This window comes from Streptomyces sp. NBC_01264 (assembly GCF_026340675.1).
GTDB lineage: Bacteria > Actinomycetota > Actinomycetes > Streptomycetales > Streptomycetaceae > Streptomyces.
Map to the genome: position 1 here is coordinate 2,108,333 of NZ_JAPEOX010000002.1, position 335,414 is coordinate 2,443,746.

Consider the following 335,414-nt stretch of genomic DNA (forward strand, 5'->3'; position numbering starts at 1 on the left):
CACCCTGTGGTGTTCGGCGGCCGTGGGCTGCCTGGCCGGCACCGGGATGTTCGTCCTGGCGGCCTGCGGCACGGTGGGCGTGGTGGGGGCGAACCTCCTGCTGCGCCCGCTGGGCCGGCGGATGGACCGCGAGCCGGGGGGCGGGGCCGAGGTGGCCACCGACTTCCACTTCGAGGCCGTGTGCCTGGAGGCCGAGGAGGCCCACATCCGGCACCGGCTGGTCGACGCGCTGGGCCGGCCGGGCTACCAGCTGCGCTCGATCCGCAGCCAGGACGGCCCGGAGGCCGGCCTGGTGACGGTGTCCGCGCTGCTGACCGCCGAGGGCGAGGGGGGCCGGATGCTCGAGGAAGCCGTCAGCAACCTCTCTCTCGACCCCTCCGTCTCGGCGGTCAGCTGGTCGGTGGTGCCCGACCCCTCCGCTGCGTGAGCGGAGGCGCTACTTGAGGGTGGCGGAGGTCAGTCCCGCCTGGATCTGCCGCTGGAAGGACAGGTAGACCACCAGCATCGGGATCATCGCGATGGTCACACCGGCGAACAGCACCGGCAGGTCCGTCTCGTAGCCCATCTGGTACTGCAGCTGGATCAGGCCCTGGGTGAGCATGTAGCGCTCGGGGTCCGATCCGGTCTGCGGCTGCATCAGCACGGACGGCAGGATGTACTGGTTCCACTGCCCCAGGACATTGAATATCCCGACGCTGATCAGGCCGGGCTTGGCCATCGGCATCATCACCTGGAAGAAGATCCGGGTGTGGGAGGCCCCGTCGATCACGGCGGCCTCGTGCACGGCCGTCGGCAGCGTCCTGAAGAAGGAGTGCATGAAGAAGACGGTGAACGGCATCGAGTACGCCACGTAGACCAGGATCAGGCCCTGGAACGTGTTGAGCATGTCCAGCCGCTTCACCATGAAGAACAGCGGGACGAGCGCCAGGAAGACCGGGAACATGGCCCCGCTGACGAAGAAGTAGTAGATCGGCCGGTTGCCCCGGAAGGGGTAGCGGGCCAGGACGTACGCGGCCATCGAGCCGAGCAGCATCGTCAGCGGGACCGAGAACACCATCACGATGAGGGTGTTGGCGAAGTAGCTGCCGATGCCCTTGTCCCAGGCGCGGGGGAAGGCGTCGAAGTGCCAGTTGGCCGGCCAGCTCAGGGCCGACTCACCGATCTGCACATCGGTCTTGAACGAACCGAGCACCAGCCAGATGAGGGGCAGGATGATCAATATCCCCCACACGGCGAGGAACCCGTGCGAGAAGACGTTGAGGACCATGCCCTCGGAACCGCTGTCGCGCTTCTTGCGGGGCTGCCCGGTGGCGGAGGCGCGCTTCTTCTCGGCTGCCGCCTCGCCCGGTGCTTTGACAACTGTGGTCATCGTGGTCTCCCGCTAGAACTCGACGTGCTCGCGGCGAGTGGCCCGCAGCGTGATGGCGGAGAGGATCAGGGTGAGGACGAGCATCACGACCCCCATGGCGCAGGCGTAGCCGGCCTTGCCGAAGTAGAGGAAGTTACGCATCAGCACCGTCGCCATGACCTCGCTGTGGTGGTCCGGTCCGCCGCCGAACTGGCCCGAGGTCATGGTCGACACGAGGACGAACATGTCCATCGCGGCGATGCCCAGATAGACCGCGGAAGTCTGTACAGAATCCCACAGCAGGGGCAGCGTGACCTTGAAGAAGGTCTGGGCGCGCTTCGCGCCGTCGAGCAGGGCGGCTTCGTAGATGTCCTTGGGGATCGACTGCATCGCGGCCGAGAAGAGGACGAGGTAGAAGCCGACCCCGTGCCAGACCACGACGAGCAGCAGGCACCAGAGAACGAAGTTCGGCTCGTTGAGCCATTCGATGGGGTGGGCCGGATCGACCAGGCCCAGTTTGGTGAGGAATCCATTCAGCAGCCCTCCCTCGTCACTGCGGTACACGGCTCCGAAGAGCACCGCGAGGATGGCGAGGGAGAGGACCTGCGGGAAGAAGTAGATCACCTTGTAGAGGGCGGAGCCCGCCACCCCCTGGACTCCGCCGGCTCCGCCGCGCCCACCGGCGTTCAGCATGAAGGCGAAGAACAGGGCGATCAGGATGGTGATCGTCGGGACGAACACCAGGAGCAGCAGGTTGTGCAGCAGCGCGCCGCGGAAGACCTCGTCCTTCATGAGGGCCGAGTAGTTGTCCAGCCCGACGAAGTCGAAGGTCGGTGACTGACCCGTCCAGTTGGTGAAGGAATAGCCGAACGTCTGAATGTACGGCCAGATGACAAAGGTCAGGTACAACGCGAGGGGCAGGATGAGGAAGCCGGCGATGAAGCCGCCCCGCCCCTTGCTGTTTGCTACGTGGCTCATGGTGTCCGTCCCTGGTGTTTCCGGGTGCCCGGTGGACGCTGGTGTCAGCTGCGCTTGTTGTTCTTGGCGTTCGGGTCCTTCGTGGCCTTGTCTACCGCAGCCTGGGCCCGCTTGATCCATTCCTTGGGCTGGATGCGCTTGGCCATCAGCTCATTGGACGCGTTCTCGAGCTCGGTGCCCATCTCGCTGTACCAGTCGCCGTAGCGGTAGTTGAAGGTGTTGTCCCCGGCCGCCTTGAGCGCGGCGACGGCCGACTGGGTACCCGGGCGGAGCTTGACCGCCGGGTCCACGCCGTCCTTGAGGACGGTGAGGGAGTTGGCCTGCTGGGCGAACAGGGTCGACCACTCGCGGGACAGCATCGAGCGGAGGAACTCCAGGCCACCGGCCTTGTTGGCGGCCTTCTCCGGGACGATGAAGGGCTCGCCGGCGCCGGCGCGGATGGCCTCGAACGGCAGCTTCGAGCCGGGCAGTACCGGCATCGGCAGGAACTGCATGTCGAAGTCGTCCGGGGTCTGCTTGAGCTGCTCGTTCTCCAGCCAGGAGCCGGAGGTGATGAAGGCGGCCTTGCCCTGGTTCCACTGGGTCTGGGACTCGGTGTGCGTCAGGCCGTTGGTGCCGGCCATCAGCAGGTCCTTCTCGACGATCTCGTAGATCGCCTCGACGGCCTCCAGCGCGACCGGGTTGTTCGCGAAGGCGTTCGGCTCGAGGTTGTCGATCGCCTTCATGGCATCCAGGCCGCCCTTCTTGGCGATCAGGTCCATGATGGCGACGTTGATGTAGTACGGGTACTTGCCCTGGTGGGCCAGGCCGCCGATGCCGGCCGCCTTGGCCTTCTGGCAGATGTCCATGAACTCGGGCCAGGTCTTCGGCGCGGTCCAGCCCTTCTCCTTGAAGAGCTTGCCCGAGTACCACAGGCCCCAGACCGTGTAGACGTACTGCAGGGCGACGAACTTGCCGCCGATCATGCCGCCTTCGATGGTCCCGGGCATCAGCGTGTCCCGGACCTTCTTGGCCGGGTCGTCGAGTGACGGGGCGTCGAGGACGACGGTGAGGTCCGCGAGCTGGTTGCCCTTGGCGAGCACGTCCAGCTTGATCTGCTGGGCGCCGGAGTCGTCGACGACGTCCGGCGGGTTGCCGCCGTTGAAGCGCGGCTGCAGCTTGGAGGTGATCTCCTGGGTGGAGAGGTGCGAGGAAGTGGTGCCCCACTTCTTGTCGAACGCGGCTTCCCAGGCCTTGGCGTAGTCGTCGCCGTAGCCGCCCTTGAAGACGACCACGTCGAGCTTGCCGCCCTTGGCGACGCCGAACGGGTTCTCCTTGGTGACGGCCACCTTGGACTCGTTGCCCTTGGTGGTCTCGTCGGAGCCGGAGGCGCAGGCGGACAGGAAGCTCATCGTCGGTACCACGATGAGGCCGAGTGCCGCGGAGCGCTTGATCAGGTCCCGGCGGCCGAAGCCCTCGCCGTTGCTGTTCTCGCCGTGGGCGGAGGTGGATCCCATGCTCAAGTCCTCGCCTTCGTCAGAAGTGTGAAGGAGGAAGGAAAGTGCGACTGCTGCCGCCCAGCGGACATCACCGCAGGTCCCCGCCGTCCCCCCGTCCGGAGCCGCTCGTTTCGCGGTGACCCGGACGGGCACAGGTATAGTCCACTTCCGCTCCTGTGAGCAAGATCATGTACCGGTATGGGCCCCGGCTTTTCCGAGTTGAGACCTCACCGTCACCTGACCAGGACTGTCGGAGCCGCCCGCAAAAACGGAAGGGCCGTACCCCCTTAACGGAGGTACGGCCCTTTGGTGCCGGTATGCGCTGTGTGCTTAGCCGCGGATGAGGTTGCGGAGCACGTACTGCATGATGCCGCCGTTGCGGTAGTAATCCGCCTCGCCCGGGGTGTCGATGCGGACGACCGCGTCGAACTCCACGCCGGTGTCGGTGGTCACCTTGACCGTGCGCGGGGTGGTGCCGTTGTTCAGCTCCTCGACACCGGCGAAGGAGAAGGACTCCTCGCCGGTGAGACCCAGGGAGGCCGCCGTGACGCCCTCGGGGTACTGCAGGGGCAGGACGCCCATGCCGATCAGGTTGGAGCGGTGGATGCGCTCGTAGGACTCGGCGATGACGGCCTTGACGCCGAGCAGCGCGGTGCCCTTGGCGGCCCAGTCGCGCGAGGAGCCGGAGCCGTACTCCTTGCCCGCCAGGATGACCAGCGGGATGCCGGCGGCCTGGTAGTTCTGCGAGGCGTCGTAGATGAAGGAGACCGGCGCGCCCTCGACGGTGAAGTCGCGGGTGAAGCCGCCCTCGGTGCCCGCCGCGATCTGGTTGCGGAGGCGAATGTTGGCGAACGTACCGCGGATCATGACCTCGTGGTTGCCGCGGCGGGAACCGTACGAGTTGAAGTCGCGGCGCTCGACGCCGTGCTCCGTGAGGTACTTGCCGGCCGGGGTGTCGGCCTTGATGGCGCCGGCCGGGGAGATGTGGTCGGTGGTGACCGAGTCGCCCAGCTTCGCCAGCACACGGGCGCCGGCGATGTCGGAGACCGGGGTGGTCTCCATCGTCATGCCCTCGAAGTAGGGGGGCTTGCGCACGTAGGTGGACTGCGGGTCCCACTCGAAGGTGTTGCCCGTCGGGATCGACAGCGCCTGCCACTGGGCGTCGCCCGCGAAGACGTCCTGGTAGGACTTGCTGAACATGTCTTCGCCGATCGCGTTCGCGACGACGTCGTTGACCTCGGCCTCGGAGGGCCAGATGTCCTTCAGGAAGACCGGCTTGCCCTCCTGGTCGACGCCGATGGCGTCCTTGGTGATGTCCACCTTCATGGAGCCCGCGATGGCGTACGCGACGACGAGCGGCGGGGAGGCCAGGTAGTTCATCTTGACGTCGGGGTTGATGCGGCCCTCGAAGTTGCGGTTGCCCGAGAGGACCGAGGTGACCGCGAGGTCGGCGTCGTTGATCGCCTTGGAGATCTCCTCCTCCAGCGGACCCGAGTTGCCGATGCAGGTGGTGCAGCCGTACCCGACGAGGTTGAAGCCCATCTTGTCGAGGTACGGGGTCAGGCCGGCCTTGTCGAAGTAGTCGGTGACGACCTTCGAGCCCGGGGCCAGGGTGGTCTTGACCCACGGCTTGCGGGTCAGGCCCTTCTCGACGGCCTTCTTCGCCACGAGCGCCGCGGCGACCATGACGTAGGGGTTCGAGGTGTTGGTGCACGAGGTGATCGCGGCGACGGTGACGGCGCCGTGGTCGATCTCGAAGGAGGTGCCGTCGGCCAGGGTCACCGGGGTGGGCTTGGTGGGCACACCGTTGGAGGAGGCCGGGGAGTCGGACGCCGGGAAGGACTCCTTGCCGGACTCCTCGTCGTCGGAGACGTAGTTGCGCACGTCCACGGCGAACTGCTGCGAGGCGTTCGCGAGGACGATGCGGTCCTGCGGGCGCTTGGGGCCGGCGATGGAGGGGACGACCGTGGAGAGGTCGAGCTCCAGCTTCTCGGAGAAGTCCGGCTCAGCGGCCGGGTCCAGCCACAGGCCCTGGGCCTTGGCGTACGCCTCGACGAGCGCGACCTGCTGGGCGTCGCGGCCGGTCAGACGCAGGTACTTCAGCGTCTCCTCGTCGATCGGGAAGATCGCGGCCGTGGAGCCGAACTCCGGCGACATGTTGCCGATGGTGGCGCGGTTCGCCAGGGAGGTGGCGGCGACGCCCTCACCGTAGAACTCGACGAACTTGCCGACGACGCCGTGCTTGCGCAGCATCTCGGTGATCGTGAGCACGAGGTCGGTGGCGGTGGTGCCGGTGGGCAGCTCGCCGGTCAGCTTGAAGCCCACGACGCGCGGGATCAGCATGGAGACCGGCTGACCGAGCATCGCGGCCTCGGCCTCGATGCCGCCGACGCCCCAGCCCAGCACGCCCAGGCCGTTGACCATGGTGGTGTGCGAGTCGGTGCCGACGAGGGTGTCGGGGTACGCCTGGCCGTTACGGACCATGACCGTACGGGCCAGGTGCTCGATGTTGACCTGGTGGACGATGCCGGTGCCCGGGGGGACGACCTTGAAGTCGTCGAAGGCGGTCTGGCCCCAGCGCAGGAACTGGTAGCGCTCCTTGTTGCGGCCGTACTCCAGCTCGACGTTCTGGGCGAACGCGTCGGCCGTGCCGAACTTGTCGGCGATGACCGAGTGGTCGATGACCATCTCGGCGGGCGAGAGCGGGTTGATCTTGGCCGGGTCGCCACCGAGGGCCTTCACGGCCTCGCGCATGGTGGCGAGGTCCACGACGCAGGGGACGCCGGTGAAGTCCTGCATGATCACGCGGGCCGGCGTGAACTGGATCTCCTCGCTGGGCTGGGCCTGCGAGTCCCAGTTTCCGAGCGACCGGATGTGGTCGGCGGTGATGTTCGCGCCGTCCTCGGTACGGAGCAGGTTCTCCAGCAGGACCTTCAGGCTGTAGGGAAGGCGGGCGGAGCCCTCGACCTTGTCCAGCTTGAAGATCTCGTACGACTCGTCGCCCACCTGCAGCGTGCTGCGGGCGTCGAAGCTGTTCGCCGACACGACAGTCTCCTTCATGCATGAATTCGCGCGTATTGCCGCAATCCTGCCGCGAGGCACTCTGGCCTTTCCGCTAAGGTGAGGCTAAGTTAGGTAACCCTTACCAGCGGGGCGGCTGCGGCACGTCCGGGGCAGATATCTCGATGTCGAGATAACTCTAGTACATGCCGGGGCCGCGGGACGAGGCACGCACCCTCAGGCCCGCCGGGACGACCCGCCGCCCGGGGGATTCCGCATGTCCGGATTCGATCAGCTTGACCAGGGACGAAACCGCCGTTTCGGCGATCCGCTCCGGATCGAAGGTGACGGTGGTCACGGCGGGTTCGTTCTCGGCGTACGCCGGATCCTCGCTGGCGCAGACCAGGAGGAGGCCTCCCGCCGCCGGTCCGGCGCCGGGGATGCCGATGCCGTGGCGCGCGGCGGCGGCCAGCACCTGCCTGCCTCCCGGGTCGTATACGCAGTAGACGGCGTCGGGGCGGTCCGGTCGCTCGTGCCGGTCCTGCCGATCCGGTCGGTCCTGCCGATCCGGTCGGTCCTGCCGATCCGGTCGGTCCTGCCGATCCGGTCGGTCCTGCCGATCCGGTCGGTCCGGTCCCGCGAAGGCTGCGTCGAAGGCGTGCCCGGCGTCGTCATGGGGGTCGAAGGGGATCACGAGCGGCTCCCGGCCCCGTTCGGCGCACCAGTGTTCATAGGCTGACGTGACCGCCCCGGTGTAGAACTCCCGGCCGTAGCCCGCGTGCAGCGCGATCCGCCGGGCGCCGGAGGCCGCCAGGTGGTCCAGTACCTCGCGGGCGGTGGCGGTGTGGTCGTTGTCCACCCATACGTCGTCCGGCCGCGGATCGGCCGGGGGCCCGTCGAAGACCACCGGCAGCCCCCGCGCCCGCAGCGCGCGCAGCACCGGGTCGTCGGCCGGACTGTCCAGCAGCAGCATCCCGTCCACCGCCAGGGTGTGCCACAGCGGCTCGGCTCCGCGGTCGGCGGGCAGCGTGGTCAGGGCGTAGCCGTGGGCGTGCGCCGCCGAGGTGGCCGCGATGAGCAGCCGGGCGTAGTAGGCGATCCGCGCGAAGTCCCAGGCGAAGCCGGCGTACGTGGTCACCGCGATGCCCAGGCTGCGGTTGTGCGGGCCGCGCCGGGCCCCGTAGCCGAGGGCCCCGGCGACCTCGCGGACCCGGCGGCGGGTGGACTCGCCGAGGCGGCCGGTGCCGTTGAGCGCGTGGGAGACGGTCGCGGTGGAGACCTCGGCGGCCCGGGCGATGTCGGCGAGGGTCGGCCCGGGGACCGGCGCGGGCGGGGGCATCGGGACGTGTCCGGATGCGCGAAGGGGGGCGGGCACGGCGCCATCGTACGGATTTCGTCGGCGGAGGCGGCTTCTGGTTAAGGCGTTAATCAAACAGCGTCCTGGCCACGCCAACGTTTGGAGTGTGCATGCAGTCTTCTCCTTCCCCCCGGCCCCAGTCCTCGCCGTCTTCGCCGACCTCGCCGTCGCCCCTGTCGCGCCGGGGGCTCCTCGCGGCCGCCGGAGCCGCCGGCGCCGCGGGTCTGCTGGGCGCGGGGCCCGCCGCGGCCACCCCCGCCCCGCACGGCGGCGGGCGGAACTCGGCCGCGCTGGTCGTCCGCAACGCCTCGGTGTTCACCGGGGTCACCGGGCCCGGCCACCGGGGGCCCGTACGGGCCGTCGCGGTCGGCCGGGACGGGAAGATCCTGGCCACCGGGACCGACGCGGCGCTGCGCCGGTACGTGGGCCGGGACACCGAGGTGGTCGACGCCCGCGGCACCACCGTGATGAGCGGGATCCACGACGGCCACGTCCACCCGCTCGGAGCCGGCGAGCGCTCGCTGTCCCCCTCGTTGGAGAGCGCGGAGACCACCGCGGCCGAGCTCCTGGAGATCCTGACCGGCTTCCTCGCCGACACCGGCGGCGCGGGCGCCGAGCCCGACGGCTGGCTGGTGGTGGAGGACTGGAACCCGGTCGGGCTGCTCCCCACGGGCACCGCTCCGCACCACTCGGTGCTGGACAGGCTCCCGACCCGGCGTCCGGTCGTCCTGATCGGCGGCGACGGGCACAACCTGTGGGCCAACCAGCGGGCCCTGGACATCGCCGGGATCACGGCGGCCACGCCCGACCCGGTCGGCGGCAAGGTGGTCAAGGGCGCCGACGGGAAGCCGACCGGCGTCCTCAAGGACGACGCCCAGGGGCTGGTGCGGCGGCTGATACCCGAGCACACCCGCGCCGAACTGGTCGCGGCCTGCGCCGAGGTGCTGGGGACGGCCGCCGCGTCCGGGGTCACCACGATGATGGACGCCCTGGTGGGGCGGCACGAACTGGAGCTGTACCAGGCGCTCTCCGCGGCGGGGAAGCTGCCGCAGCGGATCGTCCCCGCGATCCGGCTGGAGGCGGACCAGGCCAAGGACCCGGCGGGCTCGCTGGCGTACGCGCGGGGCCTGCGCAAGGAGTTCGGGGGCGTGCGGGGGCTCCGGTTCGGGATGATCAAGGTGTTCCTGGACGGGGTCATCGAGTACCCGGCGCAGACCGCCGCCCTGCTGGAGCCGTACCTCGACGGGAACGGCAGGCCCACCGCGAACCGGGGCGAGCTCTACACCTCGGCGGCGGACTACGGGCGGCTCAGCGCCGCCTTCAACCGGGCGGGCTGGCAGATGCACGCCCACGGGCTCGGAGACCGGGCGGTACGTACCGCTTTGGACGGATACGCGTACGCCCGGCGGGTCACGGGGCAGCGGGACGCCCGCAACGCGGTGGCGCACCTGCAGATCGTGGACCCGGCCGACCTGCGGCGCTTCGCGCAGCTCGGGGTCGCGGCGTGCATGCAGCTCCAGTGGGCCGCGCGGGACACCTGGACCGTGGAGGCGCTGCTCCCCTACATCGGGCCCGAGCGGCACCGGTGGCTGTACCCGGCGCGCAGCCTGGAGAAGGCGGGGGCACGGCTGACGGGTGGTTCGGACTGGCCGGTGGACGCCCTCCAGGTGTGGAACCAGCTCCGCACGGCGATCGACCGGCAGGGCGCGGAAGGGGCCGGCGAGCTGTACCGGGAGCAGGAGGCGCTGAGCCGGGACACCACCCTGCGCATGCACACCTCGGGGACGGCGTGGCAGCTCCGCCAGGAGCAGCTGACCGGCACCGTGGAGGCGGGCAAGGCGGCGGACCTGGTGCTCCTGGACCGGGACGTGACGCGCTGTCCGGTGGCCGACATCAGCGGGACGGGCGTACGGATGACCCTGGTCGGCGGCCGCGTCGTGCACGAGGCGGATTCGGCGTCGGGCCGGGCGGCTTCGGCCCGACTGGCCCGCGCGGCGGCGGCGGGCGCACGCCCGGCCTCGTACGCCTCGGTCCACGGCGGCGGCGGCAAGGGCCGGCACCACGCCTGCGGGCACTGAGGGGTGCGGGGGTTCCGGGGAGGAGCCCCCGCACCAGGGTGCCGCCGCCCCGTGCCGCCGCCACACCGGTCCGCCCCCGCTCAGCCCGCGAGGCCGTGGCGTGCGGCCCAGGCCGTGACGGCGGCGGCGATCTCCCCGGGCCGGTCCTCCGGGCAGAGGTGGGCGGCGGCGCCGCAGTACTCGGTCTCCAGCGCGGAGATGTTCTCCTCGCTCCACGCCACCAGCTCGGGGCCGACCATCAGGGCGGGCGAGCCGTCGAAGTGGAGCAGGAGCTTGGGCACCTGGGGGCTGGCGGCCAGCCAGGCGTCGTACGCCTCGACCCGGGCGACCACGTCCGCCGGTTCGCCGCCGATCGGCAGGGAGCGGGCGAACCGGAGCAGGGGGACCCGGCTCCCGGGGGTGGGGTAGGGGGCGGCGTAGACGGTGTGGTCCGCCTCGCTCAGCGGGTTCAGCACCGTCTTGCCGATGCTGTCCTCGATGAAGAGGTTCCGCTCCAGGATCATCTCCTCCCCCACCCCCGGGGTACGGATCGCCTCGAACCGGACGCGGGCGGCGGGCGGGTACTCCTCCCAGGTCATCGGCCGCAGGATCGTCTCCATGAAGGCGAGCCCGCGGACCGTCCCCGGGTGCCGGGCGGCCCGGTCGAAGGCGAGCGCGCCGCCCCAGTCCTGGCCCACGAGGACGGCCTCCCCGATCCCCAAGGCCTCGAACCAGGCGTCGAGGTAGCGGACGTGGTCGGCGAAGCGGTACTCCCCGCCGGGCTTGCCGGAGCGGCCCATCCCGATCAGGTCGGGGGCCAGGACACGGACCCCGCCCCCGATCCGGGGCAGTACGCCCCGCCACAGGTGGGAGGAGGTCGGGTTGCCGTGCAGGAAGACGAAGGGGACGCCGCCGTCGGGGGCACTGCCGGGGGCTCCGAGCTCCTCGTAGTACATGGTCGAGTCGAGTACGTCGATGACGGGCATGGGGACCGTCCCTTCCTGGTCGCATTCATTGGGGTCACTAACGTTTGTGACACCAACGAACTTAAATCGTTAGTGACCCGAACGCAAGGGGTACGATCCCGGCATGACCACGGAAGAGGATCGGGGCGCCTCCGCCCTCCCGGCGCGACTGCGCGAACTGCCCAGCCGGCTGCTCTCACAGGCCTCGACGCACGCCACGCGGCTCGTCACCGAGGGACTGAACGGGGCAGACGCACACAAATGGCATTACGCCACCCTGGTCGCCCTGGACGAGTTCGGACCCGCGAGCCAGGCGGCCCTGAGCGGCCGCACCGACATTCACCGCAGCGACCTGGTCGCCGTCATCAACGAACTCGCCGCGCGCGAGCTGGTCGAGCGGACCCCCGACCCCGCCGACCGGCGGCGCAACGTCATCACCCTCACGGCCGCCGGACGGCGCCGGCTGCGCAAGCTGGAGCAACTGCTCGCCACGGCCCAGGAGGAGCTTCTGTCCCCTTTGTCCGCAAAGGAGCGCGAGCAGCTCGTCGCACTGCTCGGCCGGCTCGTCGCGCACCACGCACCCGGCGGCCCCACCATGGGAACTGACGACCGGTAACACCCGTCGGCGCCACGCCGCCACCCGTCTGCCACACCCAACTCGATCGACATCTCATATCTGAGATACGGTGCACCCATGGCAGACGACTACCTCGTACGCATCGGCAAGCTCATCCGTGATGCCCGGCAGCACCGGGGCTGGACACAGAGTCAACTCGCGGACGCCCTGGGCACCAGCCAGAGCGCCGTGAACCGGATCGAGCGCGGCAACCAGAACATCAGCCTTGAGATGATCGCCCGCATCGGGGAAGCCCTCGACAGCGAAATCGTCTCCCTGGGCTACGCCGGTCCGATGCACCTGCGCGTGGTCGGCGGCCGCCGGCTGTCCGGCGCGATCGACGTCAAGACGAGCAAGAACGCGTGCGTGGCCCTGCTGTGCGCCTCGCTGCTCAACAAGGGCCGTACCGTCCTTCGCCGGGTCGCCCGCATCGAGGAGGTCTACCGCCTCCTGGAGGTCCTGAACTCCATCGGCGTCCGCACCCGCTGGATCAACGACGGCGTCGACCTGGAACTCGTACCTCCGGCCCGCCTCGACATGGACGCCATGGACGCGGACGCGGCCCGCCGCACCCGCAGCATCATCATGTTCCTGGGCCCCCTGCTCCACCGGATGGACCACTTCAAGCTGCCCTACGCCGGCGGCTGCGACCTCGGCACCCGCACCATCGAGCCGCACATGATCGCCCTGCGCCGCTTCGGCCTGGACATCACCGCGACCGAGGGCATCTACCACGCCCAGGTCGAGGCCGGGATCTCCCCCGACCGCCCGATCGTGCTGACCGAGCGCGGGGACACGGTCACCGAGAACGCGCTGCTCGCCGCCGCCCGGCACGACGGCACCACCGTCATCCGCAACGCCTCCTCCAACTACATGGTCCAGGACCTGTGCTTCTTCCTGGAGGCGCTCGGCGTCCGGGTCGACGGCGTCGGCACCACGACCCTCACCGTCCACGGCGTCCCGAACATCGACGTGGACGTGGACTACTCCCCCTCGGAGGACCCGGTCGAGGCGATGAGCCTGCTGGCCGCGGCCGTGGTCACGGAGTCCGAACTCACCATCCGCCGGGTCCCGATCGAGTTCATGGAGATCGAGCTCGCGGTCCTGGAGGAGATGGGCCTCGACCACGACCGCTCCCCCGAGTACACCGCCGACAACGGCCGCACCCGCCTGGTGGACCTCACCGTCCGCCCGTCGAAGCTCGAAGCGCCGATCGACAAGATCCACCCGATGCCCTTCCCCGGGCTGAACATCGACAACGTCCCCTTCTTCGCCGCCATCGCGGCCGTGGCCCAGGGCCAGACCCTGATCCACGACTGGGTGTACGACAACCGCGCCATCTACCTCACGGACCTCAACCGCCTCGGCGGCCGCCTCCAACTCCTGGACCCCCACCGCGTCCTGGTCGAGGGCCCCACCCGCTGGCGCGCGGCGGAGATGATGTGCCCGCCGGCCCTGCGTCCGGCGGTGGTGGTCCTGCTGGCGATGATGGCGGCCGAGGGCACCTCGGTCCTGCGCAACGTCTACGTCATCAACCGCGGCTACGAGGAACTGGCGGAGCGCCTCAACTCGGTGGGCGCGCAGATCGAGATCTTCCGCGACATCTAGGAATCAGGACGAACCCGTAAAATTCGGACCTGGCCTGATGTCCAGCCAATCCCCGGGCCGACCTGCGGAAATACCCCTCCACGCCTTCCGGCGCCTTCCCGTCGTTTCCGACGCCTTGTGCAGCCGATGTGCAGCGCAGGAATCGAACACTGAAATACCGTCAGCTAGATCCGAGCCCCCGTCACTCCTCACGGAGAGTGGCGGGGGCTTCCTATTTTCTCCGTAAATGTCCAGGCCACAGCTTGGGTTGCTGTTGCTGACGAATCGTTTGCCGCTACACACGGTGGTGCTACGGTGGCGCTCGCGGTCGAACATCACGCCCCCCGCGAGGGAGCCGGTGTGCAACCGCCCGGTGCCGAACCGTTCAACCCGGCCGGCACCGAATCCAAAAACTTCAAGGGCCCGGACAACGCGAAAGGACCCCAGCATCCAGGGACGGGTACCACCGTCCCATTCCAAGAAGCTGGGGTCCTTCTGCGGTGAAGCGGCCTCCACCTCGCGTCGTCTGCCCTTGCAGGGGCTCGCGTCGCTGCCCACGGAGATACCCGTGAACACGCTTAGTTTGCCATGCCCGGACACCGAAACGCGAGCCGATCGCCCGTTTCGCGCTGTCGCATCTGCCACGCCCGCCGTGACCAGCCCGGCCCCCCGCCGCAGCCCTCGCGGCCCCGTGGAGTACCTCTTCACCCCCGTGCCCGACGCCCTCGTATTCGATCAGCGGGCCGCCGACGCCGTACGCACCTGGTGGATGTACGTCCACCGCATCAGCAAGCGCACCAACGCCGTCGAAATTTCCTGGCGCGAGCTGGCCGAGCAGTGCGGCCGTGACCGTCAGTGGGTTAAGTCTTGGGGCCACAAGGCCCACAACCTGGGTTGGGCCACCATCACCGAGGCGCCCGGCGGCGTGAACCTGATCGTTCTGCACGAAGACCGCGAGATCCACGTTGCCTACCGCCAGGTGGCCGGCGGAGACCGTGAGTTCTTCACCCACACCGACCACGCCACGCCCTCTGCCCGCGCCGAACGCGCGCAGAACCGTCCCACCCCCGGGATCATTTCTTCGGCTCCTTGGACCCGGATGAGAAATCACCAGGTGCCGGATGAGAAATCATCCGCTCTCCCACCTGCGGAAACGGGTTGCTCTACTACGCGGGCATACGCCCGCACACGCGAAACCCGCGCGCACGAGACCCCGCAATGCAACGCGGGCGGGGGTGGATCGGTGGAGCAGGCGGAGGAGCCGGTGGAGCCCTCGGTGAAGCTGGCCCGAGGAACCCGGCCCGCTGCGCGGCCGGTGAAGCGCCGGGAGCGTCCGATGCCGCCCCGCCCGCAGATCGACCCCCGGTTGCAGGAGCTGCGCCGCGAGCTGTCCCGCGCCAAGATCGCCGTTCGCTGGCACGGCATGGACTCCATCGAGACCGGCATGGTCCTGGAGCTGCTGGACGACCTCGGAGCCGAGCAGATGGCTTGGATCGCCTCGAAGACGACCGCCGCCGCTGTGGCGGCCGGGAAACAGCCCGCCCATCACGTCCGCGCTTACCTCGGGACCTGGGCCCAGCACGCCCCCGTTGTCGGCTTCGGTGACCGCCAGGAGCTGCCGGTGATTTCCGCGAAATGCACGGTGCACCCCGCGATGTCGAACCCCTGTGAGCTGTGCGTGGCCGCGCGGAACCTTCCGGCCCGGTCGGACTTCCTTCAGGCCCCCGGCCTGGACGAGCCCGACCCCGAGGACACAGCGGAGGGTGCCGAGTTCGTCGCCAGCCTGCGCCGGAAGCGGGAGGTGGCCGCTGCCGAAGGCCGCCGGGTGGGTGCCCCGTCGCACTACGAGGTCCGCCGCCTGGACAACGCCGGGGCAGTGGCCTACGACCCCGCCCCGCTGCTGATCCGTGAGCCCACCGAGGCCGAGCGCCTGGTGGACCTGGGCGGGTGGTCGCAGTGACCCCGGAGCCCTGTGCGAGCTCGGCGTGCGCCGAGGCCGACCCGACGTCCCCGTGCGTGTGCCGCTGCGGCGGCTGGGGCCACGCCTCCAAGACGCAGCCACCGCTGTTCACCCGCGTGGCAGTCGGCGGGGACATGGTGAAGCCCCGGCCGCCGCAGGGCAGTAGCCGGGGCCCGTGAAGAACTTCGCTACTCGGTGGCCGACGTGGGCTTCGCCTCCGGCTGCTCGACCTCGGCGACCAGCTTGGGCTCCCCGATCGCTTCGACTGCCAGCCGGTACCAGTCAACGGGCACGACAGCGACGGTCTCGGTCTTGTACTGCCGCGCGATCACGACGCCGTTGAAGTCGCGGACGTACCGAACGACCTTCGCCCAGTGCACCCGTACGTCGTTCGAGGTCATTTTCCACATGCGCCGCATCGTACGGGTTGGGCGACTCAACCGAAATGGTTGAGTCGGTTGACTCAACCGACATTTTGAGTGCAGGCTCTACCCGAGCAACACCGCAGGACTAACACCGGGAGCAGTGGCCGGAGTTGAACCTAGAGGACTTATCGCACAAAACGTACCGACTCGGACAGCTCCGGATGGCCTCGGCGTGAGGGAGTCCCGAAGGTCGGCCGTTCTTTGAGAACTAAATCGGCTGACTGGCCTCGAACCACTCGCTGCACACGGCGGGCAGGCGGGCCGGAGATGCCAAGGGCGGCCCCAGTGGGGCGCTTCAACAGGCGACGGAGCAACACCGTCCCCGCCCACGCACGACAACGAAAACGCCCCCGGCCGCTGCGCTAACAGCGGGATCGGGGGCTCCGACAGACACCCCTGCCACACAGGAGCACGTCGTGAACCGAACCGTACCCGCGGTCCCGCCCGTGGATCGCACCAGCCCCAGGACGAAGGCCGCCGCCGAGCGCATCGTGCGGGGGTGGACCCGATGAGCCGCCGGTCCCGCGTCCGCGGCGTGATCGGTCAGCTGGAGATCGGCCTGGAGCACATCCCGCAGGCCCTCCCGCGCGACATCACCCCGGCCCAGAAGCAGCACACCGCGCAGCTCAAGGAAGCGCGAGAGCGGCAGCGCGCCGCCGGGCGGCTGCACCACGACATCACCGTCCAGTTCTTCCGGGGGGAGTCGTGAACCCCGACGACAAGGCCGGCTGCGGCTCGGTCCTCGTAAATCTCGTCGTCGTCCTCTTCGTGGTCTGGCTGGCCCTGCACGTTGGGACCGGCTCGTGAACGATCACCGGCGCCTCGCCGACGCCATCCGCTTGACGGTCATCCGCCGCCGAATCCAGCAACTCCGCCAGCACCACCAGATCCACGGACGCCTACGACTTGGCGGCCCCAGCACCACCGAAAGGAAGGTCCGGTGACGGTCCGTCCAGAAATGACGAGGGCCCAGCAGGTTCTCGTGGGCGTCGTCGCCGTCGGCGCCGTCGTCATCGCCGGTATCGGCTTCGCGGGCTCGTACGGGGCAGTCCGCGCACTCGCGGCGAAGAAGGGGTTCGGGACCTTCGCGCTGTTCTTCCCGATCGGGATCGACGCGGGGATCATCGTCCTCCTGGCGCTCGACTTGTTGCTGTCGTGGATCCGGATTCCGTTCCCGCTACTGCGCCAGACGGCGTGGTTGCTGACCGCGGCGACAATCGCGTTCAACGGGGCCGCGGCCTGGCCCGACCCGCTCGGTGTCGGCATGCATGCCGTGATCCCGCTCCTCTTCGTGGTCACCGTGGAGGCCGCCCGGCACGGCGTCGGCCGGATCGCCGACATCACCGCCGACCGCGACATGGACGGGGTCCGCTTCACGCGGTGGCTGCTCTCCCCGGTCCCCACGTTCAAGCTGTGGCGCCGGATGAAGCTGTGGGAACTGCGCTCCTACGAACAGGCCGTCGACATGGAGCAGGACCGCCTGATCTATCAGGCCCGCCTCGCCGCGAAGTACGGCCGAGCTTGGCGCCACAAGGCGCCGGTGGGGGCGCTGCTCCCGCTCCGCCTGGCCAGGGTCGGTGTACCGCTCGCCGACACCGCACCCGCCGGCCTCGCCGCCGCGGGGATCTCGATTCAGTGGCGCCCGGTGGCAGTGGCCCCAGTCCCCGACTTTCCTGCGGAACTCCCCCCGGGGTTCGAGGAGCACGCGGTGGCCGCCCTGGAGGTCGCGGCCTGGCGGGTGCCGGTCCTGGCCGAGGACAAGGCCGGACGGGGCCGGGAGGAGGTCACCGCCCGCGTCTCGTACGAAGACCCCGAGAAGGAGGGCCTGGACGACTGCGAGGACACCGGACAGGCCGACACCGGACAGGCCGAAGAACCTGCGGGAGAACCTGCAACCGGGCCGGAAGGTCAGGGCCGAAGTGACGATGCCGACGAGTCGACATTGCAGCAGGTGGCTTCGGCCCCGTCCGGCTCCGTCGCTCCGCCCCGCCAGGACACCCGCGTATCCACCGCGCTCACCTTCGGCAACGAGATGCGGGCCGCGTACGCGGAACACGAGAAGCGAGAACTGTCCGCGGCCTGGTCCCGGTCCCGCACCGACGCCGAACCGCTCACCGCGGCCGACTTCGTGACCAAGCACAACACCACCACGCGGAAGCTGCGGGAGGCCCTGAAGGCGTTCCCGGCTCCGACCACCGCCTGACCCGAACACGCAACCGCCCGGCCGCAGAGCTTCACTTCGCAGGCGTTTCTCTGCGGCCGGGCCCGCCCCAGAAGGGACAGACCAAGCATGACGTACATAGAGCCCCACCATGGACGGGACCCGATTCCCGTCCTGCCCCCCCGACGCCCACCACGCCGTGGACTGGGCCCGGGTGAAGCGGTCGATCCGCGCGCTTCGCCCCGTCCGTTCGGCAGGTGTCGTGTCCGTCGGTCTCTTCGGGGCCGTGGTCTGGGCCGAGCGGGTCGCCGCGCCCGTGGCCGCCGCGCGGAGCGTGGACACCGCGTTCGCCATCGCCTTCTGGGTGTCGATGGTGTGCGCTATCGGTATGGCGACCGGCAGCCGGATGCGCAGGTGGTCCAGTGCCGTCCTGCTGTTCGCCGCGGTGGGCGGAACGCTCCTCGCCGCCCCGACCCGTCACCTGATCTCCGCGTGGATTGTGGGGGCCTGACCATGGATCTGATCGAGATCACCCACGTCGTCACCCGGGCCGGCGCCGCCTTCGGTTTCTGCCTGATGGTCATCACCGGGGCCATCATTTTCTACGCCAACGGCCGCACCTTCACGGTGCTGAAGAACCGCCGGTTCTGGCTTCCCTGGGCCTCGTCCTTCCTGGTTATGGTGCTGTCCTCGGCGGTCATTGGCGGCATCGTCGGCAACGTGTCCGGTGCGTTCACCGGCAGCGGCAACAAGCTGGGCCAGGAGATCGGCAGCGTCGCCATCGGGCAGGAAGGTGCCGGGGCGGTCGAGCTATCCACCGGCGAGGTGCTCGGCTACTCCGGTTCGTGGATCGCGTTCACGCTGGTGATCCTGCTCGGACTCTTTATCTGGTTCGCAAAGGGCTGGGGGGAGCGCGCGCTGGCGATCTCCGGCGCCCTGACCGGCTCGACCTGGGGCATCGCCTCCTCCCTCGGCGGCCTCGCGTCGATGATCGGCGTCCCGCTGATGACCTGGGTGGGCGAAGGACTGATCGGCTGATGAGCGACGAGACCCTGAACAGGCCCGCACCGCTGATCTCGCGCACCGCCAACGGGGCCGGGCACTTTGCGGTCGCTCTCGCCCACTGGGCCGGCGGCCACACGATTTCGGAGGAGGAACTCCTGCGGCGCATCGTCAAGGCCCGCGCCGACAAGCACACCGAGGCAGTGGAAGAACACCAGCGGGAAGCCCGGCGTGCACACCGCAAGGCGACCAAGCTGCGCAGGATCGCCGCCGAAGACGGGGGCCTGGTCCCCGCGGCCCAAAGCGACCTGGACGCTGCCGAGCACACGGCCCGCCGTCACGAACTCGCCCTCGTGGCCCTGGGCGACTTCGAGATCCGCGACGTTGACCCGGGTCAGATACGGCATCGGCGCCACCGCATTGCGGCTGCCCGCTGCGCGTTGTTGGCGGTGCCCTTGACGGGGGTCGTGGTCGGGTCGTGGATGCTCGACGGAATCGTGTTCCTGCTGTCGACGGGGGGCGCGGTGGCGGCCTGCTGCATCCGCGGGAACCGCCCCTTCGAGCGGACCGTGCGGCCGGTCCCCGCCGAACTCCTCGCGGACACTGCCCGGCTTGCCCTGGAGCCCACCGAAGACGAGGAGGAGCCAGTGGAGGAGATCGAAACTGCCGACCTCGGGGCCTGGAGGCAGACCCTCCGCCTGTTCGTGGAGCATGCGGTGGCCGCGGCGCACCTGGAGCGCAAAGGGGGCGTCCTCGCCGGGGATCTCCTCCAAAGACTCCAGGCGTCCGGCCTGTTTCTGGACAGGACCCCCGACGCGTTCCCCGCCGTCCTGCGGTCCGCGGACATCCCCGTGAAGAAGATCAGCGTGGACGGCGTGAAGGCCCTCGGCGTCCAGTACACGGACCTGACCGCGGCACTCAAGCGGCTACCCCAACTCCCCGTCCACCTGGTCCCCGACCTGACCCAGAAGACGGGGGAGTCCTAGCCCCTCCCCCATTCGGCCCCCTGACCTCAGGTACCGGCGGTTCCCGCAGGTCAGGGCGTACCGGGTACCGCAGGAACCACCCCGCCCCCCTCTCCGGGGGAGAGGCTGCATAGCCACCCCTGACCGGTCTCCTGGCCGTGCTCCTCAGCCCTGGCTGAGGGGTCGCGGAGGCCCGACCGGCCGCCACCCCCGCGCCCGCCCTGGGCCGGGGGTTTCGCGTTACCCGAGAGGACGTCCTGCCCGAGAAGCCCCCCGTGGAGCACCTCCGCGACGCCGCCGAGTCGATCCGCAAATTCAACCTGGCCACCCTCCGGACGACCGCCCTGGCCGGCCCGCCGGACGTCTCCGATGTCGTGCAGTCGCTCATCACGATCGTCCACCGCATCCCGCAAGCCCTGGAGCAGACCAGCGGCGCCCTCCAGCGCCACCACAGGGAGGGATCCATTCGCATGGACGACGGGAGTGACCCGCGCCCCGCGGTCCTCACCGCCGAGGAGAACCTGACGGCCGCCGAGGTGGACCTGACCGACGACATTTTGCCCCTGCTGAAAAAGGCCGGGGCCGCGACGGCACGCATGGGCACGACCCGGGTCTAGTTCAGATTCGAACGAAATTCTCGAGAAAATTGGAATGAGGAGATCCACATGACCGAGGTTGAGATCGAGACCTCCCCGGTACGTCCCGAGGGTGGCGGCACCGAGCCCCACGACCTGATGTGCACCCGCTGCGGCTGGACCTTCGGAATGCTGTGCCCAGAGTGCGGGCCCGGCTGCGGCTGCTCCACCGAGTGCTCCGGCTGGCGCCACAGCGAGTACCGGCAGGACGAGGACGACGAGCCCGGCGACTGCGGAGACGACGAGTGCGAGGGCTGTGACGACTGCTCGCCCTACGGGATGGCGTACGGAGAGGCGGGCTGGTGACTGTCGCCGGCACCCACCGGCGGGATTTTCTCGCCGAGAGAGGCCCAGCACCGTACTGTGAGGTAGTGGAGAGGAGCACCATGAGCGACACCATCGACCTGGTACCCGAGGACGAGGATGCGGTGGAAGTCACCGTGCGTCTGCCCCGCGCTGCTGCCTTGGCCGCCGAGCGCCACGACCTGCTCCCCCTCGCCCGTCTCCTCGCGGATGCCGCCTCCCCGGCCCGCGCGCACGCACGTCTCCTCCTGGTGGAGGCTGTGAGCGCGCTGGAGACGTCGCTCCCCCGCCGGATCCCGCTCCCGCCCCTGGCCCTCCCGCGCCTGCGGCCTCCCGTCTCGTACCGGGCCGAAGCATGCGCCGTGACCGATCTCGCGTACGAGTCGCTGGCCCGTATCGAGGGGCAGGTGTACGCCCTGGTTCCGATAGAGGAGCCGGAGGAGCCCGTGGACTGGGACGCGATGGAAGCTGAGGCGGACCGGCAGAAGGCCGCGGGCATGACCAGCGGGCCGGTATCGGGCGAGGACTTCCTTTCGATGATCGCGGGCGAGTCCGGGCGGACCCTGGAAGAGCTGCTGACAGACGCTGGGATGAGCCGAGGGGACATCTGAGCACTTGCCTACGTACGAGTGGCTCAGCGCCTTCGGCCTGGACCTGAAAAAGCTCACCCCTGCTCAGCGTGCGGCCTTCGAAACCGCCATCGTGCTGTTCGTCGCCGACCTCAAGGCGGGGAATGGCTTCCGGGCGAGCCTGCGCGTGAAGAAGATGCAGGGCCATGACGGCATCTGGGAGATGAGCTTCGGCGCCGACTCCCGGGCCACCTTCGAGTACGGCCCCGAGCAGGTCCCCGGCGAGGTGCACGTGAAGTGGCGCCGGGTCGGTACGCACGACGTCTTCAAGCGCCCCTGAGCCCACACGCGACGAAACCCCTCGCACACAGCTGGCGGGGGGTTTCGCTGTTTCTACGGCTCATCCTGCGTACCGATCGGTACGAGATTCAATCTTCTGTACGCTCGCCGGGCCCCCATCACGTATTGCCAGAAGGACGCCACGTGACCTATCCGCCGCCGTACCCTTACCCGCACGCGCCTGTACGGCGCTGGTGGCAGCACCCGGCACTGATCATTTCCGCGCTGATCGTCATACCGCCCGCAGGTATCGCCCTCGCCTGGCTGAGTCAGTGGAACCAGACGAAGAAAATCATCGCGACCGTACTCGCCGGCCTATGGTTCCTGACGCCCTTCCTCGGCGATCCACCGAAGAAGACTGAGACTGCCGCGAAGCCAAAGGCTGCCGCAGCCACGCCCGCGACATCCCCGAGCCCGACCGAACCGCCCAGCTACGTCGGCCAGAACCTCAAGCAGGCGAAGACCGACGCCTACGCCGCCGGTTACAACTCGATCTCCCACGACGCGAGCCCTGGCAACGCCGGCCAGTGGGACGACGGCAACTGGAAAGTCTGCTTTCAGGCCCCCGCAGCGAACCCCGTGGGGAAGATGGCCACGCTCGACTTCGGTGTCGTGCGCAATGAGTGGCCGTGCCCGGCCAAGGACGGCGAGCCGATTCCCTATCCGAAGATGCCGAAGGTCGTCGGCCTGACCTTCGTCAAGGCGTCCGAGGCCCTCAAGCCGATCAGCCTTCAGAAGATCGAGCCCCAGAGCGCGTACACCGACGTCACCCTCCCCGCCACAGTGGACGACTGGACCGTCTGCTTCCAGGAACCGGAAGAGGGCAAGGAGATCCAGTACCCCAAGACGACAACCGCGTACCTCAAGGTCGTGGCGCCTGGGACGGGGTGCCCAGCAGCGGAGTACACCAAGCTGCACCCAGACCCGACTCCGCCGAGCAACGATGACGACTCCAGCAGCTCCTCGGGTGGCTCCTCCAGTTCTGGCGGGGGTGGCCAGACCGGAGTCGGCTTCGGCCGCTTCTGCTCCCCCGTCGGCGCCCGCGCCATCACCAGCGACGGCAGGCCCGCGAAGTGCTTCATGGGCAAGGACGGACGCGCCCGCTGGGGCTATGCGAGCTGAACGAGCACCAGGCCCTCGCCCACAGCGGGCGAGGGCCTTCTTCGTTTCCAGCCTCCGCGGGGCAGGCATTAGCCGGTGCCGCGGACCCTGGCCGGTTCACACCCTTGACGCTCTCGCAGCCCTCGACCAACCTCACACGCAAATACGCGCAATCCACTGGACAGGGGAGATCGCCATGCAGCTACGGTTCGTCGGGATAGACCCCAGCACCGGCGATGACGAGAGCCCGATGGTGTGGGTGGACGACGAAGAGAAGGAGCTGGTGGTCCAGGGCTGGAAGCCCGGCGAGGCGCTGCTGACGAAGATCGGCAGCACCGAGTGGGTCCCCGGCCACGCCGTCGGCATCCCCGACCACGAGAACGTGACCCGTATCCCGCTCCGGATGGCGGGAATCATCAGGAAGGCGCTAGACGATGCAGAACGTGCCGGGCTTCTCTGAACTGCTGGCCGGTGCTCAGCACTCCGCGGTACACCTGGAGATGCGCGACTCCTACGGGGTCGACAAGGAGAAAGGCCCCTTCGCGGCGTGGCGGGACGGTGTCCGGCTCGACCCCGACGACCGTGCGACGTGGTGGCGGCCCTGGCTCGACCTCATCTCTCAAGCCGTCGCCCGGGGTGTGGTGATCCGTCGCGCGCGCATCGTCTCCGAACCGGTCACCGAGTACATCCGCTTCGAGCACTCGGGCACGTTCACCAACATCGCGGCAGGCGAACAGGTCCGCTGGCTGCCCCGCCGTCAAGCGTCGGACATCGCGCTCCCCGGAAACGACTTCTGGCTGTTCGACGGCAAGATCGTCCGCTTCAACCACTTCACCGGTGACGGTGCGTCCGCCGGGCCGGAGATGCGCGAAGAGCCCGCCGTGGCCAAGCTCTGCGCAGACGCGTTCGAGTCGGTGTGGGAGCGTGGCATCCCGCACGAGCAGTACACCGTCTGACCCACACAGCACACCGATGTCCGCCTCCCCGTCCTCCAGCGCCCAGACGGCCCGTCTCGCGGTCGCCGCACGCCTGCGCGAAATCATGCTGGACGCCGGCCTCCAAGGGCAGGAGCTGGCGGCCTTGTGCGGGTGGAACGGCGCCAAGACCTCCCGCATCATCAACGCCAAGACCGCGCCGTCCGACAAGGACATCCGGGCGTGGTGCACCGCGTGCGGCGCGGACGGCCAGGCCGAGGATCTGATCGCCGCAAGCCGCGCGGTCGACTCCATGTACGTCGAGTGGCGCAGGCTCACCCGTACGGGCCTGCGCCGACTGCAAGAGTCCGCGGTCCCCCTCTACGAGCGCACCCGCCATTTCAGGGCTTACTCCTCCCGCGTCGTGCCGGGCGTCCTACAGACCGAGGCATACGCAACCGCCCTGCTCGCCACCGTCGCCGACTTCCGCCGCACGCCCGACGACGTCGCCGATGCCGTGACGGCCCGCCTGGCCCGCTCCCGCATCATCCGCACCGGGAACCACCGCTTCGCGATCCTGGTGGAGGAAGGGGTCCTGTACTACCGCCTCGGCAGCGCCGAGACGATGGCCGAGCAGCTGAGACACCTCCTCTCGGCCATGTCGCTACCCGCCGTCTCCCTCGGCGTCATCCCGTTCACCGCCGAGCGCAGCATGTGGCCGACCGAGACGTTCAACGTCTTCGATGACGTACAGGCAAACGTGGAACTCCTGTCTGCTCAGGTGACCGTCACCTCGCCCAGCGAACTCGCCCTGTACGTCCAGGCATTCGACAGGTTCAAGGATCTGGCGGTGCACGGAGCACGGGCACGGGCCCTGATCTCCAGGGCAATCGACTCCCTGAGCTGAAATTCTGCAATCGCGTGCAAACGCGTTGTTGGCGCCTGGCGCCGCTCCCTACCGTGGTGTTCGCCCCCTTAGCAGCGGGCCGCACCGCCACCTCCCCCGTGTCGCGCCTGCGGCCCGCTGCGCCCTCCGCCGGAGAGGAGCACCAACGATGACCACGCCCTCCCAGCCCCGCAGTAGCAGCAGCCGCACCCCAGAGCCAGAGCAGCCCGGCGCCCCCTCCCGAGCCCTGCGGATACGGGGCGCGTCCGGCTGGAAGCGGTTCAGGAAACGGGCCGACATGCAGCTCCCCGCCGGCCGAGGCGAGCAGGATCCCCCGCGGTGAGCCGTTCAAAGAGCAGGCGCCCCTCCTGGCTGTATGAGGGGGCCCGTGTCCTCGACGCGGACGACCGGGAAGCAATCGTCCAGTTCATCGGCGAGTTCGAGGACCCCGCCACCCGCCGTGTCATCCCCGAAGCCGTGTTCCTGAGGCCCGAGGGCGGGGGCCGGGAGTGGGTCGTGCCGGACCACCAGGCGCTGCGAGAGGCGGACGCCCGATGACCGACCGCAGCCACTTACCCGAACCCGGCTGGGGCATGATCTGCGCCCTCCTCGCCATCGGCCTCGCTGGTCCCGCCGTCTCCCTCTCCGGGGACGTCCTCGACCTGGCCGAGCCGGTTGCAGCGCCCCCTCCGGCCACCGCGCCGGACGTACCGCCCTCGTAGGCCGCCCACATACTCCCTGCCCGTCCATGTCTCGCAGGCGCACGGCACGGCCAGGGTGCACCACTCCCCGCCCGAACCTTCCCGGCAGTCGGCCGGGCGGGGCCCTGCACCACCAGCACCACCAGCATGACCCCGCACCGCACCGGTACGGGGCTGACATTTTCGTGAGAGGAATGATCCCCATGTCCCATGACATTCAGGTCAACGACCTGACGCGGCGCCTCGACCACTCCGTCCCGGACGGCGACTTCGCCCCCGCGGCGGCCGTCGCATCCCTGACCCGGCGCCTCGACCACTCGGTGCCGGACGGCGACTTCGCCCCGGAGGGGACCGCGGTCTGACCTCGGCCATGCACTGACTTCGCGGGGCGTCTCGGCTGCTCATACCGGGGCGCCCCGTACCCGTCTCCGCCACCCGCATACCCGACCAAGGAGAGTTCACCGTGCAGACCACCATCGCCACCCGTGTAGCCTCCGGCTCCTTCTTCGATCTCGGCCGAAGGGACCCGGCACTGATCCGTCTGCGCGAGGACGACGCCGAACAGGCCCTCCCGTTCGCCCTGATGGAACGCCTCGTGAAGTCCGGCATCCCCTACGCCGAGCACGCCCGCTCCTTGCGCAGTGAGCGCGTGCACGTGGCCGGGACCGGCTTCGACTGGTTCGACGGCGCGTTGCCCGGACAGATCGCCGACGAGATCAACCTGACGGACTACGAGATCACCGCGCACACCGACGAGCGCCGCGCAGCACTGACCCGGGCATTGGAGCGGCTGGCCGCGGCCCACCCCGACGCCTTCGCCCGCGTGCAGGAGTTCGTCCGGGGCCTGCTGTGGGTGGGCCTCAAGCCCGGCATCCGCAACTCGTCGCTGACCAGCTCCAGTGACCCGGCGCTCCCGTACGTCATCGTGTTCTCCGAGAAGGCACAGCACCACATCCCGCCGAATACCGTCAGCGCCGAGCCGTCCCACTTCTTTCTCGCGGAGAACATCCTCCACGAGGGCATCCACCAGTCGGTCAGCTTCCACGTCCTCCAGCACCAGGTCTTCGCCGACGGGTACTCCTCGAAGACCTCCCCCAAGATCGAGATCGCGTGGCGCGCTACTCAGGGGGTCGCCCGAAACCAGTTCTGGGAGGTGGACCGGGCCTTCCACGCGACGTGCGTGTACAACCAACTGCTGCGGTTCCGCCGGACCGAACTCGACCGCGACGACCTGACCGCGGGCGAGCGAAAGGGTTTCCAAGCCGCCTACGACGAGGGCATGCCGGCCGTCCGCTACCTCATGGACCAGCTCGAACTCCTGGAAGAGCACTTCACCGTGCACGGCCGGGAGCTGCTGGCCGACCTGCGCCACCAGACCGACCAGCTCTAGCCACCGGACAAGGGAGAGGCGAGTGCTCCAGCACCTCATCACACAAGATGACGACCTGCGCATGGTCCCCACCGACTACGACCAGCTGACCGCCGCTGTGGAGAAGCTCCGCGAGGAGCTCCGGACGCTGCCCGAGGAGACGGACGCCGATCGGGCCCGGCTTTTGTCCCGGTGGACCGGAATCGGCCTGCTGAGCCTGGGCCACCACGGCGACGCGCGCACGTTCCTGCGGCAGGCCCTCGACCTGGCCATCGCCAACGGCAACTCCCGGGCCGTCATCGCCACCGAACTCAACCTCGCCGACGCGTACCGCTACGCCGGTGGGGCAGAGACCGCGGGCGCGCTCTACCACAAGGCCCTGGACGCCGCCCAAGACCAGCACCCCGAACTCGTCGACTTCGCACTCCAGCACCTCGGCAAGCACTTCCTGGAACAAGGCGGCCTCGACCAGGCGCGCACCCACCTACGGGAAGCGCTGCGGCTGCGGACCGCCAAGGGCGACGCCGGGCTGATCGAATCGACTCAGGCCGCGCTCGACCGCGTCGAACTGCTGATCAGTGAGACGACACAGTGGAGCAAGGGGTGGACGGCGTGGCTCCAGTCCCACGCCACGGCCCGGACGCCAGCCCGGTGGGAGGAAGAGTTCCCGGCCCTCCGGGAAGCCGTACACGGTCTCACCACGCACCAGCGGGTGCGGCCCCGCCACCTGCGCGATCAGCCGTTCCCCGCCGAGCTGCTCGCCGCCATGGCGGAGGAGGCTGAGAAGGCCCTGTCCGGTGGCGGGTACCTGCACAACGGCAAGTGGAACGCGGCCGTCAGCGAGGCAGCGGGCCGGTTCGCGGGGCAAGTAGATCTCGCCGCTGTCGTAGCGCAGTCCACCGGCCTGGAAGTCGAGCAGCCACACACCGGCGTCTACGTCGCCTACCTGGAGGAGGGGCAGTTCCTCGACTTCCACGTTGACGAGTTCGGCTTCGGCGAGGCCAACCTGATTGTGTGCCTCCAACACGAGCGCCCCACCGCGGGAGGCGTGAGCTGTACCGTTTTCATCAACGCCGACGGCTACCTGAAATGCGACCTCGCACCGGGAGAGGGAGTCGTATTCGACGGAGCACTCACACCACACGGCCGGACGCCCCTCGGTCCCGGAGAACGCGTCATCCTCGTCAGCTTCGGCTTTCGCGCACGCGATCAGGCCCCGCGTAAGGTCAACCGGCTGCCAACGGTCCCCAGCTGACGGAGCCCGCCCGTCACCCCTCAGACTCCCTGCCCATCCGAGTCTCGCTAAGGACCCGCGCATGCCGATCAGCCCCGACCACACCCGCACCTTCGGCCGCGTCGCCGTCACCCTGCCCGGTCTTGACGAGCCCGGCCTGTACCTCTCCGCCGTCGACACCCTCGACAGCCCGCGCGGCATCGTCCAAGACTTCACGTTCGGGGACGCGGACCTGCGCGCCCTCGACCTCGCGGACGCCCGGCTCGCCACCGGCCGCATCACGGGCCTGCGGTCCAAGCGGACCGAGTTCGAGGCCCTGAACCTGCACGGCGTGGAGATCACGAACTGCGACCTTGGGGCGGTCCGCTGGACGGAGAGCAAGCTCACCCGCGTACACCTGCGGGACTGCAAAATGATGGGCGCAGCCTTTGACGGCCTGGTCCTCGACGACGTCTTGTTCGAGGGCTGCAAATTCGACCTCGCCACCTTCGAGAAGGTCCGCGTCACCGGGCCCGTTGCGTTCATCGGCTGTGTCCTGACCGAGGCCACGTTCACCGACTGCGACCTGTCCGACGCGGTGTTCACGGACTGCAAGCTCCGGCTGACCGAGTTCGGCGCCGGCCGCTACCGCGGCACAGACTTCCGCGAAAACGACCTCCGCGATCCGCGGCATCGCTAACCTCGCCAAAGTTCGCATCGACCACGGCCAGCAGGCCGACCTCGCCGAGGCCCTCGTGAATGAACTCGGCATGACCCTCGGCGACGACTGAGTCAGGAGAACCAGCCCCGCCCCCAGCACCACCGGGGAGCGGGGCCCGTGCTGTCTACGCCGGGGCCGTCGTCCCCTCCAGGACACTGGACGGGTGGCTCTCGCCCGAGGTGTTGACCGCAGTTACCTGGAGCCGGTAGGTCTGGCTGGGCTGGTACCCCGTAACCGTCGCCGACGTCGCCGGGGCCTGCACCGCCATCTTGAACCCGCTCGACGCCTCGTAGATCCGGTACTCCCGGACCGGCGGCCTCACGGGCGTGTCCATGTTCCACGTAACGGGAACCGTGGTCGATGTCGCCGAGGAAGAAAGCCGGAGGCTCGTCGGCTGCGCGGGGGCCGAAGTCCGCGGGAGGACGGTCGTCAACGAGCTGGCGAACGGCGAGTACGAATTCCCGCCGAGCTGCTCCGGCCGCACCGCGCGCACCTTCAGCTCGACACGGTCGCCGGCCCGAAACGGGTTGTCGAAGGATGCCCGCACGGGTGCCTGCGAGTCCACGACGGCCGGTTGCGCCGCGGTGCCGAGGAGCTGATCGCCATCCATGAGACCCGGCGTCGATGCCATGCCCGGCCGCGGATTCGAGTTGCCGTAAATCTGATAGGACGCGGCTCCTTGGGTCGCGGTGAATTCCAGATGCCAAATGCCCGGGTTCCCGCTCGCCGGGTTCGGGGCCGGGCGGCCCTGCTGGAACGACAGCGGCCCGGGGGTCGCCAGCGGCGCCGCCTGCCCGTAGGCGACTGGCGGCAACGCGCTCGGGGTCTGGATGTTGAGCACCGCCGACTTGGGGCCAGGGGTCCCGTCCAGCCCGATCGCCTGGAGCTGGATGGCGTAGGCCGTGTTCGGCTTGATGGGCGTCCAGATCGGAAGATCCTGCGGGGCCGGCGGAGTCGGCGGAGGAGCTGGTACGTAATAGCCGCCCAGCACGGTGTTCTTGTCCGGCGTGGTCAGGGTCAGGCTCGGCACGGTCGGCACCGTGGGAGCCGGTACCGGCTGCCCTTCAGCGGGCATCGGCAACGAACCCACGTACACGTGGTAGCCGCGGACCTGAACCACATCGACGCCCTTGGATCCCATGCCGCCCGGCGAGGGCGTAGGAGCGAGGGCGCCGGTCAGCATGCTCCAGGACAGTTGGAACTCACGCTCGGCCGCGTACCCGCCGGGGATCGGATCTCCCTTGCGGACCTGGCGGTGCGGCGGGGAGACCGCGGCGCTGTCAGCGCTGGCGGTGTACCAGGTAGGCGTGGGGATCGGTACGGGCGTCTGCCCGGTCTCGTCGCGTACGAGCGGATCGCCAAGCGTGGCGCGTGGGGACATTGGAGGTTCTCCTTCGGTACGTAGGTAGTGGTCGGGTAGGTGGTGGCCTGGGATCGCGCAAATGCGGCGGACCGGCCTGTTGACACGGTCGTACTGGTGGCCTGGAGTTACGGCGTCCTGGTGGCCTGGTGCGGCACGAGGGAGTAACTCCCTGGGTATCCAGGCCACCAGCTGGCACCAGAGCCCGGAGGTGACCCGGGACCGGGTAACTCCGTTTGTTCTGAGATGAATTGGAGCCCGTACAGCCGGGCCGCACACCTCATACGGAGTAATCGACCCAGCAACTCCGTCCAGGTGGCCCGCGCGTGGAAACAGGGTCATGTGAGCACTCAGTCCACGATCGCCCCCCGGAAGGGATTCCCGTTCGGGGGTGCAGGCTGGGTGTGCGACCTGCGGGGGTACATCGCCGCGGACAGCTGATCGGCCAGGTGGCCGTCATGGCTGCGGTAGCCGGGATGGTCCGACGCCTCCACCTCGGGCAGGCTCTTGTCCCAGTACCCCGGCTGCCGGGTCCTCTCCACGGCCTTCCGCGCCACCTGGGCGGCGTGCCGCTTGGCCCGCACCCGCTCCCGCCGCAGGGACCCCTCCGGAGCCTCCTCCAGATACTCCGGCATCCGGCCGCCCTCGATGGCCTGGGCGGCGGCCGAGGTCACCGCGGCCACGTACTCCTCGGTGCTGTCCTCGGCCAACGTGATCGTCATACTCGCGGGCCGCCGCTCGCCCAGACCGAACAGTTCCCGCAGCTTGCGCAGGACACCGCTGGACGGGGCCCGCCCGCCGGCCTCAAGACGAATTTCGTGGCGGCGTCCAACGCCGATCTTCGCGGCCATCTCGGAATGGCTCAGCCCCGCCTCCAGCCGGGCCTCGCGCAGCTGCTCGGCGAAACTCTCGGGCCCGACCTGATCCATGCTCACCGAGCCCCCAGGGGCTGGTACACGGCATTGCCGTCCACTACGGGTTCGGGATGCATCCTGTCGAGGTCGGCCTCACGCTGCGGGTCCGCTGTCCGCTCCCACGACCGCAGCGCGGTAGGTGCCAACGTCCGAACCCCAGTCACCCTGCCGTCGTCGGCGTACGAGATGACCGTGCCGTCGCTCACCACCAGGCCGTCATGCCCGCGTACGCGTACCGCCGGGCGGGGGGTCTCGACCATGGTCGATTCGACGGCGGCGGCCATCCCGCGCAGCAGCGGCGTGGTCCCCTGCTCCACATCGCGCCAGGTAGGACGGCGCCCGGCCTGGCCCTGGACCGCATCCCACGGCGTCGGTACCCGGCGGGGAGGAGCCGTGCCTCCCACCGGGGCCTGCTCCGGGTCTGGCTCGGACCGGGCGAGGATCGCAGCCCGGCGCTGCTGACGGGACCGGGCCGGGTTACCCCTGCGCATCAGACGATATCGGAGTACGCGGACCGCGGCGCCTCCGAGCGGAACGCCTCTTCCCGCAGGCCGTCGAACATGCCGCCCTGAGACGGGGTCAGCGCCATTGCCTGCGGGCTGGAAATGCGGTCCTTGTTGAAATACGCCATCACTGCCCGCTCGTGCGACTGGCTGCGCATGTCGGCGACGTTGGCGCCCCCGCCCATGGGGTTGTCGGTGGGGAGGATTCGGCGGACCGTAACGGTGTCGTTCATGAGGTGCTCCTAGGATTCGTGGCCTGAATGACTATCGAAAGCCATTCTCCGAGAAAGAATTCTCGGCGCGATACTGGGACTACGAAGTCCACGAACACAAGGAGTGCGAATGCGCTGGAGACTGAATGACACCAAAGTGAAAGCACAGAAGAGCAACACCTACAGGGAGACGACGGAACCTCAGCACCACGTCAATGCGGAGCTGTTCCATGCTCCGCACCCGTCGGAGATCAGCGGCGGCAATCCCGGCTCATACACCAACATCCCGGATATGGACCGCGACATGATGGAAATTCACCCTGCCATGCTGTCCGAGTCCGTGCAGTTCTATGGCGGCATCAACACCGGCTACCGCCCTGCCGGTGGATCCAGCCCGTCCTCTCGCAACAGCGGGACGGAACAGCAAGTCCAGGAGGACCAACACATGCCGGCGGGCTACGACCACAATTACTACCGCTAAAAAGGCAGGGCGCCCGTTGGCCAACGAAGCCGGGCGCCCTTACGTACGGCGAGGACAGGAACGACAAAGCCGTACGTTGCTTTTGGTGGTGGCTATACGGCCACCGCGCGCGGCCCCATGGCCTTCCAGCTGCCAGGCCGGGCCTCGGTGGGGCGCTTGATGGTGGTGGAGCTGGTGGGCTCGCCCTCGTGCTTGCCGTACGAAATATCCACGTACGGCCATGCCACGTGCAGCTCCCGCATAATTTCCGTGCTCATGTGGGCCGGGAACTCGGCGAACTGACCACGTTCATTCCACGAGAACGTCCCAGCCGGAAAACGGGAGACGATATCGGTGGGCTCGGCATCCTCGGGATAGTGGAGATGCCCGGGGACGTGCTGATCAGTGGAGAGGAAGATGAGGGGCTGGGTGCGCTGGTTGGATGTCATGTGGCCAGCCAACCGCAGCCATTTTCGCGGGTGATACTCCCGGCCGGCCCGCCCCGGATGCGTCCGCGGCACCCTGCGGTGAGGCTGGCTCTATGGACCCCCGCATCGTCATCCACGCCCCATCAGCCGAAGACCCTCATGTGGGTCGGCGCGTCCACGTGGACGGCCAGATCCTTGGGCTCGCCCGCAACGAGATGGACCTGCGTGAATTCCTGCGGCGGGTGAAGCTCCCCGACTGGGATGTAGTGGACGTCACCGACGCCGGCCTGTTCCGCTGGATGGGTGGGGGTCCGGAGACCTGGGAGCAGTAGAAGTCCGCGGTAAGTAACGACCCACGTTCCCGCCGCGGAGAGCTACGGTGCCACGACCGGCGCGGCGGGGCTGTCAAGCAACGGCCGGGCCGCCGCAGCGAACTGGCGACTGGCTCGCCCGAGGTTCGCTTGTACGGTCTCCCAGTCGACAACGGGGTCACGGTCGAGGCTACGCTCCGCGTTGACACTCAGATTCATGGCCACACACGCCTGATACAGGGCGGCCGCAGCCACCGCCAGGTCATCAGGTCCGTGCAGGTTCAAGACCGCACGTGGCTCCTCCATCTGATGCAGCACCTCGGTTTGATGGCTCAGCTCCTCCCACCGCATCACCCTTATGCGCCGGTTATGGGCCGCCCTGCGAAACCGCGGGGTGTTTCCGGAGTCGATGATCCACAGCATGTCGCGCGCGATCTCCGCCTGCTGCTCGAACTGGCGGCTCAGGGACTCCAGCACGATGCACGCGTGACGTCGGTCCGACCGTAACCACTGAAGGTCGCTCGCCTCGGTCTGGCCAGTCCCCACGACTTGCGCCGCGTCAGCCTGGGCCCGTGCGGCCCTGGCCTGGATGCGGGCGCCCACGACACCACCGAGGGCGCCAATGGCGCCGACTAGGACACCGATCAGGGCTATAAGGATCTCCTTCATGCAGGCGATCCTGTCAGGGTCAGTCCGGCACTTGCCTCGTTTCGCCAAAGAGGAAGACCCGCCCCGGATGCGCCCACAGCCCAGCCCGGCGAGGCTGGCCATCCCCGCATCGTCATCCACGAACCTGACGCCGACGGCGGCCGTCGCGTGCACGTCGACTCCACCATCCTCGGCCTGGCGTACAGCGAGATGGACCTGCGGGAGTTCCTGCGCCGGGCCGTCGCAGGTCAACGAAAGTCCGCTGCTACATGGGGTCATGAACTGCTAGGTTCCGTCCCATGTCCGCAAAGAAGCACACCTGCGTCCTCTGCTCGACGCAGGTGCGGAAAGCCACCGGCGAACATGCCCTCCCCGAGCAGGTCCTCAAGCTCCTCGGCGACGCCAACGATCGCTCCTTGGGCAAAGATGCGTACGACATGCATGCCCTGACGTATCGAGGGACCAAGGGGCAGGAAGCCAAGAAGCTGGACAACGCACTAAGCGCTATCCGGGTGCCCTGCTGCGTTGACTGCAACCAGTGGCTAAACGAGACCTACGAAAAGCCAGCGGCCGAGCATCTTCCAAAGCTAATCGAAGGACAGGCGCTATTCACGTCCAATCAGGACGAGCTCGCTCCGTTGTCGCGGTGGATCATCAAAACGGTGTTGATGTGCAACCATCCGCGAGTCCACTACTCGGGGATGACATGGAAGGCCAAGGCGGATTTCCCTTACAGCGAACATGTCCCTAATCTGCTGAACGACCTGCGAAAACTCAGAGAACTACCCCATCACCTCTCACTCTGGGCAACCTTTGCCATCAACGGTGAGCTCGCCACTCTTCTTCCCGGCCCGGACGCGACGATCAAAATGGGCGTAAATATCAGAAGGCCCGATGGCCTCCTACAGCTCACTGTGACGGACTCCAGCGACGTTTCGGTCATGCACGTAGACGGCCGCTTGCCACCCGTCCGCAAGCTGTGGCCCGTGTGCGCAGGGTGCACTTCCTGCTCCTGACGCACTACGGCTCTCAAATAGGGACCCCCGAGTTCGGGGGGTACACCGGGAAGGGCTTCGCTCTGCCACGAATACGAGCACGGGAACCTGTAGCCGCCACCGCCCCGCACCTGCACCTGCACCTACTGGAGCCAGGGGTGGCGGTCGACGCTCGCGCCGGCGACTGAGGCAGTGCCCTCGGCGATAAATAGCCTGGCCTGCGCCTTTGTTCGGCAGCGGCACGAGGGTGGCGCCCCTGCGGGGAGGGGCGCCACCGCTAGATCGGGGGTCAGTCGGAAGTCGCGACGAATCGCTTCAGAATCTCCTGCATGACCGCGGCGAATTCCTCGGCTGCGCGGAAACCGTCGAACCAGGCGACGCATTCATTTTCGTAGTCAAAATCGGCGGGAGCGGCCTGGATGATGTGCTCGCGGGCGCTATCCCAGTTGAGGTAGCGGGCAGCTCCGCCTTGCAGGTTCTTGCGTCGCCCTCCACCCATGACGCGGTCGTGCCATCCGCCCATGAGCGGCCGGGAGTGATGCCGGGCGAAGCGGATCTCACGGGTATCCGGATCGGCCACGAGAATCTCGCCGTAGTCCAGGCCGCGGACGGGCTGCTTCGTCTTCCCCTGCCACCACGGGTGGACGACGACGGCGAACTTCAAAGCCTTGGCTTCCACGTCCCCGTGAGCCAGATAGCTGATGATCTCTTCCAACTCGGCCATGAAAATCTCCAAAAAAGAAGCCAGGGCCAGCGATGCCGGCCGAGGCGGTGGCGGTACGTCAGCTGATGGCAGCGGAACGGGCATCCAGCCCCGCGAGGATGTCTCAAGATCAGATTCCCGCGCCGAGCAGAACGTACAGCTCGCCTGCGTCAGCGCAGGTCGGTCTTCGCGAACGTGCACGCCGTCCCTGCCAAGCGTGATAGGGGCGTGGCGGCCGGTCACTCGGGGCCACTGGCTCGCTGGGCCGGGACCTTGGCCATGGCGTTCCCGCTCCACTCGTCGCGGGGGCGGATATAGCCGTCGGCGACCTTCGAGTTCGGCGACCAGCGACCCTGTTTGCGGATGGCCGCGGCGGAAGCGCCGTTCTCGTCGGCGATGGTTGCGCCGGAGGCGCGCAGGCCGTGGGCGGTGAGCTTGTTGCCCTCCTCGTCAAAGTCGACGCCGGCCGCGGCGGCGAGCCTCTGCACGATGTCGTTGACGGACTCCGCGGTGAGTGCGTCACCGATGTTCCCCCAGCGGTCGATACGGCGGAGGATCGCCCCGCTGGTGATGCCTCGCACGGCCAAGGCATCGCGGTACTCGACGTAGGCCGTGACGGGGTCCAGCGCATCATCCCGGGCGGGCATGGGCACCCATTCACCTTCGGCGGCCTGGTCGGTCTTGGACGCGGCGAAGTACAGCCGCAGACCCTTGCCGGGGACCACCATGGCGTCCGCGAGGACGCGGGCGGAGAGTTCGCTGCGGCGGGTCATGGCCCAGGTGGACCAGACGACGACCAGGCGGTTCCGAAGGCCCGTCAGGGTGCTCGTGTCGCACTCCTGGACCATGGCCACGAAGCCCTTCAAGTCGACGGTCGCCGACTTCTTCACACGGCGGCCGGCCTGCGCCTGGCCGCGCTTGTGCGCCTTGATGAGCGCGCGGGCGGGCTTCGGGTTGGGGTGGAGTTCTTCGGGGATTTCCGCCCAGGAGTGCAGGGCGAGGACCGCGGCGACGGCCTGACCGAGCGCGGAAGCGCCGTAGGGATTTCCGGTGCGCTCCGAGATCGAGGCCGAGAGGACGCGGGTCCACTCGGTGAGCGTCTGGGTGGTCATCGGCACGAGGGTCCGGCCCTCCGCCGAGCACCAGCCGGCGGCCCGTTGGTGCCACGCGGTGTATTTCCGGTAGGTCTCGGCGGGGATGGCAACCTTGAGAGCTTCGACCGTTTCAGGGCTTACCTGATAGTCCGCTGCGGTTCGGGCGAGAAAGTGTGGATAGATCGATTGCTGGATTTGATCACTCTGAGCGACGGGGAGTAGCTCCGCGTCGATAATCTCCAGCTCGCCCATTTGTCCCATTCTGTCGTTCCCGGTAAGCACGGTTACCAGGACTGAGCCGTACCTTACTAAGGAAGTTGGCGACCCGTCAGCCCATCTCGGACCTTGGGCAACCGGATCGCCAACTCCCACATTTGCGGAACCGGCTCCCGCCCCATACCAGGCGCGGTCACTCCCGGTCCAAGTAGCCGCGCAACCATCGGGCGAGCGTGCGCTGCTGCTCCTCGGTCAGGTCGCCGGCCGCGGCGCTGAAGAACTGTCCGGCTTCGACGTCCGCCCACCGGACCCGCTGCCAGAGCACACCTCCAGTCGCCATGGGTGTGATCAACCAGCGCGCGAACTCGTCGTCGAATGCCGGCCGCGACACGAGCTGACCTATCTGCCGACCTCCGTCGGGCCGTACGTGCTGGACGAAGCGCTGATGGTTCATGCGCTGCCGCGTAAGGGGCCTGGTTTTGGGAGCGGATTCCGCCTGCGTAGTCGTCATGGCCTGATGATCGGCGTCCGATTTTCTGACGGAAATGTTTCCGGTGCGCCCTCGCAGCCGGCGCGGCCTCGCCGGGAAGCCTCCCGCCGCCCGCACCCCTTCACTGTGTGAAGGGTGCCGCTCCGCAGCTGCCCCCCCCCCCTGCTCCCCCGCGGACGGTCTGCTCCCCCGGGTCCGGGCGACCGGCCGGAGCGGTGCACTCACCCCGGCCAGTCCCCCGCGTCACACCCTGGGCGCCACCACCTCCGCCACGCTCGCGCCGAGCATCGTCACCAGGGCTGTGGATGCCGCCAGGCTCATCAAATCTCGCCGCAGCCTCACGGGGACCCCCGTCCTGATGGGGACCGGCCCCACCTCCGGCCCGGCAACCTCCGCGCGCTCCAGCCTGATCTCCGCCATGACCTCTTCGAAGGTCCGCACAGACGGGGCCGCGGCGCCCAACGCCTCCCGCTCCGCGTCCAGCAGGACCCACAGTTCGTCCAGTTCGGCGGACACCTCAGCCCACGTCAGGCTCGGGGCGTCCTGGTCCACCTGCTGCTCCTGGTGCTCCTCGACGTCGGCGACGACGGCCGCCGCGCGGTTCGCGGCAGAGATCGCGGCGTAGTCGATGACGTCGTCTTCCTCCTCGACGGCCGGGGCGGGGGCGATGACGGGGGCGAACCAGTCGCGCGGCTCGGTGCCCTCCAGCCACAGCTCCTCGGGCGCGGCCCAGCTCCCCGACCCGCGCGAGTCGTCATCCCATAGCACCAGGCAGCCCTTTCCGGTACGGCTGGTGAGGATGTGCCCCGACCGCTGGTCCAGGGACACGCGGCTGCCCGACTCCCAGTACGCCCGGCCGGTGTCCGGCTGGGCGCTGCGGTACGGCGTAGCGAAGGTGCGGGCCGGAGCCTGGTAGGGGGTCGCGATCGGCAGCGACGTCCCCACCGTCAGCTCGGCGCGGGCCGTGGCGGCCTCGATGGCGGGCGGCTCCACGAGGGAGACGAACCCCGCCCCGCGGTCGAGGCTGACGGCGATGCCGCACGCGTCCAGCCGAGTCACGGTCACCTCAGACGGCCGGGACTCCCCTGCCGCGTTGCGCCATGCCAACGCCCGCTGCTGCCGGGTGAGGGGTGCGAGGCCCCGTACGGACGCCTGCGGCCACTCCTCCTCATCCTCGAACTCGGGGTCGGCGGTGGCTTCCAAGGGCTTCCAGTCAGCCCCGACGTGCCTTTCGAGCAGGGCCGCCATGTGGCCCGGCGTCGCCTTCGGCTGGGCGTCCAGCTCGGCGCGCAGACGCTCGGACACGGTGGCCTTCTTCTGGCGCGCGGGGTCGGCGGCTGCCGGTGCTGCGGGCTCGCGGTCCCAACGCACCGCCACCCGCTTAAGGGTGTCTGAGACGACCTCCCAGGGCCCGGCGGTGGTGTAGTCGTTGCGCGAGGCCACCCCCAGGGCGGAGGCAATGGAGGCGTCCCGGATACCGAGGGGCTTGCGCTGTGTGCCCTGGCTCATGGACGGCCCAGAGCGGCCGAAGTTGCCCAGCTTTTCGCCCGTGCAGGCGCACGTCAGGTAGCTGCGCAGGGTCCGCGCGACGCCCTCGGCCTCGACGCACAGCCACACGTACCGGTGACCGCCCTTGCGGCAGGCGTCGGCGTCCTCGCCCTGGCGCTCCTCGGCGTGGAGTACGGGGGCGTACAGGCCCGGCGTCGGCTGCGCCTTGACCGGGATTTCGGCCGTGTCGGCAAGCGCAGAGTCCTGGCCCGACTCGCCGGCCGGACCCTCGCAGATTTCCTTCCCGATTTCTGCCGTGTCGGCGTAGGCCTCGGGGTACGTCTCGTGCAGGAACCTCTCCAGGTGCGGCAGCCACTCGATGCCAAGCGCCATCGCCAGCAGCGCCGCGGCGACGACCGGCGCCACGACATCCCCCACTTGCTGGCAGACGCTCGTCCTACTGCCCACGACGGGCCACGACTCCGGCACCGTGATGAGCCGCATGATCTGAGCGAGGGTGAACCGCCCGCCCTTCTCCCCCACGTCCACGCTGCGGATGCGGGACGTGAAGGCCGTGTACGGGCGCTCGTCGCTGATGGTGACGATGTTCCCGCCGCCGGACCGCTTGCCCACTCCCCGGGTGTAGACCGGCGTCCCCTCCGGCAGGCCGGTAGCCGTCGCGGCGCCCGTCCGCAGCCCCGGCGCCTCCATGGTCACCTCGGTCACGCTGTCCCGCCGCGCCACCATGAGCGCCCGCACCCGCTGGGTCGGCGAGCCGAAGTCGGCCGCGTCCCGCACCATCCACTCAGCCATAGCCCAGCCCATGAGCTGGAAATCCGCGGCAGCCTCTCCCCTGATCTGCTCCGGCAGTTTGCTGCTCTGCTCGACGGCCACCCACTCCAGTGGCGCCCCCGCGGCCTGCAACCCGAGACCCCATATCGCGAGTTCGAGCATGAGGTGGCCCGTGCTGCCGGTGTAGTCGTCCATGTCCGCCCGGACGTCGCCCCACGACATGCCGTTCGGCTCCTTGTAGGACAGCTCCACCCCGAAGTCCGGGGCGACGTCGTGCCCGTCACCGAAGGGGATCGCCCCCGCTGCGCGACGTGCGGAGTCCCATGCATCGCTCAGGATGTCGATGTTGTCGGCCAGTCTCCCGGCCCGCTTGCCGCTGTCTGTGTAGTCCGTGCACGGCGGGGTCACGATCAGCCCGCGCACCTGCCTGAACACCGGGTCGGACGGGTCCAGCGTGGTCACGTCCGCCTGTATCGCGAAGAACCCGGCCGCCCGCAGCGTCTTCACACAGTCGGGGTCGTTGTCGATGTTGATGACCTCGACGTCACGACCCAACTTCTGCCGCAGCACCTCACACAGCCCCATGACCATGCCGCCCGGACCCGAGAACAGGTTCAACACGAGCAGCGGCGCACCATCCGGGCGCGGCTCCATGAACTGGGCCAGCTCGGGGAACCGCTTCACGGCATCGCTCTCGACCGCCCGCAGCGGCGACGGCTCCGGCTCGGCGAAGGGGTCGTAGGCGTCCTCCTCGCACTCCCCCGCCTGCTCCTCGGCAGCCTCACGTTTCAGGGCCAGCCGCAGCGGACGGGGCAGGGTCGACGGCGCGGCCTCCACCGGCTCCTCCACCTGGTGCTCCTCGACGGCCTCGCCGCGGGCCACAGCGTCGGCCAGGATGGCGCGCTTGACCGCGGGCAGGTTCGGGAACGAGTCCCCGCCGGTCCGGCAGATGTTCTTGGGGTCCTCGCCTTCGAAGACCAGCCGGGCCCCGTCCGAGTGCTCGTGCTGCGCCGAGAACGTCCCTGCCAACTTCCGCAGCACGTAGGTGTGCCCGATGATCTTGGCGACGCACGGGAACGTGTTCTTGGCGCTAAACACGATGTCGCCGACCTTGGCCGCCGTCGCCTTGCGCTTCGGCGCCATGCTGCCGCGTCCCACCGTGCTCTCCCCCATGCTCGTGCTGCTGCTCTTCTGCGCCGACTTCGCGGCCTTCCCCTCCTGCTTCGCCCGGACCGCTTCGGCCTCGGCGTACAGGGCCGCCACGACGTCGGGGCGGGGGTTGTGCTCCCCCGCGTCCAGGGCGGCCGTCACCATCTCGGCCACGAGGTCGCAGTACCGCTCTTCCCAGTCCAGCCGCGTCCCCATGGCCCCGTTCGTCTTCCCGCACAGCTCGTACGCCGTCTCCCACGGGTTTCCGATGTGTCCCTGTGCCTCCGCCAGCGGCCGGGCGAGGTGCAGCGCACACACGCCAACCGTGCCCATGACCGAGCCGTCCGCGGCCACGATGTCCGCCACGAACCGCGCGGGCGCGTTCTTGTTCCAGCACGCCCCGATACAGAGCCCAGCCTCATCCCACGCCCCCGGGCCGCACTCCATCGCCGTCTTCCCGTGCACCCCGTACTTCTCCCGCACGCCGTCGGTGCCGGTGATGACCCAGCGGTCGAGCGGGATATCCCTCAGCCCGGCAACGGTCAGCTTGTGCACGGCTCGCTTACGGAACATGCCGTCCACCGCGCCGCTCGTACCGGCCTCGCCGAACCAGCCGTTCGGCCGGTGCTCCCAGCCCCATCGGGTCTTGATCGCGACACCAACGCGCCCGTACCGCTCGAACCGCCAGACGTCCGCCTCCAGCTCGGTCTCCACCAGCCCCGCCGACCACGCCACGCGCTCCACGTTCATGTGGCCGTACCGGGCCACCACACCGGCCGCCCACGTCCGCGACGCCGAGTCGGCACGGCACCACGCGAGCGCCGCCGTCAGGCTGTTGTCCTCGCTGATCTCAGCCCACCAGAACGAGCTTTCTGCCGCGGCTCCGCGGCCCACGCACCACTCCCCCGCGGTCCGCTTGTAGGACGGCGACCAAAGCCGGTAGCCGTGCCCGGACTCGGTCGTGAACGACCAGTCGAACCCGTCGTTCTCCTCCTGGTGGTGCTCCCCCTCGTACGGCTCGACGCGCTCACCGGCCGTCAGCTCCTCCGGGAACTGGAGCGCCCACGCGGCCAATTCCTCCATGCGCTCGATGTCGAACCGGGCATGCCGCAAGTGGTGGTTGGCGCGCATGTAGGCGTGGTCCTCGGACATGCCGGGCGACGTCTGGACCCACCCGCAAACGCAGGAGATCCGATGCCCATCCGCCAGCGCGACGACCGACGTCGTGTGGATCAGCTCGCGCTCCGGCTGCTGCTCCTCGACGTCCGCCACGTCATCCCCCATGCTGATCTGATCGGCGCACTCATGGCGCACAGTGTTTTCGGACTGACCCGAGAGACGCTCACGGCCGGACGCAACAGCGTCCGCGTCGACAACCGGCCCGCCCATATCGGCGCGCACTGCGGCCATGTCCTCGCGGCACACACAGTCGAATCCGCCGTCGCACCTGTTGCAGGCGACTTCGTGCGTGACCTCTCCGGCCCACGCCTTGAGAATGTCCGCGGGAGTCTTGTCCTGCTTCGGAGCCTTGCGCGGCTTGAGCTTGACCTGACCCTTTCCAAAGGGCTTCCACTCCGGCGCACCCTTGTCGCGCTTGGCTACGGCCTTTTCGAAAGCCGCTACCTTTTTGGCGCGCTCCTCCAAGAGGACGTCCGACGTGCAGTCATCGGGCAGGCGGAAGAGATTGAACGACAGACCGCCGTCCTCGGACGTGAACGCTTCGCGTACGTCGGTCGACTCGAACGGCACTCGGCGCGGCTGGTGACCCTGCTCCTCCGCCACCGCCTTTTCCGCCGCGCGCTGCAAGCCGTTCCACTGATCGGCAGTCTTTTCCGGCACCGGCGCGGTCGGAGCGGTCGGAGCGGCAGGCTTCTCCACCTCGACCGATGCAGGCTCGGGCACGCCAACCGGCACCGGAACGGGGCGACCGTCCAGAGCGCAACGACCAGCCTCGGTCACGCGGACAATGCTGGCCCGGAACGGGCGGGAAAGAATTCCCTCCCTGATCAACCGGTCGACGGAATCCTTACGAACGGCTCCCCTACGTTCGCCCTTGATTTTGGTAATTCGCACATCGACCTCACGCGAATATGCGCGTACGAGATCCGAATTGGTGTCGGGCATGTACGACTCGTACGAGACGCGCAACAGTCCCCATGCAGCTCTCTGCACAATCGCCCGTTGGGTCGATGTCAGGGCATAAGTGTGCCCTGCGGGTGTGGCCATCTGAGAAAAACCCCCATCGCGAGTCGACGTGTCCGGTCGGCCCGGTCCTACGCGGGCATGCCTCCATTATCGCAATTTCGCAGGCCCAATTCCAGGGCGGGGGGCACCCTTAAGCCGATTTTTTCGGGATTTCTCTACCTGGAGCCTCAAATAGAAATTCAGAATTCAATTCAAGGCCGTGGCCTCAAAGCAGTGACAATTCCGCAGGCAGTATCAGCGGGGGTAGTGGCATCGCCGCGGCGCTGCTGGTAGCGTCGGGCCCGATCGCGAGATTGTGTCCGGGATCACCAAGAGCGCCGGGTCCTACCCCCTCCTTCGGGAGGAGGCCGGCGCTCTTTCTCGTGCCCGGGGCTGACCGCCTCCGCCGCTATCCGGGCGGGGCGTCGCCGTGCCTCCCTCGCCGGCCTAGCCGATGCCGAGAAAGTGGTCGACCGGGGCCCAGGTGAAGGCGGTTACGCCGAGCCGGAAAAGTCGGCCCTGACGCAGCCTTAGAGTCACCGCCATGGCGATAACCCTGTACCACTTCACCAAGCCCGAGCACTGGCCCGCGATCGACGCCTCCGGCTGCCTGGAACCCCGCTGGGGCGCCGCGGGAGGGTATGTACCGAAGACCGTGCACCTCAGCGACTCGCAGGATCGCGAACTCCTTCCGTGGGCGTTCCGGGCGGACTACCCCATCCGCTTCCAGGTGCAGATCCCGGAGGCGGACGCGCACGAGTGGCACCCCTGGGGAAAGAAACACGTTCCGATCAACGCCCACCAGTCACTCGGCATCCCTGTACGACGCCCTGACGGATGGCACCTGTCCCAGTGGAACCAGGGCAGCGCCCACTGGCGTGTGGTCGAGCGCCTCATTCCGCGGTTGGAGTGGATCGAGGTCGTTGACCTGGAGCACAACATCGTCTTGTGGAAGGCCTGAACGTTTCTTGAGTGGCCGGCCGCGGAGCCGAGGGCTGACCGGTCGGCGCACCCATCCGACAAGGCGGACTCCCTGCCGCACCTCCGGTGAGTTCCGGACGAGCTGTTCTCGGAAGCCCTCGGACGGCCTCACCGGAACTCACCAGAACTCACTCGCTCCAGCTGGCTGATATGGCTCCAAGCACCAAGTGGCAGAGCTGACTGCGTGCCAGACTCCCGCCATGACCGAACGGAACCGGCCAACATTCGGCCCAAGTGCCTAGAGGTTCTTAGAGGTATTTAGAGCCTGCTGGAGAGCACTCCCCGAAAACAGCTGGTGGACACCGTTTACCCCTTGGTGGACATGGGAGGACACCGTTCCTGGCGGGATTCGCCGCGGACAGTCGCCAGCCCCCGCCGCCGGTCCTAATCTCCAGTCAACCCCGGGGTTCGGGACGTACTCACCCTCATCACACCCTCAACGAAGGGGACTTCGCCATGCCCGCTTGGCCTCGAATTATCTGTCCCGTCTGCCGCCGATCCGTCGCGGTCAGCCCGGACACCCGCCGGATCGCCGACCACAAGCACCCGCGCCCCCGCGAGCGAGCGCTGGACCTGATCTTGTGCCACGGCTCGGAGAGGGAGGTGGAACTGGGCGGCGTGTTGTTCCTGCCCTTCGAACGGGATGAGACGCCCGCGGCCGCGGCCGGCGAGGTGCTTGAGCTCTTCTGACGGCAGGGACAGTCCGACCGTCGGGCATGGGCGGGGTCGAATCCCGCTACAATCAGGGGGAACGCGCACCGTGGGTCGTGCCCGAGCCCTAGCGTTGCTACGTGGATCAGGTTCTCTGAAGCCAGCACATCCCAGCACTACGAAGCCGATTCGGCAGGTGAGACGTAGGCGGCGGGACACTTCCATCTCCTGTGGAGTTGTCCATGCCCATGTGGCTGCTTGCTGTTGTCGTCCTCGTTCCCCTCGCCCTCATTGCCCTCTGCGTCTTCGTCGCGGTGCTGCACCCGGACTCGAAGCGGGCAGGGCGAGCCGTTGAGGTGCTGCGCGAGCTGCTGCGCTTCCTCAAGCCGTTCTCGCGTATCTAAGGGCCGTTACCCGCACCGGCCTGTTCGCGCGATTCGAGGTGACGTTCGCGAGCGGGCCGGAGCAGGTAGTCAGGTCGCTGTTCCGAGGATGTGCTGAGGAACGTGGTCGCAGGCGTCCACCTTGGCCTTGCGGGCGTCGCGAACGCGGTTCTTGACGGTGCCGATCGAGACCTTGAAGTCCGCGGCAATCTCCTCGTACGCCTCCCCGTCAAGCGCACGCTTGACGATCGCGGCGTCCTGCTGCGGAGTGGTGGACGGCTTCCGGCCGCCGGTGCCGGGGGCGGGGCCCTTGCGCTTCGTCGGCTCTGGCTGATTCGTCGGCGCCTCCGCCGGCGGCACCGGCTCGGAGATTTCCGGGGACTCGGGTGCCGCGGCCCGGAGTTCGGCGGCGTGCTCCCGGAGGCAGTGCACACACACCGCGTGTCGCGTGTTGAGCTCGAGACCATCCTGGTGGCACCGTTCGCAGGTTCCAGGGGCCCACAAGCCGGGCGCTTGCGTGGTCGCCCAGTCATCGAGCACACCGGCCACCATCAGCAGCTTGTCCGGCGAAGTGTTGGCGAGGGTGGGCATGCCGTCGCGGGGAGCCCACACCGACCCGGTGTCAGTTTCGGAGCTCAGAGTCTGCTGATTTCGCGAAGGGAGCGCCGAAGGGGGCGCACCCCTGCGACCCGCGCTCTTCGCTCCCTTCGCCTCCTTCGCTCCCTTCGTGGGGTTCTTGTCGACCCAACAGTCAGCCGGGCGGCGGGTGTCGGGCTGCGGCTCGGTGAGATGCCAGACCCAACCGCCTTCAAAGGCGCCCTGCGCCTTGCCTGACTTGATCCCGGCCTTCCGCTTGGCGCGCTTGAGCTGGTCGTTCGACACTCCGAGCGCCTTGGCGATCGACGGGATCTCGCTCGCCGGGATCTCGCGGAACTCCCCGGCCCCGTGCTCCAGGAAGTACTCGCCCAGAACGCCGGCCAAGTCGGTGGCCTCCTCGCGCTGCTCCGCGTTCTGGCGCGGGGCTGTCAGCGCGTCGTCGGCTGATACCTCCGACTCGCCGTCGATGACGATCAGGCCCACGCTCACCGGTAGGCCGTCCTCGGCGAGCACCGCGGCCGAGTCGAAGTGGTAGGCGAGATCGGGCATCTTCTCCGGCGCGTAGCTGTTCTTTTTCTGGCTGACGACGTAGGCGTTCTCCTCCACCTCGGCGAAGACGAACCCGACGCGGGCGCAGTCGCTGTACGAGTGGGCGCCGGACATGCGGGCGGTCGAGTCCTCGCCGTGCTTGCGGTTGAGGTGCATGACGCTGATCAGCGTGGCTGCGGTGGATTCGCAGACGGGTTGGAAGGCGTCGAAGACGCGGCGGATCGACTGGGGGTCGTTGTGCTTGACGTCGGCGCCGAGGCAGGACATGACGGGGTCGAGCAGGATGAACGCGATGTCGTTCGCGCGGATGAATGCCTCTAGCGACGCGGCGTCGTAGGGGAACTGGGGCACCATGTCGTCGCGCTCCGGCGTGCGTGCGGCGATCTTGAAGACGCGTTCGAGGTCGGCGCGGGCGGCTTCAAGGCGGGGCTTGACGATGTGTTCGTAGGAGTCCTCCGCGCAGAAGACGGCGACGTTGCGCGGCTCGCCGTAGTAGATGCCGGGAAGTGTGCCGAGCGTCAGCGGCGCGGCGATCTGCTGCTGGATGAGGGTGGACTTCCCGAGGCCGCCCGGACCGGCGACGTACCCGGCCTCGCCGGTGGGGATGATCTTGTGGGTGGACGTCTCCCATAGCCAGTCTTTGCGCAGGGTGCGCAGGCTGCTGAACGGGACGCCGTAGATCTCGCGGAGGACGGACTGCTCTCCCTTCGCGGACACCCCGCGCGAAGGGAGCGAAGAGCGCGAAGGGAGCGAAGAGCGCGGGTCACTAGGCTCCGCTCCCTTCGGTGCTCCCTTCGGGAAACTGACGTCCTCGCCGTCCGAATCTGACATGCCGCCGCAACCTTGTAGGGCGGTCAGTACTTCATCGGGGAGTCCGGCGAGGTGTTCGTGGACGTCGTCCGCCCCGTCGGCGGCCCGCAGGAGGTCCGCGGTTAGTTCGGACAGCTTGGTGACGTCGCCGTAGGCGAGGTGGGCTAGGACGCGGGCCTTCGTAAGTTTCTGCTTGGCGCCGGCCGGGAGTCCGGTGTCGGTGGAGTGGACCACTAGGGTGGGCGTCCCGCCCCAGTCGGTCTTGGCGGAGTGCTCGGAGGTGGCGCCGGGCCGCTGCCAGTACCGGACTCCGGAGCGGGTCTTCTTCACCATCTTCCAGCCGAGGCAGTCGCCCAGCAGATACTCCCAGTCCAACAGTCCGTCCAGGACACCGAGGGGCGAGTTCGCCGAGGCCGCGCGCATCGCCGTCTCCGCCGCCGCCCAGCCTTCGGGCAGTGGCGTGGGCGCCGGGACCGTGGCGCTCTTCCTCTGGGCCTCCTCGACAAGATCCGGGGCTAGTTCGAGGGCGCGCTGGGTGAGGTGTGCGAGCGAGTACATCACGACAGCTCTCCCAGGACGTGGCACAGCCGCGGGATCGCGGTCTTGCGGTTGAGCGTGCCGGGGACCCGGAGCATCCGGGCGAGGTCGCCGACTTCGCTGCCGTAGTGCCAGCCGAGCGATTCCGCGGCGCGGTGCAGGATCTGCTGCCATGACTCGGACAGGGCCGCGAACTCCGCGAAGACTTCGGGCTGGTCGGCAATGACGAGTCGCCCGTCGAGGCGCCAGTACGGGTACAGGCCCCCGCCGGAATGGACCCAGACCGTGGGGTCCGGGAGGCCGGCCTGCGCGACGACCTTGCGGGCTGAGTCCTCATCCGGCGGGAGGGGGAGCCCGGACGCGGTGGCCTTGTGACCTTCGGTGCCGAAGTCGAGATCCGCCCACAGCGCGACGGCCTCGGCGCTCTGGTCCTCGCCGCCCCGCTGTTCGTGGGGCAGGTGGCTGCGCACGGTCAGTACGCGGTGGTAGATGCTGTGCTGGCCCATGCGGTTGAGCTGGTCGACAAAGGCGGCGGCGGCTTCCACCTCCGTGAACTCCCGGCCGCCCTTGTGGTCGGGGAACCCGCAGATCTGGATTCCCCCCTTGGTTCCGGCGTAGTACCAGGTGAGCCACTCGCGGACGGCGGCCGGGTCGTATTCAGCCGCACTGAGCGCTTGCTTAGGGATGTCGGTTTTGGGGTACGATGTCATGAGTGACTGGGCTCCTACTCGGTCATCGCGGATTCCTTGGTTGGTTGCCGCGGTTGGTGTTGTGACTGGCGAGGCCCTGGACCTAGTCCGGGGCCTCAGTCATGTCCGGGCGCGAATGCGGGCCGGGACCCGGTGCGGCAGGGCCTGCCACTGGGCTCCATGGCGCGCCATCCGCTCGAAGCGGCCCACCGTCCACTCTCCGCGGCGCAGGCCGCCGAGCTGGCGCAGCAGGTGGACGTGGTGGGCCCGGCGTAGGCCGTCCTCGACCGCGTGTCCGGCTTCGTCCAGGTGGCGCACCCGAAGGTCTAGGCGGGGTCGCTTCTCGCTCGGGGCGAATCCGATGATCTGCAAGGCCGTCACGGGCCCCACAAAGGCCGCGGGGAGCATGAGCGGCACACCGGGAACGCCGGGCGCCGGGATGGTTCCAGGGCGGCGCGTGAGGGCGGCCACGGCCTGAGCGGGGGTCATGTCCGCGGGCAGCCCGTAGGGGTTCACCGGCTCGGCGGCTACCGCGGCGGCATCAGCAGAGACAGTGTCAGTCGACACGCATTGCTCCTTCTCCACCTCCGTCCGGGTTTGCAGCCGGCCGGAAGCGTTTCGTTTCCGGGGGTTGGTCAGGCAGGGGTGGGCTCGGAGGCGTCGCGCCGGGTCCACCCCTGCGGTGGTGCGCTGTCGGTGTCGGTGTCGCACTCCAGGTCGCGCAGGGCCCGGAGGACGGGGTCGGTGGGGTCCGGCTCGTACAGGCCGCTGACCGGGAGGCCGACAGCCTCAGCGATCAACTTGACGATGGCCGCGGGCGGGACGGACTTGCCGACCTCGTAGTTCCAGACCGCCGACGATGTCCGGCCGACGAGCGAGCCCAGCTGGGGCATGCCGAGTCCGGCCTGGAGGCGCGCGGCGGTCAGGCGGGCGGGGCTGAATGTGGGCATGGCGGATCTCCCGAGTTGGCCGTGGTGACGAACTGGGATCAACAAACCATGCGCGATTTTTAGTGCGTAAATGTTAGATAGCGGGTTTAACCGAATGGCCTAAGTCCCGCGCCAGCAGCCGCACCTCGTGCGGCCGTATGGGCAGTGGCCGGGTAACCCGCGGCGCCTGGTGAGCCAGCGGCCCCGTCAGGCTGCGGTCTTCCGCTCAGCCCACCACGATTCGACATCGGCCCAGTCGTACCGCAGGTACTTACCGATACGCACGCCGGGCGGCCCCACCCCCGAGTGCCGCCACTTGTAGAGCGTCTCGACGTCAACTTGTAGCTATTCTGCGACCTGTTGGGTCGTGGCCTTGGGCCGCGGCCCCTGTGTTCCCGTCGGCCCCTTTGCCGCCGCCATGATCGCCTCCCGGTCGCCCTCGCGTGCCTCCTGGCACCACATGCCGCTGACCGTAGGTATGGCAATTTTCCACATCAAGCGATCTATTTTTCATTCGCTCATATAGCGGCGTACTCCCGCCAACTCACCGCCATACCATCCGATTCCACCTCATACCGTAGGAGTGCATCCATGCCGTACGACCGCTGGCACCTGTCCCGCCCGCCCGCCGAGGCGGAGGTGTGCAAGGAGCACGGCAAGGTCCCTTCGAAGGACCACAACGTCGGGATGCGGTGGCAGGCCCGCTGGCGGGACCCGGACGGCGTCCAGGAGACAGAGCTGTTCAAGACCGAGACCGCGGCCAAAAAGCATGAGAACGCCATGCGTGCCGCGGTGGACGACGGCTCGTACATCAACCCCGAGGGCGGGGAGGTCCGCGTCGCGGAGTGGGTGAAGATCTGGCTGGCCGGCCTAGTCTTCGACAACCCGCGGACCATCGAGCGCTACGAGCAGCGGATGCGGTTGCACGTGATCCCGACCCCGATGGGGAAGATGCGCATCAAGGATGTGTCGGCGACGGCGCTACGGGACTGGCTCACTGGCCGCCGCGAGCTGCTGGAGGACGCGACCCTGCGGCTGGTCTTCGCGAACCTGCAATCCGCGCTTGACCTCGCGGTCGATGACGAGTTGATCCGCAAGAACCCCTGCCTGAACCGGTCGGTGCAGGCGGTGAGGCCGAAGCGGAACAGCACGGCCGCCAAGGAACTTGCGCTGACGTGGATGGACATGGAGAAGATCCGTACCGAACTGCCCGACCGTTACAAGGCGATCGTGGACGTGGGCCGTGGGCTCGGCATGCGCCAGGGCGAGATCTTCGGGTTCGGGCCTGATGACATCGACTGGGACCACGAGGACGGCCCCATGGTCCACATTCAGCGGCAGGTGGCGCACGAGAAGGGTTCGAAGCTCGTGTTCGACAATCCGAAGGGCGGGACCGAGGACGATCCCCGGGACCGGTGGGTGGAGCTGAGTCCGGCCGTGGCAGACGCGCTGTTGGAGCACATGGAGAAGTGGCCCCCGATCACGGTGACGCTGCCGTGGCGGAAGGGCGACGGCGAGCCGGTCACCGCGCGGATCTTCTTCTACGGCCGCGAGAAGAAGCCGATCCAAGCGAACTGGTTCAACTCATACGTGTGGAAGCCCGCCCTGGCCGCGGTCGGCCTGATCAAGGCCCTGGACCCCGAGGAGCCGGGCCGGCGGTGGGAAAAGTCGCGGGACAAGATGCTGCACGCGCTCCGGCACCTGTACGCGTCGATGATGCTGGCGGGCGGAGTCGACATCTTCACCCTCGCTGACCGCCTCGGGCACAACGACCCCGCGTTCACGCTCAGGACGTACGTGCACCGTGTCGCGGGTGCCGGGGCGAAGGTTCGACGCGCCGTGCAGGGTATGTACGGGCGTGCCGCATGACCACGATCTCCGCGGATCTTTCGGTGACGGAGGGTAGTGCGGGGCTGCTGGGGCTCCGGGTTCGGAGGTATTCGAACACTGTGGAGCGCATTCCGGGAGCTCCCCGGCTTGTGCAGTATTCGTGCAAGATGATCTTGCCGGGGGTGCGCCGTAGCAGGTCAGAGCGTTAGTCGAGAAGTACAGGGACATCTGACCGCCCGAGGAAGAACAGCCCTCACGCCCCTTCCGACCCGATGACCACGGGCCGGGAGGGGCGTGACGCGTCCCTCCCCCGGTGACCGGGATCCTGGCGTAAAACCATCTCGATCATCCGGGCAGAACAGGCATCCTTCACAGAGGCGCTGACGGTGCCTCGGGGACGAAGGGGTGGGGGATGGGACTTCCGGAGCCGGTGGGGCGGCAGTCGGACGTGGCGTACTTGCCGACGAGCGGCCATCAAGTGGTGCTCGGTACGGCGGGAACCGGCAAGACCGTGATGGCGATGCTACGGGCGCGCTTCCTGTCGGAATCAGGAGCGACGGCATCCGGCAAGACGCTGCTCGTGACCTACAACAACGCACTCGTCGCCTACCTCAAACACCTCTCGGGCGAAACCGACCGGCTCGACATCCGCACCTACGCGCTGTTCGCCCGCGGCTTCCTGAACCACCACGGTGCGATGAAGGGGCAGGCGATCATCTCGAGCGGCAAGCGCCGCGAGCTGATCCGGTCCGCGCTCGAGGCCGTGGCCTCGACGTACAAACCGAGCAAGTTCTTCGAGAGGGATCCCGGGTGGTTCGAGGACGAGATCGTCTGGATCTCCGGGATGGGCCTGCGCACCTGGGAGGCCTACGAGTCCATCGACCGCCTGGGGCGCCGGACCCCTCTCAACGCGTCCCTGCGCGAGGCCGTCTGGAAGATCGCCGAGGAGTACCGGCTGCGGCGCGCCGCGGCCGGCCACTCGTACGACTGGGATGACCTGGCCACCTCCGTCCGGGACCATCAGGCCGCGGACGACGGCCCGCGCATGTACCGGCACGTGATCATCGACGAAGGTCAGGACCTGTCACCGGAGGAGATCCGCTCGCTCGCGGAGGTCGTCGACCCCGCCGGCTCGGTGACCTTCTTCGGCGACTACGCCCAGCAGATCTACGGGCAGGGCATGTCGTGGCGGGCCTGCGGCCTGAAGGTGACCAAGATCGAGATGTTCAAGGACAACTACCGCAACTCGACCGCGATCGCCGAGTTCGCCATCGCCCTGAGCGAGATGCCCTTCTTCGGCAGGACCGACGAGCTCGTACCTCCCGTCGCCCCCCGCGCCAGGGGCTCGTTGCCCACGCTGGTCGCGTGCACCGACCGTGCGCAGGAAGTGTCGGTGGTCCAGTCGATCGCCCGGCAGTGGGGGCAGGTGGGGACGGTGGCCGTGATCGGCCGCACCTGGGCCGATGCGGAGGAGGCCTGCGCGGGGCTGAAGGCCCAACGGATAGAGAAGAGCGCGAGGTTCGCCTGGAGTGACGCGCCGGGGGTGTACTACACCACCTACCACTCCGCCAAGGGCCTCGAGTTCGACACGGTGGTCATGCCCTTCTGCTCCGAGGACACCGTGCCCCACCCGGAGGTGGTCAAGTCCCTGGGCGCGGACGACGCGGACGAGCGGGAGTCGAAGCTCCTGTACGTCGGCATCACCCGCGCCAAGTCGGACCTGGTCATCACCTACAGCGGCGCGAAGACCCACCTCCTGCCCGAAGGCACCGGCCTGTACGCGGAGATGCAGCCGTGACCCGCGGCGGCGGCCTCACGCTCACCGAGGCCCTGCGCCGGAGCAAGGCCACCCGGCTCGCCCACTTCACCCCCGCCCGCAGCTTCCCGCACATCCTGCGCGACGGGGCGATCCGCAGCAGCAAGGACCTCGCCGAGCGGGCACCCGGTCAGTTCACCCCCACCGATCGCCGGCGGTTCGACAACCAGCCCGACAAGGTCTGCTGCACCTTCCAGTTCCCCAACAGCTACTACCTCGCGCAGGCCCGGAACAAGTCCGACCACCAGAACTACCCGGACTGGATCTGCCTGTTCCTGGACGCGGAACTGGCCCTGCGCGAAGGCACTCTGTTCGCGCCCTGCAACGCGGCGACGCAGAGCGGCGCCCGGCTGCGGCCGGGCCCGGACGCCCTGCTGGAACTGTTCGCCGCCACGAGCGGCACCTGGCCGCGCGGAGCCGGCCATCTCGAAGGGGCGGCCACCAACTTGCAGGCGGAGGTCCTCGTACCGGGTCCCATCGAGTTGAGGCACGTACTGGCCGTCGCCATGCCCAGCCATGAGGCGGTGGCCAACGAGCTGACGCGGCTGAGAGTCCTCAACGTGGAAGTACCTCCCTTGACCTGGCTCGTGGAGCCGGTGCTGTTTGATAGGAACGAACTGAGCGACCGCGTGCGCAAGGGACCTCCCCTCACCGAGTCCGCTTGGGTACCGCCGCAGAGTGATGGGGGGAACCGGTGACCGCACAGAGGCCGCCAGACCTGTTGGACCGGACCCGCGGCCTGCTGTTCGGGGCGGCCGTCGGCGACGCCTTGGGCTGGCCGCAGGAACAGCGCAGCGCCATCGTCGGAGGGCAGGCCTCGCGCAGCACCACCCCCGGTCTCGGCTTCCGCCCCTGGGTGCGCTGGGCCGGCGGGCAGTACACCCGCTACCGGGACCCGGTCGGCGCGGGCGAGTACAGCGACGACACCCAGCTGCTGCTCGCCACGGCGCGCGCCTGCCTCCACGGAGACGACTGGTTGAGCCGGCTCACCGAGGTCGAGCTCCCCGCGTGGCCGCTCTACCAGCGAGGCGGTGGCCGGGCGGTGCTCAGCGCATGCCGCAGCTGGCAGGCGGGAACCCCGCCCTGGCACGGCCAGCGCGCGAAGGTCGGCGCCTACTTCAACGCCGGGGCGAATGGCGTGGCCATGAGGATCGCGCCCCACGCCGTCCACACTCTGGCCGACGACTCCCCCGAGCGGCTGATCTCGCGCGTGGTCGCCGACGGGGTACTGACCCACGGGCATCCGCGCGCCCTGCTCGGCGCGGTGGTCTATGCCCTGGCAGCCCGGCACACGCTCCGACGGGAGGGCGCCGGCGAGTACGGGGACGTCGTACTCGCCGTGGCCGGCATGGCGCAGTGGCGCGATCCCGCGCTCGCACACGCCGCCCTCCCCGAAGGCTGGTCGGCCGCCTTCACGGACGCGACCGGCGCTTCGTTCGCCACCACGTGGACGGAGACCGCTCGGGAAATGGACGAGCTGCTCGCCACGGCGCGGGCATCGCTGGCACGGGCCGGCCTCGCCGACGACGCGCAGACCCTCGCGGCACTCGGCTGCTTCGACGCGAAGCGCAACGGTGCGGGAACCGTCTCCGCGGCCGCCGCCTGCTACCTGGCGGCGCGTGCCTCCGTACGCCCGTCCACAGGTCTGCTCAGGGCAGCGTTCCTCGACCGCGCCGACACCGACACGCTCGCCTCGATGACCGCCGCGCTGCTCGGCGCGCTGCACGGCACGGACTGGATCGCACCGCTCCTGCGCGAGGTCCAGGACGAGGCCTGCCTCGCGCGGACGGCAGCCGCGCTGGTCGAACCGCCCCGCGCGGCGGACGCGGCCGAGAAGACGCCGGAGGTTCAGCGGGCCCACTGGCTGGCCTCCCTTGCGGAGAAGGGGAGCACGGAGCGGTTCGTCGACGGCCGCGCCGTGGCGCAGGTACGGCACTACGGTCTGGACAGCAAGAGCCAGGACGTCACGCGCTTCGTCCTGACCCTGGACGACGGTCAGACGCTGCACGTGGACCGCGCGGTGAAGCGCGGAGGGTCCCCGGCCCCGGTGCGGGAGGAGCCGCCCGGTGCACCGGCCCCGGCCGTGACCCGCATGGTGATCCACGTGCGCGATCTCGCGGAGACCCGCAAGTTCTACGGCGAGGTGCTCGGGCTTGCGGTGCAAGGAAGCGGGCCCGCCCTCTATGTGACGCCCTGGCTCGCGCTGCTGGAGACGTCCGGCCCGCTGGACACGCCGACGGCGGGTCCGTTGCAGTTCACCGTGCAGACCTCGGACCCGGCACGCATCACAGCCATGGTGAAGCAGCACAACGTGCGGGTCACCCCGCCGGGCCCCCGCGACGTCCCCGGTTCCCTCCGGGTGATCGACCCGGACGGGCACGAGGTCCTGGTGTGGCCGGTGGAAGGGCGTCCCGCGGCATAGCGGGACCGATGGGAGTCCTCCGGCCTCAGCTCGGGTAGTTGGTGCGCCAGGGCTCGTAGTACGGGTTGTCCTCGCAGCGGTCCATGATCTCCACCTTCTTCACCGTGTCCACCGGGCAGACGGCCACGATGAAGGAGCGGGCGATGCCGCCCGGGAAGGCCACCTCGACCTGGGAGGCGTACTTGTGGGTGTCGCCGATGGTCTGGTTGACGTCCACGCCGCCCGGGGCGTCGATGTAGTAGTTCCAGCCGCTCTTCCAGGACTTGTAGAGGTCGTGGTTGTACGTGGTGGAGACGTACGGGGAGGGCTGGTTGACCAGGACGTAACTCTCGATGTCGTACTGGCCGTTCACGGTGTCCCTGGGCAGGAAGCCCTCCTCGAAGACCACCGACGGCGGGCGGCCGTCCGAGCGGTAGAGCTGCTTGCAGTTGATCCGCCAGGACGGGGAGGGAGTGATGCGCTGCACCTCGACGCGTTCGTCGGCGGCGGCGAAGAGGTGGTTCTGGACCCGGGGGCAGGAGTTCGCGGGAGCCGCCGCGGCCGCGTGGAGCGATCCGGGGGCGGAGGCGGGGGCCGACGCGGCGGCGGAGGCCGGGGGCAGCAGGGCGGCGGCGAGGGCGGTCGCGAGCACGGTGGCGCGACGGCGCAGGGCGCGGAGGGTGATCATGGGCCCCACCCTGGTGTCTCCGCGCCGCCCCCGGGAGCATCCTCACTCGTTGGTGAGCGTGTCGAAGTCCCCCTCGATTTCCTTGAATCGGGAGGGAGTTGGTGGTGGAACGATCCTGCGGGGAGCCGGGGCGCGCCAGGGGCCCCGGGTAGGCTCCTGCGCCGAGGCGGTTCCACGCCGCCTGATCTTGGGGGGTCATCTCGTGTTCGTCAAGGCGGTGCTTCCCGGGCCGGTCGAGGCGCGCGGTGCCTACGGCGACGTCCCCCTCCCCGCCGACCACGGCCAGTGGGCGGTCTGCTTCCAGACCCCGGCGGCCGCCGCCCCCGTCGCGGGCGGCACCTCCGTCGAGATCTCGCTCGTCGCACCCGGGATCCCCTGCCCGGCCGCGGCCGGCGCCTCCCTGCGTCCGCCCAAGGGTTCGAGCCCCGTCAGGACCCCGGTCCCCTCCGCGGACCCGGGCCATCCGAAGCCGAAACAGCCGAAGTCCGGCCCCACCCCGGCCCCCGGGCCAAAGGACGTCAGCTACCGCAACTGCGCCGAGGCCAGGGCCGCCGGCGCCGCCCCCATCCGGCGCGGCCAGCCCGGCTACGGCAGGTACCTCGACCGGGACGACGACGGCATCGCCTGCGACACGTGGGCGACAAGGAGCCGGAGAGGGGCCCGCGCTGCGGCGATATTCGGCCTGATGCCCCGGCAGCCCTCGCCCCCGGCGGTCGGTCGCCCCCAGAATCGCCCTTTCGGCACAGTTCTGAGGGCGGGGCCATGGCATCAGCAGCGCGAGCACCACGGACGGGCACGAGCGAGCGTACGGAGATCCCCCGGCTGGAGGGCGCCCCGCTGTTCGGGTCGCTCGCCGACCTGAAGTCGGACGCCCTCGGTACGTACCGGCGGGCGCAGCGACTGCACGGCGACGTCGTGCGGATCACGGCCGGTCCGCCGGGGCTGCGCACCGAGCTGCACTGCGTGTTCTCGGCGGAGGGGGCGCAGCAGGTCCTGGCCTCGCAGGCGGCCAACTTCCGCAAGGACAACGCCCTCTACCAAGAGGTCCGCGAAGCCCTCGGCAACGGACTGCTCACCAGTCAGGACGAGGACTACCTGCGCCAGCGGCGGCTGGTGCAGCCGCTGTTCACCAAGCGCCGGGTGGACGGGTACGCGGACGCGGTGGCGACCGAGACCGCTTCCACCCTCGCCGCCTGGGAGGCGGCCGCGGACGGGATCGTCGACGTCGCCGAGGAGATGATGACGCTCGCGCTGCGCGCCGTCGCCCGGATCCTCTTCGGGACGGACGTGGACGCCACCGCCGATGTCGTGGACCGGTCCTTTCCCGTCATCACCGCCTACGTGATGCGCCGCGGCTACTCCCCCGTCAACCTCCCCCGCGACTGGCCCACTCCGGGCAACAAGCGGGCGGCCGCCGCGATGGACGAGCTGTACGCGGTGTGCGACGGGATCATCGCCGAGCGCCGCCGCAGTGCGGGGGACGGCGAGGACCTGCTGTCGCTGCTGGCCGCCGCGAGCAGCGACGCCGACGGGGAGTTCGACGCCACCGAGCTGCGCGAGCAGGTCCTGATCTTCCTGCTCGCGGGGCACGAGACGACCGCCACCTCGCTCGCCTTCTCCCTCCACCTGCTGGCCCGCCATCCCGAGATCCAGGACCGGGCCCGCGCCGAGATCGCCGGGGCCCTGGGGGACCGTACGCCCGTGGCCGCCGACCTCGACCGGCTCCCGTACCTCACCCAGGTGCTCAAGGAGGCCATGCGGCTCTACCCGGCGGCCCCCGTCCTCGGCCGCCGCTCGGTGGCCGCGGCCGAGGTCGACGGGCACATCATCCCGGCCGGCGCCGATGTGATCGTGGCGCCCTGGGTGACCCACCGCCACCCCGACTACTGGCCGGACCCGGAGCGTTTCGACCCCGACCGGTTCACCCCGGAGGCGGAGGCGGCCCGGCCGCGCTACGCCTGGCTGCCCTTCGGCGGCGGTCCGCGCGCCTGCATCGGGCAGCACTTCTCCATGCTGGAGTCGGTGATCGCGCTGGCGATGCTGCTGCGGGCCTACGAGTTCGAGGCGGTGGACACCGAGGTCTCCGTCGTCGCCGGGATCACCCTGCGCATCACAGGCCCGGCGCGCTGCCGGATCCGTCGGACGGGGGTCTGAGAACCCGGGATCAGGCCCCCGCCGCCGGTGCCTGGTTGCCCTGGAGGCGGGCCAGGTCCGAGGGCCGCACCTGGATGACGAAGAGCGCGATCAGCGCCGTGACCAGGGTGAACGCGGCTGCCGCCACGAAGGCGGCGCTGACGCCCGAGGTGAGGACCTGATCGCTCCAGGGCTTCGGGTACTGCTTCGTCCTGGCGAAGAAAGCCTTCTGTTCGGGTGTGGCGGTGCGCAGGAAGGAGCCCACCTGGTCCTTGGCCTCGTTGCGGCTGGCCGTGCCGAAGACGGTCACCAGGATGGACAGGCCGAGCGAACCGCCCACCTGCTGCATCGCGTTCAGGAGTCCGGAGGCCGCGCCCGATTCCCGGTCGGGGACGTTCGAGAGGGCCATCAGGGTCAGGGACACGAACTGCATGCCCATGCCCGCGGCGAACAGCAGCATCGGTCCGAGGATGCTGCCCAGGTACGTCGAGTGGATGTCGGTCTGCGTGAGCCAGGCCAGGCCGGAGGCCGAGAACAGGGAGCCGGCCACCATGAAGGGCTTGGGCCCGAACTTCGGCAGTCCCTGGGAGGTGATGCCCGCGGTCACCGCGATCATCGCGCTGACCGGCAGGAAGGCGAGCCCGGCCCGCAGCGGGCTGAAGCCGAGCACGTTCTGTACGAAGAGGGTCAGGAAGAAGAACATGCCGAAGATCGCGCAGGCGAAGAAGAGCATGATCGCGTACGTGCCGGCCCGATTGCGGTCGGCGAACATGTGCAGGGGGGTGATGGGCTGGGGCGAGCGCCGTTCGTTGACGACGAAGAGGCTCAGCAGGACCACGGCCGCCGCGAAGGACCCGAGCGTCAGCCCGTCCCGCCAGCCGTCCTGGGACGCGCGGATGAATCCGTAGACCAGGGCCACCATGCCGAGGGTGGAGAGCAGGGCGCCGGCGAGGTCGAAGTGGCCGGGCCGGCGGGGGGATTCGCGGATCGCCCTCGGGGCGACCAGGGCGATCAGCAGCGCGATCGGGACGTTGACGAAGAGCACCCAGCGCCAGTTGAGCCATTCCACGAGCAACCCGCCCGCCAGCAGCCCGATCGCGCCGCCGCCGGCCGAGACGCCGGCGAAGACGCCGAAGGCCCGGTTGCGTGCGGGGCCTTCGCGGAAGGTGGTGGTGATCAGCGCGAGGGCGGTCGGGGAGGCGATGGCGCCGCCGACGCCCTGGAAGGCGCGGGCGCCCATCAACTGGCCCGCGTTCTGGGCGAATCCGCCCAGTAGCGAGGCCAGGCCGAAGAGCAGGACGCCGAAGATGAAGACGCGCCGCCGGCCGAGGATGTCACCGGCGCGTCCGCCGAGCAGCAGCAGCCCGCCGAAGGTGAGGGTGTAGGCGTTGACGACCCAGGACAGGCTCTCGGTGGAGAAGCCGAGTGCGGTCTGAATGTGCGGCAGCGCGATGTTCACGATGGTGATGTCGAGAACGACCATGAGCTGGCACGAGGCGAGCACGAACAGAGCTAGTCCGTGACGGCCTTCGTTGCCCTGGACCTTGCCGTCGGTCCCGGTGCTGGTACTGCTCGGCGTAGCGTTCGGGTCCACTTTTTCGACGCTAAACCTGTATCAGGGGTGTCACCACTCGAACGGCCTAGTCTATGTGGCATATACCGTGTGATATATATCGTGTAGTATTTCACATGGCACACTCATTCCATGGATCGCATGGATGACTTCCTCAGGCTCTCCGCGAGCACAGCCCGGTTCACCTACGGCGCGCCCCGCGCCTTCTCCTTCGGCGACGAAGGCCGGCTCCTCTGGTTCCTCCGCTCCACCGGCCCCACCGATCCCTTCGACAGCCTCTGGGTCCTGGACACCGCCACCGGCGCCGAAACCCGGCTCGCCGACCCGCGCGAACTGTCCCCCGAGCCCGCGCCCCTCCCCGTCGTCGAGCGCCGGCTGCGCGAACGCTCGCGGCTCGTCGCCGCCGGGATCGGGTCGTACGCGCTCTCCGCCGACGGCCGCACCGCGGTGTTCGCGCTCTACGGCCGCCTGTACGAGGTCACCTGGGCAGCGGACTCCGCGGCGCCCGCGCAGCCCAAGGAACTCCCCACCGCCGGGCCCGTCTTCGACCCGCGCCCCGGCCCCGACGGCTCGCGCGTCGCCTACGTCACCGGCGACGCCCTGCACACCGTCCCCGGCGGCCGGATCAGCCCCGACGACGGAGCCCGCTGGGGCGTCGCGGAGTTCGCCGCCGCAGAGGAACTCGACCGGCACCGGGGGTACTGGTGGTCCCCCGGCGGTGAGCGCCTGCTCGCCGCCCGCGTCGACGAATCCGCCCTCCAGCGCCGCTGGTTCGCCGACCCGGCGCACCCGGAGCTGCCGGCCGAGGACTTCGCGTACCCCGAGGCGGGCGGCCCCAACGCCGACGTGCGGCTCTGGGTGCTCGGACCGGGCCCGGACGCCGCCGTGCGGCTCGACTGGGACACGGAGACCCACCCCTACTTCTCCGACGCGCAGTGGGACTCGCCCGCCGAGATCCTGCTCACCGTGCACGACCGGCTCCAGCGCAACGTCCTGCTGCTCTCGGCCGACCCCGACACCGGCCGCACCCGGGAGCTGTCGCGCACCACGCACCCCCAGTGGGTGGACCCCCTGCTCCCCGGCACTCCGGCGCGCCTGGCCGACGGCCGGATGCTCACCTCGGCCGACACCCCCGGCGGGGCCGCCCGGGCGCTCGCGCTGGACGGCGTACTCCTCACCGGGGACGGGCTCCAGGTCCGCAGGGTGGCCGGCACCCACGGGAACCGCCTGCTGATCGAGGCCGGCCGGCGCGACCCCTCCGAGCAGCAGGTGCTCCTGCTGGACCCGGACACGGGCGAGCTGACCCCGCTCGCGGACGGGCCCGGGGTGCACTCCGTCCTGGCGGCCTCCGCCGGGGCGCTGCTGCTGGGTTCCGCCGACGCCGACGGGATCCGGCGCGTCCTGCGGACCTCCGACGGGCGCGAGCTCACCCCCGTGGACCTCGCACAGCCGCTGCCGTACCGGGTGGTCCCGGTGCTGGAACGGGTCACCGAGCACGCGGTGCCCACCGCCCTGGTCCTGCCGCGCGGGCACGTCCCCGGCACCCGGCTGCCCGTCCTGATGGACAGCTACGGCGGCCCCGGCATGCAGGACGTCAGCGCCGAGCCGCGCCGCTGGCAGCACCGCCAGTGGTGGGCCGACCAGGGCTTCGCCGTGGTCACCGTCGACAACCGCGGCACCGCGTACGTCTCGCCGCGGCACACGCACGCCATGTACCGGGGCTTCTCCGAGGTCACCCTGGAGGACCAGGTCGCCGCCCTGCAGGCGCTCGGGGCGCGCCACGGGGACCTCGACCTGACCCGGGTGGGCATCCGCGGCTGGTCGTACGGCGGGTACCTCGCCGCGCTCGCGGTGCTGCGCCGCCCGGACGTCTTCCACGCGGCGGCGGCCGGGGCCGCGCCGACCGACTTCCGGCAGTACGACACGGCGTACACCGAGCGGTACCTGGGTCTGCCCCAGGAACACCCGGAGGTGTACGAGCGCGACAGCCTGCTCGCCGACGCCGCGGGGCTCCGCCGGCCGCTGCTGCTGGTCACGGGTCTGGCCGACGACAACGTCCACCCCTCGCACACCCTGCGGCTCTCGCAGGCCCTGACCGACGCGGGCCGCCCGCACCAGCTCCTCGCACTGCCGGGCGTCACCCACATGACCCCGGGCGGGGCGCGGGAGAAGATCATGGCGCTGGAGCTGGAGTTCTTCCGCAAGGAACTGGGCCTCGCCTGAGCGGTGACGACGCGGAAGGGCCCCGGAGCGAGATCGTCGCTCCGGGGCCCTCCCCCGTACCCGGGTTCCCCGCCGGTCCCCCGGGTGTCCGCGGCTATGCCAGGTGGCAGGCCACCTCACGGGAGGCGACCGTCCGCAGCAGCGGCCGTTCGGTGCGGCAGATCTCCTGCGCCACGGGGCACCTGGGGTGGAAGGTGCAGCCCGGGGGCGGGGCGGACGGGCTCGGCGGGTCGCCGAGCAGGACGATCCGCTCGCGCCGCCGCTCCGCCGCCGGGTCGGGCAGCGGGACGGCGGACAACAGCGCCCTGGTGTACGGGTGCTGGGGGTTCTCGTAGAGCGACTTCTTGTCGCCCGTCTCCACGATCCGGCCGAGGTACATGACGGCGACCCGGTCGCTGACCCGTTTGACGACCGAGAGGTCGTGCGCGATGAACACGTAGGCCAGGCCCAGTTCGGCGCGCAGCCGCTCCATCAGATTGACGATCTGCGCCTGGACGGAGACGTCGAGTGCCGAGACCGGTTCGTCGGCGACGATCAGCCGGGGGTTGGTGGCGAGCGACCGGGCGATGCCGATGCGCTGCGCCTGGCCGCCGGAGAACTCGTGCGGGTAGCGGTCGATGTGCTCCGGGATCAGCCCGACGAGCTCCATCAGTTCGGCGGCCCGGCGGCGGGCGTCCGCCGCGGCCGACCCCTGCACCAGCAGCGGATCGGAGATGATCCGGGCCACCGTCTGGCGGGGGTTGAGCGAGGAGTGCGGGTCCTGGAAGACCATCTGGAGGTTCCGGCGCAGCGGGCGCAGGGCGCGCTGGGAGAGCCGGCTGATGTCCCGGCCGTCGAACTCCACGCTTCCGGAGGTCGGTTCCAGCAGCCGCACCAGCATCCGTCCGGTGGTGGACTTCCCACAGCCCGACTCCCCTACGAGTCCCAGGGTGCGGCCGGCCTCCAGGTCGAAGGAGACTCCGTCGACGGCGCGCACGGGCGCCCCCCGGCGTCCGGTCGCGGTGCGTCTGCCGGGGAAGGACATCGTGAGGTCGCGGACGCGCAGGAGTGGGGGCGGGGTTTCCCCGCGGGCCGCCGGGACCCGGTCGGTGCGGGTGTCCGGCTCGTTCGCCGTGGTCATCGGGTCACCTCCCGGACGGCTCCGGCGAAGTGGCAGGCCGTCTCGCGGCCGGCGTCGCCGTAGGGCCGCAGTTCCGGCCGTACGGTGGCGCAGCGCTCCCGGTCCTCCTCGCCGCTCGCGGCGGCCACCGCGCAGCGCGGGGCGAAGGCGCACCCCGGGGCCGGGGCGAGCAGGGAGGGCGGGGAGCCGGGGATGGCGCGCAGCGGTTCGTCGTCGGCGTCCGCGTCGTCGACCAGTCGGGGCATCGACTCCAGCAGCCCCCGGGTGTAGGGGTGCGCCGGGTCGGCGAACAGGTCGTCCACCGGGGCTTGTTCGGCGGCCCGGCCGCCGTACATGACGAGGACCTCGTGGGCGACGCGGGCGACCACGCCGAGATCGTGGGTGATCATGACGACGCCGAGTCCGCGCTCCTGCTGGAGGCCGGCGATCAGCTCCAGGATCTGCGCCTGCACGGTGACGTCGAGCGCGGTGGTGGGCTCGTCGGCGATGAGCAGGTCGGGCTCGCACGCCAGCGCCATGGCGATCATCGCGCGCTGGCGCATGCCGCCGGAGAACTGGTGCGGGTACTCCCCCGCCCGGCGGGCGGGTTCGGGGATGCCGACCTCGCCGAGCATGTCGACGGCGCGGCGCTTGGCGGCGGCCCGGCCGGCCCGGAAGTGGACCCGGAAGTGCTCGGCGATCTGCTCGCCGACGGTGTAGTAGGGGTGCAGGCTGGAGAGCGGGTCCTGGAAGATCATGGCCATCTTGCGGCCGCGCAGCTTCGAGAGCTCCTTCTCGGACTTGGTCGTCAGCTCCTGTCCGTCGAGGGCGATGGATCCGCCGATCCCGGCGCCCCGGTGCAGGCCCATGACGGCGAGGGAGGTGACGGACTTGCCCGAGCCGGACTCGCCGACGATGCCGAGCGTGCGGCCGGCCTCGACGGTGAAGCCGAGGGAGTCGACGGCGCGTACGGTGCCGCGCGGGGTGGTGAACGTGACGTACAGGTCCCGGACTTGGAGCAGCGGCGGCTTCGGCTGCGCCGGTACGGGCTGCGCCGGTTCGGGGTGTGCTGGTTCGGGCCGGTGGGCTTCGGAAGGCGGAGCCATCAGTACCTCACCCTCGGGTCGATGACGGCGTACAGGAGGTCGACGGCGAGGTTCGCGACGACGATGAAGAAGGCGGCCAGCAGGGTGACCCCGAGCACCACGGGCTGGTCCGAGCTGACCAGGGCCCCGTAGAACAGCCGCCCGATGCCCGGGAGTCCGAAGATGGACTCGGTGATGACGGCTCCGGCGAGCAGGCTGCCGAGGTCCATGCCGAAGATGGTGAGGATCGGGGTCATCCCGGAGCGCAGTCCGTGTTTGACCACGACGGTGCGCTCGGGCATTCCCTTGGCGCGGGCGGTACGGATGTACGGCTCGGCCATCGCCTCGATCATCGAACTGCGGCTCTGGCGGGCGTACATGGCGGCGTAGAGCAGGGCGAGCGCGGTCCAGGGCAGGAGCAGGTTGCTCGCCCAGGCGAGCGGGTTGTCGGTGAAGGCCTGATAGGTGGGGTAGGGCAGGAGCCCGGCGATGCGGATGACTCCGTAGATCAGCATCACGGAGGTGAAGTACACGGGCAGGGAGGCCGCGGCGACCGCGCCGACCATGAGGACCTTGTCCGTGGCGGTGTCCTTGCGCAGGGCGGCGGTGACTCCCGCGCCGAGGCCGAGGACGAGCCAGAGGGCCGCGGCGCCGACGGCGAGGGAGGCGGAGACCGGGAGCCGGTCCATCAGTAGGTCCCATACGGGCAGGGAGTTCTCGTAGGAGTAGCCCAGGCAGGGGAAGTCGCACTGGACGGCGTACTGACCGGTGCCGAGGGTGCGTCCGGTGAAGATCCCGGTGAGGAAATCGCCGAACTGCCGCCACAGCGGCCGGTCGAGGCCGAGGTACGCGCGTACGTCGGCCAGCCGCTCGGCGCTGCAGGTCTTGCCGCAGGCGGCCGCGGCCGGGTCGGAGGGCAGGACGTAGAAGATGAGGAAGGTGACGGCGGCGATGGCCAGGAGGACGCCGAAGAGGGCGAGCAGCCGGCGCGCGAGGTAGAGGATCACGTCCGGCCGCCCCTCGGGTCGAGGATGTCGCGCAGGGCGTCGCCGAGCAGGGTGAAGGCGAGGACCGCGAGGAAGAGGAAGAGGCTGGGGATGACGAAGTACATGGGGTCGGTCTCGTAGAAGGCCACGGACTCGGCGATCATCTGGCCCCAGGAGGGGGTGGGCGGGCGCACGCCCACGCCGAGGTAGCTGAGCGCGGCCTCGGTGCTGATCATGCCGGGGATGAGCAGGGTGGTGTAGGCGATGACCGGGCCGGAGACCCCCGGGAGGATGTCCCGGGTCAGGATCCGCCAGGAGCTCGATCCGCCGACGCGGGCGGCGTCCACGTACTCGCGGTGTCTGAGCGAGAGGGCCTGGCCGCGGACGACGCGGGCGACGCCGGGCCAGCCGAAGACGCCGATGACGACGGTCATGAGGACGATGCGGTTGACGTCCTTGGCCACCGACAGCATCGCGATCATGAAGATGAGGGACGGGAAGGACATCGTCAGGTCCATCAGCCGGGACAGGACGGCGTCGGTGCGCCCGCCGAAGTAGCCGGCGGCGATCCCGGCGGCGGTGCCCGCCACGACCACGATGGCGGTGGCGGTGAAGGCGATGAGCAGCGAGACCTGGGCGCCGTGGACGACGCGGGCGAACAGGTCGCGGCCGCTGACGGGTTCCACGCCGAGCCAGTGCTCGGGGCTGATCCCGCCGAAGGAGCCCAGCGGCTGGCCGCCGAGGTAGGGGTCGATGGCGGACTTGTCGAACTCGTCCGGGGACCAGCCGCCGAGCGCGCCCAGCCAGGGGGCGGTGGCGGCCATCAGGACGAAGAGCAGGACGACGCAGAGACTGACGCGGACGGCGGGGCGGCGGCGGAGTTCCCGCCGGGCGAGCTGCCAGGGGCTGCTGCCGGGCGCCGCCGCGGGCTGGGCGGTGGCGGCGCCGGGGGCCGGTGTCCCGCCCGGAGCCGGCGCCGGGGCCCCCCGGCCGTCGGCGCCGGGTGCGGTGGTGGTCATGGTGTCGGAAATCCTGTGTTTCCGCGTTTCCCTGTTTCCTCAGCCCTGGCTCTTCGAGGGGTCCTTGAGGCCGATGGTGGCGTAGTCCAGCTGGCCGACCCAGACGGGGTGGCCGAAGGCGCCGGCGATGTTGGTGCCGACGAGGAGCGGCTTGCGCTCCAGCAGGACGGGGACGGCCGGGGACTTCTTCATGATCTCGGCGTCGAGGTCGATCCAGGCCTGGTTGGCCTGCTTGGCGTCGGCCATGGCGTTGATCTCGTCGATGCGCTTGATCGTCGCTTCGTCCTTGAACTGCGCGTAGTTGCCCGAGTTGCCCTTGGCCTTGATGGTGCGGCCGTCGAAGACGAAGGGGAGGAAGGTGGAGCCCGAGGGGTAGTCGGGGCACCAGCCGGACAGGACGAGGTCGGGGGCGGTGGTGGTGTCGCCGATGACGTCGTAGTAGGCGCCCGGGTCGACGGTGTCGATGACCACCTCGACGCCCGCGCGGGCCAGGCCCTGCTGGACGGCCTCGGCCTTGCCCTTGTCGCCGGTGGAGACGGCCAGGGTGACCTTCAGGGTCTCCTTGCCGGCGGCCTTGAGGAGTTCCTTGGCCTTGGCGGGGTCGCCGGAGGGCGCGATCTTCAGGGTGTCGGCCTGCTTGCCGCCGGAGAGGGCGGGCGGCAGGTAGGCGGTGGCGACCTCGTTGAGCGCGGGGCCGCCGCCCGCGGTGACCACGGCCTCCTTGTCGACGGCGTACTGGAGGGCCTCGCGGACCTTCGGGTCGTCGAAGGGGGCGCGGGAGTTGTTCATCTGGAGCATCTCGGTACAGCCCTGGGACTCGGCCAGCAGCCGCGACTTGATCTCCGCCTTGGGCAGCACCTTGGGGGCGCTCTCGGGCCGCATGTCGGACCACTGGACGGAGGAGGCGTCGGCGCCCTCCCCGGCGATGATCCGGTCGTCGATCTGGCCGCCCTTGAGTCCCATGACGACCACGAACTTGTCCGGGTAGGCCTTGCGGACGGTGTCGGTCCTGGCGTCCCAGTGCTCGTTGCGGACCAGGACGAGCTTCTTGTCGCGGTCGTACGACTCGATCTTGTACGGGCCGGAGGAGAACGGGCGGGCGTCGTACTGCGTGCCCTTCTCCTGCGACGCGGGGACCGGGGCGAAGGTGGGGAGGGTGGCGGTCGCGGAGAACTCGGCGACGGGCCGCTTCAGTTCGAAGACGATCGTGCGGTCGTCGGGGGTCTTGACGGAGTCGAGGTGCTTGCCCTGGAGCGGGCCCTTGTAGCCCTCGGCGCCGGCGAGGTACTGGGCCGCGTAGTCGGGGCCGCCGGTGAGGTCGGGGGCCATGGAGCGCTCGACGTTGTACTTGATGTCCTGCGCCTTGATGGGCGAGCCGTCCTCGTACTTCACGCCCTCCTTCAGGGTGAAGGTCCAGGTCTTGCCGCCGTCGGAGGGGGTCCCGAGGTCGGGGACGAGCTCGCTGCCCGCCTTGCCCGGCTCGGCCTTGAAGGTGACCAGCGTGCGGTAGAGGAGGCGGGTGCCGAAGTCCATCGTCGGCATGACCCAGTTGCGGGCGGGGTCGAGGTGGGCGAAGTCCTGGTTGGACAGGACGGTGAGGGTGCCGCCCTTGACGGGTGCGCCGCCGAGGACCTTCCCGTCGTTGGCGGAGGCGGGGTTGGAGGCGCCGGCCCCTGAGGCGGAGCCCTTCTTGGGGTCGGAGCAGCCCGAGGCACCGAGTGCGAGTGCGGCCACCAGGGCAGTGGCGAGGGCGAGTTGGGTGCGCTTGGTCATGGGTCACTCCAGTGAAGGGCCGCGCTCTATGATGTGACCGGTAACATAGTAATGTGAAATTGCACTGACAAGAGGTTGGACCCCGGTTGGATCCACCGTTATCCAGCCGTGTCCAAACCCGCACGTGCGGTGGGGTGTTCGGTCCTCCTCCTATGCTGCCGCCATGGATTCGATACGGCTGCCCGAGCTCGGCCACCTCCCGGCGGTACTGGAAGGGCTCGCACGGAACACCGCCCTGCCCGAGGAGCTGGCGGCTCGGCTGCTGCCGTACGCGATGGCGCCGCTCCGGCTGGCGCTCCGGAAGGGGTTCGCGCCGGGCCAGGCCCTGTGCGAGGCCTTCCTGGCGCGCGGCGAGACCGAGGCACTGGCGCATGCCCGCGCGCTGCCGCCGGAGTTCGCCGCGCGGCTCGCGGCCGATCCGGATCCGGGGGTGCGTGCGGTGCGCGCGGGGCGGGAGTCCGCGCTCACGGGCCGGCAGGCGGCGTTCGCCGCCGATGAGGCGGCCGCCGTACGGGTGGCCCTCGCGGGGCGGCCCGATCTGCCGGCCGGGCTCCTGGCCGCCCTGGCCGACGACGGCGATGCCGGGGTGCGGGCCGCGGCGGCATCGCGCGGGGCGCAGCTGCCGCAGGAGCTGCTCCGGGGGCTGTTGACGGACGCCGACCCCAAGGTGCGTTCGGCCGCCTGCAGGCACCGGCCGCCGCGCGACCTGCACGCCAGGCTGCTGGCCGACCCGGTTACGCGCGGGCGCGTCGTACGACACCTCGAACTGGACCTGGAGACGGCCGTCGGGCTGGCCGCCGACCCCGACGAGGAGGTGCGCGCGCAGCTCGCGGCCCATCCGGCGCTGCCGACGGAGCTGCGGGACGGGCTGGCCCGGGACCCGAGCCCTGACGTGCGGGCGAGGATCTTCGTCCGCGACGACACCCCGACCGCGCTCCGGGCGGAGATCCACGCGTGGCTGACCGCCGGAGCCCGCCGGGCCGAGGAGGACTGGCATGCGGCGCAGGAGGACGATGTCTTCTGTGAAATCAGCCTCACGTTCCTGGAGTTGGATTCCTACCCCTGGGTCACGGCCGACCCCGTCCCGCACGTGAACTCGCCCTACGTCGGCATGCGGCGTGCCGCGGCCCTCAGCGGGCGGCTGCCGGCCGCAAGCCTGAAGGGGATGCTCGCCGACGAGGATCCGACGGTCCGCTTCGCCGCCCTGCGCGGCACTCCCGATGTGGACCTGGCGATCGCCGAGGACATCGAGCGGCGCCACGTCCCGATGAAGGGGTCCCCGCACCGCCCTGCGGACCACGTCGCCTTTCCGCCCGGGACGCTCCGCCGCTTCGCCACCGACCCGGACGCGCGGATGCGCGTACTCGCCCTGCGTGACCCGGAGTTGCCCGCGGACCTGCGCAACCGCCTGGCGGCGGACGAGGACGAGTCCGTCCGGCGGGCCGTCGCCGAGGACCCCCGCACGGATGCCCGCACCCTGCTGCACCTGCTCGGTGACGGGTCGGCCTTCGTCGCCCGGGCGGCCGCCACCTCACCCTCCCTGCCCCCGGAGGCGATGCGCGCCGTACTCGACCGGGCCGCCGAAGAACGCCGCGCCGAGCGCGGGCTCGTCGTCCTGCTCTGCGGGCTGCCCGCATCGGGGAAGACCACCTACGCCTTGGACCTGGAGCGGCGCGGCTACACCCGGCTCTCCATCGACGAGGACGTCTGGGAGCGGATCGGGCGGGATCCCGACGAGCTGGACCCGGGCGCGTACGACCGGCTGCGGGCCGACGTGGAGCGGGAGTTGTGGTGCGAGCTGGAGGAACTGCTGGAGGAACGGGAGCCCGTGGTGGTCGACAACAGCTTCTGGAGCCGGGCCGCCCGGGACCGGTACAAGGCCCTGATCGAGCGGCACGGCTGCCGCTGGGAGCTCGTCCACTTCAAGGCGGACCCGGACACGCTGCGGCGCCGGCTCGCCGTCCGCAACAGCGGTGAGCGGTCGGCGAACCGCGTCACCGTCTCCGACGCCCTCCTGGAGCGGTACGCCGCCGGCTTCGAGGAGCCGGTCGGCGAGGGCGAGCGGGTCGTGCTCCAGGAGTGACGCCGGGCCCGAGGGAGGGGCCGGGCCCGGCCCCCGGTCAGCCCGCCGTGCCCAGGGTGTTCGTGCCCAGGCCGCCCTTCGGGCGGCCGACCGGTTCGTCGCGGCCCTGGGCCCAGAGGGAGCGGACGTGGCCCAGGTGGCGGGTCATGCAGGCTTCGGCCGCCTCCGCGTCGCCGCTGAGCATGAGGTCCAGGAGCTCGATGTGCTCCTCGGCGGAGGAGACCAGCTTGCCGGCCTCGTCCAGGCCCGTCAGGCCGTACAGCCGGGAGCGCTTGCGCAGGTCGCCGACGGTTTCCACCAGGCGGTCGTTGCCCGAGAGGCCGAGGAGGGTGAGGTGGAAGCGGCGGTCCGCCTCCAGGTAGCCGATGAGGTTGTGCTCGCGCGCGCTGGTGACGATCTCCTGGGCGATGGGGCGCAGGGCCTCCAGCGCCTCGGGCGTGGCGATCTTCGTGATCCTGCCGATGGTCGGGACCTCGATCATCGTGCGCAGCTCGGTGTACTGGTCCAGATCGCGCTCGCTGACCTCGGTGATGCGGAAGCCCTTGTTGCGGACCGGTTCCACCAGGCCCTCGCGGGCCAGGTCGAGCATGGCCTCGCGCACCGGGGTGGCCGAGACGCCGAGTTCGGCCGCGAGGCCGGGTGCGGAGTAGACGCTCCCGGGGCGCAGTTCACCCGCTATCAGGGCTGCCCGCAGGGCATGGCCTACCTGGTCGCGGAGCCGTTCCTGAGCCTTGATGAGACTGTGCTGCTTCAGGTCACCCATTGCATTTCCTCCGAGACCGCTCACACCGCCGGCGTGCGGAGGAACAGCGTACAATGTCACGTTGCGCCTGCTCTTCATGGACGCCGCCTCATGGATACCGCCTCAACGGATACCGCTCCCGGCGGCCTCGAACAGGGCGACCGCCACAGCGAGATCCTCCCAGGCCATGCCCACGCTCTTGAAGAGCTGTGGACAACTCGCCGTCCCCGCGCCCGGCATCCGGCCCGCGACCAGGTCGGCCAGGGTGCCGCTGATATGACCGGCGCCGATGGCCCCTTCCGCCTCCGGTACCAGCAGGTCCCCCGCCTCGCGCAGGGCCGCCGCACGCGACTCCACGTACACGGCCGCCCGCCGGACCAGCGCCGTGTCCACCTCGCGGGCGTCCGGCTCGTGCGAGCCGACCGCGACCACGGTGGCTCCCGGCGCGATCAGCCGTCCGTCGAAGAGGGGGACGCGCGAGGTGGTGCAGCAGATCACCAGGTCGGCGTCGGCCACTTCCGCCGCCACCCCCGGCCGGGCCGGGACGCCCAGCCCCCGCGCGTGCGCCGCGAGCTTCTCCGCGCCGACGGCGCTGCCCGCGGACCCCGCACGGGCCACGACCACCACCTCCGCCAGCTGCCGCATCGCATGCACCGCTTCGAGGTGCCCGTACGCCTGCGGCCCCGAGCCGAAGAGCAGCAGCCGCAGCGGGCGCCCGGCCGGGACCAGGTGGCGCAGCGCGAGCGCCGAGACGGCCGGGGTGCGCAGGGTGGTCAGCGCCGCGCCGTCGAGCAGGGCGAGGGGGCGCAGGGTGGGGCCGTCCAGGAGGAGGTAGGAGCCGGTGATCCGGGGCAGCCCGAGCGCCGGGTTCCCCGGGGCCACCCCGGCGATCTTCACGCCCGCGTAGGCCCCGGTGGCGGCCGGCATGAGCAGCAGCTCCCCGCCGCCGGGCACCGGCAGGGCGCTGCGCGGCGGGCAGGTCTCCGGGTCCAGCCCGGCCCGCAGTGTGCCGGCCAGCGCGTCCGCGGCGGCGGCCGGGGTCAGCAGCCCGGCCATCTCGGCGCCCGACAGCTGGGGGATCACAGCAGGAACCCGGTGCCGAGCGCGTCCTGCGGGTCGACGCTGAAGAGGTGTTCGCCCGTGCGGTACGCCGTACCGGTGACCTCCGTGACCACGCCGTCCGCGACCCGCGCGGCGACGCGGCCCGTGAACACCGTGCCCACGACCGACTCGTGCAGCAGGTCGTCCCCCTCCCCCAGCCGCCCGTCCTCGGCGAGCAGCGCGAGCCGCGCCGAGGTGCCGGAGCCGCAGGGCGAGCGGTCGATCTGCCCGTCGGCGAAGACGGTGACGTTGCGCTGGTGCGGCCCGAAGGGGGTGTCGGGAAGGTCCTCGTACAGGGTGACCCCGTACACCCCGGAGAGCAGGGGCCCATGCGGGTGCCAGGTCCCGGGGTGGGTGGCGAGGGCGGCCCGGATCTCCTTGCCCACCCGCACGAGCGCGGGCAGCGAGGCCGGGCTCACGTCCAGGCCGAGGTCCCGGGCGGGCAGGGAGGCGTAGCAGGCCCCGCCGTGCGCGATGTCCACCTCGGCCATGCCCAGGGTGGTGGCGACGGGCACCTTGCGGGCGGTGGCGCGGGCCGGGACGTTGCGGAAGGTGACCCCGGTGGTGCGGCCCGCCGCACGGTGCACGGTCGCGGCGACCCGCCCCGAGGGCACGTCGATCCGTACCTGGACGTCCCCGTCGTCGGGGGCGGCGACCCGGCCGGTGTCCACGGCCCAGACGCCCAGCGCCATGGTGCCGTGGCCGCAGGCGGTGGAATAGCCGTCCTTGTGCCAGAACAGCACCCCGAAGTGGGCCCCGTCGTCGTCGGGCGGGACCACGAAGCCCCCGTACATCCCGGCGTGCCCGCGCGGCTCCTGCACGAGGAGCCGCCGTACGTCGTCCAGGGGGCCGCGCCGGGGGGCCGTGCCCGATCCCCCCGGTCCGATGGCCGTGGCGCAGCGCTCGGCGACGGTGTCCCCGGGCACGGGCGGGCCGCCGCCGGAGGTGAGGTCGACGATGCGGAAGGGCTCGCCGGCCGTGTGGTAGTCCACGGTGCGTACGACGGTCACAGCAGGAACCCTCCGGGGAACGGGTCGGACGGGTCGAGGAAGTACTGGGCGGTGCCGGTGATCCAGGCCCGGCCGGTGACGGTGGGCACGAGGGCCGGGAGCCCGCCCACGGTGGTCTCGCCGATGAGGCGGCCGGTGAACTCGGTGCCGATGAAGGACTCGTTGACGAAGTCCGTGTCCAGGGGCAGGAGTCCGCGGGCGTGCAGCTGCGCCATGCGCGCGCTGGTTCCCGTACCGCACGGCGATCGGTCGAACCAGCCGGGGTGGATGGCCATCGCGTGCCGGGAGCGGCGGGCGTCGGAGCCGGGGGCGGCGAGGTAGACGTGCTTGATCCCGGCGATGGAGGGGTTCTCGGGGTGGACCGGCCGGTCCGGGGAGGCGTTGACCGCCTCCATGAGGGCCAGGCCGGCGGCGAGCAGGTCGTCCCCGCGCTCCCGGTCGAAGGGGAGGCCGAGGGCGTCGAGTTCCACGAAGGCGTAGAAGTTGCCGCCGTAGGCGAGGTCGTAGGTGACCGTGCCGTGTCCGGGGACCTCGGCCTTGAGGTCGAGGCCGACGCAGAAGGCCGGGACGTTGGTGAAGGTGGCGGCGGTGGCCGCCCCGTCCTCGACCCGTACGTCCACGCTGACCAGCCCGGCCGGGGTGTCGAGCCGGACGATGGTGACCGGCTCGACGACGGGCACCATGCCCGTCTCGACCAAAACGGTGGCGACCCCGATCGTGCCGTGCCCGCACATGGGGAGCAGGCCCGACACCTCGATGTAGAGGACGCCGAAGTCGGCGTCGGGGCGGGTCGGGGGCTGCAGGATGGCGCCGCTCATCGCGGAGTGGCCGCGCGGCTCGTACATGAGCAGGGTCCGCAGGTGGTCCAGGTGCTCGATGAAGTGGAGCCGCTTGTCGGCCATGGTGGCGCCGGGGATCACCCCGATCCCTCCGGTGATCACCCGGGTGGGCATGCCCTCGGTGTGCGAGTCCACCGCGTGGTAGATGTTTCGGGTGCGCATCAAGTCCCCCTCGGACTTCGGACTGGGTTAGCTGAGGCCCTCGGCGAGCGCCTTCTCGGTGGCGGCGCGGACGGCGGCCTCGATCTCGCCGGTGAGCGGGAAGCGCGGCGGGCGGGTGGGACCGCCGGGGCGGCCGGCCAGGTCCATGGAGAGCTTGATGGCCTGGACGAACTCGGTCTTGGAGTCCCAGCGCAGCAGGGAGTGCAGGGACTTGTAGAGCGGCAGGGCGGTGTAGAGGTCTCCCGCGACGGCGGCGCGGTAGAGGGTGGCGCAGGCCTGCGGGAGCGCGTTGGGGTAGCCGGCGATCCAGCCGACGGCGCCGGCCAGGGCCAGTTCGAGCAGCACGTCGTCGGCGCCGATCAACAGGTCCAGGCCCGGGGCGAGTTCGGCGATCTCGTAGGCGCGCCGCACGTCCCCGCTGAACTCCTTGACGGCGACGATGGAGCCGTCGCCGTGCAGCCGGGCCAGCAGGGAGGGGACGAGGTCGACCTTGGTGTCGATGGGGTTGTTGTACGCGACCACGGGCACGCCGACGCGCGCGACCTCGGCGTAGTGGGCGCGCACGGTGTCCGCGTCGGCCCGGAAGGCGTTCGGCGGCAGCAGGAGCACGGATCCGCAGCCGGCCTCGGCGGCCTGCTCGGCCCAGCGGCGGGATTCGGCGCTGCCGTAGGCGGCGACGCCGGGCATCACGCGGGCGCCGTCGCCGGCGGCCTCGACGGCGGTACGGACGACGGCGGCGCGCTCCTCGTCGGTGAGGGTCTGGTACTCGCCGAGGGAGCCGTTGGGGACGACGCCGTCGCAGCCGCCCGCGATCAGCCAGGCGACGTGTTCGGCGTAGGCGTCGTGGTCGACGCTCAGGTCTTCCCGCAGGGGCAGCGTGGTGGCGACCATGATGCCGCGCCAGGGGCGGGTGCGGGTGTCCGTACCGGCGGGCGCGGGGGTGTGCGCGTGGGTCATGAGAAGACTCCCTAGGGTGATGTGTGACATTTTACTAGTGGGTACGGCGTGGCCACAAGAGGTGCGGCCGCCCTGTCGGCGGTCCCGTCAGGGGAGTTCGGGGGGGAAGCGCGGCGAGGTGGCTCAGGGGGACCGGGCAGGACAGCGGCCTGCGGTCGGGGGCCGGGTCGGTCCCCGCGAGGGCGGCCACGGCCGGCCCGCACATCCGGCCCTGGCACCAGCCCATCCCGGCCCGGGTGAGGAGTTTGACCGTACGGGCGTCCCGCGCCCCCAGGTCTTCGACGGCCTCCCGGATCCGGCCCGCCGGGACCTCCTCGCAGCGGCACACGTCGGTGTCCTCGCGCAGCCAGCCCGTCCAGCCGGCGCCCGGGCGGTGCGCGCCGGCCATCGCGGCGGCGAAGGCGCGCAGCCTCGTACGGGCACGCGCGAGGCGCGCCGGAACCGGTCGGCCGGCGGCCGAATGGGCGGCGATCTCCCCCTCCGTCAGCGCGAGTTGGGCTCCCCCGATGCCGCCGGTCTCCCCGGCGGACCAGATCCCGGGGACGGAGGTGCGCTGCCCGGCATCCACCTCCAGGGCGACGGTCGCGTCCGGGCTCAGGCGGGTGGCGCAGCCGAGACCGGTGGCCAACTCCAGCTGGGGCACGAGCCCGTGGCCGACGGCAACGGCGTCGCAGGGGATGCGGCGGGCGGTGCCGGGCAGCGGGCGCCAGTCGCGATCCAGCCGGGCCACGGTGACGGCCTCGACCCGGTCGGTGCCGTGCGCCTCGGTGACGGCGTGCCGGGTGAGCAGGCGCACCCCGTGGCGGAGCAGGGCCCCGCCGTACGTGGCGCCTTCGGCGAGCTTGCCGGGGTTGCGGAGCAGGGCGGCGGCGTGGGCGGCGTAGCCGGTGTACGCGGCGGCCTCCACGACGGCCGGCACCCGGGCTCCGGCGGCGGCCAGCGAGCCGGCCACGGCGAGCAGCAGGGGCCCGCTCCCGGCGACCACGACCCGGCTGCCCGGAAGCACGAGCCCGCCCTTGAGCATGGCCTGCGCCCCTCCGGCCCCGACGACGCCGGGCAGGGTCCAGCCGGGGAAGGGCAGCTGGCGCTCGTAGGCACCGGTGGCGAGCAGAACGCCCCGGGCCCCCACCGTGGCGGCGGCCTCCTCGGGACCGACGACGGCGTGCAGGGCCCAGACCGGGCCGCCACCCGGATCCGGGGTCACCGTCCACACGTGATGCCGGGGAAGGTACGTGATCCGGCCGGCCGACACGTGGGCGCGCAGGGCGGCTTCGCGCGAGGCGAAGTCCGCCCATCCGTGATGCAGCGCCTCGGGGCGGGCCGCGCCGAGTCCGGGCGCGGGATGACGGAAGTACTGCCCGCCGGGCCGCTCCCCCGCGTCCAGCAGGGTGACGCGCAGCCCCAGCCCGGCGGCCGCGACCGCGGCGGCGAGCCCGGCGGGGCCGGCGCCGACGACGGCGAGGTCCGCCGGGGAGTCAGACGGCGAGGTCGTCATGGCCGGTCCCTTCCTGAGTGGTGACGTGGTCGCCCGGGCGGGCGGGCACGAGGCACGCACGCTGGTTCGGGCGGCCGTTGACGGTGACGAGGCAGTCGTAGCAGCTCCCGATCCCGCAGAACACTCCGCGGGGGGCGGCGGTCGCACGGGTCGTGCGCCAGGCGAGGATGCCGGCGGACCAGAGGACGGCGGCGATGCTCTGGCCGGACTGGGCCGGGAGTTCGCGGTCGTCGAAGCGGAGGCTCCAGGTTTCCGCGGGGGTGCCGCCCACCAGGTCACGGGGTGACCTTCGCCGGCCCCGGCCCCTCGTCGCTTCGCTCATCGCTTCCGTCCTCCTCGATCCCTCTGACTCGTACCCGGCACCCCGGTTGCCCTGCGGGGCTGTCCCCTACCCGCCCTTCCACCGTTCCCCGGGCCAGCCCGGACCCCGGTCCTCAAACGCCGGACGGCTGAAAAGACCCGGGGTCGGGGACGGGGGCGGGGTGGGGTGTCGGCCGGGACGTAAAGCGTGATTTGTGGCGCACAAGAAAGCCACAACTGTCGAACGTCGGGGACAGGGCGCCTAAATCATGCAGTCCAGGCCGACACCCCCCCCCGCCCCCGGCACCGGCCCCCCACCCGCAGCCAGCACGCGCACCGGCAACCCCCAGCCCCGCCGGCGTTTGAGGCGCAGGAGTCCGGGGACTGGTCCCCGGCAACGGCGCCGCGCCGTGCCAAGACAGCCGCTCATCCCGAGGACTCCGCAAACCGCGCAGGCGCGAAGGGCCCCGGATCCAGGCCCGGGCGCCCCCCCGTCAGCATCGCCGCGATCACCGCCCCAGTCCCCGGCGCCAGCCCGATCCCCGCCCCCTCGTGCCCACACGCGTGGAACAGCCCCGGCACCCGCGGATCCGGACCGATCGCCGGAAGATGATCCGGCAGGTACGGCCGGAACCCGTGGTACGTCCGCAGCACCCGCACGTCCGCCAGCACCGGAAACAGCGCCGCCGCCTGCCCCGCCAGCCTCCGCAGCGCCTCCGTGGACAGCGACCGGTCGAAGCCGACGCGTTCGCGCGTGGCGCCGATCAGGACCGGCCCCGCCGGAGTGCCCTCGACCACCGCCGAGGACTGCAGCGCCGCCGACCCGCTCGCGACGTCCGCGATGTAGTCCGCGGCGTAGACCTTGTGCCGCACCACCCTCGGCAGCGGCTCCGTCACCAGGACGAACCCCCGCCGCGGCAGCACCGGAAGGTCGACTCCGGCCAGCGCGGCCACCGCCCCGCCCCAGGTACCGGCCGCGTTGAGCACCGCCGGGGCGAGGAGGTCGCGGCGCGCCGTACGGACCCCGCGGAGCTCGCCCGCCGGGCCGCGGAGGAACTCCGTGACCTCCTCCCCCAGGTGGAGCACCACACCCCGCGCCGCGGCCAGCAGCCGCGCCGCCGCCTGGGCCGGCTGGACCTGGGCGTCCTGCGGGTAGTGGAGGCCGCCCGCCAGGTCCGGGGCGAGGTGGGGCTCCAGTTCGCGCAGCTCTCCCGGTCCCACCTCGACCGCGTCGACCCCGGCCGCGCGCTGGCCGTCCGCGAAGCCCCGTAGGGCCTTGGCGGTGGCCTCCTCCGCGGCGACGACCAGGCCGCCCTTGGCCTCGTATTCGATCTCCCCCGGGAGTTCGAGCGCGAGCTCGCGCCAGAGCCGCGCCGACAGCAGCGCGAGGTCCAGCTCAGGGCCGGCTTCCTTGTCGGAGACGAGCAGGTTGCCTTCGCCGGCGCCGGTCGTGCCTCCGGCGACCGCGCCGCGGTCGACGACGGCCACGCGGAGTCCGGCGCGCGCCGCGTAGTACGCGCACGCGGCTCCGACGACGCCTGCGCCGATGATCACGAGGTCCAGGGGGTGTCTCTTGAGCACGGCAGTAATATGTCACATATCTCTAGAGGGGGACAGAGGCGGCGGCCCGGGATGCCCCGGACCTCCCGAGGTCAGCCCCGCAGCGGACCCTCACAGCTGTAACCCGCCGTCCCCGCAACCCGGTTGGTCCAGATCTCCAGCGCGCCGAAGGAGCAGTTCATGTCGGCCAGGTTGTTCGAGGCGGCGCCCGCCCGGTCGAGGATGAAGTAGTCGACCGTCTCGGACATGTCCTTGAAGTTCTGGTCGTCGCTGCGCCAGTCCTTCAGGTTCGCCGTGATCCTGCCGGTACAGGTGAACCGGCGCTTGCCCGGCTCGCCGTTCTCCACGCAGTCCGGGGTGCTGTACGTGGCCGTCGCGAAGGTGGACTTCACGTCGGCGAGCACCGCGTCGCGCAGCTGCGCGTTCGGGGTGAAGGAGGTGCTCGGCACGAACAGCTGGTCGACCTTGGCGATCTGCGCGTCCAGGAACCGGTCGTATCCGCTCTGGACGGCCGCGTCGCGGCCCATCCGGGTGCGCCAGGCGTCGAAGCCCGCCGGGTCGTTCGCGCGCAGGTGGCCGTACATCTCCCGCAGCTTCGAGGGCTGTTCGTTCCACAGGAACTCGAAGAACGCGCCCGAGTACCCGTAGAAGCGGAAGCCGTCATTGGCGTACGTGGCGTGCAGCAGCTGGTCCACCGACATGCGCGGGCCGCCGCCGGCCGTGTCGCTGATGATGCTCTTGATCAGGGACTTGCGTACGGCGATGCCGTTGTCGCGGGTCGCTCCGTCGAAGAACTCGGCGGTGCCCTCGTCCATGGCGGTCGTGCGGTCGCCCTCGTACCAGGCGCCCTGGCCGAAGGTGCCGGGGACGGCGAAGCGGCCGTTGAGGTAGTGGGTGTACTCGTGGCGGAAGAGCTCTTCCAGGGTGAGCTGGGAGTCCTGCGGGACGCGGCGCTGGTAGGTGTAGAAGGTGGCGCCGTTCTCGATGTACATGCCGCCGTTGTTGATGCCGTAGCCGGTGAGGAGCGGCTGGTAGTTCACGTAGTCGGCGCGGGAGGCGTAGAGCACGATGTTCAGGGTGGTGTTGGTGTCGCCGGCGATCGGCTGGTCGGTGCCCACGACCCGGTGGAACTGGGTCTTGACCTGCTTGCTCGCGTAGTAGAGCTGGTCGACGGTGGCCCGGTCGAGGGCGGTGCGGACCTTGATGGCACCGCTGTCGTACGCATACGTATGCGGGAAGAGCTCCCGCTCGATGTCCTCCTTGCACACGCCGTACGGCTTGCACGCCTGGTAGAAGTCGAGCCAGGAGACGGCCTTCGCCCACGGCTCGCTGCCGTCGCCGAAGGCGGCCCTCGCCGGGCCGAGCAGTGCGCCGAGGTCGGCGGTGATCCCGTCCTTCAGGCCCGCGATCTGGCCGAAGCGGCCGAACTCGGCGATGGCGTCGCGCGCCACCCAGGCGTTCGCGGTGCCCTTGAGGTGGGCGTAGGTCGCGAAGTTCTTGAAGGTGGCGCGGTACGGGGCGTCGGCGGCGGCCGCCGCGTGGAACGCGGTGTCGTTGTTGTACACGCCGAGGTAGTTGACGGACAGGGCGGCGAGCGCCGCGCCCGCCCAGGCGGTGTCCAGGTGCGTCGCGGTGTGCGAGGGGTCCATCGTGGCCAGCACGTTCCTGATGAGCCCGAGCTGGTGGTGGCGCAGGCCGGGGGCGCTGCCGGTGTAGAGGGCCTCGCGCAGGGTGCGGGCGTTGGAGGCGGTGACGTCGAAGGTGCGGGCGGCGCCCGCGAAGGCGGCGACGGCCTGGCGCATGGCGTCGACGGTTGGGGGGTCGGTGACGTCGATCTCGGTGCGGGAGTGGTCGTGGTAGGCCACGGCGTGCAGGTAGGTGAACATCTCCTCCAGGTGGGAGGAGTTCAGGCCGTCGTGGGAGGCGGCCAGGCCGGTTATCCGGCGGGAGACGGCCTGCACGTGGGCGTCCGACATGACGGGGGCCAGGCGGGCGTCCCAGGTCCAGATGAGGCCCGCGAGGCAGCCGCCCTTGGCCGCCGTGACGGCCGGGTCGGCGAGGAAGTCGGCGAACCGCTCCGGGGTGAGCCCGGTGATCCCGTCGAGGGTGCAGGGGACGCCCGCGGCGGTGCCCCGGGCGGAGGCGGCGAGCCGGCCGCTCTTCGTGGCGGGGGCGGCGGCGGGCGCGGTGGCGACGGCCGGCCCGGCGGCGGCGCCGGGCACCTTCCCTTCCGCGACGGCCCGACCGCCCGGGGCCTGCCCGCCGGGCGCCGGGGCGGGCGCGGCGGCGGCCCGCCGCGCGTCGGCGAGGTGCTCGACCTCGTCGAACGGGTTCGCACCGGCCTCGGCGCCCGGTGCGCCGCCGGTGAAGGTGCGGGGCGCGGTGACGCCCGGACCTCCGGCCGGGGTTGCCGCGCGGGCGCCGGTCCCGGCGGCCTGCGTCACGGCCTGGCCCGCCGTGGCGAGGAGGGTGACCGCGACGGCGGCGGAGAGGAGGGACGTGCGCACGACTCTGTGCTGGGACACCAAGAACTCCTGGCTGGGAGGGGCGGTGGGGAAGAAGGTGCGGAACTGCCCTGCGTCACGCGGCGTTTGGCGGGGATTAACGATGACTTACACGGCGCGGTGTGAGCTGTAACATAGTAATGTGAAATTGCACTGACAAGACCTGTGCGCCCACCAGTTCGCATCTTCCCGAGGGAGCCCCTGTGACCGACACCCCCTCCCGCCCCACCGCCGGGCTGAACATCGGCAGCCACGACCTGCCCGTATCAGCCGAGTTGTCCCATTTCATGGCGTCGGACTGGGCGGCCTCCCCCCTGCCGGACTCCACCCGCGTGCCCGCGTACGCCGTCACCCCGGCCCGCCGCGCACGCCTCTCGGCCCGCTTCCCCGGCGAGCGGCTGATCATCCCCGCGGGCGAGCTGAAGGTCCGCAGCCACGACTGCGACTACCGCTTCCGCCCGCACAGCGCGTACGCCTGGCTGACCGGGCTCACCGGTGAGGACCAGGTCGGCCACGTCCTGGTCCTGGAGCCGGCCGGCCCGCACGGGCACGAGGCCGTCCTGCACCTGCGCCCGCGCTCACCGCGCGGCGGCGGCAACGAGGAGTTCTACCGCGACCGCCGCTACGGGGAGTTCTGGGTCGGCCGCCGCCCCGACCTCGCGGAGGCCGAGCGGCTCTCCGGCATCCGCTGCGCGCATCTGGACGCGCTGGGCTCCCCGTCGGGGCGCAACGCCGCCACGGACCCGGAGCTCGCCGCCGCCCTCTCCGAACTGCGCCTGGTCAAGGACGCCTGGGAGGTGGCCGAGCTGCAGCTCGCCGTGGACCACACCACCGCCGGGTTCGAGGACGTCGTACGGGACCTCGCGCGCGCCCTGGCCCACCCGCGCGGCGAGCGGTGGATCGAGGGGGTCTTCAACCGCCGCGCCCGGGCGGAGGGCAACGGCACCGGCTACGAGACGATCGCCGCGTCGGGCGCGCACGCCTGCGTGCTGCACTGGATCCGCAACGACGGCCGGCTGAACGCGAGCGACCTGCTCCTGATGGACGCGGGCGTGGAAACCGACGGCCTCTACACGGCGGACGTCACCCGCACCCTCCCGCTGTCGGGCCGGTTCTCCCCCGTCCAGCGGCAGGTGTACGAACTGGTCCTGGCCGCCCAGGACGCGGGCATGGCGGCGCTGCGGCCGGGCGCGAGCTTCCGCGACTTCCACCGGGCCGGGATGCGCGTGATCGCGGAGGGACTCGCGGAGTGGGGGGTGCTGAAGAACGCCGAGGGCGATCTGCACCGGCGCTACACCCTGTGCAGCAGCGGGCACATGCTCGGGCTCGACGTGCACGACTGCGCGAAGGCGCGCGCCGACACGTACCTGGACGGGGTCCTGGAGGAGGGCCAGGTCCTCACCGTGGAGCCCGGCCTCTACCTTCAGCCCGACGACGAGACCCTCCCGGCGGAGCTGCGCGGGATCGGCGTCCGCATCGAGGACGACCTCGTGATCACGGCCGGGGGCGCCCGGCTGATGTCGGGCGCCCTGCCGCGCACGGTGGCGGGCATCGAGGAGTGGATGGGGAACTTGCTGGAGGGCGGCGAGCGCTAGGCCGTCTCTTTCGGATCTTGCCGGGCCCGCGACGCCCGGCACCGCGCCCGGCCGCACTGCCGAGGCGACCACGTACACCCAGTACGCGAACGCCCCGACAGCACGCCCAGGCACGGCACCAGACGCCGCGGGCTCGGCCGACAAGATCCGAAAGAGACGACCTAGCGGCCGACCGGACGCGGCGGGCTCCGGCGCGCGGTTCACCGCGCGCCGGGCCTTGCGCCCCGTCGTTCAGCCGGTCGCCGCTCGCTCAGTTGCGGTGACCTCCGCCGCCGCCTCCGCCGCCGCCGTTCCAGCCTCCGCCTCCGCCGTCACCGCCGCCGCCGTTCCAGCCTCCGCCGTCACCGCCGCCGCCGTCATGCCAGTCGTTGCCGTTGTCGTGGTTCCAATTGCCGTTGTCGTGGTTCCAGCTGTCGTTGTCGTTCCAGTTGTTGTTCCAATTGTCGTGCCCGCTGTCGCGCCAGTTGTCGTTGCTCCAGTTGCTGTTGTCCCAGTTGCTGTTCCAACTGTTGTTGTCCCAGTCGTTGTCCCAGCACCAACTGGGGTGGTTCGAGCGTGAGGGGTCGCAGCAGTAGCGCCACCAGTCGGCTCCGCGCCAGTCATTGCCGCGCCAGTTGGAACACCCGTCGTACGTCTGCGGCAGGCCCGACGCGAAGGCACTGCTGACCGGCATGAGGCCGAGCGTGATCCCGGCGGCCCCCGCCACGGCTGCCGCAACGAACCCACGGCGCATACTCATACACCTCCGAGAATGAAGGGTCGATTAGCCCGGATTACTCCGTTTTGAGGCATTTCCACCCTCCCCCCTCCCCTGCCCACTGTCAAAGCCACCCGCGCGACACCCGCGCTCACCAGCGAAAAGACCAACGGGAGCAGCGGCCTACGGGAGCACCGCCAGCCCGTCCAGCTCGACCAGCGCCGCCTCGTCCCACAGCCTGACCACGCCGACGACCGCCATCGCCGGATAGTCCCGGCCCGCCAACCGCCGCCAGATCCGGCCCAGTTCGGGGGCGCAGTCCCGGTAGCCGGCCACGTCCACGGCGTAGACCGTGACCCGCGCCAGATCGGCCGGCGAGCCGCCCGCTCCCGCCAGTGCGGCCAGCAGGTTCGCCAGCGCCTGCTCGAACTGCTGCGGCAGCGTCGCCCCCACCACCTTCCCCGCACCGTCGAGGGCCGTCTGCCCCGCCAGGAACACCAGCCGGCCCCCGCTCGCGACGACGGTGTGCGAGAAACCCTTCGCCGGGGACAGCTCCTCCGGGTTGATCCGCTCCAGGCTCACGCCTCCCCCACCTCCCGCATCTCCCGCGCCTCCCGGTAGAGCTCCTTGGCGATGATCGTGCGCTGCACCTCGCTCGCCCCCTCGTAGATCCTCGGTGCCCGCACCTCCCGGTACAGGTGTTCCAGCAGGTGGCCCCGGCGCAGCGCGGCCGCCCCGTGCAGCTGTACCGCGTGGTCGACGACGTACTGGGCCGTCTCCGTGGCCAGCAGCTTCGCCATGGCCGCCCGGCGCGGCACCTGCGGGGAGGAGGCGTCCGCGTCGTAGGCGTCCGCCGCCGCGTACACGAGGAGCCGGGCCGCCTCGGTGCGGGTGGCCATCTCGGCGACCCGGTGCGCCACGGCCTGGAGGTCGCCCAGGACCCCGCCGAAGGCCGTACGGACGGCCGTGTGCGCCACCGTGGCGTCCAGGGCGGCCCTGGCCATCCCGACGGCGAAGGCGCCCACGCTGGGGCGGAAGAGGTTCAGGGTGTCCATGGCCACCCTGAAGCCCCGGCCCGGCTCCCCCAGCAGGTCGTCCGGGCCCACCGGGACCCCGTCGAAGGCGAGCGCGCCGATCGGGTGCGGGGAGAGCATGTCGAGGGCCTCCCCCGAGAGCCCCGGCCGGTCCGCCGGGACCAGGAAGGCGCTGACCCCCCGGGCCCCCGGGCCCTCGCCGGTGCGGGCGAAGACGGTGTAGAAATCGGCCTCGGGCGCGTTGGAGATCCAGCACTTCTCCCCACTGAGCCGCCAGCCCCCGCCGGGACCGCCCTCGGCCACCGCCGAGAGCGCCAGCGCCCCCGCGTCCGACCCGGCCCCCGGCTCGCTCAGCGCGAAGGCCGCCACCGTGCGGCCGGCGCGGACCCCGGGCAGCCAGCGCTCGCGCTGGACCTCGCTGCCCGAGCGCAGCACCGGGTAGGCACCCAGCCCCTGGAGGGCGAGGGCCGTCTCCGCCTCCGTGCAGCCGTAGGCGAGGGATTCGCGCAGCAGGCACAGGTCCAGCGCGCCCGAGGTGAACACCCTCTCCAGCAGCCCCTCTTCGCCGAGTGCGGCGAGCAGCGGCCGGTTGACCCGGCCCAGCTCCCCCTTCTCCGCCAGCGGCCGCAGCCGCTCAGCCGCGAGTGTGCGCAACCGCGCGCACCACTCCTCCTGGTCCGCCCCGAGCGCGAATCCCGTGAATCGGGTCATCCGTATGCCCCAGCCTCTATCGCGTCCTGTTGACTCCCGTCACCATGACGATACGCTCGTGCTGCGTTCGTACGGCCCGGCTCTTCCACTTCGGTCCACAGTCCATACGCAGGGTCCGGCCCCCACCCGGGGCGCGGGCCGTCGCAAGGGGGCGAACCCGCCTTGGAGCTCAAGCCTTCCGCTCACCGAGACACCTTCGCGCGCGACCACCTGCCGCCCGCGCACGCCTGGCCGCAGCTCCTCTTCGAACTCCCCGCTCTGGCCTACCCCGACCGCCTCAACTGCGGCGTGGAGCTGCTCGACGCCACCATCTCCCGTCTGGGCCCCGACCGGCCCGCCTTCCGCGGCGCGGACGGCACGGTGTGGACGTACGGGGAGCTGCACGCCCGCGTGGACCGGCTCGCGCACGTGCTCACCACCGATCTCGGCGTGGTCCCCGGCAACCGGGTGCTCCTGCGCGGCGCGACCGGCCCCTGGCTCGCCGCGTGCTGGCTGGCGGTGATGAAGGCGGGCGCGGTGGCCGTCACCGTCCTGGCCCAGCAGCGTGCGCAGGAGCTGGCCACGGTGTGCGCGATGGCCCGGGTGACCCACGCCCTGTGCCAGGCGGAGGTGGTGGACGACCTGGTGAAGGCGCAGGTTCCCGGTCTGCGGATCACCGCGTACGGCGGCGCGGGCCCGGACGACCTGCTGCGGCTGGCGGAGCGGCATCCCGAGCCCTTCCCGGCGGTGGAGACCTCCGCCGACGACGTGGCGCTGATCGCCTTCACCTCGGGCACCACCGGGCGCCCCAAGGGCTGCATGCACTTCCACCGCGATCTGCTCGCGGTGGCCGACACCTTCTCCCAGGAGGTGCTGCGCCCCCGCCCCGAGGACGTCTTCGCGGGCAGTCCGCCGCTCGGTTTCACCTTCGGCCTCGGCGGTCTGGTGGTCTTCCCGCTGCGGGCCGGCGCCTCGACGCTGCTGCTGGCGGACGGCTCCCCGCGCCGGCTGCTGCCCGCGCTGGCCGAGCACCGGGTGTCGGTGCTGTTCACCGCGCCCACCGCGTACCGGTCGATGCTGGACACGCTGGGCCCGTACGACACCGGTGCCTACGACCTCTCCGCGCTGCGCCGCTGCGTCTCGGCGGGCGAGAACCTGCCGGCCGCCACCTGGCAGGCCTGGTACGAGCGCACGGGCCTGCGGATCATCAACGGGATCGGCGCCACCGAGCTGCTGCACATCTTCATCTCGGCGGCCGACGAGGACATCCGGCCCGGTACGACGGGCCGCGTGGTGCCGGGCTGGGAGGCCCGGGTGGTGGACCGGGCCGGGATGCCGGTCGCGGACGAGGTGCCCGGGCTGCTGGCCGTACGGGGGCCGGTGGGCTGCCGCTACCTGGCGGACCCGCGGCAGGGCGAGTACGTACGGGACGGCTGGAACCTCACGGGCGACACCTACGTGCGCGACGCGGAGGGCTACTTCCGCTACGTGGCCCGGGCCGACGACATGATCATCTCGGCGGGGTACAACATCGCGGGACCCGAGGTCGAAGAAGCGCTGCTGCGCCATCCCGACGTGCTGGAGGCGGCCGTGGTCGGCCGCCCCGACGAGCGGCGCGGGCAGATCGTGGTCGCGTACACGGTCCCCCGCGAGGGCGCGGTCCTCACCGAGGACGCCCTGCGCACCTTCATGCGGACCGAGCTCGCCCCGCACAAATGCCCGCGCACCTTCGTCTTCCTGCCCGCCCTGCCCCGGACGGCGACGGGCAAGCTGCAGCGCTTCCGGCTGCGCGATCAAGCAGAGCATTTAGAGTGAAGCCGTGGTCGAGCAGCACACCCCGCGATCCCTGATCGTCACGTTCTACGGTGCCTACGGGCGGGCCTTCCCGGGCCCGGTCCCGGTGTCCGCGCTGGTCCGCCTGCTGGGCGCGGCCGGCGTGGACGCTCCGTCCGTCCGCTCGTCGGTGTCCCGGCTGAAGCGGCGCGGCTTCCTGCTGCCCGCGCGGACCGGGGACCGCGCGGCGGGGTACGAGCTCTCCGAGGAGGCGCGCCGGCTCCTGGAGGACGGCGACCGGCGGATCTACGGAGCCTCCCGCCCGGCGGAGTCCCAGGAGTGGCTGCTGGCCGTCTTCTCCGTCCCGGAGCAGGAGCGGGCGAAGCGGCACCTGCTGCGCTCCCGGCTCGCGGGGCTCGGCTTCGGCTCGGTGGCGCCCGGCGTGTGGATCGCCCCGGCGCAGCTGGACGGGGAGACCCGTCGCACCCTGGAGCGGCTGCACCTGACGGCGTACGTGGAGCTCTTCCGCGGCGCCCACCTGGGCTTCGCCCCGACGGCGGAGTCGGTGGCCCGCTGGTGGGACCTGGCGGCGCTGGCCAAGCAGCACGAGGAGTTCCTCGACCTCCACGAGCCCGGCCTGCGCGCCCTGCAGACGGGCGCGGCCGACCCCACCCCGGAGGCCGCCTACCGCGGCTACCTGCTCGCCCTGGACACCTGGCGCCGGCTCCCGTACGCCGACCCGGGCCTGCCGCGCGGGCTGCTCCCCGCGGACTGGCCGGGCGACCGCTCGGCGGCGGTCTTCGCGGAGCTGCACGAACGGCTGCGGGACCTCGGGGCGGGCTTCGTGGAACCGTAGGAACGGCCGGGGCGTCACCTGCTCTCGTGACAGGAACCGAACAGCCCCGGACGTGGCCCCACACGCTCTCGCTGGTCGCCTCGGGGCTGCTGGGCGCGGCCGCCGGATGCCTGGCGATCTCCCTCGCGTCCCACGCGCGCGCCTCCTGCGACGCCGGGGCGGACCCGGGTGGCAGGACCGAGCTGACCCTTCTGCTCCCGGTCCTGGTGTTCGGCTTCGCGTTCTGCGGGGTGATGGTCGCGCTGCTCACACCGCGCGGGCACCCGCTGCTGCGGATGGTGCCGGTCGTGCTCGCGCTGGGGGCGCTGGTGCTCTGGTTCTTCGCCGTCCGGGGCACCCTGGATGGGTATCCGGGGGATTCCGGGCTGTGCGGCCCGGACAACGTGCCGCCGTGGTGGCCGGGGTGGCTGCCCAGCTGACCCGGCGGGACCCGGGGCGCGGGGCCCGGGGCCGGGCGGCCGGGGCCCGGGGCCGGGATGCCGGGGCCGGGCGGCCGGGGCCCCGGCGGCCGGGCCGCAAATCCGGCTGCGCTCCGCACCCGGCACAGGTGATCATGGGCCATGCCTTGGACCTTCACCTCCGACCTGCCGGCCTATCTGGCCGCGGCGCGCCCCGCCATCGCCGCCGATCCCGTCGTCAACACCTCCCTCATGACCGTGGTCGACGCCCTGGAGCGACGGGGACCGGACGCCTACGGCGCCGACGCTCCCCTCTTCGGCTGGTGGACCGACCAGCGCGCAGCCGACGCCGCCGTCGTCGGCGCCCTGGTGCACACCCCGCCGCACCCGCTGCTGATCGGGGCCCTGCCCCCCGAGGCGGTCCGCGAGCTGGGGGCCGCGCTCACGGCCGAGCCGCTGCTCGCCGGGGTCGACGCGCTCAGCGTCCGCCGCGATGACGCGCTCTCTCTGGCCGCCGCCTGGGGCAAGCCCTCGGAGGTGGTGGAGGAGAACCGCCTCTACCGGCTCGCCGGGCTCATCGCCCCCGATCCCGCCCCCGCCGGGGAGGCCCGCCTCGCCGGTGAGGCCGACCTGCCGCTGCTCCTGGACTGGGTCACCGCCTTCAAGCAGGAGTCCGGCGAAGGCGGGGTCGCCTCCGAGGAGGCCCTGCGCGACCGGTTTTCGTACGGGGGCATGCTGCTCTGGGAGGACGCGGGGATCCCCGTGTCGCTGGCCGGGTTCTCCCGCCCCATCGGCGCGATGTCCCGGATCGGCCCGGTCTACACCCCGCCGAAGCTGCGTGGCCGGGGGTACGCGGCCGGGGTGACGTACGCCGCGACCGAAGCGGCTCGCGCGGCCGGTGCGCACGAGGTGCTCCTCTTCGCGGACCTGAAGAACCCCACCAGCAACCGCGTCTACCAGCGCCTGGGCTACACCCCGGTCGAGGACCGCGTGGAGGTCGCGCTGACATGACGGGCCCCGCGGAGGACGAGGAGCCGCCCTGCTGGATGATCGCCGCGAACGTGGTCCAGTGGCGCCGCTACGGCGAGGGCGGCCAGGGCCAGCGCCCGGGCACGAAGATGTTCAAGGGCGGCGCCAAGGTGTACGTCGGCACGACCAGGAACGGCCTCCAGGAGTGCCAGGTCGTCGGCCGGCCGCGCAACGCCCGCGCCTACCGGTGCGCGTACGTGGCCACCCGCCACCTGTACGGCTTCCGGGTCACCCTCGTACGCTCGCCGGCCGTACTGCGGCTCGCCGAAGAGGAGTGCGGCGGATACTCGGACGAGGCGTACGCGCGGAACATCGCGGTGCTCCTGGAACACCAGGCCTGGGAAGTCCGCTCCGGCGCCTGGCCCGACTGGCCGCATCCGGAGCCCTGCCACTGCCACGAGTGCCTGGCCCTGCGGCCGCACCGGTAGGCGGCGGCTACCCCCGCCCCGTCGGAGGCTTGCGGCTGCCCGCGAGGTAGGGGGCGGGCCAGGGCGCCGCCGGGCCGGTGTAGGACTGGTCGGCGGCCGCGTGCAGGGTCCAGTGCGGGTCGTAGAGGTGGGGGCGGCCGAGCGCGCAGAGGTCCGCGCGGCCGGCCAGCAGCAGGGAGTTGACGTCGTCCCAGGACGAGATCGCCCCGACCGCGATCACCGGGACGTCCAGGGCATTGCGGATCCGGTCCGCGTAGGGGGTCTGGTACGCGCGTCCGTACTCGGGGGTCTCCTCCGCGACGACCTGGCCCGTCGAGACGTCGATGGCGTCCGCTCCGTGGGCCGCGAAGGCACTGGCGACGGCCACCGCCTCCTCGGGCGAGGTGCCGCCGGGCGCCCAGTCGGTGGCGGAGAGGCGGACCGTCATCGGCCGGTCCGCGGGCCAGACGGCCCGGACCGCGTCGAAGACCTCCAGCGGGAAGCGCAGCCGGTTTTCCAGCGAACCGCCGTAGGCGTCGGTGCGGTGGTTGGTCAGCGGGGAGAGGAAGCCGGAGAGCAGGTAGCCGTGCGCGCAGTGCAGTTCGAGGAGGTCGAAGCCGCTCCCGGCGGCCCGGACCGCGGCGGCGGCGAAGTCGGAGCGGACGGCGGCGAGGTCGGCGGCGTCCATGGCCCGGGGCACGGCCGAGACCCCGGGGCGGTAGGGCAGCGCGGAGGCGGCCATCAGGGGCCAGTTCCCCTCGGGCAGCGGGGCGTCCATGCCCTCCCACATGACCCGGGTCGAGCCCTTGCGGCCCGAGTGGCCGAGCTGGACGCCCAGCGCGGTGCCCGGCGCCGAGGTGTGCACGAAGTCGGCGATCCGCGCCCAGGCGGCCGCCTGCCCGGCGGTGTAGAGGCCCGTGCAGCCCGGGGTGATCCGGCCCTCGGGGCTGACGCAGACCATCTCGGTCATCACCAGGGCGGCCCCGCCCAGCGCCCGCGCGCCGAGGTGCACCAGGTGGAAGTCGCCGGGCATCCCGTCGCCGTCGCCGCCCCCGGCCGAGTACATGTCCATCGGGGACACCACGACCCGGTTGCGCAGGGTCAGCCCCCGCAGGGTGAACGGCGTGAACATCGGCGGGGTTCCCGCCTCGTCCGGGCCGCCCTCAGGAGCTTCGGGGCAGCCGAAGTCGCGCTCCACGGCCCGGGTGAAGCGCGGATCGCGCAGCCGCAGGTTGCCGTGGGTGACCCGCAGGCTGCGGGTGAGGAGGTTGAAGGCGAACTGCCGGGCGGGCTGGTCCACGTACCCGGCGAGCTCCTCGAACCACCGCATGCTGGCGGCCGCCGCCCGCTGGGTGGAGGCCACGGCCGGCCGCCGCGCGGCCTCGTAGGCGGCCAGCGCGGCCGGGACGTCCGGCTCGGACTCCACCGCGCGCGCCAGCGCGAGCGCGTCCTCCACCGCCAGTTTGGTGCCGGAGCCGATCGAGAAGTGCGCGGTGTGCGCGGCGTCGCCGATGAGCACCGTGTTGCCGTGCGACCAGCGCGCGTTGACCACCGTACGGAACTGCGTCCAGGCGGAGCCGTTGCCCCGCAGCGGCCGTCCCCGCAGGGCCTCGCCGAAGATCTTCGCGCAGCGCGCCGCGGATTCCGCCTCGTCGCAGAGGTCGAAGCCGGCGACCCGCCAGACCTCTTCGCGCATCTCGACGATCACGGTGGAGGAGTCCGCCGAGTACGGGTAGGCGTGCAGCTGCATGACCCCGTGCTCGGTCTCCGCGATCTCGAAGCGGAAGGCCTCGAAGGGGAAGTCCGCGGCCAGCCAGATGTAGCGGCACCGCCCGCCCGTCAGCGTGGGCCCGTAGTGCTCGGCCGCGGCCTCCCGGGTCCGGCTGTGCACCCCGTCGGCGGCGACGACCAGGTCGTACGAGGCTGCGAGCGCCTGCGGCTCGGGGGCCGGGGTGCGGAAGTGGAGCCGGACCCCGAGGCCCGCGCAGCGCTCGTGCAGGATCTCCAGGAGCCGGCGCCGCCCCAGCGCGGCGAACCCGTGGCCGCCGGAGGTGAGCAGCCGGCCGCGGTGCACGATGTCGATGTCGTCCCAGCGGACGAACTCGGCGCCCAGGGCCGCGTACACCACGGCGTCGGCCGCTTCGATGCCGCCGAGCGTCTCGTCGGAGAGGACCACGCCGAAGCCGAAGGTGTCGTCGGGGGCGTTCTTCTCCCACACGTCCACCGCGTGCCCCTGCCGGGCCAGCAGCGCGGCGGCGTACAGCCCGCCCGGGCCCCCGCCGACCACGGCGACCCGCAGCGCGACCCGCGGGTCGGCGCCCTCCCGGCCGGTGCTCATCGGACCGGTGCTCATCGAACTACCTGCCCTTCCAGTGGGGCGGCCGCTTCCCGGTGAAGGCCGCGTGGAACTCCCGGTAGTCCTCGCCGTTCATCAGCAGGGCCTGGGTGTTCGCGTCGAGTTCCACCGAGGCGGCGAGCGGCATGTCCAGCTCGGCGGTCAGCAGCGCCTTGGTCTGCGCGTACGCGAGGGCCGGACCGGCGGCGAGGTGCGCGGCGAGCTCCGCCGCGCGCACGGAGGCCTTGCCCTCCTCGGTGACCTCGCTCAGCAGCCCGATCCGCTCGGCCTCCGGGGCCCTGACCTGCTCGCCCAGCATCAGCAGCCGGGTCGCGTGCCCGAGCCCGACGACCCGGGGCAGCAGGTACGCGGCGCCCATGTCCCCGCCGGAGAGGCCGACCCGGGTGAAGAGGAAGGCGAAGCGGGCGGTGGGGTCGGCGATGCGGAAGTCCGCGGCGAGCGCGAGGACGGCCCCGGCGCCGGCGGCGACCCCGTGGACGGCGGCGATGACCGGGAAGGGTGCCTCGCGCAGGGCGCGCACGACCTGTCCGGTCATCCGGTTGAAGTCGAGGAGCTGGGCGGTGTCCATCGCGAGGGTGGCGCCGATGATCTCGTCGACGTCGCCTCCGGAGCAGAAGCCGCGCCCTTCGCCGCCGAGCACAAGGGCGCGTACGGACCGCGCCCTGGACAGTTCGGCGAGCAGGTCGCGCAGGTCGGCGTAGGCGCCGAAGGTGAGCGCGTTGAGCTTCTCGGGGCGGTCGAGGGTGACGGTGGCGACGCCGTCGCGCAGGTCCACCCGGAGGTGGTTCCAGCGTTCGGTCGCGGGTGTGGAACCGAGGAAGGGACTCACCCTCCCGAAGGTATCACCGGTCCATGACTGTCGTCAGGGAAGCGCGATAACTGTGGGTCCGTGCCGAGGCGCGGGGGCCGCAGTTACCGAAGGTCCCGAGCCGGTGTGCCCGACGTCCCTTGCGATCACGTCGGGGTGCCCTACGGAAGGACATTTCCACTTCGTATCGTTGAAAGCGGGATTTCCTCCCCGCAGCATCCCGTACGCCCCTTCTACCCCACGGAACGGATGGCCCGCCTTGCCCGATGCCTCCGCCTGGCGGATAGCCCTGCCGCACACGACAGCGGCCGTACCGATCGCCCGCGCCCTCGTCCGTACGGCCCTCGCCGACATCGACGCACCCGCCGACAGCGACACCGCCGAACTCCTCACCGCCGAACTGGTCGCCAACGCCGTGGAGCACACCCCCGGCGACGCCCCCATCGAGCTCGTCGTGGAACTGCTGGCGAACGGCTGCCAGGTCGAGGTCCACGACGGGGATCCGCGGCCCCCCGCCGACCTGAACGCCCCCGGCCGGGACGACGAACACCCCGACCCCTGGCAGGAGCACGGCCGCGGTCTGCTGCTGATCCGGACCCTGAGCTCGGCCTGCGGTCACCGCGCCACCCCGCACGGCAAGGCCGTGTGGTTCACCCTGCCGGCCCGGCCGGCGCTCTAGGGGGCACCGGGCCCCGCCGCATGACTATGCGGCCGGCCCCGCGAGGGTGGCGACGAGCACGGCCTTGATGGTGTGCAGCCGGTTCTCCGCCTCGTCGAAGACGACGGAGTGCCTGGACTCGAACACCTCGTCCGTGACCTCCAGCGACTCCAGCCCGTGCCGCTCGTGGACCTCCCGGGCCACCTTGGTGCCGAGGTCGTGGAAGGCCGGCAGGCAGTGCATGAACTTCACGTCCGGGTTCCCGGTGGCGCGCAGCACGTCCATGGTGACGGCGTACGGGCTCAGCGCCTCGATCCGCTCGTCCCAGACCTCCTTGGGCTCCCCCATGGACACCCAGATGTCGGTCACCACGAAGTCGGCCTGCGCGACGCCCTCCGTGAGGTCCTCGGTGAGGGTGATGCGGGCGCCGCTGGCGGTGGCCAGCTCGCGCGCCGCGGCCACGACGGTCTCGGCCGGCCAGTAGCTCCGCGGCGCCACGATCCGTACGTCCATGCCCAGCAGCGCGCCCGTCACCAGGTACGAGTTGCCCATGTTGAAGCGGGCGTCGCCGAGGTAGGCGAAGGCGATCCGCTCCAGGGGCTTGGTGCAGTGCTCGGTCATCGTGAGCACGTCGGCCAGCATCTGGGTGGGGTGCCAGTCGTCGGTGAGGCCATTGAAGACGGGCACGCCCGCGTGGGTGGCGAGCTGCTCGACGGTGTCCTGGGCGTCGCCCCGGTACTGGATGCCGTCGAACATCCGGCCCAGCACCCGCGCGGTGTCCCTGACCGATTCCTTGTGGCCCATCTGGGAGCCGGCGGGGTCGAGGTACGTGGTGTGGGCGCCCTGGTCCGCGGCGGCGACCTCGAAGGCGCAGCGGGTGCGCGTGGAGGTCTTCTCGAAGATCAGGGCGATGTTCTTGCCCACGAGGCGGCGCCGCTCGGCCCCGGCCTTCTTGGCCGCCTTGAGTTCGGCGGCGAGCTCGACCAGGCCGCGGAACTCGGCGGCGGTGAAGTCGAGCTCCTTGAGGAAACTGCGGCCGGCAAGATCGGTGGCCATGGGGGCGCTCCAGAGTCACGGTGACAGGGGATGCTGGAAGTCTATACGACCGAATGCATTGATATACAGGGCCCTGGCGTACGGACCCGGGCCCCGGCCTCCCCTGCCCCCGCTTCCCTGCCTGCGCCTCCCTCCTTCCGCCTCCCCCGCCGACTAGGCCACCGCGTCCCGCTCCACCGGGCAGCTCATGCACCGCGGCCCGCCCCGCCCCCGTCCCAGCTCGCTGCCCGGGATCTCGATCACCTCGATGCCCTGCTTGCGCAGGTGGGTGTTGGTCGTGACGTTCCGCTCGTACGCGACGACCACGCCCGGCTCCACGGCCAGTACGTTGCAGCCGTCGTCCCACTGCTCGCGCTCGGCGGCGTGCACGTCCTGGGTCGCCGTGAGCACCCGGATCGCGTCCAGCCCGAGGGCGGCGGCGATCGCCCGGTGCATGTGCTCCGGCGGGTGGTCGGTCACCTTCAGCTCGCTCGGCCCGCCACCGGGCTCGATCGTGTAGGAGCGCAGCATGCCCAGGCCCGCGTACTGGGTGAACGTATCGGCGTCGACCATCGTCATCACCGTGTCCAGATGCATGAACGCCCGGCTCTTGGGCATGTCGAGCGCCACGATCGTCGTCGCCGACCCGGCGGCGAACAGCCCCCGCGCCAGCATCTCCACCGCCTGCGGGGTGGTCCGCTCGCTCATGCCGATCAGCACGGCGCCGTTGCCGATGACCAGGACGTCGCCGCCCTCGATGGTCGAGGGGTAGTCGGCCTGCCCCTGGGACCAGGTGTGGAAGGGCCCGGAGCCGGTGAAGAGCGGGTGGTGCTTGTAGATGGCCTCGAAGTGCACGGTCTCGCGCTGCCGGGCCGGCCAGCGCATCGCGTTGATGGACACCCCGTCGTAGATCCAGGCGGAGGTGTCCCGGGTGAAGAGGTGGTTGGGCAGCGGCCCCAGCAGGAAGCCGTCCAGTTCCAGGGCGTGGAAGCGGACCGACACCGGCTCCGCGTGCCGCTCCAGGAACTCCCGTTTGGTCATCCCGCCGATCAGCGCCTCGGCCAGGTCCCCCGAGGGCAGGCCGTCGAAGACCGCCCGCAGGTGGTCGGTGGCGAGCGGGCCGTACTCCTTCTCGTCGAAGACCCGGTCCAGGACGAGATGTCTCGCCTCCGGAATGTCCAGGGCCTCCACCAGCAGGTCACCGAAGAGATGGACCTCCACTCCGCGGTCGCGCAGTACGTCGGCGAAGCCGTCGTGCTCCTGGCGGGCCCTGCGCACCCACAGCACGTCGTCGAAGAGCAACGCGTCCTTATTGCTCGGTGTGAGCCGCTTCAGCTCCAGGTCGGGCCGGTGGAGGATGACGCGGCGAAGCCGCCCGGTCTCGGAATCGACATGGAATCCCATGCCGTACACGTTCGCAGACCGGGCGGCCTTTTGACGTGGCGTCGGCCCAGGGCGTCTCCAGCGGGTCCGCCCCGCCGGATCCGACGGCGGGCGCGGGCCCGGCGGTTCAGCGCAGGCCGAGCAGGGCCTCCGGGGTACCGGTGAGGTCCGGGGCGATGACGCCCAGCGCGGGTGCGGTCACGTTCGGCAGCCCGTAGTTGGACGCGTCGGGCATGGTCAGCGGGGAGCCGACGAGCAGTCCCGGGGTCCGGGTGCGCAGGGTGGTCGCGGGGGCGTCCAGCGAGCCCTCGCCGTCCGTCTCCTTCGTGCCCGCCAGGTTCGGCACCGGGGAGGTGAGGAGGGTGTTCCCGAGCTCGGTGCCGATCGGCACCGCCGGCAGCAGCGGGGTCGGCAGCATGTCGCCCTTGTGGAACCGGGGCGCCTCGGGCGCTCCGACCACGGGCACCGGCACTCCGGTGGCCAGGTGCGGGACGTCCACGCCGAGCGTGGTCCGCACCGCGTCCAGGGGGACTCCCACCGGCACCGCGTCGGCCATGGCCGGGGTGGCCGCGCCTGCCGCGGCCATACAGGTCATGAGTGCCGCAATGCTTCCGCGCGCGGTCATCTTCATAGGTGACGTTCCGTCCTTCCAGGGTCGCGGACATTCCGCTGCCCTGGATGAACGATCCCGCCGGTGGTTTTCCCGGAGTTCTCCGCGAAAGTTCCCCCATACGACCTAATGAGCGGCCGTACGGGGGCCCTTCCTTGACGCCGGGTGGTTCCGGCCCGACACCGTCAGAGCCGCGGGTCCACCGGCTCCGACTCCAGCGCGAGGACGGCGAAGACCGCCTCGTGCACCCGCCACAGCGGCTCCCCGGCCGCCAGCCGGTCCACGGCCTCCAGGCCGAGCGCGTACTCGCGCAGGGCGAGCGAGCGCTTGTGCCCGAGGTGGCGTCCACGCAGCCGCTCCAGGTGGTCCGGACGCGTGTACTCGGGACCGTAGATGATCCGCAGGTACTCGCGTCCGCGCACCTTCACGCCCGGCTGCACGAGCCGGCCCTTGCCGTCCCTGGCGTACGCCTGGAGCGGTTTGACGACCATGCCCTCGCCGCCGGCGGCCGTCAGCTCCAGCCACCAGTCGGTACCCGCCCGTACCGAGGCCTCGTCGGCGGTGTCCACCAGGATCCGGCCGGTGCGGCGCAGCAGTCCGGTCCCGGCGGCCTCGTCGGCGGCGACGAGCCGGTCCAGCCAGAACAGCTGCTCGTCGTGGGGTACGGCCGCCAGCGAGCGGCCGGCCGCCGCCAGCAGCTGGAACGGGGCGAACCGTACGCCGTCCAGCCCGTCGGTGCTCCAGCAGTAGCGCCGGTACGCCTCGGTGAACTTCGCGGCGTCGGTGGCCCGGCCCCGCTGGCGCTCCAGGAGCTCGCCGGTGTCGACGCCCCGGGCCGCGGCCGCCTCCAGGGCGGCGACGGCGTCCGGGAACACGGCGCCGGAGGCCGCGCCCACGGCTGCGTACTGGTTGCGCAGCAGGCCGCCGGACTTCAGCGACCAGGGCAGCAGTTCGCCGTCGACGAGCAGCCAGTCCGTGTCCAGTTCCTCCCAGAGCCCGGCGTCGGTGACCGCCGCCCGCAACCGGGCGAGGACCTCCTCGGTGACCTCGGGGTCCTTGAAGAAGGGCCGTCCGGTGCGGGTGTAGACGGACCCGGTGGGGCCGTCGACCCCGAACCGCTCGCGGGCCACGTCGGCGTCCTTGCAGAGCAGCACGGTGGCGCGGGAGCCCATGTGCTTCTCCTCGCAGACGACCTGGGCGATGCCGTCCTTGCGGTACTGCGCGAAGGCCTCGGCGGGGTGCTCCAGGTAGCCCTCGATGCGCGAGGTGGCCGTCGGCGCCATCGTCGGCGGGAGGTACGGCACCAGGCGCGGGTCCACGGCGAAGCGGCTCATCACCTCCAGGGCGGCGGCCGCGTTCTCCTCGCGGACGTTGACGTTGCCCAGGTGCCGGGTCTCCACGATCCGGCGGCCGTGCACGTCGGCCAGGTCGAGCGGGCGCCCGTCGTGTCCGCCGGGCACCTCGGTGACGAGCGGCTTGACCGGCTCGTACCAGACCTTCTCGGCCGGTACGTCGACCAGTTCGCGCTCGGGCCAGCGCAGGGCGGTCATCCTCCCGCCGAAGACGGCTCCGGTGTCCAGGCAGATGGTGTTGTTGATCCAGGTGGTGTCCGGGACCGGCGTGTGGCCGTAGACCACGACGGCCTTGCCCCGGTAGTCCTCGGCCCACGGATAGCGCACGGGCAGCCCGAACTCGTCGGTCTCCCCCGTGGTCTCCCCGTACAGGGCGTGCGAGCGGACCCGGCCGGAGGTGCGGCCGTGGTACTTCTCGGGCAGCCCGGCGTGACAGACCACGAGCTTGCCGCCGTCGAGGACGTAGTGGCTGACCAGGCCCTGGATGAAGGTGCGGACCTCCTGGACGAACTCCTCCGGCTCCCCTTCGAGCTGCTCGATGGTCTCGGCGAGGCCGTGGGTCCGCTGGACCTTGGAGCCCTTGAGGTGACGGGCGAGCTTGTTCTCGTGGTTGCCGGGCACGCACAGGGCGTTGCCGGATCCGACCATGCCCATCACCCGGCGCAGGACGCCCGGACTGTCCGGGCCGCGGTCGACGAGGTCGCCGACGAACACGGCGGTGCGGCCCTCGGGGTGGGACCCGTCCTCGTAGCCGAGCTTGGCGAGCAGGGTCTCCAGCTCGGAGGCACAGCCGTGGATGTCGCCGATGATGTCGAAGGGGCCGGTGAGGTGGGTGAGGTCGTTGAACCGCTTCTCCAGGACCACCTCGGCCGACTCGACCTCCTCGGGCGTGCGCAGCACGTGCACCTTGCGGAAGCCCTCGCGCTCCAGGCCGCGCAGCGAGCGCCGCAGGTCGCGGCGGTGGCGCTGGATGACGGCGCGCGGCAGCTTCGCCCGCTCGGGGCGGGCCGCGTTGCGCTCCGCGCAGACCTCCTCGGGCAGGTCGAGGACGATCGCGATGGGCAGGACGTCGTGCTCCCGGGCGAGCTGGACCAGCTGCCGGCGGGACTCCGCCTGGACGCTGGTGGCGTCGACCACGGTGAGGCGGCCGGCGGCGAGCCGCTTGCCCGCGATGTAGTGCAGGACCTCGAAGGCGTCCTTGCTGGCGCTCTGGTCGTTCTCGTCGTCCGCGACCAGGCCCCGGCAGTAGTCGGAGGAGATGACCTCGGTGGGCTTGAAGTGCGTGCGGGCGAAGGTGGACTTGCCCGAACCGGTGGCGCCGATCAGGACGACGAGGGACAGGTCGGTGACGGGAAGTACACGCTTGCGATCGGTGGTGGGGATGGTGGTGGTCATGCTGCCTCGCCCTCCTTCGGGGTATCGGTGCCGGTAGTGGGGGTGTTCAGGGTGAAGACGGCCATCTGGGTCGGCGGCCCCACCTCGGAGTCGTCGTCGCCGACGGGCAGGTACGCGACGGTGTAGCCGTGCCGCGCGGCGACGTCCCCGGCCCAGGCCCGGAACTCCTCACGGGTCCACTCGAAGCGGTGGTCGCCGTGCCGGACGTGCCCGGCGGGCAGCGTCTCCCAGCGGACGTTGTACTCGACGTTCGGCGTGGTCACGAGGACCGTGCGGGGGCGTGCCGAGCCGAAGACCGCGTACTCCAGGGCGGGCAGCCGCTCGAGGTCCAGGTGCTCGATGACTTCGCTGAGCACGGCCGCGTCGTAGCCCACGAGCCGCTTGTCGGTGTACGCGAGCGAGCCCTGCATCAGGCGGACACGGGAGCTCTGCCGCTCCCCCATCCGCTCCAGCCGCAGCCGCCTCGCGGCGATGTTCAGCGCCCGGACGGACACGTCCACGCCGACGATCTCGGTGTACGCCGGGTCCTTGAGCAGCGCCTGCACCAACTGGCCCTGGCCGCAGCCCAGGTCGAGGACACGGGCCGCACCGGCCGCCCCGAGCGCGCCGAGGATCGCCTCGCGGCGCAGCACGGCGAGCGGTACGGGCTTCTCCTCCGTGTCGCTGGTCTCGTCGACCGCATTGTCGAGTTCCTCCACCTCGCTGCCGTCGGCCTCGGCGAGGCGGACCAGCTCCAGGCGCTCCAGGGCGTCCTGGGTCAGCCGCTTGTGGCGGGCCAGGTAGCGGGAGGTGATCAGCGCGCTCTCCGGGTGTTCGGCGAGCCAGCCGTCCCCGGCGCGCAGCAGCTTGTCCACCTCGTCGGAGGCGATCCAGTAGTGCTTGGAGTCGTCGAGGACGGGCAGCAGGACGTACAGGCCGCGCAGCGCGTCGGAGAGACGCAGCTCGCCCTCCAGGACGAGGCGTACGTACCGGGAATCGCCCCACTCCGGGAAGGTCTCGTCGAGGGCGACCGGGGTGGCCGTGACCGACTCCCAGCCCAGCGGGCCGAACAGCCGGCGCACGAGGTCCGCACCGCCCCGGGCGGGCAGGACCGGGATCTCGATGCGCAGCGGGCGCACCTCGTCGGGCAGCTCGGGGCGGGCCGCGCACTGCCCCTTGAGCGCGCTGCGGAACACGCCGCTCAGGGCGACGGCCAGCAGCGAGGAGGCGGCGTAGGGGCGGTCGTTGACGTACTGCGCGAGCGCGGCGTCCGGGGTGCCGCCCTGCCCCTTGCCCTGACCGCGTCGCACGAGTGCGACGGGATCCACCTCCAGCAGCAGGGCCGCCGTGCACCGCTCGTCCGTGGCTTCGGGGTAGAAGACGTGGGCGGTGCCGTGGGAGGTGGAGAACGCCTGCGTCCTGCCGGGATGCTTGTGCAGCAGGAAGCCCAGGTCGGTGGCGGGGCGGTCAGGGGAGCCGGTGGTGGAGATCGTCAGGAACACACGAGCGATTGTTGCTGGTCACCGGTGGTGGGCGCGCCCCATTTTCCGGCGGCGCTAGTCGGTGTCCGTGGCCGCCAGGACGGCGAGGCGCAGGCCGTCCGGGGAGAGGGCCGCGATGCCGTAGTCGTCGCCGTCCTGGTGGAAGAACGCGGAGTCGGCCCTGAAGTGGAACCAGGTGTACTGCTCGGCCAGGCGTTCCACCTCGTCCGCGCTCGCGTGGAACGGAAGGCCGCACAGGCCCGCGAGCGAGCGCCATGCCTGCAGCCGGCCCCAGGCTCCGTACTGGCCGGAGTTGTAGAGACCCCCCATGGAAGCGGTGGCGAAGAGCAGCGACCAGATGTCGCCCACGGGACGGGCGGCTATCTCGAAGCGGTGGGCGGCGCCGAGGTCCGAGACGCACTCCATCGGCAGAGTGGGGAGCAGGGCCGGCACCTGAGCGGGGGTGATGGGCCGGTCGGCCCGGAAGACCCAGGCCTCGGCGTAGCCCCAGTTGTCTTCGGCGGCGGTGACGATGAGGTCGTGCTCGTCCACCGTCACGGAGTTGCGCAGCGGCGACGCCCCGGTCGGCCGGGGGGTCGGCGGATCCAGCCGGCCGCGCTCGGGCAGGCCGCTCTTCACGCCCGAGGACGAGCCGTTCACGGAATGGCGTGTGAAGTCGGGCTCGGTCTCCAGCGCGCGGCGGCGGTCGGGGAGCCAGGCCAGGGGATGCGTCCCCGAGCCGGGGCGCAGGGCCGGGAACGCGTCCGGGTCCACCCCGCGCAGCAGCAACTCGTGGAACAGGCACCGCCGCAGCTCACTGAGCCAGTGGTCCTCGGGGGCGTCCGCGAAGATCGTCCGGTCGAGGTCCGCGGCGGACTGGTGCTGGGCGAGGATCGTCGCCATGAGCCGCAGTTCGAGTGCCATGGATCCGCCGGCGGCCTCCTGGTCACCCAGGAGCTTGAGCAGCAGCGCGACGCTGTCACGGCCCGGGGTCGTGGCGAGGAGCCGTCGGAGGTAGGAGAGGTCGTCCCCGTGGATCCGGGCGGCCCGGGCGGCGGCCGCGTACCGGGAGGCGAGGTTCGAGCCCAGCTCCCGCAGAGGGGCGATGTCGCCTGCCATGGCGTGCTGGAGGGCCTCGTCGCGCGAGATGTATGCGGGTTCGCTGCCGCTGCCGGTCATCAGGTGGTTCGCCTCGTCGTTCACGGTGCGCCAGCCTAGCCACGTGGCCTCCACGAGGGGGGGGTCCAAGGGTGATGACGTATCCATCATGACAGGTCAGAGGCCGTTCTCGTAGGACGGACGGCACAGCCGTTCATCCTTGTCCGAGGCCCTGCGCGGCTCACAGAATCTCCCTCATGAATCCCACGGAGAACATCAATCACGACGCCGTGCTGCGCGCCCGGGTGGCGCTCCTCGGATCGGGCACGCTGCCCGTCCGGGAGCGGGTGGCCGCCTACCGCGTCCTCGTCCAGGTGAGTCCGTTGGCCTATCTGCCCCTGCTGGCCGTCGCGTTGTACGCGTACAGCCGCCAGGAGTTCGCCCACCGGCCCGGCATGGCGCTCGCCCTGCGCGCCGAGTCCGTCGCCGCGGCGCGCAGGATGTGCGCCCTGGAACCCGGGGAGACCCAACTGCTGCTCAGCTCGCTGGTGCACTACCGCGAACAGCTGCTCCTGACGGAGCGTCCGGAGGAACTGGCCTCCGTAGAAGCCGAGATGAGCGCGCTGGTGGCCTCGGGCGGTGGATCGCCGGGCGCGCGCTGGGACCTCAGCGGAGCGTAGCGGCCAGTTCGGCGATGCGGTCGGGGCCGATGCGGCAGCAGCCGCCGACGAGGCGGGCCCCGGCCCGGTGCCAGGCGGCCGTGGGCCAGGGGGTGGAGGTGGCCGGGGCCCGCCAGGTGGCGGTGGCGGGCTCCCAGACCGAGCCGTCGTTGGGGTAGGCCAGCAGCGGTTCGGCGCTGACGGCGGCGGCCGCTTCGAGGGCGGGCAGGACCTCCGCCGGGTCGCAGCAGTTCACGCCGACGGCGATGACCTGCGGTGACCCGGCGGCGAGGGCGAAGGCCTCGGACAGGGGCTGCCCGGCCCGGGTGCGCCCACCCGCCACCGTGTAGCTCAGCCAGGCGCGGGCGCCGGTCTCCGCGAGCACGGTGAGCAGTGCTTCGGCCTCGGTGGTGTCCGGGACGGTCTCCAGCGCCAGCACGTCGGGGCCCTCGGCCAGCAGTGCCGCGATCCGGGGCCGGTGGAAGTCGGCCAGCTCCCGCACGCTCAGGCCGTAGCGGCCCCGGTACTCGGAGCCATCCGCCAGCACCGCCCCGTACGGGCCCACGGACGCGGCGACCCACACCTCGTGCTCCGCCGCCCGGGCCGCCGCGTCGGCCAGCCGCACGCTGCGCCGCAGCAGGGCCGTCGTGCGCTCCGGGCCGTAGCCGCGCCGGGCGAAGGCGGCGTACCCCACCTGGTAGCTCGCGGTGATCAGCACCTCGGCGCCGGCCCGCGCGTAGGCGGTGTGGGCGGCCGTCACCTGCTCCGGGTGCTCGGCGAGGACCCGGCCCGTCCAGAGGCCGCCGGACAGGTCGCAGCCCTGGTCGGCGAGCTGGTTGCTCAGTCCGCCGTCCAGGAGCACGGTCCGCCCGCCGGGGCCGGTGAGGGCCTCGGCGAGCGGTCGGGACGCGCGGGGCACGGTCGGCGTCCCGTCAGCCGAGCTGGGGCTGGACCCGGGAGGAGATCAGCTCCAGGTGGTCCAGATCGCCGAGGTCGAGCAGCTGGAGGTAGAGGCGGGAGGAGCCGACGGCCCCGTAGGCCGCGATCCGCTCCACCACCTCGTCCGGGGAGCCGGCGAGGCCGTTGGCCTTGAGCTCCGCCACGTCCCGGCCGATGGCGGCGGCCCGCCGGGCGACCTCCGCGTCGTCCTTGCCCACGCACACGACGAGGGCGTTGGAGTAGACGAGGTCGCCGGGCGCACGGCCGGCCTGCTCGGCCGCCGCACGGACCCGGCCGAACTGCCGCTCGCTGTCCGCGATCGAGGCGAAGGGCATGTTGAACTCGTCCGCGTACCGGGCGGCGAGGCGCGGCGTGCGCTTCGCACCGTGGCCGCCGATCAGGACCGGGATCTTCTCCTGGGCCGGCTTGGGCAGCGCCGGGGAGTTCTCCACCTGGTAGTGGACGCCCGCGTAGTCGAAGGTGGCGCCGGGCTTGGTCGCCCACAGACCGGTGACGATCTCCAGCTGCTCCTCCAGCCGGGCGAGGCGCTCGGCCGGGAAGGGAATGCCGTACGCCTTGTGCTCCTCCTCGAACCAGCCCGCCCCCAGACCCAGTTCAATCCGGCCGCCCGACATCTGGTCGACCTGCGCGACCTGGATGGCGAGCACGCCGGGGAGCCGGAAGGTACCGGCCGTCATCAGCGTGCCCAGCCGGATCCGCTTGGTCTCGCGGGCCAGGCCGGCCAGGGTGATCCAGGCGTCGGTGGGGCCGGGCAGACCGTCGGCCGCGCCCATGCGCAGGTAGTGGTCCGATCGGAAGAAGGCGTCGAAGCCCAGGTCCTCGGTGGCCTTGGCGACGCGCAGGAGGGTGTCGTAGCTCGCGCCCTGCTGGGGCTCGGTGAAGATACGGAGATCCATGTCTCCATCCTGCCCCTTCGGCCCCGGCCGGGTGAATCTGAGTCACCCGGACACTCCCCGCCGTCCGCGCCAGTGACCAGCCCGGATGGGGATCGTTGGCTCGGACGGAGCCGGACCGCCCGGCCCGCGCGCCGGCGGCCTTCGCCGGTGCGTCCCACCGCCCCCTTCCACCTCACGGAAGGGCCAGGGCCGAGGAGGCCGCCATGTCCCAGGAGTCCGCGCCGGAGATCACCCGGCAATCGCATCAGGACTGTCAGACCGGGCAGGCAGCGCACGACCACGCACGCCAGGAGTCCGCGGTACCCGCCCAGGGCGGCGCGCCGAAGGGCCTGCTGCAGCAGATGGAAGAGCTGATGGCGGCGCTGAACGCCGACCTCTCGCAGCTCGACGCCGACCTCCAGTCCTCCACCGACCGCAGCCCCGCCGATCCGCTGCTCCAGGGCGGCCGCACCCCGGAGAGCGAACACCGCCCGTCCTACCGGCCCTCCTGACCACCCGGGTCCCGTCGCCCGCGACGGGACCCCACCGGAACCCCGGGCCTCACCGGAGCCCCGGGCCCCACCGGAACCCCGGGCCCCACCGGAGCCCTCGGGAGCACCAGGCAGCAATGGGCGGCACCGGGCAGCACGCTCGAGCACTCCGGGGTGCTCCGGAGCACCCCGCGGCACCCCGTCTCAGGCCACGCCGGAAGCGGATCCCCGCTCGCGCACGGCCAGTCGCCGCAGGATCGCCCGGACCCGGTCGCTCGACTCGTCAGCCGCGTCTATCGACTCTATGCACTGCCAGTACAGACCCTCGTCGTCCGTCCCGCAGGCCACCCCGACCAGCGCTATGCCCACTTCCCCGAGCAGCGCCTGGAGCCCGAGCAACGCCTGCCGGGCGTCCGTCACCTCGGTCAACTGCGCGGCCCTCGGCGGGAGATCGGGCGCATAGCCCTCTCCGCGCAGAGCCGCCCGGTCGAGCACCCCGCAGCCCCTGCCTCCCGCTTCTCCCAGCCCCCGCGCCTCCGATCTCAGCTCAGGCGGCCCGGTGACCGCCAGCCAGCTCCCGATGCCCTGTGCGAGGGCCTGTGCCTGCCAGGCCTCGCCCACGATGTCCCAAGCAGCCCCGCTCTGCGCCAGCGCGTGCCGGCCGGCTGCGATGAGCCGTACCGCGTCCATATGCCGTCCCCCGTCCGCACGACATCTCGCCGTTCTCTCCACTACCCAGAGTGAGGGCAACGGGCCGGTAAAGCCAGGGGTATTCGGAAATTGTGGACACCGAAGATGGTTGTGGATATCGCCATCACTCCGAAGAGTGACGATCTGCCCCCGAAGTGCCCGGTACGGGAAACCTCAGCTCGTTCCGCTCGATCTTCGCGGCGAGCGCATCCAGCACATCGACCCCGACCACCTCACAGAACTGCAGCAGGTAGGCGAGCACGTCGGCCACCTCATCGGCCACTCTGTGTGCGGTCTCCGGCTTCTCCATGACCTTCGCGGACTGTTCCGGTGTCAGCCACTGGAAGATCTCCACCAGTTCGGACGCCTCGACGCTCAGCGCCACCGCAAGGTTCTTGGGCGTGTGGAAGGGCTCCCACCCGCGCGCCGCCGCGAACTCGGCGAGCCGCCGCTGGAGCCGGTCGATCCGCTCGCCGGCCCCCTTCTCCTCCCCGGTCACTCCACTCTCTCCGCCCATGCCGTGCTCTTCGCTCATGCGCCCAGGTCTACCACCGAGACGCCCGGTACGCCCCGGGCGGCCCTCGCGCAGGCCTCGCCCACCGAGGCCGCCAGCCTGACCTGCCCGCGCCCGCAGGCCAGTACGGCCAGCCGCAGCAGTTCGGCGGCCTGCCGGCTGTCCAGGTCCCGGTCGAAGCCGTCCGCGAGCACCGTCAGCGCCTGGCGCGCGGTGGGCAGTTCGGCCGCCGGGTCCACGTCCAGCACCCCCGGCCCGGTGAGCAGCACCAGCGCGAGGGCGAGGAAGCGCAGTTCGCCCGCGCCCAGCCGGGCCAGCTCGGTGGCGGGCCGGTCCGGGCCCCGGTCCAGCAGGCCGGTGACCGGGCCGCCCTCGGGAGCCCGTACGTCCAGTCCGGCCACCCACCCCGCGCAGCCGGTACGGGCGGCCCCGGTCAGCAGCCCGTACCGGGTGGTGCACTCCAGACGGGTGCGGCGCAGCACGTCGGCCAGGTTGGCGCAGTCGCCGAGCAGCCGCCCCTCCCCCGGCGCGACCGGCTCCCGCATCCGTTCCGGGCGGGGATCGCAGGGGAACACCGAGCGCAGCGCGACCACGACCTGTTCGGCGGCGGCCAGCACCTGCCGCTGCCCCTCGGTGGACCCGGCCACCCGCAGCGGGAGCAGCGCGGTCCCGAGCCGGTCGTCGGGCAGCGGGGCCCGAGTGACCCCGGTGGCCCCACCGGTCAGCCAGGCCGCCTGTACGGACCGCCGTCCGGGATCGCGCAGTGCGGTGGCGAGGAGGACCTGCCCGTCCACCGAGAGCCGTTCCCCTACGATCCGCAGCGCGGGCTCCGCCTGCACGGCGAGGTCGAGCCGGACCGGCCCGGCGGGGCCGTCGACCGTACAGCCGATCCGGAACCCCCGGCGCCGCTCGGCGTCGGGCACCGCCCGGTCGGGAATCCGTGCCCCCGGGTCGGGGAACACCTCGTCGAGAGTGGCCCCGGCCCCCAGGGCCGCCAAGGCCCCGTAGGCCTCCAGCACCTGGGACTTACCGCTCCCGCTCGGCCCGGCGAAGAGGGTGACGGGCCCAAGGACGAACCGCGCCCCGCGGTGCGCCCCGTAGGCGGAGAGCCGCAACTCGGTAACGGCGGGCCGCAAATGCGGTGCGCCTGCGGCGGGCTGAACGGGGGCCGGGGCCCGCCCCCGGCCCGGAACCTGCCCGGCGACTGCCGCCGGCGCGGAACCCTGCACCGGCACCGATGCCGAGACCAGAACCTGAGCCGGGGACGAGGCCGGTACCGGGGCTGAGGCCGGAACTGAGGCCGGGGCTGAGGCCGGGGCTGAGGCCGGGGCTGAGGCCGGTACCGAGGCCGGCGACGGGACCGGGACCGAGGCCGGGGATGGGACCGGGACCGGGACCGAGGCCGGGGATGGGACCGGGTCTAGGGCCGGGACCGGCGCCGGAGCCGGTACTTGGGCCGGCGCATGCGCCGGAGCCGATACCGAGACCGGAGCCGCGGCAGCAGCCGGGAACGGGCCCACGGCTAACGCCGGACCAGCGAACACGGCGGCTGGCACGGCCGGAGCCGTCGGGGCGGCGGGCCCGGGCAGTGCGACGGCCGGCCCGGCCGCAGCCGTCGAGGCGGCCGACACGGCGGGCACGGCGGCGCGTACGGCCGGAGCCGTCCGGGCGGCAGAAGCGGTCGGCGCGGGTGGTGTGGCGCGAGGCGGCGTCGGGGGTGGCGGGGCCGTGAGGTGGGAGGTCATGCGCGGACGGTACGGGCCGCCGGGGGTCCCGGGGGGCCGGCGAACCGTTCCGTCCGTGGGACCTTCCTACGATCGGGGGACGGCCGCGGCCGCGATCCCCTCCACCTCGGTCCCGACGGGCGCCAGCAGGAAGACGTTCCGGTCGACCCGGTGCATCCCGCTGCCCAGCCCGAAGACCACGCCGCTGCTGAAGTCCAGGATGCGCTTGGCCACTTCGCCGTCCGCGCCCGTGAGGTCCAGCAGCACCGGGATCTGCGCGATCAGGTACTCCGCCACCTCCCGCGCGTCCGCGAAGACCTGGACCCGGATCACCACGAAGCGCCGCTGCTCCGCCGCGGACGCCCCCGGAACCGTGGGGATCGTGCGGTGATCCACCCGGGAGGGCCACTCGTTGCGACTCCGCAGGGGGACCACCTGCGCGAGCCCCTCCCACTGTTCGTCGGTGACGTCGTACCTGCTCACCAGGCCGCCTCGGCCTTGCGCTTCATGTGCATCCCCCCATCCTCTCGCGTTTCACCCGTTCAGCCCAACACCGACACGAGGTAGCTGAGACACCCCCGGCGGGTGACCCCGACTACCCCCACACCGCCCAGTAGGTTAGGTTAGGCATACCTAAGTACGCGCCATCTCGCCACTCAGGACGACGGAGATCCACATGCACCTGCCCACGCCCCTGCCGCTGCCCACCGACGCCGAGCGGGTCCGCTCCGTCCTGGCCGCCGCGCATTCCATGACCGTCGTCAGCGACGGGCAGCGCACGGAGATCCGCCACCTCGACGGCACCGACCCCCTCGGCCGCCTGCACCTGCACCCCGCCGAGCCGGGCGGCCGCGCCGAGCACCGCCCGGCGATCCGGCTGGAGTTCACGGACATCGCGCCCACTCCCGTACGGGACCGCGTGCGCGCCCGGGTCACCCTCGTCGGCCGCCTGCTCACGCCCTACTCCGACCTCGCGGACGAGGGCTCCGACTCCACCTGCGTGGAGTTCGGCCGGGCCGTCCTCGAAACCGCCGACGGCGCCCGCTCGTACGTCGGGCTCGACGAACTGGACGCCGCCCGCCCCGACCCGCTCGCCCCCTCCGAGGCCGGGATGCTCACCCATCTCCTCGACGACCATGCCGAACTCGTCACCCTCCTGCTGCGCCTGGTCCGGCCGCGGCCGGAAGCGGCGACCGGCGCCGGGTCCGCCGTGCTGCGCGCGCTGCCCCTCGCCATGGACCGGTACGGGATCACCCTGCGCCTGGAGGAGCGGCGCGGCCACCACGACGTACGGATCCCCTTCCCCTCCCCGCTCGACGACGTGGAGCAGTCCGGGGCGCAGATCCAGGCCCTGTTCAGCGCGGCCCGGCGCAGCTCGCACCGCAACACCCTGCCCGCCTGAACCGCCCGACCCCGAACGGTTTATTCCGGAAATAGAGCGCCAAAATTCGGAACAACGCCGCCCCGACGTCCCGTTGGGACGATCATGAAGGCAATCACATACACCGCATACGGAACGCCTGACGTCCTCACCCTCACCGAGGTCCCCGAGCCCAAGGTCGGTCCGGGCGAGGTCCTCGTCCGCGTCAGGGCCGCCGGCGTGAACCCGGTCGACTGGAAGCTCGCCGCCGGTTACCTCGACTCGATCCTCGAAGTCCGCTACCCGGTCATACCCGGCTGGGACGTCTCGGGCGTCGTCGAGGCGGTCGGCGAGGACACCTTCGACTACGCCGTCGGCGACGAGGTGTACGGCTACGTCCGCAAGGAGTGGGTGGAGCTGGGCACTTACGCCGAGCTGGCCTCCGCCCCCGTCCGCACCCTCGCCCGCAAGCCGCGCGAGCTGAGCTTCGAGCAGGCCGCCGGCATCCCGCTGGCCGGGCTCACCGCCTACCAGTCGCTGACCCGCGTGGGGCTGCAGGCCGGCGAGACCGTGCTCATCCACTCCGCCGCCGGTGGCACCGGCTCCTTCGGCGTGCAGATCGCGGTCGCGCTCGGCCTGCGCGTCATCGGCACGGCCGGCGCGCACAACCACGACTACCTGCGCTCACTGGGTGCCGAACCGGTCCTGTACGGCGAGGGCTTCGCCGACCGGGTCCGCGAGCTGGCGCCCGAAGGGGTGGACGCCGCGCTGGACTTCTTCGGCGACGACGTCGTCCCGGTGCTCCAGTCCCTGGTCAAGGAGCAGCACCGGGTGGTCTCCATCGCCGACTACACCGCGGCCGCCCAGGGCGCTCACCAGCTGTGGGTCCGCCCGGACACCGCCGACCTGACCTTCCTGGCCGCGCTCGCGGACGAGGGCAAGCTCACCGTCAACGTGGAACACGCGCTGCCGCTCGCCGAGGCGGCGAAGGCCTGGGAGCTGAGTGCCACGGGCCGCACCCGCGGCAAGATCGTCCTGACGGTCTGACGCGGCCCGCAAGCGGGCCCGGACGTGCCGCCGGAGCGTTCCACTCCGGCGGCACGTGGTCCCGTAAGACGGTCAGGAGCGGTCAGGAGGTGATCGGCGGCGCCGTCCCGCCGCCGCCCGCCGGGCCGAGCGAGGGGCCGACCGCCCGCAGGGAGCCCGGGGTGCGCCCCTCGCCCCAGCCGATGTCCCGCCGGTAGCTGCCGAGCAGACCGCGGCCGGCGAGAGCGGCCTCGTCCCGTAAGGCCGGGTCCTCGGGCACCGGCCGGGTCAGCGGGGACACGAACAGCGCGTCCACCGGGCAGTTGGCCTCGCACAGGAAGCAGGTCTGGCAGTCCTCCTGCCGGGCGAGCAGCGGGATCCCCTCCGGCCCCCGCTCGAAGACGTCGGTCGGGCAGACCTCCACGCACTTGTCACAGGCTATGCACCGCTCGGCCGACACCAGCTCGATCATGCGACCAGCTCCGCCGGCCGCGTCCACACACGGTCGAGCCCGCCCGTCACGATGCGGTGGTGCTGCGCCGGGTCCTGCCCCGGGTGATCGAGCCGACGGGCCATCCCGCGGCTCTCCGTGCGGGCCAGCGCGGAGGCGTACATCCAGCGGGCGTGCGCCGTCATGGCCGCCGCCTGCCGGACCTTGACGAGCCCGGCGCCCTCCCCGCGCAGCGAGCGCACCTGTGCCCAGACCTCGTCGAGGGCGCCGAGCGCGCCGGTGAGGACGGAGCCGTGCCGCAGGTAGTTCTTGTCGTACGGCAGCACTTCCTCCTGCACGAGCCGTACGAGTTCCCGTGCCTCCCCGGGCCCGGCCGCGGACCCGGCGTCCCCGGCCGGGCGCAGGCCCGCCCCGCCGGCCCCGGTCACCGGCCGGAAGGCGGCCCGGCCCGAGCCCAGGGCGCGGGCGTACCGGGCCGCGCCCGCGCCCGCCCAACTGCCCGAGGACATCGCCCAGGCGGCGTTGTGGCTGCCGCCTCCGGTGAAGCCCCCGCAGATCTCCTCACGGGTGGCCGCGTCCCCGGCGGCGTACAGCCCGGGGACCGAGGTGGCGCAGTCCTCCCCGGTGATCCGGATCCCGCCGGTGCCGCGGACGGTGCCCTCGGCCAGCAGGGTCACGGAGAAGCGGTCGGTGAAGGGGTCGATGCCGAGCCGGTCGAAGGTGAGGAAGAAGTTCGGCTGCGCGAGCCGCATCGCGGCCTGGGCCGTGGCGTCGGCCCGGTCGAGGCGGGCGTAGACCTTGGCTCCGGTGAGGAGTTCGCGGGCGATGGCGGAGCGGCCGCCGAGGCTGGCGGCGCCCTCCAGGACCTCGCCGTCCTCCCGGTAGAAGGAGGCGAAGGAGTAGAAGGCCGTCTTGGTGACGGAGGTGCCCTCGGGGGCGATCCCGTAGGAGTTGGAGAACTCCATCCCGGACAGCTCGGCCCCGGCCTCGGCGGCGAACAGCGCGCCGTCCCCGGTGTTGGTGTTGGTGCCGAGCGCGCCGCTGAGGAAGGCGCAGCCGCCGGTGGCCAGGACGACGGCGCCGGCCCGGACCCGGTAGGGCTCGCCGGCCTGGCGGCGGTGGCCGGCCGCGCCCGCGACGGCTCCGTCCGCGTCGATGAGCAGCTCGGTGACCGGGCTGTGGTCGAGGATCCGGACCCCGGCGCGGCGGATCCGGATGCGCATCCGCCGCATGTACTCGGGCCCCTGGAGGCCGTTACGGAGCGGTCGGCCGTCGGGGCCGGTCGGGAAGGGGTAGCGCCCTTCGTCGGCCAGCTCGTTCATCCGGGCGTACGTCTCGTCGAGGACCCGGGACATCCACCGCCGGTCGGCGAGGTACCCGCCCAGCCCCTCGCGGCTCGCCATGGCGGCCTCACGGGCCGCCGGCTCCGGCGGGACGTACCAGACGCCGGTGCCGCCGGCGGCCGTCGCCCCGCTGGTGCCGCAGTAGCCCTTGTCGGCGAGGACCACGCAGGCCCCGGCCCCGGCCGCCTTGAGGGCGGCCCAGGAAGCGGCGGGGCCCCCGCCGACGACCAGCACGTCGGCGACGTGCTCGCTCACGCGTCGGCTCCGGCTCCGACGGCCGCCGCGGCTCCGGCCGTGGCGTAGCGGTTGGCGGGGCGCGGCAGACCGTAGTTCTCGCGCAGGGTCCGGCCGGTGTACTCGGTGCGGAAGAGCCCGCGGCGCTGCAGGATCGGCACGACCTGGTCGACGAAGTCGGTCAGCCCGGTGGGGAGCACGGGAGCCATGATGTTGAAGCCGTCGGCGGCCCCCTGGGTGAACCACTCCTCCAGCTGGTCGGCGATCTGCTCGGGCGTCCCCGCGAAGACGCGGTGGCCGCGGCCCGCGCCCAGCCGGGCGATCAGCTCGCGCAGGGTGAGGCCGTCGCGGCGGGCGAGTCCGGCGACGAGCGTGAAGCGGCTCTTGTTGCCGTTGACGTCCCGCTCCTCGGGCAGTTCGGGCAGCCCGCCGTCGAGCGGCAGACCGGTGAGGTCCACGTTCAGCATGTTGGAGAGCTGCGCGAGGCCGTACTCCGGGACCTGGAGATCGGTCAGCTGCTGCTCCAGGGCCTTCGCCTCGGCTTCGGTGGAGCCGATGACGGGGGCGATGCCGGGCAGTACGAGCAACTGGTCCTCGGTGCGGCCGTACTTGGCGAGGCGGGACTTGAGGTCCTTGTAGAAGGTCTGCCCGTCGGCGAGGGTCTGCTGGGCGGTGAAGACGGCCTCGGCGTACTGGGCCGCGAACTCCTTGCCGTCCTCGGAGGACCCGGCCTGGACGAGCAGCGGGTGGCCCTGCGGGGAGCGGGGCACGTTGAGCGGTCCGGCGACGCCGAAGTACTCGCCGCGGTGCGCGGCGGGGTGCAGCTTGTCGGTGTCGGCGTAGATGCCGGCCTCCTTGTCGAGGACGATCGCGTCGTCCTCCCAGCTGTCCCAGAGCTTGGTGGCCACGTCGAGGAACTCGCGGGCCCGCTCGTAGCGGAGGTTGTGCTCCAGGTGCTCGTCGCGGTTGAAGTTGCGGGCCTCGTCGACGCTGCCGGAGGTGACGATGTTCCAGCCGGCCCGGCCGCCGCTGATGTGGTCGAGGGAGGCGAACTTCCGGGCGGTGTTGAAGGGCTCGTTGAAGGTGGTGGAGACGGTGGCGATGAGCCCGATGTGCTCGGTGACGGCGGCGATCGCGGAGAGCAGGGTCAGCGGCTCGAAGCCGCCGACGGCGTTGTACCGGGCCTTGCCCCAGAGGGCCACCCCGTCGGCGAAGAAGATCGAGTCGAGCCGGCCGCGCTCGGCAGTGCGGGCCAGTTCCTGGAAGTAGCTCAGATCGGTGATCCGTTCGGGGCTGCTGGAGGGGTGGCGCCAGGCGGCGTCGTGGTGCCCGGCGTTCATGAGGAAGGCGTTGAGGTGGAGGGTCCGGGGTGCGGTCATTTCATGTCCTCGGGGAGACGGGCGGCGGCGGGGCGCACCCGTGGGAAGTGGGCAGGGCGGGGCGGGGGCGGGGGCAGGGGCAGGCGGGCACAGGCCGAGGCGGGACAGGGCCAGGCGGTGGCCTCAGCGCCTCAGGACGGGACGCGCCAGGTGCTCAGGCGGCGTTCGATCGCGACGAGGACCTGGTTGAAGGCGAGGCCGATCGCGGAGATCGTGACGATGCCCGCGTACATCTGCGGGATCGCGAAGTTGAACTGCGAGGCGTTGATCAGGTAGCCGAGGCCCGCCTTCGCGCCGATCATCTCGGCCGCGACCAGGACCAGGATGGAGACGGCCCCCGCCAGCCGGATGCCCGTGAAGATGACCGGCACCGAGGCCGGCAGGATCACCTTCTGGAACAGCTTCGGCGTGGACAGGTCCATCGAGCGGGCCAGTTTCACCAGTGTCGGATCGGCGTTGCCCACGGCGCTGATGGTGTTCAGCAGGATCGGCCAGACGCAGGCGTACACCACGATCGAGACCTTCGAGGTCTCCCCGATGCCCAGCAGCAGCACGAACACCGGCAGCAGCGCGAGCGCCGCCGTGTTGCGGAACACCTCCAGCAGCGGCCCGAGCAGCGCCGCCACCGGCCGGTACCAGCCGATCAGTAGCCCGAGCGGGACCGCGACGGCCACCGCGATGCCGAATCCGCCGAAGGACCGGGCCAGGCTCGCCTTGCTGTGTTCGGCGAGCTGGCCGTTGCCCAGCAGCTCCCACCAGGCCTTGGCGACCTCGCTCACCGGCGGCAGGAAGGTCGCGTCGACCAGCCCCAGCCGCGGCGCCGCCTCCCACAGTCCCAGCAGTGCCAGGATCGCCGCCGAGCGCAGGGCCACCGCCCGCAGCACCCGCAGGGCGCGCAGCGCCACCGACGCGGCCGGTGCCCGTCCGGGGGCCGGCGCGGGGGTGCGTACCGCCGGGGGCGCGAGGGTCCGTACCGCCGCGGCCTCGGCCTCGGTCTCCGCCTCCGCTTCCGCCACTTCCACTGCCGCTTCCACCGTGGTGCTCATACGGCGACCTCCTCCTTCTCCAGTTGCTGGGCGCGGGCCACCTCGTCGTGGAGCAGGGTCCAGATCTCGTGGCGGTAGCGGGCGAACTCCGGGCTGGAGCGCAGGTCTTCACCGGTGGCCCCGGTGGCCCGGTCGCCGAACGACACCGGGACGACCTGCTTGACCTTGCCGGGGCGGGAGGTGATGACGGCCACCCGCTGCCCGAGGTACACGGCCTCTTCGATGCCGTGGGTGATGAACACGACCGTCTTGCCGGTGCTCTGCCAGATCCGCCGCAGTTCGTCCTGGAGGGACTCGCGGGTCTGCGCGTCGAGCGCGGCGAACGGCTCGTCCATCAGCAGCACGTCCGGGTCGTACGCGAGCGAGCGCGCGATGGCGACCCGCTGGCGCATGCCGCCGGACAGTTCGTGCGGGTGCCGGTCCTCGAACCCGGTGAGACCGACGAGGTCAAGGAACTCCCGTGCCTTCGCAGCCCGTTGTCGGCGCGGGACACCGGTGGCCTCCAGGCCGAACTCGATGTTGCCCAGCGCGGTGCGCCAGGGCAGCAGCGCGTACTGCTGGAAGACGATGCCCCGGTCCAGCCCCGGCCCGGTGACCGGCTTGCCATCGAGCAGGATCCGGCCGGAGGTGGGCGGGGTCAGGCCGCCGAGGAGGTCGAGGAGGGTGGACTTGCCGCAGCCGCTGGGGCCCACGACCACCACGAACTCCCCCGACCCGATCTCCAGGTCGATGCCGTCGAGGGCGGTGAACTCGGTCTTCTTGTCCTTCGTCGGGAAGGTCTTCGTCACGGAGTCGAACACGATCTTCGCCATGGCAGCCGGTCAGCCCTTCCCGTGTCCGTTGAACTCGTTGGTGTAGAGGTCGGCCGCCTTGAGCTGGCCCTTCTTGATCTCGCCGCGGTCGCCGAGCCAGTCGAGCCAGAGCTGGAACTCCTTGTCCTCGATCCGGCCGCCCGTCTCGGCGACTCCGTAGGAGCGCCAGAACTGCAGGGTCGCCGTGTCCTCGTTGCGGCCGCGCTTCTTGACGATCTCCGTCATCCGCGCGACGACCTGCTCGCGCGGGGTGGTGCGGGACCACTCGATGGCCTTGGCCACGCCGGTCACGAAGGTCCGTACGGTGTCCGGGTTCTGCTTGATGAAGCGGTCGGTCATGATGTAGGTCCCGGCGCTGAACGGGCCGAGCAGTTCCACATCGGTGAACAGCGGGCGGATGCCGCCGGCCGCGAGGGCCTTGTCGCGCAGGACTCCGGTGAGGACACCGACCTCGATCTGCTTCTGCCGCAGCGACTGTTCGGTGTTGACGGGCGGAACCACGAGGGGCTCGACCTTGGCCGCGTCCTCCTTGGAGAGGCCGCCCCGGCTCAGGTAGATGTCGAGCAGGGCCTGGTAGTGGGCCCCGAGGGTGTTCATGCCGACCTTCTTGCCGATCAGGTCGCGGGCCGAGCGGATCGGGCTGTCCTCCAGTACGTAGTAACCGCCGTAGGAGTACTGGTCGGAGCCGTAGGAGGAGATGACGGCCTTGATCGGGGCCTTGGTGGAGGCGAGCTTGATGACGGCTCCGTTGAAGGCGCTGCCGAAGTGCGTCTGGCCGGTGGCGGCGGACTGGATGTCCTGCGGGCCGCTGATGGTGTTGCCGACCCAGTCCAGGGTCACGTTCCCGAGGTAGCCGAGGTCCGCGGCGAGCTCGGGGAGGGTGACCGCGCCGACCGCCCCCTGGTACTTCAGGGAGGTGATCTGCTTGCCGCCGGAGCCGCCGGTGGCGGTCGCCGTCCCGCAGCTCACCGCGGCCGCCGAGATGCCGAGCAGGGTGAGGAACTGGCGTCGGGAGGTACGGGTGGTGGTGAAGCCTGCGGACATGGCGATTCCTTGTCGATCCGGGTCGGGCGGGTGGGGCAGATGGCTCGGACGGTGCGGTCGGTGCGGTCGGTGCGGTCGGGTGACCGGGCGGCCGGGCGGAGGAGGCCGGCGGATCCCGTTGTCGTACGGGGATCAGCGCGCGGTGGTGAGCGCCGCGGCCTGGGCGGCGCGCAGGGCCTCGGCGAACTCGTCGACGGCCTGGTACAGGTCCAGCTCCGCCTCGGGCCGCAGCCGGTCGGGGCCGTCCCCGCGCTCGACGGAGGAGTCCAGGACGAAGCGGCCGGCGGTGACGTGCCGGGCGCCGAGCGCGGCGAGGACCGGGCGCAGGGCGTAGTCGATGGTCAGGACGTGGGCCAGGCTGCCGCCGGTGGCCAGCGGGAAGACCGTCTTCCCGGCCAGCCCGTCCTGCGGGAGCAGATCGAGGAAGGCCTTGAGAAGTCCGGTGTACGAGGCCTTGTAGACGGGCGTCGCGATGACGATCCCGTCGGCTTCGGCGACGGCTTCCAGGGCCCGGCGGATCTCCGGCTCGCCGCGGCGCGCGGCGAGCAGGTCGGCGGCGGGGAGTTCCCGGACGGCGAGCTGCGCGGTCTCGAACCCGGCGTGGTTCAGGCGGCGCAGGATGTGGTCGGCGACCACATCGGTACGGGAGTGGAGGGACGGACTGCCGGTGAGGGCGAGCAGCTTGGGCACGGAGCGCTCCTTGGCTGACGGGGAGGGTGGTGGGGTGGGACGGGTGGTTCGGGGCCGGGCGGTACCTGCCGGCTCGGGCTCGGGCTCGGGCTCGGGCTCGGGCTCGGGCTCAGGCTCGGGCTCGGGCTCGGGCTCGGGCTCAGGCTTCGGAGGTGGAGGCTCCGGAGGCGATGCCGAAGGCCGGGTCCGGCACGGCCTCGGGGCTGATCAGCCGGGACGGGACCCCGTCGGGCCCGACGGGGACGTCTCCGTCGACCGTCACGCGGCGCAGGGTGCGCTCGTGGGCGTCGGAGTCGTCGACGCCGTAGTGCTGGGTGGCGCGGTTGTCCCAGATCGCGACGTCACCGGCCTGCCACTGCCAGCGGACGGTGTTCTCGGGGAGCTCGATGTGGGCCTGGAAGAGGTCCTGGAGGAGGCGCGAGTCGCGGCCGGTGAGTCCGTTGATCCGCTGGACGAAGTTGCCGAGCAGCAGGGTGCGTTCTCCGGTCTCGGGGTGGACCCGGACGACCGGGTGCTCGGTGAGGAACTTGGTCGAGGTGAACACCTCGCGGTACTGGGCGAGCGCCTCGGGCAGGGCGTCGGGCTTCAGGGCGGCGTAGTCGTACTCGTTGGAGTGCACGGCGCGCAGGCTGTCGGCGAGGACGCGCAGCGGCTCGGGCAGGCCGGCGTAGGCGGTGGCCGTGTTGGCCCACAGGGTGTCGCCCCCGTACGGCGGGATGGTGACGGCGCGCAGGATCGAGAAGGCGGGGTAGGCGGGGACGAAGGTGACGTCCGTGTGCCACTGGTTGGCGCGGGCTCCGTGGTGGGAGTCGATGCCGAGCGCGTAACGCCCGTCGGCGGAGGGCACGGTGGGGTGTGCGACGGGCGCGCCGAGCAGCTCGGCGAAGGCCTCGTGGCCGTCTTCGTCGAGGTGGTCCTGGCCCCGGAAGAAGACGACCTTGTGGGCGAGCAGCGCGGCCCGGATCCCGGCGACGGCCTCGGCCTCGAGCTCGCCGCCGAGCCGGACTCCACCGATCTCGGCGCCTATGCGGCCGCCGATCCTGGTGACGGTGAGGTCGGTGCGGGTGGCAGTGGACATGAGGAGGCTCCTTGTTTATTTCCGCAGAGGAAGAAATGAGGGAAGCGAAGACGACGGGCATCCGACCGGGGAAGGCGGACGGGTGGTGCTGTGCGGCGGGCGAAGAGGTTTCGGCGGGCAGGGGCCGGCGGAGTTCGCGGGCCGACGGGTCGACGAGCAGACGAGTGGACGGGCAGCCGTCGGCCGGCGACGGGGCGAGCGGGCGGTACTCGGATCCGATCGGCCCGGACCCGGAGCGACGCGGTGCGAGCCCGGACGGCCACCCCGGACGACGGGGCGCACGAACGCCCGGCCACTCGGCAAGTCGGCGGCACAAGGGACCCTGGGGGCTCAGGGGCTCAGGGGCTCAGAGACTCCGGGACTCAGAGACTCCGGGACTCCGGGGGCTCAGAGACTCCGGGACTCCGGGACTCCGGGACTCCGGGGCGGCAGACGCTCAGGAACAGCGCGGGGCCGTACAGCGACGGCCCTGACACTCGCCCGGCGCGGTACAGAGGCCGGGGGTGTGGAGCCGCGGGGCGAGGAACTCGGTCGCGGTCATGTCCCGGAGACTGCCAGCGCCCCCACCCCCGGTCAACCCCATCGAGCATCCCCCACCATCGCCCCGGACCCCCTACACGCACACCCCATGACCTGCACTTTCACCATTTCCCGCCACCCCCGGAACGGCCGAAACCCATGGCCTGATTTCACGCCCCCGCAACGCACCCGCCACGCACCGCGCCATCCCGGCCCCACCACATCCCGGCCCCGCCACACCCCGTCCCACCTCAAGCCGGCCCCCCTCAGCCCCGCCGGCCAGAATCAGCCCCGCCGGCGTTTGAGGCGCGGGGTCCGGGGCCCGGGGCGGAGCCCCGCAACGGCGCCGCACCCCGTCCGCACCCCGCCCCGCACGCCCCGACACGTCCCCGCCGAGCGCGGCGACACGGCATGATCGGGGCCGTACCCCATCCCCCGAGGAGCCCGCCCGTGCCCCCCACCCCCGGTGACAGCCGGGCCGCCGCCAATGCCGCCTCCGTGCTCCGTGCCGTCCTGACCCACGGCCCCCTCGCCCGGAGCGACATCCCGAAGCTCTGCGGTCTCAGCCCGGCCGCCGTGTCCCGGCAGGCCACGGCCCTCCTCCGGGCCGGCCTCCTGCGCGAGTGCCCCGAGCCGGAGCCGCTTTCCGCGACCGCCGGCCCCGGCCGCCCCCGCATCCCCCTCGACCTGCACACCGGCCCCCTCGGCGGCCCCCTCGCCGCCGGCCTGCACATCGGCGTGCCCGCCTCCACCTTCGGCCTCGTGGACCTGCGCGGCCGCGTCCTGGCCCGCCGCTCCTTCCCGCACGCGGGCCGCTCCCCCGCCGGGCTCCCCGCCTCCATCGCCGCCGAACTGGGCCGGTTCCTCCGGGACGCCAACCCCACCGGCCGCCCCCTGCTCGGCGTCGGCGCGGCCCTCGGCGGCTGGGTCCGCCCCGCCGACGGGACCGTCGTCCGCCACGACGCCCTCGGCTGGCGCGACCTCCCCCTCGCCGCCGAGCTCTCCGACCGCCTCGGCCTGCCCGTCTCCGTGGACAACCACGCCCGGGCCGTCGCCCACGCCGAGATCCTCTTCGGCCGCCCGGAGGCCCACTCCAGCCTCCTCCACCTCTTCATCGGCAACGTCGTGGACGCCGCCTTCGGCATCGAGGGCACCGTGCACCAGGGCCCGGGAGCCGCCGCCGGGGACGTCGCGCACCTCCCGGTGCCCGGTTCGCCGACCCCCTGCGCGTGCGGCCGTACGGGCTGCCTCCAGGCGAGCGCCTCCGACGGGGTCATCGGCGCCGAGGCCGTGCGCCGGGGCATCGTCCCGGAGCCCTCCATCAACCTGCTGGTCGACGCGGCCGCCGCCGGCGACCCCCGCGCCGACCGGCTGCTGCGCGAACGCGCCCGTACGGTCGGCCGGGCCGCGGCCCTGCTCCTCGACGTGTTCAACCCGGCCGTCATGGTGGTCGCGGAGCTGGCCAGCATCCTCCACGACGGCTACCTCGACGAGATCCGCGCCGCGGCCGGTGACCAGGACCGCTACGGGCGGCGGATCGTCGCCCCGCACGCGGGTCCCGCCGTACTCCCGGTAGCCTCCGCGACCGTCCTCCTCGCCCCGCTCTTTCGTGACCCCTCCCGACTCACATGAGAGGGGGAGATCACATCCGGCGGTTATAGGTCGTTCACAAGGACCCCCCTACCATTCGAGCCATGACGGTCCTGCCTGATGACGGGCTCTCCTTGGCCGCCGAATTCCCTGACGCGACGCATGAGCAGTGGCAGCGCCTGGTAGAGGGCGTGCTGCGCAAGTCGGGCAAGGAAGTTTCCGGCGAGGCAGCGGAAGACGCGTTGTCCACGAAGCTTGAAGACGGGCTCACCACCCGGCCGCTGTACACCGCGCCCGAAACGGCACCCGACACCGGTTTCCCCGGTTTCGCGCCCTTCGTACGCGGCGGTCGCGCCGAGGGCAGCGCCGCCTCGGGCTGGGACGTGCGCCAGCGGATCGCGGGCACCGACCCCGTACGGGTGAACGACGCGGCCCTGGCCGACCTGGAGAACGGCACCACCTCGCTGTGGCTGGCCGTCGGCGACGCCGGCCTCCCCGTCGAGGGCCTGGGCCGTGCGCTGGAGGGGGTCTACCTCGACCTCGCGCCCGTCTCCCTGGACCCCGGCGCCCAGTACGCCGAGGCCGCCCGGGCCCTGCTCGCGCTGTACGCCGAGCGCCAGGTGGCCCCCGAGGCCGCCCACGCCTCGCTCGGCGCCGACCCGCTGGGCCACGAGGCCCGGACGGGTGAGGCCCTGGACCTGGCGGAGGCCGCCGCGCTCGCCACGGAGACGGCCGCCTGGCCCCACGTGCGGGCCCTGACCGTCGACGCCCTGCCGTACCACGAGGCGGGCGGCAGCGCCGCCGAGGAGCTGGGGCTGTCCCTGGCCACCGGGGTCGCCTACCTGCGCGCCCTCACCGACACGGGTCTGAGCACCGAAGCGGCCCTCGGCGAGCTGGAGTTCCGCTACGCCGCCACCGCCGACCAGTTCCTCACCATCGCCAAGCTGCGCGCCGCCCGCCGGCTGTGGGCCCGGATCGCCGAGGCCTGCGGGGCTCCGGCGGCCGGCGCCCAGCGCCAGCACGCGGTGACCTCGCCGGTGATGATGACCCGCCGCGACCCGTGGGTGAACATGCTGCGCACCACCGTCGCCTGCATGGCGGCGGGCGTGGGCGGAGCGGACGCGGTCACCGTGCTGCCGTTCGACCAGGACCTCGGCCTGCCCGACGCGTTCGCGCGCCGGATCTCCCGCAACACCTCCACGATCCTGCTGGAGGAGTCCCACCTGGCCCGGGTGATCGACCCGGCGGGCGGCTCGTACTACGTCGAGCAGCTCACCGACGAACTCGCCCACGCCGCCTGGGAGTTCTTCCAGACCATCGAGAAGGCCGGCGGCCAGGCCGCCGCCCTGCGCTCGGGCCTGGTCGCCGAACGCCTCGCCGCCACCTGGGCCGCGCGCTCGAAGAAGCTGTCGACCCGCCGCGAACCCGTCACCGGGGTCAGCGAGTTCCCGCACCTCTCCGAGAAGCCGGTCGTACGGGAACCCGCGCCGGCCCCGCTCACCGGCGGACTGCCGCGCGTGCGGCGCGACGAGGCGTACGAGGCCCTGCGCGCGCGCAGCGACGTACACCTGGAGGCGACGGGGGCCCGGCCCACCGTCTTCCTGGCGGCCCTGGGCCCGGCGGCCGCGCACACCGCCCGCGCCACCTTCGCCTCCAACCTGTTCCAGGCGGGCGGCATCACCCCGGTCCACGACCCGGTGTCGGTGACCCCGGAGACCGCGGCCGCGGCCTACGCCGCGAGCGGCGCCGACGGCATGGCCGTGCTGTGCTCCAGCGACGCGCTGTACGAGGAGCAGGCCGAGGCGGTGGCCGCGGCCCTGCGCTCGGCGGGCGCGACGACCGTGTTCCTCGCGGGCAGGCCCGGCACCGCCGCGGCGGCCGTGGACGAGTACGTCTTCGCCGGCTGCGACGCCGTCGCCGTGCTGTCCTCCGTACTCGACCGGATGGGAGTCGCGCAGTGAGCACCCCCCGCATCCCCGATTTCTCCGAACTCCCGCTGGACGGCGGCGCCCCGGCAGCCGGGTCCGAGGACCAGTGGCGCACCGCGCTGAAGGAGTCCACCGGCTCGGGCGCCGCCGAGCTGCTGTGGGAGACGCCCGAGGGGATCGGCGTACAGCCCCTGTACACGGGCCGCGACCTGGAGGGCCTGGACTTCCTGCGGACCTATCCGGGTGTGGCCCCGTACCTGCGCGGCCCGTACCCGACGATGTACGTCAACCAGCCCTGGACGATCCGGCAGTACGCGGGCTTCTCCACGGCCGAGGAGTCCAACGCCTTCTACCGGCGCAACCTCGCCTCCGGCCAGAAGGGCCTGTCGATCGCCTTCGACCTGCCCACGCACCGCGGCTACGACAGCGACCACCCGCGGGTGACGGGCGACGTCGGCATGGCGGGCGTGGCGATCGACTCGATCTACGACATGCGCCAGCTCTTCGACGGCATCCCGCTGGACAAGATGACGGTGTCGATGACGATGAACGGCGCCGTGCTGCCGGTCCTCGCCCTCTACATCGTGGCGGCGGAGGAGCAGGGCGTCTCCCCCGACAAGCTCGCCGGGACCATCCAGAACGACATCCTCAAAGAGTTCATGGTCCGCAACACCTACATCTATCCGCCGAAGCCGTCGATGCGGATCATCTCCGACATCTTCGCCTTCACCTCGCAGAAGATGCCCCGCTACAACTCCATCTCCATCTCCGGCTACCACATCCAGGAGGCCGGGGCCACGGCCGACCTGGAGCTGGCGTACACCCTCGCGGACGGTGTGGAGTACCTGCGGGCGGGCCAGGCCGTCGGCCTGGACGTGGACGCCTTCGCACCGCGCCTGTCGTTCTTCTGGGCGATCGGCATGAACTTCTTCATGGAGGTGGCCAAGCTCCGCGCGGCCCGCCTCCTGTGGGCGCGCCTGGTCAAGCAGTTCGACCCGAAGAACGCCAAGTCCCTTTCCCTGCGCACCCATTCGCAGACCTCGGGCTGGTCCCTCACCGCGCAGGACGTCTTCAACAACGTCACCCGCACCTGCATCGAGGCGATGGCGGCCACCCAGGGCCACACCCAGTCGCTGCACACCAACGCGCTGGACGAGGCCCTCGCGCTGCCCACCGACTTCTCGGCGCGCATCGCCCGCAACACCCAGCTCCTCCTCCAGCAGGAGTCGGGCACCTGCCGGTCCATCGACCCGTGGGGCGGCAGCGCGTACGTCGAGAAGCTGACGTACGACCTGGCGCGCCGGGCCTGGCAGCACATCCAGGAGGTCGAGGCGGCCGGCGGCATGGCGCAGGCCATCGACGCGGGCATCCCCAAGCTCCGCGTGGAAGAGGCGGCGGCCCGCACGCAGGCCCGTATCGACTCGGGACGTCAGCCCGTGATCGGCGTCAACAAGTACCGGGTCGAGACCGACGAGCAGATCGACGTCCTCAAGGTCGACAACTCCTCCGTGCGCACCCAGCAGATCGAGAAGCTGCGGCGGCTGCGGGCGGAGCGCGACGAGGCGGTCACCCAGGACACCCTGCGGGCGCTGACGAACGCGGCCGAGCGCGGGGACGGCAACCTCCTCGCCCTGGCGGTGGACGCGGCCCGCGCGAAGGCCACGGTGGGCGAGATCTCGGACGCCCTGGAGAAGGTGTACGGGCGGCACGCGAGCCAGATCCGTACGATCTCGGGTGTGTACCGAACCGAGGCAGGCGAGTCCCCGTCCCTGGAGCGCACCCGTGCGCTCGTCGACCGGTTCGGGGAGGCGGAGGGCCGCCGGCCGCGCATCCTGGTCTGCAAGATGGGCCAGGACGGGCACGACCGCGGCCAGAAGGTGATCGCGACCGCCTTCGCCGACCTGGGCTTCGACGTGGACGTCGGCCCGCTGTTCCAGACCCCGGAGGAGGTCGCCCGCCAGGCCGTCGAGGCGGACGTCCACGTGGTCGGCGTGTCCTCGCTGGCCGCCGGACACCTGACCCTCGTACCGGCACTGCGCGAGGCCCTCGCCTCGGAGGGACGTGAGGACATCATGATCGTGGTCGGTGGGGTCATCCCGCCGGCGGACGTCCCCACGCTCCTCGAGATGGGCGCGACGGCGGTGTTCCCGCCCGGCACGGTCATCCCGGACGCGGCGCACGACCTGGTGACGCGGCTCGCCGCGGACCTGGGCCACGAGCTGTAGTCGCGCCGCCGTGCCGCCGCGGATCGACATCACCGCCTACACCAAGGGCGTGCTCGACGGGAAGCGCGCGTTCATCGCGCGCGCGATCACCCTCGTGGAGTCCACCCTGCCCGCGCACCGGGCCCTCGCCCAGAGCCTGTTGACGGAGCTCCTCCCCCACGCGGGGCGGGCGCGCCGGATCGGCATCAGCGGGGTACCGGGCGTCGGGAAATCCACCTTCATCGACGCCTTCGGCACGATGCTGACGGGCCTCGGCCACCGGGTGGCGGTCCTGGCCGTCGACCCGTCTTCCACCCGTACGGGCGGCTCCATCCTGGGCGACAAGACCCGCATGGAGCGCCTCTCCGTGGATCCCGCCGCCTTCGTCCGCCCGTCCCCCTCGGCGGGGACGCTGGGCGGGGTCGCGAAGGCCACCCGGGAATCGATCATCGTGATGGAGGCGGCCGGCTACGACGTGGTCCTCGTCGAAACGGTGGGCGTCGGCCAGTCGGAGACCACGGTCGCCGGCATGGTCGACTCCTTCCTCCTGCTCTCCCTCGCCCGCACGGGCGACGGCCTCCAGGGCATCAAGAAGGGCGTCCTGGAACTGGCCGACGTCCTGGCCGTCAACAAGGCGGACGGCCCGCACGAGCGCGACGCGAAGTCCGCGGCACGCGAACTGTCCAGCGCCCTGCGCCTGATGCACCCGGCCGACGCCGCGTGGACCCCGCCGGTCCTGACGTGCAGCGCCCGGGAATCCACGGGCCTGGAGGAGGTCTGGAACCGCCTGGAACAACACCGCCGGCTCCTGGAGGCAGGCGGCCGCCTGGCGTCGAAGCGCGCGGCCCAGCAGGTGGAGTGGACCTGGTCGATGGTCCGCGACGAACTCCTGGAACGCCTCCGCTCGAACCCGGCGGTACGGAACCTGGCCCCGACCCTGGAATCAGCGGTCCGAGCGGGCACCCTGACCCCGACCCTGGCGGCGGACCGCCTGCTGTCGGCTTTCACGGACTCCTGACCCTCCCCGGCGCCGCTATCCAGCCCCGCCGGGGTTTGCGGCGCGGGGTCTGGGGCGGAGCCAGGGTCAGGCGGGGACCAGCACGGATCCACCGCTGGCCAGTACCCGCCGCAGCACCTGAAGCCGATCCTCCGCGTCCCCCTCGGAGAGCAACGCCGCGAGCACCGCGATCCGCGCCTGCGGAGCCCGCAGCGTCCCCGTCGGCACGGCCCCGGCCGCGACCAGGTCCACCGCACCCCCATGGGTGTAGATCTCCGTCACCGGCCCGGCCGCGACCCGCGTGGTCAACGCCACCAGCACACCGTCCGCGACGGCCGCCTTCACCGCGTCGACGACCTCGGGCGTCGCGTTCCCCGCGCCGGTCCCGACCAGCACGATCCCCCGTGCCCCCGCCGCCACCGCGGCGTTCAGCAGCACCGCGTCGCCACTCACGTGGTGCAGTACGACATCCACCCGCGGCGGCCCCGCCGCAGCCTGCGGCATCGCCGGCAACGGCAACGGCTCCGGCCGCACCGGCGTCCGCAGCATGGTGACCTTGCCGAATCCGACCTTCCCCAGCAGTTCCTTCGACGGGTCGGCGAACGCGTCCAGCGCCACCGCCTGCGCCTTCACGGTGCCCCGGGCCGCGTGCACCCGCCCCGCGAACGTGATCAGGACGCCGAGCCCGCGCGTCTTGGACGCGGTCAGCAGGGCGTCGTAGAGGTTCCCCGGGCCGTCCCCGTCCGCCGCCCCCATGGGCCGCTGCGAGCCGGTGAACACCACGGATCGCGCGTCACGATGGTGCAGGTCCAGCAGGAACGCCGACTCCTCCAGCGTGTCCGTACCGTGCGTGACCACGATCCCGTCCACACCCGGGTCGGCGAGCACCTCGTGCACGGTCCGCAGCAGGGTCAGCTGGTGCGCGGTGGTCAGCCGAGGGCTGTTGACGCTGAACAGATCGACGACCTCGACGCTCACGCCCTCCGGCAGCGGAGCGGTGGCCATGACCTCCGCCCCGTCGGCATCGGCCGCGAAACCGGAACCCTGCCAGCGGCTGGCTATCGTCCCGCCCGTACTGATGACGACGATGCGTCCCATGACCACGACCCTTCCTGAACACAGCCCGAAACGGCCCGCACAGATTTTCTATAAACGGCAATGGTAGGCCGATCTACGCGCAATGCGATTGCGATTTCCCCTGCCCCTGTAACAAACCATGAGTGATAATTGCGCGATGGACGCGATCGACAGAGAAATCTTGCGCGAGCTCCAGGCGGACGGCCGGCTCAGCAACCAGGAGCTGGCCCAGCGCGTGGGCCTCACCCCTTCCCCCTGCATGCGCAGGGTCCGCCAGCTCGAAGAGGAAGGGATCATCCAGGGCTACCGCGCGGTGATCTCCCCCGAGGCCGTGGGCCGCGGCTTCGAGGTCCTGGTCTCCGTGGAGGTCCGCCGCGACCGCGAGGCGGTGGAAGCCTTCGAAGCCGCCCTCCAGGACATCCCCGACGTCATCGAGGCCTACCGCCTCTTCGGCAGCCCCGGCTGCCTCCTGCGCATCGCGGTGGCCGACCTCCGCGCGTACGAACGCCTCTGGATCGAGCAGCTCACGGCCCTCTCGGGCGTCACGGAGGTCAACTCCCAGATCATCATGAAGCGCATCAAGGAACCGACGGGCCTGCCGGTGTAGCCGCCAGTGCGACGGCCGGGACGGGGCCCTGGGGCCCCGTCCCGGCCGTCGCGTGCGCTCAGCCCTCTTCGGGCTCGTCCTGCTTGTAGTCGCCCTCGTGGTTCGCGATCACCTTCAGGATGTGGAGCGAGGTTTCGCGCAGCTCGGCCCAGTTGTCCTGCATGCCGAACACCGGGGGCAGCGTCACGCCCTCCCCCAGCCTTTCCAGCAGGTCGAGGTGGGTCTTGGCGTCGCTCAGGAGGTTCTTGAACACGCGGCGCACGTCTGAAATGTCCCGCGGGGGCTCCGGCACCCCGGCCCCGCCTCCCGAACCGCCGGACCCCTGCTCATCGTGGCCGTCGTCGTCCCCGTCGCCCTCGCCTTCGTCCTCCCCTTCGTCGCCGTCCTCGTCATCGTCGTCGTCTTCCTGGGTTCCGAGGACCAGCGCGGCCCGCTCCTGGTCGGAAGCGACGACGACGTCCCATTCCAGCAGCAGGACGGGCTCGCCGTCCTCCCGCAGCACACGGTCCTCCGCCTCCAGGTCGACCGCCAGGTGCTGGTACTCGGCGTCGGATGCGGCGTGCGGATCACCAGGCAGGCCCTGCGCCTGCTTCGTCCCCGAGTTCCGTGGCAGCCGGCCGTCCTCGAAGCGCTGGGCAGCCAAGGCCAGCGTCCAGAGGCCCAGCGCGTTGTCCGCCTGGGCCAGCCCCTCGATGACCTTGTACACGTCGGCACGGAAGGGAACCTTTCCGGGCACCCTGTACAGACCGACCGACGAACCCACGTTCCGGGTGAGGATCTTGTCGGCGATCAGAGCGGTGCCGCCGGCCAGCGCGAGCGTCAGCCGGGCGTTCTGGTTCCCGCCGAGCGCAGGCTCCACCAGCGTCGTGAAGTCGTCGGTCACTATGGGGGCCCAGCCGTCGGCGAGGACCTCCTTGAAGAGGACACCACCGTTGGACCACGCGTTGCGGGCTTGCTGCGCGGCGGCCTTCTTGGTGGACCGCCACGGATGGTCGACGATCGGGCCGAGCAGGCTCGCGTACCCCTTGTCCGTCATCCGGCGCTCGCCCTTGATCTCCTTGGCACGGTTCCGCAGTTCGTCGGAGATGGCCGGCCGCGTCAGGGTGTGCAGCAGCCGCACGGCACGCCACAGGCCCGTACCCGGGATCTGCGGGTCCTTGTACACCTCGGAGACCTCCGAGGCCTTCCTCCGTCCGACGGCCAGTTCGTAGACCGGTTCGAGACCGTCCTGTTTCCGGCTCAGGAGGACGCGCTTGAGGGCCCGGCTGACGACCTCGACGTTCTGCGCGGAGCTGTCCCACGGCTTGAACTCCACGTGTACGGAGGCCAGGATCGAGCGCAGCGCGTCGTCGAACACCTCCTCGGCGTTGAGCGAGTCCTCCCGGTCGTGGGACCGCACGCCGACCGTGACGTGCGCGGGCACGACGTAGGACTGCGCGATCCGGATCGCCGCCAGGGGCGGTGCCTCGTCCACGGCCACGGAGGCGATCGCCTTGGTGAACAGCGTCCGCTGGGTCTTGCGCCAGTTCTCCCGGGCCAGCGCCATCCGCTGGGTCAACGGCTTGACCGGGTCGTTCGCGGACGGCCGCTGCTCGGCCACGAGCACGTCGGCCGCCAGCTTCCCCACGTCCTCGGGGTCGTGGTCCGACCCCGCGAACACGTTCCACGCGCTGGCCAGCCGGGTGATCCCGTCCCGGGCGATCAGGCCGTAGACCGGGTCGGAGCCGTCCTCGAACTCGTAGACCACCGGGTGCACGATCAGCGCGCGGGTGACCCGGCGGGCGAGGATCGACTCGGCGTAGGAGTTCTTGTAGAGGGTGGCCGAGATGGTCTGCTGTACGTGCTTCCTCAGGTGCGCGGGGCTGTCGTACAGGTACCGGAGGATCGCCTGCGGCTTCCCGTCCTCGGCGACCCCACCGACCCGGGGGTCCTCGACCCCGAGCAGTTCCTGGCCGGTGCGCGGCTGGATGGCGGGGAAGATCTCCGACAGCCAGAGCCTGGAGTGCACGGACCGCAGGGTGGCCCCGTCCACGTGCTCCTCGAGGAGCAGGCCGGCGCGGGCGTCCTGCGACTCGCGCAGTTGCAGGGCCACCGTCTCCGGCGTGACGGCCCCGCGGGCCACGGCGTGCCAGGCGTCCTCGGGCAGCGAGACCAGGGAGCTGTTCACGCCCGCCTTGACCAGCTTGCTCCTGTCGTCCATGGCGGAGGGCTCGGGGAGCTCGCGGTCGACGGTGGACACTTCGACCTGCTCTTTGCCCCAGTCGACGATGATCGGCGAGGCCGGAGGGTTGGGTGGGGACGCGGGCATGGAGCCACTCCTCTTGTCAGGTCGGTATGGGAGACTGGAAACGCGGTTCTGGTCCCGCCTCGTGCGGGCTCCCAGGTCCTGCCCGGCTGGGCCCCGGATCCGTCCGGGGCCCAGCCCCTTTCGCTGTCGCGCCGCTCAGCGGGCGCGGGGCCCGTCGGCGTCCGGGAACGTCTCGGCGAACCAGTGCCACATGAACCTGCGGGACTCCCGCTTGGCGACGGCCTGGTAGGCCGCGTACGCCAGGAAGTCAGCGGCCTGCAGCAGGGCGCGGGTGCGGGCGGGCTCGAACACCGGGTCGCCGGTGAGGTACCGGCCCTTGGGGGAGAGCGTCCGGTGAGCCTCCCGGAGCGCGGCCTCCCTCCCGTCGCCGTCCACGATCAGCCGGCCGTACGTGGCGTCCTCGGCCAGCTCGGCGTTCAGGTCGTGGGCGAGGGCCGCGAACAGCGCGGGGCGGTCCCGCGCGTAGTCGTTCGTCTCGCGGTAGACGACGCGGACCCGGACGCCGGGAAACAGGGCGATGACACGGAGCCCCCGGAGGATGACCTCCTGCATGTGCCGCCGGTGGAAGACGGGGCTGCTGCTCCGAGACCAGCGGAACTGACCGCGGGGTCCGGCGAGTTCGACGGCGTGCAGGGGGACCGAGGCCGGGATCAGGAGGTGGGGGTCCGCTGCGAGTTCCTCGCGGAACTCCCACCAGAGCCGCTCGGCGGCGGGGCGGTGGGGATGGTCGATCCCTAACGCGGCGAAGTGGATGCTCGTGGAGCCGTCACCGCCGTCGTCGACCTCGTAGTCGCGGTGGGGCGCGGCGCCGTTCTCAGGAGACACGGGGAATCAACTCCGCAGGCACACGAAGGCTGGTCCGGACGCCATTGCCGGGGCCTGTCCGCACCGCCTCCGGGGAGGGGTACGGGCGCGGGGTGCGTACTACCGCGCGGCGGGCCGGTCGACTCCGCCGGCGCCGGTTGCCGCACGGCCCGGGATCAGACCTCATGGGAGGTACCACCCGGACTAGCCGCCGCCCTCGAACCGTCAACCACCGGGTTCTCAGGGCCTCCAGGAACATTCCCGGAGCCACACGTCACAGCAGTGCCTCGCACCACGCTGGAATCAACGATACCGGCGAGAATCCCACCGCGGGAAAATAAATCCTTTATTCCTACCCGGAGTTGATGATCGGCACACCCCGCACGCCGGATCGCCACTCCTGCCGCGCGGCGCGCGTTGACCCTGCACCGAGTATTCGGTTAGGCTTACCTAAGTCGGATGGCTGTCGACGGCGCGCGTCCCGTACCCCGCCGTGGCGGTCCGACCGTTCCTGTGACGGATGGACTACCCATGCTGCATACGAGGCTGACGAACGCGAACATCCTCACCATGGACCCGGACCGTCCCTTCGCCCGGGAGCTGGGGATCTGGCGGGGGCGGATCGTGGGGCTCGACGAGGACGTCGCCTCGCTCCCCGCCCGGGAGGTCGTGGATCTGCAGGGGGCCACCGTGCTGCCCGGGTTCATCGACAGCCATGTGCACCTGGCCTGGACCGGGCTGAAGCAGAGCACCCCGAGCGTCGCCCCGTGCCGGCGGGTCGAGGACGTGCTGGCGGTGGTGGCCGAGGCCGTGGCGCGGTCAGCGGGCCCGGACGGATCCTGGGTCGATGTCATGGGGTACGACCAGCGGGCCCTCGGGCGGCATCTGACCGCCGCCGAGCTGGACACGGTCAGCCGCGGGCGCAGGGTGTTCCTGATGCACGACTCGGGGCACGGGTGCGTGGTGAACAGTGCGGTGTTGGGGCTGCTGCCCGCCGGCGTCCCGCACCAGGACGGCTTTCTGGCCGAGGGGGCCATGACCGCCGCGCGGCGCCTCCGGCTGCCGTACGGGCAGGGCGAGATCGCCGATGCCGTCGAGCGTGCGGCCCGGACCTGCCTCGCCGAGGGCGTGACGGCCGTCGCGGAGGCGGGCATCGGGGGCGGGCTGCTCGGGCACAGCCCGGTGGAGCTCGGCGCCTACCAGTTGCTGCGGGAGCAGGGGAGGCTGCCCCTGCGGGTGCAGCTCATGCCCGCCGGCGACGTACTGCGGCCGCGCGAGGCGCACCTCGAGGACGGCATCCCCCGGGCCCTGGACCTGGGCATGCGCACCGGGTTCGGCGACGACTGGCTGTCGCTGGGCGCGCTCAAGATCTACACCGACGGCGGGATGATGGCCCGTACGGCCGCGCTCACGGCCCCATACGCGGGTACGGACCACACCGGGCAGCTCCAGGACGACCCCGAGCGCCTCACCCGGTTGATCGTCGACGGCCACCTCGGCGGCTGGCAGCTCGCCGTCCACGCCATCGGGGACCGCGCGGCCGACCTCGCGCTCGGCGCGCTGGAGGAGGCGCAGCGGCTGCGGCCCCGGCCGGACGCGCGGCACCGGATCGAGCACGCCGGGCTGATCCGCCCCGACCAGCTCCCGCGCTTCGCGCGCCTGGGCGTCAGCGCGGTCGTCCAGCCGGCCTTCCTGCACTCCTTCGGGGACGACTACGCGGACGTGATGGGCGAGGAGCGGGCTCCCTGGATGTACCGGGGGCGCGGGTTCCTGGACCACGGGGTGACCCTCGTGGGGAGTTCCGACCGGCCCGTCACCGACGGGGCCCCGCTCCGGGCGGTCCAGTTCATGGTCGAGCGCGCCTCCGCCTCCGGGCGGCCGGTCGGGCCGGACGAGGCGGTCACCGTCGAGGAGGCGCTGCGCGCCTACACGGTCGCCGGTGCGTACGCCTGCCGGTGGGACGACAGCGCCGGCAGCCTCACCCCGGGCAAGCGCGCCGATCTGGTGGTCCTGGGTGACGATCCGCGGTCCGTCGATCCCTCCCGGATCGCCGGCATCGAGGTCGTGGCGACATTGGTCGACGGAAACGAAGCGACGGACAAAGGAAAGCTGTGAGCAGTCAGGTGAACGTCCTGGAACGGTTCTCCCCGCTGTGGGAGGTGCCCGAGATGCCGCCGCGCTGGGTGATCTGGCACGCGGGTGCGGGTGACTCCTTCGTCTTCGACCGGGAGTTCAACATGCCCGTCGACGTGGACGACACGCTCCTCGGGGAGGTCCTGTGCCGGATGCGCGAGGTCGGGGCCCCCGAGGGTGACGACTATCCCGGCCGCCCGTGCGGATGACGGCCGCCGCGGCGGACCGGGCGGCGGGCACCGACGCACCGGCGCCGCCCTGGCTCACCTCTCCCGGACCGGGGCTGTGGGCCGCGCGCGTGAGCCTGTACGCGGATCGGGCGCGGGAGTCGGAGGGGATGCTCGACGACGCCGAGCGGGCCCGGCTCCAGGGGCTCCGGCGCGCGGGCGACCGCGACCAGTACCGGGTCGCCCACGTCGTGCTGCGGCAGTTGCTGGGCGAGCGGCTCGGCGTGGATCCGGCGCGGGTGCGCTTCTTCCGCGAGCGGTGCCCCGGCTGCGGCGGGCCGCACGGCCGCCCGGCGGTGGTCGGCGTACCGCTGCACTTCTCGCTGTCCCACGCGGGGGACGCCGTACTGATGGCCTTCGCGGACGGCCCGGTCGGCGTCGACGTCGAGCGGCGTCCGGCCCCGGCGGTGGCGGCCCAGGTCGCCTCCGAACTGGCGGAGGTCCTCCATCCGGCCGAGCGCGCCGAGCTGTCGGCGCTGCCGGCCGGCGAGCGCCCCGCCGCGGTGGCCCGCTGCTGGTCGCGGAAGGAGGCCTACCTCAAGGGAGTCGGGATCGGCCTCGGCGGGAACCCGGCCCTGACGTACGTGGGGACCGGCGCGGCCCCCTCGGCTCCGCCGGGATGGGCCGTCGCCGATGTGCCCGCTTTCCCCGGATACGTTGCGGCTCGCGCCGTCCGTACGGGGCAACTTGGCCCCGATGCTTAGGTAAGACTACCTTTACTTCGATCGTTCCGCCGGGAGGCCCCGCCCCCGCACCCGCACACGGCGGAACCGAGGAAGGAACACCTTGACCACGGCCACGCTGCACCCTGCCGCCGCGCACGCCACTTCGACGCTCCGCGGCCCCGCCGTCGCACACGCCCCCGTCCCCGCCCCCGGGTGGCACGAGTTCCCCGAGTTCTCGGTGCGCCCGGCCCGCCGGGACGACGGTCCGGCGCTCGCCGCCCTGTCCCGGCCGTTCGCCCAGGCCGGGGCGCTCCGCGAACGCCCGCTCTCGCTCTACCTCTCCCGCGCGTGCGACTTCCTCGTCGCGCAGGCGCCCGACGGAACCCTCGAAGGCTGCCTCGGCCTGCGCGAACACCCCGCCGCCGGCGTGCTGTACAACTTCTGCGTCGCGTCCCACCGGCAGGGCACGGGCATGGGCGCCCGCCTGCTGCACGCGGCGCTCGCCAGGGCCCGTACCCGCGGCCTGGCCACGCTGTTCACCGCGACGACCGGCAGCGGCCGCCTCTTCCTCGGCCACGGGTTCGGCCCGGCCTCCCCGAGCCGGGCACCGGCCGACTGGGCACGGTCCCTGGACCCGGCCCGGGGGGCACGGGTCCTGGCCCGCAGCCTGTAGACCGCCGGACGGCGAAGGGGCGGGCCCCTGAGGGACCCGCCCCGACCACGTCGTACCGCCCGCCGCCCCTACGAGGCGTCCAGGATCCCCGGCAGCGCCGCCAGCAGGGCGTCGGCCCGGTCCTGCGGCAGGGTCAGGGCGGGAGCCAGCCGTACGACGTCCGCGCCCGCCGCGTTCACGAGGAACCCGGCGTCCTGCGCGGCCCGCTGCACCCGCGCGGCGGCCGGCCCGGCGAGGGCGATGCCCAGGAGCAGACCGGCGCCCCGCACTTCGCGGACCAGCGGGTGTTCCAGTGCCTCGATGCCGAGCCGCAGCCGCTCCCCCACCCGCTGGGCGTGGATGAGCAGCCCCTCCTTCTCGATGGTCTCCAGGACGGCGAGCCCGGCCGCGCACGCCACCGGGTTGCCGCCGAAGGTGGATCCGTGCTGACCGGGGGTCAGCAGCTCGGCGGCGGCGCCGAAGGCGACCGTGGCGCCGATCGGCATGCCGCCGCCCAGCCCCTTGGCGAGGGTGATCACGTCCGGCTCCGCTCCCGGCTCCGCCTGGTGCGCGAACCAGTGGCCGGTGCGGCCGATCCCGGTCTGCACCTCGTCCAGGACGAGCAGGGTGCCCGTGGCGCGGGTGATCTCGCGGGCCACCCGCAGGTAGCCCGGGGGCGCCGGGACGACCCCGGCCTCGCCCTGCAGGGGTTCCAGTACGACCGCGGCCGTGTGCTCCGTGACGGCCGTGCGGAGCGCCTCGGCGTCCCCGTAGGGCACGTGCGTGACCTCCCCGGGCAGCGGCAGGAAGGGCGCGCGCTTGGGCGGCTGGCCCGTGAGGGCCAGGGCCCCCATGGTGCGCCCGTGGAACCCGCCCCGCGTCCCGACGAGGTGGTGGCGGCCGGTCCGACGGGCGATCTTGAAGGCGGCTTCGACCGCCTCCGCACCCGAGTTGGCGAAGAACACCCGGCCCGGCCGCTCCAGCAGGGCGAGCAGCCGTTCCGCCAGCGCGACGGCCGGCTCCGAGACGAACAGGTTCGACACGTGTCCGAGCCGGGCGACCTGCTCTTGGACGGCCGAGACCAGGGCCGGGTGGGCGTGCCCGAGGGCGTTGACGGCGATCCCGCCGGTGAAGTCCGTGTACGCGCGGCCGTCCTCGTCCCAGACCGTGCTGCCCTCGCCCCTGACCAGGGCCAGCGCGGGGGTGCCGTAGGTGTCCATCATCACCGCCCGCCAGCGGTCGGAAAGCGGGGCGGCCGTCGCGCGGTCGGCCGGCGGTGTCGTCGTGCTGTGGGCCGTCACGCGCCCTCCCCCTTGCCGCCCGGGCCCTGCGGCCCGGGCTCGTCGTCCGGCACCACCGTGGTGCCGGGTCCGTCCTCGGTGAGGACTCCGCGCAGCAGGGCGTGCGGCGCCCGGCCGTCGATGACCTGCGCCCGGCCGACGCCGGCCCGTACGGCGCGCAGGCAGCCCTCCATCTTCGGGAGCATGCCGCTCGCCAGCTCCGGCAGCAGGGCGTCCAGCTCTGCGGCCGTCAGGCGGTCGATCACCTCGGTGCTGTGCGGCCAGTCCGCGTACAGTCCCTCGACGTCGGTCATCACCACGAGCCGGTCCGCCCCGAGGGCCACGGCCAGGGCCGAGGCCGCGAGGTCGGCGTTGACGTTGTAGACCTGGCCGTCCTCGCCGCGCGCGACGGGCGAGACCACGGGGATGCGGCCCTGCTCCAGCAGTGCGGCGATCGCGCTGCCGTCCACGTCCACGATGTCGCCGACCTGGCCGATGTCCACCGGCCGGCCGTCCACCCAGGCAGGGCGCCGTACGGCGGTCATCGTGTGGGCGTCCTCGCCCGACAGGCCCACGGCGAACGGCCCGTGGACGTTGATGGCCCCGACCAGTTCGCGCTGGACCTGGCCGGTGAGCACCATGCGCACGACCTCCATCGTCTCCGGCGTGGTCACCCGCAGCCCGGCCTCGAAGCGGACCTCCAGGCCGAGGCGGTCGAGGAGAGCGCTGATCTGGGGCCCTCCGCCGTGGACGACGACGGGCCGCAGGCCCGCGTGCCACAGCTCCACGACGTCCTGGGCGAACGTCCGCTGCGTGGAGGGATCCACCATGGCGTTGCCGCCGAACTTGACGACGACCGTCCGGCCTTGGAGCTGCTCCTGCCAGGGCAGGTCCCGGGGGGCCGGTACCGGTGCGGCGCCCGGCGCCACGGCCCGGACCGCGTCCGGCGTCTTCGTCCGCGTCATCCCGACCCCGTTCACGAGCTGTAGGCGCTGTTCTCGTGCACGTACTCGGCCGTCAGGTCGTTGGTCCAGATGACGGCCGAGGAGTCACCGGAGCGCAGGTCCACCGTGATGGCGATCCGGCGGCCGGACAGGTCGACCTTGTCCCGCGACTCCCCGCCGGCGCCGTCCCGGCAGACCCAGACGCCGTTGATCGCCACGTCCAGCCGGTCCGCGTCGAAGACGGCCGAGGTGGTGCCGATCGCCGACAGCACCCGGCCCCAGTTCGGGTCCTCGCCGTGCAGCGCGCACTTGAGGAGGTTGTTGCGGGCCACCGAGCGGCCCACCTCCACCGCGTCCGCCTCCGAGGCGGCGCCGACGACGGACACCTCGATCTCCTTGGACGCGCCCTCGGCGTCCGCCACCAGCTGGAGCGCCAGGTCCCGGCAGACGGCGTGTACGGCCACGGTGAGTTCCCCGGGTTCCGGCGTGATGCCGGAGCTGCCCGAGGCGAGCAGCAGCACGGTGTCGTTGGTGGACATGCAGCCGTCGGAGTCCACCCGGTCGAAGGTGGTGCGCACCGCCTCGCGCAGCGCCGCGTCGAGCACCTCGGCGCTCGCGTCGGCGTCCGTGGTCAGGACGACCAGCATGGTGGCGAGGCCCGGGGCGAGCATTCCGGCGCCCTTCGCCATGCCGCCCACCGTCCAGCCGGGGCCGGTGGCCACCGCCGTCTTGTGGACGGAGTCCGTCGTCTTGATCGCGACGGCCGCCTCCTCGCCGCCCTCGGGCGACAGCCGCTCCGCGGCGGCGGCGATGCCGTCCGTCACCCGGTCCATGGGGAGCCGGACGCCGATGAGGCCGGTGGAGCACACCGCGACCTCGTCGGAGGCGGCCTCCACGGCCAGCGCGGTGCGCTCCGCCATCACCTGGGTGTCCTCCGCTCCGGCAGGACCCGTACAGGCGTTCGCGCCACCGGAGTTGAGGACGACGGCGGAGATCCGCCCGTCGGCGAGCACGCGGCGGGACCAGCGTACGGGCGCGGCCTGCACGCGGTTCGAGGTGAAGACACCGGCGGCGGCGCGCGACGGCCCCCGGTTCACCACCAGGGCCAGGTCCGGGTCACCGGATTCCTTGATGCCAGCGCGCACGGCGCCGGCAAGGAATCCGCGGGCGGCGGTCACACTCACGGAGCCACTCCATTCATGGGCAGGCCCTGCCGTTCCGGCAGGCCGAGGGCTATGTTCATGCTCTGCACCGCGCCACCGGCGGTGCCCTTCGTCAGGTTGTCGATGGCGCTCACGCAGATCAGCCTGCGGGCGTCGGGGTCCACGGCGATCTGCACCTGGGCGGTGTTCGAGCCGAGGACGGCGGCGGTCGTGGGCCACTGGCCGGGCGGCAGCAGCCGTACGAACGGCTGGTCGGCGTAGGCGGCTTCGAACACGGCGCGCACCTCCCCCTCCGTGAGCAGCTCCGCGGCCGGGCTCAGACGGGCCGAGCAGGTGGCGAGGATGCCCCGGGGCATGGGAGCCAGGGTGGGCGTGAAGGAGACGCTCACGTGCGCGCCGGCCGCGCGGGACAGGTTCTGGGTGATCTCCGGGGTGTGCCGGTGGCCGCCGCCGACTCCGTACGGGCTCATGGAGCCCATGACTTCGGCGCCGAGGAGGTGCGCCTTGAGCGCGCGTCCGGCGCCGGAGGTTCCGCTGGCGGCGACGATGACCGCCTCGGGCTCGACCAGGTGCGCCGCGTAGGCGGGGAACAGGGCCAGGGTGACCGCCGTGGGGTAGCAGCCGGGAACGGCGATCCGGGTGGCCCCCTTCAATTCCGCGCGGGCTCCCGGCAGTTCCGGCAGTCCGTACGGCCAGGTGCCGGCGTGGGCGGTGCCGTAGAACCGCTCCCAGGCCGACGGGTCCCGCAGCCGGAAGTCGGCGCCGCAGTCCACCACCAGCGTGCCGGGCTCCAACTCGGCCGCCAGTGCCGCCGATTGGCCGTGGGGCAGCGCGAGGAACACCACGTCGTGGCCGCGCAGGGAAGCGGCGGAGGTGTCCAGGAGGATCCGGTCGGCGAACTCCGGGAGCTGCGGCTGCACGGACCCCAGCGCACGCCCCGCGCTGCTGTGCGCGGTCAGCGCACCGATCTCCACGCCGGGATGCGAGCCCAGCAGGCGGAGCAGCTCCCCGCCCGCGTAGCCGCTGGCCCCGGCCACCGCGACCCGTACGGTCATGTTCTTCCGCTCTCTCTCGGTTCGTGTGCGCGCCTTCGGCGCGGGGCGGCGCCGTGGCGCGGTCGTCGGCGGGGCACCCTCAGGCATCCTCGCGCACGTTTCGGAACCCTCCACCGGGCAGCGGCCCGCACTTCGGGGCCCCGGCCGTGCGCATCACCGCGCCGCGGGCGGCCCGGCTCAGGGCCGTCGCGCGGCACTCCGCGGAGAAATCCGCGAGGGCGTCGGGGTTGGCGGCGGGGCGACACCGGGCCGGCCGCCGGGCGGCCGTCGCGGCGGTGAAGCCGTCCGGAACACCGGGCGTCGCGGCGAGGGTGCGAGGGGCCGCAAAGTTCTCCGTGAGTTCCACGGCGGCGGACCCGTCCGCGGGGCAGGAATCGATGGCCGGCAGGCCCATGACGATCCCCTCCCCTGACGCCAAGCGCGCGGCCCTGCGCGGCCCGCGCAGTTAGCTTAGCCTAACCTAATTTTGATTGGGCCCGACACGCATCCGCCCCGGACGCGCCACGGCGAGGCGGTGCGTCCGGGGCAGTGGCGACCGCCGCCGACGGGACCGCGTACACCGGTTCCCCGCAGGGGCGTTCACTCTCCGTCCGGGTGGTCCCGGTCAGGCCTCCACGGCCGCGGCGAGGGACCGGGGGCGCAGGTCGGTCCAGCTCGACTCGATGAACTCCAGGCACGCGTCGCGGGTGGTCTCCGCGAGGGCGACCGTCCATCCACCGGGAGCCTCGGCGAAGGACGGCCAGAGGGAGTGCTGACCCTCGTCGTTCACCAGGACCAGGAAACGACCGTCGGCATCGTCGAACGGGTTGGTGCTCATACTGGGGTTCCTCCAGGAGCCCGATGGGACCGGCGGGAGGCGTCGGCGTGCGGCGCACGGCGCGCACGGTCCGGCCGCGGGCGCCGTGCCCGTGGGGAAGGTCGATCGGGAATGAAGAGAGCCCATCACTTAGGTTAGGCTCGCCTAATTATAAATTCTAACGTTTCCCCTTCCCCCTCACAAGGAGGCACCGATGCCAGCGCTCGAACGGACCCTGGCCGAGGAGGGCTCGGAGAGCCCCTTCGCCGCGTTCGGCCTGCCCGGCACGCCCGGCACCGATGAGTTCTGGGCGGCCGCGGCTCCCGCGTCCGCGCCTTCCGGTGACGGGGGTTGGGTCACCCTGTTCCTGTGGCGCGGCAGCCCGACGGTCATCGATTTCGAGAGCTGGTCGGATCCGGTGGCGCTGCTCCGCTGGCGCGACACGGACTGCTGGTACGCCGAAGTCCGCATGCCCGCACGGCTCCGGGTGACCTACCGGTTCCTCGCCGATGACGGATCCTCGTACGCCGATCCGCTCAACCCCCTCCGGGCGGGCGGCGAGCGGTCCGTCCTCGCGACCCCGGACGCCCCGCCCCAGCCCCACTGGCCGGCCATGGGCGCCGACGACGTACTGCCCCTGCCGCGCACCCGGATCCGCTGGGCGAGCGAACGGCTCGGCGGCAAGCGCACCGTACGGGTCCACCCGGTGGGCGGCGGCGGCCCGGTGGTCCTGCTGCTCGACGGGGACGACTGGCTGTACCTGCACCCGGCCGTGACCGCCTTCGACGCGGCCTTCGAGGCCGGCGACATGCCCCCGGCCACGCTGGTGTTCCTGCCCACCAAGGACCGGCAGGCGGAGTTCGGCTGCCGGCCCGAGCTGTGGGAGGCGGTACGGGACGAACTACTACCCCTGGTCGCGGACAGCGGGGTCCCCGCGGACCTCGGCCGGCTGGTGGTCGCCGGGCAGAGCCTCGCCGGTCTGAGCGCGATGTACGCGGCACTCGAGTTCCCGGAGCTGGTGTCCCGGGTCGCCTGCCAGTCGGGGTCGTTCTGGTGGACCCCCGAGGCCTCCGAACTGCCGGACCCGCTGGGCGGTCCGCGCGGCGGCGCCATCGCCGCGCGCCTGCGCGAGCACCCCGCCCCGTCCGGGCTGCGGATCGCGTTCGACCTGGGCGAGCACGAGACGCGCATGCGCCCCCACTGCGAGCTGGTCGAGGCCCTGACGGAACAGGCCGGTGCGACCGTACGGGTCTCCCGGTCGGCCTCGGGCCACGACCGTGCGGGCTGGCGGCAGGCCCTGCTGAGGGACGTGGCCTGGGCTTTGGCCTGACCGCCCCCGGACGACACGACAACACGGCAAGGGGGCCTGGTAGCCCGGCGATCCGCCGGGCGACCAGGCCCCCTTCCGGCACGATGTCACCGGCTCACGGACTCAGCGCGTGACCGCCGAGCAGTAGGCCGGGTCGCTCGCCAGCAAGTGCCGGTGCGTGCCCTCGGCCGCGACCACCCCGTCGTCCAGGACCAGGACCCGGTCGGCGGCGTCCAGCAGGGCCGGGCTGCTGGTGATGACCACGGTGGTGCGGCCCCGCCGCAGCTCCGCGATCCTGCGCGCGACGAGCTGCTCGGTGACCGCGTCCACCGCCGTGGTCGGGTCGCGCAGCACCAGCACGTCGGAGTCCGCGGCCAGCGCCCGGGCCAGCGAGAGCCGCTGGCGCTGCCCGCCGGAGAGGTTGGAACCGCGGTCGCGCACCTCGTAGTCGAGTCCCTCGCGGTGCAGGGCGACGACATCGGTCAGCATGGACGCCTCGACGGCCTCGCCCACCGTCCGGCTGGTGCCCGACGGGTCGATGTTCGTACGGAGGGTTCCCGCGAAGATCTCCCCGTCGTACGGGTTGACCAGCATGAGCTCGCGGACCGCCTCGACCGACAGGTCCGCGAGGTCCTGCCCGCCGAGCCGCACCACTCCGCCGTACGCGGCCGGCGGCACGTTCACGGCCAGGATCGAGGCGAGCTCGGCCGCCGCCCGCGGCTGGTACACCGCGATCGCCGTGAACTGGCCCGCCGGGACACGGAACTTCAGGCCCTGCAGGGACTCGTACCGGACGCAGTCGATCTCCAGGTCCCCGCCGGGTGCCGGGCGGGCCGTCCCCGGGGCCGCCACCGGCGGGGCGGACAGCACCAGGGCCATCCGCTCCGCCGAAGCGCGGGCCATCATCACGTACTTGGGCATGTCCGAGAACAGCCGGAGCGGCTCCATGATGAACTGCGCCAGGCCCACGGCCATGACGAGCTCACCGATGCTGATCTGCCCGTCGAAGGCCAGCCAGCCGGCGGTCAGGGTCACCGCGGCGGCGAGGGTCGAGTTCAGGGCCAGCGCGGTGCCCGTGTAGGCGCCGTTCACCTTGGCGACCGTGATCGCCTGCTCCTTGGCCTCCGTGCTGACCTTCCGGTAGGACCGGAAGGCCGCCTGGTTGCCGCCGAAGCCGTGCAGCGGGCGCAGGCCGGTGATCAGGTCGGCGACCTTCGCACCCGCCCGCGCCACCCGGGCCTGCTGCTCCTGGGTGCTGCTGCCGATCCGCTTCGACATCACGCTGAGGGTCGACAGGATCAGCGCCGTTCCGATCATGACCAGCAGGCCGAGCCGCAGGTCCGCCAGGCTCAGCGCGACCGCCGCGACCAGCACCGCGACCGAGGAGCTGATCAGCATCGGCACGACCTCGACGATGTCGGCAGTCTGGTCGGCGTCCTCGGTGGCGATGGTGAGCACTTCGCCGGACTTGAGGTCCACGTCCCGGGCCACCGGCTGGAGGCCGCAGGACGCGACCCGCACCCTCCAGCGGTGGGCCTCGGTGGTGTTGGCCTTCTGCAGGATGCGCATCCCGAACCGCCACGACAGCGACACGGTCGTGATGATCACGGCCAGTGCGGCGATCGAGAGGACGAGCGCCGTCAGGCTCCGCCCGCGCATCGTGTGGTCGACGATCAGGCCGAGCGCGATCGGGAAGGCCGTCTCGCCGGCCTGGTACAGGCCCATGAGGACGGTGCCCCAGACCATGGCGCCGGCGTTGCGCCGTACCGCGGTCCGGAGGATGTCGGATCCCGCGCGGCGGGATCCGTGGGGGTCAGGAGTTGTCATCGATGTGCCCGGCAATCGCTTCGGGGGTTCGCAGGGTGAGCAGGTCACGGATGGTGATCGTCGGGCCGAATTCACGGCGCAGGAGTCCGACCAGGCGTACGGCCAGCATGGAGTGTCCGCCGAGGGAGACGAAATCGCTCACGGCGCTCACCTCGTCGTCGTCCAGGTCCAGGGCTTCGGCGAAGAACTCGCAGACCAGGACCTCGGTCTCGGTCTGCGGGCCGCGCTCGCCCGAAGTGGTCAGCGCACCCAGCGGCTTGGGCTCCGGCAGGGCCTTGGTGTCGGCCTTCCCGTTCACCGTGAGCGGGATGGCGTCGACCTGGGCGTAGTGCGTCGGGCGCATGTAGTCCGGCAGTCCGGTGCCCGCCTCGGCGGCGACCGCCGCCAGGTCGGAGCCGTCCGCCAGCACGAGGTACGCGGCCAGCCGGTAGGCGCCGTCGACCTGCGGGTCGGGCTGGGCGACGGCGGCCGTGAACCGTACCGCCGGGTGCGCGGCGAACGCGGCCTCCACCTCTCCCAGCTCGACGCGGTGGCCGCGGATCTTGACCTGCTGGTCGGTGCGGCCGAGGTACATCAGGTTCCCGTCCGGCCGGCGGACCACCAGGTCGCCGGTGCGGTACATGCGCTCGCCGGGCGCGCCGAACGGCGAGGCGACGAACCGGTGCGCGGTCTGGGCCGCCTGACCCAGGTACCCGCGGGCGATGCCGATGCCGGAGACGTAGAGCTCACCGGGAACGCCGTCCGGAAGCGGCCGCAGCCACGGGTCCAGGACGAACACCTCGGTGTTGTCGATGGCCACGCCCACCACCGGGTCCTGGCACTCGAAGGTGCCGACGCCCAGGGTGTTGATGGTGTACTCCGTGGGTCCGTACAGGTTGTACCCGACGGTCCCCTCGGTCTCGGCGAGCCGCTGCCACAGGGTCGGGGTGACCGCCTCGCCGCCCAGGAGCACCAGCGCGGGGCGCCGGTCCGGGTTGTCGAGCAGGCCTTCGGCCGCCAGCTGCTGCGCGTAGGTCGGGGTCACGTTGATGACGTCGATCCCGTGCTCACGGCAGTAGTCGACCAGGGCGGGTGCGTCGCGGCGCAGTTCCTCGTCGCAGATGTGCACCTCGTGGCCGTCGGCGAGCCACAGGAGCTCCTCCCACGACATGTCGAAGGCGAAGGACACGGTGTGCGCGATCTTGAAGATCCGGTTGCCGTGCTCGGCCAGCACCGGCGCGAAGATGCGGCGCTGGTGGTTGATCAGCATGTTGGTGAGTCCGGCGTACTCGGTCACCACGCCCTTGGGCTTGCCCGTGGAACCGGAGGTGTAGATCGTGTACGCGGGGTGCCGCAGCCGGTCCGGGTCCTCCGGTGCGAACGTCACGAGCGGCTCTGCCCCGGGAAGGGGCCGGTCCAGCTCGATCAGGTCGCCGGGCTCGACCGGGCCGCCGGTCAGCCGGGGCGAGACGGCGCTGACGGTGAGGATCACCTCGGGCCGGGCGTCCGCGACGATCGTCGCGATCCGCTCGTCCGGGTGGTCCAGCTCCAGCGGTACGTACGCGGCTCCCGTGCGCAGTACGGCGAACAGCGCGACGATCCAGTCGAGCGTGCGCGGGATCGCCAGGCCCACGGTCTTCTCCGGGCCGATGCCGCGCCCGGCGAGCACGCCCGCCAGCAGGCGGCTGCGGTCACGGAGTTCGGCGAAGGTCATGCTCCGGCCGTGCGCGACGAGCGCGACCCGCTCGGGGGCGCTGTCGGCCGCCCGGTCGAAGCGGTCGATCACCGTGTCGGTGCCGATGTCCGTACGGTCGGCCGGCGCGGGCACCGGCCCGAGGCCGGGCAGGGCGCCCACCGGACCCGTGGACCGGGCCAGGTCCTGGAGCACGCCGACGTAGTCGTCGAGGAGACGGCGGGCGCTCGCGGAGTCGCCGTGGCGGTGCTCCAGCTTGACCGTGAGCCGGTCGCCGGGGGTGACGACCCAGGTGAACGGGTAGTGGGTGGAGTCGTCCGACTTCACCTCGGTGATGCCGTGGCGGGCGTTCATCTCCGCGAGCCCGTCCAGGTCCAGGAAGTTCTGGAGCACGAACAGGTTGTCGAAGAGCGTGTCGTGGCCGCTGGCCCGCTGGATCTCGCCGAGCCCCAGGTGCTCGTGCTCCATGGCCTCGACCCGGGCGGCCTGTACGGACGCCAGGTACTGGCCGACCGGAACCGCGGGCCTGGCCCGCGTCCACATCGGCACGGTGTTGAGCAGCACGCCGACGATGTCGGACAGGCCCTCGCCCTCGCGGCCGGAGACGGTCACGCCGAACACGGCGTCGCTGCGGCCGGTGTGGGCGCCCAGGAGGAGGCCGAACGCGCCGGTGAGGACGGAGTTCAGGGTGACTCCGTGCGCCCTGGCCGTCTCCCGCAGCAGCTGCGACTGTTCGGCGGTCAGGGTGTGCAGGAGCGCGGGCGGCAGGTCCTCCGAGAGGGTCGGCGCGGGTCCGGCGAGCAGCGTCGGGCCGGCGAGCCCGGTCAGGTGCCCGGCCCAGAACCGCTCCGAGAGCGCCGGGTCCTTGGCGGCGAGCGATCGGGCGTGGTCCTCGAAGGCCGGTACGGCCGGGGCCGCGTCCGGCTGCTCGCCGGCGAGCAGGGCCCGGTAGGCCTCGAACAGGTCGCGGAGCACGATCGCGCGGGACCAGCCGTCCCACAGCAGCAGGTGGTAGCTGAGGAGCAGGCCGTCGCGGCCGTCGGGCAGCCGGATCACGGTCAGCCGGACCAGCGGCGGCTCGGCCGGGTCGAAGCCGGTGCCCCGGTCCCGGACGCGCAGGGCTTCGACTTCCTCCTCGGTCGACAGCTCGACCGTGTGGACGCCGACCCGGCGGCCCGCCTTGAGGACCTGGACCGGGTTCCCGTCGTCGTCGGTGGCGAAGCCGGCGCCGACGACGGGGTGGCGGGCCATGACCACGGCCATGGCCTCGGTCAGTGCGTCGGTGTCGAGGCGGTGGTCGAGGGCGAAGTAGCTCTGCGCGACGTAGTGGCCGGCCGTTCCCGCCAGCTGGGCCTGGAAGAACAGGCCGCGCTGGAGGGCGGTGACCGGGGCCGTGCGCTCGGCCGCCACGGAGGCTTCCGCGAGGGTTTCCAGGGCGTGCAGCCAGTGCGCGGTGATCTCGTCGGGGATCTCCTCGGCGAGGGTGAAGGTCGCGTGCAGGCTGCCGGTGGCCGCGTCGGTCCAGGCGTTGACCTCGACCGCGTAGGGGCTGCCCTGGTCGCCGCCGGTGATGTGCAGGGCCTGGGACTCGCTGCCCCGGCCGAGGTAGTTGAAGAGCACCTGCGGGCGGGCGGTCAGCAGCGGGGCCGTCTGCGGGTTGAGGTAGCGCAGCCGTCCGTAGGCGAGGTGCCCGGACTCGTCCGGCTGGCGCGCCGCGACCTCGCGGGCCGCCGCGACCGGGTCGGTGTGCGCGGTGAGCCGGACGGGCGCGATGGCGGTGAACCAGCCGACCGTACGGGTGTAGTCGTGGTGCTCCAGTACGGACACCCGGCCGTGCCGCTCCATCTCGATCGCCAGATCGGTCGGCGCGGGCTGGATCCGGGTCAGTGCGGTGCGCAGGGCGCCGCACAGCAGCTCGGTGAGGGCGACGCCGAGCGCGGCGGGGGCGGCGCGCGTCACCAGGTCGGCGGCCTCGGGGCCGAGGACGACGGTGGTGTCGCGCAGCGCGCCGGACGCGGGCAGCAGCGCGGGTGCCCGGAGGGTGTCCACCCAGTGCCCGAGGTCGTCGGCGCCGGCGGTGGAGCGCAGGGTCAGCGCGTCGGCGTACTCGGCGTAGGAGGTGGTCGCCGGTGCGAGGGTCTCCCCGCGCAGGGCGGCGGCCAGGTCGTCCACGAGGATCAGCCAGGAGACCGCGTCGACCGCGAAGTGGTGCACGGTGACCACCAGGGTGCCGGTGGCCGCGAGCCAGGTGAAGGCGGCGATCTCCCCGGTTTCGGGGTCGAGCCGTCCGGCGGCCTCGTTCGCGGCGGCCGTGGCGTCGGCCGTGTCCGCACGCAGGACGGTGGCCGCGCGGGCGGGTTCGGTGCGCAGGGTCCACGCGCCGTGCTCGGTGTGCAGCCGCATCCGCAGGGCCGGATGGGCGGCCAGTACGGCGTTCGCGGCGCGCTCGACGTCGGCGAAGGCGGTGCCTTCGGGGACGTCCAAGGTCCGGGCCTGGGCGAACCGGGCGAGGGAGCCGCCCAGTTCGCGCTGGCGCAGGATGATCGGCGTGGGCGCCAGCGGGCCGTCCTCGCGGCGCGCGGGGGCCGCGGCGGCGGCGGAGCTCTGCGGCGCACGTGTGCCCATGAGCTCGGCGAGCGCGCGCGGCGTCTTCAGGAGGAACACGTCGCGGGGTGCGATCGGCAGGCCGAGCGCCCTGGCCCGGTTGACCACGGTGATGGCCACGATGCTGTCGCCGCCCGCGCCGAAGAAGTCGGTGTCGGCGTCGGCGTCCGGGTGCGCCAGGGTGTCGGCGAAGATGCCGACCAGGGAGGCCAGTACGGAATCGGCGGCGGCCGTGGCGATGGCCGAACCGACGGCTTCCTGGGGGTCTTCCTGCGCGGCCCGCGCGATCAGGGCCTTGCGGTCCAGCTTGCCGTTGACGGTCAGCGGCAGGGCGTCCACCGGCAGGATCCGGCCCGGCACCATGTGCACGGGCAGCTTCTCGGTGAGGAGGGCGGACAGGTCGCCGGGCACCCGGCCCACGACGTGCGCGACCAGGTGGTCGCCGCTGCCGGCCACGGTGACGGCCACGTCGACCACTCCGTCGAGCTCCCGCAGCGCGGACTCGACCTCGCCGAGCTCGATGCGGAAGCCCTTGAGCTGGACCTGGTCGTCGGCGCGGCCGGTGAACTCCAGCTCCCCGTCGAGGGTACGGACGGCCAGGTCGCCGGTGTGGTACATCCGGGAGCCGTCGTTCGCGAACGGGTTGGCCACGAACCGGCCCGCGGTGAGGCCCGGCCGCCCGAGGTAGCCGAGGGACACCTGGTCGCCGGCCACGTAGATGGCGCCCACCTGACCCGGCGGCACCGGCTTCAGCCGGTCGTCGAGCAGGTAGGTGACCAGGCCCGGGATGGGTCCGCCGATGGGGCTGACGTCGCCGCCGTGGGCGAAGTCCCCGTCGGTCAGCACCCGGTGGGTCACGTGGACGGTGGTCTCGGTGATCCCGTACATGTTGACGAGCTCGGGCGAGGCGGCGCCGTGCCGCTCGACCCAGCCGCGCAGGCGTCCGAGATCGAGCGCCTCGCCGCCGAAGATGACGCGGCGCAGTGTGGGGAGCGGCTGCCCGGCGTGCCGGTCGGCCTCGACGAACTGGTAGAAGGCCGAGGGCGTCTGGTTCAGCACGGTCACCCCGCGCTCGCGGACCAGCCGGTGGAAGTCGACGGGGGAACGGGTCAGCCCGTAGTCGGGCACGAGCAGCTCGCCGCCGTGCGCCAGGGCGCCCCACAGCTCCCAGACGGCGAAGTCGAAGGAGTAGGAGTGGAACTGGACCCAGACGTCGTCGGGGCCGAAGTCCATGTCCGGCTGGGTGTTGGCGAGCAGCGCCACCACGCTGGAGTGCGGGACGACGACGCCCTTGGGCCTGCCGGTGGAGCCGGAGGTGTAGATCACGTAGGCGGGGTCGTTCCAGCTGACCTCGTCCGCCGTGGCGGCCGCCGTGGCGTCCGCCGTCCCGGCGGCCTCCCGCGGCAGTTCGTCGCCCTGTACGAGGACCCGGGCGGCGACTCCCGCCCGCTCCAGCAGGGCGGTGAAGCGCTCGCGCTGGGCGGGGTCGACGAGGACGGCCTGCGGGGCGGCGTCGCCGAGGACGTACTCCAGCCGGTCGTCGGGGTACGCCATGTCGAGCGGCACGTAGGCGCCGCCCGCGCTGACGATCGCGACCAGGGCGACGACCTGCTCGATGGTGCGCGGGACGGCCACGGCCACGCGCCGGCCGGGTCCGACCCCGGCCGCGCGCAGGGCGGCGGCCAGCTCGTCCTTCGCGGCGGCGAGTTCGCCGTAGGTCAGCGACCGGGTGGCGCCGTCGAGCGCGCACTGGGTGACGGCGGTGGCCGCCGGGTCCCGCCGCGCCGCGGCGTCGAAGAGTGCGCCGAGGGTGGTCGGGGTGATCCGTGCGGGGGTCCTGGCGCCCTCCGGCGCCAGGTCGCCGACGGGGGCGTCCGGCCGGGTGAGCAGGCCGGTGAGGGTGTGCTCGAACCGGTTCAGGATGTCCCGGGCGCTGCTCTCGCGGAGCAGTTCGCCGTCGTAGATCAGGTTGAAGCGCGGGCGTCCGTCGAGGGCCCGCTCCACGACCAGGGTCAGCGGGTAGTGCGGGGCGCCCTCGTTGACGAGGCCGGTGACGGAGAGGGTGTCGCCGGTGCGGCGCAGGGCGGCCACGTCGGTGGCGACGTCGAACACGACGAGGGTGTCGAAGAGGGAGCCGACGCCGGCCAGCCGGCCGATCCGTGCCAGCGAGACGTGCTGGTGCGGCAGGACCGCGCCCTGGTGCTCGCGCACCGAGGCGAGCAGTTCGCGCGCCGTGGTGGCTTCGTTCCACCGTGCGCGCAGCGGGACGGTGTTGATGAACAGGCCGACCATGTCCTCGATGCCGGGCACGTCGGCGTCGCGGCCGGAGACCGTGGAGCCGAAGACCACGTCGGCACAGTGCAGGATCCCGCCCACGGTGACGGCCCAGGCGCTGTGCACGGCCACGCTGAGGGGTACGCCGGCGGTACGGGCGGCGGAGTCGACGTCCAGTCCGGGCTCGACGGAGGTGTCGGCGAACCGGTCGGACGGGGTGTGCTCCCTGGCCACCAGCGAGGGGCCGGGCAGTTCGGCGAGTTCGGCGCCCCACACGCGGTCGCTCTCGTCGGCGTCGCGTCCGGCGAGCCAGCCGACGTAGTCGGGGAAGCCGCTCAGCGGGTAGGTGCTGCCCGGCGCGTGGTACTCGGCGAGCAGCGCGCGCAGCATCGGGGGCACGGACCAGCCGTCGGCGATGATGTGGTGGACGGTCTGCACGAGGACGTCGCGGCCGGATTCCGGGTCGCGGACCAGCGTGAACCGCATCAGCGGGCCGGTGGCCAGGTCGAATCCGGCACGCCGGTCGCGCTCCGCGAGTTCGTGGAGTTCGGCGTCGGTGATGCCGGGCCGCTCCAGGGTGGTGAAGGACGCCTCGGCGCCGCTCTCCAGGACGGAGACGACGCGGCCGTCGGCGAGGGCCGTGAACCGCGCGGCCAGGTTCGGGTACAGGGTGAGCAGCCGGGTGGTCGCGGCCGCGAGGCGGGCGGGGTCGAGCTCGCCCTCCAGCGTCAGCAGCTGCTGTTCGACGTAGCTGCCCGCGGAGTCGTCGTCGAAGACCGAGTGGAAGTACAGGCCTTCCTGGAGCGGGGTCAGGGGCAGGACGGCGCGCAGCTCGGGGCCGTCCAGGGTGTCGACGCCGGCCTGGGTCAGCCGCACCAGCGGGAAGTCGCTGGGCGAGTGGCCGCCCTCCTCGAGCGCGGCCAGGGCGGTGAGGGCCGCCTGGAAGTAGCCGCCGATGGCCTCGATGTCCTCGTCGGTGAACATCCCGTCGGGCCAGGAGAGGGTGGTGACGAGTTCGTAGGCGCCGGTGGCGGAGGGTTCGGCGATCGCGTTGAACTCCAGGGCGCGCGGCAGGCGCATCTTCGGGTCGCGCTTCTCGCCGAGCTGGCCGGTGGTGCCGGAGAGCTGCCAGTCCCCCGAGGCGCCCGCGTCGAAGCGGCCCAGGTAGTTGAAGAGGACCTGGGGGGCGGGGGCCGTGAAGGCGGCGTCGGCCAGGTAGCGCAGGGCGCCGTAGGAGACGCCGTTGCCCGGGACCCGGGCGAGGTCCTCCTTGACCGCCTTGAGCGCGGCGGCGAGGTACCGGGGGTCGCTGAAGTCGCCGGTCGTACCGGGGTCCACGGTCACCGGGAACAGCGTGGTGAACCAGCCGACGGTCCGCGACAGGTCCGGCTCGACGCCGGTCGCGCCCGCCACGTGGCGGCTCTCGCGTCCGTGGCCCTCCAGCTCGATGTGGGCGAAGGTCTGCTCCTGGCCGCGGCCGCGGCGCCAGCGGGCGAGGGTGACGGCGAGCGCGGTCAGCAGGACGTCGTTGACGCCCGCGTGGAACTTGGCGGGGATCTCGCCCAGCAGCGCGGCGGTGGCCTCGGAGCCGACGGTGAAGATCCGGTGCCGCTCCCGCTCGACCGTGTCGGTCTCGGACGGGGCGCGCCGGCCCAGCGGCGCGTCGGGCCCCGGCAGGGGACGCTCGTAGTGGGCGCGGTCCGCGTCGAACCCGGCGCTCTCCAGGAGCTGGGTCCAGCGCCGGAACGAGGTGCCCACCGCGGGCAGTTCGAGGGCCTGGCCCGCGGAGAACCGGCGCCAGGCGGTGGCCAGGTCCTCCATCAGGACCCGCCAGGACACGCCGTCGACCACCACGTGATGGGCGACCAGGACCAGCTGGCGGGCCTCGCGGCGCCAGACGGCCCGCAGCATCACGCCGTTGTCCGGGTCGAGTCCTTCGGTGGCGAGGGCGACGCACGCGTCGAGCGGCCCGTCGCTCACCTGCCAGTCGGCCGCGATCCCGTCGGCCTCAGGTATCTCGAAGCTCCAGCGGTCCCCGCGGACGAGGCGGGCGCGCAGCATGTCGTGCCGGGCGACGAGGGAGTCGAGGATCGGGCCGAGGGCGTCGGCGGTGAGGTCCGCCGGGGTGTTCAGTACGACTGCCTGGACGAAGCCGTCGACGGCGTCCGTGGTCCGGCCGAGCCACTGGACGATGGGCGATCCCGCGACGGGACCGGTCGCCACGTCGGCGTGGTCCACCCCGGCCGGGTCCTCGCGGCCGGCCACGGCCGCCAGGGCGCCCAGGACGCTGTTGGCGAAGATCTGTCCCGCGGTGACGTAGAGGCCCGCTTCGCGCAGCGCGCTCAGCAGTGAGATGGCCAGGATGCTGTCTCCGCCGAGCTGGAAGAAGTCCTGGTCGACGCCGACTTCCTCCAGCCGCAGCACCGAGGCGACGGCCGCGCACACGGCGCGCTCCTCGTCGGTGGAGGGCCGGATGAACGCGCCGGTCACGATTTCCGGTTCGGGCAGCGCGCGCCGGTCGAGCTTGCCGTTCGCGGTGAGCGGGAACTCGGTCATGACGACGACGTGGGCGGGCACCATGTACTCGACCATGTGCTCGGTGGCCCAGGCCTTGACCTCGTCGGCCCGCAGCTCCTCGTGGCCGGCGGCCGGGATCACGTAGCCGACCAGGTAGGTGCCGCCCGCGCTGTTCTTCTTCGCGATGACGCAGGTGTGCCGTACCGCGGGGTGCTCCGCGAGGCCGACCTCCACGTCCTCCAGTTCGAGGCGCATGCCGCGGATCTTGATCTGGTTGTCGGCGCGGCCGAGGAAGTCCAGGGAGCCGTCGGGGGCGAAGCGGGCGAGGTCGCCGGTGCGGTAGAGGCGCGAGCCGTCGGTGGCGAAGGGGTTCGCCACGAACCGGGACGCGGTCAGTCCGGGTGCGTTCACGTAGCCGCGGCCCAGGAGGAAGCCGCCGACGTAGAGTTCGCCGCCGACGCCGACGGGGACGGGGCGCAGCTCGTCGTCGAGGACGTACAGCTGGGTGTTGGGGTTGGCCTTGCCGATGGAGGTCGACAGGCGTTCGGCCTCACCGCGGTAGATGACGTGGGAGACGCCGATGGTCGTCTCGGCCGGGCCGTAGCCGTGGTACATGGGGATGTCGAGCCGGGTGCGGTAGCGCTCGTACAGCTCGGGGGTGAGCACCTCGCCGCCGCACCACACGTGGCGCATGCTGTCGAGGCGGTCGGAGTCGCCGGCGATCTCCAGCAGGACGTCCAGCATGGAGGAGACGAGGTAGGTGAAGGTGACGCGGTGCTCGGCGATGACCGCGAGCAGGTGGTGCGGGTCGCGTTCGCCGCCGGGCCGCAGGACGACGAGGCGGCCGCCGCAGACCAGCGGGAGGAAGATCTCGTTGATGGATATGTCGAAGGACAGCGGCGCCTTGAACAGCGAGGCGTCGTCGTGGCCGAAGTGCAGGATCTCCTCGACCTGCCACAGCAGGCGCTCGCTGATCGCCTCGTGGCGGATCATCGCGCCCTTGGGGCGGCCGGTGGAACCGGACGTGAAGATCACGTAGGCCAGGGAGTTGCCGTGCGCGGTGATCCCGGTGCCCTCGGTGGGCTGGTCGGCGTAGCGCCAGTCGTCGAGGTCGACCACCGCGGCGGCCGGTTCCGCGGGGTCGTGCTCGCCCGAGCCGCTCAGCTGCAGCACCACCCGCGCGTCGTCGATGACGACGGCGCGGCGCGCGGCGGGCCACTGCGGGTCGAGCGGGACGAACGCGCAGCCGGCCTGGAGCACGCCGAGCAGGCCGATCACCATGTCGGCGGAGCGGCCCAGCGAGATGCCCACGACCTGCTCGGAGCCGAGTCCCCGGCCGATCAGGTGGTGGGCCAGCTGCGCGGACAGCTCCGCCGCCTGGCGGTAGGTCAGCGAGCGGTGTTCGTCGACGATGGCGACCGCGTCCGGCCGCAGGCGCGCCTGCTCGCGGAACATCTCCACGATGGTCGGCCGGACCCGGTCCGCCGCGTTGTCGTTCCACTCGGCGAGGGTCTCGAGTCGCTCCGCCACGCCGGTCGGGCTGATGGTGCCGAGGGGCCGGTCGGGGAAGTCCGCCAGGTCGTCCAGCGCGCGCTGGGCGTCGGCCTGCGGGACGCCGGCCGACAGGACGCTCGCGGGGACCGCGATGGCCCAGCCGTCCGGGGCGGCCTCGCCGGTCTCCCAACCGCCGGGCGCGCTACCGCCGTTGTCGACCCACCCGAGGACGTCCGCGAAGAGCGTGCCGGGGACCAGGTCGATTCCGTCGGGGCTCTCGCCCGTCGCCCAGTACGACAGTCCGATGGCGCAGGCCTCGGCGATGGTCCGGTCGGAGTATCCGCCGGTACGCCGGCGCACGTCTGCCAGGCGCGTAGGAGAGATCAGCACGAGACGAGCGCTCGGTTCCATCATTGAAGACTCAACACCCTTCCAAGGTACTCAGGTCAGCCTAACCTAAATTAGGGTGACCTAACTAGCGTCTCTCCAGGCCCGCCAGAGTCGCGCGTAGCGGCCGCCCAGGGCCACCAACTCCTCGTGCGTGCCCTGCTCCACGACGCGTCCCGCATCCAGCACGGCGATCCTGTCGGCGGCCACCGCCTGGGTCAGCCGGTGCGCCACGAACAGCGTGGTCCGCCCGGCGCAGGCGGCCAGTACGGCCCGCTCCAGCTCGGCGGCGCCCTCACTGCCCGCCTCCGCGGTGGACTCGTCGAGCACCACCACGGGAGCCCGGCCCAGCACCAGCCGGGCCAGGGCGACCTGGGCGACCTTCGTGCCGTCCAGCCGCGCACCGCCCTCACCGACGTCGGTGTGCAGGCCCTCGGGCAGCGCCTCGACCCACTCGGCCGCGCCTACGGTGCCCAGCGCGGCCAGCAGTTCGGCGTCGGTCGCCTCCGGCGCGGCCAGTCGCAGGTCGTCGGCGAGCGGCCCGGAGAACACGTGCGTCTCCTGGGTCAGGATGCTCACCAGCGCCCGCGCCGCGGCCTCGTCCAGATCGGCGAGGTCGGTCGAGCCGATCCGCACCGATCCGGCCTCCGGGGTCCCGATGCCGGCGATGAGCGCGGCCAGGGTCGTCTTGCCGGCGCCCGTCGCACCCACCAGGGCCAGCGAGCCGCCCGCCGGGATCGTCAGGCTGACCTCGCTCAGCACCGGCTCCTCGGACCCGGGGTAACGGAACGTCAGCCCCTTCACCGTCACGGGGTACGACTCCCGGTCCGCCGGCGCGGCGGTCGAGTCCCCGACCAGCCGGTCCTGCGTGGACTCCGCCAGCACCCCGACGAGCCGGGTCAGGCTCGCGCCCGACTTCTGGGCCTCGTCGAAGGTGAACATGATCGCGCCCAGCGGGGTGAACAGCCGGTGGAACACCAGCGGCGCGGCCGCCACTTCACCGAGGCTCGCGGATCCGGTCTCCAGCAGGGCGTAGCCCACCACGAGGATCAGGGTGAGCCCGATGAACTCCGCGCGGTTCTCCCGGCCGACGAACCGGCCGAAGAAGTGGAACACCTCGATGCCGAGGTCCCGTACCCGCCGCGAATCGTCGGAGACCTTCTCGCGGAAGGCCTCCTCCAGGCGGTGCGCCCGGACCGTCTCGATGCCGTTGAGGCCGCTGATCAGCGCCTGCGCCCGCTCGGCCTGGGCCACCGCGCGCTTGCGGTAGAGCGGGGCGGAGCGGGGCAGGTACCAGCGCAGGGCCAGCGCGTAGGCCGGCAGCGCGCAGGCGCCGGCCAGGCCGAGCCGCCAGTCGAGGCCGAACATGCCGATCGTGGCGATGGCCACCAGGATCCCCGCGGAGAACACCGTGGGGATGGCCGAGCGGATGCCCTTGGACAGCACGGCGACGTCGTCGCCGACCCGGGAGAGCACGTCTCCGCGGCCCACCTGCTCGACCCGGGCGCTGGGCATGCCCAGGACGGCCCGTACCGCGCCTTCGCGCAGGTCCGCGAGGAGGTCGGCGCCGAGCCGCCCGATCAGGTAGGCGGACAAGGCGGTGGCCGCCGCGCCGAGCAGCGCGGCGGCCACCATCCAGGCCCCGATCGTGATCAGGACCGAACGCGGTTCGCCCCCGGTCACCGCGTCGACCACCCGGCCGAGCAGGAGGACCGGGAGCATCTGGAGAGCCGCCCCGGCGACCGTGCCGAGTACGGCGCCGGACGTCAGCCAGGGCATCGTGCGGCAGTTCGCCGCCACCCATCGGGCCGCTTCACGTCCGGTCGTCGTACGCAGGGTTGCCGGGGCGACCCGAGTCTCCGTGGTGCTCACACCTAGCCGACCGACTTGACGAGCTCGTCGATGGCGAACGGCAGGGCGGGCAGGGTGGCCTGGGACATGGCCGCGCCGGCCGCCGGGCCCTCGCTGTCCAGCAGGTAGGACACCTTGTTGGCCTTGGTGACCTTCAGGTTGGCGAAGAGCTCGGACTTCTTCAGCGCGTCCGTGTCGGCCTTGTCGTTGATGACGAAGACGCGGTCGACGTCGATGAGGTTCATGCGCTCCGGGGAGAGCGGGAAGGAGAACTTGCCGTCCGAGATCTTGTCGAGCTCGGTCTGGCCCTTGAAGCCCATGCCGGTCAGGAGCTGGCCGCGCACGTCGGTGGTGGTGAAGGGGTTGACCTGGTCCTTGTACCAGGACACCGCGACGGCCGTCTGCGTGGCGAACTCGGGGTGCGCCGTCTTGACCGCGGCGAGCTTGTCCTGGATGCCCTGGACCATCGCCTTGCCCTCGGTCTCCTTGCCGACCGCCTTGGCGATCTGGAGGGCGTTGTCCTGCCACGGAGCGCTGAAGGGCTCCTTCTCGGTCTTGGTGCGGCCGACCGTCGGGGCGATCTTCGACAGCTTGTCGTAGGCGGCCTGGTCGACCTCGGAGTAGACCGCGATGATCAGGTCGGGGCGCAGGGCCGCGATCTTCTCGAAGTTGGGGCCGGCGTCACCGTTGTTCATGATGACCTCGGGCTTGGTCTCGCCCCACTTGTCCTTCACCCAGGGCCACTGGGTGTTGATGTCGGGGCTCTGACCGGCCGGGTTCGGGTACTGGTCGACCATGCCGACCGGCTTGATGCCGAACGCGAGGACGTTCTGGTCGTCGGTGTAGCCGACGGTGACGACCCGCTGGGGGGCCTTCTTGACCTCGGTGGTGCCGAAGAAGTGCTCGACGGAGACGGGGAACGCACCGTTGGCGGCCGGGGCCTTGGCGGTGTCGTCCTTCTTGTCCTTGCCGTTGGTGGCCGAGTCGGAACCGCAGCCGGCGAGGACGCCTACACCGAGGGCCGCTGCGGACACGGTCGCCGCCAGCTTCAGCCAGGGCTTGTTACGTGTCGTTCGGTCGAGGAGCATGCGGAATCCCTTGCTTTCGTGCTGTCCACTGCGGCCCCACTTAGGGCAGGCAAACCGTACCCCGGGGAAGTGAGGTAAGCCTAGCCTAAGTGGTAACGCTCTGGTTTCAGCTGCCCGCACTCTGGACGGGTTCGCTCCGGACGTGGGTCCGCCCGATCGGCACGACGAGCGGCCGGTCGCCCACCGGATCGTCAATCACCATGGCACGCAGGCCGAACGTCTCCTGCAGCAGCTCGGCGGTCAGCACCTCGCGCGGATGCCCCTGGGCCAGCACCGAACCGGCCTTCATCACGATCAGGTTGTCGCTGTAGCGCGCGGCCAGGTTGAGGTCGTGCAGCACCATGACCACGGTGCATCCCGACTCGTGCAGGTCGTCCACCAGGTCGAGCACGTCGACGGCGTGCGCCAGGTCGAGATAGGTGGTGGGCTCGTCGAGCAGCAGCAGGTCGGTGCCCTGAGCGAGGGTCATGGATATCCACACGCGTTGACGCTGCCCGCCGGAGAGGGCGTCGACGGGCCGGTCGGCCAGGTCGGCGACCCCCGTCATCTCCAGCGCGCGCTCCACGACGGAGGCGTCGTCCGAGGACCACTGGCGCAGCCAGCTCTGGTGCGGATGCCGGCCCCTGGCGACCAGGTCGGCCACGGTCAGACCCTCCGGCGCGACCGGCGCCTGGGGCAGCAGGCCGAGCTTCTTCGCCACGTCCCTGGTCCGCAGCCGGGCGATGTCCTCACCGTCCAGGACCACGGAGCCGCTGGTCGGCTTGAGCAGCCGCGACAGGGTCCGCAACAGGGTGGACTTGCCGCACCCGTTGGGGCCGATGATCGTGGTCACCACGCCCGGCGGGATCGACACGTCGAGCGAGTCGATGACGGTCCGGTCGCCGTACCCGACCGTGACGCCCCTGGCTGCCAACCGCGGCACGCCCTCGACCCGTGACTGGATCCCGGTGATGGACTGAGCGCCCACGACTCCCCCTTTATTTAGGCTTGCCTAACCTTTCTATCACCTAGCGGCGGTTCGCCCGCACCAGGAGGTAGACGAGGAAGGGGCCGCCGATCGCGGCGGTGACCACGCCGACCGGCAGGGTGATCGGCAGTGCCGTACGGGCGACCAGGTCCGAACCGATCAGCAGCAGCGCTCCCACCACGGCGGACGCCACCAACGGCGGCGTGGGGGACTTCGTCAGACGGAGGGCCACCTGCGGCGCCACCATCGCGACGAAGGGGACCGGTCCCGCCGCGCTCACCGCGAAGCCGGCCAGGAGCACCGCGCACAGCAGCAGGACGGCCCGTACCAGCCCGTACCGGACGCCGAGACCGGCGGCCACGTCGTCACCGAAGTGCAGCGGCTTGAACTGGAAGGCCACGCACGCCACGACCACCGCGAGGGCGAGGGTGCCCCAGAGCGCGACCCCCACCTCGTCCCACGACCTGTTGTCCAGGGAGCCCACCAGCCAGGCCTGGGCCCGCGCCACGTCCCTGATGTCGGCGGTGACCAGCAGCCAGGTCGTGATCGCCTCCATCACGGCGCTCACGGACAGGCCGATCAGGATGAGCCGGAAGCCGTCGACCCCGCGCCGCCACGCCATGAAGTACACGAGCAGCCCCGTGGCGAGGCCTCCGGCGAGCGCCGCTCCGGACAGTCCCACGGAGCTGACGACCGCGGCCGAGGCCCCGCCCGACACCGTGACCAGGCACACCGCGACCGCGCTGGCGCCTCCGGTGATCCCGAGGATGTCCGGACTGGCCAGCGGATTGCGGGCGATGGACTGGGTGATCGCCCCGGACATGCCGAGCGCGACGCCCACGACGAGCCCGGCCAGGGCCCGCGGCATGCGCAGGTCCATGATCACGAACTGGTCGACCTGCTCGCCGCCACCGAAGAGGGTGGCCACCACCTGCGGCAGGCCGAGGGGGAAGTCCCCCACGGCGATGGACAGGCAGAAGGCCATGAAGGCCGCCGCCGCCAGCAGCAGCGTGACCAGTACGATCCTGGGCCGCCAGACGAACGACATGCCGCCGAGCCGCACCCCCGGGGCCACCGAGGGCTTCGCCGAAGGCTTCTCCACTGTCGCGCTCGTGTGCTCCGTCAGGTTCATGCGCTCTTGAACTTTCCCCGCCACACCAGGATCGCGAAGAACGGAGCGCCGAGGAGAGCGACGAGGATGCCCGCGTCCAGCTCTCCCGGCCGCACCACGACGCGTCCCGCGATGTCGCAGACCAGAAGGACGACCGCGCCGAGCAGCCCCGCATACGGCACCAGCCAGCGGTAATCGGGCCCGGCCAGGTAGCGGGCCACGTGCGCCACCATCAGCCCGAGGAAGGCGATGGGCCCGCACGCCGCGGTGGCCGCGCCCGCCAGCAGCGTGATGGCGACGATGCCGACGGTCCGGATCAGCGTGATGTTCACGCCCAGTCCCCGGGCCACGTCGTCGCCCAGGTTCAGCAGGTTGACGGAGGGCAGGGTGGCCAGCGCCAGCACCAGCCCGACCACGATGAAGGCGGTCACCGGCCAGATGACGTCGAAGCCGACACCGGCCACCGACCCCGCGTTCCAGAACCGCAGGGCGTTCAGCGCCGCCTTGTCCGACAGCGCGACCGCCGTCGTCATGGCCATCAGGAACACCGTGACCCCCTGCCCGGCCAGGGCGAGCGTCAGCGGATTGCCCGCGCCCCGGCCGATGCTGGAGAGCCCGAACACGACGACACCGGCGAGCGCGGCGCCCAGGAAGGCGAACCAGACGTACTGGAAGGGGTCGGTGAACCCGAACAGGGCGATCGCCGACACCACGGCGAAGGAGGCGCCGGTGTTCACCCCGAGCAGGCCGGTGTCCGCGATGGGGTTGCGCGTGTACCCCTGGATCAGCGCCCCGCCTACGCCCAGGGCGATGCCCGCCACGATCGCGAGGACCGTACGGGGCACCCGTACCGTCCGCATGATGAGCCGGGCTTCGGAGAGCTTCTGGTCGGGGTCCGGATCCGCGAAGAGCCCGTGCCACGCCTCGGCGGGGCTGAGCGCCCGCGCACCGACGGCCAGTGACACCAGCGCCGCGGCCACGAGGACCGCGAGGACGGCGACCAGACCCAGGATCCGCCGCCGCCGGACCCGCGCGACGACCCGGGAAGGCGTCGGGCGCTCGACCGCGGACGGGCCGCCGGCAGGGAGGCGAGTACCAGTGGGCACGGACACGGACGTTCCTTATGTATGGGGCAACTGGTTGCACACTACTGCCGTGCCTCCGGCGGGAAACGCCCGGGAGGCACGGCAGTGAGCGGAGCGGGGACCGGTCAGACGGCCGGCTGGCGGGCTGCGCCGCCCGTTCCCCCGGCGACCGGACGGGCCTGCTCGGGCACGGCCTTGAGGGTCCGGTCGAGGATCGAGTCGAGTATCTCGCCGACCCTCACCGCGGTGTTGGACAGCAGGGAGGAGGTGATGCCGTGCGTGTGCTCGGTGCCGCCCTGGAGGTAGATGCCACAGCTCACTTCGAGGTCGGTCGCGACGCGGTAGTCGCGCTCGACCCGGACCCGGCCCTGGTCGTCGCGGTGGCAGCGGTCCGCGACCTCGCCGAGCAGGCCCAGGCCGTCGGCCTGCTGGTACCCGGTGGCGCACACCACGACGTCGGCGTCGAGCACGCTCTCCTCGCCGGTGACCAGGGACTTGACGGTGGCGCGGACCCCGTCGGCGCTCTCCTCCACGCCCGTCAGGCGCGAGACGTTCAGGAAGCGCAGCCGCTCGGTGCCGAGGACCTTCTCCTGGTACGACTGCCGGTAGAGGTCGTCGATGAGGTCGATGTCCACCACGGAGTAGTTGGTGTTGCCGTGGTAGCCCATCAGCCGCTGCTTCACGTCCTCCGGGGCGGTGAAGTACTCGTCCACCGCCTGCGGGTCGAAGATGCGGTTGGCGAAGCTGCTGTCGTCCGCCGGGCTGTAGCCGTAGCGGGAGAAGACCGCGCAGACCTCGGCCTGCGGGAAACGGCGGTGCAGGTACGCCACGTTCTCGGCGGCGCTCTGGCCGGCGCCGACCACGACGAAGCGGGTGGGCTCGCTGCCCTCCAGGCCGTCGATCTTCTTCAGCAGGTCGGTGTTGTGCCAGACGTGGTCGGTCCGCTCGACGCCCTCCGGCATGACCGGGCGCAGTCCGGTGGAGATGACGAGGTTGCGGGCACGGTGGACGACGACCTCGTCGCCGGAGCGCGCCGTCACGTCGAGGTACTCGACGACGCCGTCGCGCACCACGGGCTCGACGGAGACGACCTGGTGGCCGTACGAGACCATGTCGTCGACCTTGGCCGCGGCCCACTCGAGGTAGTCGTGGAACTCGACCCGCAGCGGGAACAGGTTCTTGTGGTTGACGAAGTCGATCAGCCGGCCCTTCTCCTGCAGGTAGCAGAGGAAGGAGTACTCGCTGGTCGGGTTCCGGAGCGTCACCAGGTCCTTCATGAAGGACACTTGCATCGTCGCGTCGTCGATGAGCATGCCGCGGTGCCACCCGAAGCGCGGCTGCTGCTCGAAGAAGTGGGCGGTGACCGCCTCTTGCCTTCCGACGCGCACGTTGTGCTCGCTGAGCGCGATCGCCATGGCGACGTTCGACGGCCCGAAGCCGATACCAATCAGGTCGTGGATCAGTGGTGCGTCGCCAGGAAGAGCCTGTGACATGTCACTCCCATTGGTGCGGGACAGCCGCCTGCCAGGCGTCGTGTCAGGGGTGGGGGAAAGGGGGCGTCCAGGCGCACCGGTGACCGGCAGCCGAGTGGAACTTAGGTAAAGCTAACCTGATCCAGAAGCCCTGTCGACCAGACAACCCAGACAAACCACCCCCACTCGGTTCAATCGAGCCCAGAATCGGGGTTGTTGCGCCGTTAGGTAAGGCTTGCTTTACTTACCTTTGCTCATTCGCTCTTCTGAGGAGGAACCCCGATGCGGGTCGTCATGTTCGGTTATCAGACCTGGGGCCACCGCACCCTGAAGGCGCTCCTGGACTCCGAGCACGACGTCGTGATGGTTGTGACCCACCCCAAGAGCGAGCACGCCTACGAGAAGATCTGGAGCGACTCGGTCGCCGACCTCGCCGAGGAGCACGGCGTCCCGGTCGTCATCCGCAACCGCCCCGACGACGAGGAACTGTTCCAGCAGCTCAAGGAAGCCGACCCGGACATCCTCGTCGCGAACAACTGGCGCACCTGGATACCGCCGCGCATCTACACGCTCCCCCGCTACGGCACCCTGAACATCCACGACTCGCTCCTCCCGAAGTACGCCGGCTTCTCCCCCCTCATCTGGGCCCTCATCAACGGCGAGCCCGAGGTCGGCGTGACGGCGCACATGATGGACGAGGTGCTCGACGCCGGCGACATCGTCATGCAGCACGCGATCCCGGTCGGCCCGACGGACACGACCACGGACCTGTTCCACAAGACGGTCGACTTGATCGCCCCGGTGACGATCGGCGCCCTCGACCTCATCGCCTCCGGCCGGACGGAGTTCACGAAGCAGGACCGCACCCAGGCCACCTTCTTCCACAAGCGGGCCGAAGAGGACATCCGCATCGACTGGTCCTGGCCCGCGGAAACCCTGGAGCGCCTGATCCGCGCCCAGTCCGCCCCGTACCCGGCCGCCTTCACCTTCCACAGGGGCAAGCGCCTGGAGATCCTCACGGCCGTCGTCTCCGAGGGCCGCTACGGCGGCACCCCCGGCCGCATCTTCTACCGCGAGGGCGAAGGCGTGGTCATCGTCGCCGGCGCGGACGCCCGCACGGGCCGCAACCACGGCCTGGCCATCACCGCCGTCCGCACGGAGGACGGCCGCGAACTCCCGGCGTCGGAGTACTTCAAGTCCATGGGCGGCTACCTCACTTCCCGCGCCTGACCTGCCGGTCCCCACCAACCCCGGCCCGCCCAGGACGGTCCCCGGGCGGGCCGGCCGTCACGGCCGCCGGCCCGGACCGGGGTCGCTGGTCGGAGTGCACTTCGCCGCCGCCCCGTGCGTCAGGCCGGGGCGGGAACCGTTCGCGCCCTAGCGTGGGCCGGAACGATCCCGGCACACCTCCGCCGGGATCCCGGCCCCCGGAGGCACCCCACCATGACCGCCGAACTCACCGCGCTCACCGGCGACTACGTCCTCGACCCCGCGCACACCCGGATCGGCTTCGTCGCCCGCCACGCCATGGTGACCAAGGTCCGCGGCGCGTTCCACCAGTTCGAGGGCTCCGCCCACCTGGACGGCGCCGACCCGGCCCGGTCCACCGGCCAGGTGGTGATCAAGGCCGACAGCATCGACACGGGCGTCGAACAGCGCGACCAGCACCTGCGCACCAACGACTTCCTGAACGTCCCCGACTTCCCCGACATCACCTTCCGCAGCACCTCGGTGGAGCCCCGCTCCGACACCGAGTACCGCGTCATCGGCGACCTGACCATCAAGGACACCACCCGCCCGGTCACCATCGACTTCGAATACTCCGGCAACGCGGTCGACCCCTACGGCAACCTGCGCGTCGGCCTCGAGGGATCGGTGGCCATCTCCCGCAAGGAGTTCGGCGTGACCTGGAACGCCGCCCTGGAAGGCGGCGGCGTCCTGGTCGGCGACAAGGTCGTCCTGGAATTCGACATCTCGGCGATCAGGCAGGGCTAGCCGACCCCGCCCCGCCCGTCGACGGCCCTGCGGCTCAGGCGCCCTTGGCGACCGGCTCCAGGATCGCCACGCACTCCACGTGGTGCGTCATCGGAATCGAATCCAACGAAAACAGGTTAAAGATAACCACAGGTCATAGCCCTGGAGGCTGGACTACACGCCATCAGCGACGTGCATTATGGGCGCTGCGTGCGTGAACGTGACGCTGATTTGACGCTCACGGTGAGCGTGGGAAGAGGGTGAACGGTATCTCGTTTCGCCGCAAACCACGGTGAGACCGGCAGCCGCGAGGGACAGCACCGACACCAAAGAGGTAGGTGAAGCCGACGAGCTGCCGGCGAGAGCAGCTCCGACCCACGGGGCCAAGGCTGTGGCAAGGTGGGCCGGGGCTCCGAGGAGACCGGAGAGCCGATGAGTATTGCGCGGTGCCCCAGCGGTCGGTGACCGTGATGACCTGGAGGAGGGTGAGGTTGATGGCGGCCGGGTTCCTGCGCCGCCTCACAGGCGACTGCGCCGAGGTCCGCTCCGCCGGCTCCGTGCCCGGAGGCCAGATCAACCTCTCCGCCGTCGCCGCCATGGCCGAGCTGGGCATTGACATCTCCGACCAGACCCCGAAGGTCCTCACCCCTGAGGCCGCCCAAGCCTCCGACAACATCAGGCGTACGAGACGTCCTGCCCTGGATGGGCGGTGCGCCAGGCATCCCAGATCTCCTGCCGAAGTCGGCCGCGAGATGGGACGGCCATGCCTTGGTCGCGGGCCCAGGCCCGGACCTCCGCAATGGTCGGCGCGGGACGTGTGGGTGTCTGGACGGACGTCGGGGTGCTGGGCAAGGGGACTACTTTCGGTGACCGCGGCAGTAGCTCGGGGAGGGTGGTGATGAAGCCGCGGCGTTCGAGGATGCGTCGCCGCTTGTGGTGCATGCGCTCGAGCTGGGGCACGTCGGCGTCGAGATAGTCGTGGGCTTCGACGTCGGACTTCCTCGCCTCACCGTTGCGCATGATGCGGCCGACCTGCTGGATGACGCGGCCCTTGAAAGAGATGGGGCTGGTGAGGAAGAGGGTGTCCAGCCGAGGCTGGTCGAAGCCTTCGCCGACCAGCTTGTCGATCGCCAATAGCACCAGCGGCCTGGCGGTCGTCTCGGCCAAGGCGGCTCGGACGCGTGCGCGCTCGGCTGATGGGAGGCCACCGTGGAGCAGCAGTGGCTCGATGTCGTGCGGCTGCAGCGCGGCGGCCAGTTGGTGGAGGTGTTCCACGCGGTTGGTCAGGGCGAGGCTGCACCGGCCGCGTGCGGCGGCGTCGGCAATGTCCGCGGCGATCTGGGTGTTGCGGTCGGGGTGGTGGGCGAGTTCGGTGTAGATCGCCTGGAACGAGGCGCCGTCGGTGCCCGGCTCGTCGGTGGTGAACGTGGTGGGGTGCACGACGAGGTACTTGGTGAAGGTGCTGGTGTCTTCGATCTCATGGCGGATGGGGCCGCACTGCATCGTGATCACCGGGTCCATCTGGTCCGCCCGGTACGGGGTTGCTGACAGGCCGACCCAGCGTCCGGCCTTCGCGGTGCGGATCGCGGCTTCGGCTCCGGGCGCTCCGACGGAGTGGCACTCGTCGACGATCACGAGTCCGTAGCCGTCGAGGAGATCCTCGGGGGCGTCCCGGTGGGACATGGTCTGCAGCATGATCAGATCGACGGCGTGGGTGCGGCGGTCCTTGCCGCCGCCGAGCGAGCCGACCTGGTGGTCGCCGAGGTCGAGGAAGGTGGCCATGCGCTGCTGCCACTGGTCCAGGAGCTCGGCACGGTTGACGATCACGGCTGTCGGCGTGTGGTGGCGGGCGATCAGCGCGCAGGCCATCACCGTTTTGCCCGCCCCGGGAGGAGCTACCAGGACACCGGTGGGGTGCGCGGCCATGGCGTCGACGGCCTTCTGTTGGACGCTGGTCAGCTCGCCGGTGAAGTCGGCGGCGATCGCGGCGTGCTCGGGCTGGTCGCTGGTGATGGTGAGGGTTCCGCCGGCGGCGGCGACGAGCTGGGTGGCCTCGTCGGCCAGGCCCCGCGGCAGCTTGAGCCAATCCGGGTCCGTGGCGTCGAAGCTGCAGATGAGGCGTGGCGTGTTCCAGGTGGAGAAGCGCTGGTTCTGCTTGCGGTAGAACTCCGGGTTGTGGAAGGAAGCTGCGTGTTTGAGCGCGGCAAGCAGTTGCGGAGGCAGCCCGGCCGTGGGGATCGACAGCATCGCGGACAGCCGGGCGGCCACGGCGGCGGGCGCCTTGCCCAGGGACTTCCGACGGGGTCGCGGTCCCAGCTCTTGGGCCGTCGCGGCGGGGCCGGCCTTGACGGGGCCGAGCTTGTCGACGAGCGCCTCGACCTCGGTGGGTGAGAGCCGCTCGGTGTGTGAGAGGTGAGCGAACTGGTCCGGGTAGGGCTGCCAGGTGTCGGGATCCACGAAGACGGTGGTGGCCGTGGCGCGGGAGACACCGTGCAGCGGCAGCGCGATCAGGCTGCCGAACTTGAAGCCGCCCTTGGCCTTGATCGGCTGGAGGTCCTGGGCGGGAAAGAGGCGGTCGTAGCTGGAAAGCGCCATCTGTCCGCGGGCGTCGATGGCCCGCCGCAGCAGCGCCATGCCCAGGGCACGGGCGGTAGTGGCGGCGACGGGCGCGGAGAAGAACGTCCAGACGTGGGCGCCCTTGCCGGAGCGGGAGATCTCCAGCAGGGCGGGCACGCCAGCCTGCTGGCACGTGTTGGCGTAGGTGGTGGCGTCCCCGCGCCAGTCGCTGCCGTCCTTGCCGTCGAAGTCACACGCCAGCAGCCGACAGGTATCATCGGCCAGCAGCGGGTACAGACCCACGTGCAGTTCGCTGCGGCCCTGACGGGACGGATCAAGGTGACCGTAGACGGTCTCGTCGGTCAATGGCCAGAACACCCGGTCAGCGTCGTCCTTGTTCTTGTTGAACGGGTCGTCCTCGGCCGGGCTCCACCCGGTACGCCCCGTCTTCGCGCTTACCCACCGCCGGGCATAGACGTCGTCACGGCCAGCGAACAGTGCCCGAAACAACGCGATCTTCGCTTGGCTGCCGGACGAGGCATCCGCATACGGCAGTCCGTTGGCGCCGACCACCGGCGCAACCGGCAACGGTTCCGCAACCGGCGGCAGAACAGCGGGCTCAGCGGAGGGAGCGCCGCCAAGGGACGCTCGCAGCCGCCCGTTCTCAGCTTGCAGCAGGGCGAGCTCCTCACGGAGCTCGGCGTTCTCCTCCATGGCGACGTCGAGACGGATGCGCAGCTCGGCCGGGTCATGGCAGTCAGACCAGTCCTCCACCCTCCTCATGATCCAGAATCCAGGCATCCCACGCAGCCAGAACACCCAGATTCACCCACCGCTGCTGCCCGCAGGATCGCCCAGTCCGCCATTTGGCCGCCAGCCTTTGGCCAGCTGCAAACTCGCGCGGCGTCAGAGACCACTCGACTCCGTCGATTCCATGATCCTCAAGGTGTGGCTGCGCTGGCTCTGGGTGAGGTTCGCTGATCGGGCCCAGGCACTGTTCGACGACGAGGATTACACGTGGATCCAGCGGTGCCGCAGGCCGCAGGCCTGGCGCGAACGGCCCGGTTCATCCGGCTCCAGGGGAGAGCCCCCTTGCTCTCCCTGAGCAGCCCGCGGGCGCGGCTGTCAGAAAGGCGTTTCTGGAGCCGGGTCGCTCGGGTCGTTCCCAGCGGGTACGGGGGGTCGGACGGGGCTGGCGGCGGCCCACGGGTCGTCTGGCGCGGTCTCCCGTGTGGGCGGTACGGGGCGGGTGGTGCGGGTGATGGCAACGGTCGCGAAGGCCATGGACGCCCCGACATCGTCGACGTCCATCACCATGCGGGAGCGTTTCTCCCCCTCCGGGGTCTCCCACCGGTCGGTCCGGAGGCGCCCCGCCACGACCACCCGGGCCCCTGAAACAGGGACCCGGCGAGGTTCTCCGCAAGCTGCCGCCAGGCACTGCAGTCCAAAAACGTCGGCTCCCCGTCGCGCCAGGTGCTCGTTTCACGGTCGAAGCTGCGCGGTGTGGAGGCGACGGTGAACCTGGCAACGGGGATCCCAGCCTGGGTGAACCGCAGCTCCGGGTCGTCAACAAGGTTCCCAATCACCGTCAGGGGTGTGTCGTTAGGCATCTCCACAGCCTTGCATGGACCTATGACAACCCGTCCACGCGGTCTTCCCGTACCGCCTGGGCCTCTGCCCCCACGCAGAGCGGCCGCGCCGGTATCGTGCCCGGGATGGGGACATGGAGCTGGGCCCAGCTGGATGGGCTGGTCGAGGAGGCCACCGTCGACGCCTACGGCGAGGACGAGGAAGTGACAGGTCTGTTCACGATGGTCGAGGAGCATCTGGTCATGCCGTTTGCCACGACGGTTCTGGGCGTGGAGGTGAGTGTCGTCGGTGTCGATCTCACCGCAAGCGGGATCGTGGGGATCTGCACCCGTGGCAAGCAGCGGCAGGCCGTCGGACTTCTCGATCTGCCCCTGCCCACTCCCGCACCGGACGGCGCGCAATGGATCGAGGCCTACCGCCACTGGGCGGGCTGACACCCTCCCAGGGCGTCCCCGGGCACGGTACCAGACGCCGCCGGGGTCCACGGCCCGCAGCGAAGGGGTTCGGGCTGGTCGGGCACAATGGCGCGGTGCGCGAAGACGATGACGTAGAGCTGCTGGACCGGGTAAGGGCACTGCGGGCGGCTGGCAGCGGCCCCAAGCAGGTGGCGAAGGCGCTGGGGCTTCGCCCCGGGCAGGCGGCCGTGATGGTGCGGCGGGCCGCCGCGGCCGACCAGGCGGTGGAACCGGGAGAACGGCCGGTGGTGGGCTGCTGGGTGAGCCCGGGCTGGAGCGACGGGCTGGACCTGTCGGCCTGCCCTCCGGCCTGGGTGGGACAGGACTCCTCCGCGAGTGAGGAGGCGATCGGGGCGGGGTTCGCGCAGCTGCTGGTGGCACGCCGGGAGCGGGCAAGCCGGGTGACGGTGACCGGTGCACTGGTGGACGTGTACTGCCTGGGTGTCAAGAGCGTGGTCGAGCCCCACACCATGGGGGCGGGGTCGCTGGAGGCACACCGACGCTCCTACTACAGCGCGTTCGCAGAGCCCTCCCTTCCGATTGGTATCGATCAGGCGAGGGCCATCGTCTACGGGGCCGTCGCCTACGCCCGCGAGCTCGGATTCGAGCCGGCCCCCGGCTTCACTCAAGCCGCCGCCGTGCTGGGGGAACCCGTCGGCGCACTCCCGCAGATCGGCTTCGGGAACCAGGGAATGCCCCTCTATATCAACGGTCCCCGCGACGACGCCCGCACGGTGCTGGCCACCTTGGAGCGCACCCGCGGCACGGGCAACTACCACTACATCTTCGCCTCGGGGCCGATGTGACCCACCTGCACGACACCGAGACCTCGCAGACCCGCCTCACCGAACACAGCGCCCAGGCCGATCTGCGGACCCTGCTGCAACTGTGCGCCGCTGGCCGGGTGAAGTGCAGTGCCACAACGCTGCGCCCGTCCGCCGCGACCGTCGCCCAGGTGGCCGAGGTACTGGACGCAGGCGACTTCTACGCCGGTGAGCCGATAGCCGCCTTCGCCTGGCCCCTGCTCCTACAGGCCGGCGGCCTGGCCCAACTGGCCGCAGGCAAGCTCGCTCTGACCAAGCGTGGCCAACAGGCACTCACTCAACCCGCACACAAGGTGCTGGCCGGGCTGTGGCAGCGCTGGCTTTCCAGCACGGTCCTGGACGAGTTCTCCCGCGTCGAAGCTATCAAAGGCCAGCGCTCCGCGAACGTGCTCAGCGCGCTCAAACCGCGCCGAGGCCACGTCGGCGCCGCGCTGGCTGCCCTGGCCCCCGACCAGTGGACCACCGTCGACCAGCTCTTCACTGCCATGCGCAACGCGGGGCACAACCCCTCGGTCGCACGCTCCGAACGTGCCCTGTGGAAGCTTTACCTGGAAGACCCCGAGTACGGCAGTCTCGGCTACGACGGCCACCACCCCTGGACACTGCTCCAGGGCCGCTACACCATGGCCGTGCTGTTCGAGTACGCCGCACCCCTGGGACTGATCGACGTCGAGTACACGGACCCAGCCGGGGCACGCGACGACCACCAGCACAACTGGGGTGGCGACTGGCTGGAGCGGATCAGCCGCTACGACGGCCTTCGCGCGATCCGCCTCACCCCTCTCGGCGCCTACGCCACCGGGCAGGCCTCCGCATACCTCCCCGGGCCCGCCCCTGAATCGACCACCGCCGGGAGCGCCACCGGGCTGAAAATCCTCCCCAACCACGACCTCGTCGCCCTCGACGGCCTCCCCCCTGCCCAAGCCCTACTCCTGGACGCCTTCGCCACCCGCACCGGCGACCGGACCTGGACCCTGAGCCCCGCCTCCCTCCTGGCAGCCGTACACGCCGGACGCAACCTCTCCGAACTGCGCACCTACCTCAACCACGCGGACACCGCCCTGCCGGACACCGTCACCACGCTCCTCACGGACGCCGAGCGGCGCGTCGGCCAGGTCCGCGATCTCGGCCCCGTTCACCTGATCGAATGCGCGGACGCAGCCACCTGCGCGCTGCTGGCCAGCGACAGGCGCATCCGCGCGCTCGCCACCCGCCTCGGCGACCGCCACCTCGGCGTCCATGCCGACAAGCTCGACCGCTTCCGCAAAGCCACCCTTACCCTCGGGCACCCCATCATCTGAAAGCCGCTCACATCGGCAGCCGTCCATGGATCCTTGGCCAGGTTCCCCAAGAGCAAGTGCCGTCCCTGCCCGGCACGCACTCGGTACACCAGCACCGCCGGCGACGCCCCACCGTGGGCTTCCCTCCGCGAGACCCGCGACCTGCGACTCCATGTCCGCACCGAAGAACAGACCCCCGAATGGAAGGCCCGTCATGCGGTCCGTTCTGGAGTGGAGGGCACGGTGAACCGTTCGCCCACGGACACCGCATGTCGCGCTGCCGCTGCCGAGGACAGGGGAAGACCCACATGTGGCACGTTCTGGCGGCCATTGCCGCCAACGCCGAACGCCTCGGCCGGGCTGTGGGCGCTCACGTTGTTATGAGCGCCGACACGGCTGCCGCCGGCCAAGACATCACCCGCACCCCGCCGCCCGACTGCCTTCCAGAACTACCTCGACCAGCGCGAGATGCCCGGCTGGCCCGCGATGACCCAGGAGCAGGCCCAGGCTGCCGAGGCCCGGGCGCAGCTGGAGCAAATGGGGGCCACGGTGACCGAGCAGCCGGTGGCCCTGCACCTGCAGCGAGAACCCGCCCTGTTCATGACACTCCCCTGCCGGGCCCGCATCTCGGGGGTGGTTATCCGATGGTCAGCCGGTGGTCGAGTGCGGTGTGGCGGCGGCCGGCGCTGATGGTGCGGACTGCCTGGCCCAGGGCCTTGCGGGATCCGACGAGCACCACGAGTTTTTTGGCTCTGGTGACGGCGGTGTAGAGGAGGTTGCGCTGGAGCATGTTCCAGGCCGAGGTGGTCACGGGGATGACCACGGCCGGGTACTCGCTTCCTTGCGATCGGTGGATGGTGACGGCGTAGGCGTGTGCGAGTTCGTCCAGTTCGTCGAAGTCGTAGCTGATCTCTTCGTCCTCGTCTGTCATGACGGTGAGTTTTTGCTCTTCGGTGCTGAGGGCGGTGACCAGGCCGACGGTGCCGTTGAAGACGCCGTTCTCTCCTTTCTCGTAGTTGTTGCGGATCTGTGTGACCTTGTCGCCCACCCGGAACGTCCTCCCGCCGAAACGGCGTTCTGGCAGCCCTTCCCGGGCCGGTGTGACGGCGGCCTGGAGGAGGGTGTTGAGGTTGCCCGCGCCGGCCGGGCCCCGGTGCATGGGGGCCAGCACCTGGATGTCGCGGCGCGGATCAAGGCCGAACTTCCGGGGTATGCGCCGGGCCGCGACGTCGACGGTGAGACTGGCAGCGGTCTCGGTGTCGTCCTCCACGAAGAGGAAGAAGTCGGGCAGGCCATCGGTCAGGGGCGGCAGGCCCTGGTTGATCCGGTGGGCGTTGGTCACCACTCCGGACTGCTGGGCCTGCCGGAAGATTTTCGTCAGCCGTACCGAGGGGACGGGACTGTCGGCGGCGAGCATGTCGCGCAGTACCTCGCCGGCGCCGACCGAAGGCAGTTGGTCGACGTCCCCGACGAACAGCAGGTGGGCGCCGGGAGCTACCGCCTTGGCGAGCTTGTTGGCCAGGATCAAATCCAGCATCGATGCCTCGTCCACGACCACCAGGTCCGCTTCCAGCGGCCGGTCGCGGTCGTAGGCGGCGTCGCCGCCGGGTCTCAGCTCCAGCAGGCGGTGCACGGTCGAGGCCGGTGCCCCGGTGAGTTCCGACAGACGCTTGGCCGCCCGGCCTGTCGGAGCGGCGAGGACCACCTTCGCCTTCTTGGCCAGGGCGAGGGTCACGATCGACTTCACCGTGAACGACTTCCCGCACCCGGGGCCGCCTGTCAGGACCGCGACTTTCTCGGTCAGCGCCAGCTTCACCGCCTCCTGCTGCTCCAGCGCCAGCTCCGCACCCGTCCGCGCAGCAAGCCACGCGAGCGCTTTCGCCCAGTCGACCGGTTTCGGGCTGCGGCTGCCGAAGGCGGGCATCTTGTCGGCCTCCGTCCGCAGAAGCCTGAGCAGCTGGTTCGCCAGCGAGACCTCAGCCCGGTGGAAGGGCACCAGGTACACGGCCGTGACCGGTTCGCCATCCGGGCCGGGAACGCTCTCGCGGACCACGCCGTCCTCGGTGACGAGCTCGGCCAGGCAGTCGATGACCAGCCCGGCATCGACCTGCAGGAGTTTCACGCCGTCGGAGATCAGGCGCTCTTCGGGAAGGAAGCAGTTGCCCTGGTCACTGCTCTGCGAGAGCGCGTATTGCAGGCCCGCCTTGACGCGCTCAGGACTGTCGTGCGGGATCCCCACAGCCTGGGCGATCTTGTCAGCGGTCAGAAAGCCGATGCCCCACACGTCGCTGGCCAGCCGGTAGGGCTCGTTCTTGACCACGCCGATCGAACTGTCGCCGTACTTTTTGAAGATCCGCACGGCCAGTGAGGTGGAGACGCCGACACCCTGCAGGAAGACCATCACCTCCTTGATGGACTTCTGCTCCTCCCACGCCGCCGTGATCAACGCGGTCCGCTTGGGACCCAGGCCCGGCACCTCGATCAGCCGCCCCGGCTCCTCCTCAATGACATCGAGGCTCTCGAGACCGAAGTGCTCCACGATCCGCTCGGCGAAACGAGGACCGATCCCCTTGATCAACCCGGAACCCAGGTAACGCCGGATGCCCTGGATCGTGGCCGGCAGCACCGTGGTGTAGTTCTCCACCGTGAACTGCTTGCCATACTGCGGATGCGACCCCCACCGCCCATACAACCGCAACGACTCACCAGGCTGCGCACCGAGCAGCGCCCCGACCACCGTCAGCAGATCGTTCGCACCACGCCCGGTATCGACCCGAGCCACCGTGTAACCGGTCTCCTCGTTCGCGAAGGTAATGCGCTCCAGCACCCCCTCCACCTCCGCAAGCTGCCGCGGTACCGCCTGCGGTCCACTCAAACCCATCCTCGTACTCCCCTCCCGTGCCCGCGGCACCCCTGGACCTACGCTACCCACCCCCTCACCCAGCTCTGCCGCAAGGCGTACCCCACACGTCATCGCCCCGGTGCCGGCCAACACGTGCGGCGCACACTGTGCTTGTGCCTTTCCACAGCTGGTACCGGCATATCACCCTCGCCTCGTTCCTGGCCGTCAGCGACGACCAGGCCGCATGTGAGAACGGTCCACTGACGACCAGCCAGTTCGGCATCCCACGTACCACGGTTGCACACGTGCAGGTAGGGGCCCCGCCAGACCCCGCCAACCCCATTGAGCCCATGCTGACCGCCTCGTCGAAGTAGGGCAGTGGCAGGCAGGTGATACGGACATCACGATCATGGTCCACGCGGGCTACGACGCTCCGCGCCTGGCCCACCTGCTGGCGGACCCGTCGAGAGGGCCGCACGCCCTCATGGTCACCGCCCCACGAGTAGATCCGGTACGTGGGCGAGCGTCAGATGAGCGCCACGGCCTGGGTGCCTGACCACCGTCTGCCCTGCCATCAGGCCAGGTCGGACAGCAGTGCGTCAAGGACGGTCTCTTCCTCGATGCGGACGCCCAGTTCCTCAAGCGCGTCGGGTAGACGCGGATCCCAGGGGGCTTCGGCCGGTCGTCCGGTGAGGGGTGGGCCGCCCCGATGGGGGAGGGCCGCGGCACGGTAGTCAGCAGTCGTATAGCGCCAGGGCAGCCATGGGACGCGGCGCAGCAGCGCGGAGGCGATGCGCAAGCCTCCCCAGTCAAAGTCGCCGTGGTAGTACAACGTGGTTCCGCCTTGGTGCAGCTGCCGCAAGAGAGTGACGGCGGCTACCGAGGGCTGTCCCTGGAGGCAGATCAACGGGGCGGAGTCGGCGCCGTGGACATCGGCCGCCGCCGCTATCACGGTCGGGTTCTCGCAGATCCGGATCGATGGGGCGGAGATGCCGGGAGGGTTGCGGATGAGCTGCCGCAGGGTCAGGACGTACGGTTCGCCCGCGTCGGCCGCCCAGTCCAGGGCGGGAGTGCCCCGCAAGTTCAGGGTGAGGACGGTCGAGGACAGCTCGTCTCGCAGCAACCCGGCCGACGCCCAGGCCTCCCGGCGCCATTCGGCGCCCGCGCCATCGGGGAAACCGGTCAGTGCTCGTACTCCTGCCAGGGTGACGGTGGCCAGCGGGGTGTCGTCGTCGAGAGCGTGGGCAGCGCCCAGGAATCGGGCTGCGAAGGCGGGAAGCGAGACGGGCGGGTCGACGGGGAGGCCGCGCAGGACGGTGGCGACCTGACCGAGGAGGGCATGTGCGGCGTCGGGTGTGCCCACGAGACGTCGCAACAGACCATCACCGCGCATACGACCGGTCCACGAGTCGAGAGCCGGGATCTCGTCCGCGAGGGCGATCAGCGGGAGGTACGCCTCCTCCCAGGCCCTCGCATCGGCTTCCTTCGCTCTGTCGAGTGAAACGACCGGCCCTGTGAGGGCCGTGACAGCGGAGGCGAGCCCGTTCGGGCTCACGCCGGAGCGGCGCAGCAAGGCATCCACGTCTTCGAGCCGAACGGTCAGGGATCGGCCGCTGCCCGGAGAGCGGCCAAGCAGCCGTTCGACTGCTGTCCGCTGCCCCTCGGTCGGGCCGCTGAGGGACACCGGGCCCGTGAGCGGCTGCTCGCGCTCCAGGCGCCGGCGCACCCGGTCTACCAGCCAGCTCGTACTGGGGTCGCCCAGCAGGCGCCGCAAGCGGGCCCTGTCGGCGGATACGCCATCGGACATCACGTCGACAACGGCTCCGATCCCGCCACGTCGGCTTGCGCACCCTCGGTCACGTCCGGAGGTCTGACCGGGTCCTCACGGCGCTGCCGCCTCGTGCCGTCCCACTCCCAGCGGGTGACGAGCACTGCCGCCACCTCGTCGATCCGCGACAGCTGGGCGATGGCGACGCCGGGTACCTGCGGGTAGCAGGCCCACTCGCGTTCGCTGGTCATCACCACGTCCAGATCGAACGCATGCAGTAGCCCGAGGCACTTGGCGCGCGAGTCGTCGTCCACCCCTGCGAACGCCTCGTCGAGAGTTACCAGGCGCGGGGCGTGTGGACTGGCCGCGCTGGCGTAGTGCGAGGAGGCCGCGGCGAACAGCGGCACGGACACCGCCAGAACCCGCTCGCCGCCTGATGCAGGGCCGGTGGCCGGGACCCAGCGGCCGTGCTGGTGTCGCTCGACCCCGAATTCGTGCCAGGTGCGGTAGTCAAGTGCGACGGTGAGGTGTTCGAGCCAGCTGCCGGAGGTGTCCTCCGTCTGCTGCCGGGCGATCTGCATCTGCAGGAACTCGCCCACGGCAGTCCGGTCCTCCGCGGTCCAGGCATCGGCGGACTGACGCAACCGCTCGCGCGCCGGGAGGAGCCCGGACGGGGCTCTGCGGGAGGCCCTCCAGACGAGCCGCAGCTTCATACCCGTGGAGGTTGGCCGGTGCTCCAGCTCGGCGTTCATGTCGCGCACCTGCCGTTCGGCGGCCCCGATGAGTTCCTGGAGGGTGCCCGCCACCTCGGTGATCAGGTGGGTTTCGAGGATCTCCCGTTCGTGGGACGACAGGATGCGGGTGAGTTCGCCGACCTCGATGCCGAGCGCATCGGCCAGTTCCGGTACGGCGCGTTCCCTGCCCTGGTAGACGATGTCGACGACCATGCCGTCCTCGACCATCCGGGCGGAGGCGGTGTGTCCGTGCCGGGACAGGGTGTCCTGCAGGGTCTTGAGTTCCTCGCTCAGTCGGCGCTGTACACGTTCCCAGGCAGCGTCCGAGTCGTCGACCGCGGACAGGCCCGACTCGATCGCTCGGGCGAGCACGATCGCCGGGGTGGCCGCCCAGGGGCCGTCGTCCGCGGCCGGAACGGGGAGCTCTGGTACGGCAACGGAGATCAGGCCGGTGGCGGTGAACCGCTGGAGCCCCGCGATCGCCTCCGCACGTGCCTCGGACGCGCCCGCAAGTCCCTTCTCCAGCTGCTCGATGCGTCCCTCCGCCCTGCTCGCCTCCCTGTCTGCCTCGGCATGCTGCTTTCGCGTGAGCCGCTGGTCTGCGGCGCAGACGCTCAGGGCCTCGGCCGTCTCGGTGAGCCGTCGTTCGAGCTCCGCGACGGCGGCTCCGACGGTGGAGCGCAGTGTGGTGTGACGCTCGTCCGCCGCGGCCGCCTCGCGCCCGGCCTCCTCGGTGCGCAGCGCGAGTTCGGCGGTCCGCTCCTGTGCCTGCACGGCTTCGGCCCCTTCCTCCTCGGCCTGGCGGGCCGCCTCTCCGCGTTCGCGAAGGATCGGCCACAGGGCGGCCAGGGCCACGGCGAGGGAACCGTGGGCCCGGCGTACCTCGGCGAGACCGGCCCGGTCGTGGGGCAGCCCGAGTTCAGCGGCGGTCCCGGTGAGTTCGGTGGCGGCTGCTTCGGCCCGCTCGGCCGCCTCCAGGACGTCTGCGGCCCGCTCCTCACATCGCACGCGGGTCCGGCGCACTCCATCGGCGGAAGCGGCCACTTGGGCGTGCGCCCGGGCGAGGGGGCTCTCGTCGGGCACGCGGGACAGCTCGGCGTCGATGGTGCGGCGCCGCGCGGCCACGTTCTCGGACTGCGCCCCGACTTCACCGGACTCCTGCTGGAGTAGATCGAGTTCACCCCGCAGGACGGCGATACGGGACCTCCGCGCAGCCTCTCGTGCTCCCTCACCGACGTACTGGGCAGCGGGTTTGGCCCAGCGGCCCGTGAGCGTGCCGACACGGAAGGACCCGTCCGACCCCGTCCAGGTGTCTGCTCCGCCGTCTCCTCCCGCGCCGATGGCATCGAGCAGCCGTGCCACCGTGGCTTCGCCCACCGTCGCCGCACGGGTGTCGCCGGCGTCCACCGCCGGACGCAGCAGTGCGCCGAGCGAGGTGCCGGTCACCGGCCCGGTCGTCGGGGAGAGGAGTACGTCGTGACCCTCTGCGGTGAGGGCCGAGCCGTCGGGAAGCACCCACGCGTCCAGCAGCCCGGAGGCTTCCAGTGCCGCCTCCAGTCCGGCGCGCTCCTGGCCCGTGAGCTCCTCCCGAAAGTCCACCAGCCGCCACAGCGGTGCGCCGGGCAGTTGGTCACGCAGGCCCGGGGTGCGGGTGTGCGGGGGCTGGGGCCCTCGTCGGCCGCCCGCCTCCAGAGCGGTCAGCTCCTCCCGGACCCGGGCCGTGCGCGCCGCCAGCGCCACCGCCCGGCGCGCCGCTTCGGCTGCCTGATCGGCCAGCAGCGCCGAGGTCTCGCCATGGGCCCGTACCGCCCGGGTGCGGGCCGGGTAGGGCCCGTCGAGGTGCCCCGTCCACTCCTGGAGTTCGTCGAGCAGGCCGGTCAGGTCGGGGTAGTCCAGCTCGGTGCAGGCGCGGGCGTGTTCCCGTACGTCGTCCAGCAGGGCCTGCCCGGCCCGTACGGCGGTTTCCTCGGTCAAGCCGTGCGCCGCGGTGCTGTGGTCGAGATCGGCGTTCGCCTCGTCGAGGCGGATGGATGCCCGGCGCCGGCCCTCGGCGGCGCGCTCGGCCCTCTCCGCGAGGTCCTCCGCGTGGGCGAGCGCGCGCTCGGCCCGTTCCGTCTCCTCCTCGGTCATCCGTCGCAGTTCGGACTCCGCTGGCCCGTCGTCCCCGGGCAGGTCGATCCGTGCGGCAGCGGCCGCCTCCCGTGCTTGAGCGATTGTGCTCTCGGCCAGCCGGCCGGCGGCCTGCAGCCGGTTGTCGGCGGCCTGCAGCCGCCCGCGGGCCCGGGTGTGCAGCGCCGCGGCCTGGTCTCGGTCGTCCCGGGCACGGTCCAGGGCCTGTTCCGCACGTTCCACCGCCTTGGCCGCTTGCTCCAGCTCGCGGGCGCTGCGCATCTCGGGTCCCTCGCGCAAGGCCGCGTCCTGGGCTCGCAGGCGGGCCTCGGCCTCCTCCAGGACCGAGATCCGTTCCTCGGCTGCCGCCCTGTCCTCCTGGGCACGTGTCTGTTGTACCTGTGCCTCGGCGAGGTCCCGCTGCAGGTGCTCGTAGCGGGAGTGCTCGACGCGCGGGAGACGCGCGCGCCGCCGGGTGGCGATGCGTGCGTAGCGCCGGTAGTGGTCCAGGAAGGCGGTGGCAGCCCGCTCGGCGGCGGAGGCCGCGGCCAATTCCTCCTTCTCCTCGTCCAGGGATCGGAAGGCCTCGGCCACGTCGGCGATGACCGCCTGGTCCATGGGTGGCAGCGCCTCCGTGAGGGCCCGGGACAGAGCTGCCTCGTTGGGGCGCTTGGACAGCTGCGGCTGGCGCAGCTGGATGAGCAGATCCACCAGTGCGCCGTAGCGCTGCTCGCCCAGTCCGAAGAGTGCCTCGTCGACGGCCCTGCGGTAGGTCTTCGCCTGGTCGTAGACCAGGCCGTACCCGGCGACGGCTTCGGCGAGCCGGTCCCGGGACAGCGCTGTGCCGGTGGCGTCGAGCAGGCTGAGTGACGTCTCGGCTGCGGCAGCGGCCTCCTGGCCGTGGTCGACCCGCTGACTGGTGAGTGCGTACCAATGACGTGCGATGCCCCGCCCGCTGACCGCCTTGAGGCCGCAGAGCAGCGTACGGAAGTGCTGCTCGCCGCTCGTCTCGTCCCGCCTGCCGAACTCGATCCACGTGTAGCCGAGCCGCTCGGAGTGCGGATGCTCCCCGCCGAGGAGGAGGTTCCACTCCATCCGCTTGCCCGGGTCGCCGTCGGGTTCGACTCGGCGTGAGCTGAGGTCACCGTCGAGCAGGAAGGGCAGGGTCAGGGCGAGCACCTTGGACTTGCCGGTGCCGTTGTTGCCGCGCAGGAGCAGCCGCCCGTCCCGGAAGTGGAACTCCTCGACGTCGTAGTGGAAGAGGTCGACGAGGCCGATGCGCATCGGCTGCCATCGGGAGCGCAGCGGGGTGGGGAGGCGGGTCACGGCGTGCGGGCCTTTCGCTGCGCGGGCATACGTGCGGTACCTGGTTCGAGTACGACGGTCTCGCCGACCGCGTACCGGGCGAGGGCCGGCCGTGGGGCCACCCCGTGGGCCGTACGGGAGACCAGCCCGAGGGCGGCGAGTCGGGCGACGGCCTGTTCCACGAGTTCGGCCTCCATGCCGGGCTCCCGTGCGGACTTGGCCCAGAATCCGCCGTGCTCGGCGGCGAGTTCCCGGACCCTGACCGCCAGCTGTTCGCCGGCAACGGGACCGCCGGCCGCGGCCAGGTGCTCGGCGAGCAGCAAGGTGATGTGGCCGTGGGTGCCCTGTTCGGGCATGCGGACGTCGGTGAGGTCGTCGTCGGGGTCGACCATCGCGATGCCTTCGGCGCGCACCTCGGGGACCAGTCCGGTCAGCTCGGTGATGCGGGTGGTGAGGAAGCCCCTCTGGCGGGTGAGGTAGCCGAGCTCGGAGTCGGTCAGCTCGTCGTAGTACAACACGGGGTCGTCCAGCAGCCTGCGGGTCAGTGAGCGCCGCATCGCGCGGAAGCGCAGTTCGTCGCTGTCCAGAGCGGTCTCGGCCGCGAGTTGGGCCAGCCGGTCACCGAGCGCCTGCGTGTGCACGGTGGAGGGGCCGCGGCGCGCGGCGAGCAGCCCGGCCAGCACTCGGCGTTCCACGTCGTACAGGACGTCGCCGGCTCCGCTGACGTACGCGTCCTCGTCGCCGGCCACGCGCCGCAGCACTCCGAGGCCGAGCAGGAGCCGTACGACAGCGGCGAGGTCGAGGCGCTCGTCCCGGCGGTCCAGGGTGAACTGGATGCCCGCACGAGCGAGGTGGGGGTCGGCGGCGTCGATCACCACCTGGTCGGCGAGGCGGCCGAGTGCGATCTGCGCCTCGCCGCGTTCGAGGGCGGCAAGGGCGAGGCAGAGCAGGACGTAGCGGCGCCGTGTGAACGGGGCGGCCGCGCGGCTCGCCTCGCGCGCGGGGTGTGTCGGGTCGCTGAGAGCTCCCGGTATCTTCCGCAGGCGGGCGGCCTCGGCATCCGTCTGGAGCGACCACCCGGTATTGCGGTCGAACCACTCACGCAGTTCGGAGGCATGTCGCCGGACGAGACGGAACTCGTCGGCGTACCGGCCGTGGGCCAGCAGCAGAGGCTGCTTGAGCAGGGCACGAGCAGCCTTGCGGAGATCGGCTGCGTGCTGGCCGTCGAGCACCTCGGCGAGCGGGGTCCCGTTCATCGATCGCCGACTCCGTTCGTCAGGTCGATGATCTCGATGAGATGGTCGGGACCCCGGAAGATGCCTTCGGGTGTCCGGATCTCCGCGGTTCCGCCATCGGCGACAGCGGTGAGTCGGATCTCCATGGAGCCGTCGTTGCTGGTGGCCGCGGTGTGCCGCATACCGGGCCGCCAGGTGGCCAGCGCGTCGCCTAGGAGTTGGAGGAAGAGCCCGAAGGAGGAGGGATCGAGTTCACCGACCCCGGACAGCCGGGTGATCCCGTCCGTGACGAGCCGGGCGCGCGCCGCCGCGGTCTCGGCGGCCTGCTTGGCGGCTATCTCGGCGAGTCCGCGGCGTCGCTCCTCCCGGTCCTCGACCTTGCGGGGTTTGCCGCGCCGCTCGTAGCTGCCGGTGCGGCGCAGCTGGGGGCTGATCCGCAGCGGCTCGGCCTCGGCCCACGGGGTGGCCGCGGGCACAGGCCGTGCCGCACGGGCGGCCAGCGTTTCGGCGTCTACGGTGAGGTGCCGGGCGGGATACAGCCCGAAGGCGGTGCGCCACAGCCGGTGGCGGGCGTCGTCGTCGGGTGCCTCGGCGAACCAGCGGGCCAGGGTACGGAAGTCGGCGGACCGGTCGGAGCGTCCGGCTCTGCGTTCGTTCAGCGACCGCACGACGGCCAGGAGCTGGGGAATCGCACCGAGGGCCCTGCCGCGCAGCAGCCTGGCCTGCGACTCGCGTCCGTCCCTGCTGATGAACCATGCCGCGAGGCCGGCCCAGCGCCCCTCCCACCGTTCATACGCCTCCTTCTCCGCGTGCTCGACCTCTTCCGGCGAGGCATCGGCCGCCTCGCGGACGGCGGCAGCCCGCAGCAGCGGCCCGATACTCCCGTCGTCTTCCAGCTCCAGGATCAGCCGCGCGATGCGCCCCCCAAGGGTGATCAGATCCTGGATGAACCGCTCCAGGTACTGGATGAGCCGGTCTTTGTAGGCGAGGAACACCTCCTCTTCCACATCATGGAGGTCGATGGTTCGCTGCAGGGACCCCATGAAGGCGCGGGCGTTGTCGGCGAGCGCGGCGAACCGGCTCGCGAGCGCGTCAAGCGCCAGATGCGTTTTGGCCTGATCCGGCTGTTCTTCAGCTGCCAAGACAAGCAGGGCCCGCAACTGGGTCACGATGTCGTGCAGGGCGACGGCCTGCAGCGCACCGCGCCGCCCGAGCGCCTCGTCGTAAACGCCCAACGCCTCCTCGGCCGCTTCCCCGGCCCGGGTGAGCTGGTAGATGTACCGCTTCCGGTAGAAGTCTTCGACAGCGGTGACCCGGGCAGTGTCGGGATCGGCCCGCAGATTCCCCCAGCCGACGAGGCTGTCCAGTGCCTTGACCACGGCTTCCAGCTCGGCGGGCCGCGCGTCGGCCGGCAGCGCGGCGTGCACGTCCTCCGGACGCAGATGGACGGCGAACCGCTCCTTGGCCACGACGAAGGCCCGCATCACCTGCCGGTAGAGACCTGTGTTCTGCACGGTGAGGTGGGCGAAGGGGTTGTAGCTGTCCGGTCGAGGCTCCGGGGCAGTGGTGGTGACGCTCATCGCGGCCATTGTCCCCCAGCAGACGGAGCGGACGACAGGGACGAAAGCACTTGGCTGATTCGCAACGCGGTGTGTGCCCTCCCGGACCCCCGCCCGGACCGTACACGGGACGTCGTCGATGCCCTTGGCCAGCTGCGCGCGGTCGCCATGTGACCGTACGCGCCCACTCGTGCACAGAACCGCGGCCACTTTGTCCCAGCTGAGCCGCCCTACGCGCGTGCCAACACATGGTGAGGAATCTCCTTCAGGCGGCTCGGGCCTCTCCCCTCATATATCCGAAGTGCGGCTCGTGTCGCGCACGAGTGGACATCACGTAGTACTGGAGTTTCGCAGTTTTCATGATCGGCTGCCGGGTGGCCGGTGACCCTGTGTGAGATCCGCTGAACAGGCCCGCGCACGAAGGGGCGTGGCGGGACTACCACTTCCACCGAGTCCCCCTGCAGCGCGAGCAGGCCGATGCCAAAGAATTCCGCGCGCAGCACGGCATCATCCTTGCGCCGCAATGCGCCCTCCACTACTACCGCGCGAGAACAGAACGGAGTAAATCGCTCGGCCTTCTCCATCGCCGACTCCCAACTTCGGCCGGGCACGAACGCCATATCGATGTGGACAGGATGCGCCGCTCGGCGGGTGACCGCCCCGTCCCTCCGGACCACCGCGCCCTTCGGAAGCGACTTCAGCACCCGCCGCTCCCGCTCACTCAAGGAGTCGGCAGGAACCTGCTCGCCCAGGGGCAGCGACATGAGGAGGTCCAGCACGTCAGGTCTCGTCAGCGGCGGCATCCCATCAGCTGCCCGCCGCTCCCGCTCGCGCACGTCAGAGCGATAGGCCACAACGGCTTCCGTACCGAAGGCCTCGACGAGCGCCAGCTTCGCCTCCCGGGGCACGAGGTCGCAGGGAGCCAGCGCACCTGCGACGACATCCATCTGCTCTCGCGCCATGACCGACATGAACCAACCCGCTCTCGTCTCGAACCGACACCCTCGTCCGCGGTGCCTCTGCCCGCTCCTGCTTACACTCAGGCCCCCATCACCGGAAGCACGAGCGGCCCACCGTTCACGCGATCCACTCGCCAGGCCCCTCCTGGCCGCAGCCGAGCGGGATCACAAGGCCTAACCAGCCTTCCCCTGACCAAGACACCGGAACGCCTCTGTACGGAAAGCCAGGCTAGTACGGGCACTCGCTCTGCCCATGGCCGCCTCCTCGGATGATCGGGAAACGGGCAGCACACGCCACAGGCCGATCAGCAAGCGTCCACGGCGGCCACCAGCGAGCGACTGCGAGCCTAAGGGCTGTCCCGTAAATGATCTTTGGGTCGGCCTGGACGTGGCTGTTCGCTGTGCGGCCCGTCCGCCTATCCGGCGAGGGCGAGGTTGTGCATGCGGGCGATGCCGAGCATGGCGTGGTGGACGCCGTCGCCTTTGAGGCGGCAGTCGCGGAGGATCTTCCAGGTCTTCATGCGGGCGAAGACGTGCTCGACGCGGGCGCGGACCTGCTTGTGGGACTTGTTGTGTGCCTGCTTCCAGTCGGGCAGTTCTTCGCCTTTGCGTCGGCGGTGTGGCATGACGAGTCCGGTGCCCGGGTAGCCGCCGTCGGCGATCGTGAGGGTCTTGCCGACGGCGGCTTTGGCTCCGGATTCCTCCCAGGCCTTGCAGTCGTTGCGGTTCCCGGCGAGCGGCCGGCCGACCACGACGACCAGTCGGGTGTCGGCGTCAATGACGACCTGGTGGTTCGTGGAGTACCGGTAGTCTTCGACTGCGCGGCGATCGCGTGGTCTCGGGTGGGCACCAGGGTGCCGTCCACGATCAGCACGGTGTCCTTGGCGAACCGCTTGCGGGGCTGGAGCGCGAGCATCGGCCCGAGATGGTCGATGATGCGGTCCGCTGCGGACTTCGAGACCCCGAAGAGCGGGGCGAGCTGGCGCATCGTCAAGTTCGTGCGCCAGTACGCAGCGACCAGCAGGGCCCGGTCCTCCAGCGGAAGGCTCCACGGCCGGCCCTTGCGGACCCCATCAGCCCCCTCGCGCCGCAGCACCGTCACGAGCTTCCCGAAGCAGCGCGGGCTCAGCCCGGTGAACGGGGCTATCCAAGACGGCTCCGACGCCGTGATCACACCAGCCACGCCAAGATCATCTCACCCGCGGCCAGCAGTTACGGGACAACCCTTAGCCACCGCAAGCGGCCATGCCTACATCTGTCCGAGTCTTCGCCGCCGTCAGCCCACCCCTCAGTCTCTTCCGACCGCGCCAGGCGGAGCGCGGCTGAGAGCATGTCCGTGAGGTATTCGTGCGGTGGGGAGTTCAAGTGCCACAACAGGTCAACGAACGGCAGCAACAGGTACTGCAATGGGTCGGCCGAGGCTGCCCTGACGGCGTATGGGAAGGAACTGGATACAAACTCAGCTGCCAGGCCCTACACAGCCGTGGACTTGTCAGAGTCTCCAAGCGGCAAGGCAAGTGGTCCGTCGTGCTCACCGAGGCCGGCCAGCAGTATCTGGAGCACGGGTCTCAACCGCTGGAACAGCCTCGTGGCGAGAACACCGCTCCCCCGCCACGGGCGAAAATCCAGTCATCCGACATGGCCAAGATCGAGAATTCCGGCACCAAGGCAGCCCTGCCCCTGCCGGTGCAGCGGACCAGGCCACTTCCGCGCAAGAAGGCCAAGACCGTTACAGAGCAGCTCCTGGAAGAGCTCGCGGAGGCCGGCGGCCGTATCGTCAAACGCGAAGCCAGTGGTCGGGAGACCGAGAAATGGCCAATCCGCGTTGCCGCGGCACGCCGGTCCGGAAAGATCCCCGCGACGAAGGAACTGCACGCAGGCTGGTGCAACGACGGATATGAAATCCGGCTCGTCGACACCCCCGCCTGGCGCTTTGCCGTGCTGCCGCCCGTCCCCGTACCGGCACGGCTCACTACGCCGCATCCGGTGGTCAAAGCGCTGCAGGCGCACCCCCAGCCCATGGCCCTGACCAAAGCTGTACAGGGCAGAGCCTTCCGCCTCATCCACGCATTGCTCACCGCAACGCAGAAGCTGGGGTACGCCAGCGCATTCGGCACGGCCGACAGTGCCCCCGCACCACACCGCCGGCGAAACGGCCCGCCCCACTTCACCATCACGGCCCAAGGTCAGCGATGCGATTTCCTCATCCTGCAGGAACAGGACCGCACCGAACACATCCCCACGAAGAAGGAACTCTCGGACGCCGAGAAGCACTCCTGGGTCAGGATTCCCCGGTACGACACCTCCCCCGCCGAACGTCTACGAATCTGTGTCGGCGGCGGGCTGCGACACAGGGCTGGCGAGTGGGCCGATATGGCCGCCTGCCCGCTTGAGGACCAGCTCGCCGAGATCGTGCAGGAAGTGGGGCTTCGGGGCGAGGCCGCCGAGCGCAAACGACTGGCCGATCTGGAGGCAGCGCGGGAAAAGCGGCTGCAGTGGGAGGCCGCAATGCGACGGGCAAAGATCGACTTCGCCGAGGCGGCCCGAGTCCAGCATCTCGAAGCGCAGGAACGGGCATGGCGCCGCGCAACGGGTCTGGCCGAGTACATCGGCGCCCTCCGTATCCACGCACAGACCTTGGCGACCGGTCCGGAGAGAGACGGAGCCGAGGCATGGATCGCCTGGGCTGCCGATCATGTGGAGCGCCTAAACCCGCTCAACGGGACGCTCCGCCTACCCGAGATTCCTGAACCGCGCGCCAGCGACCTACAGCCGTTCCTGCACGGGTGGAACCCCTACGGTCCCGGCTACTAGGCCCCGCCGATTGTCACAGAGCGTATTCATGGAGAGAAGGCAGAGCGCGGGCCTCACACCGACCGGCTCTGTTGCCCACTACCGAAAAGGGTGCCGCCCAGAGCAGGATCGCGATCTGCTCCGAGGAGTCGCCGTCGATGCCTGACGACTCGTCAGGCATCGACGGCGGCGTGCGTCAAACGTGCGTCACGAGCGTCAAATCTGCGTCAAGATATCGCCCGTAACGCCCACAACGCACATAGCGCACATCGGCCTAACCTGCAGGTCAGAGGCCCTTTCCAACGGGCTCAAGGATCGCGACACACTCGACATGCTGGGTCATCGAAATAAGGTCTATCAAAAACATGTGAAAGGAAACCGCAGGTCAGCGGCCTGCATGGCGCAAATTGGACAGGCTGCCGGTATGCGTTACGTGCAGAGTGGGCGCTATGTGCAGCGCGCTGACGCTCCTTGCCTGCCTCTGACCGGGCGAAAAGGGCCCCGGCACGGGCCGTCCACTGACGCCCGCGCCTTGCGCCACTCAGCACCAAGCCACCCGGGAAGCCGGTCAGGCGCGGAGGGACACCCCGGGCTCCACGAGAGGTCCGGAGAACCATGCCGACCTGGCTGAGGGTCCTGCGCCCGCCCTCAGTACTCCCGCCGAGACAGCGCAGCAAGGGCCAGGGGCTTATCCTCCAGCACTTCCAAGGAGCCGATACCCCCTGGTCCGGCCCAGGTCAGATGCCTGGAACGCGGAGGCGAGCCTGCCACGCGCCCTGCCTCGGCGGGCTCCCGGGAGCGCCGCCATCGCAGGTATGCGTCCCGCGGGGCCCCGGTTTCGGGCATGCTGGTGAGCATGAGCAGCAGGTACGCACAGCTCCGGCCGTACACCCTGCCGGACTCGCTCGGGGAGCTGAGCGGGCCGGAGGACGGCCTCGTGGTCCTGCCCCGGCACCTGGACTGGGGCCCGCATTACGAATACGACCTGTCCGACGACGCCGACGTGCTATTGATGTACGAGCGGGTGATCCGTGAGGCGCAGACGCCGGGGGACCTGCACGCACACCTCGACATCGCTGTACTGCGTACCCACTGGCGGGCGCTATTCCTGCCCAGCCCGGCGAGAGCCGCCTGGGAGGCTCGCTTCCCTGAGCTCGCCAGCACGTCGGCGGCGGCCGCGTAGTGGAGGATCTGCATCACCGGCTGATCCGTATCGGCCTGGACGCACTCGCCGAGGATTTCGGCTACCGGCTGGCCGGCGGGTACGCCGTCCAGGCCCATCGACTGGTCAGCCGCGTCAGCGACGACGTCGACCTGTTCACCCCGATCGGGCGGGCCGAAGGCGAGCTGCCGCAGGCGATCGCCCGCCTCGTCGAGGCGTACCAGGCGGCCGGGTACGTGGTCCAGGTGACCCAGCAGGCGCAGGTATACGCCCGTCTGCACGTCACCGACCCCGCCTCCGGCGCCCAGTCCAAGGTCGAACTGGTAGGCGACCTTCTACACCATCCGCCCGTCGAGTCGGACCTCGGCCCGGTCCTCCACCTCGACGACCTGGCCGCCGCCAAGACCGGCGCCCTTTTCGGCCGGGCCGAGGTCCGGGACGCCATCGACGTCAAGGCACTCCTCGACGCCGGGTACACCCGCGCCCGGCTTCTCGACCTCGCCGCGCAGAACGAAGCCGAGCCCAACCTCGACGAGTACGTCTCAGCCCTCGCCCGTGTCGGGAACCACACCGACAGGCAGTTCGCCGCCTACGGCCTCGACTCCAAGGCTGCGCATGCCATCCGCGAGGAATTCACCGACTGGCACCGCGAACTCATCCGCCTCATGCATGCCGAAGCCAGCAGCACCAACCCGGCCCAGGCCGAGTCGCCAGTGGAACAGCCGGGGAAATCGATCAGCGGCCCGCTGCCTCCCTCACCGCCTCCCCCAGGCCCGGGGTCCGGCAGGCTGCGCTAGGTGTTCTGCCCACGGAGGTCAGGAGGTGTGACCGACGGCGGCTGGGCGCGTTGCGACGGCTACCGCAGTTCGGCGCCGCATCCCGTACGCGAATCGGTCAATCATCAGATCCCCTCCCACGCGCCCCGCCCGGGGCGTCCTCTTCCCTCTGTTGTCCGTGCGGTACGCGCAGACGGCACCGTGGTGATCACCGGCACGAGGGGAACCTAGCGAGCTAACGAGACACCGTCAGAACCCTTGCCCCAAAAGGCTGTTCGACTGGCTCGATCTCGCGAGGCCCTGCGCGACTTGTGAGATCCAGCCCCGCAGAATGGCGCGTCAGGCCTGGGGCCGGGATCGGTCCGGGTGGGGGATCTGGGTGGTCTCGAAGGTGCCGTCGGCGATCTGGCGTGCCAGTTGCGCGAGCTGGTGGTGATGGGCGCGTGCGTAGGAGCGGAACGCGGCGAATGCCTCGTCGACAGTGACCTGCCAGCGTTCCGCCAGGATGCCCTTGACCTGTTCCAGCACGATGCGGCTGGTCAGGGCGTGCTGGAGTTGGACGCGCTCGACCTCGCTGTGGGCGACGGTGCGCTGCTGCAGGATGGCGATGGTCGCCACGTCCGCCAGTGCTTGGGCGAGGGCGATGTCCTGGGCGCTGAGCGGGTCGGGGTCGGTCTGGAACAGGCCCATCACTCCGATGACCCGGCCGCGCAGCCGGAGCGGGATCGCGTTGGCGGTTACGAACCCGGTTTCGGCGGCGCGTGGGGCGAACTGTGGCCAGCCCGAGGTGATCTGGGGGTCGCTCAAGTTGATGTTGGTGCGTGGCTCGCCGCTCTTGTAGCAGTCCACGCAGGGGCCCTGGTCGTGCTGGGTGGCGAAGAGTTCCAGCAGTCGGGTGTGTTCGTCGGAGGCTGCCATGGTCTGCAGGACCTCATGCTGGTCGGCCAGCATGATGCCGACGGCGGCCACGTCCAGCAGTTCCATGCAGCGCACGGAGAGCTGCTGGAGGAAGTCGATGAGGTCGAAGTCGTCGATCAGGGAGTCTGCGACTTCCACGAAGACCTGGGTCACGTGTTGTTCTCGGGTCACGGTGATCAGTCCTTGTCTACGGCGGTCGGGGGCGTGCCGTTGCCAGTGCCGTTGTGGTCCAGGCGAAGCCGCCGATCCACCACGTCCTTGGAGATGTCGGTGATGGAACGTCCGCTGCTGTAAGCGTGCGCGCGCAGTCGTAGGAGAGCTTGGGGCAGGGGCAGGGAGAGTTGGACGCTGAGCATGCCGGTCGCCTGGTGGACCACCGCGTGCTGCAAGGCGTGCGGAGAGTCCACCGGCGCGTGGGTGCCCAGAGGTGGTTCGCCGCTGCCCAGGCAGCGGGCGGCCAGCGCGGCGGCCAGCGTGAGCGCATCGTCGGTCTGCTGGCCGGTCAGTGGACCCGGCGTTCGGCGCACTGCTGTCAGGACGCCGACGCGGATCGCGCCGATGCCCATCGGGAAGCAGAACACCGCGCGGGCGTCCAGGTCGGGGGCCTCCATGGACAGTGCCGGCCAGCGGGCGTGTCGGACCCGGGCCAGGTCTGGTACCCACACCATCGCGCCGGTACGGACCGCCTCTGGTCCCGGCCCCTCGCCGAGGGTCAGTTGCAGGTCCTCGAATCGGCGCGTGGTGAGGTCCGAGCACCACATGAGCTCGGTCAGGTTGGCTGCGGTGGCCAGGGAGACCGCGAGACCGTCCACGCCCAGGGCCTGGGCGCCGGCCAGGGTGGCGTCGTCGACGCCCTGGGACCGGTCGTCGAGTTGCAGCGTGCGCAGGACCGAGGCCATGCGGTCACTGATCATCTGCCATCACCGCTCGCCCTGCGACAGAGCCGGGCGGGCCCGCTGTGGCCGGTCCTGGTCATGAGGCCAGCAGCCTGGGGTACACCACAGCCGGGACCCATGCGCCGACTTCGGGCGCGCGGGGTAGCCGGTGGAGGAGGAAACCGGTGCCGGTCAGGGCCAAGAGCCGGATCAGCATCGGGCGCGGGTGATGCAGGCACAGCGACCCTTTGACCGTAGCGGTGCGCGCGGCGACAGCCAGGAAGACGTTGAGGCCGCTGACATCGCAGAAAGCAAGCGCGCTCAGGTCGATATCGATGGTCCGCACTCCCTCGCGCAGGCAGTCATCGACCATCGCCCGCAGCTGGGCCACGGTATCCAGATCAAGCTCACCCGCAAGGGTGATCGTCGTTTCATCGCCTCGGTCGTGCCGGTGGAGGTTCAAGCTCTGCAGAACAGGCATAGCGCCTCGGTTCTTGGGACCACATGGTGCGGCGCCGGGCGGGCCGGTCTTCTCGGCCCCGTCTTACGCGTATCTCCTGTGGTCGGATGCCCGGACAGGTCGGGCGAGCGATCGGCTTGGCGACCTGGACTCCAGGACCACCAAATCGACACGTTTCGCCTCAAAAGGACAGCGCCTGAGGTGAACCGGGGGACCCTCTGTACCCCGCAGGCACCTGCACGACAAGCGCGCTATCCACGTCAGGGACCGGGACGTCCATCGCAGCATAGCCCCCGCTCCTGCCCCGGGATATCCCGCAAGACACCAAGCGGCGTCCGCCTCTCACATCGGCAGCGTGAACAACGCAATGCGAGCGCCACTCACCTGGTCAGACTGACCGCCTGGGTTCGACAGCGGCCGGCCGCTCCTCGCACTCGGAGGATCGACGCAGGCGTGCTCCGGATAGTCGCAGGCGTCAAGCCGGGGTTCCAGTGCACGCCCGGAGGGCGGTCGAAGCGGTAGGCGGTGCCGTCAAAGCACTCCCAGAACTTGGTGTAGTCCGGGTCCGGGTAGAACTGCCTGCCCTCCTGCGGGCACGGCTCGACGACGGGTACGGAATCGTCCGCGGCGGCCGAAGCGACGCCGGGACCGGCGAGCGCCAGGGCGAGGATGGAGAGAGCATGAGAGTGATCTTCTTCATGACCCGATCAACGCAGAGACCAGAGCCGGGGTGCGGGCCCATGCCCGGGACTGGGCGTCCAGCGCCCAGACCGCCGACGGCGCGTCGACTCGTGCTCGTGTCACGCGGAACGTCGGCCAATCCGGCCTCCCCCGGCCCGTCGTCATAGGTCGAGGTCGAGGAGGGCCTTCTCGACGATTTCTGCGAGCGCCGGGTGGATCCAATACGGGGATCTGGCCAGGGTGGACGCGTCGATGCCCAGGGTCATCGCCAGGACGAGGGGCTGAATGAGGGTGGCGGCCTGGGGGCCCATGAGGTGGGCGCCGAGCAGGCGGCCGGTGCCGCGTTCGGCGAGCACCTTGCAGAAGCCGGTGGTGTCCTCCATCGCCCAGCCGTAGGCGATGTCCGCGTACCGGGCCTCGCCCACGAGCGGGTCCAGGCCCCGGTCGCGGCAGTCCTGCTCGGTGGCGCCGATCGAGGCGATCTGGGGGCGGGTGAAGACGGCCGCGGGCACCAGGTCGTGGTCGGCGCGATCAGGTCGTCGGGGTGGCGGAGGTTGTGGGCGATGACCTGCGCCTCGCGGTTGGCCACGTGCTTGAGCGGTACCGGTGTGCAGATGTCGCCGAGTGCGAAGACGCCTTCCGCGGTGGTGCGTTGGTACGCGTCGACGACGATGCGATCGTCGTCGTGGGTGGCGACGCCCGCGGCGTCGAGGTTCAGCCGGTCGCTGTTGGGCACGCGGCCCGTGGCGACCAGCAGCATGTCCGCCTCGACCGTCGAAGCGTCGTCGAGGGTCAGCCGCAGGGCTCCCGGACGGCCCCCGACGGCGGTGACCTCCCGGCCGAGTCTGAGGTCGTAGCGGGAACGGGCCAGCTCCGTGAACCGTTCGGCGACCGTCTCGTCCTGGGGGCCGAGCAGCCGGTCCTCCTTCTCCACGATGGCCACGGAGCTGCCGGCCGCCGCGAACACCTCCGCGAGCTCGGCCGCGATGTAGCCGCCGCCGAGGACGGCCAACCGGCGGGGCGCCGTGTCGATCCGCACGGTGTCGGACGTCTCGTACGGCAGTCCCGACTCCGCGACGGGCGGGGGCACCGAGGGGCGGCCGCCGGTGGCGATGACGATCTGCCGGGCGCTGATGTCGACGGCACCGCCCGCGAGGTCGATCCGCAGCTCCCGCGGGCCCGCGAAACGCGCCCTTCCCTCGTACACGGTGACGAAGTCGGACTCCTGACGGCCCCGGCGGCCCTCCTCACGGTCGGCGTCCAGGCGCCCGAACACCCGGTCCCGCATCGCCCGCCAGCGCACGCCGAGTAGCTGCGCGTCCACGTCGTACGTGCCGGATTCGCTGACCGTCCGGGCCACGTGCGCGGTGTAGGCAAGCATCTTGCTCGGGATGCAGCCCGCGTTGAGACAGGTTCCGCCGAACCACCTCTCTTCGACGATGGCCACGTCGAGGTCGGCGAACGAATCGTCGATGACGGAGTTGCCGGATCCCGCACCGATGACGACAAGATCGTGCTGACGCATCGCGCCAGGCTACGAGGCCGGGTCCGGCCGGGGGCGTCGGGCGCGCCACCCAACCGGCACGTGTCTGTTTTGGAGACTCGCGTGGTGAAACCGGCTTCGGAGTTGCCCCCCCCCGTCCGAGAACGAGCACGTCGCGCTCTGCATACCGGCCCATTTCCACCAGATTTGAGCTGGCTCGATGCTCCGCACACCTCTCTATTTCGGTCACGCGTGGGGCGGATGACCTTCAGAGCCGGGGCCACTTCTAGCGGGTCGGCCAGCCCGGTTCCGACGTCGCGGCTGGCCTGGCTCTTCAGCTGCATGATCTACGCTCCCGCCAGGGAGGGGACTATGAACAAGTTGCCGGCGTTGTTGAAACGGACCTGGGTTGACTGGGTGGTGTGCCTCTGCATGACCGTGACCGCTGCCAGCTGTAAGAGCCCCTTCTTGGTGGTCTCCTTCGCCGTGGTCGCGCTCGCGGCGGCCCTTTGCGGTGTCCGCAAGATCTGGCAGATGGCGAGGCCGGATCGGAGCCGTAGCGCTCTGTAACTACGCCAGGGGGTCTCGACAAGATCACCAACAGCATCCAGAAGTTGAGCCAGAACCGAAACTCGTGAACAAAGCCACGAGGGAGACCGGAAGCGCTTCAAGTGCTTCATCGAAGACCGCGGCTCCGCTACCTGAGAATGGCGAGGACAGGTCTGACCCGGCTCTTGGAGCCCCCGCAGGGCGCTCCCGACGAGGCATGGGTCTGGCGGCCGTCGCGCAGGACGCCTCTCGGCGCCCCCGGCCGAAGCATTGAGCCGAGCTCCCGCGGGTAGGACACCACCATGGACATGCCCGCGACCGGAGGCCGCAGCCTGCGGGAGCGGCTCGGCTCGACGCTGTTCAGCCGGGTGGCCGGACCGTCGGGCCCTGCCAACCGCGCCCGGATCCACAGCACGCCCGGACCTCGCTGGTTCGGTCCCGAGCGGCCCATCCGTACGGTGCACGGCGATGCCTCGATGTTCGTCGGGGGCCTGAGCGCACTCCTGCTCCAGTCCCTGCACCCGCTCGCCATGGCCGCCGTCACGGCGCACTCCGGGTTCCGTGGCGACCCGTGGGGCAGGCTGCAACGCACCAGCACTTTCCTGGCCGTCACCACCTACGGCACCGCACAGGACGCGCAGGACGCCGTCGACCGGGTTCGGGCCGTCCACGAACGGATACAAGGCGTCACCGCGGCGGGCGAGCCGTACCGCGCGGCCGATCCCCACCTGCTGCGCTGGGTGCACGCGGCCGAGGTCGACAGCTTCCTGCGGGCGCACCAGCGCTTCGGCTCGCACCCATTGGACGCGGCGGGCTGCGACGCCTACGTCACGGACACCGCGCTGGTGGCAACGGCCCTCGGTGTGGTGGACCCGCCCCGTGACCGGAGCGCGCTGACAGCCCTGCTGACGGAGTACCGGCCGGAGCTGCGGGCCACGCCCGAGGCCCTCGACGCGGCCCGCTTCATCCTCCGGCACCCGCCGCTGCCCTGGCCCGCACGCGCCCCGTATGCGCTGCTGGCCGCGAACGCGATCGACCTGCTGCCACCATGGGCTCCCGCCCTTCTCGGCCTGCGCCCCGCGACGGGCCCGAGGGGGATCTGCGTACGCCTGTCCGGGCAAGCCCTGACGCGCACGATCCGGTGGGCGATGGCCCCGCCGCCCCGGCCGCTGCGCTGAGCTGGTTCCCGGGCGTCCGCCCATAGATCGGACTCATCCGACGGGCAGGGCGTGGCCGGCCAGGACCAGGAGTACGGCGTCGGCTCCGGCCAGGGCCAGGATGATCAGGAAGGGCGCCCGGCCGCGTGCGACGGAGGGCGGTGCGGCCAGTGCGGCCAGGCACAGGGCCAGTGTCACGCCCAGCAGCAGCCGGCCGGCGAGGGGCGCCGGGCCCGGCGGAGCGAGGGTCACCACCGCGCAAGAGGCGAAGGCGAGGCCGGCGGCCAGCGCGATGGATGCGCGTCGCCCCAGTCTCTGCGGGAGTCCCAGCACACCGCCCGCGATGTCCTCGTCGATGTCGGGCAGGGTGTTGGCGAAGTGGGCACTGGTCCCCAGCAGGGCCGCCGCGGCGGTGAGCCACAGCGGGGGCCATCCGGCTGACGGCGAGGCCAGGGTCAGGAAGGCGGGGAGCAGTCCGAAGGCGACGGTGTACGGCAGCCAGGAGGCGAGGGTGTGCTTCAGCCACCAGTTGTAGGACCATGCCGCGGCGACGCAGCCGAGGTGGACCCAGCCGGCCCGGGCGCCGCAGGCCAGCGACAGCGGAACGCAGGCGAGCAGGGCCGTGCACGAGGCCGCGGCCACCACTCCCGGCCGTACCTCCCCTGTGGCGAGCGGCTTGTCGTGGCGGCCGGCCGCTACGTCGCGCCGCATGTCCAGCCGGTCGTTGCTCCAGCCGATCGAAAGCTGGCCCGCGGCGACCGCGGCCGCCGCTGTGGCCGCGGCCGCCGGTCCGAGCCCGACGGCGGCGGCCAGCAGGGCCGCGAGGAGGGTGACGGCGGCAGCGGGCACGGGGTGACTGGCCTTCAGAAGCCCCAGGAAGCCCACATGCGCGGGTCGCCGGGCCGTCGTCAACCCTGCGGGCGCGGTGGGCGCGGTGGTTCCTTCGTCGGTGGTGGCGGGCACCGCACCACGCTATGGGTCCGGCGCGCCCGTGGCGGCCGTGTTCAGCGTGCCGCCGCTCCGCTGTCCCTATGTTGGACCAATGACACGGGTCCTCGCGGTGAGCACGGCGTTCCCGCCACATCGCTACACGCAGCAGGAGATCACCGACGTCCTCGCTTCCTGTCTGCCGTCCGGGGCCGACGGCGCGCTCCTGCGACGGCTGCACGGGGCGGCCCAGGTGGAGACGCGTCACCTCGTCCTCCCCCTGGACCGGTACCGGGAGCTCGGCGACTTCGGCAACACCAACCGCCTCTTCGTCGAACTCGCCGTCGCCCTGGGTGCCGAAGCGGTCGAGCGGGCACTCGAGGAGGCTGGGGTGCGGGCCGAGGAGATCGACCTGGTCGTCTCGACGACCGTAACCGGCATCGCGGCGCCTTCCCTGGAGGCCCGGCTGGCCGCGCAGGTCGGCCTGCGGCCCGACGTCAAGCGGGTACCGATGTTCGGACTCGGCTGCTCCGCCGGTGCGGCGGGGCTGGCCCGGGTCCACGACCTCCTCACAGGCCGGCCGGGCTCCACGGCGCTCCTTCTGTCCACCGAACTGTGCTCACTCACCTTGCAGCCAGCGGACACCTCGATGGCGAATCTGGTGGCGGGAAGCCTGTTCGGGGACGGGGCCGCCGCGCTGGTGGCGGTCGGTGACGACCACACCTCCGCTACAGCGCAAACGGCCGGCTCGTCCGGACCGGTGGTCGCGTCCACGCGCAGCCGCCTGTACCCGGGGACCGGGCACCTGCTGGGCTGGGACGTCGGCGACTGGGGCTTCCGCATGGTTCTCGGCCGGGAGGTCCCCGAGCTCGTCCGCCTGCACGTGGCGGAGGAGATCGAGTCCTTCCTCGCCGCACACGACCTCAAGCCGCGGGACGTCACGGCCTGGATCTGCCATCCCGGCGGCCCGAAGATCCTGGACGCGCTCGCCGACGAGCTCGGCCTGCCGGACTGCGCCCTGGCCCCCTCCCGCCGAGCGCTGGCCGCCACGGGAAACCTGTCCTCCGCCTCGGTGCTGCAGATCCTGCGCGACACCCGCGCCGCGGCGCCGCCGCCGGGGTCGACAGGCCTGATGATCGCCTTCGGTCCGGGCTTCTCCTCCGAACTCGTCCTGCTGGCCTGGTGATCGCGCCATGACGCCGTACACCGTGCTGATCCTGCTCGTGGTCGCCGAACGGTTCGCGGAACTCTCCGTGGCGCGCCGCAACGGCGCCTGGAGCCGGGCCCGGGGCGGCCTCGAATACGGAGCCGGGCACTACCCGGCGATGGTCGCCCTGCACACGGCCCTACTGCTCGGCTGCCTCGTGGAGCCCTGGGCGGCCGACCGCCCCTTCCTGCCCCTGCTCGGCTGGCCCGCACTGGTCCTCGTACTGGCTTCCCAGGGGCTGCGGTGGTGGTGCATCAGCGCCCTCGGCCCCCGCTGGAACACCCGCGTACTGATCGTCCCCGGCCTTCCGCTGATCACCCGCGGCCCCTACCGGTACCTGCGTCACCCCAATTACGTGGCGGTCGCCGTCGAGGGCATGGCCCTTCCCCTGGTGCACACCGCCTGGGTGACCGCCCTGGGCTTCACAGTCCTCAACGCCGCCCTGCTGACCGTACGCATCCGCTGCGAGGACGACGCGCTGGCTCCCGCACGCCCGCTCCCCGTCCCGGGCGCGGCCCCGTGATCGACCTCCTCGTCGTCGGCGGCGGCCCGGCGGGCCTGGCCACCGCGATCCACGGAGCGCTCGCCGGGTTCGACGTCGTGGTCGCCGAACCGCGCCCCGCGCCCGTTGACAAGGCCTGCGGAGAGGGTCTGATGCCCGGCGCGGTGCGCGCCTTGGACGCCCTGGGCGTGGAGGTGTCGGGCTGGCCCCTGCGCGGGATCCGCTACGTGGACGCCGCCGGCGAACGGCGCGCCGAAGCCGCGTTCCGGGCGGGCCACGGCCTCGGGGCGCGCCGCACCCTGCTCCACCAGGCGCTCGCCGCCCGCGCCGTCCAGCTCGGCATCCCCGTCCTCCCCCGCCGCATTCGCAACGTGAGCCAGCACGACGACTACGTCACGGCGGACGGGATGGCCGCCCGCTACCTCGTGGCAGCGGACGGACTGCACTCACCGACCCGGCGAGCACTCGGCCTGGGCGAACGGCCGACCGCCGGGCGGCAGCCACCGCGGTACGGACTGCGGCGCCACTACTCCGTCGAGCCGTGGAGCGACCTGGTGGAGGTGCACTGGTCCGCCGACTGCGAGGCCTACGTCACTCCGCTGGGCCCGCGCCAGGTCGGCATCGCCGTCCTGACCTGCGAACGGCTCCCGTACGACTTCCAGCTGGCCCGATTCCCGCTGTTGGTGTCCCGGCTCGGTACCGCAGGCCGGACGGCGGTCCGGGGCGCGGGTCCGCTCCGCCAGCAGGCCCGCTGCCGGGTGGCCGGGCGGGTGCTGTTCGTGGGCGACGCCGCCGGGTACGTCGACGCGCTGACGGGCGAGGGCCTCGCCCTCGCCCTGACGGCCGCCGCCGAACTGGTGCGCTGCCTGCGCGAAGGTCGGCCGCAGGCCTACGAACGCGCGTGGCGCCGGCTGTCCCGCAACTACCGGCTGCTGACGAAGTCCCTGCTGTGGGCCCGGAACCAGCCCCGGCTGGCGCCTCTGATCACCCCCGCTGCGGCCCGTTTTCCCGTCCTGTTCCAGCACGCCGTGAACCTGCTGGCGTGACTGGGGTCAGCCATCGGTGATGGCGGCGCGGTGGGGCGCCCCGGTCGTACTGTCGGTCACTCGGTCGTGGACGTACGCGACGCGCTGATCGCGAACATCGAGGCGCCGCCGCGTACACGCACCATCCCGTGGGGGCGGGAGCCGATCACCGCCACGTCAGGCATGACCGGCCCTGTCGTGATCCTGTTCCACGACTCTGGCCAGACGGGTCAGCATGCCCCGGTGCCGGAGGTGGATCAATGCTTCGGTCGCGGGATTGTGGAGGGTGCCTCCCAGACCGCGCAGGGGGTGCTCGTCGCAAATGACGAGGGTTTCCTCGCCCCACGGCCGCAGCTGAAGGAAGATCCTCGCGGTGCGGAGAACCTGATGCCGGATGGCCATACGCGCTCTACCCGTGGTACTGAAATTCTCCCACCCGCTCACCGGGCGGTCACATCTGGCCGCACACCGCCGTGCGCCGCTCAAGCACTGCCGGTCCGACGCCGATGTGCGGGGTAGTCACCCGCTGGACCGAACGGATCACGAGGAGCCGCCGTGACGAGGATGGACCCGTTCACCGATGTGCTCGACGGCCCCATGTACGTGGTCACGGCCGCGGCCGGGGGCGTGCGGGCGGGCTGCCTGGTGGGGTTCGCCTCGCAGTGCTCGATCCACCCGCCACGGTTCGTCGTCTGGCTGTCTACCGCCAACCACACCTACCGGGTCGCCTGCGAGGCCTCGTATGTCACCGTGCACGCACTGCTCCGTGAGCAGCGGGCGCTCGCGGAGCTCTTCGGCGGCGAGACGGGCGACCGGGTGGACAAGTTCGCGCGGGCCGCCTGGCGACAGGGAGAGGCCGGAAGTCCAGTCCTGACGGAGGTCCGCACCTGGTTCACCGGCCGCGTCGAGGGGCGGATCGAGGGTGGCGACCACGTGGGCTTCCTGCTGGCCCCCGCCAGCCAGTGCAAGCCCAGCCGGGGCACCCCGCCCGCGCTGCTCCGCTACAGCGATGTCCGGGACCTGGAGCCCGGGCATCCGGCTTGACGCCCGTCCACGCAGCGTGCAGCGCGAGTCCGCGGGGGACGACGGCCCGAGGGGGTCACACGGCAGGAAACCCGACCCGGCGAAGAGGACGGACACTATGACGCGCAGTCGCGCCGATGCCCGGATCAGATATCCCCGGCACGAGAGGCGTGGGGAGGCCCGGCTGCCTGCCGTGATCGCGACCGTCGTGGCGATCGGGCTCTACCAGGTCCTGCCGCAGCAGCTTCTGCTCGGACCCCGCTATGTGCTGCTCGCCCTGGAACTGCTGCTCCTTGTGCCGTTGATCGCGATCAATCCCAGACGGCTCACGCGCCAGACCAGGCTCTCCCGTGCCCTGTCCCTGACCCTCGTCCTGGTCATCGCGGCAAGCAATCTGGTCTCCCTGGGGATCCTGATCCACGCCCTGGTCTCGACCGGGGTGAAGGAGGGGGCTCCCTCTTGACGGCCGCGTTCCAGGTGTGGCTGACCAACATCATCGTCTTCGGCCTGGCCTACTGGGAACTGGACCGGGGCGGCCCCGTCAGCCGAACCCAAGCTCCGCGCGCCGACTTGCCGTTGGCGGACTTCCGGTTCTCCCAGGACGAGAACGACGACGCCGTCCAGGAGGTCGCGGACGGCTCCAGCGTCAAGTCCGACTGGGTGCCCACCTTGATGGACTACCTGTATGTGTCCGTCACCAATTCAACCGCCTTCAGCCCGACCGACACCATGCCGCTGTCCACCCGCGCCAAGCTCATGATGAGCGTGCAGAGCGTCGCCGCTCTGATGACCTCACTCCTCGTCATCGCCCGCGCGGTGAGCATCCTGCACTAGGCATGTCCCGAGTTCTGCGGGCCGTAACGGGCCGGGCAGGTCACCGCAGCGGCAAGGGGGTGCGCAGTGTGGTGCGCCCCTGGTCCCAGGCGTCGCGGATGTGGGCGGCCAGGCGGTCTTCCAGCAGGACGGTCGCCGCGCAGCCGAAGGCGATGTCGGGTTCCAGGGCGGGTTCGTCGGCAAGGAGGCCGCCGATGACCTCGTGGCGTACGACCTGTTCGTGGACGGCGTCGGCTTCGACGTGTTCGGTGTAGAAGTGTTCGGCGGCCGGTCCCGCTTCGCAGCGTCGCATTGCTTTGGCGAGGCGGCGGGAGCCGGGTGAGGAAGTGACCTCCACGCAGGCGAAGTGCCCGACGAGGGCGCCGCGCAGGGCCCGGTGCAAGCCGAAGAGGGACATCAGGTTGACAGTCGCGAGAAGTGGCGCGGGGGCCTGGTCAAGGTAGCGGCCGTACGTCGGGTCCAGGCCGAGGTCGGTCATGAGGTCGGCGAAGAGCCGGGCGTGGATGCGGTCGGGGTGGCCGGCGCCGAACTCGTCGTACTCGATGGCCACCATCGCGGCCTTGGCCCGGCCGGTCAGCCGCGGGATGACCCAGACGTGCGGGTCGGCCTCCTTGAGGTGATAGAGGGAGCGCAGCGCCGCGTACTCGCGCAACTGCCACAGTTCGCCTTCGGTTTCGAGGTGATGGCTGACGCTTTCGGTCAGGTCAACGGGTTCGACGAGGGGCGGGGCGAAGGCCTCCTCGACGGAGCGGGGGGCGTCGCGGAGCTCGGTGCGCAGTGCGTGGAGGAACCGGGTTTCCAGGGCTTGGCGCAGGCGCAGGAGGTCCGGGTCCCATTCGCGTTCGTCTTTGACGCCTTCGAAGCCCCGGTAGTGCAGCTCGTAGAGGAGGTAGAGGGCGAGCTGGAGGTCTTCGCCCCAGGGATCGGCCTTCAGGACCGACCCGGTCGCGTACTCCGGTGGCAGGCCGGTGCGCAGGGCGTCCCTGACGGCCTCCGACAGCTCGCCCCGCCCCTGGACGAGGGCGGGGCCGACGGTGGCTGTGCTGCTGCCGGTAGGGGTCATGGGGAGTTCCTGTCATCGGGGGATGCATCGGCTCGCTCGCGGGGGCGGTGGCTGGTGTCGCACCAGGGATACGTGCGGCTGCGCAGGCAGGTGCACACCGCGACCATGAACCGGTCGGACCGGGCGACTGTCCCGTCGTCCAGGACGATCTCCACCGGGCCTTCGACCAGGACCGGGCCGTGCGGATCCGTGGCTACGCGGCGTGCCGGGCCGCAGCGAGCGCGGGCGGCGCTTTCAGAGGTGCTGGGCACGGATGATCACCAGCTCTTCCCATTCCTCGCCGTCGTCCGCCAGTCCTTGGTCCTCCAGCCAGGCCCGCCTGGAGCGCAGGATCGGCCCCCACGGTACGGAGGCCCGCGCCGTCACCTGCGCGGACAGCCCGGCTCGTTCCAGGTGGTCCACTGTGGTGTCCGCTCCGCACATCTGCGAGTGCACCATCAGCAGGACGCCGCCGGGGCGCAGCAGGGCCGGTGCACTCGTACAGATCCGGTCGATGAGGTCGCGTCCTTCGGGGCCTGCGTCCCAGGCCCGCTCCGCACCGCGTGACGGCAGCAGGGCGCGGGGGGAGGTCGATCGGGGGATTCCCCGAACCACGCTGACACGAAACGTCACCAGCCGCACCATTTGAGTCACCGTGCGTGATGAGTGGGTCGCGGCCCCGGCCCGTCGTGTCGGCAGGCGCACGCTCCTCCGCGGCGTGAGGATGAGGCCGCACAGCCCCTTCACCCCGACCGGCAGGAGCCTGTCATGCTCGAGCGCACGCTTCGCAAGGACACCACCGAGGTCACCTTCATCCTTCCCGCCGACACCCCACCAGGGCCGGTCAGCGTGGTCGGGGACTTCAACGAGTGGCAGCCTGGCGCTCACACCCTCACGCCGCGCAAGGACGGCAAGAGGGCGGTCACCGTGACACTGCCGGCCAAGACCACGCACTCCTTCCGCTATCTGGCAGCCGGCGACTACTGGTTCAACGACGAGAGCGCAGGCGACCGGGAGGGCCCCAACAGCCGCCTCCACACCTGAGGCCGCAGCCGACCCCCGCCTGCCAGCGTCGCCCCAGTCCCAGTCCTGACAGGCGGGCGCGAGCTGCCGCGCGGCGGGAGAGGCGGACCTCCTCGGTGTCGAGGGAAGCGCCCTCGCTTCATACCAGTCCTTCGCCTGCCCGCGCAGGACTGTGGCGAGCTGAGCCTGGATGGCCCGCTCCCGAGCCGAGTCAACTGCCGCTTGCCACCGGACCTTCCGGTCCCCCTTGGCCCGCTCCTCGTCGATCCGGCGTTGGGCGGCCTCCCCCGCGCGGACCTCCACCTCCCGCAGGATCACGCCGAGAATGTCCTCCAGCCTCCACCGCTTCCGGTCGGCCCACTTGCCCTGACGGCCCGAACGGCTACGGGGAAGCTCGATCGTCAGGCTCTGCGCCCGCTCCGGATCTACGGACTGCGGAGACTCCTGCTTGATCGTCACCGTGTACGTGAAGTCGCCGACGCCCAGGTCCACCTCGCCCTGACGCCGGGAGTTGCGGGAGGGGATGTACGCACCACGGGACGAATAGGGCCGATTCCGGTAGTGCTCCGCCACCGGGTTCTCCCGCACCGCGTGGCCGCGCTTCACCGCTTCCGCGCACAGAGCCTGGAGCAGGCGCAGAGCCCTGCTCCGAACGGCGACGGGCACGGCGAGCCGGAACGGGTCTGTCTTGAGAGCAGCCACCACCGGGTGCAGGGTGCATAGTTGGGCGGGCACAGGGATGGTCGGCGCCTTTGCCGGCCTATCGGCCGCCGCCCTGGCGTGCCGCACCCGGGCCGCAGGCCGTTCCGCGTGCGGCAGAGGAGTCCTCTTGTCGGCCTCCTGGAGCACCGCGGCGTACCGCGGATCCTCCGGATGGCGATCGTGCTCCAGGTAGAACTTCCCGGCCTCGGTGACCTCGGTCAGCACCGCCCCGCCGCGGCGTACGACGACCAGCAGGCCTCGGTCTCGCAACGCGTACGCGGACAGCCGTTCAGCCGACGCCACGCCAGGCTTCTCGCCGACACCCAGCCGCCGAAGGAGCTCTCGCTGACGGTCGTTCAACGGGGACCAGCGGTGCATGCACCCACCTCACGCTCTCACCAGAAGCGGCGCTCCACTACAGAGCGTGTGCGCGGGAAAGGCTCGGCCAGCGCCCGGACAGAGTCGACATCCGGCCTGCCACCGCACGCAGAAAGCCGCCTCCCGAGCAGGTGCGTAGCCCGGCCCGAGGGGCGGCGTTTCATTGCCGACACACCGTCAGAAATCACTGACGCACCGTCAAAAATCAAGCCCGACGAGCGTCAAATGAGCGTCACGAGCGTCAGATCAGCGTCAAGATATCGCCCGTAACGCCCACAACGCACATAATGCGCATCGACAAACCTGCAGGTCAGGAGCTCTTAGCGACCGGTTCAAGGATCGCGACGCACTCCACGTGGTGCGTCATCGGGAAGAGGTCGAAGGCGCGCAGGGTGCGGACCTTGTAGCCCGCCTCCTTGAAGTAGCCCAGGTCGCGGGCGAGGGCCGCCGGGTCGCAGGCCACGTAGGCGATGCGGCGCGGGGTGAGGCCGGCCACCTGGCGGACCGTCTGCTTGCCCGCGCCCGCGCGGGGCGGGTCCAGGACGACCAGGTCGCACTCGGTGATGCCGGTCTTCGGGAGGATCTGCTCGACCTTGCCCTGCTCGATGCGGACGCGGGGGAAGTCCGTGAGGTTGTGGCGGGCGTCCTCGACCGCGCGCTTCGTCGACTCGATGCCGAGGACGGCGCCCGTTTCGCCGAGGCGCTCCGCCAGGGCGCCCGCGAAGATGCCGACGCCGCAGTAGAGGTCGAGGGCCATCTCGCCCTTGCGCGGCATCAGGCCCTGCATGACGGCCTTGATCAGGGTGTCGGCCGCCTGCGGGTGGACCTGCCAGAAGCCGCCCATGCCGACGCGGTACGTACGGCCGTCCGCGCGCTCGCGCACGAAGGGGCGGCCGTGGACGCGGTGGACCCCGCCGTCCTTCTCCTCGACGCGCAGGACCGAGACCGGCTTGTCGAGCTCGACGAGGGGGAGACGGCCGCCGGGGCGGGGGGTCAGGACGACCTGGCGGTCACCCGAGCCCGTGGCGGCGATGGCCTCGACGGTGGCCATCTGGGGCCAGTCCTGCTGCTCGATGCCGAGCTCGCTGACACCGGGCGCCGCGATCATGCAGTGGTCGATCGGCTCGATGTCGTGCGAGCGGTGCTTGCGCAGGCCGACGACGCCGTCCTCGTCGATGGCGTACTGCACGCGGGTGCGCCACTGCGGGACCTGCCCGGCGGGCACCTTGTCGCCCTCGGCCGGCATGACCGTACCGTCCCAGCCGGCCTGCTCCGGGGTGAGCCCGGCGAGCCGCAGCAGCTGTTCGGCGATGACCTCGCCCTTGAGCCGGCGCTGGGCGCCCGGCTTGGCGTGCTGCCAGTCGCAGCCGCCGCACTTGCCGGGGCCGGCGTACGGGCAGGGGGCCGGGGCGCGGTCCTTGGAGGGGTCGAGGACGGTGATGGCGTCGGCGCGCAGGAAGCGGGAGTCGACGTCGCCCTCGGTGACCTTGGCGATGACCTTCTCGCCCGGCAGCGTGTGCCGGACGAACAGGACACGGCCCTCGGCGGTCCGGGCGATGCAGTGCCCGCCGTGCGCGACGGGGCCGACCTCGACCTCGTACTCCTCCCCGACCAGTGACTGCTTCTCGTTCTGCTCGCTCGTCATGGTGGGGAGACTCCAAGGAGATGTGGATCAGAAGATCGGATCGGATCAAAAGGAACGGCCGGACGGCCGACCCACCAGTTTACGTGGATCTCGTCCGGCCGTTCACCACGCCGATGGGCGGGCTCGGGGGCTACTTCCCCGCCGGGTCCTTGGGGCGCGCACGCGGGGTGTCGACCGGCCCGCGGCGCACCGCGCCCGGGGCGCTCCACTCCGCGCGCTTCTTCGCCCGCTTCTTCGCCAGCTCCGAGGACTCGAGCTGGTAGGGCACCGAGGTGACCATCACGCCGGGGGTGAAGAGCAGCCGGCCCTTGAGGCGCAGCGCGCTCTGGTTGTGCAGCAGGTGCTCGTACCAGCGTCCGACCACGTACTCGGGGATGAAGACGCTGACGGCGTCGCGCGGGTTCTCGCTGCGCAGGCCCTTCACGTACTCGACGACCGGGCGGGTGATCTCTCGGTACGGGGAGTCGAGGATCTTGAGCGGGACGTTGATGCCGCGCCGCTCCCACTCCTCGCGCAGGGCCTTGGTCTCGACCGGGTCGACGCTGATGCTGAGCGCCTCCAGCCGGTCCGAGCGGGTCAGCTTGGCGAAGGCCAGGGCGCGCAGGGTGGGCTTGTGGACCTTGGAGACCAGGACGATGGAGTGGACCCGCGAGGGGCGCACGCTGTCGTCGCTCGGGCCCTCGGCGGCGGCGATCTCCTCGGCGACCCGGTCGTAGTGCTTGCGGATCGCGGACATCGTTCCGTAGAAGATCACCATGCCGAGCAGGGCGACCCAGGCACCGTGGGTGAATTTGGTGGCCAGGACGACGACCAGCACCATGCCGGTGAAGAAGGCGCCGAAGGTGTTGATCGCCCGGGACCGGTGCATGCGGCGGCGGGCGGCCGGATCGCGCTCGGCGCGCAGGTGGCGGTTCCAGTGCCGGACCATGCCGATCTGGCTCAGCGTGAAGGAGACGAAGACGCCGACGATGTAGAGCTGGATCAGCTTCGTCGAGTCGGCGTCGTAGATCCACACCAGCAGCATCGCGGCGCCCGCGAGGAGCACGATGCCGTTGGAGAAGGCGAGGCGGTCGCCGCGGGTGTGCAGCTGGCGCGGCAGGTAGCGGTCCTGGGCGAGGATCGAGCCGAGCAGCGGGAAGCCGTTGTACGCGGTGTTCGCGGCGAGGAACAGGACCAGTGCGGTGGCCGCGGCGAGCACGATGAAGAGGAAGCTGCCGTTGCCGAAGACGGCCTCGGCGACCTGGGAGATGACCGGGTGCTGGACGAAGCCGGAACCGACCGGGGTGCCGTTCTCCAGCAGGTCGACGGCGGGGTTCTCGGCCATCTTGACGTCGGTCGCCATGGCCAGGCCGATGATCCCGCAGAACATGGTGACGGCCAGCAGGCCCATGAGGGCGAGGGTGGTGGCCGCGTTCTTGCTCTTGGGCTTGCGGAAGGCGGGTACACCGTTGCTGATGGCCTCGACGCCGGTGAGGGCGGCGCAGCCGGAGGAGAAGGCCCGCAGCAGCAGGAAGACCAGGGCGAACCCGGCCAGTCCCTGGTGTTCGGGTTTGATCTCCAGCCCGGCCGTGGGGGCCTCCATGGTGTCGCCCATGACGATGCCGCGCCACGCGCCCCAGGCGATCATGACGAAAACGGCGCCCACGAAAACATAGGTCGGGATCGCGAAGAGCTTCCCGGATTCCTTCATGCCCCGCAGATTCATCAGCGTGAGCAGCAGAATCATGATCATCGCGGAGAGCACTTTGTGCTCGATGACGAAATCGACGGCGGAGCCGAGATTCTCGACGCCGGAGGAGATCGACACGGCGACCGTGAGGACGTAGTCGACGAGCAGGGCGCTCGCGACGGTGAGACCGGCCTTGGGCCCGAGGTTGGTGTTGGCGACCTCGTAGTCACCGCCGCCGCTGGGGTAGGCGTGGACGTTCTGCCGGTAGGAGGCGACCACGGTGAACATCAGCACGACGACCGCGACGGCGATCCAGGGGCTGAAGTGGTACGCCGACACGCCTGCGATCGACAGGACCAGCAGAACCTCGCCGGGGGCATATGCCACCGAGGAGAGCGGGTCGGACGCGAACACGGGGAGGGCGATCCGCTTGGGAAGGAGGGTTTCCCCGAGGCGGTCGCTGCGGAGCGCCCGGCCGATCAGGATCCGTTTGGGCACGTCGGTCAGTTTGGACACGCAGAGGATCGTAAGCGTTCGAAATCAGCCTGACGAACCCCCCACCCCTATACGGCGGGAAGTCCCTGCGCATCCAGGGCAAAGGAGCCCCGCCTCCGCCGCAAATGGTCACACTGGTGACCGCCCGTGTGTAGCTTGGGCCATGGTCTGAGACCCTGTTAAGCCAGAGCAGCAATGAGGCTGGAACCCAGCGAGCCGCTGACAGCCGGAAGGACGGCCGTGCACATCGTCATTATGGGCTGCGGAAGAGTGGGCTCCGCTCTCGCGCAGACCCTGGAACAGCAGGGGCATACGGTCGCGGTCATCGACCAGGACCCCACCGCATTCCGGCGGCTGGGAGCCGGATTCGGCGGCCGTCGCGTCACCGGGGTCGGCTTCGACCAGGACACGCTGCGCGAGGCCGGCATCGAGGAGGCAGGCGCCTTCGCCGCGGTGAGCAGTGGTGACAATTCCAACATCATCGCCGCCCGGGTGGCCCGTGAGATGTTCGGCGTCGAGAACGTCGCCGCCCGCATCTACGACCCCAAGCGCGCCGAGGTCTACCAGCGCCTGGGCATCCCCACCGTCGCCACCGTGCGCTGGACGGCCGACCAGATGCTCCGCCGGCTGCTGCCCTCGGGCGCCGAGCCGCTGTGGCGCGACCCGAGCGGCGGTGTCCAGCTCGCGGAGGTGCACACCTCCACCGCCTGGATCGGCCAGAAGGTCAGCCGGCTGCAGGAGGAGACTGGCGTCCGCGTCGCCTTCCTGACCCGGCTGGGCGAGGCCATGCTGCCGACATCGGCGACCGTCCTCCAGGAGGGCGACCTCGTCCACGTGATGATGCGCACGGACGAGATCGACAAGGTGGAGGCGTCCTTCGCCGAGGGGCCTGAGGAGGCACACGCATGAGGGTCGCGATCGCCGGAGCCGGCGCGGTGGGCCGTTCCATCGCGGGCGAGCTCCTGGAGAACGGCCACGAGGTGCTCCTCGTGGACAAGGCCCCGACCGCCATCTCGGTGGAGCGGGTGCCGCAGGCCGAATGGCTGCTGGCCGACGCCTGCGAGATCACCTCGCTCGACGAGGCGGCGCTCCAGCGCTGCAACGTGGTCATCGCCGCGACCGGAGACGACAAGGTCAACCTGGTCGTCTCCCTCCTCGCCAAGACCGAGTACGGGGTGCCCCGGGTCGTGGCGCGGGTGAACAACCCGAAGAACGAGTGGCTCTTCAACGAGTCCTGGGGCGTCGACGTCGCCGTCTCCACGCCGCGCCTGATGTCGGCGCTGGTCGAGGAAGCCGTCAGCGTCGGCGACCTGGTCCGGCTGCTGCGCTTCAGCCACGGCGACGCGAACCTCGTGGAGCTGACCCTGCCCGCCGACTCCCAGGTCGCGGGCAAGCAGATCAGCGAGATCACCTGGCCGGAGGACACCTCGCTGGTCACGATCATCCGAGGCAACCGGGTGCTCACGCCGCACGGCGAGGAGACACTGGAGCCGGGCGACGAGCTCCTCTTCGTGGCCGCCCAGGCCCGCGAGGAGCAGCTGGAGGACCTCCTCCAGGCCGCGGACTGACCTGCGGTCCCGCTGAACGTCCGAAGGGGCGGCTGACCACCATGGTCAGCCGCCCCTTCGCACGTCGTGCCTACGAGGCTGCGCGACGGGAGCCGTCCGGCCGGCGGGTGCCATCCGGCGCCGACCGCAATCCAGCCCCGCCGGCGTTTGAGGCGCGGGGTCCGGGGCGGAGCCCCGGGGGCCCGGGCGCAGCCCGCTCCCGCCCTGCGCAGCAAGCACCAGCACGCAGCGGCGTACGGCTCAGGCTCCCCGGCCCCCCGCGGCCTTCGCCGCCTTCGCGGCCTTTTCCGCCGCCTCCTCCGCCTCCCACTCCGCGATCACGTTGATCGGCGGCGGGGCCTGCGCAAGGAAGAGCCAGGTGAAGTACACCGCCAGCACCATCGGCGGCAGCTTCAGCGCGATCAGCACCCAGCCGAGCTGGGTCGCGTCGCCCCACCAGTACAGCGGGAAGAGGATCGCGTACTTCGCGAGGAAGATCAGGCCCCACGCCAGGCTGGCCTTGACGTACGCCTTCTTGCGACCGGGGTTGCGCGTGCGCCAGGACAGGTTCTCCTTGAAGACCGGTCCCAGGATCACGCCCAGCAGCGGGAAGCCCACCAGCGCGGAGAGCGTGAAGGCCACGCCCAGGCCGGCGCCGTAGATCATGCCGGGCAGGTAGAAGCCCTTCGCGCTGCCCGTGAACAGGGCGAAGGCCACGCCCACGCCCACGCCGAAGACCCCGCTGAAGGCGTGCTTGACGGTGTCCTTGCGCAGCAGCCGCACGATCACCAGCAGGACCGCGACCGCGCCCGCCGCGATGGCGGACAGCTTCACGTCCTTGTTGATCGTGTAGATCATGACGAAGAGCAGGCCGGGGAGCATCGTCTCCACGGTGCCCCGGATGCCGCCGAAGGCGTCGAAGAGGGCCGCTTGCGTGACGGCCTTCTGGTCCTCGGTCGGTTCCGCGGCGGGATCCGTCCCGGGCGTGGTCGGTTTGTCGAGTGACGTCACCGTCAGTGCTCCTGTCCGAGCGGTCGGAGTTCGTACTTCGGGTTGAAGAGCACCCGACGGCCGTGGCTCATCGAGATCCGCCCGGAGGCGATCATGCGACGGCCGGGTTCGATTCCCACGATCGAGCGACGTCCGAGCCAGACGACGTCCAGCGCGGCCGAGCCGTCGAACAGCTCCGCCTCCAGGGCGGGGACGCCCGCGCGCGGCCGCAGGGTGACGGTCCGCAGGGTCCCGGTCACCTTCACTATCTGACGGTCGTGGCAGTCGCAGATCCGCGTGCACCCCGCGGCTTCTGCGTCCTCCTGCAGCTCCGCCGAATGCAGCTCCTCCTGCGAGGTGGACAGCCGCTCTATCATCCGGCGGAACCGGCCCGCCGGCCTGGCGGGCTTCGCCGGCTTCGCGGGCTTCTCGGGACGCGGTTCAGCACTCATACAGGAAGCGTACCGGCGCCCCCACTACCTCTCGAAGCGGTATCCCATGCCAGGTTCGGTGATGAAGTGGATCGGGTGCGAGGGGTCGGCCTCCAGCTTGCGCCGCAGCTGCGCCATGTAGACCCGCAGGTAGTTGGTCTCGGTCCCGTAGGAGGGCCCCCAGACCTCCTGGAGGAGCTGCTTCTGGCTGACCAGCTTTCCGCCGTTGCGCACCAGCACCTCCAGCAGGTGCCACTCGGTGGGCGTGAGGCGTACGTCGCGTCCGGCGCGCACCGCCTTCTTCGCCGCGAGGTCCACCGTGAAGGTCCCGGTCTCGACGACGACCTCGTCCTCGCCCGCCCCGGCGCCCGGCTCCGCCCTCCGGACGGCGGCGCGCAGCCTGGCGAGCAGTTCGTCCATGCCGAAGGGCTTGGTGACGTAGTCGTCGGCGCCCGCGTCCAGGGCCTCGACCTTCTCGTCGGAGCTGTGCCGGGCGGAGAGGACCAGGATCGGGACCCGGGTCCAGCCGCGCAGCCCCTTGATCACCTCGACCCCGTCCATGTCGGGCAGGCCGAGGTCGAGGACGACCACGTCGGGGTGGCGGGCGGCCGCCAGTTCCAGGGCGCTCGCCCCGTCGGCGGCCGCGTCGACCTCGTACTTGCGTGCCTTCAGGTTGATCACGAGGGCTCGGACGATCTGAGGTTCGTCGTCCACCACGAGCACCCGGGTCATTGAGGTCCTGCCTTCTGTCGTATCGAATCGCGTTTCGGATCGCGTACCGGATCGGGATCGGGGTCAAGATCCACCGCGTGCCCCCCGGGCGCGCTGCGCCCCTCGCCGTCCACGCTCACGGGGGCCTGCTGCCGCCCGCCGGGCACCGCCCGCAGCGTGAGCACCATCGTGAGACCGCCGCCGGGGGTGTCCTCGGCCTCCAGCGTGCCGTTCATGGCCTCGGCGAAGCCGCGCGCGACGGCCAGTCCGAGGCCGACCCCGGCGCCGCGCGGCGCGTCGCCGTGGCGCTGGAAGGGGGCGAAGATCCGGTCCTTGGCCTCGTCGGGCACGCCGGGCCCGCGGTCCACGACCCGTACCTCGACCCGGTCGCCGAGGAAACTGGCCGCCACCAGCACCTGCTCGTCCAGCGGGCTGTACTTGACCGCGTTCTCCACGACGTTGGCCACGGTCCGCTCCAGCAGCCCGGGATCGACGGCCACCATGGGCAGGGTCTCCGGGACGTCGAGCAGCACGCTGCCCTCGGGTACGCCGCCCAGCGCCATCGGGACCACCTCGTCGAGGTCGATCTCGCGGATCAGCGGGGTGACGGTGCCGGTCTGGAGCCGCGACATGTCGAGCAGGTTGCCCACGAGGTGGTCGAGCCGGTCGGCGCCGTCCTCGATGCCCTCCAGGAGCTCGGCGCGGTCCTCCTCGGACCATTCCACGTCCTCGGAGCGCAGGGAGCTCACGGAGGCCTTGATGGAGGCCAGGGGCGTACGGAGGTCATGGCTGACGGCGGCCAGCAGCGCGGTCCGGATCCGGTTGCCCTCGGCCATCCGGCGGGCCTCCTCCGCCTCCCCGACCAGCCGCTGCCGGTCGAGCACGACGGCGGCCTGGGCGGCGAAGGCGCCGAGCACGCGGCGGTCCTCGGCGGGCAGGACCCGCCCGGACAGGGCCAGCGCCATGTGGTCGCCGATCGGCATGTCCACGTCGGCGTCCTCCGGGCGGGCCACCGGGCTCGGGCCGACGCTGCCGGCCGGCCGCCAGGGCTCGACGTCGCTCTCGCGCTCCAGCAGTGCCACCGATTCCATCGCGAAGGTCTCGCGCACCCGCTCCAGCAGGGCGTCCAGGGTGGTCTCGCCGCGCAGCACGCTGCCGGCGAGGAAGGAGAGGATCTCGGACTCGGCGCGCAGCCGGGCGGCCTGGTGGGTGCGGCGGGCGGCGGCGTCGACGACGGAGGCCACGGAGCCGGCGACGCCGAAGAAGACCACGATGGCGACGATGTTCTTGGGGTCGGAGACGGTGAAGCGGTGGATGGGCGGGGCGAAGTAGTAGTTCAGCAGCAGGGAGCCGACGGCGGCGGAGGCCAGCGCCGGCCAGAGCCCGCCGAGCAGGGCCGCGGCCACGGTCAGCGCCAGGAACAGCAGCATCTCGTTGGCGAGGCCGGGGTCGGTGTCGACGTGCGTCAGCAGGGTCGCCAGCGCCAGCGGCAGGGCCACCCCGACCACCCAGCCGGCCACCAGCCGGGTCCGGCCGAGCCGGGCCGCCGAGCGGGCCACGGGGCGCAGGCCGCGGCCCTTGGCGACCTCCTCGTGCGTGACGATGTGGACGTCGAGGTCGGGCCCCGAGTCGCGGGCGACGGTGGCGCCGACGCCGGGGCCGAAGACGTAGCGCCAGGAGCGGTGGCGGCTGGAGCCGAGCACGATCTGGGTGGCGTTGACCCCGCGGGCGAATTCGAGGAGCGCCTCGGGGACGTTGTCGCCGATCACATGGTGAAACGTTCCGCCGAGGTCCTCGACCAGGGTCCGCTGGACCGCGAGCTCCTTGGGCGAGGCCGCGGTCAGCCCGTCGCTGCGGGCGATGTAGACGGCCAGGATCTCGCTGCCGGAGCCCTTGGCCGCCACCCTGGAGGCGCGCCGGATGAGGGTGCGCCCCTCGGGTCCCCCGGTGAGGCCCACGACGATCCGCTCGCGCGCCTGCCAGGTGGAGCGGATGTTGTGCTCGCCCCGGTACTGCTGGAGGTACTCGTCGGCCCGGTCGGCGACCCAGAGCAGGGCGAGCTCGCGCAGCGCGGTCAGGTTGCCGGGGCGGAAGTAGTTGGACAGGGCCGCGTCGACCTTGTCGGACTTGTAGATGTTGCCGTGCGCCATGCGGCGGCGCAGGGCTTGCGGGGACATGTCGACCAGCTCGATCTGGTCGGCCCGGCGCACCACCTCGTCGGGGACGGTCTCCCGCTGCCGCACGCCGGTGATCGACTCCACCACGTCGCCCAGGGACTCCAGGTGCTGGATGTTGACCGTGGAGATCACGTCGATCCCGGCCCGCAGCAGCTCCTCCACGTCCTGCCAGCGCTTGGCGTTGCGCGAGCCCGGCACGTTGGTGTGGGCCAGTTCGTCCACCAGGGCTATGGCGGGCTTGCGGGCCAGCAGGGAGTCCACGTCCATCTCCGTGAAGGCGGCGCCCCGGTACACGAGCTCCTTGCGCTCCACCTGCTCCAGGCCGTGCAGCATGACCTCGGTGCGCGGCCGCCCGTGGTGCTCGACGAAGCCCACGACGCAGTCGGTGCCGCGCTCCACCCGCCGGTGGCCCTCCGAGAGCATGGCGTACGTCTTGCCCACACCGGGGGCCGAGCCGAGATAGATCCTGAGCTTGCCGCGTCCCATGCGGCCATTCTCCGGGACGCCGGCCCCGTTCACGCGCCGATGACCTGCCGCGGGCCGATCTCTGACGCTTCCCTGACGCCCCCGGGTACGGCCGTACCTCCGCGGGTACGGCAATGGGCCGCACCCCCGGAGGAGTGCGGCCCACGGCCACGAGCGGTCGAGCCGGGGTCAGCGGACCTCGGTGATCTCCGGGCCGCGCTCCAGCTGGCCCATGCCACCGCCGAAGCGGGAGCCTTCCTGGTCGCCGGCTTCCTCGGTCTGCACGCCGTCCGGCACCATCTGCGCGTCGTTCGGCAGCTTCAGGACGATCGGGTCGCGCGGGGCCATCGGGCCCTCGCCGCGGACCACGACGGTGTCCAGGAAGATCCGCTCCAGCACACCGGCCGACTCGGGACGCACCGCGCCCTGGCCGGAGATGACACCGCGCAGGAACCAGCGCGGGCCGTCCACCCCGACGAAGCGGACCAGCTGGGCGCCGGTCTGTCCGTCCGGGAGCGGTACGGGGACCTGCGCGCGCAGCTCCCAGCCCAGCGGACCCTCGACCTCGTCGATGATGCCGCCCTGCTTGGTGATGCCCTCGGCGATCTCCTCGCGGACCTCGCCCCAGATGCCTTCCTTGCGCGGCGCGGCGAAGGCCTGCAGCTGCACGGCGCTGTCGCCCAGCACCACGGTCGCGGCGACGATCGCGTCCCCGGCGACCTCGACGCGCAGCTCCATGCCCTCGACACCCGGTACGAGGATGCCGCCGAGGTCGACCCGGCCGTCCTCGGGGTTGCCGGGGACCTCGGAGATGTCCCACGGGCCGTCGGGACGCGGGGCCGGCGGCAGGTTCACCCTGCGCGGCTGTACCGCGTCGTTCTCCTCCGTGCCGTCCTGCTCATCGGCACCGACGCCGTCGACGACCTGCTCGGCCGCGCCGCCGTCCTTGACGGAGTCGTTCTTCTTGCGACGTCCGAACACGTCACTGTCCTTCCCGGTCGTGTACGACCGAAGCGTAGCCATTCCCACCCTGCTGACCAGCGCCGGATCCGGCCACGGCCGCATGACCACCGGTGGAGCCGAAACCCCCCTCGGCCCGCGCCGAGTCGGGAAGCTGCGCCACCTCGCGGAAGCGCACCTGCTCGACTCGCTGGACAACCAGCTGGGCAATGCGGTCGAAACGCTCGAACCTGACGCTTTCGCGCGGGTCGAGATTGACCACGATCACCTTGATCTCCCCACGGTACCCGGCATCCACCGTCCCGGGGGCATTCACGAGTGCGAGCCCGCAGCGGGCGGCCAGGCCCGAGCGGGGGTGCACGAACGCCGCGTACCCCTCGGGCAGGGCGATGGAGATCCCCGTGGGCAGGACCGCCCGCTCCCCCGGTTCCAGCTCCGCGGCCACCGTGGTGACCAGATCGCAGCCGGCGTCGCCGGGGTGCCCGTAGGCCGGAATCGGCACCTCCGGGTCGACGCGCCGGATGGCCACGTCCACGCCGGTGTTGTTCTCAGACATCAGGGGTTCACCTCGAAGGCGCGTGCGCGCCTGACCTGGTCCGGGTCGGCCATCGCCGCCCGGATCTCCTCGGGCCGTCCGTTGTCGATGAAGTGGTCGACCTTCACCTCGATGAAGAGGGCGTCGGCGCGCAGCGCGACCGGCCCCTGCGGTCCGCCTATTCGGCCGACCGCGCTGGAGTAGATCTTCCGGCCGGCGACGGCGGTGACCTCGGCCTCCAGGTACAACACCGTGTCCACGGGCACGGGCCGGACGAAGTCCGTCTCCAGCCGGCCGGTGACGGCGATGACGCGCAGCAGCCAGTTCAGGGAGCCCAGGGTCTCGTCGAGGGCGGTGGCGAGGACGCCGCCGTGCGCGAGACCGGGCGCGCCCTGATGGGCGGCCTTGACGGTGAACTCGGCGCTGACGCGCACGCCCTCACCCGCGCGGGCCTCCAGATGGAGTCCGTGCGGCTGGCCGTCGCCGCAGCCGAAGCAGTGCTCGTAGTGCGCGCCGAGGAGCTCGCCGGGGGCCGGGGCATCGGGGTGCCGCACCGGCGCCGTGGCGTCGGCGGGAGGCGTCAACGCTGTGTTTCGTCCACTCACAGCCGCAGACCTTACCCGCGCGGCTACCCGCCGGTCGCCTCGTGGCAGGCTTGGCCGCATGCAGCTCTCCCCCGCGCACTACGACGAACGTCTGACAGCCCCCCGTTCCTGGTGGGGCATCACCGCCCTCACCGGCCTGGCCTGCGCGCTGATGCTGCTCCCGCTGGGCACGCTGCCGCTGCTCGCCGGGCTGATCGGGGGCACCGCGCTGACGGGGCTGCTGGTGAGTTCGTACGGTTCCCAGCGCGTGCGCGTGGTGGGCGGCACGCTGGCCGCCGGGGAGGCCCGGATCCCGGTGGCGGCGCTCGGCGACCCGGAGGTGCTGGACGCGGAGGAGGCCCGCGCCTGGCGCACGTACAAGGCCGACATGCGCGCCTTCATGCTGATGCGCAGCTACGTGCCGACCGCGGTCCGCGTCGAGGTCACCGACCCCTCTGACCCGACCCCGTACGTCTACGTCTCCACCCGCGAGCCGCAGGCCCTGGCGGCGGCCATCCGCGCGGCGCAGGGCCGGGACTGACCCCGGCGGGGCTCAGTCCTTCGGATCGACGGCTCTCGGGTCGACGGCCTTCGGGTCCACGGCTCTCGGGTCGATGCCCCGCGGATCGACCATCCGGCCCTCGACCGCGGCCCTGGTCGCCTCGGGAAGGGCCTCGGCGGGCCGCTCCAGGGGCGGGAGCTGTGGCAGCGCGTTCCAGGCCACGGCGCGGGCCCGCAGGTCCGCACGTACCTTCTCCGCGAGTTTGCGGGTGTCCCGGCGGTTCATGACCGCTCCGACCGCGGCGCCGACCATGAACGGCATCAGGTTGGGCAGGTTGCGGAACATGCGCTTCATGATCTGCTGGCGCAGTTCGCGCTTCATCTGGCCGCCGAGCGCCGCGTTGAGCGTGGTCGGCTTGGTCAGGTCGACCCCGCGCTCCTCCGTCCACGACGTGAGGTAGGCGACGCTGCGCTGCTTGAGGTTGCCGGGCGGTCGCAGGCCGTAGACCTCGTGGAGTTCGGCGATGAGCTTCAGCTCGATCGCGGCGACCCCGGTGATCTCGGCGGCCAGCTCGGCCGGCATGGCGGGAGGCACGGGCAGCATGGCGGCCGCGCCGATCCCGGCGCCGACCGTGGAGGTGGCGTTGGCGGCTCCCGAGATCAGCTTGTCGGCGAGCTGATCGGGCCCGAGGCCCGGGAACTGCGCGCGCAGGGTCGCGAGGTCCCGAACCGGAACGCGCGGAGCGTTCTCGATGACTCGGTCGGTGAGGTAAAGGGCGGCGGCCCTGGCACTTTCGCCGCCCTTGCGCACACCGTTCTTGACGGCTTGCAGCCGACGGACCCCGGAGTTCTTCCGGGGCCCCTCGCCGGCCTCGGAGGCCGACGTCACCGCCTCAGCGGTGTCGGGGAGCACGGCGGGTACGCCCGGGGCTCCAGGGCCTGTTTCCAGGCCCCCGGTTCCCTCGTGCGCCTCCGCCGGATCACCAGCTTTTCGGAAGCGCCGCTTCCGAAATGGTGTCGAGCCAGTCACGGCCGACGCCTCTCAGTCGCATTCGCGGCAGATCGGCTGACCGTTCTTCTCGCGTGCCAGCTGGCTGCGGTGGTGCACCAGGAAGCAGCTCGTGCAGGTGAACTCGTCGGCCTGCTTGGGCAGGACCCGGACGGCCAGTTCCTCGTTGGAGAGGTCTGCACCGGGCAGGTCGAGGCCCTCGGCGTTGTCGATTTCGTCCAGGTCGACGTTCGAGGACGACTTCTCGTTTCGACGAGCCTTCAGCTCTTCGATGCTGTCGTTGTCCACGTCGTCGTCGGTCTTGCGCGGGGTGTCGTAGTCCGTTGCCATAGTTCGCTCTCCCCCTCTGGGATTTAGCGGGTGTCTCAGCGCACGTAACGCGCGAGAGGCCGGACTTGTGCCCGACCTGAGGCGGAGATTTTGCCTCACATCAAGGTCTGTTACTCAATCGACACCCAGCCGCACATTCAGACGAGCGATTGGCTGGGATGACGACCGGGACCGTACACGGTCCGGGGGCCGTCTTGCACAAACGCCGCCCCATGTATTTCCCGCCGCCAGGGGGGCCGGAAACCCGGACTTCCCGGGCTTTCCGGCCGCCCCAAGGTCACTGAGCGCATAGGGCCGGACACTCGGCACTGTGATCGATCGCACAGAAGTCACTACCTTCATGACCCAAGCATTCAGCCAACAGCGAACACGGGGTGGTCGCGCTCACAAGGGCAGAGTGACACGCATCACGAGGCCACCGCCCTCGCGGGGAACCGCCTGGATCCGACCGCCGTGCGCGCGCGCCACGGAGCGCGCGATCGAGAGGCCGAGCCCGACCCCCTTGTCGCTGCCCGTGCGCTCCGTACGCAGCCGCCTGAAGGGCTCGAAGAGGTTGTCCACCTCGTACGCGGGAACCACGGGACCCGTGTTCGATACCAGCAGGACCGCCTGCCCGTGCACGGCCTCGGTGGTGACCTCCACCCAGCCGCCCTGGGGCACGTTGTAGCGGACGGCGTTCTGCACCAGGTTGAGCGCGATCCGCTCCAGCAGCACGCCGTTGCCCTGGACCACGGCCAGCGCGCGCTCCCCGCGGATCTCCACGCCCTTGGCCTGCGCCTCCCCGCGTGCCTGGTCGAGGGCGCGCGAGGCCACCTCCGCCAGGTCCACGGGCTTGCGCTCGATGATCTGGTTGTCGCTGCGGGCCAGCAGCAGCAGGCCCTCCACCAGCTGCTCGCTGCGTTCGTTGGTGGCGAGCAGGGTCTTGCCGAGCTGCTGGAGCTCCACCGGCGCCCCGGGGTCGGAGAGGTGCACCTCCAGCAGCGTCCGGTTGATGGCCAGCGGGGTCCTCAGCTCGTGCGAGGCGTTGGCCACGAACCGCTGCTGGGCCGTGAAGGCCCGTTCCAGCCGGTCGAGCATCTCGTCGAAGGTGTCGGCGAGCTCCTTGAGCTCGTCGTCCGGACCGTCCAGCTCGATCCGCCGGGTGAGGTCGGAGCCGACCACCCGGCGGGCGGTCCGGGTGATCCTGCCGAGCGGCGACAGCACCCGGCCGGCCATCGCGTACCCGAAGGCGAAGGCGATGATGCTCAGCCCCATCAGCGCCATCAGCGAGCGGCTCAGCAGGTCGTCCAGCGCGTGCCGCCGCTGTTCGAGGATGCACGTGTTGATCGCGGCGTTGAACTGGTCGGGCATCTGGCCCGTCCCGTTCACACCGGGGCACGTGCTCGTGACCTGGATCGGGCCGCCGCCCACGATCGTGAACGGCAGCGCGTTGCCCCGCCCCAGCGCCTGGGCCGCCAGCAGGTAGATGATGGACAGCAGCAGGATGCCGGCGATCAGGAACATCCCGCCGTACAGCAGCGTGAGGCGTATCCGGATCGTCGGCCGCAGCCAAGGGAAAGGACCCTCGGGCTGGCCGGGGTCCCAGGTCGGTTTCGGTGGCGCGGAGGGTGGCGCCGGGGTCGCGGCCACCCGCGTCAGATCCGGTAGCCGGAACCGGGGACGGTCACGATGACCGGCGGCTCCCCCAGCTTGCGGCGCAGCGTCATGACCGTCACCCGCACCACGTTGGTGAAGGGGTCCGTGTTCTCGTCCCACGCCTTCTCCAGGAGCTGCTCGGCGGACACGACCGTGCCCTCGCTGCGCATGAGGACCTCCAGCACCGCGAACTCCTTCGGCGCCAGCTGCACCTCCTTGCCCTCGCGGAACACCTCGCGCCGGTTCGGGTCCAGCTTGATTCCCGCGCGCTCCAGCACGGGCGGCAGCGCGACCGTGGTGCGCCGGCCCAGCGCCCGTACCCGGGCGGTCAGCTCGGTGAACGCGAACGGCTTGGGCAGATAGTCGTCCGCCCCGATCTCCAGACCCTCGACCCGGTCGCTCACGTCGCCGGACGCCGTCAGCATGAGCACGCGGGTGGGCATGCCGAGCTCGACGATCTTCCGGCACACGTCGTCGCCGTGCACCAGCGGGAGGTCCCGGTCGAGCACGACCACGTCGTAGTCGTTCACTCCGACGCGCTCCAGGGCCGCGGCACCGTCGTACACGACGTCCACGGCCATGGCCTCCCGGCGCAGTCCGGTGGCCACCGCATCGGCGAGCAGCTGCTCGTCCTCGACGACGAGTACGCGCACGTCGTTTCCTTCCTCAGAGCCCGTCAGGGCAGGGGTGTCATGTGTCGTCCATCCTGCCCCTTTCGCCGGTAAACCGGCTGTAAGACGCCGCTCGGGGGCGCTCACGGGGCGCTCGAGCGGTGCTCAGGGGGCGTTCAGGGGGGACCCCAGGGACGGAAGTGAGGATTCCCTCGCCTTACGAGGTTTCTGGGGCCAACGCGGCGGGGAGGACGACTTCACACCCCGAACACCTCCCTGACGGCGCACTGCCACGTGCCGCCGCCGACCCACGAAGAGGGGGCGAACCCACCATGGACGCATTCACCGCGGGTCTCCTGCAGCGCATCAGGAGCACGCAGTCGGACCTCAGGCAGGCTCGCGAGACGGGCGACGACTTCCTCGTGGAAGTGGAACAGGCGGAGCTGGAAGACCTCCAGCGCATCGCAGCCGATCACGGCGTTCCGGTCACCGTTTCCGCCTGCTGACTCCAGCCGCCGGTGGCCGGCCACCGGTACCCGTACACCCCCCGGACCCCGGAGGCCGCCACCCGGCCGCCGGGGTCCCCTCATGTCCGGAGCGGTCCCGGGCCCGGAGGGGCGCCCGGTCAGTCGTGCCAGGCCCCGGCCTCCTCCAGCAGCGGCCGCAGCGAGGCGAACACCGCGGGGGTCGCGGCCAGCGCGAGCTCGCCCGAGGCGGGCTCCCCCGGGCGGCCGCCCGTCACCGCGCCCGCCTCCCGTGCGATCAGCTCGCCCGCCGCCAGGTCCCAGGGGTTCAGCCCGCGCTCCCAGTACCCGTCCAGCCGTCCGGCGGCCACGTCGCACAGGTCGATCGCCGCCGAACCGCCGCGCCGGATGTCCCGGACCAGCGGGATGATCCGCTGCGCGACGTCGGCCTGGTGCGCCCGCCGGCTCTGGACGTACGCGAAACCGGTGCCGATCAGCGCCTGGTCCAGCGGAGCGGCCGGCCGGCAGGCGAGGCGGACCCCGCCCAGCCAGGCACCGCGCCCCAGCACCGCGTGGTACGTCTCCCCGCGCATCGGCGCGGCCACGACCCCGGCCACCGTCTCGCCGCGGTACTCGGCCGCGATGGACACGCCCCAGGTCGGCAGCCCGTAGAGGTAGTTCACCGTGCCGTCCAGCGGGTCGATGACCCACCGCACGCCGCTGGTGCCGGCCGATTCCGAGCCCTCCTCGCCCAGCAGCCCGTCCTCGGGCCGCCGCTCCGCGAGGATGCCGGTGATCAGCTTCTCGGCCGCGATGTCCATCTCGGTCACCACGTCGATCGGGCTCGTCTTGGTCGAGGCGACCGCCAGATCGGCGGGCCGCCCGTCCCTCAGCAGCGCGCCCGCCCGGCCGGCCGCCTCCAGGGCCACGTCCAGCAGTTCGGTCTTCAGTTCTTCGGAGATCACGCCCGGCTCCCGTTCATCGACTTCTGCGGTCTTCACTGCGCTGCGCGCACCGGCGGTTACGCGTACGGGCTGTCCACGCCCGCGGCCGCCGGCCGGGGCCCGCGCGCCGGGCAGCAGCCCACCGCGCATAGGTCGTGGCTCGCTCCGAGCAGCCCGAGCGCGCAACGCTCCACGGCCTCCCCGCGTTCCGCCGCGGCCCGCTCCAGCACGAGGTCCCGTACCGCCGCCGCGAACCGGGGGTCGGAGCCGACCGTGGCCGAGCGGGCGACGGGCAGCCCGAGCTCCGCGGCCTTCGCCGTCGCCTCCGTGTCGAGGTCGTAGAGCACCTCCATGTGGTCCGAGACGAAGCCGATCGGCACCATGACCACCGCCGGGGCGCCCGCCTCGTGCAGGGCCTCCAGGTGGTCGCAGATGTCCGGCTCCAGCCACGGGATGTGCGGGGCTCCGCTGCGCGACTGGTAGACGAGCTCCCAGGGCAGCTCGGTGCCGGTCTCGGCGCGGACCGCGTCGGCGATCACCTTGGCGACGTCCAGGTGCTGCTTGACGTAGGCCCCGCCCTCGCCGTCCGCCGTGTGGTCCTCCACGGGGCCGGAGGCGTCCGCGGCCGCGTTCGGGATGGAGTGCGTGGTAAAGGCAAGGTGCGCCCCGGCGCGGACCTCCTCGGGCAGCGCGGCCAGCGAGGCCAGCACCCCGTCGATCATGGGCTGCACGAAGCCGGGGTGGTTGAAGTAGTGCCGCAGCTTGTCGACCTTCGGCAGGTCCGCCCCGGCCACGCCCTCCTCCACGAGCAGGGCGAGCGCGTCGGCGAGGTTCTCGCGGTACTGCCGGCAGCCCGAGTACGAGGCGTACGCACTGGTCGCGAGCACCGCGACGCGGCGGCGCCCGTCGGCGGCCAGCTCGCGCATCACGTCGTTCAGGTACGGGGCCCAGTTGCGGTTGCCCCAGTACACCGGCAGGTCCAGCCCGTGGTCCGCGAAGTCCTTGCGCAGGGCGTCCAGCAGCTCGCGGTTCTGGCCGTTGATCGGGCTGACGCCGCCGAAGCCGAAGTAGTGCTGCCCGACCTCCTTGAGCCGCTCGCGCGGGATGCCGCGGCCGCGCGTGACGTTCTCCAGGAACGGCACGACGTCGTCGGGCCCCTCGGGGCCGCCGAAGGACAGCAGCAGGAGGGCGTCGTAGGGGGCGGCGGGGCCGTCGGCCGAGCCGGTGGCGGAGGCGCGGAGCTGGTCAGACATGCTTCGAATCCTGCCACCCGGCGCCGCTCCGCGGAAAACAGGACCGGCCCGCAGGACCTCCCGGCCCGGCGTCCGGGCCCTTCGGCCCTGTCCGGATCCTCCCCATGCGGGCGGCTTGTGTCCGACCGTAACCTGTATGGGCCAATGACGTCCCTTACGGAGGGCACCTTGCCCAGTCCCTACCGCGCGATCTTCGCCGCCCCCGGAAGCCGGGGCTTCAGCGCGGCCGGCCTCATCGGCCGGCTTCCGCTCTCCATGGTCGGCATCGGCGTCCTGACGATGATCTCCGAGCTGACCGGCCGCTACTCACTGGCCGGCGCGCTCACCGCCACCCTCGCGCTCTCCGCCGCCGCGATCGGCCCGCAGGTCTCCCGCCTGGTCGACCAGTACGGCCAGCGCCGCGTCCTGCGGCCGGCCACCCTGCTCGCCCTCCTGGCCATCTCCGGCCTGCTGCTGTGCGCGGCCAACAACACGCCGGACTGGACCCTCTTCGTCTTCGCCGCGCTCGCCGGCTGCGTACCCAGCGTGGGCTCGATGATCCGCGCCCGGTGGACGGCCATCTACCGGGACTCGCCGCGCGAACTGCACACGGCGTACTCCCTGGAATCCGTTCTGGACGAGGTCTGCTTCGTCTTCGGGCCGATCCTCGCCATCGGGCTCTCCACCACCTGGTTCCCCGAGGCGGGCCCGCTGGTCGCCGGGGTCTGCCTGCTGGTGGGCGTGTGGTGGCTCACCGCGCAGCGCGCCACCGAGCCGGCCCCGCACCCCCGCGGCGAGGACGCCGACCGGACCTCGGCCCTGCGCTCCCCCGGACTCCAGGTGCTGATGGGCACCTTCGTGGCCACCGGGGCCATCTTCGGCTCCATCGACGTGGTCACCCTGGCCTTCGCCGACGAGCAGGGCCACAAGTCCGCCGCCAGCTTCATCCTCGCCGTCTGGGCGGTCGGCTCCTGCCTCGCCGGCATCGTCTTCGGCCTGCTGCACCTCAAGGGCAAGGCCGAACGCAGGTGGGTGCTGGGCATATGTGCGATGGCCGTGAGTATGATCCCCCTCCTACTGGCCGGGAACCTTCCGTTTCTGGCCGTGGCGCTCTTCGTCTCGGGCCTCGCCATCGCTCCCACGATGATCACCACGATGGCCCTGATCGAGGCGCACGTACCACGCGCGAAGCTGACCGAGGGCATGACCTGGATCAGCACCGGCCTCGCGGTCGGGGTCGCGCTCGGCTCCTCCGTGGCCGGCTGGGTCATCGACGCCGCCGGCGCGAGGACCGGGTACGTCGTCTCCATCTCGGCGGGGACCGCCGCGGCGGCGGTTGCGTTCGCGGGTTATCGCCGGCTGACGAGGTCGGCGCAAGGGGAGGAGCCTTCCAACGATGGCGACGACGGGGACAGCAGGCAGCAGCGGGACACGGACCGCCGCGTGGCATAACTGGGCGGGCAACGTCAGTGCCACGCCCGTGCGCGTGGTGGCCCCGGCCTCGGTCGGGGAGCTCCAGGAGGCGGTCCGCCGGGCCGTCGGCGACGGGCTGAAGGTCAAGGCGGTCGGCACCGGCCACTCCTTCACCACGGCCGCCGCGACCGACGGCGTACTGATCCGCCCCCAGGCGCTGGCCGGGATCCAGGCGATCGACCGGGAGGCCGGCACCGTCACGGTGGCGGCGGGCATGGTCCTCAAGGACCTGAACCTGGCCCTCGCCAAGGAGGGCCTGTCGCTCACCAACATGGGCGACATCATGGAGCAGACGGTCTCGGGAGCCACCAGCACCGGCACCCACGGAACCGGCCGCGACTCGGCCTCCATCGCCGCCCAGATCCGCGGCCTGGAGCTGGTCACGGCGGACGGCCGGCTCCAGGCGTGCTCCGAGAAGGAGAATCCGGAGGTCTTCGCGGCCGCCCGGCTCGGCATCGGGGCGCTCGGCGTGGTCACCTCGATCACCTTCGCCGTGGAGCCGCTCTTCTTCCTGACCGCCCGTGAGGAGCCGATGAGCTTCGACCGGGTGACCTCCGAGTTCGACCAGCACCACGCGGAGAACGAGCACTTCGAGTTCTACTGGTTCCCGCACACCGGCAACTGCAACACCAAGCGCAACAACCGCAGCCAGGGCCCGGCCGCCCCGCCGGGAGCGGTCTCCGCCTGGGTCGAGGACGAGCTGCTGTCCAACGGCCTCTTCCAGGCGGTCAACTCGCTCGGCCGCGCTGTCCCGGCGACCATCCCCTCCATCGCCCGGATCGCGAGCCGCGCCCTGTCGGCGCGCACCTACACGGACATCCCGTACAAGGTGTTCACCAGCCCCCGCCGGGTCCGGTTCGTGGAGATGGAGTACGCCCTTCCGCGCGAGCACGTCGTCGAGGCGCTGCGGGAGCTGAAGGCCATGGTGGACCGCTCCGGCCTGCGGATCAGCTTCCCGGTGGAGGTGCGGACGGCTCCGGCGGACGACATCACCCTGTCGACGGCCTCGGGCCGCGAAACGGCGTACATCGCGGTGCACATGTACAAGGGCACGCCGTACCAGGCCTACTTCACGGCCGCCGAGCGGATCTTCACCGAGTACGGCGGGCGGCCGCACTGGGGCAAGGTGCACACGCGGGACGCGGAGTACTTCGCCCGGGCGTACCCGCGCTTCGGGGAGTTCACCGCGCTGCGCGACCGGCTGGACCCGGACCGGGTCTTCGGCAACGACTACCTGCGGCGCGTCCTGGGGGACTGAGCCGGGGCCTCAGGGGGCGGGCGACTCCTGCCCGGGGCCGGGGCTCGGTGTCACCTTGCCGCCCTCGGGCTTCGGGCTGGGGCTCGGCGACACGTCGGGGGACGGGGACGGGGACGGCGAGGCGTCCGGGGACGGCGACGGCGAGGGCTTCGAGGACGGGGAATGGGAGGGTGCGGGGCTCCGGCCCGAACCGGGGCTCGGACTCCCCTTCGGGTCCGGGGGACTCGGCGAGTTCCCCGCGCCCGGGGACTTCCCGCCCTTCCCACCGCCGTCCTTGCCGGTGCCGGTCCCCGGGGCCGGCTTGCTGTCGGCCGCGTTCCGGGCCGTGCCGCCCCACGTGGTGGTGCCCCCGCTGCTGACCGCGTTACCGGAGATCACCTCGTAGGTCGCGATGCCGCCGATCGACACGGCGAAAACCACGGCCGATGCCACGGCCGTCCGCTTCCAGCCCCTCACCCGGGTGCCGTGAACGGTGGCGTGGCCGAAGTCCTCGTCCGGCGGCGGCCCGCCGACGGGGACGGTGCCCAGCAGCATGGTGCCGTCCGGAGCCCGCCCCTCGGAGGCGGGCCCCGGCCCGTACACCGGGACCTGACGGGCCTTCGGCCGGGCCGTCTCACGGAGCTGGTCGCCGGTGCGGCGGAAGAAGTGCTGGATGACGGGTCCGCCCGCGGTGGCCACCACGCTCACGATGCCGGCGCCGATGATGGTCCCGTAGAGGCCCATCCCCGAGGCGAGCACGGCCGCCGCGACCGTGGCGAGGGAGGAACCCGCGACCTGAGCCACGCTCAGGTCGAGCTTCTTCTTCTCCTTCTCCCGCTTCGGCTCGAAGTCCGGCAACGTCTTCTGACCCATCGACATCCCCTGCGCGTCCTGCCTCTCGTGCTCCAACGCCTTCTCCCGTTACTGACACGTCAGCGAAACGGATAGTTCCGTTTCCGGAGATTCTGTGAAGCAAGACACCCGCAATCGGGTGCGCACGCAGGTCCGCCCGGATGTGGACCCGATCCAGGGCAGCCCAACTCCCGCCGTCCGGGACAAGTTCGGCGGCGCGGCGGTCCACCCAGGTGGCCCGAATGGAGTACTGTGGCGAGCCCTGGGGCCGTCCTTCCTTTCGGATGTCCGGACTCGGGAGAGGGGGCCGGCTGATGAATAAACGGCACTCGAGACCGGCGATGCCGCGGTTTCGCACGGGATCCTGCTGCGCACAGTAACCGTTCGGTCACTGTGCGTGCCCAACAGGTAACCGTGCCATAACAGCGATCAAGGGCGCATGCCCGACACGCCGGTTTAACTCGGCAAGGTAGTGGCAGGCTGCACCCGGGCAGGCCACACTCGACTAGCGGAAGCAGCGACGCACGTGACGTCGGCAGGCACCACCCGGGAGGTCCCCATGCCCGAACTGCGTGTCGTGGCCGTCTCCAATGACGGCACACGACTGGTGCTCAAAGCTGCGGACAGCACGGAGTACACGCTTCCGATCGACGAGCGTCTCCGGGCTGCCGTACGCAACGACCGTGCGCGCCTGAACCAGATCGAGATCGAGGTGGAGAGCCACCTCCGCCCCCGCGACATCCAGGCCCGCATACGGGCCGGTGCCTCCGCGGAGGAGGTCGCCCAGATGGCCGGCATCCCCGTCGACCGGGTACGCCGCTTCGAGGGCCCCGTGCTCGCCGAGCGCGCGTTCATGGCCGAGCGGGCCCGCAAGACCCCCGTGCGCCGGCCCGGCGAGAACACCGGACCGCAGCTCGGCGAGGCCGTGCAGGAACGGCTCTCGCTGCGCGGGGCCGAGAAGGAATCCGTCCAGTGGGACTCCTGGCGCCGCGACGACGGCACCTGGGAGGTCCTGCTGGTCTACCGGGTCGCGGGCGAACCGCACTCGGCGAGCTGGACGTACGACCCGCCGCGTCGGCTGGTCGTGGCCGTGGACGACGAGGCCCGCTCGCTGATCGGCGAGTCGGACGACCTGCCGGCGACCCCGGAACCGAGCTTCCCGTTCGTGCCGAGGATCGCGCGGCTGCCGCGCGACAGGCCGCTGGACCGGGCGCTCGACCGTCAGATGGAGAGGCCGACCGCGCCCGCTCCTCCGCCGGAGCCGGAGCCCGAGGAAGAGCGGGACACGCTGACGGCCCTGCTGGAGGCGGTACCCAGCTTCCGCGGCGACCTGGTGGTCCCGGAGCCGGTCGAGGAGCCGGAGGTGGAGGAGCCGCCCGCCGCTTCGGCGTCGGCCGGTGCGGGTTCCGCGTACGCCGACGTCCTGATGCCGCGCACCGTGGCGGGACACCGGGACCGGCTGACGGGCACCACCGACCGGCAGGCGGAGGCCGACGGAGTGCGTCCCGGCCGCCGCGCGGCGGTGCCGAGCTGGGACGAGATCGTCTTCGGCACGCGCCGCAAGAAGCAGGAGTAGTCGGGAGTAGTCAGGAGCGGTACGGACCGGGCCCGGGCCCCGGCGGCGGAGGCCGTCGCGGGGGCCCGGGCCTCCGTCCGTCGGCCGGCCTAGCCCGGCAGCTCGCCGACCGCCACCTCGCGCGACGGGTCCGCGGACCATTCCGACCAGCTGCCCGCGTACAGCGCCGCCGGGATGCCCGCCGTCGCCAGCGCCAGCACCTCGTGGGCCCCCGAGACGCCCGAGCCGCAGTAGACCCCGACCGGGGTGCCGGTGTCGGCGTGGACGCCGAGGCCTTCGAAGCGGGCCCGCAGGGTCTCGCGGTCCAGGAGCAGGCCGTCGGGTCCCGTGTTCTCGGTGGTCGGCGCCGACAGCGCCCCCGGGATGTGACCCCCGACCGGGTCGATCGGTTCGACCTCGCCCCGGTACCGTTCGCCCGCCCGTGCGTCCAGCAGCACACCCGTCCGGGCCAGCGCCGCCGCCTCATCCGCGTCCAGCAGTCCGATGGCACCCGGATTTGGCTTGAAATCGCCCTCGCTCACAGGAGTGACCTCGGCCGACAGCGGACCGCCGCCCGCCTCCCACGCGGCCAGTCCCCCGTCCAGGACCCGCACCCGCGCGTGACCCGTCCAGCGCAACAGCCACCACGCGCGCGCTGCCGCCCAGCCCTGGCCGCCGTCGTACACGACCACCGGGGTCTCCGCGGAGACCCCGGCCCGCCGCATCACCGCCCCGAACTCCTCGGGATCGGGCAGCGGGTGCCGGCCGCCGGAGCCCGCCGGGCCTGCAAGTTCCGCGTCGAGGTCGACGTAGACCGCGTTCGGGAGGTGTCCGGCCTCGTACGCGGGCCGCAGGTTCGGGCCGCCGAGCTGCCAGCGGACGTCGAGGAGCACCGGCGGCAGCGGACCGGAGATCTCCTCCTTCAGGCCGGCGGCGGAGACGAGCGGGGAGCGGGGCGGGTTCGCAGTCATGCGGGCCATTTTGCTCCCCGTCGGCCACCCCGCGTAACAGGCCGGACATCGACGGGGCGGGACGGGGCGCACTGATCCGGACATCTCGCCCGGCTCCCCAGAAACCCGGCCGGTCGGGGCGCGCCGGGCCTCCTGGAGTGGAAGCATCAGGCCCGGGAAGGGTCACGGACGTGACGACGGAGGAGACGGCTGACATGACCGAGGCATCGGAAGCAACGCGGCGCACGCCCGGCACGCCGTGCTGGGCGAGCCTGATGGTGCACGGCCTCGGGACCACCGAGGAGTTCTACGCCGACCTGTTCGGCTGGGAGTACGAGCCCGGCCCCCAGCAGCTGGGCCCCTACGTCCGGGCCATGCTCGGCGGGCGGGAGGTGGCGGGGATCGGCGAGCTGCCGCCGGACCGGCAGCTCCCCGTGGCCTGGACCACGTACCTCGCCACGGACGACGCCGACGCCACGGCCGAATCCGTCCGCTCCTGCGGCGGCACGGTGGCGGTGGGCCCGCTCGACGCCGGGATCGCGGGACGGGTGGCGATCTGCTCGGACCCGCTGGGCGCGATCTTCGGGCTCTGGCAGGCGGCGTCCCACCTCGGGACCCGGCTCGCGGGGGGGCCCGGCACCCCGGTGTGGCACGAGCTGGTCACGCAGGACACCTCGACGGTCGGGAAGTTCTACGAGCACGTCTTCGGCCACGAGGCACGTACGCACGCCGGCACGGGCGACGCCGCCGGCGAGTTCGACTACCTCACGCTGTCCCTGGAGGGCCGGCCGGTGGCGGCCGTGCACGGCGTCGGCCGCTCCCTGCCCCACGACCGGGGGCCGCACTGGATGACGTACTTCGAGGTGGAGGACACCGACGCGGCCACCGCCCGGGTCGTGCGGCTCGGCGGCGGGATCGTCCAGCCGCCGCGCGAGGGCCTGAGCGGCCGCCTCTCCGTCGTCACGGACCCGGAGGGCGCGGTGTTCACGCTCGTACGCGGGAGGAACTGACCGCGGTGCGGGGCGGGCCTAGGCCTCCCGCCCCGCGTCGCTCCGTGACGGCCTGGCGTTGACCATCAGGCCGCCGATCAGGGCCGCGAGCAGCACACCGGCGAACGCCCACCAGAGCGTGGTGGTGTAACCCCTCACCAGGTACTCGCCCACCTCCTCGTACGACTCGGCCCGCGGGCGGCCGGCGAAGACCGCGGCGAGCAGCGAGCCGCCGATCGACTCGCCCAGCTGGTGGGCAGTCATGACGGCCGCCGAGGCGGCCCCGATGTGCCGTGGGGCGACGCCCGCGGTCGCGGTGGCGAGGATCGGGGTGAAGGCCAGGCCGGCGCCGAGACCGGCGAGGACCGTGCCGGGCAGCACCTGGACCTCGTACACGCCGCCGACCTCCAGACCGCTCAGGAGCAGCAGTCCGACCGCCGCGATCACCAGCCCGGCCGCGATCAGGACCCCGGGCGGTGCACGGTGGAGCAGCCGGCCGGAGATCTGGGTGGATCCGATGACGACCGCCGCGAACATGGGGAGCAGGAGCAACCCGGTCATGCTCGGGGCGTAGCCGAGTACGTACTGCAGGGAGAAGGTCACGGACAGGAACAGGACCAGGAGGCCGGCCCCGGCCAGGAGCAGGGCGAGGAGGCTGCCGGCGCGGTTGCGGTCCCCCAGGACGTACCGGGGCAGGAGCGGGTGCGCGGACCTGGTCCGCCTCCGCAGGAAGACCGCGAGCAGGACGGCCCCGACCACGACCGGCAGCAGCACCAGGAGGGCGCCCCAGCTGTGTGACTCGCTCGCTGCGAGGCCGTAGACGAGGGCGGCGACCGCGCCGGAGCCCAGCAGCACGCCGGGCACGTCCGGGCGGGCGCCGCCGGGGGCCGGGCGGTCGTGCGGCAGGGCGAGTGCGCAGATCAGGGCGATCACCGCGACGGGGACGGCGGCGAACAGCGCCACCTCCCAGGCCAGACCCTCGACGAGCCATCCGCTCGCGAACAGCACGAGCGCGGAACCGCCGCCCAGCAGCGCGGCGTAGATCCCGAACGCCCTGCCGCGTTCCCTGGGGTCGGTGAAGCCCGCGGCCACCAGGGCGAGTCCGGCCGGTGTCACCAGGGCGCCGAAGACGCCCTGCAGGACGCGGGCCAGGGCGAGCACCCCGCCGGAACCGCCGGCCGCGCCGCCGAGCGCACAGGCCGCCGCGAATCCGGCCAGGCCGATGAGCATCGTCCGGCGCCGCCCCAGGAGGTCCACGAGGTGCCCGCCGAGCAGGAGCACCGCGCCGAAGGCGACCGCGTACGCGATGAAGAACGGACCCTGGCCCTCGATGCGGAGGTCCCTGTGGAGACTCGGCAACGCCGCGCTGAAGAGCGTCGCCTGGAACACCACCATCAGCTGCGCGAGGGCGGCCACCGCCAGGCCCCGCCAGCGCTTGGAGTGGGGGGAGGCGGGCTCCCCGGAGGCCGTGGACGGCGTCGCGGCCCACCCGCCGGCGGTGGGGACCGGGGGCGGCCCGAACCCCTGTGCCGGGCCGAAGTCCGCCGGGGCCGTGGGGGCGTACTCGGGCGGCGGGGGCAACGGGAGCCGGGGCTCGGGGCGCGCGGACGGAACGCGGGGGTCGGCCTGCGCGGCGGGCGGCTCGGCGGGCCTCACGGGGGCGAAGTCCAGCAGCTCGGCGGCATGGCGCCCGAGTTGGGCGAGGACCGCGCCGGGCAGCCATTCCCCGGCCCGGTCGGTGGCGGTGCGTTCGGCCACCTGCGCGGGGGTGGGCCGCCGGGCCGGGTCCTTGTGCAGGCAGTCGCGTACGAGGCCGGCCAGGCTCTCCGGTACGCCCGTCAGGTCCGCCTCCTCCTCGGCGACGCGGAAGAGGTGGGCGTTGAGGCCGGTGTCCGCTGCGCCGAAGAGGAGCCGGCCGGTGGCGGCGTAGACGAGGACGGCGCCGAGGCAGAAGACGTCGCTGGCGGGGGTGAGTTCGAGGCCGCGGACCTGCTCCGGCGACATGAACCCGGCCGAGCCGATCAGCATGCCGGTGTGGGTGAGCAGGCTGTCCCCGGCGAGGCTGTCCATCGCCCGGGCGATGCCGAAGTCGATGACGCGCGGGCCGTCGACGGTGACGAGCACGTTGGAGGGCTTGAGGTCACGGTGGATCAGGCCCGCCTCGTGCACGGCCCGCAGGGCGAGGGCGAGCCGGTTGGCGAGGGTGTGCACGGAGTGCTCGGGCAGCGGCCCGAAGTCCTTGGCGACCACCGCGTGCAGGTCGGGTCCCGGGATGTACTGGGTCGCCACCCAGGGCACGGCGGCCTCGGGGTCGGCGTCCAGGACGGCCGCGGTCCAACTGCCGCCCACCCGGCGCGCGGCGGCCACCTCCCGGGCGAAGCGCCTGCGGAACTCCGGGTTCCCGGCGTATTCGGCCTGCACGACCTTCACGGCGACGGTGCGCCCGCCCTCGGAGCGGCCGAGGTAGACCAGGCCCATGCCGCCGGCACCCAACCGGGCGATCAGACGGTACGGGCCGATACGGGTCGGGTCTTCGACGATCAGCTGATCCACACGCCGAGGATAGTGCAGCTATCCAACGCGCGGGAGTGCATCGGTGGAATCGGTGGAATCGGTCAGTCCTCGGCGCTGGGGCTGCGCTCCCCGTGCAGGCGCAGGACGTCGGCGTCGCTGCGGAAGCGGTGGGCCCACCGGCGGCCGTCGAAGACGCTCAGGCCGGGGATGCGCCGGGTCTCCAGCGCGAGGATCACGAAGGCCGTCGCCGCGACGGCCAGGGCGAGGCGCCCCTGGCCGGCGGCCGCTCCGATCGCGGCCGCGGCGAAGATCGCTCCGGCGGTGGTGACCCCGTGGACGAGGTCGCCCTCGGTGCGGCTCTGGCGGAAGACCAGGCGCCTCCGATGAATCCGACGCCGGTGACGACTCCCGCGAGGGCGTTGGGAGCGCCGTCCAGGGCGAGGACCGCCACGAGGGCGGCGCCGACGCCGATCATGGAGAAGGTCCGGTTGCCGGCGGCGGCTCCCCTCAGGGTGCGTTCGAGGCCCAGCAGGTAGGTGAGGACGAAGGCCACGGCGAGGTGGCCGATCGTGACGAGGGTGGAGGTGTCCGCCTGCCGGTAGTCCATCGGCCGCCCTTCCCGGAGTCCTCCGCACGCGGAGGCACGGCTGTCCGTGCCAGTGGTCCGCGCCGGCAGTCCGCGCCAGTGGTCCGTGTCAGTAGAGCGCGCGGGGGCCGCCGCGGGCGCCGGGCGCGCCGCCGCGGGGGTCAGTTGTGCGGGGCGGTACCGCTGACCCGGTGGTCGGCGTGGCTGAGGGCCTCCACGACGAGCCGGCGCAGGTGCCCGTCGCGCAGGCTGTAGTGGATGCGCCGACCCTCGCGGCGGGTCTCGACGAGGCCCGCGAGCCGCAGTTTCGCCAGGTGCTGACTCACCGCGGTCCGCGAGGCCTCGCAGCGCTCGGCGAGCGTGCCGACGTCCGACTCCTCCTGGGCGAGCAGCCACAGGAGGTGCAGCCGGGTGACGTCCGAGAGCATCGCGAAGACCTCGGTCGCCTCGGCGAGGCGCGCCCTGTCGGGATCCCGTAGGTGCGTATCGGGTGCAGGTGGCTGAGGTTCGCGAGCAGGCATACCTCACAGGGTAGGTCGCCCGGGGGTGGCCCCGGGCGAGGCCGCAGCCGCAATCCATCGGACATGTGCGCAGATGCGCATGTGTGGATATATTGGAGTCCTGGATCCGCACCGGACCCACCACGGACCCACCACCCGGCCTCGGAGAGGAATCGCATGCCGAGCGTGCTGCGCAACCGCACCTACCGCCGCCTGTTCGGCGCCCAGGTCATCGCCCTGACCGGCACGGGCCTGGCCACCGTGGCCCTCGGCCTGCTCGCGTACGACCTCGCGGGCGCCGACGCGGGTACGGTCCTCGGCACGGCGCTCGCGATCAAGATGGCGGCGTACGTCACCGTCGCCCCGGTGATCGCCGCGGTGGCCGACCGGCTGCCGCGCCGGGCCCTGCTGGTCGGCTCGGACCTGATCCGGGCCGGCGTCGCGGTCTTCCTGCCGTTCGTGAGCCAGGTGTGGCAGGTCTACGTCCTGATCTTCCTGCTGCAGACCGCCTCGGCCGCCTTCACCCCCACCTTCCAGGCCCTGATCCCCGACGTCCTACCGGACGAGCGCGACTACACGCGGGCCCTGTCCATGTCCCGGCTCGCCTACGACCTGGAGAGCCTCTTCAGCCCCGCGCTCGCGGCCGCGCTGCTGTCCGTGATCACCTACGACCGGCTGTTCCTCGGTACGGCCGCCGGATTCCTCGCCTCGTCCGTGCTCGTGGTGTCCGCCGCCCTGCCCCGGCGGGCGCGGGTCTCCGCCCCGTCCGGCGCGGGCGCCTACGCCAAGGCCACCGCGGGGACGCGCCTGTTCCTCGGCGTCCCGCAGCTGCGGTCCCTGCTGGCGATGAACCTCGCGGTCGCGGCCGCCGGAGCCGTGGTCACCGTCAACTCCGTCGTGTACGTAAGGGAGTTCCTGGGGCTGTCCGCCGAGTCGGTCGCCCTCGCGCTCGGCGCCTACGGAGCCGGGTCCATGGCCGTGGCCCTGGCCCTGCCGCGGATCCTGGAGAACCGCCCGGACCGGCGGGTGATGCTGACCGGCGCCCTGCTGCTCCCCGTCGCCTTCGGCGCCCTCGGGGTCATCACCTCCGCGCACGGCGGCGGTTGGCGATGGCCCGCGCTGCTGGCCACGTGGGCCGGGTTCGGGGCGGCGTGCTCGATGGTGCTCACGCCGGCCGGCCGGGTGCTGCGGCGCGCCGCGCCGGAGGGGGACCGCACCGCGGTGTTCGCCGCCCAGTTCTCCCTGTCGCACGCCGCCTGGCTGCTGACCTACCCGCTCGCGGGCTGGGTCGGCGCGAAGGCCGGGCTCGGGTGGGCGACGGCGGCCCTGGGCACGATCGCGCTCGCCGCGGCGATCCTCGCCGCCCGCCTGTGGCCGGCCGCGGCGGGGAGGGTCACGGAGGAAAAGGCCCCGGAGGGAAGGGCCGCGGAGGCGGGCGCCGGGGCCCGGGGCCACGTACACGAGCACGAGCACCGTGGGCTGACACCCGGGCATCCGCACCTGCGCGGGGCGCGTCCGGCCGGTGCGGGGTGGCGGCACAGCCACCACCACTTCACGGACGACCTGCACGCCGCCCACGGCTGAGCCGGCGACGCAGGGCCGACGGGCTGCATCTGTGTGAATAGATCACCGCACTGGCCCTCCCTGGGCGAGTCCTACATCGACCCGGCGAGCGGGAACGACAAGAGCACCGCGACCGCCCGGCCGAACTGGCCGACGTACCCCGCATCACCGCATTCCCGCGTCCCCCGGAAGGCCGGCAGGGCACCCCGCCCTGCCGACCTTCCGGGGGACGCGCCCGCCCTGGAAATTCACCCGAATGGCCGCGCTCGAATGTCCCAACGCTCCCCCGCCACCGACGCTGGGCGCAACGCGGGACCTCGGTGTCCCGCCGGACGAAGGAGCCTCCCGTGGCACAGGCAACGCCCCCCAGCAGGGCCCCCAACAGCGGCTACACCTCCGACGGGCCGAACCCGTGGGCGGCGAGCGGCACCGTGTTCGCCGCTGTGCTGATGCTCGTGGAAGGCGTACTCGGCATCCTGAAGGGAATCGTCGGCATCGCGAACGACGACGTCTACGCGAGCGTCGGCGACTACACCTTCAAGTTCGACGTCACGGCGTGGGGCTGGATCCACCTGCTCCTGGGCATCGTGCTCGTGGTCGTCGGCGCGGGCATCCTCAAGGGCGCGGCCTGGGCCAAGGTCACGGGTGTGGTGATCGTCGCGCTGGACATCATCCTCAACTTCCTGTGGCTGCCCTACACACCGCTCTGGGGCCTCATCTCGATCGCCATCGGCGTCTTCATCATCTGGGCCCTGTGCACGGACAGGGGCGCCTCCCGCTCCACCACCTTCTGAACGGCGTACCGGGCGTCCTTCCCCGATCCGCGCACCGGCCACCTGCCACCGGCCGGGCGTGGTGAACGGGAAGGACGCCCCTGGCACGTCCACCGGCACATTCATACCTCTGAGTGAGGTCAGTGCAGTTCACGAGGGGCGGGAGCGGACATCTGCCTAGGGTGACTTCCGGTGGGCGGGCAGCCGCTCCGACCGGCGCGTCGACCCATGTACAGGAGCTTGTGTGGCGCAGCAGCACACGACGTCACTCCGGCTCCGTCTCCGGTACCGCTTCGACCATCTGGTCTCGGGCGGAACGACCGCGCTCATCGGCTGGCTCGCCCTGGCCTGCCTGGCCGTCGTCGTACCGGCGAGCACGGTCCTCGTCTGGTCCGACCGGGCCGCTCCGGCCACGCTCTCCGGCCGGCTCACCGCCGTGTGGGTCAGCGTCGGCCAGACCCTGAAGATCGGGGGCGCCGTCGGCTCCCCGCTCCACGTGCTGGCCTCCGTCTCGCTCGCGCTCGTGGCGCTGCTCTTCGTGTCGACCCTCGTCAGTCTGATCACCACGGGGATCAACCGGCGCATCATGTCGCTGCGCCTCGGTCACTCCACCGTGCTGGAGACCCGGCACACCGTCGTGCTGGGCTGGTCGGACCAGGTCTTCCCCGTGATCGGGGAGCTGGTGGCCGCGAACGCGAACCAGCGCCGGTCCGCCGTCGCCGTGCTCGCCCCGCAGGACAAGGTGTGGATGGAGAGCGAGATCGCCACCCGCGTCGGCGACGGCGGCAGGACGCGGATCGTCTGCCGCAACGGGAGCACCACGGACCCCGCGGAGCTGTGCCGGGTGAGTCCGCGCACCGCGAAGGCGGTGCTGGTGTTGCCGCCCACCGGGGACACCGGTGACGCCCATGTGGTGAAGACGCTCCTCGCCCTCGACACGGCGGTCCCCGGGGCCGGCGAGAAGGAAGCGGTGGTGGTCGCCGCCGTCCGCGACTCCCGCAACCACGTCACCGCCCGGCTCGCCGCCGGGCCCGCGGGCCACGTCCTGTGCGTCGACGACATCGTCGCCCGGCTGCTCGTCCAGACGGCCCGGCAGCCCGGTCTCTCTCTCGTCTACTCGGAGTTGCTGGACTTCGCGGGCGACGAGTTCTACCCGGTAGCCGCCGAGGGCCTCGTGGGGCGGACGTTCGACGAGGCGCTGCTGTCGTTCGCCACGTCCTGCGCGGTCGGCCTGCTGCACGCCGACGGGAGCGTCACCCTCAATCCGGTCCGGGGGACGGTGATCGGCCCGGCCGACCGGATCGTCGTCATCTCCCGGGACGACGACACGGCCGTACGGGAGGACCCGGCCGCGCTGGCCGCGCTCGTGGAGGAGGGCGCGATCGTGTCGACGCCCGGGCCCGGGCCCGCCCCGGCCGAACGCCTCCTCCTGCTCGGCTGGAACCGCCGCGCCCCGCTGGTCATCGAGCAGCTCGACCAGTACGTGGGCCCCGGAACCACCCTGGACGTCGTGGCGCTCGGCGCGTACGCGTCCACGCACGACGCGCTGGCCGTCACGGCCGCGCGGTCCCGCCTCGAAGTCTCCCTCCACACCGGCGACATCACCGACCCGCTCACGCTGGCCAAGCTGGACGTGCCCTCGTACGACGGCGTGATCGTGATCGGTGAGACGCAGGCTCTGGCCGTGACGGATCCGCAGGAGGGGGTGGAGGCCGCGGCGGACGACAGGACGCTGGTGACCCTGCTGCACCTGCGGGCCATCGGGGACGCCGCGGGGCGCGAACTCGCGCTCACCACCGAGATGTCCGACGACCGCAACCGGCTCCTCGCGCCCGCCCGGGGCGGCGCGGACTTCATCGTGAGCGGCCGGCTGATCAGTCTGCTGATGACGCAGATCTCGGAGAGTCCGTATCTCGCCGAGGTCTTCGAGGAGTTGTTCACGGCGGAGGGCCACGAGTTCCACCTCAAGCCGGCCACGGACTACGTCCGGGCCGGCCACGAGGTCTGCTTCGCCACCGCCGTGGAGTCGGCGCGGCGCCGCCGGGAGTGCGCCGTCGGCTACCGGCTGCGCGCGGGCAGCGCCACGGCCCCCGGCCACGGAGTGCGGATCAACCCCGACAAGCGGCAGCGGATCCGGTTCTCCGAGGAGGACTGGCTGATCGTGCTCGCCGAGAGCTGACGGCGCCGCCAGGGGGGCGGCCGCTACGCGGTGTGCACCTCCAGGGCGGTCCGTACCGCGGATTCCAGGGCCCCCTCGATCCACGCGGGCTTGATGGACGTGTGGCACCCGGCGAAGTGCAGGCTGCCCTCGGCCTTGCGGACGTCGGGGAAGAGCTCGGTGTGCTGGCCGGGCAGCAGGACGGAGGCCTCCCCGTAGGCGTACGGGTCGCGCATCCAGGACTGGGTGCGGCCGACACCGGTGTAGAACACCTCGACGCGCTGCCCGAACACCTCCTGGACGCCCGCGAGGGCGCGCGGGTAGCGCTCCTCGTCGTCCAGCGAGTCCCACTTCAGGGCGTCGTCCGACCAGCTGTAGGAGGCCAGGAGCACGCCGCCGGCACTGCCTTCGACGGGGTGGGACGGCTGGAACATGAAGCGGTTGGGGTTGTCGGTGGCGGACCCGCCGCCGATGACGCCGGCCGCTTCGGGCTGGTCGCGGCTGACCACCCGGGTGGCGGCGTAGTGCGAACGCTGGGCAGCGGAGATGCGGCCCGCGCGGACGGAGGAGTGGGCGCCCAGCAGGGTTCCGTCCGCCGGGGTCCGCCCGGTCTGGTACTTGCGGTACAGGCCGGGCTGTACGGCCTCCAGCTCGCGCTTCCAGTCGGCCTCGTCGAACTCCCACCAGCGGCGGCTGAATTCGAGCAGCACCTTGGTGGCGGCGTCGTAGTGCAGCTCGGTGACCGCGCGCCGCTTGCCGTAGGAGAGCGCCGGGGTGATGGGGATGTGGCGCAGCCCGGAGAAGGGGACGGTGATGACGGCCGCGTCCGCGGTGAAGGTCTCGCGCCGCACGGGGCTGCCGCCGCGGCCCTCGGAGACGGTCTCGACGGTGACCCGGCCCTCGCCGTGGGTGATGCGGGTGGCACGGCGGTCGAGCCGTACGAGGTCCTTGACCCGGGCGTACATCGCGTCGGCCAAGGTGGCGGTGCCGCCGGGCAGTTCGTAGAAGGCGGTGTCGGGGCTGATCAGCGAGGCGCCGATGAAGCTGTGCACGAAGGCGAGGTGCAGGCGGGAGGTGAGGTTCTCGACGGTTCCGATCAGGTCGACGGTCCGTACGTCGAGCTTGGCCTCCTCCGTCAGGAAGCGGTACATCGACATGTGGCCGTAGCGCTGGATGACGCGCGCCCAGCCCTCGACGAGTTCCTTGTCCTTCTTGCCCTCGATCTCCCGGCGCACGGGGGCGAAGGCGTCGCGGACGATCTGCGAGGCGGGCACCGCCTCGTACGCCTGCGGCACTCCGAAGGAACGATTGAGCGCCTGCGGGGCGCGCGCGTAGTCGGCGCGGCGGACGCGGATGCCGTTGACGTAGATCCAGGTGCGGTACGCGGGGCGGCCGGCCCCGTCCACGTCGACCAGGTGGAAGCGCCGGCGCTTGAGGCCGAGGCTGTCCATCAGGCCGGTGACCAGCGGGTGGCTGTCCGGGATGCGCATCGCGCCGGCCTCGGCGTACTGCTTCGGGTCGGCGAAGGGCTGCGCGGCGTTCTCGTGGCCGCCGGTGCGGAAGGTCTTGATCCGGCCGCCCACCCGATTGCCGTTCGCCTCGATCACGGTGACCTGGTGCCCCGCTTCGCGCAGGAGGTGCGCGGCGGTGAGCCCGGCGGGTCCGGCGCCGACGATCAGCACCTTCTTCCCGGGGCGGCGCGAGCGGGGCAGGCCGCTCTTCAGGAGGATGTCGGCGTAGCGCGGCACGAGCGGCTGGTCCTCCTCGTCCCGTACGAGGACGGCCCGCGCGATCGTCAGGCAGGAGCCCCAGTCGGCGACCGCGGCTCCGGGGACGGCCTGCGAGGTCTCGGCGGAGGTGACGGCGACCGTCAACCCGCCCGCCGCGGCGACGGCGGCCGCACCGGCGATGACGGTCCGGCGGGAGGGCCGGCGGGAGGACGCCGGTCGGCGGTCGCCGGGGGTTTCAGAGGCTTCGGGGGCCTCGGGGGCTTTGGAGTTGGAATCGGGATCCATGATCATGACGCAACCTTCGCCGTCCGCCCGGCCCCGATCGCCCAGAATGCGCCCGCGCGGCCAAGGATCACCCGGACGTGCGTCGCAGGTCGCCCCGTGCTGACGAACTGGGTTTCGCACGACCGCCCTTGGGCGCCGCCCGGCGATGCCGCTGTCGCTCCGGAGCGCACACGGAACCTCGCGGGCGCCCTCCGAAGGACACACCGCCGACGGGACTCACCACGGCGCGGACTTCGGCACGCGCCACCACCAGCCGTGGGCGCGCGGCGCCCGGCCTCGCGCACTGCGCAGCCACGGGTCCAGCGCTCCCGTCACGTCCTGCTCGGTGGCGGCCGCGAACCGCGTGTCGAGCGCGTCCAAGACCCCCGCCAACTCCGTCCGGGCCTCCAGGGGGAGGGAGGCCATCACCCCGGCCAGCCCGTCCCTGCCGTCGAGGTCGTTCTCGTAGGCGCTGAAGGGATAGAACTCGTCCGGACGGGGTCCCGCCTCCAGGATCCGCCCCAGCCGCTCCCACGCCTCGAAGCGGCGTCGTACGGAGTACACCGGCTCGGTGACCGCCCCCCGCCGCTCCGGGGACAGGCGGGCCCGTTCCCACTCCAGCCGCTCCGCGTCGACGGCAGCCACCGCCGCCCGCGCGGCAGCCGACAGCCGCGCCCACAAGGCGTCCGTCCCGGGGGTCCCGCTCATCCGCACCTCATCCGTCACCGGCCCGACGCGACCGGGGCTGCACCCTACGCGCCCGCCAGGCAGAATCAAGGCATGCGAACGGACGTCGGTGGAATGACCCGGTGCAACCCTGCGCCCATGACGGCGCGATGACGCGATGACGCGATGGTTCCGCAGCTACTGGGCCGAGGAAGACACCTGGTTCTACTTCGAGACCGGCGACGACGGGTGGGTGACCCGCCAGGCCGAGCTCCAAGGCCCTGAGCGGCGCCCCGTCACCGCCGCCCGCGCCACGGACTCCGACGCGCGCTACGGATTCACCGCCGAGTCCCCGGTGTCCGAGTGGGAGGGCCATGCGCCGGAACCCCTCACGGCGGAGCAGTTCGAGAGCGCGTGGGCCACGGCGCGACATCAGCTCGCAGCACGCTTCACGTGAACCGAGTCGGTCCGGTCACCCCGTTCCCGCACCGCCAGGACTTCCTCGGCCCGCAGCGCACCCGCACCGGACCCGACGAGGCAGACCTTCCCGTGGTGCATTGCGTCCAGCACCTCGCGTGGGTGCCCGTACCACTCGATCTCCGTCAGTTCCACGGTTCCGCCCGCCGGGAAGGGCACCTGGTAGAGCGTCCCGACGCGTGCGGACCCGTACAGGCTCCGCACCACGCACACGGCCCGCGAGGCGTCCGCGCTCTCGACCGAGACGACGAGAAGCCGGTGGCCGTCAGCCGCCATACCCCTGCCTCCCTGCGTCTTCTGAACCGCTCCGCCCGTGCCCGTCGAATGTAGTTGTCTTTGAGGCCGGTTTCCTCGTCCGCGTGGGCGCCCCGACCGACAGCTTCAAGGACGACCCGTCCGAGCACCTGGGCCGCCTCGTGCCCGGACTGTCGGCACCACCACGCCGACCCCTTCAGCCGGTTGGAGACACTGAGCGTCAGCGAAATCGCGCACGTCCCCTATCGCCAGCGCCGTCAGGAACCAGAGATGCTCACGTTGAACGAGGCCGTGGAAGCGGCGCGCCCCTACCTTGCACGGGCATTCGCCCACGAACCGTGGGCAGTCGTGGTCCAGCCGCAGTTCAGCGAGGAAGTCGAGCCGGCCTGGATCATCAGGTACGACACGCAGCAGGGCATCGACGCGACCGGTGGGGCGGCCGGGCCTCTCACGAGGATGGTCCTCGTCCCCAAGGACGGCTCCCCGGTGCGCTTCCCTCCCTCGCACCTCCCCCTGGACGAGTATCTCGCCTACGTCCGGCACGGCGGCTGGGACACCGCCGGCCTGGCGAGGACAGTGCGTGCCGAGCCCTGGCAGATGGCCGTGGAATGGCTGCTCGCCACCTATCGCGGCCTGGTCGAGCTGGCGAGCATCGACCCGGTCGCGGAGGACGCCGGCACATGGCTGTTCGCGTGTCAGGCGATCGGGCGGCCCGGATATCCACCGACCCCGCTGCTGGCCGCCTCCCTGGTGGTGCCCAAGGATCTCGGGGTGCCGTTCCATCCTGCGGCCGATGACCCCTGGGGCGATGCCGCGGCATACACGCAGAACCGGGTGGAGCGCGATCCGGAGAGGCAGGCGCGGCGACTGAACTCGCGTGGATGCGTGGTCACGGTGGCCGCTGCGATCGCGGGCCTGCCGTCCTCACCGCTGCCGTGGCAGCCGGCTCACGAGGCGCCGGGGTGGTGGCAGTTGCTGCTACGGCGCCACTTCCCCACGGCGGAGCAGTTGCGGTGCGCCGACTGGAACGAGGTGATCGCACAAGCCGGGAAGGGCGGGCCCGGCACGCAGGGCGTGGTGTGGGTGCGGCGGGCGATCCGCGGAACCGAGGTCAGCGGCCACCTCGTGTACGCGCACAACAACGGAACGGTGGTGTTCCTGGACGGGATGACCGGTGGACTGGCGCGGCTGGACACTGCCGGGCTGCGGGAGCTGGTCTTCGCCCGGGTGACGGCCGGGGGTTCCCCTGGCGGCTGGTGACCTCGCGGCAGCCCGGATCAAGGGCGAGGCGACGGGACCGGGACGGCGGCGGTCAGGACGGCACCCTCTCCGGGCGCCGACTCGATGGTCAGGGTCCCGCCGAGCTGGTGTATCCGGGCCCGCATCGCCGGGACGCCGTGTCCGCGCACGCCGGACGGGGCCTCGGGGAGGGCTGCGGGGTCGAACCCGTGTCCGTTGTCGGCCACGTCGAGGACGACCTGGTCGTCGAGCCGGGTGAGGGTGAGCGCGGCGGTGGTGGCACCGGAGTGCTCCCGTACGTTGGCCAGCGCGCCCTGTGCGATGCGCAGCAGCGCGGACTGCACGCGTTCCGGCAGCGGGGTGACGCGCCCGCCCGCGTCGATGTGGACGCGCACCGTGAGTCCGGCGCCGGACTCCCGTTCGGCGAGGGCGTGCAGCGCGGCGTCGAGGCCGCCGCCGTGGGCGAGGTCGGCAGGTGCGAGGTCGTGCACGAAGTGGCGGGCCTCGGCGAGGTTGAGCTCGGCGATGGACGCGGCGGTACGGACGTGGCCACGGGCCTTGGCCGGGTTGCTGTCCCAGATCCGCTCGGCCGCCTGGAGCAGCATCCGCTGGCTCGACAGGCCCTGGGCGAGCGTGTCGTGGATCTCCATGGACAGCCGTTGGCGTTCGGCGAGGGTGCCTTCGCGGCGCTCGGTGGCGGCGAGCTCGCGGCGGGTGCGGACGAGGTCGTCGATGAGGGCGTGCTGGCGGGCCGCTTGCCGCTGCATGTGGAGGAAGACGGCGGTGGTGAGCGCCGCGACGGCGGCCGGTCCGATCACCAGGTCGAGGTTGAAGCGGGGGGCCAGCGTCAGCTGCGCGAAGATCACGAAGAGCGTGAGGAACGCGACGAGGGCGTACGCGGCGACGGGCGGCAGGGTGCGCAGCGCGGAGTAGAAAAGGGGGACCGCGGCCCACGCGAAGCTGGGCGCGAGGAGGACGAGGACGGCCCACGCGGTGACGACCATGCCCAGCCAGGCGAGCCGGGGGGCCGGAGGCCAGGGCGTGCCGCCACGGCCCGGGTGCGCCTTGACCTCCGTGGCGGGGCCGAGCAGGTAGAGGACCGCGAGCACGACGGCGAGGGCGATCACCCAGGGGGCGCGGGCCTCCTGGGTGTGGCGCTGGACGAAACGGACCATCGAGGTACCGACCAGCACGAAGAAGGTGACGCGCATGACCAGCGCCAGCCACCGGTCGTCCGGATCGCCGCCGGAGCCGGAGGGGTCGCTGGGGTCGAGCCGCACGTGCACCTCTTGACATAGGGGCCCCGAACTGGACAAACAGTCACATTATCACCGAGTGGGGCCGTACCGGGGTCGACCGATCGGATGACCCGCGTGTCCGCTCTCCTGCCCACCGGACGCACCCGGCCAGCCGACCGGTCGGGGCCGCCGCCGGGCCCAGGATTGATCTCAGAGCGGGGCGGCCGGAACGGACCGCCCCCCACCCCTCATCAAGGAGCCGGTCCACATGAAGCAGGTCAAGAAGGTCTCCCAGCGCACCCGTGCCATCGCCGGCGGCGCCCTGGTCGCGGCCCTCGCCCTCGGCGGCTTCGGCGCCTACGCCGCCAGCGCCGCTCCGGTCCAGACCCCGGCCCCCGCCCCGGCCGCGCAGGCCGATGCGAAGACGGACGCCAAGAACAAGAACCTGACCCAGTCGACCCACCTGAGCATCGACGCCGCCACGAAGGCCGCCCGGACGGCGCTCGACGCCGCGAAGAAGGAGAACCAGCGCGTCACCGTCGCGGTGGTGGACCGCAACGGCAACACCATCGTCACGCTGCGCGGCGACGGCGCCGGACCGCAGTCCTACGAGGCCGCCCAGCGCAAGGCCTACACCGCCGTGTCCTGGAACGCCCCCACCTCCGTACTGGCCGGCCGCCTCGCCCAGACGCCGACCCTGAAGGACATCCCCGGCACCCTCTTCCTCGGCGGCGGCGCCCCGGTCACCGCGAAGAACGCCCCGATCGCGGGCATCGGTGTCGCGGGCGCGCCCTCCGGCGACCTGGACGAGAAGTTCGCCCAGGCCGGTGTCGCGGCGCTGAACAAGTAGTCGCGGCTCTGAACAAGGAGCCGTGCGAGCCTGACGGCGCGCGTCACCCCGACCACCCGAGGAGGACCCCCATGCCCCCTGCCGACCCGACCCTGCTGGCCGCCGCCGGCTCGGGCGACGCCGACGCCGTGAGCGCGGCGCTCGCCGCGGGCGCCGACATCGAGGCCTACGACGAACACCGCCGCACCCCGCTCCTGCTCGCCGCCCTCGGCGACCACGTGGCGGCGGCCGAGGTCCTCGTCGCCGCCGGCGCCGACCCGAACGCCCAGGACGAACGCGACGACAGCCCCTGGCTGGTCACCGGCGTCACCGGCAGCGTCCGCATGATGCGCACCCTGCTCCCGGCCCGCCCCGACCTCGCCCGGCGCAACCGCTTCGGCGGCATCGCCCTGATCCCCGCCGCCGAACGCGGCCACGTCGACTACGTGCGGGCCCTGCTCCGGGAAACCGAAATCGACGTCGACCACGTCAACCGGCTCGGCTGGACCGCACTGCTCGAAGCCGTCATCCTCGGCGACGGCGGCCGCGCGCACCAGGAGATCGTGGAACTGCTGATCACCGCCGGCGCCACCGCGCACCTTCCGGACGGCGACGGCGTGACCCCGCTCGAACACGCGGAACGCCGCGGCTTCACGCAGATCGCCGGCCTGCTCAGGTCCGTACGGTAGGAACGACCACGCATGGTGATCGGCGGCGGGCTCCACGGTACGGAGGCACTGCCGCCGGTACCGTCCCGCCCCGCCCCGGGTCACACGGGGCGGTCCTCGAAACGGTGCACGACGATCCAGTAGTCGTCGTCCTCCTCGGTGAGGGCGCACAGTCGTCGGCCGTCCGGGGACATCGCGATGACCATGGATCCGGCCCCGGGTGCGAGGGCGGCGGAGAGCGCGGTGCGCGAGGTGCGGCGCACCCGGACCCAGTCGCGACCGGCCCCCTGGACCAGGAAGCAGCCCTCCCCATCGATGACGGCAGCGTTCCGCGCGTGCTCCAGCCACAGCCGGTCGGCCTCCACCAACGCCCCCGGCGCCGAGCGCGGCACGGTGGCCAGCGGGACCACCTCGATGTTGACGACGACCTGGAAGGCCCGCGCGTACGAGGGCAGCCCCTCGGCGATGCCCTGCGCCACAGTCTCCAGCCCGGCCTTCGCCAGTTGCGGCGCCGGCGCGCTCCCGCTCTGCTCGTCTCTCACCCTCGGCCACCGCTCTCGTAGAACAGGTGATGGTCGCCGCCATCTTCGTTGATCTTGGCGTAGCGTTCCACCTCCTTGTCATTGCTTCCGTCCCAGCGAGTGAGGATCGCGTGCCCCGCACCACACCGCCCCGCCCGGTCGACGCCGAGGCCCGGTTCCCGGACCTCGCCGACCACCGCCGTACCAGCACGCGCCTCCACCCGCGCCCCGGCTCCCCGACGGCCGGCGACAGCTCGGTGGCCGGCCCGCTCCTGTGGCCCGCCGGCGAACCGTGGCCCGTGTGCACCGCCGTCCATCCCAAGGGCAGCGGGCACCGTCTGTCGGACGTGCGCCTCCAGCGGCAGATCCTCGACGGGGCATGGCACCGTCATCCCGGGTCGGGCCCCACCGATACGGAACGCGCGGTCTTGGACACCCTCCGGCCAGGACCGCACGCCCCGCAGATCGCGGACGCCGACCCGATTCCGCTGCTCGCCGCCGCGCAGCTCTTCGCCCGCGACGTCCCCGACCTGACCGGACCGGACGGTTGTGACCTGCTCCAGGTCCTCTGGTGTCCTTTCGAGGTGCACGGCCCCGACCGGACCATCGAGGTCGTGCTGAAGTGGCGGCGCTCCCAGGACGTGGGCGAGGCCCTCGACGTGAACCCTGAACCCGTAGTGGTGGGCAGGGCCGAATGCGTTCCGAACACGTGCGTGCTCCACCCCGAGCAAGTGGTGGAGCACGAGTACGAGGGTCTGCTGGACGAGGGCCTTCAGGAGGCCATCAACGTGTGGGAGGTGGGAGACGAAGAAGAGGACGAAGAGGACGACGACGCCGTCGGCTTCTCCGCCCCCTCCCGCTCCGCCACGTACGAGGAGTACGAGGCCGCCATGGCCGCCGCGCGCGCGGACGAGGCCGACGAGGTGACCTACCGGGGCGATCTGTCCATCGCACCCGGCTGGAAGGTCGGCGGCTTCGCCTCCTGGCACCTCACGGACCCGACGCCCATCGCTTGCGGAGTCTGCGGAGCACCCATGCCTCCCCTGCTCACCGTGGACGTCAGCGAATGGGACGGAGCCTCCGAGAGCTGGATCCCCCTGGAGGACCAGGACTCCCTACCGGACAGCCGGATCAGCGACCCGACCGGCGTCTACCTCGGCCGCGGCCTCATGCGAATCCACACCTGCCCCACCACTCCGACGCACCCGCACCGGCTCAGCTTCCAGTAGGAGGCGCGTACCGCCCGGCGTTCAGGCGTGGTTGACCGGGAGGACGGAGGAGGTAATCCTCACATCGTTCGGTTTGCTTCAGGTCCAGAGATCAGCGTTCGTGGATCGTCAATGTCAACCGTAATCTCGAACCCAGAGGTCGAGCTGAAGGTGGCGATGTTTCCGGATAGCTGGATCCGATCAAAAGGATTGGATTCCGTGAAGAACATCGCCCAGATGAGTGCACGGTCAACAGTCAACCGCGCAATGAACCCCTCGGACCCGTACGAGCCCTCTCCGCCCCACAACAGCCCCTTACTCCCCAGGTCTACTGCGGCCAGCCCATCGACCGAAGACACCCAAGACGGATCGATCTCCAGGATCTCATCCAGACCGAACGGGGCGAGCACCCTCAACCCGCTCGGCTCGTCGGAGTCGAGGTCAACATCATAGGAGCCCCCATCCGCAAAATGCAGGGCGTCTCTGATGGGAAGCTCGAAATCTTCCCACAGGCGTTCGATCGCGGTCATTTTGGCTTACACTCCCCGTTGCGCACGTGCTGCGGCCTCTCCTGCAGTCCCGTCGGGGGGACCGGCTCACCTAGTTCATTTCTATTCCGCCCAGAATTCATTCGCCTCCTGAATTGCTCCGCCCATGTTCGTCCGGTTGTCGAATCGGGGTGAACCGCGTTCGGATCGACTCGCTCGATGATGACCGGCCTCCCCACCTCGCGCGCCGCATCAAGCCTGCGGTTGTCGTATGACACCAGTTGGCCGTCTATTTCCATGACCTTCAAAGCCGTTCCGGGACGTTGCCAATCCCACTCCCCGGAGCGCATCTTCTCCACGTAGTCGTTCGGGGAAACGGTGCGTTGGGAGAAGTTCAGATCTTCGGGATTGGCCCATTCCGGCTCCCCGGCCAACCCTAGGTGGTCAGTCCAGCTGTGGGGATTACGAACATACGCCACCGCATTAGGTGCCGGAACCAACCCGAGCGGGTCCGGTGTGGTGTAACGGGCGGTTTCTGGGTCGTAGTACCGAAAGTAGTTGTAGTTGAGGCCGGTTTCCTCGTCCGCGTACTGGCCTGGGAAGCGGAGCGGACAGTCCACCCCACCCTCTGAACCGGGGAGGGGAGTGCCCCAGATAGTGGTGCGGGATTGCCACGCGAGGGCGCCGTCGGGCGTCACGAGTTCGATGGGCGTGCCGACGAGGTCCGTGACGATCGCGAGGAAGCGTGCGTCGAACTCGGACTGGGTGGTGGTGTCGGCGATGTCGAGTATCGAATGGGTGGTCTCGGGCCCAGCCTCGAGCGTCTGGCGTGTGGACTGGGATATCGGGCGGTGGGTACCCGGCGCGTAGTCCCACGTCGTCGCCGTGCCGTCCGAGGCGAACTGCTCGGCCACCTGGGTGCCGTCCCACGTGAAGGTGAGGGGGGTGCCGTCCGGGCTGGTTTTGGATATGCGGCGGCCCAGGGGGTCGTAGGCGTAGGTCCATTCCTCGCCGTCCGGGGTGGTGGCCTTGGTGAGGCGGTTCTCCGGGTTCCAGGTGTACGTCCAGGTGCGACTCTGGCCGTTGAGGAGCTTGCGGGTCTTGCGGATCAGACGGCCGGCGGCGTCGTGCTCGTAGGTGGTGCGGCCCGCCCGGCGGATGAGCGCGCCGTCGTAGGCCCGGTCTCCGGTCGCGGGGTGGTGCGGTGCTGCGGCCTGGGTCTGGTTGCCCGTGGAGTCATAGGCGTACTTCTCGCTCCAGCCGTGTGCCTGGACGCCCGTCACCCGGCCCGCGGGATCCAGCGTGAAACGCCGTGTTCCGGTCGTGAGCTCCCGGATTTCGGTGAGGTAGCCGTCGGGGCGGTAAGCGCAGGTGCGGTGCTGGAGGATGCGGTCCGCTTCGGACTGGTGACGGGTGGCGAGGGTTTGCGTGGTGAGGCGGTCGCCCCTGTCCCAGGTCTGCGTGAGGGTGGTGTCGTCGCCGATGCGCCGTTCGGTCTCACGGCCGGCTGCGTCGTAGGCGAAGGCAATGCTTCCGTCGGCGCTGCTCAGCCTGGTAGGGCGACCCGCGGGGTCGTGGATCCACTCCGAGCACAGGCCGGAAGGAGTCGTGCGCTGGGTGCGGCGGCCCATGGCGTCGTACGCGTACGCGCTGATGCGTCCGTTGACCGTTTCCGAGACGACGCGGCCGACCGCGTCGTGTTCCCGGGTCAGTTCCGCGTCCGCGTTCGCCGCACAGAGCAGGGCGCCACTCGCGCCGTACGCGTAGGTCGTGATGTCGCCGGTGGTCTCGTCGTGCTGGCTGACCATGCGCCCGAGCGCGTCGAGTGTGTAGCTCAGCCTTTCGCCCAGCGCGTTCGTCTGGGCCGTGAGGCGGCCTGCCGCGTCGCGTTCATACGTGCGCACAGCCCCGTTGAAGTCGGATTCCGCGACCAGACGGCCTGCCGCGTCGTACGTGTAATGCCACTGCTTGCCCTGGGGGTTGGTGACATCGATCAGGCGCAGCTCGGTGTCGTAGGCGAAGGAGTAGTGCGCGCCGTCGGGGTCGGTCCTCGTAGCGGGCTGGTCGAAGTAGGTATAGGTGTAGGTGGTGGTGTGCCCGGCCTCGTCCGTGTGGAGCACCAGGTTGCCTTCGGTATCCCACTGCCACACCTCGCGGGCGCCGTCCGGCCCCTCGCGCCAGGCGGGCATCCCCTCGATCGTCCAGCCGTGACGCGTGGTCTGGCCCAGTGCGTTGGTGACGGCGGTGACCTGGCCGTGCGGGCCCCGGCGCATGGAGGTGGTGCGCCCCACAGGGTCGGTTGTCCCGACCGGGAGACCCGCCGCGTCCGTGGTGATACGGGTGGTGTGGCCCAAAGGGTCCGTGACGGAGGTCAGGTGGCCCGACCTGTTGTAGCCGTAGCACGTGACGGCGCCGCTGGGGTCGGTGGTGGAGGTATGTGCCCCACGGTCGTCATACGTGTGGTGCCACACCGCGCCGCCCGGTGCGCGGGTCTCCAGCGGCAGGCCGCGGTCGTCATAGACGGTCCCGGCCACGGTGCCGTCGGGTCGCTCAACGGCGATCAGGCGGCCCTGGTCGTCGTAGCGGTAGCGCGTGGTGCGCCCCAGGGCGTCGGTGACGGCGATGGGGTGCCGATTGCTCTCGTCCCACTCCGTGCGGGTGGTGTTCCCCAGCGGGTCGGTGTACGCGGTGATCTTGTACGCCTCGTTGCAGACGTAGGCGCTGGTGTTGCCCTGTGAGTCGGTGTACCGGGTGGTCCGGGCGGCCGTGTCGTAGTGCATCCGACCGGACAGGATGCCGTCCGGGCCGATGCCGCGCAGGACACGGCCCCGGTGGTCGTAGACATAGCCGTACGACGTGCCGTTGCGGTCCGTCCACGACGTCACACGGTGTTCATCGTCGTATCGGTAACGCAAGGCTTTGCCGGTCGAGTTGAAGACCTCGATCAGGTTGCCCGCCGGGTCGTAGGCGTAGGAGGTGAGGGTGGTGCTGTGCTCGCGCTGTTCGCCGTGCAGGAGACGCAGTGCTGTGACCCGCAGCAGCTTGGGGTCGGTGTCGACGGCGATACGGTAGCCGCCGGAGTGGGCGATCTCCTTCGGCGCTCCCTGAGCGTCGTAGGCGATGTCGATGCGGTCGCCGTCGCCTGTCCGGTCGGTGATCGCCGTCAGAGCCAGCTCACGGCCCCCCATGGGCAGGGGGGCGAAGTGCAGGGTGCGATTGCGATCCGGGACCACGATGCGGAAGGCACCGTCGGGCTTGCCATCCCAGTACAGCGGCCAACGGGGACCGGAGGTGGGCAGCGTCGCCACATCGGGCGTCGGCACCGGATACGTCAGGAGCATGCCGCCGTCCGTGACGTAAACGACACCCGCCCCGTCGATCTCCAGACGCTGGTCCAGCGTGCCCGCCCAGGTGGGGCCGAACCATCCCCCGCACGGATGCCCCGACACGTAGTGCCGTTCCAGGACCACCGGCAGGGCGCCGGGCAGGGTGACGTCGATGGCGGACATGACCATCTCGCCGGTCGCCACGTCGATCGGCTCGCCGGCCGTGGGGCGCTCTTCGTTGGGCGTGGTGTTCCTGTCCGGATCACTGTCCGTCCGTGCGCGGGCGCTGCCGTCCCGGCGCAGGCCCAGCTCCCGGCTGCTCAGACGCTGCGCGGCGTTCTTGGCCGTGGAGGCGCCGCGCCGAACGGCGCCGGCGCCGCCGCTGGCGAGAGCGAGGAGGAGTTCGGGGGTGAGCTGCCCGGCCGCACGGGAGGGGTTTCGCTGCCATTCGTCCCAGTTGACGACGGCTTTGGCGAACTCCTGGGGGTGCTGGACGGCGTACGAGGCGCCGTCCACCATGCCTGCCAGGTGCAGGCCGACGCCATCAGGCCCGTCACGGACGAGGTCGTCGAAACCGTCGTACCAGCCTCGCATCGTGTCGCCTGCGCCGCCGAAGAAGTCACCCAGCCCCTTCTCGAACCTGTTCCACCCTTTGAGGGGCGGCGGCTTGTCCGGGGCTTCCTCCGCCGCCTCGACGAGTTGCCGCTTGGTCGCGTCGATGACGGTCTGCAGCTCGGTCTCGAGCTTGTCCAAGCGGTCGTAGCAGTCCTTCAAAGCGGCGAGGCCGGGATCGTCGTCCGGCGGACGCTCCGGCAGCGGATCATCTTTGCGATCCAAGGCGGCGTTGTAGTCCGTGACGCGCTTCCAGTAGTTCTTGGAGGTCGCCCGTGCCTCGTCCGCGTCGTCGATGATCGGCCTGACGCGCGTATGGACCGAGCGCAGTTTGTAGGCGTAGGAGTCCAGGGCCTTCCCGGAGGCCTCGAAGTATTTCTGCGCGGACTCCAGGTCCCGGGGAAGCTTCTGAGTCGCGCTCTCGAACCCCTCCGCGCCGGCTCCGGCCCAGTCCATCAAGGACAGGTCGACCAGCTTGTCCAGCCCGTCCTTGAACGCACCCGCATAGGCGAGGAGTTTGAGGGCGAGATCGTCGACATCCATCGAGTTGCCGTAAATGACATCGCTGGGCTTGGCATGGGGAGGTATGCGCTCGACTGCGCCGCCCTCCATCGCATCGCGACTCGTCATATGATTGGCCCCTTCGACTTCGAACCGCCGTCGACCTCCCAGCCGCCGTCGACGCGTAGGCGGGGGCGTTGGGGCACGTCCTGGTAATTGCCGGTGTCACCGTCGTCCAGCCACGGCTCCTGATAGATCTCGGGCGGTGGATCGAACTTCGGCCTGGACCCCTCCTGCCACGCCTCCAGGCCACGCTCTCCGAACGGGAGCTTGGCCATGTTCGCCGCGGTCGGCGAGAAGTCCTCGATGCGCAGGAGATCTGCCAACACGTAGGCGGCGAGGACCTGGCGGAGCGTCTCCACCACCGTGTCCGTGTACTCAGCCACCTGACCCATGCCGAAGCCCCATGACGAGAGCATCTTCTCGGTCGAAGAGTAGATGTCGAAGTCGGCCGAGTTCGCGATCTGCGCGGACATCGCCTGCCAGTCACGCTTGATTTGGCGCGCGGCCACCACGGATTCCTCAAGCGGCGTCAGCACTTTGCGCACCGAGGCGATCTCGATCTTGTAGCCGTCGCCCGGGGCCGGCGCTCCCGTGTGCGGGCACCTCCCACGGGGCACCAGCGATGCCCCGTCCGCGTAGCTCGGCAGGCCTGCCCTGGCTCCGACGAGCCCCTCCCACCCTCGGCTCCCTGCGGGGAAGGCCGTCAGGCGTGGTTCACCGGGAGGACGTCCGGGGAGAGGGCGCCCGCGTGGGCCGCGGCGCTCGTCATCTGCTTGCGGTGGTGGCGGCGGCACAGGACCTCGTAGCCGATCTCCTCCGCCGGGCGGTTCACGTCGCCGACCACCACCTGGGCGCCTTCCACCACCATCTCCCCGCCCACCGTGCGGGCGTTGTGCGTGGCGCGGGCACCGCACCAGCACAGGGCCTCCACCTGGAGCTGCTCCAGACGGTCCGCCAGCTCGATCAGGCGCTGCGAGCCGGGGAAGAGCTTCGTGCGGAAGTCCGTCGTGATGCCGAAGGCGAAGACGTCCATGCCCAGGTCGTCCACGATGCGCGCCAGCTGGTCGATCTGGGCGGGGGCCAGGAACTGTGCCTCGTCCACGATCACGTAGTCCGCCTTGCCACCCGCCGACAGCTGGGCCACCACGTACGCGTACAGGTCCATGCCCTCCGGCGCCTCCACCGCCTCCGTCACCAGACCCAGGCGGGAGGACAGCTTGCCCTCCCCCGCCCGGTCGTCACGGGTGAAGATCACTCCCTGCAAGCCGCGAGCGTCGCGGTTGTGGGCGATCTGGAGAGCCAGGGTCCTTTTGATCGAGCATCCGCCAAATTGCAGGGGCGCCGCCACCGGTCCGTCGCCGGTCAGCCGTCACCCGTTCCCGTAGTCCTCCACCATGGAGGCGATCAGTGCCGTCAGGGCGTCAGCCCGTTGCCGGTCCTCGTGCTGGTTGCGCAGGGCCTCGTCGACGGCTCGCAGCCGGGCCAGTGCGGCGGGCTCCGCGTCCACCAGGTCGTCGACCACCGGCGTGGTGGTCAGGTCCAGGCATTCGGTGAGCAGGCGACGGGTGGCGGGACGGGGCGGGTTGGGGTCGGGGGCGGCGAACCCGGAGGTCAGATACCGGGCAGGGTCGGTCAGGCTCCAGCCGACGACGGCGCCGCCCTGGACGAGGAGCGCCACGTCCGGGGCGATGCCGATACGGGCGTCCAGCGGCTCGTCGAGGACGTCGAGGTCGCGCAGACCTGTCACCACGGCGTCCTCAGGAGTGCGGCACAGCACGGAACACATTTCATGCCGGAAGTCCCGGACCTCATCCGCGCGGAGCCCGCCCGGGCGTACCGCTGGAAGGAGGGAAAGCCGGGCGGAGTCCTCCGCGGAGGCGCTCTCTCCCGGCAGCTGGAACTCGGCCCCGACCAGGTGGCGGCCGACCGGGTCGAACCGGAAGACGTCAGGCGAGTCCCACAGCCAGTCCTGGCTGCCGAAGGTGTCCAGGAGCCACCGCTCGCGTTCCTTCACTGCGTACTGTGCGACGTGCACGGAAGTGCCGAAGCGGGGGGTGACGTGCAGCGGATCGTCCGTCACCGTCGCACGCCAGTCGCCATCGAACGTCAGCTTCATGGTCATTCCTGCCTCATCTGATCTGCACTGCAGGGGCCATGTATCCACCCTTGGCAGGAATCCTGCCTTCCACGATGTCCTCATGGGTAATCGGCCTACCGGGGTCCGTGGGCTTGCCGCCGAGCGCCTCCGCTCCTGATTCGCCCTTGATGCCCGACGGTCCGTAGGCCGTGATCGCCTGGCCTTGGGTGCTGCCCGGCCCATCGACCACGACGATGTCCTCACCCTGCCGGAAGGTGAGCCTTCCGGCCGTGCCCGTCGATTGGTACACCGCGTCCGGGTGCTTCAGGATGTCCATGACCCGTTCGTCGCTGAAGGCGTGCCTCGTGTCCCCGTGATAGTCACCGTGCTTCTTGAACCCGCCGTCCTGCGCCCTCTCGATGACGCCGTCCACGATCTTGTCGATCCGCTTCCTGGCCTTCTCCTCCTTCGTGCACTTGGGCGCGAGGCCCAGCGGGTCACACCCGCTGTACGGGTTGTCCACGTAGGTGACGGGGTTCGGCGCGGGAGCCAGCCCCAAGGGGTCCGGGGAGGTGTAGCGGCCTGTCTCGGGGTCGTAGTGCCGGAAGTAGTTGTAGTGGAGGCCGGTCTCGGGGTCGTAGTACTGGCCCGGGAAGCGGAGCGGGGTGTAGGTGCTGCTGTCACGAGCCCAGGCGGTGGTGCCCCACAGGGTGGACCGGGCGCGCCACGCGATGTCGCCGGACTCGCCGATCAGCTCGGTGGGGGTGCCGATGAGGTCGGTGGCGATGGCGAAGAAGCGGCGATCAATCTCGCGCTGGTGGTCGTCGGCCGTGAGGATGCGCTCGGTCTGGGCCAGCGGGACGTCGCCGCGGTGGTCCCAGGTGAGGGCGACCGCGTTCGGCTGGTCCGGCTGGTGGGTGGTCTGTTCACACAGGGTCAGGCCGTCCCAGGTAAACAGGACCTCCTCGACAACGGTGACGCCGTCGGCTGCCATGCGCTGCTTCGCGGTACGGCGGCCGAGCGGGTCGTAGCGGTACCTCCAGCGGGTCCCGTCAGGGGTGGTCACCGAGGTCAGGCGGTTCTCCGGGTCCCACGTGTAGCGCCATGTGTCCGGCTTGCGGGAGAGCCGGGTCTTCTGCCGCAGGGTGACCCGGCCGAGGGCGTCGTACTCGAAGCGGACGTCTCCGGCGCGGGTGAGGCTGGTGCCGGTGTAGGTGCGCGGTCCGGTGGCTTCGCTGCCAGGGTGGCGAGACGGCCAGGATGCCGAGGTCTGGTTGCCCGAGGCGTCGTAGGCGTACCGCTCCGTCCAGTCCCGGGCATGGACACCGGTGACCCGGCCGATACCGTCGAGATCGAAGGTGCGGGTTCCCGCAAGCCGGTCCGCGACGGAGGTCAGGTGACCGTCGGCGCGGTAGACGTAAGCGCGGCTGTTGACGGTGCGCCCTGCTGCGGTGATGTGTTGCTCGGAGAGCCGGCCTGCCTCGTCCCAGGCCGAGGTCATGGTGATCGCGTCGCCGAAGACACGGGCCAGTTCGCGACCGGCGGCGTCGTGCCTGAACTCGACGCGGTGGCCACCGGTGGTGAGGCGCTGGGCCTGTCCGGCGGCACCGTAGCCGTAAGAGGTGACATGACCGGTAGGCGTGATGCGGCGCGTACGGCGGCCCAGGGCGTCGTAGGCGTAGCTGATGGGGCGGCCCTCGACCAGTTCGGTCTTGGTGAGTCCGCGACGGTCGTACTGGTACCGCAGGTCCCCCTCCGGTCCGGCCGCCTCCAGCAGGCGCCCCGCCGGATCGTAGGAGTAGGTCGTCACCACCCGTCCGTCGACGTCCTTGCTCGTCACCTGTCCGAGCTGGTCGCGCTCGAAGGAGATGGTCCCGCCGAGCGCGTCGGTGCGAGCGGACAGTCGGCCCGCGGCATCGACACGATAGGTCAGAGCGCGTCCGTCGAAGTCGCTCTCGGAGACGATGTTGCCGACGGCGTCGTACGCGTAGTCCCAGGTCAGTCCTTGCGGGTTCGTGACACGGGTGAGGCGTAGCTCGGCGTCGTGCTCGAACTCGTAGCGTGCGCCATCGGGTCCGGTCCGGGCGACCGGCAGGTCGAAGTGGGTGTACTCGAAGCGGGTTGCTCCACCCGACGCGTCGGTGCGGGTGATGAGGTTGCCCTCGCCGTCGTAGGTCCACGACTCCGTGGCCCCGTCGGGGCCGGTGCGCCGGCCGAGCTGTCCGTCGGCGTGCCATTCCAGGCGGGTGACGCCGCCCACCGGATCGGTGATGCGGACGGGCCTGCCGACGGCGTCCCGCTGCGTGAGGGTGATGGCGCCGGCCGGGTCGACCACCTCTATGGGCAGCCCCGCCGCGTCAGACACCACGCGGGTCGTGGCGCCCTCTGCGTCGGTGAGCGAGGTGAGCCGGCCCCCGTGGTCGTAGGTGTAGCGGGTGGTGGCGCCGGCCGGGTCGGTGACCATCGTGCGGTTGCCGCGCTCGTCGTACTGATGGAGCATGCGGGAGCCGTCCGGGCCGGTGACTTCCACGGGCAGCCCGAATCTCCCGCGTACGGTGCGCAGTTCGCTTCCGTCAGGGCGGGTCGCGGCGACGAGCCGATCGTCTTCGTCGTAGGAGAAGGCGGTGGTGAGGTCCAACGGGTCGGTGCGGGTCAACAGGTTGCCGCGCGGATCGTAGGTGAAGCGTGTGGTGCGGCCGAGCGGGTCGGTAGTGGCCAGGACACGGCAGCCGGAGCCGAACAGGTGGCGGGTGACCTTCCCGTCGGCGGTGGTGATCGTGGTGATGTGGTGGCCCGTGTCCGGATCCGGATCGGTGTACGACAGGGTGATCTCGACGTGGCCGGCCTCACCGCCCTCCGCCACGACGCGGTCGCGCTCGTCGTAGACGTAGTCGTACCGGCTTCCGTTGGAATCGATCCAGGCGATGACGCGGCGACGGTCGTCGTACACGAAGGTGGCAGTGGCACCCGAGGGCTTGGTGACCGAGGTGAGGTTGCCGTCCTCGTATCCGTAGCTCATCAGCGGCAGACGCGTGCCGGCCCGGCCGGTCAAGGACAGAGAGGTGACCAGGCCGTCGGTGACGGAGAGTTCCACCCGATGGCCCGCCGAGTGGACCAAGGCCAGCGGGCGGCCGTCCTCGTCTCGGTCGACGGTGATGGAGTGGCCGTTGCGTTCGGTGATGCCCGACAGCCAAGCCTCGCCGTCGTCTCCCGGTTCGCCCCCGGGCGGGGCGATGAAGTGGAAGGTCAGGCCACTGTCGGGGTCGGTGATCGCGTAGTCGCCGTCAGCGTCACGGGTCAGCAGGGTACGGGCTCTGCCCGCTTCCGGTCGTGTGGGCACACCGGGGGCCGGGTGAGGGTACGGGACCAGAAGACCTTCGGCGGTGACGTGAACGATGCCGACCGCGTCGATCTCCAGCCGCTCGTCGACGGTGGACGTCCAGGCGGGCCCCAGGAAGCGGCCGACCGCGCTGCCGGATTCGGTGCGGCGGGTGAAGACCAGCGGCAGGATGCCGGGCAGCTCGACATCCGTCTGGGGCAGGAACATCCGGCCCGTGGCGAGGTCGACCGGATCGGTACCGGCGCACTCCTTCTCGCCGTCCGGGGTCCTGTGCTGGTCCGGGCCGTCCGTGTCGAGGCCTCGCCGGCCGGGCCCTTTGAGGTCGTCGGCGTGCTTGGCGGCCGAGCCGACCTTCTTCAACGAGCCCAGGCCCTTGGAGCCGACGAGCTCCGGGATCATCTTGCCGAAGCCCTCGGAGGGGTCCTTCATGAACTCGTCGAGCATCTGCTTGCCCGCGCCCATGGGGTCGTTGGCCATGGTGACCAGGCCCGCCGCCGTCGAGTTCAGGTTCGTCACGTACTCGGCGGGGTGGGTCAGGTTGTACGGGTCCATCGGGTTCAGCGCACGGGCGAAGTTCACGATCCCGGCCGTGCCCTTGATGACACCGCCCGTCAGGTGCGTCTTCGCGAGGTCCAGGTAGTCCATGCCGTCGCCGAGCTGCTGCGCGTACGAGGGCTTCGGCGGAGCCGCGTCCCGCGCCGCCCGCACCGCCGTACGCACCGTCTCGGCGACGTCGTTGCGCTGCTTGCGAGCCGTGTCCAGCTTGTCCTGCGCGGCCGTCGCGATCGCGGCCCCCGGATCGGTGAAGTTCTCCGAGGGGAGGGGCGGCAGCGGATCCTGCTTCGCCTTCAGCGCGTCGTTATAGGTACCGACCAGCTTGTTGTGGGCGTTGCGGGCATCGGTGGAGACCTTCTTCGCCCGGTTGTACTCCTCCAGCGCCTCCTTGGCCTGCCCCTGCGCCCACTCCACCGTCTCCGCGAACCGGCCCATCGCGTCGGCGGCCTTCCCGAAGGCCTCCGCCGCCTTGAACCAGCGCGGCGGCTCCTTCGCCACCGACTCCCGGAACGAATCGGCCGTCCTGCCCTTCAGGCCGTCCGGCTCCCCCATCCCCTTCAGGCCGTTGCCGACCTTATCGAAGGACGCCTTGAAGTCGTTCAGGTGGGAGACCTGCGCGCGCATCTTCGACACGCTGCCGTAGACCAGCCTGTTCGGATCCTCCGTCTGACCCAGCTCCAACTCCGCTACATCAGCGCCTAGTTGATTGGCGGCGGAGCGGCTCTTGTCACGGATCCAGTCGCCCGCGTCGTCCAGGCCGACGTCCTCGGCGAAGTCCGCCGTCTTGTCACCGGCCCACTCGACCGCGTCGCCGACCTTCTCCGCACCCTTCTCGACGCCGTCCTCGATGACGTCAGGAACGAAATCCCGCCAGCCCATCAGCGACCGCCCCCGTCACGCTTCGCCTGCTCCAGCAGGTCCTTCAACGAACCGATCCTGCCCGTGGACGTCACGGTGTCCCCGGTGTCCGACCAGGTCTGCTTGATGTCCTCGGCACTCTTCTCGAAGGACTCCGCGCTGTAATCGGGCTTGTAGGCGTCCGCGGAGAAGATCTCACCCCACGGCTTCTTCTCGATCTCGTCCTCACTGGCGTGCGGATTGCCGTACGCCGCGTTCGCGACCACCCGGAACGTGCCGTGGAGGTACTGCTCCTCCTCCCACACCGTCCCCGCCGCGATCCCCAACGACCGGGCGAGGGTGCTCGCGTCCTGCACCAGGCTCCGCACACCCCACTCCCAGCGCTCGCAGAAATCCTCGAAGTCGGTGGCCAGACCCGCGTGCCCGGCCTCCATGCCCGTCATCGACAGGTTTTCGAAGCCCGCGCCCATCGACGCACCGGCCGCGTCCCCGGACTCCCGGAGTTCCCCGATCGCCGCCCGCAGACCGTCCTGAATGTTCTTGACCGCCGCCGGCGAAACCTCAAGATCCCCGTCCCCCGCCATCAGGCCACCTCCCCACGACCGACCAGATCCACGGCATTCGCGTCCGGGACGATCCCCGCCACCGGCGGGAAGAACATCGACCCGTCCCCATCCGCCACGTTGACGACCACGCCCGCCGGACCGTCCGCCATCGGAACCACCACGTCCACCAGCCGCGCACCCAGCACCGAGAGGAACTCCCACTCCCGACCGGACTCGGCCTCGCCACGCGCCTCCGCGAAACGGGCCAAAGCCTCCTCGTCCGTGAACGCGTAGACCCACCGGATCCCACCCGACACCGCCGACATCAGACCGCCCTCGGGGCCATCGGCGAGCGGCACCAGCAGGACGGCCCGCCGGAACTCCCCCACCAGGCGACCGGGATCACCCGCCCCGCCCCGTATCGCCGCGATCTCTGCGGTCAGTTCCATGGGCTGCATCTCTCCAGCGCTGGTCAGCGTCCTAGAGGAACACGCTATCGGGAGCCCCACCGGTTCCCTCAGGCCCCTGAGAGAACCCTGTCAGGCGTGGTTGACCGGGAGGACGTCCGGGGAGAGGGCGCCCGCGTGGGCCGCGGCGCTCGTCATCTGCTTGCGGTGGTGGCGGCGGCACAGGACCTCGTAGCCGATCTCCTCCGCCGGGCGGTTCACGTCGCCGACCACCACCTGGGCGCCTTCCACCACCATCTCCCCGCCCACCGTGCGGGCGTTGTGCGTGGCGCGGGCACCGCACCAGCACAGGGCCTCCACCTGGAGCTGCTCCAGACGGTCCGCCAGCTCGATCAGGCGCTGCGAGCCGGGGAAGAGCTTCGTGCGGAAGTCCGTCGTGATGCCGAAGGCGAAGACGTCCATGCCCAGGTCGTCCACGATGCGCGCCAGCTGGTCGATCTGGGCGGGGGCCAGGAACTGTGCCTCGTCCACGATCACGTAGTCCGCCTTGCCACCCGCCGACAGCTGGGCCACCACGTACGCGTACAGGTCCATGCCCTCCGGCGCCTCCACCGCCTCCGTCACCAGACCCAGGCGGGAGGACAGCTTGCCCTCCCCCGCCCGGTCGTCACGGGTGAAGATCACTCCCTGCAAGCCGCGAGCGTCGCGGTTGTGGGCGATCTGGAGAGCCAGGGTGCTCTTTCCGCAGTCCATCGTTCCGGAGAAGAACACCAGCTCGGGCATGGGGAGTACGGGGCCTTTCGGAGGGAGAGGGGAGAGGGAGGAGAGCGCGGCGGGTGCGTCAGGAGCGGATTTCGAGCAGCGGGACGAGCTGCTCGGCCGGGGTCATGGAGCCGTGCATGCCCGCGAGGGCCGATTCGTTGGGCTCGGCGCGCGAGGCGGTGATCGCCACGTCGGCCTGGGCGGCGGCGATCACGTCGCCGATGCGGCCGAGGACCCGCTCGTCGCATTCGCCCGGCGCCCCGAACCAGCCCAGTTCCAGGGCTTCCGCGCGGCTCGCGACCCAGAAGCGGTCGCCGAGCACCTCGCGCCAGACGGTCAGGACGTCGGCCTCGGCGCCGGGTACGGCGTACACGTGCCGGGCCCGCCCCTCGCCGCCCAGCAGGGCCACGCCCGCGCCGAGTTCCCAGTCGTCGTCGTAGTCGATGCGGGAGTCCTCGTCGAAGGGGACGTCCACCATGCCGTGGTCGGCCGTCACGTAGAGGGCCGTGCGCGGGGGGAGTTGTTCGGCGAGGCGCTGGACGAGGCGGTCCACGTACATCAGTTGGCCGCGCCAGGCGTCGGAGTCGACGCCGTGCCGGTGGCCGGCCCCGTCGAGCTCGCTGTAGTACGTGTAGACCAGGGAACGGTCGCCGGCTCCGAGCCGCTCGGCCGCGAGGTCCATGCGCTCCTCGCCGGTCATCCGGCCGAGGAAGGTGCCGCCGCTCAGCGCGACCTTCGTCAGCGGGGTGGTCTGGAAGGCGGGCGAGGACACCTGCGCCGTCGCCACCCCGGCCGCGTCGGCCTGCTGGAAGACGGTCGGGTACGGCTGCCAGGGCTTGGGCGGGGTCCACGGGTGCCAGCGGAGCTGGTTCATCAGTTCGCCGGTGGCGGGATTGCGCACGGTGTAGCCGGGCAGGCCGTGCCGCGCGGGCGGCAGGCCGGTGCCGACCGAGGCCAGCGAGGTGGCGGTGGTCGCCGGGAAGCCCGCGGTGATCGGGCGGCCGGTGCCGCCGCGCGAGGTCGCCAGGAGGGAGGTGAGGTACGGGGCCTCGTCCGGGTGGGCCTTGATCTGCTCCCAGCCCATGCCGTCGACGAGGAACACGCAGTTCCGGTCGGCCGGGGTCAGCTCGGCGATCGAGGCCTCGAAGCCGGGTACGCCCTGGCCGGCCACGAGGGTGGGCAGCAGGTCGGCGAGCGAGCCGGTGCCGTAGTGCGGCACCGGGGCGCCGGCCAGGTCCAGGAGCTCGGGCTCGTCCTGCCAGCTCTGCGCGGCGGAGTACGACGCCATCAGCGGGCGGGGGTGGAGGTGGCCGCAGTCGCTTCGCTGAGTGCCTGCGCGAAGACCAGGGTCTGGCGCACCGCCTCCGGGCCGTCGCCGGCCTCGCTGACGCGCAGGCTGAGGTCGTCGGCGGTGGAGTTGCCGGTGTAGCCGTGGTCGGCGTCGCAGTTCTGGTCGCCGCAGGCGGCGGGCTCCAGGTCGATGCGCGAGACCGCGCCCCAGCCGATGGTCAGGACGACCTCGCGGGGCAGGGTGCCCGGGGTGTAGGACTCCGGGTTGGCGACGACGCGGCTGAGCACCACGGAGGAGATGCTGGCCAGCTTGACCGACTCCGTGGAGGTGGTCGCGTACGGCGACGGGGAACCGGCGTCGGCGGCCTGCTCGTCGGTGTGGCTGACGATGAAGCGGTTGCCGGTCAGGACCAGCACGGTGACGTGCCGGCGCACCTCGTTGGAGTCGAAGGTCGTCTCCTGGTGGACCAGGTACGACGAAATCGGCTCGCCGCCCACCGCGGCCTCCACGGCCTCGGCCACGAGGGCCGGGTAGTAGCCGCTGCGCTCGATCGCCGTGCGCAGCCCCTGGGTCGTCGTACCGGATTTCGCCATGAGGTCCATCCTAAGGCCCGTGCGGGGCACCCCGGCCGCCCTGGGGCCCGTCGGACCTCAGTAGCTGGGCAGGGTCCGCGGACCGAGGTCCCCGCGGGCGGGCGGGTGGGCGACGCGGACCGTCGCGCTGAGCACGGACAGCCCCTCGGTGGCGACGACGACGGGCTCCAGGGCGACCCCGACCACCTCGGGGTGATCGTCGACGAGGCGGGAGAGGCGCAGGAGCAGTTCCTCCAGGGCGGGGGTGTCCACAGGGTCGCTGCCGCGCCAGCCGAAGAGCAGCGGAGCGGTGCGGATCGAGCGGATCAGGCTCGCCGCGTCCTTGTCCGTGGCGGGAACCAGCCGGTGGGCGGTGTCCCCCAGCAGTTCGGAGGCGACCCCGGAGAGCCCGAAGGAGAGGACCGCGCCGGCGGCGGGGTCGATGACCGAACGGATGACGGTGTCGACGCCCCGGGGAACCATCGACTGGACCACGGGGAGCAGCTCCTGCGGTTTGCCCAGCGCGTGGGTGAGCTCCTCGTACGAGCGGCGCAGCTCGGCCTCGGTGGTGAGGTCGAGGCGGACCCCGCCGAGGTCGGCGCGGTGACGCAGGTGCGGGGCGGTGGTCTTGAGCGCGACGGGGTAGCCGAGGACCGCGGCGGCGCGGACCGCGGCGTCGGCGCTGGGGGCCGGGAGGGTGGCGAGCACCCGGATCCCGTACCGGGCGAGCAGCTCGCGGGCATCGGGGTCGTCCAGGGTGGCCACCGCCTCCTCCCCTACGCCGGCCAGCAGGCGGGAGAGCTGCGCGGCGGCCCCGCTCTCGTCGATGTCCTCGAACTCGGGCACCTGCCCGACCTCGGCGACGCCCCGGCGCCACTGCCCGTACCGGACGGCTTCGGCGACGGCCTTGACGGCCCGCTCGGCGGCGGGGTAGCTGGGGATCCGGGCGGCTCCGGGAGCGGGCACGGCCGCGCTCCCCGCACCGCCGGAGGCCGGCTCGGGCCGGAAGGGCGCGGCCGGGGTCCCGGTCACGGCTTCGGAGACGGGCACGGCTTCCGCGGGCACGGCTTCCGCGGGCGCGGCTTCCGCGGGCGCGGCTTCGGACCCGGAGCCCAAGGCCGCCAGAGCCGTCGCCGGTGTCGGCAGCGCCGCGGGCGGCGCGTCCGCGAGGTGCGTCGAGGCGGCCGGCGCCGTGGCCGCCGAGAGCGCCTCCGCGAGGGCGCCCAGCTCCACGTGGACCACGGCCACCGGCTTGCCGGGGTACCCGGCGGCGGCGGCCCGCAGGGCTTCGGCCAGATCGTCGGCGAGCGCGTGCTCGCTCACCCACGGGATCGCGGTGACGACGACCGCGTCGGTGTCCGGCGAGGCCAGCGCCGCGGAGACGGCCGTACGGAAGTCCTCCGGCGAGGCGGCCGTGGTCAGGTCGAGCGGCGGCAGCGGCCGCAGCCCCTCCGTGAGGCAGGCGTCGTAGGTGAGGACCCCGAGCGATTCGGAGTTGCCGAGGATGGCCACCCGCGGCCCGGCCGGTACGGGCTGCGAGGCCAGCAGCAGGCCGACGTCCACCAGCTCGGTCACTGTGTCGACCCGGATGACGCCCGCCTGCCGCAGCAGCTCCGAGACCGTCGCCTCGGGCAGCCGGGTGCCGGGGACCACGTGCCCGGCGGGGGTGTGCCTGCCCCCCTTGGCGACGACCACGGGCTTGACGGCCGCGGTGCGCCGGGCGAGCCGGGTGAACTTCCTCGGGTTGCCCAGGGTCTCCAGGTACATGAGCGCCACGTCGGTGGCCTCGTCGTCGTACCAGTACTGGAGGATGTCGTTGCCGGAGACGTCGGCCCGGTTCCCGGCGGAGACGAAGGAGGACAGCCCCTCCCCGCGCCGCAGCAGCCCGGAGAGCAGCGCGATGCCGATCGCCCCGGACTGGGTGAACAGGCCGACCCTGCCCCGCGCGGGGGCCGGAGCGGGGGCCAGTGAGGCGTTCAGCTCCACCTCGGGGGCCGTGTTGATCACCCCGAAGGCGTTCGGCCCGATCAGCCGCATCCCGTATGAGCGCACCAGCCGCACCAGTTCGCGCTGGCGGGCCGTGCCCTCGGGCCCGCTCTCCCCGTATCCGGCGGACAGTACGACCAGCCCCTGCACCCCGTGTTCTCCGCAGGCCACCACCGCGTCCGGGACCCGGTCGGCCGGGACCGCGATGACGGCGAGGTCGACCGGGGCGCCGACGGCGTCGAGCGTGGGGTAGGCGCGTACACCGTCGAGCAGATCGCGGGTGACCGCCTCGTTGACCGCGTAGAGGTGGCCGTGGAAGCCGCTGTCGCGCAGGTTGCGCAGGGCCGCCGCGCCCACGCCCGCGAGGGAGCGGCTGACCCCGATCACCGCCACCGAGCCCGGGGACAGCAGCCGCTGGACGGAGCGGGCCTCGGCGCGCTGCTCGCGGGCGCGCTGGACGGCGAGGGACTCGGCGGTCGGTTCGAGGTCGAGCGAGAGGTGGACGGAGCCGTCCTCGAAGCTGCGCCTCTGCTGGTAGCCGGCGTCCGTGAACACCTTGATCATCTTACCGTTGGCGGGCAGCACCTCGGCGGCGAAGCGGCGGATCCCGCGCTCGCGGGCCACCGCCGCGATGTGTTCGAGCAGGGCGGAGGCGACTCCGCGTCCCTGGTGGGCGTCCTGGACGAGGAAGGCGACCTCGGCCTCGTCCGAGGGTCCGGTGGCCGAGCGGCCGTCGGCGCCGATCCGGTCGTAGCGGACCGTGGCGATGAACTCGCCGCCGATCGTCGCGGCGAGTCCGACCCGGTCCACGTAGTCGTGGTGCGTGAAGCGGTGCACGTCGCGGTCGGAGAGCCGGGGGTAGGGAGCGAAGAAGCGGTAGTACTTCGACTCGTCCGAGACCTGCTCGTAGAAGCTGACCAGCCGGCCCGCGTCGTCGGTGGTGATGGGCCGGATCCGGGCGGTTCCGCCGTCCCGAAGGACGACGTCGGCTTCCCAGTGGTCCGGGTACGAGGGGTCGGACTCGGTCGTCATGGGGTCACCTTAAGGCGCGAACGGCTCGACTGGCCTGGGCGCGGCGCATCAGGCTAGCCGGCTCGAATCAGGGCAAGCTGGGGTAGGTCCAACGGCGGGAAACCCGGGCCGAAGGTCGGCTCGACCATTCCGGACGTCGTGAGAGACTGGTCTAGACAACCCGTAAGCACCTGAAGGGCATCACCATGGCAGAGCGCCGCGTCAAAGTCGGCTGGGCCGAGGGCCTGCACGCTCGTCCCGCCTCGATCTTCGTCCGCGCGACGACCGCTTGCGGCGTCCCGGTGACCATCGCGAAGGCCGGCGGCGACCCCGTCAACGCCGCCTCCATGCTGGCGGTTCTGGGCCTGGGCGCCAAGGGTGGCGAGGAGATCGTCCTCTCGTCCTCCGCCGACGGCGCCGAGGCCGCGCTGGACCGCCTCGCGAAGCTGGTCGCCGCGGGTCTCGAGGAGCTCCCCGAGACCGTCTGACCCTTCAGGTTCGACCCGCAGGACTTGCACGGCGAAGCCGGTGCCCCCGACCGATGAGGTCGAGGGCACCGGCTTCGCCGCTTTTCGTACGGGGATCCGGTCGGCTCGTCGGCTCCGGTCCGCTCTACCGCCGTCGGCTCGTACCGCCCGTCCCGCTCGTCGGCGCCGACAGGCATGCGCGCACCGCCATTGCGCCACATCCCATTCCGGGCGCACCCATTCCGGTGGCCGGAATTCGGCCGACCGAATTCCGGCGGCACAATGGCGCCCGGAACACGGAACACGGGGCATGGAAGAGCGCGGGGCACGGGCGTGAATTACCGACCCGGATATCCCCCTTTGTATACGGCGTTTGTTAATGCGGAACGCTCGCCGTGTTTACGGCAGGTTGCAAAGTCCTCACGCGCATCCGGTGCGCCCCCGCCGCCCGGTCCACGTGGGCCGCCGTCAGCGCCCGGGCCCGCTCGGCGTCGCCCCGGGCCACCGCGTCCACGATCGCGCCGTGCTCCGCCCAGGACTCCACGGGCCGCACCGGGGCCTCCACCACGTACATCCAGGCCACCTTGTGGCGCATCTGGGTGAGCAGGGCGATGAGCCCGGGGCTGCCCGAGGCCTGGGAGAGCGTCTCGTGGAACCAGCCGCCCAGGGAGCGCAGATCCTCCCCCTGGCCCCGCCTGGCCCGCTCCTGGCCCAGCCTGACCAGGCCGCGCAGCACCTTGAGGTGGGCCTCGCTGCGTCTGCGGGCCGCCCTGGCGGCCGCGAGGGGCTCCAGGAGCATCCGCAGCTCCAGGAGGTCGGCCGCCTCCTGCTCGGTCGGCTCGGCCACACAGGCACCGGCGTGCCGGCGGGTGGTCACGAACCCCTCGGACTCCAGCGTGCGCAGCGCCTCGCGCACCGGAACGCGCGAGACTCCGTACCGGCGGGCGAGCACCTCCTCGGTCAGCCGGGCGCCGGGCCCGAACACCCCGGAGACGATGTCGTCGCGGATCGCTGTGCATACCGTGTGCGCGGGAATACGCAAGACCGGACCTCCGCCTTTTTCGTATGGCTGTGCGCGTTGCGACTCTATTGCAACACACGATAATTTCCGAGGACGGCCGGAAATACGAAACATTCACACACCGCGGAGCGCGAAACACGACGAAGGCCCCGGCTCTCAAAGAGCCGGGGCCTTCGCGGAAGACGTGCGGTGGGGCGAACGGTCAGACGTTGACGCCGTGCGAGCGCAGGTACGTGACCGGGTTGATGTCCGAACCGTAGTCGGCGCCGGTACGGGCCTCGAAGTGCAGGTGGGCACCGCTGGAGTTGCCGGTGTTGCCCGACAGGCCGATCTGCTGGCCCGGGGTGACCTGCTGGCCGACCCGGACGCTCAGCGAGGACATGTGCCCGTACTGGGTGTACGTGCCGTCGGCGTGCTTGATGACGACGTTGTTGCCGTACGCGCCGCCCCAGCCCGCCTCGACCACGGTGCCCAGGCCGACCGCGTGCACGGAGGTGCCGGAGGAGGCGTGGAAGTCGATGCCGGTGTGGCTGCCGGAGGCCCACATGCCGCCGCCCGCGTGGTACTGCGTGCTGACGTAGGAGCCGTCGATCGGCGAGACGAAGGTGTTGAGGCGCTTGCGCTCCTCTTCGCGGGCGGCGCGCTCGGCGGCCTCGCGCTCGGCCTTCGCCTGGGCTTCGGCCTTCGCCTTGGCCTCGGCGGCCCGCTGACGGGCGTCGGCCTCGGCCTGCGCCTTGGCGGCGGCGGCCTCGGCGGCCCGCTGCTGGGACTGGGCCTGGGCCTCCACGTCACCGGCGAGCTCGTCGGCCACCACGATGGTGTTCAGGGCGCCGGTGTCCTCAAGGGAGGGGGACTTGTCCGCGGCGAACGCGGGGCCGGCCAGGGAGCCCACGACGCCGGTGGCGGCGAGGGCGGCTATGCCGGCGTAGCCGGCGGTCTTGCGGCTCATACGGCTCGAACCACGGTGCTTGCCGGCGGCACTACTGCCAAACGCCATGAAGGGGCTGATCCTTTCCTTCCCTCTCGCCTACCGGGTTAGCTGACGGGTTCGGAGCAGGAAGGTCTCCTACGGGCCCCCTCTTGCGAGGCGGTCCGATTCACCCCAGGGACACAAGTGGGTCCCCGGCTCCCCAGGCTCGCGCCTGACGGGGACTCGGCGATCGCTGCCCGGTGCCGCGGACGCGGCGGTTACAACTGACGGACAGCACGGCCGACGCTAGGCGGATCATCAGCCAATCGCCAAACAGACACGCTCTTTTGTTGCGTACGCCACACCACAAACAAGCAACCACGCCAGAAAAGGGACAAGAAGCCGAAAAGGGACCTCGACGGACAAGCCGTCGGGGTCCCTTCAGCAGCAGGCCAGTTGACGGCCCGCCGGAAATCCCGCGAATCAACGGAACGGTCAACTGACGATCAGTTGGCGACCACGGTCACTTCACCGATCCCGAGGGCCCGCACCGGCTCCTCGATCAGCGAGGCGTCCCCGACCAGGACCGTGACCAGACGGTCCACCGGGAAGGCGCTGACGACCGCCGAAGTGGCCTCCACCGTCCCGGTCTCGGCCAGCCGCGCGTACAACTGCGCCTGGTAGTCGTCAGGGAGCTCCTGCTCGACCTGGTCCGCGAGCGTGCCCGCGACCGAGGCAGCCGTCTCGAACTTCAGCGGGGCCACCCCCACCAAGTTCTGCACGGCCACGTCCCGTTCGGCGTCGGTCAGGCCGCCCTCCGCGAGGGTGCGCAGCACCGTCCAGAGGTCGTCCAGGGCCGGGCCGGTGTTCGGGGTGTCCACCGAGCCGCTGATGGCGAGCATCGAGGCGCCCTTGCCGTCCGCGGTGGAGCGCAGCACCTGGCCGAAGGCGCGCACGCCGTACGTGTACCCCTTCTCCTCGCGCAGCACCTTGTCCAGCCGGGAGGTGAGCGTGCCGCCCAGGCAGTACGTGCCGAGCACCTGGGGCGCCCAGACCCGGTCGTGCCGGTCCGCCCCGATGCGGCCGATCAGCAGCTGCGTCTGGACCGCGCCGGGCCGGTCCACGATGACCACGCGGCCCGTGTCGTCGGCGGTGATCGGCGGGACCGGGCGCGGGGCGGTGGTGTCACCGGTCCACGCGCCCAGGGTGTCGGCCAGGACGGCGTCCAGGTCGATGCCGGTCAGGTCCCCGACCACCACCGCGGTGGCGGTCGCGGGGCGCACGTGGGCCTCGTAGAAGGCCCGTACGGCCGCGGAGTCGATGCGGGCGACCGTCTCCTCGGTTCCCTGACGGGGGCGGGACATCCGCAGGGAGGCCGGGAAGAGCTCCTTCGAGAGCTGCTTGGCGGCGCGGCGCTGCGGGTTGGCGCTCTCGTGCGGGATCTCGTCGAGCCGGTTGCGCACCAGGCGGTCGACCTCGTCGTCGGTGAAGGCCGGCGCGCGCAGTGCCTCGGCGACCAGCCCCAGCGCCTTGTGCAGGCGGGAGGCCGGGACCTCCAGGGAGACCCGCAGGCCGGGGTGGTCGGCGTGCGCGTCGAGGGTGGCGCCGCAGCGCTCGAGCTCGGCGGCGAACTCCTCGGCGGAGCGCTTGTCGGTGCCCTCGGACAGGGCGCGGACCATGATCGTGGCCACGCCGTCGAGGCCCTCGGGCTCCGCGTCGAGCGGGGCGGCGAGGTTGATCTCGACGGCGACCACCTGCTGGCCCGGCCGGTGGCAGCGCAGCAGGGTCAGGCCGTTGGCCAGGACCCCGCGCTCGGGGGCCGGGAAGGCCCACGGCTGCGGCTCGCCGGCCTCGGGGCGCGGGTGGAAGGTCATCGTGACGGCTGCGGTGTCGGCTGCGGTGTCGCTCACTGCTCCGCCCCCTCGTTCTCGTCGCTCGCGTCGGTCTCTTCGATGTCGTCCGCGGCGATCGGCTCGTAGACGAGCACCGCGCGGTTGTCCGGGCGCAGTCGGGCCGCGGCCACGGCCTGCACCTCCTCGGCAGTGATGTCGAGGACGCGCTGGACGGCGGTCAGCGCCAGCTGCGGGTCGCCGAACAGCACCGCGAAGCGGCACAGTTCGTCGGCGCGGCCGGCCACCGTGCTCAGCCGGTCCAGCCACTCGCGCTCCAGCTGGGCCTGCGCGCGCTCCATCTCCTCGGCCGTCGGGCCCTCGGCGGCGAACCGCGCGAGCTCCTCGTCCACGGCCGCCTCGATGGCGGGCACCTCGACCCCGCTGGAGGTCTTGACGTCCAGCCAGCCCAGCGAGGGCGCGCCGGCGAGGCGCAGCATGCCGAAGCCGGCCGCGACGGCGCTCTGGTCGCGGCGCACCAGCCGGTTGTGCAGCCGGGAGGACTCGCCGCTGCCCAGGACGGTCAGCGCCACGTCGGCGGCGTCGCACTCGCGGGTGCCGTCGTGCGGGAGGCGGTAGGCCGCCATCAGCGCGCGGGCCGGGACCTCCTCGACGATCTCCTCGCGCAGCTGCCCGCCCATGATCTCGGGGAGCGAGCCGTCGCGCGGCGGCTGCTTGCCGTCGTGGCCGGGGATGGTGCCGAAGTACTTCTCGACCCAGGCGAGCGTCTTCTCGGGGTCGATGTCGCCGACGACCGAGAGCACCGCGTTGTTGGGCGCGTAGTACGTACGGAAGAACGCGCGGGCGTCCTCCAGGGACGCGGCGTCCAGATCGGCCATGGAACCGATCGGGGTGTGGTGGTATGGGTGGCCCTCCGGGTACGCCAGGGCCGTCAGCTTCTCGAAGGCCGTGCCGTACGGGACGTTGTCGTAGCGCTGGCGGCGCTCGTTCTTGACGACGTCGCGCTGGTTCTCCATGGACTCGTCGTCCAGGGCGGCCAGCAGCGAGCCCATCCGGTCCGCCTCCAGCCACAGCGCGAGCTCCAGCTGGTGGGTCGGCATCGTCTCGAAGTAGTTGGTCCGCTCGAAGCTGGTGGTCCCGTTGAGGGAGCCGCCGGCTCCCTGGACCAGTTCGAAGTGGCCGTTTCCGGAGACGTTCTTCGATCCCTGGAACATCAGGTGCTCGAAGAGGTGAGCCAGGCCCGTACGTCCCTTGACTTCGTGGCGCGAGCCGACGTCGTACCAGAGGCAGACCGCGGCCACCGGGGTCAGGTGGTCCTCGGACAGCACCACGCGCAGGCCGTTGGCCAGCCGGTGCTCGGTCGCTGTGAGGCCGCCGGAGCCGGCGTGAGCTGTGGCCGTGTGACCCATGGGCATGTGGTCCCTTCGATCGCGATGCAGAGATTCCTGTCAGACCTGCCACTGTATGCAAGCGTGTCGCCAGGCGGAGAAGTTCCCGGCCCAGTCCTGGGTCGGAGTCGGCGTTGTCGGTGCCTCGGGCCACAATGGTCCGCGTCACCCCTGTCCGAAACCGCCCGCCCGACCGTCCCCGTCCCGTACCCGCCCCACCCCGTGAGAGCTCAGCTCATCCCGATTCTTGGTTAAGGAGCCGCGCAGCGATGGCCCGCCGCAGCACGAAGACCCCGCCGCCGGAGGATTTCGAGGAGAAGATCCTCGACATCGACGTCGTCGACGAAATGCAGGGCTCCTTCCTCGAGTACGCGTACTCGGTGATCTACTCCCGCGCCCTGCCCGACGCCCGTGACGGCATGAAGCCGGTGCACCGGCGCATCGTCTACCAGATGAACGAGATGGGCCTGCGCCCCGACCGCGGCTACGTGAAGTGCGCCCGTGTCGTCGGCGAGGTCATGGGCAAGCTGCACCCGCACGGCGACGCGTCGATCTACGACGCACTCGTGCGCATGGCGCAGCCCTTCTCCATGCGGCTCCCGCTGGTCGACGGCCACGGCAACTTCGGCTCGCTCGGCAACGACGACCCGCCGGCCGCGATGCGGTATACCGAGTCGAAGATGGCCGACGCCGCCTCGCTGATGACGGACGGGATCGACGAGGACACCGTCGACTTCGCCGCGAACTACGACGGCCAGGAGCGCGAACCGGTCGTCCTGCCGGCGGCCTACCCGAACCTGCTGGTCAACGGCGCGTCCGGCATCGCCGTCGGCATGGCCACCAACATGGCCCCGCACAACCTCGGCGAGGTCGTCGCGGCCGCCCGCCACCTGATCCGCTACCCGGACGCGGACCTGGAAGCGCTGATGCGCTTCGTACCGGGTCCCGACCTGCCCACCGGCGGCCGGATCGTCGGCCTCGCGGGCATCAAGGACGCCTACGAGAACGGCCGCGGCACCTTCAAGATCCGTGCCACGGTGACCCTGGAGGACGTGACCCCGCGCCGCAAGGGGCTGGTCGTCACCGAACTGCCCTTCACGGTCGGCCCCGAGAAGGTCATCGCGAAGATCAAGGACCTGGTCGGCTCGAAGAAGCTCCAGGGCATCGCGGACGTCAAGGACCTCACCGACCGCTCGCACGGCCTGCGCCTGGTCATCGAGATCAAGAACGGCTTCCACCCCGAGGCCGTGCTGGAGCAGCTGTACAAGCTGACGCCGATGGAGGAGACCTTCGGCATCAACAACGTCGCGCTGGTCGACGGACAGCCGCTGACGCTGGGCCTCAAGGAGCTGCTGGAGGTCTACCTCGACCACCGCTTCGAGGTCGTGCGCCGGCGCAGCGAGTTCCGCCGCGGCAAGCGGCAGAGCCGCCTGCACCTGGTCGAGGGCCTGCTCGTGGCGCTGCTCGACATCGACGAGGTCATCCGGATCATCCGGGACAGCGACAACTCCGCGCAGGCCAAGGAGCGCCTGATGGAGCGCTTCTCGCTGAGCGAGATCCAGACCCAGTACATCCTGGACACCCCGCTGCGCCGGCTCACCCGCTTCGACCGGATCGAGCTGGAGTCCGAGCGCGACCGGCTGGCCGGCGAGATCGACGAGCTGACCGGGATCCTGGACTCCGACACCGAGCTGCGCAAGCTGGTCTCGGCGGAACTGGCCGCGGTGTCGAAGAAGTTCGGCACGGAGCGCCGTACGGTGCTGCTGGAATCGGCGGGAACCGCGGTCGCGGCGGTCCCGCTCGAGGTCGAGGACACCCCCTGCCGGGTGCTGCTGTCCTCCACCGGGCTGCTGGCCCGCACGCCGAACGCCGAGCCGCTCCCCGAGGAGGAGGGCGGTGCGCGCGCCAAGCACGACCTGATCGTCTCGCAGGTCGCGGCGACCGCGCGGGCGGAGATCGGCGTGGTCACCTCGTACGGTCGGCTCCTGCGGCTGTCGGTGATCGACCTGCCGCAGCTGCCCGACACCCACGCCGCGCCGAACCTGGCGGGCGGCGCCCCCGTCTCGGAGTTCCTCTCCGGGCTGGAGGCGGACGAGAGGGTCGTCTGCCTGACCTCGCTGGACGAGTCGGGGCAGGGCCTGGCGCTCGGCACCGAGCAGGGCGTGGTCAAGCGGGTCGTGCCGGACTATCCGGCCAACAAGGACGAGCTGGAGGTCATCACCCTCAAGGACGGTGACCGGATCATCGGGGCGGTCGAGCTGCGCACGGGCGAGGAGGACCTCGTCTTCATCACCGACGACGCCCAGCTGCTGCGCTACCCGGCCGGCCAGGTCCGCCCGCAGGGCCGCCCGGCGGGCGGTATGGCGGGCATCAAGCTCGCGGACGGCGTCAAGGTGATCCACTTCTCGGCGGTGGACCCGGCGCGCGAGGCCGTGGTGTTCACGGTGGCGGGCTCGCACGGGACGCTGGACGACTCCATGCAGTCCGGGAAGCTGACCCCGTTCGACCAGTACCCGCGCAAGGGCAGGGCCACCGGTGGCGTGCGCTGCCAGCGCTTCCTGAAGGGCGAGGACGTCCTGCTGCTGGCCTGGGCGGGCGCGTCCCCGGTCCGCGCGGCCGCGGCCAACGGCACTCCGGCCGCGCTGCCCGCCGTCGACCCACGCCGGGACGGCTCGGGCACGGCGCTGCCGGCCGTGGTCGCGGCGCTGGCGGGTGCGGCGCTGTAGGAGGTTGCAGGTCATTCGGGTGGTACGTCCGTGACGACCGGGCGGACGTACCACCCGAATGGCGACTAGTGTTTTCCCCCTTGGCACTGTCGGGTGGGGCGGGGAGACACAGAACTGATGAGTCGTCGGGCGGGCGGATTGATCAGTGACTGGGCGGAAGCCCAGCGCCGGACGCAGCAGACGCAGCTGATCCAGCAGCGCGAGGCCGAACGCCGGCGGCGGACGTACGAACGGGACGTGGCCCGGGGTCAGCGCGAGCAGCAGGCCGCCTACAAACAGCACCGTGAGGGCGAGGCCCGGCGGGCGACCGAGCGGCTCGACGCCCAGGTCGCGGCCCTGCAGGGGCTGTTGGCGGCGGGCTGCCGGACCCCGGCGTTCCGGCTGGCCGACCTGATCAGGCCCGAGCGGCTCGAACCCTTCGATCCGGGCACCCTGGCCCACCCCGTACCGCTGCCGCAGCTGCACCACTTCCAGCAGCAGAGCAGCGGCTGGACGCTGGGCTCGAACCGGCGGGCGCAGGCGGAGCGGGAGGCGCACGCCCGGTACACGCAGGCCTGGCAGGCGGCTCAGGCCGCGGAGGCGCAGCGGCGGCAGCAGCTGGCGGCGTACCGGCAGCAGTACGACCGCTGGGCGGCCGAGCAGCTCGCCGGGATCCGCGGGCACAACGGCGGGCTCACCGAGCTGGCCGGGGCGCTGCGCGCGGGCGACGCCGAGGCCGCGGTGGAGTACTTCTCGGCGGCCCTGTACGCCTCGGCCGGATGGCCGGAGAACCTGCCGCGACAGGTGTCGGCGGCCTACGACCCCGCGCGGCGCCAGCTGGTACTGGACTGGCAGCTGCCGGGCTACGAGGTGGTCCCGGAGGCCAAGTCGGTGCGGTACGTGCCGAGCACGGACCAGGACAAGGAGACGGCCCGCCCGGCCACGCAGCGGCGGGCGGTCTACCGGGACCTGCTGGCGCAGTGCGTGCTGCTGGTGGTCCACGATCTGTACGCCGCCGACGAGTTCGGCGTGCTGGAGTCGGTCGTCGTCAACGGCTTCGTGGACGCCCACGATCCGGTGACGGGACGGGAGGCGCAGCTCGTACTGGCCTCCGTGTCGGCGGCGCGGTCCGCCTTCACCGGGCTGCGGCTGGAGCTGGTGAGCGCGGTGGACTGCCTGGTGGAGGGGCTGGGCGGACAGTTGTCGACGCGGCCGGACCAGTCGGCCGTCGTCCGCCCGGAGCGCCGGCCCGGGGAGGTCGGCGGCGTCGTCAGCCACGGCGGTCATGCGGGCGGCGACGAGGACGGGGACGAGCCGGACCTCTTCGCGATGGACCCGATCGCCTTCGAGAACCTGGTGGCGGAGCTGTTCCGGGCGATGGGCATGGAGGCGGTGACCACGCAGCGGTCCGGTGACGGCGGGGTGGACATCGAGGCGAACGACCCGTCCCCGATCACGGGCGGGCGGATCGTGGTGCAGGTCAAGCGCTACCGCAACACCGTGTCACCGACGGCGGTCCGGGATCTGTACGGCACGGTGCAGGACAAGGGGGCGAACAAGGGGGTGCTGGTCACCACCGCGACCTTCGGGCCCACCTCGTACACCTTCGCCAACGGCAAGCCGCTGGAGTTGGTTCCCGGTGCCGCGCTCGTGGAGCTGCTGCACCAGCACGGGCTGCGCGGCCGTCTCGGCCCGGGCGCCGCGCCCTCGATTCCGGCCCAGCGGGCGGCCGCGCCGGAGCCCGCCGCGAACCACAACGTGCTCGGCATGTCCTGGGCCGGGTCGGTCGCGCTGGACGTGTGCGCGCTGGTCTGCGAAGGCAGCCGGGTGCTGAGCGAGGACCACTTCGTGTTCTTCAACAACCCGAACAGTCCGGACGGTTCGGTACGGACCCACGCGCACGCGGCGCCCGACAAGGCGGCGCTGCAGGTCGCCTTCGACGCGTTGCCGCAGCGGGCCGACCGGCTGGTCCTCGTCGCCGCGACGGACCCCGAGGTCAATCCGCACGCCGATCTGGCCGGGTTCACCGACGCCCGGATCCGGCTGCTGGGGCCGGCCGGCGAGGAGCTGGGCCAGTTGGAGGTCTCCGACGGCCGCGCCGGCGAAACAGCCCTGGTCCTCGGCTCCTTCCGGCGCCGCCCGGGCGGCGACTGGGACTTCGTCCTGGGCGGCAAGGGCTACCCGGGGGGCCTGGCACCCCTCCTCGGCGACTTCGGCATCGAGGTCGCCTGAGCTCCGCCGCCGGCTGCTCTCAGAAGTCCTCGGGGTCGGCGTCGGGCTCGGGCTCCGGGTCGGGCCTGGGCTCCCGCGCCGCCGGGCGGTCCACGTAGCGAAGGACTCCCCACATGCTCTCCGGAGTACCGCGCCACGGCTCCGGTTCGCGGCAGCTCTCGAGTTCGCGGAGCAGGGCGGGGCCGTCGGTGCCCGAGCCGATCAGGACGAGCTGCGTCAGGCGCGGCTCGCCCCGGCCCCAGGCGTGCGGGGCGAAGCGGAGGAAGCGGCCGACCGCGTGGATCTCGTAGCGCTCCTCGTGGCCGGGGACGCCGAAGTGGACGGAGCCCTTGATCCGGTAGAGGCCGGGCGGGCGGCGGTCGAGGAACTCGATGAACCGGCGCGGGCTGAGGGCCTGCTCGGAGACGAACTCCGTGCTCGCGTAGGCGGCGTGCACGTGGCCCGCGTGATCCTCACCGTCCCCCTCGTGGTCGTGTGCCTGGGCCAGGAGGTCCTCGAAGGACAGCTGGCCCCGCGTCTCGGTCCACGGGCGGCGGTCGAAGAGCAGCTCCGGGTCGATCCGCCCGTGGTCCGCGGCGACGACCGGGATCCCCGGCGCGCAGAGCGCGCCGAGCGCGGTCTCGATCCGGGTGCGTTCGGCGGCGTCGATCCGGTCGGTCTTGTTGAGCACCACCAGGTCGGCGACGGCGAGGTGCCGGTCGGTCTCGGGGTGCCTGGTCCGGGTCGCGTCGAACTCCGCCGCGTCGATGACGTGCACCATCCCGCCGTAGCGGACGGCGGGGTTCTCGTTGGCGACGAGCATCCGGACCATCTCCTGCGGCTCCGCCAGCCCGCTCGCCTCGATGACGATCACGTCGATGCGGTGGACGGGGTCGGCGAGCTTCTCCAGGTAGGCGTCCAGCTCACTGCCGTCCACCGCGCAGCACAGGCAGCCGCCGCCGAGGGAGACCATCGAGTCGCCGACCTGGCCCGCCACCGCCATCGCGTCGACCTCGATGGAGCCGAAGTCGTTGACGACGACCCCGATCCGGGTGCCGCCCCGGTGGCCGAGGAGGTGGTTGAGGACGGTCGTCTTGCCGGATCCGAGGAATCCGGCGAGGACGATGACGGGGATGCTGTTCACCCGGTCGATCGTAGCCAGTGCTTCCCCGTCACGGCACGGGCGTCAGCCGAGGGCGGGGACCGGCTGGGGCGGGGTCGGGCCGGTGTAGCGGGCGGCGGGTCGGATGATCTTCGAGTCGGCGGCCTGTTCCAGGACGTTCGCGCTCCAGCCGACCACCCGGGCCGCGCAGAAGGTCGGGGTGAACATCTCGCGCGGCAGCCCGCACAGCTCCATGACCACGCCGGCGTAGAACTCCACGTTGGTGTGGAGTTCCCGGCCCGGCTTGAGCTCGGCGAGGATCTCCTCGACGTGCCGCTCGACCTCCGCCGCGAAGTCCACGAGCGGGCCGCCGAACTGCCGGGCGATCCCGCGGAGCATCCGCGAGCGCGGGTCCTCGGTGCGGTAGACGGGGTGTCCGAAGCCCATGATCCGCTCGCCCGCGAGGACCCGCTCGCGGATCCACGGATCGATCCGGTCCGCCGTGCCGATGGCGTCCAGGGTGTCCAGGGCCCGGCTGGGGGCGCCGCCGTGCAGCGGGCCGGAGAGCGCGCCGATCGCACCGGTGAGGCAGGCCGCGACGTCGGCGCCGGTGGAGGCGATCACGCGGGCGGTGAAGGTGGAGGCGTTGAAGCCGTGGTCGATCGTGGAGATCAGGTACCGCTCGACCGCGCGGGCCCTGACCGGGTCGGGTTCCCGCCCGGTCAGCATGTAGAGGTAGTTGGCCGCGTACGGGAGGTCCTCGCGCGGTTCCACCGGCTCCAGCCCCTGGCCGAGCCGGTACAGGGCGGTGAGCAGGGTCGGTACGGCGGCGCAGGCGGCCAGCGCGTCGGCGGCCCGGCGTTCGGGGGTCAGGTCGTAGACCGGGCGGAAGCCGGCGCAGGCGCCGAGCAGCGAGAGCGCCGTGCGCAGCCCGGCGAGCGGGCCGGACAGGGCGGTGGCGCGGGCCAGGGCGGGCAGGGCGTCCCGGACCTCGGCGGGCAGGCGGCGCAGCGGGGCGATCTCGGCGGCGAAGGCGGACCGCTCGGCGGCGTCGGCCGGCAGCGCGCCGCGGAACATCAGGTGCCACACGTCCTCGAAGGTGCGGCTCCCGGCGAGCTCGACGGCCGAGTACTGGCGGTAGTGGTAGAAGCCCTCGAGGCCTCGGACGTCACCGAGCTCGGTCTCGGTGACCACGACTCCCGCGAGTCCGCGGGGGCTTTCGGCGGGTGCGACGGTGGTGTTCATGGATCGACCATCCATGATGGACTCAATCACTGTCAATATTGATTGAATCAATATTTGTAGGGTGTGCGTCATGAGCGTCATGAACGACGAGCCCGATGAGCCGGGAGAGCCCGGTGGGCCCGGCGAGCGAAGGATCGGCACCCAGGAGGCCGCCCGGCTGCTCGGGGTGAAGCCCGCGACCGTGTACGCGTACGTCAGCCGCGGTCAGCTCACGAGCCGCCGCGACCCGGTCGGACGCTCCAGCAGTTTCGACGCCCGCGAGGTGGAGGCCCTGGCCCTGCGCAGCCGGCGCGAGGCGGCCGGTCCCCCCGGGGGCGCCGCCTCCGCCTCCGCCTCCGCCGGTGAGCTCTCCGTACGGACCGCGCTCACCCTCATCGAGTCCGGCAGGTACTACTTCCGTGGCGTGGACGCCGTGGAGCTGGCCTCGCGCCACCGCTACGAGGAGGTCGCCGAGTGGCTCTGGACGGGGACCATGGTGCCCGGGGCCCGGTTCACCGCTCCCCCGGAATCCCTCGCCGCCGCCCGGAGGGCGGTCGCCGCGCTGCCCGAGCACAGCGGTCCGATCGACCGGCTGCGGGTGGCCGTCGCCGCCGCGGCGGTCGCCGACCCGCTGCGCTTCGACCTGTCCGCGCCGTCCGTACTGGGCTCCGCGCGCGCCCTGATCCCCACCCTGGTCGGCGCTCTGCCCGAGGTGGGCCCGGCGCAGTGGGGCGGGGACGGACGCCTCTCCCGGCAGCTGTGGCCCCGGCTCTCCGCCCTGGACCCCGATCCGGACGCGCTGGCCGCCTTGGACCTGGCCCTGGCCCTGCTGACGGACCACGACCTGGCCGCCTCGACCCTGGCCGTACGGGTGGCCGCGTCGGCGCGCGCGCATCCGTACGCGGTGGTCTCGGCCGGGCTCGGCGCGCTCGAGGGCCCGCTGCACGGAGCGGCCGGGCGGCTCGCGCACCGGATGCTGGTGGAGGTGCTGGAGCGGGGCGGCGCGGCTCCGGTGGTGGCGGAGTACCTGCGGGCCGGGCGCCGCGTGCCCGGGCTCGGGCACCGGCTGTACGAGGCCGAGGATCCGCGGGCCACGGCGCTGTTCGCGCGGCTGGAGCCGCTGGCGCAGGCGGGTCCGGCGCTGGGCGCGGCGCGCGAGGTGGCCGGGGTGATGGCCCGGCACGGCGGAGGCCTGTACCCCAATGTGGACCTGGCGCTGGCGGTGCTGACGGTCTCGTGCGGGATGGCCCCGGAGGCCGGGGAGACCGTCTTCGCGGTGGCCCGTACCGCCGGGTGGATCGCGCACGCGCTGGAGGAGTACGAGGAGCGCCCGCTGCGGATGCGGCCGAGCGGGCAGTACCACGGGCCCCGCCCGCCACGGCCGTTGCCGTGACGGGCGGGGTGTTCCCGGTGTCCGGGGCGGCCGCCGCCGCCCCGGGAACGCGGGGACAGATGTTCCGGCGGTCCGGCTGCGGCGTCAGGTCCGCAGCCAGACCGCCGTGTCCTGACCGAGCAACCCGTCCGCACCCAGGGCGGAACTGCTCAGCAGGAGGCTCGTGTGGGCCGGCAGCGGGACCGGCTCCGGGGACAGGTTGGCCACGCAGACCAGCCCGTCGGGGCGGCCGAAGGCCAGCACTCCGGGCGGCGCTGGCAGCCACTGAAGCGATCCGCCGCCGAAGCCGGCCGCGGCCCGGCGCAGGCCGAGGGCCGTCCGGTAGAGGGTGAGCATCGAGTCCGGGTCCCCGGCCTGGCGGTCCGCGGCGTACGCCGGCCAGTCCGCGGGCTGGGGCAGCCAGGGCTCGTTCCAGGGCTCCTCGGTCCACGGCAGCGGGACCCTGCACCCGTCCCGGCCGGGGTCGGTGCCGCCGGACCGGAAGTGCATGGGGTCCTGGATCTGGCCGAGCGGGATGTCGGCCTCGGGAAGCCCCAGTTCCTCGCCCTGGTAGACGTAGACCGCGCCGGGAAGGGCGAGGCTCAGCAGCGCGGCGGCCCGGGCCCGGCGGGTGCCGAGGGCCAGGTCGGCGGGGGTCCCGAAGGCCTTGGTGGCGAAGTCGAAGCCGGTGTCGGCGCGCCCGTAGCGAGTGACCGTACGGGTCACGTCGTGGTTGCACAGCACCCAGGTGGCCGGGGCCCCGACGGGGGCGTGCTCGGCGAGGGTCTCCTCGATGGAGGTGCGCAGCTTGCCGGCGTCCCACGGGCAGCTGAGGAAGGAGAAGTTGAAGGCGGTGTGCAGCTCGTCGGGGCGCAGGTAGCGGGCGAACCGCTCGGAGTCCGGCAGCCAGACCTCGCCCACGAAGATGCCCCCGTACTCGTCGGCGATGGCGCGCCACGAGCGGTAGATGGTGTGCAGGTCGTCGCGGTCGATGTACGGGTGGATCTCGGGCCCGGGCGGCCACGGCTCGGCCGGGCGGTCGGCCAGGTCGGGCAGGGCCGGGTCCTTGGCGAGCAGGGCCGCGGAGTCGATCCGTACGCCGGCCACCCCGCGCTCGAACCAGAACCGCAGCACGTCCTCGTGCTCCCGGCGGACGACGGGGTGGTCCCAGTTGAGGTCGGGCTGCTCGGGCGTGAACAGGTGCAGGTACCACTCCCCGTCCGGAACCCTCGTCCAGGTCGCCGCTCCGTTGAACTGCGAGGGCCAGTCCCCCGGTGGCAGTTCGCCGTGCTCCCCGCGGCCCGGGCGGAAGTGGAAGAGCTCCCGTTCGGGGCTGCCCGGGCCGGCGGCGAGGGCGGCCTTGAACCAGGCGTGCTGGTCGGACACGTGGTTCGGGACGATGTCGACAATGGTGCGGATGCCCAGCTCGCGGGCCTCGGCGATGAGCTTCTCGGCCTCGGCGAGGGTGCCGAAGGCGGGATCGATGGTGCGGTAGTCGGCGACGTCGTAGCCGCCGTCGGCGAGCGGGGAGAGGTACCAGGGGGTGAACCACAGGGCGTCGACGCCCAGTTCGGCGAGGTAGGGGAGGCGGGCCCGGACGCCCACGAGGTCACCGGTGCCGTCCCCGTCGCCGTCGGCGAAGCTCCGTACGTACACCTGGTAGATGGCGGCCGAGCGCCACCAGTCGGCGGCGTTTTCGGGCAGGGGAAAGTCAGCCACGGAGGGGTCCTTTCACGGCGTTCTTCTCACAGCGGTCTTTTCATGGGGGCGACCGGGCACGGCGGCGGTGCGGGGTGGTGCTCACCCCTTGAGGGAGCCTGCCGTCAGGCCGCTCATGATGTTGCGCTGGAAGATCAGGAAGATGATGAGCGTGGGCGCCGAGGCCATCGCCAGCGCGGCGACGAGATGGTTCTCGGGAACTCCCCTGGCGAGTGAGTAGATGCCGACGTTGAGCGTCTGCAGGGCCGGGTCGGGGAGGGTGAGCATGGGCCAGAGGAAGTCTTTCCAGACCCCGACGACGGCGAAGATCGACACGACTCCGAGGATCGGCCGGGACATCGGCAGGACCACGGAGCGCAGGGTGCGCAGGGAGGAGGCACCGTCGATGGACGCGGCGTCGAGGATCTCGCCCGGGATGGAGTCGAAGAATCGTTTCAGAAGGAAGATGTTGAAGGCGTTCGTGACCGAGGGCAGCCAGATCACCCAGGGCGTGTTGAGCAGGTTCCGCTCGATGAGCGGCATGTCCAGGACCGTGAGGTACTGCGGTACGACGAGGACGGTGGCCGGGATCATCAGCGTGGCCAGCATCATGCCGAGGACGGCTTTGCCGAAGACGGGCCGGAGCTTGGACAGCGAGTAGGCGGCGGCCACGTCGAGGACGAGCTGGAAGGCCAGGGCGCCGAACGCGTAGTAGAGGGTGTTGAACAGCAGCTTGGCGAGGTCCATGACTTCCCAGGCCGCCGAGTAGTTGTCGGGGTGCAGGGAGTCCGGCACCACGGTCGGCGGGACCTGGGTGAACTCCGCGGTGCTCTTCAGGCCGTTGGCGACCATCCAGTAGAGGGGACCGAGGAAGACGACCGTGAAGCCGATGACCACCAGGGCCAGCACGGACCAGTAGACGATCTTGCCCCGGGGGCGGCCGAGCTGGGCCGGCGATATGAGCGTGCGCTCTGACATGTGAGGGTGCTCCCGTCAGTTCTCGTTGTCGCGGCTCAGCCGGACGTACACGGCGGAGAAGCCGGCGAGCAGGACGAGCAGGCACAGGCCCAGGGCCGCGGCGCCGCCGTACTGGTTGAAACTGAAGGCGTACTGGTAGATGAGGACGACGACGGTGGTCGTCGACCCTTCGGGACCGGCACCGCCCGTCAGCATGAACGGCTCGACGAACACCTGCATCGTCGCGATGATCTGCATGAGCAGCATCAGCGAGAGGATGAGCTTGGTCTGCGGGATCGTGACGTACCAGATCTTGCGCAGCACCCCGGCTCCGTCGAGCTCCGCCGCTTCGTAGAGCTCCCCGGGGATGCCCTGGAGGGCTGCCAGGTAGATCAGGGTCGCGCCGCCCATGTTCATCCACGTGGAAGCGATGACGACGGAGAGCATCGCGGTATCGGTGGATTGCAGCCAGTCTTGCGCCGGCAGGTGCAGGAATTCCAGAATCCTGTTGAAGACCCCGTAACCAGGGTCGTAGAAGTACTTGAAGAGCAGGATCGAGGCCACCGGCGGCATCATCACCGGGAGGTAGACCAGCAGGCGCAAGTAGCCCTGCGCGTGCCGGAATTCGTTGAGCACGATCGAGATCACGAACGGCACGGCGAAGCCGAGTACCAGCGCGAGCCCGCTGAAGAGCAGGGTGTTGCGCCAGGCCTGCCAGAACGCCGGGTCGTTGAAGACGTAGCGGAAATTGTCCCAGCCGACCCAGTGGACGGCTCCGCCCTCGGTCTTCTGGAAGGCCAGCAGGAACTCCCGGACCATCGGGTACCAGGAGAAGAAGGAGAAGCAGAGGACGGCGCCGATCAGAAAACCGTGGGCCGAGAGGTTCCGCTTGAACGCCCGGAGGAATTCCTCACGAGAGGTACCGGACAGGGTGGGAGCCGACATCGCCGCTCGCTCCTTGGTGGGTCGTCGCCGTCGAATTGCTGGTACGGGGCCTGCGGGCGGGTCCGGGCCGGGGAGGCGGCCCGGACCTCCCCCGGCCGGTGCCCCCTACTGGTTGGCCAGCACCTGGTTGACGGCCTTCTCGGCCTCCGCGAGGAGCTGCGCCGTGTCGGCGTTCTTGTTGGTCAGGACCCCCGACATCACCTTGTCGAGGACCTTGTAGACCTCCTGGGCCTTCGTCGGCTCGGGCTTGCCGGCGACCGGGTTGTCCAGGAAGGACTTGAAGTTGACGACCGGCATGGTGGCGCTGGCGGCCTTCAGCTCGTCGTCCTTGGCCTTGCTGGCACCGGTGAAGAAGGCGGGCTGCGGAAGTCCGACCGGCAGACCGTCGGTCTTGGAGCGGTCGTACTGGAACTGGCCCTTGCCGACCGAGAGCGTCTTGAAGTTCAGCCAGGCGATGGCGGCCTTGACCTTGTCCGGCGAGCTGCCCTTCTTGATCATGTAACCGTTGCCTCCGGCCAGCGTCGCGGCGCCGCCGGGGATGGGGCCCATGCCGAAGTTCTCGTACTTGGCTCCGAGCTGCTGGACCATGTACGTGATGTCGTCGGGAGCGGCGAGGAACATGCCGAGCTTGTCCGAGGCCATCTGCTTCTGCAGGTCGCCCCACTTGAGCAGCTGGGTCTTGCCCATGCTGTCGTCTTCCCAGCGCATGGCCCTGAGGTTGTCGGCGACCTGCTTGCCGGTCGCGTTGTTGAAGGCCGCCTTGCCGTCGGCGCCGACGACGTCGCCGCCCAGGCCGTACATCGCGGCGGTGAAGTGCCAGCCGCCGGTGTTCTCGACGCTGTACTCGCCGTAGCCGGCGGTGCCGTTGCCGAGCGCCGCGATCTTCTTGGCGGCCGCGCGGACCTCGTCCCAGGTGCGCGGAGGCTGGTCGGGGTCGAGGCCCGCGTCCTTGAAGAGCTTGCGGTTGACCAGCAGGCCCATCGTGTAGTTGCTGGTGGGCAGGCCGTAGAGCTTGCCGTCCTGCTTCAGGGTGTTGACGACGTTCTTGTCGATGTCGTCGATGCCCGGAACCGTCTTGGCCGTGACGTACGCGGAGATGTCCTCGGCGCCGTCGTTGTCCAGCACCTGCTTGAGATCCGTGAAGTAGGCGTAGAAGACGTCCGGCTGCGACTTGGCCTTGAGCATCGCGGTGAACCGCGGGGGCTCCAGGCACTGGCCGGGGGTGGAGCGGCCTTCGATGGTGACGTTCGGGTAGGTCTTGTTGAACTCCGCCACGTCCTCCTTCCACTGCTTGAGCTCCGCCTTCTTCGCGGCGGGCGGCATGCAGTCCATGGAGATGGTGACCTTGGTCTTGGGGTCGAGCGGCGCGGAGGCGTCCGTGGAACCGCCGGACGGCTGGTTCTTGGTGTCGTCCCCGTCGCTGCTCGTGCCGCAGGCCGCGAGGGCGGTGACGGCGAGCGCCGAGACGAGGGCGGTCGCGGTGGTGCGGCGGATGTTGGTTCTCATCGGTGGTCCCCTTCGAGCATCGAGCAGGAGGCGTGGGGCGTGTAAGGAGGCGAGCGCGGCACACTCAACCACCACCGACAGATGAACGCAATATCTCGCGCAGATTTCGCAAGAGATTGGCAGCAGAGCGCCGGACTGCCCCAGCCGGGAACGCAAAACAGGGCCCCGGAACGTCGGTTGGACGTTCCGGGGCCCTGCGGCCGGGGGTTGGAGTCGGTGGAGTCCTGTGGGCGCTACGCCGGACGGGGGCGCGGGACCTGTGCGGTGGAGCCGCGCACGACGAGCTCGGGCTCGAAGAGCAGCTCCCCGGGCTGCACGGCGGCCCCCTGGATCTGCGCGGTGAGCAGCTCCACGGCAGCCCTGCCCATGGCCTCGATGGGCTGCCGGACGGTGGTCAGCGGGGGTTCGGTGCAGTTCATGAAGGCCGAGTCGTCGTACCCGACGACGGAGACCTCGCCGGGCACGTCCAGCCCGCGCCGGCGGGCTGCCCTGATGGCCCCCAGGGCCAGCGGGTCGCTCGCGCAGATGATGCCGGTCACCCCGCGGTCCAGCAGCCTCGACGTGGCCGCGTGGCCGCCCTCCAGGGAGAACAGCGCCCGCTCCACGTGCGCGGCGGGCAGCTCGGTGCCGGCCGCGGCGGCGACCGCCTGGGCGGCCACCAGCTTGCGCAGGGAGGGGATGTGGTCGGGCGGGCCCAGCACCAGTCCGATGCGTTCGTGACCGAGGGAGGCCAAGTGGCGCCAGGCCTGTTCGACCGCGACGGCGTCGTCGCAGGAGACGCACGGGAAGCCGAGGTCCTCTATCGAGGCGTTGATGAGCACCACCGGGACCTTGCGGTCGTGGAGCAGCCGGTAGTGCCCGTGCGGGGCGTCGGCCTGCGCGAAGAGCCCGCCGGCGAAGACGACGCCGGACACCTGCTGCTGGAGCAGGAGCTCGACGTAGTCCGCCTCGGAGACCCCTCCGGTGGTCTGCGTGCAGAGCACCGGGGTCAGCCCCTGCTGGGCCAGTGCCCCGCCGATCACCTCGGCGAAGGCGGGGAAGATCGGGTTCTGGAGTTCCGGCAGGACCAGGCCGACCAGCCGGGCCCGTTCGCCGCGCAGCTGGGTGGGGCGCTCGTAGCCGAGGACGTCCAGGGCGGTGAGCACGGACTGGCGGGTCGCGTCCGAGACGCCCGGCTTGCCGTTGAGCACCCGGCTGACCGTTGCCTCGCTGACCCCCACCTTCTTCGCCACTTGAGCAAGTCGTCGCGTCATGAGCGCAAGAGTAGCGCAAACAATGCAAGTTCCTTGCAGTTCGATTACGGCCAGTTTGGCCCATCGGAAACCGGCGCGGAACCCCCCGCGTCCCACCGGCCCCGGCACGGCTCCGGGCGGCGAGCGGCGGGGCACCCCGAAGGGATGCCCCGCCGCCCTCTGAGCCCTGGATCCGCCGCCCGCTACGGCAGCTGGTTGATCTTGAACGTCGAGGTCGTGTTGCGCACGTCCACGGCGTTGTCACTCATCCTCAGATTCTGGATGGTGACCTCACCCACCGCGGGCCCTTGTCCCGCCTCGGGCATTTCGTTCGCCCAGAGACCGAAGCCGGACTTGGCGTCGAAGGCGTCACCGCTCTTCTTGGCCCCCGTGATGGTGATGTCCTTCAGGATCGTGTCCTTGATGGGATTGACCGGCTGGCCGCCCACGTACTGCGTCTGGAACATGATGCCGCTGTAGGTCGGATCGACGATGTCCACGTTGTTGATGCGGATTCCCTGGAACACCTTGGAAGCCGAGAAGATCCAGATTCCAGGGAAGGTCTGCGCCCCCCAGAAATGGCCTCCGGCCCGGACGATCGAGATGTTCTCGAAGAGCGTCGGGTCGGTCCCGAATCCGTTCATCGGATACCCGAAGTCCAGCGAACTGATGGTGATGCCCGAGTAGACGAGGATGTCGGCGATGTAGATGTTGCGGAAGGTGTTGTTGAAACCGCCGTAGACGGCGACACCGGCCGCGCGCCAGGTCAGGATGGCGCTCAGGTTCTCGTAGACGTTGTTCTTCATGTCCGCGCCGCCCGCGTCGATGGCGGAGAACAGCGCGAAGCTGTCGTCACCCGTGGAGCGCGCCTCGATGTTGGCCACGAGGTTGTCCGTGCTGCCGTTGGTCATGTTGATGCCGTCGGCGAAGGTGTCACGGATCCGCGAGTTCTTGATCGTGATCCGGTCGGTGTTGGCGCCCCAGTAGAGGCACACCTGGTGTTCGTTCCAGACGTTGTCGATGGTCATGTCGGTCACGTTGGCGAAGTCGAAGACCTTGCCCGGGCCGTCGATGCGCGAGGTGTAGTTGCCGAAGTAGGCGAACCCGGTGAAGGATGAGCCCTTCGCGGTGCCCTCCGCGCGCCAGCCGTTGTCGGTGTTGTCCTGCGTGGACGGGGCGTGGAAGCGGGTGAACCACGGTCCGGCGCCCACGACCTGCACGGCCTTGCCGTACACCTGGAACTTGCTCGCCGTGGCGTAGTCGCCCGGCGGCAGGTAGACGCCCACGAGCTTGCCCGTGGTGTCCATGCGGACCTTGTCCAGGGCGTTCTGCACGTCCTGGTGGGTGAAGCCTGCGGGCACCGTGTAGGTGGCCGGGTCGGGGTTGGCGATCACCGTGGCCTGTTCCAGGCTCACGAAGTCGATCGCGTAGGTGGTGGTGTTGGCCGCGTCCTTCTGGAGGCGGATCTTGCTGCCCGCCGGGACGGTCTCGCCGAGGAGGATGTTCGCCTCGTCGTAGATGTGCCGCGGGGCACCGGCGCTCGGGGCGTTGCCCGGGCCGGCCTCGGCCCCGTAGAGCCACGCGTACTTGGAGGTCAGCGGCAGGGCCTTCTTCAGGACGCCGTTGACGTAGACGTTGATGGTGGAGTCGATGCCGCCGCCGCCCGGGGCGTCCGGGATGGAGAAGCGGGTGACCAGGGTGTTGGTCGCGGCCCGGGTGGTGAACTCGACGTACTCGCCCGTCGCGTCCAGTTTCACGGCCTTGCGGCCCGAGGCCTCGCCCGCGATGTCGCCGATGGTCCGGTTGGGTCCGACGACATTGGCGCCGCCGCCGACCGTGCCGTCCTCCGCCTCGTAGGTGTCGTAGGGCATGTTCGCCCCGCGGCCGACGAAGAAGGGCTTGGTGGAGGTGTTGTTGGCGCGCTTGACCGGCAGTTCGTTGGCGTCGTCTGCGAGGACCACCTTGACGGTGTACTTGCCGTTGGTCGCGGTCCAGCTGCCGAGCGGGATCGGGGCCGTCGAGGCACCGGCCGCGAGGGCGCCGCTGAAGGAGCTCGTCTGCGTACGGACGGTCGCGCCGCCCGCGTCCAGCAGCGCGAGGGTCACGTTGTGGGTGCCCGTGGCCGCGGCCACGGTGCCCTGGTTCTTGACCGTCACGGAGAAGTTCACCGTCTGGCCCGCGGACGGGGCGCTCGGCGACCAGTTGACGTCCGAGGCCACCAGGTCCGAGCTGTCGACGGGGCGGACCACCAGCGGGGAGCCGGTGAGGCTGTTGTTGGTGTCGTTCTGCTCGACGACCGTGTTCGCCTCGTCGACGATCGCGCTCAGCGGGTAGGTGCCCGCGTCGCGCGGTCCGATGCCGGCCGTGACGGTGGCCGAGGCGCCGGCGGCCAGCGCGGGCACGTTGGCGGTGGCGACCTTCGAGCCGCCGAGCTGGAAGGAGACGACGGTCGCGGCCGCCGGGGCCGGGCCGGTGTTCTTGACGGTGGCGGACAGGGTGACGGGGTCCGACTCGACCGGGGCGGCCGGGGCGGCGCTCACCGCGGTGACCTGGAGGTCCGGGTTGGGCGCCGCGACCCCGAAGACCTGGAACTCGGCGATCTGGCCGTTGGAGGAACCGGTGTTGGAGGTGAAGCGCAGCTGCACGTCCGCGACCCGGGCGTTCACCGGGATGGTGACGGTGTTGGAGCCGGAGGCCGGGTTGAAGACGTAGTCCTTGGCGGCCACCAGGCCGGTGACGCCCGGGGCGCTCTGCTCGCGGCCGAGCACCTGGATGTTCTGGGTGCGGGTGCCCCAACTGCTGTCCGGGTTGAGCTTGAGGACCAGGCGGTCGACGTCGGCGTTGGCGCCGAGCTTGACGGTCAGGGTGCTCGGGTAGGCGCCGCCGGCGCCCTCCCAGTAGGTGGAGGTGCTGTTGTCGTTGGCGTTCTCCGCGACGAAGGTATGGATCACGGAGGAGCCCTCGATGGGCTTGCCGACGGCCAGGTTGGAGCCGCCCCCGCCGCCGCTGCCGTTGCGGGTCACGGAGTTGCTGTCGCCGGAGCGGTTGCCCGCCGCGTCCTTGGCCCGGACGAAGTAGCTCACGGTGGCGGTGGCCGGCTGGGTGTCCGTGTAGGTGGTGACGTTGCCCGCGACCGTGGTGAGCAGGACGTTGTTGGCGAACACCTCGTAGCCGGTGACGCCGGTGTTGTCGGTGGACGCCTGCCAGGCCAGCTTGATCTGCCCGGAGGCCGGCTCGGTGAAGGTCAGCGCGCCCGGGATGGTCGGGGCCTGGGTGTCACCGGTGTCGCCGGCGCGGGTGACGCTGTTGCTGTTCCCCGACTGGTTGCCGGCCGCGTCCTTGGCCCGGACGTAGTAGGTCACGCTCGCGGAGGCCGGCTGGGTGTCGGTGTAGGTGGTGACGTTGCCCGCGACGCTGGTGCGCAGCTGATTGTTGGCGTAGACGTCGTACCCGGTGACGCCCGTGTTGTCGGTCGCCGCGTTCCAGGTGAGCTTGATCTGGCCCGTCGCCGGCTCGGTGTAGGCGAGCGCCGTCGGGGCCGTCGGGGGCTGGGTGTCGCCGGTCGTCGGGCCGTAGATCTCCAGCTCGGAGAGCTGCCCGCCGGGCTGTACGGAGTTGGACGCGATCCACACCCGTACGTAACGGGTGGTGGTGGCGTCGAAGGCGATGCTCACCGTGTTGGAGCCGGCGGGCGTGAAGTCGTACCCCTTGGACGCGGTCAGGTCGAGGTAGTCCGTGCCGTTGGCGCTGCCCTGGATCTTGAGGGTCTGGGTACGGGCGCCCCAGTTCTCGGGGAGCTTGAGGACCACGCGGTCCACGCGGACGGAGGAGCCGAGGTCGGCCTGGAGCCACTGGGGCATGGCGTTGTTGACGCTCTCCCAGTAGCTGGCGGCGTTGCCGTCGTTGGCGTTGCCCGGCACGTAGACCTGGGTGTTGCTGCTCGCCGTGAGCGTCTTGCCGAGGGCCAGGTTGGTCCCGGACTCACCCGGGGCGCGGACCTCCAGCTCGGAGAGCTGGGCGGCCTGCCAGCCGGTGTTGGCGGTGATGTCGATCCGCACGTACCGGGCCTGGGTGGCCGGGAAGCCGATGGTGACCACGTTTCCGGCGCCCTGGCCGAAGGTGTACGTCGCCGAACTCACCAGGGTGCTGAAGCTGGTGCCGTCGGCGCTGCCCTGGACGGACAGGGTCTGGTTGCGGCTCTCCCAGGAGGCGGGGAGCTTGAGCACCACCTGGTCGACGCGGGTGGTGGCTCCGAGGTCGGTCTGCACCCATTGCGGGAAGGTGCTGCCGGCGCTCTCCCAGTACGTGGCCTGGTTGCCGTCGGTGACGTTGCCGGCCGCGTAGGCGCCGTTGGTACTGCTCGCCGTGGCGGGCCTGCCCGCCGAGACGCTCGGTCCGCCGGCGGCCACGGCGGTCAGAGCGGGCCAGCCCAGCATCAGCAGGGCGGTGCTGATCAAGGCGGCCAGGGTCCGCCATCTCCAGTTGTGCCTTCTCATATGTCCTCGTCCCTCGACATGAACTTTCTGAACCACAAGAGCGACAAATTTGCGGTACGCGGTGCGAGAGTTGCAGAGCTTTGGCGAGTCGTCTACATCTCTGACCGCATTTTCACACCGTCATTGCTTGCGCAAGCTGGGCGCAAATAGCGAAAGCCATTTGCGTGAGGGACCCACATTCCGCTTACGCCCGAATCGGCCTACGGTTCGTACTCATGCAGTCCCCGCGGTTCCTCCCCATGAGCGCTCGGCGCCTCGGGCTGCCCCGGCGGGCCGCCTCCCAGATCCTGCTGACCCAGCTGGCCATCGCCGCCGGGGTGCTCGCCCTGGCCACCGGCCTCTTCCTGGCCCCGCTGAGCGCGCAGCTCGACGACCAGGCCATGCGGCGCGCCCTGGCCATCGCGCAGAGCACCGCGGCCGACCCCTCCGTGGCCGCCGGCCTCCTCGGCTCGGCTCCCTCGCCCGACAGCCCGGTACAGGCCTCCGCGGAGCGGATCCGCTCCGCCACCGGCGCCGAGTACGTGGTGGTCATGGACCTGGACGGCGTCCGCCGCTCGCACCCGAGCCCCGACCGCATCGGGCGGCCCGTCTCCACCGACCCCCGCGACGTCCTGGCCGGCCGCGAGGTCATGGAGATCGACGAGGGCACCCTGGGCCGCTCCGCGCGCGGCAAGGTCCCCCTCCTCGCCGCAGACGGCGAGATCGTCGGCGCCGTCTCCGTCGGCATCGCCTACGACAGCGTCCAGGGCCGCCTGCTCGGAGCCATCCCGGGCCTGCTCGCGTACGCGGGCGGCGCCCTGGCCACGGGCGCCCTCGCCGCCTATCTGCTCTCGCGCAGGATCCACCGGCAGACCCGTGACCTGGCCTTCTCCGATATCGCGGGCCTGCTCGCCGAACGCGAGGCGATGCTGCACTCCATCCGGGAAGGTGTGATCGCCCTCGACCGGACCGGCCGGGTCCGGCTGGTCAACGACGAGGCGGCCCGGCTGCTGGGCCTCGCGCCCGAGGCCGCCGGAGCCGTCGCGGGGCGCGCCCTGGACGAGGTGCTCGGCGCGGGCCGCACCACCGACGTCCTCACCGGCCGGGTCACCGGCCGCGACCTGCTCACCGTCCAGGGCACCCGGGTCCTGGTCGCCAACCGGATGCCCACCGAGGACGGCGGAGCCGTGGCCACCCTGCGCGACCGCACCGAGCTGGAGCACCTGGGCCGCGAGCTCGACTCCACCAAGGGCCTGATCGACGCCCTGCGCGCCCAGGACCACGAACACGCCAACCGGCTCCACACCCTCCTCGGCCTGCTGGAACTGGGCCTGTACGAGGACGCCGTGGAGTTCGTCACGGAGGTGGTCGGCGTGCACCGCAGCACCGCCGAGCAGGTCACCGAGAAGGTGCACGACCCCCTGCTCGCCGCCCTGCTGATGGGCAAGGCCACGGTCGCGGCGGAGCGCGGGGTCCCCCTGCGGCTGGCTGATTCCGCCCTGCTGCCCGACCGCCTCGTCGACCCGGGAGGCCTGGTCACCATCCTCGGCAACCTGGTCGACAACGCCCTGGACGCCTCGGTCGGCTCCCCCGCACCGCTGGTCGAGGTCGACATCCGGGCGGAGGGCCGCACCGTGGTCCTGCGGGTCCGTGACAGCGGCCCCGGCGTGCCGGCGGCGCGCCGCGAGGAGATCTTCACCGAGGGCTGGTCGACCAAGCAGCCCCGGGCGGGCGCCCACCGCGGACGCGGGCTCGGTCTGGCCCTGGTACGGCGCCTGGCCGAACGTCAGGGCGGCACGGTCCGGGCCGGCGAGGCGACCGGCGGAGGGGCGGAGTTCTCCGTCGTCCTTCCGGAGGCCCTGCGATGAGCGACCTCGACGAACCCGGCGCATCCAGCGCATCGGGCGCGCTCCGTGCTTCCCGCGCGTTCAAGGCTCCCGGCGCGTCCACCGCACCCACCGCACCCACCGCTTTCGACGTGCTGGTCGTCGACGACGACCTGCGCGTCGCCCGGATCAACGCGGCCTACGTGGCCAAGGTGCCCGGCTTCCGCGTGTCGGCCCGGGCCCATTCGGCGGCGGAGGCACTGGCGCTCCTCGACTCCCGCCCCGTGGACCTGATCCTCCTCGACCACTACCTCCCCGACGAGAACGGCCTCGACCTGGTCCGGCGCCTGCGCGAACGCGGTCACCGCACCGACGTGATCATGGTGACGGCCGCCCGCGACCTGGCCACCGTCCAGGCCGCCATGCGCCTCGGCGCCCTCCAGTACCTGGTCAAACCCTTCACCTTCACGGGCCTGCGCACCCGACTGGAGGCCTACGCGGCCCTGCGCCGCACCCTGGACACGGGCGGCGAGGCCGAACAGGCGGAGGTCGACCGGATCTTCGGCGCCCTCGCCGCGGCCGGCGCCGACGCCCCGAGCGATCTCCCGAAGGGCCACTCCCCCACCACCGCCGACCTGGTCCGCGGCATCCTGCGCGCGGCCGAAGGCCCGCTCTCCACCCAGCAGATCGCCGACCGCGCGGGCATCAGCCGCCAGACCGCCCAGCGCTACCTCAAGCTCCTCGACCGCGCCGGCCGCGTCGTCCTCGCCCTGCGCTACGGCGAAACGGGCCGCCCGGAACACCGGTACGCCTGGCGCCCGCCCACCACGGGCTGACACCGCCCGGGCCGGTCCCGTCCCCCACCGCGCCGGCCCTACACCGCCCCGGCCCCCGTCAGCGCGCGGACCTCGGTCTCCGCGTGCCGCCGCTCGTCCGGCTCCTCCGCCGAGGTCACGGTGCCCAGCCAGCCCGCCAGGAAGCCCAGCGGGATGGACACGATGCCCGGGTTCTGGAGCGGGAAGAGCTGGAAGTCCACGCCCGGGAAGAGGGATTCGGGGCTGCCCGAGACCACCGGTGACAGGGCCACCAGCAGCACGGCCGGGAGCAGCCCCCCGTACACCGACCAGACGGCGCCCCGCGTGGTGAACCCGCGCCAGAACAGCGAGTACAGGAGCACCGGCAGGTTCGCCGAGGCCGCCACCGCGAAGGCCAGACCCACGAGGAAGGCCACGTTCAGGTCCTGGGCGAGCAGACCCAGTGCGATCGCCACCGCCCCGATCCCGACGGCCGCCACCCTGGCCACCGCCACCTCGCTGCGCTGCTTGGCGTGGCGGCGCTTGAGCGAGGCGTAGAGGTCGTGCGCCACGGAGGCCGACGAGGCGAGGGTGATGCCCGCGACCACCGCGAGGATCGTCGCGAAGGCGATGGCCGCCACGAAGGCGAACAGCACCGCCCCGCCGGTCGAGTCGGCCCCGCCGCCCAGGAAGGCCGCGAGCAGCGGAACCGCCGTGTTCCCCGAGGCGTTGGAGGCCCGGACCTCCTCCGGCCCGAGCAGCGCCGCCGCACCGAAGCCGAGCACGATGGTCATCAGGTAGAAGCCCCCGATCAGCCCGATCGCCCACACCACCGACCGGCGGGCCGCCCGCGCCGTGGGCACGGTGTAGAAGCGGGACAGGATGTGCGGGAGCCCGGCCGTCCCCAGGACCAGGGCGAGCCCGAGGCTCATGAAGTCGAAGCGGGCCGTCCAGTCGCCGCCGTACTTGAGCCCGGGGCCCAGGAACCGGTCGCCGTGCCCGCTGCGCTCGGCCGCGCTGCTGAGCAGCTGGTCGAAGTTCCCGTGGAAGCGCAGCAGTACGAGCACGGTCAGGGTGATCGCCCCGCCCATCAGCAGCACGGCCTTGACGATCTGGATCCAGGTGGTGGCCCGCATACCGCCGAAGGACACGTAGATCACCATGAGCGCGCCGACCCCGATGACGGTCAGCGTCCGTGCGGTGCGGCCCGAATCGGCGAGCAGCAGGCCCACGAGACTGCCGGCGCCCACCATCTGCGCGACGAGGTACAGCACGGAGACGACCACCGACGAGGTCCCGGCGGCGATCCGCACCGGCCGCTCGCTCATCCGCGCGGCGACCACGTCCGCGAGGGTGAACCGGCCGCAGTTGCGGACGAGTTCGGCGACGAGGAACAGGACGACCAGCCAGGCGACGAGGAAGCCCACCGAGTACAGCAGGCCGTCGTAGCCGAAGAGGGCGATGAGGCCGGAGATGCCGAGGAAGGAGGCGGCGGACATGTAGTCGCCGGCGATGGCGAAACCGTTCTCCATGGGCGAGAACAGCCGTCCGCCCGCGTAGAACTCCTCTGCCGAACCGTGCCGGTTGCGGCTCACCCAGGTGGTGATGCCCAGGGTGACGGCGATGAAGACGCTGAACAGGAGCAGCGCCAGGGTCTGGTGCTCGGTGGTCACCGGCCCGCCCCCCTGCCCCGGGTGCGCTCCCCGGCGTCCGCCCGGCGGACCTGCTCCTGCTCGAAGACCGTCCAGCGCAGGTCCAGCGCCGCGCGGTCGCGCCGCAGCCGGGCGTGGCGGGCGTAGGCCCAGGTCAGCAGGAAGGTGCTGAGGAACTGGCCGAGACCCGCGAGCAGCGCCACGTTGACGGACCCGAACACGGGCCGGGCCATCATGCCGGGCGCCGTGGTGGCGGCGATCACGTAGGCCACGTACCAGAGGAAGAAGCCGGCGGTCGCGGGGACGACGAACCTCCGGTAGCGGCCGCGCACCTCCTGGAAGGCGGCGCTGCGCTGCACTTCGAGGTAGATGTCGGACGCCGCGCGCGCGGGTGCGCCGCCGGGGCCGGAACTCGGGGGTGACGTTTCCGCTCCGCCGCCCGCCGGCCCACCGGGCCCCTCGCCTACGCCGGCACCCTCGCCCTCGCCCCAACCGACGGCCAGCGCGTCGTACCAGGGGTCGTCCAGCCGGATCGTTCCGGCATCACGACCTTCGTGCTTGTCCACCGAACTCTCCTTGTCCGCCGCCGCAGTGGCCGCGTGCCCACAAGGATGTGCGGGAGGAAGGCTTCCCGGACTGGTGTCCCGGTGCTCTTCACTCCATCAGGTGATGGAGCGAAGGGCGCGGGTGTGCCAGTGCCGCGGAAGTGCAACCGGGGGCCCCGGTGGCACTCGTCAGCCGCCGGGGGCCGCTCAGGCGTCGATCCGAGAGCGGTCCAGGGTGGCCGCGGAGCTGGTGATGAACTCCTTGCGCGGGGCCACCTCGTTGCCCATGAGCAGGTCGAAGACCGACTCGGCCGAGTCCAGGTCGCCGATGTTGATCCGGCGCAGGGTGCGGAAGCGGGGATCCATGGTGGTCTCCGCCAGCTGGTCGGCATCCATCTCGCCGAGGCCCTTGTAGCGCTGGATCGAGTCCTTGTACCGGATGTTCTTGCGCTGGTACTCCAGCAGGGTCTGGCGCAGCTCGCTGTCCGAGTACGTGTAGACGTACTTGTCCTGGCCCTTCTTCGGCTGGACGAGCTCGATCCGGTGCAGCGGCGGCACCGCGGCGAAGACCCGGCCCGCCTCGACCATGGGGCGCATGTAGCGCTGGAAGAGCGTGAGCAGCAGGCAGCGGATGTGCGCGCCGTCCACATCGGCGTCGACGAGCAGGACGATCTTCCCGTAACGGGCGGCGTCGATGTCGAAGGTCCGGCCCGAGCCGGCTCCTATGACCTGGATGATCGCCCCGCACTCGGCGTTCTTGAGCATGTCCGAGACCGAGGACTTCTGGACGTTGAGGATCTTGCCCCGGATGGGCAGCAGCGCCTGGAACTCGGAGTTCCGGGCGAGCTTGGCCGTACCCAGCGCCGAGTCACCCTCGACGATGAAGAGCTCGCTGCGCTCCACGTCGTCGCTGCGGCAGTCGGCCAGCTTCGCGGGCAGCGAGGAGGACTCCAGCGCGGTCTTGCGGCGCTGCGCCTCCTTGTGCTGGCGGGCCGCGATCCGGGTCCGGGCGGCCGCGACGATCTTCTCCATCACGGAGCGCGCCTGCTGCTTGTCGTCGCGCTTGGTGGAGGTCAGGAAGGCCTTGAGCTCCTTGGCGACGACGGCCGCGACGATCCGGGTGGCCGCCGAGGTGCCGAGCACCTCCTTGGTCTGGCCCTCGAACTGCGGCTCGGCGAGGCGGACGGTGACGACCGCCGTCATGCCCTCCATCGCGTCGTCCTTGACCACGTCGTCCTCGGCGACGCGCAGCAGCTTCGCGGAGCGCAGCACCTCGTTCACGGTCTTGGTGACCGAGCGCTCGAAGCCGGAGATGTGGGTGCCGCCCTTGGGGGTGGCGATGATGTTCACGAACGACTTCACGTTCGTCTCGTACCCCGTGCCCCAGCGCAGGGCGATGTCCACGCCAAGCTCACGGGTGACCTCGGTGGGGGTCATGTGGCCGCGGTCGTCGAGGACCGGGACGGTCTCCTTGAAGGTGCCCGTACCGGTCAGGCGCAGGACGTCGCAGGCCGCCTTGTCCTGGGCGAGGTACTCGCAGAATTCGCTGATGCCCCCGTCGAAGCGGAAGGTCTCCTCGGTCTTGCCGGCCCCCTCCAGGGCCCGCTCGTCGCGGACCACGATGGTCAGGCCGGGCACGAGGAAGGCCGTCTGGCGGGCGCGCTGGTAGAGCGTGTCCAGGGTGAGCTTGGCGTCCTTGAGGAAGATCTGGCGGTCGGCCCAGTAGCGGATCCGGGTGCCTGTCTTGCCCTTGGCGATCCGCTTGCCCTTGCGCAGGCCGTTGGCGGGGTCGAAGGGGCTGTCGGGGCCCTGCTCGGTGAACATGCCGGGGACGCCGCGGCGGAAGCTGATGGCCTGCGTGGCGCTGCCCCGGTCGACCTCCACGTCCAGACGCGCCGAGAGGGCGTTGACCACGGAGGCGCCGACGCCGTGCAGGCCGCCGGAGGCCGCGTACGACCCGCCGCCGAACTTGCCGCCGGCGTGCAGCTTGGTCATGACGACCTCGACGCCCGAGAGGCCGGTCTTGGGCTCGATGTCGACGGGGATGCCGCGACCGTTGTCGCGGACCTCCACGGAGGAGTCCTCGTGGAGGATCACCTCGATGTGGTCGCAGTAGCCGCCCAGGGCCTCGTCGACGGAATTGTCGATGATCTCCCAGAGGCAGTGCATGAGGCCCCGGCTGTCGGTGGAGCCGATATACATGCCGGGGCGCTTGCGGACGGCCTCGAGGCCCTCGAGGACGAGCAGGTGCCGCGCGGTGTAGTTGGAGCCGTCCCGGTCTGCTCCGGTCAGCAGTGCGCTGGAAGGCACGGACGTGTCGGCGGTCACGCAGTTCGCTCCTCGCTGAATTCTTTTTCTGGCCCGGTCGGGCGCAGTGGTGGCTCGGTTGCCGCTGGAAGGGTACCGAGGCCTGGTAGAGCCGATGCAACGCCACCCCAGACCCTTCGTCAGCCTAGTGCAGCTCCGTACGCATGTTCGATCCCCCGTGGGAGTGAAGCAAACATCACGTTCCCTTCCGCGCATGAACCATTTAGTGTTCGGGCACGTCCTCATGAACAACCGGCACTCAGCCGGAGAGGGCAGAACTGCGACAAGCGAACGACCTGACAACGCGAAACCGTAAAGCAACGCAATACGGCTCCTTCGCCGCCAACCGGCAACGGCCGGCCAGCTTCGGAAGGAAGTTTCGAGGAAAAGCCGCGAGCGGGAACGTTTTCGGCCTGGTTGGATGTTGACCCTGGTACGACAGCTCGTCGAGCTAGAGAAGAGGCGACGTGACTACTGTTCTGACACCCGCGACCCCGCTGACGGCCGCTGACCGATGCGACCGCTGCGGCGCCCAGGCATATCTGCGCGTCGTCCTGCTGAGCGGCGGTGAACTGCTCTTCTGCGCCCACCACGGGCGCAAGTTCGAGCCGGAACTCAAGAAGATCGCCGCGGAAATACAGGATGAGACCGAGCGGCTTACGTCCGCTCCGGCGGCAAGTGCCGCCGAACCCGAGGACCGCTGACACAAGGCCTGCACCTCGCATCCGACGAGCCAGGACCGGCGTAGCCGGTCGACGGGCGGTACCTCTGCGACCCAGAGGGACCGCCCGCCCTCACGTCCGGACGGGGTTCAGCGCTTCAGCGAGGGCAGGTCCCCCGCCTCGAAGCCCCTCCCGGGCCCCTGGGCGGGGCGTACGTCCATCCGCAGGACTCCGCGACCACCAGGACGCCCCTGCTCCCCCCGGGTCGCCTCCTGGCCGCTGACGGGTTCGTCGACGAAGCCGATCAGCGGTGCGATCCGCGTGTACACCCCCGGGCTGTCCGCCCGCCCGCAGCCGCGCCCCCAGGACACCAGCCCGATCAGCCGCCCCTGGGCCACCAGGGGGCCGCCGCTGTCCCCCTGGCAGGCGTCCTTGCCGCCCCCGCGGTCCCCCGCGCACACCATGGAGTCGGCCCGGTACTGACCGTCGGCGTCTCCCGGGTAGGCCCGCCCGCACACCTCGTCCGCCAGCACCGTCACCCTGGCGGCCCGCAGCGCGTAGGCGTAGTCACCGAAGCCGCTGGTGTCACCCCAGCCGTATACGGCCGCCTCCGTGCCGGCTCCGTAGGCCGGATGGCCTCGGTCGGCCATCGGCAGCACGTTCTGCGCGGCCACCGCTTCGGCCAGCTCCAGGACGGCCAGGTCGCCGGCGTTGCTGCCCGGGTCGTACGCCGGGTTCACCCGGGCGGAACGCACCGCGATCTCCCGGCCCTCGCTCGCGCGCAGCTCCGTACGCCCGGTGATCACCCGGAAGTCGCGGACGGAGTCGACCGGGCCTCCCAGCACCTGACGCCCCAGGCAGTGGGCCGCCGTCACCACCTTGGTCGGGGTGACGAGGACGCCCCCGCAGAACTGGCCGCCGCGCGTACCCCCGAACCGGTCACGGCTGGCGAGGGCCACCACCCACGGGGCATCGGCCACCTTCACCGGCTTCCCGCCGATCACCACGCTGTCCGCGGCCGCTCGCGGCGCCTGGGAGAGCGGCGCCGCCGCCGCTCCCGCCGCCAGGGTCAGCGCTCCCGCCAGGACACGGGCAAAGGGACGACGCATGAGGCCTCCTGACTCCGAGTGTGCATGACTCCACTCAGAGTGGGACGCCCGGTGGCCGAGCGCACCCGCGCGACCACCGGGCGACACGCCCGGCGCGGACCGGGCCCCGTCAGTCGAGGTAGTCGCGCAGCACCTGGGACCGGGACGGGTGACGGAGCTTCGACATGGTCTTCGACTCGATCTGGCGGATGCGCTCACGGGTGACCCCGTAGACCTTGCCGATCTCGTCGAGCGTCTTGGGCTGGCCGTCCGTGAGGCCGAAGCGCATGGAGACCACGCCCGCCTCGCGCTCGCTCAGCGTGTCGAGCACCGAGTGCAGCTGCTCCTGCAGGAGCGTGAAGCTCACGGCGTCGGCCGGGACGACCGCCTCGGAGTCCTCGATGAGGTCGCCGAACTCGCTGTCGCCGTCCTCGCCCAGCGGGGTGTGCAGGGAGATCGGCTCGCGGCCGTACTTCTGGACCTCGATGACCTTCTCGGGGGTCATGTCGAGTTCCTTGGCCAGCTCCTCCGGGGTGGGCTCGCGGCCCAGGTCCTGGAGCATCTGGCGCTGGACACGGGCCAGCTTGTTGATGACCTCGACCATGTGCACCGGGATGCGGATGGTGCGGGCCTGGTCGGCCATGGCCCGGGTGATCGCCTGCCGGATCCACCAGGTGGCGTACGTGGAGAACTTGTAGCCCTTGGTGTAGTCGAACTTCTCCACGGCGCGGATCAGACCCAGGTTGCCCTCCTGGATCAGGTCCAGGAAGAGCATGCCGCGGCCGGTGTAGCGCTTGGCCAGGGAGACCACGAGGCGGAGGTTGGCCTCCAGCAGGTGGTTCTTGGCCCGGCGGCCGTCCTCGGCGATGATCTCCAGCTCGCGCTTGAGCTTGGGCGCCAGCTTGTCGGAGTTGGCGAGCTTGTCCTCGCCGAAGAGGCCGGCCTCGATGCGCTTGGCGAGCTCGACCTCCTGCTCGGCGTTGAGGAGGGGGACCTTGCCGATCTGCTTGAGGTAGTCCTTGACGGGGTCGGCGGTGGCGCCGGCCACCGCGACCTGCTGGGCCGGGGCGTCGTCCTCGTCGTCCGAGATGACGAAGCCCTTGCTCTCGGCGCCTTCCTCCTCGTCCTCGGACTCGGCCTTGGCGGCTCCGGGACCCTCTTCCGCGGTCTCTTCGTCGCCCGCTTCGTCGGCGTCCTTCTTGGCGGTGGTCTTCTTCGCCGCCGTCTTCTTCGCCGCGGCCTTCTTGGCGGGCGCGGCCTTCTTCGCCGCCGTCTTCTTCGCCGCCGTCTTCTTGGCTGCGGGCTCGGTCGCGGTCCCCTCCGCGAGGACGTCGACGCCGGTGTCGGTGTCCGTGGACGCCGGCTGCGCCGCCCCTGCCACCGCGTCCGGCACGGCGACGGCAGGCGCTGCCGCCGCGGGCGCCGCCTTCTTGGCGACGGGCTCGGTGGCCGTCCGCTTGACGGGGCTCTTCGCTGCGACGCTCTTGCGGGTGGTGCGCTTGGGCGACTCCGCGGCACTGACCATCAGCGTCACACCCTCTTCCTCAAGGATCTGGTTGAGGCTGCGCAGAACATTCTTCCACTGGGTCGCAGGAATCTGGTCAGCCTCGAAGGCCCGACGCACGTCATCGCCGGCGATCTGCCCCTCGGCCTTGCCCCGCTCGATGAGCGCCATCACAGACTCGGAATCGGCGATCTCCGGCGGGAGCGTACGGGATGTGCTGGCCGACACGAACAACCTCTCGGAACGATGGAAACGGCTTCCGACCCCGGCCTGGTGGTGCTGGACCGGAGCCGACGACCACCGACTGGGGATGGGCCGGGGGCGCGGGCAGGGGCCGGGGAGCTGCACAGCACCCCCAAGGGCTGCTGTCTTCCCTCCGTCGGCCATCACCTCTTAGGTCATCGCGTGACCTCGCGGAGCGTTACGCCCAATCTTCGTGGCCCGAGTCACACCCCGTTTGATGCCATGCCGGTCATACCCTGATTTCTGCACGTCCGGTGTGCCCGAACACGCCCCGTTTCGCGGGCCGGACGGCTCCCCGGAACCGGGGTCCCGGCGGCCGGACCGGAGCCGGGAGGCGGCCGGGGCGCTCAGGACCCGGACGGGGGGCCCTGCCCAGCCGCCGCCGGACCCTCCCCGGACCCCTTCCGGGAGTGCCGCCCCGGAACGACGCCCCGTCGACACGTCCATGCCGGCGCCCCTGAGCCGAGGTCCGTCAGTGCTCGCGCGGGGCGGGGACCACGCGCTCGACCTCCGGATGCACCGTCAGAAGCTGGCGCATGGCGTTCTCCGCGCCCACCGCGTCGCCGGCGGCGAGGCACTCGACCATGCGCGCGTGGTGCGCGACGCAGGTCTCGCTGGGGCGGTCGCAGGAGGTGACGGGGCTGCCGGACACCTGGAGCGCGGCGGAGACGATGCCGGACAGGTGCTCCAGCATGCGGTTGGCCGCGACCTGGATGAGCAGGGCGTGGAACTCGTTGTCCGCACGCGCGAAGGTGATCGAATCGCCCTGCCCGAGCGCGTGTCCCATGATCTCGACCATGTCGGCGAGGCGCTGCTGGATCTCCGGGCGGCCGTGTCCGGCGGCGAGGCGGGCGGCCAGCGGTTCGATGGTCCAGCGGAGCTCGCCCAGCTCGCGGCGCTGGTCGTCGCGCTGCGGGCCGAAGGCGCGCCACTCGATGATGTCGGGGTCGAGCAGGTTCCAGTCGGCGACCGGACGGACCCGGGTGCCGACGTTCGGGCGGGCGCTGACGAGGCCCTTGGCCTCCAGGACCCGCAGCGATTCGCGGACGACGGTGCGGGAGACCTCGAAACGCTGCCCGATCTCCTCGGGGACCAGCGGACGGTCAGCGCCGAGGTCGCCGGAAACGATCATCTGGCCCAGCTGCTGGACGAGTTGGCCGTGCAGGCCGCGTCCGCGGCTGCCCGCGGCGCGGCGGCCGACCCGGCTCAACTCGACGTCGGATCCGTCCCAGTGGGGCACTCCCACCCGGTCGGCCCCCGAGGCCTCCGGGTAGGGGTAGCGGTCGAGTTCGCCCGCGCCGGCGAGGCCGGAATCGGCATGGCGGGCGGCGGTCATCATGGTGTGCGCAAGGGTACTCACGAATCCTTTGTCGGCTGTGTCTCCGCGACCCTTGAGGTCTTTGGTGAAAAGCACACGAAAGGGTGATCGGTGCCACCTACGCAATTGACGACTTATCGTAAAAAACCGGGCCTTTTGCGGGGAGTTGCGGTCCGCCGGGCCTGACGTGGACCACAACGGTCCCGTTGGGTCCGGATCGACACCGGAACGATCAGCAACGATCCCTCACAAACGGACGCGGCCGCGCAGTCCTGTGAACCCATAGGCGCACAACAGGACCATCAGCGACAACACCAGTGCCGTTCCCACCGGTTGGGCCATCACCCGGATCGCCCCGAGGACCACGCGGTCCGCCTCCGGCGGCCACTGCGCCCAGGCCAGACCGCGCAGCCGCTCCACGAGTCCGGTGACCGGGTACGCGGACGGACCGTCCAGGGCCTTGCGCACCAGCGGTACGACCATCACCGGTACGGCGAGCACCGCGGCCAGGCCGGCGGGGGCGGACCGGAAGACGCCGGAGGCCAGGACGCCGGACCAGGCGCAGCCGATGAGCAGCCCGGCCCAACTCGCGGCCGGGGAGACCCACTCCGCGGGTGTACGGAGCGGCGCGCTGCCGAACACCAGCGTCAGGGCGGCGGCGTCGGCGGTCACGGCGAGGGCGCCGAGCAGCAGCGCGAGGGCGGCGCTGACACCGAGTTTGGCCGTGAGCAGCCCGAGTCGGCGCGGGACGGTGCCGCGGTCGGCGGCGAGCGCGGGGTAGCGGTACTCCTCGCCGAAGGCCAGGGCACCGAGGAGTCCGGCGCCCAGCGCCGCGGGGGGCAGCGGGAGCAACTCGGGCCAGGCGGCGAGCAGCCGGTTCTGCGGAGTGTGGCCGAAGCGTGCCAGCACCAGCGTCGTGACGACGGAGACGGCCACGACGAAGGCGGCGGTGAGCGCGGGGGTGGCGGTCCCGAAGATCCGGTGCAGCTCGTAGCGCAGCGGCCGCAGCGGGCCGCCGAGCCGGCGCACGGGCGAGGCGGGCCACCCCGGCCGGGCGCGGCGGGGCCGGCCGCCGGCGCCGGGTCCCTCTCCGGCTGCTGCTCCCGCTCCTGCCGCGGCCGGCGTTCCGTCGGCGGCCGCGGCCCGGGCGCGCGGCAGCGACGGCTGCGCTCCCGCGTCGCCGGTCTCGTCGGCGAGTTGGTGGACCAGCACGCCGTGCCGGAAGGCGGCCTCGCCGATCTCGGCGCAGTTGCTGCCGTAGACGGACAGCCGGCTGCCGCTCTCCTCCACGATCTCCACCGTGCGCCGGTCCGCCCGCGCCTCCCGGCCCAGTACGTCGGCCAGCCGGGCGGCGTGCGGGGTGCGCACGGCGACCCGCGGCCGGAGCCGGGTCCGGGCGAACTCGGCGGCGTCCTGGTCGGCGACGAGCCGGCCCGCCTCGATGCTCACGACCCGGTCCGCGCTACGGGCGGCCTCCTTGGCGTCGTCGGTCGTGAAGAGCACCGCGCCGCCGAGCGAGGCGTGGCCGCGCAGCAGCCCGTGCAGCCAGCTCCGCTCCCGGGGCGAGAGCCCGGCGGCGGGCTCGTCGAGGAGGAGCGTGCAGGGGTCGGCGAGCAGTGCGGCGGCCAGTGCGACCCTGCGCTCCATGCCGAGCGAGAGCGAGCCGAGTCGCTGGTCGCGCAGTCCGGCGACGCCGACGACCTCCAGCATGGCGTCGGCCCGTGCGGCCGGCACGCCGGCGGCGGCGCAGAGCATCCGCAGCTGACCGCGCACGGTCCGCGAGGGGTTGCCGGGGAGATCGCCGAGGAGCACGCCGACCTCGCGGCCCGGATGCGGGATCCGGTGCAGGGGGCGCCCGCGGAAGTAGGTGACCCCGCGGCCCGGTTCGAGTTCGAGCATGAGCCGCAGCGCGGTGGTCTTGCCCGAGCCGGGCTCGCCGAGCAGTGCGGTCACGCTCCCGGGGCGGGCCTCGAAGGTGAGGTCGTCCACGAGGGGCGGAAGGTTGCGGCGGGGGGTGCTGGTGAGTCCGATGGCCTGGAGCATCGCTTCTCTCGCGGGGGGTGAGACCGCTCTGCGGCAGGGTGAATACCGCTAACAAGATAACGCGATATGTCCGATTTGCGGCGTAGGTCGCCGCAAATCGTGTCCGTGTCGGCGCCCCGGCGTGGGTGCGGGGCGCCGAGGCCTCGGACTTGCGGGCCTCAGACTTCCGGGCGCAGCATCGGCGGGTTGAGCAGGGTGGCCCCGCCGGCCCGGAACAGCTGGGCGGGACGGCCGCCCTGACGTGTCGTCGTGCCCCCGGCCGGTACCAGGAACCCGGGGGTGCCGGTGACCTTGCGGTGGAAGTTGCGGGGGTCGAGGGCGACTCCCCAGACCGCCTCGTAGACGCGGCGCAGCTCTCCGACGGTGAACTCGGGCGGGCAGAAGGCGGTGGCCAGCGAGGAGTACTCGATCTTCGAGCGGGCTCGCTCGACGCCGTCGGCGAGGATCTGCTCGTGGTCGAAGGCGAGTCCGGCGCCGGTCCGGCCCTCCGTGGACAGGAGCTCGTCGACGGGCGCCCAGCGCGCGCTGTTGGCATCGCCGCCGGCCCGGGGGGCGGGCAGGTCCGGAGCCAGCACCAGATGCGCGACGCTGACCACGCGCATGCGCGGATCCCGCTTCGGATCGCCGTAGGTCGCCAGCTGTTCGAGATGCGCCCCGTTGCCCACCTCCGGAGCGGCCGGGTCGTGGGCGCAGAGGCCGGTCTCCTCGGACAGTTCGCGGGCGGCGGCCGCCGACAGGTCCTCGTCCCCGCGCACGAAGCCGCCGGGCAGCGCCCAGCGTCCCTGGAACGGCTGCTCACCCCGTCGGATGACCAGCGCGCAGAGCGCATGGCGCCGCACGGTGAGCACGACCAGGTCGACGGTGACGGCGAAGGGCGGAAAGGCCGACGGGTCGTAGGGCGACATGCCGCGATCATAGTCGTCTGCCTGACGATAAACAGAGCTTCGGGGATCTTCGGACCCGGAAACCGGAACCCCCGGCCCGATCCCGCCCGGTCGGCGGGGCGCCCCCTACCCGCCCAGTTGCAGCGCATCGGCGGCCTCCTCCACCATGCCCAGGCCCAGCCGGCTGATCCGGACGGCGAAGGGCTCCCCCGAAATCCGCAGCCCGGAGAGGCGGAGCCCGCCGAGCGGAGCGCCGGGGAGCGGTACCAGCGCGACCGTTCCGGCGGGGGCGTCCGGGCGGATCCCGGCCAGAGCGGTCAGTACGTGGATCCCCGCGGCCGCCGCCACCGCCGCCGGCCGGCAGGCCGCCGGGTGCGGAAACGGAGCGCTGCCCACCGTGCGCTGCTCGACGGCGTACATCTCCGGGAGGCGGAACCCGAAGGCCTCCGCCGCGTCCAGCAGGCCCCGCAGCAGCCCCGTGGCCTCCTTCTCGAAGCCCGCCTGGGCCAGGCCCGCCACGGCGACCGCGCTCTCGTACGGCCGTACCGCGCCCGAGCGGTACCCGAACGGGTTGTGCCCCGGCTCCCGCACCGCCATGCTGCGCAGCCCCCAGCCGGAGTCCATGGCGGGGGCTCCGAGCAGCCGGGCCAGCTGCTCGGTACGGACCCGGTCGAGCAGCCCGCGCGCGAGCCGGCCGCCCCCGAGCAGCCCGGTGTCCAGCAGGTGGGCGGCGGCCCCCGTCAGCCGGGGCAGGGGCCGCCCGTCGGGATGCAGGGCCGCCGCGGGCCGGCCGCCGTCGGGGCCGTCGACCCAGAAGCGGGCTGCGAACCGCTCCCGCAGCCCCGCCGCCCGGTCCCGCCACTCCTCGGCTCCGGGGCGCCCGCACCCGGCGAGCAGGTCGGCCCCGAGCAGCGCGGCGCGATGGGCGTGGGCCTGGGTTTCACAGCGCCGGGGCCCCGGATCGGGATCGGCCAGGAAGCCGTCCTCCCCGAAGGCGCCCCGGATCCACTCCAGGCACCGCTCGGCGGCGGGGAGCAGCCGGTCCACCTCCGCCTCGGGCATCCCCCAGAGCCGGGCTTCGGCGAGCACCGCGGGGAAGGCGAGCGTGGCCTCGGTCCCGGTGCATCCCGGGGGCAGCTGCGGCCCCGCCCCCCGGAGCGGCCCCGGGATCCTCCCCGCGTCGGCGCCCCGCCCCCCGGTCTGGGTCCGGGCCAGGATGCGCAGGGTCGCGGCGGCCAGTCCGGTGCCGAGCGGGAGGGCCATGCGGGCGGCCCACAGGGACTCCGCCGGGGCCAGTCCGAGCCTCCACGGCACTCCGGCCGCCGCGTAGCTGTCGGCCGGCTCCTTCGGATCCCTGAGCAGCAGCGCGCCCAGGTCCTGCACGCTGGTGCGCAGCCATGCCTCGGCCCTCGGGTCGTCCCCCTCCGCGCGGGCGTCGCCGGACAGCGGATTGGCCACCTGTCCGGCCGGGGCCCGGGCGCCTCGGTCCCGGGTGGTCCGCAGCTCGATGGTGCGGGATCCTCCGGGGCCCAGTTCGAGCTGCCAGCGCAGCAGCCCGGCCGAGGCCAGCGCGTCGTCCGGGGGCGGATCGGCCGCGGTGACGGCCTGGGCCTCGCCGTTGGTCCAGCGCAGCCCGGCGGCGTGCACCCCGGCGGGCAGCTCCGGCCCGGCCCGGCCGGCGGCCACCTCGGCCAGCTCCGCCAGGTCCGTGCCGAGCGAGACCTCCACCGGGATCCGCAGGGACCGCCCGGTGAAGCTGCGCAGGGTGATCCGCTCGGTGCCGTCGGCGTGCCGGACCCGCTCGACCCCGACGTCGGGATCGGGCCCGGGCTCCGCTCCGGTGCGGACGGTCGCGGTGAAGGAGGCCCGGTCGGCGCCGAGGCTGCGGCCCTGGACCGCGACCGGGTCCCGGCCGGCGACGCGCAGCACGCAGCGGGACAGCAGCCGGAGCCCGGCGCGGTAGATCCCGTCGGCCCCGCACCCGGTGAGCTGGCCGTGCTCGGGCGAGATGACCATGCACGGAGCGGAGACGCAGATGACGGCGCCGTGCACGGGCGGCAGGTCGGGCCTGCGGGAGGGGGCTGGGCGGGCGGGGGGTACGGGGTGCGGCATGGGTCGCCTTGTCTGCGCTCCGGGTGGGTCGGCTGGGCGGCGGCGCGGCCGGGTCCCCACCACCCCCCAGCGCAACGCCCCGGCCCCCGCCCGGGTCACGGGCCCCGGTGGTGGCTGCGCCCGGCGGAGCACCGGCCTTCGCGGGGGCCGGCGCCGCAGGACCGCTCGCGCCCCTTCCCGCAGCCACCCCCGCAGCAGGGAGCCGCAGGCCTCGCCCACACCGCGCCACCGTCCCGCGCGGCCGCCTCCACCCCGGCCTCCACCTCGGACTCCGCCGCCTCCACTCCGGCCCCGGCGGCCGACGCACCGGCCCGCGCGCCGACCGGCGCACCTGCCCGGGCCCGGGCCACGCCCGCTGTCCGTGTCCCCGCCCCGTCCGCGCATCACTGCTCGCTCCCCGCGGTGCTGCCGGACTCACGGCGGCTGGTGCCCGTCCTGCCCGGGCGGCCCGGTGGCCGGGTGGCGGGGGCCGCCCGGCGGGTTCCCGCGGGGCGGCCCCGGCGCGGCTCCCGGCGCCGCCGCTCCTCGCGCAGGCACTCGCGCAGTCCCTCCGGGTCGATCCCCTCGTTGCAGGCGTGGTGGAGCAGCTGCGCGAAGCGGTACCCGTCGTCCGCCCGCAGGGCCAGCCCCAGGGCGATCCTGGCCGTCGGCTCGTCCCCGGTGGACCAGGAGACCCAGCCCGCCAGGGTGAGGGGAGCCGCCGCGTGCTCCCCGTAGGCCCCGACGCAGCGCCGGGCCAGGGCCCGCCACAGCCGCAGGGCGGGAGCCGCCTCCTCGCCCTCCATCCACTCGGCGGCGATGTCGCGGATCTCGCGGTCCTGGAGCCCGAGGATCAACGAGGCGGCCTCGTCGTGGCCCAGCAGCCCGTCGTCCCGGGCATCGGCTCCGGGGCCGCCTTCGGCGGGCGGGGCCGAGGTCATGCGCTGGATCAGCGCGCGGGCGAGCAGGACCGTCTCGGCGCCCACCTCCTCCCGGGTGGCCCCGTCGAGGATCTTCGGCACCAACGCGACGGCCGCCCGGTCCAGGGCCGCCTCCATCTCGTCGGCCACCGCCCCGCCCAGCGGTGTCAGCCGGCGCTCGATCTCCCGGAGGGAGCCGCGCACCTGGAGGCCGGCGAAGGTGGCCGCGGCGGCCATCACCGAGGTGCCGGGCGCGGCCAGCGCGGTGCCCTCGGCGGGGCAGCACCGCTCGTCCGGGCAGCAGTAGGACCAGTACCGCCCGGAGGAGAGGCACAGGGCCTCCAGTACGGGCACGTCCAGTGCTCCGCTGGCCAGCCGGATCCGCTGCGCGAGCGGGCGCAGCCTGGTCATCACCCGCTGCGGGCTCTCGCCGCGGTGCGGGTCCTGGCAGAGGAAGACGATGATGCCGTCGGGCCTGGCGCCGCGCCGCACGCTGCCGCGGATCAGACAGTCGGCGACCTGACGGGCTGTGTCCTCCCATTCGTCGGGGGCGGCGGGGATGCCCACCCGGAGCCGGCCGCCGAAGCGCCCGGCCTCCCCGTGGACGGCGACCATGACGAGGGAGTCGCTCGGATGGAATCCGAGCATGTAGGGCAGCGCGTCGGCCAGTTCGGCCGGGCTGCGCAGGGTGATCCTCGACGCGTCGACGCCCCCGGGCGAACCGGAGGACGAGGAAGCCGAGGAGGCGGAGGAGGACGAGGGATCGGACGGGACGTGTGCCGCTTCGTGGTTGTTGTTCGTCATGTCCCGAAGGTCCCGTGTCCGGCCGGATCCGGAAACCCCTGTGGATAACCCACGAGAACGGCGGACAGCGGGCCGGCGGCGCCATGGTGGCGCCGCCGGCAACCGGCGGCCGCTATCTCGGCTCGTACACCCGCTTGTGCCCGAACAGCCCGGCCAGCCGGTACGGCCCGGTGGTTTCCCCCGGAGCGGGATGGTCTCCGCCGTCGACCGGAAAGGCCTCCTCGTGGCGTTCGCGGTAGTCGGCGTAACCGATGTCCTGGCGCCGGGCGATCGCCTCGCGGTGCTGCTCGGACCGCAGATGCGACCGGTAGCCCGGGACGGGGGTCGCGGCGAAGAACTCGGCGACGCTGCCGGACCCGTAGCTGAGCATGCCGATGGCCCGGCCGGTCAGATCGTCGGCGTTGTCGAGCAGCGCGGCCAGACCGAGGTACACGGAGGCGGTGTAGCTGTTCCCGATCTCCTCGTTGTAGGTCGTCGTCCGCCCGACCGCACGGATGACCTCGGCCTCGTCGACTTCCCGCCCACAGCTCTCCAGCAGGGCCCGGTGGGCCTTGTAGGCCATCTTCGTGAACGGCTGGTGGTAGCAGAACGCCTCGAACTCTTCGAAGGAACGGCCGCCTTGCTCGGTGTAGTCCTTCCACGCACCGTCCATCGCCTGCAGGTACGCGGAGACGGACTCCTTCCCGTCGACCAGGGCGGTGGTGAGGTAGTTCGGCCGCCAGAAGTCCATGATGTCTGCGGTGAACACCCCGGACGGTTCCTCGATGCGCACCAGAGCGGGATCCGCGCTGATCAGCATGGCCACCGCCGCGGCCCCCTGGGTGGCCTCGCCCGGCTGGTCCAGCTCGTACTTCGAGACGTCGCTCGCGATCACGAGGACCTGCTGCGAGGGGTCGCGGTGGACGAGGCCGATGGCGAACTGCAGGGCGGCGGTCCCGCCGTAGCAGGCCTGCTTGAGCTCGACGACGCGGGTGGCGGAGGGCATCGACAGCAGGGAGTGCACGTGGATGCCGGCCGCCTTCGCCTGGTCGACGGAGGACTCCGTGGCGAAGACGACCGTACGGATCCGGTCGGCGCCGTGCCGGGCGAGGATGGGGGCGGCGGCCGCGGCGCCCATCGTCACGATGTCCTCGTCGGCGGCGGGCACGCTCATCGAGCGCTGGCCGATGCCGACGTGGTACTTGCCCAGTTCGGTGCCGTTGTACGCGGCCAGCGTCTCGTGCGTCAGCACGAGCTGGCCCGTGGCGAAGGAGAGGTCGTGGATCCCGACCGCCAGTCCCCTGGCGTCCGTACGGTCCCTGGCGTCCCTGGTGTCCCTGGCGTTCGTGGGCATCTCTACCGTCCGATCGTCGTGGTCGATGTCGTCGAGGGCGTGCGCTCCAGTGCGACGTGAGCCCGCATGAGTTCGCCCGGATTGGTCTGCGCCGCCATGAGGGAGAGCTCCCCGCACAGCACCGTCGCGGCCACCATGACCGCGAGCCGCCGTGCGTTCTCGCCGGGCTCGCGCTCCTCGCGGCAGCCCAGGCGCGCCAGGTTCTCCTCGACGAAGCCGAGTCCCTTTCCGTTGCCGACCGTTCCGACGATCAGGTTCGGCAGGGTGCAGGAGAAGTACAGGTCGCCGTCCCGGTCCTCGGCCACGGTCACGCCCTGGGAGCCTTCGACGATGTTGGCCGCGTCCTGACCGGTCGCCAGGTAGAACCCGAGCAGCATGTTCGCGTAGTGGGCGTTGGCCGAGCGGATCCCGCCGGCGAGCAGGGTGCCGATCAGGTTCTTGCGCACGTTCAGCTCGGCTATCGCGGAGGCCGAGGTGTGCAGCACGTCGCGGACGATCTCGCGCGGTACGAGCAGCTCGGTGACCACGTTCTTGCCGCGGCCCAGGATGCCGTTGATGGCGGTGGCCTTCTTGTCGGTGCAGTAGTTCGCGGAGATCGAGCCGTACTCGATCCCCGGAATGGCACCGAGGACGTGCTTCAGGAGCGCGTCCGCGGCCAGCGTCGCCATGTTGTGCCCGGAGGCGTCGCCGGTGCTGAACTCGAACCGCAGGAAGAGCAGGTTGGCCACGATCTCGTGGCGGAAGCCGATCAGTTCCACGAAGCGGCCGCAGGTGCGGACGACGGCGCGCAGCTCGTCGAACCGGGCGTCGACCTCGAGCGCCGCCAGGTACGCGGTCTGCGCGTCCTTGGCCGTGACGAGCACCGAGCGCGTCATCCGCTCGTCGATGAGGGTGGCGACGATGCCCTGCTCGACCAGCCTGGAGACCTTCGCCCCGCGGTTGACGGAGGGCCACAGGGGCGACTCGTACGTGGCGAGCGGGACCTCCGTCTCGACGTTCGCCACGTTCCCCGAAATCCTCAGGGGGCCGACCCATTTCATGGGAACGCCTGCGACCTCGTTCGTGTCGTTCATCGGATCTCTCCTACCGTTGCGTGAGCGGTCTCGTGGGAGTGGGCGTGTGCGTGTGCCTGTGAGCGGGACCGGGTGGCCAGCCCGCGGGTGTCGATCCCCCGGTCGGCGCAGAAGGCGCGCAGGTCACCGTGGACGAGCACGTCGCACCGGGTCAGATCGGACGGGGTGCGCGCGCCCAGTGCGGTCATCAGGGCCTCCACCTGATCGAGCCAGGTGGTGATCTGCCTGATCAGGGCGGACGGGCCACCGTCGAGAACGGTCCGGAGGAACCCGCCGGAGACGCCTACGGCGGCGGCGCCCAGCGCCAGTGCGCGCACCACGTCGAGAGGGCCCCGGACGCCGCCGGACGCCAGCAGCGGGATGGCGGCGTTCTGGGAGTCCAGCAGGCAGGCGGGAGCGGACTGGCCCCAGCCGCCCAGGTAGGCGTAGTCGGCGTGCTCGCGCCGGTCGTTCTCGATGCGCGCGAAGTCCGTACCGCCGCGGCCTGCGACGTCGGCCACCCGCACGCCCATGTCGCCCAGCGACGCTACGGTTTCGCGGCTCAGGCCGAAGCCGACTTCCTTCACGATCACCGGTATGCCGGCTCCGCCTCCGCCTCCGACGCCGTCCACGATCTTCTCGATCTGCGGTCCCCAGGAGGAGAACGAGCGGTCGCCCTCCGGCATGACCGTTTCCTGGATGACGTTGAGGTGGATCTGCAGGGCGTCCGCCCGCAGCAGGTCCACGGCCCGTCGCGCCTTGTCCACGGAGGCGTTGGCGTTGACGTTGGCCATCACGAACCCGTCCGGGTTCTCCCGGCGCAGCAGGCCGAAGGTGTCGGCGACGGCCTCGTCGGCGAAGTACGCGCTCATGGAGCCGCTCGCGATGGGCACTCCGGTCTCACGGGCGGCGATCGCCAGATCCCGGTTGATGGCGCCCGTCCGCACGCTGCCGCCGGTCATCGCGTTGATGTACAGCGGCACCTGCCATTCCATGCCGCCGAACCGCGTGACCAGCGAAGCGTCCGAGCGGTCGATGCCGGCCAGGGCATGGTGGACGAAGGACACCTCGTCGAACTGGTTGTACCCGCCCAGGTGGCGTTGTTGCTCGGCGGCGAACCGCACGTGGTCGTCCTTGCGCTCAGCGATCATGCTGCGCTCCCTTTCGTCGACTGGAGACGGATCGGCACGGGGAGCACCCCTGCGGCGGCCCATCCCTTACGCAGCTGCGCGATCTGCTCGTGCGCCGTGGCGTCCAGCAGCGCGATGCCGCAGTCGCCGCCCCCGGCACCCGACGGCTTCCCCGCACCGCCGACGGCCTCGGCGGCATCGGACAGCGCGGTCAATGTGGTGGTGTAGATCCCGAGCCGGACCTCTTCGTCCAGTTTGGCGAGCATCCGGCGGGCGCCCCGGACCTCCCGGAGCAACGCGGGGCCGTCGCCCCGTTCGAGTGCGCCGACCGAGGCGCGCACGCACGCGTCGCTGCGCTCCACGAAGCTCCGCTGGGAGGCGCTGCCCTGCCAGGCGTGCCGTCCCAGGCTCCCGACCAGGGAAGCGGTACTGGCCGGCCGGCCGGTCCAGCCCACCTCCACCGCCAGGTCGCGGGGCGGCGGCAGCCGCCGCACCCGGAGGCCCGGCCACGGTGCGCGGAGCGACTCCTCGATGCCCCGCCGCTCCACCAGGTCGAGCACGGCGGCCCGATCGGGGGCGTGGTACTCGATCCACCCGCCCCAGACGCTCGCGGCGAGATCACCGCCGGAGGAACGGGGGTCGAGCCGTGCCGTCGCGAGCATCGCGAGCCGGAACCGCGCGTCGTGCGACAGCTCCAGACCGTGGTACGCCGCTATGGCGGACACCGAGGCGACCGTCACCGCGCCGCTCGATCCCAGGCCGAGCTTGGTTCCCTCGTGGTGCAGGCGACTGCTGACCGAGACGTGGACGGGGCGTGCGGACAGGCCCTGCTCGGCGAGGAGCCCGTCGACCACGTCGATCGCCGCCACCACATGGGTGAGGCCCTCCCGCACCCGTTGTGCGTCGTCCGCGCCGAGCGCGACGAGCCCGCCGTCACCGCGCCGCAGTCGCGCCCTTCCCGGGGAAAGGTCGGACTCGATCACCACGTCCACGACACCGCCGGCACCGCCCACACTGCCGGCACCGCCCACACCACCGACACCGCCGCCGTGGGCCGCCGACACGGTGACGCGGACCTCCCGGTCGACCGCTGCCAGGATCGCCGGGTGGCCCGGCTGCACCACCGCGTACTCGCCGACGACGAAGAGCTTGCCCGGCGCGCGCAGGCTCACGGTTCCCGTACCGGTCACTGCTCGTCCGCCGACCGCAGCCGGGCTCCCGGACCGCGCCGGGCGGTGAGCACCGAGCAGCCGGGCGCGGCGGCGAGCAGCGTCTCGGCGACCCGGGGCGCCGCCTCGGGGTGGCAGAGCACCTTGACGTTCGGTCCGGCGTCCATGGTCGCGTAGGCCGCCACGCCGTCCTTGCGGAGCTGCAGGACGCCGTCGAGTACGGCCACCGTGGCCGGGGACATGTAGCGCACGGCCGGCCTCGCGGCCAGCATGGTCGCGTGCATGCCGAGGGCGTTGCGCTCCGCGATCTCCCCCACCGCTTCGAGGTCCCCGCGGCGCAGCGCCGCGTGCACGTCGGTCAGGTCTCCCTTGCTCGACGTCGCCCAGGCCCGGTAGAGCGGCGAGGTCTCGACGGTCCGCCGCATGGCCGCCCGGCTGGACACGGCCTTGGGGCCGGCGTTGACCAGTGCGACCACCAGGGCGGGATCGAAGTCCGGGAGGGGTACCGGTTCGGCGAAGGAGCTGAGGTCCGCGGCCTCGCCGACGCCCCGGCCCGCGTGGCACACCGCGAAGCCGCCGAATATCGACCGGGAGGCCGACGCGGACCCGCGCCGGGCGAGGCGGGAGAGGGCGGTGGGATCGAGATCCAGCCCGTACGCGGCGCTGGCGGCGACGGCCAAGGCGGCGAACCCGCTCGCCGATGACGCCAGTCCCGCGCCGGTGGGTACGGCGTTGCGGGTGTCGACTGCGGCGCGTTCGTCCCGCCCGGCCCATTCCCGTACCAGGTCCAGGAAGAGGACGACGCGCCGGCGCGGCTCACCCTCCGCGGGCCTGCCGTCGAGGACGACGTCGTCGGTCCGCGCCTCGGGGTCGAGCCGGACGGTGGTGTGCGTCGGGAACACGTCCAGGGTCATCGACAGGCTGTCGACGTACGGGATGATCAGCCGCTCGTCGCGCTTGCCCCAGTACTTGATCAGAGCGATGTTCGGATGGGCGACGGCGGTGGCCCCATGGCCGGAATCAGTCGATCCGGTCAGTCCAGTCAGTCCGGTTGGTACCATTTCGTGGTCAATCGTCATGGTGTGCAAACCTTCCCATCGGGACGACCCAGGTACGGACGGCGCCGGCTTCGTGGAGGCTCCGTACGGTCGCCTCCGCCTGGCGCGGCTCTGCGGCCAGCGCGATCACGCAGCCGCCCAGGCCGCCGCCGCTGATCTTGGCGCCCAGGCCGCCGGCCGCGAGCGCGGCATCGACCAGCCTCTCGATCCGGTCCGCGCTGAGCCCCAACTCGTGCAGCAGTTTGTGGTTTTCCGTCATCCGCGCACCGAAGTCGGCCGTGCGGCCGTGCGCGAGATCACGTGCGGCGGCGCGGGTCAGGCGCGACGCCTCGAGGATGAAATCCGCCTGCGTCCGCGCGCTGCGCTCGAACTTCCGCCACAGGAGCTCGACCGCTTCCTTGGTACTGCCGCTGACCCCGCTGTCCGCGAGGACGAAGAGCCCGTCGAAGGCGTAGGACCCGCCTCCACCGGCGTGGCCGTCGGCCCGCTCGGGGTCGTGACCCGGCATGGGAACGGGCAGTTCCCGGGCCGTGCCCGAACGGAAGAGGAGGGGAGAGGTCGCCCCGGTGGCCAGCGCGTCGATACCGCTCGACCTGCCGTGCGCCACCTTCTCCGAGGCCTGGACGAGGTCGAACACCTCGCGGGCGTCGAGCCGGCGGTCGAAGAGGTCGGCCAGGGCCAGCACGGCCGCCCGGGCGCACGCCGCGCTGGAGCCGAGCCCGCGGCCCTGCGGGATCGAGCAGTCGATGACCACGTCCACGCACAGGTGGCCGCCGATGCCCGTCATCGCCTTGAAGTTCGGCAGCAGGCACCGCAGATCGTCCGCGGCGAGCGGCGTCACCGCCCCCGTCCCCGGATCCGCCAGCGCGAAGGAGACCCTGTCCGCGCCTTCGTCGGAGCACCGCAGTCGCCTGGCGGTCGCGGTCACCGCCAATTGCGGTACGGGAATCGCCAGTGCGGGCGCGCCGTAGACGACGGCGTGCTCACCGAGCAGGATGGCCTTCGCGTGGGCCCGACCCCAGCCGATCCGGCCACCGCCGAGGTCCGGACCGCCCGTGGACACCGCACGGCCGGGAGAGATCCGCGCATTCGTCAGCGTCATCATCGGGCTCGCTGGGTGGCCTTGACCGCCATCGCGGCGAGCTGGTCCTTGGCCGGGGCGGTGGCGCTGCTGGAATCCAGTACGCCCAGGGCCCGGTCGGTGCGGTGCGCGATCTGGCGCTCGATGCGGTCCACGGCTCCGACCTCGACGAAGACCTGCCGCAGGGCGTCGATCTCCTTCTCGGAGAGATCGGTGCCCGTCTTCTGCCTGAGGAGTCCGGCCGCGACCGGATCGGATGCGTCCGCCAGCTTGAGCGCCGTCGCGAGCAGGACCGTCCGCTTGCCCTCGCGAAGGTCGTCGCCCGAGGGCTTGCCCGTCACCGTCGGATCGCCGAACACGCCCAGCAGGTCGTCCCGGAGCTGGAACGCGATCCCGATGTCCGCCCCGAACGCCCCGTAGGCGACGACGAGGTCCGCGTCCGCGCCGGCGATCGCGGCACCGAACTGCAGCGGGCGCTCCACCGTGTAGGAGGCCGTCTTGTACTGGTTGACGCGCAGCGCCGCATCGACGCTCTCGTCGTCACCCGCCTGGTTGATCACGTCGAGCAACTGGCCGTACAGGACCTCCGAGCGCACGGCGGACCACACCGGCCCGAGCCGGGCCTGCGCGTCGGCCGGCAGCCCGGACGCGCGGACCATGACGTCCGACCACGTCTGGGCCAGGTCCCCCACCAGGATGGCGGTCGCGGTGCCGAAGGCCTCGGGGTCCCCCGAGAAGCGCCGGGTGCGATGGCGCTCGGCCAGGGCGACGTGCGCGGCGGGACGGCCGCGGCGGGTGTCGGACGCATCGATGATGTCGTCGTGTATCAGGGCCGAGGCGTGCAGCAGTTCGAGCCCGGCGCAGGCGGTCAGCACCGCCGTGGCACCCGGACCGTCCTGGTCGCCGCCGGCGCCGATCCAGCCCAGCCAGGCGAAGACCGGCCGGACGCGCTTGCCGCCGCGCAGGACGTAGTTCTCCAGTTCGGCGATCACGGCCGCGAAGTCCTGGCCGAGCGCGTCTGCTTCGGCTCGGCGCTGGCCGAAGAATTCACCGATCACGGCGTCGACGGCGGCCGTGTCCACGGCCGCCCCGAGATAACTGACGGTCATGCTCTTATCTCCCGGTCGAGGTGACGGTCACTCCCATAATCAATCCCGCATTCACACGAATTCACCGAGATCAGCATGCTTCGATGTTAGCCACGGGCCGTCAACCTGCCCACTACTCAAGCGAGTAGTGCCATTGAGCAGGAACGGTGAGCGCACGGGGCGGAATCCCACCTGACCGAGTGAGACATTCCCCGCCGGTGAAATACCCGAGCATGACGTGCCACGATGAACTGCCTGCTCGGATGAATGTCAGGACAACACGCGGGTGTTCATGCATCCAATGATGGGCCGTGAAACACGCGCTCTCCTCGCGGGGCAGTCGTGTGAACCGCCCACCCTCACTTCGGGAGTCGTCATCCGATCCATCGGAATCCTCGGTACCGGCGCGTACCTCCCCCCGACCGAGATCTCCAACGAAGAGATCGCCGGCCGGGCCGGGGTCACGGACGAGTGGATCGTCCGCAAGACCGGCATTCGGAGCCGCCGCCGGGCGGATCCCGGCCAGGCCACGTCCGACCTCGCCGCGGCGGCGGCCGTCCGGGCCCTCGAGCAGGCGGGGGTCGGCCCCGAGGAGCTCGCCTACATCGTCGTGGCCACGTCCACCCCGGATCACCCGCAGCCGTCCACGGCGAGCATCGTCCAGCACCGGCTCGGGGCGGTGAACGCGGCGGCCTTCGACCTGAACGCAGTGTGCAGCGGCTTCGTGTACGCGCTGACGGTCGCCCAGCGGATGCTGTGCGCCGAGCCGGGCGAGCGCTACGGACTGGTCATCGGGGCGGACATCTACTCCCGGATCCTCGACCACTCCGACCGCCGCACCGCCATCCTGTTCGGTGACGGCGCCGGGGCCGTCGTCCTCGGCCCGGCCCCCGAGGACCGCGGCATATTCGCCACGTCGCTCCTCACCCGGGGCGACCAGCACGAGCTGATCGGCGTCCCGGCCGGCGGCAGCCGGACCCCGACCACCGCCCGGACCCTGGACGAGGGCCTGCAGTACTTCCGGATGGACGGCCGACGGGTCCGCGAGTTCGTACAGGACAATCTGCCCGGGGCCGTCGGGGACCTGCTGGCCGGGGCGGGGCTGGACCCGCGGGAGGTCCGTCATGTCGTCGCCCACCAGGCGAACGCGGTGATGCTCCGGGAGATCTGGCCCTCGCTCGGACTGCCCGGGGCCGACTTCCACCTGGCGCTGGAGTCCTACGGCAACACCGGCGCGGCCTCCGTGCCCGTCACCCTCGACCTCGTCCACCGCGACGGCGCCTTCGCCGACGGAGAGGTCGTCCTGCTCACCGGCTTCGGCGGCGGCATGTCGGTGGGCTCGGCGCTGACCCGCTGGCTGCCCACCCGGCACGCCCGGCCGGCCCGGAATCCGGCCTACGCCGCGGCCCCGGTGCGGTCGAGGTGAGGCGCCGGGCGGGACACCGGGTCTACTCGCCTTCGATCGAGTAGATCGCCGCCCTGCTCGAATAGCTCGCGGCTCCGCGTGCCAGTTCGACGCGCGTGTTGATGTTCAGCCTCCGGTAGATCTTCCTGAGGTGGTAATTCACCGTGTGCGCCGACAGGTGAACCCGCTTGGCGATCTGCTGGTTCGTCATCCCCGCGCTCACCAGGTACGCGATGCGCCGCTCCATGTCGGAAAGACCGGACCAGCAGGCGGAATTGAGCGCCGCCCCCTCGGGCTTGCCCTGCGAGGGGTCCGCCTTCGCACCGGAGAGCTTGGCGAGTTCCTCCGTCGCGAGGGCGACCGAGAGCGGGTCCGGCGACTGCGCGATGATGCGCGACAGGACGGCCGGATCGCCGTTCACCAGCGCGTTCGCGTGCAGGGCGCTGAGGCCGAGCACCGAGATGCCGGGATTGTCGCCGGCGAGGCCGTCCACCGTTTCGAGAACGCTGCGCTCCAGCTGGGTGTCGCCCACGTCCAGTGCCAGGCGGACCAGGAAGGCGGCCGCGGCCGGATCCTCGATGTACAGGCTCCGCTGCGTCGGCAGATGGCCGTACGTGATTCGCCCGCGACCTCTTTGATCGGGTCGGCCGGCCGGTCGGCCGTCCACAGCGGGTGACCGGTCACCCAGAACTGCCGGTCGTCCGATTCCGCGCGCCTCGTGGAGCGGCCCATGGCCTCGCGCCGCAACGCACCGCGCGCGGGAGCGGGGATCGACTCGACGACCCCGGTCAGGAGGAAATCGCTCTGGAATACCAGGTGATGTTCCGCCGCGACGACGAAGCCCGAGGATATCGCCTCGTCCAAGGACGAAAGGAGGCTGGCCGCGGATTGGTCCAGCATTCTGGAAACGTCCTCCAGCATGAAGGACCGGCCCAGGACTGCCGCGACCTTGAGGAATCGCTGACATTCCGTACTGAGATCCCCGAGACGGCGCAGGATCCGTTCACCGGCGATGTCCTCACCCGGCCGGCCGGACACCTGGCGCTGGACGGCCATCGCACCGTCGGCCATGGCCTTCGGACTGCGATTCTCCATGAGCGATTTCGTTGCCATTCCCCCGGCCAACCCCCGTAAATAGTCCGCCGCGCTACACCTTCGGCATAGAAGGCTCAACCCTTCTACGGGGATCCTACGAACTCCGGTCCGGTCTTGACTTGGCGAACAGTTGCCACGGACCGCGGCATGTGACCGGGCGGTCGAGGCGCCCTCACCCCGCCAGGGCGAGGGTCAGGGGGAGCACCTGCTCGGCCCCGCTCTGCCGCAGGAGGCGTGCGCCCACGGCCAGGGTCCAGCCGGAGTCGGCGAAGTCGTCGACGAGCAGGACCGGTCCCGGGGTGGCGGCCAGGGCCGCCGCGAGCTCGTCGGGGACGGCGAAGGAGGCGGCCAGGGCGCGCAGCCGCTGGGCGGAGTTGCTGCGGTGCGCGCCGTACTCGCCGGCCTGCGGGGTGTAGGCGAGGCTGCCCAGCAGCGGGAGCCGGCCGACCCTGGCCAGGCCCTCGGCGAGCGAGCCCACCAGCTGCGGGCGGGAGCGGGAGGGCATGGCCACGATCCCCACGGGCCGGGCCGTCGCGCCACCGGCCCAGCCGCCCGGGGAACGCGCCCAGTCGGCCACCACCGTCACCACGGCCGCCAGTACGTCGTCCGGTACCGGCCCGTCCGCGGCCCGCTCCGCCAGCAGCGGGCGCAGCCGGTTGCCCCAGCCGATGTCCGACAGCCGGCCCAGCGCGCGTCCCGTGGCGGCCTGCTGGCCCACGGGGATGCGGCCCTTGAGGTCGACGCCGACCGCGGGCATGCCCGAGGGCCACATCCGGCGGGGCTCCACCTCGACCCCGGGTCGGTCCAGCTCACCGGTCGCCGTGTCGAGGGCCCCGTGGGACACGGCGGGGTCGAGCCAGGGCCCGGCGCAGGAGTCGCAGCGGCCGCAGGGGGTGGCCTTCTCGTCGTCGAGCTGCCGCTGCAGGAACTCCATCCGGCACCCCTTGGTGGCGACGTAGTCCCGCATGGCCTGCTGCTCCGCCTGCCGCTGCCGGGCCACCCACTCGTAGCGCTGCGCGTCGTACTCCCAGGGCTGCCCGGTGGAGGTCCAGCCCCCCTTGACACGCTTGACCGCACCGTCCACGTCCAGGACCTTGAGCATCGTCTCCAGCCGCGAACGCCGCAGGTCCACCAAGGGCTCCAGCGCCGGCAGCGACAGCGGGCGGCCCGCCTGCTCCAGTACGTCCAGGGTCCGCCGGACCTGCTCCTCGGGCGGGAACCCCACCGAGGCGAAGTACGCCCAGATCGCCTCGTCCTCCCGCCCCGGCAGCAGCAGCACGTCGGCGTGGTCCACGCCGCGCCCCGCCCGCCCCACCTGCTGGTAGTAGGCGATCGGGGACGAGGGGGAGCCCAGGTGCACCACGAACCCCAGGTCCGGCTTGTCGAAGCCCATGCCCAGCGCGGAGGTCGCCACCAGCGCCTTCACCCGGTTGGCGAGCAGATCCTCCTCGGCCTGCAGCCGGTCGGCGTTCTCCGTCTTCCCGGTGTACGAAGCCACCGGGTACCCGCGCTGGCGCAGGAAGGCCGCGACCTCTTCCGCGGCGGCCACCGTCAGCGTGTAGATGATCCCCGAGCCCGGCAGGTCCCCCAGCCGCTCCCCCAGCCACGCGAGCCGGTGCGCCGCGTTCGGCAGCTCCAGCACGCCCAGCCGCAGGCTCTCCCGGTCGAGCGGGCCGCGCAGCACCAGGGCGCCGCCGCCTCCCGTGCCCAGCTGCTCGGCCACGTCCGCGGTGACCCGCGCGTTGGCCGTCGCGGTGGTGGCGAGCACGGGCACGCCGGGGGCGAGCTCGGCGAGCATGGTGCGCAGCCGGCGGTAGTCGGGGCGGAAGTCGTGGCCCCAGTCGGAGATGCAGTGGGCCTCGTCGACCACCAGCAGGCCGGTCGTGGCCGCGAGCTTGGGCAGCACCTGCTCGCGGAAGTCCACCGAGTTGAGGCGCTCCGGGCTCACGAGGAGGACGTCGGTCTCGCCCCGCTCGACCTCCCCGTAGATCGTCTCCCACTCCTCCGGGTTGGCCGAGTTGATCGTCCGTGCCTGGATGCCGGCCCGCGCCGCCGCGTCGACCTGGTTGCGCATCAGCGCGAGGAGCGGGGAGATGATCACCGTCGGGCCCGCGCCGCGGCGGCGCAGCAGGGCCGTCGCCACGAAGTAGACCGCCGATTTGCCCCACCCCGTGCGCTGCACCACCAGCGCCCGCCGGCGCTCCTCCACCAGGGCCGACACGGCCTGCCACTGGTCCTCCCGCAGCCGTGCCGCACCCCCCGGGGCGCCGACCAGCTCAGCGAGGACGGCATCGGCTTCAGCGCGGAGCTCCAGGTTGTCCATGCCCCCATGCAACCCGATGCCTAGGACAATCGGCCAATCCACCCAGCGTGACGCGCGGCCCACAAGCCGTCCGGCTCGCCGCGCGACCGCCATGGCGGGCGGCCGCCAGGGCGGTGTTCCCCCTGGTGCCCGCGCTCCGGCCGTGCCCGAATGAGTCATCTTCGGCGTGGCGGGGCAAGGATATGAACGGCATACCGGCGAATTCCGGTCGGCGGCTCCAATTGCTCGTTGCCGCATGCTCACGGGCCACGCGAGAATTGTGTTGCGCGCGTTCGGCTCCGGCTCGACCGCGCTCTCCTGGGCCGTGCCGCGGCGCGCCCGCACCCCAGCTGTGCCCGTTCGCGGGCGTGTACCCGAAGGGAGGACCGTGACCTTCGGATTCGCCCCGCCCTCGACCACGTCCCTGACCACGGCGACCGGCGGCGCCAGCCGGCACGGCAGACTGCTGGAACCCTCCGAGTGGACGTCGTCGGGCGTCCCCCTGCTGCGCAATCCGCGCGAGGTCGTCAGCGGGCTGCACTCACGGCACGGCCCCGTCCCGTCCACAGCGGTGATCGCCGTGCTCGGCCCCGAGGAGCGGCTCGTGGCCAGCGCCTCCTTCGTTCAGCGCTCCACCGCGGCCGACGGCTGGGAGTACCGCAACGCCCTGCTTTCCCGGCTGCGCCGGGTCATCCCGCACGACCTGCGCCGAAGGACCCCGGTACGGACCGCCGTGCTGTTGTTCTGCCGCGACGGCGACGAGCGCTGGACCGAGGAGGACGGGGCCTGGATGTGGGGGTTGCGGGACGCCTGCACCCTGCACGGGCTGCGCTGCGGCGCGTACATCACGCTGACCCGGGGCGGCTGGCAGGTGCTGGGCGAAGGCCGCGGCGGCCGGAGCCCCAGTTCGGACTCCCGGCCTGAGCGCCTCGGGGACACGCCGTCCGAGTTCGCGCCGCTCGCCCTGCGCGGCGGCGGCGGAGCCACGGAGGCCCTGCGCCGCACCGCCGCGCGCTGAGTACGCACCGCCGCTCACGGAGCCCCGCGGCCGCGCGCCGAGCGCGCAGGGCCTCGTACCCGGGAACGACCAACGGCCGTACACCCGGAAACGGGCGTACGGCTGGTCAGACATCCCATGCCGTTTCATGTCAAGAGGGATAGAGCTGGGCGTGGTGTGACCAGGCGGTTGCTTCGTCGTAGTGGGTGCGGGTTTTGAGGCATCCGTGGAGGATGCCGACGAGGCGGTTTCCGACCTGGCGGAGGGCAGGGTTGTAGCCGGCGTCGCGGGCGCGCTGCTTGTCGTAGTAGCGGCGGGCGCCGGGTGAGGTGTTCAGCGCGGAGAACGCCTGGAGTTGCAGGGCCGAGGCGAGGCGGTTGTTGCGGACGTAGCGGGCCTGGACGGTGTGGCTCTTGCCGGAGGCCCGGGTGATAGGGCTGGTCCCGGCGTAGTTCTTGCGGGCCTTCGCGTTGTCGTAGCGGGTGGGGTCGTCCCCGAACTCGGCGAGCACCCGGGCGCCGGTGATCTCCGCGATGCCGGGCATCGAGAGGTAGATCTCAGCGTCCGGGTGCTCAAGAAAATGTGCCTTCACCTGCCTTTCGAGCTCGGCTATCTGCTCGTTCAGACTGATCAGCAGGCGCGCGTGGGCTGTCGCGGCGGCCGCGTAGGCGGCGGTCACCGGTTCGGGCAGACCGAGGTGTTCTTCTCGCAGCGCGGTCTGGATCGTGGCGGCTTTCTGGGGCCGGTTGTGCCGGCGGTGGCGGGTCAGGACCGCGGTGATCTGGGGGCGCGTCAGCTTCGCCGCGGTGGCGGGCGTGGGCGCCTTGATCAGCAGCTCCAGTGCGTCCGTGCTGGTCAGCGCCAAGTCGGCGTAGGCGTCCAGGGCCGCGGGGAAGTACTCGCGCAGCGTATTGCGCAGCCGCTGGAAGGTGCGGGTGCGTTCCCAGATCAGTGTCTGGTGGGCACGGGCGACGACCTTCACGGCCTGGGCCTGCTCGCTGTCTCCAGCGACGGGCCGCAACTGGTCACGGTCGATACGGACCATGTCTGCCAGCGCGTGCGCATCGCCTTTATCGCTCTTGGCGCCGGAGGTTCCGTAGCGTTCCTTGAACCGGTTGACCTGCCTCGGGTTGATCGCGAACACCTGGTAGCCGGAGGCGATCAGGGCCTGCACCCACGGGCCGCGATCGGTCTCGATCCCCACCACCACCTCGGCGGAGTCCACATCCGCGCCACCGTACTTCGCGATGAGCGCGTGCAGTTTCGCGATGCCCTCCACCCCCTCGGGCAGGGTCGCGACGGCCAGCTTGCGGCCCGTCCCGTCCTGGACCTCGACATCGTGATGGTCTTCGGCCCAGTCGTCACCGATCAGCAGCAACAGTTCTCTCCCGCTCGTATCCGTTCGTTCAGTTGCACAGCAGCCTGCGGAAGGCACGGCACGCGGCCTAATGGATCCAGTGCTCACGCCCGTGGGCGGGCACGCCATCCCATCAGCGGTCATGGCCTCCCGGCCGACCAGCAGGGGCACGGTCTGACCACAGAACTCGAACGGCTCCGGCATCGGAAGTGCTCACCTGCTGGCGGCTACAACATCAAGTCTCTACGACCCGATACGTCCCATTAGGCCTCGGACTTCGGCAGGGCCGGCCACCAGCCCGCCCCGCCCCTCGACCGTGCGGGGGTACGGGGCGTCAGACGCCCGCCCCCAGCACGGAGTTGATCCGCTGCGGCTCGCCGCACACGATCAGGATGGCTCCGGCTCGCGCGAGGGCGACCGGCAGGGCTGCGGCGGCCGCGTCGACCGGTCCGCCGTTGACGGCGAAGACCACGACGGGACGCCCGGACGCACGCTGCACGTGCGCCGCGTCGGCGTAGAAGACGTCGTCCCCGGCGTCGTGCAGGGCCCAGTACGCGGCCTCGCCGAAGGACAGCTCGTGCGCGGCCCACGGGTGCGGGTCGCCGGTGGTGAGCACCAGGATGTCACCGGGCGCGCGCCCGGTGTCGAGCAGCAGGTCCACGGCCTCCTCGGCCGCGTCCAGCGCACCCTCGGCGGATGCCGGGATCAGCTGGACCTGCGGCACGGACGCCGAGACCGAGGGAGTGGTGGAGGCTACGGGACCGCGACCGGCCTGCGGCTTCCGCGGGGCGGGCGGCGCGGGCCTGGGAGCGGGACGGGGACCGGGGACGGGACGGGGGGTCTGCGCGGTGCGGCTCGCGGCCGGCGTGACGCGGGGACCCTGGGCACTCTCGTGAATCTGAGGCTCCTCGGGGGCGGGGGTGAGAGGCATGAGCTGATTTTTATCAAACACCGGTGCGAAACGTACCGGTTGGTGGCACCTGCGTGCGATCAGAAATCGAAGCCGAGTTGGCCTCCGTTTTCCAGCTCCATCGCTTCCTCGCTGCGGCGCACCTTCTTGAGGTGGCTCCAGCGGGGCAGCGCGTCGAGGTAGGACCAGGAGAGCCGGTGGTACGCGGTCGGCCCCTGCTCCTCCAATGCCGCCCGGTGCACGGGCGAGGGATATCCGGCGTTGGCGGCGAAAGCGAAGTCCTCGATTCCGCCGCCCTGTTCACCGATTTCGGCCATCATCCGGTCGCGCCGGACCTTGGCGATCACCGAGGCCGCGGCGACGGCGACGCAGGACTGGTCGCCCTTGATCACCGTCCGGACCTGCCAGGGCGCACCGAGGTAGTCGTGCTTGCCGTCGAGTATCACCGCGTCGGGCCGCACGGGCAGCGCCTCCAGGGCGCGCACCGCGGCCAGGCGCAGGGCGGCGGTCATCCCGAGCTCGTCGATCTCCTCGGGGGAGGAGTGGCCCAGGGCGTAGGCGGTGACCCAGTCCTCCAGGACGCCGACGAGCGCGTCACGGCGTTTGGGGGTGAGCAGTTTGGAGTCGGTGAGTCCCGCGGGCGGCCGGCGCAGACCGGTGATCGCCGCGCAGACGGTGACGGGACCGGCCCAGGCCCCTCGTCCGACTTCGTCGACCCCGGCGATGAGCTTGGCGCCGGTGGTCGCCCGGAGGGAGCGTTCGACGGTGTGAGTGGGTGCTTCGTACGGCATGGCGCCAGCAAGGTTACGCCGCCCCGGGCCGCCTGCACACCCCGCCCCCTCCCGGCAGCGCCGTCACCCCCTCCCCGCCACGCCGCCGCCCCCTCCCCGCCGGGCCCCGGCCACCTCGGCGCCGCGCCGTCCGCCCCGGCCCGTCTCACACCCTGAGCAGCGGCACCATCACCCCGTCGATCATCTCGGCGATGTCCCCGTCGCTCCATTCGCTCCCGCACACCTTCGTGCGGTACATCATCAGCGCCGGAACCACGTCCACGAGAAACGGACCGGTCGCGTCCGATCGGACGTCCCCCCGGTCGATTCCGCGATGGACCAGCTCCCCGATCAGCCTGTGCGCCGGTTCGTGCAGCCCCGACCAGATCAGGCCGTGGAAGCGCTCCGCATGACTGTGATCGCATTCGTGAAGCACCGCCCGCAGGGCCTGCCCGGCCCGCGAGTGCATGACGTCCCGCATCCGCACGCACAGCGCGTACAGGTCCTCGCGGATCGACCCCAGGTCCTGGATCTGGCCGAGCGGCGGCAGCCGCGTCCGCAGCGCCTCGGCCACCAGGTCCGCTTTCGAGGGCCAGCGCCGGTAGAGCGCCGCCTTTCCGGTGCGGGCCCCCGAGGCCACGCCCTCCATGGTGAGGGCGTTCCAGCCGACGGTGCCCAACTGCTCCAACGCGGCGTCGAGAATCGCCCGTTCGAGTTCGGGCCCCCGCCTGCGCCCCGGGGCCGCCACTGACCAGCGCGAACTCATCACTCCCGAACCCTCCGCCCCGTACGCGCGTCCCCCGCACGTACGTACAGCCTTAGTGAACGCTTGCGTTCACTAAGGCTGACTCCTACCTTGGTCTCGCTGTGAACGCCTATGTTCACTATTTCACTTTGGGGGGATCCACAGTGACAACTCCTCAGCTCTCCAAACTCCAGATACCGGGCGCGGCCCGCCGGGAGGGGCGCCCAGGAGTGGCGCTCGCCGTCATCGCCGCCTGTCAGCTCATGGTCGTCCTCGACGCGACGATCGTGAACATCGCGCTCCCGCACATCCAGACCGACCTCGCGATCTCGACCACCGACCTGTCCTGGGTGATCAGCGCCTACACCCTCGCCTTCGGCGGCCTGCTGCTGCTCGGCGGCCGTGCGGGCGACATCCTGGGCCGCCGCCGGGTCTTCCTGACCGGCATCCTGCTCTTCACCCTGGCCTCCCTGCTCGGCGGCTTCTCCCAGGAGCCCTGGCAGTTGCTCGCCGCCCGCGCGCTGCAGGGCGTCGGCGGCGCCATCGCCTCGCCGACCTCCCTCGCCCTGGTCACCACGACCTTCGCCGAGGGGCCCGCACGCAACCGCGCCTTCGGCGTGTTCGCCGCCGTCTCCGCGGGTGGCGGCGCGGTGGGCCTGCTGGCCGGCGGCATGCTCACCGAGTGGCTCGACTGGCGCTGGGTGTTCTTCGTCAACGTGCCGATCGGGCTGCTGATCGCGTTCCTGACCCCGCTCTACATCAGCGAGTCCGAGCGCCATCCGGGCCGCTTCGACATCGCCGGAGCCCTCACTTCCACGGTCGGGATGACCTCGCTGGTCTACGGGTTCATCCGCGCCTCCCAGGACGGCTGGCGCGACGGCGTGACCATCGGCGCGTTCGTCCTGGCCGTGGTCCTGCTCGCGGCCTTCGTGCTCGTCGAGTCCCGGGCCGCCGATCCGATCATCCCGCTGCGCATGTTCGCCGAGCGCAACCGCACCGGCACCTACGTGATCATGCTCAGCCTGGCCGCGGCCATGTTCGGAATGTTCTTCTTCATCGTCCAGTTCGTGCAGAACGTGCTGAACTTCAGCCCGATCCGGTCCGGCATCGGCTTCCTGCCCATCACCGTCGCCATCGTCACCGCCGCCGGACTCTCCCAGCGCCTGCTGCCGCGCTTCGGCCCCAAGCCGTTCATGGTCATCGGGTCGGCGCTCACCGGCATCGGACTGACCTGGCTGACCTTCATCGAACCCGACAGCTCCTACGCCTCCGGGGTGTTGGGCCCCATGCTGCTGTTCGGATTCGGCATGGGCCTGAACTTCGTCACCCTCACCCTCACCGCCGTCTCCGGAGTGGCCCCGCAGGAAGCGGGCGCGGCCTCCGGACTCCTCAACGCCAGCCAGCAGGTCGGCGGCTCGCTCGGACTGTCCATCCTGGTCACCGTCTTCGGCACGGCCAGCCGCAACGAGGCCGGCAAACAGGTCCCCGACTTCATGGCCCACGCCGACCAGGGGCAGGCCGCGGCCTTCCAGCAGACCGGCCGGCTGCCCGACCCCTGGGGGGACGCGGTCCTCACCCAGGGGATCTCCACCTCGTTCATCGCCGCCGTCGCCATGTCGGGGCTCGCGCTCGTCACCGCGCTGCTGGTGGTCCGGGTGCGCAAGAGCGACCTCGAGGCCCTGAACGGAGCCGCCGCCCAGGCCGGTCCGGCCGCCTGAGCGCGCAGTCCCGTACGAGGGGTCCGGCGCGGGAAGCCTCCGTCCCGGGCCTCTCCCGGGCCGGAACGCGCCCTGGGCGGTGGTGGCTAGTACTCGATCCGGCTCCCGAAGGTTCCCAGGCTCCTGCACTGCTCGTACGAGGCGCTCACCCCGCGCTCGCCCAGGATCTGCCGGGCCCGCCGCTCCCCCAGGCTCGTCGCGTACCAGGGCGTGCGGCCCGCCGCCTCCAGTTCCCTGGCGATCCCGCGCAGGGCGCAGGAGCGCTGGGGCTCGGGCAGCCGGTCCAGGGCGGGCACCGCGTCGGCCGACAGGGACTGGAAGTAGGCCAGGTCGATCTTGCCGTCCTGCTCGTACCGCGTCACGTTGCCCTCCGCGATCACCCCGTCCGGGGAGATCAGCCCGAAGGCCAGTACGGCCGCCATGGCGCTCCCCGCGACCGCGCGGGGCCGCCACCGCGCCCCGAACAGCCCGCCGGCCATGATCAGTACGATCACCAGGCCGAGCCACAGCTCCATACCGGCGACCGACAGGCGCAGCCTGGTCAGGCCGTACGCGTCCACGTACAGGTCCATGCGGCGCAGGGCCGAGGCGACGACGACGAGGGTCAGCGCGCAGAGCGTGCCGAGCACGACGCGCACCAGCCGCCGGTCGCCGGCTCCCTCCCGCGGGGCCCAGCGCAGGGCCAGTGCGATGACGGCGAGGGTGAGCAGGGTGGCCCAGAGCAGCTGCCAGAAGCCCTGGCGCGCGTACGCGGCGTAGGTGAGGCCGGTGGCTTCCAGGACCTTGCGGTACCCGCCGAACAGGACGGCGAGCTGGACGGCGTTGAAGGCGGCGAAAAGCAGGTTCAGCACGATGAGCGGGAGGGCCCACTCCACCCGGGAGCGCGCCTTCCCCGGGCGCACCTCGATCCGGTCCCAGCGGGAGGGGGCGGCGGCCGCGCGGGCGACGGCGGCCGCGACGAGGAGGCCGAGCGCGAAGAGCAGGAAGCGGACCGGGCCGTCCAGACCGCTGACGTCGGGGGTGAGCCCGCTCAGCAGGTCCGCGAACGCGGCGTCGGCGGAGGCGAAGAGCGTGCCGAAGAGGGCCAGCAGGACCACCGCCACCACGACGGCCTTGATCACCGGCAGCAAGCGCTCCCGGCGCCCCTCGCCGCGCGAGCGCAGGCCCTTCCAGACCCAGCGCACCCCGAGGACGGCGGAGTCCAGGAGGCCGACCGGGCCGAGCAGGATGCCGGGCCAGCTCCGGCTGCCGTGCAGGGCCAGGGCGCCGGTCAGCAGGGCCGCGAGCAGGGCCGTGACGGCCGGCCAGGCGGAGGCGCGCAGGGCGGGCACGGCGAGCAGCGCGAGGCAGCCGAGCGCCCACAGCGCGGTCCAGGGACGCAGCGTGCGGCCGGCCGTGCGGGCGGCCGCCCAGGCGGCGACGAGCGCGGGCAGCACCGCGAGGAGCAGACCCGGCCCGAGCCCCTCGCCGAGGAGCAGGGAGACGGCGATGCCGGAGGCGAGCACGGCGCCCAGCACGACGACCGGTACCGGTCCCACGGCGGCCGGGCGCGCGGCCTCGGCCCAGGCGAGCGGGGCGATCGACCAGGCGCCGGAGGCGGCGCGCTCCTTGCGCAGCTGGTGGGTGCGCCAGGCCTTGGGATCCCAGCCGGGCGGCGCGGGTGGCGCGGGCGCGGATGGCACGGGCGCGGATGGCACGGGCGCGGATGGCGCCGGGGCGGGAGCTTTCGCCTCCGCGCCCGCGGCATCCGCCGTCTCGGTGTTCTCCGCGCCGTTCTCCGCGCCGGTGTTCCCTGCTGACATCGGGTTCCCCTCCCCTGTCGGCCGCCCCCGCCGTGGGGCGGGGGTGGCGAAGCCGACAGAGTAGGCCGGTCACCTGCAGTTTTGAACAGGCTCAAAAGATGCCTGTGGCAGGACCGTGACAAACGGAGGAGGGCGAACTACCCCGCCGCCTCCGGCAGCCAGGCCGGCAGCGCCTCGGTCCGGGCCAGCCAGGCCGGCGGCAGCACCGCGTCCCCGCGTGCGCCCAGGACTCCGCCGACGATCGCGCAGGTCGTGTCCACGTCTCCGCCCACCTGGGCGGTGGTCCAGAAGGCCCGCTCGTAGTCGTCCAGACCCCGCGCCGCCGACCACAGGGCGAACGGCACGGTGTCGTGGGCGCTGGTGCGCCGCCCGCAGCCCAGTACCGCGGCGACGGTGGTCGCGTCGCCGTAGTCGAGCATGTCGCGCGCCCGCCGCACCCCGGCGCCCACCGCGCTCCGCGGGACCAGCGCGATCACCCCGTCCAGCAGGTCGGCGGCCTTCGGCGGCCCGGCCGGATCGGCCGCCAGCGCGGCCGCGGCGGCCACGGCCATCGCGCCGCACACCGCTTCGCGGTGCTGGTGGGTGGTGTAGGCGGAGATCTCCGCCTGGTGGGTGGCCTGCTCCGGGTCGTCGGCGTACCAGGCGCCCAGCGGGGCGACCCGCATGGCCGCTCCGTTGCCCCAGGAGCCCTGCCCGTTGAAGAGTTCCGCGGCGAGCGTGCGCCAGTCCGCGCCCTCGCGGATCAGGCGCAGCATCCGGTTCACGGCGGGCCCGTAGCCGCGGTCGAAGTCGTGGTGCCGGGCGAAGGAGGCCGCCAGCGCGTCCTGGTCCACCCTGCCGTGCCCGGCGAGCACGGCCACCACCGAGCAGGCCATCTCGGTGTCGTCGGTCCACTGCCACGGATCGCTGCCCGCGGGCAGCTCGCGCCGCTTGAGCAGCGGGTAGTTCACGGGGACGAAGTACTGGGAGCCCAGTGCGTCACCCAGGGCCAGCCCCCGGAGGCTGGCCATGGCGCGTGCGTAGCGCCTTTCGGGAGAGGAGTCAGAGGTCATCGCGCGTCACTCTAGCCGTCCAGGTCGTAAGGCTCCGGTGTGGTCCACCGCTCAAACGGGCGGTCCATCCAGTACCGGCCGTCGGAACCGAGCATCAGCACCCGGTACTCGCCGTTCCCCGGGTTGGACAGGGCCTCGAACTCGGCCACGGACCAGTGGAACCAGCGCATGCAGAACAGCCGCATCGTCAGGCCGTGGGTCACGAGCAGCACGTTCTCCGGATGGTCCGGGGCCTCGAAGCTGCGGTAGAGGCTCTCCAGGAAGGCCCCGACCCGGTCGTACACGTCCGCGCCCGACTCCCCCTGCGCGAAGCGGTAGAAGAAGTGCCCGTACGCGTCCCGGTACGCCTTCTGCAGCCGTACGTCCTCCCGCTCCTGCCAGTTCCCCCAGTCCTGCTCGCGCAGCCTCGGCTCCTCGCGCATCCGTACGCGCGTCGGGTCCAGGCGCAGCTCGCGGAAGGTCTGCAGGGTCCGGCGGTACGGGGAGACGTACGCGCTGACGTGCTCGTCCCCGAACAGCTCGCGCAGGAGCACGCCGGCCTCCGCCGCCTGCTCGCGGCCGGTGCGGGTCAGCCGCAGGGCGTGGTCGGGCTCCCGCTCGTACACCGTGTCATCGGCATTGCCCTCCGATTCCCCGTGCCGGACAAGGACGATGCGCCGTGGTCGAACCATTCCACGACCCTATTCGGCCACTGCCGGGCACACCGACCGGGGCTCGCCGATCGGGCGGGGCGGCGACCATACAGTCGGGTCGTCAGGCAGGCCCGGTCACACCGTCCAGGACGCCTCGAGATCGACGACGTCCCCGGTGAGGGCCTCCACATCGGCCTGGATCTGGGCGCGCAGCGACAGCCGCTCCACGCGCTCCTGCCGGTACTTGCCGTGTTCTGCCGCCGCGTGCCACATCGAGAGCACCAGGAACTCGCGGCCGGGAGCCTCGCCGAAGAGGCCCCGGACCATGCCGGGCGATCCCGCCATGGCCGGGTTCCAGACCTTCTCCTGCATGAGCGCGAAATGGTCCACGCGGCCCTCGCGCACCCGGGTGTGGGCGACCCGGACGACGTCGGCGTCGGTGAAGCGCGGTTCGAAGCCGGTCTTCACGTCGAAGCGGTGGTCGAAGAGCGTGACCCGCGCGTCGGTGTAGGTTCCGTTCTGCGAAGCGGCCAGCCGGTCGTGGGAGCGGGCCATGAAGGAGTCGTAGAAGGAACGGCTCTCCCAGAAGGTGAAGACGTGCGCCACCCCCTGCCGGCCCCGGCTCCAGCCGCCGCCCTGACCCCGGAATCCCGGTTCGCCGGGGAGCCCGGCCCATTTGCGCTGCCCGCGCTCGAACCCGCGTCGGTCCGTCACCGTGCAGCGAATCCACTTGACCAGCACTGCGCCATCGTACGGGCCCGGCGGGGCCCGGGTCAGTCCTCGGCGCGGTACATCCGAAGGAGTTCGGCCTCGTCCCGCTCGGACAGCCGAATCCCGAACTCCCGGCCGAGCAGGGCGAGCAGTTCCCCGGCCGGCACCTCCCGCCGCTCGGTCCGCCCGTCGGGGAGCAGCCGGGAGAGCTCCCGTCCCACGAGGGCCGTCCGCTCGGAGTCGGCCTGCTTCTGGACGACGACCCGGCCGACGAAGGAGGAGCGGGGGTGCGAGGAGCTGTAGTGGTTCAGCACCACGTAGTCGACGGGGTGGTAGGGCTGCGGGGAGAAGGCGTACAGGTCCCGCCAGGCGCCCTCGCGCGGCACGCCGAACACGAGGACCCCGTCCGCTTCCTCCCGGACGCGGAACACCCATTCCCCCTGCCGCACTTCGGCACCGGGGCGCGCCAGCGGCACGGGTTCGCGCGGCCCCTGCCACCCGAACCCGGCGTCGCAGAGCCACGGTTCCCCGTCGACGGTGACGACGAGGACGGCGTGCGTCACCGCGGTCAGGCCGTCCCCCCGGCTGCGGTTGCGGGCGCCGCGTCCGGAGACCTCAAAGCCGATCCGCTCCAGGGCGGCGGCCAGCAGGGTGTTCTGCTCGTAGCAGTACCCGCCGCGGCGGTCGTGCACGAGCTTGTCCTCGATCGTCTTGACGTCCAGCCCGACGGGGCGGCCGAACAGCACGTCCAGGCTCTCGAAGGTGATCGCACCGGTGTGGGCCCGGTGTACTGCCTTCAACGTCGCGAGATCCGCGCGGAGTTCCCCTCCCTCCCAGCCGATCCGCTCCAGATAGGCGTCGAGATCCAGCTCGTCGCCGCCCCACACTGCGCCCCTGCTCCCCATGGCTCCCCCGTTCTCCGCACCGCGATATTCGGGGGCGGCCCTCAGGCCGCCCCCGCACAATGATGGCCATGCCCGCCTTGCACACCAACCCGCTGTTCACCCGCCTGGCTTCGGCCGAGCGGATCCTCGTCGCCGGGGCCGGCGGTGGTTTCGACGTCTACGCCGGCCTCCCGATCGCCCTCTCCCTCATGCACCAGGGCAAGGAGGTCCACCTGGCTAACCTCTCCTTCAGCGCGCTCGCGGGCCTCCCGATCGACGACTGGGTCGCCCCGGGCGTCGTCGCCGTCACCCCCGGCTCCGCACCGCACCAGACGTACTTCCCCGAGCGGACCCTGGCCCAGTGGCTGGAACTGCACCGCTACCCGTCCACGGTGTACGCCTTCCAATCGGTCGGCGTCCAGCCGCTGCGGGCCGCCTACCGGGCCCTGATCGACCTGCACGGCATCGACGCGGTGGTCCTGGTCGACGGGGGCACCGACATCCTGATGCGGGGTGACGAAGCGGGGCTCGGCACCCCCGAGGAGGACATGACCAGCGTGGCGGCACTGGCCGCGCTGGACGACGTACCCGAACGGTTCGTCGTGTCGGTCGGCTTCGGCGTGGACGCGTACCACGGGATCAGCCACTCGCTCGTGCTGGAGAACATCGCGGCCCTGGAGCGGGACGGGGCCTATCTCGGGGCGTTCTCGATCTCGCGCAACACCCGCGAGGGCGCCCTGTACCTCGATGCCGTGGCCCATGCCCAGGACCGCACGCCGGACCACCCGAGCATCGTGCACGGCTCGATCGCCGCGGCCGTCCGGGGCTCGTTCGGGGACGTCCGGTTCACCTCCCGGACCCGGGGCAGCGAGCTGTTCGTGAATCCGCTGATGTCCCTGTGCTTCGCCTTCGAGCTGACCGGCCTGGCGGCCCGCTGCCTCTACCTGGACCGGATCGAGGACACCCACCTCATGCGCCAGGTCGCCTCGGCGATCGAGGTCTTCCGCGAGGAAGTGATCACCCGCCCGGCCCGCACCTTCCCCCACTGACCGCGAACGCGGAAGCGGGGACCGGCCAGTGGCCGGTCCCCGCTCCTCAGCTACTCAGTGGCAGCGGCGTACCCGTCAGCTGCAGCCGCTGGTGGAGCCGCAGCCCTCGCAGATGTAGCAGGAGCCGGCGCGCTGCATCTTCGTCCCGCAGGAGAAGCACAGCGGGGCGTCGGCGGAGACGCCGAGCTGCATCTCGACCAGTTCGGCGCTGGAGTGCGCCGTCTTGGGGGCCGGGACCGGGGCGACCGCGACCGGCTTGGCGACCGGGACGGCCTGGACCGCGGCGAGCGGGGCCGCCTGGGTCAGGGACTCCGTGTCGAACTCCTCGTCGAGGGGCTCGTAGGAACCGGTGTCCAGGTGGCGCTGACGCTCCTCGGCGGAGTGGATGCCGAGGGCCGAGCGGGTCTCGAAGGGCAGGAAGTCGAGCGCCACGCGACGGAAGATGTAGTCGACGATCGACTGCGCCATCCGCACGTCCGGGTCGTCCGTCATGCCGGCCGGCTCGAAGCGCATGTTCGTGAACTTCGAGACGTACGTCTCCAGCGGGACGCCGTACTGCAGACCGACCGAGACGGCGATCGAGAAGGCGTCCATCATGCCCGAGAGGGTCGAACCCTGCTTGGACATCTTCAGGAAGACCTCACCGAGACCGTCGTCCGGGTAAGAGTTCGCGGTCATGTAGCCCTCGGCGCCACCGACCGTGAAGGAGGTGGTGATCCCCGGGCGGCCCTTCGGGAGGCGCTTGCGGACCGGGCGGTACTCGATGACCTTCTCGACGGCCGTCCGGATGGTGTCCTCCGCCTTGGCGGTGACCTCCTCCTTCTCCTCTTCCTTCTTCTTCGCGGAGAGGGGCTGGCCGACCTTGCAGTTGTCGCGGTAGATCGCGAGCGCCTTGACGCCCAGCTTCCACGCCTCGAAGTAGATCTCCTCGATCTCCTCGACGGTCGCCGTCTCCGGCATGTTGACCGTCTTCGAGATCGCGCCGGAGATCCAGGGCTGGATCGCGGCCATCATGCGCACGTGGCCCATCGCGGAGATGGAACGCTCGCCCATCGCGCAGTCGAAGACCGAGTAGTGCTCCTGCTTCAGGCCCGGGGCGTCGACGACCACGCCGTGCTCGGCGATGTGGGCGACGATCGCCTCGATCTGCTCTTCCTGGTAGCCCATGCGACGCAGGGCCTGCGGAACGGTGCCGTTGACGATCTGCATCGAGCCGCCACCGACGAGCTTCTTGAACTTGACCAAGGCCAGGTCCGGCTCGACGCCCGTGGTGTCGCAGGACATCGCGAGACCGATGGTGCCGGTCGGCGCGAGGACGGAGGCCTGCGAGTTGCGGAAGCCGTTCTTCTCGCCGAGGCGGATCACGTCCTGCCAGGCCTCGGTGGCCGCGGCCCAGATGATGTTGTCCAGGTCCTCGGTGCGCGGCGCGACGGCGTTGGCGTCGGCGTGCTGCTTCATGACGCGCTTGTGCGACTCGGCGTTGCGGGCGTAGCCGTCGTACGGGCCGACGATCGCGGCCAGCTCGGCGGAGCGCTTGTACGCGGTACCGGTCATCAGCGAGGTGATCGACGCGGCGAGGGTGCGGCCGCCGTCGGAGTCGTACGCGTGGCCGGTGGCCATCAGCAGGGCGCCGAGGTTGGCGTAGCCGATGCCCAGCTGGCGGAAGGCGCGGGTGTTCTCGCCGATCTTCTGCGTCGGGAAGTCCGCGAAGCAGATGGAGATGTCCATCGCGGTGATGACCAGCTCGACGACCTTGGAGAAGCGCTCGGCGTCGAAGGACTGGTTGCCCTTGCCGTCGTCGTCGAGGAACTTCATCAGGTTCAGCGAGGCGAGGTTGCAGGACGTGTTGTCCAGGTGCATGTACTCGCTGCACGGGTTCGACGCGGTGATGCGGCCGGACTCGGGGCAGGTGTGCCAGTTGTTGATCACACCGTCATACTGGATGCCCGGGTCGGCACAGGCCCACGCGGCCTCGGCGAGCTTGCGGAAGAGCGACTTGGCGTCGACCGTCTCGATGACCTCGCCGGTCATGCGGGCGCGCAGGCCGAACTCGGTGCCGTTCTCGACGGCCGTCATGAACTCGTCGTTCACACGGACGGAGTTGTTGGCGTTCTGGTACTGGACGGACGTGATGTCGTCGCCGCCCAGGTCCATGTCGAAGCCCGCGTCGCGCAGGGCGCGGATCTTCTCCTCTTCCTTCACCTTGGTCGCGATGAAGTCCTCGACGTCCGGGTGGTCCACGTCCAGGACGACCATCTTGGCCGCGCGGCGGGTGGCGCCGCCCGACTTGATCGTTCCGGCGGACGCATCGGCGCCACGCATGAAGGAGACCGGGCCGGAGGCGTTGCCGCCGGAGGAGAGGAGCTCCTTGGAGGAGCGGATGCGGGAGAGGTTCAGGCCGGCGCCGGAGCCGCCCTTGAAGATCATGCCCTCTTCCTTGTACCAGTCGAGGATCGACTCCATGGAGTCGTCGACGGCCAGGATGAAGCAGGCGGAGACCTGCTGCGGCTGGGGCGTGCCGACGTTGAACCACACCGGCGAGTTGAAGCTGAAGATCTGGTGCAGGAGCGCGTAGGTCAGCTCGTGCTCGAAGATCTCCGCGTCGGCGGGCGACGTGAAGTAGTCGAAGTCCTCGCCGGCCTTCGTGTACGTCTTCACGATCCGGTCGATGAGCTGCTTCAGACCGGTCTCGCGCTGCGGGCTGCCGACCGCACCGCGGAAGTACTTGCTGGTGACGATGTTGACCGCGTTCACCGACCAGAAGTCGGGGAACTCGACGCCGTACTGCTCGAAGTTGACCGAGCCGTCGCGCCAGTTGGTCATGACGACGTCGCGGCGCGCCCAGGTCACCTCGTCGTACGGGTGCACGCCCGGGGTGGTGTGGATGCGCTCGATACGCAGGCCGCTCTTGGCAGTCTTGGTGCCCTTGGCGCGGGAACCTCGTGCCGAGCTGCTCGCCGTCTCTGTCATGCCGTTCCTCCCAATGCGGGCAAAACGCCCTAAAGTGCCAGCGCTATTCCGCGGCACGGTGCTGTGTGTCTTGTATCTACGTCTTCTTCGCCGGACCCACCGGCCGTTCCACGACGCGCATGCGACGGGGAACGGGCAGGCCGGTCAGTCGGCGGCGGAGGCGGGCACGGGGACCGGAGCGGTCCCACCGGGCTCGCACTCTTCGTGAGGCCGCGGCACGCGGAGTTCCGCGATGGCGGTCTCGAAGTCTTCGAGTGTGTCGAACGCCTTGTAAACGGACGCGAACCGGAGGTACGCGACCAGATCGAGGTCCTGCAACGGGCCGAGTATGGCCAGACCCACGTCGTGGGTGGTCAGCTCGGCGCTCCCGGTGGCGCGCAGCGCCTCCTCGACCCGCTGGCCGAGTTTGGCGAGGGCGTCCTCGGTGACCGGCCGCCCCTGGCACGCCTTGCGCACGCCGGAGATGACCTTGGTACGGCTGAAGGGTTCGGTCACCCCGCTGCGCTTGATCACCATCAGCGAGGCCGTCTCCACCGTCGTGAAGCGACGGGAGCAGTCGGGGCACTGGCGGCGCCGGCGGATCGACGTGCCGTCGTCGGTGGTGCGACTGTCGACGACACGGCTGTCGGGGTGCCTGCAGAAGGGGCAGTGCATGGTTCCCTCACCCTCCTCTTGGCACGACTGAATCACCTCGCGAGTCCCCTGAGCGGCAGGGCCGAAGCTCTGTCGGAGGCTCTCGAAGCAGCCACAAGCATATGCGATGTCGAGGGCCTCGGCAGACCGAGGACCACAACTTCTGGGTGGCAGCGCTCATCCAACCACTAGATCTTGGGTTGTGGTGGATTTACACCGCTCCGCGTGTCGCGGCGTCCGATGGCCGGATAGCAGGCCTCGCGGTGCCACACTGGGCGCTGACCCGGACGGTGGCGACCCGACCCGGAAGGGTACCGTAAGCAGTGGATCCGGAAGCGAACCCCCGTTCGGCCCGGACAGCCCGTCGGCGGCATATACACCTCACAAAGTGAACACGGTGGGTGATCTCCGATTTTTCACTCGAACGTGTGTTTGGCGCAACCTTTCGAAAGCAACTACCGTTGTCCAGCTAGGGAGAACATTTCGAGAGGGGCCGACGTGACCACCACCGCAGACAGTGTCAGTGCCACCATCACTGCCCAGAACCGCTCCCAGAGCCGACTTGAGCCGGTGCATGCCATGAGTGACGCAAGCCTGAACCCGGAGGCGGAGCCCGTACGCCCCGCACGCTCGCTGCCAGGGCGACCTCCAGGCATCCGCGCCGACAGCTCCGGGCTCACGGACCGGCAGCGGAGGGTCATCGAGGTCATCCGCGACTCGGTGCAGC

The 335,414-nt window shown here is 71.4% G+C and carries 277 protein-coding genes, 5 pseudogenes and 1 riboswitch (1 of these 283 cut by a window edge); of the genes and pseudogenes, 104 read left to right on the forward strand and 178 right to left on the reverse strand.

Features of this window, described 5'->3' with window-relative positions:
* A protein-coding gene (locus OG435_RS42485) for an MgtC/SapB family protein (protein ID WP_266885779.1) crosses the window boundary here: on the forward strand, window positions 1–427 show its 3' portion. The gene continues 299 nt to the left of window position 1, outside the view; only the last 427 of its 726 coding nucleotides appear in the window; its start codon lies off the left edge, out of view; its stop codon occupies window positions 425–427.
* A 9-nt stretch (window positions 428–436) separates the two neighbouring features.
* Here the strand turns inward: OG435_RS42485 and OG435_RS42490 are convergent, their stop codons facing one another.
* The 5 genes from OG435_RS42490 to OG435_RS42510 all read right to left on the reverse strand — a co-directional run bounded on the left by OG435_RS42490 (window position 437) and on the right by OG435_RS42510 (window position 8,179).
* On the reverse strand, window positions 437–1,369 hold the full coding sequence (locus tag OG435_RS42490; protein ID WP_266885781.1) for a carbohydrate ABC transporter permease: 933 nt from the start codon (window positions 1,367–1,369) through the stop codon (window positions 437–439).
* Between the two features lie 12 nt (window positions 1,370–1,381).
* Window positions 1,382–2,326 carry a carbohydrate ABC transporter permease gene (locus tag OG435_RS42495; protein WP_266885783.1) on the reverse strand — a complete coding sequence of 315 codons (945 nt, stop codon included), beginning with the start codon at window positions 2,324–2,326 and terminating at the stop codon, window positions 1,382–1,384.
* Window positions 2,327–2,370: 44 nt separating this feature from the next.
* Window positions 2,371–3,822, reverse strand: coding sequence for an N-acetylglucosamine/diacetylchitobiose ABC transporter substrate-binding protein (gene ngcE / locus OG435_RS42500; RefSeq protein WP_266885785.1), 1,452 nt, complete (start codon window positions 3,820–3,822; stop codon window positions 2,371–2,373).
* A gap of 312 nt (window positions 3,823–4,134) precedes the next feature.
* Window positions 4,135–6,864, reverse strand: coding sequence for an aconitate hydratase AcnA (gene acnA, locus OG435_RS42505; protein WP_266885787.1), 2,730 nt, complete (start codon window positions 6,862–6,864; stop codon window positions 4,135–4,137).
* 139 nt (window positions 6,865–7,003) lie between these two features.
* Window positions 7,004–8,179, reverse strand: coding sequence for a LacI family DNA-binding transcriptional regulator (locus OG435_RS42510; protein ID WP_266885789.1), 1,176 nt, complete (start codon window positions 8,177–8,179; stop codon window positions 7,004–7,006).
* A gap of 92 nt (window positions 8,180–8,271) precedes the next feature.
* Between OG435_RS42510 and OG435_RS42515 the strand changes: the two genes are divergently transcribed.
* Complete coding sequence (locus tag OG435_RS42515; protein ID WP_266885791.1) at window positions 8,272–10,239, forward strand: amidohydrolase; 1,968 nt, start codon at window positions 8,272–8,274, stop codon at window positions 10,237–10,239.
* A gap of 80 nt (window positions 10,240–10,319) precedes the next feature.
* Here OG435_RS42515 and OG435_RS42520 read toward each other — a convergent pair whose 3' ends face one another.
* On the reverse strand, window positions 10,320–11,204 hold the full coding sequence (locus OG435_RS42520) for a haloalkane dehalogenase (RefSeq protein WP_266885793.1): 885 nt from the start codon (window positions 11,202–11,204) through the stop codon (window positions 10,320–10,322).
* Window positions 11,205–11,307: 103 nt separating this feature from the next.
* Between OG435_RS42520 and OG435_RS42525 the strand changes: the two genes are divergently transcribed.
* The 3 genes from OG435_RS42525 to OG435_RS42535 all read left to right on the forward strand — a co-directional run bounded on the left by OG435_RS42525 (window position 11,308) and on the right by OG435_RS42535 (window position 15,346).
* Window positions 11,308–11,799, forward strand: coding sequence for a MarR family winged helix-turn-helix transcriptional regulator (locus tag OG435_RS42525; RefSeq protein ID WP_266885795.1), 492 nt, complete (start codon window positions 11,308–11,310; stop codon window positions 11,797–11,799).
* Between the two features lie 78 nt (window positions 11,800–11,877).
* On the forward strand, window positions 11,878–13,407 hold the full coding sequence (locus OG435_RS42530; protein ID WP_243331486.1) for a helix-turn-helix domain-containing protein: 1,530 nt from the start codon (window positions 11,878–11,880) through the stop codon (window positions 13,405–13,407).
* A gap of 631 nt (window positions 13,408–14,038) precedes the next feature.
* The gene (locus OG435_RS42535; protein WP_266885799.1) at window positions 14,039–15,346 is read left to right on the forward strand and encodes a hypothetical protein; all 1,308 of its coding nucleotides are present in this window, start codon (window positions 14,039–14,041) and stop codon (window positions 15,344–15,346) included.
* 188 nt (window positions 15,347–15,534) lie between these two features.
* On the opposite strand, the gene OG435_RS42540 is transcribed toward OG435_RS42535, so the two are convergent.
* A complete protein-coding gene (locus OG435_RS42540; RefSeq protein WP_266885801.1) occupies window positions 15,535–15,756 on the reverse strand; it encodes a hypothetical protein in 222 nt (73 codons plus the stop codon).
* A 514-nt stretch (window positions 15,757–16,270) separates the two neighbouring features.
* On the opposite strand from OG435_RS42540, the gene OG435_RS42545 reads away from it, so the two are divergent.
* The 19 genes from OG435_RS42545 to OG435_RS42635 all read left to right on the forward strand — a co-directional run bounded on the left by OG435_RS42545 (window position 16,271) and on the right by OG435_RS42635 (window position 28,629).
* Window positions 16,271–16,480, forward strand: a complete 210-nt coding sequence (locus OG435_RS42545; RefSeq protein WP_266885803.1) for a hypothetical protein — start codon at window positions 16,271–16,273, stop codon at window positions 16,478–16,480.
* 249 nt (window positions 16,481–16,729) lie between these two features.
* The gene (locus OG435_RS42550) at window positions 16,730–17,974 is read left to right on the forward strand and encodes a DUF2637 domain-containing protein (RefSeq protein ID WP_266886555.1); all 1,245 of its coding nucleotides are present in this window, start codon (window positions 16,730–16,732) and stop codon (window positions 17,972–17,974) included.
* Window positions 17,975–18,083: 109 nt separating this feature from the next.
* Entirely contained in the window at window positions 18,084–18,443 is a 360-nt protein-coding gene (locus OG435_RS42555) for a hypothetical protein (RefSeq protein WP_266885805.1), read from the forward strand.
* A gap of 2 nt (window positions 18,444–18,445) precedes the next feature.
* Complete coding sequence (locus tag OG435_RS42560; RefSeq protein ID WP_266885807.1) at window positions 18,446–18,970, forward strand: hypothetical protein; 525 nt, start codon at window positions 18,446–18,448, stop codon at window positions 18,968–18,970.
* Window positions 18,970–19,920 carry a hypothetical protein gene (locus tag OG435_RS42565; protein WP_266885809.1) on the forward strand — a complete coding sequence of 317 codons (951 nt, stop codon included), beginning with the start codon at window positions 18,970–18,972 and terminating at the stop codon, window positions 19,918–19,920. The genes OG435_RS42560 and OG435_RS42565 overlap by 1 nt, the downstream gene beginning before the upstream one ends.
* A 254-nt stretch (window positions 19,921–20,174) precedes the next feature.
* On the forward strand, window positions 20,175–20,516 hold the full coding sequence (locus OG435_RS42570; protein WP_266885811.1) for a hypothetical protein: 342 nt from the start codon (window positions 20,175–20,177) through the stop codon (window positions 20,514–20,516).
* A gap of 48 nt (window positions 20,517–20,564) precedes the next feature.
* Window positions 20,565–20,840 (forward strand): hypothetical protein, encoded by a 276-nt coding sequence (locus OG435_RS42575; protein ID WP_266885813.1) that lies wholly within the window; start codon window positions 20,565–20,567, stop codon window positions 20,838–20,840.
* An 80-nt stretch (window positions 20,841–20,920) separates the two neighbouring features.
* Window positions 20,921–21,448, forward strand: a complete 528-nt coding sequence (locus OG435_RS42580) for a hypothetical protein (RefSeq protein ID WP_266885815.1) — start codon at window positions 20,921–20,923, stop codon at window positions 21,446–21,448.
* Window positions 21,449–21,452: 4 nt separating this feature from the next.
* Window positions 21,453–21,746 carry a hypothetical protein gene (locus OG435_RS42585; RefSeq protein ID WP_266885817.1) on the forward strand — a complete coding sequence of 98 codons (294 nt, stop codon included), beginning with the start codon at window positions 21,453–21,455 and terminating at the stop codon, window positions 21,744–21,746.
* A 143-nt stretch (window positions 21,747–21,889) separates the two neighbouring features.
* The gene (locus tag OG435_RS42590; protein WP_266885819.1) at window positions 21,890–22,867 is read left to right on the forward strand and encodes a PASTA domain-containing protein; all 978 of its coding nucleotides are present in this window, start codon (window positions 21,890–21,892) and stop codon (window positions 22,865–22,867) included.
* A gap of 175 nt (window positions 22,868–23,042) precedes the next feature.
* Window positions 23,043–23,306, forward strand: coding sequence for a hypothetical protein (locus OG435_RS42595; protein ID WP_266885821.1), 264 nt, complete (start codon window positions 23,043–23,045; stop codon window positions 23,304–23,306).
* Window positions 23,281–23,802, forward strand: coding sequence for a DUF6879 family protein (locus OG435_RS42600; RefSeq protein WP_266885823.1), 522 nt, complete (start codon window positions 23,281–23,283; stop codon window positions 23,800–23,802). Before OG435_RS42595 ends, OG435_RS42600 begins: the two co-directional genes overlap by 26 nt.
* A gap of 16 nt (window positions 23,803–23,818) precedes the next feature.
* Complete coding sequence (locus OG435_RS42605; protein ID WP_266885825.1) at window positions 23,819–24,667, forward strand: helix-turn-helix domain-containing protein; 849 nt, start codon at window positions 23,819–23,821, stop codon at window positions 24,665–24,667.
* Between the two features lie 318 nt (window positions 24,668–24,985).
* A complete protein-coding gene (locus OG435_RS42610; RefSeq protein WP_266885827.1) occupies window positions 24,986–25,204 on the forward strand; it encodes a hypothetical protein in 219 nt (72 codons plus the stop codon).
* Entirely contained in the window at window positions 25,201–25,368 is a 168-nt protein-coding gene (locus OG435_RS42615; RefSeq protein ID WP_266885829.1) for a hypothetical protein, read from the forward strand. Before OG435_RS42610 ends, OG435_RS42615 begins: the two co-directional genes overlap by 4 nt.
* A gap of 182 nt (window positions 25,369–25,550) precedes the next feature.
* A complete protein-coding gene (locus OG435_RS42620) occupies window positions 25,551–25,709 on the forward strand; it encodes a hypothetical protein (protein WP_266885831.1) in 159 nt (52 codons plus the stop codon).
* 101 nt (window positions 25,710–25,810) lie between these two features.
* On the forward strand, window positions 25,811–26,737 hold the full coding sequence (locus OG435_RS42625; protein WP_266885833.1) for a hypothetical protein: 927 nt from the start codon (window positions 25,811–25,813) through the stop codon (window positions 26,735–26,737).
* A 22-nt stretch (window positions 26,738–26,759) separates the two neighbouring features.
* Complete coding sequence (locus OG435_RS42630; RefSeq protein WP_266885835.1) at window positions 26,760–27,971, forward strand: tetratricopeptide repeat protein; 1,212 nt, start codon at window positions 26,760–26,762, stop codon at window positions 27,969–27,971.
* Window positions 27,972–28,032: 61 nt separating this feature from the next.
* Entirely contained in the window at window positions 28,033–28,629 is a 597-nt protein-coding gene (locus OG435_RS42635) for a pentapeptide repeat-containing protein (RefSeq protein WP_266885837.1), read from the forward strand.
* A 145-nt stretch (window positions 28,630–28,774) separates the two neighbouring features.
* Here OG435_RS42635 and OG435_RS42640 read toward each other — a convergent pair whose 3' ends face one another.
* From OG435_RS42640 to OG435_RS42655, 4 genes are all read right to left on the reverse strand, one after another.
* Window positions 28,775–30,031, reverse strand: coding sequence for a fibronectin type III domain-containing protein (locus OG435_RS42640; protein WP_266885839.1), 1,257 nt, complete (start codon window positions 30,029–30,031; stop codon window positions 28,775–28,777).
* Between the two features lie 329 nt (window positions 30,032–30,360).
* Entirely contained in the window at window positions 30,361–30,939 is a 579-nt protein-coding gene (locus OG435_RS42645; RefSeq protein WP_266886558.1) for a helix-turn-helix transcriptional regulator, read from the reverse strand.
* Window positions 30,940–30,941: 2 nt separating this feature from the next.
* Entirely contained in the window at window positions 30,942–31,241 is a 300-nt protein-coding gene (locus tag OG435_RS42650; RefSeq protein WP_266885841.1) for a hypothetical protein, read from the reverse strand.
* Window positions 31,242–31,414: 173 nt separating this feature from the next.
* Entirely contained in the window at window positions 31,415–31,660 is a 246-nt protein-coding gene (locus tag OG435_RS42655) for a hypothetical protein (RefSeq protein ID WP_266885843.1), read from the reverse strand.
* Window positions 31,661–31,769: 109 nt separating this feature from the next.
* Here OG435_RS42655 and OG435_RS42660 point away from each other — a divergent pair, with 109 nt between their 5' ends.
* Window positions 31,770–32,120 (forward strand): hypothetical protein, encoded by a 351-nt coding sequence (locus tag OG435_RS42660; RefSeq protein ID WP_266885845.1) that lies wholly within the window; start codon window positions 31,770–31,772, stop codon window positions 32,118–32,120.
* Between the two features lie 92 nt (window positions 32,121–32,212).
* Here the strand turns inward: OG435_RS42660 and OG435_RS42665 are convergent, their stop codons facing one another.
* Window positions 32,213–32,548: a hypothetical protein gene (locus OG435_RS42665; protein WP_266885847.1), complete on the reverse strand. Its 336-nt coding sequence runs from the start codon at window positions 32,546–32,548 to the stop codon at window positions 32,213–32,215.
* Between the two features lie 92 nt (window positions 32,549–32,640).
* Between OG435_RS42665 and OG435_RS42670 the strand changes: the two genes are divergently transcribed.
* Entirely contained in the window at window positions 32,641–32,859 is a 219-nt protein-coding gene (locus OG435_RS42670) for a hypothetical protein (RefSeq protein ID WP_266885849.1), read from the forward strand.
* A gap of 42 nt (window positions 32,860–32,901) precedes the next feature.
* Here the strand turns inward: OG435_RS42670 and OG435_RS42675 are convergent, their stop codons facing one another.
* Window positions 32,902–33,507: a hypothetical protein gene (locus OG435_RS42675; protein WP_266885851.1), complete on the reverse strand. Its 606-nt coding sequence runs from the start codon at window positions 33,505–33,507 to the stop codon at window positions 32,902–32,904.
* A gap of 278 nt (window positions 33,508–33,785) precedes the next feature.
* On the opposite strand from OG435_RS42675, the gene OG435_RS42680 reads away from it, so the two are divergent.
* Window positions 33,786–34,502 (forward strand): hypothetical protein, encoded by a 717-nt coding sequence (locus OG435_RS42680; protein WP_266885853.1) that lies wholly within the window; start codon window positions 33,786–33,788, stop codon window positions 34,500–34,502.
* Window positions 34,503–34,770: 268 nt separating this feature from the next.
* Here OG435_RS42680 and OG435_RS42685 read toward each other — a convergent pair whose 3' ends face one another.
* The 4 genes from OG435_RS42685 to OG435_RS42700 form a co-directional block, all read right to left on the reverse strand.
* Window positions 34,771–35,205, reverse strand: a complete 435-nt coding sequence (locus OG435_RS42685) for a hypothetical protein (protein WP_266885855.1) — start codon at window positions 35,203–35,205, stop codon at window positions 34,771–34,773.
* 218 nt (window positions 35,206–35,423) lie between these two features.
* A complete protein-coding gene (locus OG435_RS42690) occupies window positions 35,424–36,296 on the reverse strand; it encodes a hypothetical protein (protein WP_266885857.1) in 873 nt (290 codons plus the stop codon).
* A 391-nt stretch (window positions 36,297–36,687) separates the two neighbouring features.
* On the reverse strand, window positions 36,688–36,948 hold the full coding sequence (locus OG435_RS42695) for a hypothetical protein (protein ID WP_266885859.1): 261 nt from the start codon (window positions 36,946–36,948) through the stop codon (window positions 36,688–36,690).
* 279 nt (window positions 36,949–37,227) lie between these two features.
* The gene (locus OG435_RS42700) at window positions 37,228–42,315 is read right to left on the reverse strand and encodes a DNA cytosine methyltransferase (protein WP_266885861.1); all 5,088 of its coding nucleotides are present in this window, start codon (window positions 42,313–42,315) and stop codon (window positions 37,228–37,230) included.
* A gap of 826 nt (window positions 42,316–43,141) precedes the next feature.
* On the opposite strand from OG435_RS42700, the gene OG435_RS42705 reads away from it, so the two are divergent.
* The 3 genes from OG435_RS42705 to OG435_RS42715 all read left to right on the forward strand — a co-directional run bounded on the left by OG435_RS42705 (window position 43,142) and on the right by OG435_RS42715 (window position 44,633).
* Window positions 43,142–43,558: a hypothetical protein gene (locus OG435_RS42705; RefSeq protein WP_266885863.1), complete on the forward strand. Its 417-nt coding sequence runs from the start codon at window positions 43,142–43,144 to the stop codon at window positions 43,556–43,558.
* A 476-nt stretch (window positions 43,559–44,034) separates the two neighbouring features.
* The gene (locus OG435_RS42710) at window positions 44,035–44,268 is read left to right on the forward strand and encodes a hypothetical protein (protein ID WP_266885865.1); all 234 of its coding nucleotides are present in this window, start codon (window positions 44,035–44,037) and stop codon (window positions 44,266–44,268) included.
* A 203-nt stretch (window positions 44,269–44,471) separates the two neighbouring features.
* On the forward strand, window positions 44,472–44,633 hold the full coding sequence (locus OG435_RS42715) for a hypothetical protein (protein WP_266885867.1): 162 nt from the start codon (window positions 44,472–44,474) through the stop codon (window positions 44,631–44,633).
* A 69-nt stretch (window positions 44,634–44,702) separates the two neighbouring features.
* On the opposite strand, the gene OG435_RS42720 is transcribed toward OG435_RS42715, so the two are convergent.
* From OG435_RS42720 to OG435_RS50240, 5 genes and pseudogenes are all read right to left on the reverse strand, one after another.
* Complete coding sequence (locus OG435_RS42720; RefSeq protein ID WP_266885869.1) at window positions 44,703–47,126, reverse strand: AAA family ATPase; 2,424 nt, start codon at window positions 47,124–47,126, stop codon at window positions 44,703–44,705.
* Window positions 47,126–47,815, reverse strand: coding sequence for a hypothetical protein (locus tag OG435_RS42725; protein ID WP_266885871.1), 690 nt, complete (start codon window positions 47,813–47,815; stop codon window positions 47,126–47,128). Before OG435_RS42725 ends, OG435_RS42720 begins: the two co-directional genes overlap by 1 nt.
* Before the next feature lie 99 nt (window positions 47,816–47,914).
* Window positions 47,915–48,361 carry a hypothetical protein gene (locus tag OG435_RS42730; protein ID WP_266885873.1) on the reverse strand — a complete coding sequence of 149 codons (447 nt, stop codon included), beginning with the start codon at window positions 48,359–48,361 and terminating at the stop codon, window positions 47,915–47,917.
* 68 nt (window positions 48,362–48,429) lie between these two features.
* Window positions 48,430–48,744, reverse strand: a complete 315-nt coding sequence (locus OG435_RS42735) for a helix-turn-helix domain-containing protein (RefSeq protein WP_266885875.1) — start codon at window positions 48,742–48,744, stop codon at window positions 48,430–48,432.
* Between the two features lie 186 nt (window positions 48,745–48,930).
* Window positions 48,931–49,056: pseudogene (locus OG435_RS50240) on the reverse strand (helix-turn-helix transcriptional regulator); the annotation flags it as partial.
* A 258-nt stretch (window positions 49,057–49,314) separates the two neighbouring features.
* On the opposite strand from OG435_RS50240, the gene OG435_RS42740 reads away from it, so the two are divergent.
* From OG435_RS42740 to OG435_RS42755, 4 genes are all read left to right on the forward strand, one after another.
* Window positions 49,315–50,592 carry a tyrosine-type recombinase/integrase gene (locus OG435_RS42740; protein WP_266885877.1) on the forward strand — a complete coding sequence of 426 codons (1,278 nt, stop codon included), beginning with the start codon at window positions 49,315–49,317 and terminating at the stop codon, window positions 50,590–50,592.
* 373 nt (window positions 50,593–50,965) lie between these two features.
* A complete protein-coding gene (locus tag OG435_RS42745; RefSeq protein WP_266885879.1) occupies window positions 50,966–52,351 on the forward strand; it encodes a 3'-5' exonuclease in 1,386 nt (461 codons plus the stop codon).
* The gene (locus tag OG435_RS42750; protein ID WP_266885881.1) at window positions 52,348–53,067 is read left to right on the forward strand and encodes a DarT ssDNA thymidine ADP-ribosyltransferase family protein; all 720 of its coding nucleotides are present in this window, start codon (window positions 52,348–52,350) and stop codon (window positions 53,065–53,067) included. The genes OG435_RS42745 and OG435_RS42750 overlap by 4 nt, the downstream gene beginning before the upstream one ends.
* Entirely contained in the window at window positions 53,064–54,791 is a 1,728-nt protein-coding gene (locus OG435_RS42755; RefSeq protein ID WP_266885883.1) for an ADP-ribosylglycohydrolase family protein, read from the forward strand. The genes OG435_RS42750 and OG435_RS42755 overlap by 4 nt, the downstream gene beginning before the upstream one ends.
* 25 nt (window positions 54,792–54,816) lie before the next feature.
* Here OG435_RS42755 and OG435_RS42760 read toward each other — a convergent pair whose 3' ends face one another.
* On the reverse strand, window positions 54,817–55,458 hold the full coding sequence (locus tag OG435_RS42760) for an ADP-ribosyltransferase (protein ID WP_266885885.1): 642 nt from the start codon (window positions 55,456–55,458) through the stop codon (window positions 54,817–54,819).
* Between OG435_RS42760 and OG435_RS50850 the strand changes: the two genes are divergently transcribed.
* Both OG435_RS50850 and OG435_RS42770 read left to right on the forward strand, forming a co-directional pair.
* Window positions 55,457–56,320 carry an excalibur calcium-binding domain-containing protein gene (locus OG435_RS50850; protein ID WP_430625831.1) on the forward strand — a complete coding sequence of 288 codons (864 nt, stop codon included), beginning with the start codon at window positions 55,457–55,459 and terminating at the stop codon, window positions 56,318–56,320. The genes OG435_RS42760 and OG435_RS50850 overlap by 2 nt on opposite strands.
* A complete protein-coding gene (locus tag OG435_RS42770; RefSeq protein ID WP_266885887.1) occupies window positions 56,221–57,612 on the forward strand; it encodes a cytochrome P450 in 1,392 nt (463 codons plus the stop codon). The genes OG435_RS50850 and OG435_RS42770 overlap by 100 nt, the downstream gene beginning before the upstream one ends.
* Window positions 57,613–57,622: 10 nt before the next feature.
* On the opposite strand, the gene OG435_RS42775 is transcribed toward OG435_RS42770, so the two are convergent.
* Window positions 57,623–59,185, reverse strand: a complete 1,563-nt coding sequence (locus tag OG435_RS42775) for an MFS transporter (protein ID WP_266885889.1) — start codon at window positions 59,183–59,185, stop codon at window positions 57,623–57,625.
* A 111-nt stretch (window positions 59,186–59,296) separates the two neighbouring features.
* On the opposite strand from OG435_RS42775, the gene OG435_RS42780 reads away from it, so the two are divergent.
* The gene (locus OG435_RS42780; protein WP_266885891.1) at window positions 59,297–61,387 is read left to right on the forward strand and encodes a S9 family peptidase; all 2,091 of its coding nucleotides are present in this window, start codon (window positions 59,297–59,299) and stop codon (window positions 61,385–61,387) included.
* Between the two features lie 94 nt (window positions 61,388–61,481).
* Here the strand turns inward: OG435_RS42780 and OG435_RS42785 are convergent, their stop codons facing one another.
* The 5 genes from OG435_RS42785 to OG435_RS42805 are packed head-to-tail and all read right to left on the reverse strand — an operon-like array spanning window position 61,482 to window position 67,349.
* The gene (locus tag OG435_RS42785; protein WP_266885893.1) at window positions 61,482–62,507 is read right to left on the reverse strand and encodes an ABC transporter ATP-binding protein; all 1,026 of its coding nucleotides are present in this window, start codon (window positions 62,505–62,507) and stop codon (window positions 61,482–61,484) included.
* Window positions 62,504–63,592, reverse strand: a complete 1,089-nt coding sequence (locus tag OG435_RS42790; RefSeq protein ID WP_266885895.1) for an ABC transporter ATP-binding protein — start codon at window positions 63,590–63,592, stop codon at window positions 62,504–62,506. The genes OG435_RS42785 and OG435_RS42790 overlap by 4 nt, the downstream gene beginning before the upstream one ends.
* The gene (locus tag OG435_RS42795) at window positions 63,592–64,578 is read right to left on the reverse strand and encodes an ABC transporter permease (RefSeq protein WP_266885897.1); all 987 of its coding nucleotides are present in this window, start codon (window positions 64,576–64,578) and stop codon (window positions 63,592–63,594) included. Before OG435_RS42795 ends, OG435_RS42790 begins: the two co-directional genes overlap by 1 nt.
* Complete coding sequence (locus OG435_RS42800) at window positions 64,575–65,576, reverse strand: ABC transporter permease (RefSeq protein WP_266885899.1); 1,002 nt, start codon at window positions 65,574–65,576, stop codon at window positions 64,575–64,577. Before OG435_RS42800 ends, OG435_RS42795 begins: the two co-directional genes overlap by 4 nt.
* Before the next feature lie 39 nt (window positions 65,577–65,615).
* Window positions 65,616–67,349: an ABC transporter substrate-binding protein gene (locus OG435_RS42805; protein ID WP_266885901.1), complete on the reverse strand. Its 1,734-nt coding sequence runs from the start codon at window positions 67,347–67,349 to the stop codon at window positions 65,616–65,618.
* A 163-nt stretch (window positions 67,350–67,512) separates the two neighbouring features.
* On the opposite strand from OG435_RS42805, the gene OG435_RS42810 reads away from it, so the two are divergent.
* Window positions 67,513–69,432, forward strand: coding sequence for an AAA family ATPase (locus tag OG435_RS42810; RefSeq protein ID WP_266885903.1), 1,920 nt, complete (start codon window positions 67,513–67,515; stop codon window positions 69,430–69,432).
* A 37-nt stretch (window positions 69,433–69,469) separates the two neighbouring features.
* Here the strand turns inward: OG435_RS42810 and OG435_RS42815 are convergent, their stop codons facing one another.
* From OG435_RS42815 to OG435_RS42855, 9 genes are all read right to left on the reverse strand, one after another.
* Window positions 69,470–70,195: a GntR family transcriptional regulator gene (locus OG435_RS42815; RefSeq protein ID WP_266885905.1), complete on the reverse strand. Its 726-nt coding sequence runs from the start codon at window positions 70,193–70,195 to the stop codon at window positions 69,470–69,472.
* A gap of 102 nt (window positions 70,196–70,297) precedes the next feature.
* Window positions 70,298–71,230, reverse strand: coding sequence for an ornithine cyclodeaminase family protein (locus tag OG435_RS42820; RefSeq protein ID WP_266886560.1), 933 nt, complete (start codon window positions 71,228–71,230; stop codon window positions 70,298–70,300).
* A gap of 23 nt (window positions 71,231–71,253) precedes the next feature.
* A complete protein-coding gene (locus tag OG435_RS42825) occupies window positions 71,254–72,285 on the reverse strand; it encodes a proline racemase family protein (RefSeq protein ID WP_266885907.1) in 1,032 nt (343 codons plus the stop codon).
* A complete protein-coding gene (locus OG435_RS42830; RefSeq protein ID WP_266885909.1) occupies window positions 72,282–73,286 on the reverse strand; it encodes a proline racemase family protein in 1,005 nt (334 codons plus the stop codon). Before OG435_RS42830 ends, OG435_RS42825 begins: the two co-directional genes overlap by 4 nt.
* Before the next feature lie 27 nt (window positions 73,287–73,313).
* Window positions 73,314–74,243: a dihydrodipicolinate synthase family protein gene (locus OG435_RS42835; RefSeq protein WP_266885911.1), complete on the reverse strand. Its 930-nt coding sequence runs from the start codon at window positions 74,241–74,243 to the stop codon at window positions 73,314–73,316.
* 34 nt (window positions 74,244–74,277) lie between these two features.
* A complete protein-coding gene (locus tag OG435_RS42840) occupies window positions 74,278–75,738 on the reverse strand; it encodes an NAD(P)/FAD-dependent oxidoreductase (protein ID WP_266885913.1) in 1,461 nt (486 codons plus the stop codon).
* Entirely contained in the window at window positions 75,719–76,060 is a 342-nt protein-coding gene (locus tag OG435_RS42845; protein ID WP_266885915.1) for a (2Fe-2S)-binding protein, read from the reverse strand. The genes OG435_RS42840 and OG435_RS42845 overlap by 20 nt, the downstream gene beginning before the upstream one ends.
* A gap of 404 nt (window positions 76,061–76,464) precedes the next feature.
* The gene (locus OG435_RS42850) at window positions 76,465–77,619 is read right to left on the reverse strand and encodes an NAD(P)/FAD-dependent oxidoreductase (protein ID WP_266885917.1); all 1,155 of its coding nucleotides are present in this window, start codon (window positions 77,617–77,619) and stop codon (window positions 76,465–76,467) included.
* A gap of 71 nt (window positions 77,620–77,690) precedes the next feature.
* A complete protein-coding gene (locus OG435_RS42855; protein WP_266885919.1) occupies window positions 77,691–80,123 on the reverse strand; it encodes a collagenase in 2,433 nt (810 codons plus the stop codon).
* A gap of 182 nt (window positions 80,124–80,305) precedes the next feature.
* On the opposite strand from OG435_RS42855, the gene OG435_RS42860 reads away from it, so the two are divergent.
* The gene (locus OG435_RS42860; RefSeq protein WP_266885921.1) at window positions 80,306–81,697 is read left to right on the forward strand and encodes an aminopeptidase P family protein; all 1,392 of its coding nucleotides are present in this window, start codon (window positions 80,306–80,308) and stop codon (window positions 81,695–81,697) included.
* 250 nt (window positions 81,698–81,947) lie between these two features.
* Here the strand turns inward: OG435_RS42860 and OG435_RS42865 are convergent, their stop codons facing one another.
* The 3 genes from OG435_RS42865 to OG435_RS42875 form a co-directional block, all read right to left on the reverse strand.
* Window positions 81,948–82,370, reverse strand: a complete 423-nt coding sequence (locus OG435_RS42865; RefSeq protein ID WP_266885923.1) for a hypothetical protein — start codon at window positions 82,368–82,370, stop codon at window positions 81,948–81,950.
* Window positions 82,371–82,577: 207 nt separating this feature from the next.
* The gene (locus OG435_RS42870) at window positions 82,578–82,976 is read right to left on the reverse strand and encodes a RidA family protein (protein WP_266885925.1); all 399 of its coding nucleotides are present in this window, start codon (window positions 82,974–82,976) and stop codon (window positions 82,578–82,580) included.
* Window positions 82,973–84,139, reverse strand: a complete 1,167-nt coding sequence (locus OG435_RS42875; protein ID WP_266885927.1) for an acyl-CoA dehydrogenase family protein — start codon at window positions 84,137–84,139, stop codon at window positions 82,973–82,975. Before OG435_RS42875 ends, OG435_RS42870 begins: the two co-directional genes overlap by 4 nt.
* A 162-nt stretch (window positions 84,140–84,301) precedes the next feature.
* Here OG435_RS42875 and OG435_RS42880 point away from each other — a divergent pair, with 162 nt between their 5' ends.
* From OG435_RS42880 to OG435_RS42900, 5 genes are all read left to right on the forward strand, one after another.
* Window positions 84,302–85,933 carry an AMP-binding protein gene (locus tag OG435_RS42880; RefSeq protein WP_266885929.1) on the forward strand — a complete coding sequence of 544 codons (1,632 nt, stop codon included), beginning with the start codon at window positions 84,302–84,304 and terminating at the stop codon, window positions 85,931–85,933.
* Between the two features lie 4 nt (window positions 85,934–85,937).
* Window positions 85,938–86,747, forward strand: a complete 810-nt coding sequence (locus tag OG435_RS42885; RefSeq protein WP_266885931.1) for a PaaX family transcriptional regulator — start codon at window positions 85,938–85,940, stop codon at window positions 86,745–86,747.
* A 26-nt stretch (window positions 86,748–86,773) separates the two neighbouring features.
* Entirely contained in the window at window positions 86,774–87,166 is a 393-nt protein-coding gene (locus OG435_RS42890) for a hypothetical protein (protein WP_266885933.1), read from the forward strand.
* 141 nt (window positions 87,167–87,307) lie between these two features.
* Entirely contained in the window at window positions 87,308–88,156 is an 849-nt protein-coding gene (locus OG435_RS42895; protein WP_266885935.1) for a GNAT family N-acetyltransferase, read from the forward strand.
* Complete coding sequence (locus OG435_RS42900; RefSeq protein ID WP_266885937.1) at window positions 88,153–88,602, forward strand: hypothetical protein; 450 nt, start codon at window positions 88,153–88,155, stop codon at window positions 88,600–88,602. Before OG435_RS42895 ends, OG435_RS42900 begins: the two co-directional genes overlap by 4 nt.
* A gap of 7 nt (window positions 88,603–88,609) precedes the next feature.
* Here the strand turns inward: OG435_RS42900 and OG435_RS42905 are convergent, their stop codons facing one another.
* Window positions 88,610–90,934, reverse strand: a complete 2,325-nt coding sequence (locus OG435_RS42905; protein WP_266885939.1) for a bifunctional salicylyl-CoA 5-hydroxylase/oxidoreductase — start codon at window positions 90,932–90,934, stop codon at window positions 88,610–88,612.
* A gap of 4 nt (window positions 90,935–90,938) precedes the next feature.
* Entirely contained in the window at window positions 90,939–91,766 is an 828-nt protein-coding gene (locus OG435_RS42910; RefSeq protein WP_266885941.1) for an enoyl-CoA hydratase family protein, read from the reverse strand.
* 238 nt (window positions 91,767–92,004) lie between these two features.
* On the opposite strand from OG435_RS42910, the gene OG435_RS42915 reads away from it, so the two are divergent.
* Window positions 92,005–92,424 carry an ATP-binding protein gene (locus OG435_RS42915; protein WP_266885943.1) on the forward strand — a complete coding sequence of 140 codons (420 nt, stop codon included), beginning with the start codon at window positions 92,005–92,007 and terminating at the stop codon, window positions 92,422–92,424.
* Between the two features lie 24 nt (window positions 92,425–92,448).
* Here the strand turns inward: OG435_RS42915 and argF are convergent, their stop codons facing one another.
* The 6 genes from argF to OG435_RS42945 form a co-directional block, all read right to left on the reverse strand.
* Entirely contained in the window at window positions 92,449–93,459 is a 1,011-nt protein-coding gene (gene argF / locus OG435_RS42920; protein ID WP_266885945.1) for an ornithine carbamoyltransferase, read from the reverse strand.
* 153 nt (window positions 93,460–93,612) lie between these two features.
* Window positions 93,613–94,842, reverse strand: a complete 1,230-nt coding sequence (locus tag OG435_RS42925; protein ID WP_266885947.1) for an arginine deiminase — start codon at window positions 94,840–94,842, stop codon at window positions 93,613–93,615.
* Between the two features lie 106 nt (window positions 94,843–94,948).
* Window positions 94,949–95,416 carry a hypothetical protein gene (locus OG435_RS42930; RefSeq protein WP_266885949.1) on the reverse strand — a complete coding sequence of 156 codons (468 nt, stop codon included), beginning with the start codon at window positions 95,414–95,416 and terminating at the stop codon, window positions 94,949–94,951.
* Between the two features lie 200 nt (window positions 95,417–95,616).
* A complete protein-coding gene (locus OG435_RS42935; protein WP_266885951.1) occupies window positions 95,617–98,178 on the reverse strand; it encodes a polynucleotide kinase-phosphatase in 2,562 nt (853 codons plus the stop codon).
* Window positions 98,175–99,659, reverse strand: coding sequence for a 3' terminal RNA ribose 2'-O-methyltransferase Hen1 (locus OG435_RS42940; protein ID WP_266885953.1), 1,485 nt, complete (start codon window positions 99,657–99,659; stop codon window positions 98,175–98,177). The genes OG435_RS42935 and OG435_RS42940 overlap by 4 nt, the downstream gene beginning before the upstream one ends.
* A gap of 54 nt (window positions 99,660–99,713) precedes the next feature.
* Window positions 99,714–100,841: a DUF6183 family protein gene (locus OG435_RS42945; protein WP_266885955.1), complete on the reverse strand. Its 1,128-nt coding sequence runs from the start codon at window positions 100,839–100,841 to the stop codon at window positions 99,714–99,716.
* 152 nt (window positions 100,842–100,993) lie between these two features.
* On the opposite strand from OG435_RS42945, the gene OG435_RS42950 reads away from it, so the two are divergent.
* Window positions 100,994–101,416 carry a hypothetical protein gene (locus tag OG435_RS42950; RefSeq protein ID WP_266885957.1) on the forward strand — a complete coding sequence of 141 codons (423 nt, stop codon included), beginning with the start codon at window positions 100,994–100,996 and terminating at the stop codon, window positions 101,414–101,416.
* Here OG435_RS42950 and mmuM read toward each other — a convergent pair.
* Window positions 101,403–102,314, reverse strand: a complete 912-nt coding sequence (gene mmuM / locus OG435_RS42955; RefSeq protein ID WP_266885959.1) for a homocysteine S-methyltransferase — start codon at window positions 102,312–102,314, stop codon at window positions 101,403–101,405. The two genes, OG435_RS42950 and mmuM, sit on opposite strands and share 14 nt — an antisense overlap.
* Before the next feature lie 13 nt (window positions 102,315–102,327).
* Window positions 102,328–103,251, reverse strand: a complete 924-nt coding sequence (locus OG435_RS42960) for an LLM class F420-dependent oxidoreductase (RefSeq protein WP_266885961.1) — start codon at window positions 103,249–103,251, stop codon at window positions 102,328–102,330.
* 203 nt (window positions 103,252–103,454) lie between these two features.
* Between OG435_RS42960 and OG435_RS42965 the strand changes: the two genes are divergently transcribed.
* Entirely contained in the window at window positions 103,455–103,742 is a 288-nt protein-coding gene (locus OG435_RS42965; RefSeq protein ID WP_266886603.1) for a hypothetical protein, read from the forward strand.
* A 183-nt stretch (window positions 103,743–103,925) separates the two neighbouring features.
* On the opposite strand, the gene OG435_RS42970 is transcribed toward OG435_RS42965, so the two are convergent.
* From OG435_RS42970 to OG435_RS42985, 4 genes are all read right to left on the reverse strand, one after another.
* Entirely contained in the window at window positions 103,926–104,411 is a 486-nt protein-coding gene (locus OG435_RS42970) for a DUF6099 family protein (RefSeq protein WP_266885963.1), read from the reverse strand.
* Between the two features lie 124 nt (window positions 104,412–104,535).
* The gene (locus tag OG435_RS42975) at window positions 104,536–104,928 is read right to left on the reverse strand and encodes a nucleotide pyrophosphohydrolase (RefSeq protein ID WP_266886562.1); all 393 of its coding nucleotides are present in this window, start codon (window positions 104,926–104,928) and stop codon (window positions 104,536–104,538) included.
* Window positions 104,929–104,942: 14 nt separating this feature from the next.
* Window positions 104,943–106,061 carry an ATP-binding protein gene (locus OG435_RS42980; protein WP_266885965.1) on the reverse strand — a complete coding sequence of 373 codons (1,119 nt, stop codon included), beginning with the start codon at window positions 106,059–106,061 and terminating at the stop codon, window positions 104,943–104,945.
* Between the two features lie 675 nt (window positions 106,062–106,736).
* Window positions 106,737–107,132 (reverse strand): cell division protein SepF, encoded by a 396-nt coding sequence (locus OG435_RS42985; RefSeq protein WP_250742110.1) that lies wholly within the window; start codon window positions 107,130–107,132, stop codon window positions 106,737–106,739.
* A 193-nt stretch (window positions 107,133–107,325) separates the two neighbouring features.
* On the opposite strand from OG435_RS42985, the gene OG435_RS42990 reads away from it, so the two are divergent.
* Window positions 107,326–108,051, forward strand: a complete 726-nt coding sequence (locus OG435_RS42990) for a DUF2470 domain-containing protein (RefSeq protein ID WP_266885970.1) — start codon at window positions 107,326–107,328, stop codon at window positions 108,049–108,051.
* 84 nt (window positions 108,052–108,135) lie between these two features.
* Window positions 108,136–109,056 (forward strand): NADP-dependent oxidoreductase, encoded by a 921-nt coding sequence (locus OG435_RS42995; protein ID WP_266885972.1) that lies wholly within the window; start codon window positions 108,136–108,138, stop codon window positions 109,054–109,056.
* A gap of 82 nt (window positions 109,057–109,138) precedes the next feature.
* Here the strand turns inward: OG435_RS42995 and OG435_RS43000 are convergent, their stop codons facing one another.
* The 8 genes from OG435_RS43000 to OG435_RS43035 form a co-directional block, all read right to left on the reverse strand.
* Complete coding sequence (locus OG435_RS43000) at window positions 109,139–109,507, reverse strand: 4Fe-4S dicluster domain-containing protein (RefSeq protein ID WP_266885974.1); 369 nt, start codon at window positions 109,505–109,507, stop codon at window positions 109,139–109,141.
* Entirely contained in the window at window positions 109,504–111,084 is a 1,581-nt protein-coding gene (locus OG435_RS43005) for an FAD-dependent oxidoreductase (protein ID WP_266885976.1), read from the reverse strand. The genes OG435_RS43000 and OG435_RS43005 overlap by 4 nt, the downstream gene beginning before the upstream one ends.
* Window positions 111,081–112,442: an LLM class flavin-dependent oxidoreductase gene (locus OG435_RS43010; protein ID WP_266885978.1), complete on the reverse strand. Its 1,362-nt coding sequence runs from the start codon at window positions 112,440–112,442 to the stop codon at window positions 111,081–111,083. The genes OG435_RS43005 and OG435_RS43010 overlap by 4 nt, the downstream gene beginning before the upstream one ends.
* A gap of 131 nt (window positions 112,443–112,573) precedes the next feature.
* The gene (locus OG435_RS43015; RefSeq protein WP_266885980.1) at window positions 112,574–113,488 is read right to left on the reverse strand and encodes an ABC transporter permease; all 915 of its coding nucleotides are present in this window, start codon (window positions 113,486–113,488) and stop codon (window positions 112,574–112,576) included.
* Entirely contained in the window at window positions 113,485–114,300 is an 816-nt protein-coding gene (locus OG435_RS43020; RefSeq protein WP_266885982.1) for an ABC transporter ATP-binding protein, read from the reverse strand. The genes OG435_RS43015 and OG435_RS43020 overlap by 4 nt, the downstream gene beginning before the upstream one ends.
* Window positions 114,301–114,309: 9 nt before the next feature.
* The gene (locus OG435_RS43025) at window positions 114,310–115,344 is read right to left on the reverse strand and encodes an ABC transporter substrate-binding protein (RefSeq protein ID WP_266885984.1); all 1,035 of its coding nucleotides are present in this window, start codon (window positions 115,342–115,344) and stop codon (window positions 114,310–114,312) included.
* Between the two features lie 132 nt (window positions 115,345–115,476).
* Window positions 115,477–116,034: an NADPH-dependent FMN reductase gene (ssuE, locus tag OG435_RS43030; RefSeq protein ID WP_266885986.1), complete on the reverse strand. Its 558-nt coding sequence runs from the start codon at window positions 116,032–116,034 to the stop codon at window positions 115,477–115,479.
* Window positions 116,035–116,173: 139 nt separating this feature from the next.
* The gene (locus tag OG435_RS43035) at window positions 116,174–117,112 is read right to left on the reverse strand and encodes a TauD/TfdA dioxygenase family protein (RefSeq protein ID WP_266885988.1); all 939 of its coding nucleotides are present in this window, start codon (window positions 117,110–117,112) and stop codon (window positions 116,174–116,176) included.
* Between the two features lie 930 nt (window positions 117,113–118,042).
* On the opposite strand from OG435_RS43035, the gene OG435_RS43040 reads away from it, so the two are divergent.
* From OG435_RS43040 to meaB, 4 genes are all read left to right on the forward strand, one after another.
* Window positions 118,043–119,263 carry an ROK family protein gene (locus tag OG435_RS43040; RefSeq protein ID WP_430625832.1) on the forward strand — a complete coding sequence of 407 codons (1,221 nt, stop codon included), beginning with the start codon at window positions 118,043–118,045 and terminating at the stop codon, window positions 119,261–119,263.
* 62 nt (window positions 119,264–119,325) lie between these two features.
* Window positions 119,326–121,182 carry a methylmalonyl-CoA mutase family protein gene (locus OG435_RS43045; protein ID WP_266885992.1) on the forward strand — a complete coding sequence of 619 codons (1,857 nt, stop codon included), beginning with the start codon at window positions 119,326–119,328 and terminating at the stop codon, window positions 121,180–121,182.
* Window positions 121,179–123,374: a methylmalonyl-CoA mutase gene (scpA, locus tag OG435_RS43050; protein ID WP_266885994.1), complete on the forward strand. Its 2,196-nt coding sequence runs from the start codon at window positions 121,179–121,181 to the stop codon at window positions 123,372–123,374. Before OG435_RS43045 ends, scpA begins: the two co-directional genes overlap by 4 nt.
* 10 nt (window positions 123,375–123,384) lie before the next feature.
* The gene (meaB, locus tag OG435_RS43055) at window positions 123,385–124,371 is read left to right on the forward strand and encodes a methylmalonyl Co-A mutase-associated GTPase MeaB (protein ID WP_266885996.1); all 987 of its coding nucleotides are present in this window, start codon (window positions 123,385–123,387) and stop codon (window positions 124,369–124,371) included.
* A 66-nt stretch (window positions 124,372–124,437) separates the two neighbouring features.
* Here meaB and OG435_RS43060 read toward each other — a convergent pair whose 3' ends face one another.
* Window positions 124,438–125,448, reverse strand: coding sequence for an asparaginase (locus OG435_RS43060; RefSeq protein WP_266885999.1), 1,011 nt, complete (start codon window positions 125,446–125,448; stop codon window positions 124,438–124,440).
* Window positions 125,449–125,584: 136 nt separating this feature from the next.
* Here OG435_RS43060 and OG435_RS43065 point away from each other — a divergent pair, with 136 nt between their 5' ends.
* A complete protein-coding gene (locus OG435_RS43065) occupies window positions 125,585–126,034 on the forward strand; it encodes an Lrp/AsnC family transcriptional regulator (protein WP_266886001.1) in 450 nt (149 codons plus the stop codon).
* A gap of 58 nt (window positions 126,035–126,092) precedes the next feature.
* On the opposite strand, the gene OG435_RS43070 is transcribed toward OG435_RS43065, so the two are convergent.
* Both OG435_RS43070 and OG435_RS43075 read right to left on the reverse strand, forming a co-directional pair.
* Window positions 126,093–128,342: a hypothetical protein gene (locus tag OG435_RS43070; protein WP_266886003.1), complete on the reverse strand. Its 2,250-nt coding sequence runs from the start codon at window positions 128,340–128,342 to the stop codon at window positions 126,093–126,095.
* Between the two features lie 135 nt (window positions 128,343–128,477).
* Complete coding sequence (locus tag OG435_RS43075; protein ID WP_266886005.1) at window positions 128,478–129,167, reverse strand: DUF3800 domain-containing protein; 690 nt, start codon at window positions 129,165–129,167, stop codon at window positions 128,478–128,480.
* Between the two features lie 510 nt (window positions 129,168–129,677).
* Between OG435_RS43075 and OG435_RS43080 the strand changes: the two genes are divergently transcribed.
* The 4 genes from OG435_RS43080 to OG435_RS43095 all read left to right on the forward strand — a co-directional run bounded on the left by OG435_RS43080 (window position 129,678) and on the right by OG435_RS43095 (window position 132,844).
* Window positions 129,678–131,261 carry an amidohydrolase gene (locus OG435_RS43080; RefSeq protein ID WP_266886008.1) on the forward strand — a complete coding sequence of 528 codons (1,584 nt, stop codon included), beginning with the start codon at window positions 129,678–129,680 and terminating at the stop codon, window positions 131,259–131,261.
* A complete protein-coding gene (locus OG435_RS43085; protein WP_266886010.1) occupies window positions 131,258–131,488 on the forward strand; it encodes a hypothetical protein in 231 nt (76 codons plus the stop codon). The genes OG435_RS43080 and OG435_RS43085 overlap by 4 nt, the downstream gene beginning before the upstream one ends.
* On the forward strand, window positions 131,485–132,210 hold the full coding sequence (locus tag OG435_RS43090; protein ID WP_430625855.1) for a 4'-phosphopantetheinyl transferase family protein: 726 nt from the start codon (window positions 131,485–131,487) through the stop codon (window positions 132,208–132,210). Before OG435_RS43085 ends, OG435_RS43090 begins: the two co-directional genes overlap by 4 nt.
* Before the next feature lie 82 nt (window positions 132,211–132,292).
* Entirely contained in the window at window positions 132,293–132,844 is a 552-nt protein-coding gene (locus OG435_RS43095; RefSeq protein WP_430625833.1) for a GNAT family N-acetyltransferase, read from the forward strand.
* Between the two features lie 68 nt (window positions 132,845–132,912).
* Here the strand turns inward: OG435_RS43095 and OG435_RS43100 are convergent, their stop codons facing one another.
* The 6 genes from OG435_RS43100 to OG435_RS43125 form a co-directional block, all read right to left on the reverse strand.
* On the reverse strand, window positions 132,913–134,124 hold the full coding sequence (locus tag OG435_RS43100; RefSeq protein ID WP_266886012.1) for an acetylornithine transaminase: 1,212 nt from the start codon (window positions 134,122–134,124) through the stop codon (window positions 132,913–132,915).
* Window positions 134,121–135,068 carry an acetylglutamate kinase gene (argB, locus tag OG435_RS43105; protein ID WP_266886014.1) on the reverse strand — a complete coding sequence of 316 codons (948 nt, stop codon included), beginning with the start codon at window positions 135,066–135,068 and terminating at the stop codon, window positions 134,121–134,123. Before argB ends, OG435_RS43100 begins: the two co-directional genes overlap by 4 nt.
* A gap of 11 nt (window positions 135,069–135,079) precedes the next feature.
* A complete protein-coding gene (gene argJ, locus OG435_RS43110) occupies window positions 135,080–136,231 on the reverse strand; it encodes a bifunctional glutamate N-acetyltransferase/amino-acid acetyltransferase ArgJ (protein ID WP_266886016.1) in 1,152 nt (383 codons plus the stop codon).
* Entirely contained in the window at window positions 136,228–137,265 is a 1,038-nt protein-coding gene (gene argC, locus OG435_RS43115) for an N-acetyl-gamma-glutamyl-phosphate reductase (RefSeq protein WP_266886018.1), read from the reverse strand. The genes argJ and argC overlap by 4 nt, the downstream gene beginning before the upstream one ends.
* 79 nt (window positions 137,266–137,344) lie before the next feature.
* Window positions 137,345–137,659 (reverse strand): hypothetical protein, encoded by a 315-nt coding sequence (locus OG435_RS43120; RefSeq protein ID WP_266886021.1) that lies wholly within the window; start codon window positions 137,657–137,659, stop codon window positions 137,345–137,347.
* A gap of 210 nt (window positions 137,660–137,869) precedes the next feature.
* Complete coding sequence (locus OG435_RS43125; protein WP_266886023.1) at window positions 137,870–138,082, reverse strand: MbtH family protein; 213 nt, start codon at window positions 138,080–138,082, stop codon at window positions 137,870–137,872.
* A gap of 193 nt (window positions 138,083–138,275) precedes the next feature.
* Here OG435_RS43125 and OG435_RS43130 point away from each other — a divergent pair, with 193 nt between their 5' ends.
* Window positions 138,276–139,391, forward strand: coding sequence for an alpha/beta hydrolase-fold protein (locus OG435_RS43130; protein WP_266886024.1), 1,116 nt, complete (start codon window positions 138,276–138,278; stop codon window positions 139,389–139,391).
* A gap of 102 nt (window positions 139,392–139,493) precedes the next feature.
* Here the strand turns inward: OG435_RS43130 and OG435_RS43135 are convergent, their stop codons facing one another.
* The 8 genes from OG435_RS43135 to OG435_RS43170 form a co-directional block, all read right to left on the reverse strand.
* Window positions 139,494–141,197: an ABC transporter ATP-binding protein gene (locus OG435_RS43135; protein WP_266886026.1), complete on the reverse strand. Its 1,704-nt coding sequence runs from the start codon at window positions 141,195–141,197 to the stop codon at window positions 139,494–139,496.
* Window positions 141,184–152,172 carry a non-ribosomal peptide synthetase gene (locus tag OG435_RS43140; protein WP_266886028.1) on the reverse strand — a complete coding sequence of 3,663 codons (10,989 nt, stop codon included), beginning with the start codon at window positions 152,170–152,172 and terminating at the stop codon, window positions 141,184–141,186. The genes OG435_RS43135 and OG435_RS43140 overlap by 14 nt, the downstream gene beginning before the upstream one ends.
* Before the next feature lie 57 nt (window positions 152,173–152,229).
* Entirely contained in the window at window positions 152,230–154,017 is a 1,788-nt protein-coding gene (locus OG435_RS43145; protein WP_266886030.1) for an ABC transporter ATP-binding protein, read from the reverse strand.
* Window positions 154,018–154,019: 2 nt separating this feature from the next.
* The gene (locus OG435_RS43150) at window positions 154,020–155,084 is read right to left on the reverse strand and encodes an iron-siderophore ABC transporter substrate-binding protein (protein WP_266886032.1); all 1,065 of its coding nucleotides are present in this window, start codon (window positions 155,082–155,084) and stop codon (window positions 154,020–154,022) included.
* Between the two features lie 106 nt (window positions 155,085–155,190).
* Window positions 155,191–156,051, reverse strand: a complete 861-nt coding sequence (locus OG435_RS43155; RefSeq protein ID WP_323188014.1) for an ABC transporter ATP-binding protein — start codon at window positions 156,049–156,051, stop codon at window positions 155,191–155,193.
* Window positions 156,052–156,091: 40 nt separating this feature from the next.
* Window positions 156,092–157,183 carry a FecCD family ABC transporter permease gene (locus OG435_RS43160; RefSeq protein ID WP_266886034.1) on the reverse strand — a complete coding sequence of 364 codons (1,092 nt, stop codon included), beginning with the start codon at window positions 157,181–157,183 and terminating at the stop codon, window positions 156,092–156,094.
* Window positions 157,180–158,268: a FecCD family ABC transporter permease gene (locus OG435_RS43165; protein ID WP_266886036.1), complete on the reverse strand. Its 1,089-nt coding sequence runs from the start codon at window positions 158,266–158,268 to the stop codon at window positions 157,180–157,182. The genes OG435_RS43160 and OG435_RS43165 overlap by 4 nt, the downstream gene beginning before the upstream one ends.
* Window positions 158,269–158,372: 104 nt before the next feature.
* Complete coding sequence (locus tag OG435_RS43170) at window positions 158,373–159,740, reverse strand: lysine N(6)-hydroxylase/L-ornithine N(5)-oxygenase family protein (protein WP_266886038.1); 1,368 nt, start codon at window positions 159,738–159,740, stop codon at window positions 158,373–158,375.
* A 261-nt stretch (window positions 159,741–160,001) separates the two neighbouring features.
* Between OG435_RS43170 and OG435_RS43175 the strand changes: the two genes are divergently transcribed.
* The 3 genes and pseudogenes from OG435_RS43175 to OG435_RS43190 form a co-directional block, all read left to right on the forward strand.
* The gene (locus tag OG435_RS43175) at window positions 160,002–160,949 is read left to right on the forward strand and encodes a methionyl-tRNA formyltransferase (RefSeq protein WP_266886041.1); all 948 of its coding nucleotides are present in this window, start codon (window positions 160,002–160,004) and stop codon (window positions 160,947–160,949) included.
* A gap of 213 nt (window positions 160,950–161,162) precedes the next feature.
* On the forward strand, window positions 161,163–161,714 hold the full coding sequence (locus OG435_RS43180; protein ID WP_266886043.1) for a YceI family protein: 552 nt from the start codon (window positions 161,163–161,165) through the stop codon (window positions 161,712–161,714).
* 449 nt (window positions 161,715–162,163) lie between these two features.
* A pseudogene (locus OG435_RS43190) lies at window positions 162,164–162,370 on the forward strand (hypothetical protein); the annotation flags it as partial.
* Here the strand turns inward: OG435_RS43190 and OG435_RS50245 are convergent.
* Window positions 162,369–165,050 (reverse strand): TOTE conflict system archaeo-eukaryotic primase domain-containing protein, encoded by a 2,682-nt coding sequence (locus OG435_RS50245; RefSeq protein WP_323188015.1) that lies wholly within the window; start codon window positions 165,048–165,050, stop codon window positions 162,369–162,371. The pseudogene OG435_RS43190 and the gene OG435_RS50245 sit on opposite strands and share 2 nt — an antisense overlap.
* A 509-nt stretch (window positions 165,051–165,559) precedes the next feature.
* Window positions 165,560–166,075 carry a single-stranded DNA-binding protein gene (locus tag OG435_RS50250; protein ID WP_323188016.1) on the reverse strand — a complete coding sequence of 172 codons (516 nt, stop codon included), beginning with the start codon at window positions 166,073–166,075 and terminating at the stop codon, window positions 165,560–165,562.
* Between OG435_RS50250 and OG435_RS43210 the strand changes: the two genes are divergently transcribed.
* From OG435_RS43210 to OG435_RS43220, 3 genes are all read left to right on the forward strand, one after another.
* Window positions 165,965–166,273, forward strand: a complete 309-nt coding sequence (locus tag OG435_RS43210) for a hypothetical protein (RefSeq protein WP_266886049.1) — start codon at window positions 165,965–165,967, stop codon at window positions 166,271–166,273. The two genes, OG435_RS50250 and OG435_RS43210, sit on opposite strands and share 111 nt — an antisense overlap.
* A gap of 95 nt (window positions 166,274–166,368) precedes the next feature.
* Window positions 166,369–167,100 (forward strand): hypothetical protein, encoded by a 732-nt coding sequence (locus OG435_RS43215; protein WP_266886051.1) that lies wholly within the window; start codon window positions 166,369–166,371, stop codon window positions 167,098–167,100.
* Entirely contained in the window at window positions 167,097–168,419 is a 1,323-nt protein-coding gene (locus tag OG435_RS43220; RefSeq protein WP_266886053.1) for a helicase-associated domain-containing protein, read from the forward strand. The genes OG435_RS43215 and OG435_RS43220 overlap by 4 nt, the downstream gene beginning before the upstream one ends.
* Window positions 168,420–169,035: 616 nt before the next feature.
* Here OG435_RS43220 and recD2 read toward each other — a convergent pair.
* From recD2 to OG435_RS43255, 7 genes and pseudogenes are all read right to left on the reverse strand, one after another.
* Entirely contained in the window at window positions 169,036–171,279 is a 2,244-nt protein-coding gene (gene recD2, locus OG435_RS43225) for an SF1B family DNA helicase RecD2 (protein ID WP_266886572.1), read from the reverse strand.
* A 535-nt stretch (window positions 171,280–171,814) separates the two neighbouring features.
* A complete protein-coding gene (locus OG435_RS43230) occupies window positions 171,815–173,047 on the reverse strand; it encodes a TIGR02679 family protein (RefSeq protein WP_266886055.1) in 1,233 nt (410 codons plus the stop codon).
* Window positions 173,047–177,177 (reverse strand): TIGR02680 family protein, encoded by a 4,131-nt coding sequence (locus OG435_RS43235; protein WP_266886057.1) that lies wholly within the window; start codon window positions 177,175–177,177, stop codon window positions 173,047–173,049. Before OG435_RS43235 ends, OG435_RS43230 begins: the two co-directional genes overlap by 1 nt.
* Complete coding sequence (locus tag OG435_RS43240; RefSeq protein ID WP_266886059.1) at window positions 177,174–178,412, reverse strand: TIGR02678 family protein; 1,239 nt, start codon at window positions 178,410–178,412, stop codon at window positions 177,174–177,176. Before OG435_RS43240 ends, OG435_RS43235 begins: the two co-directional genes overlap by 4 nt.
* Complete coding sequence (locus OG435_RS43245) at window positions 178,409–179,971, reverse strand: TIGR02677 family protein (protein ID WP_266886061.1); 1,563 nt, start codon at window positions 179,969–179,971, stop codon at window positions 178,409–178,411. Before OG435_RS43245 ends, OG435_RS43240 begins: the two co-directional genes overlap by 4 nt.
* Window positions 179,972–180,180: 209 nt before the next feature.
* The gene (locus OG435_RS43250; protein ID WP_266886063.1) at window positions 180,181–180,912 is read right to left on the reverse strand and encodes a hypothetical protein; all 732 of its coding nucleotides are present in this window, start codon (window positions 180,910–180,912) and stop codon (window positions 180,181–180,183) included.
* Between the two features lie 413 nt (window positions 180,913–181,325).
* Window positions 181,326–182,092, reverse strand: a pseudogene (locus tag OG435_RS43255) (transposase).
* Between the two features lie 344 nt (window positions 182,093–182,436).
* Between OG435_RS43255 and OG435_RS43260 the strand changes: the two are divergent.
* The 3 genes from OG435_RS43260 (at window position 182,437) to OG435_RS43270 (ending at window position 185,661) form a co-directional block, all read left to right on the forward strand.
* The gene (locus OG435_RS43260; protein WP_266886065.1) at window positions 182,437–183,723 is read left to right on the forward strand and encodes a hypothetical protein; all 1,287 of its coding nucleotides are present in this window, start codon (window positions 182,437–182,439) and stop codon (window positions 183,721–183,723) included.
* Window positions 183,724–184,558: 835 nt separating this feature from the next.
* Window positions 184,559–184,885 (forward strand): hypothetical protein, encoded by a 327-nt coding sequence (locus OG435_RS43265; protein WP_266886067.1) that lies wholly within the window; start codon window positions 184,559–184,561, stop codon window positions 184,883–184,885.
* The gene (locus tag OG435_RS43270) at window positions 184,885–185,661 is read left to right on the forward strand and encodes a nucleotidyl transferase AbiEii/AbiGii toxin family protein (protein ID WP_266886069.1); all 777 of its coding nucleotides are present in this window, start codon (window positions 184,885–184,887) and stop codon (window positions 185,659–185,661) included. The genes OG435_RS43265 and OG435_RS43270 overlap by 1 nt, the downstream gene beginning before the upstream one ends.
* A gap of 318 nt (window positions 185,662–185,979) precedes the next feature.
* Here OG435_RS43270 and OG435_RS43275 read toward each other — a convergent pair whose 3' ends face one another.
* From OG435_RS43275 to OG435_RS43295, 5 genes and pseudogenes are all read right to left on the reverse strand, one after another.
* On the reverse strand, window positions 185,980–186,729 hold the full coding sequence (locus OG435_RS43275; protein WP_266886070.1) for a GAF and ANTAR domain-containing protein: 750 nt from the start codon (window positions 186,727–186,729) through the stop codon (window positions 185,980–185,982).
* Between the two features lie 5 nt (window positions 186,730–186,734).
* A complete protein-coding gene (locus OG435_RS43280; RefSeq protein WP_266886072.1) occupies window positions 186,735–187,472 on the reverse strand; it encodes an ANTAR domain-containing protein in 738 nt (245 codons plus the stop codon).
* Between the two features lie 58 nt (window positions 187,473–187,530).
* Window positions 187,531–187,914 (reverse strand): STAS domain-containing protein, encoded by a 384-nt coding sequence (locus OG435_RS43285; protein ID WP_266886074.1) that lies wholly within the window; start codon window positions 187,912–187,914, stop codon window positions 187,531–187,533.
* 821 nt (window positions 187,915–188,735) lie between these two features.
* On the reverse strand, window positions 188,736–189,086 hold the full coding sequence (locus tag OG435_RS43290; RefSeq protein ID WP_266886076.1) for a hypothetical protein: 351 nt from the start codon (window positions 189,084–189,086) through the stop codon (window positions 188,736–188,738).
* A 122-nt stretch (window positions 189,087–189,208) separates the two neighbouring features.
* Window positions 189,209–190,099: pseudogene (locus OG435_RS43295) on the reverse strand (FAD-dependent oxidoreductase); the annotation flags it as partial.
* Window positions 190,100–190,908: 809 nt separating this feature from the next.
* On the opposite strand from OG435_RS43295, the gene OG435_RS43300 reads away from it, so the two are divergent.
* The gene (locus OG435_RS43300; protein ID WP_266886078.1) at window positions 190,909–191,784 is read left to right on the forward strand and encodes an oxygenase MpaB family protein; all 876 of its coding nucleotides are present in this window, start codon (window positions 190,909–190,911) and stop codon (window positions 191,782–191,784) included.
* Between the two features lie 33 nt (window positions 191,785–191,817).
* On the opposite strand, the gene OG435_RS43305 is transcribed toward OG435_RS43300, so the two are convergent.
* The gene (locus OG435_RS43305; RefSeq protein ID WP_266886080.1) at window positions 191,818–192,726 is read right to left on the reverse strand and encodes a UbiA family prenyltransferase; all 909 of its coding nucleotides are present in this window, start codon (window positions 192,724–192,726) and stop codon (window positions 191,818–191,820) included.
* Between the two features lie 79 nt (window positions 192,727–192,805).
* On the opposite strand from OG435_RS43305, the gene OG435_RS43310 reads away from it, so the two are divergent.
* The 6 genes from OG435_RS43310 (at window position 192,806) to OG435_RS43340 (ending at window position 197,281) form a co-directional block, all read left to right on the forward strand.
* On the forward strand, window positions 192,806–193,876 hold the full coding sequence (locus tag OG435_RS43310; RefSeq protein ID WP_266886082.1) for a type III polyketide synthase: 1,071 nt from the start codon (window positions 192,806–192,808) through the stop codon (window positions 193,874–193,876).
* Window positions 193,877–193,883: 7 nt separating this feature from the next.
* The gene (locus OG435_RS43315; RefSeq protein WP_266886084.1) at window positions 193,884–194,420 is read left to right on the forward strand and encodes an isoprenylcysteine carboxyl methyltransferase family protein; all 537 of its coding nucleotides are present in this window, start codon (window positions 193,884–193,886) and stop codon (window positions 194,418–194,420) included.
* Window positions 194,417–195,445: an NAD(P)/FAD-dependent oxidoreductase gene (locus OG435_RS43320; RefSeq protein WP_266886086.1), complete on the forward strand. Its 1,029-nt coding sequence runs from the start codon at window positions 194,417–194,419 to the stop codon at window positions 195,443–195,445. The genes OG435_RS43315 and OG435_RS43320 overlap by 4 nt, the downstream gene beginning before the upstream one ends.
* Before the next feature lie 534 nt (window positions 195,446–195,979).
* Window positions 195,980–196,468 carry a flavin reductase family protein gene (locus OG435_RS43330; RefSeq protein ID WP_266886088.1) on the forward strand — a complete coding sequence of 163 codons (489 nt, stop codon included), beginning with the start codon at window positions 195,980–195,982 and terminating at the stop codon, window positions 196,466–196,468.
* A 97-nt stretch (window positions 196,469–196,565) separates the two neighbouring features.
* A complete protein-coding gene (locus tag OG435_RS43335; RefSeq protein WP_266886090.1) occupies window positions 196,566–196,910 on the forward strand; it encodes a hypothetical protein in 345 nt (114 codons plus the stop codon).
* Complete coding sequence (locus OG435_RS43340; RefSeq protein ID WP_266886092.1) at window positions 196,907–197,281, forward strand: hypothetical protein; 375 nt, start codon at window positions 196,907–196,909, stop codon at window positions 197,279–197,281. Before OG435_RS43335 ends, OG435_RS43340 begins: the two co-directional genes overlap by 4 nt.
* A gap of 40 nt (window positions 197,282–197,321) precedes the next feature.
* Here the strand turns inward: OG435_RS43340 and OG435_RS43345 are convergent, their stop codons facing one another.
* Genes OG435_RS43345 through OG435_RS43355 form a run of 3 tightly spaced genes read right to left on the reverse strand, consistent with a single transcriptional unit; the run spans window position 197,322 to window position 198,938 of the window.
* On the reverse strand, window positions 197,322–198,344 hold the full coding sequence (locus OG435_RS43345; RefSeq protein WP_266886094.1) for an iron-containing redox enzyme family protein: 1,023 nt from the start codon (window positions 198,342–198,344) through the stop codon (window positions 197,322–197,324).
* Entirely contained in the window at window positions 198,341–198,595 is a 255-nt protein-coding gene (locus OG435_RS43350) for a CDGSH iron-sulfur domain-containing protein (protein ID WP_266886096.1), read from the reverse strand. Before OG435_RS43350 ends, OG435_RS43345 begins: the two co-directional genes overlap by 4 nt.
* Window positions 198,579–198,938, reverse strand: coding sequence for a hypothetical protein (locus tag OG435_RS43355; protein ID WP_323188017.1), 360 nt, complete (start codon window positions 198,936–198,938; stop codon window positions 198,579–198,581). The genes OG435_RS43350 and OG435_RS43355 overlap by 17 nt, the downstream gene beginning before the upstream one ends.
* A gap of 153 nt (window positions 198,939–199,091) precedes the next feature.
* On the opposite strand from OG435_RS43355, the gene OG435_RS43360 reads away from it, so the two are divergent.
* Window positions 199,092–199,367: an isoamylase early set domain-containing protein gene (locus OG435_RS43360; protein ID WP_266886098.1), complete on the forward strand. Its 276-nt coding sequence runs from the start codon at window positions 199,092–199,094 to the stop codon at window positions 199,365–199,367.
* Window positions 199,368–200,736: 1,369 nt separating this feature from the next.
* On the opposite strand, the gene OG435_RS43365 is transcribed toward OG435_RS43360, so the two are convergent.
* Window positions 200,737–202,071: a class I SAM-dependent RNA methyltransferase gene (locus tag OG435_RS43365; protein ID WP_266886126.1), complete on the reverse strand. Its 1,335-nt coding sequence runs from the start codon at window positions 202,069–202,071 to the stop codon at window positions 200,737–200,739.
* A 130-nt stretch (window positions 202,072–202,201) separates the two neighbouring features.
* On the reverse strand, window positions 202,202–204,256 hold the full coding sequence (locus tag OG435_RS43370; protein ID WP_266886128.1) for an APC family permease: 2,055 nt from the start codon (window positions 204,254–204,256) through the stop codon (window positions 202,202–202,204).
* Window positions 204,257–204,475: 219 nt separating this feature from the next.
* Between OG435_RS43370 and OG435_RS43375 the strand changes: the two genes are divergently transcribed.
* Both OG435_RS43375 and OG435_RS43380 read left to right on the forward strand, forming a co-directional pair.
* Window positions 204,476–205,144, forward strand: coding sequence for a potassium channel family protein (locus OG435_RS43375; RefSeq protein ID WP_266886130.1), 669 nt, complete (start codon window positions 204,476–204,478; stop codon window positions 205,142–205,144).
* Window positions 205,141–205,803: a potassium channel family protein gene (locus OG435_RS43380; RefSeq protein WP_214953432.1), complete on the forward strand. Its 663-nt coding sequence runs from the start codon at window positions 205,141–205,143 to the stop codon at window positions 205,801–205,803. The genes OG435_RS43375 and OG435_RS43380 overlap by 4 nt, the downstream gene beginning before the upstream one ends.
* Window positions 205,804–206,043: 240 nt before the next feature.
* On the opposite strand, the gene OG435_RS43385 is transcribed toward OG435_RS43380, so the two are convergent.
* The 7 genes from OG435_RS43385 to OG435_RS43415 form a co-directional block, all read right to left on the reverse strand.
* The gene (locus tag OG435_RS43385; RefSeq protein ID WP_266886134.1) at window positions 206,044–206,793 is read right to left on the reverse strand and encodes a DUF3159 domain-containing protein; all 750 of its coding nucleotides are present in this window, start codon (window positions 206,791–206,793) and stop codon (window positions 206,044–206,046) included.
* 2 nt (window positions 206,794–206,795) lie between these two features.
* On the reverse strand, window positions 206,796–207,224 hold the full coding sequence (locus OG435_RS43390) for an OB-fold nucleic acid binding domain-containing protein (RefSeq protein ID WP_112451269.1): 429 nt from the start codon (window positions 207,222–207,224) through the stop codon (window positions 206,796–206,798).
* Window positions 207,225–207,248: 24 nt separating this feature from the next.
* Window positions 207,249–207,935: a response regulator gene (locus OG435_RS43395; protein ID WP_266886137.1), complete on the reverse strand. Its 687-nt coding sequence runs from the start codon at window positions 207,933–207,935 to the stop codon at window positions 207,249–207,251.
* On the reverse strand, window positions 207,932–210,577 hold the full coding sequence (locus OG435_RS43400; protein WP_266886139.1) for a sensor histidine kinase: 2,646 nt from the start codon (window positions 210,575–210,577) through the stop codon (window positions 207,932–207,934). Before OG435_RS43400 ends, OG435_RS43395 begins: the two co-directional genes overlap by 4 nt.
* A gap of 168 nt (window positions 210,578–210,745) precedes the next feature.
* Window positions 210,746–211,537 (reverse strand): DUF3710 domain-containing protein, encoded by a 792-nt coding sequence (locus OG435_RS43405; RefSeq protein WP_266886141.1) that lies wholly within the window; start codon window positions 211,535–211,537, stop codon window positions 210,746–210,748.
* A gap of 1 nt (window position 211,538) precedes the next feature.
* Window positions 211,539–212,072, reverse strand: coding sequence for a dUTP diphosphatase (gene dut / locus OG435_RS43410; protein WP_266886143.1), 534 nt, complete (start codon window positions 212,070–212,072; stop codon window positions 211,539–211,541).
* The gene (locus OG435_RS43415) at window positions 212,072–212,656 is read right to left on the reverse strand and encodes a PaaI family thioesterase (RefSeq protein WP_266886145.1); all 585 of its coding nucleotides are present in this window, start codon (window positions 212,654–212,656) and stop codon (window positions 212,072–212,074) included. Before OG435_RS43415 ends, dut begins: the two co-directional genes overlap by 1 nt.
* A gap of 58 nt (window positions 212,657–212,714) precedes the next feature.
* Here OG435_RS43415 and OG435_RS43420 point away from each other — a divergent pair, with 58 nt between their 5' ends.
* Window positions 212,715–213,176: a DUF3093 domain-containing protein gene (locus tag OG435_RS43420; protein WP_266886147.1), complete on the forward strand. Its 462-nt coding sequence runs from the start codon at window positions 212,715–212,717 to the stop codon at window positions 213,174–213,176.
* A 12-nt stretch (window positions 213,177–213,188) separates the two neighbouring features.
* On the opposite strand, the gene OG435_RS43425 is transcribed toward OG435_RS43420, so the two are convergent.
* The 4 genes from OG435_RS43425 to OG435_RS43440 all read right to left on the reverse strand — a co-directional run bounded on the left by OG435_RS43425 (window position 213,189) and on the right by OG435_RS43440 (window position 216,763).
* The gene (locus tag OG435_RS43425; RefSeq protein ID WP_266886149.1) at window positions 213,189–214,166 is read right to left on the reverse strand and encodes a hypothetical protein; all 978 of its coding nucleotides are present in this window, start codon (window positions 214,164–214,166) and stop codon (window positions 213,189–213,191) included.
* A 12-nt stretch (window positions 214,167–214,178) separates the two neighbouring features.
* Window positions 214,179–214,475 (reverse strand): DUF4193 domain-containing protein, encoded by a 297-nt coding sequence (locus tag OG435_RS43430; RefSeq protein WP_112451146.1) that lies wholly within the window; start codon window positions 214,473–214,475, stop codon window positions 214,179–214,181.
* A 384-nt stretch (window positions 214,476–214,859) separates the two neighbouring features.
* Window positions 214,860–216,104 carry a sensor histidine kinase gene (locus OG435_RS43435; protein ID WP_266886154.1) on the reverse strand — a complete coding sequence of 415 codons (1,245 nt, stop codon included), beginning with the start codon at window positions 216,102–216,104 and terminating at the stop codon, window positions 214,860–214,862.
* Window positions 216,105–216,109: 5 nt separating this feature from the next.
* Window positions 216,110–216,763 (reverse strand): response regulator transcription factor, encoded by a 654-nt coding sequence (locus OG435_RS43440; protein WP_112451148.1) that lies wholly within the window; start codon window positions 216,761–216,763, stop codon window positions 216,110–216,112.
* Window positions 216,764–217,053: 290 nt separating this feature from the next.
* Between OG435_RS43440 and OG435_RS43445 the strand changes: the two genes are divergently transcribed.
* On the forward strand, window positions 217,054–217,227 hold the full coding sequence (locus tag OG435_RS43445) for a hypothetical protein (protein ID WP_204357838.1): 174 nt from the start codon (window positions 217,054–217,056) through the stop codon (window positions 217,225–217,227).
* Window positions 217,228–217,346: 119 nt separating this feature from the next.
* Here OG435_RS43445 and OG435_RS43450 read toward each other — a convergent pair whose 3' ends face one another.
* Both OG435_RS43450 and OG435_RS43455 read right to left on the reverse strand, forming a co-directional pair.
* Window positions 217,347–218,150 (reverse strand): inositol monophosphatase family protein, encoded by an 804-nt coding sequence (locus OG435_RS43450; RefSeq protein WP_430625834.1) that lies wholly within the window; start codon window positions 218,148–218,150, stop codon window positions 217,347–217,349.
* A gap of 56 nt (window positions 218,151–218,206) precedes the next feature.
* Window positions 218,207–219,382, reverse strand: coding sequence for a ferrochelatase (locus OG435_RS43455; RefSeq protein ID WP_266886157.1), 1,176 nt, complete (start codon window positions 219,380–219,382; stop codon window positions 218,207–218,209).
* A gap of 168 nt (window positions 219,383–219,550) precedes the next feature.
* Between OG435_RS43455 and OG435_RS43460 the strand changes: the two genes are divergently transcribed.
* Window positions 219,551–220,813: an MFS transporter gene (locus OG435_RS43460; RefSeq protein ID WP_266886159.1), complete on the forward strand. Its 1,263-nt coding sequence runs from the start codon at window positions 219,551–219,553 to the stop codon at window positions 220,811–220,813.
* A complete protein-coding gene (locus OG435_RS43465) occupies window positions 220,758–222,092 on the forward strand; it encodes a D-arabinono-1,4-lactone oxidase (RefSeq protein ID WP_266886161.1) in 1,335 nt (444 codons plus the stop codon). Before OG435_RS43460 ends, OG435_RS43465 begins: the two co-directional genes overlap by 56 nt.
* 9 nt (window positions 222,093–222,101) lie before the next feature.
* On the opposite strand, the gene OG435_RS43470 is transcribed toward OG435_RS43465, so the two are convergent.
* On the reverse strand, window positions 222,102–222,980 hold the full coding sequence (locus OG435_RS43470) for a hypothetical protein (protein ID WP_266886163.1): 879 nt from the start codon (window positions 222,978–222,980) through the stop codon (window positions 222,102–222,104).
* Window positions 222,981–223,482: 502 nt separating this feature from the next.
* Between OG435_RS43470 and sepH the strand changes: the two genes are divergently transcribed.
* On the forward strand, window positions 223,483–224,499 hold the full coding sequence (sepH, locus tag OG435_RS43475; RefSeq protein WP_266886165.1) for a septation protein SepH: 1,017 nt from the start codon (window positions 223,483–223,485) through the stop codon (window positions 224,497–224,499).
* 89 nt (window positions 224,500–224,588) lie between these two features.
* Here sepH and OG435_RS43480 read toward each other — a convergent pair whose 3' ends face one another.
* On the reverse strand, window positions 224,589–225,449 hold the full coding sequence (locus OG435_RS43480; protein WP_266886167.1) for a sulfurtransferase: 861 nt from the start codon (window positions 225,447–225,449) through the stop codon (window positions 224,589–224,591).
* A gap of 194 nt (window positions 225,450–225,643) precedes the next feature.
* Between OG435_RS43480 and OG435_RS43485 the strand changes: the two genes are divergently transcribed.
* A complete protein-coding gene (locus tag OG435_RS43485; protein WP_266886169.1) occupies window positions 225,644–226,438 on the forward strand; it encodes a VOC family protein in 795 nt (264 codons plus the stop codon).
* An 18-nt stretch (window positions 226,439–226,456) separates the two neighbouring features.
* On the opposite strand, the gene OG435_RS43490 is transcribed toward OG435_RS43485, so the two are convergent.
* From OG435_RS43490 to OG435_RS43505, 4 genes are all read right to left on the reverse strand, one after another.
* Window positions 226,457–228,970: an MDR family MFS transporter gene (locus OG435_RS43490; RefSeq protein ID WP_266886171.1), complete on the reverse strand. Its 2,514-nt coding sequence runs from the start codon at window positions 228,968–228,970 to the stop codon at window positions 226,457–226,459.
* Window positions 228,971–229,032: 62 nt separating this feature from the next.
* Complete coding sequence (locus OG435_RS43495; protein ID WP_266886173.1) at window positions 229,033–229,167, reverse strand: hypothetical protein; 135 nt, start codon at window positions 229,165–229,167, stop codon at window positions 229,033–229,035.
* A complete protein-coding gene (locus tag OG435_RS43500; protein ID WP_266886175.1) occupies window positions 229,164–229,538 on the reverse strand; it encodes an MgtC/SapB family protein in 375 nt (124 codons plus the stop codon). Before OG435_RS43500 ends, OG435_RS43495 begins: the two co-directional genes overlap by 4 nt.
* 140 nt (window positions 229,539–229,678) lie before the next feature.
* Window positions 229,679–230,038, reverse strand: coding sequence for an ArsR/SmtB family transcription factor (locus OG435_RS43505; RefSeq protein WP_266886177.1), 360 nt, complete (start codon window positions 230,036–230,038; stop codon window positions 229,679–229,681).
* A gap of 156 nt (window positions 230,039–230,194) precedes the next feature.
* Between OG435_RS43505 and OG435_RS43510 the strand changes: the two genes are divergently transcribed.
* From OG435_RS43510 to OG435_RS43520, 3 genes are all read left to right on the forward strand, one after another.
* Entirely contained in the window at window positions 230,195–231,601 is a 1,407-nt protein-coding gene (locus tag OG435_RS43510; RefSeq protein WP_266886179.1) for an MFS transporter, read from the forward strand.
* 326 nt (window positions 231,602–231,927) lie between these two features.
* The gene (locus OG435_RS43515) at window positions 231,928–232,374 is read left to right on the forward strand and encodes a DUF7144 family membrane protein (protein WP_266886181.1); all 447 of its coding nucleotides are present in this window, start codon (window positions 231,928–231,930) and stop codon (window positions 232,372–232,374) included.
* 223 nt (window positions 232,375–232,597) lie between these two features.
* Window positions 232,598–234,532 carry a CASTOR/POLLUX-related putative ion channel gene (locus OG435_RS43520; protein WP_266886183.1) on the forward strand — a complete coding sequence of 645 codons (1,935 nt, stop codon included), beginning with the start codon at window positions 232,598–232,600 and terminating at the stop codon, window positions 234,530–234,532.
* A 23-nt stretch (window positions 234,533–234,555) separates the two neighbouring features.
* On the opposite strand, the gene OG435_RS43525 is transcribed toward OG435_RS43520, so the two are convergent.
* Both OG435_RS43525 and OG435_RS43530 read right to left on the reverse strand, forming a co-directional pair.
* On the reverse strand, window positions 234,556–236,526 hold the full coding sequence (locus OG435_RS43525; protein ID WP_430625856.1) for a flavin monoamine oxidase family protein: 1,971 nt from the start codon (window positions 236,524–236,526) through the stop codon (window positions 234,556–234,558).
* 216 nt (window positions 236,527–236,742) lie between these two features.
* On the reverse strand, window positions 236,743–237,213 hold the full coding sequence (locus OG435_RS43530) for a hypothetical protein (protein ID WP_266886187.1): 471 nt from the start codon (window positions 237,211–237,213) through the stop codon (window positions 236,743–236,745).
* Between the two features lie 136 nt (window positions 237,214–237,349).
* Here OG435_RS43530 and OG435_RS43535 point away from each other — a divergent pair, with 136 nt between their 5' ends.
* Entirely contained in the window at window positions 237,350–237,628 is a 279-nt protein-coding gene (locus tag OG435_RS43535) for a hypothetical protein (protein WP_266886189.1), read from the forward strand.
* Here OG435_RS43535 and OG435_RS43540 read toward each other — a convergent pair.
* Window positions 237,604–237,924, reverse strand: coding sequence for a hypothetical protein (locus OG435_RS43540; protein WP_266886191.1), 321 nt, complete (start codon window positions 237,922–237,924; stop codon window positions 237,604–237,606). The genes OG435_RS43535 and OG435_RS43540 overlap by 25 nt on opposite strands.
* Before the next feature lie 249 nt (window positions 237,925–238,173).
* On the opposite strand from OG435_RS43540, the gene OG435_RS43545 reads away from it, so the two are divergent.
* Window positions 238,174–239,163 carry a toxin glutamine deamidase domain-containing protein gene (locus OG435_RS43545; RefSeq protein WP_266886193.1) on the forward strand — a complete coding sequence of 330 codons (990 nt, stop codon included), beginning with the start codon at window positions 238,174–238,176 and terminating at the stop codon, window positions 239,161–239,163.
* Between the two features lie 17 nt (window positions 239,164–239,180).
* Here OG435_RS43545 and OG435_RS43550 read toward each other — a convergent pair whose 3' ends face one another.
* Complete coding sequence (locus tag OG435_RS43550) at window positions 239,181–240,353, reverse strand: sensor histidine kinase (protein WP_266886576.1); 1,173 nt, start codon at window positions 240,351–240,353, stop codon at window positions 239,181–239,183.
* 295 nt (window positions 240,354–240,648) lie between these two features.
* Here OG435_RS43550 and OG435_RS43555 point away from each other — a divergent pair, with 295 nt between their 5' ends.
* Both OG435_RS43555 and OG435_RS43560 read left to right on the forward strand, forming a co-directional pair.
* Window positions 240,649–241,230, forward strand: coding sequence for a GlcG/HbpS family heme-binding protein (locus tag OG435_RS43555; RefSeq protein WP_266886195.1), 582 nt, complete (start codon window positions 240,649–240,651; stop codon window positions 241,228–241,230).
* A gap of 71 nt (window positions 241,231–241,301) precedes the next feature.
* Window positions 241,302–241,898 (forward strand): ankyrin repeat domain-containing protein, encoded by a 597-nt coding sequence (locus OG435_RS43560; RefSeq protein ID WP_266886197.1) that lies wholly within the window; start codon window positions 241,302–241,304, stop codon window positions 241,896–241,898.
* Between the two features lie 80 nt (window positions 241,899–241,978).
* Here the strand turns inward: OG435_RS43560 and OG435_RS43565 are convergent, their stop codons facing one another.
* On the reverse strand, window positions 241,979–242,419 hold the full coding sequence (locus OG435_RS43565) for a hypothetical protein (protein ID WP_266886199.1): 441 nt from the start codon (window positions 242,417–242,419) through the stop codon (window positions 241,979–241,981).
* A 110-nt stretch (window positions 242,420–242,529) separates the two neighbouring features.
* Between OG435_RS43565 and OG435_RS43570 the strand changes: the two genes are divergently transcribed.
* Window positions 242,530–243,627 (forward strand): hypothetical protein, encoded by a 1,098-nt coding sequence (locus tag OG435_RS43570; RefSeq protein ID WP_266886201.1) that lies wholly within the window; start codon window positions 242,530–242,532, stop codon window positions 243,625–243,627.
* Window positions 243,628–243,686: 59 nt separating this feature from the next.
* On the opposite strand, the gene OG435_RS43575 is transcribed toward OG435_RS43570, so the two are convergent.
* The 12 genes from OG435_RS43575 to OG435_RS43630 all read right to left on the reverse strand — a co-directional run bounded on the left by OG435_RS43575 (window position 243,687) and on the right by OG435_RS43630 (window position 262,021).
* The gene (locus OG435_RS43575) at window positions 243,687–244,136 is read right to left on the reverse strand and encodes a hypothetical protein (protein ID WP_266886203.1); all 450 of its coding nucleotides are present in this window, start codon (window positions 244,134–244,136) and stop codon (window positions 243,687–243,689) included.
* Window positions 244,133–248,662, reverse strand: coding sequence for an RHS repeat-associated core domain-containing protein (locus OG435_RS43580; RefSeq protein WP_266886205.1), 4,530 nt, complete (start codon window positions 248,660–248,662; stop codon window positions 244,133–244,135). The genes OG435_RS43575 and OG435_RS43580 overlap by 4 nt, the downstream gene beginning before the upstream one ends.
* Entirely contained in the window at window positions 248,659–249,141 is a 483-nt protein-coding gene (locus OG435_RS43585; RefSeq protein ID WP_266886207.1) for a hypothetical protein, read from the reverse strand. The genes OG435_RS43580 and OG435_RS43585 overlap by 4 nt, the downstream gene beginning before the upstream one ends.
* Before the next feature lie 158 nt (window positions 249,142–249,299).
* Window positions 249,300–249,944, reverse strand: coding sequence for a thymidine kinase (locus OG435_RS43590; RefSeq protein ID WP_266886209.1), 645 nt, complete (start codon window positions 249,942–249,944; stop codon window positions 249,300–249,302).
* A 21-nt stretch (window positions 249,945–249,965) separates the two neighbouring features.
* Window positions 249,966–250,712: a hypothetical protein gene (locus OG435_RS43595; RefSeq protein WP_266886211.1), complete on the reverse strand. Its 747-nt coding sequence runs from the start codon at window positions 250,710–250,712 to the stop codon at window positions 249,966–249,968.
* Between the two features lie 13 nt (window positions 250,713–250,725).
* The gene (locus OG435_RS43600; RefSeq protein ID WP_266886213.1) at window positions 250,726–255,447 is read right to left on the reverse strand and encodes a putative T7SS-secreted protein; all 4,722 of its coding nucleotides are present in this window, start codon (window positions 255,445–255,447) and stop codon (window positions 250,726–250,728) included.
* Window positions 255,447–256,010: a hypothetical protein gene (locus tag OG435_RS43605; protein WP_266886215.1), complete on the reverse strand. Its 564-nt coding sequence runs from the start codon at window positions 256,008–256,010 to the stop codon at window positions 255,447–255,449. The genes OG435_RS43600 and OG435_RS43605 overlap by 1 nt, the downstream gene beginning before the upstream one ends.
* Window positions 256,010–256,420 (reverse strand): hypothetical protein, encoded by a 411-nt coding sequence (locus tag OG435_RS43610; protein ID WP_266886217.1) that lies wholly within the window; start codon window positions 256,418–256,420, stop codon window positions 256,010–256,012. The genes OG435_RS43605 and OG435_RS43610 overlap by 1 nt, the downstream gene beginning before the upstream one ends.
* A 90-nt stretch (window positions 256,421–256,510) precedes the next feature.
* Window positions 256,511–257,161 carry a thymidine kinase gene (locus OG435_RS43615; RefSeq protein ID WP_266886219.1) on the reverse strand — a complete coding sequence of 217 codons (651 nt, stop codon included), beginning with the start codon at window positions 257,159–257,161 and terminating at the stop codon, window positions 256,511–256,513.
* A gap of 58 nt (window positions 257,162–257,219) precedes the next feature.
* Window positions 257,220–258,428, reverse strand: coding sequence for an alkaline phosphatase family protein (locus OG435_RS43620; RefSeq protein ID WP_266886221.1), 1,209 nt, complete (start codon window positions 258,426–258,428; stop codon window positions 257,220–257,222).
* Window positions 258,428–259,024: a DUF5998 family protein gene (locus OG435_RS43625; protein ID WP_243331716.1), complete on the reverse strand. Its 597-nt coding sequence runs from the start codon at window positions 259,022–259,024 to the stop codon at window positions 258,428–258,430. Before OG435_RS43625 ends, OG435_RS43620 begins: the two co-directional genes overlap by 1 nt.
* A 57-nt stretch (window positions 259,025–259,081) precedes the next feature.
* Complete coding sequence (locus OG435_RS43630) at window positions 259,082–262,021, reverse strand: bifunctional GNAT family N-acetyltransferase/acetate--CoA ligase family protein (RefSeq protein ID WP_266886225.1); 2,940 nt, start codon at window positions 262,019–262,021, stop codon at window positions 259,082–259,084.
* Window positions 262,022–262,206: 185 nt separating this feature from the next.
* Between OG435_RS43630 and OG435_RS43635 the strand changes: the two genes are divergently transcribed.
* Complete coding sequence (locus OG435_RS43635) at window positions 262,207–262,488, forward strand: HPr family phosphocarrier protein (RefSeq protein WP_266886227.1); 282 nt, start codon at window positions 262,207–262,209, stop codon at window positions 262,486–262,488.
* A gap of 355 nt (window positions 262,489–262,843) precedes the next feature.
* Here the strand turns inward: OG435_RS43635 and OG435_RS43640 are convergent, their stop codons facing one another.
* From OG435_RS43640 to OG435_RS43655, 4 genes are all read right to left on the reverse strand, one after another.
* Entirely contained in the window at window positions 262,844–263,509 is a 666-nt protein-coding gene (locus OG435_RS43640; RefSeq protein WP_250746485.1) for a GntR family transcriptional regulator, read from the reverse strand.
* 181 nt (window positions 263,510–263,690) lie between these two features.
* A complete protein-coding gene (locus OG435_RS43645; protein WP_266886231.1) occupies window positions 263,691–264,485 on the reverse strand; it encodes a M23 family metallopeptidase in 795 nt (264 codons plus the stop codon).
* A gap of 12 nt (window positions 264,486–264,497) precedes the next feature.
* Window positions 264,498–264,657, reverse strand: a riboswitch (cyclic di-AMP (ydaO/yuaA leader).
* Between the two features lie 247 nt (window positions 264,658–264,904).
* Entirely contained in the window at window positions 264,905–266,272 is a 1,368-nt protein-coding gene (locus tag OG435_RS43650) for a M16 family metallopeptidase (protein ID WP_266886578.1), read from the reverse strand.
* A 32-nt stretch (window positions 266,273–266,304) separates the two neighbouring features.
* Entirely contained in the window at window positions 266,305–267,657 is a 1,353-nt protein-coding gene (locus OG435_RS43655; protein WP_266886233.1) for a M16 family metallopeptidase, read from the reverse strand.
* Between the two features lie 248 nt (window positions 267,658–267,905).
* Between OG435_RS43655 and OG435_RS43660 the strand changes: the two genes are divergently transcribed.
* Both OG435_RS43660 and OG435_RS43665 read left to right on the forward strand, forming a co-directional pair.
* Entirely contained in the window at window positions 267,906–270,362 is a 2,457-nt protein-coding gene (locus OG435_RS43660; protein WP_266886235.1) for a DNA gyrase/topoisomerase IV subunit A, read from the forward strand.
* A 117-nt stretch (window positions 270,363–270,479) separates the two neighbouring features.
* Window positions 270,480–272,573, forward strand: coding sequence for a restriction endonuclease (locus OG435_RS43665; RefSeq protein ID WP_266886237.1), 2,094 nt, complete (start codon window positions 270,480–270,482; stop codon window positions 272,571–272,573).
* A 19-nt stretch (window positions 272,574–272,592) separates the two neighbouring features.
* Here the strand turns inward: OG435_RS43665 and OG435_RS43670 are convergent, their stop codons facing one another.
* Together OG435_RS43670 and OG435_RS43675 are read right to left on the reverse strand one after the other, a co-directional pair.
* Entirely contained in the window at window positions 272,593–273,696 is a 1,104-nt protein-coding gene (locus OG435_RS43670) for a CobW family GTP-binding protein (protein WP_266886239.1), read from the reverse strand.
* Between the two features lie 42 nt (window positions 273,697–273,738).
* Window positions 273,739–274,914: a citrate synthase/methylcitrate synthase gene (locus tag OG435_RS43675; protein ID WP_266886241.1), complete on the reverse strand. Its 1,176-nt coding sequence runs from the start codon at window positions 274,912–274,914 to the stop codon at window positions 273,739–273,741.
* 55 nt (window positions 274,915–274,969) lie between these two features.
* Between OG435_RS43675 and OG435_RS43680 the strand changes: the two genes are divergently transcribed.
* Window positions 274,970–276,271 carry a citrate synthase gene (locus OG435_RS43680; protein WP_430625835.1) on the forward strand — a complete coding sequence of 434 codons (1,302 nt, stop codon included), beginning with the start codon at window positions 274,970–274,972 and terminating at the stop codon, window positions 276,269–276,271.
* A gap of 84 nt (window positions 276,272–276,355) precedes the next feature.
* Here OG435_RS43680 and OG435_RS43685 read toward each other — a convergent pair whose 3' ends face one another.
* From OG435_RS43685 to OG435_RS43710, 6 genes are all read right to left on the reverse strand, one after another.
* Entirely contained in the window at window positions 276,356–277,969 is a 1,614-nt protein-coding gene (locus tag OG435_RS43685) for a glycoside hydrolase family 13 protein (protein ID WP_266886243.1), read from the reverse strand.
* 81 nt (window positions 277,970–278,050) lie between these two features.
* Window positions 278,051–278,926 carry a carbohydrate ABC transporter permease gene (locus tag OG435_RS43690; RefSeq protein ID WP_266886245.1) on the reverse strand — a complete coding sequence of 292 codons (876 nt, stop codon included), beginning with the start codon at window positions 278,924–278,926 and terminating at the stop codon, window positions 278,051–278,053.
* A 15-nt stretch (window positions 278,927–278,941) separates the two neighbouring features.
* Window positions 278,942–279,850 (reverse strand): carbohydrate ABC transporter permease, encoded by a 909-nt coding sequence (locus OG435_RS43695; protein ID WP_266886247.1) that lies wholly within the window; start codon window positions 279,848–279,850, stop codon window positions 278,942–278,944.
* A gap of 105 nt (window positions 279,851–279,955) precedes the next feature.
* Window positions 279,956–281,356, reverse strand: a complete 1,401-nt coding sequence (locus tag OG435_RS43700) for an ABC transporter substrate-binding protein (RefSeq protein ID WP_266886249.1) — start codon at window positions 281,354–281,356, stop codon at window positions 279,956–279,958.
* Between the two features lie 233 nt (window positions 281,357–281,589).
* Window positions 281,590–282,609 (reverse strand): LacI family DNA-binding transcriptional regulator, encoded by a 1,020-nt coding sequence (locus OG435_RS43705; RefSeq protein WP_266886251.1) that lies wholly within the window; start codon window positions 282,607–282,609, stop codon window positions 281,590–281,592.
* Window positions 282,610–282,791: 182 nt separating this feature from the next.
* Window positions 282,792–287,084: a discoidin domain-containing protein gene (locus OG435_RS43710; RefSeq protein WP_266886253.1), complete on the reverse strand. Its 4,293-nt coding sequence runs from the start codon at window positions 287,082–287,084 to the stop codon at window positions 282,792–282,794.
* A gap of 239 nt (window positions 287,085–287,323) precedes the next feature.
* Between OG435_RS43710 and OG435_RS43715 the strand changes: the two genes are divergently transcribed.
* Window positions 287,324–288,931: an ATP-binding protein gene (locus OG435_RS43715; protein ID WP_266886255.1), complete on the forward strand. Its 1,608-nt coding sequence runs from the start codon at window positions 287,324–287,326 to the stop codon at window positions 288,929–288,931.
* On the forward strand, window positions 288,928–289,725 hold the full coding sequence (locus OG435_RS43720) for a response regulator (protein ID WP_266886257.1): 798 nt from the start codon (window positions 288,928–288,930) through the stop codon (window positions 289,723–289,725). Before OG435_RS43715 ends, OG435_RS43720 begins: the two co-directional genes overlap by 4 nt.
* Before the next feature lie 38 nt (window positions 289,726–289,763).
* Here OG435_RS43720 and OG435_RS43725 read toward each other — a convergent pair whose 3' ends face one another.
* The 3 genes from OG435_RS43725 to OG435_RS43735 form a co-directional block, all read right to left on the reverse strand.
* Entirely contained in the window at window positions 289,764–291,356 is a 1,593-nt protein-coding gene (locus OG435_RS43725; RefSeq protein ID WP_266886259.1) for a solute symporter family protein, read from the reverse strand.
* Complete coding sequence (locus OG435_RS43730; protein ID WP_266886261.1) at window positions 291,353–291,901, reverse strand: DUF485 domain-containing protein; 549 nt, start codon at window positions 291,899–291,901, stop codon at window positions 291,353–291,355. The genes OG435_RS43725 and OG435_RS43730 overlap by 4 nt, the downstream gene beginning before the upstream one ends.
* Before the next feature lie 186 nt (window positions 291,902–292,087).
* Window positions 292,088–294,208 carry a DNA gyrase/topoisomerase IV subunit B gene (locus OG435_RS43735; RefSeq protein ID WP_266886263.1) on the reverse strand — a complete coding sequence of 707 codons (2,121 nt, stop codon included), beginning with the start codon at window positions 294,206–294,208 and terminating at the stop codon, window positions 292,088–292,090.
* Window positions 294,209–294,654: 446 nt separating this feature from the next.
* Here OG435_RS43735 and OG435_RS43740 point away from each other — a divergent pair, with 446 nt between their 5' ends.
* Window positions 294,655–294,891 carry a DUF7455 domain-containing protein gene (locus OG435_RS43740; protein WP_112449103.1) on the forward strand — a complete coding sequence of 79 codons (237 nt, stop codon included), beginning with the start codon at window positions 294,655–294,657 and terminating at the stop codon, window positions 294,889–294,891.
* A gap of 107 nt (window positions 294,892–294,998) precedes the next feature.
* Here the strand turns inward: OG435_RS43740 and OG435_RS43745 are convergent, their stop codons facing one another.
* The 14 genes from OG435_RS43745 to OG435_RS43810 all read right to left on the reverse strand — a co-directional run bounded on the left by OG435_RS43745 (window position 294,999) and on the right by OG435_RS43810 (window position 313,676).
* Complete coding sequence (locus tag OG435_RS43745) at window positions 294,999–295,958, reverse strand: serine protease (protein ID WP_266886265.1); 960 nt, start codon at window positions 295,956–295,958, stop codon at window positions 294,999–295,001.
* Window positions 295,959–296,067: 109 nt separating this feature from the next.
* Window positions 296,068–297,675 carry an RNA polymerase sigma factor gene (locus OG435_RS43750; RefSeq protein ID WP_266886267.1) on the reverse strand — a complete coding sequence of 536 codons (1,608 nt, stop codon included), beginning with the start codon at window positions 297,673–297,675 and terminating at the stop codon, window positions 296,068–296,070.
* A 481-nt stretch (window positions 297,676–298,156) separates the two neighbouring features.
* Entirely contained in the window at window positions 298,157–299,098 is a 942-nt protein-coding gene (locus OG435_RS43755; RefSeq protein WP_323188018.1) for a FadR/GntR family transcriptional regulator, read from the reverse strand.
* A gap of 150 nt (window positions 299,099–299,248) precedes the next feature.
* The gene (locus OG435_RS43760; protein WP_266886271.1) at window positions 299,249–301,045 is read right to left on the reverse strand and encodes an ATP-binding cassette domain-containing protein; all 1,797 of its coding nucleotides are present in this window, start codon (window positions 301,043–301,045) and stop codon (window positions 299,249–299,251) included.
* A gap of 158 nt (window positions 301,046–301,203) precedes the next feature.
* Window positions 301,204–301,950 (reverse strand): NUDIX hydrolase, encoded by a 747-nt coding sequence (locus tag OG435_RS43765; protein ID WP_266886273.1) that lies wholly within the window; start codon window positions 301,948–301,950, stop codon window positions 301,204–301,206.
* A gap of 105 nt (window positions 301,951–302,055) precedes the next feature.
* Entirely contained in the window at window positions 302,056–304,041 is a 1,986-nt protein-coding gene (locus OG435_RS43770) for a glycogen debranching N-terminal domain-containing protein (protein ID WP_266886275.1), read from the reverse strand.
* Between the two features lie 383 nt (window positions 304,042–304,424).
* Complete coding sequence (locus tag OG435_RS43775) at window positions 304,425–305,744, reverse strand: DUF4192 domain-containing protein (RefSeq protein ID WP_266886277.1); 1,320 nt, start codon at window positions 305,742–305,744, stop codon at window positions 304,425–304,427.
* Window positions 305,745–305,856: 112 nt separating this feature from the next.
* Complete coding sequence (locus tag OG435_RS43780; RefSeq protein ID WP_266886279.1) at window positions 305,857–307,077, reverse strand: hydroxymethylglutaryl-CoA synthase; 1,221 nt, start codon at window positions 307,075–307,077, stop codon at window positions 305,857–305,859.
* A 2-nt stretch (window positions 307,078–307,079) separates the two neighbouring features.
* Window positions 307,080–308,150 (reverse strand): hydroxymethylglutaryl-CoA reductase, encoded by a 1,071-nt coding sequence (locus OG435_RS43785; RefSeq protein WP_266886281.1) that lies wholly within the window; start codon window positions 308,148–308,150, stop codon window positions 307,080–307,082.
* Entirely contained in the window at window positions 308,147–309,280 is a 1,134-nt protein-coding gene (fni, locus tag OG435_RS43790; protein WP_266886283.1) for a type 2 isopentenyl-diphosphate Delta-isomerase, read from the reverse strand. Before fni ends, OG435_RS43785 begins: the two co-directional genes overlap by 4 nt.
* On the reverse strand, window positions 309,277–310,449 hold the full coding sequence (locus OG435_RS43795) for a phosphomevalonate kinase (RefSeq protein WP_266886285.1): 1,173 nt from the start codon (window positions 310,447–310,449) through the stop codon (window positions 309,277–309,279). The genes fni and OG435_RS43795 overlap by 4 nt, the downstream gene beginning before the upstream one ends.
* Window positions 310,446–311,507: a diphosphomevalonate decarboxylase gene (mvaD, locus tag OG435_RS43800; protein ID WP_430625836.1), complete on the reverse strand. Its 1,062-nt coding sequence runs from the start codon at window positions 311,505–311,507 to the stop codon at window positions 310,446–310,448. Before mvaD ends, OG435_RS43795 begins: the two co-directional genes overlap by 4 nt.
* Window positions 311,497–312,588, reverse strand: coding sequence for a mevalonate kinase (mvk, locus tag OG435_RS43805; protein WP_266886287.1), 1,092 nt, complete (start codon window positions 312,586–312,588; stop codon window positions 311,497–311,499). Before mvk ends, mvaD begins: the two co-directional genes overlap by 11 nt.
* Window positions 312,588–313,676 (reverse strand): polyprenyl synthetase family protein, encoded by a 1,089-nt coding sequence (locus OG435_RS43810; protein ID WP_266886289.1) that lies wholly within the window; start codon window positions 313,674–313,676, stop codon window positions 312,588–312,590. Before OG435_RS43810 ends, mvk begins: the two co-directional genes overlap by 1 nt.
* A 271-nt stretch (window positions 313,677–313,947) precedes the next feature.
* On the opposite strand from OG435_RS43810, the gene OG435_RS43815 reads away from it, so the two are divergent.
* Entirely contained in the window at window positions 313,948–315,081 is a 1,134-nt protein-coding gene (locus OG435_RS43815; protein WP_323188030.1) for a 3-oxoacyl-ACP synthase III family protein, read from the forward strand.
* Between the two features lie 22 nt (window positions 315,082–315,103).
* On the opposite strand, the gene OG435_RS43820 is transcribed toward OG435_RS43815, so the two are convergent.
* Together OG435_RS43820 and OG435_RS43825 are read right to left on the reverse strand one after the other, a co-directional pair.
* Window positions 315,104–315,592, reverse strand: a complete 489-nt coding sequence (locus OG435_RS43820; protein WP_266886293.1) for a response regulator transcription factor — start codon at window positions 315,590–315,592, stop codon at window positions 315,104–315,106.
* Between the two features lie 735 nt (window positions 315,593–316,327).
* A complete protein-coding gene (locus tag OG435_RS43825; protein ID WP_266886295.1) occupies window positions 316,328–318,478 on the reverse strand; it encodes a RecQ family ATP-dependent DNA helicase in 2,151 nt (716 codons plus the stop codon).
* A 367-nt stretch (window positions 318,479–318,845) separates the two neighbouring features.
* Between OG435_RS43825 and OG435_RS43830 the strand changes: the two genes are divergently transcribed.
* Complete coding sequence (locus OG435_RS43830; protein ID WP_266886297.1) at window positions 318,846–319,475, forward strand: hypothetical protein; 630 nt, start codon at window positions 318,846–318,848, stop codon at window positions 319,473–319,475.
* A 130-nt stretch (window positions 319,476–319,605) separates the two neighbouring features.
* Here OG435_RS43830 and OG435_RS43835 read toward each other — a convergent pair whose 3' ends face one another.
* The 4 genes from OG435_RS43835 to OG435_RS43850 all read right to left on the reverse strand — a co-directional run bounded on the left by OG435_RS43835 (window position 319,606) and on the right by OG435_RS43850 (window position 323,260).
* Window positions 319,606–320,832: an IS110 family transposase gene (locus OG435_RS43835; protein ID WP_266875563.1), complete on the reverse strand. Its 1,227-nt coding sequence runs from the start codon at window positions 320,830–320,832 to the stop codon at window positions 319,606–319,608.
* Between the two features lie 313 nt (window positions 320,833–321,145).
* Entirely contained in the window at window positions 321,146–321,742 is a 597-nt protein-coding gene (locus tag OG435_RS43840; RefSeq protein ID WP_266886299.1) for a hypothetical protein, read from the reverse strand.
* A gap of 59 nt (window positions 321,743–321,801) precedes the next feature.
* Entirely contained in the window at window positions 321,802–322,512 is a 711-nt protein-coding gene (locus OG435_RS43845; RefSeq protein WP_266886301.1) for a ribonuclease HII, read from the reverse strand.
* 145 nt (window positions 322,513–322,657) lie between these two features.
* Window positions 322,658–323,260 (reverse strand): TetR/AcrR family transcriptional regulator, encoded by a 603-nt coding sequence (locus tag OG435_RS43850; protein WP_266886302.1) that lies wholly within the window; start codon window positions 323,258–323,260, stop codon window positions 322,658–322,660.
* A 140-nt stretch (window positions 323,261–323,400) separates the two neighbouring features.
* Here OG435_RS43850 and OG435_RS43855 point away from each other — a divergent pair, with 140 nt between their 5' ends.
* Window positions 323,401–324,954, forward strand: coding sequence for an MFS transporter (locus OG435_RS43855; RefSeq protein WP_266886303.1), 1,554 nt, complete (start codon window positions 323,401–323,403; stop codon window positions 324,952–324,954).
* 86 nt (window positions 324,955–325,040) lie between these two features.
* Here the strand turns inward: OG435_RS43855 and OG435_RS43860 are convergent, their stop codons facing one another.
* From OG435_RS43860 to OG435_RS43880, 5 genes are all read right to left on the reverse strand, one after another.
* Window positions 325,041–326,756, reverse strand: coding sequence for a DUF4173 domain-containing protein (locus tag OG435_RS43860; protein ID WP_266886304.1), 1,716 nt, complete (start codon window positions 326,754–326,756; stop codon window positions 325,041–325,043).
* 137 nt (window positions 326,757–326,893) lie between these two features.
* Window positions 326,894–327,808, reverse strand: a complete 915-nt coding sequence (locus OG435_RS43865) for an ADP-ribosylglycohydrolase family protein (protein WP_266886306.1) — start codon at window positions 327,806–327,808, stop codon at window positions 326,894–326,896.
* A gap of 11 nt (window positions 327,809–327,819) precedes the next feature.
* The gene (locus OG435_RS43870; RefSeq protein WP_266886308.1) at window positions 327,820–328,479 is read right to left on the reverse strand and encodes a histidine phosphatase family protein; all 660 of its coding nucleotides are present in this window, start codon (window positions 328,477–328,479) and stop codon (window positions 327,820–327,822) included.
* Between the two features lie 96 nt (window positions 328,480–328,575).
* Window positions 328,576–329,181, reverse strand: coding sequence for a YdbC family protein (locus OG435_RS43875; RefSeq protein ID WP_243331790.1), 606 nt, complete (start codon window positions 329,179–329,181; stop codon window positions 328,576–328,578).
* Window positions 329,182–329,213: 32 nt separating this feature from the next.
* On the reverse strand, window positions 329,214–330,056 hold the full coding sequence (locus tag OG435_RS43880) for an arylamine N-acetyltransferase family protein (RefSeq protein ID WP_266886312.1): 843 nt from the start codon (window positions 330,054–330,056) through the stop codon (window positions 329,214–329,216).
* 68 nt (window positions 330,057–330,124) lie between these two features.
* Between OG435_RS43880 and OG435_RS43885 the strand changes: the two genes are divergently transcribed.
* Window positions 330,125–331,084, forward strand: a complete 960-nt coding sequence (locus OG435_RS43885; protein ID WP_266886314.1) for a DUF1152 domain-containing protein — start codon at window positions 330,125–330,127, stop codon at window positions 331,082–331,084.
* A 75-nt stretch (window positions 331,085–331,159) separates the two neighbouring features.
* On the opposite strand, the gene OG435_RS43890 is transcribed toward OG435_RS43885, so the two are convergent.
* Both OG435_RS43890 and nrdR read right to left on the reverse strand, forming a co-directional pair.
* A complete protein-coding gene (locus tag OG435_RS43890) occupies window positions 331,160–334,054 on the reverse strand; it encodes a vitamin B12-dependent ribonucleotide reductase (RefSeq protein WP_266886316.1) in 2,895 nt (964 codons plus the stop codon).
* 144 nt (window positions 334,055–334,198) lie between these two features.
* A complete protein-coding gene (gene nrdR / locus OG435_RS43895) occupies window positions 334,199–334,708 on the reverse strand; it encodes a transcriptional regulator NrdR (RefSeq protein ID WP_250748823.1) in 510 nt (169 codons plus the stop codon).
* A 477-nt stretch (window positions 334,709–335,185) separates the two neighbouring features.
* On the opposite strand from nrdR, the pseudogene OG435_RS43900 reads away from it, so the two are divergent.
* Window positions 335,186–335,414 (forward strand): annotated as a pseudogene (locus tag OG435_RS43900) (transcriptional repressor LexA); the annotation flags it as partial.

Coding starts and splice junctions, on each gene's coding strand:
- argB (WP_266886014.1), bottom strand. CDS start 135,068: ATGACGCGGACGAAGACGCCGGACGCGGTCCGGGCCGTGGCGCCGGGC.
- OG435_RS42530 (WP_243331486.1), top strand. CDS start 11,878: ATGGCAGACGACTACCTCGTACGCATCGGCAAGCTCATCCGTGATGCC.
- OG435_RS43390 (WP_112451269.1), bottom strand. CDS start 207,224: ATGAGTGCTGAACCGCGTCCCGAGAAGCCCGCGAAGCCGGCGAAGCCC.
- OG435_RS42740 (WP_266885877.1), top strand. CDS start 49,315: ATGCCGTACGACCGCTGGCACCTGTCCCGCCCGCCCGCCGAGGCGGAG.
- OG435_RS50250 (WP_323188016.1), bottom strand. CDS start 166,075: ATGCTCCTCGACCATCGTGAACAGACCTGTCACTTCCTCGTCCTCGCC.
- OG435_RS43360 (WP_266886098.1), top strand. CDS start 199,092: ATGCTCGAGCGCACGCTTCGCAAGGACACCACCGAGGTCACCTTCATC.
- OG435_RS43705 (WP_266886251.1), bottom strand. CDS start 282,609: ATGACGCGACGACTTGCTCAAGTGGCGAAGAAGGTGGGGGTCAGCGAG.
- OG435_RS43540 (WP_266886191.1), bottom strand. CDS start 237,924: ATGGCGGCTGACGGCCACCGGCTTCTCGTCGTCTCGGTCGAGAGCGCG.
- OG435_RS42820 (WP_266886560.1), bottom strand. CDS start 71,230: ATGGCCGGGCTGCTGACCCCGGCCGCCGCCGCGGACGCGCTGGCCGGC.
- OG435_RS42515 (WP_266885791.1), top strand. CDS start 8,272: ATGCAGTCTTCTCCTTCCCCCCGGCCCCAGTCCTCGCCGTCTTCGCCG.
- OG435_RS42990 (WP_266885970.1), top strand. CDS start 107,326: ATGCACCTGCCCACGCCCCTGCCGCTGCCCACCGACGCCGAGCGGGTC.
- OG435_RS43695 (WP_266886247.1), bottom strand. CDS start 279,850: ATGTCGGCTCCCACCCTGTCCGGTACCTCTCGTGAGGAATTCCTCCGG.
- OG435_RS43345 (WP_266886094.1), bottom strand. CDS start 198,344: ATGACCCCTACCGGCAGCAGCACAGCCACCGTCGGCCCCGCCCTCGTC.
- OG435_RS43555 (WP_266886195.1), top strand. CDS start 240,649: ATGAAGCAGGTCAAGAAGGTCTCCCAGCGCACCCGTGCCATCGCCGGC.
- OG435_RS43080 (WP_266886008.1), top strand. CDS start 129,678: ATGCTGCATACGAGGCTGACGAACGCGAACATCCTCACCATGGACCCG.
- OG435_RS42815 (WP_266885905.1), bottom strand. CDS start 70,195: ATGGGTGACCTGAAGCAGCACAGTCTCATCAAGGCTCAGGAACGGCTC.
- OG435_RS43135 (WP_266886026.1), bottom strand. CDS start 141,197: ATGACAACTCCTGACCCCCACGGATCCCGCCGCGCGGGATCCGACATC.
- OG435_RS42685 (WP_266885855.1), bottom strand. CDS start 35,205: ATGGCCGAGTTGGAAGAGATCATCAGCTATCTGGCTCACGGGGACGTG.
- OG435_RS43140 (WP_266886028.1), bottom strand. CDS start 152,172: ATGATGGAACCGAGCGCTCGTCTCGTGCTGATCTCTCCTACGCGCCTG.
- OG435_RS42495 (WP_266885783.1), bottom strand. CDS start 2,326: ATGAGCCACGTAGCAAACAGCAAGGGGCGGGGCGGCTTCATCGCCGGC.
- OG435_RS42660 (WP_266885845.1), top strand. CDS start 31,770: ATGCGCTGGAGACTGAATGACACCAAAGTGAAAGCACAGAAGAGCAAC.
- OG435_RS42550 (WP_266886555.1), top strand. CDS start 16,730: ATGACGAGGGCCCAGCAGGTTCTCGTGGGCGTCGTCGCCGTCGGCGCC.
- OG435_RS43560 (WP_266886197.1), top strand. CDS start 241,302: ATGCCCCCTGCCGACCCGACCCTGCTGGCCGCCGCCGGCTCGGGCGAC.
- OG435_RS43715 (WP_266886255.1), top strand. CDS start 287,324: ATGAGCGCTCGGCGCCTCGGGCTGCCCCGGCGGGCCGCCTCCCAGATC.
- OG435_RS42785 (WP_266885893.1), bottom strand. CDS start 62,507: ATGACCACGGCGAACGAGCCGGACACCCGCACCGACCGGGTCCCGGCG.
- OG435_RS43885 (WP_266886314.1), top strand. CDS start 330,125: ATGCCCGCCTTGCACACCAACCCGCTGTTCACCCGCCTGGCTTCGGCC.
- OG435_RS43335 (WP_266886090.1), top strand. CDS start 196,566: ATGACGCGCAGTCGCGCCGATGCCCGGATCAGATATCCCCGGCACGAG.
- fni (WP_266886283.1), bottom strand. CDS start 309,280: ATGATCGCTGAGCGCAAGGACGACCACGTGCGGTTCGCCGCCGAGCAA.
- OG435_RS43785 (WP_266886281.1), bottom strand. CDS start 308,150: ATGAACGACACGAACGAGGTCGCAGGCGTTCCCATGAAATGGGTCGGC.
- OG435_RS42520 (WP_266885793.1), bottom strand. CDS start 11,204: ATGCCCGTCATCGACGTACTCGACTCGACCATGTACTACGAGGAGCTC.
- OG435_RS43860 (WP_266886304.1), bottom strand. CDS start 326,756: ATGTCAGCAGGGAACACCGGCGCGGAGAACGGCGCGGAGAACACCGAG.
- OG435_RS43250 (WP_266886063.1), bottom strand. CDS start 180,912: ATGGCGCGAGAGCAGATGGATGTCGTCGCAGGTGCGCTGGCTCCCTGC.
- OG435_RS42675 (WP_266885851.1), bottom strand. CDS start 33,507: ATGAAGGAGATCCTTATAGCCCTGATCGGTGTCCTAGTCGGCGCCATT.
- OG435_RS43870 (WP_266886308.1), bottom strand. CDS start 328,479: ATGGTTCGACCACGGCGCATCGTCCTTGTCCGGCACGGGGAATCGGAG.
- OG435_RS43525 (WP_430625856.1), bottom strand. CDS start 236,526: ATGGATCCCGATTCCAACTCCAAAGCCCCCGAGGCCCCCGAAGCCTCT.
- OG435_RS43530 (WP_266886187.1), bottom strand. CDS start 237,213: ATGAGCGGGACCCCCGGGACGGACGCCTTGTGGGCGCGGCTGTCGGCT.
- OG435_RS43010 (WP_266885978.1), bottom strand. CDS start 112,442: ATGACCGCACCCCGGACCCTCCACCTCAACGCCTTCCTCATGAACGCC.
- OG435_RS42780 (WP_266885891.1), top strand. CDS start 59,297: ATGGATCGCATGGATGACTTCCTCAGGCTCTCCGCGAGCACAGCCCGG.
- OG435_RS43675 (WP_266886241.1), bottom strand. CDS start 274,914: ATGGATGGTCGATCCATGAACACCACCGTCGCACCCGCCGAAAGCCCC.
- OG435_RS43430 (WP_112451146.1), bottom strand. CDS start 214,475: ATGGCAACGGACTACGACACCCCGCGCAAGACCGACGACGACGTGGAC.
- OG435_RS43535 (WP_266886189.1), top strand. CDS start 237,350: ATGACGCGATGGTTCCGCAGCTACTGGGCCGAGGAAGACACCTGGTTC.
- OG435_RS43550 (WP_266886576.1), bottom strand. CDS start 240,353: ATGCGCGTCACCTTCTTCGTGCTGGTCGGTACCTCGATGGTCCGTTTC.
- OG435_RS43000 (WP_266885974.1), bottom strand. CDS start 109,507: ATGATCGAGCTGGTGTCGGCCGAGCGGTGCATAGCCTGTGACAAGTGC.
- OG435_RS43825 (WP_266886295.1), bottom strand. CDS start 318,478: ATGGACAACCTGGAGCTCCGCGCTGAAGCCGATGCCGTCCTCGCTGAG.
- OG435_RS43710 (WP_266886253.1), bottom strand. CDS start 287,084: ATGAGAAGGCACAACTGGAGATGGCGGACCCTGGCCGCCTTGATCAGC.
- OG435_RS43595 (WP_266886211.1), bottom strand. CDS start 250,712: ATGAAGCTGACGTTCGATGGCGACTGGCGTGCGACGGTGACGGACGAT.
- OG435_RS43635 (WP_266886227.1), top strand. CDS start 262,207: ATGGCAGAGCGCCGCGTCAAAGTCGGCTGGGCCGAGGGCCTGCACGCT.
- OG435_RS43645 (WP_266886231.1), bottom strand. CDS start 264,485: ATGGCGTTTGGCAGTAGTGCCGCCGGCAAGCACCGTGGTTCGAGCCGT.
- OG435_RS42595 (WP_266885821.1), top strand. CDS start 23,043: ATGCAGCTACGGTTCGTCGGGATAGACCCCAGCACCGGCGATGACGAG.
- OG435_RS42615 (WP_266885829.1), top strand. CDS start 25,201: ATGACCGACCGCAGCCACTTACCCGAACCCGGCTGGGGCATGATCTGC.
- OG435_RS43500 (WP_266886175.1), bottom strand. CDS start 229,538: ATGGACTACCGGCAGGCGGACACCTCCACCCTCGTCACGATCGGCCAC.
- OG435_RS42930 (WP_266885949.1), bottom strand. CDS start 95,416: ATGACCTGTATGGCCGCGGCAGGCGCGGCCACCCCGGCCATGGCCGAC.
- OG435_RS43090 (WP_430625855.1), top strand. CDS start 131,485: ATGACGGCCGCCGCGGCGGACCGGGCGGCGGGCACCGACGCACCGGCG.
- OG435_RS43045 (WP_266885992.1), top strand. CDS start 119,326: ATGACGGTCCTGCCTGATGACGGGCTCTCCTTGGCCGCCGAATTCCCT.
- OG435_RS43245 (WP_266886061.1), bottom strand. CDS start 179,971: ATGAGCGTCACCACCACTGCCCCGGAGCCTCGACCGGACAGCTACAAC.
- OG435_RS42935 (WP_266885951.1), bottom strand. CDS start 98,178: ATGACCACCACCATCCCCACCACCGATCGCAAGCGTGTACTTCCCGTC.
- OG435_RS43605 (WP_266886215.1), bottom strand. CDS start 256,010: ATGGCGGGGGACGGGGATCTTGAGGTTTCGCCGGCGGCGGTCAAGAAC.
- OG435_RS43175 (WP_266886041.1), top strand. CDS start 160,002: ATGCGGGTCGTCATGTTCGGTTATCAGACCTGGGGCCACCGCACCCTG.
- OG435_RS42705 (WP_266885863.1), top strand. CDS start 43,142: ATGGCGATAACCCTGTACCACTTCACCAAGCCCGAGCACTGGCCCGCG.
- OG435_RS42960 (WP_266885961.1), bottom strand. CDS start 103,251: ATGGATCTCCGTATCTTCACCGAGCCCCAGCAGGGCGCGAGCTACGAC.
- OG435_RS43890 (WP_266886316.1), bottom strand. CDS start 334,054: ATGACAGAGACGGCGAGCAGCTCGGCACGAGGTTCCCGCGCCAAGGGC.
- OG435_RS43065 (WP_266886001.1), top strand. CDS start 125,585: ATGGACGCGATCGACAGAGAAATCTTGCGCGAGCTCCAGGCGGACGGC.
- OG435_RS43610 (WP_266886217.1), bottom strand. CDS start 256,420: ATGGAACTGACCGCAGAGATCGCGGCGATACGGGGCGGGGCGGGTGAT.
- OG435_RS42725 (WP_266885871.1), bottom strand. CDS start 47,815: ATGACATCGTACCCCAAAACCGACATCCCTAAGCAAGCGCTCAGTGCG.
- OG435_RS42790 (WP_266885895.1), bottom strand. CDS start 63,592: ATGGCTCCGCCTTCCGAAGCCCACCGGCCCGAACCAGCACACCCCGAA.
- OG435_RS42905 (WP_266885939.1), bottom strand. CDS start 90,934: ATGAGCACCGGTCCGATGAGCACCGGCCGGGAGGGCGCCGACCCGCGG.
- OG435_RS43420 (WP_266886147.1), top strand. CDS start 212,715: ATGCAGCTCTCCCCCGCGCACTACGACGAACGTCTGACAGCCCCCCGT.
- OG435_RS50245 (WP_323188015.1), bottom strand. CDS start 165,050: ATGCCTGGATTCTGGATCATGAGGAGGGTGGAGGACTGGTCTGACTGC.
- OG435_RS43015 (WP_266885980.1), bottom strand. CDS start 113,488: ATGAGCACCACGGTGGAAGCGGCAGTGGAAGTGGCGGAAGCGGAGGCG.
- OG435_RS43035 (WP_266885988.1), bottom strand. CDS start 117,112: ATGTCCACTGCCACCCGCACCGACCTCACCGTCACCAGGATCGGCGGC.
- OG435_RS43120 (WP_266886021.1), bottom strand. CDS start 137,659: ATGGGCCTGCCGGCCATCGATTCCTGCCCCGCGGACGGGTCCGCCGCC.
- OG435_RS42665 (WP_266885847.1), bottom strand. CDS start 32,548: ATGACATCCAACCAGCGCACCCAGCCCCTCATCTTCCTCTCCACTGAT.
- OG435_RS43620 (WP_266886221.1), bottom strand. CDS start 258,428: ATGGCGTCGTACTCCGCCGCGCAGAGCTGGCAGGACGAGCCCGAGCTC.
- OG435_RS42555 (WP_266885805.1), top strand. CDS start 18,084: ATGGACGGGACCCGATTCCCGTCCTGCCCCCCCGACGCCCACCACGCC.
- OG435_RS42605 (WP_266885825.1), top strand. CDS start 23,819: ATGTCCGCCTCCCCGTCCTCCAGCGCCCAGACGGCCCGTCTCGCGGTC.
- OG435_RS43505 (WP_266886177.1), bottom strand. CDS start 230,038: ATGCCTGCTCGCGAACCTCAGCCACCTGCACCCGATACGCACCTACGG.
- OG435_RS43230 (WP_266886055.1), bottom strand. CDS start 173,047: ATGTCCGATGGCGTATCCGCCGACAGGGCCCGCTTGCGGCGCCTGCTG.
- OG435_RS42600 (WP_266885823.1), top strand. CDS start 23,281: ATGCAGAACGTGCCGGGCTTCTCTGAACTGCTGGCCGGTGCTCAGCAC.
- OG435_RS43775 (WP_266886277.1), bottom strand. CDS start 305,744: ATGACGAACAACAACCACGAAGCGGCACACGTCCCGTCCGATCCCTCG.
- argF (WP_266885945.1), bottom strand. CDS start 93,459: ATGGCCACCGATCTTGCCGGCCGCAGTTTCCTCAAGGAGCTCGACTTC.
- OG435_RS43060 (WP_266885999.1), bottom strand. CDS start 125,448: ATGGGACGCATCGTCGTCATCAGTACGGGCGGGACGATAGCCAGCCGC.
- OG435_RS42965 (WP_266886603.1), top strand. CDS start 103,455: ATGTCCCAGGAGTCCGCGCCGGAGATCACCCGGCAATCGCATCAGGAC.
- OG435_RS42950 (WP_266885957.1), top strand. CDS start 100,994: ATGAATCCCACGGAGAACATCAATCACGACGCCGTGCTGCGCGCCCGG.
- OG435_RS43070 (WP_266886003.1), bottom strand. CDS start 128,342: ATGCCCGCGTCCCCACCCAACCCTCCGGCCTCGCCGATCATCGTCGAC.
- OG435_RS50850 (WP_430625831.1), top strand. CDS start 55,457: ATGGGCCCCACCCTGGTGTCTCCGCGCCGCCCCCGGGAGCATCCTCAC.
- OG435_RS43310 (WP_266886082.1), top strand. CDS start 192,806: ATGACACGGGTCCTCGCGGTGAGCACGGCGTTCCCGCCACATCGCTAC.
- OG435_RS43400 (WP_266886139.1), bottom strand. CDS start 210,577: ATGGGACGCGGCAAGCTCAGGATCTATCTCGGCTCGGCCCCCGGTGTG.
- OG435_RS43625 (WP_243331716.1), bottom strand. CDS start 259,024: ATGGCGAAATCCGGTACGACGACCCAGGGGCTGCGCACGGCGATCGAG.
- OG435_RS43240 (WP_266886059.1), bottom strand. CDS start 178,412: ATGAACGGGACCCCGCTCGCCGAGGTGCTCGACGGCCAGCACGCAGCC.
- mvk (WP_266886287.1), bottom strand. CDS start 312,588: ATGACGCTGACGAATGCGCGGATCTCTCCCGGCCGTGCGGTGTCCACG.
- OG435_RS42770 (WP_266885887.1), top strand. CDS start 56,221: ATGGCATCAGCAGCGCGAGCACCACGGACGGGCACGAGCGAGCGTACG.
- OG435_RS42575 (WP_266885813.1), top strand. CDS start 20,565: ATGACCGAGGTTGAGATCGAGACCTCCCCGGTACGTCCCGAGGGTGGC.
- OG435_RS43580 (WP_266886205.1), bottom strand. CDS start 248,662: ATGACGAGTCGCGATGCGATGGAGGGCGGCGCAGTCGAGCGCATACCT.
- OG435_RS43040 (WP_430625832.1), top strand. CDS start 118,043: ATGATCGGGGCCGTACCCCATCCCCCGAGGAGCCCGCCCGTGCCCCCC.
- OG435_RS43815 (WP_323188030.1), top strand. CDS start 313,948: ATGCATCCAATGATGGGCCGTGAAACACGCGCTCTCCTCGCGGGGCAG.
- argC (WP_266886018.1), bottom strand. CDS start 137,265: ATGACCGTACGGGTCGCGGTGGCCGGGGCCAGCGGCTACGCGGGCGGG.
- OG435_RS42645 (WP_266886558.1), bottom strand. CDS start 30,939: ATGGATCAGGTCGGGCCCGAGAGTTTCGCCGAGCAGCTGCGCGAGGCC.
- OG435_RS43575 (WP_266886203.1), bottom strand. CDS start 244,136: ATGACCGCGATCGAACGCCTGTGGGAAGATTTCGAGCTTCCCATCAGA.
- OG435_RS43265 (WP_266886067.1), top strand. CDS start 184,559: ATGAGCAGCAGGTACGCACAGCTCCGGCCGTACACCCTGCCGGACTCG.
- OG435_RS43865 (WP_266886306.1), bottom strand. CDS start 327,808: ATGACCTCTGACTCCTCTCCCGAAAGGCGCTACGCACGCGCCATGGCC.
- dut (WP_266886143.1), bottom strand. CDS start 212,072: ATGTCTGAGAACAACACCGGCGTGGACGTGGCCATCCGGCGCGTCGAC.
- OG435_RS43395 (WP_266886137.1), bottom strand. CDS start 207,935: ATGACCCGGGTGCTCGTGGTGGACGACGAACCTCAGATCGTCCGAGCC.
- OG435_RS42620 (WP_266885831.1), top strand. CDS start 25,551: ATGTCCCATGACATTCAGGTCAACGACCTGACGCGGCGCCTCGACCAC.
- OG435_RS43760 (WP_266886271.1), bottom strand. CDS start 301,045: ATGCTCCAGGCCATCGGACTCACCAGCACCCCCCGCCGCAACCTTCCG.
- OG435_RS43720 (WP_266886257.1), top strand. CDS start 288,928: ATGAGCGACCTCGACGAACCCGGCGCATCCAGCGCATCGGGCGCGCTC.
- OG435_RS42525 (WP_266885795.1), top strand. CDS start 11,308: ATGACCACGGAAGAGGATCGGGGCGCCTCCGCCCTCCCGGCGCGACTG.
- OG435_RS42865 (WP_266885923.1), bottom strand. CDS start 82,370: ATGCCGGTCAGCAGTGCCTTCGCGTCGGGCCTGCCGCAGACGTACGAC.
- OG435_RS42565 (WP_266885809.1), top strand. CDS start 18,970: ATGAGCGACGAGACCCTGAACAGGCCCGCACCGCTGATCTCGCGCACC.
- OG435_RS43170 (WP_266886038.1), bottom strand. CDS start 159,740: ATGTCACAGGCTCTTCCTGGCGACGCACCACTGATCCACGACCTGATT.
- OG435_RS42975 (WP_266886562.1), bottom strand. CDS start 104,928: ATGGGCGGAGAGAGTGGAGTGACCGGGGAGGAGAAGGGGGCCGGCGAG.
- OG435_RS43680 (WP_430625835.1), top strand. CDS start 274,970: ATGAGCGTCATGAACGACGAGCCCGATGAGCCGGGAGAGCCCGGTGGG.
- OG435_RS43485 (WP_266886169.1), top strand. CDS start 225,644: ATGACCGAGGCATCGGAAGCAACGCGGCGCACGCCCGGCACGCCGTGC.
- OG435_RS43150 (WP_266886032.1), bottom strand. CDS start 155,084: ATGCTCCTCGACCGAACGACACGTAACAAGCCCTGGCTGAAGCTGGCG.
- OG435_RS43510 (WP_266886179.1), top strand. CDS start 230,195: ATGCCGAGCGTGCTGCGCAACCGCACCTACCGCCGCCTGTTCGGCGCC.
- OG435_RS43315 (WP_266886084.1), top strand. CDS start 193,884: ATGACGCCGTACACCGTGCTGATCCTGCTCGTGGTCGCCGAACGGTTC.
- OG435_RS42670 (WP_266885849.1), top strand. CDS start 32,641: ATGGACCCCCGCATCGTCATCCACGCCCCATCAGCCGAAGACCCTCAT.
- OG435_RS42735 (WP_266885875.1), bottom strand. CDS start 48,744: ATGCCCACATTCAGCCCCGCCCGCCTGACCGCCGCGCGCCTCCAGGCC.
- OG435_RS43465 (WP_266886161.1), top strand. CDS start 220,758: ATGGCGACGACGGGGACAGCAGGCAGCAGCGGGACACGGACCGCCGCG.
- OG435_RS43125 (WP_266886023.1), bottom strand. CDS start 138,082: ATGAGCACCAACCCGTTCGACGATGCCGACGGTCGTTTCCTGGTCCTG.
- OG435_RS43840 (WP_266886299.1), bottom strand. CDS start 321,742: ATGCCTCTCACCCCCGCCCCCGAGGAGCCTCAGATTCACGAGAGTGCC.
- OG435_RS42655 (WP_266885843.1), bottom strand. CDS start 31,660: ATGAACGACACCGTTACGGTCCGCCGAATCCTCCCCACCGACAACCCC.
- OG435_RS43130 (WP_266886024.1), top strand. CDS start 138,276: ATGCCAGCGCTCGAACGGACCCTGGCCGAGGAGGGCTCGGAGAGCCCC.
- OG435_RS43300 (WP_266886078.1), top strand. CDS start 190,909: ATGGACATGCCCGCGACCGGAGGCCGCAGCCTGCGGGAGCGGCTCGGC.
- OG435_RS43700 (WP_266886249.1), bottom strand. CDS start 281,356: ATGAGAACCAACATCCGCCGCACCACCGCGACCGCCCTCGTCTCGGCG.
- OG435_RS43770 (WP_266886275.1), bottom strand. CDS start 304,041: ATGCCGCACCCCGTACCCCCCGCCCGCCCAGCCCCCTCCCGCAGGCCC.
- OG435_RS42640 (WP_266885839.1), bottom strand. CDS start 30,031: ATGTCCCCACGCGCCACGCTTGGCGATCCGCTCGTACGCGACGAGACC.
- OG435_RS43480 (WP_266886167.1), bottom strand. CDS start 225,449: ATGACTGCGAACCCGCCCCGCTCCCCGCTCGTCTCCGCCGCCGGCCTG.
- OG435_RS42840 (WP_266885913.1), bottom strand. CDS start 75,738: ATGACGACCTCGCCGTCTGACTCCCCGGCGGACCTCGCCGTCGTCGGC.
- OG435_RS43285 (WP_266886074.1), bottom strand. CDS start 187,914: ATGCCTGTTCTGCAGAGCTTGAACCTCCACCGGCACGACCGAGGCGAT.
- OG435_RS42800 (WP_266885899.1), bottom strand. CDS start 65,576: ATGACCACCACCGCACCCGGCGCCGACGGCCGGGGGGCCCCGGCGCCG.
- OG435_RS42635 (WP_266885837.1), top strand. CDS start 28,033: ATGCCGATCAGCCCCGACCACACCCGCACCTTCGGCCGCGTCGCCGTC.
- OG435_RS42995 (WP_266885972.1), top strand. CDS start 108,136: ATGAAGGCAATCACATACACCGCATACGGAACGCCTGACGTCCTCACC.
- OG435_RS43810 (WP_266886289.1), bottom strand. CDS start 313,676: ATGACCGTCAGTTATCTCGGGGCGGCCGTGGACACGGCCGCCGTCGAC.
- sepH (WP_266886165.1), top strand. CDS start 223,483: ATGCCCGAACTGCGTGTCGTGGCCGTCTCCAATGACGGCACACGACTG.
- OG435_RS43210 (WP_266886049.1), top strand. CDS start 165,965: ATGGGGACATGGAGCTGGGCCCAGCTGGATGGGCTGGTCGAGGAGGCC.
- OG435_RS43665 (WP_266886237.1), top strand. CDS start 270,480: ATGAGTCGTCGGGCGGGCGGATTGATCAGTGACTGGGCGGAAGCCCAG.
- OG435_RS43630 (WP_266886225.1), bottom strand. CDS start 262,021: ATGACGACCGAGTCCGACCCCTCGTACCCGGACCACTGGGAAGCCGAC.
- OG435_RS43365 (WP_266886126.1), bottom strand. CDS start 202,071: ATGACGAGCGAGCAGAACGAGAAGCAGTCACTGGTCGGGGAGGAGTAC.
- OG435_RS42720 (WP_266885869.1), bottom strand. CDS start 47,126: ATGTACTCGCTCGCACACCTCACCCAGCGCGCCCTCGAACTAGCCCCG.
- OG435_RS43690 (WP_266886245.1), bottom strand. CDS start 278,926: ATGTCAGAGCGCACGCTCATATCGCCGGCCCAGCTCGGCCGCCCCCGG.
- OG435_RS43650 (WP_266886578.1), bottom strand. CDS start 266,272: ATGACCTTCCACCCGCGCCCCGAGGCCGGCGAGCCGCAGCCGTGGGCC.
- OG435_RS43280 (WP_266886072.1), bottom strand. CDS start 187,472: ATGATCAGTGACCGCATGGCCTCGGTCCTGCGCACGCTGCAACTCGAC.
- OG435_RS43880 (WP_266886312.1), bottom strand. CDS start 330,056: ATGGGGAGCAGGGGCGCAGTGTGGGGCGGCGACGAGCTGGATCTCGAC.
- OG435_RS43655 (WP_266886233.1), bottom strand. CDS start 267,657: ATGGGTCACACGGCCACAGCTCACGCCGGCTCCGGCGGCCTCACAGCG.
- OG435_RS42830 (WP_266885909.1), bottom strand. CDS start 73,286: ATGCGCACCCGAAACATCTACCACGCGGTGGACTCGCACACCGAGGGC.
- OG435_RS42805 (WP_266885901.1), bottom strand. CDS start 67,349: ATGACCAAGCGCACCCAACTCGCCCTCGCCACTGCCCTGGTGGCCGCA.
- OG435_RS43745 (WP_266886265.1), bottom strand. CDS start 295,958: ATGCGTCGTCCCTTTGCCCGTGTCCTGGCGGGAGCGCTGACCCTGGCG.
- OG435_RS43025 (WP_266885984.1), bottom strand. CDS start 115,344: ATGTCCGCAGGCTTCACCACCACCCGTACCTCCCGACGCCAGTTCCTC.
- mvaD (WP_430625836.1), bottom strand. CDS start 311,507: ATGACGATTGACCACGAAATGGTACCAACCGGACTGACTGGACTGACC.
- OG435_RS42970 (WP_266885963.1), bottom strand. CDS start 104,411: ATGGACGCGGTACGGCTCATCGCAGCCGGCCGGCACGCGCTGGCGCAG.
- OG435_RS42895 (WP_266885935.1), top strand. CDS start 87,308: ATGCCTTGGACCTTCACCTCCGACCTGCCGGCCTATCTGGCCGCGGCG.
- nrdR (WP_250748823.1), bottom strand. CDS start 334,708: ATGCACTGCCCCTTCTGCAGGCACCCCGACAGCCGTGTCGTCGACAGT.
- OG435_RS42810 (WP_266885903.1), top strand. CDS start 67,513: ATGGATTCGATACGGCTGCCCGAGCTCGGCCACCTCCCGGCGGTACTG.
- OG435_RS43660 (WP_266886235.1), top strand. CDS start 267,906: ATGGCCCGCCGCAGCACGAAGACCCCGCCGCCGGAGGATTTCGAGGAG.
- OG435_RS42580 (WP_266885815.1), top strand. CDS start 20,921: ATGAGCGACACCATCGACCTGGTACCCGAGGACGAGGATGCGGTGGAA.
- OG435_RS42875 (WP_266885927.1), bottom strand. CDS start 84,139: ATGACCCGATTCACGGGATTCGCGCTCGGGGCGGACCAGGAGGAGTGG.
- OG435_RS42925 (WP_266885947.1), bottom strand. CDS start 94,842: ATGGGATTCCATGTCGATTCCGAGACCGGGCGGCTTCGCCGCGTCATC.
- OG435_RS42710 (WP_266885865.1), top strand. CDS start 44,035: ATGCCCGCTTGGCCTCGAATTATCTGTCCCGTCTGCCGCCGATCCGTC.
- OG435_RS42680 (WP_266885853.1), top strand. CDS start 33,786: ATGTCCGCAAAGAAGCACACCTGCGTCCTCTGCTCGACGCAGGTGCGG.
- OG435_RS43180 (WP_266886043.1), top strand. CDS start 161,163: ATGACCGCCGAACTCACCGCGCTCACCGGCGACTACGTCCTCGACCCC.
- ngcE (WP_266885785.1), bottom strand. CDS start 3,822: ATGGGATCCACCTCCGCCCACGGCGAGAACAGCAACGGCGAGGGCTTC.
- OG435_RS43545 (WP_266886193.1), top strand. CDS start 238,174: ATGCTCACGTTGAACGAGGCCGTGGAAGCGGCGCGCCCCTACCTTGCA.
- OG435_RS43765 (WP_266886273.1), bottom strand. CDS start 301,950: ATGTCGCCCTACGACCCGTCGGCCTTTCCGCCCTTCGCCGTCACCGTC.
- OG435_RS43780 (WP_266886279.1), bottom strand. CDS start 307,077: ATGCCCACGAACGCCAGGGACACCAGGGACGCCAGGGACCGTACGGAC.
- acnA (WP_266885787.1), bottom strand. CDS start 6,864: ATGAAGGAGACTGTCGTGTCGGCGAACAGCTTCGACGCCCGCAGCACG.
- OG435_RS43455 (WP_266886157.1), bottom strand. CDS start 219,382: ATGTCTGACCAGCTCCGCGCCTCCGCCACCGGCTCGGCCGACGGCCCC.
- OG435_RS42835 (WP_266885911.1), bottom strand. CDS start 74,243: ATGACCCACGCGCACACCCCCGCGCCCGCCGGTACGGACACCCGCACC.
- OG435_RS42845 (WP_266885915.1), bottom strand. CDS start 76,060: ATGAGCGAAGCGACGAGGGGCCGGGGCCGGCGAAGGTCACCCCGTGAC.
- OG435_RS42560 (WP_266885807.1), top strand. CDS start 18,446: ATGGATCTGATCGAGATCACCCACGTCGTCACCCGGGCCGGCGCCGCC.
- OG435_RS42695 (WP_266885859.1), bottom strand. CDS start 36,948: ATGAACCATCAGCGCTTCGTCCAGCACGTACGGCCCGACGGAGGTCGG.
- OG435_RS43160 (WP_266886034.1), bottom strand. CDS start 157,183: ATGAACCTGACGGAGCACACGAGCGCGACAGTGGAGAAGCCTTCGGCG.
- OG435_RS42900 (WP_266885937.1), top strand. CDS start 88,153: ATGACGGGCCCCGCGGAGGACGAGGAGCCGCCCTGCTGGATGATCGCC.
- OG435_RS43380 (WP_214953432.1), top strand. CDS start 205,141: ATGAGGGTCGCGATCGCCGGAGCCGGCGCGGTGGGCCGTTCCATCGCG.
- OG435_RS43020 (WP_266885982.1), bottom strand. CDS start 114,300: ATGGCGAAGATCGTGTTCGACTCCGTGACGAAGACCTTCCCGACGAAG.
- OG435_RS42540 (WP_266885801.1), bottom strand. CDS start 15,756: ATGTGGAAAATGACCTCGAACGACGTACGGGTGCACTGGGCGAAGGTC.
- OG435_RS43600 (WP_266886213.1), bottom strand. CDS start 255,447: ATGGGCTGGCGGGATTTCGTTCCTGACGTCATCGAGGACGGCGTCGAG.
- OG435_RS42715 (WP_266885867.1), top strand. CDS start 44,472: ATGCCCATGTGGCTGCTTGCTGTTGTCGTCCTCGTTCCCCTCGCCCTC.
- OG435_RS42690 (WP_266885857.1), bottom strand. CDS start 36,296: ATGACCACCCAGACGCTCACCGAGTGGACCCGCGTCCTCTCGGCCTCG.
- OG435_RS43615 (WP_266886219.1), bottom strand. CDS start 257,161: ATGCCCGAGCTGGTGTTCTTCTCCGGAACGATGGACTGCGGAAAGAGC.
- recD2 (WP_266886572.1), bottom strand. CDS start 171,279: ATGGGTTTGAGTGGACCGCAGGCGGTACCGCGGCAGCTTGCGGAGGTG.
- OG435_RS42745 (WP_266885879.1), top strand. CDS start 50,966: ATGGGACTTCCGGAGCCGGTGGGGCGGCAGTCGGACGTGGCGTACTTG.
- OG435_RS42490 (WP_266885781.1), bottom strand. CDS start 1,369: ATGACCACAGTTGTCAAAGCACCGGGCGAGGCGGCAGCCGAGAAGAAG.
- OG435_RS42760 (WP_266885885.1), bottom strand. CDS start 55,458: ATGATCACCCTCCGCGCCCTGCGCCGTCGCGCCACCGTGCTCGCGACC.
- OG435_RS43445 (WP_204357838.1), top strand. CDS start 217,054: ATGGACGCATTCACCGCGGGTCTCCTGCAGCGCATCAGGAGCACGCAG.
- OG435_RS43845 (WP_266886301.1), bottom strand. CDS start 322,512: ATGCCGTACGAAGCACCCACTCACACCGTCGAACGCTCCCTCCGGGCG.